Source organism: Variovorax sp. RA8 (assembly GCF_901827175.1).
Lineage (GTDB): Bacteria > Pseudomonadota > Gammaproteobacteria > Burkholderiales > Burkholderiaceae_C > Variovorax.
On record NZ_LR594662.1, the window covers coordinates 1,504,403 to 1,951,734 of the forward strand.

Consider the following 447,332-nt stretch of genomic DNA (forward strand, 5'->3'; position numbering starts at 1 on the left):
CCAGGTGCCTTCGGTGAGACGCTGGATGAAGCCGCCGCGCTCGCCGACGCCGCAGTGGTGTTCGACCAGTGCCGGCAGCAGGGTGGTCAGGCGCTCGGTGAACCCGTCGATCCTGTTGGAAGGGTGGTCTTCCAGCGCGCCCAGGTCGAGCCAGACTTCCAGGACGGGCCGGTAGGTCCAGAGGTTCGGGCCGCGCAGGTAATTGATGCGCAGGAGGCGGATGTCGTCGAAACGGGTCATGCAAACGTTCGTTGTGCTTTGGCCGAGCACGGCGGCGCCTTCAGGCGCGCCCATGGTGATCGGTCAGAATCGGCGCCCGGCGGGCACCATGAAGGGGCCCCCGGCGGGCCAGACACACAGAAACACAATGCAACATCACGATCCAGTCGGCACCCCGAAGGGCGAAGAGGAGGGGGCTCCAGACGCGCTGAAAAGCCGGCTCAGAGCTGCCGAAAACGTGCTGGCGACGATCCCGGTTGACCTTGATGGCGAACTTCGGTTTGCTTCCGGCCTGCTCGCCCTGACCGATCGACGCCTGCTCGCCCGCGATGCGCAGGGGGCCTGGGCCGAGTGGCCGCTGGCCCATCCGGGGCTCGAGCTGCAGATGGCCGACCATGCCGGCATCGGCACCCTGGACCTGCTGGACGCCCGGGGAAGGCTTGCACGGTGGCGTTACACCCTGGCACAACAGGCTGCGGCGCTGCGGCTGCAGAAGCTCCTCGGCCAGCAGGCCGCCGGTGTCGCGCCGGCGACAGAGGCCGAGGCCGACGAGGCCCCCGTGCCTGAGCCCGAACTGCAGGCCCCGCCTTCCACCTGGGTGCTGCTGCGCCTGGGCCGCTTCGCCCGGCCCTACCGCAAGCAGCTGATCGCCGGCTTCCTGCTGACCCTGGCCTCGACGGCGGCCACGCTGGTGCCGCCCTACCTGACCATCCCGCTGATGGACGACATCCTGATCCCGTTCCAGAACGGCCAGGAGATCGCCGTCGAGAAGGTCGCGCTTTTCCTGGGGCTGCTGCTGCTCGCGGCACTCACCGGCTGGGCATTGGGCTGGGCCCGGACCTACCTGCTGGCGCTGGTCTCCGAGCGCATCGGCGCCGACCTGCGCACCACCACCTACGAACACCTGCTGACCTTGCCGCTCGATTACTTCGGCGGCAAGCGTACCGGCGACCTGATGGCACGCATCGGCTCGGAGACCGACCGCATCAACGTGTTCCTGTCGCTGCACGCCCTCGATTTCCTGACCGACGTGCTGATGATCGCCATGACGGCCGTCATCCTGGTTTCCATCAACCCGCTGCTGGCGGTCGTCACGCTGGTGCCGCTGCCTTTCATCGCCTGGATGATCCACGTGGTGCGCGACCGGCTTCGCACCGGCTTCGAGAAGATCGACCGCGTCTGGAGCGAGGTGACCAACGTGCTGGCCGACACCATCCCCGGCATCCGCGTGGTCAAGGCCTTCGCGCAGGAGAAGCGCGAGGCCGACCGCTTCCGCGCCGCCAACCTCTACAACCTGCAGGTCAACGACAAGCTCAACAAGACCTGGTCGCTGTTCACGCCCAGCGTGTCGCTGCTGACCGAGATCGGCCTGCTGGTGGTCTGGGGCTTCGGCATCTGGCAGGTCGCGCGCCACAACATCACGGTGGGCGTGCTGACCGCCTTCATCGCCTACATCGGGCGCTTCTACACGCGGCTCGATTCGATGAGCCGCATCGTCTCGGTCACGCAGAAGGCAGCGGCCGGCGCGAAGCGCATCTTCGACATCCTCGACCATGTGAGCAACGTCCCCGAGCCCGCCGACCCGGTGAAGATCGAGCGCGTGCAGGGCCGCATCCAGATGCGCGACGTGGGCTTTCGCTACGGCAGCCGGGCGGTGATCCGCGACCTCGACCTGGTGATCGAGCCGGGCGAGATGATCGGCCTGGTGGGCCACAGCGGCTCCGGCAAGAGCACGCTGGTCAACCTGATCTGCCGCTTCTATGACGTGACCGACGGCGCCATCCTGGTGGACGGCACCGACATCCGCCGCTTCGCGGTGGCCGACTACCGCCGCCATGTGGGGCTGGTATTGCAGGAGCCCTTCCTGTTCTTCGGCACCATCGCCCAGAACATCGCCTACGGCAAGCCCGAGGCGACGCGCGAGGAGATCGTGGCCGCCGCGCGCGCGGCGCATGCGCACGACTTCATCCTGCGCCTGCCGCACGGCTACGACTCGCTGGTGGGCGAGCGCGGGCAGGGGCTCTCGGGCGGGGAGCGGCAGCGCATCAGCATCGCGCGGGCGCTGTTGATCGATCCTCGCATCCTGATCCTCGACGAAGCCACTTCCGCCGTGGACACCGAGACCGAGAAGGAGATCCAGAAGGCCCTGGACAACCTGGTGCAGGGTCGCACCACCATCGCGATCGCGCACCGGCTCTCGACCCTGCGCAAGGCCGACCGGCTGGTGGTGATGGACCGCGGCGAGATCGTCGAGGTCGGGCCGCACGACGTGCTGATGGAGAAGCAGGGCGCCTATTGGCGGCTCTACCAGGCGCAGCTGCGCCAGGCCGACGACGAGAGCCCCGGCTCCGCGGCCGAGCGGGCCGGGGCCGCGCTGGGGTTCGGTGGGCATGCGGCCCATCCGGCGGGAGACGCATGATGAGCGCAGGTTTCAAGCTGGAACGCGATGCCTTCGGCCACTTGGTGCTGATCGAGGCCGAGGGGGTCCGTCACGTCGGCGTGGTGCCGGTGCGCGCCTTCCCGTTGAGCGCGCCGGACGAGGGCCTGTCGCTGGTCGGCAGCGAAGGCCGCGAGCTGCTGTGGATCGATCGACTGGCCGACCTGCCCGAGCCGGCGCGATCGCTGCTCGCCGAAGATCTGACTGCGCGCGACTTTGCGCCCACGCTGCTGAAGCTGCACAAGGTCTCGAGCTTCGGCGTGCCGAGCACCTGGACCGTGAGCACCGACCGCGGCGACGCCCGCTTCGTGCTCAAGGCCGAGGAAGACATCCGCCGGCTCGAGGGCGGCGCACTGCTGATCGCGAGCGCGCATGGGGTGCAGTTCCGCATTCCGGATGTGAAGGCGCTGGATCGGGCGTCGCGCAAGCTGCTGGAGCGATTTCTATGAAGCGCACAGTTCTTGGACCTGCAAGAACCGGAATTGCTTGAAGCCAAGCTCTGACAGCGTGACGCTGGGGTCGGCACCATTCTTACGCTTCTCTCTTACCACTTCGCCATGCACACCACCGCGCTCGTCCTCTTCTCCGGCGGCCAGGACTCCACCACCTGCCTGGCCGAGGCGCTCGACAAGTACGAACGGGTCGAGACCGTCGGCTTCGACTATGGCCAGCGCCACATCGTCGAGCTCGAAGCGCGCCGTACCGTGCTGGCGCGTCTGCGGGAGCGCTTCCCGCACTGGGCGCCGCGGCTGGGCGAGGATCATCGGGTCAATGTCGATGTGCTGGGGCAGATCAGCGAGTCCTCCCTGACGCAGGACATCGCTTTCAAGATGCAGGCCAACGGCCTGCCCAACACCTTCGTGCCGGGGCGCAACCTGCTGTTCCTCACGCTGGCCGGCGCACTGGCCTACCGGCGCGGGCTGGAGGTGATCGTCACCGGCGTCTGCGAGACCGACTTCTCGGGCTATCCCGACTGCCGCGACGACACCATGAAGGCGATGCAGCTCGCGCTCTCGCTGGGCATGGACCGGCGCTTCGTGATCGCGACCCCGCTGATGTGGATCGACAAGGCCGCGACCTGGGCCATGGCGCACCGGCTGGGCGGGCAGCCGCTCGTCGACCTGGTCATCGAGGACACGCACACCTGCTACCTGGGCGACCGTGACCAGCGCCACGCATGGGGCTATGGCTGCGGCAATTGCCCCGCCTGCGAGCTGCGCGCCCGCGGCTGGGAACGCTACGCCGCGTCGAGCCGGTAGCGCGCGCCCGTGCCTTCAGGTTGCGGCACGAGGGTCCAGCGCTTGTCGTGGAAGGCCGCTGCCGAGGCCCGGTGCGCGATCGACACCATCGCTCCGCCGGCCGCGCGCACGCCGTCCGCCAGGCGCTTGTAGAGCGTCTCCTCGGCCTGCGCATCGAGCGCGCTGGTCGCCTCGTCGGCGAACAGCCAGGCCGGCTTCTTGAGCAGCACGCGCGCGATCGCCAGACGCTGCTGCTCGCCGCCGGAGAGCTTCTGGCTCCAGGCGTCGACGTCGTCGAGCCGGTGGGCGAGCCCGGGCAGCAACGCATCCTCGAGCGCCTGCTTCAACTGCGCGTCGCTGTAGTCGCCTGCCGGCTGAGGATAGGCCAGCGCGTCGCGCAGCTTGCCGTCGGGCACATAGGGCCGCTGCGGAATGAACATCGCGTTCTCCGGCATCGAGACCTTGCCGCTCGCGAAGGGCCAGATCCCGGCGAAGGAACGGAACAGCGTCGACTTGCCGCTGCCCGAGGGGCCCTGCAGCAGCACGTGCTCGCCCGGCTTGACGCTGAGGGCGGTCTTGGCAAGCAGCGGGGTCCCGTTGGGCAGTGCGATGTCGAGGTCATGGGTGGCCAGCGAGCTCGCGCTGTCGCGCACCATCGCGCCATCGGGCTTCGCATGGGCCCGCATGGCATCGTCGAAACTGGTGAGTCGGTCGGCCGTCGCGCGCCAGACGGCGACGCGGTCGTAGTTGTCGATGAACCAGCTCAGCTGCGTCTGCACCTTGTCGAAGGCCGTCACGATCTGCATCAGCTGCCCCAGCGGGAAGGCGCCGCCGAAGAATCGCGGCGCGGCGATGATGAAGGGGAACACAGCGGCCGCCTGCCCGAAGGAGAGCGTGAAGGAGACCAGGTTCTTCTGTTGGCGGATCAGCGTCAGGTAGTTGCGCAGCACGGCGCCGAAGCGCTTCTCCAGCTGGGCGTGCTCGACGCCCTCGCCGCGGTCCAGCGCGATCGCCTCGCTGTACTCGCGCACCCGCACCAGGTGGTGACGGAAGTCGGCTTCGAAGCGCTGCTGCCTGAAGTTGGTGCCGATCAACGGCCGGCCGATGTAATGGGTGATGACGGTGCCGATCACGCAGTAGGCGATGGCGAGCCAGACCATCGAGCCCGCGACCTCGTAGGTGCTGCCGCCGAGCTTGAAGTCGACCACGCCGCTCAGGCCCCACAGGATGCCGATGAAGCTCACCAGCGTGACCACCGCATTGAGCAGCCCCATCGACAGCGTGACCGTGTAGTCGGTGAACAGCTGCAGGTCTTCCTGGATGCGCTGGTCGGGGTTGTCGGGCGAATGGTTGTCGTTGCTGGCCGCGTAGCGCGCGAGCTCGAGCCGGTAGAAGGTGCGGTCGGCGATCCAGCGCGTGAGATAGCTGCGCGTCATCCACGCGCGCCAGCGGATCTGCAGCAATTGGGTCAGATAGAACTTCAGGATGCCGATCGTGATGGCACCGAAGGCGATCCAGCAGAAGAAGCCCAGCTCGCGCCAGAACACAGCCTGGTCGCGGTTCTCGAGCGCGTTGTAGAAGCGGCCGAACCACTGGTTGTTGAGCACCGCCATGTAGACCGTGCCGAGGTTGAGCACGATGATGACGAGGAGCAGGCCGCGCGCCTTCCATCGGTCTTCGGAACGGAAGTAGGGCGCGGCGAGCGCCCCGATGCGGCGCAGCGTGGCGAGCATGCTCGTGGAGCGGACGGGATCGTTCATGGGCGTGGGGCTCGGGTTGGCGGCTGGAAGCAGCGCCTTCCAGGCCATCGTAGCGCCAGCACCGGCCGCTCCCTTAAGCGGTTCTGAAACGCCGCCCCTGCCGCCGGTCAGCGTGGGTTGCTGATCCCGCTGGACACGTGCCCCGCAGGGACATGGCGCGCGGCCGCATCGACATGGCCGGTCTGGTCGTCGAAGAAGAAGTCGGGCTCGAATTCGCGCAGGAACTCGCCCTTGGACAGGCCGCCGAGGAACATGGCCTCGTCGACGCGGATGTTCCAGTCCATCAGCGTCTGGATCGCCCGGCGGTGGGCGGGGGCGCCGCGCGCCGTCACCAGCGCCGTGCGGATCCGCATGCCGGTGCTCGAGGCCTGCTGCAGCCGGTGCAAGGCCACGAGGAAAGGCTTGAAGGGGCCGGCCCCCAGCGGCACCCCGGCCTTGCTGGTCTCGTGCGCCTGGAAGGCGTCCAGGCCCTCGAGCTGGAACACCTTTTCCGCCTCGTCGGAGAAGAGGACCGCGTCGCCGTCGAAAGCGATCCGCACTTCGTCAGGGTGCAGGGCGCTGGCCAGCGCGCCGTCGACCCGGACATGCGCGGCCGGGAAGCCGGCGGCGAGCGCCTCGCGCACGTCGGATGCGTTGGCCGACAGGAAGATGTCGGCATTGAGCGGCCGGAGGTAGCGGTAGGGAGGCCGTCCCTGTGTGAACACGCCTCGCTGCACGCGCAGTTCGGCGGCCGCGCCGGAGTTGAAGATGCGCATGCCGGAGACCGGATCGTTGCGCGAGAGGATCACCACCTCGACGCGCTGGATGCCGTCGTCGTTGAAGCGCAGCAGCTTGCGGATCATCGAGTACGCGATGCCGGGCGCCGCCGGCACGTCGAGGCGCTCGAGCTGCAGCCGCATGTAGGCGTCGGGGTCGCCGGCATCGAACAGGCGGTTCTCTTCTTCCAGGTTGAACAGGGCGCGAGACGAGATCGCGACCACCAGCTTGTCGTCAAGGGAGACCGGCATCGTCGGCTACTTGACGAACTGGTTCAGCTGGATGATCGGCATCAGCACCGCCAGCACGATCAGCATCACCACCGCGCCCATCGCGACGATCAGCAGCGGCTCGAGGATGGTGGCCAGGTGCATGGCCCGGCGCTGTACCTCGGCGCCCAGCTGCGTGGCCGCGCGCTGCAGCATCAGGGGCAGGGTGCCGGTCTGCTCGCCCAGCCGCGCGAACATCGAGACGATGCCGGGAAAGCGCTTCTTCTGCGCCAGCGCCGCGGCCAGCGGCGCACCTTCGCGCACCAGCACCAGCGCATCGAGCGCATCGGCGCGCATCGCGCGGTTGCCCAGTGTCTCGGAGGCGGCCTGCAGCGCGCGCAGGATGGGCACGCCGGCGGTGGCCAGCATGGCCAGGGTGCTGGCGAAGCGCGCTGCGTTGTAGCCGCGCGAGAGGCGGCCCACCAGCGGCAGCTCGAGCCAGGCGGCATCGAAGCGCTCGCGGAAGGCGGCGCGCGCCAGCGCCATGCGCGCGACGATGACCATCACGACGATCGCGCCCAGCATCAGCCAGCCGTAGTTGCGGACGAAATCGCTGAGCGCCAGCATGATCACGGTCAGGATCGGCAGGGCGCGCTTGGTGCCCGCGAACACGTTGGCCACCTGCGGGACCACGTAGCTGACCAGGAAGACCACGATCACGATGGCGACCAGCGTGACGATGGCGGGGTAGAGCGCCGCGCCGACCAGCTTCTGCTGCAGGGCCTGGCGCTGCTCCAGGTCGTCGGCCAGGCGCTCCAGCACCAGTCCCAGGTTGCCGGTCTGCTCGCCGGCACTGATCACCGCGGTGTAGATGGGCGAAAACTCGCGCGGGTGCTGCGACAGCGTGCGGCCGAAGGGCGAGCCCGCGTTGACGTCGGCCCGCAGCGAGGCGACCAGGTTGCGCTGCTCCTCGGTCTCGGCCTCGTCGGTCAGCGCGGTCAGGGCGCGTTCGAGCGGCAGGCCCGAGGACACCAGCCCGGCGAGCTGCCGGGTCCAAACCGCCAGGGTGGTGGAGTTGAAGATGCGCCTGCCGCCCAGCAGGCGGCGCCAGCCGCCCGAGGCGGGTGCGCCGCCCTCGGCGCTGCCGACCGCCGTCACGGACAGCGGGATCAGGGCCTGCGCGCGCAGCACGCCGCGCGCGCTGCGCGCAGTGTCGGCTTCGAGCACGCCCTTGCGGGGTTGCCCCTGTTGGTCTATGGCTTCGAATGAATAGGCGGGCATGGGGACTGGCGGCAAAATGCGCGAGTCCGCATTGTCGACGTTTGGCGCTGCCTTTTCGTCACACGGCTTTCATAACATCAAACCGAGGAGTAGCCATGCCATTTCGTACTTCCGCTCTTGCCGTCGCCGCGCTGCTGGGCGCGCTGTCGTTGCCTGCCGCCGCGCAGGACCGTCCGACCTACAACGGCTTTCTCTGCTGCAACCTGCGCACCGACGGGAGCTGGATCAGCGACAGCAACTACGCCGAGAGCGGCAAGCGCATCATCCCGGTCGGCACGCCGGCGCAGGTGACCGGCTATGGCCGCCAGCGCGTCAATGTGCTGATCGACGGCAAGAAGCAGGACATCGGCAACGACTACAGCCGCGACCTGGACCTGGGCACCTTCGCCAAGCGCTATGTGGTCGCCGAGGACCCGGCGGCCCGTATCGCGAGCTTTCCGCCCAAGATCCGCGAGGCCATCAAGTCGGCGCGCGTGACCAAGGGCATGACGCGCGAACAGGTCGCCATGGCCGTTGGCTACCCGATCAGCAGCGAGAACCCGAACCTCGACGCGCCGATCTGGCGCATGTGGCTGGGCAGCTTCAGCGAGTTCCAGGTGCTGTTCGACAACGCCGGCCGCGTGCGCGCGGTGGAGACCGATCCCCAGACGCGCAATCTGGTCGTGCTGGAGTGAGGCAGGGATGCGGGATTAGGGGCAGGCCCTAGTCCCGCGTCACCCGCAGCAGCTCCGCCCGCGATGTCACGCCGGTCTTGACCAGCCGCTCCCCGTCCTCGCGCATCGAGCGCAGCCCGCCGCGCTCGGCCGCCACGAAGAGCTGGCTCTCGGGTGCGCGGTTGTGCACCAGCGAGCGTATCGTGTCGTCCGCCACCAGCAGTTCGAAGATGCCGGTGCGGCCCTGGTAGCCGGTCTGGCCGCAGTTATCGCAGCCCACGGGCTCGGCCTCGTCGCCGGCCGCGGAGGGCACGGCGCAAACCGGGCAGAGGCGGCGCACCAGCCGCTGCGCCAGCACGCCCAGCAGCGACGAGCTCAGCAGGAAAGGCTCGACCCCCATGTCTGTCAGCCGCGTCACCGCGCTGACCGAATCGTTGGTGTGCAGCGTGGCCAGCACCAGGTGCCCGGTGAGCGAGGCCTGGATCGCGATCTGCGCGGTCTCGAAGTCGCGGATCTCGCCGATCATGATGACGTCCGGGTCCTGCCGCAGGATGGCGCGCAGGGCCTTGGCGAAGGTGAGGTCGATCTTGGCGTTGACCTGGGTCTGGCCGACGCCGGGCAGCTCGTACTCGATCGGATCCTCGACCGTCATGATGTTGCTGTGGGCCGAGTCCAGGCGGCCGAGGGCGGCGTAGAGGGTGGTGGTCTTGCCCGAGCCGGTGGGCCCGGTGACCAGGATGATGCCGTGCGGCTGGTTGATCAGGTGCAGGAAGCGCGCCAGCGTGTCGCCCTGCATGCCGACCGACTCCAGCGTGAGCTTGCTCTCGGACTTGTCCAGCAGGCGCAGCACGGCGCGCTCGCCGTGCGCCGATGGCAGGGTCGAGACCCGCACGTCCACGGCGCGGGTGCCGATGCGCAGGCTGATGCGTCCGTCCTGCGGCAGCCGTTTCTCGGCGATGTCGAGGTCGGCCATGATCTTCAGACGCGAGATCAGCGCCGCGTGGAGCGCGCGGTTGGGCTGGACCACCTCGCGCAGCGTGCCGTCGATGCGGAAGCGCACCGAGGATGTGCGCTCGTAGGGCTCGATGTGGATGTCGCTGGCGCCGTCGCGCGCCGCCTGCGTGAGCAGGGCGTTGAGCATGCGGATGATGGGCGCGTCGCCTGCGCTTTCCAGCAGGTCTTCCACCGCGGGCAGCTCCTGCATCATGCGCGACAGGTCGGCGTCGCTCTGCACCTCGCTGACGACCGCGGCGGCGTTCGACTCGCCTTTCGCATACGCAGCCGAGATGCGCTGGGCCAGCTCAACGGGCGTCAGCGGCTCGAAGGCCTTGACGGGGTACTTGCGCACCACTTCGCTGAGTGCGCTCTTGGGCGGCGTCTGCGGCATCCAGAGCGTGAGGGCGCCATCGTCGGATTCTTCCAGCAGCAGTTGCTGGGTGCGCGCGAAGGCATAGGGAAGGGGATAGCGCATGGCTCGAACCTCAGGGCAGTTCGCGCGCCGTGGAAGGGTCCGCGGTGGGCGGCAGCGCGCCCCGCAGCGGGCCGCCCGGAGGCAGCGGCGCATGCTGGGGCGGCAGGGGCGGCGGAATCAGCTGCGTCCCTTCGATGCGGCGCGAGGGATCGCCCTGCCTGACTGCCGGCAGCGGCGGCAGGATCACCGAATCGCGCACCGCGTTGAGCATCGGGTTGTCGGTCGATGGCTGCTGCGTCTGCTGCAGTGCGCGCAGCGCGTCGTAACGGTCGGCGGTGATGGCGTCGCCGGAGAGTTGGTCGCGCACGACGGTGGGCCGCAGGAACACCATCAGGTTGGTCTTCCTGCGGCTGCGCACCTCGCTCTTGAACAGGTTGCCGAGCACCGGCACGTCGCCAAGGCCGGGGACCTTCTCCTGGGAGTTCGAGTACTCGTCGGACAGGAGGCCGCCCAGCACGATGATGTTGCCGTCGTCGACCAGCACGTTCGACTCGATCGAGCGCTTGGTGGTGGTGGGACCGTTGATGTTGTTGACGGTGGATGCGACCACGCTGGAGACCTCCTGGAAGATCTGCATCTTGACCGTGCCGGTCTCGCTGATCTGCGGGCGCACGCGCAGCGTCAGGCCCACGTCCTTGCGCTCGATGGTCTGGAAGGGGTTGACGGTGTTGGTGCTGCTGCCGGTGTTGGTGTACTGGCCGGTGACGAAGGGCACGTTCTGGCCGACCACGATCTTGGCCTCTTCGTTGTCCAGCGTCAGCAGGTTCGGAGTGGACAGCACGTTGCCCTCGCCGTTGCTCGCCAGGAAGCGGGCCAGGAAGCCCAGCACGTACTGGCCGTTGTCGCCGTAGCGATGGCCGATGCCGAAGTTGAAGCCGCTGGAAGGCCGGGTCGCGGTATTGCCGGTCGCCAGGCCGACTGCCAGATCGATGATGTTGGCGCCGCCCAGGCTGGAGTTGGTGCCGATCACGCCGACGTTGCGGTCGCCGCTGCTGCCAAGGCCGCTTTGCCACTGGATGCCGAACTCGGCGGCCTTGTCGGCGTTGACCTCGACGATCAGACTTTCGATCAGCACCTGTGCGCGGCGGCTGTCGAGCCGGTCGATCACCGCGCGCAACTGGCGGTAGAGCGGCTCGGGGGCGCTGATGATCAGCGAGTTGGTGGCCGGGTCGGCCTGGATCTGCCCGCCTGTGGAGGGCGGCGCGGTGGTACTCACCGGCGTGGTGGCGGCGCTCAGGCCGCCTCCCGAACTGGCCATCTGGCTGAGCTGTTGCTGTGGTTGCTGCTGAGCCCCCGCCGTGATCGGGCTGGCGCCGGCCGTGCCCTGGGCGCCGGGCGTACCGGCCTGTGCGCTCGTCAACGCGGCGCGCAGCGTGGTCGCGATCCGCACGGCGTCGGCGTTCTTGAGGTAGACCACGTAGATGTTGCCGGCCGCGCCGTTGCCGGAGTCGATGGGCGCGCGATCGAGCCGGGCGATCAGCGTGCGGATGAGCTGCGAGCGTGCCGGGTTGGCGGCGCGCATGATGATCGCGTTGCTTCGCGGCTCGGCCAACAGGGTGGTGCGGAAGGAGGCATCGGCGGTGCCGGGCGCGGCGCCGGGCTGTCCCGGCGCGGTGGCGGAGCCGCCCTCGGCCAGCCGCGTGAGGACCGGCACCAGGTCGGTCGCCACGGAGTGCTTGAGCGGGATGACCTCGACGTCGGAGGCATTGGGCACATCCAGCGCCGCGATGATGCGGGCCAGCCGACGCATGTTCTCCGCATAGTCGGTGATCACCAGCGAGTTGTTGCCCGGGTTGACGTTGATCGTGTTGTTGGGCGCGATCAGCGGACGCAGCACCGGCAGCAGATTGTTGGCCGTCTCATAGTTGAGCCTGAAGACCTGGGTGACGATCTGGTTGCCGGAGAGGCTGGCGGTGGCGGACGTCGAGGTGGTGACCGCATTGCTCTGCAGTTTGGCGTCGGCCTCGGGCACCACCTTGTAGAGCCCCTCGGACTGCACGACCGCGAAGCCCTGCAGGCGCAGCGCCGCGGCGAACTGGTTGAAGGCGGCGGCGGGCGAGATCGGGCGATCGGTCTGAAGGTTGATCGTGCCCTTGACGCGCGGGTCGACCACCACGTCGCGTCCGGTCACGACCGCCATGGTGCGCGCCACCGACTCGATCTCGGCGTTGGTGAAGTTCAGCGTGATCGGCTCGCCGCGGCGCGGCGGCGGGGCGCTTTCCTGCGCGAAGGCAGCCGGCATGCAGGCGGCTGCCAGCAGATGCACCGCGAGGGCCACGGTACACAGGCGCATGGCGCAATGGGATGGTGATGTCATGGGTCAGCCCAGGGTGATGATCGAGCGCGCGCCCTCGCGTCGCCCGATGATGTTCAACAAGTTCGACAGGGCGTCCTCGCGCCCCGGCGCGGCGCTGGCCTCGCCGTCGAAGCGCAGGGCGCGGCCGTTCCACCGGCCGCTGCCATTGAGCTGCAGACTGCCCTCTCGCGTGGTCAGCAGCAGGGTGGGCGAGGGCCCGCCTTCGAGCGTGATGCGGTAGCTCCCCATCGGCTTCAGGGTCGACAGGCTGGAGGAGATGTCCATGGCGTCGAGCGTGGCGCGTCCGGCCAGCCTGAGCTGCTGGCCGCTCCACTGCATCACGAAAGCCTGCATCGACAGGTCGAGCACGCCTTCGGGCTTGAGCGTGTTCCAGGGCGCGCCGAAGCCGCTGAGCAGCGCGGCCGGCCACCGCGAGCGACCGTCCGCCCAGGCCAGCCGCAGGCCGCTGGGGCGCGGCTGGGCCCTGAACTGCAGCGGCTGCGGCGCGCAGCAGGGGATCTGCAGCGTTGCCGCCACGCCGTCCCAGCGCGGCCGCAGGGTCCAGGCGACCGTACCCGGCAGGGAGATCGCTTCGGCGCCGCCTGCGCCGCTGGCGAACACCACGCCGCCGGTGCCGTTCCAGACCGTGCCGCGCGCGTTGACCAGCTGCAGGTGGCCGTCGCTCCAGCGCGCCAGGCCGGCGGCGAGCCAGCGTGCCGGCGCGTAGAGGGAGAACGCCAGCAGCGCACCGAGCAGCACGCCGAGCAGGGCCCAGCCGCGGCCGGTGGCGGCGCGGGGGGCGGAGAGGTCGCGTCGGGTGGCCATCGAACTCAACGGGGCGGCAGGCCCATGACCAGCGTGCCGTCCCAGCGCACGGTCGGGCGCTCGTTGTTCATGGCGCCCGCCGCCGGGGCAGCGCCACCGGCGGGCGCGCTCTGCGCACTGCGAGCAAGGTGTGCTTCGCGCGGCACGGCGCGCGCATTGCTGCGGGCCTGGGCCAGCCACTGGGCCAGGGTGTCGGCCGGGACGGTGCGCACGGCGACCGTGATGCCGTCGCCGGAGGCGGCGGGCTGCAGCTGCGCGTTGGGTCCGAGGCTCTGGCGGACCGAGCTTTCGAGGGCGCGCACCGCATCGTCGCGGCTTGCGCGCGGCTGGGCCTGCAAGGCCTTGGCCTGGGTCTGCAGCGTGGTCATCTGCTGCAACTGGGCGTCGAGCCTGGCGTGCTCGGCGGGTGCCGCGGACAACGTGCGAAGTGCCGGCGCCAGCGCCACCCACCACAGCAGGGCCAGCAGCACCAACGCAGCCGCCGCGCCGATCAGGCGCTGTTCGCGCGGCTCCAGCTCGGGCCACCACGCCTGCCAGCGCGCTTCCAGGGATTCGAGCCAGTTCATCGCGGGGCCTCCGCCTGGACCAGCAGCAGGTCGCCCTCGCTGCGCGCGCTGTAGCCGCGCGCGGACAGGGTCGCCGCAACCTGGTTCGCTTCCGAGGGCTGCAGGCCAAGGCCGCGCAGGCGCAACTGACCCGCGGTGTAGTCGATGGCGCTCGGGACCCGCCCCGACGGCAGGCTGGTGGCGATGGCGCCGAGCATGGGCTCGAAGTCGATCGCCGACACCCCACCCGTGGCTTGCTGCAGCGTCGCGACCTCGCGCACCATCTGTACCGGTGCGTCGACCACCAGCTGCACCGAGGGGAAGGTCTGCCGGAGGATGTTGTTCACCGCCGCCCGCTTGTTGTCGAGCGCGTTGCGCTCCTTCCAGGCCCACGCGTTGAGGCCGATGAGCTGCGTCAGCACCAGCACCAATGCGCCCCAGCGCGCGAGTCGCCATTCGGGACCGTGCCACAGCGCGCGCCAGATCGCCACCACCTTCTTGCTGGCGCGCGCGCGCCCGGTGGAGGCGAGGTCGAACTGCGCGAGATCCCAGGGCGAGCGGCTGGCCTGCAGCCAGCGCGCGGGGGGCTTGACGATCGGCACGCGCCGTCCCAGCAGACTTTCAGCGAGCTCGGCCACGGCCGGCTCGGCCAGCATCGCCGTGCCTTCGGGCACCGTCCCGACCAGCGCGACGCCGGCGGGATCGAGCGGCAGCGGGGTGACGCCTTCGGTGTCGCAGACCACCAGCTGGGCGGTGCCGGGCTCGCCGATGGCGAAGATCATCGGTGCCGCGCCGGCCGGTTGCGGCGTGAATTCGGGAACGATGCGCGTAACACGACGGCCTGCGCTCTCGAGGGTCTGCACCACGCCGCGCAGCCAGAGCCGGTTGCAGGCCGCGACCCATACGGGCACGCCCGCGCGCGGGTCCGGCTGGAGTGCGAAGTGCAGCTGTTCGGGGTCATCGAGCAGCCGGTCTTCGAGCAGGCCGTTGAGCACCGAGCGCAGGCGCACGCTGTTGCTCAGGCTGCCCTGCGGAAGGGTGACCTGGTGCCAGGACAGTGCGGTCGCCGGCACACACAGGATCAGTTCGTCGCCGCTCGGCAGCAGGGCCGGTGGTGCGCTGCCTTGTGAGCGCAGCTTGCGGCCATCGCTGGACCAGACCGCCCAGCCGTGGTCGCCGCCGGCAGGCGCAGGAGGTAGAGGGGCAGTGACGAGCAGGAAGGCCATGTTCGATAGGGGGTCGCCATTGTAGGAGGATGGTTCACATCCGGCGCTACAAAGTTGATAGCGCTTTCTGCCCGAGGCATGGGCGCTGCGATGCATTTAATCCCATAAGCGTGACCAAAGGTTTCCGCTCAGGACTTCGGCGCGATGGACGTGGCGCCCGCGCCACGTTCGCGCCAGATGATTCGCAACTCGAGGTTGTCGCGCTGGAGCAGCGAGTGTTCCTCGACCCAGGCGTTGTCCAGCCGGAGCCGGCCTTGCACCTCGAAGAAGCGGGTCGAGACGCTGTGCTGCGTGGCGTTGAATTGGCCGGCGCCTTGGGCGAGCACCTTGTTGGCGTCTTCCGGGGTACGGAAGTAGCGCGTCGCGCGCTGCGCGACGACGCGCTTGGCGCTCGCGAGGTCAAGAGAAGGCACGCTGGCCGCCAGCGCTTCGGCGCTGGCAGTGTTGATGTTGAGCGGCGTGCGCGCGGGCAGGATGGTGACGTAGGGTTCCAGGGCGGTGACGGTGGAGGGCGACAGCCCCAGCCAGATCAGTTGAGCCGTGCGCTGCGGCAACAGCGGGCCGGAAGCCGAGGTGTCCGTGGTGGGCTGCGTACCGGTTCCTGTGCCGGCTCCAGTGCCAGTTCCAGTGCCGGTCCCGGTTCCGGTTCCAGTTCCAGTTCCAGTTCCAGTTCCAGTTCCAGTTCCAGTTCCAGTACCCGTGCCGGTGCCGGTACCGGTGCCGGTGCCCGCGGCAGGCGCCGGCGGCAGGGCACGCCTGAGCTGCGCCGCGAGCACCGGCACCTCCTGCACGGGAAGGCCCAGCATCTCGAACAGCTTGGTGAAGACGGCGATTTCTGCCGGTACCGGCGCGCCGTTCAGCACCATGTTCATCACGTTGAGCTTGGATTGGGCGTCGACGATGCGGCCCTGTAGAAAGGCCTCGGGCAAGCCCTCGAGGGCATCGCTGGCAATGTTCTTGTCGGCCGCGAGGAAGCTCGACAGCTTGGCTTCCTCCAACGGTACGGCCCAGGGTTCGGCCAAGTGATCGGGTCCTGCGCCTCCGCCAGTCCGGGCGTCCTCGCGCAGGATCAAACGCGACCAGTCGAGCGCGCCGACCAGCACCCAGGCCGATTGCACTCGCGCGCGCTCGGCCGCCTCGACCTCGACGGCGCGCCATTGCTGCCAGAGCGACGCCGCCGCGAAGGTGGCGACCAGCGTGACCGTGAGCATGGCGGTCAGCAAGGCCGCGCCGCGCTGCGGTCGGGAGGCGAGGCGAGCAGGCCGCTTCATGAAGACTTGGGCGCCGAGGCGGTGGGCCGCACCCAGTCGCGCGTGAGCACGCCGGCGAGTGCCGGCCCGGGCGGAAGGCTCAACACCAGGCGGACGCCGTCGGGCAGTGGCGTGCCGGCGCCGAGCGCCGCCGCACCGACCGCAGGGCCCCAGACGTCGTTGCGGAAGTAGAAGAGCTGCCAGGCTTCCAGCGGCACCAGGCCGAGCTCGGTGCCGCGTACCTCGTTGCTGCTGCTGCTGTCCTGGCCCCACGCGGCGGCGCGGTCCCAGGCCTGCTGCCATTCGGGGCGGCCGGTGAGGCCGGGCGATTGCCAGCGGTACCAGCGGGCGACGCCGGCGGGATCGGTCCGAAGGGTCCACGCCACGACGTAGACCACCGGCAGGGCGCTGTCGGTGCTGCGCCGGGTGAGGCGCAGCGTGCGGCCGTCCCAGTCCATCGCGCGGGCCTGCGACAGGGCTACCGTGGCGTCGAGGTCGGCCGTCCATTGCGACAGCGCGGTCTGCAGCGTCAGCACGGCGTCGCTGCGCTCGCGGTTGATGGACTGGGCGCGCGCCATGCCTTCGAGGCCTTGCCAGCTGACCAGCGCGAGCAGCGCCATGACGGTGATCGCCACCAGCAGTTCGATCAGCGTGAAGCCGCGTGTGGGGCGCGTCGCCGTCATCAGAAGCGCCCCACGACGGTGGAAAGCCGCAGCACCGGCGCCTCGGCCGCATCGCGCACCTGCACGTCGACGCGCCGGAAGTTCGGGTTCAGCGTGGGCGTGGTCGAGATCGTGACGGCGAAACTGGTGTTGGCCTGGGTGCAGACCAGGCCGGCATCGCCGACGGCGGGCATCTGGCGCGCGAGGCGGGCCTTGATGAGCTCGTTTTCGGCGCACAGCTGTGCCAGCAGCAGGTCCGACTGCCGCTGCGCATTGCGCGTGATCGCGTTCGTGGCCTGCGTGCCCGCGGCCAGCGCGATCGCGATGATGCCCAGCGCCACCAGCACCTCGACCAGGGTGAAGCCGCGGCTCGGCCTGCGCTGCATTGCGCAACCGGTGCTAGTTGGTGCGATGCCATTCGAATTCATGGCGTGGTCACCGCGAACGGCCGCAGGCCATCGGTCGCGATGCGCAGGGTGCGCGCCGGCGGGCCTTCCGCCGTGAGCAGCACCTGCTGCGCCGCGATGATCGGTTCGGGCCCGAGCTGCAGCGCCGCGATCGCCGAGCCATCCGCTGCCAGCGGCTGCGCCACGATGCCGGCGGAAAGCCATGCCGTCGGCAGCGTGCCGGGCGGCAGTCCATCGAAGCTGAAGTTGGTGGGACCTTCCGGCGTTGTGCGCCAGCGCACCGCCATCCCGCTGGCACGCGACTGGGCGCGCGCCGCTTCGAGCAGGGCGGAAAGACGCTCGGCTTCGCGATCCAGGCTTTCCTGGCCCGGGTTGCGCAGCGCGAGACCGACGCCGGCCGTCGCGATTGCGATGATCGCGATCACCACGAGCAGCTCGATCAGGGTGAAGCCGCCGGGTTCCCGGCGCCGGGCGCCGTCGAAGCAGGAAGCGACGCGCCTATTGCCAGCTGCCGATATCGGCATTCTTGCCTTCGCCGCCGGGTTGGCCGTCAGGGCCGAGCGAGAACACGTCGATCTCGCCCTTCAGGCCTGGGTTCATGTACTGGTAGGGGCGGCCCCAGGGGTCGTTGGGCAGCTTTTCGACGTACTGCTTCCAGTTGGGCGCGGCGGGACCGGTGGTGGGGCGCGCGAGCAGCGCCTGCAGGCCCTGCTCGGCCGTCGGATAGCGCTGGTTGTCGAGCCGGTAGAGCTTGAGTGCCTGCATCAGGTTGTTGACGTCGGTGCGCGCGGCGGTCACGCGCGCGTCGTCGGCGCGCTCGATCACGTTAGGCACGATCAGCGCCGCGAGCACGCCGATGATGACCAGCACGACCATCAGCTCGATGAGCGTGAAGCCGCGCTGCACGGCGCGCGCGAGGGGGCGGGGGAGAAGGGACATGAAAGTGGGAAGAGGGGAGATGAGGAATGCGCAAGGGCGCCTGCGCTGCATGATAATCCCGCCCCATGGCAGCTTCCTACGCCCCCGCCCGCTGGCCTTCGGCCACAGCGACGACCGCCCTGTGGGCGCTGGCTGCGGCGAGCGTCGTGTTCTGGGGGCTGCGGCTGTTGTCCCCGTCCGATGCGCTCGCGCCGCCCGCCCTGAGCAGCAACGCTGCGGTGACGGTCGATCCGGCGGCCGTCGCGCAGATGCTGGGGGTGGTGCGGAGCCAGGCCGCAGTCGTGGCGACGCCCGATGCCGCCAGCCGTTTCCAGCTGCTCGGCGTGGTCGCCGACGCCGACCAGCAAGGCGCGGCGCTGATCGCCGTCGACGGCAAGCCTCCGCGGCCCTTCCGTGTCGGCGCCACGTTGGCCGATGGCTATGTGCTGCATTCGGTCAGCGCGCGGGCCGCCTCGCTGGGCGCGAGCGTCGATGCCGCGCCCGCCTTCACGCTGCAACTGCCTGCGCGGCCGCTCGCCGTCAACGGCCCGCCGCCGTCCGTGTCCGATGCGCCGCCGCCCGTGGTCGCGCCGCCTGGGCGTGACGGCGTCCGGCGCTAGGCCTGCAGGAACAGCCGGTAGACCGGGTTGCCGGTTTCCTCCACGAACGGATAGTCCAGCGTCCGCAGGAATTCGTCGAAGGCAGTATGGTCCGCCACCGGGACCTGCAGCCCGACCAGGATGCGGCCGTAGTCGGCGCCCTGATTGCGGTAGTGGAAGAGGCTGATGTTCCAGGTGGGCCGCATGAGGCTCAGGAACTTGAGCAGCGCGCCGGGCCGCTCGGGGAACACGAAGCGCAGCAGTCGCTCGTCGTGCGCCAGGCCGCTGCGGCCGCCTACCAGGTGGCGGATGTGCTCCTTGGCGAGCTCGTTGTGCGTGAGGTCGATGGCGCCATAGCCGTGGGCGAGGAAGGTCTCGGTGATGGTCTTCGACTCGCCCCGCGTCTGGGTGGTCAAGCCTACGAACACATGGGCCTCCCTGGCGTCGCTGATCCGGTAGTTGAATTCGGTCACGCTGCGCGAGGCGCCGGGCAACTGACCTACGAGCTCGCAAAAGCGCCTGAAGCTGCCGCGCTCCTCGGGGATGGTGACGGCGAACAAGGCCTCGCGCTCCTCACCCACTTCGGCGCGCTCGGCCACGAAGCGCAGCCGGTCGAAGTTCATGTTGGCGCCGCAAAGAATGGCCGCGTACGTCTCGCCCTGCGTGCCGTGTGCCTCGACGTACTGCTTGATCGCCGCCACCGCCAGTGCGCCGGCAGGCTCGACGATGCTGCGGGTGTCGATGAACACGTCCTTGATGCCGGCGCACACTGAGTCGGTATCGACGGTGATGAACTCGTCCACCAGCTCGCGGGAGATCCGGAAGGTCTCCTCGCCAACGAGCTTGACCGCGGTGCCGTCGGAGAACAGGCCGACATCGGGCAGCGTCACCCGTTCGCGGGCGGCGACGGAGCGCAGCATCGCGTCCGAGTCGTTCATCTGGACGCCGATCACCTTGATCTCGGGTCGCACCGCCTTGATGTAGTTGGCCACGCCCGAGATCAATCCGCCGCCGCCGATGGCGACGAAGACCGCATCGAGCGGGCCCTGGTGCTGGCGCAGGATTTCCATCGCGATCGTGCCCTGGCCGGCGATGACATCGGGGTCGTCGAAAGGGTGGACGAAGACGAGGCCGTGAAGCTTCTGCTGCTCCAGCGCGTAGCCGTAGGCATCGGAGTAGCTGTCGCCGTGCAGCTGCACTTCTCCGCCGAGCGCGCGCACGGCGTCGATCTTGAGCTGCGGCGTGGTCACCGGCATCACGACCACGGCCCGCGCGCCCAGCTTTCGGGCACTGAGCGCGACGCCCTGGGCATGGTTGCCCGCCGACGCGCAGATCACGCCCCTGGCGAGCTGCTCGTGGCTCAGGTGGGCCATCTTGTTGTAAGCCCCGCGCAACTTGAAGCTGAAGACCGCCTGCTGATCCTCGCGCTTGAGCAGCACCGTGTTGCCCAGCCGCGCGCTCAGGGCCCGCGCCGGCTCGAGCGCGGATTCCACCGCCACGTCGTAGACACGGGCAGTCAGGATTTTCTTCAGGTAGTCGGCAGGGGAAAGCGGGGCAGGCGGCGTGGACATAGGGTCGGGATCATAGGCCTGCCTTCCCCTGCCGCGGCTTCAAGAAAAAAGCCCCGGGCCTTGCGGCTCGGGGCTAAATCCACCAATTGGGAGGGTGGAGGAGACAACTGGTACACACGTTTGCGTGTGCGATGAAATAAAGTATATCGACTCTTTGTTGCATTGCAACAAGGGAGTGACTCTTTTCCAACACAAATCGACGCCGGCGTGATTTTCCTTGCCGCGCGTCGTGACTCTGGAGCCTGCAACGATGGAATGCACAGTGAGCTGGACCGGCAGCGCGGGGACGTTATCGGCCATGGGTTTCGTCGCTGAGACCGGCAGCGGCCATGTTCTGATGATGGACGGCGCGCCGGATGCGGCGAAGCCCGAGAACGGCGGCCGGAACCTGGCTGCCCGGCCGATGGAAACGGTGCTGGCCGGCACTGGCGGCTGCACTGCGTACGACGTGGTGCTGATCCTGAAGCGAGGCCGGCATCAGGTCGAGCGCGTCAGCGTGAAGCTGAGCAGCGAGCGAGCAGAAAAAGATCCGAAGGTGTTCACAAAGATCCACATGCACTTCACGGTGGCGGGCAAGGGAATTCCAGCCGCCGCCGTCGAGCGTGCGATCGCCCTGAGCCACGACACCTATTGCTCGGCGAGCGTCATGCTGGCCAAGACGGCCGAGATCACGACCAGCTTCGATCTCATCGAGACCTGAGCGCGGCCCAGCCTCCGCTCAAATGCGATGGGCAACCGTGGTCATCACCCGGGACGCCAGGCGCATCAGGGCCTTGGCTGGTGCCGGGAGTTCCTGTGCGCCGGCGCTCCAGGCCTGTGCGGCATGGCGCGCCTCGTCCAGCTTCATCTGGGTGACCACCGCCCGCGAGGCGGTATCCGCCGCAGGCAGACGGTCGAGGTGGCCGTCCAGATGGGCCTCGACCTGCCGTTCGGTCTCTGCGACGAACCCCAGGCTCAAGGGGTCGCCGAGCCGGCCGGCCACGAGGCCGAGCCCAAAGGCGCCCAGGTACCAGAGCGGATTCAGCGCCGAGGCGTGCGCGCCCAATTGCTCGAGCCGTTGCTGTGTCCAGGCGAGGTGGTCCGTTTCCTCCCGTGCGGCCTCGTCGAAGTGTGCCCGCAGCTTCGGGTCCCGCGTGACCGCCGCCTGCGCCGTATACAAGGCCTGGGCACAGACCTCCCCAACATGATTCACGCGCATCAACGCGCCGGCTTCCCGGCGCTCCGCTTGGCTGAGTTCAATGCCGGGACTGGCGGGCTGCGGCATGGCGCGGGTTGTATGCGGTTTGGCAAACAAGGTACGCAGGGCCGCGTCCGCAGTACCCAGGAAAGCGTCGAGCGAGGGGAGCATGGAGCGATTGGAACCCATGCGCAATAGGTTACTTGCGCAGCAGGCCTTATTCCATATCGTGGGATATTGCAGGCAGTTGGTGCTTTGTTGCACGAGTGCAACGAAACGGCGAAGCGTGCCGCGTTTTCGGGAGAATTGTTTTGCCCAGACGAAGCGGCTCTGGTGCAATAGCGACAACTTCCCAAAAGGAGGTTGGCCCGGGGTCCGGTGGGAGCACAGAAGTGCCAGTCACGGTGAGCCCTTCGCACCGGAGCCCTATGTTTAACCTTGGAGAAACTTGCAATGAAAAAATCTCTAGTTGCCCTGGCTGCTCTGGCTGTTGCCGGTGTTGCCTCGGCGCAGTCGTCCGTGACGCTGTTCGGCGTGGTTGACGCCGCTGTCAGCGGCGTCTCGAACAAGTCGGACAACATCAGCTTCCCGACTTTGGCCAATCCCTTCTACGTGGATAGCGTCAAGACCAGCCGCACCGAACTGCGCAACTCGGGCTACAACTCCAGCCGTCTGGGCTTCCGTGGCACGGAAGACCTCGGTGGTGGCCTGGCTGCCAGCTTCTGGCTCGAAGCCCCCATCAGCAACGACAACGGCCAGGAAGGCATTGCGACCTTCGCACGTCGCTCGACCGTGAGCCTGTCGGGCGGTTTTGGTGAAATTCGTCTGGGCCGTGACTACACCCCGACGTTCTGGAATGACACCGTGTTCGATCCGTTCGGCACCAACGGCGTCGGCACCAACCTGATCAGCACCGCGAACAGCAGCTTCGGCGCCTGGAATGGCGGCGCAACGACGAGCGTCCCCGGCATCACCAACGTGACCGGCAGCAACTATGTTCTCGCCAGCAACACTGTCGGCTACTTCCTGCCCCCGAACCTCGGTGGCTTCTATGGCCAAGTGATGTACGGCTTCCACGAGCGCACCAAGTATGATCCGGGCGCTGCCACGCCGGACGTCTTGAACAGCCAGCGCACCGGTCGTTATGTCGGCGGCCGCTTCGGCTACGCAAACGGCCCGTTGGATGTGGCTGCCTCCTACGGCCAAAGCACCATCGGCGATGACTTCTTCGACGGCATCACGACCAAGGTCAAGACCTTCAACCTCGGCGCTTCCTACGACTTCGGCGTCGTGAAGCTCTTCGGTGAGTACTCGAAGGCCAAGAACGAAGTCGACAACGAAGCCATCTTCTTTACCCCGACGACCGACATCGACCTGAAGGGTTACCTGATTGGCGCGACCGTGCCCGTCGGCCCCGGCCTGATCCGTGTTGCATACTCGGCCGTCAAGTACGACCTGAACGTGCCGGCTACCCTGTTCGGTACCATCGACGATCCGAAGGCCAACAAGTTCGCTATCGGCTACGTGCACAACCTGTCGAAGCGCACGGCTCTGTACGCCACGGTGGCTCGCATTCGCAACAAGAATGGCGCTGGCCTGACCGTGGGTGGCCCGTCCTTCGTGACCTCGTTCGGCGGCTCGGCCTTCCAGCCGAAGACCTCGACGGGTTACGACTTCGGCATCCGTCACGCTTTCTGATCTGAGGCTGGCGCAAGCCAGTTTCGAACGGGAAGTTCTTGAAAGCCGTCCGACGAAAGTCGGGCGGCTTTTTTCTTTCCGGACTTTCGCGACCAGGGATATCCCTCGGGTAGGCGTTCTCCCGTTTCGAAAGCTGGCGTGGCTGTTGCATAGTCCGCGTTTTCACTCTGTGACGGAAGGTTAACCATGGGTTCAAAGCTCGTTTTGTGTCCCGTTGCCCTTGCGGCTGCAATGCTGGTGACGCCCGCGCTGTATGCCAAGACCTTCAAGTGGTCGAGTGCGAGCGACATCCCCACGCTCGATATCCATTCGCAGAACAACGCCCTGGGCAATGGTGTGCATGCGGCCGTCTATGACTCGTTGGTCTACTACAACAGCAAGACCTTCAAGCCCGAGGCGCAGTTGGCGAGCAGTTGGAAGAACGTCTCACCCACACAGGTGCGCTTCACGTTGCGCAGCGGCGTCAAGTTCAGCGACGGGTCCGCGCTCACTGCAGAAGATGTGGTGTATTCGTTGACGCGTGCCATGGCCAAGACCTCCAACTACGCTGTCTATACCCAGGGCATCGACAAGGTGGTCAAGGTCGACGAGAACACGGTCGACATTCTGCTCAAGGGCCCTAATCCGGTGCTGCTCAACCAGCTGACCGAGCTGCGCATCATGAGCAAGGCCTGGGCAGAGAAGAACAGGTCCGTGGAGCCGAAGGACATCAAGACCCCCGAGGAGAGCTACGCGCATCGCAACGCGATGGGCACCGGTCCCTTCATGGTGAAGGAATGGCAGCCGGATCAGCGCCTGGTGCTGGTGAAGAATCCGCACTACTGGGGCAAGAATGATTCGAACGTGACCGAAGTGGTCTATGCCCCCATCAAGCAGGAAGCCACACGTGCCGCCGCGCTGCTTTCCGGCGAGGTCGACTTCGTGCTCGATCCGAGCCCGCAGGACCTGGGCCGCCTGCGGCAGAGCGGCAACCTGAAGGTCATCGACGGAATCGAGAACCGCACCATCTTCTTCGGCATGGACCAGTTCCGTGACGAGCTGCCCGGCTCCAGCGTCAAGGGCAAGAACCCGCTGAAGGACCAGCGGGTGCGCAAGGCTCTCTACCAGGCGATCGACATCGCGAGCCTGAACCGCGTCACCATGCGCGGCCTCAGCCAGCCCACTGGCGCGCTGGTGGCGCCCCAGGTCAACGGCTGGACCGAAGGGGTGCACAAGCGCCATCCCTACGACCCCGAAGCCGCCAAGAACCTGCTCGCCGATGCGGGCTACCCCAGCGGCTTCGAAGTCGATTTCGCCTGCCCGAACAACCGCTACATCAACGATGAGGAGATCTGCCAGGCGGTGACCGCCATGTGGGCGCGCGTCGGCGTCAAGGCCAAGCTGCGGACGTTGCCGCTGGTGACCTACTTCCCGATGATCCAGCGCTACGAGGCCAGCATCTACATGCTCGGGTGGGGCGTGCCGACCTTCGACGCGCTCTACAGCCTGCAGTCGCTGACGCGTTCGGTAGGCAGCGGGGGCGACGGCAACTACAACGTCGGGCGCTACAGCAACCCGAAGATGGACCAGATCGTCGACCGGGTGAAGACGGAGACCGATATCCCCGTGCGTGACCGCCTGCTGACCGAAGCACTGCAGTTGCAGAACGACGACGTCTCGCACATCCCGCTGCACAATCAGATCATCCCCTGGGCGATGAAGAAGAACATCGAGGTGGTCCATCGCGCCGACAACCGGCTCGACTGGCGGCTGATCAAGGTGAATTGATCGCTGGCAGGCCAGCCGGCTTTTCTGTCGAGCTCGAGCGGGCCGCAACCCGGGGAACCACCTCCTGGGCATGCGGCTTGCTCTGCTAGCATCGTTGAACACGTGCCCTGCTGAATGATTGCTTTCATACTGCGCCGCCTGATCCAGGCCGTGATCGTCATGGTCGCGGTCGCTTTCATCGCCTTCCTCCTGTTCCAGTACGTGGGAGATCCGGTGGTGTTCCTGCTCGGTCAGGATGCGACAACCGAGCAGATCCGCGAGTTGCGCTCCGGGCTCGGCCTGGACAAGCCCTTCTTCGTCCAGTTCTGGCATTTCCTGGTCAACGCCTCGCAAGGCGAGTTCGGCCTCAGCCTGCGCCAGGGCAGCAAGGTTTCGCGCCTGATAGGCGAGCGCTTCCCGGCGACCCTGGAGCTGGCGCTGGTCGCCGCCTTCCTGGCCCTGGCGATCGGCGTCCCGATGGGCGTTTATACGGCGCTGCGGCGGGGCACCTTCATGAGCCAGGTGTTCATGATGGTCTCGCTCCTGGGCGTCTCGCTGCCCACCTTCCTGATCGGCATCCTGCTGATCCTGGTCTTCGCTGTGCTGCTCGGCTGGTTTCCCAGCTTCGGGCGCGGCGAGACGGTGCAGTTGGGCTGGTGGAGCACCGGCCTGCTGCGCGCAGACGGCTGGATGCACATCGTGCTGCCGGCGGTGACGCTCGCCATCTTCCAGCTCACGCTGATCATGCGGCTGGTGCGCGCCGAGATGCTGGAGGTCCTACGCACCGACTACATCAAGTTTGCGCGCGCCCGCGGCCTGTCGGACCGGGCCATCCATTTCGGGCACGCGCTCAAGAACACGCTGGTGCCGGTGATGACCATCACCGGCCTGCAGCTCGGCGGCCTGATCGCCTTCGCCATCATCACCGAGTCGGTCTTCCAGTGGCCCGGCATGGGCCTGCTCTTCATCCAGGCCGTCACTTTCGCCGACATTCCGGTGATGGCCGCCTACCTGTGCCTCATCGCGCTGATCTTCGTCGTCATCAACCTGGTCGTGGACCTGCTGTACTTCGTGGTCGATCCGCGACTGCGCATTGGCAGGGCGGGAGGGCACTGACGATGGACAACCCCCGCTACCAGGCCTCGGGACGGCCCTTCGCGCACATCTCGCGATTCCATCCCGAGATCACCGCCTTCCGGCGCGACCTGCACATGCATCCCGAGCTCGGCTTCGAGGAGCTCTACACCTCGGGCCGCGTGCAGGAGTCGCTGCGGGCCTGCGGCGTCGACGAGATTCATCCCGGCATCGGGAAGACCGGCGTGGTCGGCGTGATCCGCGGGCGCTCCACCGCCAGCGGCCGCATGATCGGCCTGCGAGCGGACATGGACGCCCTGCCGATGTGCGAGGACAACGACTTCGGCTGGCGCTCCGCGAAGAAGGGCCTGATGCACGGGTGCGGCCACGACGGCCATACCGCCATGCTGGTCGGCGCCGCGCGCTACCTGGCCGAGACCCGCGACTTCGACGGCACGGCCGTCCTGATCTTCCAGCCTGGCGAGGAGGGCTTCGCCGGCGCGCGCGCAATGATCGAGGACGGCCTGTTCGACCGCTTCCCCGTCAGCGCGGTCTACGCGATGCACAACTGGCCCGGCCTGCCCGCCGGCACGGTAGGCATCAACCGCGGCGCCATGATGGCGGCGGCCGACCGCATCACCATCGAGATCGAAGGCAAGGGCGGCCACGGCGCGCATGCCTACCTCACCGTCGACCCTGTGCTGGTCTCGGCCCACATCATCACCGCGGTGCAGTCCATCGTCTCGCGCAATGTGCGTCCCATCGATGCGGCCGTGATCAGCATCTGCGCCGTGCAGGCCGGCGACCTCGGCGCGATGAGCGTGGTGCCCGGCAAGGCGACGCTGGTGGGCACGGTGCGCACCTTCAGCGTCCGGGTGCAGGCGCAGATCGAGCAGCGGCTGGTGGAGCTGTGCTCCGCCGTTGCGGCCGGTTTCGGCGCGACGGCGCAGGTGAAGTTCGAGCGCATTTACCCCGCCACCATCAACACCGCGCCCGAGGCGATGTTCGCCGGCGATGTCGCGCAATCCCTGGTGGGTGCGCACAACGTCGAGCGCAACATGGAGCCAAGCATGGGCGCCGAGGACTTCTCCTTCATGCTGCAGAAGAAGGCCGGCGCCTATTTGCGTATCGGCCAGGACGCTCGCGGCGGCGCGTTCCTGCACAACAGCCGCTACGACTTCAACGACGAGATCCTGCCGCTCGGTGCCGCTTTGCATGCGGGCCTGATCGAGCAGGGCATGCCCCTGAATGCCGTGGACCGGCCCGCCACCCACAGCGTGGCCGCGTCGGCGGTGTCCTGAGTCTTTCCAACCCGAGGAGTGCTTCCATGAACCTGAGAAACAAGCTGGCCGCGATGGCCGTCATGTCCGCGCTGGGCACGCTCTGCCTGCCGGTAGGCGCGCAGACTATCCGCGTCGCGAACCAGGGGGATGCGCTCTCGCTCGATCCGCATTCGCTCAACGAGTCGCTGCAGCTCTCGGTCGACCTCAACGTGTACGACGCGCTGACCGATCGCAACAAGGATCTGAGCCTCGCGCCCTCTCTGGCCACCTCCTGGCGGCAGACGTCGCCAACGGTGTGGCGCTTCGAACTGCGCAAGAACGTCAAGTTCCACGACGGCACGCCTTTCACCGCCGATGACGTCCTCTTCAGCATCACGCGTGCTGCCGGCGACGGCTCGGACGTGAAGGCCAAGGTGAACGACATCAAGGAAGTGCGCAAGGTCAACGACCACGCGGTCGACATCGAGACCAAGGGGCCGTTCCCCATCCTGCCCGACGTCTTGTCGGACCTCGCGATCATGAGCAAGAAGTGGTGCGAGGAGAACAAGGCCGAGAAACCCGTCGACCGTCGCAAGGGCATCGAGAACACGGCCTCGTTCAAGGCTAATGGCACCGGACCGTTCCGCGTGCGCGAGCGCCAGCCCAATGTTCGAACGGTCTTCGTGCGCAACGGCACCTACTGGGGCAAGATCGACGGCAATGCGCAGGAGGTGATCTTCACCCCCATTGCCAACTCGGCGACGCGCGTGGCGGCCCTGATGTCGGGCGAGATCGACGTGATGGAGCCGGTACCGGTGCAGGACATCGCGCGCATCAATGCCAGCCCCAACGCGCAGGTGGTGGTCGGCCCCGAGCTGCGCACGATTTTCCTGGGCATGGACCAGAAGCGCGACGAGCTGCTGTATTCCAGCGTCAAGGGCAAGAATCCCTTCAAGGACAAGCGCGTGCGCCAGGCGTTCTACCAGGCCATCGACATCACCGGAATCCAGCGCACCGTCATGCGTGGCGCCTCGCGGCCAACGGGACTGATGGTCGGTCCCGGCATCAATGGCTGGACCGAGGCGCAGGACAAGCGCCTGCCGCAGGACGTCGAGGGCGCCAAGAAGCTGCTGGCGGATGCCGGCTATCCGAACGGCTTCGAGGTGACGATGAACTGCCCCAACGACCGCTATGTCAACGACGGGCAGATCTGCCAATCGGTGGCCGCGAATCTCGCGAGGATCGGCGTCAAGATCAATCTCGTGGCCGAGACCAAGGGCACGTATTTCCCCAAGATCCTGCGTCGCGACACCAGCTTCTATCTGCTCGGCTGGACGCCGACCACCTATGACTCGCACAACGCGCTCGACGCACTGATGCGCTGCCCCGACGACAAGACGGGCGACGGCCAGTTCAACCTCGGCTCGTACTGCAACCCCAAGCTCGACGAACTGATCGGAAAGATCAAGTCGAGCACCGACAAGAACGAGCGCATGGCGATGATCCAGGAAGCCTTCAAGATTCATGCGGACGATATCGGGCACCTGCCGTTGCACCAGCAATCATTGGCCTGGGGTGTGAGCAAGAAGGTCGCGCTGACGCAGCGGGCCGACAACTTCATGCCTTTCAAGTGGATGAGCATCCAGGCGCCCGCCAAGCCTTGACGCCGGACGGCACGTGACTCCGAGGGCCTGCGACGCAGGCCCGCTTTTTAGGTCTCCCGATGAAAAAGACACTGGCCCGCTGGCTCGACAGCGACGTCGGCCACAGCTTCCGCACCTCGCCGGTGGCAATGCTCGCCGCGGCGATCGCCTTCGTCTGCGTCTTCTGTTCGGTCTTCGCCGGGTGGGTGTCGCCGCACAACCCCTTCGACCTTGCCGCGCTGGAACTCGGCGATGCGCGCCTGCCGCCCGCCTGGGAGGCCGAGGGCACGACCAAGTACCTGCTGGGTACCGACGACCAGGGCCGCGATATCCTTTCGGCGTTGATCTACGGGGCTCGCATCTCGCTCGTCGTTGGCCTGGTCTCGGTGGTGCTGTCCGTCGTGGTCGGCGTGCTGCTGGGACTGCTGGCCGGCTTCTGGGGCGGATGGCTCGATGCCTTCCTGATGCGCGTGTGCGACGTGATGCTGTCCTTCCCGCCCATCCTGGTCGCGCTGCTGATCGCGGGCGTGGGGCGCGCGCTGTTCCCCAACGCCCACGACACAGTGGCCTTCGGCGTGCTGATCATCTCGATCTCGCTCACCGGGTGGGTGCAGTACGCGCGCACGGTGCGGGGCTCGACCATGGTCGAGCGCAACAAGGAGTACGTGCAGGCGGCGCGCGTGACAGGCGTCGCGCCGCTTCGCATCATGCGCCGGCACGTGCTGCCGAACGTGCTGGGTCCGGTGCTGGTGCTGGCCACCATCCAGGTCGCGACAGCGATCATCACCGAGGCGACGCTGTCCTTCCTGGGCGTCGGCGTCCCACCCACCTCGCCCTCGCTGGGCACCCTGATCCGCGTCGGCAACGACTACCTGTTCTCGGGTGAATGGTGGATCACCGTCTTCCCCGGCCTGATGTTGATCCTGATCGCGCTGAGCGTGAACCTCCTGGGCGACTGGTTGCGCGACGCGCTCAACCCGCGACTGCGCTGAGGACGGGGAGCACACCGAATGAGTCTTCTGCAAGTCCGCAACCTCGTCGTCGAATTCCCGCACCGCCGCGGCACGCTGCGCGCGCTGGACGACATCAGCTTCGAGATCGCGCCGGGCGAGATCCTGGGCGTGGTGGGCGAGTCGGGCGCAGGCAAGTCCCTGACCGGCGCGGCCATCATCGGCCTGCTGGAGCCGCCCGGACGCGTGGCTGCGGGCCAGATCGTGCTGGAAGGTCAGCGCATCGACAACCTGCGCCACGAGGCCATGCGCCATATCCGCGGGCGCAAGATCGGCGCCATCTTCCAGGACCCGCTGACCTCGCTGAACCCGCTCTACACCATCGGGCGGCAGTTGACCGAAACCATCCGAACGCATTTGCCCGTGACCGAGGAGGAGGCGCGCCGGCGCGCCATCGGGCTCCTGCAGGACACCGGCATCCCCGGCGCTGCGCAGCGCATCGACCACTACCCGCACCAGTTCTCCGGCGGCATGCGCCAGCGCGTCGTCATCGCCTTGGCCCTGGCTGCCGAGCCCAAGCTGATCGTCGCGGACGAGCCGACCACCGCGCTGGACGTCTCGATCCAGGCGCAGATCATCACGCTGCTCAAGCGCATCTGCAAGGAGCGCGGCGCGGCGGTGATGCTGATCACCCACGACATGGGCGTGATCGCCGAGACCTGCGACCGTGTGGCCGTGATGTACGCCGGCCGCATCGCCGAGATCGGTCCGGTGCAGGAGGTGATCCACCAACCCGCGCATCCCTACACCTCGGGCCTGATGGCCGCCATCCCCGACATGACGATGGACCGCGAACGCCTCAACCAGATCGACGGCGCCATGCCGCGCCTGAACGCCATCCCGCGCGGCTGCGCCTACAACCCGCGCTGCCCGCGCGTCTTCGACCGCTGCCTGGTCGAGCGGCCCGATCTGCTCAACGCCGGCGCGACACGGGCCGCCTGCTGGCTGCATGACGCGCGCAGCATGTCGATCGACGGGATCGCACGATGAGTGCACCACTGGTGGTCGCCCAGGACCTCGCCAAGGTCTTCGACGTCTCCCCGCCTTGGCTCAACCGCGTGCTCGAGCGCAAGCCGCGCCTTCTGCTGCACGCGGTGGATGGCGTGAGCTTCTCCATCGAGCGCGGCAAGACCCTGGCCCTGGTCGGCGAATCCGGCTGCGGCAAGAGCACCGTCGCGCGCCTGCTCGTGGGCCTGTACGAGCCCACCCGGGGTGGCATGCACTTCGACGGTCAGGACGCCCATGCCGCGTTCAAGAGCGCCGAGGGCCGCAAGCTGCGCCGGCGCATCCAGATGATCTTCCAGGACCCGTACGCCAGCCTCAACCCTCGCTGGCTGGTGGAGGACATCGTGGGCGAACCCTTGCGCGAGCACGAGATCCTGAAGGAAGGTCCCGCGCTCAAGGCACGGGTGGGCGAGCTGCTGCAGTCCGTGGGCCTGAGTCCGCTGGACATGGTCAAGTACCCCCACCAGTTCTCCGGCGGCCAGCGGCAGCGCATCTCGATCGCGCGTGCCCTGGCCACCCAGCCCGAGTTCCTGGTCTGCGACGAGCCCACCTCCGCGCTGGACGTCAGCGTGCAGGCGCAGGTGCTCAACATCATGAAGGACCTGCAGCGCGAGCGCGGCCTGACCTATCTGTTCATCTCCCACAACCTCGCAGTGGTGCGTCATGTCGCCGACCAGGTCGGCGTGATGTACCTGGGGCGACTGGTGGAAGTGGCCGACAAGGCGAGGCTCTTCGCGGCGCCGCAGCACCCCTACACCCGCATGCTGCTGGAGGCCATCCCGAAGATGAAGCACGCCGGCGAGGCGCGCACGCCGGTGCAGGGCGAGGTCCCCAACCCGCTCAACCCACCCACCGGCTGCACCTTCCACCCGCGCTGCCCCCACGCCAACGCTCGCTGCAAGGCCGAGCGGCCGCCGCTGCAGATGCTGCGCGGCGTGCAGGTGGCTTGCCACGCCGTGGAGGAAGGGCGGATCTGAAAGCGGGCATCCGCACGCCGAGGGCCCGAAGGGCGCGAAGGTTCCGTATCTACAGCTCTTCGCTCCAGGCGAACCCGTCGCGCGCGATCATCGCGCTCGATGCGCTGGGGCCCCACGTCCCCGCTGCGTAAGGCCGCGGCGGCCCGTCCGAGGCCCAGCTGTCGATCAGCGGCTCGACCCAGCGCCAGGCTTCCTCCTGCTCGTCGCTGCGCACGAAGAGGTTGAGCCGGCCGTCGATCACGTCGAGCAGCAGGCGCTCGTAGGCGCCCACGCGCTCGGAGCCGAAGCGCTTGTCGAAGTCGAGGTCCAGCTGCACCGGCGCCAGCTGCGGCCCGGCATAGCGGTGGCCGTTGTTGCTGCGCTGGCGGCCGTCCTGCGCCTGGGCGAGCATGTGCAGTTCCAGGCCGTCCTTGGGCTGCAGGTTGATCACCAGCTTGTTGAAGGCGTTGGTGGGCGCCCGGAAGATCGCATGCGGCGTCGGCTTGAAATTGACTGCGATGTGCGCATCGCGCGAGGCCAGCCGCTTGCCGGTGCGGATGTAGAGCGGCACGCCGGCCCAGCGCCAATTGGCGATCTCGGTGCGCAGCGCGACGAAGGTCTCGGTGCGGCTCTCCGTGTCCACGCCCGGCTCGTCGCGGTAGCCCTGCACGCGCTCGCCGTAGGCCGTTCCGGCGGTGTACTGCCCGCGGATCGCGTGCAGCCCGATGGCTTCCGCCGTCCAAGGCTTGAGCGCACGCAGCACCTTGAGCTTCTCGTCGCGTATGGCGTCGGCGTGCGCGTTGATCGGCGGCTCCATGCCGATCGCGCAGACCAGCTGCAGCGCGTGGTTCTGCACCATGTCGCGCAGCGCGCCGGTCTGGTCGTAGAAGGCGCCGCGCTTCTCGACGCCCAGGTCCTCGGCGATAGTGATCTCGATGTTGGCGATGTGCTCGCGGCGCCAGATGGGCTCGAACAGCGCATTGCCGAAGCGCATCGCGAACAGGTTCTGCACCGAGGGCTTGCCGAGGTAGTGGTCGATGCGAAACACCTGGTGCTCCGCCAGCACCTTGCACACCGCCTTGTTGATGGCGCGGTTGGAGGCCAAGTCGTGCCCCAGCGGCTTCTCCAGCACCACGCGGGTCTTAGGGCCGTTGAGCCCGGCTGCGGCGATCTGTTCGACCACCTGGGTAAAGAGGGCGGGGGCGGTGGCGAGGTACATCACGACCGTGCTTGCGTCGCGCTGCGCGAGCAGATCTGCGAGCTTCGCGTAGTCCTGCGTCCTGGAGAGATCCATGCGCTGGTAGTAGAGCAGGGCGGCGAACTTCTTGAACTCCTCGGGAGTTGGCCGCTTGGCGCCTTCGACCGCCTCGAAGCGCGACTGGATCAGCTCGCGATAGCCGTCGTCGGACAGCTCGTCGCGCGCGACCCCGATGATGCGGCCGCCCTCGGGCAGGCTGCCGTGACGAAAGGCCTGGAACAAAGCTGGCATCAGCTTGCGCCAGGTGAGGTCGCCGGTACCGCCGAAAAGGACGAGGTCAAAACTCATGGATGAATCCGTGTTGCCGTGGTGATGCTCAGCGCTCGAAGCCCGTCGGCGAATGTTACCGGAGGCTGTCGCGCCGGCGACTTCGCTTAAGCTTCGGGCTGGTCCCCGGGGCCTTTTTTCTTTTTGGACGAGCAGGCATGAAGAACGTTGTGTTCGATCTCGGCGCCGTGCTGCTGAGCTGGGAGCCGGTGTCGCTGGTGCACGCTGTCTTGGCGCCGCACACACCGACGGCGCAGGCTGCGCATGCGCTGGCGCGCGAGATGTTCCACCACGAAGACTGGCTGGACTTCGACCGCGGCACGCACAGCCTGGAAGACGCCATCGGGCGCATGGCGCTACGGCTGTCGCTTCCCGTGGAGCGGCTCAGCACGACGCTGGCGCCGATGGGCGAGCGCCTGGAGCCGATCGACGTCACCATCGAGCTGCTCGCATCGCTGCGCGCGCGCCGCGATGCCGGCGAGGCGCTGCGGCTCTACTATCTCTCCAACATGCCAGCGCCTTACGCGCGCGTGCTGGAGCAACGCCATGATTTCTTTCGGTGGTTCGACGGCGGCATCTTCTCGGGCGACGTCCGCATGATCAAACCGCAGCCCGAGATCTACGAGCTTCTCGCCGCGCGCTATGGCCTGATGGCGCCCGACACCGTGTTCATCGACGACTCGGCGGCCAACGTGGCGGCGGCACGTGCACTCGGCTGGGAGGCCATCCATTGCGAGGCGCCGAGCGCGCTGCCGTCGCAGCTGGCGGCCTACCTGCCGGTGCGCTCGATCTTGTCGACCTCGAAGCCCAGCGAGCGCGCGTAGTCGAGCTCGGCCTCCAGCGCTTCATCCTCCAGCCGCGGTGCACGCGACAACACCCACAAGTACTTGCGGTCCGGCGTGCCGACCAGGGCCACCTGGTAGTCCCTGTCGAGCTTGAGGATCCAGTAGTCCCCCCAGGCCAGCGGAAGCCAGCGCATCCAGTCGGGTGCAAAGCTCACCTCGAGCCGTCCGGCGCCGGGCTGCCCGGCGACCGGGGCAACACGGGCGATCCCGGCCGATTCCTCGAAACCCCCGTCCGGCCGCATGCAGCGGTTGAGCACCTGCAGCTTGCCGTCCTCCAGCAGCGTGTATTCGGCCGTGGCCGGGCCGGCACAGCGTTTCTCGAAGCGGTTGGGCAGGCGCGCCTGCTCGTGCCACAGGCCCACATACCGCTGGAGGTCCACCGGGGCGACCACCTGCAAGGGCGCGCGCATCAACGGTGCGCCATCGGCCGGGCCGGCGAGGCGCCCGTTTCGCGAGGCGCGGGCGGTCGTGAATGCCAATAGCGTCAGCACGCCACCGACGCAGAAGGCCGTGGCAAGAGTGCCGATGGACGCGCTGTGCACACGGTCGTCGTAAGCGACGCGCTGCGGCGCAGCGGACTGAGTGTGGCGAGAGAACATGGGCATTCCTCCGAGTCGGTCAAAGCCCTGACGGTAGACCGGGGTGGGGGTCGGCCCCGTCAGCCGGGGACCACACGAACTGTAGTTGTGCGGCGGGATAATGGCCGCATGAACCAACTCGATGCCCTCCGCCAGTGGACCACCGTGGTGGCCGATACCGGCGATTTCCGCCAGCTGGCCCAGTTCAAGCCGCAGGATGCGACCACCAATCCTTCACTCATCCTCAAGGCGGTGCAGAAGGCCGAATACCGGCCCCTGCTCGAAGAGGCCGTGAAGAAGCACGGTCACCTTGCAACCGACGAGGTCATCGACCGCCTGCTGGTGCGCTTCGGAACCGAGATTCTCTCGCTCATTCCCGGCCGGGTTTCGACCGAGGTGGATGCCCGGCTGAGCTTCGACACCGCCGCCACCGTGGCGCGGGCCGAGCGCATCGTCGCGCTCTACCGTGCCGAGGACATCGACACCGGGAAGCGCTTGCTGATCAAGATCGCCGCCACCTGGGAAGGCATCGAGGCGGCGCGCCAGCTGGAGCAGAAGGGCATCCACACCAACCTCACACTGCTGTTCTCCTTCGCCCAGGCTGTGGCCTGTGGCGCGGCAGGCGTGCAGCTGATCTCGCCCTTCGTCGGGCGCATCTACGACTGGCACAAGAAGGCGGCCGGCAGCGCCTGGGACGAAGCGGCCCGGGCGGGCGCCAACGACCCCGGCGTCAGGTCGGTGCGCCAGATCTTCGAGTACTACAAGAAGCACGGCATCCGGACCGAGGTGATGGGCGCCAGCTTCCGCAACGTGGGCCAGATCGCGGCGCTCGCGGGCTGCGACCTGCTGACCATCAGCCCCGAACTGCTGGCCGAGCTCGCCGCCATCGAGGCGCCTCTGGCGCATGCGCTGGACGCGGATGCCGCGCAGGCGCTCGACATCCCGAAGCTGGTCCTGGACGAGCCGGCCTTCCGCTTCGCCCTCAATGAGGACGCGATGGCCACCGAGAAGCTGGCCGAGGGCATCCGCGCCTTCGCGGCCGACGCGGTGAAGCTGGAGAAGCTGATGGAGGAAATCGCATGACCAGCACCCGGACGCGTTGCGACCGCACTTCGGCGTGGGGCCGCTTGCAGGCGCACTACGGCGAGGCCGGCCGCAATTTCGACCTGCGCCAGGCCTTTGCCGCCGATCCGCAGCGCTTCGGCGCCTTCAGCCAGCCGGCTCCGCACCTCTTCGCCGACCTGTCCAAGAACCTGATCGACGCGAAGACCGAAGCGCTGCTGCTGGCGCTGGCCCGCGAAGCCGGCCTCGAGGCACATCGCGATGCCATGTTCGCCGGCGAGCACATCAACGCAACCGAAGACCGCGCCGTGCTCCACACGCTGCTGCGCGCGCCGGCCTCGACGGCCGTGCCGCCCGCGCTGGCGGGCGAGCTGGCCCAGGTGCACGCCACGCTCGACGGGATGCTGGCCTATGCCGAGCAGGTGCGCACCGACCACACCATCACCGACGTGGTCAACATCGGCATCGGCGGCTCGGACCTCGGGCCCCAGATGGCCGTGCGCGCCCTCGATGCCTACGTGGCGCCGGGCAAGCGTTTCCACTTCGTCTCGAATGTCGACGGGCACGAGCTGGCGGGGGTTCTGCGCGGACTGGCGCCCGAGCACACGCTGTTCCTCGTGGCCTCCAAGACCTTCACCACGGCCGAGACGATGGCCAACGCCCACTCGGCCAAGCGCTGGTTCGAGCAGTCGGGCAATGCCGACATCGCCCACCACTTCGCCGCTCTCACCACCAACGTCGAGGCCGCGCGTGCCTTCGGCATCGAAACCACTTTTGGCTTCTGGGACTGGGTGGGCGGGCGCTATTCACTGTGGTCCTCCATCGGGCTGCCGATCGCTCTGGCCATCGGCGCCGAGGGCTTCCGCCGGCTGCTCGCGGGCGCGCACGCGATGGACGAGCATTTCCGCAGCGCCCCGCTGGCGCAGAACCTGCCGGTGCGCCTCGGGCTGATCGATGTCTGGTATCGCAATTTCCACCGCTTCACGAGCCGCAGCATCGCGCCCTACCACAGCGCGCTGCAGCGTCTGCCCGCCTACCTGCAGCAGCTCGAGATGGAAAGCAACGGCAAGCAGGTCGATGCGAGCGGCGCCGCGCTGCCCTTCGGCACCTCGCCGGTGCTGTGGGGCGAGCCCGGTACCAACGGGCAGCACGCCTATTTCCAGATGCTGCACCAGGGCACGGACGCGATCCCCCTGGAGTTCATCGCCGTGCGCGAGCCGGCGCATGACCTGGAAGGCCACCATCCCAAGCTGCTGGCCAATGCGCTCGCGCAAGCGCAGGCGCTCATGGTGGGCAAGCAGGACGCCGGCGGGCACCGCAATTTCCCCGGCAACCGGCCGAGCAGCTTCTTCGTCCTCGACCAGTTGAACCCCGAGACGCTGGGCGCCTTCCTCGCGATGTACGAGCACCGGGTGTTCACCAGCGGCGCGCTGTGGGGCATCAACAGCTTCGACCAGTGGGGAGTGGAGCTCGGCAAGGTGCTCGCCAAGGACATCGAGCCGCGCCTCGCCTCCGGCGACATGGCGGGGCTCGATGCTTCGACGGCCGGGCTGCTGGCCCGGTTGCGCTAGGCCGCTGCACCGCAAATACCACTGCATGAAGTCGTCGCTTGCGCCCATGAAGCAGCGCATGAAGCTGATTGCGTGGACCTTCGTGCTGACAGCCGCGGCTGCCGTGATTGCGCTCAACTTCACTGGCGGCGAGAAAAAGCTCGAGGAGCAGGTCCGGCGCGAATATGCGCTTCACGACGAGCAATACCAGCGCGCCCTCGGCGTCCTGCTGGGCCCTGCCATCACCGATGGCAACCGCTTCGAGGCGCTTCACAACGGTGACAGGATCTTTCCGCCGATGCTTGCGGCGATCCGAGGCGCCCGGCACAGCATTACCTTCGAGACCTATATCTATTGGTCCGGCGACATTGGAAAGGCCTTCGCCGACGCCCTGGCCGAACGCTCGCGTGCGGGCGTCAAGGTTCACGTGCTGCTCGACTGGGTCGGCAGCTCGAAGGTCGACGAGTCGTTCCTCACGGAAATGGAGGCCGCAGGCGTCCAGGTCCGCAAGTTTCACAAGCCGAGCTGGTACGACCTGGCGAAGATGAACAACAGGACGCACCGCAAGCTGCTGGTGGTCGATGGGCGCATTGGCTTCACCGGCGGAGTGGGCATCGCTCCGGCATGGACCGGCGACGCGCAGGATGCGGAGCACTGGCGCGATTCGCACTTCAAGGCCGAGGGTCCCGTGGTAGCGCAGATGCAAGCCGTATTCATGGACAACTGGGTCAAGGCGACCGGCGACGTGCTGCATGGCGAGCGTTACTTCCCGGCGCTGGCCGAGGTGGGCCGGCAGCGCGCCCAGGTGTTCAGCAGTTCGCCGTCGGGTGGCAGCGAGAGCATGCAGCTGATGTACCTGCTGTCGATCGCCGCGGCCACCAGGTCGATCGACTTGTCCAGCGCCTATTTCGTGCCCGACGAACTCACGGTGCGCGCGCTGGTCGAAGCCATGCAGCGCGGCGTGCGGCTACGCGTCATCACGCCCGGGCCCATCATCGATTCGCAGACCGTGCGCGCCGCCTCTCGCGCGGGCTGGGGCCCGCTGCTCGAGGCCGGCGCCGAAATCAGCGAGTACCAGCCCACCATGTTCCATTGCAAGGTCTTCCTCGCAGACGGGCTGCTGGTCTCCGTCGGTTCGACCAATTTCGACAACCGCTCCTTCCGCCTGAACGACGAGGCCAACCTGAACATCTACGACGCGGCGTTCGCCGCCGAGCAGACAGTTCAGTTCGAAGCGGACCTGAAGCGAGCCAAACGCGTCACGCTCGAAGCCTGGCGCAATCGACCTTGGTCCGAGAAGGCGCGGGAACACTTGGCGGCATTGCTGAGCTCGCAGCTGTAGCGCCTGCAACGATCGATTGGGAGCGAGGCCGCCTCGACGGCATGCAGCGCAAGGCCGCGACCCGGACGCGGATGAAGCTCTTCGGTTGTGCCTTCAGCGCCGCGTTTTTTTCCGCGCAGCCGGCGTCGTGGGTTTGCCGCTCCAGAAATCGACGATCTGCTTCGCGGCCTCAGCCTGAGTCGCGGCGACCTGACGTTTTGCAGCCGCCGTCGCTTGGCCGCGTGCCGAACCCATTGCTTTGTTGGCGGAACTGAGCCACATGCTCATCAGCGGGTTCTTTTTGGTCCAGGGATTGCTCATAGCACCTTCGTAGTGAGTCGACCGGTGGCCGAAGGGGACTACTGTCGGCTGGCGACTCCTTGCGGCGACGCGGCGCTCAGCGCGACAAGAGGTCGCCCCCGTCCTACACGACGGCTGAAGCCACACACCTGATTGTTGGATTCCGGCAGTTATTTCGCCAAACCCGCCGCAGCGCGCCAGTAGCAGTGTGAGCTTGGGAAGGACCGGCCCTTATGATGGCCGCGGGAGTTTTCCCGTGGGAACTATCAAGAGGAGCTGTTCGATGAATTTTCAAGAAGCCGTCAAGACCTGCTTCAGCAAATACGTGGATTTCAGCGGCCGGGCCTCGCGGGCCGAGTACTGGTGGTTCGTGCTGGCCTACGTGATCGTCGCGATCGTGGCCGGCTTCATCCACGAGGTCGTCTATGGCCTCGTCATCCTCGCCTTCCTCCTGCCGCTGCTGGCGGTCGGCGCGCGCCGCCTGCACGACATCGGCAAGAGCGGCTGGTGGCTGTTGCTGGGCCTGATCCCGCTGGTGGGTCTGGTCCTGCTGTACTTCATGGTCCAGCCGAGCCAGCCAGAGAGCAACGAATACGGCGCACCGCCGCTCGCGACTGCTGCCTGAGGCGCTTGCCCGGCCCAACGAAAATGCCCCCCACGCGCCCTCACTTCGCGTGGTCGCTGCCCCCCGATGGGGGCGTTTTCCATGTTGGGGCGGCCCGACGAAGGAAAAAAACCCCGCGGCTCGCACCGCGGGGTTTTTTATTGGCTGAAGTGCCGGGGCCGTCTTACATGCCCATGCCGCCCATGCCACCCATGCCGCCCATGTCGGGCATGCCGCCGCCGGCAGGTGCGTCGTCCTTCGGCGCGTCGGCGATCATGGCTTCGGTCGTCAGCAGCAGCGAGGCCACCGAGGCGGCGTTCTGCAGCGCGGTGCGTGTCACCTTGGTCGGGTCCAGGATGCCCATCTCGAGCATGTCGCCGTAGGTGTCGTTCTGCGCATTGAAGCCGTAGTTGCCCTTGCCGGCCAGCACCGCGTTCACCACCACGCTGGCTTCACCACCGGCGTTGAACACGATCTCGCGCAGCGGCGCTTCGATGGCCTTGAGCACCAGACGGATGCCGGCGTCTTGATCAGCGTTGTCGCCCTTGAGCTTGTCGCCCACGGCTTGCTTGGCGCGCAGCAGCGCCACGCCGCCGCCGGCCACCACGCCTTCTTCCACTGCAGCGCGGGTGGCGTGCAGGGCGTCTTCGACGCGGGCCTTCTTTTCCTTCATCTCGACTTCGGTGGCAGCGCCAACCTTGATCACCGCCACGCCGCCGGCCAGCTTGGCCACGCGCTCCTGCAGCTTCTCGCGGTCGTAGTCGCTGGTGGCTTCCTCGATCTGCACGCGGATCTGCTTCACGCGGGCTTCGATGTCGGCACCGGCGCCAGAGCCGTCGATGATGATGGTGTTTTCCTTGCCCACTTCGATGCGCTTGGCCTGGCCGAGGTCGGCCAACGTCACCTTCTCGAGCGTCAGGCCCACTTCTTCGGCGATGACCTTGCCGCCCGTCAGGATGGCGATGTCTTCCAGCATGGCCTTGCGGCGGTCGCCGAAGCCAGGCGCCTTGACGGCCACGACCTTCAGGATGCCGCGGATGGTGTTGACCACCAGGGTCGCGAGGGCTTCGCCTTCGACTTCCTCGGCGATGATCAGCAGCGGACGGCCAGCCTTGGCGACTTGCTCCAGCGTCGGCAGCAGGTCGCGGATGTTGCTGATCTTCTTGTCGAACAGCAGCACGAACGGGTTCTCGAGGATCGCGCTTTGCTTGTCCGGGTTGTTGATGAAGTAGGGCGACAGGTAGCCGCGGTCGAACTGCATGCCTTCGACGACTTCCAGCTCGCTCTCCAGCGACTTGCCGTCCTCGACGGTGATCACGCCTTCCTTGCCGACCTTGTCCATCGCGTCCGCGATGATCTTGCCGATGGTCTCGTCGCTGTTGGCCGAGATCGAGCCGACCTGGGCGATTTCCTTCGAGGTGGTGGTGGCCTTCGAAGCCTTCTTCAGCTCTTCGACCAGGGCGGTGACCGCCTTGTCGATGCCGCGCTTCAGGTCCATCGGGTTCATGCCGGCGGCCACGTACTTGAAGCCTTCGCGCACGATGGCCTGGGCCAGCACGGTTGCCGTGGTGGTGCCGTCACCGGCGTTGTCCGAGGTCTTGGAGGCCACTTCCTTCACGAGCATCGCGCCCATGTTCTGGAGTTTGTCCTTGAGCTCGATTTCCTTGGCGACCGACACGCCGTCCTTGGTCACGGTGGGGGCGCCGAAGGAGCGCTCGAGCACCACGTTGCGGCCCTTGGGGCCCAGGGTCACCTTGACCGCGTTGGCCAGGATGTTCACGCCTTCGACCATGCGTGCGCGGGCTTCGCCGCCGAAGACTACGTCTTTTGCTGCCATGAGATTTCTCCGAATTCAGGGAAAGGGTTGATTACTTCTCGACGACCGCGAACAGGTCGTCTTCCTTCATGACCAGCAGCTCGTCGCCATCGACCTTGACGGTCTGGCCGCTGTACTTGCCGAACAGCACGCGGTCGCCGACCTTGACGTTCAGCGCGATCAGGTCACCCTTGTCGTTCTTCTTGCCAGGTCCGACGGCCAGGACTTCGCCCTGGTCCGGCTTCTCGGCGGCGTTGTCGGGGATCACGATGCCCGAGGCGGTCTTGGTTTCGCTTTCAATGCGCTTGACGATCACGCGATCGTGCAAAGGACGAAGTTTCATTGCATCTCCTGGATAAGAAACGGGGTTCGGTTCTGGGCTGGGGCTGGATGGCCGCCTGCCTGTCCACTGGAAGCGGATGTTGTTAGCACTCCTCTTCAGCGAGTGCTAATGATAAGGGCAATTCTGACGCTTTCAAGGGGCGGTGGTGCATGTTGTCGGTGTCGGTTTTCAACTTGGCTGGAATTTTTTGCAGCTTAGTTGGAACTCGCGCGGCGCAGCCGGAGCCGCCCGGCCCGCGGGGAGCGGCCCGGTAGGGGCGGTCACGCCGGCGCCGCTTGCGACACCATGCTAGAGAGGCGGCCTTGCCAGCAGGCAAGGGCAGTCGGAGCAGGGCCGGCAGGGAAGGGCAGGCAGAATGCGGACGCCAGCCGGAAACGGCCAACACCGGAAGTTCGTCACGGCCGTCCAATTTTCCGTCATCTTTGTTGGGGCACTCCCGCGCTAGTTAAGTCGGCCTTGAATCTGGCGCCCGAGGTCTATTTGCACGGGCCGCTATCGATGTGGAACGGCAGCACGAGTGGGAACCCAGCGACGCCGCCTCAGCTGGAAAGCCGTACACAGGTGTCGGTTGGATCTGATAGTTGCACGACGGCCCAGGCGCGCCCTGAGAAAGGATCGTGATGCGATGCACAGTCGAGGTCGTCGGCCACTAGACCGAAAATCTCTGATCCTCCCCGTTGCAACTGCCGCAGCAAGCAGCGGGTGATTCCGTTGAAAAACTCGGTTGCAGCATAGTTAGAAATCGGCTGCGTAGAACGGCCCAGGAGAACCTACCAGGCGAATGATCGTTGACCGAGCAACAATCATCAAACACTGCGCTCTTCGCATTGGCCGTATCTGTTCCTTGGTCGTTCGACAACGCGCATGCAGAGGCACCGAAATTGCTCAGCACCGCCTTCGCGCCAAGATCCCGGCACTAATGTGCGGTCAGAGCCCGCAACTCCTCGAGAAGTTTTACTGAGGGCCCCGGCAACATTCCCGCCCTTCGACGGAAAGCTGTGAGTGTTCGTTTATCGCTTGCGCCTGGTATGTCCAGAGCATCGATCAACCCTGCCTTGCGCTCGGCGTCGTACATCGGGGCGGGCATCCAACCAAGGAAGCCGGAACGGCCAATCAGGCTCTTGAGCGCGGTGACCGACCGCGTCTCTACAACAACGTTAGGCAGTGCCAGGTTCTGGCGCGCGAACACCCTCATCATGTGTTCGAAAGGGGCGGTGCCCTTTGGAAGAATGGCCCAGCGTTCCGCAAGCGTGTCCGCGAGCTGAAGGTTCGCCTGCTTTCGCAAGGGATGTCGCCGCCCCGCAACGACGTAGCTCGTGTCCTCCCACCGGCAATCCTTGACGGCCACGATTTCATCCGTGTCCTGGGTGTCCACGCCGAGCGCCAAGTCGATCTCGTGTGAGACAAGTGCATCTGCCAGGCGATCCCAGACGCCTTCGATGATTTGAACCCGTAGATTTGGCCACTTTTCGCAGATGCTGCCGATGGCCAATGGAAGCACCAGGCAAGCGATGCTGCCAACGGCACCAACACGGATCGTGCCTTTCGCGAGCCCCAGCATCGCCTTGATGTCCTCGTTGGCCTGCTCCGACTCGCGTTGCAAAAGAACCGCGTGCGGCTGCAGCGCACGGCCGACGTCCGTGAGCTGCATGCCCTTCGAATGGCGCTCGAACAAGGGCGCGCCCGCCTGCTCCTCCAATCGACGAATTGTGCGACTCAGCGCAGGCTGCGTCACATTGAGCACGTCTGCCGCCCGTCCCAAGCTGCCCGCTGAAACGATCGTGTTGAAGGCGATGAGGTGCTGCAGGTCGAAAGCCATGCGGAACGGTAATGGCTTTTTCCCAAGATGGCAATTTCCATGGGGGTGCTAAGCATCCACACTTCAGCCATCGAGGCAAGCGCTGCGCCCTTGCATCGCACATTCAGAAAGCACGAAATGACCGGACCTGTACCGCAAGCCGCCCTCGGGTCGACCAAAGACTCCGCTTCGACCATCACCGTCCGTGACGCCGTGGTCGACCTCATGCGCCGTTTCGGCATGACCTCTGTTTTTGCCAATCCCGGCTCGACCGAGCTGCCAATGTTTCGCGATTTTCCCAGCGACTTTCGCTACGTGCTGGGCTTGCAGGAAGCCAGCGTGGTCGGAATGGCCGACGGCTATGCGCAAGCCACCCGCAATGCTTCGTTCGTGAACCTGCACTCCGCCGCTGGCGTGGGAAATGCAATGGGCAATATCTTCACGGCGCACAAGAACCGCACCCCGATGGTCATCACGGCCGGCCAGCAGGCGCGCTCGATTCTCCCGTTCGACCCATTTCTCTCCTCGGCGCAAGCCACCGAACTGCCGAAGCCCTACGTGAAATGGAGCATCGAGCCGGCGCGTGCGCAGGACGTGCCGCTCGCGATCGCCCGGGCGTACTACATCGCCATGATGCCGCCCTGTGGCCCGGTGCTGGTGTCGGTGCCGGTCGACGACTGGGATCAACCGGCCGAGTTGGTCCCCGAAAGGGTTGTCAGCACCGAGTTGCGCCCCCAGCCTGCCGTTCTTGCGCAGATCGCTGCCGCGCTGGAAGCGAGCGAACGACCCGCAATCGTCGTCGGCGCCGCGGTCGACCGTGACAACGCATGGAACGAAGTCGTTTCATTGGCCGAAGCGCACAACGCCCGCGTCTGGGCGGCACCAATGTCGGGTCGCTGCAGCTTTCCCGAAGACCATCGCCTGTTTGCCGGATTCCTGCCTGCCATGCGCGAGCGGATCGTCGAACTGCTGGGCGACCATGACCTGATCCTGGCGGTTGGCGCGCCTGCCTTCGCGTACCACGTCGAGGGCGCCGGCCCGCACATCCCGGCTGGCGCCACCCTGTGTCAGCTGACCGAAGACCCGGACACGGCAGCGTGGGCGCCGGTCGGCATCTCGGCGCTCGGCAGCATTCGACTCGGTGTGCTCGATCTATTGACCCATTCGCCTCAAAAAGCTCGCCCACTGCCGCCGGCCAGGCGCGCAGCACCGATAGCAGAACCGTCGCCATTGATGTCGGTGGCCTACGCTCTGCAGACCCTCGCGGAGGTCAAAAGAGCCGACGACATCGTGGTGGAGGAAGCGCCCAGCGCCCGGCCCGTGATGCAGGCCTACCTGCCGATGACGCGCAGCGAAACCTTTTACACGATGGACAGCGGTGGCCTCGGGTACGGAATGCCCGCTTCTGTGGGCGTCGCAATGGGCAAGCCTGGGAGCCGAGTGATTTGCCTGATCGGTGACGGGTCCAGCATGTATTCCATCCAGGCGCTATGGAGCGCAGCCCAGAACAAGCTGCCGATCACATTTGTGATCCTGAACAACCGTCGCTACGCCGCGCTGCAGGACTTTGCGCCGGTGTTCGGGTTCTCCGCCTCGGATGTCGTTCAGGGAACCGAGTTGCCTGATATCGACTTCCAGTCGCTGGCCAAGGGCATGGGTTGCAGCGCATCCCGAGTCAGCGATCCCGGCGAACTGCGCGACGTTCTTGAGCGCGCCTTGACAGGCGATGCGCCCACTGTCGTCGAGGTCGTGGTCGCCTGACGCTTCAGCCTCTTCGCATTTTTTTCCATTCCCTGTTCTTGTTCAAACCACCATCTGGAGACAAACCGATGAAGATTTCGATGCTGATCAACGGCGAGCCCACCGAGGCCCGCAACGGCGCGACCTTTGAGCGCCGCAACCCCCTCGATGGCAGCGTCGCCACGGTCGCACCCGCCGCCACGGCGCAAGACGCGGTTGCGGCGGTTGACGCCGCGGCAGAGGCGTTCAAGACCTGGTCGCGCACCGGGCCCAGCGAGCGTCGCGCTCTGCTGATGAAAGCCTCGCAGGCGCTAGAGGCCAAGGCCGAATCCTTCGCGGCGGCCGTTGCTTCGGAAACTGGCGCCTCGGCGATCTGGGCGGGCTTCAATGTTCACCTTGCCGCCGGCATGCTACTGGAGGCTGCGTCGCTCACAACCCAGATCAGCGGCGAAGTCATTCCCTCCGATGTACCGGGAAATCTTGCGATGGCTGTGCGGCAGCCCGCAGGCGTCGTCCTCGGCATTGCACCGTGGAATGCGCCGGTGATCCTCGCAGTTCGCGCCATCGCGACCCCTCTGGCCTGCGGCAACACCGTCGTGCTCAAGGGCAGCGAGATTTGTCCCGCAACGCACGGTTTGATCATCGAGGCGCTGCAAGAGGCCGGCCTTCCCAAGGGCGTGGTGAACTTCGTCACCAATGCGCCGGCTGACGCCGCCGCCGTGGTCGAAGCGATGATTGCCCACCCGGCCGTGCGCCGTGTGAACTTCACGGGCTCGACGCATGTCGGCAAGCTCATCGCCGCAACCTGCGCCAAGTACCTCAAGCCCGTCGTGCTTGAACTCGGCGGCAAGGCACCGCTGGTCGTCCTCGATGACGCCGACGTGGATGCTGCCGTCAATGCGGCCGTCTTCGGGGCGTTTGCCAACTCGGGACAGATCTGCATGTCGACGGAACGCATCGTTGTCGACGAAAGCATCGCCGACGATTTCGTTGCAAAGCTTGGCGCACGAGCCTCCAGCCTTCCGCTGGGCGATCCGAGACTCGGCCCGGTCGTGCTCGGCTCCGTGGTGGACATGAGCACGGCCACGCGCTGCAACGAGCTGATCGACGATGCAATCGCCAAGGGCGCCAAGCTGGTCACGGGCGGCAAGGCCAAGGACACGTTGATGCCCGCAACGCTGCTCGATCACGTCACATCGGGAATGCGCATCTTCCGCGAGGAAGCCTTCGGTCCGGTGAAGGGCATCGTGCGCGTCAGCGGCGTCGAAGCGGCGGTCGCTTGTGCCAACGATAACGAGTACGGCCTGGCAGCCGCGGTCTTTGGCCGCGACGTGGCGCGAGCCATCGAAGTGGCAGGACGCATTGAGTCCGGCATCTGCCACGTGAACGGTCCCACGGTGCACGACGAAGCTCAGATGCCGTTCGGAGGCGTCAAGGGCAGCGGCATCGGACGCTTTGGCGGCAAGGCCGGGGTTGATGCCTTCACCGAACTGCGCTGGCTGACGGTACAGACGGCGCCGCGTCACTACCCCTTCTAACCTTCTCGCTGCCCGCTGGCAGGACCCCGACCGCCTTGCGGCCGGGCGTGGGGCGGTGCGCCCAAAAACTTAAGGAGACAAGAGTGAGCTTCATTCAATTTCGACGGTTCGCGAAGACATCCGCCGCCCGCTGCGCCGGCCTGGTCGCCTCCGCCGCCCTGGCTTTCGCCTTGCCCGGCGCCGCCGTTGCCCAAGTCTGGCCGACAAAGCCTATAAAGGTCATCGTCAACTTCCCGCCGGGCGGCGCGGCGGACCAGATCGCAAGGTCTCTGACGCAGCCGCTGCAAGAGGCGCTGGGCCAGCCGGTGGTCGTCGAGAACAAGAGCGGTGCCGGCGGCAACATCGGTGGCGAGGCGGTGGCAAAGGCCGCGCCCGATGGCTACACGCTCCTGATGAGCTCGGGCGGCATGGTTTCGGTCAACCCGCACATCTATCCCAAGATGCCGTTCGATCCGGCCAAGGACCTGGTCCCGGTGGCTTCGGCAGCGCGCGTGCTTGTCTTCCTCGTGACGCAGCCATCTTTTCCTGCGAAGGACGCCAAGGACTTTCTGGCGCACCTTAAGGCGAATCCGGGCAAGCTGTCATTCGGCTCGCCGGGCAACGGCAGTTCGCCTCATCTGGCCGCCGAGATGATGAAGTCACAGGCGGGCGTCTTTGCGACGCACGTCCCCTACCGCGGCGCCGCACCTGCTCTCAACGATCTGCTGGCGGGCCAGCTGGACTTTCTGTTCGATCCCGGCGTGGCCATCCCGCACATCAAGGCGGGCAAGGTGAGAGTGCTTGCCGTTGGCAGCCCCAAGCGCTCGCCATTGTTTCCCGATGTGCCGACCTTGGACGAGTTGGGGCTCAAAGGCTTCGATGCCGACACAGTGTTCGGCTTCTATGCGCCCGCCGGCACGCCCGCGGAAATCATCGCCCGCTTGAATCGTGAGATCAATAAGGCACTCACGTTGCCGGGACCGCGTGAACGAATTGCAGCGCTCGGCGGTGAAGTGGCGCCCATGACCCCGGCCCAGTTCCATGACAAGGCGCTGGAGGACGGCAAGCGATTCGGCAAGGTCATTCGCGAGAGAAAGATTCTCGGCGACTGAAGCGTTGCTCACACAGCACGAACTCAACCACGCCATCCCACACACAGAACCGAAGGAAACAAAGTGCGCTCCCAAGTTGCAATCATTGGTGCCGGCCCGGCCGGCCTAATGCTCTCTCACATGCTGCACCTGCAGGGCATCGAGTCCATTGTGCTCGAGACCCGTAGCCGGGAGGCCATCGAGGCCACCATACGCGCCGGCGTACTCGAGCAGGGCACGGTAGACCTGATGAAGCAGATGGGCGTCGGCGCGCGCATGGAGCGCGAAGGCTTTCGCCACGAAGGAACGATCCTGCGCTTTGACGGCATCGACCGGCGCATCGATTTCCCTGAGCTGACCGGTGGCAAGGCCGTGATGATCTATGCCCAGCACGAGGTCATCAAGGATCTGGTGGAAGCCAGATTGGCCACCGGTGGCGACATTCGATTCGAAGTCAGCGATGTCAGTGTGCATGGTCTGGACTCCAAGACGCCCAGCGTGCAGTTTCGTCAGCAAGGCGGCGAACTTCAGACGATCGATGCGGACTTCATCGCGGGCTGCGACGGAACGCAAGGCGTAAGCCGTCCCGCGATCCCGAAGGGCGTGCTCAAGGGTTTCGAGCGCCTCTACCCCTTCGGCTGGCTTGGCATCCTGTGCAACGCGCCACCCTCGTCCGATGAACTGATCTACGCCTTGAGCGATCGAGGGTTCGCCCTCGTGAGCACGCGCTCGCCTGACGTGCAGCGCATGTACCTCCAGTGCGAGCCCACCGACAAGATCGAAAACTGGTCCGACGACCGCATCTGGGGTGAGTTCCGAGCTCGCCTGGCGACGCGCGATGGCTGGGCACCGAAGGAAGGTCCGATCTTCAGCAAGACGGTCGTGGGCATGCGCAGCTTCGTGACCGAGCCGATGCAGTACGGCAGGCTCTTCTTGGCAGGTGATGCGGCTCACGTGGTGCCACCGACGGGTGCCAAGGGTCTGAACCTGGCCGTCGCAGACGTGCGCGTGCTCTCGCGTGCCATCGGCGAGTTCTACAAGACAGGTCGCGAGGATCTGCTTGAGCGCTACAGCGCCACCGCCTTGCGGCGCATCTGGAAGGCTCAGCGCTTCTCCTGGTGGATGACGTCGATGCTGCACCGCTTCCCCGGTGCCGACGAGTTCCAGCACAAAGTGCAAATCGCCGAACTCGACTACGTCACAGGGTCGCGCGCCGCTTCAACGGCTCTGGCGGAAAACTACGTCGGTCTGCCATTCGACGCGCTCGACGAATGAGCACACGCGAGCTGCCCACTTGAAGGCTTACGCGGTCGCCGGCGTCCCGAAAGCCATGACGAGCGGGCATGACTTTTTCGCAATAAAGCAATTTTCCGGGATCCCGTCCTTCCTTGAAACTGGCGTTCCTGCAAGGCGCAACGGCCCCACCCAGTCCAACACTCAACCGCTCACCCTGGAGTTCGCCATGACCCTTGAATCGGAATCCGTCCTCGGCGTGTTGCCACCACCGAACCTGTCCACTGTGAAGACATTATGAAGATCACCATCGTCGGCGCAGGAGCCATGGGCTCCTTCTTCGGAGGCCTGCTGGCTGAAAGTGGCAATGACGTCACGTTGGTCGACGTCAACGACGCGCACATCGACGTGATCAGCGCCGACGGACTTCGCCTGGAAACTGACAGCGGCGACCGGCAGGTCAGGTCGCTTCGGGTCTGCCGGCCGGAGGGGGCCACCGATCTTCCGCAACTTCTGGTCGTATTCACCAAGACGCTGCACACCGGCGCTGCGCTCTCTGGAGTGCAGCACCTCATTGGTCCCGACGTGCATGTGCTGTCCTTGCAGAACGGCCTGGGCAATGTCGAGAAAATTGCCGAGTTTGTCTCGCCGGAGCGCATTCTGATCGGCGTGACCACCTGGCCGGCCGACATGGTCGCACCCGGTCATGTGCACTCGCATGGCAAGGGCGTTGTGCGGCTGATGGCTGCCGATGGCGTTTCCCGACCGATCGTTTCCCAGGTTTCCGAGACGCTCTCTGGCGCCGGTCTTGCGTGCACTTCCGATTCCACCGTGTGGGCTGCGATCTGGGAGAAAGTCGCGTTCAACGCCGCGCTCAACAGCATCTGCGCCGTTTCCGGCTGCACCGTTGATCAACTCGGGCTGGTGTCTGATGGGAAGCGGCTGGCCGATGAAGTGATCCTGGAGGTTCTCTCGGTTGCGCAGCGCCTGGGCATCGACGTCGATGTTGCCAAGTGCAAAGCCAGCGTCGCGGGTGCCATTGCCCAGCACAAGGGCCACAAGCCATCGATGCTGCAAGACGTCCTGGCAGGACGCCGCACGGAGATTGAAGCCATCAACGGTGCGGCGGTCGCGGCAGCAGGGCGCGTCAACTTGAAGCTGCCCACAACCGAGACGCTGCTGTCGCTGGTGCGCCTGGCTGAAGCGCGTGCCGTTGCCTGACCTTATCGATCCATTTCCCGTCCATCAATTCTTTGGAGACAATCATGAAGCTCTCGAAATTCCTCGCTTTGAGTTGCGCAACGCTGTCGTTCGCGGCGACCGCGGTCAGCGCGGCCGACGTCTACCCCACCAAGCCCATTCGTTGGGTGGTTGCGTATTCAGCTGGGGGCGGCTCCGATGCGCTGGCGCGCGCAGTCGGCGCCCAGCTTTCCAAGCAGCTTGGTCAGTCGGTCCTGATCGACAACAAGCCAGGTGGCGCCACTGTGATCGGTGCGGATGCCGTCGCGAAGTCGCCCGGCGATGGCTACACCATCCTGACTGCGGACAATGGCACCTTGATCTTCAACACGGCGCTGTTCAAGAAGTTGCCCTATGACCCGAACAAGGACTTTGCACCGATTGGCCTCATGGCCAAATTTCCTCTCGTGCTGGCTGTCAATCCCAACGCGGGCTACGGCAGCGCAAAGGATCTCATCGAAGCCATGCGCAAACAGCCCGGCAAGCTGAGCTACGCGACGCCGGGTGTCGGCAGTCCGCATCACCTGGCCATGGAGATGCTCAAGGAGCGAGCCAAGATCGACGTGGTCCACGTCGCTTACAAGGGCGCCGCGCCCGCGATCCAGGACGTAGTGGGCGGCCAACTTCCCCTCATGGTGGTGGACACTGCCGCTGGCATGCAGATGATGAAGGCTGGCAAGCTCAAGCCTTTGGCGACGTTCTCCAAGACCCGTCTTCCGTCAATGCCGGAGGTGCCAACCCTGATTGAACTGGGGTACACCGACATCGAGGCGGCTGCATGGCAAGGCCTGGTCGTGCCGTCTTCGACGCCGAAGGATGTGATTGCCAAGCTGAGTTCGGAGCTCCAGAAGGCAATCGCGTCGCCTGCCATCAAGACGCAATTCGCGACCATGGGCCTGGAACCGACACCCAGCGATGCGGCCGTGATGGCCAAGCACTGGAGCGATGAATCCAAATACTGGCCCAAACTCATTCGGGACCGCCAAATCAGCCTCGACTAGGCAGTCCTTGGGAGAACCCGAATGGTCGACAACGAAGCCGTCGACCGCGGACATTCGGCTGAAAGTAACCGGCGGCATTCAGCCTCGTCCTGCAGTTCGCCGTCGCAAACTGAGCGACAGCAACGGGGCCAAGACCGGACCTTCCCTTGGACCTCAGAATTTGGAGCACGCGTGGAGCCACTGATGTACCCCGTATACGTCCTTCGTGACGTTTCTGGCCAGGACACCATGGCGACTGGCCCGAGTTTGAGCTTCAAGAAGCGAACGGTGCGCGCTCGACATAGGGGTGCATGGTGTCGGCTGGCATCGCAGCATTCCGCTTTGCCATCGGTACGGCCGTTGGAGTCGACTATGTTGAGCAGGAACTCAAAGCACGCGAAGGCGGCTCGAAGCTCATCGTTGAGCTTCGGTGCGCATGACGAGAATCGGCCGAGGCCGTGTGAAAACGGGTTGAATAGGTGACGGTGCTCGCCTAGATTGTGGCAACGCTACTGAAGGGCAGCTACATGAAGCGATTCATCGAAGGCGAGGATCGACAGCAGGTGACTCTGCTGCCAGAGTGCCTTGACGACTATATCGGCGAAGACAACCCGGTGCGAGTTGTCGATGCCTTCGTCGAGGAGCTGGATCTGCATGCACTGGGTTTTGGAGGTGTCGATCCGGCAGCCACCGGTCGACCCTCGTACCACCCCTCGGTCCTGCTGAAGCTCTACATCTACGGCTACCTGAACCGTATCCAATCGAGCCGGCGCCTGGAGCGTGAGGCGCAGCGCAACGTCGAGCTGATGTGGCTCACCGGCCGGCTCGCTCCGGACTTCAAGACCATCGCCGACTTCCGTCATGACAACGGAGCGGGCATTCGCAATGTCTGCCGCCGCTTCGTCGCCCTGTGCCGCGACCTCAAGCTGTTCTCCCACGCCATCGCTGCGATCGACGGCAGCAAGTTCAAGGCGGTCAACAGCCGCGACCGCAACTTCACGCCCGGCAAGATCGATGCGCGTCAGCGGCAGATCGAGCAGAGCATCCAGCGCTACCTCGATGCACTGGAGACAGCCGACCGCACGCAGCCGGCGGAGGTAGAGGCCAAGACCGAGCGGTTGACGGAGAAGATCAAGAAGCTGCGCGAGCAGATGAAGCAGCTCGATCGCACCAAGGAAGAATTGAAGAAGGAGCCTGATGGGCAACGCTCGCTCACCGATCCTGATGCGCGTTCGATGAACTCGCAAGCCAAGGGCTCCGGCCTGGTGGGCTACAACGTTCAGGCGGCGGTCGACGCCAGGCACCACCTGATAGTGGCGCACGAGGTCACCAACGAGGGCAACGACCGCGCGCAGCTCAGCAACATGGCCAAGGCTGCACGCGAGGCGATGGGCAAGACCAGGCTACAGGCCCTTGCCGACCGCGGCTACTTCAACGGCACGGAGCTCAAGGCCTGCGAGGACGCAGGCATCACGACCTACGTGCCAAAGCCGATGACCTCGGGCGCCAAGGCCGAAGGCCGCTTCGACAAGAGCGACTTCATCTACATCGCGAAGGCCGACGAGTATCAGTGCCCTGCGGGCGAACGGGCCATCTACAGGTTCAGCACGCTCGAGCGAAATGGCCTCCAAGCGCGTCTCTATTGGACCAGTGCCTGTCCCTCATGCCCATTGAAAAAGCAGTGTACGACCGGCGACTATCGCCGCATCCGTCGCTGGGAGCACGAAGAGGTGCTTGAGCGCGTCCAGCAACGCCTGGACCGCAAGCCTGTCGCGATGACGCTGAGAAGGTGCACGGTTGAGCACGTGTTCGGCACACTGAAGTACTGGATGGGTTCAACCCACTTCCTCACCAAGACGCTGGCGCACGTGAGCACCGAAATGAGCCTGCACGTGTTGGCATACAACCTGAAGCGGGTGATCGCGATCCTGGGTATTGCCAGAACGATGAAGGCGGTCAGGCTGGTGGGGGCGTGAGCCTCTTCAAGTGCCCTTTGCAGCTTGCGCAGCCACGCTCGATCGGACCACCCGCGCGTTTGTGCAACGGGCCCACTGGATGACTCGGTGCGCCGATGATGCCCACATGGGCGCCGGTTCGGCATACTCGCTAGTCAAAGCCGTTTCCACACGGCCTCGGCCAGAAGCGGAAGTTCGTCGCGACCGCCTAAGTTCTCCGACTCAGGGCAGCGGGCGGAACGCAGCGTTGGTACTCGGCTTCTGCAAGGCTGAAGAGCCACTTGTCGGTGTCAACTTGCTCGATCGGCACGTTGATGACGTGGCAGAAAGCCGATTGCGAGAGAACGAGGTCGGTGCGAATGATGTCGGTCATGGAAACTCCTTTGAAGGGTTGACAGTGGATTGAGGTGGGCTGCCTGACGGCGATTGGCACTTCATATGGCGTCGGCGACAGAGCAACTTTCTCAAGTACCCGTTGCGGATGAATTTCGATGACCGTGGGTACGATTTCAGATGAAACGCGCGTGATGCATTAACGCTGAGTCACCTTGGCTCAGGCTCAGGCAGTAGAAGAATTTTTCCCACGCTCTCACCCGTTTCCATCCGCCGATGTGCCTGAGCGGCCTCGGCAAGCGGATAGGTGCTGTCGATCACGGGGCGGAGAGTTCCAATGGCGAACGCGTTGAGCCAACGTTCCGCAAAGCGTCGCGTCATCGCTTGCTTAACTTCAGGAGGTCGGGACTTCATGACGGTTCCGAAGATCTGCAGGTGGCGGTACAGCACCGCGTCCATCGGGAGCGTTGCACCCGCAGCTCCCCCGAGGAGGCCAACCACCACCATGCGGCCGCCCACCGCCAGCGACCGGACATTGCGCTCCAGGTAAGAAGCGCCAATGAAATCGATGACGACGTCGACGCCCTTGCCGCCTGTTTTCTCGGTCACAACGGTTTGGAAGTCCTCGGTGCGGTAATCGATCACCTCATCGGCGCCGAAGCCACGAACCGCTTCTCGCTTATCGCCGCCGGTCGTAGCGAAGACTCGCGCGCCTGCCGCATGGGCGAGCTGCACTGCCGCAGAACCGACTCCTCCGGCCGCGGCATGGATCAGGACGGATTCGCCAGCTTGCAGGCGACCGAGGTGAAAGAGCGCCTCGTGTGCGGTCACAAACACCTCGGCAATGGCGCCGGCGTCGACAAGCCTGAGGCTCTCCGGAACGGGCATCGCCATGCGGTAGTCGATGCGTGAGAACTCGGCGTACGCACCTCCTCCGACGATGCCCATGACGCGATCGCCAACGGAGAAGCCTTCCACCTCGGGGCCGAAGTCGACCACTGTTCCGGCGATTTCCAGGCCCATGATGTCCGAGTCGCCGAAGAATGCGCGGCCATAGGCCCCTTTGCGGTGCGACATGTCGGCGCGATTAACGCCGATGGATACGTTGCGCACCAGAAGGTCGTGCGGTCGGACCTCTGGACGTGCGGTCTCACGGGGCACCAGGACTTCGGGGCCACCGAAGTCGTCGAAAACTATGGCTTGCATTTCATCTTTCTGTTTCAGTCGAGGGTGATACTTAGGCCTTTAACCGACTCGGCCCATGCCTTGTCCTGCTGCGCAAGGAACTGGCGGAATTGCTGAGGACTGCCTGTATCGGGCTGCATGCCGAGCTGCTCCATGCGATTGCGCAACGCAGGGTCGGCAAAGGCCTGCACGGCCGCCTTGTTAAGCTTTTCCACAATGGCCGGTGGAAGGCCACGCGGTCCCAGGAGTCCGAACCATCCTTGCACGCCGAATGCCGGGTAGCCCGACTCGGCTACCGTGGGCACGTCCGGCAGCACGGAGACACGGCTCGGCCCGGTGATGGCGAGCACCTTGATGCGCTTGTTGGCATGGTAGGTCATGGTCGTCGCCAGCGAAGTCTCGAACGAGAGGTCGACATGGCTGGCGATCAGGTCCTGCATGGCAGGGGCCGCGCCTTTGTAGGGGACGTGAACCATGTCGACCTTGACTGCCTTGGCGAGGATCTCTGCAGTCAAGTGGGGGATTGAGCCGGGGCCCACGCTGGCATAAGTGACTTTTCCGGGGTTCGCCTTTGCGTACTTCACGAACTCCGAGAACGTGTTGAATGGCGTGGCCGGCCCCGCGATGACCGCGCCGGGGGTGTTCACCAGGTTGGTGATTGGCGTGAAGTCGCGAGAGGGGTCGAATGGCAGTTTACGACTCAGGTGCGGCCCAATGGACAGAGCGCTGACGGTAAGGACGCCCAATGTGTAGCCATCAGGGGCGGCGCGCGCGACGACCTGCGTGCCGATGTTGCCCCCCGCGCCGGCGCGGTTGTCGACCACAACTGGCTGTCCGAGTGCGCTGCCCAGCCGTTGGGCCAGTTCGCGGGCTACGACGTCGGTGACACCACCCGCCGGGAATGGCACGACCAAGGTGATCGGGCGGATCGGATACGTGTCCTGGGCAGTGGCGTTGCCGCTGACCCCGCAGGCCAACGTTGTCAGTGCAGCGATGCCACTGAGCCAAAAGCTTCGCTTGGTGAGCTTCATTTTTTGTCTCCTGGTTTTTAGTTCGAGGATCGTTCAGACCTGGCTGACGAACTTCGTGTTGAGGTAACTCTGGATGCCTTCAGCCCCGCCTTCGGATCCATGTCCGCTGTCCTTGATACCGCCAAAAGGAAGTTCGCAAACTATCATCTGGGCGTGGTTGATGCCGATCATTCCTGCCTCCAGCTCGTCGGCCACCCGCACTGCGGTCCGGGCGGATTCCGTGAAGGCATACGCTGCCAATCCGTACGGCAGGCGATTGGCCTCGGTGAGTGCTTCATCGATCGTGTCGAAGGGAACTACGACCGCAAGCGGTCCGAACGGCTCCTCGTGCATCACCTTGGCGGTTGCCGGCACGTCTGTCAGGATGGTCGGCTCCCAGAATAGGCCTGGTCGATCGACGCGCGCACCGCCAGTGCGCACCGTGGCGCCGCACTCGCGAGCGTCGGAAATAAGCGCGGCGATGGCGTCAATGCGCCGTTCGTTTGATACCGGCCCAACCTGAGTATCTGGCTCCAGGCCGTCGCCGATCTTCAACGCTCTGGTTTCCGCGACAAACTTGGCCAAGAAGGCTTCATACACCGGGCGCTGAACCAAGATGCGAGTAGGTGACAAGCAGATCTGTCCCGTTCCTCGGAACTTGTTTGCAGCCAGCAATTTGGCGGCAGAGTTGAGATCCGCATCAGCGAAAACCAGCACTGGGGCATGTCCACCCAGCTCCAGCGTGATGGGCTTAAGCGCATGGCCAGCTTGGGCCGCAAGCAGCCGTCCAACAGGCACCGAACCAGTAAAAGAGACTTTCCGGATCACGGGCGATTCGATCAGGTAACGCGAAATGACGTTGGGCTCGCCAAACACCACATTGAGCACCCCTTTCGGTAGGCCTGCGTCGTCAAGCGCGCGAGCAATCGCCAAGGCCGTCGCTGGACATTCTTCCCCTGGCTTGATGATCACGGAGCAGCCTGCTGCAAGTGCGGCGGCAATCTTGCGGCTCGGCGTGATGGCGGGAAAGTTCCAGGGTGCGAAAGCGGCGACGGGGCCGATAGGTTCCTTGTGCACACGCTGGTGCACACCTGGCCGTCTTGACGGCACTGTGCGGCCGTAGACGCGTCGCCCTTCTTCCGCGAACCACTCGAAGTAGTCCGCTGAGCTGGCTAACTCGTAACGGGCTTCATGCAACGCTTTTCCCTGCTCCAAAGTCAGCAGCCTGGAAATGCTCTCCGCGCGGTCGCGCAGAAGTTCTGCTGCGCGACGCAGCACCTTTGCCCTGTCGTATGCAGGTGTTGTACGCCAAACCTTGAAGCCGCGATCTGCCGCTTGCAGAGCGCGGTCTAGATCTTCCTTGCGCGCGTGTGGCACATGGCCGACGACGGAACCCGTTGCCGGGTTGGTCACCGCTGACGTTTCGCGGCCGGTGCCGTCGATCCACTCTCCATCGATGAATAGAAACAGCTCGTCGTACGAAGCAGTCATTCCAGTCTCCTTTGCTTTGCTTGCTCAAATCCATTGAAGTTGACAGAATCGTAGAAGGGCTGGCCACTAGGAACAACTACTCGGCTCGCTAAACGTCTTTGCAAGGAACGCAAATATGAATCAGGCGCGCACCATGGAGAACCTCGAAGTTTTCGTCGATACCGTGCGGGCTGGCTCGTTCTCCGCTGTCGCACGTCGGAGAGGCGTGGCCGTGTCCTCAGTGGCACGACAGATCGACTCGCTCGAGGAGGAGCTGAAAGCAACGCTCTTCACGCGCTCGACACGCGCGTTGCGCCCGACAGATGCCGGAAATCTCCTGTTCTGCCGGGCGGTCAAAATCTTGAGCGACCTCGCAGATGCGCGCAGCGAAGTCATTTCGTTCGAAGCTGCGGTGGAGGGTGTCCTGCGCGTGAGCTGTTTACCGACGTTTGGTCGTCGATATGTTGTTCCGTGCCTCGCCCAGATGTTCGTGACATACCCTGGTCTGAGTATGGAGCTGGACCTGACCGAGCGTCTTGCCGACCCGACAACTGAGCGACTCGACTTGGCAATCCGTTTTGGCGATCTGCCCGACCGGGCGCTCATCAGCACTAAGCTTGCAGACCAAACCTATGTGGTTTGCGCTTCGCCTGGCTACGTGGCGACGCACGGATCCCCTCAATCTCTAGATGCGCTGGCAAGCCACCGCCTCATCGACAAGCGCCGTAGCCAGAGTCCCCTGGGATGGCGCGAAGTCTTGGGGAATGACCTCTTGCAGTACGGTCATTGTGTGTTCGAAGCCGACGACTTTGATGCCCAGCGCCAGGCCGCCGTCGCTGGAGCAGGCATCGTCCGCTTACCTGATTGGGTGGTTGGACACGACATAGGTCTAGGCGCTCTCGTTGTTCTACATCCGGAAGGTCTGCCGGCAGCCAAGGTGACAGGCATCCACCTCGTCCGAGCGCTGCCCCGCCCCAGTGCTCGCCTAAAGGCGTTTGTGGACGCGCTGACCGACTTCATCGGCAGACCGGCAAGTTGGCAACGCGCAATGAGAGGCGAGTCTTTCAGTCACACCAAAGCCGTATCGACCGAGCTCGCGGTTCAACCGTGAACCGCGAGATCGCCGCATGGGCGACCTGCAACCTGAAGGGCCACCCGCTTCTGCCACCCGAATGGGCGTCAGCTTTCCAGTGTTCGGTACAGCCGCTTTGGGTGGCCCATGCCGGCTGTACAGATTTCTTGAAAGCGGTCGCTCAAGCTCACGGCCAAGCGACTGCGAGCTGCCTGCAGTCACCACGCAGGAGGGGGCGCTGCGTACGCGCTCCTTGAGCTGGCGGATGTACTCCGCATCAAAGAGTTCCCAGGTCTCCAGTTCGCCGATGATCCGAAGCGGCTCCCGGCCACGGTACGAGCGTGTGGGATTGCCCGGAAACTTCTTGTCGGTGACGTTGGGGTCATCCGAGCGGAAGCCCGCGGTGAGCAGGTCGCCACCAGGAGGTCCGCCCGCGTGCCGTGGAAGTAAGCGCCGGTGTAGGGCAGCCTGCGGGTCGCTCCTCTGCAGAAAGAAAAAGCCGCGGAGTCTACTTGCGTCGATTTTTCACGTGACCCGTCATGAGTGAGGCCCCCCTTTTGGGCCTGAGGTTTCTCGGTTGGTGTTGCATCAACCGGTTGAATCCGCAGCCGACTGCGGCCGGCGCCTTCGATAGCTTGGCATTTCTCTCCTTGCGGTAGCTCGCATTGGGCACAGCGGAGAACGCACGGTTGCTGTCCGAACAGGCAATATATTGCGGAAGCAGCAACGTGAGGAACCAGGCTTTCACACCGGGTAGGGCAACCAGAAGCGCCCATCTCAGTGCACGGCGTATTCCCTATGTTGGGGATTACCCCAAGAAAGCTGCCTTGTGTGACCGGCATGATGCTTCATGTGTTCTGGCTGTTCAATTGGCTAGAAAGCACTAAAGTGCATGTCCGCGAGGGAGGAAAACACTCCGTGTCTTTGATCCTTGAGTGTGTTCGATGCCGGGGTGCTGCAACGCCCCCATAAAGCTTAAATCGGAGATACGTATGACGCGAGAAAAGCATTCAAGCCGTTGGCTCGGCGCAGGTAGCCTTGTCGCCTGCTTGACGCTGCTTGCCGCATGCGGTGGCGGCGGCAGCGATGTCGTCATCCCGCCCGTCCCGGACAAGTCCTCGCTCGCACAGGCTTGCACCGGCATGGCAGCTAAAACGGTCGCGGCGGGGCAGATCGGGCTGGCCAGCGGCAGTGCAACCGTTTCATCGGCCGTGCTCGTACCGGCTGTCACCACCTCGCCTGCTTTCGCCGAATATTGCAAGGTGCAGGGCTCGATCGCTCCCCTCACGGCGGGTGCTGATCCGATTCGCTTTCAACTCAACTTGCCGACCGCCTGGAATGGAAAGGCCGTCATGGTGGGCGGCGGTGGGTTCAACGGCACACTCATCGACGCTGTCGCCGCGCTTCGCGACGCAGCGCCGGGCCAAGCGCAGCCGATCACCCAGGGCTTCGCGACCTTCGGCACCGACTCCGGTCACGACGGCACGACTTACGGAGTGACCGACCCCGCCAAGTTCGCGTTGAACGACGAGATGTTCCTGAATTTCGCGCACCAGTCATACAAGAAGGTCAAGGACGTCGCGCACGCGCTGATGCAGCAGTATTACCTGCGCACGCCGTCCAAACAGTACTTCTACGGAGGGTCCGAGGGTGGGCGCGAGGGCCTCACGATGGCGCAGCGCTACCCGCAGGACTTCGATGGCATCGTGTCGGTCGTGCCGGTGATCCACTGGACGGGACTCTTCAACGGCTTCATCAATTACCAGTTGCCACAGTTCTCCGGCGGCGCGATCAACGCCAGCAAGGTGCGCGTGCTCGCCAACTACGTGAACACCGCATGCGACGCACTCGACAACAGCGCGGACGGCGTGGTGAGCAACTACCTCGCTTGCCCGTCGCGCGTCGACCTGCAGACGCTACGCTGCCCTGACGGTGCGGACACGGGCGACACCTGCCTTTCCGACGCGCAGCTGCTCGTGCTCAAGGCATCGTACGGACCGACCGTGATGCCTTTCCCTCTTGCCAACGGGCTCACTACCTACCCCGGCCGCCTGTACGGCGGCGAGATCCAGCTCGGCGGCGAAGGCATCGGACGCTGGGTGACGACGGGCAAAGTGCCTAACCTGCCACCCACTGCGACAGATGCTCGCGGTGTGATCTACGGCAGCAGCTACGCCCGCTACGTGATCGCGAAGAACGCCGCCTTCGACATCCGCACGTGGAACGCCTCGACCTTCCAGGCGCGCATCCAGCAGGTGTCGGCGCTGATGGACTCGACCAGTCCCGATCTCGCGGCCTTCCACGCACGAGGCGGCAAGCTCATCATCCGCGAGAACGCGGGTGACTGGGCGCAGAGCCCGGTGGCCGGCATCCAGTACTACCAGAGTGTCGTCGACAAGCTGACGCAGCCGGTAGTCGACGAGTTCGTGCGCCTCTACGTGTCGCCCGCGTCGAATCACGGCGGTACGGCAGCAAGCCTCACGACAGGCACCGAAGTTCCCACCAGCCACGATTTGCTCACGACGCTCGACAACTGGGTGACGAGTGGCAGCGCGCCAGCCGATGCACTTGTGCAGGTACGCAACTCGCCCACTGCCCCATTCACCACCCTGGCGACGCGCCCCATGTGTCGCTATCCGAACTACCCGGCGTACGTGTCGGGCGACGTGACGAAGGCGGAGAGCTATCGTTGCGTTGCGTCGTTGCCGTGAATCGACACGCTTCTGGCGCAATCACGTCTATGGCAGGCTCCCGAGGGGTGTAACTACAGCCGCCCACTGCGGCTAGGCTCTGCTATCGGAGGAAGGTGCGCGCGCTGAGGCCGGCCGTCCCTTACACCGCGAGAACGCCGGGCGTTGAAGCTGCAGTGCGGCAAACCGACCATGATTGGCGTGCGCTATGGGCTCACGATGCTGCGAGCACGAGGTCATTGAGGCCCTTGAAGCGCTCGGTATTGCGGCGCTCCAGATGCGGCGTAACCGCGCCGGTCTGCACATCGACACGCATCAGGCCGTTCTTGTAGTCGGTCACCAGCAGTGTGTTTGCGTCCAGGAACTTCATTCCGTTCGGCTCGCCGTCGTATTCCGCAATCAGCGCCCACTCGCCGGCAGCGTCGATGCGGAAGATCCGGCCGAACGGAATGTCGCTCACGTAGAGATTGTCCGCATCGTCGAACACCGGACCCTCAAGGAAGGAATCGGTGATGGGTCCGCCGCGATTGGCATCGGACCACACGCTGTTCTCACGCCGTCGAAGCCGGTCCGGCATCCGGCTGAAGATTTCGAGCTCTTTGATCTGTGGGGCTTGCAGAAGGAACATGGCGATCTCCGTGGCTGCCTTGGCCACCCGTTAGAGAAACTGCGCCGGCAGTCGATCAGGCACCATCGAAGTCATACAACTGCGCCGGGTTGTCCACGAGGATGCGATCCACTACGGCGTCGGCGTCGCACCATGAACGCAGCACGTTCAGCAGATCCGCATCGTTGACCGTGCCTGCCGGTGCGGTCGTGTGAGGCCAGTCGCTCCCCCAAATCAAGCGCTCCGGCGCAGCCCTCGCCATCGCCTGGCCCAAGGCGTGCGCGTCGTCGTACCGCGGTGCACCAAAGCGAGATCGCATGTAGACGCCGGAGAGCTTGACCCACGTGTTCCCGCGATCGAGCAAATTGCGTAGCGCGCCAAACGCCATGGCGGAAGGCCCTTCAGCCGGATCGATGAGCGCCATATGGTCGATGACCAGAGAGGTTGGCAGCCTCTCCAACATAGGCGCCAGCATCACCAACTGTTCAGGATGCACGAAGATCTGGATGTGCCATCCCAGGGGCGCCGCCTTCGATGCCAGCGTTCTCAGCATCTCCGGCGTGGTGATGCCCCACGCCTGCGGGGTGACGAAGTTGACCCGCAAGCCGCACACGCGCCGTGCGGCTAGATGACGCAGTTCAGCGTCCGTCACATCCTCATGGACGACCGCGACTCCACGCGCGCGAGCGCCGAGTTGATCCAGTGCGTCGAGCGTGCAGGTGTTGTCGGTGCCGTAGGTCGATGGATTGACCACCACCGCCCGTGTGGTGCCCAGCCGCGCCTGGAGCTTCCGGTAGGCCGCGACATCGGCATGCGGTGGCTGGCGCTTCCAGTGTGGCGAAGGTGCGAACTTCGGATCGAACACATGCATGTGGCTGTCGCAGGCATTGGCGGGCAATGCGCGCGAGGGCCGGTCGAGCCCGGCGGAATGCGGGACGGGATCTGTGATCTCACCTTTGATCATGGGTGATCAATCCGGCGCCTTCGCCACAAAGGTGGCACCGATCGTGCCGCTGGCGCCAGCGCGGTTGTCGACGATCACGCTCGTGCCGAGCTTCGCGCCCATGCGCGCGGCGAGAACCCGTGCCAGGGCATCCGCCGAGCCGCCGGGCGCGTAGGGCACCACCATGGTGATGGGCCGATCGGGGTACGCTGCATGGACTGCAGTCCCTGCGAAGGCGCAGGAGGCCAGCAGGAGGTTGATCAGCGTCTTCATGGTCATGTCTCTATGTCGGAAGGGAGATGCGTTGGACTGGGTCGTCATCATTCGGTCTTCAGGTCCAAGGCTCGCGAGAGATCCCCGTACACCTGAGCTTCGTGCACCAGTTGCGCCTTGAAGGCATCGGCGCAAGTGTTCTGTGGCTCCATTCCCAGGGCCTGAAGCTTCTCCATGGTCGCCGGCGCGCGCACGAACTCGGTGGAGACTCGACGAAGTTGGGCGAGGACCTGAGGCGGCGTTCCTGCAGGCGACAGCAGGCCATACCAGGCGTCGGCCGCGTAGCCCTTGACTCCCGCCTCCTCGAAGGTCGGCACATTCGGCAGAAGGGACGAGCGCTTCGGAGCGGCCGTCGCCAATCCGGTCAGCTTGCCCGACTGCACCTGGGGCAGCACGGACCCGAGCGTTGCGAAAGAACTGTCGACCTGCCCGCCGACCAGATCGGTGATGGCCTGGGCTGCCCCCTTGTACGGGATGTGGTTCATGGAGATATCGGTGATCTGCGCGAACCTCGCGCCTGCGAAATGGCCGGAACTGCCGCTGCCGGGCGTGGCATAGGTGCGCTTGCCCGGCGCACTCTTGACCTCCTGCAGAAATGCGCCAAGCGTCTTGACTGGCATCGACGGCCCGACGACCAGCACCGTTGGGCTCACCGCGAGCGAGCAGACGGGTTCGAACGATCGGACGGCATCGAACTTCACCCGCTTGCTGTAGAGCGCCGGAATCATCGTGTGATTGGTCGCCGCCAGGAGCAATGTGTATCCGTCCGCCGGCGCCGCCGCGGCGGCTTCGGCCGCGAGGATCGTGTTCGCTCCCGGTTTGTTGTCCACGATGAAGGGCTGGCCCAGGGCGCGCGAGGCATAGTCCGCGAAGCTTCGCGCAACCACGTCGGTCGGTCCGCCTGCCGAGAAGCCCACGAGAATTCGCACCGGCTTGGTGGGCCAGGCGGTCTGAGCATGCGCCCCCGGTGGGGTCGCCAGGCAGAGCCCGGCGAGCCCCAAGGCAATTGTGGCTGTGCGCAGTCTCGTTGTCGGAAGGTTCTTCATCTGTTTGTCTCCTTGTGGCTGGACGATGTCCAACGGTGGTCTTGGCCCAACTCTTGTGGGAACTACGCGGGCGCCCCCTGCCGGGCCAGGACTGCCAACAGGTTCTTCGCGGCAGCCACACCCATGTTCACGTAGGCATCGCGTGTGACGCCTCCGATATGCGGGCTGAGCACCAGGTTCTTTTCGCCCTGGAACGGATGGCCCGGCGCCATGGGCTCTACCGCAAAGCTGTCGAGCCCGGCCATCGCCACGCGGCCGGACCGGATCGCCATCAAGAGCGCGGGTTCGTCGATCAGTCCGCCGCGAGCGGTGTTCACCACGATGACGCCCGCCTTGCACTGCGCCAGCGTGTCGGCGTTGACGAGGCGGCGGTTTTCCTCGGTTAGCGGGCAGTGCAGCGAAATGACGTCGGACTCGCTCCAGATCTCCGGCAACTCGACGCTCTTGACGTGATCCGGCAGGCCGCTGGCAAACGGATCGAAGCCGATCACCTTCATACCTATCGCATCCGCCATGCGTGCAAATCGCAAGCCGATGGCGCCGAGCCCGATCAGTCCGATCGTTCGACCGCCCAGTTCAAGGCTCTTGTGCGTCGCCTTGTCCCAATGGCCGTCGTGCATGCGCGCATTCAACTGCACCACCGACTTGGCACACGCCAACAGCAGGGCCAGCGCCTGTTCGGCGACCGCCGCGGCATTTGCACCGGCCGCTGCGACCACTTCGATCCCCCGGGCCTTCGCCGCAGCCTTGTCGATGGTATCGGTGCCGCTGCCGTGCTTGGAGATGACCTTGAGCGAGGGCGCGGCGTCCATTACCGCGCCGCCGACCTTGCCGTAGCGAACGATGATGGCCACCGGATCGTGCGTGCGGCAAAGGGCCACGAGATCCGCTTCGGTCGGCGTCCTGCCCGCGTACACCACGTCGCGACCTTTGAGCAGGCTCAGTGCCTCGGGCGCGAGATCCGCGCCGGTGACGAGGATCGCGCTCACAGCGTCTCTCCTTCTTTCAGCACGCCGGCCGTGCGCAGCGCAGCATTGAGCCACTTGGCGGCGGTGTCGCCTTCCTTGATGGCAGCAATGCGGGCCGTCTCGTCCTTGACCTTCTTGGCAGCCAGAGGAAGCAACGCCTCGATCTTCTCGCGCTCGACGACGACCACGCCATCGCCATCACCGATGATGAAGTCGCCCGGACGGACGGTCACGCCCCCGACGGACACGGGGTGCCCGATTCGGCCGCCGATGTTCTTGGTGGGTCCGTTCGGATTCGTGCCGACGGAGAACACCGGATAGTCCATCTCGTCGATCTCGAGGCTGTCGCGGCATGCGCCGTCCATCACCACGCCTGCAATGCCGAGCTTCTGGCACGCGGTCATCATGATCGTGCCCATGAGAGCGGAGCTCTGGTCGGCCTTACCGTCGATGACCAGCACATCACCGGGCTTGGCCATGGCGATCGCCGCATGGATCATCAAGTTGTCGCCGGGACGCACCTCGACGGTGAAGGCGGTGCCGGCCAGCTTCATGCGTGGGCGCAGCGCCTTGATGCGGCCGTTCATGGCACCGCGGCGGCCAGCCACGTCTGCCAGGATGGCGGGCTGAAGTTCTGCGGCCTGCGCAACGATGGCGGCGGGCACGCGCGGGAAGTCGCGAATGATTTCGGGAAGCTGGTCGCTCATGACGGTCTTTCGTACGAAGATGGGAGAAGGTGAGGCAGGGCATGGCTGCGCCCTGCCGAGCCGTGTAGGCGTTGTGGACTGGCGTTTCCTGCGGGAGCCGGTGACGTCGCGGAGATGCGGAAAGTTTGTGAGGTTCCTGGGCAGGGGGGTCAGTCGACCTTGGCGCCGGACTCCTTGACGACCTTGCCCCAGCGGCCGATGTCGTCCTGAATCAGCTTGCCGAACTGCTCAGGCGTGCCGCCGAGCACATCGACACCCTGGCCTTCGAGCCGCTTCTTGACTTCGGGGTCCTGCAGTGCCTTGTTGAAGGCCCCATTGAGCTTGGCGACGGCGTCCTTGGGCATCGCCGCGGGTCCCGCCAGGCCGAACCACGTCACGGCTTCAAATCCCTTGTAGCCGGACTCACTCACCGTCGGCACGTTGGGCAAGTCGTTGACGCGCTTCTCCGAGGTGACTGCAATCGCTCGCATCTTGCCGCCGCGAATGTGGCCGATCAGCGTCGGGATCGAAGACATGTAGAGCTGGATCTGACCACCGATCAGATCGGTGGTGCCCTGCGCCGCTCCTTTGTACGGTATGTGGGTGAGCTTGATGCCGGCCATCTTCTGGAACTGCTCGACCGCGAGGTGGGCGACGGTTCCGCTGCCCGAGCTGGCGTAGTTGATGGCGTCCGGCTTGGACTTGGCCGCCGCGATCAGGTCCGCCAGCGTCTTGTAGGGCGAGTCACTCGCGACCACGAGCACGAGGGGCGAGCTTGCGATGAGGCCGATCGGTGCGAGGTCTTTCACGGGGTTGTACGGCAGCTTCGCGTACAGCGTCGGATTGATCGCCAGGTTGCTTGTCTGGCCAAGGACAATGGTGTAGCCATCGGGCGCTGCCTTCGCGGCTGCATCGACGCCGAGGTTGCCGCCCGAGCCTGGTTTGTTGTCGATGACCACCGACCAGCCTTGCTGCGCGGCCACCTTGTTCGCCACCTCGCGCGCCACGGCGTCGGTGCCGCCACCTGCCGGGAACGGCACGATCAGCTTGATCGCACGAGAGGGGTAGTTCTGCGCGAAAGCGGTGCAGGAGGCGAATGCCGCGACCGCCACCAAGGCGGCGCGGCGAGAGGATGCGAGCTTCGAAATCTTCACAGTTGTCTCCAGTTTGTAGTTGACAGTTCGTCGCCCGTTCCAGGCTTGGGCGAACTGTAGATTTGCGTTCCGATACGTACAATGGGGGTCCACTGTGTGAACCACGAACCATGGCACGAACCAAAGCGGGCAACAAGCCGGCGCCCCCTCCCGCAGCCGAAACTGAAGCTTCCGATCCTGATCGGTCAGGCGGCGTCACCGCCGTCACGAGGGCCCTCCAACTGCTCGAATCGTTCGGCATGCAGGACCAGCGGCTGTCCCTGGCGGAGCTGACGCGCCGCAGCGGCATCCACAAGACCACCGCCTTGCGCCTGCTGCGGACCCTGGCTCACAGCGGCTATGTGGTTCAGCGGGAGGACGGCGAATGGCGTCTGGGGCCGGCCGCAGGATGGCTCGGTGCGCGCTATCAGGCCGCATTCGACGTCAACAATGTCGTCGAGCCGATGCTGCTCGAATTGACGCAGGCCACCGGCGAGAGCGCGGCGTTTTATGTGCGCGAAGGAAACATTCGGACGTGCATCGCGCGCGTCGAGGGACCGCAGCCGATCCGCCATCACGCGCGGATGGGCTCGGCGCTTCCTTTGGACAAGGGTTCACCAGGCCGCGTGATCCTGGCCTTCTCGGGCGAGCCCGGCGCCATCTACGAGGAAATTCGACAGCACGGTTACCACTTCTCGATCGGCGAACGCGAGAAGGGTGTGGCCACCGTCTCCGCGCCAGTGTTCGGCTTGAATTGGCGACTGCTCGGATCGGTCTGCATCTCGGGGCCTGCGGAACGCTTGCCGAAGAACAAGCTGATTCGATATGCCAAGACGATCATGAAGGCCGCAAATGAGTTGTCGTACGCACTTGCTGGCAGTTCAACCCCGCAGACGCCGAGGGTGGTCTCTTCGTGGCACCCGCATTGACGTGGGGCGCCGTAGCCGCGGGTGAAGGGCCGCTTTTGGGTCTCGACTTCAGCACTGCGTACTTCCGGATTGGAAACATCGTGAGGAGCGCATGAAAATTCGCCGGTTCAGGATTGGTGATGAAGCCGCGTTGTTCCGGGTGTACTTCTCGGCCATCCATGACGTCGCCTCCCGCGACTACACACCTGAACAGGTCGAAGCATGGGCCCCGGCGGACCTCGACGCGGACCTATGGGCCCATCGAGTTCGGGGGATTCGCCCCTTCATCGTAGAGATTGCAGACGAAGTCGTCGGCTATGCAGACGTCCAAGAGGACGGATATATCGACCACTTCTTCGTGTCGGGCGCTCATCCGCGACAAGGAATTGGGACCAGGCTGATGGCCCGTATCCATGAGGAGGCCAGGTCTTTGGGTCTGACTGCACTAACGTCGGACGTGAGCAAGAGTGCCGAGCCTTTTTTTGCCCTCCATGGATTTCACGTTGTCGAGCGGCGATTTCCAGTCCGTCGAGGCGTGACACTTCAGAACGCTTTGATGCGCAAGGTCCTATCGCATCGGGGCTGAGCGTCGCGGCTACTGCGTCATAGCCGTCAGAATGCGGGCCGAATTTCGCCTTGCCTGGGTCGAGTCCATCGCTCAGGATGCTCTCTGTTCAAGCAGGTCCTTCAACTTTGCGAGGTCTCGTCGTACATGAGCGACGTCTGCGTCAAAGTTCTCCTGGCTGACGCCCGCCTGTCGAGGCACAACGAAGGTCAGCAAGCAGCCCTCCCCACAAGGCGTGACCCGGAATGCGTTGCGGACGCTGAAGCCATCCGGTAGCGTGACATCGTGGTCAAGAACGCCGAATGGATTGGCGGGAGCCATCACCACTTCAACCTCGCCCATCGGCGAGTCGGCAAACCATTTGCCGTCACGTTGGTCGATACCCTTGGCCAAGCCCGACGCCCAAAGCGGCAGGTTGTCCATTCGACTGGCGAAGGCGTAGGCGACTTCCGCCGAAACACCGACCGTCTGGCTGACGACACCGGGTTTCGACGTTGGCGGCGGCGTCAGCTGTTCAATGACACGAATGCGGCGAACGACAAGCTCGTCAATATCCAGCCGGCGAATTCGAGCCCGACCCACAAAGAGCCGACCGATAGACAGGGCCCCGATGGCCAGGGCACCAAGCGCGGCGGCGCCAATCAGGGTGGAGCCCAACGCAGACGTACCGATAGCGTGCGCGCCCGTTGCGGCCGCCGGCAGGGCGCGTGCGGATTTTGATGGCATTAAGTTCACTGAAACACCTGGGGCAACCGTGAGCCCTTTAGGGCGGCAATTATGTGTCCGGGCCTCGGACGGAGCCTTCCTCGCTGCCTTGACCGATGATCCGGCCTGCCTGATCGCAGCCGGTGCCTGGCCGCCGCGCGTGGCGAGACCCTGCAGCCGGTGGAGAATGCCGCCGAGCTCGGCATGCAACACAATCTCCGGCCTGATCGGCGATCCCGGGCCGTCCCTGTGCAGATCCCTTGCAGGGAGCGCGACGCCATGGGGTTGAGCCGCCCGCTGTGCTCTTTCAAAAGGAACCGACGTTGAGGCAATTAGAAGACAGGGGAGCGCATGTGCTGAGGATCTCCGTGCTGTTCGTCGTGGCGAGCTGTTTCCTGCTGGGCCTGGAAAGCTATCGGGGCGAGCAACTCCAGGCCCGCCGAACTGCGGAGCAACGCGAACTGCTGGCGCGCCTGGAATCCATCGGTCGCGCGTCCGTGTCGCAGCTGGTCGCCGACTGGCGGCTGGCGTACTCGGAACCGAACGAATACCAGCTCGAGGAACTGCGCGGGCTGGTCGCGCAATTGCAGTCGGACCCGGGCGCGCTCGAATCGCGGCCGTGACCGGCGTCGCGTTGTTCGGGCGCTTCGGCTCCCGGCAGGCCCGCCGGTGCCTTCCGCCGGCTCCGGCGAAGAAGCGGTTGCCCGGCCGAGCGAGCCCCACGTACTCGCGCAGCATGCGGCCCCCCGCATTCGCGGCGCAATAGGCCGCGACGCTGGAGCTCGGGGACGTTGCGGGCCTCTCTGCAGCGCCAGCACCCGCTCCCGCTGGCAGCACCGGAAACCCGCAGCGCGCCGAGGGCAAATGGTTTCCAAGTAGAACAATTCGTCAATAGAATGCGAATCACTCTCAACAGTATTCACGGGACGAGGACTTGATTTCCAGCTTTTTCAAGCGGCCCAAGGCCGCATCGCTTCTTGCGGGGTACATGGCCATTTCAGCTTCATCGCCGGGGTTTGCGCAAACGGCCAGCGGCGGTGCCCTGCCCGAGGTGCGCGTCGATGCGAACGCCGAGGTCGAGACCGCGACCACGCCCGTGATCGGCTACCGAGCGAAGAATGCCGTGACCGCGACCAAGACCGACACGCCGCTGGCCGAGACGCCGCAGGCGGTGACGGTGATCACGCGCGACCAGATCGTCGACCAGGGCGCCACCAACCTGCAGGACGCGCTCACCTACGCGGCTGGTGTGCGCTCGGACGCCTATGGCCTGGATGCGCGCACCGACTCGGTCCGCGTGCGCGGCGCCTACCCGGATGTCTTCCTCGACGGTCTGCGCCAGGCCTACGGCTACTACACCAGCACGACGCGCACCGAGCCCTACATGCTGGAGCGCCTCGAGGTGCTGCGCGGCCCCTCGGGCATGCTGTTCGGGTCGGGCACGGCGGCCGGCATCGTCAACATGGTGAGCAAGCGGCCGCTGCAGGAGGCGCAGCGCGAGGTCGGCATGCAACTCGGCAGCTGGAACCGCCGCCAGCTCCAGGCCGACCTGACCGGCCCGCTGAGCGCCGACGGCCAATGGTCGTACCGCCTGATCGCGGTCGCGCGCGAAGCCGACACGCAGGTCGACTTCGTCCCCGACGACCGCCGGATGATTGCGCCCTCGCTGACCTGGCGTCCCAGCGCGGCCACCTCGCTCACGCTGCAGGGGCTCTACCAGAAGGACAAGAGCGGCACGACCTCGCAGTTCCTCCCGTGGGAGGGCACGATCCTGCCGAACCCGAACGGCCGCCTGCCGACCAGCCGCTTCATCGGCGAGCCCGGCGACTACTACGACAGCGAGCGCAAGACCTTCGGCTGGCTGTTCGAGCACAAGTTCAACGACACCTTCACGTTCCGCCAGAACTTCCGCCATGCGCGCAACGAGAACGACAACAGCTACCACTACGGCGACTTCTTCTCGATCCCCGGCGGCTGGGGCCTGGACCCGATCTTCAAGCGCCGCCTGGGTCGCGTCCTCGACAGTTACCTCACGCGCAACCGCATCGACACGCTGGACAACCACCTCGAGAGCCATTTCGAGACGGGCGCGCTCAGGCACACGCTGCTGGCCGGCGCCGACTACTCGCGCCAGCGCGAGAATGTCTGGGGCGCCAGCACGTACAGCGACATCGACGCCTACACGCCGCTCTACGGTTTCCGGCAGGAGCCCGAGCGCGTGGCGCTGCCGCGTACGAAGCAGCGCGCGACCGGCGTCTACCTGCAGGACCAGATCAAGCTCGGCAACTGGAACTTCATCGCCGGCCTGCGGCACGACCGCGTCGTATCGGGTACCGAGGGCAGCGAGGACGCCCGGGACAGCGCGACCACCAAGCGCCTGGGTGTGCTCTACGCCTTTCCCTCCGGCTGGTCGCCGTACGTGAGCTACGCCGAATCGTTCACGCCGCAGTCGCCGCGGATGGGCCACGTGTTCACGCCGCTGCGCGGCGAGCAGTGGGAGATCGGGGTCAAGTACGAGCCCGCCGGCCGCAGCCTCGCCTTCAGCGCTGCCGCTTATGACCTGCGCGAGAAGAACCAGATTTCCCAGCCGCTGCCGAACGTCTACCAGCAGCTGGGCCAGACCAAGACCCGCGGCGTCGAGCTCGAGGCTCGCGGCTCGATCACGCCCAACCTCGACGTCACGGCGCACTACAACTACACCGACCTCGACGAGCAACTCGAAGGCCTGCCGCGGCATCAGGCGGCGGTGTGGGCCAAGTACCGCTTCGCCATCGCGGGCGTGCCCGGCTTCTCGGCCGGCGCGGGCGTGCGCCACATGGGCGCGTTCCGCGACGTGTCCTTCGGCGGCTACGGTCCCCGCATCCCCAGCGTCACGCTGCTGGACCTGGTGTTCGCCTACGAGACGGCCAGCTGGCGCTATGCGCTGAACATCAACAACGCGACGGACAAGGAGTACTTCAGCACCTGCCTGTCGCGCGGCGACTGCTGGTGGGGCACGCGCCGCAACATCGTGGCCAGCGCCACGTACCGCTTCTAGCCCCGAGGAATCCTCCCGCGATGAACACCAGACGAATCAAGACCTGGGCCTGGGTGCACAAGTGGAGCAGCCTGGTCTGCACCGTGTTCATGCTGCTCCTGTGCATGACCGGGCTGCCGTTGATCTTCCACCACGAGATCGGCCACCTGCTGGGCACCGAGGTCGAGGCGCCGAAGATGGCACCCGGCACACCGCGCGCCAGCCTGGACCGCGTGATCGCGACCGCGCATGCGCTGCATCCCGATCGCGTGGTGCAGTTCGTCTCCCAGCCCGAGGACGACGACGGCCTCTGGTTCGTCACCCTCACGCCCACGCCCGCGCCCACCGATGACTTCAAGTCGGTCGCGGTCGACGCGCGCACCGGGCAGGTGCTGGCGCAGCCCAAGTTCGACGAAGGCTTCATGTGGGTGATGCTCAAGCTCCACGTGGACCTCTTCGCCGGGCTGCCCGGCAAGCTGTTCCTGGGCTTCATGGGCCTGTTGCTGCTGGTGGCCATCGTCAGCGGCGTGGTGCTGTATGCGCCCTTCATGCGCAAGCTCGACTTCGGCACCGTGCGGCGCGAGCGCCGGCCGCGCCTGAAGTGGCTGGATCTGCACAACCTGCTGGGCATCGTCACGCTGGTGTGGGCCTTCACCGTGGGCGCGACCGGCATGATCAACACCTGGGCCGACCTGGTGATCAAGTACTGGCAATACGACCAGCTCAGCGCGCTGCTCGCGCCCTACAAGGGCCAGCCCGAGACGCCCAAGGCCGAGCGCGGCTCGGTGCAGCGTTCGCTGGAGGTCGCGCTGGAACGCGCGCCGGGGATGAAGGTCTCGTTCATCGCCTTCCCGGGCACGGCCTTCTCGAGCCCGCACCACAACACGGTCTTCCTGCGCGGCAACGAGCCCTTCACCTCGCGCCTGCTGCAGCCGGTGCTGGTGGATGCCAGGAGCAACGAATTGACCGCGAGTCCGCAGCTGCCGTGGTACCTCACCGCCCTGCTGGTCTCGCAGCCGCTGCATTTCGGCGACTACGGCGGCATGCCGATGCAGATCCTCTGGGCGCTGCTGGACATCGCCACCATCATCGTGCTGGGCAGTGGTCTCTACCTGTGGCTCAAGCGCGGCAAGGCCGTGGCTGCCGGGGCGCCAGCGCAAGACGCGCCGGCGGCGGCGCCGATGGCGCGGCCGGCCGTGACCGCGAAGGCGGGGTCATGACGAAGCCACGCCATTCTTTCTGGCACCTGTGGGGGTGGCCCATGGTGTTGGGCGTGCTCACGTCCGTCGGCCTGGTGTCGGCGCTCTTCAGCGATGGCGGATTGGGCGATGCGGTGGCCTGGGGCGCACTCGGCATTCCGACGGCGGTGGGCTTCTGGTACGGCTGGCGGCGCCCGCGCAGAGGCTAGGGCGCACTTCGCGCCATAGGGTCTTGCCCGCGACGGCGGGTCGGCGGCTGGCTGCAGAATCGCCGCGATGAAATCCCGCCTCGCCACGGCCGGCCTGCTCGCCGCCGCCTCATGCGCCGCCCAGGCGCAGGACGCTCCGCCCAGTCCCATGCTGCCCGAGATCACCGTGTCCACGCCGCGCGGCGAAGTGCGGCCTTTCGACGTGCCGGGCTCGGTCGACCGGGTCGAGGGCAGCGAGATGCGCGATGCGCGGCTGGGGGTGAACCTTTCCGAGAGCCTGGGCCCGGTGCCGGGGCTGCAGGTCCAGAACCGCCAGAACTACGCGCAGGACCTGCAGCTGTCCATCCGCGGCTTTGGCGCGCGCTCCACCTTCGGCGTGCGCGGCGTGCGCCTCTACGTGGATGGCATCCCGGCCACGCTGCCCGACGGCCAGGGCCAGACCTCCAACATCGACATCGGCTCGGCAGGCCGCGTCGAGATCCTGCGCGGGCCCTTCTCGGCGCTCTACGGCAATTCGTCCGGTGGCGTGGTGCAGGCCTTCACCGAGGAAGGGGAGGGGCCGCCCACGCTGGGCTTCTCGGCGGCCGGCGGCAGCTTCGGCACCTGGCGGGCCGGCACCAAGCTCAGCGGTTCGACCGGCACCGTCGACTACACCCTGAGTGCGAGCCGCTTCCATACCGGCGGCTGGCGCGAGCACAGCGCGGCGGACCGCGAGATCCAGAACGGCAAGCTGGGCTTTGGCCTGGACGACGGCAGCAAGCTCACCCTGGTCTTCAACAGCGTGCATGTCTACGCCCAGGACCCGCTGGGATTGTCGGCCGAGCAGTACGCGCTCGACCCGCGCGCCGCCGGGCTGGCGGCGCAGTTCGACACGCGCAAGACGGTGGACCAGCAGCAGCTGGGCCTCACGTACGAGCGCCGCGTCGATGCGCGCAACACGCTGCGCCTGATGGTCTACGGCGGGCAGCGCAGCACCGTGCAGTTCCAGTCGATCCCGGCCTCGGCACAACTGAGTCCGCTGCATGCCGGCGGTGTGATCGACCTGGCGCGCGACTACGGCGGCGTGGACCTGCGCTGGAGTGCCAACCTTCAGCTGGCCGACCGGCCCTTCGACCTGGTAGCCGGCCTGGCGTACGACAACCTGCGAGAAAAGCGCCGCGGTTTCGAGAACTTCTTCGGGCGCGCGGCGGCGCCGTTGGCGCTCGGCGTGAAGGGCCGGCTGCGCCGTGACGAGCGCAACGAGGTGCGCAACCTCGATCCCTATGTGCAGGGCAGCTGGCGCTTCACCGACCGCTGGACGCTGGAAGCCGGCGTGCGCCGCAGCAACGTGCGCTTCTCCTCGCACGACCTCTACATCCTCGGCCCCAACCGCGACGACAGCGGCAGCGCGCGCTATGGCAAGACCCTGCCCGTGGCCTCGTTGCGCTACCAGGCCACGCCAGACCTGGCGCTCTACGCCTCGGCCGGCCGTGGCTTCGAGACGCCGACGCTCAACGAGCTGTCCTACCGCGCGGACGGCATCGGCGGGCTCAACTTCGGGCTGCAGCCTTCGGTCAACACCAGCGTCGAGGTCGGGGCCAAGGCGCGCCTCGCCGGAGGGCTGCTGACCGCTGCCCTGTTCCAGACCCGCACGCGCGACGAGATCGTGACGAACACCAACGTCGGCGGCCGCGCTACCTTCCAGAACGCCGGACGCACGAAGCGCGATGGCTTCGAACTCGCCTGGCAGCACGAGACCCTGAACCACTGGCGCACGCAGCTGGCCTACACCTGGCTCGACGCGCGCTACCGCGACGGCTTCTGCTCACCTTCGCCCTGCAGTGCGGGCAGCACGGTGCCCGCCGGCAACCGCATCCCGGGCATCGCCGAGCACGCGCTCTTCGCCTCCTTCGGCTGGGTGCCGCCCGAGGGCTGGCGCGCCGGCGCCGAGCTGCGCGCGCTCAGCCGCATCGCGGCCAACGACCGCAACAACGCCCGCGCGCCGGGCTATGCAGTTGCCTCGCTCTACGCCGGCTACGTGAAGCGCTGGGACCGCTGGGACTTCAACGCCTTCGCGCGGGTCGACAACCTCTTCGATCGGCGCTATGTCGGGTCGGTGATCGTCAACGAGGGGAATGCGCGCTACTTCGAGCCAGCCCCGGGGCGCTACTGGACGATCGGCATGGGGGCGGCGTATCGTTTCTGAATTCCCGCAGCTACGACGAGGAGCTCAGATGGAATTCAGGGATCGACACGATGCGGGCCGCACGCTCGCGAGCGCACTTGGGGCGTGGCGGGGCCAGCCTGAGGTGGTGGTGCTGGCGCTGCCGCGCGGCGGTGTGCCGGTGGCCTGGGAAGTCGCCCGGGCGCTGCAGGCACCGCTCGACGTGCTGGTGGTGCGCAAGCTCGGCTTGCCCGGGCATGAGGAGCTCGCGATGGGCGCGATCGCCCCCGGGGGCGTACGCGTGATGTCCGATGTCCCGCGGATGTGGCCGGTGTCCGATGCCGAGTTGGAGCAGGTCATCGAACGCGAGCAGGCCGAACTGGCGCGCCGCGAGCGGCTCTACCGCGGCGAGCGTGCGCCGCTGGCGCTGGCCGGGCGCGTCGTCCTCCTGGTCGACGATGGCCTCGCCACCGGCGCCACCATGCATGCAGCCGTGCTTGCGGTGCGCGCAATGCAGGCGCGGCGCATCGTGGTGGCGGTGCCCGTGGGTTCGAGAGAGGCCGTGCAGCTGCTCAACACGGTGGCCGACGAGGTGGTCTGCGTCCACGCGCCCGAGCCGTTCCGCGCGGTGGGCATCTGGTACGAGGACTTCGGGCAGACCAGCGACGAGGAGGTGCGCCGGCTGCTGCAGGGCGAGGGCGCCTGAACCGACGAGGCGCCCGGGCCCCTCAGCGCCCGGCGGCGGCTCGCAGCGCAGCCGCCTTGCTCGTGTCTTCCCAGGTGAACTCGGGCTCCTCGCGGCCGAAGTGGCCGTAGGCCGCGGTCTTGCCGTAGATCGGGCGCAGCAGGTCCAGCATCTGGATGATGCCCTTGGGACGCAGGTCGAAATGCTCCTGCACCAGTTCCGCGAGCTTCTCGTCCGGGATCACGCCGGTGCCTTCGGTGTAGACCGTCACGTTCATCGGGCGCGCCACGCCGATCGCGTAGGCCACCTGGATCTGGCACTGGCGCGCCAGGCCCGCGGCCACGATGTTCTTGGCCACGTAGCGCGCCGCGTAGGCGGCCGAACGGTCCACCTTGCTCGGGTCCTTGCCCGAGAAGGCGCCGCCGCCGTGCGGGCATGCGCCGCCGTAGGTGTCGACGATGATCTTGCGGCCCGTCAGGCCGCAGTCGCCCTGCGGGCCGCCGATGACGAAGCGGCCGGTCGGGTTGATCAGGTACTTGGTGTCCTTCAGCCATTCCTTGGGCAGGACCGGCTTGATGATCTCCTCGATGATGGCTTCGTTGAACGAGGCCTTCATCTTGGTCGGCGTCTCGCTCTGGTCCGGATGATGCTGGGTGGAGAGCACGACGGTGTCGATGCTGTGCGGCTTGCCGTCCACGTAGCGCATCGTGACCTGGCTCTTGGCGTCCGGGCGCAGGAAGGGCAGGCGGCCGTCCTTGCGCAGCTGGGCCTGGCGCTCCACCAGGCGGTGGGCGTAGTAGATCGGCGCGGGCATCAGCTCGGGCGTCTCGTCGCAGGCGTAGCCGAACATCAGGCCCTGGTCGCCGGCGCCGGTGTTGAGGTGATCGTCGCTCGCGTGGTCGACGCCCTGGGCAATGTCGTTGGACTGCTTGTCGTAGCAGACCATCACCGCGCAACCCTTGTAGTCGATGCCGTAGTCGGTGTTGTCGTAGCCGATGCGCTTGATGGTGTCGCGCGCGACCTGGATGTAGTCGACGTGGGCGTTGGTCGTGATCTCGCCGGCGAGCACCACCAGGCCGGTGTTGGTCAGGGTCTCGGCGGCCACGCGGCTGCGCGGGTCCTGGGCGAAGATCGCGTCGAGGATGGCATCCGAGATCTGGTCCGCGACCTTGTCGGGATGGCCTTCGGAAACCGATTCGGAAGTGAAGAGAAAGTCGTTCGCCATATCGATGAAACTCCAAGCAGTTGAATTGGCGCGTTGCCAATCCATTCGGAGTGTGGCGAACGCTTTAGCAGTGATGTTTAACGTCGCCCTGCAAGTAGTTCCATAACTCAGCGACAATTTCGATTGTATTCGAGCCGCGCGATAGCCCGCGTGCGCGTCCTGGTTTTCACCCCCTCCAACCGGATGATCCTTCTGTTTCGATTGCTCGCCCATGTGCCGTTGCGCTGGATGCATGCCGCCGGCCGCTGCCTGGGCTGGCTGGTTTGGTGGGGTTCGCCCACCTATCGCCAGCGCTTCAAGGAGAACGCCGAGCACGCCGGCTTCACGCCCGCGCAGTACCGCCCGGCCATTGGCGCCGCCGGCGCCATGGCGGCGGAGCTGCCCTGGCTGTGGGCCCGGCCGCAGGGCGAAAGCGTGCTGCCGCGCATCGTGCGCTGGGAGGGCGCGGCCGAACTCGAGGCGGCGCTGGCGGCGCGCAAGGGCGTGATCGTCGCCTCGCCGCATGTCGGTTGCTGGGAGATCCTGGGGCAGGCGCTCGGCGAGCGCTTCGTCGACGCCTACGGCCCGATCACGGCCCTGTTCCGCCCTGCGCGCAAGAAATGGATGGCCGAGCTGATCGGTGCCGGCTCGCGCGAGCGGCGCGGCCTGCAGACGCTGCCCACCAGCGTGGCGGGCGTGCGTGGGCTGATCCGCACGCTGCGGGCCGGCGGCTACACCGGCATCCTGCCGGACCAGGTGCCGCCGCTGGGGCAGGGCGTCTGGGCGCCCTTTTTCGGCCGGCCTGCCTACACCATGACCCTGCTGCCGCGCCTGGCGCAGCAGACGGGGGCGCGTGTCTTCTTCGGCGTATGCGAACGGCTGCCGCGCGGCGCCGGCTATGTCATCCGACTCACGCCCTTCGACGGCACTGCCCTGGGCGACCCGAAGGCCACCCCGGAGGCTGCAGCTGCCGCGATGAACGAAGGCATCGCCGCGCTGATCCGTGCACTGCCGGGCCAGTACGTCTGGGACTACGCGCGCTACAAGCAGCCGCGCGGCGAGGCGGCCGCGGTGACCGAAGCGGAGGCCGCGCGATGAGCGTGTTTTCGCGTCTCGGCATCGTCTTCATGCGCACCCTGGCCCATGTGCCGCTACCGCTGGTCCGCGGTTTCGGCACCGTGCTGGGCCACGTGCTGCACGCCGTCGCCGCGCCGCGCCGGCGCGTGGTCGACGCCAACCTCGCGCTGTGCTTCCCGGACAGGTCGCCGGCCGAGCGGCGGCGCATCGCGCGCGAGACCTTCGTCTACGTGGCGCAGTCCTGGCTGGACCGCAGCTGGCTCTGGCATGCGCCCGAAGAGACCGTGGCCGCGCGGCTGCAGGTGAAGGGTTCGCCGCAGGAGATCGACGAGATCGCCAACGGCAAGGAGCCGATGATCCTCTTCGCGCCGCACTTCTACGGCCTCGATGCGGCGGCCACCGCGCTGACCATGCACACGGCGCGGCCCTCCACCACCATCTACACCACGCAGCGCGATCCGATGGTGGACGAGTGGATCCGCGAGGGCCGCAAGCGCTTCGGCAACGTGATCACGCTCAACCGGGTCGACGGCATCAAGCCGATCATCGCGGGACTGCGCAAGGGCGGCCTGCTGTACCTGCTGCCCGACATGGATTTCGGCCGCGACCAGACCGTCTTCGTGCCCTTCTACGGCGTGCCGGCGGCCACCGTGCCGTCGCTGTCGCGCTTCGCCCGGCTGGGGCGGGCCAAGGTGGTGCCGATCGTCTCGAAGCTCACGCCCACCGGCTACGAGATCGAGGTACTGCCGGCATGGCAGGACTTCCCGACCGAGGACGCGGTGGCCGACACCGCGCTGATGAACCAGCGCCTGCAGGGCTACATCGACACCATGCCCTCGCAGTACTACTGGGTGCACCGGCGCTTCAAGACGCGCCCCGAGGGGGCGGCGCCGGTCTATTGAGTTCGCTGCAGGAAGGCTTCGATCTCGCGGGCCACGAATTCCGGCTGCTCGTGCACGATCCAGTGCGTGGCGTCGGGCACCTTCTTGAGATCGAGCTTCGGCACGTAGTCTTCCAGCCCCTCGAGCAAGCCGGGCAGCAGCGCCTTGTCGTCCAGCGCCCAGAAGACGAAGGTGGGCACCTCCACCACCAGCCGTTCGCGTGGCAGATCGGGGAGCTCGGCGGCAGGCTGGCCGGGCACGGCGGGCTTCATCGGCGTCACGCGGTAGAGGTTGCAGGCGCCCGTGAGGCCGTGGTCCCACACCTCGCGGTACCTGGCCTTGACCTCCTCGGTCAGCCAGCCGTAGCCTTCCGGCCCGGCCTTCATCTGGGTGAACGAGAGCCACATCCGCTTGTAGTCATCGGCCGAGAGCAGCGCTTCGGCGTCGGGCCGCGCGAGAAAGTTCATGTAGGCGCTCGCGGCCTGCTGCGCAGGGTTGTTGCGCAGCTCGCGCACGAAGGTGCCCGGATGCGGCGAATTGATGATGACGAGCCGGCCCAGCTTGTTCGCGTGCTGGTTGCCATAGCCCCAGCCGAAGGCCCCGCCCCAGTCGTGCGCGACCAGCACCTCGATGCGGCCGTCCTCGCGCTCGCTCTGCGCGAGCTGCTCGATGTCCTGGATCAGCAGGTGCGCACGATAGGCCGACACCTCGGTCGGGGAGCTCGACTTCTCGAAGCCGCGCAGGTTCGGCGCCACGCAGCGCCAGCCGCCGTGCTCGGGCTGGCTGAAATGCTCGAGCAACTCGTCCCAGATGAAGGCGGCTTCAGGAAAGCCGTGCAGGAAAACCATCAAGGGGCGGCCGGGTTCGCCTGCGGCGCGGCAGCTGAGCGTGGTGCCGTTGGGCAGCGCTCGGGCAAAGGTCTGGATCATGGCGGGCTGTCTCCTTCGGTCGATTGTGGAAGCAGCTCGTCCTGCGGATGGGCCCAGCGCCACAGCAGTTCGGCCGCCTCGTCCACTCCCTGTTGCTTCAAGGCCGAGAACAGTTTGACCTCGCCGCCGCCGGCCTGCAGTCTCACGATCGACAGCGCCTTGGCGCCGTCCGAGCGTGTCAGCTTGTCAGCCTTGGTCAGCAGCACGAGGAACTTCAGGCCCTGCTCGACCCGCGGGCGGATCACCTCCAGCAGGATCTCGTCGAGCTCGGTGAGGCCGTGGCGCGGGTCGCACATCAGCACCACGCCGCGCAGGCTCTCGCGCGTCATCAGGTAGTTGCCCATGACGCGCTGCCAGCGCAGCTTCGCCTCGCGCGGCACGGCCGCGTAGCCGTAGCCCGGCAGGTCGGCCAGCACGGCGTCGTCCACCTTCTGCTTGCCGACGCCGAACAGGTTGATGTGCTGGGTGCGGCCCGGCGTCTTGGAGGCGAAGGCCAGGCGGGTCTGCTGGGTGAGGGTGTTGATGGCGGTCGACTTGCCGGCGTTCGACCGCCCGACGAAGGCGATCTCCGGCAGCTCGAGGGGCGGCAGGTGCTCCAGCTGCGGCGCGCTGGTAAGGAAGTGGGCGGTGTGCAGCCAGCCGCGCGCGATGCGGATGCGTTCTGCCGCCGCGGCATCCACGACAGCGGCCGTGCGGGAGAAGGGGGCGGCCGGCTTGCGGCTCGGGGTGGTCATGGGTGGAGCCTCGGTAACGGGGCGCCATTGTAGAATCGCGCGGTTTTGCGCCATAAATCCAGAGCCCCCGATATGAAGTTGTTTGCCCGTTTCCTGCTTGCAGCCCTCATTGGCGCCGCCGCCAGCACCAGCTTCGCGGCCGACGATCCGGAGGCCAAGCCGGCTGCCGCCGCGGCTCCCGCCAAGGTAGCCAAGCCCGATCCGGCCAAGGGCGACACCGTCTTCAACAACACCCCGGCCAACAGCCAGAGCTGCGCCTCCTGCCACAACGCGGACGGCAACTCGGCGATCGCGGCCAACCCCAAGCTGGCGCAACAGCACCCCGAATACATCCTCAAGCAGCTGCAGGACTTCAAGTCCGGCAAGCGCAAGAGCGCGATCATGAAGCCGCTGGCCTCGGCCCTGTCCGAGGAGGACATGCGCAACGTCGCCTGGTTCGTCGGCTCCAAGAAGGTCAAGCCCGGCTTCGCGAAAGAGAAGGACCTGGTCGCCCTGGGCGAGAAGATCTACCGCGGCGGTATCGGCGAGCGCCAGATCCCGGCCTGCGCCGGCTGCCACAGCCCCAACGGCGCCGGCATCCCGGCCCAGTATCCGCGCCTGGGCGGCCAGCATGCCGACTACACCACCGCCCAGCTCAACCAGTTCCGCGACGGCACGCGCCAGAACAGCCCCCAGATGACCGGCGTGGCCGCCAAGCTCAATGACCGCGAGATCAAGGCTGTGGCCGACTACATCGCCGGCCTGCGTTGATGGCCACGACGCCAGCGTGAACTAACCGCCGATAACAAACCCCAACAGGGCGGGCCGGTCCAGCAAGGATGGCCCGCCTTTTTGCTTTCCACCGCCCACATCCATGTCAGCAGTCTCCACCCACGGCCTTCGCGTCCGCCGCGGTCCCCACGCGGTCCGCGCGGCGGTGGAATTGCTGTCGTCGATGCGCTTCGCGATCGCGCTGCTGACGGTTATCTGCATCGCATCCATCATCGGCACGGTGCTCAAGCAGCACGAGCCGATCAACAACTACATCAACCAGTTCGGCCCCTTCTGGGCCGAGGTATTCCGTGCGGCGCGGCTCGATTCGATCTACAGCGCCTGGTGGTTCCTGCTGATCCTGACTTTCCTGGTGGTCAGTACCTCGCTGTGCATCGCCCGCAACACGCCGCGCATCTTCACCGACCTGAAGAACTTCAAGGAGAGCATCCGCGTCCAGAGCCTGCGTGCCTTCGGCCAGCGTGCGGAGACCGCGCTCGACGAAACGCCCGACGTCGCGGCCAACCGCATCGGCCAACTGCTCGCGGGCGGTGGCTGGAAGGTCAAGCTGCAGCACCGCGATGGCGACGGCTGGATGGTGGCGGCGCGCGCGGGCGGCGCCCACAAGCTCGGCTACATCGCGGCGCACAGCGCCATCGTGCTGGTATGCCTGGGCGGGCTGCTCGATGGCGATCTGGTGGTGCGCGCCCAGACCTGGTTCAACGGCAAGAGCGTCTATACCGGCGGCGGGCTGATCGCCGATGTGGCACCGCAGCATCGCCTGTCCCCCAGCAACCCCACCTTCCGCGGCAACATCCTCGTGCCCGAAGGCGGGCAGTCCAGCGTCGCCATCCTGAACCAGGCCGATGGCGTGCTGCTGCAGGACCTTCCCTTTTCCATCGAACTGAAGAAGTTCATCGTCGACTACTACTCGACCGGCATGCCCAAGCTGTTCGCCAGCGAGGTGGTGCTGCACGATCGCGCGACCGGCCAGCAGGTGCCCGCGCGGATCGAGGTGAACCATCCGGCCAGCTACAAGGGCATCGAGATCTACCAGTCCAGCTTCGACGACGGCGGCTCCACCGTGAAGCTCAAGGCGGTGCCGATGGCGGCGGCTGCCAAGCCTTTCGAGGTCGAGGGCATCATCGGCAACAGCTCGGAGATCACCAACGGCAGCGAGCGGCTGACGCTGGAGTACACGGCGCTGCGCGTGATCAATGTCGAGAACTTCGGCGACGCCGGGGCCCTGACGAGCGGTGTCGACGTGCGCAAGGTCGACCTGCGCAACGACATCGAGTCGCGCCTGGGCGCGGCCAACAAGACCAACAAGCCCAAGGTGCTGCGCAACATCGGCCCGAGCATCGGCTACAAGCTGCGCGATGCCGCGGGCCAGGCGCGCGAGTACCAGAACTACATGGTGCCGGTCGACACCGGCGACGGCCAACCCGTGTTCCTGCTCGGCATGCGCGAACGGCCGGAGGAGCCCTTCCGCTACCTGCGGGTGCCGGCCGACGAGCAGGGATCGATGGACGGCTTCGTGCGCATGCGCGCGGCCCTGGCCGACGCGGACACCCGCACGCGCGCGATCGAGCGCTACATCGCGCGCGCCGCCGACCCCCAGCGGCCCGAGCTGGCCGGTCAGCTGCGCATCTCGGCCAGCCGCGCACTCGCGCTGTTCGCGGGTGCCGAGCGCGCGAAGGCCGACGCGGTGAGCGGCGGCGGCTGGCAGGCGATCGCCGAGTTCATGGAGGCGAACGTGCCCGAGGCCGAGCGCGAGCGGGCCGGCGCGGTGCTGGTGCGCATCCTCAACGATGCGCTGTTCGAGGTGCTGAACCTGAGCCGCGAGAAGGCGGGCCTGGCGGCGCTGCCCGCCGACGAGAAATCCCAGGCCTTCCTGACGCAGGCGGTGCTGGCCATCAGCGACGCCTATTTCTATCCTGCGCCGGTGGCGATGATGATGACCGACTTCAAGCAGGTGCAGGCCAGCGTGTTCCAGGTCGCCCGCGCCCCTGGCAAGAACGTTGTCTACCTCGGCTGCCTGTTGCTGATCGTGGGTATTTTTGCCATGCTGTACGTTCGCGAGCGCAGGCTCTGGGTATGGCTCGCGAAAGACGCGGGCGCCGGCGGCACGAGGGCCACGATGGCCTACTCGGTAAACCGCAAGACCATCGACAGCGACCGCGAGTTCGAGCGCCTGAAGGACAGGCTGCTCGCCATCGGGAAGGACGGTGCTTCATGAGCCGCACGGCCGCTCCGAAGGCGAATAGCACGGTAGCCGCAGGCGAAGGTGCTCCAGTGAACTGCGGGGCCGCTCCCAGGGCGGATACCACAGCGCATGGCACAGAGGCTTAAGCAATGACCACGACCACTCTCACACTGAACGACGGCTTCCTGTCGCGCCGCAACGCTTTCGACTGGGTGTTCGCCGCCCTCGTCGTGGCCGGCGGACTCTTCGCCTTTGCGCGCTATGCGGGCGCGATGGACGTCTACGAAAAGGTGATCCTGCTGGCCGCCATGCCCTTCGCCGTCTGGCTGGGCTGGTTCTGGCGGCCGTTGCGGGTGCTGGCGATCGTGGTGGCCGCGGCCGCGCTGCTGGGCATCGTTTCCTACCAGGGCGACCTGGCGCGCGCCGACACCGTTTTCTGGCTCAAGTACTTCCTGTCCAGCCAGTCGGCCATCCTTTGGATGAGCGTCCTCTTCTTCATGAGCACGCTGTTCTACTGGATCGGCTTCTTCGGCGGCCGGCAGGCCGATACCATGGACCTGATCGGCTCGCGCCTGGCCTGGGCGGCGGTCACGATGGCGCTGATCGGCACGATGGTGCGCTGGTACGAAAGCCATCAACTGGGCCCGGACATCGGCCATATCCCGGTCAGCAATCTCTACGAAGTCTTCGTGCTGTTCTGCTGGCTGACGGCCGCCTTCTACCTGTACTTCGAGTCGCGCTACCGAACCCGGGCGCTGGGCGCCTTCGTGATGCTGGTGGTGAGCGCAGCGGTCGGTTTCCTGCTCTGGTACACGCTGGTGCGCGAGGCGCACGAGATCCAGCCCCTGGTGCCGGCCCTGCAGAGCTGGTGGATGAAGCTGCACGTGCCGGCCAACTTCATCGGCTACGGCACCTTCGCGCTGGCGGCAATGGTCGCCTTCGCCTACCTCATCAAGGAGCAGGCGCAGGAGACGCGCTGGTACAAGCTCACGCCGATGTGGCTCCTGGGCGTGGCTCTGTGCTTCGTGCCGGTGGCATTCCGCCAGCGGGCACAAGAGGCAGGCGGCAGCTACTGGTTCGTCTACGCGGCCATTTCGGCGCTGATCGCGGCGGGCATCCTGCTGGGCCGCAAGCGCATCGCGGCACGCCTGCCGGCCAACGAGGTGCTGGACGACGTGATGTACAAGTCCATCACGGTCGGCTTCGCCTTTTTCACCATCGCCACCGTGCTCGGCGCGCTGTGGGCGGCCGATGCCTGGGGCGGATACTGGAGCTGGGACCCGAAGGAAACCTGGGCGCTGATTGTCTGGCTCAACTATGCGGCGTGGCTGCACATGCGGCTGGTCAAGGGGTTGCGGGGCACCGTTGCGGCCTGGTGGGCGCTGGGCGGACTGGCCGTGACCACCTTCGCTTTCCTGGGCGTCAACATGTTCCTGAGCGGCTTGCACAGCTACGGAACCTTGTAGCAGCCGCCGCCCGCAGGTCGGGCGGGCAAGCTGAAACCGGCGGAACGTCCGGCGCGTAACCGAATCAGCATTGGGAACGAATTAGATCCCAGTACAGCAGAAACAGGCGAAAGGCGACCCATGTTGATTCGATCCAAGGACCAAGGCTTCATCCATCCGCATCCCAGCGAAATCACGCCGCGCGCGGCCTATGAAGGGCGGCGCGACCTGCTCAAGCTGCTGGCCACCGGCGTAGCCGGCGCGGCCATGGCCTCCTGGGCCGGGCGCGAGGCACTGGCCCAGGCCGCCGCACCGGGCAAGCTGGCCCCGCTGAAAGGCGAGAAGTCGGCCGTGGCCGGCGCGCAGACCATGGAGAAGCTGACCGACTACAAGGACGCCACCAGCTACAACAACTATTACGAGTTCGGCACGGACAAGGGCGACCCGGTGAAGAACGCCGGCACGCTGAAGACGCGGCCCTGGACCGTCGAGGTCGAAGGGCTGGTCAAGAAGCCGGGCAAGTACGCCATCGAGGACCTGATCAAGCTCAGCGCGCAGGAAGAGCGTATCTATCGGCTGCGCTGCGTCGAGGGCTGGTCGATGGTGATCCCGTGGGTCGGCTACTCGCTCGCCGAGCTCATCAAGCGGGTCGAGCCGCAGGGCAATGCCAAGTACGTCGAATTCGTCACGCTGGCCGATCCCAAGACCATGCCCTTCGTCGGCTCGCGCGTGCTCGACTGGCCCTACGCCGAAGGCCTGCGCATGGACGAGGCGATGCATCCGCTGACCCTCCTCACCTTCGGCATGTACGGCGAAGTGCTGCCCAGCCAGAACGGCGCGCCCGTGCGCATCGTGGTGCCGTGGAAGTACGGCTTCAAGAGCGCCAAGTCGATCGTCAAGATCCGCTTCGTCGAGAAGGAGCCGGGCACGGCCTGGAACAAGGCGGCGGCGCAGGAGTACGGCTTCTATTCGAACGTCAATCCCAACGTGGACCACCCGCGCTGGAGCCAGGCGACCGAGCGCCGCATCGGCGACGGCAGCGGGCTGTTCGCCAAGCGCCACAAGACGCTGATCTTCAATGGGTACGAGGCACAGGTCGGCCAGCTCTACGCCGGCATGGACCTGAAGAAGTTCTATTGATATGCCTGCCTCAAAGCTTGGTACTGACGTGTCATCGCGAGCCTCCAAGGGAGCGCAAGCCGCCCCGGGGCGGCCTGGCGGCTTGGCGACGATAAACAAGCTGCTCTTGCACCCGGCGGCCAAGCCCCTGGTCTTCGTGCTGTGCCTGTTGCCTTTCGCCTGGCTGGCCTGGGGCGCCTTCACCGACGGGCTGGGCGCCAATCCGGCGGAGTACCTGATCCGGTCGACGGGCGACTGGACGCTGCGCTTCATCTGCATCGTTCTCGCGGTGACGCCGCTGCGCGTGATGACCCGGACCAATGCATTGGCGCGCTTTCGGCGCATGCTGGGCCTGTTCGCATACTTCTACGTGGTGGTCCACCTGCTGAGCTACAGCCTGTTCGACATGGGTTTCGACATCCCGGAGATCGCCAAGGACATCGCCAAGCGGCCCTTCATCCTGGTGGGCTTCGGCGCCTTCGTGCTGCTCACGCCGCTCGCGGCCACCTCCTTCAACCGCGCAATCAAGGCCATGGGTGCGAAGCGCTGGCAGACGCTTCACAAGCTGGTCTATTTGATCGCTGGCCTGGGCCTGCTGCACTTCTTCTGGATGCGGGCGGGGAAGAACAACTTTGCGGAAGTCTTCGTCTATGCCGCCATCATCGCGGTACTGCTGGGATGGCGAGTCTGGAACTTCACGAGGACCAGGAGGGCGTCGGGGCCTGCTCCGGCCGGGCGCGTGCAGCTAAGCAAATGAGGGCGCTCAGCCCTCGAATTGCTCGCAGCGCAACTGGTCCTCGATGCTTTCACGGCGGCGGATCAGCGTGGCGTGGTCGCCGCTGACCAGCAACTCGGCCGCGCGGCCGCGGGTGTTGTAGTTGCTCGCCATCGCCATCGAATAGGCGCCAGCCGACAGCACCGCCAGCAAGTCGCCGGCCTGCACATCGAGCGCGCGGTCACGACCGAGCCAGTCGCCGCTCTCGCAGACCGGGCCGACGACGTCGTAGCTGACGGTCTCGCCCTGGCGCGGCGTCACCGGGACGATCCGGTGGAAGGCCTGGTACATCGCCGGCCGCGGCAAGTCGTTCATCGCCGCATCGACGATGCAGAAGTTCTTGGCCTCGCCGGGCTTGGTATAGAGCACTTCCGTCACGCAGACACCGGCATTGCCCACCAGAGAGCGCCCGGGCTCCACGATCAGCCTGCGCTTTCCGAAGCCGCGTGCATCGAGGCGCACGAGCAACTGCCGCCACAGCGCATCGGCCGCGGGCGGCGTGTCGCCGTTGTAGTCGATGCCCAGTCCGCCGCCGAAGTCCAGGTGGTGCAGTGCGATGCCGGCTTTCTCGATGGCCTCGACCAGGTCGAGCACCCGCTCCAGCGCCTCGAGGTAGGGCTCGGCCTCGGTGATCTGCGAGCCGATATGGCAATCGATACCGACCACCCGCAGGCCCTTCAGCGAGGCCGCGTGCTGGTAGATGCCGAGCGCGCGGTCGTGCGCGATGCCGAACTTGTTGCCCTTGAGACCGGTGGAGATGTAAGGATGCGTCTTCGGGTCGACGTTGGGATTGATGCGCACGCTGATCGCGGCCCGGTGTCCTTCCTCGAGCGCGACCGCGTTGAGCACATCGATCTCGGCTTCGCTCTCCACGTTGAAGCAGCCGATGCCTGCCGCCAGCGCTTGCCGCATCTCCTGTTTCGTCTTGCCGACGCCGGAAAAGATCACCTTGGCGGGATCGGCGCCCGCTGCGAGGACCCGCGCGAGCTCGCCGCCGGAGACGATGTCGAAGCCGCAGCCCGCCTCGGCAAAGATACGCAGCACGCCCAGCGCGGAGTTGGCCTTGATGGCGTAGCAGACCAGCGCGTCGCGCCCTTCGAAGCCGCGCTGGTACGCGGCCAGTGCGTCGAGCATCCATTGCTTCGAGTAGACGAAAAGCGGCGTGCCGTGCTCGCGCGCCAGCTCGGGCAGCGCCACTGCCTCGACGTGCAGCGTGCCGTTCTTGTACGCGATGCAGGGATGGCCAGGGAGGCGTTCGGCGCTCGTCACTTCGTTCCTTCGCGAGTTGCGGGTGCGCTGCTGGCGGCCGCGGGAACGGGCGCAGCGCCCGCCCCGGGGCTTGCTGCACCATCGGCACTACCCGAACGCGGGACGAGCAGCCCTGGAAGCGTGGCGCGATTCGTCGCGGCCGGATCGGTGGGCAGGTAGAGCGCACCCTTCTGGCCGCAACCGGCGAGCGCGACCCCGACGGTCGCGAGGCCAATCGCGCTCACTAGAATTTGACGAACATTCAGCATGACGAAATTGTAATGACCGACCCCGAGTACATGGACCGCGCGGAGGCCGCGCTGGCCGCCATCGAACGCAGCTGCGATCACATCAACGATACGACCGATGCCGACATCGACAACCAGCGCGTGGGGGGCATGATCACCATCACCTTCCGCAACGGCAGCCAGCTGATCATCAACCTGCAGAAACCCTTGCAGGAGATCTGGCTGGCGGCGCGCTCGGGCGGATACCACTACCGGCACGACGGCCGTGCATGGGTCGACACCAAGACGAGCGAGGAGTTCTTCGCCCAGCTGTCACGGGAGGCGAGCGCCCAGGCCGGCGTGCCGCTGCAGTTCAGTGCCGGCTGAGTGATCAGTTGCGGAAAAGATCGAGGATGCGGCTGCGCTCTTCCGGCTGCGGCGCCGGACCGATGGGCGCGCCAGAGATCGCCTCGGCAGGCGGCGTCGGACCCGCCTCGACGCCCAGGGTCGCGACACCGCGGCCCGGTGCGTAGTCGTCGTAATACCACTCGCCGCCCACGTTGACCACGCCGGGGGGAGGCTTGGCGGTCAGCTCGGTCACCGGCACTCCCTTGATGGCTGTTTCCATGTAGCTGATCCAGATAGGCAGGCTCAGCCCGCCGCCGGTCTCGCGGTCGCCCAGCTTGCGCGGCGTGTCGTAGCCCATCCAGGCCACCGCCGCCATCGTTGGCTGGAAGCCGGCGAACCAGGCATCCAGGGAGTCGTTGGTGGTGCCGGTCTTGCCGTAGATGTCGGGCCGCTTCAGCGTGGCCTGCGCCTTGGCCGCCGTGCCGCTGCGTGCGACTTCCTGCAGCAGGCTGTCCATGATGAAGGCGTTGCGCTGCGGGATGGCGCGCATGGTCTCGTTGAGCAGGGGCGGTTGGGTTTCCACCAGCACCTTGTCCTTGTGATCGGTGATGCGCGTCACGAGGTAAGGATTCACGCGATAGCCACCGTTGGCGAAGACCGAATAGGCCGTCGCCATCTGCATCGGCGTGACCGCGCCGGCACCGAGGGCCATCGGCAGGTAGGCCGGGTGCTTCTCGCGCTCGAAGCCGAAGTTGCCGATCCAGTCCTGTGCGTAGCGCGTGCCGATCGACTGCAGCACGCGGATCGAAACCATGTTCTTGGACTTGGCCAGCGCACGGCGCAAGGACATCGGGCCCTCGAAATTGCCGTCGTAGTTCTTGGGTTCCCACGGTTGGCCGCCAGTGGTCCCGGCGTCGAAGAAGAGCGGCCCGTCATTGACGACCGTTCCGGGTGTAAACCCTTTCTCAAGCGCCGCCGAGTAGATGAACGGCTTGAAGCTGGACCCCGGCTGGCGCCAAGCCTGCGTCACGTGGTTGAACTTGTTCTTGTCGAAGTCGAAGCCGCCGATCATGGCCTTGACGGCACCGTCGCGCGGATCGAGCGCAATGAAGGCGCCCTCGACTTCGGGCAACTGCGTGATTTCCCAGGTGTTCTTCGGTGTCTTCACGACGCGGATCACGGCGCCTCGGCGGATCTTGATGTTGGGCGGTGCCTTGTCCGACAGTCCCGACTGCGCGGGCCGCAGCCCCTCGCCGGTGATCTGCACGGCATCGCCATTGGCGCGCACGGCGCTGATTTCCTTGGCATTGGCCTTGAGCACGACCGCGGACATCACGTCGCCGTTGTCGGGATGCTCGGCCAGCGCATCGTCCACGGCTTCATCCAGCTCCTTGGGGTCGCTGGGCAGATCGACGAACTTCTCGGGGCCGCGGTAGATCTGCCGGCGTTCGTAGTCCATGATGCCCTTGCGCAGCGCCTTGTAGGCTGCGGCTTGGTCGTCAGCGACCAACGTGGTGTAGACCTTGAGGCCGCGCGTGTAGGTGCTGTCGCCGTATTGCGCGTACATCAGCTGCCGCACCGTCTCCGCCACGTATTCGGCATGCAGGCGGGTGGGATCGGCTCCGTCACGCAGGTGCAGCTCTTCCTTCTTGGCATCTGCCGCTTGCTCGGCGTTGATGAAGCCGGCTTCCTGCATCCGGTCGATCACGTAGAGCTGCCGCCCGCGCGCGCGCGTGGGATTGTTCACCGGATTGTTCGCGCCCGGCGCCTTCGGCAGGCCCGCGAGCATGGCAGCCTGGGCAATGGTGATGTCTTTGAGCGGCTTGCCGAAGTAGGCTTCCGAGGCGGCCGCGAAGCCGTAGGCCCGATTGCCTAGGTAGATCTGGTTCAAATAGATCTCGAAGATCTGGTCCTTGCTGAGCAGGTGTTCGAGCTTGAAGGTCAGCAGCACTTCGTAGATCTTGCGGGTCAGCGTCTTCTCGGAGCTCAGGTAGACATTGCGCGCGACCTGCATCGTGATGGTCGAGGCGCCCTGGCTCTTCACCCGGTTCATGTTGGCGATCCCTGCGCGCAACAGGCCCTTGTAGTCGACCCCGCCGTGGTCGTAGAAGCGGGCGTCCTCGGCGGCCAGCACGGCGTCCTTCATCACCTTCGGGATGGTCGCGATGGGCGTGAGGTTGCGGCGTTCCTCGCCGAATTCGCCGATGAGGATGCCTTCGGAGGAGAACACCCGCAGCGGCAGCTTCGGCCGGTAGTCCGCCAGGTCGGAGATATCCGGCAGGTTCGGGTAGGCGACGGCCAAGGCTACGGCGACCACGCAGACCAGGGACACCATGCCAGCTGCGGCGATGCCCAGTCCCCACACCACGAAGCGCAGGAGCCAGGTCAGCCAGACGGGGCGCTGAGCAGGAGTAGGGGTCTTGGCAGGCCCGGTGGGGCGTATTTTTTCGGGCATGAAGGGATGTTGAAGTCAACGTCAATTATAAAAAGCGGGGGTCTCGAACGGTCTTCTGGAGCGACATAAAACCCAAGTACTCGCATTTGTGACGTAAGTTGTGAATCGAGACTGTTACGTCCCCTTTTGACAACGGTTGGTGCATCGACTGAGGCCGAGGCCCTTGGTTGGCCGTACGCCTCCTGCTAGCATGCAACCACACGCAAATATTTCTATTCGTTACAAACACAACGGGATTTAACTTGGCTGCTTTGGGAACGCTGTTCAGCCGTCAACCCGCGCCCCTGCTCGGGTTGGACGTCAGCTCATCCAGTGTCAAGCTGGTCGAGCTCGGCCGCGACGCCAGCGGCAAGTTGATTCTGGAACGTTGCGCGATCGAACCCCTTGAGCGAGGCTGGATCACCGATGGCAATGTCGAGAAGTTCGACGAGGTGGCCGAGGCGGTCCGGCGTGCCGTGCGCAAGAGCGGCAGCCGTACCAAGAATGCCGCCCTCGCCCTGCCGCCCTCGGCAGTCATCACAAAGAAGATCGTCCTGCCTGGCGGCATGAGCGAGCAAGAGCTCGAGATCCAGGTCGAATCCGAAGCCAACCAATACATCCCCTTTTCCCTCGATGAGGTGAGCCTGGACTTCTGTGTCATCGGGCAGAGTGCCAATTCGACCGGCGATGTCGAAGTCCTGATCGCCGCTTCGCGCAAGGAGAAGGTCCAGGACCGACAGGGCCTGGCCGAAGCGGCAGGCCTCAAGGCCGTGATTCTCGACGTCGAATCCTATGCCTCGCGACTGGCGACGGCACGGCTGATCGAGCAGTTGCCTGGCCAGGGCCGCGACGCCGTTGTGGCCCTGTTCGAGGTGGGTGCCTTCACCACCAGCATGCAGGTGCTTCGCAACCAGGAAGTGCTCTACGACCGCGACCAGGCCTTCGGCGGCGCCCAACTGACACAGCTGATCGTGCGGCAGTACGGCTTTTCCGCGGAAGAGGCGGAGACCAAGAAGCGAAGCGGCGACCTGCCCGACGACTACGGCTCAGGCGTGCTCAAGCCCTTCGTTGCGAGCATCGCCCAGGAGATCGCGAGGGCGCTGCAGTTCTTCTTTACCAGCACGCCGCACAACCGCGTCGACTATGTGCTGCTGGCGGGCGGGTCGGCGGCATTGCCGGGCCTCACCAGCGCCGTGACGCGGCAGACCTCCTTTGCCTGCTCGCTGGTCAATCCCTTCGACGGCATGGAGATTGGAAGCAGCATCCGCGAGAAGAAGGTGCGGCGCGAGGCGCCTTCGTACCTGACCTCATGCGGCCTTGCCATGCGGAGGTTCCTGCAGTGATCTTGATCAACCTGCTCCCGCACCGTGAGGCTGCGCGCAAGCGCCGTCGGGAAACCTTCTATGCGACGCTGGGCGCCTCCGCCGTGGCCGGCTTCCTGATCGCGGGCGGTGCCTATCTCTGGTTTCAGGCCCAGATCTCCAGCCAGCAGGGCAAGAACAGCTTCCTTCAGGCAGAGATCAAGAAACTCGAAGCCGAGATCAAGGAAATCTCCACCCTCCAGGCTGAAATTGCCGCCTTGCGCGCGCGCCAGCAGGCCGTCGAGGATCTCCAGGGCGACCGCAACATGCCTGTGCACCTGCTCAACGAACTCGTGCGGCAACTGCCCGACGGCGTCTACCTGACGAGCATGAAGCAGGACAACCAGACCGTCACCCTCCTGGGTCAGGCGCAGTCCAACGAGCGGGTCTCGGAACTGTTGCGCAACCTGGGTAACAACAGCCCCTGGCTGGTCAAGCCGGAGCTGGTGGAAATCACCTCCGGCAATGTCAATCTGAGCCCCCGCGACCAGCGGCGCGTGGCGAACTTCACGATGCGCATCGGGCTCAAGCGGCCCACGGATGCGCAGAAGCCCGCCGGCGCGGGCGGTGCGCCGGCGTCGGCCGCAGGCAAGGGCTGAGCGTCATCATGGCAACCCAACGCGCATCCTCCAACATCGACTTCGCCGGCGGTCTGCAGCGCTTCGGCGACCAGTTCCGCGGACTGAATCCGAACGACCCCTCGGTCTGGCCCCCGGTGCCGCGCTACGCGCTGTGCGTGCTGGTTACTGCGCTGGTCCTGGTGGCCCTGTGGTTCGTCTGGCTCACCAATTCGAACGATGAGCTCGAGGCCGAGCGAGCCAAGGAAGTCGCGCTCAGGGCCGACTATCAGAAGAAGGTGGGTCAGGCCGCCAATCTCGAATTGCTGAAGAAGCAGCGCGAGCAGGTGCAACAGTACGTGACGCTTCTCGAAAAGCAGCTCCCGAGCAAGGCCGAGATGGACGCCTTGCTCTCCGACATCAACCAGGCCGGGCTCGGCCGCAGCCTGCAGTTCGAGCTGTTCCGCCCGGGCCAGGTGGTCGTGAAGGACTACTACGCCGAGTTGCCGATTGCCGTGCGCGTGACGGGGCGCTATCACGATGTGGGTTCCTTCGCGGCTGACATTGCCAATCTCTCGCGCATCGTGACCTTGAACAACCTCGCCGTGGTCCCCGGAAAAGATGGGATGCTGACGATGGACGCCACGGCGAGGACCTTCCGTTACCTGGACGACGAAGAGCAGGCGGCGCAGAAGCGCGCTGTGGCGGGAGCGAAGAAGAAATGAGCAGGCTTGCTTTGGCGCTGTGCGTCGGCGTTGCGGCTGTCGGCCTGAGCGGCTGCATGGGCTCGGACCAGGAAGAGCTCCAGCAATGGATGGCCGAGCAGCGCGCGAATGTGCGCCCCACGGTGCCGCCCATCACGGAGCCGAAGAAATTCACGCCCCAGGCCTATACGGAGGCCACTGCGTTCGAGCCCTTCAACATGCAGAAGCTCACGCAGGCCTTGCGCCGCGACTCGGCCCAGCCGAGCACTTCCGGTCTCATCGCGCCGGAGCTGGCGCGCCGCAAGGAAGCGCTCGAGGCTTTTCCGCTCGATTCGATGGCGATGGTGGGCAGCATGAACCGCAATGGTCAGCCGGTCGCCCTCGTCACCGTCGACAAGCTGCTCTACCAGGTTCGGGTCGGAAATTATCTGGGACTTAACTACGGGCGCATCACCCGTATCAGTGAAACCGAACTCGCCTTGCGTGAAATCGTGCAGGACGCCGCCGGTGAATGGATCGAACGCGTGGCGACGCTGCAGTTGCAAGAGAGGTCGAAATGAAACCCAAGAATTCAAGGTTCGCGCAGTGGCTGCGCGTGGTCGGCGTCAGCCTGCTCGCGCTGGGCGCGGCGGCGGCGGCACATGCGCAGAACGCCATCGAGTCGGTCACCAGTTCGATGCAGTCTGGTGGCGAGGTCATCCGCGTCGACCTGACGCAACCTCTGGCCGCCGTGCCAACGGGCTTCGCGATCCAGACGCCGGCACGCATCGCGCTCGACTTCCCCGGCGTGACCAACGCCATCGGCCGCTCCGCCATCGATGTCAACCAGGGCAATCTGCGTTCCATCAACGTGGTGCAGGCGGGCGAGCGCACCCGTCTGGTGCTGAACCTCAAGCAGGCTACCGCGTACAAGGCCGAGATCCAGGGCAAGTCGCTCCTGGTTTCACTCGAGCCCGTCCCGGGTGCCGCACTCGCGACCTCGACGCCTCAGGCCTTCGCCGAGAACCGAAACCGCGACACGCTGCCGCTGCGCGACGTTGATTTCCGCCTGGGCTCGGACAACACGGGCCGCGTGGTCGTCGACCTGGCCAACAACCAGGTAGGCGTCGACATCCGCCAGCAGGGCCGCAGTCTGGTGGTGGAATTCACCAAGTCGACGCTGCCCGAGGGGCTGCGCCGCCGCCTCGATGTGTCGGACTTCGGCACGCCGGTGCAGACCGTCACCACCCAGCAGGCCGGCGACCGCGTGCGCATGACCATCGAGCCCAAGGGCGATTGGGAGCACAGCGCCTACCAGAGCGAGAACCAGTTCGTGGTCGAGGTGCGCCCGCGCAAGGTGGACCCGACCAAGCTGACCCAGGGCGTGGGCTACACCGGCGAGAAACTGTCGCTGAACTTCCAGAACATCGAAATCCGTTCGCTGCTTCAGGTGATCGCCGACTTCACCAACTTCAACATCGTGACCTCGGACTCGGTGACCGGCGCGCTGACCCTTCGCCTGAAGGACGTGCCCTGGGATCAGGCCCTGGACATCATCATGCAGGCGAAGAACCTTGGCATGCGCAAGAACGGCAGCGTGCTGTGGATTGCGCCCAAGGACGAAATCAACGCCAAGGAAAAGCTTGAGTTCGAGGCCCAGGCCGCGATCCAGAACCTGGAGCCCCTGCGCACTCAGTCCTTCCAGCTGAACTACACCAAGGCCGTCGCGATCGCGCAGGGCCTGACGGGCACGGGCGCTTCCAGCGGAGGCGGCGGCTCGGGCACCACCACCCGCATCCTGAGCCCGCGCGGCAGCGTGATCGCCGAATCGCGCACCAACCAGCTGTTCGTCTCGGACATCCCCTCGCGCCTGCAGCAGGTCGCCGAACTCATCCAGAAGCTGGATATTCCGGTGCGCCAAGTGCTGATCGAGGCACGCATCGTTGAGGCCTCCGACACCTTCGGCAAGTCGCTGGGCGTGCGGCTCGGCGGCGGCATCTCCGGCGGCACGGTGGGCTCGAACAATGGGCGTCCGGTCTTCGGCAACGTCGGCGCGTTCCCGGTCGTCACGCCGGCCACTGCGACCACGCCGGGCAGTGCGCTGACCACCTTCACCAACTCCAACTTCGTCAACCTGCCCTCCACCGGCGTGCAAGGCAACGGCAACGCGCCGGGCACCTTCGCCATCTCGCTGTTTAATTCCAGCTTCTCGCGCATGCTGAACCTGGAAATCTCGGCCCTCGAAGCCGATGGCAAGGGCAAAGTGGTGTCCAGCCCCCGCGTGGTGACGGCCGACCAGACCAAGGCGCTGATCGAGCAGGGCACGGAACTGCCCTACCAGGTCGCAACCTCCAGCGGCGCCACTTCGATTGCCTTCCGCAAGGCCAACCTCAAGCTCGAGGTCACGCCGCAGATCACGCCCGAGGGCAACATCATCCTGACGCTGGACGTCAACAAGGACACGGTCGGCCAGGCGACGACCGCCGGCTTCGCGATCAACACCAAGCACGTGCAGACCGAAGTGCTGGTCGAGAACGGCGGTACGGTGGTCATCGGTGGTATCTTCGAACTCACCGAAACCAACGATGAATCGCGCGTGCCGGTGCTCGGTGAAGTGCCCTATGTGGGGGCGCTGTTCCGCACACGCAATCGCGTTGCCAACAAGACCGAAATGCTCGTCTTTATCACCCCGAAGATGATTACCGACCGGAACGCCGCGCGCTAAGGCGCGTGGGCGTTCGCAGCACCGCGTGGCGGTCGCACTCGTCGGCTTGCCCGGCGCCGGAAAGTCCGCGGTGGGCCGGCGTCTCGGGCAGCGCCTCCATCTGCCCTTCATCGACAGCGATGAGGTGATCGAGCGCCGCATCGGCTGTTCCATCCGGGATTACTTTGAACGTGAAGGCGAGCAGAGTTTTCGCGACCTCGAGGAGAGCGTGATTGCCGAGCTCGCCACCTCAGCCCGCGGCATTGTCTCCACCGGAGGCGGCTCCGTGCTGCGCGAGGCGAATCGGATCCAGTTGCGCTCCCATTTCCACGTCATATACCTGCGCTCCTCGCCCGAGGACCTGTTCAGGCGCCTGCGGCACGACGTCAAGCGGCCGCTGCTGCAGGTGGCCGATCCGCTGGGTCGGCTGCACGAGCTCTACAGCGCGCGCGACCCGCTCTACCGCGAGGCCGCCCATGACGTGGTGGAAACCGGCCGGCCTTCGGTGGCGATGCTTGTGAACATCATCGTGATGCAGCTGGAGCTCGCTGGGGTGATATCCCCGGGCGCCGGAAGCGATCCGCCGGGCTGAGCCTGGCTGGGCGCCATGCGCCTAAACTCGGAGCCATGCGAGTGTCCGCCTCCCCCGAATGCGTTGAGATCCAGCTCGGCGAGCGCAGTTATCCGATCCTGATCGGCAGCGAGCTGCTCCGCGAGCCTGGAAGCTTCGACGCGGTGCCTGCAGCCGCCGCGGCGCTGATCGTCACGAACACCACGGTGGCGCCGCTCTATGGCGAGCCGCTGCGCAGTGCCTTGGCCGGCCGCTTCCGGGCCGTGCACATGCTGGAGCTGCCTGACGGCGAGACGCACAAGGACTGGCCCACGCTCAACCTGATCTTCGATGCACTGCTGCGCCATGGCTGCGACCGCAAGTCGGTGCTCTTCGCGCTCGGCGGCGGGGTGGTGGGCGACATGACCGGATTCGCCGCCGCCAGCTACATGCGAGGCGTTCCCTTCGTACAGGTGCCGACCACCTTGCTCGCACAGGTCGATTCCTCGGTGGGCGGCAAGACGGCGATCAACCATCCGCTCGGCAAGAACATGATTGGCGCCTTCTACCAGCCGCGCCTTGTCCTGTGCGATCTCTCCACGCTCGCCACGCTGCCGCCGCGCGAGCTCAGCGCGGGGCTCGCCGAGATCATCAAGTACGGCCCGATCTACGACATGCGCTTTTTCGACTGGATCGAAGCGAACATCGACGCCCTGGTGGCGCGGGAGCCGGCCGCGCTGGCGCACGCGGTCCGGCGCAGCTGCGAGATCAAGGCCGCGGTCGTGGGGCAGGATGAGCGCGAGACCGGCTTGCGCGCGATCCTGAACTTCGGCCATACCTTCGGTCATGCGATAGAGGCGGGCCTGGGCTACGGCCGCTGGCTGCACGGCGAAGCGGTCGGCTGCGGCATGGTCCTGGCCGGCGAACTGTCGCAGCGGCTCGGCGGCGTCGATGCGGCCTTTGTCCGGCGGCTGTCGGCGTTGATCGAGCGGGCGGGGCTGCCTGTGGTCGCCCCTGCGCTCGGCGCCGAGCGCTACCTCGAGCTGATGCGCATCGATAAGAAGTCGGAAGCGGGCGAGATCCGCTTCGTGGTGATCGATAAACCCGGCTCGGCCGTCGTGCGCAGCGCCCCCGACGCCCTGGTGCGCGAGGTGCTGGCGCAGTGCTGTGCTGCCTGAATCGAACATCGGGGCGACGATGAGCCTGGCACCCCACGCCAGCCATCCGGCGCAGTCCCGCGGCCGGCTCCACGCAGAGGCCCCGGCTCCCACGCGCGATGCCTTCCAGCGCGACCGTGACCGCATCGTGCATTCCACCGCCTTCCGGCGGCTGGTCTACAAGACCCAGGTCTTCCTCAATCACGAGGGCGATCTTTTCCGCACCCGCCTCACCCATTCGCTCGAGGTTGCGCAACTGGGCCGCTCGATCGCGCGCTCGCTGCGGCTCAACGAGGACCTGGTGGAGGCCATCGCCCTGGCGCACGACCTGGGCCACACCCCCTTCGGCCATGCGGGGCAGGATGCGCTCGATGCCTGCATGGAGGCCCACGGCGGCTTCGAGCACAACCTGCAGAGCCTGCGGGTGGTGGATGCGCTCGAGCATCGCTATCCGCAGTACGACGGACTCAACCTGAGCTTCGAGACGCGGGAGGGCATCCTCAAGCATTGCTCGCGCGCCAATGCCGAGCGCCTGGAGGCCGCGGAGCCTGGCGGGTTGGGGCGGCGCTTCCTCGATCGCACGCAGCCGAGCCTGGAGGCGCAGCTGTGCAACCTCGCCGACGAGATCGCCTACAACGCGCACGACATCGACGATGGCGTGCGTTCCGGGCTCATCGGTCTCGAGCGGCTGGGCGAGGTGGCGCTTTTCAGCCGCTATCTGCGCGAGACGCTGGACGAGCATCCGCAGCTGCAGGGCCGGCGCGTGCTCTATGAAGCCATCCGGCGGATGCTGAGCGCGCAGGTCTACGATGTGATCGACGCCTCGCGCAGTGCGCTCGAGGCGGCAGCCCCGGGTCATGCGGATGACGTGCGCCGCGCAGCGCCGCTGGTGCTCTTCAGCGAGACCATGCGCACCCAGTCCACCGAGCTCAAGCAATTCCTCTTTCGCAATCTCTACAGGCATCCGCGCGTCGTGCAGACCACGAGCCGGGCGAAGGAGGTGGTGCGCGAGCTGTTCGCGGCCTACATCGACGATGCCCAGCAGATGCCGGCTTCCTACGCGCAGCGCGACGACGGCCATCGCGCAGTGGCCGACTACATCGCCGGCATGACCGACCGCTTCGCGATCCGCGAGTACGAACGTCTCACGGGAAGGCAGTGGGACCAATGAACCGACCTGCCGTTACGAAGGCGAATAGCACCGTAGCCGGAGGCGAAGGTACTCCGGTGAGTCGCACCTCGTCGCACACCCGCGTCCCACGCACCGCCCTGGCCGTGGTTTTCGCCGGCGTGGCTGCGGCCCTGCACCTGGGCAAGCTGCCGCCCGCCGTGCCGGCGCTGCAAGCGACGCTGGGTGTCGATCTGGTGGAAGCAGGCTTCCTGCTGTCGCTGGTGCAGGTCGCCGGTATGTGCCTCGGCATGGTGTTCGGACTGGTGGCCGATGCCATCGGACTGCGTCGCAGCATGCTGACCGGTCTGGCCCTGGTGACTGGTGCGAGCGTGCTCGGCGGCTGGGTCGGGCGCACGGTCGATCCCGGCCCAGGCGCCATCCACTGGCTGCTCGCCTTGCGCGCACTCGAAGGCGTGGGCTTTTTGCTGGCGGTGATGCCCGGCCCGGGGCTGATCCGGGCCCTTTCGCCGCCGAGCGCGGAGAAGAAGGCGCTTGGCCTCTGGGGCGCCTACATGCCTCTGGGCGTAGCGCTGGCGCTCCTTCTCGGGCCGGCCTTGATCGCCTGGGCCGGGTGGCCGGGCTGGTGGTGGGTACTCTCGGTGGTCTCAGCTGTCGCGGCGCTGTGGGTCCTGCTCGCAGTGCCGGCGGACCGGCGGGAAGCCATGACGCCAGCGGGCTCTTCGTCCTCACGCTGGACTGCGCCCCTGCTCGACACGATCCGCGCCAGCGGCCCTCGAACGCTGGCCCTGGCCTTCGGGGTGTACTCCGCGCAGTGGATGGCCGTGATCGGCTTCCTTCCCGCGATCTATGCCGACGCCGGCGTCCCGGCCGCCTGGAATGCGGCGCTGACCGCGCTCGCCGCCGCGATGAACATCGTCGGCAATGTCAGCGGCGGCCGCTTCCTGCAGCACGGCGTTGCACCGGAGCGCCTGCTGCGCTGGGGGTTCGTCGTCATGGCGCTGGGCGGCGTCGCGGCCTTCGCGCAGATCGGCCTGTCCGGCAGCACTGCGAGCCTGCCGCCTGCATTGCGCTACGTCGCCGTCTGCCTGTTCTCGCTGGCCGGCGGGATGATCCCGGCGACCCTCTTCATGCTCTCCACCCGGCTCGCGCCCAGCCCGTCGACGGTCTCGACGACCGTGGGGATGATGCAGCAGGCCTCCTCGCTCGGCCAGTTCATCGCGCCGCCGGCAGTCGCCTGGATCGCCCATCGGGTCGGTGGCTGGCATTGGACCTGGGGCGTAACCCTGGCATGTTCGCTGGCAGGCCTGGCGCTGGCGGCGCGCGTGGCACCCGCTAGATCCCGCACGGAGACTGCACTATGAGCGGCGAAGCCATCATCACCGCAGCGCAAGCACAGGCAGACACGCAGCGCTGGCTCGAGCGCGCGGTGATCGGGCTCAACCTCTGCCCCTTCGCCAAGGCCGTGCATGCGCGCGGCCAGATCCACTACGCGCTGTACCTGCACGAGGAGCACGGCGGCTTGATCGACGCGCTGCTGGACGAAGCGCGCGCGCTGGCTGCCTGCCGTGCTTCCGACCGCGACACCACCCTCCTGATCGCGCCGAACACCTTGGCCGACTTCCTCGACTTCAACGATTTGACGGCGCGCGCCGAACGTCGCCTGGCACGCGCCGGCTTCGAGGGCAAGTTCCAGCTGGCGAGCTTCCATCCACGCTTCCAGTTCGCCGGTGCGGAGTCCGAGGACATCACCAACGCGACCAATCGCGCGCCGTACCCGACGCTGCATCTGCTGCGCGAGGACAGCGTGAGCCGTGCCGTCGAGGCCTTCCCCGATGCGCAGGCCATCTTCAGGCGCAACATGCAGATCCTGGAGCAGCTTGGCGCCGAGGGCTGGGCCGCCCTCGATGTCGGTCCCGGCGGAGCGCAGCGATGACCGACAAGGCCGTCGCCAAGGCGTCGAAGGCCGAAGCCGAGCTGCAGGAGGTGCTGCGCCCCGGCCAGTCGGTCGAACTGCTGAAGGAGCTGCACATCCTCACGCGCGAGGGCCGGCTCAACCAGGATTCGCGCCGCAAGCTCAAGCAGGTCTACCACCTGTTCCAGTTCATCGAGAAGCTGCTCGTCGAATTGCCGGAGGAGGGCGCGCACGCCAGCCTGGCCGACCACGGCGCCGGCAAGTCCTATCTCGGCTTCATCCTCTACGACCTGTTCTTCGGTCCGCGCGGCGGCGGCCAGGTGTACGGGATCGAGACGCGGTCCGACCTGGTCGACAGGTCGCGCGCCCTGGCAAAGCGGCTGGGCTTCGATCGCATGGCCTTCCTCAACATCAGCGCCGCCGAATCGGCCGACGCGGCCGAGCTCCCGGCGCAGATCGACGTGGTGACCGCGCTGCATGCCTGCGACACCGCCACCGACGACGCCATCGCCTTCGGGCTCGCCAAGCAGGCGCGCTTCATGGTGCTCGTGCCCTGCTGCCAGGCCGAGGTCGCCGCCTGCCTGCGCCAGACCAAGGCGCTGTCGCTTTCACGCACGCCCCTTGCCGAACTCTGGCGCCATCCCTTGCACACGCGCGAGATCGGCAGTCAGCTCACCAACGTTCTGCGCTGCCTGTACCTGGAGGCCAACGGCTACCAGGTCACGGTCACGGAACTGGTGGGTTGGGAGCACAGCCTGAAGAACGAGCTGATCATCGCCCGCCGTACCGGCCAGCGCAAAGCCAGCGCCGCAGCCCGGCTCGAGCAGCTGCTGGCCGAGTTCGGGCTGGAGTCGCTGCTGGAGACGCGCTTCCGCCTGGGCTGATCCCGCCATGGCCCGCCTTCCCCGTCTTACGCTGGCCGAGCAGCCGCACCATGTGATTCAGCGCGGCAACAACCGCCAGGCCATCTTCGTCGACAACGCGGACCGCGAAATGCTGCTGGGCCTGCTCGGCGAGAACGCGGCGCGCTTCGGCATCGCGCTGCATGCCTACGTGCTGATGGACAACCACTACCACCTGCTGGCCACGCCCGCGAGCGCCGACGGGCTGCCGCTCTGGATGCAAGCCGTGGGCCGGCGCTACGTGCGCTACTTCAACGATCGGCACGGGCGAACCGGGACCCTGTGGGAGGGACGCTACAAGTCGACGCTGATCCAGACCGATCGCTACCTGCTGACCTGCATGGCCTACATCGACCTGAATCCGGTGCGCGCCGGTCTCGTGGCCGAGGCCGGCGACTATCCATGGTCCAGCTATGCGCACTACGCCGGGCTGCGGCACGACAAACTGGTGACGCCGCATCCGCTTTACTGGACGCTGGGCAACACGCCGTTCGCCCGGGAGGCCGCGTACGCCGATCTGGTGCGCGGCGGCATTGCGGCGGCCGACCAGGCCGTGCTGACCGAGGCCACGCTCCATGGGTGGGCCGCCGGCGATCGCGACTTCCTCGAGGCGCTGCAGAGGAACACCGCGCGGCGCGTCCTGAAGTCCCGGCCCGGGCGGCCCCCAGCTCCCCGAGCCTGAGTCCGTAATGCGTGCGGTTCGCGCCGCGCCGCTTCCCTTTTCAATATGTCCCCATTTTCAACCCGAGCCGTGAACTCGGGATTTAATCGGGATCTGACCCTTATTAAAGTGCTTGGCATTGTTTGTGCAACGCAATATCCTTCCCTTCCCCGCGAAAAACTGAAGGAGCGCGCCCATGACCACGGCTGCCGAGATCGAGTATCTCCAACAAAACGGTCTCTATTCCGCCGCTGACGAGCACGACGCCTGCGGCGTCGGCTTCGTGGCCCACATCAAGGGCGAGAAAAGCCATTCGATCGTCCTGCAGGGCTTGAAGATTCTCGAGAATCTGGATCATCGCGGTGCAGTGGGCGCTGACAAGCTGATGGGCGACGGCGCCGGCATCCTGATCCAGTTGCCCGATGTCCTCTACCGCGACGAGATGGCGAAGCAGGGCGTGACGTTGCCGCCGCCCGGCGAATACGGCGTCGGCATGATCTTCCTGCCGAAAGAGCACGCATCGCGCGAGGCGTGCGAACAGGAGCTGGAGCGTGCCATCAAGGCCGAAGGCCAGGTGCTGCTGGGCTGGCGCGACGTCCCGGTCAACCGCGAGATGCCGATGTCGCCAGCCGTGCGCAAGAAGGAGCCGCTGCTGCGCCAGGTCTTCATCGGCCGCGGCAACGACGTGATCGTGCAGGACGCGCTGGAGCGCAAGCTCTACGTGATCCGCAAGACCGCCAGTGCCGCCATCCAGCGCCTGAAGCTCAAGCACAGCAAGGAGTACTACGTCCCCAGCATGTCGAGCCGCACGGTGGTCTACAAGGGGCTGCTGCTGGCCGACCAGGTCGGCACCTACTACCTCGACCTGCAGGACAAGCGCTGCATCTCGGCGCTGGGCCTGGTGCACCAGCGCTTCTCGACCAACACCTTCCCCGAGTGGCCGCTGGCCCACCCCTACCGCTACGTCGCCCACAACGGCGAGATCAACACCGTCAAGGGCAACTACAACTGGATGAAGGCACGCGAGGGCGTGATGTCCTCCCCGGTGCTGGGCGCCGACCTGCAGAAGCTCTACCCGATCAGCTTCGCCGATCAGTCCGACACTGCCACCTTCGACAACTGCCTCGAGCTGCTCACCATGGCCGGCTACCCCATCAGCCAGGCCGTGATGATGATGATCCCCGAGCCCTGGGAGCAGCACGCGACCATGGACCCGCGCCGCCGTGCCTTCTACGAATACCACGCGGCGATGCTGGAACCCTGGGACGGGCCGGCCTCCATCGTCTTCACCGACGGCCGCCAGATCGGCGCCACGCTCGACCGCAATGGCCTGCGTCCCTCGCGCTACTGCGTGACCGACGACGACCTGGTGATCATGGCTTCCGAATCCGGCGTGCTGCCGGTGCCCGAGCAGAAGATCGTTCGCAAGTGGCGCCTGCAGCCCGGCAAGATGTTCCTGATCGACCTGGAGCAGGGCCGCATGATCGACGACGAGGAGGTCAAGGCCACCCTCGCCAACAGCAAGCCCTACAAGCAATGGATCGAGAACCTGCGCATCAAGCTCGACAGCGTCGAGGCGCACGCAGTGTCGGCGCCGGTGAGCCAGGTCAGCCTGCTGGACCGCCAGCAGGCCTTCGGCTACACGCAGGAAGACATCAAGTTCCTGATGAGCCCGATGGCCGCGGCCGGCGAGGAAGGCATCGGCTCCATGGGCAACGACAGCCCGCTGGCGGTGCTGTCCAACAAGAACAAGCCGCTCTACAACTACTTCAAGCAGCTGTTCGCGCAGGTCACGAACCCGCCCATCGACCCGATCCGCGAGGCGATCGTGATGTCGCTGGTGTCTTTCATCGGCCCGAAGCCGAACCTGCTGGACATCAACCAGGTGAACCCGCCGATGCGGCTCGAGGTGAGCCAGCCGATCCTCGACTTCGCCGACATGGCGAAGCTGCGCGACATCGGCGCCTACACGCAGGGCAAGTTCAAGAGCTACACGCTCGACATCACCTACCCGCTCGCCTGGGGCGAGGAGGGCGTCGAGGCCAAGCTGGCATCACTATGTGCCGAGGCGGTCGATGCGATCAAGGGCGGGCACAACATCCTGATCGTGAGCGATCGCGCGGTCAGCGCCACGCAGATCGCCATTCCTGCGCCGCTGGCGCTCTCGGCCATCCACCAGTACCTGGTGCGCGAGGGCCTGCGCACGACCGCTGGCCTGGTGGTCGAGACCGGCTCGGCGCGCGAAGTCCATCACTTCGGCGTGCTGGCCGGCTACGGGGCCGAGGCGGTGCACCCGTACCTCGCGATGGAGACGCTCGCTGCGATGCACGAGGACCTGTCCGGCGACCTGAGCGCCGAGAAGGCGATCTACAACTACGTGAAGGCGATCGGCAAGGGCCTGTCCAAGATCATGTCGAAGATGGGCGTCAGCACCTACATGAGCTACTGCGGCGCCCAGCTCTTCGAGGCCATCGGCCTCAACAGCGACACGGTGGCCAAGTACTTCACCGGCACCGCCAGCCGGGTCGAAGGGATCGGCGTCTTCGAGATCGCGCAGGAAGCCATCCGCATGCACAAGGCGGCCTTCGGCGACGACCCGGTGCTCGCCCACATGCTGGACGCCGGCGGCGAATACGCCTGGCGCACACGCGGCGAAGAGCACATGTGGACGCCGGACGCCATCGCCAAGCTGCAGCACAGCACGCACGCCAACAACTTCAACACCTACAAGGAATACGCGCAGCTCATCAACGACCAGAACCGCCGCCACCTCACGCTGCGCGGCCTGTTCGAGTTCAGGATCGACCCGGCCAAGGCGATTCCCGTGGACGAGGTCGAAGCCGCGAGCGAGATCGTCAAGCGCTTCGCCACCGGCGCCATGTCGCTGGGCTCCATCAGCACCGAGGCACACGCGACGCTGGCCGTGGCCATGAACCGTATCGGCGGCAAGAGCAACACCGGCGAAGGCGGCGAGGACCCGGCGCGCTACCGCAACGAACTCAAGGGTATCCCGATCAAGCAGGGCGACACCCTCAAGAGCGTGATCGGCGAGGCCAACGTCGAGGTCGACCTGCCGCTGGCGGACGGCGACTCGCTGCGCTCGAAGATCAAGCAGGTCGCCTCCGGCCGCTTCGGCGTCACCGCCGAGTACCTCTCGTCGGCCGACCAGCTGCAGATCAAGATGGCGCAAGGAGCCAAGCCCGGCGAGGGCGGCCAGCTGCCCGGCGGCAAGGTCTCCAACTACATCGGCCAGCTGCGCTACTCGGTGCCCGGCGTGGGCCTGATCTCGCCGCCGCCGCACCACGACATCTACTCGATCGAGGACCTGGCGCAGCTCATCCACGACTTGAAGAACGTCGCGCCGCATGCCACCGTGAGCGTCAAGCTGGTCAGCGAAGTCGGCGTCGGCACCATCGCGGCCGGCGTCGCCAAGTGCAAGAGCGACCACGTCGTGATCGCCGGTCATGACGGCGGCACCGGCGCTTCGCCCTGGTCCTCGATCAAGCACGCGGGCAGCCCCTGGGAAATCGGCCTGGCCGAGACCCAGCAGACCCTGGTGCTCAACCGCCTGCGCGGCCGCATCCGCGTGCAGGCCGACGGCCAGATGAAGACCGGCCGCGACGTCGCCATCGGCGCGCTGCTGGGCGCCGACGAGTTCGGCTTCGCGACGGCGCCGCTGGTGGTCGAGGGCTGCATCATGATGCGCAAGTGCCACCTCAACACCTGCCCGGTCGGCGTGGCCACGCAGGACCCGGTGCTGCGCAAGAAGTTCTCGGGCAAGCCCGAGCACGTCGTGAACTACTTCTTCTTCGTCGCCGAGGAAGTGCGCCAGATCATGGCGCAGCTGGGCATCCGCAAGTTCGACGACCTGATCGGCCGCGCGGATCTGCTCGACACCAAGAAGGGCATCGAGCACTGGAAGGCCCGCGGCCTTGACTTCAGCCGCCTGTTCGCGCAGCCGAACGTGCCGACCGACGTGCCGCGCTACCACGTCGAGGTGCAGGACCACGGCCTCGCGAAGAGCCTGGACAACAAGCTCATCGAGAAGTCGCGCCCCGCCATCGAGAAGGGCGAGAAAGTGCAGTTCATCGAGGTGGCGCGCAACGTCAACCGTTCGGTGGGGGCCATGCTCTCGGGCGCGCTGACCAAGGTGCACCCGCAGGGCCTGCCCGACGACTCGATCCGCATCCAGCTCGAGGGCACCGGCGGCCAGTCCTTCGGTGCCTTCCTGGCGCGCGGCATCACGCTCTACCTGATCGGCGACGCCAACGACTACACCGGCAAGGGCCTGTCGGGCGGGCGCGTGGTGGTGCGCCCCAGCCTCGACTTCCGTGGCGAGGCCACGCGCAACACCATCGTCGGCAACACCGCGCTCTACGGCGCGACCACCGGTGAGGCCTTCCTCAGCGGCGTCGCGGGCGAGCGCTTCGCGGTGCGCCTGTCCGGTGCCACCGCGGTGGTCGAAGGCACGGGCGACCACGGCTGCGAGTACATGACCGGCGGCACGGTGGTGGTGCTCGGCAAGACCGGGCGCAACTTCGCGGCCGGCATGAGCGGCGGCGTCGCGTTCGTCTACGACGAGGACGGCCAGTTCGCCTCCCGCTGCAACCTGGCGATGGTCTCGCTCGACAAGGTGCTGACTACGGCCGAGCAGACGGCGAGCGTGCATCGCAAGATCTGGCACGAGGGCGAGACCGACGAGGCCAAGCTCAAGAAGCTGCTGGAGGACCACCACCGCTGGACAGGCAGCAAGCGCGCGCGCGAACTGCTCGACACTTGGGCTGTGGCGCGCACGCGCTTCGTCAAGGTGTTCCCGAACGAGTACAAGCGCGCGCTGGCCGAGATCCACGACCGCAAGGTCGAGCTCACGAGCAGCGGCAACAACGCGCACGTGGGACTCGAGCCGCACGCCATGACGAAGCCGGCGGTCGCTGCCTGAGCGCCGCGACAGACGAAGAACAGAACCAGGAAATCACGATGGGAAAAATCACGGGCTTCATGGAGCATGAGCGTATCGAGGAGGGCTACAAGCCCGTCGAGGAGCGCGTCAAGCACTACAAGGAATTCGTCATCGGCCTCGATGCGCAGCAGGCCAAGGTGCAGGGCGCGCGCTGCATGGACTGCGGCACGCCCTTCTGCAACAGCGGCTGCCCGGTCAACAACATCATTCCGGACTTCAACGACCTGGTCTACCGCAACGACTGGCAGAGCGCCTTCGCGGTGCTGGACTCGACCAACAACTTCCCCGAGTTCACCGGCCGCATCTGCCCCGCGCCCTGCGAGGCGGCCTGCGTGCTCAACGTGAACGACGACCCGGTCGGCATCAAGTCGATCGAGCACGCGATCATCGATCGCGCGTGGAATGAGGAGTGGGTCGTCCCGCGGCCCGCCAAGCACAAGACCGGCAAGAAGGTCGCGGTGGTGGGCTCCGGCCCGGCCGGCATGGCGGCCGCGCAGCAGCTCGCCCGCGTCGGCCACGACGTCACCTTGTTCGAGAAAAACGACCGCATCGGCGGCCTGCTGCGCTACGGCATCCCCGACTTCAAGATGGAGAAGACGCACATCGACCGCCGCGTCGAGCAGATGAAGGCCGAGGGCGTGGTGTTCCGCACCGGCGTGGTGGTCGGCGCCGCCAAGGACCCGCTGGGCAAGGGCTCCAAGGTCACCAACTGGGCCAAGGAGACGGTCACGCCCGAGCAGCTCGACAAGGAATTCGACGCCGTTGTTCTGACCGGCGGCGCCGAGCAGTCGCGCGACCTGCCGGTGCCCGGGCGCGATCTCGACGGCATCCATTTCGCGATGGAGTTCCTGCCGCAGCAGAACAAGATCAATGCCGGCGACAAGGTCAAGGGTCAGATCCGCGCGGACGGCAAGCACGTGATCGTGATCGGCGGCGGCGACACCGGCTCCGACTGCGTCGGCACCAGCAACCGCCACGGCGCCGCCAGCGTCACCCAGTTCGAGCTGATGCCGCAGCCGCCGGAAGAAGAGAACCGACCGCTGACCTGGCCGTACTGGCCTTACAAGCTGCGCACCAGTTCCAGCCACGAGGAGGGCTGCGAGCGCGAGTTCGCGATCTCCACCAAGGAATTCATCGGCGAGAAGGGCAAGGTCACCGGCCTCAAGACCGTGCGCGTCGAGTGGAAGGACGGCAAGATGATCGAGGTGCCCGGCACTGAAACGGTGCTCAAGGCCGACCTGGTGCTGCTGGCCATGGGCTTCGTGAGCCCAGTCGCCGGCGTGCTGGATGCCTTCGGCGTCGAGAAGGACACCCGCGGCAACGCCAAGGCCAGCGTCGACTTCGCCGGCGGCTATGCGACCAATGTTCCCAAGGTGTTCGCCGCCGGCGACATCCGCCGCGGGCAGTCGCTGGTCGTATGGGCGATCCGCGAAGGGCGCCAGGCGGCCCGCGCTGTCGACGAGTTCCTGATGGGCTACAGCGACCTGCCGCGCTGAATGTGCTGAATTAGGCGGGCATTAGCCCCTTACTTCGGTGGATGGGCACGGCCTGTGCTTCATTTATCATGGATGACCACCGCGAGCCGGGGATGCCTCAGGCGCCCCGGCTTTTCTGTTGTCCATGAACCCACCCGAGTCCTCACTGGTTGAATTCCGCGATGTCCGTTTCGGCTACGGCGAACGCGCGATCCTCGACGGCGTCTCCTTCACCGTGCCCCGCGGCAAGGTGACGGCGCTCATGGGGGCTTCGGGCGGTGGCAAGACCACCGTGCTGCGCCTGGTCGGCGGCCAGGTGCGCGCGCAGCGCGGCGAGGTGCTGTTCGACGGCGGGGACATCGGCAAGATGGACAGCGACGCGCTCTATGCCGCGCGTCGCCGCATGGGCATGCTGTTCCAGTTCGGTGCCCTGTTCACCGACATGAGCGTGCTCGACAACGTCGCCTTCCCCTTGCGCGAGCACACGCGGCTGCCCGAGGCGCTGGTGCGCGACATCGTGCTCATGAAGCTCGACGCCGTCGGCCTGCGCGGCGCGCGCCACCTGATGCCCAGCGAAGTCTCCGGCGGCATGGCGCGACGCGTGGCGCTGGCCCGGGCGATCGCGCTCGACCCCGACCTGGTCATGTACGACGAGCCCTTCGCCGGCCTCGACCCGATCTCGCTGGGCACCGCCGCCCGGCTGATCCGCCAGCTCAATGACACGCTCGGGCTGACCAGCATCGTGGTGTCGCACGACCTGGAAGAGACCTTTCGCATCGCGGACCACGTGATCATCCTGGCCAACGGGGGCATCGCGGCGCAGGGACGGCCGCAAGAGGTGCGCCAGAGCAGCGATCCGCTGGTCCACCAGTTCGTCAATGCACTGCCCGACGGGCCGGTGCATTTCCATTACCCGGGCGTCCCGGTGGAGCAGGACTTCGGCAACAACGCCGGGGCAGAGCAGGCATGAGCTGGTACCGGCCGGCCGACGTGGGATTCGCCGTGCGTTCCAAGCTGGGCGATCTCGGCATTGGCGCGCGCCTGTTCGTGCGCCTCGCGCTGCGCGGCGCGGGCAGCCTGCGCCGCTTTGGCCTGGTTCGCGACCAGATCCATTTCCTGGGCAACTACTCGCTCGCCATCATCGCGGTCTCGGGCCTCTTCGTCGGCTTCGTGCTGGGGCTGCAGGGCTACTACACGTTGCAGCGCTACGGCTCCTCGGAGGCGCTGGGCCTGCTGGTGGCATTGAGCCTGGTGCGCGAACTCGGCCCGGTGGTCTCGGCCCTGCTGTTCGCGGGCCGCGCGGGCACCTCCCTGACCGCGGAGATCGGCCTCATGAAGGCAGGCGAGCAACTCAGCGCCATGGAAATGATGGCGGTCGACCCGGTGCAGCGCATCCTGGCGCCGCGCTTCTGGGCCGGCGTCATCACCATGCCGCTGCTGGCGGCCGTGTTCAGCGCGGTCGGCGTGATCGGCGGCTGGGTGGTCGGCGTGCTGATGATCGGCTTGGATTCAGGCGCGTTCTGGGGGCAGATGCAGGCCGGCGTCGATGTCTGGAAGGACGTGGGCAACGGCGTGGTCAAGAGCATCGTCTTCGGCTTCACCGTCACCTTCATCGCGCTGCTGCAGGGGTTTGGCGCGCAGCCGACGCCCGAGGGCGTGTCGCGCGCCACCACCCGCACCGTGGTGGTGGCCTCGCTCGCGGTCCTGGGGCTCGACTTCCTGCTGACCGCGATGATGTTCAGTATCTAGAAAACAAGAGCACTCCATGCAACATTCCAAGAATGACGTCTGGGTCGGCCTGTTCGTGCTCATCGGCGCGGCAGCGCTGCTGTTCCTCGCGCTCCAGTCCGCGAACCTGCTGAGCCTGAATTTCCAGAAGACCTATTCCGTCAGCGCGCGTTTCGACAACATCGGCGGCCTGAAGCCGCAGACCGCGGTCAAGAGCGCGGGCGTGGTGGTCGGTCGCGTCGAATCGATCACGTTCGACGACAAGTATTTCCAGGCGAGCGTCACGCTGGCGTTGCAGAGCCGTTACAGTTTCCCCAAGGACAGTTCCCTCAAGATCCTGACCAGTGGCCTGCTCGGCGAGCAGTACATCGGCATCGAGGCGGGGGCTGAGGAGAAGACCCTCCAAGCCGGCGACACCATCACCGCGACGCAATCGGCAGTCGTGCTGGAGAACCTGATCGGACAGTTCCTCTACAGCAAGGCGGCCGAGGGCAGCACGCCATCGGGCAACGGCAACAAGAAATGAAACCACGATCCCCCCTCGATTTGCCGTGCGTGCTGCGCGGCACCGCTTCGGCCCTGAGCTATCTGGGCGCCATTGCAGCGCTGGCGATGGCCACCGGCTGCGCCTCCGGGCCCAGGGCCAATCCGGCCGACCCGTTCGAACCCTTCAACCGCGGCGTCATGCGTTTCAACGACGTCGTGGATGACGCCGTGCTGGTGCCGGCGGCGACGGCCTATCGCCGTGCGCTGCCTTCCTTCGTGCGCACGGGGGTCAACAATTTCTTCGGCAACCTGTCCGATGTATGGAGCTTTGCCAACAGCGTGCTGCAGCTCAAGCTGGAGCACAGTGCCCAGACCTTCATGCGCGTGAACGTCAACACCGTCTTCGGGCTCGGCGGGCTGCTGGATATCGCCACCGAGGCCGGCATCGACCGCCACTCCGAGGACTTCGGCCAGACCCTGGGCCGTTGGGGCGTACCGAGCGGCCCGTACGTGGTGCTGCCGTTGCTGGGCTCTTCGACGGTGCGCGACACGGCGGCCTTGACGGTCGATCGGCAGGGCGACCTGCTGAACCAGTTGCACGACGTCCGGTGGCGCAACTCGCTTTACTTTCTTCGCGTGATCGATGCGCGCTCGAACTTCCTGCGTGCGAGCCAGCTGCTCGACGACGCGGCGCTCGACAAGTACACGTTCACGCGCGACGCCTATCTGCAGCGCCGAAAGAACGACGTGCATGACGGGGACTTGCCGAACGAGGGCAATTGACCGTGCATGCGGCGCTTGCATTCCGTTGCGCGCTTTGCACGGGAGCCGGAACCCCGTTGACAGGCCTCTGCTCCAATTCTTCACGGGCCACGAAGGCTCGAGACTTTCAACAAGGGAACCATTGATGAATCAGATCCTGCAACGACGCTCCGTTGGACGCCTGATGCTGGCCGGCCTGCTGCTCGCGGGCGCCGCGGTCTTCGTGCGGCCGGTCCACGCCGCCGACGAGGCGCCGGACGCGCTGGTCAAACGCCTGTCGACCGATGTGCTCGAGACCATCAGGGCCGACAAGTCGATCAAGGCCGGCGACGTCAACAAGATCATGGCCCTGGTCGACACCAAGATCATGCCGAACGTCAACTTCCAGCGCATGACCGCCTCCGCCGTCGGTCCGGCATGGCGCCAGGCCACGCCCGAGCAGCAGCAGCGCCTGCAGGAAGAGTTCAAGAAGCTGCTGGTGCGCACCTATGCCGGCGCGCTCGACCAGGTCAGCGACCAGAGCGTGGCTGTGCGTCCCTTCCGCGGCTCGCCCGACGACAAGGAAGTGCTGGTGCGCACCGAAGTTCGCGGCGGCGGCGACCCGGTGCAGCTCGACTACCGGCTCGAGAAGACGCCCGGTGAGGCCGGCGGCTGGAAGATCTACAACCTCAACGTGCTGGGCGTGTGGCTGGTCGATACCTACCGCAGCCAGTTCGCGCAGGAGATCAACGCCAAGGGCATCGACGGCCTGATCGCAGCGCTGTCGGAGCGCAACAAGCGCAACGTCAGGAGTTGAGCCGCCCGATGCTGGTCCTGCCGCCCAAGCTCACGCACGACGAGGCGCCGGCCTGCGTGCTCATGCTGCGGCAAGGGCTCGCGGGACAGTCCGAATCGTCAACCGTGGTCGACGCGAGTGCGCTCGCGCAGTTCGATTCCTCGGCGCTCGCGGTCCTGCTCGAATGCCGCCGCGAATCCAGTGCGCTGGGCCGCGGCTTCGCGGTGAAGGGCTTGCCGCCGCGCCTGCGGGAACTCGCGTCGCTGTACGGCGTGGCGGGCCTTCTGCCCGCCGCGCCATGAGCTGGCGGCTGCGACAGGCTGTCAGGCCTTTGTCCGGCCCCAAACCGGAAAAACGGCAGGGCCCTAAAATCGCGGGCTCCCATGCCTGCGATCTCCTTCCAATCGGTCTCCAAGACCTATCCTGCCTCGCGTCAGCAGCGTTCCGAGGGAAAACCCGGACTACGTGCCGTCGATGAGGTCACGTTCCAGATCGAGGAGGGCGAATTCTTCGGTCTGCTGGGGCCCAACGGTGCCGGCAAGACTACGCTGATCAGCATGCTGGCCGGCCTGTCCAGGCCCAGCGCTGGCACCATCAGCGTCCATGGCTTCGATGTGCAGCGCGACTACAGGCAGGCACGCCGCAAGCTCGGGGTGGTGCCGCAGGAGCTGGTCTTCGACCCCTTCTTCAATGTGCGCGAGTCCCTGCGCATCCAGTCGGGCTACTTCGGCATCAAGAACAACGACGACTGGATCGACGAGCTGCTGAGCAGCCTCGGCCTGGCCGACAAGGCCGGCGCCAACATGCGCCAGCTCTCCGGCGGCATGAAGCGGCGCGTGCTGGTCGCCCAGGCGCTGGTGCACAAGCCGCCGGTGATCGTGCTGGACGAGCCCACGGCCGGCGTCGATGTGGAGCTGCGCCAGACCCTGTGGCAGTTCGTCGCCAAGCTCAACAAGCAGGGCAGCACGGTGCTGCTGACCACCCACTATCTCGAGGAGGCGGAGGCACTGTGCCACCGCATCGCGATGCTCAAGCAAGGCCGGGTGATTGCGCTGGACCGCACCAGCGAGCTGCTGCGTTCGGCCGCCAGCAACGTGCTGCGCTTCAAGACCGACGGCATGCTGCCGTGGGAGCTGGCCCAGCATGCGCGCATCACGGGCCGCATCGTGCAGCTGCCGGCGCAGAACGCACGCGAGGTCGAGCAATTGCTGGCCGCAATCCGCGAGGCTGGGCTCGACGTCGAAGATGTCGAGATGCGCAAGGCCGATCTGGAGGACGTGTTCATCGACCTGATGGCGGGCGAGCAGACGCCTTTGGAGGTCGCTCGATGAGCGCCGGACCGAGCCGCCCGAAGTGTCGAGCGTGGGGGCTGTCATGATGGTCCATGCCCTGGGCTGGCGGGCCTTGCTCTACAAGGAAACGCTGCGCTTCTGGAAGGTCGGCTTCCAGACCGTCGGCGCGCCGGTGCTCACTGCGCTGCTCTACCTGATGGTCTTCGGCCATGTGCTGGAAGGCCGCGTGACGGTCTACGGCTCCGTCAGCTACACCGCCTTCCTGGTGCCGGGTCTGGTGATGATGAGCGTGCTGCAGAACGCCTTCGCGAACAGCTCGTCGTCCATCATCCAGAGCAAGATCATGGGCAACCTGGTCTTCATCCTGCTCACGCCGCTGTCGCACTGGGGGTGGTTCCTGGCCTACGTGGGTTCCTCCATCGTGCGCGGGCTGGTGGTGGGGCTGGGCGTGTTCGCGGTGACGGCTTTCTTCGCCGTGCCGGGCTTCGTCGCGCCGTTGTGGATCGCGGTCTTCGCATTCCTGGGCGCCGCGATCCTTGGCACGCTGGGCCTGATCGCCGGGCTCTGGGCCGAGAAGTTCGACCAGATGGCCGTGTTCCAGAACTTCCTGATCATGCCCATGACCTTCCTCTCGGGCGTGTTCTATTCCATTCATTCGCTGCCCGCCTTCTGGCAGACGGTGAGCCACCTGAACCCTTTCTTCTACATGATCGACGGCTTCCGCTACGGCTTCTTCGGCGTGAGCGACATCTCGCCCTGGGTGAGCCTGGCCATCGTCGGCGGCGCCTGGCTGGTGGTGAGCGCGATCGCGATCCATCTGCTGCGCATCGGCTACAAGATCCGGGGCTAAGAATGTTGGCTCCCAGGCTTTTCACTCGCTGCGCTCGTGTAACGCCACCCCCCGAGGGGGCTGGGCCGCCTCGGGGCGGCCCAGCGGCGGCCCCTTTCCCACTATGACTGCCGAAGATCTCCAATCCATCATCCAGGCGGGCCTGCCCTGCGAGCACATCACGCTCGAAGGCGACGGCCGCCACTGGTACGCCACCATCGTCTCCACCGAGTTCGAGGGCAAGCGCGCCATCCAGCGACACCAGCGCGTCTATGCCACCCTCGGTGCCAAAATGCACACCGACGAAGTGCATGCGCTCTCGATGAAAACCTACACGCCCGCCGAATGGGCGGCCCAGAACTCCTAGTCCGGACTTCCATGGACAAACTCCTGATTCGCGGCGGGCGCCAGCTCCGCGGCGAGGTGCTCATTTCCGGCGCGAAGAACGCGGCCCTGCCGGAGCTCTGCGCGGCGCTCCTGAGCGACCGCCCCGTCACCCTGCACAACGTGCCGCGCCTCAATGACGTCACGACCATGCTCAAGCTGCTGCGCAACATGGGCGTGGCAGCCGAGCGCGATGACAACGGCACGGTGCGTCTCGACGCCGGTCCGCTGCACGCGCCCGAGGCGCCGTACGAACTGGTGAAGACGATGCGGGCGTCGGTTCTCGCGCTGGGCCCGCTGCTGGCCCGTTTCGGCAAGGCCCGGGTCTCGCTGCCGGGCGGCTGCGCCATCGGCTCGCGTCCGGTCGACCAGCACATCAAGGGCCTGCAGGCCATGGGCGCCGAGATCGTGGTCGAGCACGGCTACATGGTGGCGAGCATCGCGGGCGGCCGCCAGCGCCTGCACGGCGCGCGCATCACCACCGACATGGTGACCGTCACCGGCACCGAGAACTTCCTGATGGCCGCGGCGCTCGCCGACGGCGAGACCGTGCTGGAGAATGCCGCGCAGGAGCCCGAGATCACCGACCTGGCCGAGATGCTGATCGAGATGGGCGCGAAGATCGAAGGCCACGGCACCAGTCGCATCCGCATCCAGGGCGTGGAGAAGCTGGGTGGCTGCACGCACCGCGTGGTGGCCGACCGCATCGAGGCCGGCACCTTCTTGTGCGCCGTGGCCGCCACCGGGGGCGAGGTGCTGCTGCGCCACGGCCGCGCCGACCACCTCGACGCCGTGATCGAGAAGCTGCACGAAGCCGGCGTGCAGGTGGATGCGGCGGAAGAGGGCATCCGCGTGCGCAGCCAAGGCCGCTTGAAGGCGCAGAGCTTTCGCACCACCGAGTACCCGGGCTTCCCGACCGACATGCAGGCCCAGTTCATGGCGCTCAACGTGATTGCCGAGGGAACCTCGACCGTGACCGAGACGATCTTCGAGAACCGCTTCATGCACGTGGACGAGATGCTGCGCCTGGGCGCCAAGATCCAGACCGACGGCAAGGTCGCGGTGATCGAGGGCGTGCGCCAGCTGTCCGGCGCCACCGTGATGGCGACCGACCTGCGCGCTTCCGCCAGCCTGGTGATCGCCGGCCTGGTGGCCGAAGGCGAAACCCTGGTCGACCGCATCTATCACCTGGACCGCGGCTACGACCGCATGGAAAGCAAGCTGCGCGGCCTGGGTGCCGACATCGAGCGCGTGCCCGGGCCCGCGGAGTACCAGCCGTGATCACGCTCGCGTTGTCCAAGGGCCGGATCTTCGACGAAACCCTGCCGCTGCTGGCCGCGGCCGGCATCGAGGTCAGCGAGGACCCGGAGAAATCGCGCAAGCTGATCCTCGCGACCACGCGCCCCGAGGTGCGCGTGGTGCTGGTGCGCGCATCGGACGTGCCCACCTACGTCCAGTACGGCGGCGCGGACCTGGGCGTGACCGGGCTGGACGTGCTGCTCGAGCACGGCAACCAGGGGCTCTACCAGCCGCTCGACCTGCGTATCGCCGCCTGCCGCCTGAGCGTGGCGGTGCGCGCCGACTACGACTACGCCTCGGCCGTGCGCCAGGGCTCGCGCATCAAGGTCGCGACCAAGTACGTCGGCCTGGCGCGCGAGTTTTTCGCCAGCAAGGGCGTGCACGTGGACCTGATCAAGCTCTATGGCAGCATGGAGCTGGCGCCGCTCACCGGCCTGGCCGATGCCATCGTCGACCTGGTGTCCACCGGCAACACGCTCAAGGCCAATCATCTCGTCGAGGTTGAGCGCATCATGGACATCAGCGCGCGCCTGGTGGTCAACCAGGCCGCGCTCAAGCTCAAGCAGGCGCCGATCCGGCACATCATCGACGCCTTCGCCTCCGCCATCCCCTCAGCCTGACATGAAATGCCCCCACGCTCATCACTTCGTGTATCGCTGCCCCCCGAGGGGGCGCTCAGCGTCCTTCGCGCGGCCGGGCGGGCGCTGACATGAACGTGAAAGCCGCTCCCGCCCGTCTATCGACTGCCTCCGCCGGCTTCGAAGCCGATTTCGAGGCGCGGTTGCACTGGTCGGCCGACACCGATGCCGCGATCGAGCAGGTCGTGGCCGACATCCTGGCCGATGTGCGCAGGCGCGGCGACGCGGCCGTGCTCGAATACACGCGGCGTTTCGACCGGCTCGACGTCGGCAGCCTGGAGGCACTGGAACTGAAGGCCCCCGAGCTGCGCGCTGCCTTCGAGGCGCTGCCCGCTGCCCAGCGCGAGGCCCTGGAGGCTGCCGCAAGCCGCGTGAGGAGCTATCACGAAGCGCAGAAGAAGGCCAGCGGCGAGAGCTGGAGCTATCGCGATGCCGACGGCACCCTGCTGGGCCAGAAGGTCACGCCGGTGGACCGCGTCGGCATCTACGTGCCGGGCGGCAAGGCCGCCTATCCGTCGAGCGTGCTCATGAACGCGATCCCCGCGCATGTGGCCGGCGTCGGCGAGATCATCATGGTCGTGCCGACGCCGGGCGGCGAGAAAAATCCCCTCGTGCTCGCCGCCGCCCACGTCGCCGGCGTCACGCGTGCCTTCACCATCGGCGGCGCGCAGGCCGTGGGCGCGCTGGCCTACGGCACCGCGAGCATCCCGGCGGTCGACAAGATTACCGGCCCCGGCAACGCCTACGTGGCCGCCGCCAAGCGGCGGGTGTTCGGCACCGTGGGCATCGACATGATCGCCGGGCCCAGCGAGATCCTGGTGCTGGCCGACGGCAGCACGCCGCCCGACTGGGTGGCGATGGACCTGTTCAGCCAGGCCGAGCACGACGAGCTCGCGCAGAGCATCCTGCTGTGCCCCGACGCCGCCTACATCGACCAGGTGCAACGGGAGATCGACCGGCTGCTGCCCTCGATGTCGCGCGCCGCGATCATCGCCGCCTCGCTCAACGGCCGTGGCGCCCTGATCCACACGAAGAGCATGGAAGAGGCCTGCGCGATCAGCAACCGCATTGCACCCGAGCACCTGGAGGTCAGCAGCCGCGACCCGCACCGCTGGGAGCCGCTGCTCAGGCACGCCGGCGCGATTTTCCTCGGCGCCTACACCAGCGAAAGCCTGGGCGACTACTGCGCCGGCCCCAACCACGTGCTGCCGACCAGCGGCACGGCGCGCTTCAGCTCGCCGCTGGGGGTCTACGACTTCCAGAAGCGCTCCAGCCTGATCGAGGTCAGCGAGGCGGGCGCACAGCCGCTGGGCCGCATCGCCGTGACCCTGGCCGAAGGGGAGGGCCTGCCGGCGCACGCCGAGGCCGCCCGCATGCGCCTGCGTTGAGGGGCTGGCATGGCGATCCCGGCGCTTCGGTCCGTTCGCCGCCTGGCCCTCCTGGGCCTGGTGGCCGCTGGCACCGTCTGCCAGGCCATGAGCATCCGCGAGCTGCGCATGCTCGAAGCGAATGAGAAAGACGGCAAGCTCTACGCCAACTACTATCTTGTCGGTGTGGTCGAGGGCCTGCGCGAGGCCAGTGAGGCCGAGCAGCGCGCCGGGCAGAAGCCGCTGTTCTGCGTCAACGGCCGCCGGCTCGAGCCCGCGATGGCGCGCACGCTCTACCAGACCGAACTCACACGCAACGCCGACAGCTACGAGGCCGACATGCCGGTGCAATTGGTGATCTCGGCCGCGCTGCGCAACAGCTACCGCTGCCCCTGAATCGAATGACTTCCGCTTCCGACGACACCACCCGCGCACTGGGCCGCATCCGCGCCGACGTCCAATCCATGCATGCCTATGCCGTGCAGGACGCCCGCGGCTTGCTCAAGCTCGATGCGATGGAGAACCCCTTCGGCCTGCCGCCCGCACTGCAGGCCGCGCTGGGCCAGCGCCTGGGCGCACTGGCGCTGAACCGCTACCCAGGCCCGCGCAGCGGCGACCTCCAGCGCGCCCTGGCCGCCTACGCGGGGCTGCCCGAGGGCTTCGCGCTGATGCTCGGCAACGGCTCGGACGAACTGATCTCGCTGCTGGCCATGGCCTGCGACGTGGCGCCGGGCGCGGACGAAGCGAACGGCGGCCGGCCGGCCGCCGTGCTGGCGCCGGAGCCCGGCTTCGTGATGTACGCGATGAGCGCACGGCTGCAGGGCCTGCGCTTCGTGGGCGTGCCGCTCACCGCCGATTTCGAGCTCGACGAGGCCGCCATGCTCGCGGCCATCGCGCGCGAGAAGCCGGCCATCGTCTACCTGGCCTATCCCAACAACCCGACCGCCAACCTGTGGGACGACGCCGTGATCGAGAAGGTCGTTCAGGCCCAGGGCGCGCAGGGCGGCCTGGTCGTGATCGACGAGGCCTACCAGCCCTTCGCGGCCCGCAGCTACATCGACCGGATCGCGCGTCACGGCCATGTGCTGCTGATGCGCACCCTCAGCAAGTTCGGCCTGGCGGGGGTCCGGCTGGGCTACCTGGTCGGGCCGCAGGCGCTGATCGCCGAGGTGGACAAGGTGCGCCCGCCCTACAACATCAGCGTGCTCAACTGCGAGTGCGCGCTCTTCGCGCTGGAGCACGCGGAGGTGTTCGCGGAGCAGGCCGCCCGGATCCGCGCCGGGCGTGCCCACATCTTCGAGGCGCTGGCGCGCCTGCAGGGCGTCAGGAGCTGGCCCAGCGAGGCCAACATGATCCTGGTGCGGGTCCCGGATGCCGACCGGACCTTCGAAGGAATGAAGGCCCGCGGGGTGCTGGTCAAGAACGTTTCTAGAATGCACCCATTGCTTGCGAACTGCCTGCGCCTGACGGTCGGAACCGCGGAAGAGAATGCGCAGATGCTCGCAGCCCTCGAAGCCTCGCTATGAACACTCCCAAGGCCCCTGAAGCTGTCGTTGCTGCCGCCGCGCGGACGGCCTCTGTCACGCGCAACACGGCCGAGACGAAAATCTCGGTCGAGCTCAACCTCGACGGCACCGGCCGCTCCAAGCTCTCGACCGGCATCGGCTTCTTCGACCACATGCTGGACCAGATCGCGCGCCACGGCCTGATCGACCTCGAGATCGACTGCCAGGGCGACCTGCACATCGACGGCCACCACACGGTGGAAGATGTGGGCATCACCCTGGGCCAGGCGGTGGCCAAGGCAGTCGGCGACAAAAAGGGCATTCGCCGCTACGGCCACGCCTACGTGCCGCTGGACGAGGCCCTCAGCCGGGTGGTGATCGACTTCTCGGGGCGCCCCGGTCTGGTGATGCACGTGCCGTTTACCAGCGGCATGATCGGCGGCTTCGACAGCCAGCTCACCTACGAGTTCTTCCAGGGCTTTGCCAACCACGCCTTCGTCACCCTGCACATCGACAACCTCAAGGGCGTCAATGCCCACCATCAGTGCGAGACGGTCTTCAAGGCCTTCGCGCGCGCGCTGCGGGCCGCGCTCGAGCTCGATCCGCGCTCGGTCGGCGTCGTTCCTTCGACCAAGGGATCCCTCTGAACAGCAGCAAGAACACCGTTGCCGTCGTCGACTACGGCATGGGCAACCTGCGTTCCGTCTCGCAGGCGGTCCAGCATGCGGCCGACCAGGTCGGGGTCGAGGTTTTCGTGACGGCCGATCCCGAAGTGGTGCGCCGCGCCACCCGCGTGGTGCTACCGGGTCAGGGCGCCATGCCCGACTGCATGCGCGAACTGCGCGACTCCGGCCTCCAGGAGTCGGTGCTCGAGGCGGCGGCTTCCAAGCCCCTGTTCGGCGTTTGCGTGGGCATGCAGATGCTGCTCTCGGCAAGCGACGAGGGGCCGACCGAGGGCCTGGGCCTGATCCCGGGCCGGGTGCTCAAGTTCGAGCTGGCCGGCCGCACCCAGCCCGACGGCAGCCGCTACAAAGTGCCGCAGATGGGCTGGAACCAGGTGTTGCAGACCCGCCCCCACCCGGTATGGGCGGGGGTACCGGACGGCAGCTACTTCTACTTCGTGCACAGTTTCTACGCACGGCCGGACAATGCCCTCCACAGCGCGGGCGAGACCGAATACGGCGAGCGCTTTACCGCCGCCATCGCACGCGATAATATTTTTGCAACCCAGTTCCATCCCGAGAAGAGTGCGGACCATGGGTTGCAGCTGTACAGAAACTTTCTCCACTGGAATCCCTGAAGCAGTTTTTTCGCTGCGCTCCATCGCTCGCGCTCCGCGCAATCCCGCACCATGCTCCTTATTCCTGCGATCGATCTCAAGGATGGCCACTGCGTTCGCCTCAAGCAAGGCGACATGGACCAGTCCACCACCTTCAGCGAGGACCCGGCCGCCATGGCGCGCCAGTGGATCGAAGCCGGTGCGCGGCGGCTGCACCTCGTCGACCTCAACGGCGCCTTCGCGGGCAAGCCGCAGAACCACGCCGCGATCAAGGCGATCTTGCGGGAGGTGGGCGACGACATCCCGGTGCAGCTCGGCGGGGGCATCCGCGACCTGGACACCATCGAGCGCTATATCGACGACGGCCTGCGCTACGTGATCATCGGCACCGCCGCGGTCAAGAACCCGGGCTTCCTGAAGGACGCCTGCAGCGCCTTCGGCGGCCACATCATCGTCGGCCTCGACGCCAAGGACGGCAAGGTCGCCACCGACGGCTGGAGCAAGCTCACCGGCCACGAGGTCGCCGACCTGGGCAAGAAGTTCGAGGACTACGGCGTCGAGTCGATCATCTACACCGACATCGGCCGCGACGGCATGCTCTCGGGCATCAACATCGACGCCACCGTCAAGCTCGCGCAAGCGCTCACCATTCCGGTGATCGCCTCCGGCGGGCTCTCGAACATGGCCGACATCGACAAGCTCTGCGCCGTCGAGGCCGATGGCATCGAGGGGGTGATTTGCGGGCGCGCGATCTATTCGGGCGACCTGGACTTCGCCGCCGCGCAGGCGCGGGCTGACGAGCTGGCTGAACAGTAGTTCTACGACCAGGCGCCGGGCACGTCGCCGGCCGCTCGACAGGGCACGCATTGCGTGCCCTTTTCTTTTCCGCAGGTGTCGAGGGTAGGGAGCGGCGCGCCGTGCCCGTGCCGCACAGCGATGAATTCTCGTTTTTTGTCGCTTCACTCTGATTGCGCTGCCCTGAATTCCTAGCATCCCCTGGCCGCTGATCCCTCGGGTTCCATGAACTGCGGCCTGAACTTCCGGCGTATGCGGAAGGGCACGGGCCTCGCTCAGGCGGCATCGCCCGCCACGCGCGCCGCGCGCGCGTGGGTCCCTGAACGACCCGTGAACTCCCATGAACAGAACGCATCGCAGCCTTTGGAACCCCGCGCTAGGCGCCTGGGTTGCCGCTCCCGAGACCGCCCATGGTGGCGATGGCGGCCAACGAGCATTCAATGACCTCGGCGCTGGCGGTGGCGGTGGCATGGGTGGCAATGGAGGAGGAGCCGGAGGCAGCTCGCTGGGCCGCGGAGGCGGTGGCTTGTTCGAGGATGGCTCCGACGACGGCAACGGCGGTGGACCGAACGGCGGCCCAGGAGGCAACGTGGTCCTCGGCGGCGACGGCGGCGACTACAGTGGTGGCGGCGGTGCTGACAACAGGGGCGGAAACGGTGGCTTGGGCGGCGGCGGCGGTGGCGGTAGTGGTCCCTTGGGAAATTCCTGGGGGGGCGACGGAGGTTTTGGAGGCGGTGGCGGCGGCGCCGCCGCAGGGGGGGCGGGGGGTTTTGGCGGCGGCGGCGGCGGCGGCAGCTTTAATGTTGCTGCGGAAGGCGGTGGCTTCGGCGGCGGCAGTGGCGGATATGTTAACGGCGGCGGCGGTGCAGGAATGGGCGGCGCCATTTTCGTTATGCACGGTGGCTCGCTCACCTTGGGGGGCAGCACCGAGGTGCGGGACAACTACGTGGCTGCGGGCCAAGGTACCGGCCGCAATGCGCAAGCCGGCTTGGCCTTCGGCAGCGGCATCTTCATGCAGGGCACGAGCAGCACGCTGGCCTTCGCGCCTGCGGGCTTCAGCCAGAGCATCGCTGCCCTTACCAACGCCGGCACCGTCTCCCTCATTGGCGCAACACCCGGCACGACCCTCACCGTCACCGGTCCTTATGCGGGCAACAACGGCCTCCTGCGCCTGGGCGCCTTCCTCGGAGACAGCGCCAGCGCGAGCGATCGGCTGATCCTCAGCGGTCCGAGTGCCGTCGCCGGCGGGCGCACCACCGTTCAAGTCGTCAACCTCGGCGGCCTGGGGGCGCTCACCACCGGCAACGGCATCGAACTGGTGAGTGCGCTCAACGGCGCCACCACCACCGCGCAAAGCACCAAGGACGCCTTCGCCCTGCAAGGCGGCCACGTGGACGCCGGAGCGTACGAATACCGCCTGCAGCCCGGCGATGCCGCGGGCGCCGGAGAGAACTGGTACCTGCGCTCCACCAGCACCATCATCCCGCCGCCGGCGCCTCCGGCTCCTCCGGCCCCACCAGCCCCACCGGCTCCTCCGGCTCCTCCGCCGGCATCCCCGGCACCTGTTGATCCGTCACCGCTGCTGCCGCCGCCGACTCCATCGGCCGCCCCCATCCAGGTGCCGACCTACCGCGCCGAAGTGCCCCTGTTCGCAGCGCTTCCCGAGCAGCTGCGCCAGGGCAACCTGGCCATGCTCGGCAACCTGCACCAGCGCATCGGCGACGACGACGTGCGCACAGCGGCCGGCGCCCAAGGCACCGCTACAGCATCCGCCACCGGCGAGCGTCGCGCCTGGGGCCGTGTGCTCAGCACCGGCCGCAATATCCAGCAAGGCGGCACCGTCAGCCCGCACAGCGAGGGCCGCCTGAGCGGCCTGCAGGCCGGCACCGATCTCTGGACCAACGCCCACTGGCGCGCCGGCGTCTATGCCGGCCAGCTCGACGGCGACATGCAGGTCAAGGGCTTCGCCCGCGGCATCGCCAACCTCGCCGTCGGCAGCAACGACCTGCGCAGCCAGTACCTGGGCGGCTATGCGACCTATACCGACACCAGCGGCTTCTATGTCGATGGCGTGCTGCAGGCCGGGCGCCATCGCTACGAGGTCAAGCCGCAGGCCAGCCTGCGCACCAAGGGCAAGGCCAGCAGCCTGAGCGCCTCGCTGGAGCTCGGGCAGTCCTTCGCGCTCGGCGAGAGCTGGCAGATCCAGCCGCAGGCGCAACTGGTGCACCAGCGCCTGGACCTCGACGACGTGGACATCGCCGGCGCGCGCGTGCATCAGGCGCGCGACAGCAGCTGGCTCGCCCGCGTGGGCGTGCGCGTCAAGGGCGACATCGCCACCCCCGCAGGCCGGCTGCAGCCCTATGCGCGGGTGAACCTGTACCGCGCCTCGGGCGGCAACGATGTCACCCGCTTCACCAACCCGGCGGCCAGCACGGCCATCGCGAGCAGCAGGGGCGGCAGCTCCACCGAACTGGCAACGGGCTTCACCTTGGGGCTGAGCGAATCGACCAGCCTCTACGGCGAAGTGGGCAAGCTGTGGGCTTCGGGTGGCGACACGCGCGTGAAGTCGCAGCTCAATGCCTCGGCGGGGTTGCGGGTGCGCTGGTAGGCTGAACGCGCGCTTGACGCGCTCAGTGCTGGCGACAGCTCACCCATGGCGGCCGCATCGCGTTAGCCGGCCCAGCTCACCCTGCCGTGGCGGCCTCGGCGGTCGCACGCCAAACCTAGAATGGGGCCATGTCTCTCAAAGAGCTCGATTTCCATGGCCAGCCCGCATTGCGCCTCGCCCTGGCCGAGGGCAGCGCCTGCACGGTAGCGCTGCACGGCGCCCATGTGCTGTCCTGGACCACCGCGGATGGCGCCGAGCGCCTCTACCTCAGCCCGGAGGCGCGCTTCGATGGTCAGAGTGCGATCCGTGGCGGCGTGCCGGTGTGCTGGCCGCAGTTCAACCAGCGCGGGCCGCTGCCGAAGCACGGTTTCGTGCGCAATGTTGCCTGGCGGGCCGAACCCCCTGGCGGCGGCGACAAGTCGGACACCCTTGTTTTCTCGCTGCACGACGACGAGGCCACGCGGGCGATCTGGCCGCATGCCTTCCACGCCAGGCTGGCCGTGACCCTGGCGCCCCGCTCGCTGCGGGTGGCGCTCGCCATCGACAACACCGGTGGCGCGCCCTGGTCCTTTGCCGCCGCGCTGCACAGCTACCTGCGCGTCGACGACATCGTCCAGGCATCGCTCGAAGGCCTGCAGGGCGCCAACCGCTGGGATGCAGTGCGTGACGATCGCCACGTGGACCTCGCCCCCGCGCTGCGCTTCGGCACCGAGTTCGACAGCGTCTACGCGGCGCCCGCCAAGCCCCTGCACCTGGTGCAGCCTTCAGGCACGCTCGAGATCGCGCAGAGCGCGAGCTGCACCGAAACGGTGGTCTGGAACCCGGGTCCGGCGCTGAGCGCCCAACTGTCGGACCTCCCCAACGACGGCTGGCGCCACATGCTCTGCGTCGAGGCCGCGCGCGTCGACGAACCCGTGATGCTGGCGCCGGGGGGAAGCTGGCAAGGCTGGCAGCAGCTCACCGTCCTCTGAACCTTATTCCGACCGAACCCACCATGCTTGCCAAGCGCATCATCCCGTGCCTCGACGTGACCGGCGGCCGCGTCGTCAAGGGCGTCAATTTCCTCGAGCTGCGCGATGCCGGCGATCCGGTCGAGATTGCCGCCCGCTACAACGAGCAGGGCGCCGACGAGCTGACCTTCCTGGACATCACGGCCACCAGCGACGACCGCGACTTGATCCTCCCGATCATCGAGGCGGTCGCCTCGCAGGTCTTCATTCCGCTGACCGTCGGCGGCGGCGTGCGCACCGTGGAAGACGTGCGCCGGCTGCTCAATGCGGGTGCCGACAAGACCAGCTTCAACTCGGCCGCCATCGCGAATCCGCAGGTCATCGAGGACGCCTCGCGCAAGTACGGGGCCCAGTGCATCGTGGTCGCGATCGACGCCAAGCGGCGCTCCGCCGCGGACGAGGCCCTGCGTGGCCCGGGCTGGGATGTGTACAGCCATGGCGGCCGCAAGAACACCGGCCTGGACGCGGTGCAATGGGCGGTCGAGATGGCACGCCGCGGCGCCGGCGAGATTCTGCTGACCAGCATGGACCGCGACGGCACCAGGAGCGGCTTCGACCTCGCGCTCACACGGGCGGTGAGCGACGCGGTGAGCGTGCCGGTGATCGCCTCCGGCGGCGTCGGCAGCCTGGATGACCTGGCCGACGGTATCCAGACCGGCGGCGCCGACGCGGTGCTGGCAGCCAGCATCTTCCACTACGGCGAATACACCGTCGGCCAGGCCAAGGCCTGCATGGCGGCGCGCGGGATTCCTGTGCGGATGTGAAAGGGGAGCGGACATCCGTCCGCATCCGGCGTCCTGTCATGCGAATCCCCGACAATGTCCAACATGAACTGGCTAGACGAAGTGAAGTGGGACGCGAGCGGCCTGGTGCCCGTGATCGCGCAGGAGCGCGGCAGCAAGGACGTGCTGATGTTCGCCTGGATGAACCGCGAGGCCCTGGAAAAGACGGCGGAGCTGGGCCGCGCCGTGTACTTCAGCCGCTCGCGCGGCAAGCTCTGGTTCAAGGGCGAGGAGTCGGGCCACGTGCAGGCCGTGCACGAGATCCGCATGGACTGCGACAACGACGTGCTCCTGCTCCAGGTCACGCAGACCGGCCACGAGCCCGGCATCGCTTGCCACACCGGGCGCCACAGCTGCTTCTTCAGCAAGTACGAGAACGGCCTGTGGACCGTCACCGAGCCGGTCCTGAAAGACCCCGCAATGATCTACTCCGCCTCGCCCCGATGAGCACGGCACGGCCCCCCGAAGGTGCTCGCACCGCAGCCGAAGGCGAAGGTCGCCTTTTGACCGCCGACGCCCCACAACGCCCCATGGAAGACGCACTGGCCCGCCTGGCCGCCGTGATCGAGAGCCGCCTGCCGGCGCAAGGCGGCGACCCCGAGAGGAGCTACGTCGCCCGCCTGCTGCACCGTGGCCCCGACGCCTTCCTCAAGAAGATCGGCGAGGAGGCCACCGAGGTGGTGATGGCGGCCAAGGACGCGGACCATGGCGGCGAGCGCACGAAAATAGTGAACGAAGTGGCCGATCTCTGGTTCCACAGCATGGTGGCCCTGGCCCACTACGGCTTCTCCCCGCGCGATGTGGTGGCCGAACTCGAACGGCGCGAGGGCACCAGCGGGATCGAGGAGAAGGCTTTGCGCAAGGCGAAAGACCGCGAAGCTTCCAACGACTGAGACCGAGAGGACGGCATGCCCAATGACCTCGTGACCGTGGAACCCGATTCGTCGCTCAAGACCTGGGGCTGGATCAGTTACATCCTGCATCTGGTGGTGGCGGTGGGCGCCGTGCTGCCCGGCGCGCAGGCCTCGATCGCGCTGCTGCTGATCGCGCTGGTGATCGACCTGGTCAAGCGCGACGACGCGGCCGGCAGCTGGCAGGCATCGCACTTCAGCTGGCGCATCCGCTCTGTGCTGTGGGCCGGCTTGGCCTACATCCTGACCTCCTGGCTCTGGCTGCTGTTGCTGCTGCCCGGCTGGATCGCCTGGGCGCTGATTTCACTGTGGTTCCTCTATCGCATCGTCAAGGGGATGGTGCGCATGAATGCGGGCCGTTCCATGGAGCCTTCGAATGTCCTCTGATCCGAACTGCATCTTCTGCAAAATCATCGCCGGCCAGATCCCCTCACGCAAGGTCTACGAGGACGAGGAGCTGTTCGGCTTCCACGACATCGCGCCCTGGGCGCCCGTGCACTTCATGCTGGTGCCCAAGCGCCACATCCCCTCGATGGCCCAGGTCACGCCGGACGATGCGGCGCTGCTCGGCCGGATCATGACCCTGGCCCCCAAGTTGGCCTTGGAGCAGGGCTGCCGGCCCTACCCGCAGGGCGGCTTCCGCATCGTCGTCAACACCGGCGCCGAGGGCGGGCAGGAAGTCCAGCATCTCCATGTGCACGTCATGGGCGGCCCCCGCCCCTGGCTCAAGGGTTGATATTCCCCGCTGCGCGCAGGGGCTGTCTTCCGCGCCGACTAAAATCGAACACTTCTTCAGGAGTAATCCATGGGTTCACTTTCCATCTGGCACTGGCTGATCGTGCTGCTCGTCGTCGTGATGATCTTCGGCACCAAGAAGCTGCGCAACATGGGTTCCGACCTGGGCGGCGCGGTGAAGGGCTTCAAGGACGGCATGAAGGACGGCTCGGCGGCCGAGACGCCCGCCACCCCCAATCCCCAGGTGAGCGCCAACGGCGCCAACGCCGACAAGTCGACCATCGACGTCGAAGCGCGCCAGAAGTCCTGATTCCGTGATCGACCTCGGCATCTCGAAAATCGCACTGATCGGCGCGGTCGCGCTGATCGTGATCGGCCCTGAGAAGCTGCCCAGGGTCGCGCGCACCGTCGGCACGCTGCTGGGCAAGGCCCAGCGCTACGTGAACGACGTCAAGGCCGAGGTCAACCGCTCGATGGACCTGGACGAGCTGCGCAAGATGAAGGACACGGTCCAGGACGCCGCCCGCGATGTCGAGCACAGTATCCAGACCGGCGCCAGCGACTTCGAGAAGCAGTTCTCCGACATCGGCCAGACGAGCTCCGAGCTGGCCGAGCCCACGCCGAGCTACCCCGAGTACAAGCATCCCCGCAAGAAGTGGCGCCTGAAGCAGGGCGCCATGCCACAGTGGTACAAGGCACGCAACGGCGTGCGCACCCGGGCGCTTTCGGGCGCGGCGCGCGTGGCCCGCTACCGTCCGCACAAGATCAACTGAGAGCCGTCCGCTCGTTCCGGCCGCGTGCAGCGCGCCTTCCCACCTTTGCCCGCAGCGCTCCCCCACATGGCCGATTCCCCCGACAAGAACAAAGACGACGAGCTGGCCGGCACCGAGCAGCCTTTCGTCGCGCACCTGATGGAGCTGCGCGACCGTCTGCTCTACTGCGTCTACGGGCTCGCGATCGCGGGCATCCTGCTGGCAATCTGGCCCGGCCCGAGCGGGCTGATCGACCTCATCGCGGTGCCCATCCGCGCCCACATGCCGCCGGATGCCAAGCTGATCGCAGTGGGCGTGTTCTCGCCCTTCTTCGTGCCGCTGAAGGCGCTGCTGATGGCCTCGGTGCTGCTGACCCTGCCGTGGCTCATGTACCAGGCGTGGATGTTCGTCGCGCCCGGCCTCTACAGCCACGAAAAGAAGTTCGCGCTGCCGCTCATCATCTTCGGCAGCTTCCTGGCCTATGCGGGCATCGCCTTCGTGCAGTTCTTCGTGCTCGACAAGATGTTCGGTTTCATCCAGAAATTCACGCCTGAGGCGGTGGCGGCCACGCCGGACATTGCGTCGTACGTCGAAGCCATCCTGTCGCTCTATCTAGCGTTCGGCGTCGCCTTCCAGGTCCCGATCGTCGTGATGCTGCTCGTTCGCTTCGAAATGGTCACCATCGAGAAGCTGAAGAGCTTCCGCGGCTATTTCATCGTGCTGGCCTTCGTGGTGGCGGCGGTGCTTACGCCGCCCGACGTGGTCTCCCAGCTTGCGCTGGCGATCCCGATGTGCGTGCTCTACGAAGTCGGCATCGTGGCTGCGCGTTACTTCGTCAAGCACAGCAAGGCGCCCGAGGAAAGCGCCGATTCGGCGCAGCAGCCCTGAGCGGCCGGCCTACTCTGCGCGGCGCATCGGTGTGCGGGGCCTCGGGCCCGGTGTGACGTCCAGCTCCATCTTGTCGCTGCCGCGCTGAAGCGCAAAGCGCGAAGGATTGCCGGGCTTGAGGCCCGCGACCGCCGTCAGCAACTCCTGCACGTTGCCGATCTGCTTCTTGCCGACGCCGGTGATCACGTCCCCCGGGCGCACGCCCGCCCGTGCGGCCGGGCCGTTCTGCAGCACGCCGGTGATGATCACGCCCTTGTTGGCCTTGACGCCGAAGGTCTCCGCCAGCTCCGGCGAGAGGTCGTTGGGCTCGACGCCGATCCAGCCGCGCGTCACTTTGCCTTCCTTGACGATGTCTTCCAGCACCTGCTTGGCCGTCGAGACCGGAATCGCGAAGCCGATGCCCATGCTGCCGCCCGAGCGCGAGTAGATGGCGGTGTTGATGCCTTGGAGGTTGCCGTTGACGTCGACCAGCGCGCCTCCCGAGTTCCCGGGATTGATGGCGGCATCGGTCTGGATGAAATTCTCGAAGGTGTTGATGCCCAGCTGGTTGCGCCCCAGCGCCGACACGATGCCGCTGGTGACGGTCTGGCCGACGCCGAAGGGATTGCCGATGGCCAGCACCTGGTCGCCCACCTGCAGGTTGTCCGAGTCGCCCAGCACGACCACCGGCAGCTTGTCGAGCTCGATCTTGAGCACCGCCAGGTCGGTGTCGGGGTCGGTGCCGATCACCTTGCCGCGCGCGTGGCGGCTGTCGTTGAGCGTGACGTCGATCTCGTCGGCCCCTTCCACCACGTGGTTGTTGGTGAGGATGTAGCCATCGGTGCTGACGATCACGCCGCTGCCCAGCCCGATCTGCGGCTGGTCGCCCTGGTCGCCGAAGAAGAAGCGAAACCACGGGTCATCGCTGCGCGGGCTGCGCTGCGCCGCCTTGCTGGTGTTGATGCTGACCACCGCCGGCGAGGCCTTCTTCGCCGCCGCGCTCAGGCTTCCCGGCGCGATCACCGAGGGGCTGGACACCGGCGCCTCGATCACCGACACCATGCCGCCCAGCGAGGTGGCGCGGCGGCCGATCCATTCGGGCTTGAGCGTGGCGACGACGAAATAGGCCGCGAGCATCACGGTCACGGCTTGGGCGAACAACAGCCAGGTGCGTTTCATGAAAAAGAGGAGAAGAGGGTTGCAGCGTTGCCGTGAAAGCCGGCTTCAAGAGCCGCATTGTCCCCCAACGGTCGGGCGGTTCCGGTGCGCATGAGCCGGAAGGGGGCCTATTCCGATGGCTCCTGTCTCCTCATGGAAAACCCTGCCGTCTGCGCGCTGTCCAGCACCCCCGGCGGCAACATGGCAAGGCGAACCGCCGTTCAAGTCTCGGCGCTGCGAGGCCACAATGGCGCGATGAGCACCACCCGACACGAGCTATTGCACGCCTTCGACCTGCTGCTCGCCCCCGAGCGCTTCAAGGACTACGGCCCCAACGGACTGCAGGTCGAGGGTCGCACCTCGGTGCGCAAGATCGTCTCCGGCGTGACTGCGAGCTGCGCGCTGATCGAGGCCGCCATCCTTGCCGAGGCCGACGCGATCTTCGTCCACCACGGCCTGTTCTGGCGCGGACAGGACGGCCGCGTGACCGGCTGGATGAAACAGCGCCTGGGGCTGTTGCTCGGCGACGACGTGAACCTGTTCGCCTACCACCTGCCGCTCGACGCTCATCCCGAGCTCGGCAACAACGCCCAGCTCGGGCTGAAGCTGGGCCTGGTCGCGCACGCGGGTGCGACCGGCCGCTTCGGCGAGCAGGAGATCGGCTTCCTCGGCGCGCGAGTCAATGGCGAGACCTTCGCCAACGCCCGCGCGCTCGCCGCGGATGTGGAGAAGGCGCTCGGCAAGAAGATCACCCTGGTCGACGTGCCGGCGCCGCGGCCGATCCGCAACATCGCGTGGTGCACGGGCGGGGCGCAGGGCTATTTCGAGGCCGCGATCGCGGCCGGCGCCGATGCCTTCATCACGGGCGAGATCTCGGAGCCGCAGGCCCACTATGCGCGCGAGATGGGCGTTGCCTTCCTCGCCTGCGGCCACCATGCGACGGAGCGCTATGGCGCACCCGCGGTGGCGGCCCACGTGGCCGCGCAGCTGGGCCTCGCGCACGAATTCATCGACATCGACAACCCGGCGTGAAGAGCCAGGTCCTCGCCATCACCCTGGGCGATGCCGCGGGCATCGGCCCGGAGATCATCGCCCGTGCCTTTCGCGATGCGCCCGAACTCACTCGAGGCTGCTTCGTGGCCGGCGACCTGGGGATCGTGCGCCAAGCGGCGCAGGCGCTCGAAGCGCCGGGACAACTCGCGCTGCCGGTTGCATTGATCGAGGCGCCAGCCGAGGCCCTCGCCGTGCCGCCATGCTGCATTCCCGTGCTGCAGGCGGTGCGCCCGCCCGATGCAGCAATCGCGCCCGGCGCGATCAGCGCGCTCGCCGGCCGCATCGCGGGCGACTGCGTGGTCTGGGCCGCGCGCGCCGCGTTGCGCGGCGAGGTGGCGGCAATCGTGACCGCGCCGCTGCACAAGGAGGCGCTGGCCGCCGCCGGCTATGCCTTTCCAGGGCACACCGAACTGCTGCAGGCCGAGGCCGCCGCCTACCTGGGCCGGCCGGTTGCCGATGTCCCGGTGCGCATGATGCTGGCCAACGACGAGCTGCGCACGGTGCTCGTGAGCATCCACATGTCCTTGCGTGCGGCGATCGATGCCGTCAGCTTCGAAGGCGTGCTGCAGACGCTGCGCATCACGCACGACTCGCTGTCCTCGCTGCTGGGGCACGCGCCGAGGATCGGCGTCGCCGGCCTCAATCCGCATGCGGGGGAGGGCGGGCTGTTCGGGACCGAGGAGCGCGACATCATCGCGCCGGCCATCGCGGCCGCACGTGCCGAGGGCATCGCCGCCGACGGGCCGCATGCGCCGGACACCGTCTTCATGCGCGCCCGCGCCACCGCGCAGCATGCCGGCGAATTCGACGTGGTGGTCGCGATGTATCACGACCAGGGCCTGATCCCGGTCAAGTACCTGGGCGTCGAGAAGGGCGTGAACGTGACGCTGGGGCTGCCGCTGGTGCGCACCAGCCCCGATCACGGCACCGCCTTCGACATCGCGGGCAGCGGCCGGGCCGACGCGAGCAGCCTGGTCGAGGCGATCCGGATGGCGCGCGCGCTGGCCTTCAGGGGCGCCTGAGGCCGTCGCGGATTTCGCGCAGCAGCATGATGTCCTCGGGCGGTCCGGCCGGCGGTGATTCCTCGTGCTTGCGACGCAGCTTGTTGATCTGCTTGACCATCATGAAGATGATGAACGCGAGGATCGCGAAGTTGACCACGATGGTGATGAAGTTGCCGTAGGCCAGCACCGGCACGCCGGCCTTCTTGAGGTCGGCCAGGTTGTTGGCCACACCGGCCGGTATCGTGCCCAGTACCACGTAGAGGTTCGAGAAGTCGAGCTTGCCGAACACCAGGCCCACCACCGGCATGATGATGTCGGCGACGATGGAATCGACGATCTTGCCGAAGGCGGCGCCGATGATCACGCCGACCGCGAGGTCGACCACGTTGCCCTTGACGGCGAACTCGCGAAACTCCTTCAGGAAACTCATGGGGGCTACCTCGCGCGCTTGTTGTTGGACCGCGGCAGTATAGGGGGGCGCCTGGCCGGCGGCCACGCCTTGCACTCGCGTTGAATTCGCTTGTGACGCTCCGCTACAATCGTCGGTTGACCCAAGCCCCCATCGAAGAAGACTGAGGACCCCCATGAGTGACATCTCCGTCGGCCGCCAGCGGATCGACAGCAGCAAGCGGACGTGGTTGATCGCATCAGGCTGTGCCGGCGCAGTGGGCGGAGTGGCCACCGCCATCCCGTTCGTCAGCACCTTCCAGCCTTCTGAAAAAGCCAAGGCAGCCGGTGCGCCGGTCGAGGTCGACATCGGTGGTCTACAGCCGGGCGAGAAGCTGACCGTCGAATGGCGCGGCAAGCCGGTGTGGATCCTCAAGCGCTCTGCGGCCCAGATTGCCGAGCTGCCCAAGCTCGACGGCCAGCTTGCCGATCCGCAGTCCAAGCGCAACCCCGACGAGTTCACCCCCGAGTACGCGCGCAACGAGAACCGCTCGATCAAGCCCGAGGTCCTGGTGGTCGTTGGCATCTGCACCCACCTCGGCTGCTCGCCGATCGACAAGCTCCAGGCCGGCCCGCAGCCTTCGCTGCCCGACGACTGGCACGGCGGCTTCCTCTGCCCCTGCCACGGTTCGACCTTCGACCTGGCCGGCCGCGTCTTCAAGAACAAGCCCGCACCCGACAACCTGCCGGTGCCCCCGCACATGTACCTCTCCGACACGCGCCTTCTTATCGGCGAAGACAAGAAGGCCTGAGGAGCAAAGGAACATGGCTGAATTCAAGGAAATCTCGCCCAACGCCCCCGCCGGCGAAAAGCTGCTGAACTGGGTCGACAACCGCTTCCCGCTGACCAAGCTGTGGAACGACCAGTGGGGCCAGTACTACGCGCCGAAGAACTTCAACTTCTGGTACATCTTCGGCTCGCTGGCCATGCTGGTCCTCGTGATCCAGATCGTGACCGGCATCTTCCTCGTGATGCACTACAAGCCCGATGCGGCGCTGGCCTTCGCCTCGGTCGAGTACATCATGCGCGACGTGCCCTGGGGCTGGCTGATCCGCTACATGCACTCGACGGGTGCCTCGGCCTTCTTCATCGTCGTGTACCTGCACATGTTCCGCGGCCTGATCTACGGCAGCTACCGCAAGCCGCGCGAGCTGATCTGGATCTTCGGCTGCGCCATCTTCCTCTGCCTGATGGCCGAGGCCTTCATGGGCTACCTGCTGCCCTGGGGCCAGATGAGCTACTGGGGCGCGCAGGTGATCGTGAACCTGTTCTCCGCCATCCCCTTCGTCGGCCCCGACCTGGCCCTTTTGATCCGCGGCGACTACGTGGTAAGCGACGCCACGCTCAACCGCTTCTTCAGCTTCCACGTCATCGCGGTGCCGCTGGTGCTGCTGGGCCTGGTGGTCGCGCACCTGATCGCGCTGCACGAGGTGGGCTCGAACAACCCTGATGGCATCGAGATCAAGGCCAAGCGCGGCCCCGACGGCCATCCGCTGGACGGCATTCCCTCGCATCCGTACTACACGGTGCATGACATCTTCGGCGTGGTGGTGTTCCTCACCATCTTCTCGGCCGTGATCTTCTTCGCGCCCGAGGCCGGCGGCTACTTCCTGGAGTACAACAACTTCATCCCGGCCGATTCGCTGAAGACGCCGAACCACATCGCGCCGGTCTGGTACTTCACACCCTACTATTCGATGCTGCGCGCGATCACCAGCGAGATGATGTATGCACTGATCGCCTGCGTGATCGCGGCCGCCGTCTTCGGCGTCTGGAAGGCGCGCGTCGCAGCGATCTTCAAGGCCGTCATCGTGATCGTCGCCGTCGGCGTCGCGGCAATGATGCTGTCGATCGACGCCAAGTTCTGGGGCGTTGTCGTGATGGGCGGCGCGGTCATCATCCTGTTCTTCCTGCCCTGGCTGGACCACAGCCCGGTGCGCTCGATCCGCTACCGTCCGGGCTGGCACTGGTACCTGTACGGCCTGTTCGTCATCAACTTCGTGGTCCTTGCCTACCTCGGCGTCCAGCCGCCGTCACCGACGGGCGAGCGCGTGTCGCAGGTCGGTACGCTCTTCTATTTCGGTTTCTTCCTGCTGATGCCGTGGTGGAGCCGCCTCGGCGAATTCAAGCCGGTGCCCGAGCGCGTGACCTTCCACGCGCACTGAGAGAGCCGGAGCACACAACAATGAAGAAACTGATCCTCACGTTGATCGCAGCGCTCGGCATCGTCGCCGGCGCGCATGCCGCCGAGGGCGGCCTCGCCTGGGACAAGGCGCCCAACAAGACCAACGACCTGGCTGCCTTGCAGAACGGTGCCAAGCTGTTCGTCAACTACTGCCTCAACTGCCATTCGGCGGCGTTCATGCGCTACAACCGGCTGCAGGACATCGGCATCAGCGAGCAGCAGATCAAGGACAACCTGCTGTTCACGACCGACAAGGTTGGCGAGACCATGAAGGCCAACCTCGACCCGCTCCAGGCCAAGGCCTGGTTCGGCGGCGTTCCGCCCGACCTCACCCTGGTCGCCCGCTCGCGCGCCGGCCACGGCGGCACCGGGGCCGACTATCTCTACACCTACCTGCGCACCTTCTACCGCGACGACACCAAGGCGACTGGCTGGAACAACCTGGTGTTCCCCAGCGTCGGCATGCCTCACGTGCTGTGGGAACTGCAGGGCGATCGCCGCCCCGTCTTCGACAAGGTCGAGTCCCATGGCCATGCGGCCGAGGTGTTCAAGGGTTGGGAGCAGGTCACGCCCGGCACCATGACGCCGCTTCAGTACGACCAGGCGATGGGCGACCTCGTGGCCTATATGCAATGGATGGCCGAGCCGGCGCAGAACACCCGCATCCGCGTCGGCGTCTGGGTTTTGCTGTTCCTGGTCATGGCGCTGGTCTTCGTGTGGCGTCTCAATGCCTCGTATTGGAAAGACGTGAAGTAACAGAGGGAACGCGACCCGGCTTTGCGGGCACGCGTCCTTGCGGAGTGGGTTGCCCAGAGCAACCCACTCTTTTTAGTTTTTAGGAGCCTTAAGCCATGATGGTCTTGTATTCAGGAACGACCTGCCCCTTCTCCCATCGCTGCCGCTTCGTGCTGTTCGAAAAAGGCATGGACTTCGAGATCCGCGACGTCGATCTCTACAACAAGCCCGAGGACATCAGCGTGATGAACCCGTACGGCCAGGTGCCTATCCTGGTCGAGCGGGATCTGATCCTGTACGAGTCGAACATCATCAACGAGTACATCGACGAGCGCTTCCCGCATCCACAGCTGATGCCCGGCGACCCGGTCGACCGCGCCCGCGTGCGCCTGTTCCTGCTCAATTTCGAGAAGGAGCTCTTCGTCCATGTTTCCACGCTTGAGAACCGCAGTGCCAAGGGCAACGAGAAAGCGCTGGAAAAGGCCCGCTCGCACATCCGCGACAGGCTGACACAGCTCGCGCCCGTGTTCCTCAAGAACAAATACATGCTTGGCGACAATTTCTCGATGCTGGATGTCGCCATTGCGCCGCTGCTCTGGCGCCTGGATTACTATGGCATCGACCTGAGCAAGAATGCGGCACCGCTCTTGAAATACGCCGAGCGCATCTTCTCGCGCCCGGCTTACATCGAAGCGCTGACGCCGTCCGAAAAGGTCATGCGCAAGTAAACGCGAACGCTGCTGCTTTTTCCATGATCAATGCGCTGGAGTCCTCTTCGACCCGTCCGTACCTGATCCGGGCGCTGTACGAATGGTGCACGGACAACGGCTTCACCCCCTACGTGGCGGTGCAAGTCGACGATACCGTGCAGGTGCCGCGCGAGTATGTGAAGAACGGCGAGATCGTGCTGAACATCAGCTTCGATGCGACCAGCTCGCTCAAGCTGGGTAACGACTTCATCGAGTTCAAGGCCCGCTTCGCCGGCACCGCGCGCGAGATCAGCGTGCCGGTCGGCCGCGTGATCGCGATCTATGCGCGCGAGAACGGCCAAGGCATGGCCTTTCCGGCGCCGGCTCCTACCGCGGCGCCGGCCGATGCCGGCGGCACGCAAGCGGGTCTGGCAGCGCCCGCGGCGCGCGTGCCCTTGCGCGATGCCTCCCGCGGCGCGGAAGCCGATGCCGGCAAGGTGGTGCACCTGATCAGCGGCGAGAGCGCGACGGAGGACGCCGCGGCAACAACGACGGCATCTACGCCGCCGGACCCGGAAGATCCCCCGCGGCCACCGGGTGCGGGTGGTTCGCGTCCTTCACTGAAACGCATCAAGTAGCAGCAGAAGCGACCGGACGGCGCGCGCGGGGACGCCGTTAGAATCAACGCCCATTCCGATGCCGCTTTAGCTCAGTTGGTAGAGCAACCGCCTTGTAAGCGGTAGGTCGTCAGTTCGATTCCGACAAGCGGCACCACAAACAAGCCCAGATGAGTCCAAGACCATCCGGGCTTTCTTCTTTTCCCTCCGAAGGCTTGCGATCACTCGAGTGACCTGAGCGCGTCGTCTCTCTTCATCACCGTCGCGTACTTCTGATCCATGTCAAAGAGGCTTGCCTCGTGCGGACCCAGCGCGCGATCGCCGACACAGTCCGAGACGACCAGCGGCCGGAAGCCCCAGGACATCGCATCGACCACGCTGGCCCGAACGCAGCCGCTGGTGACGGCGCCCGCGACCAGCAGCGTCTGTATGCCGCGCTGCGCCAGCCAGGCAGCCAGCGAAGTCCCGAAGAAGGCTGAAGGTACCGTCTTGCGCACGACCAGTTCCCCGGCGCGCGGCGCGAGCTGGGCCACGATGGCGCTGTTGGGTGTCTTCTCCTTGAGGCTCAGCATGCCGGGCACCTTGATCGAGAAGATGTTGTGATCGGCGTCGTCATCCGCATAGACGATGCGGCTGTGGGCGATGGCCCAGCCCCGTTCGCGCGCGGCGGCGAGCAGCGGGACTGTATTCGCGATGGCCGCGGGAATGTTCCCCCCGCCGAAGACCTCCGGATCGGCGAAGCCATTGACGAAGTCCACGATCAGGAGGCCCACCGGGCCCCGCAGCGGCAGCGAAGCGCCGAAGCCCTGGCGTTCGTAGGTCTCGATTTCAGCGTGCATCGTCGGGCCCCATTCCATCCAGCACCTTGCCGTGGCGCACCATGTCTTCGCCGTCCAGCCGCACGGTGCAGCGGCGCAGCGGAATGTCGATGTGGCAGGCCGTCGTGCGGCTGCCGCCCGCCTCGTTGTTCGGGCCGAGCGAGAACAGGAAGTTGCCTTCATAGGCGCGCGCATCCATGCCGATGGAAGCCTCGCGGTTGTAAAGGCCCAGCGTCGACCAGCGCGCGCGCGGCTGCAAGCCCCAGCCGATGTGCGAGATTGCGTAGGCCTCGGGGTCGTGGAAGGAGGCCATGTAATCGTTCAGGAGTTCGGCGTCGAGGCCGCCTTCAATTTTCGTCGCATAGCCCTTCTCGACCGTGAGCACGATGCGGTCCGCGGCGTAGGCCTTCTGCGGCAGCAGGATGTCGCCGCGGTCGATCACGATGCGCCCGCTGGCGCCGCCTTCGTCGGGGAAGGTCAGGACGAAGCCGCTAGGCCAGTGGTCCCAGCGCCCGGGCTCGTCGACGAAGCCGTATTCGCTGATCGCCGGGAACTGGCCCAGCGGGCAGCGCAGGTCGGTACCGGCGTCGGAGACGACATGCATCCGCGTGGCGCGGGCGATGCGCGCGGCCGCGGCCTTCACGCGCGCGCGGTCGGCCTCGGTGGGCAGCATCCGCACCAGCACCTCGGGCGGCTCGACCGCGAGCAGGATCTTCGTGCCCGAGGCCAGGATCTCGTGCTGCTCGGGCGAGAACAGCAGCGTCATCAGGTCGAGGACCAGGTCGCTCGCCTTGAGCGCGGCGATCGCCGCATTGTTGCCGGTGAGCGGCGTGGTTCCCAGGTAGGCCAGGCTGTCGCGGCTCAGCGATTTCTCGGCGTTGACCGGCGGCAGGTCCAGCCGGTTGACGATCGCGCCCTTGGCCTGCGCGGCCGCCAGCGCGCACTGCAGCGTCTGTGGGTGCGTGGCGGCGCTGGTGAGCACGGTCACGGTCTGGCCGGGCTCGAGCCTCGACAGGGTCAGCACCTGGTTCCAGGCGCCGATCAACTGATGGTCACTGACGGGCATGGGTTTCTCCTTCGAAAGGAACACCGAGGAAATCGCCGAAGGCGCGGTAGAAGCCGGACGCGTCGTCCCACGGGATCATGTGGCCCGCGTTCGGCACGTGCGCGACCTGCATCGCCGGCATCAGCTGCTGCAGTTCTTCGAGATCGGTCGGACGGATCACGTCGCCGCGGCCGGCCGCGATGAGCAGCGTCGGCACCTCGATGTGCCTCAGGTCGGCGTGGATGTCGTCCTGGTGGAAGCCGTCGTAGGTGGCGACGATCGCGCGCTCGTCGCAGGTGTGCAGCCATTCGGAGCGCAGGCGCAGCTCGGCATCGGTCCAGGTCGGCGAGAAGGCGCGCAGCGCCTCGAAGCCGGCACCGTCGCGCATGAGGCGGATCGAGTCGATGTACCAGTCCAGCTTGGCGGGGTAGGCGCGCCGACCCGGGCCGGAGACAGGCGGATCGATGAGAACCAGCCGTTCGAGTCGGCCGCCATGATGGCGCGCGGCGCGGATGCCGATGCGCGCGCCCATCGAGTGGCCGACGAGCGCGTAGCCGTCGAGTCCGAGGGTTTCAGCGAACGCGCCGACGTCGGCCGCGCAGGCGTCCAGCGCGTAGTCGAGCGAGGCCGACGCTTCCGACAGGCCACGGCCGCGCACATCGAGCACGTAGGTGTCGAAATGGCGGCCGAAGCGCTCGGCGACGAAGCCCCAGGTCACGGCCGGGCTGGTGATGCCCGGTACCACGACCACCGGCCGGCCCTTGCCACCGTAGCGCAGGTAGTGCTGGCGGATGCCGTTGGCGCGCAGGTTCGCGCCGTACAGGAATGTGCTGTCCGTCATCGGCGGGTCCGCTTCAGTACGCGCCGGACAGCAGCGCGCCCGCGCCAGGCACCACCGGCTCGAGGTCGAGGGCCTTCAGCATGGCGTAGGTGGTCGCGATGGCGGCGGTCACCACGGGCTTGCCGGTCATGGCCTCGACCTTGGCGACCGAGGGCAGCGACGGCATCTGCACGCAGGCAGACAGCACGATCGCATCGACGTCCCGCGTGTTCATGCCGGCGACGATTCCCGGCAGCAGTGTCGGATCGTGGCGGCCGACTTCGAGGTTGTCGGGGATCTCCAGCGCGCGCCAGTCGACCACCTCGTAGCCTTCGTTGCGGATGTAGTCGACCACCAGCTCGGTGAGCGGCCGCATGTACGGCGCCACCAGGGCGATGCGCTTGGCGCCGATCACCTTCAGCGCGTCGACCAGCGCGCCGGCGCTGGTTACCACCGGCGCGTTGCCACCATTCTCCTCGGTGCGCCCGCGCAGGCGCTGCTCGGAGCTTCGGTGGTATCCATGGCCCATAGCCATGATCGCGACCAGGCAGGCATAGCCGAGCACGTCGACGCGCGCATCGCTCAGCTCGAGCGCGCAGCGGTCGGATTCGGCGTCCATCGCGGCCAGCTCGTCCTTCTTCACCGTCTTCATGCGCATGCGGCTGGAATGAAAGGTGAAGCGCTCGGGCCGCACCAGCTGGCGCGCGCTCAGCATGGCGGGAATCTCGGTCTCCATGGTGGTGTTCGAGCTCGGCACGATCTGGCCGATGCGGTAGCTTGTCTGGGGCATGGTGGCTCCTTCGTTGATTGAATGGGCAAGAAGGCTCAGGCCGTGTTCAGCTTGAACAGGCGCTCGGCATTGCCGTGACACACGAGCGCGCGCGTGCGTTCGTCGAGCGGTGCGGTCTCGATGAAGTCGGCCGCGGTTGCCGTCGATTCATAGGGATAGTCGACCGAGAACATCACGGCCTCGGCACCCATTTCGCCGATCGCGCCGGCCAGCGTCGCGTGCGAGCACACGCCGGAGGTGGTGATCACGATGTTGCTGCCGATGTATTCGGAAGGCGCGCGCTGCAGCGTGAGCCCGTGCGGGTAGGCGGCGAATCGGCTGTCGAAGCGCCAGCGCTGAAACGGCAGGCCTTCGCCCATGTGGCCGAGCACCAGCGTGAGGCGCGGGAAGCGGTCGAACACGCCGCCGAACAGGAGCCTGAGCGCATGCGTCGCGGTCTCTACGTTCCATCCCCACGCCGCGCCGTGCAGCTCCGGGTGGCCCGCAAAGGAGGCAGGGATCGACGGCATGTCGATCGGGTGCAGGTACAGCGGCATGTCGAGGGCCTGCATGCGTTCCCAGAACAGGTCGTAGGCCGGGTCGTCGTAGTAGGTGCCTTGCGTGTGGCCGTTGACCAGGGCGCCCTTGAAGCCGAGCTGAACGACTGCGCGCTCGAGCTCGTCTGCGGCCGCCTTCGGGTCCTGCATCGGCAGCGCGGCGAAGCCGGCGTAGCGTGTCGGGCGGCGCGCCACGCGCTCGGCGAGAAAGTCGTTGTTCATCTTTGCGCCGTCAATGGCGGCGCGCAGGTCCGTCTCGCCCTGCACGCCCGGGCCGGTCTGCGACAGGATGACCAGGTCGATGCCTGCGCGATCCATCTCGTCGAGCCGCAGCGCATCGAAATCCGTGAGCCGGCGCGACAGCTCCTCGTACACGGCCGGATCGATGTGTTGCATGAAGCTCTTCGAATAGCGCTCGAAGCCGGGCGCCATGAAATGCTCTTCCAGCGCAATCTTGCGAATCCTCGTCATCAAAAATACTCCAGGGTGAAAACTAAGAGGTGTCTGCTGTGCGATCTACAGATCGAAGAGCATCACTTCGGTGTCGGGTGCCTCCGCCGCGACGGCGAGCGCGTCGTGGTGCGTGAAGCGCAGTGCGTCGCCCGCGTGCAGCAGCACGCCCGGATCGACCCGCAGCTCGCCCGCCACCACGTGCAGGTAGCCGAGCCGGTGCTTCTCGAGGCTGTAGCCCAGCGACATGCCCCGCGTCAGGCGGCTCACGAAGAGCCGCGCATCCTGGCCGACGGTGGCCGAGCCCTCGCGTCCGTCGGGCGAAGCGATCAGGCACCAGCGGTCGCGCTTGCTGCTCTCGTCGATGCGCACAAGCTCGCAGCCCGGACTCGCGCCGCGCTCGCGCGGATAGAGCCAGATCTGCAGGTGCCGCTCGGGCTCGGAGTCGGATGCATTCATCTCCGCGTGCGCGACGCCGGTGCCGGCGCTCATGCGATGCAGTTCGCCAGCACCGAACACGTAGTCGTTGCCGAGGCTGTCGGTGTGATGGATGCGCCCGTGGATCGGGTAGGTGAGGCTCTCGATGTCGCGATGGCCGTGCCACGCGAAGCCGCGCCCCGGCGCGACCCAGTCGTCGTTCAGCGCGCGCAGCGAACCCCAGTGCGTGTGGTTGGGATCGCGGTAGTCGCCGAAGGAAAAGCTGAAGCGCGCCTGCAGCCAGTCGGTCTCCTGCGTGCCGCGCTGATGGGCGCGCCGGATGCGGCTTTCGGGGATGGCGCTCGGGGGAGAAAGGGCCTGTGTGGACATCGCGTCGCTACAATGATCAGTGTGCTAACAAAAGGGGTTCAGGTGGCATCCAGGCAGCGTCGATCAGCGCGAGAAACCGCGATTCAGGAGCCCGGAATGGAGATGACCACCGTCGATCCGGCGAAGGAACTGCTTTTTGCACGCCCCGGCTTTCTGGTTCGGCGCCTGCACCAGATCCACTACGCGCTGTTCTTTGAAGAGTGCAAGTCCCAGAACGTTACGCCGGTGCAGTACGGCATCCTGACGGCTGTCTCCGTCTTGCCCGATCTGGACCAGACATCCCTCGGCCAGGAAGTCGGGCTCGACCGCACGACCACTGCCGACGTGGTCAAGCGCCTCGAGGACCGCGGCCTGGTCGAGCGCCGGGCGAACCCTGCAGACAAGCGCATGCGTCACGTGCGACTGACGGAGGAAGGCCGCAAGGTGGTCGAGTCGCTGCGCGGCGGCATGGCGCGCGCGCAGGAGCGCCTGCTCGAGCCGCTGCGCCCGGCGGAGCGCACCATGCTCATGGACTTGATGCGCATCCTGGTCGAGGCCAACAACCAGTACAGCCGCACCGTGCTGCGCACGATCTGAGTCCTTGCTGACGATCACAACGGATACACCAGGTCGTTGGCGATGATCGTCGTGTCGTAGATCGCCTGCCGTTCCTTCAGCAGCAAGCCGCCGTCCACGCGCACGAAGCGGTCGTAGTACGTGCCGGCCATGTGAATCGTGCTTGGACCCTCGACCAGCGTCTGCAGCAGCAGGAAATTGGCCTGCGCAGCGATCTCGCCCGATGTCGATTCCGAAGTGACACGCGTGTTGGTCACCAGGTGCAGGTTGTAGCGCGGCGCGAACATCTGCGTGCGCGCGATCGCGACGGCGCGGTCATGCATCATGCCCCGGCCCTGCGCGTACACGAGGCCCACCGGCAGGCCGAGCTCGGCGTTCTCTCGCGCGGTCACTCGGTAGGTGGCGTCCTCGGCGAAGAAGTCGGGCCATGCTTCCACGTGGCCGGCATCGAGCACGGCGCAATACTCGGCGTTGAAGTCTTCGATCTCATGGCGCAGCGCGAGCGCACGGACAGGATCGATGCCGCGCTGGCGGTAGAGGGAATGGGTCGGGGTCTTCATGGCTCAGAACCCCATCACTTCGCGGTAGTAGCCGTACATCGCGCGGATCGCCGCTTCCGAGATCAACGACTTGGTCGTGCCCACGTGGTTCGAGTCGAGCTTCAGCACATTGCGGTCGGTGCTGGAGCGGCGCACGCCCTCCTGCACGAACTTCATCGCCTCGTTGTCCTCCAGGCCGAGAAAGCCGGCCGGCCCCATCAGGTTGCCCTGGCGCAGGCGATGCTGTTCCATCTCCTCGGTGTCGTCCTCGTAGCCGAACATGGTCCACTGCATGATCATGCTGTTGGGGCCGTTCGGCACGATCTGGCGTACGCCCAGCGTGTTCATCTCGCGCTGCACCACCAGGTTCGGCCAGATGGTCTGCATGGTGACCGACCAGGGCGAGTCGAACTCCTTCACGTAGTCGAGGAAGCGGTCGTCGCGCAGGCGCATGCCCTCGTGGAATGAGCGCATCTCCTTCTTGTTCTCGTCGCTGACCGCCGCGTACTTGTCCTCCTTCTTGGCCGACGCCATGGTGCCGTGGCGGCCATGGACCGGGTCCGCGATCATCGCTGCCTCGTTGCCTGCGACCAGGAGACCGAACACCACGAGGAAGGAATGCAGCAGCGTCGCGTGGTATGGGTCCTTCAGGTTCTCGTGGTACATCTTCCAGTTGCAGGGCAGCTCGTTCCTGTAGTAGCCGTGCACCTTCAGCCGCTTGCCGTTGAAGACGACGTCGAAGTCCTTCAGGATCTCCGGCGTGAGGTATTCCTCCAGCGGCTCCATGTCACTCGCATAGGAGGCGAAGATCACGCCGTTGCGCGTGGCTACGTGCAGCTTGAGGAGGCCGTGGTCCTCGTTGCGGAACTCCTTGGGCATGCCGCCCTCCCGGTTGACGCCGCGCTTGAAGGGCACGCCCTGCAGGTTGCCCTTGAGGTCGTAGGACCACTGGTGGTACGGGCAGACGAACTCGGTCGTGTTGCCCTGGCCGTGGCGGCAGAACTCTGCGCCGCGGTGCGCGCAGCGGTTCTCGAACACGTTGACCGAGCCGTCGGCGGCACGCGCCACGACCACCGGCGTCGCGCCCACGTAGGAGCGCTTGAAGTCGCCGGTGTTCGGGATCTCTGCTTCGAGCGCGACGAAGTTCCACGAGCGGCCGCGGAAGATCTTTGCCATCTCCTGGTCGTAGACCGCCTGGCTGGTGTAGACCCAGTCGGGAATGAAGTGCAGCGCGTCTTCGGGCCATTTGCAATCGGACAGTGCGGCGTCCTTGGTGCTCGGCGTCCAGTTGATGACCGCGTGGGTGCTGTACATGGAAATCTCCGTCAGGGAAGTGAATAGGTGGCGGCAACGGTGTCGCGCACCGCCTGCCGCATGGGAATCGATGCATCGCAGAGCGCTGCGGCGCGGCAGGGCGTACGCCGTTCGACGAGCGCGCGCAGCTGGCGCAGGTCGCCGCCGGCATTGACTGCGATGGCATGGCACAGACGGGCCTCGCTGTCGAAGCCGAGCAGGAGAAATTTCGGCGTCGCGTCATCGGGTGCCTGCGAGCCGCGCAGCTGGTAGGTCAGGCCCGGCACCGGCATTCCGAGCATCTGCACGTTGCAGCCGAACTGGTCGGTCCAGAACCACGGCGTGGCGGCGGGCTCGGTCGCCACGCCCAGCATCCCGCCGGCCGCGATGCGCGCCTGCTCGTTCGCGCTTTGCCAGGACTCGAGCCGGATCTCTTCGCCCAGGAGGGGCTGGAACTGACTCGTGCAGTCGCCTGCGGCGAAGATGTGCGCAGCGCTCGTGCGGCATTGCGCATCGATCCGGATGCCACCATTGACCGGATTCAGCTCGAGCCCGCTTGCACGCGCCAGTTCCACCTCGGGCACGAGGCCGATGGCGACCACGAGCAGAGCAGCGTGCAGCGCGCTGCCGTCGTCCAGGGCGATCTCGACGCCGTCGGGACACGGTCTGATCGACGTGCAGCGGCAAGCCAGCCGCAGGTCGATTCCGGTGCGACGCACACGCTGTTCCAGCCACTGCGAGAACGCCACCGGCACTGCGCGCGCCAGCACGTGTGGCGCGCTCTCGAGCACAGCGACTTCGAGCCCCATGGCGCGCGCGGTGGAGGCGATCTCCAGTCCCAGAAACCCTGCGCCGAGCACCACCAGCGACTTGCCCTGCCGCATCGCCCCGCGCAGCGCCTGCGCGTCGGCAAGCGTGCGGATGGTGTGGACGCCCGGGGTCCCTTCGGGCAGATCGGGAAGTCCGCGTGCCCGCCCGCCCGTTGCGAGCAGGCAGCGGCTGAAGGACAGCGCCTCGCCGTCGCTGCAATGCGCCACCGACCGCGCGGCATCGATCGAGGCGACCACGGTGCCGAGCCGCAGCTCGATCGAGTGGTCCGCATGGAAGCCCGCCGGGTGGATGCCGATGCGTTCGTCCATCGCGGCGTCGCACAGCACAGCCTTGGACAGCGGCGGCCGTTCGTAGGGCAGCGGCTGCTCGCTGCCAACCATCACGATGCGGCCCGCGTGGCCGAAGGCGCGCAGCGCCGCCGCTGCGGTGGCGCCTGCCTGTCCGGCGCCGACGATGAGGATGGGGTCCTCGTGCGACATCGACCGCTCCTCAGGCATCGACCAGCACATCGGTGCCCTCGACGCGCACCGGATAAACCCGGATCGGCTGCGTCGCCGGCGCGCACAGGGCAGCGCCCGTGCGCAGGTCGAAGCGCGCCTGGTGCAGCGGGCATTCGATGCAGCCGTCTTCGACGTAGCCGTCGGAGAGCAGGGCGTACTGGTGAGTACAGACGTTGTCGGTGACGTGGAACTCGCCGGCGCTGCGATAGAGCGCGAGCTGTGCGTCGCCGAGTGCGATCGGCATGACTTCGTCGTCCTGCAACTGAGTCGCAGCGGCAATCCGGATCCAGGCCATGAGGCGTCCTTTGAAACGTACACTGAGATGTTGTCGTCAGTGTACTGAACATATATCGCCTTTGTCTACGGGCTTACCCTGGCACGATTCCCGCTGTGGCGGTGCACGCCTGGCCGAGGCACCAACCTAGTGCCGATCGTTGGCAAAACTGCAGTATTCATGCCCTTGCATCGGGCGTGTCCATGCTTTCTGCACCATCCGGGATAGTCCTAGTGAAAGAGCGTTGACACTGCTTAATCTGGTCAGCATACTGACAATAATCCTGCCGTCCACGAACTGAAGTTCGCTCCGGCTCCGACTTGTTCATCACCAACTGGAGTGACTCCATGCAGCGACGCCGCTTTCTAGAGAAGACCGGGACCCTGGCGGGCCTGGCAACCCTTGCCGCACCCGCGCTGGCGCAGACGGCGCCCAGCGTGAAGTGGCGCATGTCGACGAGCTGGCCGAAGAGCCTCGACACCATGTACGGCTCGGCCGACCACCTGTGCAAGCGCGTCGCCGAGCTGACCGACGGAAAGTTCGAGATCCGGCCCTTTGCCGGCGGCGAGATCGTTCCGCCGGCGCAGAACATGGACGCGGTCAGCAACGGCACCATCGAATGCAGCCATGTGCTGGCCTCGGCCTTCATCGGCAAGGACCCCGCGCTCGCCTTCGATGCCGGACTCGCATTCGGTCTCAATGCACGCCAGCACAACGCCTGGGTACACGCCGGCGGCGGCATGCCCCTGCTGCGCGCGCTCTACAAGAAGCACGGCATCGTCAATTTCGTCTGCGGCAACGTCGGTGTCCAGATGGGCGGCTTCTTTCGCAAGGAGATCAAGTCGGTGGCCGACCTGCAGGGCTTGAAGATGCGCATCGGCGGCATCGGCGGCATGGTGCTGGCGAAGATGGGCGCAGTGCCGCAGCAGATTCCCGCATCGGACATCTACTCCGCGCTCGAGAAGGGCACCATCGACGCGGCCGAATGGATCGGCCCCTACGACGACGAGAAGCTGGGCCTTCATCGCGTGGCGCAGCACTACTACACGCCAGGCTGGTGGGAAGGCAGCGCATCGATCACGGCCATGGTCAACGAGAAGGCGTGGGCAGCATTGCCGCCGACCTACAAGGCGGCCTTCGACTGCGCGGCCTCGGAGCAGACGATGCGGATGCTGGCCGAGTACGACGCGCGCAATCCGGATGCGCTGAAGAGGTTGATCGGGCAGGGCGCGAAGCTCGCGTACTTCCCCCGGGATCTCATGACCGCGGCCTACAACGCCTCCAACGAGGTGTACGAGGAGCTTTCGGCCAGGAACGCGGACTTCAAGGCCATCTATCCCAAGTGGAACGAATTCCGCCAGAGCGAGGCGAGCTGGTTCCGGGTCGCCGAGAGCGCGCTCGACAACTTCACCTTCGCTGCAGTCACCAAGAACAAGACCTGAGTCCCCTCACGCCGGAAGCCGCCATGAACCTCCTGCTGCGCGCGTCGGGCCTGATCGACGCATTGAACCGATGCGTCGGCCGGCTGGCCTGCTGGCTGATCCTGCTGGCCGTTCTGATCAGCAGCGGCAATGCGGTCGCCCGCAAGACGCTGAACATGAGCTCGAACGCGATGCTGGAGATCCAGTGGTACCTGTTTGCGGCGGTCTTCCTGCTGTGCGCCGGCTACACGCTGCTCAGCAAGGAGCACGTCCGGGTCGACCTGATCTTTTCGCAGCTGTCGCGGCGCAAGCAGCTGTGGGTCGAGATCGGCGGCACGCTGCTGTTCCTCGCGCCGATGACGGTGCTGATCCTCGTGCTCTCCTGGGCCCCCTTCGTCGACGCCTGGGCGAGCGGCGAAGTCTCCGCCAATGCAGGCGGGCTGATCCGCTGGCCGGTGAAGCTGCTGATCCCGCTCGGCTTCGGCCTGCTGCTGCTGCAGGGGCTGTCCGAGATCATCAAGGACGTGGCCGAACTGCGCGCCTTGCGCGGCGAGCAGGGGACCGTTCCATGATCGAGCTCCTGACGGCGTACCTCGCGCCGGTCATGTTCGCCTGTCTCGTGCTGCTGCTGCTGGTCGGCTACCCGGTGGCGTTCGCCGTCGGCGCCAACGGGCTGCTGTTCGGTGCAGTGGGCATCTGGCTCGGACTGATCGAGCCGTCCCTGTTCCAGGCCTTGCCGGAACGGGTGTTCGGCATCATGTTCAACGAGACGCTTCTGGCGATTCCGTTCTTCACCTTCATGGGTCTCATCCTCGAGCGCAGCGGCATGGCCGAGGAGCTCCTGGACACCATCGGGCAGCTCTTCGGCCCGGTTCGCGGCGGCCTGGCGTATGCGGTGATCCTGGTAGGCGGCCTGCTGGCTGCGACCACCGGCGTGGTGGCTGCCTCGGTCATCTCGATGGGCCTGATTTCGCTGCCGATCATGCTGCGCTACGGCTACGACAAGCGCCTGGCCACCGGTGTGATCGCGGCGTCGGGCACGCTGGCGCAGATCATTCCGCCGTCGCTGGTGCTGATCGTGCTGGCCGACCAGATGGGCCGCTCGGTCGGAGACATGTACGCCGGCGCCCTGGTGCCCGGGCTGCTGCTGGTGGTCCTGTACATGGCCTATGTCTTCTTCCATTCGCTTTGGAAGCCGGCGGCGGCGCCGCCGTTGCCGCCCGAGGCCCGTACCCTGCGCGGCGGCGCGCTGCTGCTGAAGGTCATGACCTCGCTGGTGCCGCCGCTCGTGCTCATCTTCCTCGTCCTCGGCACCATCTTCATCGGGCTTGCGACCCCGACCGAAGGCGGCGCGATGGGGGCCGTCGGCGCGCTGCTGCTCGCACTGGGTCGGCGCCGCCTGTCGCTGCCGCTACTGAAGCAGGCGATGGACAAGACCGCCAAACTCACGTGTTTCGCGATCTTCATCCTGGTCGGTGCGACGGTGTTCGGGCTGGTCTTTCGCGCCGTGAACGGCGACGTCTGGGTCGAGCACCTGCTGCTCGACCTGCCCGGTGGACAGCTCGGCTTCCTGATCGTCGTCAACCTGATGGTGTTCGTGCTGGCCTTCTTCCTCGACTTCTTCGAGCTTGCCTTCATCATCGTGCCGCTCCTCGCGCCCGTCGCGGACAAGCTCGGGATCGACCTCATCTGGTTCGGCGTGCTGCTGGCCGTCAACATGCAGACTTCGTTCATGCATCCTCCCTTCGGCTTTGCGCTGTTCTACCTGCGCTCGGTCGCGAGCAAGGACGTGAGGACCGGTGACATCTATCGCGGCGCGATACCCTTCGTGCTGCTGCAGCTCGTGATGGTCGCGCTGGTGATCGCCTTCCCCCGGCTCGTGACCGGCAACGTCCACCAGGCGAAGGCGGTCGACCTGAGCAAGATCCGGATCGAGGTGCCGCAACAGGCGGACGATGCGTCGTCGGCCTACCCCGGAGCCGCAGGCGCGGCCAGCCCGGCGCTGCCCGGCCCCGCCAACCCGTGACCACCCCCAAGGAGACCCCGTTGGATCCAGCCAGCCACGACCCCAGAACACAAGGCCAGGGCGTCGGCGCCCGCGTCGAACGCAAGGAAGATGCGCGCCACCTGCACGGCCGCGGCCGCTTCGTTGCCGACATGGACATGCCGGAGCTCAGCGAGGTCGCCTTTCTGCGCAGCCCGCTCGCCCATGCGCGCATCGTCTCGGCACGGCTGCCGCAGGAAGGCGCCGAGCGCGTCGTGCTGCGCGAGTCGATGGCGGATGCGCTCGACATCGTGGCCGATTCCACGCTTCCAACCTACCAGTCCTCGGCCCAGCCGCCGCTCGCCTGCGGCAAGGTCCGCTTCGTCGGGGAGCCGGTCGCCATGGTGTTCGCGCCGACGCGGGCCGAGGCCGAGGACCTGGCCGAGCAGGTCGAGGTCGAGTTCGAGGACCTGCCGGTCTATGCCGATGCGGCGTCGTCGCGTGCCGCGACGGGCGAGCTGATGCACCCGGGCTGGCGCGACAACACCTTCGTCACGCTGAAGGCCGACAAGGACTTCGAGCTGCACGCGAAGCAGGCCTCGCTGGTCGTCAAGCGCTCGATCGACCTCGCGCGCCAGTGCATGGTGCCGATGGAGGGCAAGGCGGTGCTGGCCTACTGGGACCACCAGGCCGACCAACTCGTGGTGGTGAGCGCCACGCAGGTGCCGCACATGATCCGCACCGTCATCGCGCAGTGCCTGGGGCTGGAGCAGGGGCGCGTGCGCGTGATCTCGCCGGACGTCGGAGGCGCCTTCGGCTACAAGTGCGTGCTCCAGCAGGAAGAGCTGTGCGTCGCCTGGCTGGCCAAGACGCATCGCAAGCCCTTTCGCTACATCGAGGACCGCCGCGAGCACCTCATCGCCGGCGCCAACACGCGCGAGCACCACTACGAGATGACGGCGTATGCCGACGCGCGCGGCCGCCTGCTGGCGCTGGACGCCCGCATCACCATCGACGGCGGCGCCTACTCGGTGTGGCCCTTCACGATCGGCCTCGAGCCCGGGCAGGCGGTCGGAAACCTGCCCGGTCCGTACGCGTTCGGCGGCTACCGCTGCGTCACCGAGGCGGTCGCGACCAACAAGCCCGGCTTCGTGCCCTATCGCGGCGTGGCGCGCACGGGCGTCTGCTTCGCGATGGAGCTCACGATGGATGCCATCGCCCGCGCTGTCGGGCGCGAGCCCTGGGAGGTGCGCCTCGAGAACCTGGTGCCCGCGTCGGCCATGCCGCATGTCAATGTCGCCAACAAGCATTTCGACAGCGGCGACTATCCGGCCAGCCTGCGCAAGGCGTGCGAGATGATCGGGCTCGATGCCGTGCGCGAGCGCCAGCGCACGGACGAGGCCGACGGCCGGCTCATCGGCGTGGGCTTCGCCACCTACACGGAGCAGTCGGCGCACGGCACCTCGGTGTTCGCGACCTGGGGCACGCCCGTAATCCCGGGCTTCGACTCGGCCACGGTCCGCGTCACGCCCGACGGCGGCCTCGAAATGCGCGTCGGCGTCCATTCGCACGGCCAGGGCATGGAGACCACCTTCGCGCAGATCGCGCACGAGGTCCTCGGCATCGACATCGCAAGCATCAAGCTCGTGCACGGCGACACCGGCCTCACGCCTTTCTCCACCGGGACCTATGCCTCCCGCTCGCTGGTGATGTCGGGAGGTGCGGTATCGAAGGCCTGCAAGGCGCTGGCACCGCGCATCCTGCACATCGGAGCGCACCTGCTCGGCGCCACGCCGCAAGAGGTGTCGATCGAAGCGGGCCGCGTCGTCGGCCCCGCGGGCAGCGTGCCGATCAGCGAAGTGGCGCAGGCCTGGTACCTGCGCCCCGACCGGCTGCCGGCCGACGTGGACGCGCAGGGCCTCGAGGTCACGACCGGTTTCAAGCCGAAGGTCGATACCGGCGCCTTCACCTACGCGAGCCACGCGGTCACGGTCGCGGTCGACCCGGACATCGGCCACGTCGAGATCCTCGACTACGTCGTCGTCGAGGACTGCGGCACCATGATCAATCCGATGGTGGTCGAGGGGCAGACCTACGGCGGCGTTGCGCAAGGCATCGGCACCGCGCTGTACGAGGAGACGCCGTACGACCGCAACGGCCAGCCGCTGGCTTCGACCCTGGCTGACTACATGCTGCCGGGCGCGACCGAGGTGCCGAACCTGCGCATCCATCATTTCGAGACGCCATCTCCGCACACGGAGTTCGGCGCCAAGGGCATGGGGGAGGGCGGCGCGATCGCACCGCCGGCTGCCATCTTCAATGCCGTCAACGATGCCCTGCGCCCGCTCGGCGCCGAGGTGGCGCACACGCCGCTCACGCCGCGCCGCCTGCTCGAAGCCATCGCCGCCGCCCAGATCGCCGGCAGGCACAGGAAGGCCGCGTGAGGACCGAACGATGAAAGCCGCAAGCTTCGACTACCAACGACCGCCCACGCTGCAGGCGGCACTGCGCCTTCTGAGCGACGCCGGCGGCAGCGCGAAGGTGATGGGCGGCGGCCAGTCGCTCGGCCCGATGCTGAACCTGCGGCTCACGCGCCCGAAGCAGGTGATCGACGTCTCTGCCCTGGAGGAACTCCGGGGGGTCGCGCAGGATGGCGATGCGATCCGCATCGGCGCGGCCGTCACCCATGCCGAAATCGAGGACGGCGCGCATGCGCTGCTGCGCGGCGGCCTGCTGCAATCGGTCGCGGGCGGCATCGCGTATCGGGCGGTCCGCAACCGCGGCACCGTCGGCGGCAGCCTCGCGCATGCGGACCCGGCGGCCGACTGGGTGCTCGCCGCGTCGGCGCTCGGCGCAGAGGTCGAGGTCGCGTCGCAGGCGGGCACGCGCCGCGTGCCGATGGACGGATTCATGCAGGGTGCCTACACCACCGTGCTGGGCGAAGGCGAATTGCTCGTTGCGCTGCGGGTGCCGCAACTCGGTCCCGCCGCTCGCTGGGGCTACTTCAAGTTCTGCCGCAAGACCGGGGAGTTCGCCGAGGCCAGTTGCGCCGCGGTGTTCGATCCGGCGCGCAAGCTGGCCCGCGTCGTGCTCGGCGCGCTCGACGGCGCGCCCCAGGCGCTGCCTGCGCTGGCGGCCCAGGTCGCGCGCAGCGGCGCCGTGCCGTCTCGCGACGCCATCGCGGCGGCCGTTGCGGTTGCCGCGGCGTCCAAGGACGCCGTCGATCGCAAGTTGCTGGCCGTGGCCGTCGAGCGCTGCCTGGCCCAGGTTTTGACATTGGAATCCGTGCAATGACCTCCATCGCCATCGCCATCGAACTCAACGGCCGCAAGGTCCAGCGCGAGGTTCCTGCGCGCATGCACCTGGGCGACTTCGTTCGGGAAGAGGGGCGGCTGACGGGCACCCACCTGGGCTGCGAACATGGCGTCTGCGGCGCCTGCACGGTGCTGGTCGACGATCGGCCGGTGCGCTCGTGCATCGCCTTCGCGGCCGCGTGCGAGGGCCGAAGGGTGACCACGGTCGAGGGCTACGACGCCGACCCGGTGATGGCGCTGCTGCGTCCCGCCTTCTCGCGCCACCATGCATTGCAGTGCGGCTTCTGCACCCCGGGCATGCTGGCCACGGCGCGCGACATCGTGCTGCGCTTTCCCGAGGCCGACGAGGCGAAGATCCGCCTCGAGCTCTCGGGCAATCTCTGCCGCTGCACCGGCTACATGGGCATCGTCGCCGCGGTTCGCGACGTGCTGGCGCAATGCAGCACCGACGCACACGCGGACATCGCGGCGCTGCGTGGTGCATTGCGTGTCGAGGGCGGCGTTGCCGCAGCGCGCGCGTCGCCCGCACCGTTCGCGACCTTCGAAGCCGTCGACACCGGCAACGAGGCGGCGCCTGTCGAGCGCCGGGACGAGGCGGCCGAGCAGAGGGGCCCGGCCTCCTCCAGCGGAACCCGGATCCAGGGACATTTCAACGTTCCGTTCGCGCCCGCCGAAGTCTGGCGCTTCATGGCCGACCTGCCCGCCGTCGCCTCGTGCCTGCCGGGCGCCGAGCTGACCGAGCACGTCGGCGACCGGGTGAAGGGCCGCGTCGCGATCAAATTCGGGCCCATGTCCGCCAGCTTCAACGGCGCGGCGCGGCTCGAGCGCGACGACGCTTCCCGCTCGGCGGTGCTCAAGGGCGCCGGGCAGGACACGCTGAGCCAGTCGCGCGCCACCGGTGACGTGGCTTACAAGCTCGCCGAGGTGTCGTCGACGTCGACGCGCGTCGACGTCGACCTGCTGTACTCCTTGCAGGGCCCGCTCGCGCAGTTCTCGCGCTCGGGCCTGGTCAAGGATTTCGTCGGACGCCTGATCCAGGAGTTCGGCAAGAACGTGGCGCTGCGCATGGACCCCGCGCGCTCGCCCGACGCGCCGCTGCCGCCGGCACGGCTCAACGCCTTCAGCCTCGGCTGGAGCGTCTTGTGGTCGCGCATCCGGCGCATGTTCGGCGCCGGCGACTGACGAAGAGGCCGTCACCACTCCCTCATCCACCTCGACGCGCGCTTCGGCGCGTGCCGCGGGCGTCGTTTTGCCAATCGTTTCTGGAGATCCACTGTCATGAACGCATCGATTCCGAGAATTCTGGGCCGGCTGCTTGCCGGCTGCATCGGCCTGGGCCTGGCGGCGAGCGTCGCCGCACAGGGGGCGGAGAAACTGAAGGTCCGCCTCGACTGGACGCCCTGGGGCGTGCACGCGGCGATGCATCTCGCGCAGCAGAAGGGCTGGTTCGCCGCCTCCGGGCTCGACGTCCAGCTGGAAGACGGCAACGGCTCGGTGACGACGGTGCAGATCGTCGGCGCCGGCGACCAGTTCGACATCGGCCATGCGGCCCTGGCCTCGATGATGATCGCGCGCGACAAGGGCCTGCCGGTGAAGGGCGTGGCGGTGTTCGCGCGGCTGAGCGACGTCGGCCTGCTGGTGCCGCAGGGCGCGGACATCAAGGGGCCGAAGGACCTGAAGGGGAAGAAGGTAGCCTACACCGCGGGCTCGCTCGAGGCGCCGTTCATCGACGCCTTCCTGGCTGCCGGCGGGCTGAAGAAGAGCGACGTCGAGCTGATCAATGTCGACGCCGCCGGCAAGGCTGCCACCTACGCGGCCGGGCGCGCCGATGCCGCGTTCTCCACCATCCCCTTCTTCCTGCCGGTGGTGTCCCAGACCCGCCCGTCCGAAGCGATCCGCTTTGCCGACTACAACCTGAACATGCCCAGCTTCGGCCTGTTCACCTCCGAAGCCAAGATCGCATCGAAGCGCGAGGCGATCGCGAAGTTCGCCAGCGTCACCGCCGCCGCCTGGCAGTACGTCTACAGCGGCCACGAGGACGAGGCGGTCGACGCCATCGTCGCGCAGCGCCCGCAGGCCAAGCTCGACAGGAAGGTGCTGCGCGGACAGATCGATGCACTGCGCGGCTTCTTCCAGCTGCCGGCGCCCGCCGGCCAGCCGCTCGGCGCGCCGGTGGCGGCCGACTGGGGCGTCGCCGTGAAGACGCTCGGCGACGCCGGCCTCCTCAAGTCGATCAAGGACGGCAACGACTTCTTCGTCCCCGGTTTGGTCCGGCCCGTCACGCTCTCCGCTGCGGCACCCAAATGAGCGCCGCCACGATCCATGCAGCCGGCGTGCGCAAGGTCTACGAAGGCGCGCGCGCGCTCACCGCGCTCGACGGCATCTCGCTCGACGTGCGGCCCGGCGAGTTCGTCAGCATCCTGGGCCCGAGCGGCTGCGGCAAGAGCACCTTCCTGCGGTGCGTGGCCGGCCTGGAAGCCATCAGCGGCGGCGAGCTGCGGGTCGACGACCGGCCCGTCGCGGGGCCGCCCGACCACGTCGGCATGGTGTTCCAGCGCGATGCGCTGCTCGAATGGCGCACCATCGAACGCAACATCCTGCTGCCGATCGAGTTCGCCGGAAAGCCGACCGATGCCTATCGCGCGTCGATGGCGCAGCTGCTCAAGCTGACCGGCCTTTCCGAGTTCGGCGACCGCTATCCGCGCGAGCTCTCCGGCGGCATGCGGCAGCGCGCTGCCATCTGCCGCGCGCTCATCGACCAGCCCAGCCTGCTGCTGATGGACGAGCCCTTCGGCGCGCTCGATGCGCTCACGCGCGACCAGATGAACGTCGAGCTGCAGCGCATCTGGCTGGAAACGCGCAACACGGTGATGTTCGTCACCCATGGCATCGCCGAGGCGGTGTTCCTGGCCGATCGAGTCATCGTGTTCTCGCCGCGGCCGGGGCGCATCGCCGACGTCATCGAGGTCGACCTGCCGCGGCCGCGTCGGCTCGCGGTGCGCGAGACCGCGCAGTTCGGCGCCTGCACGGGCCGCATTCGCGACCTGTTCCACGAGATGGGACTCATCAACGAAGAGCCCGGCGCGGTCAAGGAAGAGGTGGAGGCATGAATACCTGGATGGCGAAAGGCCGCCAGTGGCTGGTCGGCGCGGTGACGATGCTGGTCTTCCTGCTCGCGTGGGAAGCGCTGGTGCGGCTGCTGCATGTGCGCCCGATCACCTTGCCGCCGCCAAGCGCGGTGCTCATCGAACTGGCGAGCGAATGGAGCTGGTATCTCGATCACACCGCGTACACGCTCCTGACCACGCTCGGCGGCTTCGCGCTGTCGGTGCTGGTCGGGGTGGCGTTGGCGATGATGCTGGTCGGCTCGCGCTGGTTCGAGCATTCGATCTATCCGCTGATCGTGGCCTTGAACAGCGTGCCCAAGGTCGCGGTGGCGCCGCTCTTCGTCATCTGGCTCGGCACCGGCTCGGAGCCGAAGATCGCGATCGCATTCCTCATCGCCGTGTTCGCCGTCATCGTCGATGCGGTGCACGGATTGCGCTCGGTGCCTCAGGACGTGCTCGACCTTGGCCGCGTGTTGAAGGGCTCGACGCTCGACTTCTTCCTCAAGGTGCGGCTGCCCTGTGCGCTGCCCTCGATCCTGACGGGCATGAAGGTCGCGATCTCGCTCGCGCTGGTTGGCGCCATCGTCGGAGAGTTCGTGGCTTCGCAGCGAGGGTTGGGCTACGTCATCCTGAGCGCGCAGGGCACCTTCGACACCACGCGGGTCTTCGCGGCAGTGTTCATGCTCGCGCTGCTGGGCATCCTGCTCTACGGCGCGCTGGCGTGGACCGAGCGACGGGCGACCCCGTGGCGGCGCCCCGGCTGAGGGCCTCGATCTTTTTCCAAGGCGGGTCGCTTCGGCAAGACCCGTGAAATCGCCAGAACGGTCGCCTTCCTGCTGTCGGACGGTGCCGGGTACATCACGGGGCAGAACGTTCGGGTGGACGGCGGGCTCGTCCGGGCGCTGTAGGGCAGCGGCAACGGGCTGCTCGATGGGCGCGGTGCCGTGCAGCCTCACCTTGTCGAGGCAGTGCGATAGCCTGTCGTCATGGATTCATTGATTGCCGCCGCTGCACGCACTCTCGCCGCCGGCGACGCGCTTGGCGCCCTCAAGCGCGTCGCCCTGCGCGACGACCCGCCGGCGCTGGCTTTGCGGGGCATTGCCATGGCTCAGCTCGGGGAGCACGTGCGCGCCCGCGAACTCCTGCGCAGCGCCGCGCGCGGCTTCGGCAGCCATGAGGAGCTTGCGCGCGCGCGCTGCATCGTTGCCGAGGCCGAGGTGGCGCTCGCCATGCGCGACCTCGGCGGGTCGTCGCGATCGCTGGCGGCGGCATCGGCCACGCTGGAGGCGTGCGGCGATCATGCCAATGCTCTGCAGGCGCGGCTGATCGCGGCGCGCCGGTTGCTGTTGCTCGGCCGGCTCGAAGAGGCCGCGGTCGCGCTGGCATGGCTCGATGCGCGTGGGCAACCGCCGTCACTGGAGGCGGTGGCCGAGTTGACCGCGGCCGAGCTGGCACTGCGCTCGCTGCGCACCGATGCGGCCCGTGCGGCGCTCGCCCGTGCGCGCGAGGCCGCCCATCGCGCCCGCGTGCCGGCGCTCCTGGCCGAGGTGGAGGAGACGCGCGCACTGCTGGATCGTCCGGCCGCCCGGCGCCTCTGCGCCGGGGGTGTCCAGCCGCTGCGCCTCGATGAAGTTGCTGCACTCCTGAACTCCGGCGCGCTGGTCCTCGACGCCTGCCGGCGCGGCTTGGGCATCGAGGCCGCGTGGCGGCCGCTGGCGCGGCGGCCGGTGCTTTTCGCATTGGCGCGCGCGCTCGCCGAGGCATGGCCAGGCGATGTCGATCGGGAAGCCTTGATCGCGTGCGCATTCCGCATCCGCGACCCCGACGAAACGCATCGAGCGCGTCTGCGGGTCGAGATCGGCCGTCTGCGTGCGCTCGTCAAGGCGTTGGCCCGCATCGACGCCACCGCGCGGGGCTTCGTCCTGAAGCCACGCGATGAGCGCGCTGTCGTCGTACTGGCGCCGCCCATCGACGGCGAGCAGGCTTCGCTGGTGGCGCTGCTTTCCGATGGCGCGGCCTGGTCGACTTCGGCCCTGGCGTTGGCCTTGGGGGCCAGCCAGCGCACCGTTCAACGCGCGCTCGTCGAGCTCGAGGCGCAGCGACGTGTGCGTTCGATCGGGCGGGCCCGAGCGCAGCGCTGGCTGTCGCCTCCCCTGGCGGGATTCACGACGATCTTGTTACTCCCCGCCGCGCTCGCGCTTGACTAGAGTTGTCTCCGGGCGCCAGTCCTGGCGCATCACAAGGAGCAACCGGTGACCAGCAAGACCAGCAAGAACAGAACCCAGACCACGGTCCAGGCGGCCGAGATCGTGCGCGAGTACGGCCCCTTCGCCGGCGCCAGCAGCGTGCACGGCGTGACTCACGATGGCCAGCGCGTCTGGGCCGCCACCAGCGCCGGGCTGGTCGCGTTCGACCCCGGAAGCGGCGAGCTCACGCGCACCCTGGCCTGCGTCGGCGACGCAGGCACTGCCTTCGACGGCAAGCACCTCTATCAGATTGCCGAATCGCGCATCGACAAGATCGATCCGGCGACCGGCGACGTGGTGGCATCGATCCCTGCGCCGGGCAATGGGAGCGACTCGGGGCTCACCTGGGCCGAGGGCAGCCTGTGGGTGGGGCAGTACCGTGATCGCAAGATCCACCAGGTCGATCCCGCGTCAGGCGCGGTAATTCGCACCATCGAGTCCAACCGCTTCGTCACCGGCGTGACCTGGGTCGATGGGGAGCTGTGGCATGGGACCTGGGAAGGCGACGACAGCGACATCCGGCGGATCGACGCGCAAAGCGGCGACGTGCTCGAACGACTTGAAATGCCGCGCGGCACCGGCGTCAGCGGGCTCGAGTCTGACGGGGGCGGTCTCTTCTACGCCGGCGGCGGAGGGAGCGGAAAGGTGCGCGCCGTGCGGAGGCCCGCAGGCGTATCGAACCGCGACAGGGGCAGATCGTGAATGCGGCCGTCCTCGAAGATGGAGCGGGTGTGACACCACGATCGCTGCCAACCGGAACCGCCCGCCAAGCCTGCGGCCCATTCATGCGGCACGCCTGACTCAAGGCCGTGCGGCCCCGCTGGAGCAGACGTCATGGCAAGCCTTTGGCCCTGGCTGGCAATCGCAGGGCTTGGCGCGCTTCATGGGCTGAATCCCGCCACCGGCTGGATGTGGGCTGCTGCCTGGGGCGTGCGCTCGCGTGATCGGGCGCAGGCGCTGCGGGCGCTGGTGCCGATCGCGATCGGGCATGCCGCCTCGGTCGCGCTTGTGGCGGCCGCGGTGGCGCTCGGCCTGTCGATGGACCGCGTGCTGCTGCAAGCCGTGGCGGGCGGCCTGCTGGTCGTCGCCGCGGGGCTTCACCTGTGGGGCCGCACGCCGCAGAGGGCGCGTGCGCCGGCGGGACATGCCGGGCTGGCCCTCTGGTCCTTCATGATGTCCACAGCGCACGGCGCCGGATTGATGCTGGTGCCCGCGCTGGTCCCGCTTTGTTTCGCAGGCGCGCCGGCCCGGGAGATCAGCACATCGGACTCGTTGATGCTGGCGCTCGCCGCCGTCGGCCTCCACACTGCGGCCATGCTCGCCGTCACCGGCTTGGTCGCCACCGGAATCTGCCGCGGCTTCGACGCCGGCGCCCGCTGGCTCCTCAGGCCGTCATGCCGGATCGATTCGAATCCTGCCGCAGGGTCTGCCTTCCCATCGCCCGAACTGCATGCAACACGGGAAGGGCCGCGAGCGCCGCAGCCAGATGCTTGAGGGTGTGACCCGATACCAGTTCGTGCGTCGCCTCGAAGATTGCATGGTCCGACAGCTCGAACAACTTGGCAAGGCCGTAGAGAAAGATCACCCAGCCTGGCTTGAACCCGATACCGCTGCCCATCGGTTTGGCGAGGGCCAGCGTCAGGAGCACCGCCATGCCGCCGAACTGGACCAGCGCCCACGGCAGCACATTGCCGGTCTTGTGAAAGACGGCCACCGCCAGCAACCCGCCGGCCAGCGTGAGCCAGGCCGCCGGCGAGCCGGCGCGCGCGCTCACGCGGTCGCAGACCGCAACGCCCACGATGCCGGCGAACGCGACGGCCATGCCGGCACGATCCGCGGCCAGCCTCAGGCTGTCGGGGTGGAGGTGATAGAAGGCCGACCCCGCGGCGGTGAGGATCAGTCCCACGAAGAACATCCGGGCGCAGTCGAGTGCGTTGCCAGGCTGTTTCGACGCCGATGGCGGCGACACGGCGTCCTGAGCGGCTTCCCGTGCCCGGTCCGGCCGGAGCAGCCGCAGCAGGCCCCAGATGCCGATCGCCGCGAAGGGCAGGCTGCTCAGCACATCCATCGCGTTCGGCAGTCCGTGCCAGGCACGGCGGTCGGCAAAGGGCGCGCTTCCCAGTTCAGGGGATGGCAGGGCGGGTCCGGCGAAGGCGGTCACCCACAGCGAGGCGAAGAAGACCAGCAGTGCGCATTCGCGAGGGCAGAGGGATGGCAAAACCATGGTGAAACTCCCGGGCCGCGCTCATTGGAGACCTTCGGCTGCGGTGCAATTCGACTTGGGAGCGGCCCGGCGTCTCATGCCGCCTTCGGCTCCGGGAGGATGGCCGTCAGCGCGAAGTCGACGAGATGGAGCCAGGTCGCTTCGAGGCCCATGATGTTGTGGTGGTCGGAGCCGGTGATCGTCTGCACGCTGACGGGCGTCGGCCAGGCCGCGATGAGCTTCTGCGAGCGCTCCGGCAGCACCACGTCGTCCCGCTCGGCCAGGAGGACCTGGGTTTTCGCGGCGACTTCCTTGCAGTGCGTCAGGGAATTGAACTGGTGCCGCAGCAACAGCGAAAGCGGAACGAGCGGGAAGCGCTTCTTCGCCACCTCGAGCATCGAGTCGTAGGGCGTGACCAGCTGCAGGCTCGAGAATTCCTGCCGCGCCACCAGCTGAATGGCCACCCCCGTTCCCAGGCTTCGACCGACGACGTGCAGGCGCGCGTGCGGGAGGGCCCGTCGCAAGTGATTGGCAAACTGGCTCGCGTCCTGCACGGAGGCCAGCTCGGAGGGGTGCCCCTCGGAGTCGGCCACCCCGCGATAGTTGATCGCCGCGAATCCGAAGCCGTCCGGAAGCCAGTGCAGCGCCTGCGCCGTGGCGCGGACATCCTCGCCGCGACCCGCGAAGTAGATGAACAGGTCCTGCAGCGCTTCCTCGCCATGGGGGTGGTAGACGTAGCCGCGCACCATCCCGCCCGGCACGGTGTGCGAATAGGTGGAAAAGTCGTCGGACAGGTGGACGACGGGGTGCTTGCGGGCGTTGAACAGGATATGCCCTTGGCGCGCCGCCAGGAGGGCCCAGTAGGCCGCGATGCTGCCGATGGCGGCGGCCGAAGCCGAGAGTGCTATGCGAAAGGCTCTGGATGACAAGGTTTGCTTCTCAGTGGCGGGTATGGACCTTCAGCCGCAGGGTGACGTCGGCCCAGCCCCTTGATTTCAACCGCGCCTGGAGCGCAGGCACCAGCTGCCGCAGCTTGGCCGCCGCGGCACTGCCTCGCACCAGCAGGCACCAGGTGTTGCCTTCCACCGGTCCGGCCTGGACTGCGGAGCGCATCTCGGGCGGGATCAGCTCCTGAATGGCCTGGAGCCGTTCGGAGGCGTCGCGCGCGCGCGCCATCAGGCTGGCCAGCGTGGGCGAATCCTCGGCGGCTTGCTGCAAGGTGAGGGGGTGGAGACGACGGTTCATGACAAGGTGCTGAAATGGCAACGCGGCTAAAATGCCCGGTTTGCCGGCACTCGTGCCGGCGGGGGCCGTCCCATTTGGCGTGTTGATTTTGCGCCAGGCGCGCCCACCTGCTTTCACTTTCTTAGGAATTTCGGTCGCGGACCCGCATGCCATGGGGTCGCTGTCGACCCGCTCGCATGGCAACCAATTTCCTGACCCAGATCTTCGGCAGTCGCAACGACCGGCTCCTCAAGCAGTACCGCAAGACGGTCGATCGCATCAATGCGCTCGAGCCGGGCTTCGAGAAGCTCAGCGATGACGCATTGCGTGCGAAGACCCAGGAGTTCAAGGACCGGCTGGGACGGGGCGAGACCCTTGACGATCTGCTGCCCGAAGCCTTCGCCGTCGTGCGCGAAGGCTCCAAGCGCGTGATGAAGATGCGCCACTTCGACGTGCAGCTGCTGGGCGGCATGGCGCTGCATTTCGGCAAGATCGCCGAGATGCGCACCGGCGAAGGCAAGACCCTCACCGCCACGCTGCCGGTGTATCTCAATGCGCTGACCGGCAAGGGTGTGCACGTGGTGACGGTGAACGACTACCTCGCCAACCGGGACGCCCGCTGGATGGGCCGCCTCTACAACTTCCTCGGGCTCACGGTCGGCATCAACCTGCCGCAGATGCCGCGCGAGGAGAAGCAGCAGGCCTACGGCAGCGACATCACCTACGGCACCAACAACGAGTACGGCTTCGACTACCTGCGCGACAACATGGTCTACGAGACGCAGGACCGGGTGCAGCGCGGGCTGAACTACGCCATCGTCGACGAGGTGGACTCGATCCTGATCGACGAGGCGCGCACCCCGCTGATCATCAGCGGCCAGGCCGAGGACCACACCGAGCTCTATCTGGCGATCAACAAGGTCGTGCCGCTGCTCACCCGCCAGGAAGGCGAGGCCGATCCGCGCACCGGCGAAGGCGTGACCAAGCCGGGCGACTTCACGGTCGACGAAAAGACGCACCAGGTGTTCCTGACCGAGGATGGCCACGAGAAGGCCGAGCGTGTCCTTTCCGAGTTCAAGCTGCTGCCCGAGGGCGCCTCGCTCTACGATCCGGCCAACATCACGCTGATGCATCACCTCAATGCGGCGCTGCGTGCGCGGCATCTCTACCACCGCGACCAGCACTACGTGGTGCAGCAGGGCGAGGTGGTGATCGTCGACGAGTTCACCGGCCGCCTGATGACCGGGCGCCGCTGGAGCGACGGCCTGCACCAGGCCGTGGAAGCCAAGGAAGGCGTGGAGATCCAGGCCGAGAACCAGACCCTCGCCTCGATCACCTTCCAGAACTACTTCCGCCTCTACGCCAAGCTGGCGGGCATGACCGGCACGGCCGACACCGAGGCCTACGAATTCCAGGAGATCTACGGCCTGGAAACCATGATCATCCCGCCCAACCGCCCGAGCAGGCGCGAGGACCAGCTCGACCGCGTCTACAAGACCACGCGCGAGAAATACGAGGCGGCCATCCAGGACATCCGCGAGTGCTACGAGCGTGGCCAGCCGGTGCTGGTGGGCACCTCGTCCATCGAGAACTCCGAGATCATCGACGAGCTGCTCACCCAGGCCGACCTGCCGCACCAGGTCCTCAATGCCAAGCAGCATGCGCGCGAGGCCGAGATCGTGGCCCAGGCGGGCCGGACCAAGATGATCACCATCGCGACCAACATGGCCGGCCGCGGCACCGACATCGTGCTCGGCGGCAACGTCGAGAAGGCGATCGAGGCGGTCGAGATCGACGAGGTGATGGACCCTGCCACCAAGGCGTCCGAGATCGCGCGCCTGCGCGCCGATTGGGAGAAGGACCACGAGTTCATCAAATCGGTCGGCGGCCTGCGCATCATCGCCACCGAGCGCCACGAATCGCGGCGCATCGACAACCAGCTGCGCGGCCGCTCGGGCCGCCAGGGCGACCCCGGCTCCTCGCGCTTCTACCTGAGCCTGGACGACCCGCTGATGCGCATCTTCGCGGGCGACCGCGTCAAGGCCATCATGGACCGCCTCAAGATGCCGGACGGCGAGGCGATCGAGGCCGGCATCGTCACCCGCAGCATCGAGAGCGCGCAGCGCAAGGTCGAGGCGCGCAACTTCGACATCCGCAAGCAGCTGCTGGAGTACGACGACGTCTCGAACGACCAGCGCAAGGTGATCTACCAGCAGCGCAACGACATCCTCGATGCCGGCGACCTCACGGCCCAGATCGAGGCCCTGCGCGAGGGCTGCTTCACCGACCTGGTCCGCCAGTACGTGCCGGCCGAATCGGTCGAGGAGCAGTGGGACCTGGCTGGCCTCGAGAAGACGCTCGCGAGCGAGTGGAGCATCGACATCCCGCTGCAGAAGGAAGTGGAAGCCGCCACCGCCATGAGCGACGACGACATCGTCGAGAGGGTGATCGCCGCGGCCAACGAGGCCTTCAACGCCAAGGTGGCCCTGATCGGCCAGGAGAACTTCACGCAGTTCGAGCGGATGGTGCTGCTGCAGAGCATCGATACCCACTGGCGCGAGCACCTGGCCTCGCTGGACTACTTGCGCCAGGGCATCCACCTGCGCGGCTATGCGCAGAAGCAGCCCAAGCAGGAATACAAGCGCGAGGCCTTCGAACTCTTCGGCCAGCTGCTCGATTCCGTCAAGAACGAAGTCACGCGCCAGCTGATGACGGTTCGCGTCCAGTCCACCGAGCAGCTGGAGCAGGCCGCCGAGGCCATGGAAAGCCGCGGTGAGAACCTGGCCAACATCACCTACAGCGCGCCGACCGAGACCGGCGAGGTGGAGATCCGCGTCGACGAGGAAAGCCAGCGCCGCCTGGCGGCAATGGCCACCGGCGGCCTGCCGGCGGGTGCCGCTGCCTTCGCGCGCGTGGGCCGCAACGATCCCTGCCCCTGCGGAAGCGGCAAGAAATTCAAGCACTGCCACGGCAAGCTCAGCTGAGCCGCATCTTCTAGGGGAATCCCATGCCCGTGAATCTCTCCGCCCCCGACCCCGCCGCACTGCACGCGGTGCCCGGCATCCGCATCGGCGTGGCCGAAGCGGGCGTGCGCAAGGCCAACCGCAAGGACCTGACGGTCGTGCTGATCGACGAAGGCGCCGCGGTCGGCGGCGTGTTCACGCAGAACCGCTTCTGCGCCGCGCCGGTCCAGGTCTGCCGCGAGCACCTGCAGAAGGACTTCGGCATCCGCGCGATGCTGATCAACACCGGCAACGCGAATGCCGGCACCGGCGAGGACGGGCTGGCGCGCACCCGCGCCACCTGCATCGCGCTGGCCCGCAAGCTCGAGGTGGCGCCCGAGCAGATCCTGCCCTTCTCGACCGGCGTGATCATGGAGCCGCTGCCCATCGACCGCATCGAGGCCGGCCTGCCGGCCGCGCTGGCCGATGCGCAGCCCGACCATTGGGCGCGCGCCGCCGAAGGCATCATGACCACCGACACCGTGCCCAAGGCCTTCAGCCGGCAGGTGCAGATCGGCGGCGCGACCGTCACCATCACCGGCATCAGCAAGGGCGCCGGGATGATCCGGCCCAACATGGCGACCATGCTGGGCTTCATGGCGACCGACGCGAAGATCGCACCGGCCCTGATGCAGCCGCTGACCAAGGCCCTGGCCGACGCTTCCTTCAACCGCGTGACCATCGACGGCGACACCTCGACCAACGATTCCTTCGTGGTGATCGCGACGCAGAAGGCCGCGCATGCCGCCATCGATTCGCTCGATTCGGCCGATGGCTGCGCGCTGGTCGAGGCCATGCAGGCGGTCGCCCGCCAGCTGGCCCAGGCCATCGTGCGCGACGGCGAGGGCGCCACCAAGTTCATCACCGTGCGCGTGGAGGGCGGCCGCGATGCCGCCGAGTGCCGGCAGGTGGCCTATGCGGTCGCGCACTCGCCGCTGGTCAAGACCGCCTTCTATGCGAGCGACCCGAACCTCGGGCGTATCCTGGCGGCGGTCGGCTACGCGGGCATCGCCGATCTCGACCAGACCGGCATCGATCTCTACCTCGACGACGTGCATGTGGCCGTCAAGGGCGGGCGCAATCCGAGCTATCGCGAGGAAGACGGCCAGCGCGTGATGAAGCAGAGCGAGATCGTCGTGCGCATCGCGCTCGGTCGCGGCGAAGCCGCGGACACGGTGTGGACCTGCGACCTGAGCCATGACTACGTGTCGATCAACGCCGACTACAGGTCATGAATGAGAAGTTCGAACGCCTGATCGAGCGCGCCGAGCAATTGATCGGCCGCATCGAATCCATCCTTCCCCAGCCGCTCGCGGCGCCCGCCGACTGGAACGCCTCCATTGCCTGGCGTTACCGCCGCCGCAGCTCGGGCCATGGCACGCTGGAGCCGGTGCGCCACCTGGCGCCCATGCCGCTCGAAGCGCTGAAGGAAATCGATGTCCAGAAGGAAAAGATCGAGCGCAACACGCGCCAGTTCGTCGAGGGCAAGCCGGCCAACAACGTGCTGCTGACCGGCGCCCGCGGCACCGGAAAGTCCTCGCTGATCCGCGCCTGCCTTCATGCCTATGCGCCGCAGGGCCTGCGCCTGATCGAGGTCGACAAGGCGGAGCTGACCGACCTGCCCGACATCGTCGAGGTGGTGTCGCAGCGATCCGAGAAGTTCATCGTCTTCAGCGACGACCTGAGCTTCGACGAGGGCGAGCCGGGCTACAAGGCACTCAAATCCATCCTCGACGGCTCGGTGGCCGCGGCCACGCCCAACGTGCTGATCTACGCGACCAGCAACCGGCGCCACCTCCTGCCCGAGTACATGAAGGACAACCTCAGCTACACCCACACCGAGGACGGCGAGGTGCACCCGGGCGAGGTGATCGAGGAGAAGATCTCGCTGTCGGAGCGCTTCGGCCTGTGGGTGAGCTTCTACCCCTTCAGCCAGAACGAGTACCTCGCGATCGTCGCGCAGTGGCTGTCCTCCTTCGGCGCCGATGCGAAGACCATCGAAGGCGCACGTGCCGAGGCCCTGGTCTGGGCGCTGGAGCGCGGTTCGCGCAGCGGGCGCGTCGCCTACCAGTTCGCGCGCGACTACGCCGGGCGGCACTGAGCGCGGCGATGGCGGACCAACGCAAGCACACCGAGGTGGCGGTCGGCATCCTGATCCGCGAGGAAGACGAGGCACTGCTGCTGTCGACCCGCCCCGAGGGCAAGCCCTATGCCGGCTACTGGGAGTTCCCGGGCGGCAAGATCGAGAGCGGCGAGTCCATCGAGCAGGCGTTGCGGCGCGAGCTGCACGAGGAGCTGGGCATCACCATCGGCGCCGCCGAGGTCTGGAAGACCACCGAGCACGACTACCCGCACGCGCTGGTGCGCCTGCACTGGTGCAAGGTGCGCGCGTGGCAGGGCGAGTTCGAGATGCGCGAAGGCCAGGCCATGCGCTGGCAGCAGTTGCCGCTGTCGGTGACGCCGGTGCTGCCGGGTGCCTTGCCGGTGCTCGACTGGCTGGCGCAGGAGCGCGGCCTGCCCGGGCCTGCCTACTGAAGCTTGGGGTCGCCGAAGGCCTCGTCGTCGGGCGGGGCCTCCGCCGGCATGCGGAACTCCTCGGTGGCCCAGGCGCCGAGGTCGATGCCCTTGCAGCGTGCGCTACAGAAGGGGCGGTAGGGGTTGCTCGGCCCATAGACGCTGTCGTTGCCGCAGGCCGGACAGCGCACGATGCGCTCGCCGGCGGCTGTCTTCTTGCTCGTCGCCATCGCAGCCCTCAAGCGCAGAGCGTGAGCTCGAAGGGCGTGTCCTCCGTGCTCTGGTGCAGGCGGTCGTCGGCTTCGTGGCGCATCAGCCGCACAGACACCATCAGGCGATTGCCGCTGATCTCGGGGATGAGGCCCAGCCGCGGATCGATGCGCAGCCGCAGCAGCTGGAAGCTGCGGCCCTGCGGCAGGGTCTGCTGGAATTGGCCGCCGGTGGCGATCACCTTGTAGGGCACGTCGGCATCGCGCAGCAGCTTCAGCAGCAGGTAGATCGATTCGGCCAGCGGCGCAAGCGTGGAGGACCAGCGTTCCAGGTCGGCGCGGCGCTCATGGGCCTGGCGGTGCTGCCAGGCGTAGTAGGCGGGCAGGTCGAACTCGCAGGTGCCGCCGGGAATGCTGGCGCGGCTGCGGATGCTCATCAGCCACTCGTTCTCGGTCAGCGCCTGTCCGGCCTTGCCCGGAATCGTGTTGAGCGTCGCGAAGTTGCTTTCGAGCTTGGCGACGATCTGGTCCAGCACCGCCTCGGAAATCGCGGGGTTGCCGCGGTAGCCGTTGAAGACGTTCTTGTGCTTGTCCAGGTCGCGCAGCACGTCGGCCTTGAGGTCGGCGCGCGCAGCCACATCCATGATCTCGAAGATCGTGACCAGCGCGTAGTGGTGGGACAGGGGCGAGTCGGCGGGTACCAGCTCGCCGAGGCGGCGAAACAGGTGCTCCAGCCGCAGGTAGGTCCGGATGCGCTCGTTGAAGGGGTATTCGTAGAGGATCACGTGTATGTGGGGTTCCCGTCGCGGGATGATAAGCCTCTCACGGTGCCTTCGCCTGTGGGACAGGCAGCACTTCACGCACGACGGCCAGCATGTGTTCGCCCAGCGCTATTTGTCCATGCATGGACAGGTGGGTGTCGTTCGAGAAATAGAAGTCCTGGATCTGCGCGCTCTTCTCGCGAGAGAAGGCGTAGAGGTCGGGCCCGAGCTTCGCCTCGACAAAGCCGTTCACGAAGTCTTTCGAGAACTCGGGCTTGAGGTAGACGGTGGCCTTGTTGGGGATCACCATCCACAGCTGCGGGATGGCTGGATGTTGCGCGGCAAAGGTCTTGATGCGGTCGAGGGTGCCCGTGGTCAGCGGGCCATTGCCTTCGTCGTCGACGAAGACCGGCAGCTTGTCGCACTCGCGGTGGGAGAAGTACTTGCAACCTCCCGGGAAGGACCGAACCCAGGTGTTCTTGTTGAACAGGAGGTCGACGCTCGACTTCTTCGCGCGCCACGAGTTGTAGTAGGCCTCCGGGCCGGTATCGAACCGCGCGGTCCAGTTGGGCAGGGCATCGGGGCCGGGAAGCGCGGCGGGCTTGACGAAGGGCTCGAGCCTCGACTCGAAGGGCTTGACGACCTTGTCGCAGGCCTGGCCGCTCACGGTGCGCTCATCGAGCAGGCGCTCCACGCTTTCGAAGATGATCAGCTTGCCCTTGAAGCCCGCGCGCTGGAGCCACTGGTCGAAATCCTTGCACATCACCGTGCCGTATTGGCCCCAGTAGGTGGTGGCGACGCGGTAGCCCGCCTTCACCAGCGAGGCCTGCCAGTAGAGGGTCATCGAGAAGCTGTCGCCGATGACCAGGATGTCGGCCTGGTCGACCGGCGCCGCCTTGAGATAGGCCGGATCGACCGTCGGCGCCGGCTTGGTCCAGCCGAAATCCTCTTCGGCCAGATGGCCGATGCGGGTCAGGTCGCCATAGGGCGGCAGCGTGGTCAGCGAGACGAGCCACATCGCGAACACGGCCACATAGCCGGTGACGAAGATGCGGAGCCAGACTTTTGCGAGCGTCATGTCGCTTTTTTCAGAATTGGAAGTACAGGAAGGGGCTGTAGCCACCCAGCTTCGACACCGCCCAGGCGAACATCAGGAAGCTGCCGGTCGCGATCAGCACCGTCGAGCCCAGGGCCAGCACCCGGTTGCCCGCCACGGCCTGTGGATGAGGCACCCAGCGCTCGAGCGAGATGGTGGGCGGGAAGGCCACGCAGATGAGCAGGCCGATCAGCAGGGTCCTGAAGAACTCGGACTTGCGGTAGGGCACCAGGCCCATCTCGCTGAAGGCGGTGGGCGGCGCCCCGTGCAGGCCCAGCATGCCCTTGTAGACGGCCACCGCCGTGTGCATGCCGTCGGCGCGGAAAACCACCCACGCGATCATCACGCACAGGAAGGTGAGCAGCCAGCCGAACACGCGGGCGACGGGCCCCGCCGGAATGTTGCGCCGCACCTTGGCGTTCCAGAGGTGGTTGACCATCAGGTAGGCGCCGTGCAGCGCGCCCCAGATCACGAAGGTCCAGGCCGCGCCGTGCCAGAGCCCGCCCAGCAGCATGGTAAGGAACAGGTTCAGGTAGCGCCGCGCCGGCCCCTTGCGGTTGCCGCCCAGCGGCACGTACAGGTAGTCGCGCAGGAAGGTCGACAGCGAGATGTGCCAGCGGCGCCAGAACTCGATGATGTTGGTCGACTTGTAGGGCGAGCGGAAGTTGAGCGGCAACTGCACGCCCAGGCACATCGAGAGGCCGACCGCCATGTCCGAATAGCCCGAGAAGTCGAAGTAGATCTGCAGCGTATAGGCGAGCACGCCGAACCACGCCGTGTAGAGCGTGGGGGCCATGCCGTTGTGGGCGCCGTTGAACATCAGGTCGGAGTACTGGCCCATCGGGTCGGCGATGAGCAGCTTCTTGGCCAGGCCGAAACTGAAGATCGCCAAACCCACGGCCACCTTGTGCGGGTCGGCCTTGTAGGTCCCCGGGTTGGCGAACTGCGGCATCATCTGCGCGTGGTGCAGCACCGGGCCCGCGATCAGGTGCGGGAAGTAGGTGACGAACAGGGCGTAGTGGATGAAGCTGCGCTCGTGCACCTTGCCCTGCCAGCAATCGACCAGGAAGGCGATCTGCGTGAAGGTGTAGAACGAGATCCCGATCGGCAGCGCAATGTGCAGCATCGAGATGGGCGAGAAGCCCGCGGCCGCCAGGCCCTCGTTGACGTTCGAGACGAAGAAGTTCGCGTACTTGAAGACCGCCAGCACGCCGAGGTTGACCACCAGGGCGACGATCAGCAAACGCTTGCGCTGGGCGTCCTCGCGTCCCGGCCCGGGCGTGAGCCGCAGCCCGAACCAATAGTTGATGCAGATCGAGCCGATCAGCAGCGGCATCGCCTTGACGCTCCACCAGCCGTAGAAGAACAGCGAGGCGAGGGCCAGGAAGCCGGCGGCAGCGCGTGCGTTGCGTTTGCCGATCAGGAAGAAGCCGAGCAGGACGATCGGGAAATAGACGAAGAGAAACGCGTGCGAATTGAAAAGCATCTCGGATGGGGCGGACGCGCTGGCCTCGTGCGCCGTCTTCTTCTGTTCGATGGGGGAGCTGCCGCCGGGGCGGCAAGCCCTGCATTATCGCTGGGCAGCGCGATGCCAGGGCAGAGCGCGGACTTCCAGCGCGAGTTCCTCGAGCGACAAGGCTTCGTTGAAGATCACCGCGTCGGCGGCCGCCCGCCGCGCACTGCGCGGCGCCTGCTGCGCGATCACGGCCCGCACGGCTTCGGGGGTCCAGCCCGAGCGCGCGATCACGCGCTGCAACTGGGTCTCTTCGGTGGCGTCGACCACCAGCACGCGGTCGACCAGGGCACGCCAGCGCCCGGATTCGACCAGCAGGGGCACGTCGAAGACGATCAGCCCCGGCCCGGCGGCGGCCGCCTGTGCTTCGCACTCCGCGCCGATCGCAGGATGAAGAATGGCCGTGAGCCGCTCTTTCGCTGCCGGGTCCGCAAACACCAGCTCCCGCATGCGGGAGCGGTCCATGCTGCCGTCGGCGGCGACGAAGGAGGACCCGAAGGCGGCTTCGATCGCCGGCATCGCGGCGCCTTGCGGCTGGGTGATGGCGCGTGCAATGGCGTCGGTGTCGATCAGCGTCGCGCCGTCGGCGACCAGGATGGACGCGACCGTGCTTTTGCCGCTGCCGATGCCGCCGGTCAGGCCGATGCGCAGGCTCAGGGCGTCAGAGCGCCCAGGGGAAAGGCGAAGGGAATCCATTGCCGCACAGTATCGGGCCCGGCGACGAGGCACACGAGCCCTGCCCCTGCCAGGAAGGGGCCGAACGAGATCGGAACATCCTTGTGGGCCAGCTTGCCGATCAGCAGCAGGAGGGCGCCGAGGATGGCGCCGACCAGGGACGAGACCAGCACGATCGCGATGAGATAGTCGGCGCCCAGCCAGGCGCCCAGCCCCGCCAGCAGCTTGAAGTCGCCGTAGCCCATGCCCTCCTTGCCGGTGGCGAGCCGGTAGGCGTGATAGACCAGCCAGAGGCTCAGGTAGCCGAACACGGCACCCCAGACCGCGGAGGCGAGCGGCACGCCGGTCAGGCCTGCTGCCGCGCCGATGAGGCCCAGCCACAGCAGCGCATAGTTGAGCGAGTCGGGCAGGTACTGCGTGTCCAGGTCGATCAGGAACTGGCAGACCAGCAGCGCCGCGAAGGCGGCCCACAGCGCGGCGGCCGGCGACAGCCCGTAGCGCCAGGCGCACAGCGCGAACAGCGCCGCGGTGACCAGCTCCACCAGCGGGTAGCGCGGGCTGATCGGCGTCTTGCAGGCGCTGCAGCGTCCGCGCAGCAAGAGGTAGCTGAGCACCGGCACGTTCTCGTACCAGCGGATCGCGTGGCCGCAATGCCCGCAGCGCGAGGCCGGGCGGGCCAGGGTGAAGGGGGGCAGGGCGTCCACCGCCTCGGCCGCCTCGCCGGCGGCGGCTTCGAGCCGGGGAGGCGTGTTCGATTTCGGCCCGAACACCAGGCTCCACAACGAGGGCACGCCGTCGACCTTCATCAGGTTGCCTACGGCCTCGCCCAGCCACTGCCGGTACATCATGATCGGCGTGCGGTAGATCACCACGTTGAGGAAGCTGCCGACGAGCAGCCCCAGCACGCCGGCCAGCGCGGCGTCGGCCCCCTGCGACACCAGCATCAGACGACCTGGCCGAGCTTGAAGATGGGCAGGTACATCGAAACCACGATGCCGCCGATGATCACCCCGAGGAACACGATGATGATCGGCTCCATCAGGCTCGACAGGCCCGCGACCATGTCATCGACCTCCGACTCGTAGAAATCGGCAGCCTTGCCCAGCATGTGGTCGATGGAGCCGGACTCCTCGCCGATGGCCGTCATCTGCAGCACCATCGAGGGAAACAGGCTGGCGTTGGTCATGGCCATCGTCAAGCTGGTGCCCGTCGAGACTTCCTGCTGGATCTTGACCGTGGCGTCGCCGTACACCGTGTTGCCCGAGGCGCCGCCCACGGAATCGAGGGCTTCCACGAGCGGCACGCCCGCCGCGAACATGGTGGACAGGGTGCGGGTCCAGCGGGCCACGCAGGATTTCTCGATCAGCGCACCGAAGATCGGCACGCGCAGCAGCAGGCGGTCCATGAAGCGCTGGACGCGCTCGTTGCGCTTCCAGGCCTGGAAGAAGAAGTACAGCCCGCCGCCGATCACGCCGAAGATCAGCCACCAGTAATCGACGAAGAACTCGCTCATGCCCATCACGAAGAGCGTCGGCGCCGGCAGGTCGGCGCCGAAGGAGGTGAACACCTGCTTGAAGGCCGGGATCACGAAGATCATGATGATCGCCACCACCACGAAGGCCACCACGACCACCGAGGTGGGGTACATCAGCGCCGACTTGATCTTCGACTTGATGGCCTCCGTCTTCTCCATGTAGGTGGCCAGGCGGTCGAGCAGTTCTTCCAGGATACCGGCGGCCTCGCCGGCCTCGACCAGGTTGCAGTAGAGGTTGTCGAAGTACTTCGGGAACTTGCGGAAGGCGGCGGACAGCGAGGTGCCGGTCTCGACATCGCTGCGGATGTCGTTGAGCAGCTTGGCCACACTCGGGTTGGCATTGCCGCGGCCCACGATGTCGAACGCCTGCAGCAGCGGGACGCCGGCCTTCATCATGGTCGCCAGCTGGCGCGTGAAGATGGCGATGTCCTTGGGCTTGATGGCCTTGCCGGCGCGCATGCGCCGCTTCTTGATCTTCGAGGCGAGCACGCCCTGGCGGCGCAATGCGGCCTGGACCTGGTTCTCGCCTGCGGCGCGGATCTCGCCGCGCACCACCTTGCCGTTGCGGTCCTTGCCTTCCCACTCGAAGACGTATTCCTTGAGCGTCGTCCGGGATGCTGCTGCTGTTGCCATTCGATGTCCGCTTCTCTATTCGTTGGTGACCGCGAGCACTTCTTCGAGGGAAGTCAGGCCCTGCATGACCTTGCGCAGCCCGGAACTGCGCAGGGAGCGCACACCCTCGGCCTCGGACTGCCGGGCGATCTCGAGCGCGCTTCCGTCGCGCAGGATGATCTTCTGGATTTCCTCGGAGATCGGCATCACCTGGTAGATGCCGACGCGGCCCTTGTAGCCGCCGTTGCAAGACGGGCAGCCGACGGGCTTGTAAGGCTTCCACGTGCCGTCGATGTCGCGGTCCTTGAAGCCGGCTTCGAGCAGTGCTTCCCGGGGCACCTCGGTCGGCGCCTTGCACACGGTGCACAGGCGGCGCGCGAGCCGCTGCGCGGTGATCAGGATCACGCTGGAGGCGATATTGAAGGGCGCGATGCCCATGTTGCGCATCCGTGTCAGCGTGGTCGGGGCATCGTTGGTGTGGAGGGTCGACAGCACCAGGTGGCCGGTCTGCGCGGCCTTGATCGCGATGTCGGCGGTTTCCAGGTCGCGTATTTCGCCGACCATGATGATGTCCGGGTCCTGCCGCAGGAAGGCGCGCAGCGCGGCTGCGAAGGTCAGCCCCGCCTTGTCGTTGACGTTGACCTGGTTGACCCCGGGCAGGTTGATTTCGGACGGGTCCTCGGCCGTGGCGATGTTGACGCCCGGCTTGTTCAGCAGGTTCAGGCAGGTGTAGAGCGAGACCGTCTTGCCCGAGCCCGTCGGCCCGGTGACCAGCACCATGCCGTAGGGGCGGCCGATGGCCTGCATCAGCCGCTCTTTCTCGTCGGCGTCGTAACCCAGGGCGTCGATGCCCAGGCGCGCGCTGCTCGGGTCGAGGATACGCACCACGATTTTCTCGCCGAACAGCGTGGGCAAGGTGCTGACGCGGAAGTCGATCACCCGGTCCGGGCCGATCTTGAGCTTCATGCGGCCGTCCTGCGGCACGCGCTTCTCGGAGATGTCCAGCCGCGAGATCACCTTGATGCGCGAGGCCAGCTTGTCCTTGATGACGGTGGGCGGGGTCGCGATCTCGCGCAGCTCGCCGTCGATCCGGAAGCGCACGCGGTACTGGTGCTCGTAGGGCTCGAAGTGGATGTCCGACGCACGCATGCTGAAGGCGTCGAGCAGCATCTTGTGCAGGAAGCGGACGACCGGTGCATCCTCCACCTCGGCGATCGCCGCTTCGTTCGCGTCGGTGCTCTCGGCGATCGAGGAGTCGTCGAATTCGAACTCGGCGCCGACGATGCTGTCGATGGTTTCGGCGGCGCTCACGGCCGCCGCCTCGATCATGCGCGAGAGCTTGTCGTACTCGGCAACGACCCAATCCACGCCCATCTGCGACGCGAACTTTATTTTTTCCGCCGCCTGCTGGTCCGAGGGGTCGGCTGTTGCGACGATGAGACGATTGTTGCGCTTGCTGAGCACCACGACCCGGTACGCCTGGCACAGCTTGGAGTCAAGCAGGTCCTTGGGCAGGCGCTGGGAATCGACGGCGTCGAGGTCGAGCAGGGGGGCGCCGAAGGCGCTCGACAGGGTGTGGGCGAGATCCGCCGCAGAGACCGCGCCGGTGCCGGTCAGCTCGGCAATGAAGCTGCTTCGCCCGCTAAGGGACTTCTGATAGATCTCCTCCGCCGTCTTCGCCGGCAACTTGCCGGCGGAGATCAAGGCGCGCGCCAGCCCGGGCAGGGCGATCGATGCGCTTTCTTTGGAGAGAGGTTCAGCAGCGGCCATTCAGTGAATGTAACAAGACGTGAAAAAGCGTCACGATCATCGCTGATCGCCCCGGGGCTGTAAACCGCTCCAATTGGACCGGAGCGCGCAGCATTTTGCGTTTACGGCCGGAAGGACGTGTCGGAAACGAACAAGTCGGGGTCAATGGGCCTGCGATTCCGGGAGGGCGCGATCGGCACAGCCGATGCTGGAGGCCTCCCCGGAAAAATCGAAACAGGCGCCTGGGGCCCTTTCTGAAATTTCCGACCTTATCCAGCGTTCGAAGAAGGCGCCAGTTTAGGCCCAAACAGGGCAAACGGCTCGTTGTCCAGGGGTGCGTGCCTGCCCTGTGGCGGCCACGCATCGAGTCCGCCATGAACTATCTGGCCGCCTCCACCTTCAGGCGCTCATTGGGCAACTCGCCGAACATTTCCGGCGCATAGAGAGCCTCGACGCGGCTGGGCGGCAGCGCGAATTCGCCGACGTTGTTCAGTCGCACCGTGTATTCCATCTTCACCACGCCCTTGGGCAGGTATTCGTAATAGCTGCGGAAGGCCTCGAAGCTGCGCTCCTCGAAGGCCGGCGAGCCGGGGCCGGAACGCTTCTCGCCCTGCGTCGCGATCCGGGAATCGCGGCCCAGGCCGCTGCCGAGAATGGTGGCGCCGCCGGGGACCGGGTCGGTGATCGCGACCCAGGTCATGTCCGCGCTGGCGTTGACCTCCAGGCTCACCCGCAGCACGTCGCCGCGCGTGTAGAGGCCCTTGACCGCCTGCTCCACCGGCGTCACGGTCTTCCTGATCGCATAGCCGGCGGCGAACGGCGCCTTGAGTTGGACCGCCGCGACGGACTGCAGCGTGAGCCACGGCTTGCCGCTGCCGCTCTGGGTGACCAGCAGCGTGTCGCGCGCGGCCGGGGTGCCGGCCGGCCAGGGGAGGAACATGCTGTTGTTGCGCAGGTTGCCGGGGGCTGCGGGGGCGCCGAAGGCGGTCGTCCGGTTCGGCGCTCCGCCCGGGTCGCCGGTCGTGACGCGCTCGACCTTGCTCCAGTCCACCTGCGCCTTGGCATTGCCGAAGTTGGCGGCGGTGATGCCGGCGACAGGCGTGTTCTCGAACTCCCTGGAAAACTTCTCGAGCGCCAGGCCGCCCCACAGATTGGCCGTCGTCGTGTGCCAGGCGCCTTTCTGCTGGCGGCCGATGAAGCCGCTGGCCAGCCGGCCGAGGTCCTCCTTCCAGGCCGGATCGTCCAGCACCGCGAGCAGCAGGCGCGCGGTGTTGACGTCGCCGTTGGCCATCAGCCACCACCAGTAGTCGTCGCGCTCGGTGCTGAAGATCAGCTTCGTGCCCTGGTAGCTCAGGCGGGCCTTCAGCACGTTGTTCGCCTCTTCCAGCCGCTGCTGGCGCTGCGGCACGTCGGGCACGCGCTTGAGGATGTTCAGCCAGTCGACCACCGCGCTGGTCGGCCACTGGTTGGGCGCGATGGCGATGCTGCCGGTCATGCGGCCCTGCACCTTGCCGTAGCGCGAGAGCGCTTCCAGGGCCGCGAGCTTGCGCACGTCCAGGTCCTTGCGCGGGCTCCAGAACTCACGCTGGATGCGGCCTTCGACGAAGGCGATCAGGCCCTGTTCCATCGGAGCGCGTGCCGCGTCGGGCAGCGCGAAGGCCGGGTCGAGCGTGGCCGCCTCGTGGGCCGCGGCGAGCAGGTAGGCCGTCAGGATGTCGCTGCCGCGGTTGGCATCGCCGTCGCGCGGGGGGAAGTAGTTGGCCAGGCCGTCGCCGTCCAGGTAGCCGGGCAGCTGCGCGACCACGGCCTGCCAGGCCTTGCCGTCGCGCAGGCCGATGGACTTGCTGGCCTTCTGCTCCAGGCAGGCGTAGGGGTAGGCGGCGAACCAGTCGCGCACGCCCGTCAGTCCCTCGGCCAGGCGCGGCTGCAGCGAAAGCCTGAGCCCCCCGCGGCCGGGCAGGGCGTCGGCCGGCGGCGCGACGTCGAGGGTGAAGGGACCGTCGAGCTGCACGAGCGTGGCCTGCTGCACCGTGAGCGGCACCGCGGGCACGATGCGCTGGCGCACCTTGAGCGCGTCGCGCGCGCCGCCGATCTGGTCCTTCGCCTCGATCTCCCACAGGAGCGCCTCGGCGCGCGTCTGCGCCAGCTGCGCCGGGGCGGTCACCGTCCAGGCCAGCTCGCGGGCCTCGCCAGGCGGGATGTCGATCGTTTGAGGCTCGAGCGTCAACAGCGTGGCGCGTGGCGCCGCCTCCACCTTCATTGCCTTCTGCGTGGTATTGCGCAGGGTGATCTGGGCGCGGAACTGGTCGTCCTCGCGCACCAGCGGCGGCAGGCCGCTGATGATCTGCAGGTCCTGCGTGGCCTGGATCGATGCCTGGCCGGTGCCGAAGAGGCCGGTGCCCGCATCCGCCACCGCGACGATCCTGAAGGTGGTCAGGGCGTCGTTGAGCGGCACCGTCACCTGGGCCCGGCCGTCGGCGTCGAGCACCACCGCCGGGTTCCACAGGAGCAGGGTGTCGAGCAGCTCGCGCGTCTGGCCCTTGCCGCCGCCGCCCCCCGCCGGCACCGCCTTGCGGCCGTAGTGCCGACGGCCCACGATCTCCATCTGCGCGGTGGAGGTGGAGACGCCCCAGCTGCGCCGCTGCAGCATCGCCTCGAGGAGCTGCCAGCTGTCGTTGGGCATCAGCTCCAGCAGGGCCTGGTCGACGGCGGCCAGCGCCACCTCTGCACCCGCAGCGGGCTTGCCGTCGGGCAGCCGGGCCGAGATCGTGACCAGCGCCTTGCCGCGCACGGGGTAGGTGGGCTTGTCGCTTGCCACCTTCACGTCGAGCTGGTGGGCCTGCGTGCCGACGCGGATCTCGGCCAGCCCGAGCCGGAAGGCCGGCTTGCTCAGGTCGACCAGCGCGGTCGGCGCCACGTATTCCTTGCCCTCGTACCAGAAGGCGGTCCACCATTCGCGCGGCGCCCTGAAGCCCCAGGTGAAGAAGCTGTACCACGGCACCTCGCGCAGCCGCCCCCGCAGCGCGAGCACGCTCACGTAGGCGTTGGGGCCCCATTCGGGCTTGACCTGCAGCGTGACCGTCGGGTCCTTGCCGTCCAGCCGGACGACCTGTGTCTCGATCACGCCCTCGCGCTCGACCGACACCAGCGCCGTCGCGAAGCGGAAGGGGCTGCGCACCTGGAAGCGGGCGGTCTCGCCGGGCTGGTAGTTCTTCTTCTCCGGCAGCACGTCGATGCGGTCATGGTCCTCGCCGCCGAACCAGAGCTCGCCCTGGCGGGTGACGTACACCGAGCTCGCGGCGCGGCTGTCGCGCCCGTCCTTGTCGGTGGCGCTGGCGATCAGCTCGACCTGGCCGGACTCCTTGAGCTCGGCCTCGCACAGCAGCAGGCCGCGCGCATCGCTCTTGCCGCTGCAGACGGTGCCGATCTCTTTCACCTCGGTCTTGTTGTCGTAGGTATAGAAGCCGCCCACCATGCGTTTGCGGCTGGTGGTGGTGGTGCGCGCGATGGCGCGCACGTTGAGCGTCACGCCCTCCTGCGGCTTGCCCGCGAGGTCCAGGGCCAGCGCCTGGAATTTCAATTTCTGGCCGGTCGAGACCCAGCCCTCGGTCTTGATGCCGGCGATCACGGCCGCCGGCCACAGCGTCTGCACGCTGCGCAGCGTCTGCACTTCGCCATTGGGGTCGGCGTAGGTGGCTTCGAGCAGCAGCTCGCGTGGCGTCGCCTTGGCCAGCGGGATCTTCTCGATGGTGAGCTTGCCGGCGCCGGTCTTGTCGAGCGTCAGCGGCAGCTTGTCCGCCACCACGCGCAGCTCCTGCGACGTGGAATCCGATTCCTCGGCATCGGCCGCTGCCAGCCCCTCCTTGCGCGGCGGCGCGAAGCTGAAGCTGTCGAAGTCGGCAAAGGACAGGCCCTTGGCCCGGACCGCCGCCGACACGCGCACGGGCAGGTTGACGGCGCCGCCGCCCGCGACATAGTTGATCTGCACGTCGGTGGGCAGCGAGGTCGCGGCCACCAGCGGCTTCTTCTCCGCCGGCGCGATGCGGCCCTCGAGCACCGGCAGCCGGAACTCCTCGACCCGGAACTGACCGGTGGCGTAGCTGCGCTCGCCGCCGTCCCCGCTGTCTGCACCGCTGCTGCCGTTGCCGTTGCGCAGCTCGACCTGGTAGAGGCCCAGCTTGGCCGCCGGCGGGATCGCGAAGGTGTTTTCGCCGCTCTGCCCGCCGGTCGCGGTCTTGCGCCATGCGAGCGGCTGGGTGTACTGCTGGCCGCTGCCCACATGCGTCACGACCAGCGTATCGGGCAAGGTCTTCGGCAGGCCGAAGCCCCCGCTCGTCTGGGTGCGGATCAGGTGCTTCATCGACACCGTCTCGTCCGCGCGCAGCAGCGTGCGGTCGAACACCGTGTGGGCCACCCGGTCGGGCTCGGGCTCCAGGCTGGTGGGCACGTTGAAGCGCCAGGGCTCGATGCCGCGCTGCCAGTCGCTCCAGGTGAAGGCGAGGTCTTCCACGCCGCCCTCGTCCTTGGCGCGGGCGCTCACGAAGTAGGCGTCGCCGCCGTAGTCCTCCTCGCTGGAGCAACTCGGCGGGGTGGGCGGGATACCCGCCAGCCGCACCAGCCCGCGCGCATCGGTCGTGCCGGCAGCGATCTCCTTGCCGTTGCAGTCCGAGACCCGCACCGCCGCATTGGGGACCACCTTGCCCTTGTCGAGCGTGGTGACCCAGGCCAGCGCGTTCTCGCGCCCCAGCTTGAAATGCACGGCCAGATTGGTGGCCAGCGCCGTGGTGCGCACGTACATCGTGCGGCCGGCGCCGTAGCGCTCGTCGAGCAGCGTGTCGCCCAGCTTCTGCGATGCGATCTCCAGCACATGGAAGCCGGGCGTGAGCGGGATCCCGATCACCTCGAAGGGCCGTGGGTCCCCGCTTTCTGCCCTGGGCATGTCGAGGGTCTTCACGCCAGACTGGCCACCGAGCAGCGAGACCATGCGGGTCTGGACGTTCTCGCGGTCGTCCTTGTCGATCACCTTCGGCAGCGCTCCCTTCGCGTCGCGCGCCGCCTGCGTGCGCGCGATCGTGTAGTTGCTGTCGTAGCGCCGCACCTTGCGGAACCAGGCAATGATGTCCGCGTCGGTCTTCGGATTCATGTCGCTGACCTTGCCGGGCGTCAGCGCCTGCACCTGCAGTGCCGGCTCGACGCGCCGCACGGTGACCGGCATCAGCGCCGTGCCGCCCGGCTCGGCCAGGCGCTCGACCACGCCGAACGGAGAGGCCGCGAACTTGGCCAGCGGCGGCATGGCGCCGGTCGCGACCTTCAGCGGAAAGCTGCCGGGCGACGCCAGGGCGCGGCCCGATGCGTCCTCGAACCCGGCCGGCAGCGTGATCGTGAAGGACGTCTGCTCGGCGAAGGGCGGCGGGAAGCTCGCCGAATCGACCACCGCGTCCTCGTCCCTGGAGGTGTTCTCGTCGTCGAACTTCGGCTTGATCGTCTTGCCGCCGCCCTCTAGCGTGACCTGTGCCGCCAGCTTGCGCGCCACCGGCGAATTGAACTGCAGCACCAGCGGCTTGAGCGGCAGGCAGGCCGACTGCGCGTTCTCGCGTTCGCAGCTGAAGGAGACGGCGAAGGGCTCGCGCACCTCGAAGTTCAGGCGCCGCTCGACCGCGTTGGCCACGCCGGAGGGCGTGGCCACGCCCTTGCCGTAGACCAGCTGCAGGCGCCCGCCCGGGCTCAGCCGCCGGTTGCACTGCAGCGTGACGAAGCGCAGCGGTGTCTTCCCGGCCTCCCTGTCGCGGCCGAAGGCCTTGAGCAAGGCCTGGCGCTGCTCGCCTTCGACCAGCCGGACGGGGATGCGCTCGCCCACGCCGTCGGCCTGGCACCAGATGTTGGCGCGCACGCTCTCCAGCGTGGCCGGGCCGTTGAGCTCGAGCATGAACTGCTGCTCTTCGTCGATCTTGCCGTAGCTGGGCTGCCAGCTCCGCACGAAGGGGCCGCCGCTGGAGAACTGGTAGCGCTCAGGCCCGGTGAGGTCGGCGCCCGAGGCCGACTTGAAGCCTGCGACCCGCGTGACCGTGCAGCGCACGCCCGGCGGCAGGTCGTTCTCGAAATCCCAGACCCACTGCTTATCGCCGGTCCAGCGGCCGGTACCCTTGCCGGCCTGCGCGTCGCTGCAGCTCACCGCCAGCGGCGCCGCTGCCTTGGGATCGCCGAAATTGACGGCCGCCTGGTCGAACCTGGCGACCACCTGGCGGATCCGGGCCACTTCCCCTTGCGGCGTGAGGCTGGCGATCTGCAGCGCGTGCGCGCAGAGGGCGCACAGGCTCAGCGCAAAGGCGGCGAAGGTCCGCGTCATTGTTCTCGTTTTCAACAGCTTCTCCTTTGGGGGCGCAGCGTAGCGCAACTCCGGCACGCCATAGGCGTCCACTATGATCGATCGATATGAAACTGCTGTTCAGCCATCCCGCAGGCAACCAGAACGTGCGCGCCATGCTCGACGGGCTGGAGGCCGCCGGCATGCTCGCGCGTTTCGCGACCACCGTGGCGGTGGAGCCGGACAACGTCGCCCTGAAGCTCGTGCCCCAGGGCCTGAGCCGCGACCTGCTGCGGCGCCGCTTCAACATTCCCCGCGAGAAGATCCTGCAACACCCCTGGCGCGAACTGGCGCGGGCGGTCTGCTCCCGTGCCGGCTGGAACTACTGGCTGCGGCACGAGGAGGGCTTCGCCTCCATCGACGGCGTGCTGCAGGACTTCGACCGCTTCAGTGCCCGCGCGCTGCCCCGGCTGCACGAGCGCTTCGGCGTCGGCGCCGTCTACACCTACGAGGACTCCGCCCTCGACACCTTCCGGGCCGCCAAGGCCCTGGGCGTGAAATGCGTGTACGACCTGCCGATCTCCTATTGGGAGGTGGGCCGCAAGCTGATGGAAGAGGAGGTCGAGCGCCTGCCGGCCTGGGTCGAGGCGATGGGCGGCGGCATGTCCGATTCGCCGGCCAAGCTGGAGCGCAAGGCGCGCGAGCTGGAACTGGCGGACCTGGTGGTGGTGCCCAGCCGCTTCGTGGCCGACTCGCTGCCGGCCTGGGCCGGGCAGAAGGCGCGGGTGCTGTCGCCCTTCGGCTCGCCGCTGCCCGCGGCCACGGCCTCGCGCAAGACGGTGGACCCCTCGAAGCCGCTGCGCGTGCTCTTCGTGGGCTCGATGGGGCAGCGCAAGGGACTGGGCGACCTGTTCCAGGCCATGCACCTGCTCAAGGGCGAGAACATCGAGCTGGTCGTCATGGGCTCGCTGCTCAACGAGCCCGCCTTCTACCGCGGCCAGTACGCCGACTTCACGCACGAGAAGGGGCGCCCTCATGCCGAGGTACTGGCCCTGATGCGCAGCTGCGACGTGTTCTGCCTGCCCTCGCTCTACGAAGGACGCGCCCTGGTGATGCAGGAGGCGATGAGCCAGGGCCTGCCAATCGTCATCACCCCCAACACCGGCGGCGATGACCTGGTGATCGAGGGCAAGACCGGCTTCCTGGTGCCGATCCGCTCGCCGGAGAAGATTGCGGAGAAGCTCGCATGGTTCAACCAGAACCGGCAGGAACTCCCGGCCATGAGCGAGGCGGCCGTGCAGCATGCGGCCAGCTACACCTGGAAGAAATACAGCGAGGTCGTGATCGACGCCATCCGCAAGCTGGCGTAGCACCGAAAGCACCCGCGTCCATGCCGGGTGCCGAGCTCCGATGAAGCGCTACTGGGAAATCGACGCACTGCGCGGGCTCATGCTCGTGCTGATGACCTTCACGCACCTGCCCACGCGTTTCACCGATCCGCTGGGGCAGCCCTTCGGCTTCGTCTCCGCGGCCGAGGGCTTCGTGCTGCTCTCGGCCTTCGTCGCCGGCCTGGTCTACACCCGCATCAGCGACCGTCAGGGCGTGGATGCCATGCGCCGCGCTTTCTGGCGGCGCGCGCTCAAGGTCTACCTGGCACAGGCCGCGACGCTACTCTTCCTTTTCACCATCATCACCCGCGTCGGCTTGCGCATCGACCAGGCGGCGGTGAAGAACCTGCTGGCCTTCTACCTCGCGCATCCGCTCGAGGGCTTCGGCTATTCGCTGCTGCTGGTGTACGAGCCCGCGCTGCTCGACATCCTGCCGATGTACATCTTCTTCATGCTGATGAGCCCCTGGGTGCTCGCCTTCGCGCTGCGCCACGGCTGGACGGGTGTGATGGTGGCGAGTGCCGTCTTTTGGGGGCTGGCCCAGTTCGGCTTCAGCGAGTGGCTGTATGGGCTGGCGGTGAACTACCTGCACCTGCCGGTGCCGTTTCGTGAGATGGGAGCGTTCAATGCCTTCGCGTGGCAGTTCCTGTGGTTCGCAGGACTGTGGATGGGCGCTAGCCGGCATGCGCCCGATGCCGAGCCGTTCCGCTTTCCGAAGTGGCTGGTGGCGCTGGCAGTGGGGGCGGCGCTCTACGGCCTCTGGTGGCGCCACCACGGCATCCATGGCCAGGCGCCCTTCGGCGGCGACGAGGCCATGAACCTGCTGTTCGACAAGTGGCAGCTCGGCCCGCTGCGCATCGTCAATCTGGTGGTGCTGGGCATCGTGGCGATGCGCTTCGGTCCCGGCCTGATGCGGCGCATTCCGCGCCCGCACCGGCTGGAGGCCATGGGCTCGGCCTCGCTGCCGGTTTTCTGCGCGCACCTGGTGGCGGTGCTGCTGGTGCTGGCCTTCTACGGCGACAGCCAGACCGCGCGGCCCTGGTGGGGTGACGTCCTGCTGCTGGGCGTGGTGTTCGCGTGGCTCTACGGGGTGGCGCGGGCGGCGCTGTGGTGGAGCGGGTGGCGGCGCAGCCGAGGCGGCTACCGCGGTGCCGGCGCTGTCGACAGCTCGGCCTGATTCCCCGGCCGCGCCAGCTGCGCGCCGATGACCGAGCGCCAGAGCCGGTAGCCCTCGTCGTTCAGGTGCAACTGGTCGCGGATGAACAGCTCGGGCCGCGCGCGGCCGTCCGCGCCCAGCATGGGCGTGAAGATATCGATGTACTCGCTGTTGGGCAGCCGCCGCAGATAGGCCGCGACGATGTCGTTGGTCTCCCGCATCTGCGGCAGCAGCTTCTCGCGCGAGGGGCTGGGCTTGATCGAGATATAGCTGATGCGCGCATCCGGCAGCTCGGCGCGCACGGCGTTGGCGAACTGAGCGAAGCTCTCCAGCACCTGGATCGGCGTGCGGCCCTCGGCCAGGTCGTTGTCGCCCGCATAGACCAGCACGTGGCGCGGCTTGTAGCGCAGCACGAGCTCGCGCACGAAGAAGCTGCAGTCGGCCATGGTCGAGCCGCCGAAGCCGCGGTTGATGACCACCGGCAGCTGCGGAAAGTCCTGCGCGAGCCGGGTCCAGAAGCGGATGGTGGAGCTGCCGACGAAGACCACGCCCCCCTCGCTGGGCCACTGCTGCCGGTCGGCGGCGTCGAAGGCCGAGAGCTCGGCGCGCCAGCGTGCCTGCGCCGCGAGGTAGGCGGCGGGGGAGGCGGCGGCATCGACATCGGTGGATTGGGCCTGCGAGGCACACGCCGCGAGCAAGAGCGCGATCGACAGCAGGAGCCGGCGAGCCGCCCTGACGGGCGGAGCAGCATTCATCACAACCATGGAATACAAGAGAAGAGTTCCGATTGCATCGTGCGGTCGATTCCGCGCCGGCGCGTCGGAGGATGTTAACGGTGCGCTTGCGATTCCGATGACCGCGGCCGGCGGCAATTCCCTGAATCCAATCGCGATCGCGCTACGTACTGAGGTGGGGCCGCCATTGCGCTCATGCCAGCGTCCGCCAACATCCCTGCACCCGCATTCATACGAAAGGAACAGACCATGACCTTGCGCCTCCTCGCCCTCCTCGCAGCCGCCGCCAGCCTCGCCGCTTGCTCCGGCATGGGCATGAACAAGCCCATGGCGTATTCGCAAGCCGGCCTCCCCGACGCCGTCAAGGTGCCCACCGGCCACCAGGTCGCGATGGAAACGGTCGGCGCGGGCGACATCACCTACGAATGCCGCGCCAGGGCCAACGCGCCCGGGCAGCACGAATGGGTCTTCGTCGGCCCCGACGCCCGCCTGCTGGACCGCGGCGGCAGGCAGGTCGGCAAGTACTACGGCCCGCCGGCCACCTGGGAGAGCATGGACGGCTCCCGCCTCACGGGCAGCCAGGTCGCGGTCGCGCCCAACGGCAGCGGCAACATCCCCTACCAGCTCGTGAAGGCCAACCCGGCGACGGGCAGCGGTGCGATGCAGGGGGTGAGCTACATCCAGCGCGTGGCCACCCAGGGCGGCACGGCGCCGGCCGCGGCTTGCAGCGCGGCGTCGGCGGGGCAGAAGCAGGTGGTGAAGTACCAGGCCGACTACATCTTTTACCGCGCGATGTGAGCGGTGTTGCACGGCGCCGCGCATCGGCGGCGGCCGTGCACGAATCGATACCCGTGCTCTGGCGCTTCTGCAGGTTGCGCTGCGACCCCGGTCAGCGAGCGACGTAGCCCGCCAGGTGCTTGCCGGTCAGCGTCGAGCGCCCGGCGACAAGGTCGGCCGGCGTGCCCTCGAAGACGATCCGGCCGCCGTCGTGGCCGGCGCCGGGGCCGAGGTCGACGATCCAGTCCGCGTGCGCCATGACCGCCTGGTGGTGCTCCACGACGATGACCGACTTGCCGGCGTCGACGAGCCGGTCGAGCAGGCCCAGCAGTTGCTCGACGTCGGCGAGGTGCAGGCCGGCGGTCGGCTCGTCGAGCACGTAGATGCCGCCCTTCTCGGCCATGTGGGTCGCCAGCTTGAGCCGCTGCCGCTCGCCGCCGGACAGCGTGGTCAGCGGCTGGCCGAGGCTGAGGTAGCCCAGGCCCACCTCCTCCAGCCGTTCGAGAATGGCATGCGCGGCTGGCGTGCGCGCCTTTCCGGCGCCGAAGAATTCCCTGGCCTCTGCCACCGGCATGGCGAGCACCTCGCTGATGTCACGGCCGCCGAGGTGGTGCTCCAGCACCGATGCCTGGAACCGCTTCCCCTCGCACTCCTCGCACGGGGTGGCGACGCCGGCCATGGCGCCCAGGTCGGTGTAGATGACGCCGGCGCCGTTGCAGTTGGGGCAGGCGCCCTCGGAGTTGGCGCTGAAGAGTGCCGGCTTCACGCCGTTGGCCTTCGCGAAGGCTGTGCGGATGGGGTCGAGCAGTCCGGTGTACGTCGCGGGGTTGCTGCGTCGCGAGCCGCGGATCGCGGCCTGGTCGATGGTCACGACGCCTGCGCCGGCGGGAATCGATCCGTGCACGAGCGAGCTCTTGCCGGAGCCCGCAACGCCGGTGACGACGACCAGCACCCCGAGCGGGATGTCCACGTCCACGTTGCGCAGGTTGTGCGTCTTCGCGCCGCGGATCGGAAGCACGCCCGTGGGCTTGCGCACCTTCTGCTTCAGGGAGGCACGGTCGTCGAAATGCCGGCCGGTGAGGGTGCCGCTGGCCCGCAGTCGCTCGACACTGCCCTCGAAGCACACGGTGCCGCCCGCCGTCCCCGCGCCGGGGCCGAGGTCGACGACGTGGTCGGCGATCACGATCGTCTCCGGCTTGTGCTCCACGACGAGCACCGTGTTGCCCTTGTCGCGCAGCCGCAGCAGCAGCTCGTTCATCCGCTGGATGTCGTGCGGGTGCAGCCCCGTGGTGGGCTCGTCGAAGACGTAGGTGACATCGGTGAGCGCGGAGCCGAGGTAGCGGATCATCTTGACGCGCTGCGCCTCGCCGCCCGACAGCGTGCCCGACGGCCGGTCGAGCGAGAGGTAGCCCAGCCCGATTTCCACGAACGAGTCGAGCGTCTGCGCCAGCGCGGCGAGCAGCGGCGCCACCGAAGGCTCGTCAAGGCCGCGCACCCATTCGGCCAGGTCGCTGATCTGCATCGCACAGGCGTCGGCGATGCTGATCTTCTTGATTCTCGAGGACCGCGCGGCTTCGCTGAGCCGGGTGCCGCCGCACTCGGGACAGGTGCTGAACGTCACCACCCGCTCGACGAACGCGCGGACGTGCGGCTGCAACGTATCGACATCCTTGGACAGGAAGGACTTCTGGATCTGCGGGATGACGCCCTGGTAGGTCAGGTTGATGCCGTCGACCTTGATCTTGGTCGGCTCCTTGTGGAGCAGGTCGTGCAGCTCTCTCTTGGTGAACTTGCGGACCGGCTTGTCCGGGTCGAAGAAGCCGCAGCCGCGGAAGATGCGGCCGTACCAGCCGTCCATGCTGTAGCCGGGGATGATGAGCGCGCCCTCGTTGAGGGACTTGCTGTCGTCGTAGAGCGCGGCCATGTCGAAGTCGCTGACCGAGCCCATGCCCTCGCAGCGGGGACACATGCCGCCGGTGCGGCTGAAGCTTTGCTTCACGGTCTTGCCGGCACCGCGTTCGATCGTGATCGCGCCGCTTGCCCGGACCGAGGGGACGTTGAAGGCGAACGCGTTGGGCGAACCGACGTGCGGCTTCCCGCGCCGGCTGAAGAGGATGCGCAGCAGCGCGTTGGCGTCGGTGGCGGTGCCGACCGTCGAGCGCGCGTTGGCGCCCATCCGCTCCTGGTCGACGATGATCGCGGTCGTCAGCCCTTCGAGCACGTCGACCTCGGGCCGCGCCAGTGCCGGCATGAAGCCCTGTACGAAGACGCTGTAGGTCTCGTTGATCAGCCGCTGGGATTCCGCGGCGATCGTGCCGAACACCAGCGAGCTCTTGCCCGAGCCGGAGATGCCGGTGAACACCGTGAGCCGGCGCTTCGGGATCTCGATGCTGACGTCCTTCAGGTTGTTCACGCGCGCGCCGTGCACGCGGATCAGGTCGTGGCTGTCGGCGGCTGGTGGCGCAGGAGACCGGGTGTCGGTTTTCTTGGTCCTGCTCATTGTGCCGGGCGCAGCTCCTGCAGGCGCACCAGGCTGCCCGCGGGATCGCGGAAGGCACAGTCGCGAACGCCGTACGGCTGCTCGGTCGGCTCCTGGACGACCTCGGCGCCGCCGGCCTGCAGCCGTTCGAACGCGCCATCGAGGTCGTGGGTCGCGAGGAGGAGGGTGGCGAAGGTGCCCTTGGCCATCATCTCGGCGATGGTGCGGCGCTCGTCGTCGGTGATGCCGGGACTGGCAGCCGGCGGGTACAGGACGATGGACGTGCCGGGCTGCCCGGCCGGGCCCACCGTGATCCAGCGCATGCCGTTGTAGCCCACGTCGTTGCGCACCTCGAAACCGAGGGTGTCGCGATAGAAGGCCAGGGATGCTTCCGGGTCGTTGTGCGGCAGGAAGCTCGAGTGGATGGTGATGTCCATGGTGTCAGTCTCTTTGCATGATGGTGCCTGTGGCCGCCAGTCTATGGCGGCTCGCCGGGCGTCGCTTCTCGAATCCTGATCGGTCGCGTCACCTGCTTCGCCACGCACGGCGGGATTCCTGCGGCCTCGCGCGTCCGCTCGCGCCGATAGGCGCTGGGCGGCACACCGACCAGTTCGGTAAAGCGGGTGCTGAAGGTTCCCAGCGATGCGCAGCCGACCTCGAAGCAGACCTCGGTGACGCTGAGGTCGCCGCGGCGCAGCAGCGCCATCGCCCGCTCGATGCGGCGCGTCATCAGGTAGCTGTACGGCGACTCGCCATAGGCAAGCCGGAACTGCCGGCTGAGATGGCCAGCCGACATGCCCGCGTCGCGGGCGAGCGCCTCGACGTTCAGCGGTTGCGCGTACTCCCGGTCGATCCGGTCGCGAACGCGGCGCAGCCGGGCGAGGTCGCGCAGGCGCTGCGTCGAGGCGGGGCTGGGTGTCATCTTCACGATCGTGCCATGCCGCCCCGGAGTGCTCAAGCGTGGCGGGCGGGGCGTGACGGCGCAGCAGGCAAGGGCAGTGCCACGAGCGGTCGTCGGGTTGCCGATACGATTCGGCACAACGAGGAGTGTGAATATGCAATCAGCCGGTGCCGCCACCTTCGACGAAGCCTATTACCGGCGCTACTACTTCGACAAGAAGACCAAGGTGGTGGACCCGCAACATGTCGAGCGCTTGGGCGCGTTCGTCTGCGCCTACCTGCGCTACCTGCGCGTGCCTGTAAGGCGAGTGCTGGACGTCGGGTGCGGCATCGGGCTGTGGCGCGACATCGTGGCGCGGCAATTCCCATTGGCCAGTTACCACGGCGTGGAGTTCAGCGAATACCTGTGCGGGCGCTACGGATGGGAGCGCGGCTCGGTGGTGGACTACCAGGCGGGGAAGCCTTTCGACTTCGTCATCTGCCAGGGCGTGCTGCCCTATCTCAGCCCGCCGGATTTGAAGCGCGCCTTGCGCAACTTCAGCCTTCTGAGTCAGGGCGCCCTGTATGTGGAGGCCGTGACGCGCGAGGACTTCGCGCGCGACATCGTGGATGAAGACCTGACAGACCCGCACATCTTTCGCCACAGCGCCGAGGTGTACCGGCGCGGCCTTTCGCGTCACTTCCAGGAGGTGGGCGGCGGCGTGTGGCTGAGCCGGCAAGCCGAACTTCCACTGTTTGCCCTGGAGTGCGCAGCAGAATGACGTCTCCCCGGAATTGCTGCAGGCGAAGGCGCGAGGAACGCAGCCGGTTGCAGCTTCAGCGGCTGTTGCGCCCGATGCCCTGGTAGATGACGCCGGCTTCCTTCATGATGCCAGGCTCGTAGAGGTTGCGGCCGTCGAAGATCACCGGTGACTTCATCAACGCCTTGAGTCGCTCCAGATTGGGGCTGCGGTAGGCCTTCCATTCGGTCACGATGATCAGCGCGTCGGCATCGGCCAGCACCTCCAGCGGGTCCTTGGCCGAGGAGAAGCTGATGCGCTCCAGCAGCGCCGGCGCATCCGCGAAGTCCAGCTGAAGCACGCGCTTGGTCTCGTCGACCGCGATCGGGTCGTGCGCCACCACGCGCGCGCCGGCGCGCAGCAGCGTGTCGAGCACCACGCGGCTCGGGGCCTCGCGCATGTCGTCGGTGTTGGGCTTGAAGGCCAGGCCCCACAGCGCGAAGCTGCGGCCGCTGAGGTCGGAACCGAAGCGGTCGAGCACCTTCTGCGTCAGCACGCGCTTCTGCTCGTCGTTGACCGCCTCGACCGACTCCAGCACTCGCAGCGTCTGCCCGTTCTCGCGCGCGATGCGCGTGAGCGCCTGGATGTCCTTCGGGAAGCAGCTGCCGCCGTAGCCGGTGCCGGCGTAGAGAAAGCTATAGCCGATGCGCGGGTCGGAGCCGATGCCCTGGCGCACCGCCTCGATGTCGGCGCCCACGCGGTCGGCCAGGTTGGCCAGCTCGTTCATGAAGCTGATGCGGGTGGCCAGCATCGCGTTGGCCGCGTACTTGGTGAACTCGGCGGAGCGCACGTCCATCACGCGGGTGCGCTCGTGGTGGCGGTTGAAGGGCGCGTAGAGCTTGCGCATCGCCGCCAGCGCCTCGCGGCCGTTCTCGTCGTCGCTGTAGCCGATGACGATGCGGTCGGGCCGCATGAAGTCCTCGACCGCCGCGCCTTCCTTGAGGAACTCGGGGTTGCTCACCACCGAGAAGCGCAGGTCGGGGCGGCCGCGCTTGTCGAGCTCCTCCTGGATCACGGCCGCGACCTTGTCGGCCGTGCCCACCGGCACTGTCGACTTGTCGACCACGACCTTGAATCCGTTCATGTACTTGCCGATGTTGCGCGCCGCCGCCAGCACGTATTGCAGGTCGGCGCTGCCGTCCTCGTCGGGCGGCGTTCCCACCGCGATGAACTGGATGTCGCCGTGCGCCACCGAGGCCTCGATGTCGGTCGAGAAGCGGAGGCGCTTCGCCGCGGCGTTCGATTCGACCAGGTCGCCGAGGCCCGGTTCGTAGATCGGGATGCCGCCCGCGTTGAGGGTGTCGATCTTGCGCTTGTCGACGTCCACGCACAGAACGTTGTTGCCGATGTCGGCGAGACAGGCGCCGGTGACAAGACCGACGTAGCCGGTACCGATGATGGTGACGTTCATGTGTTCAGCCTGCCGTGGTTTCGGAGAGCGCCTTGTCGAAATAGGCGATGGTCTTCTTCAAGCCTTCCTCGAGCTGGGTCTTCGGCTCCCAGCCGCCGAGCTCCTGCCGGGCGAGCGTGATGTCGGGCCGGCGCTGCTTGGGGTCGTCCGCGGGCAGCGGCATGCGCATCAGCTGGCTCTTGGAGCCGGTGAGCTCGATCACCTTGTTGGCGAGCTCCAGCATCGAGAACTCGCCGGGGTTGCCGATGTTGATCGGGCCCGGCACCTCGTCGCCGGTGCCCATCATCCGCAGCATCGCCTCCACCAGGTCGTCCACGTAGCAGAAGCTGCGCGTCTGCTGCCCGTCGCCGTAGATGGTGATGTCCTCGCCCTTGAGCGCCTGCACGATGAAGTTGGACACCACGCGGCCGTCGTTCATGTGCATGCGCGGGCCGTAGGTGTTGAAGATGCGCACGACCTTGATGCGCAGCTTGTGCTGGCGGTAGTAGTCGAAGAACAGCGTCTCGGCGCAGCGCTTGCCCTCGTCGTAGCAGCTGCGGATGCCGATCGGGTTGACGCGGCCCCAGTAGGCTTCGACCTGCGGATGGATCTCCGGGTCGCCGTAGACCTCGCTGGTGGAGGCCTGCAGGATCTTGGCGCGCACCCGCTTGGCCAGCCCCAGCATGTTGATCGCGCCGTGCACGCTGGTCTTGGTGGTCTGCACCGGGTCGTGCTGGTAGTGGATGGGCGAAGCAGGGCAGGCCAGGTTGAAGATCTCGTCCACCTCCACATACAGCGGGAAGGTCACGTCGTGCCGCATCAGCTCGAAGCGCGGATGGTCGAGCAGGTGCTCGATGTTGCGCTTGGTGCCGGTGAAGAAGTTGTCGACGCACAGGACGTCGTGGCCCTGCTCGATGAGCCGGTCACAGAGGTGGCTGCCCAGGAAGCCGGCGCCGCCGGTGACCAGGACTTTCTTGGAAGCGTTGTATTGCCGCATGCTGTGAAATCACTCCATAGGGGGAATCGGTTGGGGGGCCTTGGCCTTCAGTTCAGCCGCCGGGCGCTGGGCCGTGCGCTGTTCGTACATCTTCGCGTCGACCAGCATGCGGAACCACAATGCCTGAAAAAAGGCGAAATAGAAGCCGGTGGTGCCGTCCAGGAAGCCAAGCCGGAAGACGTAGCGGTAGATGAAGTAGCTGAGCGAGCGCAGCCCGGTCGGCAGCTTGTAGTAGATCTCCTTGATGAAGCGCGTGCGCTCGCGCGCGTCGCCCATCAGCCGGGGCTTCAGCACATTGTCGGCGGCCAGGCGCGGGCCCAGCTTCTCCTTGGCCTCGGCGTCGCTCCAGCGGTTGTGGCTGGCAATCCAGTCGGTGAGCCGGGCCGAATTCTTGTCGTGCATGAAGCCCTGGAGGCGGCCGGGCGTGGCGGTGCTGATGAAGTGCTGGTCGTAGAGCCGCGACTCGCAGCGCCCGGCGCCTGAGCGGAACAGCCGCAGGTGCCAGGGGTTGACGCCCGAGAAGCGCAGCATCTTGCCCATGAAGTAGTCGCGCCGGCGCAGCATGTAGGCGTCGAAGCGCGGCGTGCCGGCGAGCAAGGCCCGGATCTCTCCCACCGCCTGGTCATCCAGCACCTCGTCGGCGTCCAGGTGCAGTTGCCAGCGGCAGGTCCCCTCGATCTGCGAGATCGCCCAGTTGCGCTGGTCGCTGTAGTTGGAGAAGGGCCGCTGCACCACGGTGCAGCCCAGTTCCTCGAGGAGGGCGACGGTGTTGTCCGTCGAATGCGAGTCGACCACGAAGACACTCGGGCTCACCTTCTTCGCCTGCGACACGGTCTCCCGGATGATCGAGGCGGAATTGAAGGTCAGGATGACGACGACGCAGGAGTTTTGTTCCATGGATGGGGTCGGCTGGCGGGCTTCGGCAACACAGGTTGCCCGGCACTTTGTTGCAATGCAATGCCAAACTTTAGCACTACAGTTTTACAAATAGCCACAAAGCTGACGGCAGACCAGGGGTAAACCCGAGGAGACGGTTTCTGAGGAGGCCCCGGGGGAGCTTATTGCAGTCGTGCCCGGTGCCGCGCGATCTGCTTGCGCACCTGGGCCGGCGCGGTTCCGCCGAGGATGTTGCGTGCATGCACCGAGCCGCGCAAGCTCAGCACGTCGTACACGTCCTTCTCGATCTTCGGATGGAAGGTCTGCAGCACCGACAGCGGCAGCTCCGACAGATCCACCTTGTGCGAGATCGCGGCCTTGACGGCATGCGCCACGGTCTCGTGCGCGTCGCGGAATGGCAGGCCCTTCTTCACCAGGTAGTCGGCCAGGTCGGTGGCGGTCGCGTAGCCGCGCAGCGCGGCCTTCTCCATCGCCTCCGGCTTGACCGTGATGCCGCCCACCATCTCGGCAAAGATGCGCAGCGTGTCCTTGAGCGTGTCCACGGTGTCGAACAGCGGCTCCTTGTCCTCCTGGTTGTCCTTGTTGTAGGCCAGCGGCTGGCCCTTCATCAGCGTGATCAGGCCCATGAGGTGGCCCACCACGCGGCCGGTCTTGCCGCGCGCGAGTTCTGGCACGTCGGGGTTCTTCTTCTGCGGCATGATCGAGCTGCCGGTGCAGAAGCGGTCGGCGATGTCGATGAAGCCGAAGGCCTGGCTGGTCCAGAGCACCAGTTCCTCGCTGAGCCGGCTGATGTGCACCATCGCCAGCGAGGCGGCTGCAGCGAACTCGATCGCGAAGTCGCGGTCGCTCACCGCGTCCAGGCTGTTCTCGCACACCCCGTCCATGCCCAGCGTGCGGGCCACCAGTTCCCGGTCCAGCGGATAGCTGGTGCCCGCCAGCGCCGCAGCGCCCAGCGGCAGGCGGTTGACGCGGCCGCGCACGTCGGCCATGCGCTCGGCGTCCCTCGCGAACATCTCGACGTAGGCCAGCATGTGGTGGCCGAAGCTCACCGGCTGCGCGACCTGCAGGTGGGTGAAGCCCGGCAGGATCACCTCGGCGTTCTTCTCCGCGATGGCCAGCAGCGACCTCTGCAAGTCGCCGAGCAGCCCGCCGATCAGGTCGATCTCGCCGCGCAGCCAGAGCCGCACGTCGGTGGCCACCTGGTCGTTGCGGCTGCGGCCGGTGTGCAGGCGCTTGCCGGCATCGCCGACCAGCTGCGTGAGGCGCGCCTCGATGTTCAGGTGCACGTCCTCGAGCTCGAGCTTCCAGTCGAAGGCGCCCGACTCGATCTCGCCGCGGATCTGCGCCATGCCGCGCTCGATGGCCGCATGGTCCTCGGCGCTGATCACCCCCTGCGCCGCCAGCATGCCCGCATGCGCCAGCGAGCCCTGGATGTCGGCCTGCCACAGCCGCTTGTCGAAGAAGACGCTCGCGGTGTAGCGCTTGACCAGGTCGCTCATCGGTTCGGAGAACAGGGCGGACCAGGCTTCGGATTTCTTGTCGAGTTGGTTGTGGGTCATGGGGTGTGAACCGGTTGGGAGGCAATAATGGGTTTGCACCCGATCTTTGCTTGATGCGCAGCCCATCGATTTTATCGACCACCCCTCAGGCGCCGTCCCCGGCACGGACCCGCGGACCTGCGCGCGCCGGCGCCGCGATCTTCGATGCCTGCCAGATCGGCGTGGTGCTGCGCACCGTGATGTTCGTCGAGGCGGTGGTGGCGGCCGCCACCTTGTTCCAGGCGCCCACGCCGTCCGAGTGGCTGATGCTGCTGGCCACCGTGACCGGTGGCGCCCTGCCGGCCACGCTGCTGTGGCTGCTGGCGGCCTGCTGGCTCAAGAAGCTGCTGGGCCGCCTGCCGCGCGCCGGGCAGTACGCGGCCGGAGCGCTGCTCGGGGCCGTCGCCGCACTCTATGGCTGCGGCCTGCTGCGGCTCACCGGCGTGGTGGGCAGCGCGCCGTGGATCGCCAGCGCCCTGGCGGGGGCGATGTTCGCGGCGCTGGTGATGGCCGCGCTGGTGCTGCGCGCGCGCGGCCAGACGCCCGCGGCCATGACCGCGCGCCTGGAGGAGCTGCAGTCGCGCATCCGTCCGCACTTTCTCTTCAACACCCTGAACAGCGCCATCGCGCTCGTTCGCGAGGAGCCGGCCAAGGCCGAGGCCATGCTGGAAGACCTGAGCGAGCTGTTCCGCCACGCCCTGGCGGATGCGGGCGAATCGGTCACCCTGGCCGACGAGATCTCGCTGGCCGAGCGCTACCTGGCGATCGAGCAGGTCCGCTTCGGGGAGCGGCTGCGCATCCGCTGGGACATCGACCCCGCTGCCAACGGCGCGCGCCTGCCGCCCCTGCTGCTGCAGCCACTGGTCGAGAACGCGGTCAAGCATGGCGTCGAGCCCAGCCCCGAGGGCGCGAAGATCCGCATCCGAACCGAGCGCCGCGGCGGCATGGCAGTCATCGAGGTGGTCAACAGCCTGCCGCCGCTGCGCTGGGCCGACGAGCCCCTGCCGCGCGGCCACGGCATCGCGCTGGCCAACGTGCGCGACCGGCTGCACCTGCTGCACGACGTGCAGGCGCAGTTCAGCGCCGGCATGGAGCAAAAGGCCTACCGCGTGCGCATCGCCATTCCGGTACAAGCGTGAGAAATCCACACCCATGCATGTCCTTCGCACCCTGATCGTCGACGATGAAACGCTGGCCCGGTCGCGGCTGCGCACGCTGCTGGCCGACTGCCGCGCGCCGGCGGCCGAAGTGGTGGGCGAGGCGGCCAACGGCGCCGACGCCCAGGCGCAGCTGCTCACCGCGGACCTGGACCTGGACCTGGTGCTGCTCGACATCCACATGCCCGGCATCGACGGCATCGAGCTGGCGCGCAGTCTGCGCCAGCGCCCCGGCGCGCCCGCGGTGGTGTTCGTCACCGCCCATGCGACCCACGCCGTCACGGCCTTCGAGCTCGAGGCGGTCGACTACCTCACCAAGCCCGTGCGGGCCGAGCGGCTGCAGCAGGCGCTGCAGAAGGCGGCGCGCTCGCTGCGGGAGCGGCGCGGCCCGATGACCAACGTGCCGCAGGAGGTGCTGCTGATCCAGGACCGCGGCCGGACCGAGCGCGTGCTGCTGTCCGACGTGCTCTATCTCAAGTCCGAGTACAAGTACCTCACCGTGCGCACCGCAGCGCGCAGCCACATCTACGACGGCTCGCTGGCCGAGTTCGAGGAGCGCTACCCGGCGCGCTTCGTGCGCGTGCACCGCAACGCGCTGGTGGCGCGCCAGGCGATCCGCGCGCTCCAGAAGTACGACGACGGCGAGGACGCCGAAGGCTGGGCACTGCGCCTTGACGGCATTCCCGAGCCGGTGGTGGTGTCGCGGCGTCAGCTGGCGGCGGTGCGCGAAGCGCTAAAGGATCCGCGATGAACGACGAAGTTGCACCCAAGGCCGCAGAGCCGCCGGCAGAGCCGCCGCCACCACCGCTCTCGCCCGAGCAGGAGCGGACCGTGGCGGCAGCAGCCGAGTCCCCCGAGCCCGAGCGCGTACTGCTGCACATGCCGGTCGACGTCCGCAGCGCTGCGCTGGTCGTGCTCTGCGTGCTGGCGATCGTGTTCGCGCTGCACTGGGCCAAGGCCGTGTTCGTTCCGCTGATGCTGAGCCTGCTGCTGACCTATGCGCTCGCGCCGCTGGTGGACTTGCTGGAACGCTGGAGGCTCTCCCGCTGGATTGCCGCTGCCGTGATCCTGCTCGGGCTCGGCGGTGGGATGGGCTGGACCGGCTATTCGCTCTCCGGCAGCGCCACCGAGCTGCTCGATACGCTGCCTGTGGCGGCCCAGAAGCTGCGCACGGCCATGCGCGGCGGCAGGAGCACCGATCCCAGCGCGCTCGACACCGTGCAGAAGGCGGCCGCCCAGCTCGAGCAGGCGGCCGAGGAGAACTCGGCCAAGGTCGCGGCGCGCAAGGGCGTGGCGCGCGTGGTCATCGAGCGGCCGGCCTTCAACGTGCGCGACTACCTCTGGAGCGGCACGGTCGGGCTGATCGCTGCCCTCGGGCAGCTCACGCTGGTCGTCTTCCTGACCTATTTCGCGCTCGGCTCGGGCGACACCTTCCGCCGCAAGCTGGTGAAGATCACCGGCCCGAGCCTGCAGAAGAAAAAAATCACCGTCCACGTGCTCGACGACATCACGCAGCATATCGAGCGCTACCTGCTGGTGCAGATCCTCACCAGCGCGCTCGTCGGCGTCGCCACCGGCCTGGCCTTCTGGGCCATGGGGCTGGAGAACGCGGCCGTGTGGGGCATCGTCGCCGGCGTGACCAACCTGATTCCCTACATCGGCTCCGTGATCGTGATGGCCGCCGCCGGCCTGGTGGCCTTCCTGCAGTTCAACAGCATCCAGATGGCGCTGCTGGTCGGGGGGGTCTCGCTGGTGATCCACACGCTGGTGGGCAACCTGCTGGTGCCCTGGCTCACCAGCCGGACCAGCCGCATGAACCCGGTGGCGGTGTTCGTGGGCGTGATCTTCTGGGGCTGGCTCTGGGGCATCTGGGGGCTGCTGCTGGGCATCCCGATCATGATGGTGGTGAAGGCCATCTGCGACCGGGTGGAAGACCTGCAGCCGATCGGGGAGTTGCTGGGGGATTAGGCGCTGGAACCGCGCACCCGATGTGGTCGTTCTCGCCTCAGGCGTCGATGTCGATCAGTGCCAGACCGGTCTCGCGGTTGCACGTCTTGCGCAAATAGCCTGGCGACTCGACCAGCAACACTTCGAGCGTCGGGCGTACCGTGGCCTGCAGCAAATGACCGCCGATCGTGCTGCCGTCGCGCCGCCCAAGGACGGCATGGGCATGGACCTTCGGCGCATTGCCATCCAGCGCGATATCGCCGTTGAGAGAGAGCACCTCGACTTGCTCTTCCACGGGTATTCGCTCGTAGTCCTTTCGCTCCCAATCGAAGTACCCGAGAACCGCGTGCTGCAGCGCGCCGATCGCGCTGAAGCGGCTGGCCGACAACGCATTCTCTTTCGCGAACCGCTCGAGGATCGGGACGATGTCGTCGCCCTTTTCGAAGATGAGCGCAATGGTTCGCTCCGGGGCTTCATTGAGGATCTTGGATTTCATCGGATCGATCTCCTGTGAGGCCGTGGACGGGGCTGGTGCGCCGAAGTGCGCCTGCGTTTCATCTCAGGGCTTCAAGGCTTGCCGTCCACTCGTTGTTCGTTGCTTGAACTGCGAGTTCCCTTCAAGTGAAGCTCCACATCCGCGACTCGGCTTCCAACGGCCTTGACCGCGTCCCGGATCTGCTGGGGTGTCGCGTCGAATCGCTTGGCAAGATCTTCTACCGCACTGCTGGAACTGACATCGATGCTTTCGGCTTGTGACGAGGCTTCATGTTGCGGCATAGGAATCCTTGAAAAGGGGGGGGCGCCTGCCAAGCTAGAACACGACATGGGAAACCATGTCGGCGCGAGGCGCAACTGGCGCAGCGTGAATTCCTACTTGTTGATCCACGACCCGATGTGCGACGCCCATTCAGGGCTGCCCGGCCTCGTGTTCCTTCCCAAGACAGGCTGAAGCCGCAGCGCCGGGCCGGCTTCGAAGTCGGCGTCTTTGCCGCGTCCTTGACGTCGTGACGTGCGATCCTGATTCAATGCTCGTGATGCAGATAGCTCGCTTGCCGAGGCAGCCGCAAGCTCACGAGAAAAGCGATCACCATCATCGCCGTGACATACCAGAAGAAGGCCGACTCGTGCCCCAGCGCCTTGAGCCCCAGCGCGACATATTCGGCCGAGCCGCCGAAGATCGCGTTGGCCACCGCATAGGCCAGGCCCACGCCGAGGGCGCGCACCTCGGGCGGGAACATCTCGGCCTTCACGATGCCGCTGATCGAGGTGTAGAAGCTCACGATCGCCAGCGCCAGGATGATGAGCGCGAAGGCCGCCACGGGGTTCGTCACGTGCTGCAGCGACGTGAGGATGGGCACCGTCGCCAGCGCGCCCAGCGCGCCGAACAGCAGCATGTTGTTGCGCCGGCCGATGCGGTCGGACAGCGCGCCGAAGACGGGCTGCATGCACATGTAGACGAACAGGGCGCAGGTCATCACGTAGCTGGTGGTCTTGATCGGCAGCTTCACCGTATTGACCAGGTACTTCTGCATGTAGGTCGTGAACGTGTAGAAGATCAGCGAGCCGCCGGCGGTGAAGCCGAGCACCGTGAAAAAGGCCGCCTTGTGGTGGCGGAACAAGCCCGCGAGCGTGCCGGCCTCCTTGTTGGTGCGGCTTTCGGAGCTCGAGGTCTCGTGCAGCTGGCGGCGCAGCTGCATCGCCACCACGGCGGTGATGGCGCCGATTACGAAGGGGATGCGCCAGCCCCAGGCCCTGAGCTCGGACTCGCTCAGCAATTGCTCCAGGACCACGATCACCAGCACCGCGAGCAGCTGGCCGCCGATCAGCGTGACGTACTGGAAAGAAGAGAAGAAGCCGCGCTGCCCCTTGAGCGCCACCTCGCTCATGTAGGTTGCGGTGGTGCCGTACTCGCCGCCCACCGACAGGCCCTGGAACAGCCGCGCGACCAGCAGCAGCGCGGGCGCCCAGGCACCGATGCTGTCGTAGGTCGGCAGGCAGGCGATGGCCAGCGAGCCCGCGCACATCATCGTGACCGAGATCACCATCGAGGTCTTGCGGCCGTTGCGGTCGGCGATGCGGCCGAACAGCCAGCCGCCGATCGGCCGCATCAGGAAGCCGGCCGCGAACACGCCCGCGGTATTGAGCAACTGAACGGTGGGATCGGACTTGGGGAAGAAGGACGAGGCGAAGTAGATCGCCGAGAAGGCGTAGACGTAGAAGTCGAACCACTCGACGAGATTGCCGGAGGAGGCGCCGACGATGGCGAAGATCCTGCGGCGCTTTTCTTCGGCGGTGTAGTGTGTTGCGGGCTGCTGGGGTGTGCCGGGAACGGGCGTGACTGCACTCATGATTGCATCTTGGCGTGTTGTTATGGCCCGATCGATTCTGCGCGGCGGCGTGAAGTCGCGCTGTCGGCCGACGCTTTATCCAGGCTCGCACGATTGGAATAGAGCCCGTATCTTCGGGTCGCTGCTGAACGGAGTGATGCTTCGATGAGGACAACAACGAAGAACCTCGTGCTTGCGCTGCTGCTGCAAGGACCTGGAGCGCTGGGCCGTCACGGTGAAGGCCGGCTACGCCTGGGCGGGCTCGACCTACCGGCGCGGCGGCTACGGCGTGACGGAGCGGCTGCGCCAGCTCTTCGTGAGGCACTTCGGCTCGCCGCGCCGCACGCTGTTGCACGGGCAGAGCTACTGCGGTGCCGTGGCCTCGAAGGCCGCAGACCTCTATGCCTCCGTCGGCGGCAAGCCCGGCCCCTTCGACGGCGTGCTGCTGACCAATGGCGTGCTCGGCGGCGGCAACAGCGCCTACGAGTTCCGGCTGGACCTGCGCGTGGTCTACCAGTACGTCTGCCGCAACCATCCGCGGCCCGAGGAGCCGCAATACCCGCTGTGGATGGGCCTGCCCAAGGATTCGACGCTCACGCGCGCCGAGCTGGCGGAGCGCGTCAAGGCGTGCACCGGCGTGGGGCTGCCGGCGGCGCAGCGCACGCCCGAACAGGCCGCGCGACTCAGGACCGTCACCTCGGTCGTGAAGGTTCCCGAGCGCACGCTGCTCGCCCATCTCAACTGGGCCACCTGGCTGTTCCAGGACCTGGTGCAGGAGCGCCTGGGCGGGCGCAATCCTTTCGGCAACATCGGCGTGGTCTACCAGGGCTCGGCCGACGACGCGGCGCTCAACGCCGGCGTGCTGCGTTATGCGGCCGACCCGCAGGCCCAGGGCGCGCTGGCGCTCGACAGCCGGCCCACCGGCCGCACCTCGCTGCCTACGCTGACGCTGCACGCGATCCACGACCCCACCGCCTTCGTCGAACTGGAGAGCGCCTACCGCGCCATCCGCGAGAGTGCGGGGACGGCCGATCGCCTGGTGCAGAGCTTCAGCGACGAGTCCGAGCACAGCTACCTGGGCGAGCCCGAGTACCCCGCGCTCTTCGCCGCACTGCTCGACTGGATCGACAAGGGCGACAAGCCCACGCCGGCTTCGCTGGCCGTCCGCTGCGCGGCCTTCGAACCGAACTTCGACAACGGCGGCAAGGACCGCTGCCGCTTCAGGCCCGAGTACCGCCCCGCGCCGCTGGAATCGCGCGTGCCGGCGCGTTGATTAGGCCCTTAGAAGGTCCCCGGCAGCAGGATGCTCGAATCCACCTCGTCGATCTGCGTGCGTCCGCAGAAGGCCATCGTGATGTCGAGTTCCTTGTGGATGATCTGCAGCGCGCGGGTCACGCCGGCCTCTCCGAAGGCCCCCAGGGCGTAGAGGAAGCTGCGCCCGATCAGCGTGCCGCGCGCACCGAGCGCGCGCGCCTTCAGCACGTCCTGCCCGCTGCGGATGCCGCCGTCCATCCAGACCTCGATTTCCGTGCCCACTGCCTCGGCGATGGCCGGCAGCGCCTCGATGGAGGAGGGCGCGCCGTCGAGCTGGCGTCCGCCGTGGTTCGAGACGATCAGCGCATCGGCGCCGCTGGACGCCGCCAGGCGCGCGTCCTCCACGTCCATGATGCCCTTGAGGATCAGCGGTCCGCCCCAGAGCTTCTTGATCCATTCCACATCGGCCCAGCTCAAGGTCGGATCGAACTGCTCGGCCGTCCACGAGGACAGCGAGGACAGGTCCTTCACCCCCTTGGCATGGCCCGCGATGTTGCCGAAGGTGCGGCGCTTGGTGCCCAGCATGCCCATGCACCACCGCGGCTTGGTCGCGAGGTCCATGAGGTTCTTGAGCGTCGGCTTGGGCGGCGCCGTCAGCCCGTTCTTGATGTCCTTGTGCCGCTGGCCCAGGATCTGGAGGTCCAGCGTCAGCTGCAGTGCCGAGACGTTGGCGGCCTTGGCGCGCTCGATCAGTCGCTCGATGAAATCGCGGTCGCGCATCACGTAGAGCTGGAACCAGAAGGGATGGCGGTCGGTGTTCTCCGCGATGTCCTCCAGCGAGCAGATGCTCATGGTCGACAGCGTGAAGGGAATGCCGAAGGCCTTGGCCGCGCGCGCGCCCAGGATTTCGCCGTCGGCATGCTGCATGCCCGTGAGCCCGGTGGGCGCGATGGCCACCGGCATCGCGACCTCCTGGCCCACCATGGTCGTGCGCGTGGAGCGGCCTTCCATGTTGACGGCCACGCGCTGGCGCAGCTTGATCTTCTGGAAGTCGGCCTCGTTCGCACGGTAGGTGCCCTCGGTCCAGGCGCCGGAGTCGGCGTAGTCGTAGAACATGCGCGGCACGCGCGACTGGGCGATCACTCGCAGGTCTTCGATGCAGGTGATCCGGGAAAGGTCGGGCACTCGGGGTCTCCTTGTTGGGATGCGCTGGGGGCCCCGATTATCGCGGTGCACCAACGCGGCACGCCTGTTGCTTGCCTCTGGTGTGACCTCTTCCCTCCCTACTTCACGAACATGAGCATCCGCATGAACCGCAACGACGTCACCGAGAAGATCGTCACCGTCAAGGTGGCCAAGAGCATCCAGTGGGCCGAGGTGGCCGAGAAGGTCGGCCTCTCGAAGGAATGGACCACGGCCGCCTGCCTGGGCCAGATGACGCTCGACGAGAAGCAGGCCGCCGTCATCGGCGAGATCTTCGGCCTCACGGCCGAGGAGCAGAAGTGGCTCCAGGTGGTGCCCTACAAGGGCTCGCTGCCCTCGGCGGTGCCCACCGATCCGCTGATCTATCGCTGGTACGAGGTGGTGAACGTCTACGGCACCACCATCAAGGAGCTGATCCACGAGGAGTTCGGCGACGGCATCATGAGCGCGATCGACTTCAGCATGGACATCCAGCGCCAGGCCGATCCGAAAGGGGACCGGGTGAACGTGGTGCTCTCGGGGAAGTTCCTGCCCTACAAGACCTATTGAGCATGGAAGCGCAGGCGGCGTGCGCGCCACGCGCTACGCGCCGCAGGGCGTGCGCGGCATGGGCGGGTCGGTGCGGGCCTCCAACTTCGGGCGAATCCGCGACTATGTGAAGGGCGCGCAGGACGAGCTCTGCGTGCTGGTGCAGGTCGAGACCCGGGGGCGCTCGATCATCTCCAGGAGATCGCCGCGGTGGATGGCATCGACGGCGTCTTCATCGGGGTCTGCCGACCTGTCGGCGAGTCTCGGGCATCCCGGCGAGCCGAACCACCCGGAAGTGCGCAGCGCCATCGACGATGCGATCCGTTGCATTCGCGCCAAGGGCAAGGCGCCCGGCATTCTCATGCTCGACGAGGTGCGGGCGCGCGAATGCCTGGAGCTCGGTGCGTTGTTCGTGGCGGTCGCGATGGATCTGCAGATCCTGGCGCGAGGCGCGGAGGCGGCCGCCGCGCGCTTCGCATCGCGCAAGCCAGCGTCTGCCGCGCAGACTCCTAAGCTGACTTCGCCAGCAGCACCCCCGCATCCACCTTCTCGATGTCGGTGTGCCCGCAGAAGGCCATCGTGAGGTCCAGCTCGCGATGGATGATCTGCAGCGCCCGTGTCACGCCGTGCTCGCCCATCGCGCCCAGCCCGTAGAGCATCGAGCGGCCGATGTAGACGCCCCTGGCGCCGAGTGCGCGCGCCTTCAGCACGTCCTGCCCGCTGCGGATGCCGCCGTCCATGTGCACCTCGATCCGGTGGCCCACGGCTTCGGCGATGGCGGGCAGCGCCGAGATGGAGGAGGGCGCACCGTCGAGCTGGCGCCCGCCGTGGTTGGAGACGATCAGCGCATCGGCGCCCGAATCGACGGCCAGCCGCGCGTCCTCCACGTCCTGGATGCCCTTGAGGATCAGCCTTCCGCCCCAGCGCTGGCGGATCCAGTCGACGTCCGCCCACGAGAGCGTCGGATCGAACTGCTTGTTGGTCCACTCGGACAGCGAGCGCATGGTCTCGATGCCCTTCACATGGCCGAACACGTTGCCGAAGTTGCGCCGCTTCGTGCCCAGCATGCCGAGGCACCAGCGCGGCTTGGTCGCCATGTTGGCGAGGTTCGCCAGGCTCGGCTTCGGCGGCACCGACAGCCCGTTGCGCAGGTCCTTGTGGCGCTGGCCGATGATCTGCAGGTCCAGCGTCAGCACCAGGGCCGAGCAGTTCGCCGCCTTGGCGCGATCGATCAGCCGCGCCATGAAGCCGCGGTCGCGCATCACGTACAGCTGGAACCAGAAAGGCCGGCCGGTCGCCGCCGCGATGTCCTCGATCGAGCAGATGCTCATGGTCGAGAGCGTGAAGGGGATGCCGAACTTCTCGGCGGCCCTGGCCGCCAGGATCTCGCCGTCGGCGTGCTGCATGCCCGTCATGCCGGTGGGCGCGATGGCCACCGGCATCGCGGCCTCCGTGCCGGCCATCGTCGTGCGCGTGCTGCGCTGCTCGATGTTTACTGCCACGCGCTGGCGCAGCTTGAGGCGGTCGAAGTCGGCAGCGTTGGCGCGGTAGGTGCCTTCGGTCCAGGAGCCGGAGTCCACGTAGTCGTAGAACATGCGGGGCACGCGCTTCCTCGCGAGGACACGCAGGTCCTCGATGCAGGTGATGACGCTCATCCGGCTTGCTACTGCGAGCTGATCTTCTGCTCGCTGATCAGCTTGCCCCAGCGCGCCGACTCCTGCGCCATCGCCGTGGCCAGCTGGGCAGAGGGCATGAAGTCCGGCACCGCGCCCTGCAGCGCGGCCGCCTGGGGCAGGTCGGGGGCGCTCATGGCGGCGCGTGCCGCCTCGCCCAGCTTGTCGACGACGGCGGCGGGCGTGCCGGCCGGCGCCAGCAGGAAGAGGCGCGGCGCCACGTCGACGCCGGGCACCGCGGTCGACAGCGCGGCCACGTCTTCGGCGCCCGGCAGCTTGTCGTTGCTCATCATCGCCAGCGCGCGCAGCTTGCCGCCCTTGGCCTGCGCCAGGCCGGCGGTCGCGCTGACGACGCCCAGCGGCACCTGGCCGCTGATCACGTCGGGCACGATCTGCGCTGCGCCGCGGTAGGGGATGTGCAGCGCGAAGGTGCCCGACTGGCCCTTCATCATTTCGAAGCCGAGGTGCTGCACCGTGCCTACGCCCGAGGTGGCGAAGGAATAGAAGCCAGGCTTGGCCTTGAGGGCCGCCACCAGCTCGCGTGGGTTCCTGGCGGGAAAGTCGTTGCCGGCCACGATCAGCAGCGGCGACTTGAACAGCCCCGCGACCGGCACGAAGCTCTTGATCGGATCGAAACTGAGCTTGGACTGCATGTACTTGGCGATCAGCGTCGAGCTGTCGCCCAGCAGCAGCGTGTAGCCGTCGGGCGCGGCCTTGGCGACCGCGTCGCCGGCGATCACGCCGGCCGCGCCGGCGCGGTTCTCCACCACCACCTGCTGGCCCAGCAGGGCCGACAGGCGCGGCGCGATCAGCCGCGCCATCGCATCGACGCCGCCGCCGGCGGAGTAGCCCACCAGCAGGCGGATCGGGCGCTCGGGGTAGGTGCCTTGCGCCGCGGCGAGGCCCGCCTGGCTTGCCAGCAGGGTGGCACCGAATGCGAGCAGGGCGCGGCGGTGAGGGGTGAATGGCTTCATCGTCTTGTCTCCGGAAATCTTGTGTGGACTTGTGATGTGCTCGGTGCGCGTTCAGGCCTTGCCGACGCCGCGCGAGCCCGGGCGCTTGGCCAGCTCGGCCACGCGTTCGCGGTTCGGCTCGAAGCCCAGGCCCGGCTTCTCGGGCAGCGCGAGCACGCCTTGGCTCGGTATTGGCAGGTCATCGAACACCAGCTTGCAGCAGTCGACGGCCACCGAGTGGTATTCGACCAGCGAGCCGTTGGCCAGCCCCGCATGCAGGTGCATGTTGTGGTGCGGCCAGGCGCCGCCGTTGGCGAAGCGTGCGTTGAAGGCAGAGGCCATGCCGGCAATCCGCAGGCACTGCGTGAAGCCGCCGGTGATGCAGGCGTTGGGCTGCACCACGTCGACCGCCTGCGCGACCAGCATGTCGCGGAAGCGGCTGGCCTGGCCTTCGTTCTGCCCCGCGGCGAGCGGGATCGAGGTCTTGTGGCGCAGCTTCACCAGGTTGGGGATGTCGTTCTGCGAGACCGGCTCCTCGAAGAAGCTGATGCCGTATTCCTCGATGCGCTGCGCCAGCGAGAGCGCATGGAAATAGTCGAGGCTGCAGTTGGCGTCGATGTAGATCTGGACCTCGGGCCCCACCGCCTCGCGCACGGCGCGGATGCGCTGCACGTCCTCGGCGATGAGGGTGTCCAGCGGACGCGGCTCGTCGCGGCGCGCGAGGCCGTGGTGGCCCACGGTCATCTTCAGCCGCTTGAAGCCGCGCTCGACCCAGCTCTGCGCCGCCGCGGCCAGCTCGTCGCGCTCGAAGAAGGCGAAGCCGAAGGTGGCGTACACCGGCACCTCGGCGCGCGCGCCGCCCAGCAGGCGCCAGCAGGGCTGGCCCAGGGCCTTGCCCTTCAGGTCCCACAGCGCGAGGTCCAGTGCGGCGATCGCATGGCTCGCATAGCCGGACTGGCCGCGGGGCGTGAGCAGCCAGTACAGGCGCTCCCAGATCTGCTCGTGGCGCAGGGGGTCCATGCCGACCAGCGCGTGGGCGGCGATGTCGTTGACGACCGAGGCGATCACCTCCTCCTCGGTGATGGCGGTCATGCCGGTGCCGACCAGGCCTTCGTCGGTCTCGATGTCGACGAGGCAGAGTGAAAGCGAGGTGGTCTTGCTGCGGCCCGCGACCTCCACCGAAACCGGCAGGTGCAGGGGCGTGGCCGCGACGCGGGTGATCTTCATGGGGGCGTGTCTCCAGGGCTTGGGCGCAGTGTAGGAAGGCCCTCCCGGCACTCACAAGCATCCGGCGCGAAGCCCGCTTTCGCGAAGCACGAAATCAAGGGTTTGCCCGGGTGGGGCATCAGCGCAGCAGGAAGTCGACCAGCGTCAGCGTGGCTGGCGAGGGGCCCATCCCGCTGCGCAGCGCGATGCGGTGCGTGCGCGCGGCCCAGGCATCGGTGAGCGGCACCGCGGCCAGCGGCAGGCTGGCGAGCTGCGGAGCGATCGCCTGCAGCGGCAGCACGGCCACGCCCAGGCCGCCCGCGACCATGCGGCAGACGGCGTCGAAGCTGCGCATCTGCATGCGGATCTTCAGCGCCTTGCCGGCCAGCGAGGCCGAACGCATCAGCCGGCTGGAGAGCGCGGTGCCGTCGTGCAGTGCGATGAACTGCTCGTCGAGCGCCTGCTCCAGCGCGAGCGGCGCGGTGCCGGCCAGTGCGTGCCCGGCCGGTACCACCAGCACCAGCGTGTCGGAGAAGCAGTCGGTCAGCGTGATGCCGTGCGGCGCATGCGCCATGTCCACGATGCCGAGATCGGCGCGTCCCTCGAGGAGCAGCAGCGGGATGTCGAGACTGCCGTGCTCCACGACATCGATGCGGATCAACGGATGCTCGCGCGCCATGCGGTCGAGCTTGGCGGGCAGCACCTCCAGCATGGCCGAGGTGTTGGCCGCCAGCCGCACGTGGCCTTGCAGGCCCTTGGCGTAGTCGTGCAGGTCGACCGACAGCCGGTCCATGTCGACCAGGATCTCGCGGCCGCGGCGCACCAGCATCTGGCCCGCGGGCGTGAGCCGCACGCCGCGCGACGAGCGCTCGAAGACGCGCAGGCCCAGCGCTTCCTCCAGCGCGGTGATGCGCGCGCTCGCGGCCGCCACCGCGAGCTGCAGCCGGTCGCCTGCGGCGCTGATGGAGCCGAGCTCCGCCGCCGCGACGATCACGCGCAGCGTCGCGAGATCAAGCGGCTCGTTCAAGCGCGGTCTCGGGCGCGAACAGGCGGCCGTGGCCGGGCGAGGCGGGGTCGAGGCCGGCCGCGCGCATCAGGTCCCAGAAGCCGGCGGGCGAGCTCGAGGTGACGGGCAGGCCGAGCTTGTCTTCGAGCGGCACGTGGATGTCCAGCGTCAGCAGCCCGCCGCAGGAGATCAGCAGGCCCTGGGCCGAGCGGTCCGCCGCGACGGTGCGTTCGGCGAGCGCCATCAGCGTTTCCTCCGTCACCTGGCCGACGGCTTCGACACCGGTGATGGAAAGGCCCTCGATGTGCGTGACCGTGATGCCGCAGCTCGCCAGGTAGGCGACCAGCCGCTGGTTCAGCGTGTCGATGTAGGCGGTGGCGACCGCGACGCGCCGGATGCCGAGCACGCGCAGGCTGTCGACGATGGCGTGGCTCATCGTGGTGCAGGGCAGGCCGGTGGCGTCCTGCATGCGCTCGCGCAGCGCGTTGGTGAATTCGAGGCCGCGGTAGAAGCTGAGCGACGTGCCCATCAGCGAGACGGCCTGGGCGCCGGCGTCGCGCAGCTCGACCGCGAGTGCGAGGATGCGGTCCACCACGGTGTCGAAGCCTTCGGGCGAGATGCCCGGGATGCCGAGGCCGCGCGCGATGAAGCGCACGTCGCGCCCGCCGTAGAGTGCCTGCCCGTCGGTCGGGACGAGGCCTGCGGCGGGCGGCACGATGAGGCCGAGGGTGCTTGTCGTCATGTCGTGGTCTCCTGGTGCTCGAGTTGTCTCAAGCGCCGGATTGTGCGGCAAGCGACGGCAGCCCCGGCTCGCGGCTCAGCCCTGCAGATGCAGCGCCATGGCGGGGTCGCTGACGCCCGGCCTGGCGCTCTCGACACGGCCGGCGAAGCGGCGTTCGAAGTTGTCGGCGCTGACGGTGAAGTCGTACCAGTCGCCGCTCGTCTGAAGGTTCCAGTGCTGCGTCTCGATGTCGCCGGGCTTGATGTCCATCGTCCACGGGCCGTGCTTGTTGTAGGCGTTGGCAGTGATCGTGACGCGACCACGCTGCTTGCCGTTGTTGCGCACCCTGAGGTAGAGATGGCCGCTGTGGGCCTGGTAGCCGACCTGGACTTCGGGCTGGAATGCCGCGGTGTCGTGGAACAGCGCGTCGCCCTCGAAGGTGCGCACGAAGCCGTTGGGACCGTAGACCCAGAGCTCGTACTTGCCGCTGTCGGAGGCGCCGGCGTTCCAGGTGTCGCTCAGCGTCTTTCCGGCCTCCACGGTGTAGCGGCGCGGAATGCGGTCCAGATGCAGCTTGTCGTAGACGTGGAAGACGGCGCCCTGCTTGCCGGTGTTGGCGAACATCAGCGAGAGCATGCCGCGCGAGTCCACCCGCGCGCTGGTGTGCAGCTCGTAGGGGAGCGCGCGCGACGGACGCACCCCGGCCTCCTGGAACAGCGGCTGAGGCGTGGCGGGGGCAGTGGTGATCGGGGCCGCGGGCAGCAGCCTCTGCGCCGCATTGATCGCGGCCCAGTTGCTCGTGTCGGGCAGTTGGGGGAAGACCGGGTCGTTCGGCCTGACGAAGTCGAAGCAGGAGGTGAGGTCGCCGCAGACTGCGCGGTGCCACGGGCTGATGGCGTCCACCGTGAAGCCGAAGCGCTTCTCCAGGAACATGCCCACGGAGGTATGGTCGAACACCTGCGAATCGACCCAGCCGCCCTTGCTCCACGGCGACACCACGTACATCGGCACGCGCGAACTCAGGCCCCACGGGCGAATCTTGCCGCTGGTGGTGTCATTGACGTTCAGGTAGTTGCCCACGGAGGCGTCGAAATACTCGCCGTCCAGCGCCACGGTGGACTTGCCCATCAGGTTGCCATTGGCGTCATACGACGGCACCGCCGGCATCGGCAGGTGGTCGAAGAAGCCGTCGTTCTCGTCGAAGGTCACGAAAAGGACGGTCTTGCTCCAGACCTTCGGGTTGGACGTCAGCGCGTCCAGCACATCGGCGGTGAAGTCGGCAGCGCCTGCGGTGCCTTCACTGCTGCCCGGGTGCTCGGCCAGGGCCTGCGTGGGCAGCACCCAGGAGACCTGCGGCAGGGTGTCGTTGATCACGTCCTGCTTGAGCTGGGCGAGGAAGTTGACAGCGCCGTCAGCCGATTCGGGGCCGCCCGTCAGGCCGTGCTCGTAGATCGGCGAACCCGGCTGCGCAGTGCGGAAACTCTGGAAGGCCAGGCAGCCGTGCATGGCGCCCGTCCAGTTGTTGTTCATGTTCTGGTAGATGTGCCAGCTCACGCCCGCCTTTTGCAGGACATCCGGCAACGTGGCCCACTTGAAGGCGGTGTTGACGTACTTGTAGTTGTAGGCACCTGTTGCGGGGTCGATCTGACCCGACCCGTCGGCCTGCTGCCCCCTTCCCGCGACCCACCTGGACGGGTTGGGCCAGCAGCGCGAGTTGACGGGCTCGCCGTCCGCGTGCGTGCTGTTGATGCCCCGCTTGCGCAGTTCCGGGTTGAAGTTGGAGCCCGACATGAAGACGATGCGGTTCGGGTCGGTGCCGGTGAGGACGGAACAGTGATAGCCGTCGCAGATCGTGAAGGCATCGGCCAGCGCGAACTGGAACGGAATGTCCTCGCGCAGGAAGTAGCCCATCGTCGCCTGGTTCTTGAACTGGATCCAGCGGTCCATCTTCCCCTGGTTCCACGCCGCCTGCTGATCGGGAAAATTGTGCGGCGTGCCGGATCCGATCAGCGCCCTGCCGATGGTGGAATCGCGGCGAAAGGGTTGGATGTCCGCGCCGCCGCTGGGGTTGGGCTGGAAATACACCGGTTTGCCGCTCGCCAGCGGAATCGGGAAGCGGTCGCCGAAGCCGCGCACGCCGCGCATGGTGCCGAAGTAATGGTCGAAGCTGCGGTTCTCCTGCATCAGGATGACGATGTGCTGGACGTCCTCGATGGAGCGGGACTTGACGTGCGCCTCGACCGCCAGCGCGCGGCGGATCGAGGGCGGCAACACGGTGAGAGCGGATGCGGCACCCAGGGTGCCGGCGGTCTTGCGAAGGAAGTCGCGGCGTGGGGGAATGTTGTTCATGGTCATGGTTGCAACTCGGGGATGTGAAGGACGAGGAGAGGAAAGGTCAGGGGGCCCAGCTCAGGGGTGGCGAGGAGCCCGTGTCCGCCGCCGAGGCATCGGCCACCGAGCCATCGGGCTTCTGCGCGGTCGGCGCCGGGTTGCCGGCCGCCGTCGCGCCCAATGCGCCGGCATCGGTGCCACCGCCACCGCCGCACGCGGCGAGGCTGAGCAGAAGAGCGGCGGCGCAGAGGCCGCGGGTGAAGAAGGCAGGTTTCATTGGGGAATTCCTTGGTTGAGAGAAGTCCTTGGGAGCGGGGGAGGGGGTGTAGAGGTCCGGGGCGGTCGATCCCGCCTCAGGCGAAGCGGCGGCGCATGCGCGCTGCGATCTGGTCGAGAAGGAAGACAGTCAGGAAGATCGCGATCAGGATCGTTCCGACGTGCGAATAGTTGTACATGTCGTAGCGGCCCTTGAGCTCCTGGCCGATGCCGCCGGCGCCCACCAGGCCGACCACAGTGGCCATGCGCACATTGCGATCGAGCACGTACAGCGTGTAGCCGATGAACTGCGGCATCAGCTGCGGCAGTACCGCGAAGCGCATCACCTTGAGCTTGCCGGCGCCGATGGCGCGCAGCGCCTCCTGCCGCTTGTCGTCTGCGGTCTCGACGTCCTCGGCGTAGAACTTGCCGAGAAAGCCGGCCGAGTGGAGTGCCAGCGCGAGCACGCCGGCGATTGGTCCGAAGCCATACGCCAGCACGAGGAAGAGCGCGGTCACCAACTCGGGCACGGCGCGCAGCATGCTCACGAGGCCGCGCGCAAGCCCATAGCTGAGGCGATTCGCCGTGTAGTTGCGCGCACTGAACCATGCGAGGGGAAGGCTGAACAGCACCGCCAGCAGCGTGGCCCACAGCGCGATTTCCAGCGTTTCGAGCATCTTGCTGGACACGTGCCACAGGTAGCCCAGCGGTTCGACCAGAACCTCGCGGTGCTCGACGGTTTCCTCCATCTGCAGCGTCCCCGGGTTGAGGCGCCGCGTGCGGGTCTCCTGTTCCTCCACATGGGCCATCCAGGGCAGATGATTCGGATCGAAGTTGTCGAGGCGCCCGACCTCGGTACGCTCGGAAATCTGCACAGGAAATAGCGAGTTCGCTATCTGCGCCAAGCCGGCCGATACCTGGGAGCTTTCGCGCAGGCCGACTGCGGCAAGCGCGCCTTGGCCACTGAGCGCGAGCATGCGGTCCATCTCCACGCGATGGCCTGTCATCAGGCAAAGAATAAACGCCAGCACGACGGCGACCACCGTGCGCGTTCCGAAGGGGCGTTTGATCTCCCATGCGGATGCGGGCCGCCGCTCTGCGCCTGCGATGGTCGGTTTCAGGGCCTGTTCCATCATGCTGTTCTCAGCGCCAGCTCTGACTGGGAATGCGGTTCAGGGAGCGCGCCCACCGGGCGCATGGCGCCTCTGTCGTAGATCGCTCGCGAAGCCGAGGCGTCGAAGGCGGCCGGCGGACCGTCGAATACGACGGCACCGTCGCGCAGCGCGACGATGCGGTCGGCGAAAGCGCGTGCCAGGTCCACCTGGTGGAGGCTGCACAGCACGGTAGTGCCGCGCTCGCGCGCCTGGCGCCTGAGCAGCGCCAGCACCTCCACACTGGCCTGCGGGTCCAGGCTCGCCACGGGCTCGTCGGCGAGCACCAGCGGCGGGTCGAGCATGAAGGCACGCGCGATGCCGACGCGCTGTTGTTGTCCGCCCGAAAGTTCGCTGGCGCGGCGACTCAGGTGATGTTCCTGCAGCCCGACGGCGTCGACCAGTTCGCAGGCTTTGCGCCGCGCGGATTGCGGGAAAAGGCCCAGCATCGCGCGCCACCCCGGCAGCGCCGGCAGCGTGCCGCTGAGCACGTTCACTGCCACGGTGGACCGCAGCACCAGGTTGAACTGCTGGTGGATCATCCCGATGCGCGGGCGGATCTGCGCCAGCGACCGGGCCTCGATGGCAACACCGCCTACCTGCACCGTGCCGCTGGTTGGCCTCACCAATCCGTTGGCCATTCGCAGCAGCGTGGACTTGCCCGCCCCCGAGGCGCCGACCACCACGCAGAACTCGCCGTGCGGGATGCTCAGCGACACGCCTTCGAGCGCCACGGTGCCGTCCGCGTACCTCATATCGACAGAGTCGAAGCGCAGCATGGGCGGACGGGCCGTCTCGTGCGGTTCGGAGGTGTTCAACGCTCGGCCGCCTTCTTCAGGATCTGGCCCTTGAGTTCGTCGGTGAGCAACGCCAGCTTCTCGGCCGCGACGTTGAACTCGTCCTCGGAGAACTTCGTGTCGAAGGAATCGATCTTCTTGCCGCCATAGCCGCGGATCATGTCGGGCGTCACGCCGGGCGCCTTGTGGACGGTAGAGAAGGCCGTCTTGAGCCGTGTCTTGAGCCCTTCGGGTAGCTTGGAGTTGAGTGCCAGCGGCGGGTAGGGAATGGCAATGCTCTTGGCCACCACCTTGACCTGCTTCGGATCGACGGCGCCCTGTTCGACGGCCTTCTCGTACGAGTCGAATGAGAGCGAGGCGACGTCGACCTGGCCCTGCGTCAGCGCGGCCAGGCTGTTGGCGTGGCTGCCCGTCATGCGGATGGCTGAGAGATCGCGTATCGGATCGAGGCCCGCGTCCATCAGCATGGCGACCTGAAAGGTGAAGCTCGATGCCGAGTTGACGTCGCCGAAGGCCATGCGCTTGCCCTTGACGTCCTTGACCGAAGCCATCGGCGTGTTGGCCTTGGCGAACATGCCTGCGTAGTAGACGGATTCGCCTTTCTCCACTCCCACTGCCAGCAACTGCGCGCAGCCGCGCTTGTGCGCCTGCACGTAGGAGACAGGTCCGAAGAACGCGATATCCGCAAGTTGATGGCACATGCCTTCGACGACTGCGCCGTACGACTGGCCGACCTTCAGGTCGAACTGCAGGCCGGTGGTGCGCGTGATCGCGTTGAAGACGGGCGCGTAGTCGGCCTTGGTGCCCGATTCGGTGCCGCCATCGGCCGGGATCAAGAGCACGCGCAACGGGTGTTCCTTGGTGCCGTCGGCCACGCCCTGGGCGGCGGCCGGAGTCAAGGCAGTCGCCGCCAGCGTGAGCGTGGCGGCGAATGTCAAAAGCTTCTTCATGGGATGTTCCTTGAATTCGTTTCAGTGGTGCGGCCGGCGTGGGGGCCAGCTTGACTTCGACGAGGTTAGGAAACTTAGATGACAGGACAATGAACGCCATTCAGTGAAAATCAACTAGGCGACTGAAAATTGTTCAATACAATGTTCCTCTGTCGCACCGGGTGGCCGATGCGAGGGCAACCCCAGCACCATGAGCATTGAAACTACGTCCGAGCGAATCGACAGCCGCCCTTTCTCAACCGCGTGTGCCTCGCTCGCGCGGGCCCGCCACCTCATCGTCGATCTCGACGGCACGCTGATCCGCGAAGACGAGGTGCTCGACGGCGCTGCGGACCTGCTGGCGCGGTTTCGCGACCGCTATGTCGTCGTCTCGAACAACTCCACGCACACCGCGCGCGGCTTGGCCAGGCGGCTGGCTCGCATGGGTCTCCGGGTCGAGCCCGAGCACATCGTGCTGGCCGGTGAGCTGACCATCGACCACATCCGCCGCGAACATCCGCACGCGCGCATGCTGCTGGCGGCCAGCCCCGCGCTGCAGCGCCATGCGCTCTCGATCGGATGCGTGCTGGTGAAGTCGGATGCGGATTTCGTGGTGCTCGCGCTGGATCCGAGTTTCAATCGTGCGCGGCTCGGCATGATGGCCAATCAACTACGGCGCGGCGCACGGCTCCTGGTGACCAACAGCGACGACAACCATCCGGGCCCTGGCGGCACGGTAGTGCCGGAGACCGGGGCGCTGATGGCGGCGCTCGTGTCGGCGAGCGGCGTGCAACCCTGGCGCATCATCGGCAAGCCTGGGCCGCTGCTGCTGGAGGAGGGCCTGCGCCGGCTCGGCGCGGAAGCGGCCAGCACTGTCGTGGTCGGCGACAACCCATCGACCGACGCGCTCGGCGCGGCGCAGTTGAGCATGCGCTGCGTGCTCGTGGGAAACACGCCTCAGGCCGACGCGAAAACGCTGGCCGCGCTGCTGCGCACGGGCGCGCCGCCTCAGTACCGCTTGAGCGAGAGCACGTCGAATGTCTGCCGAAGCGTCTTCACCGATCTCTCGTAGTCGCTGAGCGCCAGGCAGGCGATCAGCACGTCGATGATCGCCAGCTGCGCCAGCCGACTTGTCATGGCCTCGGTGCGAAAGCTGGTCTCGCGCGCCATCGTGAACAGCACCACGTCCGAAAAGGCCTGGATCGGCGACTTCCCGAAATTGGTGATGCAGATGGTGGACGCGCCCGCCTCCTTCGCGAGCCGCGTCGCGGTCACTGTCTCGTGCGTGCTGCCCGAGTGCGAGATTGTGAGCGTGGTCACGCCGGGGCCGGTGAGGGAGGCGCTGATCGCCTGCACGTGCGAGTCGACCGCCACCTTGACGTCGAGCCCGATGCGAAGCATGCGGTAGTGGGCATCCTCGGCGATGGTGGCCGCGCTTCCGATGCCATAGATCTCGATGCGACGCGCCTTTTTGAGCAGACGCACCGCCTTTTGCATCGCGCCGACGTCCAGTGCTGCCTGCGTGTCGTGCAGGGTCTGGATGTTGCTCTGGAAGATCTTGCGGACGGCGAGGTCGACGTTGTCGCTCGGCTCCAGGTCTTCGTGGATGAACTGTACCGGCTGCACGATTTCCTGTGCCAGCGCGATCTTGATCTGCTGGAAGCCGGTGGCGCCCAGATTCTTGCAAAAGCCGACGATGCTGCCTTCGCTCGAACCCGTGCGCTCCGCCACTTCGCTCACAGACATGTGCACCACGTCCTGCGGGTTCTTGACGATGAAACCGGCAATGCGCTGGCCCACGGGGCCGAGCGAAGACCACACCGTCTCGATGCGCGCCAGCACCGCCGATATCTGAGGGCTCGGCGCCGAGCCTGCCGCTGCCGGCCGCGCGCCGCTCTTGCGGGGCTTCTTCTTGGTGTTCTGCTGTTTCATGGGCGCCAAGCTTACTTGGGCGCCGCTGGCTCACTCGCGCGCGCCATGGCGGAGTAGGCCTGAAGCGTTCCTGCAGCAACGACAGAAACGGCTTCACCCTGGCGGACATGCCGAGGCGCTGGGGCCCCGAGCGCCACCGCGTCAAGCTTACGAGTGAATTGCCTTTTCGAAGGCTTTTCCGTGCGGCTGGAAGTCAGAAGTCACATGCGCGTCAGAGTGCAATGCGAGGATGAGCAGTGACGGTCGTGGACGCTGGTAGGGAATGCAATCTGCGCCTCGAATCCTGAGGTTCCCGATGTCCGCGACCGTCTCTACAACAAGCCTGGGTCCTGGAACGCAGTCGCCAGAGCTGGAAATTGCGCCCCTGATGGAGGAAGAGCTCTTCCTAATAGTCCGCAGAAGTCAGAAGGCCGGGACAAAAGAAGTGCGTGCGGCTCGCACGCTTGCAGAAGTGGCGAAGCTGCCTCTGGTCATACCCACCCGACCAAATGCAATTCGCATGCTCGTGGAAATGCAGATGGCAGAGATCGGCTCCCGGCCGAGCATTGCTCTTGAAATAGACGGGATTACCGCAATCCTGGATCTGGTAGCCGACGGCGCAGGCCACGCCATTCTGCCGAGGCATTCGTTGCGAACGTCAGACCAACCCCGCGCCTTCGTCACCCATCCGATCGTGCAGCCGAGCCTTCGCAGCAAGCTTACGATCGCCACCGCTGCGAACCGTCCGTCAACGCTGACCAGCAGGCAATGGTAAAGCTGGTTCGAGACGTTACGGCGGCGGTTTTTGAAGGATCAGCTCCGCCTGGACCCGGATGAGCGGAGGTGACGGAGCGAGCTGCACGACGTCCGCAGTTGCGTGTGGTAGACCCGCACGTCCAGGCTGCTAAGCGGCGTGAGCTAGCAGCCTGGATGCATCGAACAGAGACAAACGACGCGACCTGTCTTTCAGCCGCCAGCCGTGTAGGCCGTCTTCACCACCGTAAAGAACTCCTGCGCATACCGCCCCTGCTCGCGCGGCCCATAGCTCGACCCCTTGCGCCCGCCGAAGGGCACGTGATAGTCCACCCCCGCAGTCGGCAGGTTCACCATCACCATCCCCGCCTGGCTGTGGCGCTTGAAGTGCGTCGCGTACTTCAGGCTCGTCGTCGCGATGCCGGCCGACAGGCCGAACTCGGTGTCGTTGGCCGTCGCCAGCGCCTCCTCGTAGTTCTTCACCCGGATCACGCTGGCCACCGGCCCGAAGATCTCTTCCTTGTTGATGCGCATGCTCGCCACCGATTCGCTGAACAGCGCCGGCGACATGTAGTAGCCCTCGGTGTCCAGCTTCAGCCGCTCGCCGCCTGCGGCCAGCGTGGCGCCCTCGCCCTGGCCGATCTCGATGTAGTTCAGGTCTTGCTGCAGCTGGCTCTCGCTGGAGACCGGGCCGATGTCGGTGCCCGCAGCCAGCGCATCGCCGACCTTGATCTTCGTCATCCGCACCTTCATCGCCTCGATGAATTTCGGGTAGATGCCCTCGGTCACGATCAGCCGGCTCGACGCGGTGCAGCGCTGGCCGGTGGAATAGAAAGCGCTCTGCACGCTGAGTTCGACAGCCTGCTCGAGGTTGGCATCGTCCAGAACCACCTGCGGGTTCTTGCCGCCCATCTCGAGCTGCACCTTCTTGTGCCTGGTCGCGCACTGCACCGCGATGTTGCGGCCGACGCCGACCGAGCCGGTGAAGCTGATGGCGTGGATGCCGGGGTGGTCGACCAGGGCGTTGCCGATCACGCTGCCGCGGCCCATCACGAGGTTGAACACGCCGGGCGGAATGCCCGAGCGGCTGATGATCTCGGCCAGCGCCCAGGCGCAGCCGGGCACCAGGTCGGCGGGCTTGAGCACCACGCAGTTGCCGAACGCCAGCGCCGGCGCGATCTTCCAGGCGGGAATCGCAATCGGGAAGTTCCACGGCGTGATGAGCCCGACCACGCCGACGGGCTCGCGCGTGATCTCGACGCCGATGCCGGGGCGCACCGACGGGATGACTTCGCCCGACAGACGCAGGCATTCGCCGGCGAAGAACTTGAAGATGTGGCCGGCGCGCGTGGCCTCGCCGATGCCCTCGGGCTTGGTCTTGCCCTCCTCGCGCGCAAGCAGCGTGCCCAGTTCTTCCTTGCGCGCCAGGATCTCGTTGCCGATCTTGTCCAGCGCATCGCTGCGCGCCTGGAGGCCGCTGGTGGACCAGGCCGGGAAGGCGGCGGTGGCCGCGGCCACGGCTGCATCCACCTGGGCGGCATCGCCTTGCGCATAGTGGCCGAGCACGTCGCCCAGGTTGCTCGGATTGGTGTTCGGGCTGTAGCTGGCGCCGGCGCGCCATTCGCCGTTGATCAGGTTGTCGAAGTTGTTCATGTGCAGAGTTCTGAAGAAGGTGGAAGCTCGATGCGGTAGAAGCGCAGCGCGTTGCCGCTCATCACGGCCTGCCGCTGATCGGGCGTGAGCTCATCCAGCATGCGCGAGACGCCCTGCACCAACGGCTCGAAGCCGATGCGCAGGCCCGTCACGGGAAAGTTGCTGGCGAACATGCAGCGTTGCCAGCCGAAGATGGCCATGGTGTCGCGCACGATGCGCGCATTGGCCTCCCAATCCCAGGGCGCGTCGCGCAGACCGAACTCGGAGAGCTTCACGTGCACATTCGGCTGACGCGCGAGGATTTCCATCCCGCCACGCCAGCGCGCAAGGCCTTCCTCGCTGCGGTCCCATGCCAGGCCATGGTGGTTGAGCACCATCGGCACGCGCGGGAACATCGCCGCGACCTGGGCCGCCTCGGCCAGGTGCCAGGCAGGTACGCGCATGTCCCAGCTCAAGCCGTGCTTCTCCAGCAGCGAGAAGCCGCGCAGCCAGGCCGCGTCCTGCATGCTGCCTGCATGTCCCGCCACGCTTTGCCCCGGCACTGCCGAAGTCACCGGCTTGCAGCGAATGCCGCGCACCAGCGGATAGCGCAGATGGTCGAGCAGACACTCCTCGGTGTCGGGCCGGTCGAGCCAGGCATGTGCGACCACTGCATTCGGAAGCGCATACGCGGCGTTCATCTCGTGCAGCCATGCGGTTTCGGCCACCTGCTCGCTGCGATCGCGCTCTGCCTCCACGTGCACCGTCGCCAGCACCCGGACACCGGCGCTCGCCGCGCGATAGTCCGCGGGCAGGAAGTTCCGGCGCAACGCTTCGTACTCGCCCAGAAAGAATCCCTGCGGGTCGTACGCCTGCTGCAGCCATGGATAGTTCCCCCGCGACAGGTCCCACAGGTGATGGTGCGCGTCGACGACGGGCATGAGCGGCATGTCAGTGGGCCCAGAGATACGAAGAGTCCGGTTCGCGCAGCGTGGCGAACTCGCGGTCGAACTCGAAGTTGTCCAGGTTGAGGCGACGGATCGTCTGATCCTGAAACGAGATCCAGGCTGCGCGCGCACCGGGATGCAGCGACAGCGCCAGCGGTTTGGCCGGGAGCACGACGCAGCGCCGCTCTTTCAGATCGGTGCCGAAGACCGAGAGGCTTTGCTCGCCCGAATTGGTAGCGAGCAGCACTTCATGGCCTTGGGCATCGGTGCTGCGGTACAGGCGATTCGGATCGCGCCGCGTCTTGCCGGAGGCAACCACCTTCATGCTGGCCGTGTCGATGGCCACGATGGTGTCATCACCCCGGTTCGCCACGTACAGCAGCGTCTCGTCGGCCGACAGCGCGTTGCCTTCGGGCACCGGGCCCGGCACCACGGCCACAGGCGCGAAGGTCGGATCGTGCGGCTTGATCCTGGTGACGGTGTTGGACAGCAGGTTGAGCGCGTAGGCGGTCTGCGCGTCCTGCGTCAGCGCGAACAGGTGGGTCTTGTAGCCGCCCGAGGCAACGGCAAGATCCGGCACATGGCGATGGACCGGGTCGGAGAAGCGCAGCAGCACGTTGTGGGCTTCGGACATCACGTACAGGCGGCCCTCCGCGTCCACGGAGAGGCCATGCGGGCGGTAGTAGGGCCAGATATCGAGCGTGGCGACGTGCTCGCGCCGGTCCAGGTCGATCACGAACACCGAATGTCCGCCCGCCTCGCCCAGATGGCTGGCGGTCTCGATGCCGTAGTGCCCCACATAGGCGCGCTTGCGCACCAGGTCCACCGCGAACTCGTGCGGGAAGTTCGGCAGGACGATGTGCTTCTCGGCGCGGCCGGTGGCCGCGTCGTAGAAGCTGAAGGTATGGGCGCATTTCTGCACCAGCAGCAGGGTTTCACGAATGGACATCGCGCGGCTTTCTGGGATCAGCGGAACCAGCTGGCCGGCACCATGACCAGCTGCGGAAAGAGGACGAAAAGGAACAGCAGCAGCATCTGCGCCAGCAGGAAGGGCCAGACTCCCTTGATCACGGCATCCAGGCGGGTCTTGGCCACGCCTGCGACCACATTGAGCACCGTTCCGACCGGCGGGGTCAGCAGGCCGATCGCGTTGTTCATGATGAACATCACGCCGAAGTAGACGGGGTCGATGCCGGCCTTGGTGATCACGGGCATGAGGATGGGCGTGAGGATCAGCACCGTGGGCATGAGGTCCAGCGCCGTGCCAACCACGATGACGAGGATCATGATCACGAACATCAGCAGGATCTTGTTGCCCATGAAGGGCTCGAGCAGCGCCGAAGCCTGAGCCGGGATGTCGGCGATGGTGATGAGCCAGGCCGACACCAGCGCGCAGGCCACCAGGAACATCACCGTGCTCGAGGTCTTGGCCGCCGACAGCATGAGCTCGGGCAGTCTCTCGAACTTGAGCTCGCCGTGCACGAAGCGTCCCACCACGAGCGCATACACCACCGCCACCACCGCGGCTTCGGTCGGCGTGAAGATGCCGAACTTCATGCCGCCGATGATCACCCCGGGCAATGCCAGGGCCCAGATGCCGTCGGCCAGGCGCGCCGCAAGTTTGCGGGCATCGAAGCGGCCGGCGGCCGCGCCCGGCTCCTTCTTGGCACAGAGCCACCAGGTGAATGCCAATGCGCCGGCCATCATGAGGCCCGGGAAGATGCCGGCCATGAACAGCTTGGTGATCGACACCTGCGCCGCCACGCCGAACACCACGAACGCGATGGACGGGGGGACCACCGGCGCGATGATCCCGCCCGCGGCGATCAGGCCGGAAGCGCGCGGCACGTCGTAGCCGGCTGCGCGCATCATCGGAATCAGCAGCGCCGCCACGGCCGCCGTGTCGGCCACGGCGGAGCCGGAGATGCTGGCCACGACCACGCAGGCAATGATGGCGACATAGCCCAGCCCGCCGCGTACATGGCCCACCAGGGCTTCGGCCACCGCGACAATGCGCCGCGACAGCCCGCCCGCGTTCATCAGCTCGCCGGCCAGCATGAAGAAGGGCACCGCCATCAGCGGATAGTTGTTGACACCCTCGAGCAGATTCTGCGCCAGGATCTGCGTGTCGAAGCTGTTGAGATGGATCATCAGCGCCACGCCGCACACCAGCAGCGCGAACGCGATGGGCGTGCCCAGCATCATGGCGCCGAGCAGGGAGAAGAGGAAGACAGAGATGGTCATGTCTTGTCCTCTTTCATTCGCCCGCGCTGACGGCTTGCGGCACCAGCTCCGCGCGCGTCATGCGCCCGACCAGCTGGCGCCACAGCGAATGCGCCTGCAGCAGGGCCATGCCGGCGCTGCTGATCAGCAGGGATAGATAGACCCAGCCCAGCGGCACCCCCGTCACGGGCGAGTGGTCGCCCATGCCGATCACCACCTGCTTCCAGGCGCCGTGCGCCAGCAGCACGCAGCAGCCCAGTACCAGCGCATCGGAAGCGAAGCGGCAGACGCGCTGGCCGGTTTCGCCCAGCCGGTCGACCAGGCTGGACATGCCGAGGTGGGCGCTGTCCTTCATCACCACGAGCGCGCCGATCAGCGTGAGCCACATGAAGACGAAGCGCGACACTTCTTCGGAGAACACGATGCCGGAGTTGAAGGCGTAGCGCAGAACGACGTTGCCGAATACCAGCACCACCATGACGGCGAGCAGTGCAACCAGCAGCCACTCCGTGGCGCGCGCGAGCAGATGGGATTTCATGGATGGCTCCCTGGCGCCGCGCTTACCTGACCGCGTCCACCGCGGCGAGCAGCTCGGGGCCGTTCTTGGTCACGTAGGCCTTGCGCACGACCTCGCCCACCACGGCCTTGAAGGGCGCGGGGTCGTAGCTCTCGATCACCGACATGCCCTGCTTGCGCAGGTCGGCGACGATGCCGGCCTCGTTCTTCTGGTTGCTGCTTCGCTGCAGCAGCTTGGCGTCGTTGGCGCTGTCGAGCAGCACCTTCTGCAGCTCGGGATTGAGCGCGTCGAACTTCTTCTTGCTGTAGACCAACGGCATGGCGGTGAAGGCATGCTTGGTGAGCGTCAGGTGCTTCTGGACTTCGTAGAACTTGGCAGCGTAGGTGATGTCCACCGGATGCTCCTGCGCATCCACCGCACCCGATTCGAGCGCCTGGTAGAGCTCGCCGAGCGGCATCGGCAACGGGTTGCTGCCCAGCAGCTTCCAGGCCTGGATGTGGACCGGATTGCCCATGGTGCGGATCTTCAGGCCCTTGACGTCTTCGGGCGTGCGAACGGCGCGGTTCTTGGTGGTGATCGAGCGGAAGCCCACTTCCCAGAAGGCGAGCTGCTTGAGGCCGTGGGCCTCGAGCTCCTTCATGAGGCCCTGGCCCACGTCGCCGTCCACTGTTGCGTAGGCATGGGCCGGGTCGCGGAACAGGAACGGGATGTCGAGCACGTCGAACTTCGAGACGAGTCCCGAGAAGTTGCCGCTGCCGGCCATCATCATGTCGATGGTGCCGCCGCGCACGGCGCCGAGCGTGGTCGTGTCGTTGCCGAGCTGGCTGCTGGGATAGACCTGGACCTCGAGCTGGCCCTTGCTGCGCTCCTTGACGAGCCGGGCGAATTCCAGCGCCGCCTGGTGCTGGGAGGCGGTCTCCGGCCCAGCATGGGCGAAGCGGATCTTGGTGACCTGTGCGTGGGCGGCCAGGCCGCCCGAGAGCAATGCGCTGCACAGGGCAAGCTTGAGGAAGGAAATGCGTTTCATGGTTTGTCTCCTGTAGGAATCTGTCTCGGGTCAAGGGAAGCAGGTTGAAAGCGGGCCGCTATGTCGCCCAGCGCAGCACCAGCGGATCGAGGCGGCGCGCCGTCTCGATCAGGCCCTTGCGGGTTTCCGGGTGCATGGCGGGCCAGGGGTGGCGCGGCGCTTCGCAGGTGATCACGCCACCTTCTTTCATCAGTGCCTTGGCTGCGAGGAAACCCGATTGCCGGTTCTCGTGATTGATCAGCGGCAGCCAGCGCTGGTAGAGCGCAAAGGCCTTGTCGCGATCGCCCGCGCGGTGCGCGTCGATGATGGGTCGGATGCCGTCGGCGTAGGCGCCGCCCGTCATCGAGCCGGTCGCGCCGGCGTCGAGGTCGGGCATCAAGGTGATCGCCTCTTCGCCGTCCCACGGACCTTCGACTGCGTCGCCGCCCAGGCGGATCAGCTCGCGCAGCTTCGAGGCGGCGCCCGCGGTCTCGATCTTGAAGTAGGCCACGTGCTCGATCTCCGTCGCCATGCGCGCGAGAAAGGGTGCCGACAGTACCGTGCCGCTGGCCGGCGCGTCCTGGACCATGATCGGGATGTCCACCGCGTCGGACAGCCGCGCATAGAAGTCGAAGATCTGCGGCTCGGGCACGCGGAAGGTGGCGCCGTGGTAGGGCGGCATCACCATCAGCATCGCGGCGCCCATGTCCTGCGCACGGCGGCTGCGCTCGGCGCAGACGTGGGTAGCGAAGTGGGTGGTGGTCACGATCACCGGCACGCGCCCGGCCACGTGTTCGAGGATGGTGCGGGTCAGGAGCTCGCGCTCGTCGTCCGCGAGCACGAACTGCTCGGAGAAATTCGCCAGGATGCAGATGCCGTCCGAGCCCGACTCGATCATGAAATCGATGCAGCGCTTCTGGCTCGCGAGGTCCAGCTCGCCATTGGCGGTGAACGGCGTCGGCACGACGGGGAAAATGCCGCGGTAGCGGGCAGGCTGGGTGAGGGTCATGGTGTCTTGAAAGAAATGCGCGTCAGGTGACCACGCTGATTTGCCAGGGAACGAACTCCTGCTGGCCGTAGCCGTGGCGTTCGCTGCGCGAAGGCTGGCCGGAGGCCGTGGCCAGAAGCATCTGGAACAGCAGCGCGCCGAGTTCCTCGATGCTTCGCGTGCCGTCGAGCACCTCGCCGCAGTTGAGGTCCATGTCGTCGGACTGGCGTTCCCAAAGTGCGGTGTTGGTGGCGAGCTTGAAGGAGGGGGAGGGTGCGCAGCCATAGGCCGAGCCGCGTCCGGTGGTGAAGCAGATCAGGTTGGCGCCGCCCGCGACCTGGCCGGTGGCGGAGATCGGGTCGTAGCCGGGCGTATCCATGAATACCAGGCCGTGGGCAGTCACCGGCTGCGCATACTCGTACACATCGACCAGATTGGTCGAGCCGGCCTTGGCGATGCCGCCCAGTGACTTCTCGAGCACGGTGGTGAGCCCGCCGGCCTTGTTGCCGGCCGAGGGGTTGTTGTCCATCGCGGCGCCGTTGCGGGCGCAGTAGGCCTCCCACCAGCGGATGCGCTCGACCAGCTTGCGCCCGACTTCGGGCGTCTGCGCCCGGCGCGTAAGCAGGTGCTCGGCGCCATAGATCTCCGGCGTCTCCGAAAGGATCGCCGTGCCGCCATGCGCAACCAGCAGGTCGACTGCTGCGCCGAGCACCGGGTTGGCCGAGATGCCGGAGTAGCCGTCGGAGCCACCGCACTGCAGGCCGACCACGAGTTGCCTCGCGGGGACGGTTTGCCGCTGCACGGCATTGGCCTGCGGCAGCATGGCCTTGATCCGTTCGATGCCGTGGGCGATGGTGCGCGTGGTGCCGCCGGTGTCCTGGATCGTGAAGCCGTGCAGCCGCTCGCTGTGCTGCAGGCCCTGCGTCGCGAGCAGCTTCGCGATCTGGTTGGTCTCGCATCCGAGGCCGACGACCAGCACGCTCGCGAAGTTGGGATGGCAGGCGTAGCCGCCCAAGGTGCGCTGCAGGATGGCGAGACCTTCGCCATCCGGGTCGACCGCGCAGCCGGCGCCGTGGGTGAGTGCCACCACACCGTCGACGTTCGGGAACGGCGCCAGCATCTCCGGGTGGATGTCGCGGCGGAAGTGGTCCGCGATGGCGCGCGCCACGGTGGCCGAGCAGTTCACCGAAGTGAGAATGCCGATGTAGTTGCGCGTCGCTACGCGGCCGTCATCGCGCACGATGCCCTCGAAAGTCGCCGACGCTGCGGTGTAAGCGGTCGGCCGTGCCTCGGCGCCCATCGCGTAGTCGCGCGTGAAGTCGCCCGTCGCGAGGTTGTGCGTGTGCACATGCTGTCCCGCACGGATCGGCTGGCTCGCGAAGCCGATGATCTGGCCGTAGCGGCGCACGGCAGCGCCCGGCTCGATCGCGCGCGTGGCCATCTTGTGGCCCGGCGGAATGAGGCCGGCTACCGCGATGCATTCGCTGTCGATCTGCGTGCCCGAGACCAGCTGATCGAGCGAGATCACGACATCGTCTTCGGCATGCAGGCGGATCACGCGTGCGTTCGGCTGGAATCTTGGGGACAACATGGCAGCGCCCGCCGTCACTCGACGATGTTGAAGTCCTTGAGGTACTCGGTCTTCAGCGTGAGACCGAGGCCCGGCTTGTAGTCGTCGAGCTGCACGAAGCCGTTCTCGGCCACCGGCTCGCCATCGAAGATGTAGTAGAACAACTCGTTGCCCACTTCCACGTCGTGCATCGGGAAGTACTCGCTCATCGGCGAGGCCAGCGTGCTCATGGTCAGGTGGTAGTTGTGCATCTGGCCCGCGTGCGGGATCACCGGCACGCTGTAGGCCTCGCACAGCGCGTTGATCTTGTGCGCGGCCGTGATGCCGCCGACGCGGTTGGTGTCGTACTGCACGACCGACACTGCCTTGCGGTCCAGCAGCTGCTTGAAGCCGTAGAGCGAGAACTCGTGCTCGCCGCCGGAAATCGGAATGCTGGTCAACCGGTTCAGCTCGGCATAGCCGTCGATGTCGTCGGCGATCACCGGTTCCTCCAGCCAGCGCGGCTGGAACTTCTCGAGCTTGGGGCAAATGCGCTTGGCGTACTCAACGTTCCAGCCCATGTAGCACTCGAGCATGAGGTCGTTGTCGTAGCCGATGACTTCGCGCACGGCCTCGACCGACTTCAGGTTCTCCGCCACGCCCTTCTGCAGGTGCGCCGGCCCGTAGCCGAAGCGCATCTTGAAGGCGGTGAATCCCTGGTCGAGGAACTTCTGCGCCTCGGCCTGCATTTCCTTCAGGTCGGTGCGATAGAGCTTGGAGTAGTAGCAGGGGATCTTCTCCTTGGTGCGGCCGCCGAGCAGCTTGAAGACCGGCTTGTTCACCGACTTGCCCAGGATGTCCCAGATCGCGAGGTCGACCGCCGAGATCGCCGCCATGGTCACGCCCTTGCGGCCCCAGGCATGGGTGGCGCGGTACATGCGCTGCCACAGGTACTCGTAGTCCCACGGGTCCTGGCCGATCACCAGCGGCGCGAGGTACTGGTCGATGATGGCCTTGGCGATGGCAGGCGCGAGGGCGACGTTGCCCAGCCCGACGATGCCGTCGTCGGTCTCGATCTCGACCACCGTCCACGAATGGAAGCGGAAGGTGCTCATGGTTTCCTGCGGCGCGTACAGCAGGTCCATCGCGTTGGAGCAGAAGTTGCCCTGCGGCGGAACGGTCTTGCCTTTCCACTCGTAAACACGGGCGCGTACGGATTTGATCTTCATGGGGTCTCTCTTGATTGACGGAGGGGTTCAAGCGGATACGTGGGTTGCGCGGCGGTGCGCAGCGCCCATGCGGCTCGCGATGCGGAAGGCCTGCCAGGTGGCTTCGACGTTGGCTTTGCCCAGGCCCACGATGTCGTAGGCGGTCCCGTGCGCGGGCGTGGTGATCGGGATCGGCAGCCCGCCCTGCACCGTGACGCCGCGGCTGAAGCCCATCAGCTTGATCGCGATCTGGCCCTGGTCGTGGTACATGGTCACGACGGCCTGGTAGTCGCCGGCTTGCGCCTTCAGGAAGATGGTGTCGGCCGGGAAGGGGCCATGGAAGGGCGACTCGGTCGGCCAGTCGCGCGCCTGCAGGCGCCGCACGGCCGGGACGATGATGTCGATCTCCTCGCGTCCGCAAAGGCCTCCATCGCCGCCGTGCGGATTGAAGGCCGCAACTGCAATCCTGGGTTGCGCCACGCCATTGGCCAGGAGCGAGCGGTAGATCAGCTCGGCTGCCTGCTCGATACGCTCCACGCTCAGATAGCCGGCCACGTCCTTCAGAGGCACGTGCGAGGAGATGCGCGAGGTCCAGAGCTCGCCGAGGGTGTTGAACTCGCAGAAGTAGCCGGTCACGCCCAGGTGCTCCGCGAAATGGTGCAGCTCGTCCTCGTGCCGCAGGCCGCCGATTTTCATGGCGTGCTTGTTGAGCGGCGCGAAGCAGATCGCGTCGACCTCGCCGGCAAGCGTCGCGTCCATGCACCGGTCGAGCACTTCGAGCACCGAGCGACCGCCAGGCGCCGCCGCCTGCCCGCGTTGCACAAGCGCCGGGTCGACGCTGTGCACGGCGAAGAAGGCAGGGCGCGCCGCGCTGGCGCGGCCGCGCACTTCAGCCAACGAGTTCACCTCGTCGGTGGCGACGGAGGTGCCGGCGATGCGTTGGCCTTCGTCCCACAGCCAGCGGTCGCCGATCAGCACGATATTGGCGAGCGCGGCGGCCTCCGGTTTGGCCAACAGCTTGGCGATCAGTTCGGCGCCGATGCCCGCGGGGTCGCCGAGGGTGAGCGCGACGACGGGAAGGGAGGGTGTGTTCGTCATGTCAATCCAGGCGGATGCGGTTCTTCTTGATGAGCTCGCCGAAGCGCTTGTATTCGGCGGCGTGGAACTGCGCGAATTGCGCCTGCGTCATGGGCGCAATCTCGGCGCCGATGGCCTGGAGGCGGGTCTGGGTCTCCGGCATCGCAAGCACCTGGTTGACCGCGTCATGCACCTTGTCTTGCACTGCCTTGGGCGCGCCGGCCGGCATGTAGATGCCGTACCAGGCGCTCATCTCGACGTGCGGCACGCCCGCTTCGGAGAGGGTCGGCACGTTGGGCAGCTGCGCATTGCGCTTGGCGGTGGTCACCGCGAGTGCGCGAACCTTGCCGTTCTTGATCTGGCCGATCACCGAGGGCAGCGTGTCGAAGCTCAATTGGACCTGCCCGCCGATCAGGTCGACCAGCGCCGGGCCGCTGCCCTTGTAGGGCACGTGCGCGATGTCGACGCCCGTCGCGTCCTTGAACATCTCGGCCGCAATGTGCTGCGTGCTCCCCGAGCCGCTGGTGGCGTAGTTGAGCTTGCCCGGGTCCTGCTTGGCCAGCTTGACCAGCGCCTGCACCGAATCAGCGGGCACGCTGTTGCCGATCACCAGCACGTTCGGCACCGCCCCCACAAAGGCCACCGGCACCAGGTCCCGGTTGTTGTCGTAGTTGAGCTTGAGCAGGTGCGGCGCGATCGCGTGCGCAGTAACGACGCCCATCACCATGGTGTGGCTGTCGGTCGACTTGGCCGTGACATCGGCGGCAAGGGTGTTGGAAACGCCGGGCCGGTTCTCGACCACCACCGGCTGCTTGAGCAAGGGGCCGAGCCGGTCGGCCACCGCTCGGGCCATCGCGTCGGTGCCGCCGCCGGGCGCAGAGCCGACCATGATCCTGATCGGGCGGGTGGGCCAATCCTGGGCCTGCACGGCGGTCGCGGCGAGCGCCAGCAACCCTGCGGCCGTGGCCGCAAAGAGCTTCTTCATCTGCTTGTCTCCAGACTGTTTCGGGGATTCGTTGGCGGCAATCGTAGGCACGCGATTGATGCACGTAAACTGAAAGCTCTTGATCGATCAATATCCTGAGGTAATCAATCATGGGCTCCATCGACAGGCAGGATTCGACCCCTCGGCTGCTCAACCGCGTTCGGATGAGGCAGGTGGCGCTGATGCTGGCGGTGGAGGAGCGGCGCACCCTGCGCGCCGCGGCCGATCAGCTCGGCCTCACGCAGCCGGCCGCCACCAAGATGCTGCATGAGCTCGAGAGCGCGCTGGGCCAGGCGATGTTCGAGCGGGCAGGGCGCGGACTGCGGCTCAATGCCGCAGGCGAGCGCGTGATGGGTTACTTCCGGGGTATTCGCGGCAGCATGGAGGCACTCAATCGCGAACTGCACGAGCTCCAGCTCGGCAGCGTCGGCAAGTTCTCGCTCGGCAGCATCATGGCGGCCTCACCCGGACGGCTGACCGATGCGCTCACTGAACTCAAGGCGGCCCATCCCTTGCTGGCCGTCGAGATTGCGGTGGACACCAGCGACAAGCTGCTCGCTCAATTGCACGAGGGCGTGCTCGAGTTGGTGGTGGGGCGCCCCGTCGGCCCTGAAGCGGCGGCCTGCACCTTCAGGGCCATTGCAGACGAGTCCTTGGCGGTGGTTGTCGGCAACGAGCATCCGCTGGCCGGGCAGTCACGCGTGGCCTTTGCCGATCTGCTGAAGTACACGTGGGTCCTGCAGCCGGCGCACAGCCCCATGCGCGATGTGATCGAGCGCGAGTTCCAGGCGCACCATGCGGTGATGCCACGCGGGTTGGTCGAGACCGGCTCGATACTCACGACCATCAACCTGATTCGCAAGTCGCAGATGGTGGGCGTGATTCCGGCGACGGTCGCGCGGCGCGACGCCGAGCATGGCGTACTGAGCATCGTGCGCTACCCGATCCGGCACAAGCTCTCCACTTACGGCAGCATCGTGCGCAGCGACCGGCCGCTCAGCGTTCCTGCAAGACAGTTCCTGGAGCTGTTGCACAGGAAGCGCTAAGCGTGCTGAAGTCCTGCTGCAGCCGCTGGTCTTGCTTAGCCGATGGTTCGGCGCAGATCAAAGATTTCCTTAGGCCACAAGATCGCGCATTTATAGATGGCCGCTATGTTTTGCAAGCTCCGCGCATCCTCGACGGGGAAGCACTGATGGCTCACGGTGTTCCCATCAAGTCCACCGAGGAATTCGAGATGGCGCGGCGGGCCGCGCTCCTTGCCGCAGAGGTCTAAGTATGGTCGAGCCTTACGTCGTGCCGGGGGTGAGCACGGAGGCGCTCGACCGCATCTGCCACGACCACATCGTGATTGTCCAGGGCGCTATTCCAGCCAACGTGGGGTATCAGGGGTATCCGAAGACCATCCTCACCTCCGTCAATCATGTGGTTTGTCACGGCATTCCCCTCTCACCGATACGGACTCGGAATGGACAGCCCTTACGAGGCCATCCTGATGGAGCACGAGCAGCGCGTCGGCGCCGTGTCGCTGCGAGATGCCATAAGTTATTGATTTTAAACAGTTTTCACTGCGATGGAGAGCTTCCTGCAGTTGCAGTGAAAAATGACGTAAGTTATTGATTTAATTGGTTTTTCACCATAATATAGAAGACCAGGAAAATACAGTGAAAATGGCTGGCATCATCGAGAACAGCGAAAGTCAGAAGCGGCAATACATCGACGCGGAGAGCGTCTTCGACGAGCTTCGGCGTGTGCGCAAGGACGCCGCTCAGACGCGCGGCGGAATGATCTGGCGGGAGATCTCCGGCGGGAGATATCTGATCCGGACGAGCCCAAAGGGTACCCATAAGTCGTTGGGCGCTGAGAGCCCCGAGACACTGCAGATCCACAAGAACTTCACCGAGCGTAAGGCTGCGGTCACCGAACGGCTGGCTTCGATCGAGAAGGCCGCCGATGAACAGCGCCGCTTGAACCGCGCGCTTCGCGTCGGCCGCGTACCTCCGGTCGTTGTAAACGTTCTGAACGCGCTCGATACCGCCGGACTGGCCGAGCATTTCACTGTGGTGGGCACCCATTCGCTGTACGCATACGAAAGCGCCTCTGGTGTTCGGTTCTTGCCAGCAGCGATGGCCACGCGAGACATTGATCTGCTGTTCGACACGCGCAAGCACTTGGCTTTTTTTTCGCTCATGAAGGAGGCAGACGCTTCCTTCGTGGGACTGCTCAAGAAGGCCGACAAGACGTTCGTTCGGCTCGAGGATAAAAAGGAGACGGTTCGCAACGCCGACGGCTTCGAAGTCGACGTGATCCGTCGCATGGCCAAGGACGGGGACCCTCACCCGCTGCGTCTGAGCGACGATGAAGACGATGTGTGGGCGGCCCAGGCGTCCACTGGCGACCGGATCCTAGGCTCGCCCAGATTCAGCCAGATGGTCATTGCGACCAATGGCGAGATGGCGGTCATGAACACGATGCATCCGATGGACTTCGTAAAGATCAAACGCGCGCTGGGCAACTTCCCTACGCGCGACCCTCTGAAGCGCACGAAGGACTTGCTGCAAGCAGACCTGGTCGAGGAGCTCGTTCATTCTCATATGCCGCAGTACTTGCGCGCGGAGGGACCGATCGAGGATCAAGATGAGCCGGCCACCAAGCCGCCGATTGGATGATGAGGAGCATTCCTCGCCCGACCTGGTGAGCCTTGCGTCAAGAGGCCGCATCACGACGCTGGGCGAAGAGCTGGTGGCCCGGATCGACCGCGATTCCTGGGCTGCATCGAGGCCTGGCTGGCGGCGGCGCATCCTCTCGCCGGCGTGCTGGAGCTCACCGACCGCATGCGGCGCGCCGACCATGAGCTGTTGCTTTCCTCGTCCCACGCCTCCCGAGCCACCTCCACAGGATCGCGGCTCGGGTTCCGGCTGTAGACCTCGCCGGCCAAGTCCAAGACCTGATGAGGGTCGGCATTGCCTTGCGCCAAGCTGCACCACTCGGCCAGGAAGGCGTGCTGCCACCTGAACCATGGGTCGTTCGCCAACTGCTCCAAGACGTCGTTCATTTCAGAATCTCCATCTGCCATTCCTGCAGCACCCACGCTTGTTCGTGCTTCTCCAGTCCAACGACACGGATCTCGTCGCCTAGCACGGAGGTCACCCGCGGCTCGTAGAGATACGGCCCGTTTTCGTCTGAGCCACCGAGGAACAAAACCACCACCATGCGATCTTCGGTGCTCTTGCGCATGCTCAGAAGCGTGCCCTGCTCCTTGGCTTCTGGTTCCAGGTCAGGGATCGCCCCCCAATCCGCCGCGGTGAAACTCTGACTCTCATGCTGTATAAATATACAGTTCCAGATGTCGCAGAATCTGTCGAATCTGCTACCAGTTTGGAGACGGCCATTTGCAGCCACTATCAAGCGGAGAAGCGCCGCAAGCAGCTCGAGAAGCGGTTCAGGCTCAAGCTGCCAGCCTGGCTGGGAGCCCCCGCCCGGGGGATTGCACATCTACCCGACGCAGATGGCGCCGTTCATCCGCCGGCCGCCCCAGCGTGGTTCCGGGGATGAGGCGGTGCCGGACTTTGAGTTCGTCGAGGGGCACTTCGGGCTCATGCCAGGCTTCGCCAAGGACACCGGCTATGGCAAGAACACGTACAACGCCCGAAGCGAGACCGTCGATCAGCTCGCCAGCTTCAAGCACGCGTGGGCTCAAGCTCGGCACTGCATCGTCCCCTGCGAGGCCATCTACGAGCCCGACTGGCGCACCGGCAACGCGATCCCGACCCGATTCACTGCGGCCAATGACGAGACGCTCGGCGTTGCCGGTCTGTGGGCACCATGGAGGAATTCGCAGACCGGCCTCTGGGAACTGAGCTTCACGATGCTCACCATCAACGCCGACACGCACCCGCTGTTCAAGGAGATGCACCGGCCGGACCTGAAGCGCCCGCCAGAACAGCAGGACAAACGTATGGCGGTGATCCTGCCCGAGACCCAGTACGAGGAGTGGCTTGACGCGCCCGTAGAGCGGTCGCGGGCTTTCCTGAACCAGTACCCCGCCGAGCGTCTGGTGATGACGCCCGAGCCGCCTCCGCCGAAGGTGCCCAAGCAGAAGCCTGAGCGCGCCAAGCCCAAGCAGCCCCCGGATCAGCCGACGCTGTTCTAGCCGTTGAGCGCCGCGATCGCCTGGAGGAACATGCCGCAGTCGAGCCAGCTGTGCTGAGTCAGCCGCGCGTCGATCGTGAAGATGAGTCCGATTGGGGCTTCGAAGCTGCGTGATTGCTTCCGCAATGGCTTCTACCTTGGCTTGGCGCGTGGCCCGAAAGGGAAGATCTTCATTTCACTCCCTTGTGGCCACAGCGCACTCGACAGCATAGATGAGCATGAGCTACACCGACACGCTCTGTGCACGAGCCGGTGAGTCAGTGGGACAAGGCGCCTGGGCGCCCCTGGCTTCAGGCCTGCAGATGCATCGCCATGGCTGGATCGCTGACGCCCGGCCTCCCGCTTTCGACGCGGCCGGCGAAGCGGCGCTCGAAGTTCTCGGCGCTGACGGTGAAGTCGTACCAGTCGCCGCTCGTCTGGAGGTTCCAGTGCTGCGTCTCGATGTCGCCGGGCTTGATGTCCATCGTCCACGGGCCGTGCTTGTTGTAGGCGTTGGCAGTGATCGTGACGCGACCACGCTGCTTGCCGTTGTTGCGCACCCTGAGGTAGAGATGGCCGCTGTGGGCCTGGTAGCCGACCTGGACTTCGGGCTGGAATGCCGCGGTGTCGTGGAACAGCGCGTCGCCCTCGAAGGTGCGCACGAAGCCGTTGGGACCGTAGACCCAGAGCTCGTACTTGCCGCTGTCGGAGGCGCCGGCGTTCCAGGTGTCGCTCAGCGTCTTTCCGGCCTCCACGGTGTAGCGGCGCGGAATGCGGTCCAGATGCAGCTTGTCGTAGACGTGGAAGACGGCGCCCTGCTTGCCGGTGTTGGCGAACATCAGCGAGAGCATGCCGCGCGAGTCCACCCGCGCGCTGGCGTGCAGCTCGTAGGGGAGCGCGCGCGACGGACGCACCCCGGCCTCCTGGAACAGCGGCTGAGGCGTGGCGGGGGCAGTGGTGATCGGGGCCGTGGGCAGCAGCCTCTGCGCCGCATTGATCGCGGCCCAGTTGCTCGTGTCGGGCAGTTGGGGGAAGACCGGGTCGTTCGGCCTGACGAAGTCGAAGCAGGAGGTGAGGTCGCCGCAGACTGCGCGGTGCCACGGGCTGATGGCGTCCACCGTGAAGCCGAAGCGCTTCTCCAGGAACATGCCCACGGAGGTATGGTCGAACACCTGCGAATCGACCCAGCCGCCCTTGCTCCACGGCGACACCACGTACATCGGCACGCGCGAACTCAGGCCCCACGGGCGAATCTTGCCGCTGGTGGTGTCATTGACGTTCAGGTAGTTGCCCACGGAGGCGTCGAAATACTCGCCGTCCAGCGCCACGGTGGACTTGCCCATCAGGTTGCCATTGGCGTCATACGACGGCACCGCCGGCATCGGCAGGTGGTCGAAGAAGCCGTCGTTCTCGTCGAAGGTCACGAAAAGGACGGTCTTGCTCCAGACCTTCGGGTTGGACGTCAGCGCGTCCAGCACATCGGCGGTGAAGTCGGCAGCGCCTGCGGTGCCTTCACTGCTGCCCGGGTGCTCGGCCAGGGCCTGCGTGGGCAGCACCCAGGAGACCTGCGGCAGGGTGTCGTTGATCACGTCCTGCTTGAGCTGGGCGAGGAAGTTGACAGCGCCGTCAGCCGATTCGGGGCCGCCCGTCAGGCCGTGCTCGTAGATCGGCGAACCCGGCTGCGCAGTGCGGAAACTCTGGAAGGCCAGGCAGCCGTGCATGGCGCCCGTCCAGTTGTTGTTCATGTTCTGGTAGATGTGCCAGCTCACGCCCGCCTTTTGCAGGACATCCGGCAACGTGGCCCACTTGAAGGCGGTGTTGACGTACTTGTAGTTGTAGGCACCTGTTGCGGGGTCGATCTGACCCGACCCGTCGGCCTGCTGCCCCCTTCCCGCGACCCACCTGGACGGGTTGGGCCAGCAGCGCGAGTTGACGGGCTCGCCGTCCGCGTGCGTGCTGTTGATGCCCCGCTTGCGCAGTTCCGGGTTGAAGTTGGAGCCCGACATGAAGACGATGCGGTTCGGGTCGGTGCCGGTGAGGACGGAACAGTGATAGCCGTCGCAGATCGTGAAGGCATCGGCCAGCGCGAACTGGAACGGAATGTCCTCGCGCAGGAAGTAGCCCATCGTCGCCTGGTTCTTGAACTGGATCCAGCGGTCCATCTTCCCCTGGTTCCACGCCGCCTGCTGATCGGGAAAATTGTGCGGCGTGCCGGATCCGATCAGCGCCCTGCCGATGGTGGAATCGCGGCGAAAGGGTTGGATGTCCGCGCCGCCGCTGGGGTTGGGCTGGAAATACACCGGTTTGCCGCTCGCCAGCGGAATCGGGAAGCGGTCGCCGAAGCCGCGCACGCCGCGCATGGTGCCGAAGTAATGGTCGAAGCTGCGGTTCTCCTGCATCAGGATGACGATGTGCTGGACGTCCTCGATGGAGCGGGACTTGACGTGCGCCTCGACCGCCAGCGCGCGGCGGATCGAGGGCGGCAACACGGTGAGAGCGGATGCGGCACCCAGGGTGCCGGCGGTCTTGCGAAGGAAGTCGCGTCGTGGGGGAATGTTCGTGGTCATGGTTCAACTCGAAGAAGGGGGAGGGCGGAAGGAAGCGGATCAGGGCGCCCCAGTCATGGATGGCGCTCATGGCGGAGCTTTTCTTGCTGAACATGGAGGTGGCCTGACCCCGATGAGCTTAGGTAGCCGGCGTGACAGGAAAATGAATTCAGCTCAAAGAGCTACTGCCAAAGCACTGAGCAGAGCTCAATGCGGGCCGTCGCCATCCATTGGATGGCGATGCGCGCCAAGCTCAGTAGCGCTTGAGCGAAAGCACGTCGAAGGTCCGGCGCAAGGTCTCGACCGAGCGGTCGTAGTCAGAGAGCGCGAGGCAGGCGATCAGCGCATCGATGATGGCCAGCTGCGCGAGGCGGCTGGTCATCGCTTCCGTGCGGAAGCTGGTCTCGCGGGCCATGGTGAAGAGCAGCACGTCGCAAAAGGCCTGGATCGGCGACTTGCCGAGGTTGGTGATGCAGATGGTCGCCGCGCCGGCCTCCTTGGCGAGACGCGTGGCCGTCACCGTCTCGTGCGTGCTGCCCGAATGCGAGATCGTCAGCACCGCCACGCCGGGGCCGGTGAGCGAGGCGCTGATGGCCTGCACGTGCGAGTCGACCACGACCTTGACGTCCAGCCCGATGCGCAGCATGCGGTAGTGCGCGTCCTCGGCGATGGTGGCCGCGCTGCCGACGCCGTAGATCTCGATGCGCCTGGCCTTCTTGATCAGCCGTACCGCCTTCTCCATCGCCTTGACGTCCAGGGCGGCCTGGGTGTCGAGCAGGGTCTGCACATTGCTCTGGAAGATCTTGCGGACGGTGGTGGCGACCTTGTCTCCGGGCTCGAGGTCCTCGTGGATGAACTGCACCGGCCGCACGACCTCCTGCGCCAGCGCGATCTTGATCTGCTGGAAGCCGGTGGCCCCGAGGTTCTTGCAGAAGCCCACGATGCTGCCTTCGCTCGACCCCGTACGCTCGGCCACCTCGCTCACCGACATGTGGACCACCTCCTGCGGGTTCTTGACGATGAAGTCGGCGATGCGCTGGCCGACCGGACCGAGCGAGGACCAGAGGCTTTCGATGCGCGCGAGCACGGCCGAGATCTGACCGTTGGGCGTTTGCACGCGCTTGGTGGACCTGGGGGACCTTCGGGCAGGCTGCGGCTTCATGGGCGCGGAGCTTACTTGGCCGCCACGCGCTTCACGCCGGCGCCGCGCACCTCGAGCCGGACCTGGTCCGCCACACGTCCGCGCGCATCGAGCAGCTCCACCAGGTGCCGGCCAGGCCAGGGCAGCCACTGGGCGCTGGCGCCGCGCGCGAAGGGCTTGCCGTCGATGCGCCACTGCAGGCCGCTGCTGCCCTCGGCCTCGAAGCGGACGCGCTGATGGCGCGGGGGGATGTCAGGGTCGAGCGCGATGATCGTGCCGTCCGTGGGAGCTGTGATGCGCGGCGCGGGCCCGGCCTCGGCCGCAGGCAATGCGAACAGGACCTGCTCGGTGCCGGCGATGAACCACTCGTCGCGCGCCGCCTCGAGCTCGTCGCCGAAGCTCACGCGCGCGCGCACCAGACCCGGCGGCGGCGCGGGCGCGCGACTGGCCTCGCGGCGGTGGAGGAAGGCCATCAGCTCGGCCCAGATCGGCGCGGCGCCACTGGTGCCGCTCACGTCCCACATCGGCGCGCCGCTGGCGTTGCCCACCCACACGCCGACGCTGTAGCGCTCGGACCAGCCGACCGCCCAGTTGTCGCGCATGTCCTTGCTGGTGCCGGTCTTCACCGCGCTCCAGAAGCGCGTGCCCAGCACACTGTCGACGCCGAAGGTGGGGGCGCGGGCGTTGGCGTCGCTCAGGATGTCGCCCACGATGAAAGCGGCACGCGGGTCGACCGCCGGGGTATTCGTATTGCTCCTTGCCCGTTGGGCCGAAGGCTGGGCTGGGGGCACGCGCCGCACCAGGAGCCGCGTCTCCCCGAACCTCCCTCCATTCGCCAGCGTTCGATATCCATTCGTCAGCCCGAGCAGCGAGACCTCTGCGCTCCCCAGCGCCAGGCTGTAGCCGTAGTAGTCCCCGTTCTGCGCCAGTCCCAGCCCCGCCGCGCGCAGCTGGCGCGCGAAGGCCTCCGGCGACACCATCACCAGCGTGCGCACCGCCGGCACATTGAGCGAAGCCGCCAGCGCTGTCCGCACCGAGACGTGGCCCTTGAACCGACGGTCGTAGTTCTGCGGGATGTAGAGGCCGCCAGCTGTGCTGATCTGCGCAGACGAGTCGTCGAGCAGCGAGGCCGCGGTGAGCCTTCGCTCGGCGATCGCCTGCGCATAGAGCAGCGGCTTGAGCGTGGAGCCGGGCTGGCGCTGCGCCAGCACGCCGTCGACCTCGGCCGCGCGGCTCAGCGTGCCGGAGGAGCCGACCCAGGCCAGCACCTCGCCGCTGGCGTTGTCGAGCACCACCAGCGCCCCGTCCTGGACGTTGCGGCCGCGCAATTCCCTCAGATGACGCTGCAGGGTCGTGAGTGCAAAGCGCTGCAGTGGCGCCCGCAGCGTGGTGCGAATGTCCCCGCCTTGCTCCCTCTCCCTCCGGGTGAGGGCACGCGCGCTCGGCGGACCTTCGGCTTCTTTCAGCGCTCGCCGCGCCAGATGGGGCGCAATGCCTTCACTCGCCTCGAAGGCCCTGCGTTGCAAGGCCGCGCTTGCGAACATGTCGAGCGTCTCGCAATCTGCCCTGGCGCCTGCGTCCATGGCGCGCATCACCTCGCAGGCGCGTTGTGCAACCAAGGCCGGTTTGGCATTGGGCGCACGCACCAGCGCCGCCGCAACGGCCGCCTCGCGCGCATCGAGCCCGTGCGGCGCCTTTCCGAAGAGGGTGCGAGAGAGCGCATCGATGCCAACGATCTCGCCGCGGAAGGGCACGGTGTTGAGATAGCCCTCGAGGATCTGGTCCTTGCGCCATTGGCGCTCGAGCTGCTGCGCCGCCACCGTCTGCCCGAGCTTCTGCGCCAGGTCGCGCCCGCCGCTGCCGCGACGCAGGTCGTCGTCGAGCAGGCCCGCGAGCTGCATGGTGATGGTGGAGGCGCCGCGCGTGCGCGCGTTCCACAGGTTGCCCCAGGCGGCGGCCGAGACCGCGCGCCAGTCGACGCCGCTGTGCTCGTAGAACCGCTTGTCCTCGCTCAGCAGCATGGCGGTGCGCAGGGCCGGCGAGATCTCGGCCAGTGCAGTCCATCGTCCGCGGCGCACGCCGGCGTCGGTGCGCACGCGCTGCAGCAGCTCGCCATCGCGATCGAGCACCTGGATGTCGGAAGGGCGGAAGTCGCGTTTCACGTCCTCGAAGCTCGGCACCGCCTGCGCCGGGCCAGCCAGGGCGGCGAGCAGGCTCAGCGCCAGGAAGGCGTGTGGGGTGCGCGGCATGGGGCGCTAGCTTGCCACAGGCGGGAGCGATGCGGTCAGCCTGCGGCGACCTGCGCGGCGTGGGCGAGGATGCGGTTCGGGCCTACGTGCGAACGGGCGGGCGCCCGGGTTGCAGGTGCCTGCTGCACCACGCATCGTCGGGGCTTACCGACTGCTCAAGGAGATCCGATGAAAACTATTGTCACCCTGGTGATCGCTGCCACCGCCGCCCTGGCCGGCTGCGTCGCCGTGCCTTATGACAGTGGCCGATCGCCGCCGCGCGCGGGCTATGGGGATCGCGATCGGGACGGCGTGCCCAATCGCTACGACCGGGACCGCGACAACGACGGCGTGCCGAACCGCCACGACAGCCGGCCGAACAATCCGAATCGGTACTGAGGCGCAGGGGTCCCCCACCTGAGGAGCACGGCAACCGCCGCCGGCAGGCCGCCAAGGCAGGCGGTCAGGAGAACGAAACCTCCGACGATGAATATCAGCGCGCGCAGGAGGAGCCGTTCTGCTGGTGCGCTAGGTGTCGAGGATCAGCTGCGTCTGCGTGACGACGGCGCACAGCTTGCCTTCCGCGGAGCGGATCGTGGTCTGCCACACCATGGTGGTCCGGCCCCGGTGCAGGGCGACGCTCTCGGCCGTGACCGTGGTGTTCACGCGCGCAGCGCCGATGAACTTGGTGCTGGAGTCGGTAGTCGTGGTCCGCTTGCCTTGCAGCATGTTGATCACGGTGCCGACCGCCCCGAGCGTGTCGGCGAAGGCCATGTAGGCGCCGCCGTGCAGGATGCCGCCGGCGGTGCAGAGGTCGGGGCGGACGACCAGCTCGGCGACCACGCGCTCCGGTTCGAGCGTGAGGAGGCGAACGCCCATCAGGCCGGGAAACACCGGGTCGAGGATCTTCTGAACGGCTTCGAGCGCGGGGAGAGGTTGGGTCATGGCGCGGCCCTTCTTGGCCTTAGTCGGCGGAAACCGGCTTGTACGGCGGCGTTCCGAATCGGTTTGCCGACCTGGATCGCGCCCGCTCGGCTTCGATCTCCCGGTCGCGCGGATCGGCCGTAGTGACCAGCGTATCGATCAGCCTGCGGGCTGTGCTTGCGACGTCTTCCACGGCGCGCTGGAATGCCTCCTGGTTGAGCTTCGACGGGCTGTTGAAGCCGCTGAGCTTGCGCACGAACTGCAGGGACGCGGCCCGTATTTCTTCATCCGTCGCCGGCGGCTCGAAGTTGAACAGGGTCTTGATGTTCCGGCACATGGTCGCTCCATGAATGGATGGATCGATGGGATGTCTGCGACGACGGCTAGAAGGATACGCAGGTTCGGGCCTTGACGCGCAGGACGGCCTCCTGCTCGAACTGCGCCTTGTACACGGCCACGAGCACCTGCACTGCGTTCTCGCTGGCGTCGTCATCGGGGTGGATGAGCTGAAGCACCTGCGACGCCTCCTGCACGATCGCGCCGTCGGCACCGCGCCATTGCCCCGAGGCGGGCGACACTGTCAGGCCTTGCGGGAACCGCGGCGTGACAGCGCTCTTCAGGAATTCGCTCCACTCGGCCGGCGTCACCATGCCGCCGCGTGGCTTGCCGGTGCCGAAGTACAGCGTATCGTGGATCAGCGCTTCCTCTCCCGTTGCGCAGCCTGTCCGCAGCAGCGGCGCACAGCCGGCAAGCGTGGCCGCAACACTGGCGATGACGATGGTGATGGTGATATGAGCGATGCGCATGGCATGCCGGGCGGGAGTCGTGGTCGACGATCGTAGCTGCGACCCCGCTGCCGCCTCTGCCAACTCCGCGCCGAAATGGCGGATTCGACATTCAATCTGGTCGGGGTGAGAGGATTCGAACCTCCGGCCTCTACGTCCCGAAGGCCATCCGCCTCGCCAATTGGGACCTTTTTCGAGGGCGTTCCCTCTGAAAGCGCCATCATAGCGTGCATTCGAGCGCAGATGGACGAAAGTAGGTGAAGGGGGCGTTGGAACAAATTTGGAACAGAGCCCGTACGCGTCCGGGTCGCCGGCAAGCGGGAGCGCGTAAAAGCACTTTAAAGAAGCATTCAGGTCGCGGAGGTTGCTAGACCTAGGACCAACCACTTCTTTTGTAGATGTCATGTTCAACTCTTCTCTCCCCCTCGCTCCCCTTGCTTCCACCCTGGAGCACCCGTCCGCGCCCGGCGTGCCGCCGTTCCAGCTCCTGACACGCCTTCAGGTGGCCGAAATCCTCCACGTGACCGTACGCACACTGGATAACTGGCAAAAGTCCGAGCGCATGCCGAAGGCGGTTGACATTGGTGGAAAGGTTTACTGGCACTCAGCGGTTTTTTATAGCTGGCTGGACCAGAAGATGCGCCGCGGTCAATGCCAACTCGGCGACACGGCGTCAGGCGAGCTGAATCAGGAAGCGCGCAAAGCAAAGCCGGCGCGTAGTCCTGAGCGCTTGTCGAGCGCCTCGCGGGCGGTCTCTCGCAATCAGTCCGCACTCGCCAGGATGGCCTTAGGCGGATGAGCACCGGGCTGGCTGCGGCCGCCTTGGTCTGAAGGACCGGCCGGGAGCGCCCCTCACACTGTTGCTGCTTCCACGCCCTTGGACTCAAGGAGTTGCAGCAGTCGAGCGGCCGCACCTCTTGGGCGCTGGCCGACGGAGGCGGATTCCCACCTGCGCACCGTCGAAACGCTCACCCTCATGAAGTTGGCGAAGGCGGCCGGGCTCATCTTTGCGACTTGAGTTCTGATTCGTTGGACGCGCTCGGGGGAGTAGTGCGGCGGCTTCTCGAACAATGGTCTTGTGTGCGTCATGTTGGTGGGTGACACAGGTCACGAGGGCGAGCTCATCACATGGCCGAAGGGCTGGTCTCGCATGAGGATTGTGACGCTTCGCGCTGGTCCGCGGTCTTGCCCCGCGCCCACCCGAAGAACACTGAGACGTTGAGGGTTGCCTCGGTACGACTTTCGCCGTCGTCCGCCCGTCACCAGCGCTATCAAATACGCTATCAAAATGCCGGGCGGCTCGGGGTTGCCAAGTCGGTTGACGGCCATCCCGCCGGCACGGCAGTCGGAGGCCAGCGAATAAGGCTGCTGACTGGCAAGAAAGGCGCCCAGGCGGTGAAGCAAGCCGGTTCGCCCTCGGGGCTACCCCTCTGGCTGCTCTTCTGCGGCCTCGATTCGAGGTGCCAGGCTTACCGACCAGTGACCACCGTGCTCCTGCTTGGAAGACAGCAGGTCGTACGTTTTCACCATGTCGAGCAGTCCTGAGTGACCATAGACTTTCGGAGAAAAGGCAGGGTCAGTGCGCTTGAGATACTGCCCGAGTTGTCCCAGACCGACCTTGCCTTCTGATGTGTCGCTGGCAAGCAAGGTGACCGCGTCGATGACGAATCGCGGACGGCGCTTGGCCACGGGTTTGGGAGCTTCGACCTTTGGCGGCTCCACTTTGGCATTTGGTGCTTTGGGGAGCGCCTTGGCGCCGGCCTCGGCCCCTGCATCGGCAACCGTTTCGGGACGCGTCCATTCAAAGAACTGGTCGCTTGCATTGCGCAGGGCATCAGGGGTCTTGGGCTCGCCCACGATGCACACGGTGGCGCCGCGCTCGCGCAGCTTGCGGCACAGATAGGCGAAATCCGAGTCACTGGTGACCAAGCAGAAAGTGTCCGCGCGTTCATCAAACATCGCCTCCAGCGCATCCAAGGCGAGGGCGATGTCCGCGGTGTTCTTGCCCGATGCGTACTGGTACTGCAGGCACGGCGTGAACGCCTGGCGCACCAGCGCCTCCTGCCACTTCGCGGCCAGCGTCGTGTGGTTGCCGTAGCCACGCCGTAACACCACGCGCCCGAACTGCGCGACCACCCGCAAGGCATATTCAAGTACTTCAGGCGATACGTTGTCGCAGTCTACGAGCACTGCCACGCGCGCCTCACCCCCGCTCCAACTGGCGTTCATTCGGAAGCCTTCTCCAAGATTTGCCTCATGATATGGGCTGCCAAAGGGACGAAGCCAATGAGTTTCGCGACCAGTTCTCGCACGTGGGCACCTGCTGTTGCCCGCCTGCCGAATACCACCCAGTGGGGCGGGCCGACTTTCCTGGTCGGGCTACGTGCCATTTCGCCCACCTGGCGAACTGTGTCAATGGCGCTGCGTCACACCGAAGTAAGGCGCGACGCTCTATTCAGATTGGTCCACGAATTCGCTGCAGCAGGTCAATGCGTCGACGCCCGCAGTTCTAGGACGTCACGTCTTGGCCACCAGCGCGCCAATGGGCGCGCCGCTGTCGTGAACCTTCGTCCGCTGCGCAATCGGGTCTATTGATTCGCGGCGGCATCGCGAGCGAAAGCAGCCCGTTTTGCGCAACTAGTCTGCTATCTCCAAGATAGCTTTGCTGCAGGGCTTCGACGACGTGCCAAGCCCTTGACGTAGCTGGGGTTGGGGTATCGTCTTGCCGAAGCGGTAAGCGGAGGCTGCAGGTGAGGCATTGCGCCCGAGCGCGAAACGCGCGAGGCGATATACCCGGAGATATCAAAACAGCAAGGCTACAAGCGGCCTGCAGCGGCACTTGTGTGGTCCTTTTCCCTTCTTGCCGGGGTCTGAGTCAGCTTTTCGGTCGACCAAGCTTAGTTATGTGGTCCTTTTCCCTCGGGAACGAGGTGAACCAATGAACTTGAAATGTGACGTTGAGTGGGGCGCCGAACGCTCGCTCGGACAGGAGGATGCCTCGTCCTTGGCAGCAGCATGTCCGTTCGCTCCGCGGTTGGTCCAATCGTCACAGGACAACGCAGCGCGACCACACACCAAGATTGCTTGTGTGGTTGTTTTCCCGCGAGCTTCGGCCGGCGTCCCATAATGAAAAGAGGACCTGTGCGGTCCTCGTTGTTCGCGCCAAGCACACAAGCTATTGGTTTGGCGTCGGCGCTAAGCGCGGGCGAAGCGGCGTCCCCTTTCAATGCGGAATTGTCCTCGCATGCGCTGAAAGTTGGCGATGACCCCGACTTCCTTCAGCTTCTTAAGTGCGGGTGTCAATTCGCGCCCGAACTGACCCGGCTCCTCATCCCACATCTTGGCGAGCGCATCCACTTGGAATAGGTCTACATCCGTGGACCAAATAAGGTCGGCCAGTCCCGACTCCAGGTTGTCATTGAGCTCGTTTCGAAGGTCGAGCGGAACAAATGTCGAACTCAAGCACTCCAGGGCGTACGTGTACCGTCGGTCCATCGTCACGCTGAAGTCCCGCTGGTCCCACTCGGCGCCGGTAATGAAGCCAAAAATGTCTCCTTTGTCTCTCTCGTACAGTTGAACCCTGAAGGTCGCGGCGCGCAGGTCCGTAAGAATCTCCTTAAGGAGGTTGACGCTCTTGGAAGAGGCATCCTTTCCCATGCTCCGCAAGAAGTCCCCGGCGTGGAATTCCAGTGTGATGTCTCCCCCTTTCTGCGAGGCACGAGAGGTAAGGGAGAGCACCACCCTCTTGTGCACTTGCCTCAGCCGAGGCCCGCAGTAGTGAATAGACTGCCCTGGGACCAGAGCATCAATGCTCGTGTGACTGTGCACCGAGAACGCCTGCGAGATTTGGCCTCTCGCATGCCCTAAGCCGAACAGGCCGCACCGCAGCAAATGGGCGACCATGACGCCCGAGTTTCGCAGCAGTTTGGGAAAGTATTCGCCCGCTCGCTCGCGGTAAAAGCGCACTTCATCCCATTCTTCGGGAGTTCGGGTTGAGGTCATGTAGTCACGTCACGGTTGCTTGGTGACATGTCTAGTGACGCATTTATATTCCTTCCCATGGTCCACGAGCGCCCAATGGAGAGCTCGGTCCGCATTGCAATGGCACTGCGCTGCCCCCGGCATTCGTAGCACTTCGATCTAGAGTCCAGGGGTTTGCATCGTAGTTGATGCGACTGTTTGCGCGTTGCTGCCAGCGAGCTGGCAGCAACGCGCGGCGAACACGGCCGGCGGCACGTACCCCAGGGTACTGTGCGGCCGGCGATGGTTGTAGTCCTCGCGCCAGTTGTCGATGACGCTGCGCATGTGGCTCAAGCTGGCAAACCAGTGCTGCGACAGGCACTCGTCGCGGAAGCGGCTGTTGAAGCTCTCGATGTAGGCGTTCTGCACCGGCTTGCCGGGCTGGATGAAGCGCAGCTCCACGCCGTTCTTCGCCGCCCAGGTCTGCATCGTGCGTCCGGCGAACTCCGGGCCGTTGTCGGTGCGGATCACCTTGGGCAAGCCCCGCTCGGCCTTGGCCTGGTCTAGCACGCGCGTCACGTACAGCGCGGGGATCGATGTGTCGGCAACGATCTGCACCGACTCCTTGGAACAGTCGTCCACCACCGTCAGCGTCTTTACCCGCCGGCCATTGGCCAGCTCATCAAACACAAAGTCCATGCTCCACACCTCGTTGGGTTGTGTCGGGCGTACCAGTGGCTGGCGCTCTGGCACCGGCAGCTTCTTGCGCCGCCGCTTTCGCACCATCAAGCCCTCTTCGCGATAGATCCGGTAGGTGCGCTTCACGTTGATGGCCCAACCGTCGATTTGCAGCCGGCTGTGCAGCATGCGGTAGCCGTGGCGGCGGTGCTGCCCCGCGAGCTCCTTCAGGCGCTCGCGCAAGGCCGCATTGCCGTCGTCGCGGGGTTCGTAGCGCAGCGTGCTGGCACTCATGCCCACCAGCCTGAGGGCCCGGCGTTCGCTCAGGCCCAGACCCCGAAACTGCCGCACGACCTCGCGCCGCGCCGCCACGGCCTTCACTTTCCCTTGAGCACCTCGCGCATGGCGTCGATCTCGAGCATCGAGTTGGCCAGCAGCTTCTTCAGCTTAGTGTTCTCTGCCTCCAGCGACTTCAGGCGCTGCGCGTCCGAGACGTTCATGCCACCGAACTTAGCCTTCCAGGCGTAGTAGCTCGGCTCGCTGAAGCCATGCTTCCTGCACAGCTCCTTGACCGGCATGCCCGCATCGGCCTCACGCAGGAAGCCAATGATCTGTTCCTCGGTGTATCGCTTCTTCATCGGTCCGATCTCCATTTCGGGTTGATCGGACTCTAGACCTAAGCTCTACGAATTTCCGGGGGCAGCGCAGCACCCCTCAAGCAATAAGCGCCGCTAGGCCCTTGGACTCCAGAAGCTGCAGCAGTCGGGTGGCTGCACGCCCCCACAGCGTCCTGCGTTGCATTTCCCACCTACTGCGACGATGTTTCTCAACGACAAGGCAGCATTACCATGACCGTGCCACATTTCTAGTCTGCTGGCATGTCCCGACGACCGCCTTGCCTGTGAACAAGTCTGGCGTGGCGCAGAGAATGCGCTACTTGAAGCCGAAACCTTCTTTGCTGGACGTTGGTTGCAATGCCGAAACAGGAATTCAGCATTTTCTTCGCCCTCGTGCTGCGGAGCGCGGTGGGCGCAGTCTTCAGCCGGTTGAAGGGCGAACCGCGCCACGCCTGCAAAAGTGACTACAGAATGCACAGTCCCGCAGACTCGCTGTGCCTCCATAACCATCTCAGCATCTAGCTTTACGGAGTCGCAGTAAGGCCCTCACGCAACGCCCCAGCATGCGCAGCAATAAATGGAGGGGGCAGGGCGTTACCTATCATGAGAGCAATGGACTCCTTTCCGTGCGATACATCGAATCGATAGTCACGAGGGAATCCCTGTAGGAGGGCTGCCTCCCGCAATGTAATTGTTCGGTTCTGTGACGGATGGAGAAACCGTCCTTTCGATGGGTTGTGGCATCCGCTGGTAATGGTCGGGGCCACGTCGTCCCACGCCATTCGCCCATAAACGTCCCGAAAACCATCGCTTCTCTTATGGCAATCCAGTTGGTAGTCTTGGCCTAGGTCGGAGCGACTGCCGCCATTCTTCGGAATGCGCTTTATTAGTTCTTTCACTGCGCTCGAACGCCTTTCCGGGATTGCGTGCAGTTTATCTTTGGTGCGCGAGGGAGCATCAAGACCGAGAATTGCATCCCTTACCGTAATTCGGTTCCTTCTGATGGGCGCTACCACCGGTTCATGAACTCTAGAGGCGAGCATGATTAAGCGCTTCCGCCGCTGCGGTACGCGATAGTCCGCAGCATCGAGAACTTGCACAACCGTCTTGTAGCCCAACGCTTTTAGGGAGTCATTCATAGCTGAAAATCGCCCATCCTGAGCCAGCGCTGGAACATTCTCCAACATGATGGATTTTGGGTTGGTCAATTTTACAAAGCGGAGGAACTCAATGACCAAATCATTTCGGCTGTCTTCGACAAATGCCCGCTGGTTCTTAGTCCTTAGGCGAGAAAATCCTTGGCAGGGCGGACAGCCCGCTAGCAGGTCCAACTCGCCGAATCGCAGTCCTGCGTTCGAAAGTACATCATGCGGATTCAAATTCCGAATGTCATCCTTGTAGAGGAAGACTTCCGGGTGATTTAGCTGATAGGTTATCTGCGCTTTTGCGTCAATTTCGACGGCAGCTACAACGCTGAAGCCGGCGTCCCTCAGTCCCGTGGTTAGACCCCCGCACCCGCTGAATAAGTCAATTGCAGTCAGGGCTGCAGAAGAGTTCCTGTCAATCTGCGACGGTATGGTGTTGGCTGTGTTAAGCATGACCCTCGTCTGATTCTTTATAAAGTAAAATGCATTCTTGTTGCTTCTTTCCGGGATGCGGTGCTGCGAATAGTTTTTTAAATATTTTCAAGCCATGTCTTCAACTGAGACCGAATTGCACTGATATCTGAATTGTTGGCTGGGATTTTTGCAATTTTCAGCTTCGCCCACGTGAGTATTTCCGCGGCGCCGTACTCGCCCACGTCCTCACCTTCTGTCACGAGATGAACAAGTGCCTCCTTCACCTCGTCGCGCGTATTATCCGCATGTCCTTGACCCGGCTCATAGTGTTCCAGCAGGATTTGCTCAGGTAGCTTTTGCGGCAAGAATGCAACACGCTTGCGTAGCCACGCTAAATAGCCCAACTGGGAGTTCACCTTGGCGGTCTTATGTTCAGCGGTGCCAGCGCCACCGGGGATGTTGAAGAGTGGGTCTACACCAAGTTCATCCTTCAGTCGCTGACTGAGTGCCTCGTGGTCTGCAGGGGCGATAGTCGCAGGGTCGCTGAAAGTCTGGACCCGTTTCTTGTCTCCATCCAACATCAAGCACACAGGTTGCTGGGCATCCATGTAGAGAGGACCAGAATACTTTAGCATGTGGTCACCTCCTCCAGGAGAGACGCGTATTTCAAGTCGCGCTACATCGCCCGGGTCCAAAGTTTTAGACGCGTGGGAAGCAATAAGCGCCGCCAACTCGTCTTCGACTAAAACACGTACCTTTTGCGAAGGTACCTTGCCAAGACGAATCAACGCTGCCGATGGAGAGCTTTGGGGTAGAACCCGGGCTAACCCGCTTCCGTTGTCCTCGAAAACCTTAATGGCATTATCAGGAAGTCCATTTAGAAATTCGGGTGAGTGTGTTGATAAAACGACCTGATGTTTGTGAAGCTTTATCTGCTCGAGCAAAAATCTTAGAACCGCCCTTTGAGCGCCCGGATGCAGGGAGGTTTCCGGCTCGTCGAGCAATATAAGAGAATAAGGCTCAGCGTTAAGAATTTCCGTTACCAATCGGACGGCGGCAATCTCACCGCTTCCGGCGAATGCTTCCGAGTACTCTGCGCCGCGTCGAAAGACCACGCTCATGTCTCGCCCGCGGGCGCCGGGATAAAGCGAGTGTTTTATCAGTCGAGCGGACTCATAGGTGCGTCCTAGAATCCGACAGACTTGGGGAAGTTCGTCATTTTTTCTTAGGTCGCGATTCTCGAACAATCGCTCGATTCCTGGCCCCAGTTTGTAGCTTTGGCGTCCGGACTCCTTTATCGTTTTTAGTCGACGCGCTTCGAGTTGCATAACTTTTCGCATTTCGTCGTTCTTGTCGAAATCGTCGAAATAGAAATATCGGTCGAAGGAGCCAAACGCCGCTTTTAAATTTACGTAAACAACCTTCCGCTTAACTGGATTCCAGCGGTCGGCGTCTTTGCCTTCAAATGCAGCATCTGGCAGTGCTTTCATTCCATCTGCCTCGCTTAGCCGATAAGGTTCCCAGTAATCTGCCTTCTTTCCAATGCGTGCTTTTCTAGTCTCGACTGTGCCGTTGTATGATTCGTTCCAGTGGCCGTAGAAATACCGTTGCGGGGAACCGCGCCGAGTTGAGATAGGGTCCAGTGCAGTTGCAAACCAGAATTTATGAGTGGAGTTCCCAAATGGCATTCCCCAAAGTGCGTGCAAGATTGAGCTTTTGCCGATGCCATTTGCGCCTACCAAAGCCGTCAGCGGGAAGTCAAAATCGATGCGTGTTCCTGGTGCAATGCTTTTGAATTTTGGGAACACCGCATGGGTAATATAGTGCTTCAAAGGTTTTCCTGGTTTGAAGCCTTCGATGACATTTGCCAGCGTTTCGATTTCTTTTTCGTCCGACATTTATATCCTCGTTTTTCCTTCTTGGCTTTGATTTTTTTCGCAGATTCAAACGTCGCGAGTTGTAAAGTTAGGTAGCCCAGTCCGCCGAAAGTGATTCGGCCTGTCGCAGCACGATTTCAGTCGCCTCTTCCTGCCGGTCCGGCGGATATTTGTATCGACGCAGCAAGGTCTTTACCATCACGCGCAGCCGAGCGCGTACCGAATCCCGCACCGCCCAGTCCACAGTAACCGACTTGCGCAGGCTCATCGTCAGCTCCACTGCAATCTTCTTCAGCGTCGCGTCCCCGAGGTCGCGCACCGCGGCCTCATTGGTCGCCAGTGCGTCGTAGAACGCCATCTCGTCCCGATTGAGGCCCAGTTCCTCCCCGCGACGCGCAGCCTCCTGGAACTTCCTGGCCATCTCGATGAGCTCTTCGATGACCTGCGCGGTTTCGACCGCGCGGTTGCGATACCGGGTCAGGCTCTGCTGCAGCAACTCGGAGAATTTGGCCTGCTGCACCACGTTGGTCTTGAAGCGCGACTTGATGTCGTCTTTAAGTAGCCGCTCCAGAAGTTCCACCGCCAGGTTGCGCTCTTTCATGTGGCGCACGTCTTCAAGGAATTCATCGGAGAGCACACCAATGTTGGGCTTGTTCAACCCTGCCGCCTGGAAGATGTCGATGACCTCCGCGCTGATGACCGCCTTGGAGATGATTTGTCGCAGCGCGTGTTCCTTCTGGTCGTCGCTGAGCTTCTTGTCTTTTGTTTCGTGCTTGGTGATGGCCGATTTCACTGCCTGCAGGAAAGCCAGCTCATCGCGGTGGACCAATGCCCCTCGGAGCGTGCCGCATAGCGCAAAGGCCTTGGTCGCCGCCAGCACGTTGTCGGCGAAGCGGCGCTTGCCGTCGTCCAGGCCGAGCACATGGTTGGCGACCGTTGGCAGCAACTGCCAGGCCTGGGCGCGGAAGTCGGCGTAGTCGCAGCCGTCCAGCAAGTCGTGCAGCACGTCCATCTTCTCTTCCAGCACCGCCAGTGCTTCCGTACTGTCGATGGTGGGCCGACCCTTGCCCTTAGCCTGGGTGTAGTCCTTCAGCGCGGCTTTCAGTTCGTTGGCGATGCCGATGTAGTCGACCACCAGGCCGCCGGGCTTGCTGCCGAAGACCCGGTTCACCCGCGCAATAGCCTGCATCAGGTTATGGCCCTTCATCGGCTTGTCGATGTACATGGTGTGCATGCACGGTGCGTCGAAGCCGGTCAGCCACATGTCGCGCACGATGACGAGCTTGAACGGGTCGCCCGGGTCCTTGTAGCGCCGCTCAAGGCGCTTCTTCACGTCCTTGCTGTAAATGTGCGGTCGGAGCAGCGGCTTGTCGGAGGCCGAGCCTGTCATCACAATCTTGACGGCGCCTTTCTCCGGGTCGGGGTCGTGCCACTCGGGTCGCAGCGCGACGATGGCGTCATAGAGGTGCACGCAGATGTCGCGGCTCATCGCTACGACCATCGCCTTGCCGTCCATCACCGTCTGGCGGCTCTCGAAGTGCTCGACGATGTCGCCGGCAACCTTCTGGATGCGCGGCGGTGCGCCGACGAGCTTCTCTAGTGCGGCCCAGCGGCGCATCTGCGCGGCGCGGGCAGCATCGTCTTCCTCGTCCTCGGTCAGCTCTTCGACCTCATCGTCGAGTTCGGGCGTCTCGTCCTCTCGCAACTCCAATCGCGCCAAGCGCGACTCATAGTAGATGGGCACAGTGGCGCCATCCTTGACCGCCTGCTCGACATCGTAGATGTGGACGTAGTCGCCGAACACGGCTCGGGTGTCGCGGTCCTCCAATGAGACTGGTGTGCCGGTAAATGCCACGAAGGTCGCCCCGGGCAGGGCGTCGCGCAGGTGCTGGGCATACCCGTACTTCACGCCGGATGGCCCGGCCGCTCCCGTCGTCAGCGCCGTGGCCATCGCGATGTTGGATGCTTCCTCCGCGACGACGTGCATGGCGCCCGTCTTGTTCTTCTTCTCGCCCCCTGTCAGCCGGGCGGAAAAGCCATACTGACTGCGATGTGCCTCGTCGCAAATGACGACGATGTTGCTGCGCTCTGAGAGCACCGGAAAGCTGTCCTCATCTTCTCCAGGACTGAACTTCTGGATGGTGGTGAAGATGATGCCGCCCGAGGGTCGGTTGGAGAGCAGTTCGCGCAGCTTCGGGCGCGTGTCGGCCTGCACCGGCGTCTCCCGCAGCAACTCGGCCGCGCCGGCGAACACGCCGAAGAGCTGGTTGTCCAGGTCGTTGCGGTCGGTCACCACCAGGAGGGTGGGATTGCCCATCCCGGCGTGGCCCATCAGCTTGCCGGCCAGGCAGGTCATCTCGATGCTCTTCCCCGCGCCCTGGGTGTGCCAAACCACGCCGCCCTTGCGGGAGCCGCCGGGCCGCGAGGCGACGAGCACGCTCTCGACCACGGCGCGCACGGCGTGGAACTGGTGGTAGCCCGCCACCTTTTTGACCAACTGGCCCTCGTCCTCGAACAGGATGAAGTGTTGCAGGTAGTCCAGCAGGAGCCGGCGTTCAAAGATGCCATGGACCAGCGTCTCCAGCTCGCGCATCTCGCCCAGCGGGTCGGTGGTCACGCCGTCGATGGTGCGCCAGGCCATGAAGCGCTCGCGGTCGGCGGTCAGCGAGCCCAGGCGGGCCGAGATGCCGTCGGAGATGACCAGCAGCGCGTTGTAAGCGAACAGGTCCGGGATGTCCTGCTTGTAGTTCTCCAACTGGTTGTGGGCGGACCAGATGTCGGCGTTCTCGTTGCCGGGGTTCTTGAGCTCCAGCAGCACCAGCGGCAGGCCGTTGACGAACAGAAGCACATCGGGCCGGCAAGTGCGCTTGGGCCCCTGGATGGAGAACTGGTTGACGGCCAGCCAGTCGTTGAGCGCCGGGTCGTTGAAGTCGATGAGCTTGATGCGGTCGCCGCGGGTTTCGCCGTCCTTCTGGAACTGGACGGGCACGCCCTCCACCAGCCAGCGGTGAACCTGTCGGTTAGCCGCCACGAAGCCGGGAATGTTGGGCGCCAGCACGCGGCGCAACGCGTCTTCCTGGGCGCCGGTCGGGATGTGCGGGTTGAGCCGTTGGATGGCGGCACGCAGACGGTGCGGGAGCACCACTTGGCTGTAGCTGTCGCGCTCGGTGCCCGGGGTCTTGCTGTCAGGAGGAGAGATAGCGGGACCGTGGGCGGTGTTCCATCCAAGGCCGGACAGCCATTGCAGCGTGGCCTGTTCGAGGTGGTCTTCTGAAAGAATGGACACGCGGCTGCTCCTTGTTCTTGTGCGTTGCTCTTTTCAGGTCAGCGCTTTGACCAAAGGCCGAAAGACGGTGGACATGCGCAGCGCCGCGTCTTCCAGCCAAGCGAAGTAGGCCGGCCATTGCGACTCCTCTTCCAGCGGTGAATCCAGGCGGACGTGCAGGATGCGGCAGGCATGACCGTCCGGCAGTTCGTTCCACTGCAGCTTGACATTCAAGGCCTCTTCGATGCTCGCCTGCTGGGCTTGGAGCTGCTTGAACATCGATTTTGAGTTTGCATGGCCGATATAGACCTCCATGCCCAAGCGGCTCTCTTTGGAGTTCACGGTCGCCGCCAAGTGCAGGCCCGCACGCCCGAGCGCCATGTTGGTCCAATGCTGGGGCAGCGGCTTCTGTGTCCGCAGCGTCGAGCTTTTGGCCTGCAGCCAGGCTGCCCATTCCGTCCAGAACTTCAATTGCCGCTGCTTGGTCGGTGTGGTGGTGGTAGCTGCCTTGGCGCTCTCGCGGCTGGTCTTGGTCCAGTCGTTGGGCTTGACCAGTACATTGAAGCTGGGTGCCATGGGCGAATCGCCAATGCGCCAGAGCTCCACCTCGACGGCAAAGAAGTTCAACTCCTCGGTGGTGTGCTGATTCAAGAAGTCCAGTGCCGCCACATGCTCCGCGCGAAAGGACTCCGCCAGCCAAATGACCTTGCGCGCGCCGACGCCAGCGGCGTAGGTGAGGATTTGGCCGAGGTGGGAGTGGTTGGTCTTCTCCAGCTGGTTCTCGATGATGACCTGACCTTCGTCGTCCGAGCACAGGACATCGAGCTTGAAGTCGCCGACCCAATGCTCCGTGCCGACCAGTTCCAGCTCGACCAGGCCGAGTGTCTTGGCCAGGAGGTCCAGATTGTCTTCATGGGCCAGCCACGGCGTGAACTCGGTGGCTTCGTGCTTCCAGGCTTCGCGCAGGTTGATGCGTTCGAGTTTTCCGAGCGGAGTAGTCATGCCAGGGCGTCCTCGAGTTGTTCTTGTGCCTCGGGCAGGCGGAGCTTGCCGGAGATGAGGCGGGGGAGCAGGGTGTCGCGAAGGTTCGCAAGCTCGCGCGCCTGAAGAGAGTTCGTAACGCGCCGCTCCAACAACGACGCGGCGTGCCGTCCGAGCTCGCACATCACAGACGCCGGTGGCAGCGCAATCTTCGCTTCCGTCAGATGCTTGCGTTGAATATGGCCCATGGTCGTTGCCTTGTGAGCCGCAATCTCCCGAAAGTTCGGCAGGAAGTGACGAGTGGCCAAGTAGTAGAACCACTTCGGAACTTCGTCCGAGGTCACTTTGAACAGGTGTTGATTCAGGGCCCCGTCACCTCCGCACCAGAACTCGACTTCCAGTGAACCTGACCACGAGAACAGCACGTCCCCATCTCGAACGACGTACTCAGGCTTCAATCGGGCGCTTGCCCGGTCGGCTCCTACGATATTGCCAGCTCGAAGCTGGGCAATCTTGATGACTGGGAGGTAGTCGTCGTCGCCCTCTGCTGGAAACTTCTGAAGTGCCAAGCCGTTCAGGTACCTTGCGAAGGAATCCAGCGAGCGTGCCTCCCAGCCCCTCGGTATCAACCCCAGCGCAGATTCCTCGAACTCACCGGGAAACAGCGCCGCGGTCGCAGGGTTCAAGCCCTCGGGCTCGCGGCCCTCGGCTTTGGCGCGCACCGGGTCGAAGTCGATGAACCAACTCTTGAACAGCGCTTGGGCAATGGATTCGAGCGTAGCGTTGGTTTGGCGCAGGAGGTGTATCCGGTCGTCGAGGCAGCCAAGCAGGGCACCCACTTCTCTTTGAATATTTAATGGCGGCAGCGGAAACCTGAAGGTCAGAATTTGTTGTCTGCTGATATGCGGAACGGCGGTGCCGGTTTGGACTCCCAAGACATAGTCGGTAAAAGCTGCGCCACCTATGACGTATCGAAGGTACCGTGCGTCTAGATGCCTGCGAGCACGAAGTCTGGCAACCCGCTGGACGAGAAGGCTTGGCATGTCAGATTCACGGATGTACGCAAATTTGAGCCCAGCGGCAATCCAGGGGCGGTCCATTGCGAGCACGACATCGTCCTTCTGAAGGAAATAGTCGCCCAAGTCCGCTAGCTCTTCCGCAGGCCAGCAGCGAGCGTCCTCCCAGCGGAGCGTCCCTTGCGCGACGTTGTCGCCGCGGAGCAACCGAATCCCTTCGCCGTTTGGAACGTATCTAGCGCTCTTGAACGGAAAGCCCGTTAGCAAGTCGACGCAGTCTGCAAGTGCGGTCGTGGCCCACTCAGACTGCATATCCAAGGCCTCCCAGCTTCTCCCGAATCATCGAATCCAGCTCTGCCCCCTTGGCCATCTGCTCGGCCAGTAGCGCCGCCATCCGCTCCATCTTTTCATCGAACGCCTCGTCGTCGTCGACGACTGTTTCGGCACCGACGTAGCGTCCGGGCGTTAGCACGTGGCCGTGTTCGGCAATCTCGGCCAAGCTCACAGCGCGACAAAACCCGGGCACGTCGGTGTAAGGCTCACGGGTTCCATCTTCGCCATCGGCGCGCCAGCGGTGCACTGTGGCGGCAATGCGCGCCACGTCCTCGTCGTCGAATACGCGGTTCACGCGTGTGGCCATCCGGCCGAGCTTCCGAGCGTCGATAAACAGCACTTCGCTACGCCGGTCTCGGTACTTCCTGCCGCCGGGCACCGCTACACCGCTCTTGTCCTTCGCCAGGAACCACAGGCAGGCCGGAATCTGCGTGTTGAAGAAGAGCTGCGGCGGCAGTGCCACCATCACGTCCACCACGTCGGCCTCCACCATTGCCTTGCGGATGGCGCCCTCGTTGTTCTGGTTGCTGCTCATGCTGCCGTTGGCCAGCACTACGCCGGCTTGGCCGCGCGGGCTCAGGTGGTGCAGGATGTGCTGCAGCCACGCGTAGTTGGCATTGCCGGCTGGCGGCGTGCCGTAGGCCCAGCGTCGGTCCTCAAGCAGGCGCTCGCCTCCCCAGTCACTGATGTTAAAGGGTGGGTTGGCCAGCACGTAGTCAGCACGCAAGTCAGGATGCTGGTCGCGGTGGAAGGTGTCGGCTGGCTCCTTGCCGAGGTCGGCGGCGAAGCCACGGATGGCGAGGTTCATAGCCACCAGACGCCAAGTGGTAGGGTTGGCCTCTTGGCCGTAGATGCTGATGTCGTCGGCCTTGCCACCGTGCGCCTCAATAAACTTCTCACTCTGCACGAACATGCCGCCAGAGCCGCAGGCCGGGTCGTAGACGCGGCCCTGATGCGGCGCAAGTACTTCAACCAGCACCTTCACGACGGAGGCCGGCGTGTAGAACTGGCCTCCCTTCTTGCCTTCGGCGCTGGCAAACTGGCCTAGGAAGTATTCGTAGACCTCGCCGAGCAGGTCCTTGGCATTGTGACCCTCACCGAAGCCGATGGTCGAGACTAGGTCGACCAGCTCGCCCAGGCGGCCAGGCTCCAGCTGGGTGCGGCCGAAGCGCTTGTCGAGGATGCCTTTCAAGCGCGGGTTGTCGGCTTCGATGGCTTCCAGTGCCGCGTCGATGCGCACGCCGATATCAGCCTGCTTGGCCAGGGCGCGGATGCTTTCCCAGCGGGCCTGGGTGGGCACCCAGAACACATTGGCCATGGTGTAGTAGTCGCGCTCTTCCAGGGCTTCGATGTGGTCGTCCACATCTGGAAGATGGAACTCGGAGCTTTCGTCGACGAGGGCTGCCTTGAGCGCTTCACGACGCTGGTCGAAGGCATCGGAGATGTACTTGAGGAAGATGAGACCGAGGACGATGTGCTTGTACTCCGCAGCGTCCATGGAGGAGCGGAGTTTGTCCGCGGCGGCCCAGAGGGTCTTCTTGAGGTCCTGGTTCATGCGTTTGGGTTCTTTCTTGCAGCGGGTGCCGGCGGCATGACAATGCCTTCGCGCTCGCAGTGCTGCAGGACCAGCCGCTCCAACATGTTCGAGAGCGTGCGATGCTCGCGCTCGGCGGCCAGGCGCAGGAGGCCCTTGACCTCAAGCGACATGCGCAGGTTGACCGGGGCGGTCTTTCGTTCGGATATCCGGGGCATTCTTTACGTAATCTTTACAGATTTCAGAATGTATCCGATTGCACGAGCGAATGCGATGCGGATGTTCGAGCGACAAAGGGCCGCCCCGTGGGGCGGCATAGCGAGTTGCCTAGAGGGTTCGGTGAGCTCAGTTTGCGTTGTGCATTTCAGGTCGTGCCCGTTCTGGCCCATTTCTGACGCTGCAGGGCACGCATCAGGCTCGAGCTGTCGGTGCCGACGACGGCATCCCGCGTCTCGTTCCATTGTGCGGTGACGGTTGAGTTCTTCAGCGGTTCATCGTCGGAGCGGGTGCCAAACACACCGCTATCGACGGCCGTTGCAGCCACCATCGCCGCCTCCTGAACCGCCTCAAGCGGAAACAGCACTTCCGTGCTGCGCATCGCCAGCACCACTTTGAGCAAGGACTTTAGTTCCGCATGCTCGACGGCGCGCTCGGCGCTCAACTCGGCGGCTTCCTCGAGTAGCGTGCGCGCGGCCGCGATGCGGCGCATCGGGTCGGTCTTCTGTTCATGCTCCTTGCGTCGACGCTGTTCGAGCTGCGCCTTGGCCTTGGCGAAGAACTTTGCCTCTAGGCTTGCGCGCTCGCGGTCGGTGAGTTCCGGGAGCCCGGAGGGCAGGGCCGTCGCGTCCAGCGGCAGTTCGCCCAGGCGTTCTTCGATGCGCTTGTAGGCCCCATCGGCCTGCCGGACTTCGCGTCGGCGGCAGATGCGGGCAGAGTTCTTGTTGAAATACACGACGAGCATTGCGTTCTCCAGAAGGGTGGTGCTGCGTCGTGTAGCGACGGTGGCGCATCTGCCCGCGCCACCGATACGGTGGGCGGCGCACCACGAGAGAACGGCGATACGCGCCCCGAGGGTGAAGGAACCCTCTGCCTTGTCTCAACGGTATTGGACAGGCCCGGCCTGAAGGCACCTGACGGCATCACATCGAAGAGACCAGCGGGCGGACGGCGCGGCGTCCAGCCGCGTTCATTGGGTCAGAGCGGCAGCGTATGTGGGGCGCACGGGGCCTTGTCGGCGCATCAAGGAGGAACGAGTTGCTCGCGACAGGCCGGCTGAGGCGGGGCGAACCCCCGCCGCCGACCAGCGCATGCCTGATGGGGGACGGACGAGGTCGAAGACGTCGTCCAGGTACGGCGCGGGGTCCCCAGTTTTGAACTCAAAACTGGGGCAGCCGTCGGCAGAACGGCATGCCGGAAGAAGGATTGGAGACGACGACCCTGGAAGAACACTGGCATTGGAAAAACATGGGGTCGGCGGCGGGGGTTCGCGCCGGCGAAGCCGGGAGATGGGCGGTACGCCTAGAGGGACGTCGCGACGAGAACGTTGTGGATGCGCGCCCCCGGCGCGCAAGGCAGGTCAAGGGGAAAGAACAGTTGGCCCCTGCCCGCGAACTGACGTGCCGCAGGCCTCGATGAGAGCCAAGCGGAAGGCCGCCTGCGTGGTGTGCTGTCTATTGCAGAGGGGTACCGCAAGCGACGTCGCTAGACGGAGCAGCTCCGCACACCGCCGACAGCGCTCGACGGCACAGCGGCTTCGTCCACGCAACTTCGAGTACGCACCATGTCCACCGCCACCTATCGACACTCTCCCACGACAGGGAGCACCTCCGCCCGTGATGCAGGTGGTGCCGTCGCTCCGCCAGCATTGCGCGATGCTTTTGCAAACGTGGCGAGCCCGGCCGCGCCACGGTTGCCGGCTACGCCCGAAACAGTTGCGGTCGCGTCGCGACATCGGGAGGCGGGGAGCACCCGTCGGGGGCGCACCCATGTCGACCGCGGCCTCACCACGGCGGCAGCGCCCCTTGCATTGAAGGACCGCATCCAGCTTCGCGCGCTCGAAGCCGTGAACCGCTTTGGCGTTATCCGCACGTTCGACGTCGCCGCCTGCTGCTTCCCCGAGCGTCCCTTCAAAGCGGCCCTCACCGCCGCCCAACGCGCCATGCGCGGCCTAGTCAAGGCCGGTGTGCTCAAGCGCTTTCGTACCGACCGGCAGCAGCACGTGTACGGGCTGACGCGCGCGGGCGCAAAGTTCCTCGAAGACCGAGGCATCCCAGCACGGGCAACAGTTCACCGCGTCGCGGACATGACCAATCCAGAACATCTTCTTTGGAGCTCGTTCATCGTCACCTGTTGCGAGGTCCGAGGCCTGCGGGCACAGACGGAAAGTGAACTGCTGCAGGACCTGGCGAGGCGCCACGGGTCCGGCGGTGCGCCGATGCGCGGCCTGCTGCAAGTGCCCGTCAAGAAGGGAGCCAAGACGCTCGCTAGGGCGCTGCGTCCTGACGCATTCGCTTTCGAGGACGACGGTGTGACCTGGTTCGAAATCGACCGCAGCCGCCGCGGCGATGAGCGTGCCAAATCCTTGGAGGCGCTCTTCGCTCGGGTGGGAGACAAATTGAACAACGGCCAGTGGCTCAAGCGGGTGGTCGTGCTGACCAAGAGCGAGCGCATCCTCTCGAGCGACCTCGCCATAGCCGAAGCCCTTGTGAAGGACCCACGGGAACTGCGCTTTGCCTCAAGTGGCGGTGTGGCTCTCAGGCGCGTCCAGGACGGCGTGTACGAGGTCTGGGGCGAGCGCCGTATCACCCACGGCGACGGGCGCACCTCCATGGCGCTGGCGTTGCGGGGCCATGTGGTGATTCAGATGCTCCCGCTCAACCTACCCAAGTTCCGGCTCGACGAGCGCAATGTCGCCAGCACGGCGGGTTGGTTCTGCGACAACTATCTGCCGTATGTGCGGCCGGCCTCGCTCGGTCCCTGGCCGATGCCGACCTCTCCACTGCTTTGAAAGCGCGAGGCAGTTTGCCGCGCGTGCCTACACGAAGAGATGAAACCGGTTCATCACAACATCGAAGGACATTTATGCAAGCATTTGGAAACGTTGCGTCGGCGCCGACGCGCAAGGAAAGCAAGACGACGGGCAAGGGCTACTACGAGATGCGTGTGTGCGAGAGCCAACGTGGGGTCGACAACGACCCGACCTGGTACACCGTGCGCATCATGAAAGACGTTAACCCAGGCCTCGAGAAGGGCGACTTCGTGAAGGTCACGGGCAAGCTCAAGTGCGACTACTACCTGTCGCGCGAAGGCAAACCGACGGGCACCTTGCTCATCATCGCTTTCGAAGCGTCCAAGTTGGCCAAGCCGGCCGCGACGCGTCAGGACACCGCACCTGCGGAGTAATCTCCGCACTTCGGACAGCCACGCATGTGGCTGTTTTTTCTTTTGTGCAGCTCGGGGGCGGAGGCCGTGTGAGAACTCCATCGAGGCTGGCGGCGTTGCACTATTCTCAGCACGCCCTACGTTTGCTGCGTTCGCCCGCTAAGACGCCCAGACTCGCTTCAGGGAGGCGTCGTTATAAGACCTGCGAATAATTTTCTATAACGTCCATGTCATCGAGCTGGCGAGAGCTTGCGCCAGGCGGCCGGCTGGCCAGCAAAAGAGAAGGCGCCCGGTAAAGGCGCCTTCTCGAATCAAGCCAAGCCAACGGCCCGGCATATCAATCAGTGGGTGTCGTCGGCGACCATCTGGGCAATGTCGGGAACGACGAGGCCAACATGGGCTTCCGTGACCTGAAACGCTGGCAGACAGCTTTCAATTGCCAGTGGCTCAAGAAGGGCCGAACACTGCCACTCCAGAGCGCCTGCAAGCTCTTCCCTGCGCAAGGGGGAAGCTTGCGCAACCACCCGCCGCAGCTCGATGGGGTCGGGGATGGCACAGTGCGCGATGAAATGCGCAGTTTGCCTGAGCTCTTCGATTTCCAGCAGCCAGGTTAGCTCGCCAGCGGCAATGAGATGCTCCAGCCAAGCATGCGTGGTCTTGTCCAGCAATGGAACTGCGGTGCGCAGCTGCAGCCCGTCCGACTGAAGCGTGGCGACGGCCATGCAGCCGCCACATGGCAAGGGATAGATGTTGAAGCGGCGCGCGATATGCGCGTTCGGGTCCTCAAAGCGCTGCACGACGGCATTGGGCAACGACGCGTGGAACATGTACGAGGGCAAGGCCGGACGCTGCTTGAGCCCGGCGGCTTCTATTTGGGCTTGCTGAGGGGTCAGAATCCGCGCCAGATGAAGACGTCGACTGATGGTGAGGTGCACAGGTAAATCCTTTCTATAGTGGCCTGCACCCCGTGTAGCAACGGCGTGCAGACCGCCGCATGTGCAAGCGCACCCAGCGCTTTCAGTTGTGCAGCGCCAAGAACCTGGCCATCTCGTGCGGGTAGACCGCGTCCGCGAAGCCCTTGACCATGGGCTGCGGCTGCAGGCACGCGTGCACCCAGTAGTCCGCCTGCAGCGCTTCCGGAAGGTCCGAGACGCGGCAGTAAGAACGCTGCGCTTTGACGTAGACCGGCGGCATGGGCGTCTTGGCCGTCGCGAACGCCGGCTCCCGCGGGCGTTGCAGCATCAGCATTGCGAGTTGCCATGCCGTCACGGCTCGGCGGCCCAGAGGCTCCCACTCGCCGGCCTCGTCGTGCATGTCTTCATAGACGCGCCATGCCGTATGCGCGACAAGTACGCGGGAGCCTCTGCGAACCGAAACCAGAGCGGTACCCATCGACTTGCGGACGTCCAGCCGCGGGCTACTGTCGCGCGCGAGCGTCGTTGCAAGGCAGTGCACGACGACCTGCGGAACGGTCAGTTCCCATGCGAAAGGCATCTCGCACGTGGACGTGGCGGAGGGCTCGCCGTTGCCAAGAGCGAGCTCGGTGGCAAGGCGCGGTGCGTGAGTTGTTCCGACGTTGCGAATCGTGCCACTGCGCGTAACGCTGCGGCGCAACTCGTCGGTCAGTTGGAGGTTGAGGGTCAGCATGCGGGCGCCGATGGTCCGTGCTTCGACCGGCGGGTGCAATCGATTTCGATTACGAAATTCCCGGAGGCGATGGAGGAGGCGGTGGCTACACGCGGTGAGGTCGACATCAACCGACCGCACGAGGCCATTGATGGAAGAGAAAAGTGCGCCGCGACGGGGGCGCAGAGGAATTTCGCGCGACGATGTTCGGCGTGCGTGTGAGGCGCTGACGGTTCAAGGACGTCGCATAGGCCCCACGAACGTGCGACTGGAACTGGGTACCGGCAGCTACGGGACCATCGTCCGACTCCTTGCGGAGCTTCGAGATGAGGAACCTACGTTTCAGTCAGCGGATGCTGTGGCTTCGAGTCCTGACTAATTCAAAATCGCGCCCCGTCTGGGGCGCGATTCCATGGCGCGGCTTGTCTCCGCTAGAGGGCGCCGAGATTATGGAGGGCCGGATTACGGCTGTACCGCACGCTGGAAGGCTCGGAACACGACCACGTTGTCCGGAACAGACTCGGTGTCGGTAGCCACGCTGTCAGCTTTGTCCAAGACGCATGGGCTCGAGCGCACCGTGGCTGTCGCGCCACCAAGGCTCGAAAGCGCCGATTGCTTCAAGCGCATCCGGCCGTTGTGCTCCATCTTCTCCAACCGGGCTGCTTCGGCTTGGTCCGCCCGAATGGCCAGTGCGGTCATGCACAGATGGGTGTAGCGCGAGAGGCTGCGCAGGTCCCGATGCCCGCTGAAGGCCTGCAGGTCCAGGATGGTCGGAAACAGCCCTGACTCCGCAGCGCGACTGATGCCCTCGTGCCGCAGGTCGTGGATGCGCAGGTCCTCGATGCCGGCGGCGTCGCAGATGCGCCGCCAAGCTTTGAGCAAGGTTTTGAGGGCGATGTCGAAGACGAGGTCGCTCGTTCTCGGCAACTGCTTCAGCAAGGCCATCACGTCGGTGCGCAGAGCGAGCTTGCGCGGGCGTCCGTTCTTCGATGTTGGCATCTTGGCCTGTCGCCCGTCCCATTCGATTTGGTCCCAAAACAGCCCGAGGGCTTCGCTGCGACGCGCGGCGGTGGCCAACTGGAAGACCAGGAACGCCTCCATCGTGGGAATGTGCGGGAAGCCCTCTGCAATGGCCTGCTCGCGGGCACGCTCGTAGGCCGCTTTGCGGTCCCGATTGACGGCGTAGTGGGTCTCCCTTTGACGAGCTGCTTTGACGTCCTGTTCGGCGAGCTCTTGTACTCGGGCTTCAAGCGAAAGCATCTGGTCTTCTCGGCGAGCAGCTTCCATCAGGCGGATTTCTTCGTCACCGACCAGACGACGGTCACGCTCATTGAAGAATTTCAGGCGTCTGACGCCGTCCAGAGGCATATGCTCCAGATGGATACGCTGTTTGCTAATCTGGCGGTTGTAGACCGCGCTCAGGAGCTGAATCTGCCGATTGACGGTGGAGTCTTCCACGTATTCCCGGCGGTCCTCGATGAAGGCCTCGATATCTTCGGGCATCACCTCGGTGAGCGGCAAGTTGAGCCACTCAAGCGATGTCATCGGCGCGCGGACGGCGCCCAGGGGGGTAAGGACCTTGCCGAATTCCTTGAGCTCACGCTTGCGCTGTGCGATTCGCTTGGCCAGTTCATTGTTGCTGTCCGCCACCATCGCGTTCAGCATGTATGTGTAAGTGACGCCGCCCTTGAGGCCCGGGCAGTCTTCTTCGATGTAGGCGCGAATCAGGTCGGCGGTCGTCGTCTTCGCGCCTTTGGTGTAGTCGCGGAACAGTCCTTGGCGTTGTTCGGCTTCTACCGTGGCTACGAAGGCCTCCGCCTCGCTGAGGGATTTGAACGTCTTGCTCTGGTCCTTGTGGCCTTCGCGCCGCACGCGCACCAGCCAGTTGCTGTCGCCTTGGTCGACGGTGGGTTCGAGACCTTGCTCGCGCAGGTTGTTGATGTAGGTCTGCGCGGCGTCCTTGCGGCTGTAGGCGAAAGTGCGCTTGAGATTGGGGCGACGCGCGACATTGACGATGAACGGGCTGCGGTTGGTGAAATCTGCCATTGGGTTCTCCAAAAAAGTTGCTGGAGTCCCGTGTAGCGAGGCACTTGGAATATCGACGCTTAAAGCGGTCGTTAAAACGCTGAGCGCCGTGTCACCCGCCGTCACTGCGGCGCGCGTCGAATCAAGTGGGAGATGGTCAAAGAGACGAAGCTGCGCGAAGGCTAACGAACCTTCACGCAGCCCGATTTGGAACAAATTTGGAACAACCTGCCTGTTTTGCCTACTTTTTCAGCAGGCGGTCCACATTGCATGGACGCTAAGTTGTTGATTTGCTTCCAGAAAATCTGGTCGGGGTGAGAGGATTCGAACCTCCGGCCTCTACGTCCCGAACGTAGCGCTCTACCAGGCTAAGCTACACCCCGATGGTTGCGAGAAAAAAGATTCGACCTTTACGGCCCACTGTCGTGAGGTGTCAGGCGCGCCGCTCAAGCAACTGAGCCGCTAATTGTAGCAAACCCGCGGAGTGCGAATTCGCCGGAAAGCCGGCCAGTGCATCGATCGCGCGTTGCGCTTCGGCGGCGGCGGCGGCGCGCGTGGCGTCCAGGGCACCCGTTTCGCGCACGATGGCGACGACCTGGGGCAGCTGCGTGGTGTCGCCGGCTTCGATCGCGGTGCGAATGAGATCGCGCTGTGCCGGGGTGCCGCGCTGCATGGCGAGGATCAGCGGCAGGGTCGTCTTGCCTTCACGCAGGTCGTCGCCGACATTCTTCCCTGTCTCGCTGGCATCGCCGGCGTAGTCGAGCACGTCGTCGATCACCTGGAAGGCGGTGCCCAGGGCCCGGCCGTAGGCCGCGCAGGCCTCTTCCGTTTCAGGTGCAACGCCGGCCAGCACTGCAGCCAGGCGCGTGCTGGCCTCGAACAGCTTGGCAGTCTTCGAGCGGATCACGCGGAGATAGGCCTCTTCATCCAGCGAGGCGTCGTGCATGTTCATCAGCTGCAGGACCTCGCCCTCGGCGATCACGTTGGTGGCCTCGGCCAGGATCTCCATGACCCGAATGTTGTGGGCATCCAACATCATCTGGAAGGCCCGGGAATAGAGGAAATCGCCGACCAGCACGCTGGCAGGGTTGCCGAAGGACTCGTTGGCGGTGGGGCGGCCGCGCCGCAGCGTGGATTCGTCGACCACGTCGTCGTGCAGCAAGGTCGCGGTGTGGATGAATTCGACGACCGCGGCCAGGTTGAATCGCTGTTCCCCCTGGTAGCCCAACGCGCCTGCCATCAGCAGCAGCAGGGCCGGGCGCAGCCGCTTGCCTCCGGCCGAGATGATGTATTGGGATACCTGGCGCACCAGTGGGACACCGGTGTCGAGGCGGCGGGCGATCACGAGATCGACCCCGGCCATGTCCTCGGCGATCAGGCTGAGCACGGCGGCGGCGGGGGAGTTATCGGCGGGGGGAACTGACAAGGCGAAAGCGCTCGTGCGCTGCTTTGGGAGAACGGCCGGCCGGGGCCGGAACGCGCAGATTATAGGGAGCCGGGTTGTCCCGGCGCCCCCGAGGCTCGGTCTGGACTTCGAAAACAGCCTGGCGTGCTAGAATCTCGGGCTCTGCGGAATTCGCCGTAGAGCCATCTTCCTCAAGAGGTTTACATGTACGCGGTCATAAAAACCGGTGGCAAGCAGTATCGCGTTGCTTCCGGCGAAAAAATTAAAGTAGAACAGATTGCTGCGGACGTAGGCCAGGAAATCGTGATCGATCAAGTGCTCGCAGTCGGCGACGGCAGCGCTCTCAAGATCGGCACGCCCCTGGTGTCCGGCGCAACGGTCACGGTCACCGTGCTGTCGCATGGCAAGCACGACAAGGTCCGCATCTTCAAGATGCGCCGTCGCAAGCACTATCAGAAACGTCAAGGCCATCGCCAGCAGTTCACGGAGCTGCAAATCGGCGCGATCGCCGGCTAAGGAGCTGACACCATGGCACAGAAAAAAGGCGGCGGCTCTACGCGAAACGGGCGCGATTCCAAGCCCAAGATGCTCGGTGTGAAGGCCTTCGGCGGCGAGCTGATCAGCGCAGGCTCGATCATCGTGCGCCAGCGTGGCACACAGTTCCACCCCGGCACCAACGTCGGCGTGGGCAAGGACCACACGCTGTTCGCCCTGGTGGACGGCCACGTGTCGTTCGGAACCAAGGGCGCGCTCAACAAGCACACGGTCAGCGTGACGCCGGCCTGAGCCCGTCACTTCGATCCGCTCGAAGCCCCGCTTTGTCGGGGCTTCTTCATTTGTAAACTGGACATCTCATGAAGTTCGTGGACGAAGCCTTCATCGACATCGCCGCCGGCGATGGCGGCAACGGCTGCGTGTCGTTCCGTCATGAGAAGTACAAGGAATTCGGCGGGCCGGACGGCGGCGACGGCGGCCGCGGCGGCCATGTCTTCGCGGTGGCCGACCCTAACCTCAACACGCTGGTGGACTTTCGCTTTTCGCGCCGCCACGAGGCCAGGCGCGGTCAGCACGGCATGGGCTCGGACATGTTCGGCGCCGCCGGCGACGACATCACGCTCAAGATGCCGGTGGGCACCATCATCAGCGATACAGAGACCGGCGAGGTGCTGTTCGAGCTGCTGACGCCGGGCGAGACGATCATCATTGCCAAGGGTGGCGACGGCGGCTTCGGCAACCTGCGCTACAAGAGCGCCATCAACCGCGCGCCGCGCCAGAAGACGCCGGGCTGGCCCGGCGAGCGCAAGAGCCTCAAGCTCGAGTTGAAGGTGCTGGCCGACGTCGGCCTGCTGGGCATGCCCAATGCGGGCAAGTCCACCCTCATCAGCGCGGTTTCCAATGCGCGTCCGCGCATCGCAGACTACCCCTTCACCACGCTGCATCCCAATCTTGGCGTGGTGCGCGTGGGGCCCGAACAGAGTTTCGTGGTCGCCGACCTGCCAGGGCTGATCGAAGGCGCTTCGGAGGGCGCGGGCCTGGGTCACCAGTTCCTGCGCCATCTGCAGCGCACGCGGCTGCTGCTGCATGTGGTGGATTTGGCTCCCTTCGACGAGACCGATCCTGTCGCGCAGGCCAAGGCCATCGTCGGCGAGCTCAAGAAATACGACGCGGCGCTGTACGAGAAGCCGCGCTGGCTGGTGCTCAACAAGCTGGACATGATCCCGGCCGAGGAGCGCGCCGCGAAGGTGAAGGACTTCGTCAAGCGCCTGCGCTTCAAAGGTCCCGTGTTCGAGATCTCCGCACTGACGCGCGAGGGCTGCGAGCCGCTGGTGAAGGCCGTTTATCAGCACGTCAAGGCGCAGCAGGTGGCCGAGCAGCCGCCGACCGAGATTGACCCGCGCTTCGCCTGACACAACTGCCCCGTCCATGACTTCCTCGACCGTTCTGCGTGATGCCCGCCGCCTTGTGGTCAAGGTTGGGTCCAGCCTGGTCACGAACGAGGGCCGGGGCCTCGATGACCAGGCCATCGGCGAGTGGTGCCGCCAGCTCGCTGCCCTGGTGCGCGATGGCCGCGAGGTCGTGATGGTGTCCAGCGGAGCCATCGCCGAGGGCATGAAACGCCTGGGCTGGCGCACGCGCCCGCACGAGATCCACGAGCTGCAGGCCGCGGCGGCCGTAGGCCAGATGGGCCTGGCCCAGATCTACGAGACCAAGCTGCGCGAGAACGGCCTGGGCAGCGCCCAGGTGCTGCTCACCCACGCCGACCTCGCCGACCGCGAGCGTTACCTGAACGCCCGCTCCACGCTGGTGACCCTGCTCGCGCTCGGCGTGGTGCCGGTCATCAACGAGAACGACACGGTGGTCAACGACGAGATCAAGTTCGGCGACAACGACACGCTGGGTGCGCTGGTCGCCAACCTGGTAGAGGCCGATGCGCTGGTGATCCTCACCGACCAGAAGGGCCTCTACACCGCCGACCCGCGCAAGAACCCCGATGCGCGCTTCGTCCACGAGGCCGCTGCGGGCGATCCCGCGCTGGAGGCCATGGCCGGCGGGGCGGGCAGCAGCATTGGCCGCGGCGGCATGATCACCAAGATCCTGGCCGCCAAGCGCGCCGCAGGGTCGGGCGCTTCCACCGTCATCGCCTGGGGGCGCGAGCCCGATGTCCTGCTGCGCCTGTCGCGCGGCGAGCCCATCGGCACCCTGCTGGTGGCGCAGACCGCCAAGCACCAGGCCCGCAAGCGCTGGATGGCAGATCACCTACAGCTGCGCGGCTCGGTCACCGTCGATGCGGGCGCCGCGGCCAAGGTGCGAGGCGAGGGCAAGAGCCTGCTGCCGATCGGTATGACCGGCGTCGAGGGCGAGTTCTCGCGCGGCGACGTGATCGCGGTGAGGGACGCTGCCGGCATCGAGCTGGCCCGCGGGCTTGCCAACTACTCGAGCGCCGAGGCGCGGCTCTTGTGCCGCAAGCCTTCGGCCGAATTCGAACGCTTGCTGGGTTACGTGGCGGAATCAGAAATGGTGCACCGGGACAACATGGTCCTGATGCCCGGCTGAAGCCTCAACGGAGCTCGCGTAGCGGGTCCTTCATCTGCAGGACCATCTCCCGCACTGAGGCGCGCGGCGCGTGGCCGCGGCAAACGCCTTGCAGTGCCAGTTCCTTGGCATACCGCGAGTTGCGGTCGTCGATGCGCTTCCATTCCGGCGCCTTCACGAGTTGCCAGGCGCCCTGGCTGTAGCGGGCGTACTGCTTGACCTCTTCCGAGGCGCAGCGGATGCCTTCGTAGAAAGCGTTGGTGCCGCCGCCTCCCGTCTTGCTGGTGGCCACCACCACGTAGCGGACCACGCCGTCGTCCGTCACGCTCAGGGTGGCCGGGTCAACGCCGAACTTGAGCGACGAGTAGGGCGGCATCTCGATCTGGATCAGCCGGCTCTCGTTGAAGGCGGGGGGCGGCGGCACCTCGGCCTCTTTCCACTCGTCGGCCTGAGCGGTGATCTTGGGTGGCGGCGGCATGCCGGCCTGGGCCCAGTCAGGGTTGTCCGTGTCCCTGGCGATCGACCCGCAGGCGGCCAGCGCGCCCACGAGCGCGAGCACGAGAACGGGCCTAGCGCGGTGCATGAAGAGGGTCGTTGGTGGAGGACGGATCGGGCGCGGGGTGAGGAGCATTGGGATTGGGATCGAAGCTCGCCCCGGGGGGCAGCTCGAAGGTGGGTTCATGGCCTGGGCCGGGCGGATGACGCTCGAATTCGCGAGCGCGCACGTTGCTGCGCAGGAATCGGTTGCGGAAGTCTTGTCGGGGCAGGTAGCGGGCCAGTTCGGTCAGCGCCATCTCGTAGACGCCGCGCTTGAATTCGACCACCACGTCCAGCGGGACCCAGTAGTCGTGCCAGCGCCAGGCATCGAATTCAGGGTGGTCGGTCGCGCGAAGGTTCAGGTCCCAGTCGTGGCCGATCAGCTGCAGCAGATACCAGATCTGCTTCTGGCCCTTGTAGTGCCCGCGCGCGTCACGGCGGATGAACCGGTCCGGCACCTCGTAGCGCAACCAGTCGCGGGTACGGGCCACGATGCGCACGTGCTCCGGCTGGAGTCCGACTTCTTCGTGCAGTTCCCGGAACATGGCTTGCTCGGGACTCTCGCCGCGATCGATGCCGCCTTGCGGGAACTGCCAGGAATGGGTCCGGATGCGCTTGCCCCAGAAAACCTGGTTCTTCTGGTTGAGCAGGATGATGCCGACGTTGGGCCTGAAGCCGTCGCGGTCGAGCATAATCAAACCCCAATTTTTTTGAACTGAGTCGATTATGCATGCCGGGTCGCACTCGGCAAAGCGACCGGTTCCAGGGGCGCCGCCCGGTGCCTCATCCCCTGTGCCCTTACCTGGATTCCTTCCGCGCGACCGATGAAAGCTTCCCGATTCTTTATCTCCACCCTCAAGGAAGCGCCGGCGGATGCCGAGGTCGCGAGCCACCGGCTGATGATGCGCGCCGGCATGATCAAGAAGCTGGGGACCGGCATCTATACATACATGCCCATGGGGCTGCGCGTGATCCGCAAGGTCGAGGCCATCGTGCGCGAGGAGATGAACCGCGCCGGCGCCGTCGAGCTCACCATGCCGGTGGTGCAGCCGGCCGAGCTGTGGGAGGAGAGCGGCCGCTTCCAGGCCTACGGCCCCGAGCTGCTGCGCATCAAGGACCGGCATGAGCGCGGTTTCGTCGTGCAGCCGACCAGTGAAGAAGTCGTTACCGACATCGCCCGCCAGGAGATCCGCAGCTACAAGCAACTGCCGAAGAACTTCTACCAGATCCAGACCAAGTTCCGCGACGAGCGCCGTCCGCGCTTCGGCCTGATGCGTGGACGCGAATTCGTCATGAAGGACGCCTACAGCTTCGACCGGGACCTCGAGAGCGCGAAGGCGAGCTACAAGGTCATGGCGGACGCCTACCGCCGGATCTTCGATCGCTTCGGCCTGCGCTACAGGGCGGTGGCGGCAGACAGCGGCGCCATCGGCGGCGATGTCAGCCAGGAGTTCCAGGTGATCGCCGCCACCGGCGAGGATGCGATCGTCTACTGCCCCGGCAGCGACTACGCGGCCAACATGGAAAAGGCCGAGGCGCTGGCGCCCGCCGGCCCGCGGCCCGCGGCCACCCAGCCGCTGGCGAAGACCCCGACCCCGGGCAGGGCCACCTGCGAGGAGGTGGCCGAGCTGCTGGGCGTGCCGCTCTCGACGACCGTCAAGTCCCTGGTGCTGGCCACCGACAAGCTCGACGCCGATGGCCGGGTCGAGGGCTCGCAGGTCTGGTTGCTGCTGGTGCGCGGCGACCACGAGATGAACGAGATCAAGGTGAGCAAGGTATCGGGCCTGGACCAGGGTTTCCGTTTCGCGACCAGCGCCGAGATCGACGAGCACTTCGGCTGCAAGCCCGGCTATCTCGGCCCGCTCGGCCTGAAGCGGCCTGTCAAGCTGGTCGCCGACCGCGAGGTGGCGGTGATGGGCGACTGGATCACCGGCGCCAACGAGGTCGACTTCCACATGACGGGCGTCAACTGGGGCCGGGACCTGCCCGAGCCCGACCTGGTGGCCGACATCCGCAACGTGGTCGCCGGCGACCTGTCGCCGGACGGCAAAGGCGTGCTGGCGATCGAACGGGGCATCGAGATCGGCCATGTGTTCGTGCTCGGCAGCAAGTACAGCAAGCCGATGAACGCCACCTTCCTGGACGAGGCCGGCAAGCCGCAATTCCTTGAGATGGGCTGCTACGGCATTGGCGTCACGCGCTTGCCGGCGGCCGCGATCGAGCAGAACAACGACGAGCGCGGCATCATCTGGCCCGACGCCATCGCGCCCTTCACCGTGGTGCTTTGCCCGATCGGCATGGACCGCAGCGCCGAGGTCAAGCAGGCCGCCGAGGCTCTGTACGAGGAACTGCTCGCGGCCGGCGTGGACGTGCTGCTCGACGACCGCGGCGAACGCCCTGGCGCCATGTTCGCCGACTGGGAGCTGATCGGCGTGCCGCACCGTGTCGTGATCTCCGACCGCGGCATCAAGGAAGGCCAGTACGAATACCAGCACCGCCGCGACACCGCCGCCACCAAGGTGCCTTCGTCGGGCGTGGCGGAGTTCGTGAAAGGCAAACTGGCGGCATGAGCCGTACGGCCGCTTCGAAGGCTCATGGCGCCGCAGCCCGCAGGGCGGAGGCTATCCGGTGAGCCTGTCCCGGCGTTCGTGCCTGCTGGCCGGCGCTGCCGCAGGGGCCCTGCCGTTGTGGCCCGGCGTGGCCCACGCGGGCGCGCAGATCGAAGAGCCGCTGATCGACTCGGTACGCAATGCCTTGAGCGCCTCCATCCGGAGCAGCGCCCCCCCGAAGCCGGAGTTCAGCGGCACCGCTTCGCGGTTGGCCTACCTGCGCTGGCTGGGCGAGATGAGCGAGCGCCTGAAGAAGAAGATACCGGGGCACCAGGAGCGCATCGAGTTCCTCCAGACCGTGTGGTACGAGAGCAAGCGCGCGGGGCTCGAGGTCAGCCTGGTCCTCGGTCTTATTCAGGTCGAAAGCAATTTCCGGAAGTTCGCCGTGTCGAGCGCGGGTGCTCGCGGTCTCATGCAGGTCATGCCCTTCTGGACGCGTGTGATCGGCAACGGTGATTCCTCGACCCTCTTTCGCATGCAGACCAACCTGCGCTTCGGGTGCGTGATCCTGCGCCACTACCTCGACCGCGAGGCAGGCGACCTGTTCATGACATTGGGGCGCTACAACGGCAGCCGCGGCAAGGCTCCCTACCCGAACGCGGTGTTCTCCAACCAGCGGCTCTGGGTCTTCAACGACCGGCGCGACGACCGCGGCTAGCGGCGGTGGCTAGGCTGCCGGCGTGGCGGCCACCGCGCCGCCGCGCGTGACCATCACCTGGTCGATGCGGTGGCTGTCCACGTCCATCACCTCGAAGGTAAAGCCGCCCCAGGTCACGCTGTCGGTCCGCTTGGGCACGCGGCGCAACATCACCATCAGGAAGCCGGCGAGGGTCTCGTACTCGTCGGCGTGCGGCAGCTCGTCGATGTCGAGCGCGCGCTGCACGTCCTGGATCGGTGTCACGCCGTCGATCAGCCACGAGTTCTCGTCGCGCCGGACGATCTGCTGCTCCTCGTCCTGCACGCCGACCAGGTCGCCCATCACGGTGCTCATCACGTCGTTGAGCGTGATCACCCCCACCACGAGCGCGTACTCGTTAACGATGATCGCGAAGTCCTCGTGTGCCTGCTGGAACTGCTCCAGCACCTCGGTCAGCGAGAGCCGGTCGGGGATGATCAGCGCCTTGTGCAGCGGCAGGCCCTGGCCGAAGGCCAGGGGCTGGCCGCTGAGCACGCGCTGGAACATGTCCTTGGCGTCCACGTAGCCCAGCACATGGTCGATGTCGCCCTCGCACACGGGGTAGGCCGAATAGGGCTCGGCCACGATGCGCGCGCGCAGCACCGCCTCGGGATCGTCTTTCTGGAACCAGGCGATGCGGTCGCGCGAGGTCATCACGCTGCTGACCAGGCGAGTGTCGAGCTCGAACACGTTGGCGATCACCTGCTGCTCGCGCACGGCCAGGATGCCGGCGCGGGCGCCGGCCTCGGTCATGGCCAGGATGTCGGCCGAGGTGATCTTGTCGTCGCGCTGCATGGGCATGCCCAGGAGCTTGAAGAGCAGGTCGGTGCACTGGGTGAACAGCCAGACCAGCGGCTTCAGCACGGTGATCAGCAACTGCATAGGCCCGACCATGCGCATTGCCAGCCGCTCGGGATCGTTCATGCCCAGGCGCTTGGGAAAGAGATCGGCGAAGACGAGGAACACCGAGATGATGGTGACGAAGGAGGCCAGGAAGGCAGCGGTCTGCGCCGTCTCGACCGTGAACCAGAGCGCGAAGAGCTGCGCGAAGTAGGGGCTGAGCGAACCCTCGCCGACCACGCCGCCGAGGATGGCGACCGCATTGAGCCCGATCTGGACCACGGTGAAGTAATGGCCCGGCTGCTCCTGGATGCGCAGCACGCGCTCGGCACGCGCGTCGCCCTCGTCGGCCATCTGCCGTAGCCGCAGGCGGCGCGAGGCGGCCAGCGAGATCTCCGCCAGGGAGAAGAAGGCGCTGGTCGCGATCAGGATGGCGATGATGAGAAGGCTTTGGGTCAGCGTCATGGGTCGGTCGCGGAAGACCGACATGGTGCCATGAGCCGCACGGCCGCTCCGAAGGCTCATAGCACCGCAGCCCGCAGGGCGGAGGTTGCCTTATAGAGCAGCCTCCGGCGCCGCCGCCGCGCTGCCTGCGCTACTGCACGAAGCCGATCCGGCTGCGCCCCGGGCCGGCGCGCGGCAGGTCCTCGACGCGCACCTCGTCGCGCCCGGCCAGCCGGGCATTGCCGAAGCCCGTCATCAGCGCACGCCGCATCTCACGCGGCGCCAGCGTGGCGAGGTGGTCGAGCACGTCGTCCTGCGGCTCCTCGGCCAGCAGGCGGCCCCAGTCGTGCGCGTTGCGGATCGACGCATAGAGCTGGCGCGCGATCTGCCGGGCCGCCTCGGGCGATGGCGCATCGATCTCGAACACGTTCATGCGATTGAGGATCGGCTCGGGAATGCCGCGGACGTCGTTCGCGGTCGTGACCCAGATCACCTGGCTGGCGTCGATCGGCACCTCGGCGAACTCGTCGACGAAGGCGTGGGCGGTGTCGTGCTCCAGCAGGCCGTAGAGCGCGCCCAGCGGGTCGTACTGCACATCGGCGCCGGCCTTGTCGATCTCGTCGATCACCATCACCGGGTTAGCGTACTGGCCGTCGACCAGGGCCTCGAACACCTTGCCGGGCTTGGCGCCCTTCCACTGCGACGAGGCGCCCGAGAGCAGCCAGCCGGCGGTCATCGAGCTCATCGGCACCAGCGACATCCCGGTGCCCAGCAGCTCGGCCAGGCGCTTGGCGAAATGGGTCTTGCCGATGCCGGGCGGGCCCAGCAGCAGCATGGGCGTTACCTCGAGCCCGTCGCGGCTGTCCTGCGCCAGTGCGACATGGCGCCGCACGTCGTCCAGCACATCCGTGAAGTTGGGTAGCTCGGCGTAGAGCGCGGCCATCTCGGGGACGCCGCTGGGCTTGACCTGGAAGCGCTCGGGGCCGCGTTCGAGCATGCGTTCGTAGGTAGTCCGCAGGTGCTCGTGGTCGCGGTGGGGCAGCTTCGCGAGCTTGCGCTCGACATCGTGCGTGCGGAACACACTGCGCAGATGCGCCACCGGCAACTGAAATGACGAGACAGACGCTGGGGCCAGCTCGCGGGATGGGCGGGAATCCATTTTCAGACCTCCGTTCGATCACACTTTGACACAGCATAAGCCGTGCCCGGTGTCGGCGGTTGTCCAGGTTTTCTCGCTTCGAGGGCTTTTAAGCGGGTCAGACGCCGCCCTGGGGATGCGTCGGGTCGACCCAGAGCACCGATTCAGGCTTCTCGACCGGCTCGATGTCGAGGTTGATGGCCACGGCCTCGCCGTCGCTGCGGCATAGCACGCACTCGAGCGGTTCGGTCGGGCTTGCGTTGATTTCCTGGTGCGGCACGTAGGGCGGCACGTAGATGAAGTCGCCCGGGCCAGCCTCAGCGGTGAACTCCAGATGTTCGCCCCAGCGCATCCGGGCACGCCCCCGAACCACGTAGATCACGGATTCCAGATGCCCGTGGTGATGGGCGCCGGTCTTCGCATCGGGGTGGATGGTCACCGTACCGGCCCAGAGCTTCTGGGCGCCGACGCGCGCGAAATTGATCGCTGCGGCGCGGTTCATGCCGGGCGTCTGCGCAGTGTTGGCATCGAGCTGGCTGCCGGGAATCACCCGCACGCCGTCGTGTTTCCAGGCGGCGTTGTGATCATGATCGGAATGTTCGTGGTTCACGATGCGCCTTCATAGCCGGCGAAGCCGGGGCCGCTGGTGTTGCCCCCGGTAGGGGGTGGGCGCCCGACACGAAGTGCGGGCAACCTGGGGGCGAGCAACATCTACGCCGGGCTGCCGTTGAGCATCTGCTGCAGCTCCCCGGATTCGTACATTTCCATCAGGATGTCCGAGCCGCCGACGAATTCGCCCTTGACGTAGAGCTGCGGGATGGTCGGCCAGTTGCTGTATTCCTTGATGCCCTGGCGGATGCCTTCGTCCTCGAGTACGTTGACGGTCTTGAGCGCGCGGGTGTCGACGCCCACTGCCTTGAGGATCTGTATCGCGCGGCCCGAGAAGCCGCACATGGGGAAACTGGCGTTGCCCTTCATGAAGAGCACGAGATCGTTGGTCTTGACGAGATCGTCGATGCGCTGCTGGACGTCGGACATGGGCCTCTCCAAAAAATGAGTTGGGCGGATTATTTCACCGTGCGCCAGATCCCGCCCGAGCAGCGCGCGATGCCTGCCAGGTCGTCGCGGCTTTGCACCTCGGCGAAGCCGCGGCGCGCGAGCAGGGCGCGCACGGACGCTGCCTGGTCGTAGCCATGCTCGAGCAGCAGCCAGCCGCCCTCGCGCAGATGCGCAGGCGCGGCCTCGACGATGCGGCGGATGTCGTCCAGCCCGTCGGCGCCCGACACCAGTGCCCCCAAGGGCTCGTGGCGCAGGGCGGTGAGGTGCGGGTCCTCGGCGGCGACGTAGGGCGGGTTGGAAACAACCAGGTCCAGATCCATCTCCGCGCCTTCGAGCCAGTCGGCCTCGACGAAGCGGACCGCCAGCCCGAGGCGCTGCGCGTTAACACGGGCCACCGCCAGGGCATCGGCGCTGCGATCGACCGCCGTAACCTTGGCATCAGGCCTGGCGTGCTGGATCGCCAGCGCAATCGCGCCGCTGCCGGTGCCCAAGTCGAGCACCACGGGCGAGGTGCGGCCTTGCAGGCATTGCAGCGCCCACTCGACCAGTGTCTCGGTGTCGGGCCGCGGCACCAGCACGCGCGCATCGACCTGCAGGCCGAGCCCGTGGAACTCCTTTTCGCCCACCAGGTAGGCCACCGGCTCGCCGGCCACCCGACGCGCGCACAGCGAGGCGAAGGCCGGCCAGACGGCATCGGCCAGGATGTCGGTGTCGTGCGCCAGCAGCCAGGCGCGGTCACCCGAGTGCCGGCCCAGCACGTGCAGCAGCAACAGCTGGGCGTCGAGCCGCTCCACGCCCAGCGCGGCGGCCGCGGCCAGCATCTGCGCCGCGGTCGATGGCGACTGGCTCTCCGCGGGCGTCATGCCGGCAGGCTGGCTTCCAGCTCGGCCAGCTTCTCGGCCTCGCGCGCCGCGCGCAGGGCGTCCAGCACCTCGCCCAGGTCGCCTTCCATGATCGTCTGGAGCTTGTAGAGCGTGAGGTTGATGCGGTGGTCGGTGAGCCGTCCTTGCGGGAAGTTGTAGGTGCGGATGCGGTCGCTGCGGTCGCCGCTGCCGATCAGGCCCTTGCGCAGCGCCGCATCCTTGGCGGCGCGCTCGCTGCGCTCTTTCTCCTGGATGCGCGCCGACAGCACCTGCAGCGCCTTGGCCTTGTTGCGATGCTGGCTGCGGTCGTCCTGGCACTCGGCCACGATGCCGGTCGGGATGTGCGTGATGCGCACCGCCGAATCGGTCTTGTTGATGTGCTGGCCGCCGGCGCCGCTGGCGCGGTAGGTGTCGATGCGCAGGTCGGCCGGGTTGATCTGCACCGCCTGGGCCTCGTCCGGCTCCGCCAGCACGGCCACCGTGCAGGCGCTGGTGTGGATCCGGCCCTGCGTCTCGGTCGCGGGCACGCGCTGCACCCGGTGGCCGCCGGACTCGAAGCGCAGCCGCCCGAAGACCTCGTCGCCGACCACCCGCACCACCACTTCCTTGAAGCCGCCCAATTCGCTCTCGCTGGCGCTCACGATCTCGCAGCGCCAGCCGGCGCGCTCGGCATGGCGCGTGTACATGCGCAGCAGGTCGCCGGCAAAAAGCGCCGATTCGTCGCCGCCGGTACCGGCCCGGATCTCGAGGAAGGCGTTGCGCGCGTCTTCCGGGTCCTTGGGCAGCAGCAAGCGCTGGAGCTCGTCCTCCAGAGCGGTCAACTCGGCCTCGGCACTGGCGATCTCTTCCTTTGCCATTTCCGCCATGTCCGGGTCGTCCTGCATCTCGCGCGCGGCTGCCAGGTCCGATTCGCGCTGGAGGTACCGCTGGTAGCGGCCAGCCACCTGCGTCACTTCGGCATGCTCGCGCGAGATGTTCCGGTACTGCGTCATGTCGGACATGATGTCCTCGCGCGAGAGCAGGAAGTCGAGTTCGCCGAGGCGTTGCGCGTAGCGCTCGAGTTGATGACGGAGAAAGGGTTTCACTGGAAAGTCTTCGAATGCGGGAGCGGGTACCGAACGCTGAGGCGGTCGGCTGTCCGGCGTCGGATCGCCGGCTTCAGGGCAGCGTCGCTAACGCTCTTTGCGCAGGAACAGCCGCGAGATGGCTTGCGCCGTGTGTTCGCGCGCCGTGGCGTCGCCGGCATGCAGCTCGGCCATGGCGCCGTGCAGCATCTTCTGCGTGAGCCCGCGGGACAGCGCCTCCAGCACGGCCTCCACCGGCTCGCCCTTGGCCAGCAGCTTGCGAGCGCGGCCCAGTTCGGCGGCGCGCCATTCGTCGGCCTGGGCGTTGAGCTGCTGGATCAGCGGCACGCTGCCGCGCTGGTCCAGCCAGTGCATGAAGCTGCGCACCCCGGCGTCGATGATCACCTCGGCCTCGGCCACGGCGGCCTGGCGGCTGGCATGGCCCTGCTGCACGACCTGGGCCAGGTCATCGACGGTGTAGAGGTAGATGTCCTCGAGTGCCTTGACTTCGAGCTCGATGTCCCGCGGCACGGCCAGGTCCACCATGAACATCGGGCGGTGCTTGCGCAGCTTGAGCGCGCGCTCGACCGCGCCCAGGCCTATCAGCGGCAGCGTGCTGGCGGTGCAGCTCACGACGATGTCGAATTCGGCCAGGCGCGCGGGCAGCTCGGCCAGCCGCATGGCCTCGCCGCCGAAGCGCGAGGCCAGCTTCTCGCCGCGTTCCAGCGTGCGGTTGGCGATGACGATGGACTTGGGCTCCCTGGCAGCGAAGTGCGTCGCGGCCAGGTCGATCATCTCGCCCGCGCCGACGAAGAGCACGCGGGTCTGCTTCAAATCCTCGAACAGCTGGGCCGCCAGGCGCACTGCCGCGGCGGCCATGCTGATGGAGTGGGCGCCGATGTCGGTGGCGGTGCGCACCTCCTTGGCGACGGCGAAGGAGCGCTGGAACAGCTGGTTCAGCGTGCTGCCGAGCGCGCCCGCGGTCTCGGCGGCGCGTACCGCGTCCTTCATCTGGCCCAGGATCTGGGCCTCGCCCAGCACCATCGAGTCGAGCCCGCTGGCGACCCGGAAGGCGTGGCGCGCCGCCTTGTCGTCGTGCAGCGCGTAGGCGTGGGAGCGCAGCAGGGCCGGCGCCACGCCGCCGCTCTGGGCCAGCCAGTCGATCGTGTGATCGAGGGCCATGTGGTCCGCTGCGCAGTAGATCTCGGTGCGGTTGCAGGTCGAGATGATCGCCGCTTCCACCTCCGGATGTCGGTGGGTGGTGAAGGAGTTGCGCAGGCTCTGCAGCGTGGGCGCGATCTGGTCGATGGCGAACGCGAAGCGACCGCGCAGATCGAGCGGCGCCGTCGTATGGTTCAAGCCGAGGGCCCAGACTGACATAACCCAGGATTATAAAATCCGCCGCCAGCGGCGCCCGTCCACTCCAGGGATGACCCCGGACTGCCGCTCCCCTTGCCCCTCATGTCTGCGCTCGACCTGCTGATCCACCTGCTCAACTTCGCGGCGCCGGCCTTCTGCGTCGCCCTCCTGCTGACCCTGCTGTTGCGCCTTGCCATGCACCGGCGCAGCGTGGCCGTCAGCCTCTGGATGCAGGTCGCGGTCACCTTCGCGGCCGGGCTGGTGGTCCTGGTCGCCGGCCTGGTCTATTTCGGCCACGACGGGCGCATCGCGACCTATGCCGCCTTGGTGGTGGTGTGCGGCACTACCCAGTGGTGGCTGCTGCGCGGCTGGCGCGGCTGAGGGCGAGCGGGCGCGCTCACTGCGCAAGCGGGGGCACCGGAGGGACCGGCGGGACCGGCGCGGGCGCCGGCGTCGGGCCCTGGGGCGCCGCCGCGGCCGGCGCCACCAGCGGCAGACCCGCTTCCTTGAAGCGATCGAGCATGGTGAACAGGACGTCGCTGCGCACGCCCCCGGCCAGTCGCGGGCTCTGCACGAAAGCAATGGCCTGGAAGATCAGCATGCCGCCCTCGATCCCCTCGAGCGTGACCGAGGGCGCGGGGGCGACCAGCACGCCGCCGTGGTCGGCGCAGGCCGACAGCATCAGTTCTCGCGTCAGCTTGGCATCGGTGGACAGCGGCATCGGCAGCCGGATCAACACGCGGCCCTCGGCGTTGGTGAGGGTCATGTTGCGCACGGTCTTGGTGATGAACTCCGAGTTCGGCACGATCAGCGTGGAGCGGTCGGCCAGCTGGATCTCGGTGGCGCGCACATTGATGCGCCGCACGTCGCCCTCGGCCGTGCCCAGCACCACCCAGTCCCCGACCTTGACCGGCCGCTCGGCCAGCAGGATCAGCCCCGAGATGAAGTTCTGCACGATGGCCTGCAGGCCGAAGCCGATCCCCACCGACAGCGCGCTCGCCACCCAGGCGATGCGCTCGATGCCGATCCCCAGCGCCGAAAGCCCGACCGCGATCACCACGGCGCCGCCCACATAGCCGAGCAGCGTGGTAATCGAGCTCTGCATGCCGGGCTCGAGCGCAGTTTCCGGCAGGTAGCGCGCCTCCAGCCACTTCTTCAGTACGCGCAGGGTGATGAAGCCGACGGCCAGCACCGCGACGGCGCTGAAGATCGCGCCCGGCACCAGCTGGAATTCGCCGATCTTGAGGCCGGTGCCGAACTGGCCGCTGCGCTGGAACACCTCGCCGGGGCCCGTGCCGAGTGGCGTGGCCAGCGCGATCAGCATGTAGAAGAAGAGCGCGACCCGAGCCAGGCCCGAGAGCACCACGGCGGCCTGGTCCAGCGTCCGCGGCGCAAACCCGAAGCTCTTCTGCAGCTTCTGGCCCAGCTCGCTCTTCGAGGCCACCGTGGCCATGAACAGGTCGTCGGCGAACTTGAAGAGCAGGTAAAAGGCTGAGGCGACGATGCCGCTCCAGGTCAGCTGGTTGGCCAGGAAACTGGCCAGCGCGACGTAGCCGATGCCCACCAGCACCCAGATCACAATGACTGCGAGCGCCACGGCGCTCAGCAGGAAGCTGATCCAGAGCGGGCGCTCGGGCTCGCCTGGCGGCGTCTCTCCCGCCTGCGTCGTTGCAGCTTCAGCATGGCGGGCTGCGGCGGGCTCGTGCAGGCGCAGCAGCATCATGCCGATCAGCGCTGTCAGCGCCAGCGCGGTGACCACGTGGGTGGCGACCACGGCCGCGAAGCTAGCGTCGACGATCGCATTGATCTGGCTCGGCACCCAGACCAGCACCCCGATCACGGCCGTGAGCCAGGGGAAAGGCGCGAGCCGCTGGGCCATCGTGTCCGGGATCGGCGGCAGCCGCCACGAGGGCCGCTTGTTGGACAGCAGCGCGCGGCCCAGCCCAACCACGAAGGCGATGAAGATGATGGACTGCACCACCGCCTGACCCAGCTTGCGGATTTGCGGCCCGAGGATCCCGTGACGGTCCAGGGTGGCGAACACGCCCTGCGCCGCCAGCGTGACCAGCAGCACGTTGACGCCCACCACCGCGATCACCAGCAGCGAGCGGCGCAGCCGCCCCGCCGGCAGCACGCGCGTGGCGAGCCGTACCAGCCCGTGTTCGGCCGCCCAGTTGCCCAGCAGTGCGAGCAGCAGCGCCGCGGCCAGGCTGGCCAGCACTGACACGCGATGTGCCGGGTCCATCGCGGTCTCGGCCGCGGCGCGCAGCTCGCTGCGCAGGCTCGCCAGGCGCTCCAGGTCGGCGGGCCACGCGTCGCTGATGTCGAACCAGAATTGGCGGCCCAGGGGCGAAGGCGCGCGCTCCGTGAGCTGCGCTTCGAACAGTTTGCGGCGCTTGGAGAGCAGCTCGCTGCCGCGTTGCTGCGCGTCGACCGTGATCAGCCGCGCCAGGCGGATGTCGGCGTCGAGCGTGTTGCGCTCCTTCAGCAGGGTGGCGCGCTGACGGGTGATGTCGGGGTCCTCGGGGGGAGCGCCCGCAGCCGGCGGGTTGCCCAGTTCGCCAAGCCGTGCGTTGAGGTCGTTGAGCTGGCCCGTGCGGGAGGCGACGAACTTGTCTGCCTGGCCGCCGATGGCGTTGATCCGGCCCAGCAACTCGCGGACCTCCGCGTTGCTTTCGACCGAGCTCGGGATGCTGTCGAGCTGGGTTCGCAGGGCGGCCACCGTTGCCTCCGGCGGGGCGGCGGCATCCTGCGCGAGGACGGCGCTTCCGAGGACGGCGGCGAGCAACAGGGCCGCGAGACGGGGCATCCAGCTCATGGGTCCGATCATAGAAGGGCGTTGCAGCGGCCCCGCGCGGCGCAAGCTCAGGCGGCCGGGCTGAAGCGGTCGACGCGATCGGTCACGATGCCGTCTGTGCCGAGGCCGGTCAGCCAGCGGACCACGGACGCGTCGTTGACGGTGTAGCTCAGCGCGCGCATGCCGGCCGCATGCACCTGCGCCACGGTGGCGGCGTCCCACAAGCTGTAGTTGCAGACGATCGCCGCGCACTCCAGGCGGCGCGCGGTGTCGAGCCAGTCTTCCCGCAGGGTGTCGAGCAGCAGTCCGCGCGGCAGGCCGGGCTGCGTCGCGCGCGCGCCCTCGAGCGACTCGGGCGAGAAGGAGGTCAGGAAGGGCGGCGCAATCCCGGTGTCCACCCAGAGCGTGGCCGCCAGTTGCGCAACCACCTCGCCGGTGCGGCGCTCGACGCCCGGCGTGGGCTTGATCTCGATGTCGAGCAGGTGGCGGTTGGCCAGGCAGAAGCGGATCAGCGCTTCGAGCGTGGGCATGGGCTCGCCGGCGTAGCGGCGCGAGTGCCAGGCACCCGCATCGAGCTGGGCGAGCGCGCTCCACGGCTGCTCGCCCGCGATGCCGCGGCCGTTGCTGGTGCGCTCGAGGGTGCTGTCATGAAGCAGGAAGGGAACGCCGTCGGCGCTGAGCTTGGCATCGCACTCGAACATGCGGTAGCCGTGCTCCGCGCCCAGGCGAAAGGCGGCGAGGGTGTTTTCCGGGGCCAGCCTGCCTGCGCCGCGATGAGCGATCCAGAAAGGGTAGGGCCAGGGCTTCATACCGCGCGTTTCCCGGAGCCGGCGTCGAACCAATGCAGCTTGTCCTGCCGCGCCGCGATCTTCACCGTGTCGCCCGCGACCGGCGCCGCCTGGCCTTCGTCGGCGCGCACCACCAGTTGCTCGTCCCCGACGCGGCCGTAGATCAGCCGCTCGGCACCCAGCAGCTCGACGTACTCGACCTGCACCGACCAGCCGTCGGTGTCGAGCGTGAGATGCTCCGGGCGGATGCCGAGGATCATCCCCGGGCGCACGCCCGGCGCGTGTTTGAGCAGGTTCATCGGCGGCGAGCCGATGAAGCCGGCCACGAAGGTGGTGGCCGGGCGCGCATACACCTCCTCGGGCGTACCGAACTGGTCCATCACGCCGGCGTTCATCACGATGATGCGCTGCGCAAGCGTCATCGCCTCGACCTGGTCGTGCGTCACGAAGAGCGAGGTGATGCCCAACTCGCGGTGCAGCTTCTGGATCTCCAGCCGGGTCTGGGCGCGCAGCTTGGCGTCCAGGTTGGACAGCGGCTCGTCGAACAGGAAGACCTGCGGCTGCCGCACGATCGCGCGGCCCATGGCCACCCGCTGGCGCTGGCCGCCCGAAAGCTCGCGCGGCTTGCGCTGGAGCAGATGGCCGAGCTCGAGGATCTTGGCGGCCTTGTCCACGCGCGCCTTGATCTCCTCCTTGGGCACCTTCGCAATCTTGAGCCCATAGGCCATGTTGTCGAAGTTCGTCATGTGCGGGTAGAGCGCGTAGTTCTGGAACACCATCGCGATGTCGCGCCGCGCCGGTTCGATGTTGTTCACCACGCGGTTGCCGATGGCGATCTCGCCCGCGCTGATTTCCTCCAGGCCCGCGACCATGCGCAGGAGCGTGGATTTGCCGCAGCCCGAGGGCCCGACGATGACGACGAATTCGCCATCCTTGACGTCGGCCGAGACGCCGTGGATGACCTGGTTGGCCTTGGCCCCGTGGCCGTAGCGCTTGATGACGTTGCGAAGAGAGATGGCAGCCATTGCGTCGTTGCTTCTTTGTCGGTTATTTCTCTGTATCCACGAGGCCCTTGACGAACCAGCGCTGCATCAGCACCACCACGATCACCGGCGGCACAAGCGCCAGGATTGCCGTGGCCATCACCAGGTTCCAGTCCACCGCGGCATCGCCCGAGGCGATCATTCGCTTGATGCCGATCACCACCGGATACATGTCCTCGCTGGTGGTGGCCAGGAGCGGCCACAGGTACTGATTCCAGCCGTAGATGAACTGGATCACGAACAGCGCCGCGATCGAGGTCTGCGACAGCGGCACCAGGATGTCCTTGAAGAAGCGCATCGGCCCGGCGCCGTCCATGCGTGCCGCTTCTACCAGCTCGTCGGGCACGCTCAGGAAGAACTGCCGGAACAGGAAAGTGGCGGTGGCCGAAGCGATCAGCGGCACCGTCAGCCCCGCGTAGGTGTTGAGCATGTTGAGGTCTGCCAGCACCTTGTAGGTCGGCAGGATGCGCACCTCCACCGGCAGCATCAGGGTCACGAAGATCATCCAGAAGACGATCTTCTTGAACGGGAAGCGAAAGTACACGATGGCGAAGGCCGACAGCAGCGAGATCGCGATCTTGCCGATGCTGATGACCAGCGCCGTGACCAGGCTGATCCACATCATGCGGCCCACTACCACGCGCGCGCCCTGGGTATCGGCGCCGAGCAAGGCGGCGCTGTAGTTCTCGAACATGTGGCCGCCCGGCAGGAGCGGCATGGGCACCTGCAGGATCGCGTCGCGCGTGTGAGTGGACGCCACGAAGGCCAGGTAGATGGGGAAGGCCACGATGGCGATGCCCAGGATCAGCACCACATGCGACAGGACGGTGAGGCCGGGGCGGCGTTCAACCATGGTGTTGCCTCAGGGGGAAGGGGAGGGAAGGGGCGACGGAGTGGGCGGCCATCAGTACTGGACCTTCTTTTCAACGTAGCGGAACTGGATCACCGTCAGCGCGACGACGATCACCATCAGCACTACCGACTGCGCGGCCGAGCCGCCCAGGTCCAGCGCCTTGAAGCCGTCGTGCCACACCTTGTAGACCAGGATCGCGGTGTCGCGTCCCGGTCCGCCTTCGGTCGTCGCATGCACGATCGCGAAGGTGTCGAAGAAGGCGTAGACGATGTTGATCACCAGCAGGAAGAAGGTGGTGGGCGACAGCAGCGGGAACTGGATGGTGGCGAAGCGCCGCAGCGGCCCGGCGCCGTCGATGGAGGCGGCCTCGATCAGTGCCTTGGGGATGGACTGCAGGCCGGCCAGGAAGAACAGGAAGTTGTAGGAGATCTGCTTCCACACGGCGGCCACCACGATCAGCGTCAGCGCCTGGTTGGAGTTGAGCAGGTGGTTCCAGTCCACACCGATGTAGCGCAGAAAGTACGACACCACCCCGATGCTGGGCGAGAACATGAACACCCACAGCACGCCCGCAATGGCGGGCGCCACCGCGTAGGGAATGATCAGGAAGGTCTTGTAGACCAGGCCGCCTCGCAGGATCCGGTCGGCGAAGATGGCCAGCATCAACGACAGCGCGATGCCGCTGCCGGCCACCAGAACTGAAAAGAGTGCCGTGACCTTGAAGGACTCGACGTAGGCCGGATCGTCGAACAGGGTCTGGAAGTTCTCCAGGCCGACGAAGGCGGTGGAGGTGCCGAAGGCGTCCTCCGACTGCAGCGATTGCCAGATGGCCTGGCTGGCCGGCCAGAAGAAGAACACCAGGATCACCGCCATCTGCGGCGCGACCAGCAGCCACGGCAGCCACGCCGACCGGAAAAGAACGCGTTTCTCCATATCCCTCCAAACCCTCGAAAACGAAACGCCCGCCCTCGGTCTTCCGATAAGGGCGGGCGTGCGAGTCTACTGCGGCACCCACCTCCCCGGCAGGCACCCTCCCCGCTTGGCGGGGAGGGCAGGGTGGGGTTGCCGTGGACGCCCGAAGGGCTGCGCAGGCGCGAGCCTGCGTCAGCTCTTGTTCGCCTTCTGGAAGCGCTCGAGCTGCTCGTCGCCGCGTTTGACGGCCGCGTCGAGTGCCTCCTTGGCAGTCTTCTTGCCGCTCCAGATCTGCTCGGTTTCCTCGTCGACGATGGTGCGGATCTGCACGAAGCTGCCCAGGCGGACGCCGCGCGACTTGTCGGTGGTCTTGCGGATCATCTGCGTCACCGCCACGTCCGTGCCCGGCTTCTCCTTGTAGAAGCCCGAGGCGTCGGTCAGCTTGTAGGCGGCCGTGGTGATGGGCAGGTAGCCGGTGCGCTTGTGACTCTCGGATTGCACCTTGGTATCGGACAGGTAGTTGAAGAAGCTGGCCACCCCCTTGTAGTGGTCGGCCGGCTTGCCGGACATCACCCACAGGCTGGCGCCGCCGATCACAGTGTTCTGGGGGGCGCCCTTCACGTCGGGGTAGTAGGGCAGGGTCGAGATGCCGTACTTGAACTTGGCGTCCTTGGCCACGCGGGCGTACAGACCCGACGAGCCGGTCATCATGGCGCATTCGCCGGAAGGGAAGGCGGCGTCGGCCGTGTTGTTGCGGCCCTTGTAGACGAAGGTGCCGTCCTTGGACATCTTGGCCAGGTTCTCGAAATGGCGCACTTGCAGCGGCGAGTTGAAGGCCAGGCGCGCACTGGTGCCGCCGAAGCCGTTGTTCTGTGTCGCGTACAGGGTGTTGTGCCAGGCCGAGAAGCTTTCCAGCTGGGTCCAGCTCATCCAACTCGTCGTGAATGGGCACTTGTGGCCGCTGGCCTTCAGCTTGTCGGCCGCCGCGATGACCTCGGGCCAGGTGGTCGGCGCTTTCTCGGGGTCCAGGCCGGCCGCCTTAAAGGCGTCCTTGTTGTAGTAGAAGATCGTCGTCGAGCTGTTGAACGGGAAGCTCAGCATCTGGCCATTCGGCGCCGTGTAGTAGCCAGCCACCGCGGGCACGTAGACGCTGGGGTCGAACTTGGCTCCGCCCGAACTCATCACTTCGCCCACCGGCTTGATGGCTCCCTTGGAAGCCATCATGGTCGCCGTACCCACCTCGAACACCTGCAGGATGTCAGGTGCATTGCCGGAGCGGTAGGCGGCGATGGCGGCCGTCATCGACTCGTCGTACTGCCCCTTGTAAGTGGGCACGACCTTGTAGTCCTTCTGGCTCTCGTTGTATTGCTTGGCCAGATCGTTGACCCATTCGCCGAGCGGGCCGCTCATGGAATGCCACCACTGGATTTCAGTCTGGGCCATGGCAGGTACCGAAAGCGTTGCCGAAAGCGCCGATGCCACGGCGAACGTCTTGAATCGCATGAGAGAAACTCCTGAGGGGAAACAAAAGCGCGGATGCTAGGCCGCGCGTATGACACGGGTGCGTCACATTTTGTCGCACCTCCGCGGTGCACCAGTAGAAGGGGAAACCCTTTTTGCGTCTGGGCCGCAGGGCTGCAAGGGGCTGCTTGCTGCGCTGCACCATGCTAGCATCGCCCTCCCTTTTTCAGGTACTGCTGCCTCCTCCTGAAGTTCGGTCGGGGCTTCCGCCAAGCGTATGAGCAAGACCTCCCTCGACAAAAGCAAGATCAAGTTCCTTCTGCTCGAAGGCATTCACCCTTCGGCGGTCGAAGTGCTGCGCGCAGCGGGCTACACCAGCATCGAGACCTTGCCCGGCGCCTTGCCGGAAGAGGATCTGAAGCTGCGCGTGGCCGACGTGCATTTCCTCGGCATCCGCTCGCGCACGCAACTGACGGCCGAGGTCTTTGACGCCGCGCAGAAGCTGGTCGCGGTGGGCGCCTTCTGCATCGGCACCAACCAGATCGATCTCGATGCCGCGCGCGAGCACGGCGTGGCGGTCTTCAACGCCCCTTATTCCAATACGCGCTCGGTCGCCGAACTGGTGCTGGCCGAGGCCATCCTGCTTCTGCGCGGCATCCCCGAGAAGAGCGCGGTGGCGCACCGCGGCGGCTGGCTCAAGTCGGCCGAGAACGCCTTCGAGATCCGCGGCAAGACGCTGGGCATCGTGGGCTACGGGTCGATCGGCGCGCAGCTCTCGGTACTGGCCGAGGCACTGGGCATGCAGGTGGCCTTCTTCGACGTGGTCACCAAGCTGCCGCTGGGCAACGCGCGGCAGGTGCGCACGCTGAACGAGCTGCTCCTGCAGAGCGACATCGTGAGCCTGCACGTGCCCGAGACGCCGGCCACCCAATGGATGATCGGCGCCAAGGAGATCGCGGCCATGCGGCCCGGCTCGATCCTGATCAATGCCTCGCGCGGCACCGTGGTCGACATCGAGGCGCTGGCCCAGGCGCTCAAGCAGAAGAAGCTGCTGGGCGCCGCGATCGACGTGTTCCCCGTCGAGCCGCGCAGCAACAAGGACGAGTTCCAGTCGCCGCTGCGCGGCCTGGACAACGCGATCCTCACGCCGCACATCGGCGGTTCCACCATGGAGGCGCAGGCCAACATCGGCCTGGAGGTGGCCGAGAAGCTGGTCAAGTACAGCGACAACGGCACCTCGACCTCCTCGGTCAACTTCCCCGAGGTGGCGCTGCCGGCGCACCCGGGCAAGCACCGGCTGCTGCACATCCACCGCAACGTGCCGGGCGTGCTCTCGGACATCAACGGCGTGTTCGCCGAGAACAAGATCAACATCGCCTCACAGTACCTGCAGACGAACGAAAAGGTGGGCTATGTGGTGACGGACATCGACGCCGCCTACTCCGACCTCGCGCTCGAGAAACTGGCGAAGGTGCCGGGCACGATCCGCAGCCGGGTGTTGTTCTAGGTCGGACCCGGCAGCACAGTCAGGCCTGACTTAAAATTCACGCCCCTGGTTCAGGGGCGCGCAGCGCCCGACCGAGGCCCACCCCGATGAATGCACCGACCGCGTTGACGGCGTTGTTGTCGCAGGCCGCAGAGCCCGCGCGATTGCGTGAGATCCCCTACAACTACACCAGCTTCTCCGACCGCGAGATCGTGATCCGCCTCCTGGGCGAACGGGGCTGGGAGCTGCTGCAAACCTTGCGCGCCGAGCGCCGCACCGGCCGCTCCGCCCGCATGCTCTACGAGGTGCTGGGCGACATATGGGTGGTGCAGCGCAACCCTTACCTGGTTGACGACCTGCTGGACAATCCGCGCCGGCGCGGCCAATTGGTGGATGCGCTCAACCACCGCCTGTCCGAGGTGCAGAAGCGGCGTACCCCCGATGCTGCCGCCCAGCGCGATGCGCTGGTGGGCGAGCTCACCGCCCTGGTAGCGCAGGCGGTGCAGGCCTTCGACACCTTGTTCCGCGACGTCGCGGCGCTGCGCCGCAAGGCCACGCGCACCCTGGGCCGGCTCACCGCGCGCGACAACATCAAGTTCGACGGCCTCTCGCGCGTGTCGCACGTCACCGACGCAACCGACTGGCGCGTCGAATATCCCTTCGTCGTGCTGACGCCGGACAGCGAGGCCGAGATGGCCGCGCTGGTCAAGGGCTGCATCGAGCTGGGGCTCACCATCATCCCGCGCGGCGGCGGCACCGGCTACACCGGCGGGGCGATCCCGCTGGCCTGGAACAGCGCCGTCATCAACACCGAGAAGCTGGAGTCGATGACCGAGGTCGAAATGATCTCGCTGCCGGGCGTCGACCAGCCCGTGCCCACCGTCTGGACCGAGGCCGGCGTGGTGACCCAGCGCGTGGCCGACGCGGCCGAGCGCGCGGGCTTCGTGTTCGCCGTCGACCCCACCTCGGCCGAGGCTTCCTGCGTCGGCGGCAACGTGGCGATGAACGCGGGCGGCAAGAAGGCGGTGCTGTGGGGCACTGCGCTCGACAACCTGGCCTCGTGGCGCATGGTGACCCCCGACGCCGAGTGGCTGGAGGTCACGCGCATCGGCCACAACCTGGGCAAGATCCACGACGCCGAGAGCGCCGTCTTCGATCTGCAGTATTTCGCGGCCGATGGCCGCACGAAGCTGCGCAGCGAGCGGCTCGAGATCCCCGGCAAGACTTTCCGCAAGGAGGGACTGGGCAAGGACGTCACCGACAAGTTCCTCTCGGGCCTGCCGGGCATCCAGAAGGAGGGCTGCGACGGCCTGATCACCAGCTGCCGTTGGGTGGTGCACCGCATGCCGGCGCACACCCGCACGGTGTGCCTGGAGTTCTTCGGCAATGCCAAGGACGCGGTGCCCAGCATCGTCGAGATCAAGGACTTCATGTTCGCCCTGCAGAAGCGCTCGGGCAAGGATGGTGAAGGACCGGGTCCCTCCCCGGTCCTGCTGGCAGGTCTGGAGCATCTGGATGATCGCTACCTGAAGGCCGTCGGCTACGCGACGAAGTCCAAGAAGCACGGCGGCCTGCCCAAGATGGTGCTGTTCGGCGATATCGCCGGCGACGATGCCGACGCGGTGGCGCGGGTGACCTCGGAGGTGGTGCGCATCGCCAACTCGCGCAGCGGCGAGGGCTTCATCGCCATCAGCCCCGAGGCGCGCAAGAAGTTCTGGCTGGACCGCAAGCGCACCGCTGCGATCAGCCGGCACACCAACGCCTTCAAGATCAACGAGGACGTGGTGATCCCCTTGCCGCGGATGGCCGAATACACCGACGGCATCGAGCGCATCAACATCGAGCTCTCGCTGCAGAACAAGCTGGCGCTCGCCGACGAGCTGGAGGCCTTCTTCCTGCGCGGCCATCTGCCGCTGGGCAAGAGCGACGACGCCAGCGAGATCTCGCCGGCCGAGCTGCTGGAGGACCGCGTGGCCCAGGCCGTCGCGTTGGTGCGCGAGGTGCGCGCCCTGTGGCAGGGTTGGCTGGATCAGATCGACACGCTGTTCCGGCAGCTGCAGGACCATTCGCTGCGCGCCAGCTGGAAGACGCAGATCCGTGCGCCCCTCGCCGCCATCTTCTCCGGCGCGGAGTTCGCGCCCATCCTGGCCGAGTGCAACGCGATCCACCAGCGGGTGCTCAAGGGCCGGGTCTGGGTGGCGCTGCACATGCATGCAGGCGACGGCAACGTGCACACCAACATCCCGGTCAACAGCGACAACTACGAGATGCTGCAGACCGCGCACGCGGCGGTGGCGCGCATCATGGTGCTGGCGCGCAGCCTCGACGGCGTGATCTCCGGCGAGCACGGCATCGGCATCACCAAGCTGGAGTTCCTGTCCGACGACGAGCTGCGGCCCTTCGCGGACTACAAGCAGCGCATCGACCCCGAAGGCCGCTTCAACAAGGGCAAGCTGCTGCGGCCCTCGATGCAGGCCGGGCCGGGCCTCTATGCCGACCTGACCAATGCCTACACGCCCAGCTTCGGGCTGATGGGCCACGAGTCGCTGATCATGCAGCAGAGCGACATCGGCGCCATCGCCGACAGCGTGAAGGACTGCCTGCGCTGCGGCAAGTGCAAGCCGGTGTGCGCCACCCACGTGCCGCGCGCCAACCTGCTCTACTCGCCGCGCAACAAGATCCTCGCGACCTCGCTGCTGGTCGAGGCTTTCCTTTACGAGGAGCAGACCCGGCGCGGCGTCAGCATCAAGCACTGGGAGGAGTTCGAGGACGTGGCCGACCACTGCACGGTCTGCCACAAGTGCCTCACGCCCTGCCCGGTGAACATCGACTTCGGCGACGTCTCGATGAACATGCGCAACCTGCTGCGCAAGATGGGCCAGAAGTCCTTCCGGCCCGGCAACGCGGCCGCGATGCTGTTCCTCAACGCCACCAACCCGCAGACCATCAAGGCCATGCGCATCGGCATGGTCGGCATCGGCTTCAAGGCCCAGCGCCTGGCCAACGACCTGCTGCGCGGCCTGGCCAGGAAGCAGACCGCCGCGCCGCCAGCCACGCTGGGTTCGGCGCCGCTCAAGGAGCAGGTGATCCACTTCGTCAACAAGAAGATGCCGGGCGGCCTGCCCAACAAGACCGCGCGGGCGCTGCTGGACATCGAGGATGCCGACTACGTGCCGATCATCCGCGACCCGAAGGCCACCACGCCCGAGACCGAGGCCGTGTTCTATTTCCCGGGCTGCGGCTCGGAGCGCCTGTTCTCGCAGGTGGGGCTGGCCACGCAGGCGATGCTGTGGCACGCGGGGGTCCAGACCGTGCTTCCGCCGGGCTATCTCTGCTGCGGCTACCCCCAGCGAGGCAGCGGCCAGTACGACCGAGCCGAGAAGATGATCACCGACAACCGCGTGCTCTTCCATCGCGTCGCCAACACGCTGAACTACCTGGACATCAAGACCGTGGTGGTGAGCTGCGGCACCTGCTACGACCAGCTGCAGGGCTACCAGTTCGAGAAGATTTTCCCTGGCTGCCGGATCATCGACATCCATGAGTATTTGCTCGAGAAGGGCATCACCCTGGAGAACTCGGCCGCCGGGGGCAACGGCTCGGCCTACCTCTACCACGACCCCTGCCACAGCCCGATGAAGCTGCAGGACCCGATGAAGACGGTGAAGGCACTGGTCGGCGACCAGGTGCTCAAGAACGACCGCTGCTGCGGCGAGTCCGGCACGCTCGGCGTGACGCGGCCGGACATCTCGACGCAGGTCCGCTTTCGCAAGGAAGAGGAGCTGCGCAAGGGCGAGGCCGCGCTGCGCAGCGGCGGCATGGTCGCGCCCAAGGACAACGTCAAGATCCTCACCAGCTGCCCGAGCTGCCTGCAGGGCCTGAGCCGCTACGGCAAGGACCTCGAGAACGGCCTGCTCGAGGCCGACTACATCGTGGTCGAGATGGCCAACAGGATCCTCGGCAAGGACTGGATGCCCACGTACGTGGCGGCTGCCAACCAGGGTGGCATCGAGCGGGTGCTGGTATGACGCAGCGGCGCGTGGCGGGTTGCCCGCTGTGCTGGGAGCCCGGCGGCCGCCTGGTGTTCGAGGCGCCTGAGTTTCGCGTCATCCACGCGGCCGAAGAGGGTTTTCCTGCTTTCTATCGCCTTGTCTGGAAGGACCACGTGGCCGAGTGGTCCGACCTGGCGCCGGAAGATCGGGTACTGTGCATGGATGCGGTGGTGGCGGTGGAGCAATGCCTGCGCGACGCACTGGCCCCTGCCAAGATCAACCTCGCGGCCCTCGGCAACATGGTGCCGCACCTGCATTGGCACGTGATCGCACGCTTCGACTGGGACACGCGCTTCCCGGCGCCGGTCTGGGCCGCTGCGCAGCGCGATCGCGACCTGCAGCGCGAGGCTGCGATCGAGGTCAAACTGGAGGCGCTCGAGCGGGACATGGCCCGGCGTCTGGCAACAAGGAGTTCCTGATGGCAGGTTTGCAAATGGGCGCGCCGACGCCCGAGTCGATCACCGTTCACAGCCAATCGCGCGTGCTGGAGGTGAGCTTTTCCGATGGTGCGAGCTTCCGCATCCCCTTCGAGCTGATGCGCATCTACTCACCCTCGGCCGAAGTACAGGGCCATGGGCCGGGCCAGGAAGTGCTGCAGACCGGCAAGCGCGACGTGGGCCTGCTGGACCTGCAGCCGGTCGGCAACTACGCGGTGCAGCCCAGCTTTTCCGACGGCCACGACACCGGTATCTACTCGTGGGACCTGCTGTACGAACTCGGTGCGAAGCAGGGCGAACTGTGGGCCGAGTACGAGCGGCGCCTCGCCGCTGCCGGCGTCGATCGTGATGCGCCGATGGCCGAGAAGGGCGGCCACGCCTGCGGCAGCCACTGAAGAAGCCGAGCCCCCTCGCCGCAAAAGCAACGAATGCCCGGCGTCCTTGCAGGGGCGTCGGCTTGACATGAACGCTTCCGACCTAACATCGGACGCATGAGCAGCACCCATTTCGGCTTCGAGACGGTCGAGGAAGGCGACAAGGCACGGCGCGTACGCGGCGTGTTCGACTCGGTCGCCAATCGCTACGACCTGATGAACGACCTGATGTCGGGTGGCCTGCACCGCGCCTGGAAGGCCTACACCGTGATGGTCGCCAACGTCGGCGAGGGCTCGAAGGTGCTGGACATCGCGGGCGGCACCGGCGACCTCGCCATCGCTTTTGCGAAGAAGGTGGGTGCGAGCGGCGAAGTGGTCCACACCGACATCAACGAGGCCATGCTGCGCACCGGCCGCGACCGGCTGCTCGACGCCGGCGTCGCGCTGCCCACGGTGGTCTGCGATGCCGAGAAGCTGCCCTTTCCCGACAACCATTTCGACCTGGTGAGCGTCGCCTTTGGCCTGCGCAACATGACGCACAAGGACCTGGCGCTCAAGGAGATGAACCGGGTGCTCAAGCCGCGCGGCAAGCTGCTCGTGCTGGAGTTTTCCAAGGTCGCGAAGCCCTTGTCGAAGATCTACGACTGGTACTCCTTCAACGTGCTGCCGCGCCTGGGCAAGGTGGTGGCGGGCGATGACGCGAGCTACCGCTACCTGGCCGAATCGATCCGGATGCATCCCTCGCAGGAGGAGCTCAAGACCCTCATGAAAGAGGGCGGTTTCGGGCATGTGGACTATCACAACATGACGGGGGGCGTCGTCGCCCTGCATGTTGGAATCAAGTGCTGATGATCAGAAGAGATTTCTTTGCCGTTAGAGGAGACGTCATGAAAAGTTTATTGTCCGTTTTGTTGGTGTGTGCCCTGGCTGTCGGAAGCATGGATGCCGACGCGCGCCGCCTGGGCGGCGGCAAGTCCTTCGGCAAGCAGTCGGGCAACGTGACGCAGCGTGAGGCGACGCCCACCGCGCCGGCCGCGCCCGGCACGCCTGCACAGAGCAACGTGAACAGCGCGGCTGCCAAGCCGGCCACGGCGGCGCCGGCTGCAGCGCCAAAGCGGCCTTGGGGCGCGATGCTCGGCGGCCTGGCCGCGGGCCTGGGCCTCGCCTGGCTCGCCAACTCGCTCGGCCTGGGCGCGGCCTTCGGCAACATCCTGTTGATCGCGCTTCTGGTGCTGGCAGCCGTGGTGGTGTGGCGCATCTTCGCGGCCCGTTCGCGGGCCAACGGCGCGCAGCGCAGCGGCGGCTTCGCCTTCCAGGGCGCAGGCGGTCCTGCCAATCCTGCTTCGCCTGTGCAGTACAGCCCCAACAACGTCGGCAATGACGCCTCGGCCCGTCCCTGGGAGCGCAACACCGCGGCCTTCGACGCCAGCTCGGCACAACCTGAGCACGTGGCGGACCGCGGCGGCTCGTCGATGGCGGGCGCGGCGGCGGCCAGCGGCGGCAGCCTGATCGGCTCGGCCCTGAGCGGTGCGCAGTCCTGGGGCATCCCCGCCGGCTTCGATACCGACGGCTTCCTGGCCGCGGCCAAGCGGAACTTCGTGACGCTGCAGGACGCCTGGGACCGTGCCGACATCGGCACCCTGCGCTCGATGATGACCGACGGCATGGTCGGCGAGATCCGCCAGCAGTTGGGGGAGCGCGAGAACCACACGGGCGGTCAGGCCAACAAGACCGAAGTGGTCATGCTGGACGCCAAGCTGCTGGGCATCGAGGAGTTGCCCGACGCCTACCTGGCGAGCGTCGAGTTCTCCGGCATGATCCGCGAGGACCTGTCCTCCGGCCCGAGCCCCTTCCGCGAGGTCTGGAACATGACCAGGCCGACCAGCGGTTCGAGCGGCTGGCTGGTGGCGGGCGTGCAGGCCCTGCAGTAGGCGCCTGACGCTTCGAAGCCGGTCGCAAGACCGGGATAATGGGGACATGGTCACACCATCGTCCCCTTTTTCTTTTCTCGACGATTTCATCAACCGCGTCGGCAACCGCCTGCAGCCGCCGGGTTGGGTGATTCACGAGGTCCAGCATCGCGCCGTGCTTTTTCTCAATCACGTGCTTCAGCAGGAACCCGAGGCCCAGCAGCGCCTGGCGCGCCAGCAGGGCAGGGTGGTCGAATTCGAATGGCGATTCGTGACCATGAAGGTTGTCGCCACGCCGGCCGGCCTGCTCGACCTGGCACCCGAAGGCGCGGTGCCGGAGCTCATGCTGGTGCTGGCCGAGACCTCGCCCTTCGGCTTGGCGCGGGCTGCCGCGCGCGGCGAGAAGCCGGCGGTGCAGATCGAGGGCGACGTGCAGCTGGCCGCCGAGGTCAACTGGCTGGTCGACCACGTGCGCTGGGACGTGGAGGACGATCTGGCGCGCGTGATCGGCGATGTGCCCGCCCACACCATTGCCAACGGCGCGCGGCGCGTCGTGGAGGGACTGCGGCAATTCGTCGGTGCGCGTGGAGGCAAGCCCGCCGGCTCCGCAGGCGCCGAATGAGGCGCTTCTACCGCGGCGTCTTCATCGTCCTGGTCGCGCTGCGCTACGGGCTCGACGAGCTCGTGCTCACCAGCTTCCAGAAACCTTGGCTGCGCGTGGTGGCGCGCATCGTGTCCGTCGGCCGCAAGCTCGATGCGCCCCGGGGCCAGCGCCTGCGGGAGGCGCTGGAAAGCCTGGGGCCGATCTTCGTCAAGTTCGGGCAGGTGCTGTCGACGCGGCGCGACCTGCTGCCGGCCGACATCGCCGACGAGCTGGCCTGGCTGCAGGACCGGGTGCCGCCCTTCGACTCCAGGATTGCGATCGCGACCATCGAGCGCGCTTTTCGCCGGCCCGTGGGCGAGGTCTTCGTCGACTTCGACGAGACGCCGGTGGCCAGCGCCTCGATCGCCCAGGTGCACTTCGCGACCCTGCGCGAGCCCGGCGGGGCAGTCCGCGAGGTCGCGGTCAAGGTACTGCGGCCCGGCATGCGCGACGTGATCGAGAAGGACCTCGAGCTGATGGCCATGATGGCCGCCTGGGTCGGAAACTTGTCGAGCGACGCCAAGCGCCTGAAGCCGCGCGAAGTGGTGGCAGAGTTCGACAAGTACCTGCACGACGAGCTCGACCTGGTGCGCGAGGCCGCCAACGCCGCGCAGCTGCGGCGCAACATGACCAAGCTCGAGCTGGTGATGATCCCCGAGATGTTCTGGGACTTCTGTCATCCCGAGGTGATCGTGATGGAGCGCATGAAGGGCGTGCCAATCGCGCAGCTGGACCGCCTGCGCGCCGCCGGCGTCGACATCCCCAAGCTGGCGCGCGACGGCGTCACCATCTTCTTCACGCAGGTGTTCCGCGATGGCTTCTTCCATGCCGACATGCACCCCGGCAACATCCAGGTCAGCCTGGAGCCGGCTACCTTCGGGCGCTACATTTCGCTGGACTTCGGCATCGTCGGCACTCTGACCGAATCCGACAAGGAGTACCTGGCGCAGAACTTCGCCGCCTTCTTCCGCCGCGACTACAAGCGTGTGGCGGAGCTGCACCTGGAGAGCGGTTGGGTGCCCGAGGGCACGCGCATCGACGAACTGGAGGCTGCGATCCGCACTGTCTGCGAGCCCTATTTCGATCGCCCGCTCAAGGAAATCTCGCTGGGCATGGTGCTGATGCGCCTGTTCCAGACCTCGCGCCGATTCCACGTCGAGATCCAGCCGCAGCTGGTGCTGCTGCAGAAGACCCTGCTCAACATCGAGGGCCTGGGCCGCCAGCTCGACCCGGACCTGGACCTGTGGCACACCGCCAGGCCGTTCCTGGAGAAATGGATGAGCGACCAGATCGGCCCGCGCAAGCTGCTGGAGCAGCTGCGCGCCGAAGCGCCGCGCTACGCCAAGCTGCTGCCGCAGCTGCCTCGGCTGATGCACGATTTCCTCGAAAATCGGCCCGCCGACCACCGGCGCGAACTGCTGGAGCTGCTGGCCGCTCAAAAGCGGACCAACCGGCTCCTGCAGGCCATCATCTACGGTGGCATAGGTTTTGTATTGGGGTTGATCGCGATGCAGGTGCTGGTGCGCGTGCGTCTGTTCTGAATAGGAGGATTTCGCCGTGCTGCTGACCTTGGTCATCGTCTACCTGCTCGTCACGATCGCCATCGGCCTGTATGCCGCCAGGCGCGTGAAGAACACCACCGACTTCGCGATCGCCGGGCGGCACCTGCCGCTCTACATGATCGTGACCACGACCTTCGCCACCTGGTTCGGTTCCGAGACCGTGCTTGGCATCCCCGCCAAGTTCATCGAGGGCGGGCTGCACGGCGTGATCGAGGATCCCTTCGGCGCGGGCACCTGCCTGATCCTGGTCGGGCTGTTCTTTGCCGGCAAGCTCTACCGCATGACGCTGCTCACCATCAGCGATTACTACCGCGAGCGTTTCGGCCGCACCGTCGAGGTCGCCTGTTCGCTGATCATCATGCTGAGCTACCTGGGCTGGGTCTCCGCGCAGGTCACGGCACTGGGGCTGGTGTTCAACCTGCTGTCGGGCGGCGTCGTCAGCATCTCGGCCGGCATGGTCATCGGCGTGATCTCGATCCTGGCCTACACGCTGTTCGGCGGCATGTGGTCGGTGGCGGTGACCGACTTCATCCAGATGATCATCCTGGTGCTTGGCCTGGCGGTGATTGCGATGTTCGCCGGCAACTTGGCCGGCGGCGCCGACAAGGTGGTGGCCTTCGCGGCCAGCAAGGACCTGTTCCGCTTCTGGCCCGAGCCGAGCTGGAAGGACATCATCTTCTTCTTCGCCGCGGCCATCACCATGATGCTGGGCTCGATCCCGCAGCAGGACGTGTTCCAGCGCGTCATGTCCGCCAACAGCGTCAAGGCCTCGACCCGCGGCCCGGTGATCGGCGGCCTCGCCTACATCCTGTTCGCCTTCGTTCCCATGTTCCTGGTGGCGAGCGCCCTGCTCATCATGCCGGAGCAGACCGCCGCGCTGCTCAAGGAGGACCCGCAGAAGGTGCTGCCCACCCTGGTGCTGGAGAAGATGCCGTTCGTGATGCAGGTGTTCTTCTTCGGTGCGCTGCTGTCGGCCATCAAGTCCACCGCGTCGGCTACCCTGCTGGCGCCCAGCGTCACCTTCACCGAGAACATCTGGCGCCAGTTCCGCCCGGCCGGCAGCGACCGCGAGAACCTGCTGACCATGCGCATCACGGTGCTGCTGTTCAGCGCCGCGGTGCTCGCCTATGCGATCCGCATGCAGGGCACCCCGATCTACGAACTGGTCTCGGGCGCCTACCAGGTGCCGCTGGTGGGCGCCTTCGTGCCGCTGGTCTGCGGGCTGTACTGGCAGCGGGCGACCACCCAGGGCGCGGTGGCCTCGGTGGTGCTCGGCATCGGGGTGTGGCTGCTGTTCATCGCCATGCCGTGGGGCGAGGAATTCCCGGCCCAGCTCGCCGGCGTGCTGGCCTCCTTCGCAGGCATGTTTGCGGGCTCGCTGGCGCCGCAATGGCTCGCCAATCGGCGCACGCCGCACCGCCCGCTGGCGGTCGATCCTGTTTGAGAAGGTGTGAAGTACACCCCGTGAGCCGGTGGTGTAGCCAGGATGGGCAACCCTTGTGGAACCCCATGCCAACCTATAATCAAAGGCTTTGCGAGCGGCCGCCGGCCGCTTTTTTCTCCTCCTACCCATGCCTATCTACGCCTACAAGTGCAGCGCCTGCGGCTTTGCCAAGGACGTGCTGCAGAAACTGTCCGATGCGCCGCTGACGGAGTGCCTGCAGTGCGGCGCGAGCGCGTTCAGCAAGCAGGTCACCGCCGCCGGCTTCCAGCTGAAGGGTTCGGGCTGGTACGTGACCGACTTCCGTGATGGCGGCGGCAAGAAAGCGGCCGAGAAGGGCAATGCCGACAAGGGGACGAGCGCGCCCGCGGAGGGCGCTTCCGCCTCGACCGGCGCCGCTGATGCTCCCGCGGCGTCCGCATCGCCCGGCACGGCTGCGGCCCCGGCGCCCGCACCTGCGCCAGCCGCCTCCAAGGGCGACTGAGAGCCACGCCCCGCGCCATGCTCGCCCTGCGCAAATGGTTGCTGTCTGGCCTGCTGGTCATCGTGCCGCTGGTCATCACGCTGGGTGTGCTGAACTGGATCATCGGCACGCTGGACCAGACGCTGTGGCTGTTGCCCGAGCAATGGCAGCAGTGGCTCACCGCACACAAGGTGCGCGGGCTGGGCGTGCTGCTGACGCTGGCGATCCTGCTGGTCGTCGGCGCGACCGCGAGCAACTTCATCGGCAAGCGCCTGCTGGGCTGGGGCGACGCGGTGGTGCGCCGCATCCCGGTGGTGCGCTCCATCTATTCCAGCGTCAAGCAGGTGTCGGACACGCTGTTCTCCGAGAACGGCAATGCCTTCCGCACCGCGGTGCTGGTCCAGTGGCCGCGCGACGGCGTCTGGACCATCGCCTTCGTGACCGGCGCGCCCGGCGGCGAGGTGCTCTCGGAACTGGGCGGCGGCGACTACCTGAGCGTCTACGTGCCCACCACGCCCAACCCCACGGGCGGCTACTTCGTGATGCTCAAGCGCAGCGACTGCATCGAACTCAGGATGAGCGTGGACGACGCGCTCAAGTACATCGTGTCGATGGGCGTGGTCGTTCCCGGCGGCCCCGTGACCATCGCGAACAGATAAACACGCGCCCCCGACGGCGCCGGAATCCACTATGGCCATGCGTACACACTATTGCGGTCTCGTGACCGAAGCCCTGCTGGGCCAAACCGTCACCCTGTCCGGCTGGGTCAACCGCCGCCGCGATCACGGTGGCGTGATCTTCATCGACCTGCGCGACCGCGAAGGCTATGTCCAGGTGGTGTGCGACCCCGACCGCGCCGCCACCTTCGCCACCGCCGAAGGCCTGCGCAACGAGTTCTGCGTGCAGGTCACGGGCCTGGTGCGCGCGCGCCCCGAGGGCACGATCAACGAGAACCTCAAGAGCGGCAAGATCGAGGTGCTCAGCCACGAGCTGAAGGTGATCAACCCGTCGGTGACGCCGCCCTTCCAGCTCGACGACGACAACCTGTCCGAGACCACCCGGCTCACGCACCGCGTGCTGGACCTGCGCCGTCCGGTCATGCAGCGCAACATGATGCTGCGCTACAAGGTCACGATGGAGGTGCGCAAGTTCCTCGACGCCAACGGCTTCATCGACATCGAGACGCCGATGCTCGGCAAGTCCACGCCCGAGGGCGCGCGCGACTACCTGGTGCCCAGCCGCGTGCACGACGGCAGCTTCTTCGCGCTGCCGCAGTCGCCTCAGCTCTTCAAGCAGTTGCTGATGGTGTCGGGCTTCGACCGCTACTACCAGATCGTCAAGTGCTTCCGCGACGAGGACCTGCGCGCCGACCGCCAGCCCGAGTTCACGCAGATCGATATCGAGACCTCCTTCATGGCCGAGGAGGAGATCCGCGAGATGTTCGAAGGCATGATCCGCAAGGTGTTCCGCAGCGCGGCGCAGGTCGAGCTGCCGCCCTTTCCGGTCATGAGCTATGCGGACGCGATGTTCAAGTACGGCTCCGACAAGCCCGACCTGCGCGTGAAGCTGGAGTTCACCGAACTTACCGACGTGATGCGCAATGTCGAGTTCAAGGTCTTCGCGCAAGCGGCCGGCATGACGGGTGGCCGCGTGGTCGCGCTGCGCGTGCCCAGCGGCGGCGCCGAGGGCGGCCTCTCGCGCGGCGACATCGATGCCTACACCGAGTTCGTCAAGATCTACGGCGCCAAGGGCCTGGCCTACATCAAGGTCAATGACGCGGCGCAGGGGCGCGAGGGCCTGCAGAGCCCGATCGTCAAGAACCTCAACGACGCTTCGCTGGCCGAGATCATCGCGCGCACCGGCGCACGCAATGGCGACATCCTGTTCTTCGGCGCCGACAAGGAGAAGATCGTCAACGACGCCATCGGCGCGCTGCGCGTAAAGATCGGCCACAGCGCCTTCGGCCGCAAGAACGGCCTGTTCGAGGAGCGCTGGGCGCCGTTGTGGGTGGTCGACTTCCCGATGTTCGAGTTCGACGAGGACGGCCAGCGCTGGTCCGCCGTGCACCACCCGTTCACCTCGCCCAAGGACGGCCATGAGGATCTCATGGACACCGCTCCCGAGAAGTGCATCGCCAAGGCCTACGACATGGTGCTCAACGGCATCGAGATGGGCGGCGGCTCGGTGCGTATCCACCGCGAGGAGGTGCAGAGCAAGGTGTTCCGCGCCCTCAAGATCAGCCCGGAGGATGCGCAGAACAAGTTCGGCTTCCTGCTGGACGCGCTGCAGTACGGGGCGCCGCCGCATGGCGGCATCGCGATCGGCCTCGATCGACTGGTGATGCTGATGACGGGCGCCGAGTCCATCCGCGACGTGATCGCCTTCCCGAAGACCCAGCGCGCCCAGGACCTGCTGACGCAGGCGCCGAGCCCGGTCGACGAGAAGCAGCTGCGCGAGCTGCATATCCGCTTGCGCAACCCCCAGCCGGCCGCTTGAGAGGGAAGGGGGCGCAAGCATGAGCGAGCGGCCCTGGAAAATTCCCGAGTCGGTGCTGGTCGTGATTCACACACCGGCGCTCGAGGTGCTGCTGATCCGGCGGGCCGACGCAGAGGATTTCTGGCAATCCGTCACCGGGAGCAAGGACGCGGAAGAAGAACCCCTGGCGCTGACCGCGGCGCGGGAAGTCGCAGAGGAGACCGGCATCGACTGCCGAGAAGGCAGCGCACTGGCCTGCAATCTGTGCGACTGGCAGCTCCAGAACGTGTACGAGATCTACCCCCGCTGGCGTGCCCGCTATGCGCCGGGCGTCATTCACAACACCGAGCACCTGTTCGGCCTGTGCGTGCCCGAGCGCATGAGCCCGCGGCTCGACCCGCGCGAGCACACGGCCTGGCGCTGGCTGCCCTACCGCGAGGCGGCCGATGCCTGCTTTTCCCCTTCGAATGCAGAAGCGATCCTGCTGCTGCCAAAATTTGCGCAATGAATCCGCCGAGCAGTACCCCGAGCGGCAGTAATCTCCGCGTCGCCACCTACAACATCCACAAGGGTGTGCAAGGCATCGGACCGACGCGGCGGCTCGAGATCCACAACCTGGGCCATGCCATCGAGCAGTTGGACGCCGACATCGTCTGCCTGCAGGAAGTGCGCAAGATGAACCGCCAGGCCGCCGCCCGCTTCCGGCACTGGCCCGAACTGCCGCAGGCCGACTTTCTGGCCCCCGAGGGCTACACCGCGATCTACGAGACCAACGCCATCACGCGGCATGGCGAACATGGGAACGCGCTCCTGACTCGCTGGCCGGTGCTGCGCAAGACCCACCAGGACATTTCCGACCACCGCTTCGAGCAGCGCGGCCTGCTGCACGTGGCGATCGAGGTCGAAGGCCAGCCGGTGCATGCTATCGTGGTGCACCTGGGGCTGATCCGAGGCAGCCGGGTGCGCCAGATTGCCCTGCTGCGCGAGTTCATCGAGCGCGAGATTCCGCCGGGCGAGGCCCTGGTGGTGGCCGGCGACTTCAACGATTGGGGTGCCCGCATGCGCTATGCGATGAACGCCATGGGTCTGCGCGACACCAGTGACCTGCGCGGCCCGCGCACGCTGACCTATCCCTCGCGCCTGCCGGTGACGCAGCTCGACTTCATCTACGGCCGGCAGGTCGAGGCGGTGGCGACCACCGTGCCGCGCGGCCCGATCTGGGCCCGAATGTCCGATCATCTACCGCTGGTGGCTGACTTTGTGCTATCAAAACAATAGCTTGACGATCAGGCAGGAAGCGCGCTGCAGGGATATTCGCTGCGGTTCATTCGCTGTTAGGATGCGCTGATGCTAAGGAAAATCGATACCGCCGAGCGCCCCGAGCAGGACGCCGGGGATGAGGGCACGCCCGTCTCCGTGAAGATCCGCGAGCGCGTGCTCGCCGCGCGCAAGCGCTTCCATGCCAACGACAACATCGCCGAGTTCATCGAGCCCGGCGAGCTCGAGAGCCTGCTCGACGAGGTCGAGCACAAGATGAAGGACGTGCTCGAGGCGCTCGTGATCGACCTCGACAACGACCACAACACCGAGAACACCGCGCGCCGCGTCGCCAAGATGTACCTGAACGAAGTGTTCAAGGGCCGCTACGTGGCCCCGCCTTCGCTCACCGAGTTCCCCAACGCCGAGCATCTGAACGAGCTCATGATCGTCGGTCCCATCACGGTGCGCAGCGCCTGCTCGCACCACTTCTGCCCGATCATCGGCAAGCTCTGGATCGGCGTGATGCCCAACGAGAAGACCAACGTCATCGGCCTGTCGAAATACGCGCGGCTGGCCGAGTGGGTCATGAGCCGTCCCCAAATCCAGGAAGAGGCCGTGGTCCAACTCGCCGACCTGATCCAGGAGCGCACCCAGCCCGACGGGCTGGCGCTGGTGATGGAGGCCGAGCACTTCTGCATGCAGTGGCGCGGCGTCAAGGAGATGGACAGCAAGATGATCAACTCCGTGATGCGCGGCGTCTTCCTCAAGGATTCCAACCTGCGGCGCGAATTCCTCGCGCTGATCCCGCGCCGGAGTTGAACACCATGCTCGTACGCCTGCTCTATGTCAGCCGTGCTGTCGACACCAGCCCCGGCGCAGTGGAGGCCATCCTCGCGCAATCGCGCTCGCACAACCCCGCCTGCGGCATCACCGGCATCCTTTGCTATGGCGGCGGTGTGTTCCTGCAGGCCATCGAGGGCGGGCGGACCGCGATCAGCGAGCTCTATGGTCATATCCAGAGAGACCCGCGCCACAAGGACGTGGTGCTGCTGCACTACGAGGAAATCTCGGAACGTCGCTTCGGCGGCTGGACCATGGGACAGGTCAACCTGTCCAAGCTCAACGTCTCGACCCTGCTGAAGTATTCCGAAAAGCCGGAGCTCGACCCTTATTCGGTCTCGGGCAAGGTTTCGCTCGCGCTGCTGGAAGAGCTGATGGCGACCGCCGCCATCGTCGGCCGTCACTGAGGGCGGCGTCCCGCGGTGCCCGCCCTGCTGCTGGGCTGCGATTTCTCCAGCGCGCCGAGCGCGCGCAAGCCCATCGTGCTGGCCCTTGACTGCGCCACACCGGATGGCGTGGCCTTGCGGCGGCTCGAGCGCTTCACCTCGCTCGAAGCCTGGCGTGGGTGGCTGGCCGACCAGCCTGCCTGGATCGGCGCGTTCGATTTTCCCTTCGGCCTGCCGCGGGAACTGGTCACGCATCTCGGCTGGCCGATGCAATGGCGGGCACTGATCGCCCACTACGCCGGCCTGGATCGCGCCCTGATCCGCGAGACCTTCGCCGCCTTCTGCGCAGCGCGACCCGTGGGCGGCAAGTTCGCACACCGCGCGACCGACGCGCCGGCCGGCTCCAGCCCTTCGATGAAATGGGTCAACCCGCCCGTGGCCTTGATGCTGCACGCCGGCGTGCCGCGGCTGCTGGAGGCCGGCGCGGCCCTGCCAGGCCTGCATGTGCCGGCCGGCGCCGCCAGGCGCATCGCGCTCGAGGGCTACCCGGGCCTGCTGGCGCGAGAGCTGATCGGCCGGCGCAGCTACAAGAGTGACGGTGCCGCCCTCCAGGGCGCCCCGCGGAGCGAAGCGCGCGCTGAGCTGCTTGCCGAGCTCGAAGGCGGCGCCACGCGCCTGGGCCTCAGGCTGGCGGTCGGCGGTGCCGAGCGCGACCAGCTGCTGGCCGACGCGCATGGCGACTGCCTCGATGCGGCGCTGTGCCTTGTGCAAGCTGCTTGGGGCGCGGCTCGCCAAACGAGCGCCGGCCCGGGCTACGGGCTACCAGCGGCCATGGACCCCCTGGAAGGCTGGATCCTCACCGCCTGAAGTCCTACATCACCTCACGGATGGTGCCGGTGCTCAATGTTGGTGCCCGCTCGCTACCCTTGCCCGGTGGTCCGAACGGACCGTTCATCCAAGGAGCTTGTCATGATCACACCCATTTCCAATCGCAACCGGATGGCACTGCTGCTGGTGGGCGGTGTGCTGGTGCTTGCCGCCTGCGACAAGGGCGGCAAGCAAACGGCCGGCGAGAAGCTGGATTCGGCCATCGCCAAGACCGAGCAGGCAGGAGACGAGGCGAAGGCCAAGGCCGAACGCCTGGCTCGGGAAGCCGCGCAGAAGGCGGGGTCGTCGAGTGCTTCGGCCGAGTCCACGATCAAGCGGGAGTCCCAGGACGCCATCGACGCGGCCAAGACAGCGGGCGCCTCGGCGGCCGCCACCGTCGACGATGCCGCGATCACCGCCGCCGTGTCGGCGGGCTTGGCAAAGGATCCCGACCTGAGAGCGACCAGCATCGACGTCGACACCCAGGGTGGAACCGTCATGCTGAAGGGCCCGGCGCCCAATGCCGCGGCCAAGCTCCGCGCGACGGAGATCGCCAAGGCGGTGAAGGGTGTCAGCGCGGTCGACAACCAGCTGCAGGTGAAGACCATGTAGGCCCGCCCGCCGCCTTGGGCAGTCGACAAAAAGCCCGGCTTTCGCCGGGCTTTTTCCTGGTGGGCGCTTCGCGCGCCGTGCTCAGTGGCCTAGCCAGTCCTTGAGCTCGTCGGCGTGTTCTTCCTCATCGCTCAGGATCTCCTCCAGCATGCGCCGGGTGGTGGGATCCTTGTCGCCGACCAGCGAAATCATCTGCCGGTAGGTTTCGATGGCGATGCGCTCGGCCACCAGGTTGGCGCGCACCATGGACTGAAGGTCCTTGGATTCATCGTACTGGGCGTGGCTGCGCTCGCGCAGCGTCTGCGGGTCGAAGTTCGGATCGCCACCCAGCTGTACGATGCGCTCCGCGATTTTGTCCGCGTGGGCAGACTCTTCGTTCGCGTGCACTAGGAACTCGTCGGCGATCGCCGGCGAGGCCTCGCCGCTGGCGGTGAAGTAATGGCGCTTGTAGCGAAGCACGCAGACCAGCTCCGTGGCCAGTGCGTCGTTGAGCAGTTGCACGATGTCGTCGCGCCACGGCCCGTAGCCCGGCGTCACGGCGCCCTCGTCCAGGCTCCTGGAGGCCGCGTCGATCTTGGTTTGGTCCAGCACCAGGCGCTGGGGCTTCTCGGCTGTTGCGTTCGTCATGGGGAATCCTTTCGTGGGGGACTGTTCGGGTTCTTGTGCATCAGCGTGGTCACGAGATCGGCCACATCGGATGTCTTGAGCACCGCGGCGAGCACTGCCGTGATGGACAACAGGCGCCAGGGCCTGATCAGCACGACCAGCGCTCCAGTCCCGGCCGCGGCGGCGATGAGCTTGCCCGGCTGTTCGCGCGCGTAACGCTCGATCAGGGGGCGGGCGAGCTGTCCCGCCGCGTTGGCCGGATGGCGGCGCCACCAGCGCTGCACGACATTGCGCGTTACCGAGGCCCAAGCAACGCGGTCAATGATCGTTTCGCGCCGCGTCTGTTGTGCAGCCGCTTCATCGGCCGGTTCCCCGTTGGATGCACGATGCTCGCGGCCCTGCAGCTGCGCGACCAGCGCACGGCGCGAAATGGCGAGCCGCTGCTGCGGCGTCAGGCTCTCGCGCTCAGCGGCCACGGGCGTCTCCTGCAGCATGGAGGGCATGGATATCGGCATCCACCTGTGCGCGCAACTCGTTGAATCCATGGAATTGGATGGGGCGCGCCGCGACGTAGCCGGCGATCAGCGCGATGGCCGCCGAAACGCCGGGAACCGCGACCAGCACCCAATGAAACCCGCCCTGGACCACGCCGAGCATGATGGCTGTCCCTGTCAGGCCCAGGGCCAGCATGCCGGCAACCGCTGCAAGCACACCGGCGACGAGCCGCCCTATCAGTCCCTTGCTGGCCTCTGCCGCTTCGAGCCTGAGCAGCGCCGCATAGTTCGAGGCATGTTCGACGAAAAGCTCGGGATGCCTGAGCACCGTGGAAAAAATGGGATGGAACATGGTGCGGCAGGCTGCGGCAGGAACGGTGACGCTTTCAGGTCAGTAGTCGTCCCGGCTGCGGCGGCTGGCGAGCACGATCAGGGCGGTGATGACGGCGCCGGCCGCGGCAGCGACGAGCACCGAACGCACCGGTTGATCCGCAATGTACCGGCCCGTCACGTCGGCAGCCTGTTCCAGGCGGCGCTGGGCACGGGCGCTGGTCGTCGAGGCGGCATCCAGGCCTCGCTGCACGGCTTGCTGCACACGGGCTGCAAGCTGCTCGACGGTGGGTTCGGCCTCGCGGCGCAGGTCGCGAACCTTCTCGCCTGCCGCGTTCACCGCGTTCTGGGCATATGCGCGGGTGGTGTCGATGGCGTCGCTGGCAGTTTGACGTGCCTCTTCAGCCATCTGCGACGGGGTCTTGATCGTGCTCATGAGAAAAGTCCTTCCGGGAGAAAAGTTGCGAGAGCCTGCTCATCGTAACGACGCAGTCATCGTCGCATCAAGCCCGCGATGAAACTGGCAAGCGCCAGCACGATGAAGATGACGAAGAGGATCTTGGCGATGCCTACGGCGCTGGCCGCGATGCCGCCGAAGCCGAAGACAGCAGCGATCAGCGCGATCACCAGGAACACGACTGCGTAGTACAACATGTTGGACTCCTTTGTGAGCTCGTCTCGTTGTGATGGCGGCCCTTCGCGTTGGCGAGAGCATGGAACGAACGTTAAAGGAGGGCCCTTCAAGACCCTGTCAGCAGCCGAGGCCTGGAGGCGTAGGAGAGGGCCGAATGGCGGCACCTGCGGGTGCGGGGCCTGCGGTCAGGCCAGCTGGCTGGCCGGGGAAGGGGCGGGCGCCGCAGCGGTCGGCAGGCTGGCGCTCAGGCGCGTCCCTTGGCCCGGGATCGACGAGATGGTCAGCTTGCCCTTGGCCGTCTGGACGCGATGCTGCATGCCTGCCAGGCCGTGGGAGGACGCGCGGGCAGCCTGCATGTCGAAGCCCTTGCCGTTGTCGCTCACCTCCACCACGACATGGTTGCCGTAGTTCTTCATCACGATGCTGGCTTCGGTCGCTTGCGCGTACTTGCCGATGTTGGTCAGGCTTTCCTGCACCATCCGATAGACGGTGAGCTGGTTGGCTTCGTCGAGTGACACCGGCTCAAGCACCATCTCGACCTCGATGGCGGAGCGCTCGGCAAACTCGCGCCCCAGGATCTCCAGCGAGGCGATGAGGCCGAGGTTGGCCAGCGAGGAGGGTCTCAGGTCCTCGATGATGCGGCGCTTGAGGGCAATGCCGCTGTTCAGCAGCTCGTTCATGTGCTGCAACCGCTGTATCGCTTCGGGCGAATCGACCAGGCGGGACTTCAGCCGCGCCACGTCGAGCTTGGCAGCGGTCAGCAGGGAGCCCAGCTCGTCATGCAGCTCGCGGGCCAGGAAGCCGCGCTCGGTCTCCCGCACCTCCTGCAGATGGGTGGCGAGCTCGGCCAGCGTCGCGGTCCGCTCCCGCACCTCGTCCTCCAGCGCATTGCGCTCGCGCTGCAATGCTTCCTGCTGGCGCTCGCCGGCCGAGCGCAGCGCATGCGTCTGGCGCAGGTAAAGATAGAAGGCCGCCAGCCCCGCCAGCGCCACCAGCCCGATGCCGATGCGGGAGAAGCGCAGCGAACTCGCGATCTGTGCCTGCCCCCGCATCAGGGCTTCGTTGCTGAGCGCGGTCAGCTCGCCGGTCTGCTGCCGGATGGCCTCCATTTCCTCGCGGCCGACATCCGTGGTGATCACGAATTTCCAGGCATCGTCGTTCCCCTCCCGCCGCAGCCGCACGCTCATGTCGATTTCGGCAAGCTTGCGCGAGACATGCTTGGCGAGCTCGGCCAGCCGCGCAGACTCGGCGGGGCGGTGGGCGTAAAGCGACTGGAGCGCGGCCAGCTGCCCATCGACCTTCTTGACCGCACTGTCGTAAGGTTCGCGATAACGTGCTTCCCCGGTCAACAAATAGCCTCGCTGACCCGTTTCGGCATCGACAATGCTCTGCAGCAGGAGATTGAGTGCGAGTCGTACGCGCTGCGCCTCGCTGATCTCGATCAGCGCCTTTGTGGATTGCCGGTAGCCTGCCTCGTTGATGCCCACGAGCGCAAGCGCCGCGAGCATCGCGAGCGTGAGGCCGGCGGCCATCTTGGGGAAAGCTAACCAGCGCATGGGGTCTCCGGGGGACGCGAGCAGTTCAAATTCAGGAATAATCGACGTGAATCAGGGGGCAGTTTGCTGCGACGCAAAAGGCCGCGACAGGACAAAGAAGGTATCAGATGATCAAAATTGGAATTGTGGATGACCATGCCATCGTGCGCTCCGGCCTGCGCCAGTTCTTCTCGGAGCACGTCGATTTGCGCGTGGTCGGGGAGGCCGCAAGCGGGCGCGAGGCGATCGAACTCGTGCGTACCACGGAGCTGGACGTGCTGGTGATGGACCTTTCGATGCCCGGGCAAAGCGGCATCGACGCGCTGGCAATGATCCGCGCCAAGGCTCCGGACGTCGGCATCCTCATCCTCAGTGGATACCCCGAGGAGCACTACGCGATGAACCTGATCCGGCAGGGGGCGAGCGGCTACCTCAACAAGGAATGCGATCCGATGGAAATCGTGAACGCCATTCGCACCATCTCGCTGGGCCGCCGCTACATCACGCCCGCCGTGGCCGAGCTGCTGGCACGGCAGCTCGACCGCAAGGACGACGCGGCCCCGCACGAGCAGCTGTCGGAGCGCGAATTCCAAGTCTTTCTCAAGCTGGCCAAGGGCGAGACGGCGGGTGATATCGCCAAGACCCTGTCGCTCTCGGTCAAGACGGTCAGCACCTATCGCACGCGGCTCATGGAGAAGATGAACCTCTCCTCCAACAGCGACCTCACGTATTACGCGCTGAAGAACAAGCTGATCGATTAAGTCGCGGAACGCGCCCTCGCAATGCCGGGCGCGACGCATGGTCGGGCCATGAGCGCGATCAGGTAGCGTGACTTCAGCTCGAACCCGAGGTCTGCCGCAGCGTTGAGGCCTGCTCGATGCAGAAGTCGATGAGCGCATCGATCTCGTTCGACTTGTCGAATACCGCATCCACGCCGAACTGGGCGCACCGCTTACGGATGTCGGGGGTGGCGTAGTTGCTGAGCACCACGATCTTCTGATCGGGCCGTCGCGTGCTGACGGCCTGCAGCACGCCCAGGCCACTGCCCTGCTTGAGAAACAGGTCGACGATGGCCAGTTCCCACTGTTCGCTGTTCTCCGCCAGCCAGCGGACAGCCTCTGCTTCGGTTTCGGCGAAGCCGACGGCCGAAATGCACGTGAGCTCTTCCAAAGTGCCGACGAGGTTCTCGCGGATCGTGACGTTGTCTTCGACGATGTAGGTTTTCAATCTGAGGTCCATGGAGAACCGCGCGTCTGCCTGGAATGAAACTCCGCGACCTTAGCGGATGACCGCGATGAAGGCTAGTTGTAAATGTTGCTACCAATGACTGAACGGCATCATGCCGCCTGCGCCGCCGTGCGGATGTAGGCGCGTTCTTACGAGCTTTGTGGTCTGACTGCCCGTAGGCCGCGCCTCACAGCCGCTGCTGTCGGATGCCGACCCTCGCGCACGGCGACGCGCCTTTACGCTTCAAAGGCATCGAGTTGCAGCGCTCCTGCCGCAGCTTCGAGCTCCGTCACCGAGGTGCCAAGATGAAGATGATGTGGAACTACGGGGCCATCAGCCTGTTGACCCTGGCTGCCGCCGCAGTCGTGGCTCTCGGGGAACCCGCGAGTGCCGAGTTGAAGGTGGTCGAGGCCGCCACCGCCGCCGCGACGGTAGGCGCGACTGCCCTGTGCTTCCTCGCCTCGCCCGCCTCCATCACCTCGACGCCCGATCGAAAGACGACTGTGCCGTGACCGCATCGCCCGCCCGCAAGCCGCGTTTGTCGACCTGGATGAGGGTCGGCGCGGTAGTGCTGGGGCTGTTTGCGGCGCTGCTGCTGGTGCTGGCCCTGTTTCCGTGGGATGCGCTGCGCGGGCCGATCAATCGCTATGTCAGCGAACAGACGGGCCGCAAGTTCGAGATCACCCGCCGCCTGGATGTGGATCTGGGATGGCGGGCCGCCACCGTGAAACTCGACGGCATCGAGTTTGCCAACCCCTCATGGGCGCGCGAGCCCTATCTGGTCCGGGCCGAGCGCGCGACCTTCGACATCCGGCTGTGGCCGCTGCTGGCGAAGCGGGTCGTGATTCCGCACATCTTTCTGGCCTCGCCGGCGCTGGGCCTGCAGATGGAAGAGGACGGCCGGCGCACCTGGGCCTTGGGCAAGAACACCGCGGACGAAGGCACCGTCCCGGTCATCGGCCTTTTGGAGGTCGACCAGGGCACGCTCGACTTCCTGGCGGCACACCTCGGCGTCGATCTGCGCGCCGACTTCAGCTACGACAGCAGTCGCGGGGAGCTGCCGCTCGACTTTCGCATCAAGGGGCGCTACCAGGGACAGCCGCTGACGGCGCAGGGCCGGACCGGCAACGTACTGCAGCTCAACGCGGCCGGCCAGCCCCCGTTCCCGCTGGAGATCGATGCGGCCGCTGGTCATACGCGCCTGAAGGCGAAAGGTACGGTGGCGGAGCTGGCAAACTTGGACGGCGTCGATGCCCGTTTCGACCTCAAGGGCCAGAACCTGGGCGACCTGTACGGCTTGCTCGGCATCGCATTGCCCCAAACCTCGCCGTATGCGTTGAGCGGCGAGCTGCGCAAGCGCGCCAAGCTATGGGAGGTGGCGAGCCTCCAGGGCAAGCTGGGCCTCTCCGACATCGGGGGCGACATGAAATTCGATCAGTCGCAGAAGGTGCCATTCCTGTCCGGCGCCCTGCGCTCGCGCGTGATGGACATGGACGACCTCGGCCCGCTGATCGGCCTGCCGCCCACCGAGCGCTCGGCCAAGGCCATCGAGGGCCTCCCACCGCCGCCGAGCATTACCGAGGTCAAGCGTGCGCGGCGCGACTCCGGCCGCAAGGTGCTGCCCGCCGCCACGCTCGACTTCGAGCGGCTGCGCGCTATGAATGCCGAGGTGAAGTACACGGCCGATCGCATCAGGAACGTCCGTGAGTTGCCGCTGGACAAGGGCAGCGTGCAAGTGAAGCTGCGGGACGGCGTGCTGACGCTCGATCCGCTCAACCTCGGCGTGGCCGGCGGGTCGCTCGCCGGCGCCGTGCGCATCGACGGCGCGCAGAACCCTGCCGACATCCGCGCGGCGCTGAACGTGCGCGGGATGCAGCTCAGCCGGCTGATCCCCAAGGTCGAAACCATGCGCACCAGTTTCGGCAAGCTCGATGGGCGGATCAATCTCTCCGGGCGCGGCAACTCGGTGGCGAGCTGGCTGGGCCATGCTTCTGGGGACGTCGCCGCGCTCACCGGTCGCGGGGAGTTTAGCAACCTGCTGCTGGAGTTCATGGGGCTGGATGGCGGCGAGATCATCAAATTTCTTCTGCGCGGCGACAAGAACGTGGTGCTGCGCTGTGCCGCCATGGCCTTCGACGTCGACAAGGGCACCATGGTGAGCCGCAGCGTCGTGCTGGATACCGAGGACACCCTGTTCAACGCAAGCGGCCAGATCAGCCTGTCGAAGGAAACGCTGGACTTCGTGGTGAGGCCCGAGCCGAAGGACAGGAGCATCCTGTCCCTGCGCACGCCGCTGATCATCGGCGGCACGCTTGCCTCGCCCAGCGCCAGCCTGGAGGCCGGGTCGCTGGTGACACGCGGCGCTGCGGCCGTCTTGCTGGGAGCGCTCAACCCCTTGCTCGCGCTTGCCGCTACCGTCGAGACCGGGCCGGGTGCGGACGCCGACTGCCAGGGGGTACTGGCCCAGGCCAAGCGGCCCAGTGCGGGCGAGGCGGCGGCCGGCGCAGCCAAGGCCCGGAAGCAGTAGCAGCGGCGGAAGTCTCGCGGGTGGCGATCAGCTCGCCGCCGGCCGGTGGCCGCAGACGCTGCAGCCCGGATCGCGCGCCACGCGCAGTGTGTCGAAGGCCGTGCGGCGTCCGTCGAACATCAGCAGGCTGCCCGCCAGCGAGGGGCCGATGCCGGCAAGCAGTTTCAGCGCTTCGTGGGCTTCCAGCATCCCGATGGTGCCGACAACCGGCGCAAACACGCCGAGCACTGCGCAGCGCGTTTCCTCGAAATGTGCGTCGGGGGGGAACAGACAGGCGTAGCAAGGCGAGGCGGCATCGCGCGTGTCGTACACGCTCAGCTGGCCGTCGAAACGGATCGCCGCGCCGGCCACCAACGGCTTGGCGTGAGCCACGCAGGCGCGGTTCACGGCGTGGCGGGTGGCGAAGTTGTCGCTGCAGTCGATCACCACGTCGGCCGTGGCCACCAGCCGATGCAGCAGGGCCTCGTCGGCGCGCTGCACATGGGTCTCGATGCGAATCTCCGGATTGATGTCCCGCATTGCCGCGGCCGCCGATTCGACCTTGGCCTGGCCGACACGGGCGGTGCTGTGGGCGATCTGGCGCTGGAGGTTGGTGAGGTCGACCTCGTCGTCGTCAACCAGCGTGATGCGGCCGACGCCGGCTGCCGCGAGGTAGAGCGCCACCGGCGAGCCCAGCCCGCCGGCGCCGATCACCAGCGCGTGGCCGGCGCTGACGCGTCCCTGGCCGTCGATGCCGAATTCCTCGAGGAGAATGTGGCGCGAATAGCGCAGCAGGTCCTGGTCTTCCATGCGCCGCGCGGGCCGATACCGGCGCTCCCCCGACGGGAGCTGGCGTGCCGGATCAGTTTTCCTTCTTCTCTTCCTTGTTCTCGACGATCACCTGCGTCTTGCTCACGAGCACCGGCTGGCCCTTGAGCCTGTTCAGCGCCTGCACCAGGGGGAAGTCCTTCTCGTTGCCGAACTCGGGCACCTTGCGGTCCTGCGGCGGTTTCTTGGCTTCCTCCTCGAGGCGCTTGCGCGCCTCGTCGCGGGCCTTCTCCCGCTCGGGGTCCTTGGCCTCGGGGCCCTGGCCGCTCGCCAGGTGCTTCTCGAGGTCGGCCTCGCGCATGCGCAGCGCCGCGAAGGGGCTACCCTCGGCGCTCTCGTCGACCAGCACATTGGGCACGATGCCCTTGGCCTGGATCGAGGTCCCGCTGGGCGTGTAGTAGCGTGCCGTCGTGATCTTGAGGCCGGTGTCGGGGCCGAGCGGGCGCACCGTCTGCACCGAGCCCTTGCCGAAGGTCTGGCTGCCCATGATGATGGCGCGCTTGTGGTCCTGCAGCGCACCGGCCACGATCTCGCTGGCGGACGCCGAGCCTTCGTTCACCAGCACCACCAGCGGCACCGTCTTGAGCGACGGCGGCAGGTTGCGCAGCGGGTCGCTGCCCGCGCGGCGCTGGTAGTACTCGGGCGCGGCCTTGTAGACCGACTTGCTCTCGGGCAGCTGGCCGTCGGTGGACACCACCGTGACGTTCTCGGGCAGGAACGCGGCCGAGATGGCCACAGCCGCGTCGAGCAGGCCGCCCGGGTCGTTGCGCAGGTCCAGCACCAGCCCCTTGAGGTTGGGCTCCTGCTTGTAGATTTCCTCGACCTTCTTGACGAAGTCGTCGACCGTGCGCTCCTGGAACTGCGACAGGCGGATCCAGCCGTAGCCAGGCTCCATCACCTTGCCTCGCACCGACTGAGTACGGATCTCCTCGCGCGTGATGGTCACCGGGAAAGTGCGGTTCTCGTCCTTGCGGAAGATCGTCAGCAACACCTTGGTGTTGGCCTCGCCGCGCATGCGCTTGACAGCCTCGTTGAGCGAAAGCCCGCGCACCGCCGTGTCGTCGATGCGAGTGATCATGTCGTTGGGCTTGAGGCCGGCGCGGAAGGCGGGCGAGCCCTCGATCGGCGACACCACCTTGATCAGGCCGTCCTCCTGCGAGATCTCGATGCCCACGCCGACGAAGCGGCCAGTGGTGCCCTCTCGAAATTCCTTGAAAGACTTCTTGTCGAAGTACTGGGAATGCGGGTCGAGCCCGGCGACCATGCCGGAGATCGCGTCGGAGATGAGCTTCTTCTCGTCGACCTGCTCGACGTAGTCGCTCTTCACCATGCCGAACACGGCTGCGAGCTGCTGCAGCTCTTCGAGTGGGAGAGGGGCCAGTGAACCTCGTGCAACTGTTTGCAACGAGACCGTGGTCAGCGCGCCGGCAACGGCGCCGGCTGCGACCCAGCCCGTGATCTTGAGTTTCTGCCCCATTTAAATGTCCTTGTCGCCTGTCAAACCAATATACACAGCTTGGAAGCAAGTTGTCTGCCGGGGTTCCGCGTATCCGAGGGCGCCGCGGCAGATTTTCAAGCTCAGGCCTTGCCTTGCGCGGCGATCGCAGCCGCCGCCTTCTCGGCGGCTGCCGCATCGCCGAGGTAGTAGTGCCGCAGCGGCTTGAGCTCGTCGTCGAGCTCGTAGACCAGCGGGATGCCGTTCGGAATGTTGAGGCCGACGATGTCGTCGTCGGAGATGCCGTCCAGGTATTTGACCAGCGCGCGGATCGAGTTGCCATGCGCTGCCACGACCAGCCGCCGGCCTGCGCGGATCGCCGGAGCCATCGACTCGTTCCAGAAGGGCAGCACGCGCGCCACCGTGTCCTTGAGGCATTCGGTCAGCGGCACCTGTTCGGGCGCCAGCTTGGCGTAGCGCGGATCGCCGCGCTCGCTGCGCGGATCGCTGGGCTCCAGCGCCGGTGGCGGCACGCTGTAGCTGCGGCGCCAGATCAGCACCTGCTCGTCGCCGTACTTCTTGGCCGTCTCGGCCTTGTTGAGGCCCTGAAGCGCCCCGTAGTGGCGCTCGTTGAGGCGCCAGGAATGCACCACCGGCAGCCAGGTGCGGTCCAGCTCGTCGAGCGTGTGCCACAGCGTGCGGGTGGCGCGCTTGAGCACGCTGGTGTAGGCCACGTCGAAGTCGTACCCCTCGGCCTTCAACAGCCGGCCAGACTGCTTGGCCTGCTCGATGCCGAGCGGAGTGAGGTCGACATCGGTCCAGCCGGTGAAGCGGTTTTCGAGATTCCAGGTCGATTCGCCGTGGCGGATCAGTACCAGTTTGTGCATGGGGGAGGCCTTTGGGAACGCTTGCCAAAACCCGACATTCTAAAATCCGCGATTTGCCACTCAAGAGAACACCGTGAAATTCATCGTCGACAACTGGATGCTGATCCTGATTGCGCTCAGCTCCGGCGGCATGCTGGCCTGGCCGCTGCTGCGTGGAGCCACCTCCGGGTCACTGACGGCGCAGGGCGCGGTGCAGCTGATCAACCGCGAGCGCGCCGTGGTGGTCGATGTGCGCGAGCCGGAGGAATTCGCCGCCGGCCACATGACCGGCGCCAAGAACGTGCCGCTCAACCAGCTCGAGGAAAAGCTCGCTGCCGCGGTCAAGAACAAGACGGTGCCCCTCCTGCTGGTGTGCGCCACCGGAGCGCGGGCCCAGCGTGCCGTGGCCATCGCCAAGAAACTCGGTTACGAGCAAGCCCAAGCCGTGGCTGGCGGGCTGAAATCCTGGAAAGAGGCTAACCTGCCGGTTGAAAAGGCCTGAACTTCCCATCCCACATGAGCACGATGCAAGCCGTCAAGATGTACACCACCGCCGTCTGCCCCTACTGCATTCGCGCGAAGCAAATTCTCAAAGCCAAGGGCGTCGAACAGATCGAGGAGATCCGCATCGACGGCGATCCGCAAGCCCGGATCACGATGATGAACATCACCCAGCGGCGCACCGTCCCGCAGATTTTCATCGGCGACACGCATGTCGGCGGCTGCGACGACCTGATCGCCCTCGACGGCCGCGGCGGACTGGTGCCGCTGCTGCAGGGCGGCTGACGCCGCGGGGCGATAATCGCCCCTTTTCCCATCCATCCAAACACGCCAGCCCGCCGTCGGGACATCTCTTCCCCCGGCGGGCGTTGTTTTGACCTTCGAAAGTTCTGCCATGGCCGACCAGCAAGCCCAAGACCCCGTCTTCCAGATCCAGCGCGTCTACCTGAAAGACCTGTCGCTCGAGCAGCCGAACTCGCCGGCCATCCTGCTGGAGCAGGAGCAGCCCACCGTCGACATCCAGCTCGGCGTCGATGCGCAGCCCGTGACCGACGGCATCTTCGAGATCACCGTCTCGGCCACCGTGCAGACCAAGATCCAGGACCGCACCGTGTTCCTGGTCGAGGCCAAGCAGGCCGGCATCTTCGAGATCCGCAACCTGCCCGAAGAGCAGATGGGCCCGATCCTCGGCATCGCCTGCCCGCAGATCGTCTACCCCTACCTGCGCGGCAACGTGGCCGACGTGATCCAGCGCGGCGGCTTCCCGCCAGTGCACCTGGCCGAGATCAACTTCCAGGCCATGTTCGAGCAGCAGCAGGCCCAGGCGGCCGGCCAGGCCTCGCCGATCATCACGCAGTAAGACGTCGGGACAATGCGCAGCCGCCGATGAAGATCTGCGTGCTCGGCGCCGGCGCCTGGGGAACGGCGCTGGCGGTCAATGCGGCCGCCCGACATGCGGTCAGCCTCTGGGCGCGCGACGCGGCCCAGGTGCAGGCCATGCTGGCGGCGCGCGAGAACGCGCGCTACCTGCCCGGCGTTCCGCTTCCCGCCTCGCTGGCTTTGCGCAGCGGCACCGTGCCCGCCGCGGTCGCCGATGCGGATCTGGCGATCATCGCCACCCCCATGGCCGCCCTGCGCGAGCAGCTCCTGTTGCTGCGCGATGCGGCCTGCCCGGTGGCTTGGCTGTGCAAGGGCGTGGAGCCCGCCCTCGCCGGTGCCGACGGCCTGCTGGCTCACGAGATCCAGGCCCAGGTGGCGCCCGGCCTGGTGGCCGGCGTGCTCAGCGGTCCCAGCTTCGCCCTGGAGGTCGCGCAGGGCCGGCCCACCGCGCTGGTCGCCGCCAGTGCTCATCCCGGTCTGCGCGAGGCGCTGGTCAATGCCTTCCACGGCCCGAGCCTGCGTGTCTACGCCAACGAGGACATCGTGGGCGTCGAAGTTGGCGGCGCCGTGAAGAACGTGCTGGCGATCGCCACCGGCCTGGCGGACGGCCTGGCCCTCGGCCTCAATGCACGCGCCGCCCTCATCACCCGCGGCCTGGCCGAGATGACGCGCCTGGGCGTGGCCCTGGGCGCGCGGCCCGACACCTTCATGGGGCTTTCTGGACTGGGCGACCTGGTGCTGACCGCCACCGGCGACCTCTCGCGCAACCGCAAGGTCGGCCTGCTCCTGGCCCAGGGGCAGACGCTGGCGCAGGCCGTGGACTCGCTCGGCCATGTGGCCGAGGGCGTCTACTGCGCGCGCACCGTGGTTCAGCGCGCGCGCCACCTCGGCGTCGAGATGCCCATCGCGGAGAGCGTGGTGGCCCTGCTCGACGGCCGCCTGCGGCCCGCGGAGGCAGTCACGGAACTGATGAGCCGCGAGCCAGGCGTTGAAGCGCCCTGAAGCCCGGCCCCGCAGCAGAACAACACGACATGGACGACAACTTCTTCGACTTCTCCCCGGCCCGGATTGCCGAACTGGCCGCCGCCGATGGCGCGCGCGCCCTGCGCGAGGACGTCGGTGAGGGCGACCTCACCGCCGCCCTGGTGCCCGCCGGCAGCCGCGCCACTGCCCGCGTGCTGCTGCGTGAGCCTGCCGTGCTGTGCGGCGTGCCCTGGGTGGAGGCCGTCGTGCGGCAGCTCGATCCGCAGGCGCGGATCGCCTGGCACGGCGCGGAAGGCACGCGCTGCGCGGCCGGCCAGGCAGTGCTGGAGATCGAGGGAGACGCCCGCGCCTTGCTGACCGCCGAGCGCACCGCGCTCAACTTCCTGCAACTGCTCAGCGCAGTTGCGACGCGCACGGCGGCCTACATGGAAGCGGTGCGCGGCACGCGTGCCGTGATCGTCGACACGCGCAAGACCCTGCCGGGCCTGCGCCTGGCGCAGAAGTACGCCGTGCGTGCCGGCGGCGGCACCAACCACCGTATCGGCCTCTACGACGCCATCCTCATCAAGGAAAACCACATCGCTGCTGCCGGCGGCGTCAGCGCTGCGCTGCGGGCCGCCGGTGAAGCGGGCCGCCGGGCGCGGTTCGTCGAGATCGAGGTCGAGACCCTGGCCCAGTTCGACGAGGCGCTGGCCCAGGGCGCCCGCATGATCCTGCTGGACAACATGGACTTGCCGACCCTGCGCGAGGCCGTGCGCCGCAACGATGCGGTCGCAGGCACCCGCGCCGTGCTGGAGATCTCGGGCGGCGTCACGATGGAGAGCGTGCGCGCCCTGGCCGAGACCGGCGTGGACCGCATCTCCGTCGGCGCCCTGACCAAGGACATCAAGGCCATCGATTTCTCGATGCGTTTCCAGGAAGCGTGATCCATGACATCAGCCGTCATCAGCGTCGACTACGAGCAGCCGGTTTCCGATGCCGCCTGCGGCACACGCCATGCCTGGGCACGCGTGCCGGCCGAACCCTCGCGGGACGAGCGCGAGGCGCTCAAGTCCCGCATCCGCCGTCTCCTGCGCGAGCGCAATGCGGTGATGGTGTCGCATTACTACGTGCATCCCGACCTGCAGGACCTGGCCGAGGAAACAGGCGGCATCGTCAGCGATTCGCTCGAGATGGCGCGCTTCGGCCGCGACCATCCGGCGCAGACCCTGGTCGTCTCCGGGGTGCGTTTCATGGGCGAGACCGCGAAGATCCTCTCGCCCGAGAAGCGCGTGCTGATGCCCGACCTCGATGCCACCTGCTCGCTGGACCTGGGCTGCCCCGCCGATGTTTTCAGCGCCTTCTGCGACCAGCACCCGGACCGCACCGTGGTCGTCTACGCCAACACCAGCGCTGCCGTGAAGGCGCGTGCCGACTGGCTGGTCACCTCCAGCTGTGCGCTCGACGTGGTGGGCGCCCTGCACGCGCAAGGCCGCAAGATCCTGTGGGCGCCCGACCGGCACCTGGGCGACTACATACGGCGCGAGACCGGCGCCGACATGCTGAGCTGGGACGGCGCCTGCATCGTGCACGACGAGTTCAAGGCGCTCGAGCTGGAACTTTTGATCGAGGCCCATCCAGGCGCCAAGGTGCTGGTGCACCCCGAGTCGCCGGCGCCGGTGATCGCGCTTGCCGACGCCGTGGGCTCCACATCGGGCATCCTCGCTGCCGCGCAGCGCATGGAGGCGCGCGAATTCATCGTCGCCACCGACACCGGCCTCCTGCACAAGCTGCGCACGCTGAACCCCGGCAAGACCTTCATCGAGGCGCCCACCGCCGGCAACGGCGCCACCTGCAAGAGCTGCGCGCACTGCCCGTGGATGGCGATGAACGGCCTGGCCGACCTGGCACGCGTGCTGGAAACGGGCGAGGGTGAGGTGCATGTAGCCCCTGCGCTTGGCCTGCGTGCGCGCGTGCCGATCGACCGCATGCTGGCCTTCACCGCGGGGCTCAAGAAGGGGCAGCCGGCGGGCGGCCTGGTGGCGGGCATCGGCGCGGCCTGATGGTGCCCGTCTCCGCGCTCATCGATTTTTCTTCCCCCTTCGAAACGCACGACGCGCCGCGCCTGCGACATGCCTTCGGAGTGCCGCGCGAGATCCTGCAGGCGCGCACGGCGGCCGAGGTCCGGCCCTTGCTCGACGCCGTACAGGCGCAGGCCCTGCGCGGACGCTGGTGCGTGGGTTATCTGCGCTACGAGGCAGCCTGCGCTTTCGATCCGGCACTGGCGGTGCGCGATCCCGACGGACCGCTCGCCTGGTTCGGTGTCCACGACACCGCGCTGCCCTGGCCCGGAGACGATCACGATGCGGCCCAGCCGGCATTGACGTGGGAGGAGATGCTGTCCCGGGGCGAGTTCGACCACGCGCTGACCCGGCTGCGCGAGGCCATCGCCGCCGGTGATCTCTATCAGGCCAGCTACACCTCGATGTTGCGCGGCCGTCTCGACGGCGCTGCGGGCACCGGCCCGCATGCCGCGGCGCGCGCCCTGTTTGCCGCCCTGCAGCGCGCGCAGCCCGGCGGCTACGCAGCCTTCATCGACGATGGCGAGGAGCAGGTCCTGTCGGCGTCGCCCGAGCTGTTCTTCGACTGGCGAGCAGGCCGGCTGCTGGCGCGCCCCATGAAGGGCACGGCCGCGCGCGGGGCGACCGCGCACGAAGATGCCGAGGCCGCGGCTCGCCTGCGTCAGTCGGCCAAAGAGCGCGCCGAGAACGTCATGATCGTCGACCTGCTGCGCAATGACATGTCGCGCCTCGCCGAGCCCTTCTCGGTGCGCGTGCCACGCCTGTTCCATGCCGAGGCGCTGCCGACCGTCTGGCAGATGACCTCCGACGTCGAGGCGCGGACGCGGCCCGGCTGCACGCTCGCCGACGTGTTCGCGGCCCTGTTTCCGTGCGGATCGGTCACGGGCGCCCCCAAGGTCAGTGCCATGCACATGATCCGCGCACTGGAGCGCGGGCCCCGCGGCGTCTACTGCGGCGCCGTGGGCCTGGTCCGGCCCGGCGGCGATGCCACCTTCAACGTGCCGATCCGCACCGTCTCGCTGCGCGGCGGGGTGGCCCGTTGCGGCATCGGCAGCGGCATCGTCGCCGAATCGCAGCCTGACGGCGAATGGCAGGAATGGCAGCACAAGCGCGCCTTCCTCGATCGCGCCAGTGCGCCCTTCGAACTGCTGGAGACGCTCGCGCTCGAAGACGGCCGATTGCGCGATGCGCCGGCCCACGTCGCGCGCATGGCCGCCGCGGCAGGGCATTTCGGCTACCCCTGGCCGGAGCAGGCCGCGGCGCAGCGCCTGGAAGCGCTGCGCAAGGCGCATCCGCTGGACAACTGGCGCGTGCGACTTCTGCTCGACCACGGCGGCCGATTGCGGGCGCAGGCCTTCGCGCAAGACACCGCGCCGCAGCGCGTGCGCCTGCAGTTGGCCGATCGGGCCTTCGGCGCGTCGGATAGCGAATTCGTGCGCTTCAAGACCACCCGCCGCTCGCACTACGAGGCCTTCGCGCCCACGCGCGCGGGCGTGTTCGACACCCTGCTGTGGAACCCGCGGGGCGAGTTGACCGAATGCACGCGCGGCAACGTGGCCCTGCGCATCGATGGCCGGTGGGTGACGCCGCCGCTGGCCTGCGGCCTGCTGGGCGGGGTCGGCCGGGAGCGCTGGCTGCGCGAAGGCCGGATGACGGAGTCGGTGGTGTGCCTGCAGGACCTCCCGCGAGTGGAGGCGCTGGCCTTCGTGAACAGCCTGCGGGGCTGGATCGACGCGGAGCTCGACCCGACGGTGGCCTGAACCGGCGACGCCCGTCGCCCGAAGTCAGGCGGCGGCGAGCTCGAGCAGGCACTCGTCGCCGAGTGCATCGCGCCAGACGCGCACTCGCGAGGGCTGCGGCCGCAGGTCCGACAGCGCGCGGGAGATGAACAGGCAAAGGTTTTCCAAGGTCGGGATGCCCAGGCCCGGCACCTCGTCGAGCAGATGGTGGTCGAGTTGCACGCGCACCGCCCGCAGGCGTTCGCGAAGCAGGCCGAGGTCGATGACCATGCCGGTGGCGGGATCGAGCGGGCCGCGGACTGCAACCTCCGCGTGGTAGGTGTGGCCGTGTATGCGTCGGCTGGCGTCGGACTCGATCTCGCGTCGCAGCGTGTGGGCGGCGTCGAAGAAGAAGCGTTGGCTGAGGGTGAATTGCGGGATAGGCATCGGATACAGGTGGGGGCGCTGCGCGCCGCCCAGGGTGAGCTTCGCGTCAGCGGATGCCGGTCAGTTTGTGGGTCTGGAGGCTCAGCCGCCAGCCGGGCCGTTGCATGCAGGTGTCGATGCACAGCGCGGTGTTCTCGGCCTGCGCCGGGCCGTCCATGGGCTGCAGGAAGCGATGGGCGAACTGCCCGTGCGCTTCCAGCGCATCGAGCGCCAGGCCGGGCTGCGGCCAGACGACCTTGAGCTCCTGCCCGCTGCGCTGGACCCAGGGCGCGCCGGCCTTCGGGCTGATGCACAGCCAGTCGATGCCCTCGGGCGCGGCGATGGTGCCGTTGCTTTCCACCGCGATGCGGAAGCGGCGCGCGTGCAGCGCGGCCACGAGCGCCGCGTCGACCTGCAACAGCGGCTCCCCGCCGGTGAGCACGACCAGCCGGTGCTCGGCATCCTCGGCAGGCCACTGCGCGGCGATGGCGTCAGCCAGCGACCCGGCGCTCGCGAACTTGCCGCCCAGCGTGCCGTCCGTGCCCACGAAATCGGTATCGCAGAAGCGGCAGACGGCGCTTTCGCGGTCACGCTCACGGCCACTCCACAGGTTGCAGCCGGCAAAGCGGCAGAAGACGGCGGGCATGCCGGCCTGGGCACCTTCGCCTTGCAGGGTGTAGAAGATCTCCTTGACGCTGTAGCTCATCAAGAAATCAGCGGTCGATTTCCAGGTTGTCGATCAACCTCGTCGTGCCGAGCCTGGCCGCCGCCAGGGCCACCAGCGGCTCGCCGGCCGCCGGTGCCTGCAGGTCGGCGCGGCGGCGCAGCACCATGTAGTCGGGCTTCCAGCCTCGCGCTTCCAGCGAACGCATCGCGCGCGCCTCGATCGCGGCGAGATCGCGCTCGCCGGAGCGCACCGCATCGGCCATCGCGCGCAAGGCCTTGGACAGCTGTGCCGCCTCGGCCCGCTCGGCCTTGCTCAGGTAGCCGTTGCGCGAGGACAGCGCCAGTCCGTCCTCGGCGCGCCGCGTCTCGCTGCCCACGATCTCGATCGGCAGCGCGAACTGCCGCACCATGTGGCGGATCATCATCAGTTGCTGGTAGTCCTTCTTGCCGAACACCGTGAAGCGCGGCTGCACGCAGGCGAAGAGCTTCATCACCACCGTGCAGACGCCGACGAAGAAGCCGGGCCGGAAATGCCCTTCGAGGATGTCGGCCAGCACCGGGTCGGGATGCACCTTGCAGGTCTGCGGCTCGGGGTAGAGCGCCTTCTCGTCGGGCGCGAACAGCAGGTCGCAGCCGACCGAGCGCAGCTTTTCGCAGTCGCTGTCCCAGGTGCGTGGGTAGCTGTCGAAGTCCTCGTGCGGCAGGAACTGCAGCCGGTTGACGAAGATGCTGGCCACCGTGACGTCGCCCAGTGGCTTGGCCTCGCGCACCAGCGCCATGTGCCCCTCGTGCAGGTTGCCCATGGTGGCGACCAAGGCGGGACGCTGGTAGCGGCCAAGGAATTCGCGCAGTTCGGGAAGGGTGTGTGCAATGTGCATGGGGTGTCCTACCAGGCGTGGAGCTGGTCGTCGGGAAAGCTGCCGTCCTTCACCGCGCGCACATAAGCCTCGATGGCCGGGGCGATGCCGTCGGCGCCCTGCATGAAGTTGCGCACGAACTTCGCCATCTTTCCGAGGTTCATGCCCAGCATGTCGTGCAGCACCAGCACCTGGCCGGCGGTGCCGCGGCCGGCACCGATGCCGATGGTGGCGCAGTGCTTCAGCTCGCCCGTCAGCGCTGCGGCCAGCGCGGCCGGCACCATCTCCAGCACCAGCATCGCCGCGCCCGCGTCCTGCAGCGCATGGGCCTCGCGCTTGAGCCGGGCCGCGGCCTCGTCGCCCTTGCCCTGCACGCGGTAGCCGCCCAGGGCGTGCACCGTCTGCGGCGTGAGGCCCAGGTGGGCGCAGACGGGGATGCCGCGCTCGACCAGGAAGCGCACGGTCTCGCTGGTCCAGCCGCCGCCTTCGAGCTTGACCATGTGGGCGCCGGCCTGCATCAGCACCGTAGCGCTGCGCAGTGCCTGCTCGCGCGACTCGTGGTAGCTGCCGAAGGGAAGGTCGGAGATCAGCCAGGACGTGCCCTGCACCCGGTGCAGTCCGCGAAACACGCACTCGGTGTGGTAGCGCATGGTCTCCAGCGTCACGCCCGCCGTGCTGTGCAGGCCCTGGCAGACCATGCCCAGCGAGTCGCCGACCAGGATGCATTCGACGCCTGCCGCATCGGCCATGGCTGCGAAGGTGGCGTCGTAGGCGGTCAGCATGACGATCTTCTCGCCGCGCGCGTGCATGTCGGCCAGGCGCGGCAGGCTCAGCGGCTTGCGCTGCGCGGGCGCCGAGGCGGGCGGCAGGGTGCCGTAGGGCGTGGCCGCGCTGGCGGCAGGCGTGGATGGCATGGTCGAGATTTCTCCGGGGATCGGCCGCAGGCCGGGTCGGGGGTGGGGCGCGCGGCAAGGCGCCCTGGGACTGCGCTCAGGCGGGGACGGCTTCGCCCGATGCGGGCTGCACCGGGATATGTGCGCGCTCTTCCTCGATGCGGTTCGCGCCGTCCACGAACACCAGCTTCGGCTGGTGGCTGCGCACCTGGTCCTCGGGCACCAGGCCGAAGGCGGCGATGATGACCAGGTCGCCCAGCGAGGCCCGGCGCGCGGCCGAGCCGTTGAGCGAGATGATGCCGCTGCCGCGCTGGCCGCGGATCGCGTAGGTCACGAAGCGCTCGCCGTTGTTGATGTTCCAGACGTGGATCTGCTCGTTCTCCGCCAGGCCCGCGGCTTCCAGCAGGTCTTCGTCGATGGCGCAGGAGCCCTCGTAGTGCAGCTCGCAGTCGGTGACGGTCGCGCGATGGATCTTGGACTTGAGCAGGGTACGGAACATGGGGTCGAGGCGAAGTGTGGGTGGGGAATCTCGCCGATGGCCTGAAGCCGGGCCGCGGGGAGCAAGGCGTCGAATGCTAGTGGAGAACCATTCAAAGAAAAATTCCGGTCAGGAACTTTGCGCGCCTGCAGCTCACCATTCTTCAGATGGCCGGCGGCACCAGGATGGTCGGCGCCGCGGGCGCGGCGAGCGAAGGGTAGTCGCGGCTGAAGTGCAGCCCGCGGCTCTCGCGCCGGGCCTGCGCCGAGCGCACGATGAGCTCGGCCACCTGCACCAGGTTGCGCAGCTCGAGCAGGTCGCGCGTGACGTGGAAATGGGCGTAGAACTCCTGGATCTCGCGATCCAGCAGCGCGATGCGATGAGCCGCGCGTTCCAGGCGCTTGTTGGTGCGCACGATGCCCACGTAGTCCCACATGAAGCGGCGCAGCTCGTCCCAGTTGTGAGAGATGACCACCGTCTCGTCGGCGTCGGTGACGCGGCTGTCGTCCCAGGCCGGCAGCGAGGCGCCGCCACGGGCCGGCGCCTCGGAGATCGCCTGCGCGGCGGCGCGGGCGAACACCATGCATTCGAGCAGCGAGTTGCTGGCCAGCCGGTTGGCGCCGTGCAGCCCCGTGCAGGCGGTCTCGCCGACAACGTGCAGCCCCGGCACGTCGGTGCGGCCCGCGAGGTCCGTGAGCACCCCGCCGCAGGTGTAGTGCGCGGCCGGCACCACCGGGATCGGCTCGCGCGTGATGTCGATGCCCAACTCGGCGCAGCGCGCCAGGATGTTGGGGAAATGTTCGCGCAGGAAGCCCGGGCTCTGGTGCGAGATGTCCAGGTGCACGCAATCCAGCCCGTGCTTCTTCATCTCGAAGTCGATGGCGCGCGCCACCACGTCGCGCGGCGCGAGCTCGGCGCGCGCATCGTGCGCAGGCATGAAGCGGGCGCCGCCTGCCGACTCGGGCAGCTTCAGCAGCCCGCCTTCGCCCCGCACTGCCTCGCTGATGAGGAAGGACTTCGCATGCGGGTGGTAGAGGCACGTCGGGTGGAACTGGATGAACTCCATGTTCGCCACCCGGCAGCCCGCGCGCCAGGCCGCGGCGATGCCGTCGCCGGTGGCGGTGTCGGGATTGGTGGTGTAGAGGTAAACCTTGCCCGCGCCGCCGGTGGCCAGGATGGTGTGGGGCGCGCGGAAGGTGAGCACCTCGTCGGTGGCCTCGTCCAGTGCATAGAGGCCCAGGCAGGCCGGATCCTTCAGGCCCAGCTTGTGGCCGGTGATCAGGTCCACCAGCGTGTGCTGCTCGAACAGCGTCACGTTCGGCGTGCGGCGCACGGTGTCGATCAGCGTGCGCTGCACCGCGGCGCCGGTGGCATCGGTGGCATGGACGATACGGCGCTGGCTATGCCCGCCCTCGCGCGTCAGGTGCAGCTCGCCGTTCTCCAGCGAGAAGGGCACGCCGAGCCCGCGCAGCCAGGCGATGGCCTCGGGCGCGTGCTCCACGACGAAGCGCGTGGCCGCCAGGTCGCACAGGCCGGCGCCGGCGACCAGCGTGTCGTCCACATGCGACTGCAGGCTGTCGTCCTCGCCCAGCACCGCGGCGATCCCGCCCTGCGCCCACTGGCTGGCGCCATCGGCCAACGCCCGCTTGGTGATCACCGCCACGCGGTGCGTGGGCGCGAGGTGCAGCGCGGCGCTGAGGCCGGCCAGCCCGCTGCCGACGATGAGAACGTCGAAATCATGCATATATTGGCTCACCCCCAGGTTGGCTCACTTCGTGTAGCCGCCCACCCCCTCACCGGGGGCGACACCAGCGGCCCGGCAAAGCCGGTTCCGCGGTGTCTCCCGAACGGGCCTGGCTTCGCCGCCCTCGAATCGATGATCACGGGTCGGGCAATGGTCGACTGATGCGCTGAAAAGGGCAGCATCATGCTGGCGAGTAGGCCAGCCGGACGTAGATGGGTGCGAAGGCCTCGGCCTGGGTGATGTCGATCAGCGTCTCCTTCGCCAGCTCCAGCATGGCGATGAAGGTGACGATCATCACCGGCGTGCCGCGGTTGACGTCGAACAGCTTCTCGAACTCGACGAACTGCCGGCCCTGCAGATGGCGCAGCACGATGCTCATGTGCTCGCGCACGCTGAGCTCCTCGCGCGAGATCTTGTGGTGCTGCACGAGCTTGGCCCGGCGCAGGATATCGGCCCAGGCGTCGCGCAGGTCGACCACGTTCACGTCGGGGAAGCGCGGCTTGAGCGATTGCTCGATGTAGACCTGTGCCTTCCAGAAATCGCGGCCCGCCTGCGGCATCGCGCTGAGCGAGGCGGCCTGCAGCTTGGCCTGCTCGTATTCGAGCAGGCGGCGCACCAGCTCGGCCCGCGGGTCCTCGACCTCCTCGCCCTCGGCAGTCTTCTTGGGCGGCAGCAGCATTCGCGACTTGATCTCGATCAGCATCGCCGCCATCAGCAGGTATTCGGCTGCCAGCTCGAGGTTGGTTTGGCGCACCTGGTCGACATAGGCCAGGTACTGGCGCGTCAGCCCCGCCATCGGGATGTCGAGAATGTTGAAGTTCTGCTTGCGGATCAGGTAGAGCAGCAGGTCCAGCGGCCCCTCGAACGCCTCGAGGAAGACTTGCAGCGCCTCGGGCGGGATGTAGAGGTCGCTCGGCAGCGCGAACAGCGGCTCGCCATAGAGCCGGGCCAGCGCGACCTGGTCGATCACCTCGGGCATGGCGGCGATCGGCGGCGCGTCATCGTCCGCGACGATTTCGGGGCCTTCGGTGCGCGCCTGCTCGCTCGCGCTCGCGTCCCGGTGGCTCGCTACGGGCCGGATGGGCACTGCTTACTTCACTCGGGTCTGGTAGACGTAGGGCTGCTGCGGCACTGCGGCCTGCTGGTACTCCTCGAGCATGGAGCGGTCCAGGTGCTTGTCCCACAGCAGGCCGCGGCCGGCGCGCTGTTCGGCTTCGAGCGTGGGTTTCTTCTGCTTCATCTCCTCGATGAAGTTCGTGATCTCGGAGGTGTAGTGGGGGCGGGCGAAGATGGACATGGGGTTGGACCTTTGGAAGCGAATTTTACCGGGGCCGAATCCCTGGCGGCGGGACACGGGGGGTGCTTTGCCCAAAACTGAGCGCATAGACTCGGCCTTGCTCAACTGAAGGGGTCGAATGGTGCAAGGACGAATGGGACGCCGGCGCGCGGTGGCCGCCGTGCTGGCCGCGGCGTGCTGCCTCGCGGGCTGCGACCCGAAGCGCATCAGCGAGCTGGAAGAGGGTGTCTCGACCGAGGCCGACGTGCGTGCGCGCTTCGGCGAGCCCGAGAACGTCTGGGACTCGCCCACCGGACGGGTGTTCGAATACAACCGCCAGCCGCAGGGCCAGAAGAACTACATGATCACCATCGGCCCCGACGGCAAGATGGCGGCACTGCGCCAGGTGCTCACGCCCGAGAACTTCGCCCGCGTGCAGCCCGGGATGGCGATGGAGGATCTGCGCAAGCTGCTGGGCAAGCCGGCGCGGCGCACGCCCTATCCGCTGAAGAACGAAACCGCGTGGGAATGGCGCTGGGTGCAACCGCCGAACTCGCCGATGGTGTTCACCGCCACGCTGAACGACGATCAGCGAGTGGTGAGCGCGGGCTCATCGCCCGATCGCAGCACCGAGGCGAACGCCAACTAGTGAGCCGCTGCGGGCATGCCGGTCCGTAACTCTTCCGCGAAGCCCGAGCGCTCCATCACCTCGAGCGGCTGCGCCTGCACCGAGTCGATCCGAAGCACGCCGCCGCGCGCCAGCACGGCTTTGTGCACCTGGCGCAGCGCGTCGAGTCCGGTCGTGTCGAGCAGGATCAGGTGCATCGCGTCGAGCACCACCGTCAGGCCGCGAGGCGCCCTCTCGATGGCTTGCACCGTCGGGTCGAGCTTGGCGGCGGCGCCGAAGAAAAGGGCTCCGTAGAGCCGGAAGGTCAGCACCGGCGGCTCCAGCGCCACCATCTCGACGCTGAACAGCTTGCTCATGCGGCGCACGAACAGCGCACAGGCCAGCACGATGCCCGCCTGCACCGCCACCGTGAGGTCGAACACGACGGTCAGGAAGAAGGTCCCCAGCATCAGCACGCGGTAGTCGCGGCTGGCGCGACGCAGGATGTAGGGCGACAACTCCCGCCACTCTCCCATGTTCCAGCCCACGAAGAGCAGGATGCCGGCCAGCACCGACAGCGGCACGTGCTGGGCGAGCGGCGCCGCCAGCAGCACCACCACCAGCAGCGTGATTGCATGCACGATGCCGGCAACGGGCGAGTTCGCGCCCGCGCGCACGTTGGTCACGGTGCGGGCGATGGTGCCGGTGGCCGGCATACCGCCGAAGAAGGGCGTGACCAGGTTCGCCACGCCTTGCGCCATCAGTTCCTGGTTCGGATCGTGGCGCGGCAGGCCGCTGACCTGGTCGGCGACACGCGCGCACAGCAGCGATTCGATTGCGCCCAGCAGCGCAATGGTGAGAGTGGGTGTCACCAGCTGCTTGACGGTTTCCCAGGTGAACTCGGGGAGCGCAAAGCTCGCCATGCCTTGCGGAATGCCGCCGAATCGGGTGCCGATGGTCTCCACCGGCAGGCTGAAGCCCCAGGACACCAGCGTGAGCGTGACGAGCGCGACGATCGGCCCCGGTACGCGCGAACCGGCGCGCACGGCGCGCAGCTCGGCGATCCGGCCCAGCACGAGGCGCACCCCGTAGCCGAAACGCGTCTTGTCGTGCAGCAGCGTAGGCCATACGAACAGTCCGATGAGGCAGGCCGAGCCGAGCCCGAAGGCATACGGATTGAAGGAGCCGATGTGGATGGCCAGCGTGTGCAACTGCGAGAACATGTCGGCCGGCATCTTCGGGATGGTCAGCCCCAGCCAGTCCTTGAGCTGCGAGATCAGAATGAGCGCTGCGATGCCGTTGGTGAAGCCGATCACGATCGACACCGGCACGTAGCGCACCAGCGTGCCGAGCCGGAACAGCCCCATCAGGAACAGCAACACCCCGGCTCCGGCGGTGGCGATCAGCAGATTGGCCACGCCGTAGCGCTCGACGATGCCGTAGACGATCACGATGAAGGCGCCGGCCGGCCCGCCGATCTGCACCGCCGATCCGCCCAGGGCCGCGACCAGGAAGCCGGCGATGATCGCGGTCCAGATGCCGGCCTCCGGCTTGAGCCCGGAGGCGATGGCGAAGGCCATGGCCAGCGGCAATGCCACGATGCCCACCGTGAGGCCGGCGCCGAGGTCCTTGAGAAAGCGCTGTTGGTTGTAGCCGGCCAGCGCGTCGATCAGCCGGGGACGAAAGCGTGCGATCGGTGGGGGCGAACTCATGGCGCTATTGTGGATGCGCCTTCTTGCCCGGGCTCAGCGGGATTCGTCGTCGCCGGGCAGCACTGCGTCGGCCGCGGCGCCCACCGCCTTGCCGGTGATGCGCGCGGTGCCGATGGCCGCATCGGCTGCCAGGCCCACGGCGCCGGCGGTCACGCTCACCGCGGTGCTGGCCACGGTGACCACGGCACAGCCGCCCAGCGGCAGGCCGCATGCGAGGATGAGGATGGCGGACAGTGCAATGTGCTTCATGGGCAGGCTGCGATCAGGTCGGGGGCGCGTCAGCGTACCCGCATGCCGGGTTGAGCGCCAGGCCAGGGCTCCAGCACGTAGATCCCGGGCTCGGCCTTCTCGTCGGCATGACTGGCAGCCAGCACCATGCCTTCGGAAATACCGAACTTCATCTTGCGCGGCGCCAGGTTGGCGACCAGCACGGTGAGCTTGCCGACCAGCTGCTCGGGCTGGTAGGCCGAGGCGATGCCGGAGAACACGTTGCGCGTGCGGCCTTCGCCGGCATCGAGCGTGAGGTGCAGCAGCTTGGTGGAGCCCTCGACCTTCTGACAGGCCACGATCTTCGCGATGCGCAGGTCGATCTTTGCGAAGTCGTCGATGGTGATGGTTGGCGCGATGCCTTCGCCGCCGGGCAGGGCAGTGGCTGCGGCGGCTTCTGCCATCGGCTCGGGCGCCTCGAACAACTGGTCGATCTGCTTGGCGTCGACGCGCTGCATCAGGTGCTTGTACTCGGCGATCGCGTGGCCTTCGCCAAGCAGCCGCGCCGCATCGGCGAACAGCAGCGGCTCGCTGCGCAGGAAGCCCTCGACCTGCGCGGCGAGCGCCGGCAGCACCGGCTTCAGGTAGATGGTCATCAGGCGGAAAGCCTCGATGCAGGTGGTGCACACATCGTGCAGGCGCACTTCCATCCCGGCCTGCTTGGCGAGCTCCCAGGGCTTGTTCTGGTCCACGTACTCGTTGACCTTGTCGGCCAGCGCCATGATCTCGCGCAGCGCGCGGGCGAAGTCGCGCCCGTCGTACAGCGCGGCGAGCGGCCGGGCTGCTTCCTGCAGCGTCGCCAGCAGCGCGGCGCCATCGGTGCTCACGATGCCCAGCTTGCCGCCGAAGCGCTTGGCGACGAAGCCGGCCGCGCGGCTCGCGATGTTGATGTACTTGCCGATCAGGTCCGCGTTCACGCGGGCGATGAAGTCGTCGGGGTTGAAGTCGACGTCCTCCACCTTGGCGTTGAGCTTGGCCGCGATGTAGTAGCGCAGCCACTCGGGGTTCATGCCGATCGAGAGGTACTTGAGCGGGTCGATGCCGGTGCCGCGGCTCTTGCTCATCTTCTCGCCCGAGACGGTGATGAAGCCGTGCACGTTCACCTGGCCGGGCGTCTTGCGGCCGCTGAACTGCAGCATCGCGGGCCAGAACAGCGTGTGGAAGTAGACGATATCCTTGCCGATGAAGTGAACCTGCTCCACTGCCGGATCGGCCACGAAGTCGTCGAAGCTTTGCGTGGTGCGCGAGGGCTCGTGCCAGTGGGCCGCCGCCTGGCCCTTGTCGAAGTGGTTCTTCAGGCTGGCCAGGTAGCCGATGGGCGCGTCCAGCCAGACGTAGAAATACTTGCCCGGTGCATCCGGGATCTCGATGCCGAAATAGGGCGCCTCGCGCGAGATGTCCCAGTCCGCCATGCCGGCCTCGAACCACTCGCCGGCCTTTTTCGCCATCTCCGGCTGCAGCTTGCCGTCCTGCGTCCAGGTCTTGAGGAAGTCGACCACCTTCGGATCGGAGAGCTTGAAGAAGAAGTGCTCGGAGCTGCGCAGCTCGGGGGCCGCGCCGGTCAGCGTCGAATACGGGTTGATCAGTTCGGTGGGCGCGTACACGCTGCTGCACACCTCGCACGAATCGCCGTACTGGTCCTTGGCGTGGCACACCGGGCATTCGCCCTTGATGTAGCGGTCGGGCAGGAACATGCCCTTCACCGGATCGTAGAACTGCTCGATGGTGCGCGTGGCGATCATGCCCGCCGCCTTGAGCTTCCTGTAGATGCCCTGGGCGAGCTCGGTGTTCTCCGGGCTGTCGGTGGAGTGCCAGTTGTCGAAGCGGATGTGGAAGCCGTCGAGGTATTCCTTGCGGCCGGCCGCGATCTCGCCGACGAATTCCTGCGGCGTCTTGCCGGCCTTCTCGGCCGCGATCATGATCGGCGCGCCGTGCGCATCGTCGGCGCCAACGAAGTGCACCATGTGCCCCTGCATGCGCTGGAACCGCACCCAGATGTCGGCCTGGATGTATTCCATGATGTGGCCGACGTGGAACTTGCCGTTGGCATACGGCAGGGCGGTGGTAACGAAGAGCTTGCGCTGGGGCATCGAGGGCGCTTTCTGGGGGAACGGACGGGAGCCGGCGGCCGTGCGGCCGGCGGGAGGGGCATTTTAGGCGGCGCACGGCGCTTACACTTTGGCCCCCATTCGAGCCGCTGCCATGACCTCTGCCCTGCCGATCCTGTCCGCCGTCGAAACCCGCGTCCTCGGCGTGCTGGCCGAGAAGCAGCGCACCGTGCCCGACAGCTACCCGCTGACGCTCAACACCCTGGTGGCCGGGTGCAACCAGAAGACCAGCCGCAACCCGCTGATGGAGCTGTCCGAGACCGAGGTCCAGGCCGCGCTGGACAGCCTCAAGGGCTACAGCCTCGTCATGGAGTCCAGCGGCGGGCGCGTCGCGCGCTACGAGCACAACATCGAGCGCGTGCTGCGCGTGCCCTCCCAGTCGACCATCCTGCTGACGGTGCTGATGCTGCGCGGCCCGCAGACCGCCGGCGAGCTGCGCATCGCCACCGAGCGGATGCACAACTTCGCCGACATCTCCTCGGTCGAGGCCTTCCTGGACGAGCTGGCAGAGCGGCCGGCCGGCGCGCTGGTCGTGAAGCTCGCGCGACTGCCGGGGGCGCGCGAGAACCGCTGGATGCAGCTGCTCTCTGGACCGCCTTCGGAGCAGGCGATGGAGACGGCGGGGGCGCCGGCCGGTCGCGGCGACGCTTCGCTCGGCGAGGTGGCGGCGCTGAAGGCCAACGTCGCCCGGCTCGAGGCCGAGGTCGCGGCCCTCAAGGCGCTGACCGCGCGCATCTGTTCGGAACTGGGCATCGCCGACCAGGCCTGAAGCCCCGCGCATGAAGGACGCGGTCTTCTTCCGCCCCTCGACCTGGGCGACCCCGCTGCCCCACCCGTGCACAGTTCGAAAGTGCCTTCCTGGCGGCCGGCGCCGAGTCGGCCGCCTCCTTCCTGACCAACGGCATGCTGGCGTGTAGGGTGAACGCGGGGCCGGCGAACCCCTCCTTGGCGCCGCACTAGACTACCGGCCATCAGGAGCCCCCATGACCGTTACACCCCAGGCGCTCGCCGAAGCGCTCAAGACCGTCCTCGACCCCAACACGGGCAAGGACTTCGTCAGCACCAAATCGCTGAAGAACCTCCAGATCCACGAGGGCGATGTCTCCTTCGACATCGAGCTCGGCTACCCCGCCAAGAGCCAGGCCCCGGCGCTGCGCAAGGCGCTGGTCGCGGCGGCGAAGACCGTGCCGGGCGTCGAGAACGTCTCGGCCAACATCGCGACCAAGGTGATCAGCCATGCCGTGCAGCGCGGCGTGCAGCTGATGCCCAACGTCAAGAACATCATCGCCGTGGCCTCGGGCAAGGGCGGCGTGGGCAAGAGCACCACTGCCGCCAACCTCGCGCTTGCCCTCGCGGCGGAGGGGGCCAGTGTCGGCCTGCTCGATGCCGACATCTACGGCCCCAGCCAGCCGATGATGCTGGGCATCTCGCGCCGCCCCGAGAGCGAGGACGGCAAGACCATGGAGCCGCTGGAGAACCACGGCGTGCAGGTGATGTCCATCGGCTTCCTGGTCGACCAGGACGAGGCCATGATCTGGCGCGGCCCCATGGCCACGCAGGCGCTGGAGCAGCTCCTGCGCCAGACCAACTGGAAGGACCTCGACTACCTGATCGTCGACATGCCGCCCGGCACCGGCGACATCCAGCTCACGCTGTCGCAGCGCGTGCCGATGACCGGCGCGGTGATCGTCACCACCCCGCAGGACATCGCGCTGCTCGACGCCAGGAAGGGCATCAAGATGTTCGAGAAGGTGGGCGTTCCCATCCTCGGCATCGTGGAGAACATGGCGGTGCACGTGTGCTCCAACTGCGGCCACGTCGAGCACATCTTCGGTGCCGAGGGCGGCAAGAAGATGGCCGAGCAGTACGACATGGCCTACCTGGGCGCGCTGCCGCTGGACATCAACATCCGGCTGCAGGCCGACAGCGGCAAGCCGACGGTGGTGGCCGACCCCGATGGCGAAGTGGCGGGCATCTACAAGGCGGTCGCGCGCCGGGTCGCGGTGGGCATCGCCGAGAAGGCCAAGGACTTCTCGGCGAAATTCCCGACCATCACGGTCAGCAAAAACACTTGACGTTGCCTGCATGAACCTGCTCGCCTCGATGCGCTACCTGGTCGCGCTGAGCGAGCACCGCCACTTCGGCCGCGCCGCGCAGGCCTGCTACATCACGCAGCCGGCGCTGTCGAACGCGCTGCGCGCATTGGAATCCGAGTTCGGCGTGGTGATCGTCAAGCGCGGACGCACCTATGCAGGCCTCACGCACGAGGGCGAGGCGGTGCTGGCCGCGGCGCACCGCATGCTGCACGAGAACGAGGTGCTGCAACAGCTGCTCAAGAGCGAGGAAGCGCATCCGCGCGGCGGCCTGCGCATGGCCGCCGTGCCGACCGCGATTCCCATGCTGGCGCGCTTCGCGGCGCGGCTGCAGGCCCGGCATCCGGGCATCGCGCCGACCGTGCTGTCGATGAGCTCGCTGGAGCTGGAGACCGGGCTGGAGAACCTGTCGCTGGACATCGCCCTCGGCTACACCGAGCGCATGCACCTGCGCGAGGTCAAGCTCACGGCCTGGCCGCAGAGCATCGAGCACTACTTCCTGCTGCGCCGCGGCAAGCAAGCCGAGACGGCGACCCTGCGCATCGGCGCCCCCATCGGCTGGGCCGAGGCGGCGCGCCTGCCGCTGTGCCTGCTCACGCCGGAGATGCACAACCGCGCCATCGTCGACCAGGCCTTCGCGACGGCGGGCGCCACCGTCGTGCCGGCCATCGAAACCAATTCGGTGCTGACGCTCGCGCTCAGCGTGATCTCGGGCGAGGTCTGCGCGGTGCTGCCTGGCGCCATGGTGGATGCGGTGCGCGGCCAGGGCGCCCTCGAGGCGCTGCCCCTGGTGGCGCCGGAAGTGCGCACGCCGATCGGCTTCATGACCCAGACGGCCGTTCGGCCCTCCCGCGCGCTCGACGCCGCGCTGGCGATGCTGCAGGAGCCGGCCTGGCGCGCCGAGGTGGCGGCGCACAGCGGCTCGCTCGGTGCCTCCACGGGCGCCTCCTCCCCGATGGCCTGAGTCGGCGGCTAGACGAGCGATTTCGCGTTGGTGAGCACGTAGTCGCAGGCCTGGGTCTTGAGCTTGGCGCCCAAGCTCTTGAGGTTGAGCGAAGCGCCGTCGCTGCCTTGCAGCAGACCCTTGCTTCCATTGGCGAACCCCGTCTGCTGCGCCTTGTTGCCGGTGACCATGCCCAGCAGCTTGTCCTTGACTCCACCGGCCGCGTTGTTGCTCAGGTAGTTGTTCTTGATGCAGTACTGGAGCACGCCGGCTGCATTGCCCATGCTGCTCGCTCCGATGGCTGGCATCGAAATGCCGAGGCTCTTGGCGAGCGCGGCGCCGGCGGCCCCCGTCGTTCCGGCATTGCCGGCGGTGCCCGACTCGGTTCCTGCGTTCGCGCCGCCCAGGTTGTTCTTGAGCGCATCGAGCATCTGGTTCTGGGCAAAGCTCGCCTGCGCAAGGGCCAGCAGCGCGGCGGTGGCCACTATCGTTGGAAAGTGCATGATCGTCTCCAGCGGAGCCTGATGCCCCGTCCGGGTCAGGATAGCGCGAAAGGTCTGCGCGGGGCTGCGCGCCGCTGGCGGCCTTCATTTCCAAATTGAATCACCCGATGTGTGGATTCAATTTGCCAAGCGTCCCGGCCCGCTCCACAGTGCAACCGCGGCATCCCGCCGTCGACGGCCGAGGCAATGAACCACCCAGGCACCCAGAACGAGATCCAGGCGATCCCCCTCGCCACCCCAGACCAGTTGCGCGACCGCATCCGCCGCAAGAGCAAGCTCAAGGGGCGCCAGCCCGAGGCTGAGGCGCTGCGGGAAGTGCGCGAGCTCATCGGCCCGAATCCCGACGGCGGCTGGCCCCGCGACCTTCTCATCGAGCACCTGCACCGGCTCAACGACGCCTGCCTCGGCCTGCACGACCGGCACCTGGTGGCCCTGGCCTCGCTCACGAACATCCCGATGGCCGAGGTCTACGAGGTCGCGACCTTCTATCACCACTTCGAGATCCTGCGCGGCGACCAGCAGGCTCCCGGCCTCACCGTGCGCGTGTGCGACGGACTGGCCTGCGAGCTGGCGGGCGCACAGGACCTGCTGGCGCGGCTGCCCGCGCTGCTGGGTGCGGCGGGCCGCCAGGACGTGCGTGTGATCTCCGCGCCCTGCATCGGCCGCTGCGAGCAGGCGCCCGCCGCGGCGGTTCACCAGCGCGCCGTGCCGATGGCGAACCCGGACAAGATCCTGCAGGCGCTCGAATCGCCGCCGCCGCCCCGCGAGACCGGGCATTTCGTGCCCTCGGACTTCGCCGAAAAAAGCGTGACGCCAGCGCTCGATGCGGTGCAGACGCTGCCGCCCTTCACCGACTACGCCACCTACCGCGCCCACGGCGGCTACGCCCTGGCGGCGGCACTGGTCAACGGCGAGCAGGACGCCGAGGCCGTGATCCAGGCCATGGAAGACTCCGGCCTGCGCGGCCTCGGCGGCGCGGGCTTCCCGGCAGGGCGCAAGTGGCGCATCGTGCGCGAGCAGCCGGCGCCCCGGCTGATGGCCGTCAACATCGACGAGGGCGAGCCCGGCACCTTCAAGGACCGCGCCTACCTCGAGCGCGATCCGCACCGTTTCCTCGAAGGCCTGCTGATCGCGGCGCAGGTGGTGGGCACCGAGGCCTGCTACATCTACCTGCGGGACGAATACCACGACTGCCGCGCACTGCTGGAAGCAGAGCTGGCCAGGCTCCAGGCCGACCCGCCCTGCGAGCTGCCGCGCATCGAGCTCAGGCGCGGCGCCGGCGCCTATATCTGCGGCGAGGAGTCCGCGATGATCGAGAGCATCGAGGGCAAGCGCGGCGAGCCCCGCATGCGTCCGCCCTACATCGCGCAGGTCGGCCTGTTCGGCCGGCCCACGCTGGAGCACAACTTCGAGACCCTCTATTGGGTGCGCGACATCGTCCAGCGGGGCCCCCAGTGGTTCAGCGGCTTCGGCCGCCACGGGCGCAAGGGGCTGCGCAGCTTCAGCGTGAGCGGCCGGGTGAAGCAGCCCGGCGTCAAGCTCGCGCCAGCGGGCATCACGGTGCAGGAGCTGATCGACGAGTACTGCGGCGGCATGATCGACGGCCACCAGCTCTACGCCTACCTGCCGGGCGGCGCCTCGGGCGGCATCCTGCCGGCCCGCATGAACGACATCCCGCTGGACTTCGACACCCTGCAGCCCTACGGCTGCTTCATCGGCTCCGCCGCCGTGATGGTGCTGAGCCAGCACGACAAGGCGCGCGATGCGGCGCGCAACGTAATGCGCTTCTTCGAGCATGAGAGCTGCGGCCAGTGCACGCCCTGCCGCGTCGGCACGGCCAAGGCCGCGGCGCTGATGGAGGCGCCGGTGTGGGACCAGGCCACGCTCGAGGACCTGGCGCAGGTCATGGGCGATGCGTCGATCTGCGGGCTCGGGCAGGCGGCGCCCAACCCCATCCGCTGCATCCAGAAGTATTTTCCGCAGGAGATCGAATGAACGCGCCCGCCAAGCTGAACGAACTGATGCCGCAGACCGTCGAATTCAAGCTCGACGGCCGTGCGGTCCAGGCCTTCGAGGGCGAGAGCATCCTGCAGGCCGCGCAGCGGCATGGGGTGGAGATCCCGCGGCTCTGCTACAAGGAAGGGCTGCGGCCGGATGGCAATTGCCGCTCCTGCGTGGTCGAGGTGAAGGGTGAGCGCGTGCTGGCGCCGAGCTGCTGCCGCAATGTGACCGCCGGCATGGAGGTGCAGGCGACGAGCGAGCGGGCGTTGAAGAGCCAGCGGATGGTGGTCGAGATGCTGCTGTCCGACATGCCCGATGCGGGCTACAAGTGGAACGATGAAGGCCTTGGCGAGGCGGCCGGCGGCAGATCGGTTGGCCAGCATGGCGAACTCAGCGAATGGGCCGAGCGTCTGGAAGTGGACGTCCGCCCGGCCTTCAAGGCCCTGCGCCGCGAACAGCCCCGACCCGACGTCTCCCACCCCGCCATGGCCGTCAACCTCGACGCCTGCATCCAGTGCAACCGCTGCGTGCGTGCCTGCCGCGAGGAGCAGGTCAACGACGTCATCGGCTACGCCATGCGCGGGGCCGGCTCGAAGATCGTCTTCGACCTCGACGACCCGATGGGCGACAGCACCTGCGTGGCCTGCGGCGAATGCGTGCAGGCCTGCCCCACCGGCGCCCTGATGCCCAAGAGCCATATCGGCTCGCAGCAGGTCGACCGCAAGGTCGATTCGGTCTGCCCCTTCTGCGGCGTGGGTTGCCTGATCACCTACAACGTCAAGGACGAGAAGATCGTCAGCGTCGACGGCCGCGACGGCCCGGCCAACCATGGCCGGCTCTGCGTCAAGGGGCGCTTCGGCTTCGACTACGCGCACCATCCGCAGCGCCTCACCAAGCCCCTGATCCGCAAGCCCGGCGTGCCCAAGGGTTTCAGCGACGCGCCGCGCCCGGGCGACTGGCAAGACACCTTCCGCGAGGCGAGCTGGGAAGAGGCGCTCGAGCTCGCGGCCGGCAAGCTCAAGGACCTGCGCGACACGCACGGCAACAAGGCACTGGCCGGCTTCGGCTCCGCCAAGGGCAGCAACGAAGAGGCCTATCTGTTCCAGAAGCTGGTGCGCACCGGCTTTCGCAGCAACAACGTCGACCACTGCACGCGCCTGTGCCATGCCTCCAGCGTGGCGGCCCTGCTCGAAGGCGTGGGCTCGGGCGCGGTGAGCAACCAGGTCAACGATGTGGAGCATGCAGACCTGATCTTCGTCATCGGCTCCAACCCGACCGCCAATCATCCGGTGGCCGCGACCTGGATGAAGAACGCCGCCAAGCGCGGCGCGAAGATCGTGCTGGCCGATCCGCGCATCACCGACATCGGCAGGCACGCATGGCGCACCCTGCAATTCAAGGCCGACACCGACGTGGCCATGCTCAACGCGCTGATCCACACGGTCATCGAAGAGGGCCTGGTCGACGAGGCCTTCGTGCGCGATCGCGCCAGCAACTTCGAGGCGCTGCGCGAGAACGTCAAGGGCTACAGCCCCGAGGCCATGGCGCCGATCTGCGGCATTCCGGCCGAGACGCTGCGCGAGGTCGCGCGCGCCTTCGCCACGGCCCGTGGCGCGATGGTGCTGTGGGGCATGGGCATCAGCCAGCACGTGCACGGCACCGACAACGCGCGCTGCCTGATCGCGCTGGTCACCGTCACCGGCCAGATCGGCAAGCCCGGCTCGGGCCTGCATCCGCTGCGCGGCCAGAACAACGTGCAGGGCGCGAGCGACGCCGGGCTGATCCCGATGATGTTCCCCAACTACCAGCGCGTCGACGAGCCGGGTGCGCATGCGTGGTTCGAGAACTTCTGGGGCGTGCCGCTGGACGAGAAGCCCGGCTACACGGTGGTCGAGATCATGCACAAGGCGCTGGCGCCCGATGACGATCCGCACAAGATCCGCGGCATGTACATCATGGGCGAGAACCCCGCGATGAGCGACCCGGACCTCAACCATGCCCGCCATGCGCTCGCCAGCCTGGAGCACCTGGTGGTGCAGGACATCTTCATGACCGAGACGGCCTGGCTGGCCGACGTGGTGCTGCCCGCCAGTGCCTGGCCCGAGAAGACCGGCACGGTGAGCAACACCGATCGCATGGTGCAGCTGGGCAAGCGCGCGTTGAATCCGCCGGGCGACGCGAAGCCCGACCTCTGGATCATCCAGCAGATCGCCGAACGCATGGGCTTACTGTGGAACTACCAGGGCGAGGAATGCGGCGTCGCTGCGGTCTACGAGGAAATGCGCCAGGCCATGCACGCCGCCATCTGCGGCATCAGCTGGGACCGGCTGCAGCGCGAGTCCAGCGTGACGTACCCCTGCCTGAGCGCCGACGATCCGGGCCAGCCGACCGTCTTCATCGACAGCTTCCCGACCGCGGACGGCCGCGTGAAGCTGGTGCCGGCGGACATCATCCCGGCCGACGAGCGCCCCGATGCCCAGTACCCCTTCGTGCTGATCACCGGCCGCCAGCTGGAGCACTGGCACACCGGCAGCATGACGCGGCGCGCGACGGTGCTCGACGCACTGGAGCCCATGGCCACGGCCTCGATGAACCAGGGCGACCTCGATGCGCTGGGCCTGCAGGCGGGCGACGTGATCACCATCCGCTCGCGCCGCGGCGAAGTCGCGATCCATGTTCGCCGTGACGACGGCACGCCGAATGGCGCGGTCTTCGTGCCCTTCGCCTACTACGAAGCCGCTGCCAACCTGATGACGAACGCCGCCCTCGATCCGATGGGCAAGATCCCCGAGTTCAAGTACTGCGCGGTGCAGGTGCTGCCGGGTGGCGTGCCGATGGCGGCGGCCGGCTACGGGACGGGGGCGGTGGAGGCTGCAGCGCATTGAGGAAGGCGGCGGCCACGCGCGAACACGAGGCGCTTGTCCCTGCTGCCCTGAACGGATCGCCTGCTGCGGCCACGCAATAGCCGCGGCGGCGTGTCCATCTGCCGCATCGGCTATCGTCGGGCGCATGAACCCGTCTTCCAGTCCCGCCATCGACGACGGCGCGCGCCCCTCGCTCGAGGTCGCGGTCTTGATGCGGCGCGAACGGCTGCACGGACCTTCCAGCCATTGGCAGCCCTGGCGCTGGACGCTCGAGGGCGTCGTGCCCGACGAGCCCGGCTTCGGCAGCGCGCCGCGCCTGCTGCAGCAGGACGACGAGGTGCAGCGCTGGCTGCACCCCGGCTTCAAGGTCGAATTGTTTCGCGACGACACCGACGGCTACCAACTCAACGCGACCACGCCCATGCCGGGCTGGTTCGTGCTGTGGCGCCTCGAAGAGGAGGCGACGGTGGCGCCCGAGCCGATCGCGCGCCCGTTGGTAGTGACGCTGAGCTACAACGAGGCCGGCCGCTGGCTGGATGCTCAGGAGAACGTCGAGCAGGTGCCGGCGCCGCCCGAGGTGGTGGAATGGCTGCGCACCTGGGTCGACGAGCATCACGTGGCCGAACCCAGGCGCCGCCAGCGGCCCCAGAGCTTCAAGCCGTTGACGGACCGCTTCGGCAACGCGGCCAGCGTGTCGACGGAGAAGAAGCGCGGGCGGGGAGCGGGCGATGTCTGATGGTTTTTTCGAGCGCTGGTCGAGGCGCAAGCAGCAGGCGAGGGAAGGGGAGGTGCCGGACGAGCCGGTGGAGATGCCGGAGCCTGATGCGCCGGTTGCGCCGGTGGCGGGCGCTGCGGGCCCCCACCCCAGCCCTCCCACGGAAGGGGAGGGCGAAGTACCACCCGCGCCCACGCTGGCGGACGCGGAGGCGCTGAACGCCGAATCGGACTTCAAGCCCTTCCTCGCCTCCAACGTCGCGCCCGAAGTCAAGAACGCCGCACTCAAGAAGCTGTTCGCCGATCCGCACTTCAATGTCATGGATGGCCTCGACACTTACATCGACGACTATTCCGTTTCGACCCCCGTGCCCGAGAGCGTGCTGCGCCAGATGGCCAGCGCGAAGTTCATGAAGCTGTTCGAGGAACAGCCCGACAAAAACCCTGAGGGCGACGCAATGCCGGACGTGGCACAGTCGACCTCCATGGAGCCCGTTCCCAGCCAGCCGGTTGCCACCGACGCGCAGCCGACACGCCAAGAAGCCGATGACCACCACGCTGATCTGCGATTGCAACAAGACGATGCCGCTGGAGCCGAAGACCCTCGGCGCGGCGCTGGCTGAAACACTGCCCCTCCATTCCGCGCTGTGCCGCCGCGAGGCGCCGGCCTTCCAGCGCGCCATCCAGTCCGGCGACGAGGTGGTGGTGGCCTGCACGCAGGAGAAGCGCCTGTTCGGCGAACTCGCGCAGCAGACGCCCGGCGCCGAGTCGCCGATCCGCTTCGTCAACATCCGCGAGACCGGCGGCTGGAGCCGCGATGCGGCGGACGCCAGCCCCAAGATCGCAGCGCTGCTTGCGCAGGCCCGGCTGCCGGAGCCCGAGCCGGTCGGCGTCGTCAGCTACAAGAGCCAGGGCCGGGTGCTGGTGGTCGGCGCACTCGACGAGGCGGAGCGGGTGGCCGCGCTTCTGGCCGACACGCTGGAGATCACGATCTTCTCGCGCGGCCCCGGTAATGCAGGCGGCGCCCAGGAGCGCCGCTGGCCGGTGGTCGCAGGCCGCATCGATGCGCTCGCAGGATGGCTCGGCGCCTTCCAGCTGCGCTGGACGCGCGACAACGCGATCGACCTCGATCTCTGCACCCGCTGCAATGCCTGCCTGGTAGCCTGCCCCGAGCAGGCGATCGGCCTGGACTACCAGATCGACAACGCGAAGTGCCAGTCGCACCGCGACTGCGAACGCGCCTGCACCGTGGCCGGCGCCATCGACTTCAGCCGTCCGGCCGAGGCCCTCGAGGCCGGCTTCGACCTGGTGCTCGACCTCGGCGAGGCGCCGCTGATCGACTGGCACGCGCCGCCGCAGGGCTATTTCCACCTGCGCGGCGGACTGGCGAATGCGCACGCGCCTTCGACCCTGCTGCAGTTGCGCGAGCTCGTGGGCGACTTCGAGAAACCCAAGTTCTTCGACTACCGCCAGAAGCTCTGCGCCCACAGCCGCAACGAGCAGGTGGGCTGCAACGCCTGCATCGAGGTCTGCTCGGCCCATGCCGTGAGCAGCGACAAGGCGCGCCAGCGCATCGTCGTCAACCCGAACCTCTGCGTCGGCTGCGGCGCCTGCACCACCGTGTGCCCGACCGGCGCGCTGGCCTACGCCTATCCGCATGCGCCCGACCAGGGAACGAAGCTGCGCACGCTGCTCTCCACCTATGCGGTGGCGGGCGGGCGCGATGCAGTCCTGCTGCTGCACGGCCGCGAAGGCGGCCAGGTCCTGATCGAGCAGTTGGGCCGCGAGGCGCGGCTCGGCCGCGCGCGGGGCGTTCCGGCCCAGGTGATTCCGGTGGGGCTCTGGCACGCGGCGAGCACTGGCATCGACTTGTGGCTGAGCGCCGTCGCCTTCGGCGCCTCGCAGGTGGCGGTACTGGCGACCGGCGAGGAGGCGCCTGCGTACATCGATGCGCTGCGCGCGCAAATGGACATCGCGCAGGCCGTGCTCGCGGGCCTGGGCTACGCCGGCACGCATTTCCGGCTGATCGCGGCGGGCCAGCCCGCGGCGCTGGACAAGGCGCTGGCGCAACTGTGCGAGGTGCATCCGCAACGCCCTGCGGTGCCCGCGCGCTTCGCGGTCGGCGCCGAGAAGCGCAGCACCCTCGAACTCGCGCTCGACCACCTGGTCGATGCCGCGCCGGCGATGAAGACCGGCCGCGACGCGCCGCTTGCCATTTCGCTGCCCGCGGCCTCGCCCTACGGCGCCATCGATGTCGACAAGAACAAGTGCACGATGTGCCTGGCCTGCGTGAGCGCCTGCCCGGCGAGCGCCCTGCAGGACAACCCCAACGCGCCGCAGCTGCGCTTCGTCGAGAAGAACTGCGTGCAGTGCGGCCTGTGCGCAAGCACCTGCCCGGAAGACGCGATCTCGCTCGTGCCGCGCCTGCTCGTGGCGCCCGAGCGCAGCCAGCCGGTGGTCCTCAACGAAGCGAAGCCCTGGCGCTGCATCCGCTGCGACAAGCCCTTCGGCACGCAGAAGGCCATCGAGGCCATGCTCGGCAAGCTGGCCGGCCACGCGATGTTCCAGGGCGCGGCGCAGGAGCGCCTCAAGATGTGCAGCGACTGCCGGGTCATCGACCTGTACAGCGCCTCCGACGAACTCAAGATCACCCAGCTATGAGCCGCAGGGCCGTTCCCAAGGCGAATACCGCAGCGCTTTGCGCGGAGGTTTTTTGATGAGCGAGAGTTTCCCCGCCACTTCCGCGCTCGACGAGGAGCTCGCGCGCGCCGAGCTCTATGGGCTGCTCGCGCGGCTCTGGTATGCGGCCCCCGACGCCGAGCTGCTCGCTGCCTTCCAGGTCGCGCCCACCGAGGCGCCGGCCGCCGGCGCCTTCCTCGAGGAGCCCTGGCGCCAGCTGGTGGGCGTGGCGCGCGGCCTCGACGCTGCGGCGGCGCGCGACGAGTACGACGCGCTCTTCGGCGGCATCGGCAAGCCCGAGGTCTACCTGTTCGGCTCGCACTACCTCAGCGGCTTCCTCAACGACAAGCCGCTCGCGCGCCTGCGCGGTGACCTGGACCGGCTGGGCCTGGCGCGCGAGCAGGCGGTGTCCGAAACCGAGGATCACGTGGCCTGCCTGTTCGAGGTGATGCGCTACCTGATCGCGGGCGAGGACGTCGCAGTGGCCAACCTGACGCAGCAGCAGGCCTTTTTCGGCACCCATGTGCAGCCCTGGATGCCGGCCCTGTGCGATGCCGTGGCGCAGCATCCGAAGGCGCATTTCTACGCCGCGCTGGCCGCGTTGACCCGCGCCTTTGCCGAGGTCGAGGCCCAGGGCTTCGACATGCTCGACTGAGGCCAACCCAGCCGCGAGGGGCTTTCCATTGCCGAAGTATTAGGGTCTGGACTAGTATCCAAACATATGTAACTGGTTTCATATCCAGTCTTGATGAGCCACTCCTGGAGAAAATATGCAGGACAGCCAAGCCGCCGGTACCAAGCCGGCGTCCCGCCGGGGTTTTTTTCTGGGCGCCGCCTCGGTCGGCGCAGCCGCAGCTGCCGTCACGGTGCTGCCCAAGGTCGTGGAGGCGCCAGCCTCCGCCGCCACTCCCGCCCCCAAGCCGGCCCCCGAGAAGGGCGGCGGCTACAGCCTGAGCGAACACGTCAAGCGCTACTACCAGTCCACTTCGGCCTGAGGAACGACACACCATGCTGCTGACCCGCAAGTCGACCGTCACCGCGCGTGACGGCGAATCGATTCACGCCTCTTCGTCTTCGTCCGCCTCGCCCTTCGTCCACAGCCTGCGGCGCGGCCTCTCCAACGCATTGCCGACCATGGACCGGCGCGCCTTCCTGCGGCGCTCGGGCCTCGGGGTCGGCGTCGGCCTGGCCGCCGGGCAGCTCACGCTGATGCGCAAGGCGCAGGCAGCGGACGGCAAGCCGGCAGCCGTCGGCACCGGCAAGATCGAGGTCCGGCGCACGGTCTGCACCCACTGCTCGGTCGGCTGTGCCTCCGATGCCGTGGTCGAGAACGGCGTCTGGGTCCGGCAGGAGCCGGTCTTCGACTCACCGCTCAACCTGGGTGCCCACTGCGCCAAGGGTGCCGCGCTGCGCGAGCACGGCCACGGCGAGTACCGGCTGCGCTACCCGATGAAGCTGGTCGACGGCAAGTACCAGCGCATCGGCTGGGACCAGGCGCTCGATGAGATCACCGCCAGGCTCAAGGAGCTGCGCCAGGCCAGCGGGCCCGACTCGGTCTATTGGATCGGCTCCAGCAAGCACAGCAACGAGCAGGCGTACCTGATGCGCAAGTTCGTGAGCTTTTTCGGCAGCAACAACTGCGACCACCAGGCGCGCATCTGCCACTCGACCACCGTCGCGGGCGTGGCGAACACATGGGGCTACGGCGCCATGACCAATTCGTACAACGACATGCGCAATTCCAAGGTGGCGCTGTACATCGGCTCGAACGCGGCCGAGGCGCACCCGGTGAGCATGCTGCACATGCTGCATGCCAAGGAAAACGGCTGCAAGATGATCGTGGTCGACCCGCGCTTCACCCGCACCGCTGCCAAGGCCGACGAGTACGTGCGCATCCGCTCCGGCTCGGACATCCCCTTCCTGTTCGGCCTGCTGCACCACATCTTCAAGAACGGCTGGGAAGACAAGAAGTACATCAACGACCGCGTCTTCGGCATGGAAGAGGTGCGCGCCGACGTGATGGCCAAGTGGACGCCGGACAAGGTCGAGGAGGCCTGCGGCGTCAAGGAGGCCCAGATGCTGAAGGTCGCGACCTGGCTCCACGAGAACCGCCCCGGTACCATCGTCTGGTGCATGGGCCAGACCCAGCACACCATCGGCAACGCCATGGTGCGCGCCTCCTGCATCCTGCAACTGGCGCTGGGCAACGTGGGCAAGTCGGGCGGCGGCACCAACATCTTCCGCGGCCACGACAACGTGCAGGGCGCCACCGACGTCGGTCCCAACCCCGACTCGCTGCCCGGCTACTACGGCATCGCCGAAGGTGCCTGGAAGCACTTCGCGTCCACCTGGGGCGTGGACTACGAATGGATCAAGAAGCAGTTTGCCTCGCCCGCGATGATGACCAAGCCGGGCATCACGGTCTCGCGCTGGATCGACGGCGTGCTCGAGAAGAACGAGCTGATCGACCAGGACGCCAACCTGCGCGGCGTCTTCTACTGGGGCCACGCGCCCAACTCGCAGACCCGCGGCCTCGAGATGAAGCGGGCCATGGACAAGCTGGATTTGCTGGTGGTGGTCGACCCGTACCCCTCGGCGACCGCGGCCATGGCCGCCATGCCGGGGCGGCCCGAGGACCTGAACCCCAAGCGCGCGGTGTACCTGCTGCCGGCCTGCACCCAGTTCGAGACCAGCGGCTCGGTCACCGCGTCGAACCGCTCGCTGCAATGGCGCGAGAAGGTCATCGAGCCGCTGTGGGAGAGCCGCAGCGACCACATGATCATGCAGCAGTTCGCCGACCGGCTCGGCTTCGGCAAGGAGCTCAGCAAGAACTACCGCATGCAGAAGGTCAAGGGCATGGACGAGCCCATCCCCGACGACATCCTGCGCGAGATCAATAAGTGCACCTGGACCATCGGCTACACCGGCCAGAGTCCCGAGCGCCTGCAGGCCCACATGCGCAACATGGGCGCCTTCGACGTGCGCACGCTGCGCGCAAAGTCGGGCAAGGACAAGGTCAACGGCTACGACCTCACGGGCGATTACTTCGGCCTGCCCTGGCCCTGCTACGGCACGCCGGAGCTCAAGCACCCGGGCAGCGCCAACCTCTACGACACCAGCCGGCACGTGATGGACGGCGGCGGCAACTTCCGCGCCAACTTCGGGGTGGAGCGCAACGGCAAGAACCTGCTGGCCGAGGACGGCTCGTGTTCGCTGGGCGCCGAGATCGCCACCGGCTATCCGGAATTCGACCACCTGCTGCTCAAGAAGCTCGGCTGGTGGGACGAGCTCACCGAGGCCGAGAAGCCCAAGGCCGAGGGCAAGAACTGGAAGACCGACTCCTCTGGCGGCATCATCCGCGTGGCCATGAAGAACCACGGCTGCCACCCCTTCGGCAATGCCAAGGCGCGCGCGCTGGTCTGGAACTTCCCGGACGCCATCCCGCAGCACCGCGAGCCGCTCTACGGCACGCGGCCGGACCTGATGGCCAAGTACCCGACGCACGACGACAAGATGGCCTTCTGGCGCCTGCCCACCCTCTACAAGAGCGTGCAGCAGAAGAACATCGCGGACAAGGTGGCCGAGAAGTTCCCCTACATCATGACCTCCGGCCGGCTCGTCGAGTACGAGGGCGGCGGCGAGGAGACCCGCTCCAATCCGTGGCTCGCCGAGCTTCAGCAGGAGATGTTCATCGAGATCAACCCCAAGGTCGCGGCCGAGAAGAACATCCGCAACGGCGAGCGTGCCTGGGTGCACACGCCCACCGGCGCCAAGCTCAACGTGCAGGCGCTGGTCACCGAGCGGGTGGGGCCGGACACCGTGTTCATGCCCTTCCACTTCTCGGGCCACTGGCAGGGGGCGGACATGCTGCCCTACTACCCCGCCGGCGCGGCGCCGGTGGTGCGCGGCGAGGCGATCAACACCTCGACCACCTATGGCTACGACAGCGTGACCATGATGCAAGAAACCAAGACGACGGTCTGCAACATCGAAAAGGCCTAAGAGGAACACCGCAATGGCACGAATGAAGTTTGTCTGCGACGCCGAGCGCTGCATCGAGTGCAACGGCTGCGTCACCGCCTGCAAGAACGAGAACGAGGTGCCCTGGGGCGTGAACCGCCGCCGGGTGGTCACGCTCAACGACGGGGTGCCGGGCGAGAAGTCGATCTCGGTGGCCTGCATGCATTGCTCCGACGCGCCCTGCATGGCGGTGTGCCCGGTGCAGTGCTTCTACCGCACGGAAGAGGGCGTCGTGCTGCACGACAAGGACGTCTGCATCGGCTGCGGCTACTGCTCCTACGCCTGCCCCTTCGGCGCGCCCCAATTCCCGGCCCAGGGCACCTTCGGCGCGCGCGGCAAGATGGACAAGTGCACGTTCTGCGCCGGCGGCCCCGAGGCCAATGGCTCGCAGGCCGAGTTCGAGAAGTACGGCCGCAACCGCCTGGCCGAGGGCAAGCTTCCGGCCTGCGCCGAGATGTGCTCGACCAAGGCGCTGCTGGCCGGCGACGGCGACGTGGTGGCCGACATCTTCCGCACCCGCGTGCTGCATCGCGGCAAGGGCGCCGAGGTCTGGGGCTGGGGCACGGCCTATGGCTCGCAGCAGGCCGGCACGCCAACCAACGGAGGCACCAAGTGAGGCGCGCAGTCTTCATCGCTGCCACGGCGGCGGCCGTAGCGCTGCTCGCGGCCTGCGGCGAGAAGCCGCAGACCAACGCCCAGGGCGTGAAGTACGACGCCGCGCCCTGGACCGGCACCAGCACCGGCGCGAACTCCGGCACGCAGGCGAGTGCCGGTACGGCGTTCACCGCCTCGGGCTGGAAAGTGGGCGACAAGAACGCCTGGCAGCAGCAGCTCAAGGTCCGGACCCAGAACGGCCAGAACGACTACACCCGCGACAACTGACGAAGCGCAAGGAGTCTGCTGCATGAGCTGCATCAACAAGCTGCTGAATGCCCTGGCGCTCACGGCCGCGCTGGCCTCCGGCCTGGCCGTGGCGCAGGCGCAGAACCCCGCTGCCGGCGGTGCGGTCGGCAGTGCGCCCGCGCCACAGGCGCCTTCTGTCGAAGCACCCGCGGCGCAGCAGCCCGGTGGCATCCGAAGCCAGAACATCTTCGAGGTCAAGCCCGAGGCCAGCGCCGATCCGAACTACTTCCAGCAAAGCAACGGCGAGCGCATGAAGGTGCAGCCCGGCAACAACGCGCCGATGTGGCGTCAGGTGGGGCAGGGCGTGACCGGCTACAGCAGCCTGCCCGTTTCGCAGGCGCCCGAGGCCGGCAACCTGATCCAGCCTTTCGTGAAGTACCCCGGCTCGCGCCTGACCAACGCCGGCGAGGCCTGGCGCCAGGTGCGCAACGACTGGATCATTCCCTATGGCGCGGCGCTGCTCTTCGTGGTCGTGCTGGCGATCGCGATCTACTACTTCACGCATGGGCCGATTCGCCTGCACGGTGCGCCGACCGGTCGCAAGATCGAGCGCTTCACGCCCTTCGAGCGCGCTACCCACTGGTCCAACGCGATCGCCTTCGTGGTACTGGCGGTCTCCGGGCTGGTGATGGCTTTCGGCCAGTTCTTCCTGTTGCCGATCATCGGCGCGTCGCTCTTCGGCGCCCTGACCTACGCGCTCAAGACCATCCACAACTTCGTCGGCCCGCTGTTCGTGGTCACGCTGGTGCTGATGTTCATCACCTTCGTGCGAGACAACCTGCCGCGCATGGTCGACTTCAAATGGCTGGCCAAGTTCGGCGGCTTGTTCGGCGGCAAGGAGGTGCCATCGCACCGCTTCAATGCCGGCGAGAAGCTCGTGTTCTGGGGCGGCGTCCTGGTGCTCGGCACCATCGTCGCCGGTTCGGGCCTGTTCCTCGACAAGCTGCTGCCCGGCTTCGTCTACACGCGCGGCGAGATGCAGGTTGCGCACATGATCCATGGGGTCGCGACGATGCTGATGATGGCGATGATCCTGGGCCACATCTACATCGGCACGTTGGGCATGACGGGCGCCTACGCTGCCATGCGTCACGGCTACGTGGACGAGACGTGGGCGCGCGAGCACCACGAGTACTGGTACGACGACATTGCCGCCGGCAAGATACCGGCACAGCGCAGCGCCGAGCCTGCCCCCGCCATGCCCGTGAACACCGCCCGCGTCGAAGGAAACCCCTCATGAAGAAGATCGTGATCGCCTGCGGCCTGGTACTGGCGGGCACCGCATTCGCGAAGCTGCCCGCGCCGCCCGCCACGCCCGAAGCCAAGGCCAAGGCCGCGGAAGCCGCCGCCCGCACCGCCTGGAGCAACAAGGTCGACGCCTACCAGCTCTGCCAGTCGCAGGACCGGGTGGCTGCCAGTTACCGCGCGAGTGCTGCCGCGGCCGGCAAGCAACTGCCGGCGCCGCCGGCCACGCCGCCCTGTGCCGATCCAGGGCCCTTCGCCTACGTCCCGCCCGAGGCGCAAAAGCCGATCGAGGCCGCAGGGGCGCACTCGCCGACAGAAACCGCCTCCAAGCCACCCAGCACCACCGCGCCGGCGGCCGTGACGAATCCCACGCCGAAGCAGTGACCCCTGCGCTCCCGCGGCTGAGCTCGGCGCGCGCGCCGCTGACGCGCGAGGTGGAGATCGTCGACGAGCACGGCGAGCGCGGATTCGTCTCGATCCCGGCCGAACGTGACCTCACCGTCTATGTGGACCGCCGCGAGCTCGTCACGCTGATGACGCTGGGCGCCCAGCCCGAGCTGCTGGTGCTCGGCTACCTGCTGAACCAGCGGCTGATCGAGTCCGCGGCCGACGTCGAATCGATCACCGTCGACTGGGAGGTCAGTGCCGCCGCGGTGAAGACCCATGCCGGCATCGACCGAATCGAGGAGCGCACCGCCAAGAAGGTGGTCACCACCGGTTGCGGCCAGGGCAGTGTGTTCGGCGAGCTGATGGCCGGCATCGATCGCCTGGAGCTGCCTGCGACGCGGCTGCGCCAGTCGCAGCTCTACGCACTGGTCAACGCGATCCGGCTCCAGGAGAGCACCTACAAGTCGGCCGGCTCGGTGCATGGCTGCGCGCTGTTCACGCTCGGCGAGGGCGACGACGATGCGCATATGCAGTGCTTCGTCGAGGACGTCGGCCGCCACAACGCCATCGACACCATCGCCGGCTGGATCGCGATGCAGCCGGCCGGGCGGCTCGAAGGCGGGCGCGTGTTCTACACCACCGGGCGCCTCACCAGCGAGATGGTGATCAAGTCGGCCCAGATGGGCGTGGCCATCGTGGTCTCGCGCAGCGGCATCACGCAGATGGGCCACGAGGTCGCCATGCGCGTAGGCCTGTGCGCCATCGGGCGCGCGACCAACCGGCGCTTCGTCTGCTACGCGGGCTTCGAGCGGCTGTCGCTGCAACCTGAACTGGCGTTGCGTTAGGCCGTTCGAAAGCCGGGATGTTCCAGCATCCCATCCGGGCATCGGCTATCGTCCACCCATGAACGCCTCCCTCCGCCTAGGCTGGCGCACGCTCTGGCGCGATCTGCGCGCCGGCGAGCTGCGCCTTCTGATCGTTGCCGTGCTGCTCGCCGTGGCCGCGCTCACCGCCGTCGGCTTCTTCGCCGACCGGCTCAAGGGTGGCCTGCAGCGCGATGCGCGCCAGCTGATCGGCGGCGATGCCGTGCTCGCGAGCGACAACCCGACGCCCGCGCCCTTTATCGAGCGCGCCCGCTCACTCGGCCTGCAGACCGCCAGCACCTACGGCTTTCCGACCATGGCGCGTGCCAGCGAGGAACAAGGCGGCGCGACCAAGCTGGTGGCACTCAAGGCGGTGGAGGCCGGCTATCCGTTGCGCGGCAGCCTGCTGGTCAGCGCCGCGCCTGACGCGCCGGGGCAACCCACGCGCGAGGTGCCCGCGCCCGGCGAGGCCTGGGTCGATGCCTCGCTGCTGGAAGCGCTGGGCCTCAAGATGGGCGACACGCTGCTGCTGGGCGACGCCGGCCTGCGCATCGCGCGCGTGATCACGCTGGAGCCCGACCGCGGCGCCGGCTTCATGAGCTTCGCGCCGCGCGTGATGCTCAACCAGGCCGATGTGCCGCGCACCGGGCTCGTGCAGCCGGCGAGCCGGGTCAGCTATCGCTTCGCGGTGGCGGGGGACACCGTCGCGGTCAAGCGGTTCAGCGACTGGGCCGACGCGACCCTCAAGAAGGGCGAGCTGCGCGGCATCCGGCTCGACTCCTTCGAGAGCGGTCGCCCCGAGATGCGCCAGACGCTGGACCGTGCCGAGAAATTCCTCAACCTGGTCGCTTTGCTGGCCGCGCTGCTGTCGGCGGTGGCGGTGGCGCTGGCGGCGCGCGGCTTCGCGGCCAACCACCTCGACGATTGCGCCATGCTGCGCGTGCTGGGCCAGAGCCAGCGCACCATCGCGCAGGCCTATGCCTTCGAGTTCGCCGCCATCGGCCTGGCGGCCAGCGCCATTGGCGTCGCGATCGGCTTCGCCGTGCACTACGTCTTCGTGCTGCTGCTGGCTGGCCTGGTCGAGACCTCGCTGCCCGCGCCCAGCCTGTGGCCGGTGGCCTTCGGCCTGGGCATGGGGCTCACGCTGCTCTTCGCCTTCGGACTGCCGCCGGTGCTGCAGCTCGCGCAGGTGCCGCCGCTGCGCGTGATCCGCCGCGACGTGGGCGGCCTCAAGCCGGCCTCGATCGCGGTGCTGGGAATCGGCGTGGCCGGCTTCGCGGCCCTGCTGCTGGCAGCCAGCAGCGATCTCAAGCTGGGCCTGATCGCGGTGGGCGGCTTCGCGGCCGCGGTGGCGGTCTTCGCCTTGCTGAGCTGGCTGGCTGTGCTGCTGCTGCGCCGCAGCGTCAACGAGACGACCGCGCCGCGCTGGCTGGTGCTGGCCACGCGCCAGATCTCGGCACGGCCGGCCTACGCGGTGGTGCAGGTCAGCGCACTCGCCGTGGGCCTGCTCGCGCTGGTGCTGCTGGTGCTGCTGCGTACCGACCTGGTCGCGAGCTGGCGCCGCGCCTCGCCGCCCGATGCGCCCAACCGCTTCGTGATCAACGTGATGCCCGACCAGAGCGAGGCCTTCCGACAGGCCCTGCAGGCCGGCGGCGTCAAGAAGTATGACTGGTATCCGATGGTCCGCGGCCGGCTGACCGCGATCAACGACAAGCCGGTCTCGTCCGACGACTATGCGGACGACCGCGCCAAGCGCCTGGTCGACCGCGAGTTCAACCTCAGCAACGCCGCCGAGCGGCCGCCGCACAACGAGGTCGTGGCCGGAAGCTGGGAACCCGGCAAGCAGGGCGAGGTCAGCGTGGAGCAGGGCCTGATGGAGACGCTGGGCCTCAAGCTCGGCGACCGGCTGCGCTTCGACATCGGCGGCCAGCAGAACGAGGCGCGCATCACCTCCGTGCGCAAGGTCGACTGGGGTTCGATGCACGCCAACTTCTTCGTGATGTACACCGTGAACTCACTCGGCGGCGATGTCCCCGTCACCTACATGAGCGCCTTTCGCGCGCCCGAGCGCCCTGGCTTCGACAACGCCCTGGTGCGCACTTTCCCCAACGTCACCAACGTGGACATGAGCGCCACCATCGGCCAGGTGCAGCGCGTGCTCGACCAGGTGATCCGCGCGGTCGAGTTCCTGTTCGGCTTCACCCTGGCGGCGGGGCTGGTGGTGCTGTTCGCGGCCGTCACCGCCACGCGCGAGGAGCGGGCGCGCGAGTTCGCGGTGATGCGCGCGGTCGGCGCACGCGGCAGTCTGCTGCGGCAGGTGCAGCGCGCGGAGCTCGTGGGCGTGGGCCTGCTGGCTGGCTTCCTGGCCAGCATGGTGGCCTCGCTCATCGGCTGGGCACTGGCGCGTTACGTGTTCGACTTCACCTGGACCGCCTCGCCGCTGGTGCCGCTCGCCGGCTCGCTGGCCGGTGCCGTGCTGGCGCTGGCAGCCGGCTGGTGGGGCCTGCGCGAGGTGCTGCGCAGGCCGGTGGTGGATACGCTCAGGCGCGCAGCGGAATAGGTGCGGCGCGGCTACGATCGTGCGAGAGGTGACCGCATGACGACAGAGACCCGCCCCGCCGTCCTGGACCTGATCGGCAACACGCCCCTGGTGCGCGTCACGCGCCTGGACACCGGGCCCTGCACCCTGTTCCTCAAGCTCGAATCGCAGAACCCCGGCGGCTCGATCAAGGACCGCGTGGGTGTCGCCATGATCGATGGGGCGGAGCGCGATGGGCGCCTGCAGCCAGGCGGCACGGTGGTCGAGGCCACGGCCGGCAACACCGGCCTGGGCCTGGCGCTGGTGGCGCGCGCCAAGGGCTACCGCGTGGTGCTGGTGGTGCCCGACAAGATGTCGACCGAGAAGGTGCTGCACCTCAAGGCACTGGGCGCGGAGGTCCACACCACGCGCTCGGACGTGGGCAAGGGCCATCCCGAGTACTACCAGGACTATGCGGCGCGGCTCGCCCGGGAGATCCCCGGCGCCTTCTTCGCCGACCAGTTCAACAACCCCGACAATCCGCTCGCGCATGCCTCCAGCACCGGGCCGGAGATCTGGCAGCAGTGCGGGCACGACGTGGACGCGATCGTCGTCGGCGTCGGCTCGGGCGGCACCGTCACCGGGCTCACGCGCTACTTCCGCGAGGTGCAGCCCGCGCTCTTCTTCGTGCTGGCCGACCCGGCGGGCTCGGTGGTCGCCGAGTACACGCGCAGCGGCACGGTGGGCGAGGCCGGCTCGTGGGCGGTGGAAGGCATCGGCGAGGACTTCATCCCGGGCATCGCCGATCTCTCCGGCGTGAAGAAGGCCTATTCGATCAGCGACGAGGAAAGCTTCGGCGCCGCGCGCGAGCTGCTGCGGGCCGAGGGCATTCTCGGCGGCTCCTCCACCGGCACACTGCTGGCCGCGGCGTTGCGCTTCTGCCGCGAGCAGACGAAGCCGCTGCGGGTCGTGAGCTTCGTCTGCGACACCGGCACGCGCTACCTCTCCAAGGTCTACAACGACCAGTGGATGCTCGACCAGGGCCTGCTCGAGCGCGAGCGCTTCGGCGATTTGCGCGACGTGGTCTCGCGCCGCTTCGAGGACGGAAGCGTGATCAGCGTGGGCCCCGAGGACACCCTGCTCACCGCCTTCCAGCGCATGCGCCTGGCCGACGTGTCGCAACTGCCGGTGCTGGAGGGCGAGCAACTGGCCGGAGTGATCGACGAGTCCGACCTGCTGCTGAGCGTGCACACGGACGCGAGCCGCTTCCGTTCGAGCGTGAAGAGCGCCATGACCGACCTGCCCGAGACCTTGCCTGCCAGCGCCAGCCTGGCCGAACTCGAAGCGGTGCTCGACCGCGGCCTGGTCGCGATGATCGCGGACGAGGCCGGCTTCCACGGGCTCATCACCCGCACCGACCTGCTCAACCATCTCCGGAGGAAGCTGAAGTGAGCCAAGACAGGAACTCCCACGACGGACTCGCATTCGCCACCCGCGTGATCCACGCCGGCCAGTCGCCCGACCCCTCTACCGGCGCGATCATGCCGCCCATCTACGCCACCTCCACCTATGTGCAGCAGAGCCCCGGCGTGCACAAGGGCCTGGACTACGGCCGCTCGCACAACCCCACGCGCTGGGCGCTGGAGCGCTGCGTGGCGGACCTCGAGGGCGGCTCAGCGGCCTTTGCCTTCGCCTCCGGCCTGGCCGCGATCTCGACCACGCTGGAGCTGCTTGACGCCAATGCCCACATCGTCTCGGGGGACGATGTGTATGGCGGCACCTTCCGCCTGTTCGAGCGCGTGCGCGCGCGCAGCGCGGGGCACCGCTTCAGCTTCGTCGACCTGACCGATCCGGCGCGGCTGCTGGAAGCGCTGACGCCCGAGACCCGGATGGTCTGGGTCGAAACACCGACCAATCCCCTGCTGCGGCTGGCCGATCTGCGCGCCATCGCCGCGATCTGCCGAGAGCGCGGCATCCTCTGCGTGGCCGACAACACCTTCGCGAGCCCCTGGGTGCAGCGGCCGCTGGAACTGGGCTTCGACATCGTGGTGCACTCGACCACCAAGTACCTCAACGGCCATTCGGACGTGATCGGCGGCGTGGCCGTCGTCGGCCGCGAGGAACGCCACGCGCCCTTGCGGGAGCGCCTGGGCTTCCTGCAGAACTCGGTGGGTGCGATCGCCGGGCCCTTCGACAGTTTCCTCACGCTGCGCGGTGTGAAGACCCTGGCGCTGCGCATGGAGCGCCATTGCAGCAGCGCACTGGCCCTCGCGCAGTGGCTGGAGGCGCAACCGCAGGTGGCGCGCGTGCACTACCCGGGCCTGGCCTCGCACCCGCAGCACGAGCTGGCGCGCCAGCAGATGGCGCAGGGCTTCGGCGGAATGATCTCGATCGATCTGAAGACCGATCTCGCCGGCACGCGACGCTTCCTGGAGGCGGTACGCATCTTCTCGCTGGCCGAGAGCCTGGGCGGCGTCGAGAGCCTCATCGAGCATCCGGCCATCATGACCCACGCCACCATTCCGGCGGAGACGCGCGCGCGGCTGGGCATCGGCGATGGGCTGGTGCGGCTGTCCGTGGGTGTGGAGGACCTGGAGGATCTGCGCGCCGACCTGCGGCAGGCGATGGAAAAGATCTGATTCAGGCGCTCAGATCGCCTGCCAGGTTGGCCAGCGTTTCGGGCGCGATGATGGTCATTGCCGGGTAGTTCGTGTGGTCGCAGCCCAGCTTGACCTGCGCACCCGCCCGCACCGCCGCACGGGCCGCGTCGTCGAACTCGAAGCGCAGGAAGTGCACCGCCGAGGTCTTCTCCCCGGTCTCGCGGTCAAGGTCTTCGTCGGCGATGGCGTAGACGCGCGCACGGCCCTCGACCTCTACGAACATGCGGTCCGCCACGCCGATCAGCCGCGCGAGCTCGCGCTTGCGCTCGTGCACGTCGGTGTACTCGATCAGCATGGTCGCCTTCCAGTTGCTGCCGTCGGGCACCAGCGGCAGGTAGGCGTCGATCTCGCCGCGGATGCCGTCCTCCTCGAAGATCTTCTCGATGTGCAGCATCTCCTGGATCTGCCGGCGAATGGTGGTCTCATCCTCGAACTGCACGCTCACATGCTCGCCCAGGCGGACCGTGCGCAGCTTCCGATGCGCAATGAACTCCGGAGCGCTGCTCTTGCGGATCTTCGCGTAGGCCTCCAGCGTCATCAGGGTGTCGGGCGTGATCGTCATCGTCGCTACTCCAGGCCGTAGGCCATGCGCACCAGGCTCAGCGGGTGCTGCAGCTTCGCCGCCGGCAGCCCGTCCTGCGCCATGCCCTGCGCGATGTGGTGGCCGGCCAGCGCGCAGTCGGAGCTGATGTAGTCGGGCTCGTTCTTGCCCATGGCCTTGAACACCGGCTTGCCGATCTTCATCGCCACCAGGTGATAGGCGCTCTTCACGCCGTAGGTTCCGGCGTGGCCGGAGCAGCGCTCCACCGTGTTGAGCTGCACCGGAACCGTCTGGCCGATCAGCTTGAACATCTCCTCGGTCTTGCGGCCGATCTTCTGCACACGGCCATGGCAGGGGATGTGGTAGCTGAGCTTGCCCAGCGGGGTCTTGAAGTCGGTCTTGAGCAAGCCGTCCTTGTGGCGCGCCATCAAGTACTCGAAGGGATCGAACATGGCCTGCTGCACCAGCTTCACATCGGCATCGTCGGGGAACAGCAGCGGCAGCTCCTGCTTGAACATCAGCGTGCAGGAGGGAACGGCCGTGAGGATCGCGAAGCCGTCCTTCGCGTATTTCGCCAGCACGGGGATATTGGCTTCCTTGTGCCTGGCCACGCCTTCCAGGTCGCCGAGCTCGAACTTCGGCATGCCGCAGCAGCTTTCCTTCGAGACGATGGTGTAGGGAATGCCGTTGTGGCGCAGCAGCTTGATCAGGTCGAAGCCGATGCCGGGCTCGTTGTAGTTGACGTAGCAGGTCGAGAAGATCGCGACCTTGCCGGGCGTGCGCTCGCCATCGATCACCGGCTGGGTGTCATCGTCCTTGGGCGCACTCCAGCGGAAGCGCCGGCTCGCCAGGTCGGGCAGCCAGGCATCGGGATGTACATGCAGCGCGCTGTCGAGCAGACTGCGCACCGGCTTGGTCCTGTTCAGTGCATTGATGACCTGCACCACCACGGGAATGCCGGCGAACTGGCCGTGCACGTCGGTGGAGGCGAGCAGCTTCTCGCCGCCCGAGACCCCGCCGTTCCTGAACTTGATGGCCTTGGCGCGCAGCATGGTGTGCGGGAAGTCCACGTTCCACGGATGCGGCGGCACGTAGGGGCACTTGGTCATGTAGCAGAGGTCGCACAGGTAGCACTGGTCGACCACGCTGCCGTAGCGCTTGGGGTCGACGCCGTGGACCTCGCCGTCCTCGGTCGCGTCGACCAGGTCGAAGAGCGTGGGGAAGGCCTGGCACAGGCTCACGCAGCGACGGCATCCGTGGCAGATGTCGAAGATGCGCGTCATCTCGCGCTCGCAGGCGCCCTGGTCGTAGAACTCGGGGTTCTTCCAGTCCACCGGATGGCGCGTCGGCGCCTCGAGATTGCCTTCTCGACTCGTCATGGGTTCGCCCGTGGCCTCGCGCGGCAACAGCGGGCGGGAGGTGCGGGAAGACGCCCCTGCCCGCTGAGCGCCCGCGCGGGGCTCAGTCGACCAGCGCCTCCAGCGCCTTGGTATAGCGGTTGGCGTGCGAACGCTCGGCCTTGGCCAGCGTCTCGAACCAGTTGGCGATCTCGTCGAAGCCCTCTTCGCGCGCCTGCTTGGCCATGCCCGGGTACATGTCGGTGTACTCGTGGGTCTCGCCGGCGACGGCGGCCTTCAGGTTCAGGCGGCTGTCGCCGATCGGCAGGCCGGTGGCCGGGTCGCCCGACCCATGCTCGAGGAACTCTAGGTGCCCGTGCGCATGGCCGGTCTCGCCTTCGGCGGTGGAGCGGAACAGCGCCGCGACGTCGTTCTGGCCTTCGACGTCGGCCTTGTTCGCGAAGTAGAGGTAGCGTCTGTTGGCCTGGGATTCGCCTGCAAAGGCGTCCTTCAGGTTCTGCTCGGTTCTCGATCCTTTCAAGTCCATGGCTGTCTCCTCGGATTGGCTAGGCAAGTGGAACCGTCGCTACCGGCGGCAGCGGCGCCCTCGCAATCTACACCATGCAGCGGGCTGCGCCATACAAAGCCTCAATAAGGATCATTGAGGCAGGCAATGAGCTTCAGCCCGGCAGCACGGCTTCACGCAGTTGCGGGAACACCTTGGCCACCTTGGCGAGCAGGTAGTCGCCGTAGATGCCGTCGAAGGCATGCACGTTGGCATGGTCCCAGCGCGTCGCGCTGTCGTCGACCACGGCTGGCCGGGGCAGGCCTTCGATGGGCTTCACGCGGGCATGGAAGTTGGGGTCGAAGAAGAGCGGGAAGGACAGCCGGTCGCGGCCAGAGGTGTTGCGGACCACGCGGTGCGGCGTCGAGCGGTAGAGGCCGCCGGTCATGCGGTCCAGCATGTCGCCGATGTTGATCACGAAGGCGCCGGGGATCGGCGTGGCGTCGATCCAGCCCTCGCCGGTGCGTACCTGCAAGCCGCCGATGTCGTCCTGGCGCAGGATAGTGAGGAGACCGTAGTCGGTGTGCTCGCCCACGCCCCATGCGACATCCAGGCCCTCGGGCACCGGCTGGGTGGGGTAGTTGAAGAGGCGGAACAGGATCAGCGGGTCGGCCGTGTAGCGCTCGGCGAAGTAGGCCGCTTCGAGACCCAGGCTCAGCGCGATACCTTCCATCAGCTGGTGGCCCAGGCGCGTGGCCGCGGCCATGTAGTCGAGGATGGTCTGCCTGAAGCCGGGGATGTCGGGGAACAGGTTGCCGCCGTGCACGGGGGTGCGCGCCAGCACCAGGGGATCGTCCTCGGGCAGTTCGGTGCCGAGGTACAGGCCTTCCTTCCAGTCGGGCCGGCCCGAGGTGAGCTCCCCCGCGAGCGGGAAGTAGCCGCGCCAGGCGCGCCCGCCCAGCGCCATGCGCCACTGCATCTTCGTGGACTCGGGCAGTGCGAAGAAGGCGCGGCTCTGGGCCTCGAGGCGCTGGGCCAGCGCAGGGTCGACGCCATGGCCGGTGACATAGAAGAAGCCGTGCGCGCGGCACGCCTTGCCGATCTGCGCGGCGACTTCCGCGCACCCGGGCGCTCGGGTGCCCAACGGCGCGATGTCGATCACGGGCAGCGAAGGGGTCGATGTACTCATCGAAGCCAGCGTATCAAACCGCATGGGCGAAGGGCGTGCGGATCTCGGCAAGAAACTGCTGCGCACGCGGGTGTTGCGGCCGGTTGAAGAAGTCGTCGGGCGTCGCACGCTCCAGCACGCGGCCGGCGTCCATGAAGAGCACGCGATGGGCCACGTCGCGCGCGAAGCCCATCTCGTGGGTCACGACCACCATGGTCATGCCCTCGCGCGTGAGGTCGCGCATGACCAGCAGCACGTCGCCGACCATCTCGGGGTCGAGCGCGCTGGTCGGTGCCAGCGTGCAGTTGCCCATGACGTGAGATGCGGGAACAGGTTGAACTGCTGGAACACGAAGCCGATGTGCGAGCGGAAGTCGAATTCGCCGCCGCGGATGGTCAGTACCTTGTTCTCCTGGGGAAAGGGGTCCGGACCATAGCAACAAAAGCCTGCGCAGCGAAATAGCTCTTTCACATATGCATACTGCCGTCATGCAAATACAGGAAAAGCCCCCCTTCGACACGCCCTTCGAGTGGATCGGGGGCGAGGAAAAAGTCCATGCGCTGGTCGAGCGCTTCTACGACCTGATGGAGCTGGAGCCCGCCTACGCGCAGCTGCGCGCTGTGCATGGCCCATCGCTCGACAATGCGCGCCAGCGGCTGTTCTGGTTTCTCTGCGGCTGGCTGGGCGGGCCGCAGCACTACACCGATCGCTTCGGGCATCCGATGCTGCGTGCGCGGCACCTGCCGCAGAGCATCGGGGGGCACACCATCGGCATCAAGGAGCGCGATCAGTGGCTAGCGTGCATGGACCAGGCGATGGGTGAAGTGGGCGTCGACGAGAAACTGCGCGAACGGCTGCGCGCCTCGTTCTTCCAGACGGCGGATTGGATGAGGAATTCGGCGGGCTGATCTGGACCTCGGGTTAACCCGGGGCAGATGAAGGCGCAGGGGCAAGTGAGTCTTGCCCGACGGCGCTTTGCGGAACTGGCGGGACACGGCCGTTACTCATGCGGGAGTCCTCTTCACTACCGCAAGCGCCATGTATGTCCTGCCCCTGAATTTTCTCGTCGAAAACTTTTGCCGCGGCGAGAACGTGCCCATGCCGCAAGTGACCGCCGGCGGGTATTTCGAACTTCCGCTCGACTCGCAGCACCGCTTGGCTGTCTTGGCAGACGACCAAGATGGAGAGCTGCTGTTCTTCGCGCATCCCGGCGACGATGACCCGCAGGAGAGTCGCCGGGACGATGCCCTCCACGAAGAGCACGAGGAAAGCTTCAAAGACCTTGCCATCGGATCGGACGAATGCGGCCCATGGTGGCTGCGCATCGATGACACGCATGCCCCGAAACACACGCTGTGGATTCGGGTCACGCACCCGGGCATCGGGCACGCCGAGTTCGCGCGGGTCGTGGCGGGCATGAGGTCGCGTTTCGACATATGGACGGAAGTTCTCGCGGCGGCCTGAGCCGATGAGGACTCTCGACATCCGATCCCGCTGTTGTGCCTCGAATTCACCATGAACTTCACCTCCAACTGCCGTCCGACCAAGCCTGGCTACCCCCCTTCGCGTCCCCCCGGAAAGACTCGCCCTGAGCCTCCTGGTACTGAGAAATCGGTTGGCATGCGCGCTCCGAAAAAGCCGAAGCACGATAGCTCCCAGGTCAACTCGCCTTTGCAGGGTCGGTCGGAGCCTCCGGCAATGCATGAGATGCAGTTCGGCCAACCGCTCCCAGTGGGTCCGGAGTGGGACCACGTGTTTGACGTCTATGTCGAGGTCGTCTCCAAGTCGGATTTGGGCAAGCTCCCCGACCACGTCAAGCACACCCCAGCGGCATTGAAGCCTCAGCTCGCCAAAAAGCTTACGGATGACCTGGTCGCCGCTTTGACCGTGGAAGAGCAATCTCTGTCTGCCGACCACCCAGCGGTCTCTGGAAAGCCGACTGTCGTTGAAGCAATGACGCGGGTCGCAGTGGCTCTGAAGAACGGGCTGCTACTGGATCAGGTTGTCGCCTGTCTCACTGAAGCGAAGCCGCGATCTTGTCGGGTGCGCGCCCTATCGTTGCTCCTGGGGGATTGCGCGATCGAAAGCAGCGGTCCGGTTGACCTTCTTTCGTGGACGCTGTGCATTGGAGAGTCAATATCCAAGCAGGAATGGACCCAATTGGGCGAGTCACTGGCACTTGACTGCAAGCAAAGAAGCAATGGTGATCTGCTGCGGCGCTGGCTTTCGGCCATGACATCTCTCGCCGATCAAGTCCAGAGTCATCATCCGACGGCATCGGATTTCGTCCTGGCGCTGCTGAATGGATTCGACGGGGCCTTCAACCTGACTCTGGATCTGAATCTCAATGTGGATGTACCGGACCCTCTCGTCGAGGCGGCGCGCGTGAAATGCGACCGCCTTCGAGCGCAGCTGACGCACGAGGCCGAAAGGCTTGTGACCGAGCTCGACACCGCCGTGCGAAAGGCAAACGCCTTGGCAAACGAGGACATTGCGCAGCCAGCAGAGGCAGAGCAGCGCAAAAGGCCCGTTCGGGACGATTCGCAGGTCAACCAACTGTGCAGTGACATCGTCGATGGACTCGCCCGCGGGGTATTGACACTGAAGGAGGTGATTGACGCACTGGAGCAGCTTGCCACTGGGAGCAAGACCGTGGCAGCGCTCATGCATGTACTTGTGGTGCGGGCAAGAAGCAAAGAGGACGAGCTTCACGCGTTCTTCAGGACTGTGTTGGACGAAGCTGCTCGACCTGACGAGCTGGTGTTGTGCATGGCGCCTGCGCTGCTGGATGGTGGGGGTGATATCAGCCTGGCAGCGGCGCTGGTGTATCGCCTTGCCCGCGAGGCTCGCCTTGCCGGCGAGGCTGCCCGTGCATTCACGCGACTCCTGCCCATCCTGAGGCTGATCGAGGCGTTGTGCCTTCTAGTCGAAGGTTCCTCGACGCTTTTGCTGCTGCGTGAGCATGTGAATGGAATGGTGCGAGATGCCGCTGTCGAGCTGGTCACGGAAGCAAGCCAGTGCGTCGGTCGCGCCACGGACCGTCTCTTTGAAGCTCGCAAGCTCGAGCCAACTGCAAGGCTCACGCCGGACCAACTCGAAGGGCTCGGCGGGGTTCTCAAAGACTCCATCGAAGCGCTCGCGCGGCCCCTGAACAGCCCCATGGCCAGTGCCTATGTGGTGGAGGCCTTGCGCTCGTCCATCCACCTTCCGGCATGCGGCCACCTCGTGTCGCTTCTCGTTCGTGGCCTGTTGGAGCGCCAGACCGTGTTGGATGTATTCATGGGCGTTCTGGTCAATGCCGAGGTGCCGCCAACGGCGAGCAACGCGCACCGCATGCTTGCCTGGCAGGTTGCGCTTGGGGTCGCGGATTGGGCTTTGCCCGGCCCCTCGCTCGTCAAGCATGTAGACGCCTGGATCGACGCCGTCAAACCCGATGCATCGGCAATGGGATTCGGGGTGCTTCAGGTCATCCTTGACAGTCTTGCCTCCATCAAATGGAGGAGCAGCATCAAATCGGACTTGGTCGAGCGCCTCAACCAGGTGGAAAAACGAATGAGGGCCAGGAGAGCGGAGCCCCACATGGCCCCGGTCATCGAGCTGATTGCCAGCACTCGCGGCGCCAAGGAGTGCTCGCTTGTCGAGGACAAAGAGGAAGTTTTGAAGAACGGGAACATAAATGGCGCCGTCAACGGCATCGTGCTTGCAGTGCGAAGCGGAGACATATCCATGGGCGAAGTGATCGAATGGTTCTCCGGGCAGAAGGCGACATTCGATAGGGACTTGCTTCTGTTCACGTTCATTGGCCCGCTGTTCGGAGAATCGGTGGTTTCCAAGTATTACAACTTAAAAAACTTCCTGAGCACACTGCTCGACGTTGACGACACAAAGGAATTCTTCAGTGAGGTAGGGGTCGTTTTTGGGGTGAGGGAGGAAAGCGACACCGATAGGAAGTCCATGATTGACACCATCGAGGCCCTCTCGATCCAGTGCAAGGACGACAAGCTGTTGCGGCTGCATTGGTTTGCAAGTGAATATCTAGAAGCTTCGAATGAAGAAGATGCGAGATCCAAAAAACTTAGTGCGGTGATCGATGCGATAGGCCGCAAGTTGGACGGCGAGGAGGCTTCGCAGACAGCCGCCGCTGAGCAAGATATCCCGTCGCAGCCAACGGAAGGCATGCAGCCTGGGGCTTACTCCCAGTCCGTCATCGAGTCCTCGAATCCTGTACCCGAGGCGGGTCCTCCCTCCAACTCGGGCCCCATCGACTTCGGCATCAGAGATCAACGCACGGCTACGCCCCCGGTTGTGGCGAACCCTCCTCGTCGGCCCGAATTGCCTGCTGGAAGAATCCCGCCGCAGCAGGGGCCTATCCGTGGACTGATCCTTCCTACTTGGCTTCCTCTTCCCCATAGCGAGGGCAATCACTTCTCCTCCTACCCCGGCCCGCAACTTATTGATGGGCTGCCGATTCACTATTCGTTGGCGGAGGCGCCGCCTGAGGACAACACCCGCATCATCCCGATCCCCCCTCGGACGGAGACCCATACCTTTGCAAAAAGGGTGGTCAAGGCGTTGAATGACCAACAATTCTCGTTTGCCAAGCGGCTGATCATGAGAGCTGGTTCGAAAGTTCTGAACTTGACCGGGCCAGGCGTCCCGAGGCTTGAAGAGAAAGGGCTTGAAACCCTGGGGAGAATCATTTCAGATCCGGAAGTAGATTTGCGAGAGCTCGCCCTGGGGGAGGTGGCGCGGGGAATCCGCCACGTGATCGGAGCCATAGAGGAATCAAAACATCTGGAGGTGCTGAATCTCTACTCTTTCGTGGGGTGGGGGCTTGACGACCAAGGGCGCGTCGCTGTCTACAAATTCCACCATGCGTTGGAACACATAGTGAATTTGTATCCATCGCAATCAATGCCTTTGCAGCGACTGGTCGTTTCCAACGAAACAATTTCGGCCCACGAATCGGAACCGATGCTAGCTAGGCTCGAGACAGTGTCAGGTGGTCGGCTGAAGGTGGAGCGGAGGAATTGAGTCGAGCCGCAAAGCCACTGGGGGCGCTCATGCAGTTGCTGAATGGCGGCAGGATGCTGCGATCCCACGGTCAAGGCATGACTGCGCCGACTCGCCCAGGCCGCAGCAAAACCACCACCGCCCCCGCACCCCCTTCATCAGCCCGCGCCTGCACGAACGCAAGCACCTCGTCCTTCTGCATCAGCCAGCTCTGCACCTTGCCCTTGAGCACCGGCGTCTTGCCTGGCGACCCCAGCCCCTTGCCGTGCACCACGCGCACGCAGCGCCAGCCGCGCCGGGTTGCATCGCGCAGGAAGGCGGCCAGCGCTTCGCGCGCCTCGTCGCGGCGCAGGCCGTGCAGGTCGATCTCGCCCTGGAGGGCCCAGCCGCCCTTGCGCAATTTGCGGGTGACATCGACGCCGATGCCCGGCCTGCGGAAGCTCAGCGCGTCGTCGATGTCCAGCAGCGTCGTCGCATCGAACTCGTCGCTGATGGCTTCGTGCAGCACGCGCTGCTCGTCGAGTTGCTGCTGCACCGCGATCGGCGCCGGCGGCTCGGGCGCCAGATGCACAGTGGCCCGGCGCCGCAGCGGCTTCGTGGCGCCGATGGCGCGCGAGAACAGGTCCTGATCCGCGGCGCGTTTCTTCTCGGCCGCCGCGCGTGCGACGGCTTCGGCGGCTTCTCGCTCGCGCTGCTCGGCCAGGGCCTTCTGCACGCCTTTGAGCTCGGCGAGGCTCTTGAGGGCTTTGGGTTTGCTTGGCATCGGCTTGTCGTCGGAGGATACGTCCTCCGCGCCGGACTCAGATCAGGCCGCGCGCGGCCATCGACAAGGCCTGGCCCGGGGCGACGATCACGTGATCGAGCACCCGCACGTCGACCAGCGCCAGCGCGGACCGAAGCGTGTGTGTCAGCGCCTCGTCGGCGCGCGAGGGCTCTACGCAGCCGCTCGGATGGTTGTGCGCCAGGATGACGGCCGCGGCATGGTGGTGGAGGGCCCGCATCACCACCTCGCGCGGGTACACGCTGGTCTGCGTGAGGGTGCCGCGGAAAAGTTCTTCCAGGGCAATCAGACGGAGCTGCGCATCGAGGAAAAGCGCTGCGAAGACTTCGTGCGGCTTGGCCGCCAGGTGCAGCTGCACATAGTGCTTGACGGCCTCGGGCGATTCGAACAGCTCTCGCTCCTTCAGGCGCTGGGCCATCGTGCGCCGCGCCAGTTCGAGCACGGCGGCCAGGTTGCCGCGCTTCGCGCTGCCGCCCAGGCCCTTGATGCGCTTCAAGTCGTCGAGTCCGGCATGGAGCAGGCCGCTCAGCCCGCCGAAGCTGTCGAGGAGCTCCTGCGCGAACTGCAGCACGTTCTTGCCGCGGATGCCGGTGCGCAGCAGCAGCGCCAGCAGCTCGGCGTCGGCGAGCGCGCCGGGCCCCTTGAGCATGAGTTTTTCGCGCGGTCGCGCTTCGAGGGGAAGATCGGTGAAAGACATGGCTGACATGGGCTCTTGGCCCCCTCCCTAAAATACAGGCCCCAGTCTAAAGCCATCCCGAACGTGTCCTCCACCCTCTCAGGCGCCATCGTGGCGCCCGGCTCCTTCCTCACGCTGCACTACCGGCTGGCCGGCCCGGCGGGCGACATCATCAACACGTTCGGCGACAAGCCGGCCACGCTCTCGCTGGGCACCGGCGAGCTCTCGCCGGCGGTCGAGCAGCGGCTGATAGGCCTGCCCGAGGGCACGCACGCAACCTTCGAGCTCCCGGCCGGCGAGGCCTTCGGCGAACGCAATCCCGAAATGCAGCAATGGGTGGCGCGCAAGCTGCTCGCGCAGATGGGCGACCCGGACGAGCAGTACGCGGTGGGCGACGTGGTTCAGTTCCCCACGCCCGACGGCAGCGGCAGCTACGCCGGCGCGGTGGTCGAGGCCAACGAGACGGCGGTGCGCTTCGACTTCAACCATCCGCTCGCGGGCCAGCCGGTGAGCTTCGAAGTGCAACTGATCGGCGTGCTCTGACCATGGCAGTACAAGAAGTCATCCTCGCCGAGCCGCGCGGCTTCTGCGCCGGCGTCGACCGCGCGATCGAGATCGTCGAGCGCGCCATTGCCAAGTTCGGCGCGCCGATCTATGTGCGCCACGAGATCGTGCACAACACCTATGTGGTGAACGAGCTCAAGGCCAAGGGCGCGATCTTCATCGAGGATCTGGCCGAGGTGCCTCCGGGCGCGACGCTGGTGTTCAGCGCCCACGGCGTGAGCAAGGCCGTGCAGGCCGAGGCGCGGGCGCGCGGCTTCGAGATCTTCGACGCCACCTGCCCGCTGGTGACCAAGGTGCACGTGGAGGTCGCCAAGCTCGCGAAAGAGGGCTACGAGTTCATCATGATCGGCCACAAGGGGCACCCCGAGGTCGAGGGCACGATGGGGCAGCTGTCGAGCGGCATTCACCTGGTGGAAGACGTTGCGGACGTGGCGCGTGTCGAGCCGGCGCAGTCCGAGAAGCTCGCCGTCGTCACGCAGACCACGCTGTCGGTGGATGACGCCGCCGAGATCTCGGCCGCGGTACGGGCGCGCTTCCCGAAGGTGCGCGAGCCCAAGCAGCAGGACATCTGCTATGCGACGCAGAACCGGCAGGATGCGGTCAAGCTCCTGAGCCCGCAGGTCGACATCGTGATCGTGGTCGGCAGCCCGACCAGCTCCAACAGCAACCGCCTGCGCGAGCTGGCACAGCGCCTGGGCACCGTGGCCTACATGGTCGATTCCGCCGACGAGCTGCAGCCCGCGTGGTTCGTGGGCAAGGCCCGCGTGGGCCTGACGGCCGGCGCCTCGGCGCCCGAGGTGCTGGTGCGCGAGGTGATCGACCGCGTCAAGGCGCTCGGTGCGGTGGCGGTGCGCAAGATGGACGGCATCGAAGAGACGCTGAAGTTCCCGCTGCCCAAGGGCCTGAAGCTCGACGACATGCCCGCGCCGGGCCATATCTCGTGACGGGCACCGCCACCATCGACTGGCGCCGCGACATCGAGGCCGCTGCACGGCGCATCCACGAACACGCTCCCCATTTCCTGCGCAGGACGCCGCTGTGGAAGCTGCCCGGCCGCGCGCTCGGCATCGATGTACCGGGGGTCGAGCTCTGGCTCAAGCTCGAGCATCTGCAGGCCGGCGGCAGCTTCAAGGCGCGCGGCATGATGAACCGGCTGCTCGCCAACGCGATTCCCGCCAGCGGCGCCATCGTGGCCTCCGGCGGCAATGCCGGCATCGCGACCGCCGCGGCGGCGCAGGCGCTGGGCGTGCATTGCGAGGTGTTCCTGCCCATCGTGTCGCCGGAAGCCAAGCGCGCGAAGCTGCGCGGGCTCGGTGCCACGGTGGTGGTGGGCGGCGAGGTGTATGCCGACGCCCTTGCCGCCTGCCTTGAGCGCCAACGCGAGAGCGGCGCGCTGTTGACCCATGCCTACGACCAGGCCGAAGTGGTGGCCGGTGCCGGCACGCTGGGCCGTGAGATCGAGGAAGAGGGCGGCCTGCCCGACGCGGTGCTGGTCAGCGTGGGCGGCGGCGGCCTGATCGGCGGCCTCGCGGCGTGGTTCGAGCAGCGCAGCCGCGTGGTGGCGCTCGAACCCGAGCGCGCGCCCACGCTCTTTCGCGCGCGCGAGGCGGGCAAGCCCGTGGACGTGGACGTGGGCGGCGTGGCGGCCGATTCGCTGGGCGCGCGCCGCATCGGCGCCTTTGCTTGGGACATCACGCAACGCCAGGTGCGCGACGCCCTGCTGCTGCCCGACGAGGCGATCCGCGCCGCGCAGCTGTGGCTGTGGAAGGAGCTCAAGCTGGCCGTCGAGCCGGCCGCCGCCCTGCCGCTGGCCGCGCTGCACACGGGCGCCTATGCGCCGCGCGGAGGCGAGAAGATCTGCCTGATCGTCTGCGGCGCGAACGTGGACCCGGCGAGCCTGGCCTGAGGAAGGTCTGCTCGATCAGCTTTGCGGCTGGTCGACGTTGACCATCCACGGCACGCCGAACTTGTCTTCGAGCATGCCGAAGCCCGGCGACCAGAAGGTCGCGGCATAGGGCATCGTGACCTTGCCGCCCTCCGACAGCGCCTTGAAGAGCTGTTCGCCTTCCTTCACGTCCTTGGCCTGGACCGAGAGCGAAAAGCCCTTGTAGCCGTCGAAGGCCATCCCGGGCGGCAGGTCCGAGGCCATGATCTGCTTGCCGCGTGCCTGGAGCGTGGCGTGCATGACCTTGTTCTTGTGCGAGTCCGGTGTGTCCTTGCCCATCGGGCTCTCGCCGAAGGTCATGCTGAAGAGGATCTTGCCGCCCAGGCTCTTGGCGTAGAAGGCCAGCGCCTCGGCCGCATTTCCGTTGAAGGACAGATAGGCTTCCATCGAATCTCCTTGGGGTGCTTGTAGGGGAGAGTGATCCTACGCGCCCGCCTAAAATCGCTCGATGCTCGATATCACTCTGTTACGCAAGGATCTCGCGTCGGTCGTCGCCCGCCTCGAAACCCGAAAGAAGAACCAGACCTTCCTCGACGTGGCCAGCTTCAGCGCGCTCGAGGCCGAGCGCAAGACCCTGCAGACCCGCACGGAGGAACTGCAGGCGCGCCGCAATGCGCTCAACAAGCAGATCGGACCGCTGAAGGCGAAGGGCGAATCGGTCGAGGCGCTGATGACCGAGGTCAATGCGCTCAAGGCCGAGCAGGAATCCTCCGCGACGCGGCTCGAGGCGATCCAGCCCGAGCTGCAGGCGCTGCTGCTCGCGGTGCCGAACCTCCCGCATGCAAGCGTACCCGTAGGAGATGACGAAACAGCGAATCTCGAGGTGCGGCGCTGGAGCCCCAAGGGCGGCAACGGCGCCGATGCGCCCGCGCTCGGCTTCGAGGCGCGCGATCACGTCGACCTGGGCACGCCGCTGGGACTCGACTTCGAGACCGGCGTCAAGCTGGCGGGGTCCCGCTTCACCGTGATGAAGGGGCCGATCGCGCGGCTGCATCGGGCACTGTCGCAGTTCATGCTCGACATCCAGACCCAGCAGCACGGCTACACCGAGTGCTACGTGCCCTATGTGGTCAATGCCGACACGCTGCGCGGCACCGGCCAGCTGCCCAAGTTCGAGGGCGACCTGTTCGCGGCCAAGAAGGGTGGGCAGGAAGGGGAGCCTGCGCCGGACCATTCGGCGCTGTACCTCATCCCCACCAGCGAGGTGCCGCTCACGAACTTCGTGCGCGACGAGATCCTGGCCGAGGCGCAACTGCCGCTGCGCCTGACCGCCCACACGCCGTGCTTCCGATCGGAGGCGGGCAGTGCAGGGCGCGACACGCGCGGCATGATCCGCCAGCACCAGTTCGACAAGGTCGAGATGGTCCAGGTCACGCATCCGGAGAAGAGCTACGAGGCACTCGAGGCCATGACCACCCACGCCGAGGCGGTGCTCCAGGCGCTGGAGCTGCCTTACCGCGTCGTGCTGCTGTGCACCGGTGACATGGGCTTCGGCGCGGCCAAGACCTACGACCTCGAGGTCTGGCTGCCGGCGCAGAACACCTACCGCGAGATCAGCTCGGTGTCGAACTGCGAGGCCTTCCAGGCGCGGCGCCTGCAGGCCCGCTTCAAGAACACGCAGGGCAAGAACGAGCTGGTGCACACCCTCAACGGCTCGGGCCTTGCGGTCGGCCGGACCTTGGTCGCGGTGCTGGAAAACCATCAGCGGCCGGACGGATCGATCGTCGTTCCGGCGGCGCTGCGGCCCTACATGGGCGGCCTCGAAATGCTGCGGCCCTGAAAGGCGGTCGGAAGTCTCTGCTAGAATCGCCGGCTCGACAAACACCAGACTCCGGAGAGGTGGCAGAGTGGTCGAATGTACCTGACTCGAAATCAGGCGTACGGTAACCCCGTACCGTGGGTTCGAATCCCACCCTCTCCGCCAAGGATCAGTTCCGCAGAGCCCCAGATCCTGCGAGACCCCTGAAAAAGCCCCGCCAGCCGGGGCTTTTTCTTGCCGGCTTGTCGCAGCCAGTGCCTTGACATGCTGCGCGAAGCCTGCCGCGTGGCGACGGCCCTAAGACGAATGCCGGTCGCATCGAGTCCTACGATTTCCCCGGCCGGTTCTTGTCCCAGATGGCCAGCAAGATCAGGCCGTAAGCCAAAAGGCGAACCAGGTAGTGCAGCGGCAGTTCCTCCTCGTTCCAGGAAGACGTGATCGCCATGTGCGTCCGGCTTGCGGCCTCGATAAGGAAGGATGCCGCCAAGAGCAGAAAGAAGCGGTCCCGCGTGCTTGTCCAGTAGCGCAAAAAGAAGAGCGCGACGGTGAAGGATGCGACGGCGATCCCGCCTAGAAGAAATTGATGCATTGCCGCCTTCGTCAGGAATGGCTTTCCAGGACCAAGCCTACGAGCAGCAGCAGCACCGCAACCAGCGCCAGGCTCAGGCGCCATATGGACATGTCCACCGCGGTGAACAGGAGTCTGTCGAGGATCAACAGTACGTTGTTCGCGGTCAGCCCGACGAAGCACAGGCCACTCCACAATAGCAATCGAACGCGCCCTCTTGCGTAGCCCCGCAGCAGCAGCGCAGCACACGAGAGCGCGGTGAGTGCGCACAGCCCATAGATCAACTTGTCCATTCTGCTAGCCCTTTCGGATCTTGAATGCGTCGGCAAAACTCTGCGCCGCCTTGCGACCGGCACCATGGATCAGGTTCGTGATGCCGATCAGGTCCTCGGAATATGCCGACGCCAGGCGATCAACAAGGTCTGTCAAGGTGGCATTGATCGGCGCGTAGCGGTAAACGTCCTTTTGAGGCTCGCAGACCGTCAGCAACCCGGCCAGGCACAGCGCCTCCAGCAACGCGTCAGCGGTCTGGGGCTGCACGTACAGCGCGCGGGCGACTTCCGAAACGCTGAGACTCGCATTGGGCCGGGCATGGAAGATCAGCAGTGCCTCCAGGAAGGGGACCGAAGGAATGCTCGTCAGCACGAACCGTCTTACGTCTTCAGGAATCAATGATCGGCCTAGTGTTCGCCGCTCTCCGCGGTTCACGGGATCACGAACTGGCGCCCCAGTCCGGTGAATCACGGAAATTGATCGGTGCTGTCACCCGCTTCGGGTGCGCTGCGGCAATGAAAATTTTCGAACCCTGCGGCGCAATGATAGTGACGTCGGCCCGGTGCCATCGCTGCGCGCTCCCCCAAGGCGCGCTACGGCAATGTGCCCGCCGCGGCGCATGGATCAAGGTTCGGCACGAGCGCGGTAAGACAGGTTGGATCGCACGACGCCTGCCGTGGGGCCGGTAGGCCATCCGCACGCCTACGCCGACAAGTAGTCGAAGAACGCTTCGAGTTCGGTGGACTTGTCGAACACGGCGCTCGCACCGGCCATCACGCACCGGCTTCGAATGTCCGGTGTCGCATAGTTTGTCAGCACCACGATCCTCTGGTCCGAACGTCGTTCCTTGAAAGCTCGCAGCACGGTCAAGCCGGAGCCTTCCTTGAGAAACAGGTCCAGGATCATCAGGTTCCATCGCTCGGCATAGATGGCGGCCGCCAGGATGGCCTCGGAGGCGGTCTCGGCCGTCGCCAGCACTTCGACATCGGCAAATTCCAGCAGCGCAGCAATCAGGTTGTCGCGAATGGTCCTGCTGTCCTCGACAAGAATGGTGGCCAACAACACGCCCGCGACCTTTCCTCTGGTTTTTTGCCGGCACGCGCCGGTGCCAGTGTTCTACGCGTGGGCGAACTGCAGGGCATGTAGGCGGACTACCCGAGAAAGGTGGCGTGTCGATGCGTCAGCCCGCGGCGTTGTCCTCGCTCTCGCGGGACGCGTGCTTTTCCAGGGCGTCATTGACCTCCTCCAGTTGCTCGACAGAGCCGTTCAGGCGCTTTTCGGCTTGGCTCGTCTTCTCGACCGCTCGTTCGACGTCATCACTGCGAACCCGCTTGGACACGCCTGCGTCGAGAACCTGATGAACGATCGCCAGCTCTTCGGCGACCTGCTTGACGGCTTCGGTGGCCTGCTTGTTCTTCTCCAGCGCCTCGTCGATGGGCGGCGGTGCGCCCTCGGCTCCGGGAGTGGGATGGGGCATCGATCTCTCCTCTGGGTGGAATTGCATGGTAACGGCAGAAATAGGCGAACGTACTACCGTGCGGAAGAGCGAAACTCGCCGGCCGCCCCGATATGAGGCGTCGGAACCCGGCCCCTGGCATGGAGCAATAGGGGAGGAGATTGCGGCTTTCCGCGCAGCTTCGAGCGAGCACGCCGGCAGCGGGGTGGAGGGGCTACTCGGGTGCAGGAGCCGCTCGATCGCTGGCCACCTTCTCGTGCGGCGCTGAACTTTCCCGCAAGCGCGGAGACGGGTTGGCTCTGCGTTCGGTCTCAGCCAGCCGCTGGAGATGATCGATCCACTCAGCGCGAGTTGGCCTCTGCGTGCGCAGGGTCGACGGGGTGTCCAGGTCGGACCTCGAAGGCAAACCGATGCTCCGGCCGGCGTTCACGATTGCCGCCTATCGCCCGACGGACGCAGCGACGATGAGCGCAAGCACCAGGAAAACGACGCCGACGGAGCCCGCCTCGACCAGGAGATCGAACCATGGCGCGCTCGCGACCGGAGGTCTGAACGCTTCGAAGCTGCTTTGAGAGGCGTGTTCATCGTGGATCACGTTCATGGTGGGGTGCTCCTCATCCCAGTGGCAATCATTCGAAACGGCGCTCAACTATAAGACAAGAGTACAAAAAATGGGAACTTTTCACATAGTTTTCGTTTTCCTGCAGTTGCGGAGGTCTAAAGTACTACATTCGAGGCTCACAATCGGTGCCATGAAAGATGCACACGACACCAACCTAGGGTGGTGGACTGACAAGCCCGAGCGGGAGCCGCGGCCTTCTTCATTCAACCCGATCTCCGGCCCCTTCCCTCGGCGGCGGGCGGAAAAAGTATGGGTCAAGGCGGCCCTGATCGTTGCACTCATGGTCGGGTTCGGCTGGTCACTGCTGAACCTCGCCCGCCTCTTGGCGTAGGAGTTTTTGCTAAGCCGCGTGGAGGTCCTGCAACGCAGCACCGCCGTGTCGCATGCGGCGCAATTCCCCCCGCGTCGCTTCGATTGCCTGCGCGAGGAAATCCGCGTCGCGCGCCACCCCCGAGAAGCGGCCCGATCCCCAGGTGTGCAGCCAGGGCAGGCCCAGGAAATAGAGCCCCGGCTCCCGGGTGATGCCGCGCAGATGCACCGGGTCGCCCCGGCCGTTGAAGACCGGCGCGTCCAGCCACGCGAAGTCCGGCGAAAAGCCGATGCACCAGATCACGCTTCGGATGCCGGCGGCGGCCAGGTCCAGCCGCGTGCGTTCCTCCGGCGGCTCCCATACCGGCGTATAGACGGACGCCGGCGGCGCCTCGATGCCCTGGGCCGCGATGTGCTTGTCGATCGAGGCATTGATGCCGTTGTAGATGCGATCGGCATGGTCCAGGTGCTCGCGCAGATTCGGCTGGAACTGCAGCGAATGCCCGTCGAAATCCGTCAGCAGGCCATACAGTGCCATGCCTTCGAGGGCGAAGCGCCGCAGGTCGATGTCCCGGCCGCCGTCGCGGCCCGTCACATAGTGGTTGGTGTTGTCACGCACACCCTCGCGCAGCGGATGCTCCGTCACGGGCATTTCGTAGTAGCCCATGTCCGCGAGCCAGTCCACCACCTCGCGGCCCCGGTAGAAGCGCGCGCAGCGCGGCGCGTTGCCTGTTGCAAGATGAACCTTGCGCCCCGCCAGGTGCAGGTCCTCCGCGATCTGCGCGCCCGACTGGCCGCAGCCCACCACCAGCACCGGGCCCTCCGGCAATTGCGCCGGGTTGCGGTACTGGGCCGAGTGGTACTGCACCACGCCGCCCGGCAGCTTCTCGGCCAGCCGCGGCACGATGGGCTTGTGATAGCCGCCCGAGGCCACCACCACCTGGTCGGCCGTGTAGCTCCCGGCGTCGGTCTGCACGCGAAAGCGCTCGCCCGCGCCTTCGCGCCAGACACGCTCCACCGACACGCCTTCGACCGCGGGCGCGTTCACATGCGCCACGAAGCCGGCCAGCCATTCGTTGATCTGGTGCTTGACCATGAAGCCGTGCGGATCGCCGCCGGCATAGGGCCAGCCCGGCAGCTGGCATTGCCAGTTGGGCGTGACCAGGCAGAAGGAGTCCCAGCGCTGCGTGCGCCAGGTATGGACCAGGCTGCGCTTCTCGATCACCAGGTGATCGATGCCGCGCTGCTGCAGGCAGTAGCTGGCCGACAGGCCGGCCTGGCCGCCGCCGACGATGATGACGCTGTAGTGGCTGCGCCCGCCGTGGGGATGGGACATGGGATCACTTTCTATGTGAATGAAGTGGGAAGAGGACCGGGGTCGCCGTTGCCGTCGCCGGGCCTCAGTCGAAGGCGATGACGAGCACCTCGGCATCGGCGCTGCCCGCGAAGCGCGACGCGATGTGCTCGATCTCGGCGAGCTGGTCCATGGCCTGCGAGCAGGCAAAGCCGTACTTGGCGCGCACGCGCTCCGACGCGATGCCCAGGGCTTCGCGGGTGCGCTGCAGGAAGTCGTGGAGTCCGTAGCACTGCCCCGGGATGAGGAAGTCCTGCACCACCAGGGAGGGCGAGTAGCAGCGCGTCTCGCTCCCATCGGGCCAGCGCACATGGAAATGCATGACAGGCATCGCGTCCTCTTTCTCTTCAGGCGAGCTGCGCCGGCACGCGGCCGGCGGCCCGCGCGCGCAGCCCGGCGCGGTACAGCGCGAGGTGGCGCTCGGCGCTGGCCTTCCAGCTGAAGCGGCGCGCCAGGCGCTCGGCGGAGCGGGCGATGCGCGCCGGGTCGCGCCTGGCCAGCGCATCGGCCAGTGCGCCGGCGATGCTGGCCGCGTCGTGGGGCTCGGCCCAGCTCACGTCGTCCTCGGCGAGGTAATCGACGAAGGGCGCGATGCGGGAAGCCACGACCGGCGCACCGCTGGCCAGCCCTTCGAGCACGACCAGCCCGAAGCCCTCGCGCAGCGAAGGCATCGCGACCACATCGGCGAGCCGGTACAGCGCGGGCATGTCTTCGTCGGGCAGCGGACCGGTGAGGCGCACCGGCTGCAGCGGACCTTCCGCGAGGCCCAGGCGCTGCATCCGCGCGCGGAAGGCCTGCGCGCAGCCCTCGTGGTCGAGCAGGCTGGCGCCGCCGGCGATCACGAGCTGCGCCTGCGGGTGCGTCGCGCGCAGCAGCGCGAAGGCGCTCAACAGGCGAACGCTGTTCTTGCGTTCCTCGATTCCGCCCACGGCGAGCACGACGGGCGCGCCCGGCACGAGGCCGAGGCGCGCTGCGAGCAGCGCGTCGCCGCGGCCGGCTGCGGGCGAGAAGCGCGCCGTGTCCACGCCGTTTTGCACCTCCTCGGCCGCGATGCCATGCTCGCGCGCCAGATGCTCGCGCCACAACCGGCTGACGCACAGCACCTGGCCTGCCTCTTCGAACGCGATCCGTTGCCAGCGCATGAGCCGGGCATCGTCGAAGCTGTCGAGATGGTGCACAGTGCGCACAAAGCCCTCGATGCGGCCCGTGTCGCGCAGTTGCGCGAGCGCATTGCCGCCGATCGAATCGTGGGTATGCAGCACATCGAAGTCCTCGTCGGCCAGAAGGCGGCCCAGGTGACGCACAAAAGCCTCGATGCGCAGTCGCGCCATCTCGACCGTGCCGGCCGGCTTGCCGTGCACGGGGACCAGTTCGACGCGGCAGGGCGGCCGCCGGAAGAACGCCTGGCCTGGCGCGGCGGGCGCCATCACCGTGACCGCGTGGCCGGCGTCGTGCAAGGCGCGCGCGAGCTCCAGCGTGTGCACCACGCCGCCTCGCGGGTTGACGGAATGCGTGAGCAGGCCGATGCGCAGGGGGCGGTCGAACTCAGGCATGGCGCATCTCCCGGGCACCGACGGCACGCGGCTGGATGAAGGCCTCGCGACCGAAGTCCCACAGCGATGCTTCCTCGCCGTCCGCGCGCAGCCGCACTTCGCGCGAGCCGTCCACCTCGCCGACCACGCCGCAGGCGATGTCGCGCGCCGCAAAGCGCGCGAGCACCTCGGCCACCCGCGAGGGCGCGACGCTGAGCACGAAGCCGTAGCTCGGAAAGGACGAAAGCCAGTGCATCATCGGCACGCCCGCAGGCCGCGGCAGCGCGTCGAGGTCGATGTGCGCGCCCACGCCCGAGCATTCGAGCAGCATCATCGCGGTGCCCACCGCCCCCGCCATGCTGATGTCCTTGGCGGCGCGGCACAGGCCGTCTTCCGCCAGCGCCGGCAGCAGTTCCAGGTCGGCGCGCAGCCGCGCGGTCGGCGCGCGGGTCGAGGCGTTCCAGTAGGGAAAGGGCTCCTCGTAGGCGCCGCGCAGGTCCACCGCCATCACCAGCACATCGCCAGGGCGGGCATCGAAGCTGGTCAACAGCCGCCGCGCATGACCCAGGATCGCGACCGCGAGCTGGGGCCGTTCGCTGCGGTTGTTGCTGTGGCCGCCGACAATCGGCACGCCGTAGCGCGCCGCGGCCTCGGCCAACCCCCGCAGGACCTCGTCGGCCGGGTCCATGCCGCAGCTCCACAGCGCGTCGACCACCGCCGTCGGCCGTCCACCCATCGCGTAGATGTCGCTCACGTTCACCATCACGCCGCAGTAGCCGGCGAACCAGGGCATGCGAACGATGAAGTCCTCGACCAGGCCCTCGATGGCGAACAGCAGGTAGCCGCCGTGGCCATCCGGGATGGCTGCGCAGTCGTCGCCCACCGGCACGGCCTGCGCCAGCGCCGCGTGGCCGCCGGGCAGTGAGCGCCCGAGGGCGGACACCACGTCGGCGATGTCGCGCTTGTGGGCGAAGCCGCGCGTGGCGCGCAAGGCCTCGGCAATCTCGGCGGCCTGCGTCATGACAGCACCCGGGCCCGGGTCACGAAGCCGCTCACCGGATCGTGGCAGGGCGGATAGAAGTCCAGCCCGGCCTGCATGCGCGCATGCGGACGGCCGTGGATGGCCGTTTCGTCGAGCAAGCGCCAGCCCAGCTTGCGAAACAGCGGCACGTTCTGCATCTGCACATGGGCCAGGAAGCGCTCGCAGCCCAGCGCATGGGCGCGAGAGACGGCCAGCCGGATCAGCGTCGCGCCCAGGTGCCCCTGGCTGCGGAAGGCCGGATGCACCGCCAGGCGCGAGCCCCACCATTCGCCCGCTGCATCGCCGCGATGGATGCGCACCGTGCCTACCACCTGCTCCGGCATCCCCGCATTGCAGGACATTGCCACCAGCGCCTGCGCGTGCGTGTCGATCGCATCGCGGTCGTCGTGCGCGAAGATGCCCTGCTCGATGCAGAACACCGCGCGCCTAAGGGCCATGGCCTCGTCGATCTCCCATTGCTGTGCGGCTTCGCGAACGAGGTACTCCACCGGCGCGTAGTCCGCCGGCAGCTCGCAGAGGTCATCGATGCACAGCATGGCTCAGCCCTCGTAGACCGACAGCGACGAGCAGGCGCCGCACTTGCCGCAGCCGGCCTTGATGTCGGCCGAGCGCAGCCCGGCCGCTGCCACCCGCTCGCCCAGCGGCGCCAGCAGCGACTGCATGAACGCGGGCGAGGGCGCGGGATGGTCTTCCAGCGGGGTGCCGCTGATCGGCACGAAGGGCACGACGAAAGGGTAGACGCCGCGCGCCAGCAACTGGTCGCAGGTGTCGAGGACCGCCTCGCGCGTATCGCCCAGGCCCGCGAGGATGTAGGTGCTGACCTGCCCGCGCCCGAAGACCGCCACCGCGGCCTCGAAGGCGCTCATGTAGCGCGAGACGGGCACGCTCGCCTTGCCCGGCATGATCCGCTCCCGCACCTCGGGCGTGACCGCCTCCAGGTGCATGCCGAGCGTGTCGATGCCGGCGGCCTTCATGCGCTGGAACCAGCGGTCATCGTCGGGCGGCTCGCACTGGCCCTGGATCGGGAGCTCGACCGCCGCCTTGATCGCGAAGGCGCTCTCGCACAGGATGGCGGCGCCCCGGTCGGTGGCGTTGGGCGTGCCGGTGGTCATCACCATGTGCTTCACGCCGTCGAGCAGCACCGCGGCGCGGGCCACCTCGGCCAGTTGCTCCGGTGTCTTGCGCGCGATGGTGCGGCCCGCCGCGAGCGACTGGCCGATAGCACAGAACTTGCAGCTCTTGCGGCGGCTCTCGTAGCGGATGCAGGTCTGCAGCACCGTGGTGGCGAGCACGTCGCTGCCGTGCAGCGTGGCGATGTGCGAGTAGGGCACGCCGTCGAAGGTCTGCATCGCGTAGAAGCGTGGCTGCTTCGGAAAGGAGATGCTGGCGATCGGGATGCTGCCGCGCATCACCCGGCTCACACCCTGGGCGTCTGGCGCCTCGGCAGTAAAGGGCGAGTGCCAGGCGGTGGAGGTATGGACCGGCACCATGATCGTGTGGCCGTCCACCGTCACCGCCTTGTGGTCCGAGGGGCCGGCGCCGCCGCGCCGGCTGGCGGCACCGGCCGTCGGGTCAGCCAGCCGCAACCCGAAGGACTGGAGCTCCGTCATCAGTTGCCGGCTGTCCGGCAGGGTGGGTGTCAGGGTGGTCATGGTCATGGCTCCGGAGGGGGGAAGAAGCGGGCGGGGCATGCATCGGCACGGTGGTCGCAGTCGGCCGGTCGTTGATGGCGAGCGCGAGCAGCTCGGGCCGTGCGTAGTGGCCGACCGAGTCCATCATTCGCTTGCGCTTGGCGATCAGCGCGAAGTCCAGGTCGGCCACCACCATGCCCTCGCCGTCGGTGAGCGGCGGCGCCAGGTGCTTGCCCTCGGGCGAGACGATGGCCGTGTGGCAGCCGCCGTGCAGCGCCTTCTGCAGGCCGGCATCGGGCGTGACGCTCCGGATCTGATCGTCCGTCAGCCAGCCCGTGGCGTTGACCACGAAGCAGCCGGACTCCAGCGCGTGGTGGCGGATGGTCACCTCCATCTGCTCGGCGAAGATCGGCCCGACGAGCGAGCCGGGGAACTGCGCGCAGTGGATCTCCTCGTGCTGCGCCATCAGGCTGTAGCGCGCCAGCGGGTTGTAATGTTCCCAGCAGGCCAGCGCGCCGAGGCGGCCGATGGCGGTGTCGACCACCTTGAGCCCCGCGCCGTCGCCCATGCCCCACACCATGCGTTCGTGGTAGGTGGGCGTGATCTTGCGGCGCTTGAGCAGCAACGCACCGTCGGCATCGAACACCAGCTGCGTGTTGTAGAGGCTGCCGTGGTCGCGCTCGTTGACGCCCAGCACCACCACCATGCCATGCGCGCGGGCACGCTCGGCCACGGCGGCCGTGACGGGCCCGGGCACGACCACCGCACGCTCCACCAGCTGCAGGTGCGCGGGCCCCTGCAGCACCGGCGGCAGCACGAAGGAGAAGTAGGGGTAGTAGGGCACGAAGGTCTCGGGAAAGACCGCGAGCTGCGCGCCCTTGGCCGCGGCTTCGTCGATGGCGCTGCACACGCGCTCGAGCGTGCCCTCGGGCCGATCGAAGTCGGGTGCGATCTGCACCGCGGCCGCCCGCACGATGCGTGGTCTGGATGCCATCGCTGCGCGCCTGGTCAGAGCGTCCAGGTGTCGAGGATGAACGCGTTCTGCTTGCGGTGCAGCAGGATCAGGTCCAGCACGTCCAGCGGATTGATCGGCCGGATGCCCTCGATCAGCGCGCCCTCGCCGTGGCCGTACAGCGCCTGCAGCGCGAAGCGGCAGGCGTAGACCTTGCCGCCTTCCTCGATGAACTTGGCGATCTGCTTGTTGAAGTTCTGGTGGCCCGGGAAGGCCTCGTCGCCCAGCGTCGGGAAGCCGCGCTGCACCCCCAGCGTGACGCCGGGGCCGTACAGCAGGATCGAGGTCTCGAAGCCCTTGCGCTTCAGGCGCGTGGCCTGCAGCAGGTTGACGAAGCCGATCGATCCCTCGAAGGCGACGGTGTGGAAGGTCACGAGCGCCTTTTCGCCGGGCTCGGCCTTGACGTCTTCGAACACCTTCTCTTCGTAGTCGACGAGGAACTCGCCTTTTTCGTTGCGGGGGCGGGTGACTTGGGGCATGTGGGACTCCAGTTGAGTGGTTGGAACGCAGGTCCTGCGCACCTTCTCTTTGCAGGCGATGTGCCAGCGCAGCGCGGGCCACGTGCGATCAAGCTGCGATCAATGCGCATCGGCGCGGCCTTGGTGCATGAAAAGAATTCCCGGACCGGACCGGGTCGTGCATTCAGGCGGGCGGCCGCCTCCTTTCCGCACCGATGCGAAGCGCCCGGCATGCGATCAATGCACCCGATCAAGGGCCTTGATCGCACCCCTTCGAAGCATTCATCCACGCTGGCGCGGGCACGTTTCCTGCGGCTCGAAGCTGTCCCGATGCAATCAATGGATGCGATCAACTTGCCATGAACCCGATCACCCCCCACTGGCGCAAGCAGCTGCGCGGCAGCGCCAAGCCGGCCTACCTGCTGCTGGCCGACCTGATCGCCGAGGACATCCGCACCGGGCGCCTCGCCGTGCGCGACCGGCTGCCTACGCTGCGCGAGCTCGCCGCCGATCTGCAGCTCAACTACACGACCGTGGCGCGGGGCTATGCCGAGGCGCGCAAGCGCGGGCTCATCGACACGCGCGCCGGCACCGGCACCTTCATCCGCTCCGGCAGCCCCAGCCTGCGCCTGCGCGGCGGCAGCGGTGCCGAGATGACGATGAACATGCCGCCCGAGCCGGACGACGAGCACCTGCTCGCGCGGCTGCACGACAGCGCGAGCCGCGCCTTGGCTGACGCGGACCTCTACGACCTGCTGCGTTACCGGGACTTCGGCGGCACCGCGCACGACCGCGAGGCGGCGATGCACTGGCTGCGACCGCGCCTGCCGGATGCGGGGGTCGACCGCATGCTGGTGTGCCCCGGCATCCACGGCGTGTTGACCGCGCTGTTCTCCCAGCTGGCGCGCCCGGGCGAGCTGATCTGCGTGGAGTCGCTCACGTACCCCGGCGTCAAGGCCATCGCAGCGCAGCTGGGCGTCCAGCTGCATGCGCTGCAGCTGGACGAGGACGGCCCGATCGCCGACGCCTTCGAGCATGCCTGCAGGACGCTCAAGCCCAAGGCGCTGTACTGCAACCCGGCGCTGCTCAACCCCACCACAGCGACGGTCTCGCGCGCCCGGCGCGAGGCGCTGGCCGACGTGGCGCTGCGCTACGCCGTGCCGATCATCGAGGACGATGCCTACGGCATGCTCCCGCGCCAGTCCCCGGCGGCGCTCGCCACCCTGGCACCCGCGCTCACCTACTACGTGAGCGGCTTCTCGAAGTGCTTCGGCGCGGGCCTGCGCACCGCCTACGTGTGCTCGCCGACGGTGCTCCAGTCACAGCGGCTGGCCGGCGCGATGCGCGCCACCACCGTCATGGCCTCGCCCATCACCAATGCGCTGGCCACCCTGTGGGTGGATGACGGCACCGCCGAGGCCATGCTGCAGGCGGTGCGCGCGGAATCCGTCGCGCGGCAGCTGCTGGCGGCGCGGCATCTCGGCGAGCACGGCCTGCAGGCGCATCCCGAAGGCTTCCATGCCTGGCTGCCGCTCACCCCGGGCTGGAGCCCGGTCGAGTTCGCCTCCTACCTGCGCACGCAGAACGTGGGGGTGGTGGCGAGCGCGGCCTTCTCCACCGATGGCGATCCGCCCGATGCGGTGCGCATCTGCCTGGGGGGCCCGATGTCGCGCGACGATTGCGACCAGGCGCTGCGCCTGATCGCCGACACGCTCACCCACCCGCTGCACCCCCATGCGACGGTGCAGGAACGCGACCGCGCGTCTGTGGCCGCGTGGCGCCCGGGCTGATGCCGGGCGCGTTCAACCTTGTCAGACCACCAGCGGCGTCGCCGCCCCGTCCATCGACACGATGGCGCCCGAGATGTAGCCCGCGCGCGGCGAGCTCAGGAACACGACCGCGTTGGCGATGTCTTCCGGGTTCGCGATGCGCCCGAGCGGCATGCGGGCCTCGGCATCGCGCCGCACCTCCTCTTCGCTGCGCTGGCGCAGGCGGGCGTCGGCCGCCAGGCCCTCGGCCATGCGCTCGGTCAGCGTCATCGCGGGATTGACCGCGTTCACGCGCACCCCGAGCCGCCCGTAGGCGGCGGCCAGGCCGGCGGTGGCCAGCATCAGCGCCGCGTTGGCCGCACCGCCGGCCAAATGGGTTGGTGAGGCGACCTTGCCGCCCATGCCGATGATGTTGACGATTGCGCCCGCTCCCCGCTCGGCCATGCGCTTGATCGCCGGGTCCATGACGTGGATGTAGGTGAAGAACTTGGCCTGCATCGCGTCCTGCCAGGCCTGCGGCTGCAGCTCGCCGAAGGGCGTGCGCCGCGCCGCGCCCGCGGAATTGACCAGGACCTCCACCGGCCCGAGGCCGGCCTCGGCCGCGTCCAGCATCGCGAGCGCCGCCTGGGCGTCGCCCAGGTCCGCGCTGTAGCCGCGCACCGCGCCATGGCCCTCCGAGCGCAGCTGCGCGAGGGCCGCGTCGAGGTGCGCCTGGCTGCGCCCGGCCAGGCTGACCTGCGCGCCCTCGCGCAGGAACTCGCGGGCGCAGGCCAGTCCGATGCCGCGGCTGCCGCCGGTGATGAGGACGTGCTTGCCGCCCAGTTGAAGATCCATGAAGCCTCCGGGGTCGAGTTGCCGAACGGAAAGATCTTAGGGGAGGTCTTAAGAGGGACTTGCCGAGCGCGCCCGGCCTGTGTTTTCATGCAGGGACGACGTCCTGTTCGGAGGCACAAGCGATGAAGACCGTGGCAGAAATCCTCAAGGAAAAAGGCGACCATGCCGTGCACAGCATCGGGCCCGACGCCTCGGTGTTCGAGGCCGTCGCGCTCATGGCGCAAAAGAACATCGGCGCCCTGCTGGTCATGGAGGGCGAGCGCATCGTCGGCATGCTGAGCGAGCGCGACTACGCGCGCAAGGTCGTGCTGATGGCGCGCTCGTCCAAGGACACCCAGCTGCGCGAGATCATGACCCCCTCCGTCATCTATGTGCATCCCTCGCAGAGCAGCGAGGAGTGCATGGCGGTGATGACAGAGAACCGCGTGCGCCACCTGCCGGTGCTCGATGGCGAGAACCGGCTGATCGGGCTGATCTCGATCGGCGACCTGGTCAAGGGCATCATCTCGGAGCAGAAGTTCATCATCGAGCAGCTGCAGCACTACATCGCGGGCGAGCACGCCTGAGCAGGTGTGAACGAATCCGCCACGACCGGATTCATTCACGCCTTCTGAGCGCTCGGCCGCATTGCGCGAACAGGCGCCAACAGGCGCTAATCGGCGGCTTCCATCGACGCGCTGTATTCCCCGAGCGTTGCCGCGCTGTTCAGCTTGGCGCGCTGCAGCAGCGCCTTCTGGGCAAGCTGCGCATTGGCCGCCTGGCCTCGCCATGCCTGCATCGCGGGTTCCTGCAGCGCGCGTCCGTAGGAGAAGCTCAGTTGCCACGGGTGCGGTCCGCGTCGGTTCAGCGCGTCCAGGTTGGCCGTCGCCTCGGCCGGCGACTGGCCGCCGGAGAGGAAGTTGATGCCGGGCACCGCCGCGGGCACCGTGCGCCGCAGCACCTGCAAGGTCTGCTCGGCCACTTCGGCCGGTGTCGCTTGCCGGGCCTGCGCCTTGCCGGGCACCACCATGCTGGGCTTCAGCAGCATGTGCTCGAGCGCCACGCCGTAACGGTACAGCGCGGCGAAAACCTCATGAAGGACGTCCTCGGTGACTTCCGCGCAGCGGGCCTGTGTGTGGTCGCCGTCGATCAGCACCTCGGGCTCGACGATCGGCACCACGTCCAGCGACTGGCAGACCGCCGCATAGCGCGCAAGCGCCTCCGCATTGGCCACGATCGCGGCTCGGCTCGGCAGGGTGCCGGACACGTTGTAGACCGCGCGCCACTTCGCGAAGCGCGCGCCTTGCTGCTTGTAGCCCTCGAGCCGCTGCGCAAGCCCGTCCAGGCCGTGCGTGATCTCGTCGCCGGGCGCCAGCGCCAGCGGGCCCTTGCCCGCGTCGACCTTGATGCCCGGCACGATGCCCTGCCGCGCGGCCAGCTGCGGCACCGGATCGCCGCCGTCGGCGCGCTGGCCGAGCGTCTCCTCGTACAGGATGATGCCGCTGACGTACTGGCCGAGGCCCGGCGTCGCCAGCAGCAGGCTGCGCCAGGCGCGCCGATTTTCCTCGGTCGACTCCACGCCGATCGCCTTGAAGCGCTTGGCGATGGTCGGGCCGCTTTCATCGGCGGCCAGGATGCCCTTGCCCTTCTGCACGAGCTCGTGCACGGTCGCTCGAAGTTCGGTGGTCATCGCATGTCCCCCACTGGAACTTCGCAGTCTGCGACGGTGAGCCTGGCAATGCAAGTCATTTGTCCGACCCGATTGCGATGTAGATTAGCGGCCCAACCCGGAGACGAGCATGCTCATGACCACGCAGACGACCGAAGCAGCGCGCAAGGACGAGCGCCTGGAGGAAGTGGAGCAACTGGTGCGGGCCAAGCTCCCGGCCGAATCGGTGGAGGAGGTCTGCGGCTTCGTTCGCCGCTACTTCGGCCAGGTCGACCCGGAAGACCTGGACGAGCGGAAGGCGGCCGATCTCTACGGCGCCGCGCTCTCGCACTGGGGCTTCGCGCGCAAGCGCGAGGCGGGGAGGCCCAAGCTGCGGGTCTTCAACCCGACGATCGCGGAGCACGGCTGGCAGTCGACCCACACCATCATCGAGATGGTGAACGACGACATGCCGTTCCTGGTCGATTCAGTCACGATGGAGGTCAACCGCCACGGGCTCACGCTGCACCTGATCATCCATCCGCTCATGGCCGTCGAGCGCGGCGCCGACGGCGTGCTGCGGGGCCTGGCGAGCGAGACGGGCGCATCGCCCGACGCGCGCCGCGAGTCCTTCATCCATGTCGAGGTCGACCGCGTGCCGGAGCCGGCGCGCATGGAGGCGCTGGCGGCCGACCTCGAGCGCGTGCTCGACGACGTGCGCCAGGCCGTGGCCGACTGGAAGCTCATGCGGGAGCGGGTGCTCGCGATCGTGCAGGGCCTCGACGATCGCCCGCCGCCCATCCCGCCGGAGGAACTGGCGGAGGGCCAGGCCTTCCTGCGCTGGCTGGCCGACAACCACTTCACCTTCCTCGGCTGTCGCAGCCACGAGCTGGTCAAGGTCGACGGCGAGGATGCGCTGAGGATCGTGCCTGATTCCAGCCTCGGCATCCTGCGCGATGCAGAGGCGCCGAGCGCCAACGCCGCTTTCGCCGCGCTCCCTCCCGAAATACGCGCCAATGCACGCCGGCCCGAGCTGCTGGTCGTGACCAAGTCCACGTCGCGCTCCACCGTTCACCGGCCCGGCCACCTGGACTACGTGGCCGTCAAGCGCTTCGACGAACGTGGCGAGGTGTGCGGCGAGGACCGGTTCCTCGGGCTCTTCACCTCCACCGCCTACAGCACCAATCCGGCCGAGATTCCGCTGCTGCGGCGCAAGATCGCAAGGGTGGTGGAACGTGCCGGCCTCGCAGCCGGCAGCCACTCGGGCAAGGCGCTGAGCAACATCCTCGAGACCTACCCGCGCGACGAGCTGTTCCAGACCGGCGACGACGACCTGCTGCAGACCGCGATGGGCATCCTGCACCTGGGCGAACGCCAGCGCTTCCGGCTGTTCGTGCGGCGCGATCCCTTCGAGCGCTTCCTGTCCTGCCTGATCTACGCGCCGCGCGAGAACTACACCACCGAACTGCGCCAGAAGTGGCAGGACATCCTGATGCGCGAGTTCAACGGCATCGCCTCCGAGTTCAACGTGCACCTGTCGGAGTCGGTGCTGGCGCGCATCCAGATCACCGTGCGCACCAAGCCCGGGAGCATCCCCGCCTTCGATGTGCGCGAGCTGGAGGAGAAGCTGGTGGCCGCGGCCCGCCGCTGGGGCGACGACCTGAAGACCGCGCTGATCGAAGCCACCGGCGAGGCGCAGGGCAACGCCTTGCTGCGGCGCTTCGGCGCCGCCTTCCCGGCGGGCTACCGCGACGAGTTCGCGGCCCGCGCCGCGGTGCACGACATCCAACTGATGGCGCAGCTGAGCGATGAGCGGCGCCTGGGCATGAACCTGTACCGCCCGCTGGAGGCGCCCCCCGGCACGCTGCGCTTCAAGGTGCTGCGCCGCGGCGAGCCGATCACCCTGTCGGCCAGCCTGCCGATGCTCGAGCACCTGGGCATGAAGGTGCTCGACGAGCATCCGCACCGCGTCGCGCCGCAGGGCGAGTCGCCGGTCTGGATCCACGACTTGGGGCTGCTTGCCGCCTCGGGCGACACCGAGATCGACGTCGATGCGCTGCGCCCGGTCTTCGAGGAGGCTTTCGATGCGGTGCTGAACGGCGAGGTCGAGAACGACGACTTCAACCGCCTGGTGCCGGCGGTGCAGTTGCCGGTGCACGAGATCGTGATCCTGCGCGCCTATGCCAAGTACATGCGGCAGATCGGCTTTGCGCTTTCGCAGTCCTTCATCGAGGGCACGCTGGCCGCCCATGCCGGCATCGCGCGGGCGCTGGTCGAGCTCTTCAAGCTGCGCTTCGATCCGCAGCCGGCGCCCGACGCGCAGGCGCGCGAGGACGAGAAGGTGCGCGAGATCGAGGCCGCGCTGGACAACGTGTCCAACCTGTCAGAGGACCGCGTGTTGCGCCAGTACCTGGCGCTGATCCAGGCCACCCTGCGCACCAACTACTGGCGCCGCGACGCGGCCGGCCGGCGGCGCGGCTTCCTGTCCTTCAAGTTCGATGCGGCCAAGGTGCCCGACCTGCCGGCGCCCAAGCCGCTGTTCGAGATCTTCGTGTATTCGACGCGCTTCGAGGGCGTGCACCTGCGCGGCGGGCGCGTGGCGCGCGGCGGCCTGCGCTGGTCGGACAGGCCGGAGGATTTCCGCACCGAGGTGCTCGGGCTGGTGAAGGCGCAGATGGTGAAGAACACCGTCATCGTTCCCGTCGGTTCCAAGGGCGGCTTCGTGCTCAAGCGCGCACCGTCGCCCGCCGACCGCGACGCCTACATGCGCGAAGGCGTCGCGTGCTACCAGGACTACCTGCGAGGCCTGCTCGACATCACCGACAACCTGGCGGGCACCGCCATCGTGCCGCCGCCACAGGTGCGCCGCCACGATCCCGACGACGCATACCTCGTGGTCGCGGCCGACAAGGGCACCGCCACCTTCAGCGACTACGCCAACGGCATCAGCAAGGAGTACGGCTTCTGGCTGGGCGACGCCTTCGCCTCGGGCGGCTCGGTGGGCTACGACCACAAGGCCATGGGCATCACAGCCCGCGGCGCCTGGGAGTCGGTCAAGCGGCATTTCCGCGAGATGGGCATCGACACCCAGAGCACCGAATTCACCGTCGCCGGCGTCGGCGACATGTCGGGCGACGTGTTCGGCAACGGCATGCTCCTGTCGCGGCACATCCTGCTGGTGGCGGCCTTCGATCACCGACACATCTTCCTGGACCCCGCGCCCGACGCCGCGAAGAGCTTCGCCGAGCGCGAGCGCCTGTTCAAGCTGCCGCGCTCCTCGTGGGCCGACTACGACGCCAGCCTGATCTCCGAGGGCGGCGGGGTGCACGCGCGCAGCGCCAAGTCGATTCCGCTCACGCCGCAGGTCAAGCAGGTGCTGGACATCCACGCCGATGCGTTGACACCCACCGAGCTGGTCAACGCCATCCTCAAGGCACCCGTCGCGCTGATCTACAACGGCGGCATCGGCACCTATGTGAAGGCGGCCAGCGAGACCCACGCGCAGGTGGGCGACCGTGCCAACGATGCGCTGCGCGTCAACGGCCGCGAGCTGCGCTGCAAGGTCTTCGCCGAGGGCGGCAACCTGGGCTGCACGCAGCTCGGGCGCATCGAGTATGCGCGCTCGGGCGGGCGCATCAACACCGATGCCATCGACAACTCGGCCGGGGTCGACACCTCCGACCACGAGGTCAACATCAAGATCCTGCTGGGCCTGCCGATCACCGAGGGCGAGCTCACCGAGAAGCAGCGCAACGCGATCCTGCCGGAGATGACCGACGACGTGGCCGCCCTGGTGCTGCGCGACAACGTCTTCCAGACCCAGGTGCTCTCGGTCACCGGCCGCATCGCACCGCAACTGCTCGATGCGCAGACCCGCTTCATGCAGTACCTGGAAAAGGCCGGGCGGCTGAACCGTGCCATCGAGTACCTGCCGTCCGACGAGGAACTGGCCGAGCGCCGCGCCCAGGGCCAGGGCCTCACCAGCCCCGAGCGCGCGGTGCTGCTCGCCTACAGCAAGATCTGGCTCTACGACGAGCTGCTCGAGTCGACGCTGCCTGACGACCCCTGGGTCGCGACCGCGCTGGAACGCTACTTCCCCTCGCTGCTGCGCGAGCGCTTCGCGGCCTGGATGCCGCGCCATCCGCTCAAGCGCGAGATCATCGCCACCCACGTCACCAACAGCATGATCAACCGGGTCGGCAGCACCTTCGTGCACCGGCTCGTCGAGACCACCGGCGCGCGCGCCTTCGAGGTGGTGCGCGCCTACCTGCTGTCGCGCGAGATCTTCGGCATGGTGCCGCTGTGGCTCGCCATCGAGGCGCTGGACAACCGGGTCGACGACGAGGTGCAGTCCGGCATGCTGATCGACACCAGCCGGCAGCTGGAGCGTGGCACCATGTGGTTCCTGCGCTCGCGCCGGCTGGCCGAGGACATGGGCTCGACCATCGAGCACTTCAAATCCAACGTCGAGACGCTGTCGGCGCGCCTGCCGCAACTGCTCGACACCGACGAGCGCGCCCGCGTCGATGCCGCGGCGGCCCACTACACGTCGAGGGGCGTGCCGCGCGAGCTGGCCGAGCGCGTGGTGAACTTCGGCACGCTCTACGCCACCCTCGACATCGCCGAGATCGCCGGCAGCGCGCGCTGGCCGGTCGAGCTGGTGGCGGCGATCTACTTCGACATCGCGAATCGGCTCGGCATGCCCTGGCTGCGCGACCGCATCGCGGCACTGCCGGGCGATCAGCACTGGCAGGCGCTGGCCAAGGGCGCGATGCAGGACGACCTCTCCGGCCTGCAACGCGCCATCACCCATGCGGTGCTCACCGGCGGCGGCGAGGGCGAATCGCCGGTGGCCCGGGTCGAGGCCTGGCAGGCCGGCAACGGCCGCACGCTGGAGCGCGCGGCACAGCTGATGGGCGAACTGCGCGCGGTCGCGGTGCCCGATGCCGCGATGCTGGCGGTAGCGCTGCGCGAGCTGCGGGCGCTGGCCTGAAGTTGCTCAGGAAGCGCCGCCCCGCTCGATGATGCGGGCCGTGCGCCGGTAGTGGGCCGACAACAGGCCAAGCGAATCGTCCAGTCGACCCGACATCACAGCCTCGAAGGTCATCCAGCGCTTCGCGAAGCGGACTGGCCCCGACCTGGTAGCGCTCCCGCAGTTCATGCATCAGCTTCTACCTGCCGCACTACGTCGCCATCCAGAAGCGCTTCTTCAATCACTTCCTGCGCGGCGAGGACAAGGGCTCGGACCGCGGGCCGCCGGTGCAACTGGCGATCCGCCGGGTGGACGGCACCGCCGAGCTGCGCAGGGAGCGGGAATGGCCGCTATACCGAAATCGATCTGATTTCGCCGGTCCAGGGAGATCGCCGCCAGGGGGCGGATTATTGACGGACAAGCGTTGAGCCTCGACGGCCGCCACCTGCTTCGCGGCGCCATGCTCCACAATCGCCACAAGAACACAGACAAAAGCGAATGGAGGATTGGATGGCCTACGAGCTGCTGAGAAAAATCGCCAGCGTTTCGTTGCCGATGACGCTGAGTTCACCGGCGGACATCGAGGACTTGCGCATCCTTCGGGATGCGGGCTATGTGAAAGCCGACCTGCCGCCGCAAGGCGCCCCGGCCTCCGCGGTGGTAACCGCGTTGACACCGCTCGGCCGCACGGCCATGCGCCACTTCGGCAGTGGATAGTCGGCAGCCGTTGTGCATGCGCGACGCTGGCTGCGGCGCTTGCGTCGCGCACGCAGTTAAGATCGCGGCACGGCTGGCCGCCGCAAGCGGGCTTCCATGTCCCCGACGGCTGCCGGAGCTTTTCACAGCGCGCCCGAGTGCCGCACACAGGGGGCCCCTCGACAGGGGCTTTTTTTATGGCCGGACTGACATGGGGAGGGACCGTGAGCCATGATGGGTAATTCGTCCTTCGCGGGGCTGGGCAACTCGTCCTTCGCCAGCCTCACGCCGGCGCCGGCCTCCGCCGACGAGGCCGAACCGTGGGTGCGCGGCGAGCTGATCCGCAGCCTGATGCGGGCCTCGCGCGGCTCCTACCTGCTGGCCGCGGCGCTGATGCCGGCCATGGTGGGCCTGAGCTGGGGGCATGTGCCGGCCTGGCAGCTCTTCGTCTGGCTGGCCATCGGCATCACCGCGACCGCCTGCCGCATCTGGGGCGAGCAGGTCTACGGCCGGCACTACGCCGACCGCGATTCCGCAGCCCAGCAGTACTTCGTCGAGCGGTACCGCTACCTCTGGAGCGCCAGCGCCTTCGCGTGGGGCCTGTCGATCCTGATCTTCTTCGAGCGCACGCCGCTGGTGAACCAGTTCATGAGCTGGCTCATCGTCGCCGGCGTGGCCACCTTCCCGCTCAACGGGCTGGCGCTGCATCCACCGCTGCTCAAGCGCTACGTCAACACGCTGTTCGTCACCATGCTGGCAGCGATCGTCTTCCGCGTCATCGAGCTCAAGTTCGAGCGCCCGCATTTCCACTATGGCTTCCTGCTGCTGCCGGGCCTGCACTGGTGGCTGCTCCTGCGCGCCGGCCGGCGCATCCACGAGACCGCGCGCAACAGCTTCGAGCTGCTGTTCCACAACCACATCCTGATCAACTCGCTGACCCAGCAGCGCCAGGCGGCGGTGTCGGCGGTGGCGATGAAGAACCGCTTCCTCGCCAGCGCGGCGCACGACATGCGCCAGCCGGTGCTGGCGCTCTCGCTGTACGCCGACTGGCTGCGCAACGAGCCGGAACTCGTGGCCGAGATCGCGCCGAAGATCGTGCGCGCCACGCACGCGGTCAATGCGCTTTTCGACTCGCTGTTCGACCTCGCGCGCATCGACTCGGGGCAGGTGCGGCTGCACATCGAGCGGGTGGACGTGGCCCAGCTGCTGCACGACCTCGAGCTGCAGTACCGCCCGGTCGCCGAGGCCAAGGGCCTGAGCTTTCGCATGCACGTGAGCTCGGGCACCGTGCTGACCGACCCGATCCGCGTTCGCCGCATGATCGGCAACCTGCTGGCCAATGCGATCAAGTACACGGCCGAGGGCGGCGTGCTGCTGGCCTCGCGCCACACCCGCGACGGCCTGCGGGTGGAGGTGTGGGACACCGGCATCGGCATCGCGCGCGAGCACCTGCGCGACGTGTTCCTGGAGTTCTACAAGGTGGCCGACCATGCCGGCACCTCGGACGGCTTCGGCCTCGGCCTGGCGATCGTCGCGCGGCTATCGCACGCGCTGGGGCATCCCGTCAGCGTGCGCTCCAGGCTGGGCCGGGGCAGCGTGTTCCGGGTAGCGCTGCACGATGCGGACGAGTCGCAGGCGCAGACCCGCATTTCAGGCGCCGTGGGGTAGACAAGACGAAAACCGGGCCTGCGGCCCGGTCCTTGTGTGAGCCTTGGGCCCTGCTATCGCCTGTTACGGGTTGCTGGAGAGTAGACCGTTGGTGCGCGCGTGATGCAGCGCCTGGGTGCGGCTCTTCACGCCGAGCCGCCTGAACAGGCGCCACAGGTGCACCTTCACCGTGTGCTCGCTGATGTCGAGCTCGGTCGCGATGTCGCGGTTGCTCATGCCCTGGTCCAGCATCGCGATCAGCTGGGTCTGGCGCTTCGAGAGCTTGCTGCTGGCCGCGGCGACCGGCTCCTCGGCCTCGGTGTCGGCCATCAGCAGGCCGCGCAGCGCGGCGGTGAGCTCGGCCGAGCTGGCCGACTTCTCGATGTAGGTGTCGGCGCCGGCCTCGATGCAGGCCTCTTCCATGTCGCCGGCCGGCGAGGCCGAATAGACCGCAACGGGCACGTCGGGGTAGATCTTCTTCACCGCGATCACGCCTGAAACGCCCGTGACGTCGGGCAGCTTCAGGTCGAGGCAGAACAGGCCGGGTTCCCCATGCTGCTTGACGGCGCTGGCCAGCTTGTCCAGCCGCTCGAGCTCCACGATGGTCTCAGCCGGCCGCAGGCGCCGCAGCACCATCACGATGGCGTCGCGCATCAAGGGGTGGTCGTCGATGACATAGATACTCATAGCATTTTTCTCACTGTGTGCGGGCCGGCTTGGCCGGCCCTTGTTGGTCGCGCGGAGTTCGTCGCTGGTCGCTCGTGTCGCCCGTCACGTCGGCCGCGAGCGCTTCGAGTGCGTCCGTTGCCGCGCGCATGTTCGCATTGTCGATGGGTTCGAGCTGCGCGGCGAGCAGGGTCAAGGCCGCGCCGCGCTGTTCCCGCAGCGTGCCGATCGCGCGGCCCGCTTCCTGCGGCGATGCGAAACCCAAGCTTTGTAACAGTTGTGAGCCGTGTTCGTCGAGCAGCTTGAAATAAAAAAGCCCATCCTTGTCGCGGTATTGCTTGAACGCAGGCTTGGCAGCCCTGGCCGCCTTGGGCTTCGCCGCACCCTGGCGACCGGCCGACGCCAGCGTGCGCAGGCCGACCGCATGGCGCAGCTCGGCCATGAAGGGACGTGAAATCGCGCGCGCCTTCTCGGCACCGGCCAGCAGGATCTTCTCGATCTGCGCCGGGTCGTTGACCAGAGCCTCGTACTGCGCCCGCATCGGCGCGATCTCACGATCGATGCGCTCGAACAGGCGCTGCTTGGCATCGGCCCAGGCAATGCCCTCCGCGAAGGCGCGCCGCAGCGTTTCGGTTTCCTCGGGGTCGGCGAAGGCCTGGTAGATCTGGAACAGCGCCGAGCCCTCGGTGTCCTTGGGCTCGCCCGGCGCGCGGGAGTCGGTCACGATGCCTGCGATCAGCTTCTGGAGCTGGGCGCGCGGGGCGAAGAGCGGGATGGTGTTGTCGTAGCTCTTGCTCATCTTGCGGCCGTCGAGGCCCGGCAGCGTGGCCACCGCGTCGTCGATCTCGGCCTCGGGCAGGGTGAAGTGCTCGCCGTACAGGTGGTTGAAGCGCTGCCCCATGTCGCGCGCCATCTCGATGTGCTGGATCTGGTCGCGGCCCACGGGCACCTTGTGCGCGTTGAACATCAGGATGTCGGCGCCCATCAGCACGGGGTACATGAACAGGCCGGCGCTGACGTCGGCGTCCGGGTCCTCGCCGCGCGCGGCGTTCTTGTCCACCTGCGCCTTGTAGGCATGGGCGCGGTTCAGCAGGCCCTTGCCGGTGACGCAGGTCAGCAGCCAGGTCAGCTCCGGGATCTCGGGGATGTCGGACTGGCGGTAGAAGGTCACGCGCTGCGGGTCCAGGCCGCAGGCCAGCCAGGTCGCCGCGATCTCCAGCGTCGAGCGCTGGATGCGCGCCGGCTCATCGACCTTGATCAGCGCGTGGTAGTCGGCCAGGAAGTAGAAGCTCTGCACATGGGCCTCGCGGCTGAAGCGCACCGAGGGGCGCACCGAGCCGACGTAGTTGCCCAGGTGCGGCGTGCCGCTGGTGGTGATGCCGGTGAGGAAGCGGATGGGCTTGGGGGAGGGACTTGCCATTGGAGGAACGTATTCAGCGCAGCAGCGCCGTGACGGGCGAGATGAGCACGCCGATGGCCTGGTAGCCGAAGCTCATCAGCGGGCTCAGCCACCAGGTGCTGACGATGCCGGCGATGACCAGGCCCATGACGATGAAGAATCCGTAGGGCTCGATGCGCGCCAGGAAGTCCTGCGCGGCGCCGCGCGGCAGCAGGCCGGCGAGCACCCGGCCGCCGTCCAGGGGGGGCAGGGGGAACAGGTTGAAGGCCCACATCACCAGATTGACCAGCACGCCGCCGCGCGCCATCTCGAGGAAGAAGGTCTCCTCGACGCCGGCGGCCCGCATCAGCACGAAGGCCAGCGCCCACAGGATCGCCTGGATGAAGTTCGAGGCCGGGCCGGCCAGCGCCACCCAGATCATGTCGCGCTTCGGGTGCCGCAGCCGGCCGAAGTTGACGGGCACCGGCTTGGCATAGCCGAACAGGAAGGCGCCCGAGGTGGCGAAGTAGAGCAGCAGCGGCATCAGGATGGTGCCGATGGGGTCGATGTGCTTGATGGGGTTGAGCGTCACGCGGCCCATCATCCAGGCCGTCTGGTCACCCAGGTGGCGGGCCACGTAGCCGTGGGCCGCCTCGTGCACCGTGATCGCGAAGATCACGGGCAGTGCATAGATCAGCACTTTTTCGATCAGGTTGGAGATATCCACCGAACGATTGTCTCAGACGGCCCCGGCCGGGCCGGGCGCGCGGAGCTTCACAGGCCCAGCGCCGCCAGCGAGCCGCGGCCCTGGCGCACCAGGACCGGCTCGCCGCCGGTGCCCATGGGCGTCAGGTCGACCACGGTGGTGGGTTCCGAGGGGCAGGCGCCGCAGGCGATCACCGCGCCGATCTGCTTCTCGAAGCGCTCGCGGATCGCCTGCGCATCGTTGAGCGCCTCGGTCTCGCCGGGCGGGATCAGGGTGGTGGCCAGCAGCGGCTCGCCATGCAGCATGAGCAGCTCGCCCAGCACCTTGTGGTCGGGCACGCGCAGGCCGATGGTCTTGCGCTGGGGATGGCTGACCCGCCGCGGCACCTCCTTGGTGGCTTCGAGCAGGAAGGTGTAGGGGCCCGGCGTCGCGGCCTTCAGGAGGCGGTACTGCTTGTTGTCCACCTTCGCGTAGCTCGAGAGCTCGCTCAGGTCGCGGCACAGCAGGGTGAGGTGGTGCTTCTCGTCGACCTGGCGGATGCGGCGCAGCTGGTCCGCCGCGTCCTTGTCATCCAGGTGGCAGGCCAGCGCGTAGCTCGAATCGGTGGGCACCGCCACGATCTCGCCGCGCGCCAGCAGGGCGGCCGCCTGCTTGAGCAGGCGCTGCTGGGGATTGTCGGGATGGAGTTCGAAAAACTGGGCCATGGCTGCAATGCATTCTGCCGATAAACGGCAGAGGCGGTGTCAGGACTCCGCGGGCTCGATCGGCACCCTCCGCTCGCGCACGGTGAGCCAGGCGCCGGCCGCGCCGCAGACCGCGATCATCGAGATGCCGATCAGCGACACCCGGTCCGGCACCTGCGAGAAGACCAGCCAGCCGCCGAGCATGGCAAAGGCGATCTGGGCATAGAGGTAGGGCGTGAGCGTGGAGGCCGGCGCGCGCTGGTAGGCGAGGATCAGGATGAAGTGCCCGACCGTGCCCATGAAGCCCATCAGGCACAGCAGTGCCCACCAGTGCCAGCCCGGCAGCGCCGTCCAGACGAAGGGCAGGGCCAGCGAGGCGAGCAGCGTGCCGACCCAGCCGGTGTAGAAGTGCATCGTGAGCGGATTCTCGGTGCGGGCCAGCTTGCTGGTGAGCACCTGGAACCAGGCGTTGGTCAGCACCAGGCCGATGGGCAGCAGCACGGCCCAACTGAAGGCCTCGCCGCCCGGCCGCAGGATGACCAGAGTGCCGATGAAGCCGCCCGCCACCAGCACCCAGCGCAGCGGCGACACCTGCTCCTTCAGCGTCGTTGCGGCCAGCAGGGTGATGACCAGCGGCGCGATCAGCACGATCGAGGTGAACTCCGCCAGCGGCATGTAGCGCAGGCTGAAGAAGGCCAGCGTGCTCGACGCCAGCAGCAGCGCGCCTCGCAGCAACTGGTATCTCGGGTGCTTGGTGCGCAGCAGCGCCGTGCCCTGCAGCGGCAGCAGCACGGCGGTGGTGGCGACCGCCTGGAAGGCATAGCGGAACCACACGCCCATCAGGATCGGCACGCCGGCGGTGGAGAGCTTGGTGGCGCTGTCCAGGGTGGCGAAGCAGGCCACGGCCAGGAGGAGCAGGCCGATGCCGGCGAGGATGCGCTCGGATTCGAGGTCGCGCGTGCGCTTGCGCTCCGCCAGGCCGCCGGTGGTCGTGGTCGGGCTGCTCACCGGATGCGGTCTTCGAGCAGTTCCCACACCGGCGTCAGCTGGCCCGGTAGCAGCGGCAGTTTGCCAAGGTCGCAATGGCTTTCGTCGGGGCTGTGGAAGTCGCTGCCGCGCGAGGCGGCGAAGCCGAACTCCAGCGCCTTGTCGGCGTATTCGACGTACTCGGCCGGCGAATGGCTGCCGGTCACGACCTCGATCGCCCGGCCGCCGTGTTCCTTGAACTCGAGGAACAGCGCGTATTCCTCGTTGGCCGTGAACTTGTAGCGCCCCGGGTGCGCGATCACGGCGAGGCCCTTGGCCCCGGTGATCCAGCGCACCGCGTCCTTCAGCGTGGCCCAGCGGTGCGGCACGTAGCCCGGCTTGCCCTCGGTGAGGAATTTGCGGAACACCTCGGCGGTGTCGCGGCAATGGCCTTGCTCGACCAGGAAGCGGGCGAAATGGGTGCGCGAGATCAGCTCGGGATTGCCGACGAACCTGAGCGCGCCCTCGTAGGCGCCTTTGATGCCCACCTGGGCCAGGCCCTCGGCCATTTCCTGGGCCCGCCGGCCGCGGCCGCCGCGGGTGTCGTAGAGGCCTTCGCTGATGGCGGCGTCGTCCGGGTTGAAGCCCAGGCCGACGATGTGCACGGTCTCGTTCGCGAAGGTGACCGAGATCTCGGTCCCGGTGAGATATCGCATGCCCTGCACGCGCGCCGCCGCGGCCGCGCGGTGCTGGCCGCCAACCTCGTCGTGGTCGGTCAGGGACCAGAGCTCGACGCCGTTGGCGGCCGCGCGGGCCGCCAGTTCCTCGGGGGTGAGGGTGCCGTCGGACACCACGGAGTGGCAGTGGAGGTCGGCGTTCAGGATGGATGACACCCGGTCGATCTTATTCTTTCTTGCATGGGCTTGCAGGGCCCATGGGGACTGCCAAGCGTGCTATCGAATAAATAGCGAGCAACGGGCGCCCGCGGGTGCTCTCAGCGCTTCTTGCGAAAGGCCGCCCAGGCCGCGACCACGGTGAAAGTGATCACGATCGCCACCAGCACCCAGAAACCGTGCTTGTCCTCGGCCAGCGGAATGCCGCCCACGTTCATGCCGAACAGGCCGGCCAGGATGTTGATCGGCAGCGCCAGCACCGTCACCACCGTGAGCACGAACAGGCTGCGGCTGGTGTCCTCGCTGACGTTCGCGGCGATCTCCTCCTGCAGCAGCTTGATGCGCTCCTGCAGTGTGCCCATGTCGCGCAGGACCACCGAGAACTCCTCGGTCGCGCCGCGCAGCTTCTGGGTGTCGTCCTCCGCCATCCAGGCGGGCGGCTTCTGCAGCAGGCGGAACAGGGCGCCCGGCTCCGGTGCCAGCAGGCGCTGAAGCCGCACCAGCAGCCGGCGCATCTCGCCGAGGCGGGCGCGCTTGTGGTCGAGCCGGCCGGTGAGCAAGTCGTCCTCGATCGCATCGACGCGGGTGGTCACGCCGCGCACGACATTCACCAGCACGTCGGCCTGCACGCGCAGCAAGTGCTCCAGCAGCTCGGCGCTGGAGCGCGGCGCGTCGCCCGCCTTCACCGCGGTGCGCAGGGCGTCGACCGAGCGCAGCGGCTTGGCGCGGGCCGTCACCACCAGGCGCGGGCCGACGCTGATCCACAGGGTGGAGATGTCCGAAGGCTCGAAGCTGAACTCGAAGTGCACGTCGTTGATGACGGCGATCAGCGAGTCGTCGGCACGTTCGATGCGGGTCGAATGCATGCCATCCCTGAGGGTTTCGAAGAAGGTGTCGGAAAGCTGCGCATGCCGGTGCAGCCAGCGCTGCGCCTGCGCATGGCTCAGGTTGAAGTGCAGCCACAGGTAGGCGGCCCCGGATGGCGCCTGCTGCGCGAGCCAGGCCGCCGCCGCGTTCGAGTCGATCGCGCGCGACGACTCCTCGGCCGCCGGGTCGAACAGGTAGCCGCAGATGAGCCCGGCTTCGTCGCCGCCGTATGAGGCGGCCGGGATTTCGCGGGGTGAGGACGGGAGGGGGCGGTTCAGGCGTTCCATGCTGGGCGCGCCCCATGTCAGTGGTGTGACGACGCCGGCGGTCGACCCCGTCTGTCACGAATCGGTCATTCCGCAGGGGCAGCATGGGTGTCCCCCTCTGTTTCGAGACCCCATGACGCTGCCCAGCACCCTCAGCGACCAGGAAGAATTGATGCAGCGCATCGCGCGCGACCTGATCGACAGCTACGACGAAGAACTCGAACTGGAGATCGAGGACCGCAACCCGGATGACCTCGGATCGGGCCAGGCGGCCGACAAGGCGGCGCGCCGCGCCTACTTCAAGGAGCTGTTCCGCCTGCAGGGCGAGCTGGTCAAGCTGCAGGACTGGGTGCAGCACAGCCGGCAGAAAGTGGTGATCCTGTTCGAGGGCCGCGACGCAGCTGGCAAGGGCGGGGTGATCAAGCGCATCACCCAGCGGCTGAATCCGCGCGTGGCGCGCGTCGCGGCACTGCCGGCGCCCAACGACCGCGAGCGCACCCAGTGGTACTTCCAGCGCTACGTGGCCCACTTGCCGGCGGCCGGTGAGATCGTGCTGTTCGACCGCAGCTGGTACAACCGCGCCGGCGTCGAACGCGTGATGGGCTTCTGCACCGACGAAGAGTACGAGGAGTTCTTCCGCACCGTGCCCGACTTCGAGCGCATGCTCGTGCGCTCGGGCATCAAGCTACTCAAATACTGGTTCTCGATCACCGACGAGGAGCAGCACATGCGCTTCCTCGGCCGCATCCACGACCCGCTCAAGCAGTGGAAGCTCAGCCCGATGGACCTTGAATCCCGCCGCCGCTGGGAGGAATACACCAAGGCCAAGGAAACCATGCTCGAGCGCACGCACATCGAGGAGGCGCCCTGGTGGGTGGTGCAGGCCGTCGACAAGAAGAAGGCACGCCTGAACTGCATCACCCATCTGCTCGGCCAGATGCCGTACCAGGAGGTGCCGCACCCGCCGATCGACCTGCCCGCGCGCGAGCGCCATGCGGACTACCTGCGCCAGCCGGTGCCGGCCTCGATGTACGTGCCCGAGGTCTACTAGGCGCTGCGCCGCGCCGCCGGCGGCGCGGAAGCTCTGCTAAGGTGCGGAGCCGAACCCGGCCCCCGCACGCAACATGGCCCGCCGCCCTTCCTCGACCTCTGCCGCCAAGGCGTTCACGCGCGCCTACCAGCGCAGCATGAAGGCGCTCACCACCGCCACACTGCGCAACCAGAGGCGCATTGCGGGGCAGGTGCAGCGCGCGGCGGCCGAGCATCTGAAGCCGCCGCGCGGCCCCGGCGACTGGCTGGCGGGGGCGGCGCTCGGCCCCGGTGGCGCGCGGCGCTACCACCTGTACCGGCCGCCGGACATGCAGGTGGGCGAGCGCCTGCCGCTCCTGGTCATGCTGCATGGCTGTGGTCAGACCGGCCGCGACTTCGCCGCGAGCACGCGCATGAACCTGCTGGCAGCGCGCGAACGCTTCTTCGTTCTCTATCCGGAGCAGGACCGAATCGCCCATCCGCACGGCTGCTGGAACTGGTACGACCGCCGCTTCGGCAAGGCCGATGCCGAGGCTGCGACCGTGATGGCCGCGGTCGACCAGGCGTGCGTGCTTTACCCGGTGGACCGCGAGCGCGTCGCCGTGGCCGGGCTCTCGGCGGGCGCCGGCATGGCGGCGCTGATGGCCACGCGCTACCCGGTGCGCTTCAGGGCCCTGGCCATGCATTCGGGCGTGGCGCCCGGCGCCGCCCGCTCGCCCGCGACCGCCCTGGGCGCCATGCGCGGGCGCCATGTGCCGCCCATGCCCGCCACCGCGGTCGGCAAGGCCATGGGGGCAGCCGCGGTCTTCGCCACGCTGCCGCCGCTGCTGATCCTGCACGGCGATGCCGATCTCGTGGTCTCGGCCAGCAATGCGCTGAGCACCGCGGAGGTCTGGGCCGCGGCCACCGGCGCGCAGCCTGGCGTCGTGCGCACGGTTCAACGCGGCAAGCGCCACGCGATGCGGGTGACGGAGTTCAAGCGCAAGGGACGCACCTTCGTCATGCTGTGCGAGGTCGCCGGCCTGGGCCATGCGTGGAGCGGCGGCGCGCCGCGCCTGCCCTTCAGCGACGCCGCCGGGCCGAATGCCTCGCGCCTGATCTGGGCCTTTGTCTCGAAGCAGTTCAAGGCGGCGGCTGCGGCCTGAAGCCATGAGCGGCATCCCCTACGAGCCCGGCAGAACCGCGCTCTATTCGCCGGAGCGCAGCGAGACGCTGTTCGAAGCGGGCCAGCGCTGCACGCCGGCCCAGTGGGCCATCGAAGCGTCGCGGCTGGCGTACTACCGTGCCGAGGCTTCGGACGGCGAGCGCCAGCGCTTGGCGGACGCGCTGGCGCGCGCGGACTTCGGGCTGCCCACGCTCATGACGCACGCCGACTCCGACAGCTTCGCCTTCGCCGCGCTGCACGCGGACGGCACGGCGCTGGTGTCCTTCCGGGGCACCCAGCCCGACGAGATCCGCGACCTGGCGACCAACCTGCAGGCGCACCAGGTCGACTGGCCCGAGAGCGGCGGCCGGGTGCATGCGGGCTTCGCGCGGGCGGCGCGCGCGATGATGCCGATGCTGCGCGAATGGCTGGAAGAAGGCGAGGGCGCCGGCCGCAGCACGCTGATCCTCACCGGCCACAGCCTCGGCGCCGCCCTCGCCACGCTGGCCGCCACCGTGCTTGCGCCGAGCCTGCTGGCCACGCTCGGTTCGCCGCGCGTCGGCAACACGGCCTTCGTGGCCCCGCTGGCGGAGGTCCAGGTGCTTCGCCTGGTCAACGGCTGCGACGTCGTCACGCAACTGCCCCCGGCCTTATCGCTCTACGCGCATGCGGGGCCGACCAGCTACATCAGCTGCGACGGCCAATGCATGCACAACCCCGACGTCGGCTTCATCGAGAGCGACCGTGCAAAAGGACGGGCGCGCTACGTGGTCGACCATGCCTGGAAGCGCGGCGCCGTGCTGCTTCGCGACCTGGCGGACCATGCGCCGATCAACTACGCGCGGGCGTTCTTTGGCTGACCCCCAGCTCGGCCCACTTCGTGTAGCCGCCCACCCTCTCGCCGGGGGCAACACCAGCGGCCCGGCGAAGCCGGTTCCGCGGTGTTCCTGGAATGGGGTCGGCGTTGAGTTTTGTACGCCACCCGGCGTATTTCCGCCGCGTGACCGATTCCGCAGACTCCTCCGTGTCATTCACACCCAGGAGAAGAGTCCCATGCAACAACGTCGATTCACCCTCAAGGCGCTCACGGCAGCGGTCGCGCTGGCCGGCCTTTCCGCTGTGCCGGCCTTGGCCGCCGACACCATCAAGGTGGGCGTGCTGCACTCGCTGTCGGGCACCATGGCCATCTCGGAGACCGTGCTCAAGGACACGGTGCTGATGGCGATCGACGAGATCAACGCCAAGGGCGGCGTGCTCGGCAAGAAGCTCGAGCCCGTGGTGGTCGACCCGGCCTCCAACTGGCCGCTGTTCGCCGAGAAGATCAAGCAGCTGCTCGGCCAGGACAAGGTCTCGGTGATCTTCGGTTGCTGGACCTCGGTGTCGCGCAAGTCGGTGCTGCCGGTGGTCGAGGAAATGAACGGCCTGCTCTTCTACCCCGTGCAGTACGAGGGCGAAGAGCTCAGCAAGAACGTCTTCTACACCGGCGCCGCGCCCAACCAGCAGGCCATTCCCGCGGTCGACTACCTGATGAGCAAGGAAGGCGGCGGCGCCAAGCGCTGGGTGCTGCTGGGCACCGACTACGTCTACCCGCGCACCACCAACAAGATCCTGCGCGCCTACCTGAAGAGCAAGGGCGTGAAGGACACGGACATCGACGAGAAGTACACCCCCTTCGGCCACAGCGACTACCAGACCATCGTCGCCGACATCAAGAAGTTCTCCTCCGGCGGCAAGACGGCCGTGGTCTCGACCATCAACGGCGACTCCAACGTGCCCTTCTACAAGGAACTCGGCAATGCAGGCCTGAAGGCCAAGGACGTGCCGGTGGTCGCCTTCTCGGTGGGCGAGGAAGAGCTGCGCGGCGTCGACACCAAGCCGCTGGTGGGCCACCTGGCCGCGTGGAACTACTTCATGTCGATCAAGAACCCGACCAACACCGCCTTCATCAAGCAGTGGAGCGACTACGCCAAGGCCAAGAACATCGCCGGCCACAAGGACAAGCCGCTCACCAACGACCCGATGGAAGCCACCTACATCGGCATCCACATGTGGAAGCAGGCCGTCGAGAAGGCCAAGAGCACCGACACCGACAAGGTGATCGCGGCGATGGCCGGCCAGACCTTCACCGCGCCCTCGGGCATCGTCTCGAAGATGGACGAGAAGAACCACCACCTGCACAAGAGCGTGTTCATCGGCGAGATCAAGGCCGACGGTCAGTTCAGCGTGGTGTGGAAGACGCCGGGTCCGGTCAAGGCCAAGCCGTGGAGCCCGTACATCGAGGGCAATGACAAGAAACCGGACTACCCGGCTGGCAAGTCGCTGTAAGCAACGAGCGAGCGCTGTCCTCTCCTTTCCTCCCCAATGGGGGAGGGCAGGGCTGGGGGCAGCGGCGGCAGTGACCGCCGCCCCTTTTTAGCGACCTGCGACCTACGATGCTCCGACGAACACTTCACCGCGCACTCTGCGCCTCGACGCTGCTGCTGGCGCTGGCCGCCCACGCGCTCACCCTCGACGAGGCCCGCGCCATCGCCTCGGGCGAATCAGAGGCTCGCATCACCGCGCTCAACAAGGCCGTCGCCACGGCCGACGATAAGACCGCCGCCTTCATCAAGGCCATGGCCGACGACGCGGTCAAGTACACCGAGGACAAGGTCTTCCTCATCAAGGACGACAAGGCCTACGACCCGGTCACCGGTGCCGAGCTCAAGCTGCCCGACAACGCCGAGGACGTGGTCAACAACAACCTGATGCGCGGCGCGCTCGATGCCGCGCAGGCCGCACTCAAGCTCACGAGCAAGGACGACGCGGTCCGCGCCGAAGCAGCGCAGGCCCTCTTCAAGGAACCTGACGAATCCCGCCTGCCCCTGGTCGAGAAGGCGCTGGCCGCCGAGACCAACGACCGGATCAAGGCCCAGCTCGAGCTGGTGCGCGCCGCCAGCATGCTGAGCAGTGCCGACAAGGCCAGGCGCCTCGCGGCCGCGAAAGCGCTGGGCGAGAGCCGCAGCCCGGACACCAAGCTGCTGCTCAACCAGCGCCTGGCCGACGAGACCGACGCCGATGTCCGCAGGGCGATCGGCGCATCGATCGACAGCATCGACGGTTCGCTGGTCTGGGGCGACCGCATCAACGCGATCTTCAGCGGCATCAGCCTGGGCTCTGTCCTGTTGCTGGCCGCACTGGGGCTGGCCATCACCTACGGGCTGATGGGCGTGATCAACATGGCGCACGGCGAGCTGATGATGATCGGCGCCTATGCCACCTACGTGATGCAGGGCATCTTCCAGCGTTACATGCCCGAGTCGCTCTTCGGCTGGTACCTGGTCGCCGCCATTCCCGTCGCCTTCCTCGCCTCGGCGCTGGTGGGCGCGGTGCTGGAGCGCGGCGTGATCCGCTTCCTCTACGGCCGGCCGCTCGAGACCCTGCTGGCCACCTGGGGCATCAGCCTGATGCTGCAGCAGCTGGTGCGCTCGCTCTTCGGCGCGCAGAACGTCGGTGTCGAGAATCCCGGCTGGATGAGCGGCGGCTTCACCATGCTGAGCAACGTCACGCTGCCCTGGAACCGCATCTGCATCATCGTCTTCGCAGTCCTGGTGCTGCTGGCCATGGGCTGGCTCATCGGCCGCACGCGCCTGGGGCTGTTCGTGCGGGGCGTGACGCAGAACCGTCCCATCGCCTCCTGCATGGGCGTGAACACGGCACGCATCGACACCTACGCCTTCGCGCTGGGTTCGGGCATTGCCGGGCTGGCGGGCTGCGCGCTCTCGCAGATCGGCAACGTGGGCCCCGACCTCGGCCAGAGCTACATCGTCGACTCCTTCATGGTGGTGGTGATGGGCGGCGTCGGCCAGCTCGCAGGCACCGTCTACGCGGCGCTCGGCCTGGGCGTGCTCAACAAGTTCATCGAAGGCTGGGCCGGCGCGGTGCTCGCGAAGATCGCGGTGCTGGTCTTCATCATCATCTTCATCCAGAAGCGGCCGCAAGGCATCTTCGCTGTCAAAGGTCGGAGTGCGGAAGCATGAGCCGCACGGCCGTTCCGAAGGCGAATAGCACCGCAGCCGAAGGCGAAGGTATTCCAGTGAGCCGCACGGCCGTTCCGAAGGCGAATACCGCAGCGCGAAGCGCGGAGGTTACCGAATGACCCGGTTCGCACTTCCTTCCAAAGGCCCGCTCCTCGGCGGCAAGGGCTGGACCGCCTTCTTCGTCGCGCTGATCGCCGTCTGCGCGCTGGCCCCCGTGCTCAACCTGCTGGTGCCAGCGGGCAGCGCGCTGCACATGAGCGACTACGCCGTGGCACTGGTCGGCAAGATCATGTGCTACGCCATCTGCGCCCTGGCCATGGACCTGATCTGGGGCTACACCGGCATCCTCTCGCTGGGCCACGGCCTGTTCTTCGCGCTGGGCGGCTACATGATGGGCATGTACCTCATGCGCCAGATCGGCCGCGACGGCAACTACAAGAGCGACCTGCCGGACTTCATGGTCTTCCTCGACTGGAAGACGCTGCCCTGGCACTGGACCTTCAGCGACAGCTTCATCGCCACGCTGGTGCTGATCGTCGCCGTGCCGGGCGTGATCGCCTTCGTGTTCGGCTTCTTCGCCTTCCGCTCGCGCATCAAGGGCGTGTACTTCTCGATCATCACGCAGGCCATGACCTTCGCCGCGATGCTGCTCTTCTTCCGCAACGAGACCGGCTTCGGCGGCAACAACGGCTTCACCGACTTCAAGCGCATCCTGGGCACGCCGATCGCGACGCAGGAGATGCGCATGACGCTTTTCGCGCTCACCGGGCTCACGCTGCTGGGCTTCTTCCTGTTCGCCCGATGGCTCATCGGCAGCAAGTTCGGCCGCGTGCTCCAGGCCATTCGCGATGCCGAGTCGCGCGTGATGTTCTCGGGCTACAACCCGCTGCCCTACAAGCTCACGATCTGGGTCATCTCGGCCGTGATGTGCGGCGTGGCCGGGGCACTCTACGTGCCGCAGGTGGGCATCATCAACCCCGGCGAGATGAGCGCGGCCAATTCGATCGAGATCGCGATCTGGGCCGCGGTCGGCGGACGCGCCACGCTGGTGGGGCCGATCCTCGGCGCCTTCATCGTGAACGGCGCCAAGAGCTGGCTCACGGTGGCCTATCCGGAGTACTGGCTGTACTTCCTCGGTGCGCTGTTCATTGCTGTCACGCTGTTCCTGCCGAACGGCATCGTGGGCCTGGTCAAGAAATGGACGGCCAGGGAGAACAGGGAGGCGCTCGAGGAGGAGCCGCGGCAGCTTGCGCAGCGTGCCCTCGCTGCGGAGCACGGGGTGGAGCCCGGTGCCCTCGCGCCGCTGCCGGTGCGCGCGGAAGGAGCGAGTGCATGACGCCCGACCTGATGGACGCCGGCGCAGAGCGCATCGCACGGCACAGCCAGCACAGCGACTTCGGCAAGCTCACCGCCTCGGGCGGCCGCGAGGCGGGCTACGGCCGCCACGCGACGCCCGGCGAGGTCGACGTCACGCACGGCCGCATCCTCTACCTCGAGGACGTGAGCGTGAGCTTCGACGGCTTCAAGGCCATCAACAAGCTCTCGCTCGACATCGCGCCCGGCGAGCTGCGTTGCGTGATCGGCCCGAACGGCGCGGGCAAGACCACGATGATGGACATCATCACCGGCAAGACGCGGCCGGACGAGGGCACGGTCTTCTTCGGCAGCACCATCGACCTGCTGCGGCACAAGGAGGCCGACATCGCCCAGCTGGGCATCGGCCGCAAGTTCCAGAAGCCGACGGTGTTCGAGCAGTTGACGGTGTTCGAGAACCTCGAGCTTGCGCTCAAGACCGACAAGGGCGTGAAGGCCTCGATGCTGTTCCGGCTCGACTCCGCGCAGTCCGACCGGCTGGCCGAGGTGCTGCACACCATCCACCTGGAGGACAGCGTTTCGCGCCTGGCGGGCAACCTGAGCCATGGCCAGAAGCAATGGCTGGAGATCGGCATGCTCCTGATGCAGGACCCGAAGCTGCTGCTGCTCGACGAGCCGGTGGCCGGCATGACCGACGAGGAGACGGCGCGCACCGCCGAGCTGTTCCTGAAGCTCAAGGGCAAGCATTCGCTGATGGTGGTCGAGCACGACATGAGCTTCGTGCGGACCATCTCGGAGATCGTCACGGTCCTGTGCGACGGGTCCGTGCTGGCGCAGGGCACGCTGGACGAGGTGCAGGCGGATGAGCGCGTGATCGAGGTCTATCTGGGACGCTGAGAAGGCAGCAATACCACCATGCTCAAGGTCAAGAACATCCATCAGTACTACGGCGGCTCCCACATCCTGCGCGACGTGAGCCTCGAGGCGCATGCGGGCAAGGTCACCGTCCTGCTGGGCCGCAACGGCGTGGGCAAGACCACGCTGCTCAAGTCCTTGATGGGGCTGGTCCCCATCAAGAGCGGCAGCATCGAGTTCGACGGGGTGCCGATCCACAGGAAGACGCCCTACGAGCGCGCCCGTGCCGGCATGGGCTTCGTGCCGCAGGGCCGCGAGATCTTCGCGCGCCTCACGGTGGAGGAGAACCTGCGCATGGGCCTGGCCTACCGCCCGGCTGGCACGCCCGTCCCGGCCGAGCTGTTCGAGCTCTTTCCGGTGCTCAAGCAGATGCGGGGCCGCCGCGGCGGCGATCTGTCGGGCGGCCAGCAGCAGCAGCTCGCGATCGCGCGCGCACTGGCGCCCAGCCCCAAGCTCCTGATCCTCGACGAGCCGACCGAAGGCATCCAGCCCAGCATCATCAAGGACATCGGCCGCGTGATCCGCATGCTCGCCGACCGCGGCGACATGGCGATCGTGCTGTGCGAGCAGTACTACGACTTCGCGCAGGAACTGGCCGACGACTACCTGGTGATGGAGCGCGGCGAGGTGATCGCTCGCGGCCTGGGCAAGGACATGGAGGCGCAGGGGGTGCGCCAGCTGGTCGCGATCTAGGGCTGTCCCAGCGCCTTCGACAGCGCCTGCGCTTCTTCCACCAGCAGCTTGCCGATGGCTTCGACCTCGGGCGCGTGGATGCGCGCACTCGGGCCGAACACGGCGATCGAGCCCGCGACCTCGCCGCTGCCGTCGAAGTAAGGCGCGGCGATGGCGACCGCGCCCTGCAGCAGCTCGTCGCGGCTGGTCGCGTAGCCGCGCTTGCGGATGGCCTCGAGCTCCTTCGGGTAGCCGCTCAGGTCCACCTTCGTTCCCGCCGCGTAGGCTTTCAGGCCCTTGTCGCCGAGGGCGGTGTGGGCCAGGATCGCGCGGCCGCTCGCGCCCACCACGATCCGTTCCGAATAGCCGACGCCGCGCTTGAAGCTCAGCGGCTGGCTGCTCGGCAGTTCGGCCACGCAGACGCGATGCAGTCCCTGCGGCACGAAGAGCGCCACCGTCTCGCCGGTGCGCTCGCGCAGGCGCTGCATCATCGGTTGTGCCACCGCGCTGATGTCCTGCGTCGCGGTCCACACATGGGCCAGGCGTGCCACCGCGGGCCCCAGGCGGAAGCGCTGCGGCTCGCCGACCGAGCGCACGAAACCGCTCTGCTCCAGCGTGTGCAACAGGCGGTAGAGCGTGGGCCGGCTCAGGTCCACGCGCTTGAGCAGCTCGCCCGCCGACAGCGCGTGGTCCGCCGGCGTGAAGGCCAGCAGGATCTCGAGCGCCCGGTCCACCGCGCGCACGCTGTCGTTCAGCTTTTCGCTTTCTGCCACCTTGTTCCCTCCTTCTCTCTTCGATCGATTCGCGATGGTATCGGGACGCGCCGGCCGCTGGCCGGCAAGGGCCGGGCTTGACATAGATTGTCCATCTAATGGATACTGATCTCATCAGACGGACAAACAAGTCCGCTCTGCCACCTACGAAGGATCCAGAGACATGAACAAGGAGATGTCCGAAACGCTGGTGCGAACCGGCCCCGGAACCCCCATGGGCAACCTGATGCGGCGCTACTGGGTGCCGATCCTGCTGTCCAGCGAGATCGCCGAGCCCGACGGCCCGCAGGTGCGCGTGCAGATCCTGGGCGAGAAGCTGATCGCCTTTCGCGACACCGAGGGTCACGCCAGCCTGATCAGCGAGTTCTGCTCGCACCGCGGCGTCTCGCTCTACTTCGGCCGCAACGAGGAGGGCGGCATCCGCTGCGCGTACCACGGCCTCAAGTTCAACCGCCACGGCCAGTGCGTGGAGGTGCCGTCGGCTCCGCAGTCCTGCGCGCGCATGAACATCAAGGGCTATCCCTGCATCGAGCGCGCCGGCATGGTCTGGGCCTACATGGGCCCTCCCGACAAGCAGCCCGTGCCGCCCGAGGTCGAGTGGTGCAACCTGCCCGAGAGTCATGTCTTCGTGTCGAAGCGGCTGCAGGAGAGCAACTACCTGCAGGCGATGGAAGGCGGCATCGACACCAGCCACGTCTCCTACGTGCACCGCTTCGAGGTGGACGTCGATCCCATGCACCAGGGCACCAAGGCCAACGACTACATCAAGGCCGATGGCAACGTGATCTTCGACATCGAGAAGAACCCCTTCGGCCTCACGCTCTTCGGCCGCCGCAACGGCGAGCCGGATTCGTACTACTGGCGCATCACGCAATGGCTGTTCCCGTGGTTCACGCTGATCCCGCCCTTTGGCGAGCATGCGCTGGGCGGCCACGTCTGGGTGCCGATCGACGACCACCACTGCTGGGCCTGGAGCATCAACTTCCATCCGGACAAGCCGTTGTCGCACGAGGAGCGCCGTGACATGGAAGAGGGCAAGGGCATCCACGTGGTCTACGAGCCCGGCACCTTCCGCCCCCTGGCCAACAAGGACAACGACTACCTGATCGACCGCCGCGCCCAGCAGGAGAAGCGCGCCTACAGCGGCGTCTTCGGCTTCTCGATGCAGGACGCCTCGCTGCAGGAGAGCATGGGCCCGATCCAGGACCACGAGGCCGAGCGCCTGCTGCCCACCGACAAGGCCATCGTGATGGCGCGCCGCATGCTGCACGAGGCCGCGTTGGGCCTGGCCGAAGGCGTCGAGCCCCCGGCGCTGGACGCCGCGATGCAGCACGTGCGCGCCGCTGGCGTGCTGCTGCCGCGCAGCGAGAACCCGAGCGACTGGGCGCGCGAGCACCTGGCCGACAGCCAGAGCCAGCCCGTCTACTCGATCTGACATCCACAAGAAGGAGACAACCCGATGAACGCATTTCTCAAGGGGCTCGCCGCCGGCGCGCTTGGCCTGCTGCTGGCCGCCGCCGCGCAGGCGCAGGAATGGTCGCCCGCCAAGCCGGTGCGCATCATCGTGCCGATCACCGGCAGTACCAACGACGTGCTGGGCCGCATCGTCGCGGCCAAGCTGCAGGACCTGATCGGCCAGCCGGTCATCGTCGAGAACCGGCCTGGCGCCGGCGGGAACATCGGCGCCGACTTCGTGGCCAAGTCGCCGCCCGACGGGCTCACGCTGCTGGTCGGCTACAACGGTCCGATCGCCATCAACCCGACGCTGTTCGAGAAGATGCCGTACGACCCCGTGAAGGACCTCATGCCCATCACGCTCGCCGTCAGCTCGCCGCAATACCTCGCGGTCAACCCCAGCCTGCCGGTGCACACGGTAAAGGAGTTCGTCGAATGGGCGAAGTCGCATCCGGGCCAGCTCTCCTATGCCTCGGTGGCGGCGGGCAGCGCCTCGCACCTGACGATGGAGATGTTCAAGACGGCCGCGCAGTTCCAGGCCACGCACGTGCCCTACCGCGGCGCAGGGCCGGCCGTCACCGACCTGGTGGCCGGCAATGTCCACGCAGCCTTTCTCGTGCCGGGCAACGTGCAGCAATTCGTCAAGGAAGGGCGGCTGCGGCTCATTGCCTCCTCGGGCCAGAGGCGCTTCGCCAGCACGCCGGACGTGCCCACGCTCGCGGAGTCGGGCTATCCCGACTTCGTGGCCACCTCGTGGATCGGCTTCCTCGCGCCGGCCGGCACGCCGAAGCCCATCATCGAGCGCTACAACAAGGAGATCGTCAAGGTGCTCCACATGCCGGATGTGCGCGAGAAGCTGCAGGGCATGGAATTCGAAGTGGTGGCGGGCACGCCGGAGCAGTTCGCAGGCTGGATCCGCACCGAGATACCCCGCTGGGGCAAGGTCATCAAGTCCACTGGCGCCAAGGCGGATTGAGCGCGATGAAGAGGCTCGAGAACAAGGCCGCGCTGATCACGGGCGGCGGCGCCGGCATCGGTGCAGCGACGGCGCTGCTGTTCTGCGCGGAGGGCGCGGCCGTGACGCTGGTGGATGCCGATGCGGCGGCGCTGGACAGGACGATGCAAGCGGTGCGTGCGCAGATGCCCGATGCACGCATCGCCGGGCATGCGGCCGATGTCGCCGATGGCGACGCAGCCACTCGCGCCGTCGCCCGCGCGGTCGCCGACTTCGGCCGCCTCGACGTGCTGGTCAACAACGCGGCGATGCGCAACTACTCGGCGCTCGCCGATGCGCAGCCGGCCGAATGGCATGCCATGGTGGGCGTGAACCTGGTGGGCACGTCCAACTACTGCCGGGCGGCGCTGCCCGCGCTGCGCGAGAGCGGCCGCGGCAGCATCGTCAACGTGTCTTCCTGCTATGCGGTGACCGGCCGCAAGGGCATGGGCCTGTACGACGCGACCAAGGCGGCGCAGTTGGCAATGACGCGCACCCTGGCCTTCGAGGAGGCCGCGCACGGGATCCGCGCCAATGCGGTGTGCCCGGGTTCCACGCTGACCGACTTCCACGTCGCGCGCGCGGGACAGGCAGGCAAGAGCGTGGAGATGCTCAAGGGCGAGCGCCAGAGCACCTCACTGCTCGGCCGCTGGGCGGCGCCCGAGGAGATTGCGCGGCCCATCCTGTGGCTGGCCTCCGACGAGGCTTCCTTCATCACCGGCGCGGCGCTGATGGTGGACGGCGGGCTGTCGATCATGTGAGGCGCGCAATCGATGTCCGCTTCCACCCTCATCGAGGCGCGCGTCCAGCGGATGCGCCTCGAGGCACCTGGCGTACTGAGCCTGGAGCTGCGCGCCGCAAACGAGGGCGAGCTGCCAGCCTTCGAGGCCGGAGCCCACCTCGACCTGCACCTGCCCAACGGCCTGGTGCGCAGCTATTCGCTGATCAACCCCGCCGGCGAGCGCAACCGCTACGTGGTCGCGGTGCAGGAGGACCGTGCCAGCCGCGGCGGATCGCGCTATGTGCACCAGCAGCTGCGCGTGGGCAGCACGCTGCCCATCTCCGCGCCACGCAACCACTTCCGGCTGCATGAGGAAGCTCCGCACAGCGTGCTGGTGGCGGGAGGCATCGGGGTGACGCCGCTGCTGGCCATGCTGCGGCGTCTCGCGGTGCTGGATCGGACGGCCGACTTCTTCTATTGCGCACGCTCACGCCGCGAGGCGGCCTTCGTCGGCGAATTGGAGCGGCTGGCCGGCGAGCGGGTGCACCTGCAGTGGCACTTCGACGACGAGGCCGGTGCGCCGCCCGACCTGCGGCACTGGCTGGCCGGCCGTCCCGCCGAAGCGCACTTCTACGGCTGCGGCCCCGCGCCCATGCTCGCGGCTTTCGAGCGCGCGTGCGAGGCGCTTGGCCACGCAAACGTGCATGTGGAGCGCTTCGCGGCTCCGGGCATCGCGCCTGCCTTGGAGGAGGAGGGCGCCTTCAGCATCGAGCTGCGGCGCAGCGGCAGGACCCTCGAGGTCGTGCCGGGCCGGTCCATCCTCGACACGCTGCTCGATGCCGGCGTCGACGCCGATCACAGCTGCAAGGAGGGCGTCTGCGGTGCCTGCGAGACGCGCGTGCTGGCCGGCGAAGTGGAGCATCGCGATGGCATCCTGACGCAGGCCGAACGCGCGGCCAACAAGAGCATGATGCTCTGCGTCTCGCGTTGCCGGCGCGGCCCCCTGGTGCTCGATCTCTGACGGTTCGCGCATCGCCCAGGCGGGCGATGGCGCTGTGTGGGTATGCTGTTCGCCATGCCCATCGCCTGCTCGCGCCAACCTCGTCCAACCGGGGGTCGCGCATGGAAACGCTGATCGCCCTGATGGTCGACCACGCGGTGGCCGTGGTCTTCGTCACCACCTTCGCCGCCCGCGTCGGGCTGCCGGTGCCGGCAGCGCCGGTGCTGGTCGTGGCCGGCGGTATCGCAGCCATCGCCGAGCCGGTGCTGCTCCTCGCCTTGGTCGCCGCCGCGCTGCTGGCCAACGTGCTCGGCGATGCCGTGTGGTTCTATGCCGGGCGCGTCTACGGCTACCGCTTCATGCGGCTGCTGTGCAAGATCTCGATCTCGCCCGACTCCTGTGTGCGGAGCAGCGAATCCCTGATCACGCGCTGGGGCGGCCTGTCGCTGGTGGCGGCCAAGTTCGTGCCCGGCGTCTCGGTCGTGGCGCCGCCGATGGCCGGCGCGCTGGGCATGTCCTCGTGGCGCTTCCTGGCCTTCGAGATCGTGGCTGCCTTGCTGTGGGTCGGCGTCTTCCTCGGCCTGGGCTGGATCTTCCGGGAGCAGATCGAGGCCGTGCTCGACGCACTGGCCAATGCCGGCGGCATCGCGACCGCGGCGCTGGTCGTGGTGCTGGCGGCGATGCTGGCGCTGCGCTGGTGGCGCCGCCGCAGCGTCCTGCGCATCGCGAGCATGCCGCGCGCCAGTATCGACGAGCTGCTCGCGCTGCTGGCGGGCGAGGCGCCGCCGATCGTGGTCGACGTGCGCGGAGAGGCCGGCGTGCAGGTCGATCCGCGCCGCATCCCGGGTGCCCTGTCGATTCCTCTCCAAGCCCTGCAGCAGCGCCGCGCCGCGCTGCCCTTCGACGACATGGGGCGGGAGATCATCCTCTACTGCAACTGTCCCAACGAGATCTCGGCCGCCCTCGCCGCGCAGGCCCTGATGGCGCGCGGCTTCCTGCGCGCACGGCCCCTGGCCGGCGGGCTGGAGGCCTGGGTCGGCGCCGGCCACCCGACCGCCGAGGCCTGACCCCGAGCGCACGCGCGGTCGCTCAGTGCTGAAGGATCTTCGAGAGGAACTGCCGCGCCCGCTCCGAGCGCGCCGCCGGGTTGCCGAAGAACTCCTCCTTGGCGCAGTCCTCGACGATGCGGCCCCGGTCCATGAAGATCACGCGGTGCGCGACCTTGCGCGCAAAGCCCATCTCGTGCGTGACGCACATCATGGTCATGCCCTCGCGCGCCAGCTGCACCATCACGTCGAGCACCTCGTTCACCATCTCCGGGTCCAGCGCCGAGGTGGGCTCGTCGAACAGCATGGCGACCGGATTCATCGCGAGGGCGCGGGCGATCGCCACGCGCTGCTGCTGGCCGCCCGAGAGTTGGCTGGGGAATTTATGCGCATGGGCCCCCATGCCCACGCGCTGGAGCAGGGCCATCGAGGTGGTGCGTGCCTCCTCGGCGGAGCGCTTGAGGACCTTGCGCTGTGCGATCGAGAGGTTCTCCTCGATCGAGAGGTGCGGGAACAGCTCGAAGTGCTGGAACACCATGCCCACGCGCGAGCGCAGCTTGTTCATGTCCACCTTCGGGTCACCCACCGCGACGCCGTCGACCGTGATGCTGCCCTGCTGGAAGGGCTCCAGCGCATTGACGCACTTGATGAGCGTGGACTTGCCCGACCCGGAAGGCCCGCAGACCACGACGACTTCGCCCTTGCGAACGTTGGTGCTGCACTCGGCCAGCACCTGGAAGGCGCCGTACCACTTGCTCAATTGGCGGATCTCGATCATGGAACCTCAGCGGGTCAAGAGTTGCAGAAGGGTGTTGGCGACCACCACTGTCGCCTTGCGCAGCTCATCCAGCGGCACGCGCTCGTCGGCGCGATGGCCGTTGGCTTCGAGCAGCGTCTCGGGGCCGGCGCCGTACATCACGGTGGGAATCCCGGCTTCGCTGTAGAGGCGCGCGTCGGTGTAGAGCGGTACGCCGATCGTCGTCACCGGCTTGCCCATCACGGCGCTCGCCTCGCGGCACATCAGCTCGGCCAGGTCCTTCGCGCCGGGCGCGGGGGCAAAGGGACGCGCCATCAGGATGCGGCGGATCTCGACCGTGATGCCGGGCAGCGCCCGGCAGGCTTCCACGATCACGCCGCGCAGCTCGGCCTCCACCGCTTCAGGCGATTCCTCGGGCACGATGCGCCGGTCGATGCGCAGGCTGAGCCGGTCGGCCACCACGTTGGTATTGATGCCGCCGTCGATCAGGCCGATCACCAGGGTCGGGTGGGTGATGCCGGGCGTCTGCGAGGGCCGTTCGGCAAGCGCATCGCGATGCCGGTAGAGCGCAGGCAGCAGCGTCGCGGCGGCCTCGATCGCGTCGTGGCCGGTGTCGGGCCGCGCCGCATGGGCCGACTTGCCGCGCAGCGTCACCTCGAGGTGCAGGCAGCCGTTGTGGGCGACCACCACATGGTGCGAGAAGGCGGCCGAGAGCACGTAGTCGGGCCGGCTCAGGCCGTGAGAAAGAATCCAGCCCGGGCCGGTCATGCCGCCCGTCTCCTCGTCGTAGGTGAGATGCAGCTCGACCGTGCCGCGCAGGGCCGCGCCATCGGCGGCGAGCTGCTTGAGCGCGCGCAGCGCGAAAGCATAGGTCGTGAAGTCCGACTTGGAGACGGCCGCGCCGCGGCCGTACATCCAGCCCTCGCGCACCTCGCCGGCATAGGGATCGACGCTCCAGCCGTTGCCGGGCGGCACCACGTCGCCGTGCGCGTTGAGCGCCACCACGGGACCGGCGCCGAAGCGTTCGCGCACGATCAGGTTGGTCGCGCTGCGCATGCCGTGCTCGGCCGCGAACTCGACCGGAACGGGATGACGTTCGACTTCGAAGCCCATGGCTTCGAGCAGGCCGGCCGTGAGTTCGGCATGCGGCGCGCAGTCGCCCGGCGGATTGTCGGAAGGACACTGCACCAGCCGGGCCAGCGTGCGCACCTGCTCGTCGAAATGCGTGTCGATGAAGTGGCGCAGGCTCTCGCGCGCGGGATCGTGGTTGGTCATGGTGGTCAGAGAAAGCGGTCGATGCGAAACGGGCTGATGTCGAAGTCGGTGCGGCCGTGCGCGATCAGCTCGGCGACCAGCTTCGCCGTGATCGGCGCCAGCGTGTAGCCGTTGGAGGTGACGGCGTTGTAGAAGCCCGGCACACCGGGTACCTCGCCGATGATCGGCGCGCCGTCGATGTTCACGTTCATGCCGGCCCATGCGCGCACCATGTGCAGCCCGCTCACTGGCGGCAGCACGCGGCGCGCCACCCACAGGTTGCCTTCGATGCTGTTGCGCTCGGCGCGGTTGAGCCGCATGTCCGGGTGGAAGGCCGCAGTCCAGCCGCCGCCGATCAGCAGGCCGCCGCTGGCCGCCTGCTTGAGGCTCAGGTGCCGGTCGGCATGCGCGATCAGGTGATCGACCAGCGGCGGCGCGGGCTCGGTCACGATCATCTGCAGCGGCGCGCCCTGGACCGGGATCGTCACACCCAGCATACGGCCCACCGCGCTCGACCAGGCGCCGCTCGCATTGACGATGCGGCCGGCGCGAATCGTTCCGCGCGAGGTGCGGACCTCGAAACCCGTGCCTTCGCCGGGCAGCCGCTCGATGGCCTGCACGTCGCAGCCGCGCAGCAGTCGGGCGCCCTGTTGCTGGGCGCGCCGGGCCACCGCGTAGGTGGCGCGCAGCGGGTTGATCTTGCCCTCCATCGGGCAGAGCTCTGCGCCCAGCAGTTCGCCGGACAAGGCCGGCGACAGCCGACGCAACGTGGCGCCGTCGATCACCTCGGCCTCGATGCCATGGCTGCGCTCCAGCGCGGCCTTGGCCTCGAGGAAGCGCATGCCGGCGTCGCTGTCGGCCACCATCAGGCCGCCGGTGATCTTGATCTCCAGATCTTCGCCGCAATCGGCCTCGATCTGTTGCCAGAGCTTCACGGACTTCGGTCCGAGCGGCAGCGTGGCCGCGGCCGGGCCGCCGCCGGCCTGCGCGCGGGCGCCGAAATCGAAGGACAGCAGCTGCACATGCAGGCTGCCGGCATTGGCCCCCGAGGCCTGCAGGTTGATGTCGTCGCGATCGACCACCGTCACCTCCTGCCCGGCGGCCGAGAGGTAGTAGGCGAGGCAGGAGCCCAGCACGCCGGCACCGATCACCAGCACGTCGGTGCGCAGCGGCGGTAAGGACTCGACGGCCACCGGGCGCGCGAGGTTGGGCGTGATCGCCGGCTTGTGGCCGCCCCATTCGGGTTTCTCGAAGCCCAGCGCGCCCGCCGGCACCGGCTTGGCGGGCGGCCGCGGCGCGAAGTACTGCTCGACCTCTGGGGGGCTGCCCGTCAACTCGCCGATCAGCCGCGCGGCGGTCACCGCGCAATAGCGCCCTTGGCAGCGTCCCATGCCGAGGCGCGTGTTGCGCTTGAGAGCGGCCAGCGTGTCGCGCCCGGCGCGGATCTGCTCGCGCACGTCGCCGAAGCGGATCTCCTCGCAGCGGCACAGCAGGGTGTCGTCGGGCACCTCCACCAGCCGCACCGGCGGTGGCGCGTAGAGCGACCACAGGGCCTGCTGGAATCGTTCGGCCTGCCGAAGCCGGCCGAGCGCCTCGACGGGCTCGGGCGCATGCAGGCCCAGGTTGCGCGCTGCCGCGGCCCCGGCCAGTGCTCCGCGCGCCAGGGCCACGCGGGAGCCGCCCATGTCGGCGCCGTCGCCGGCGACGAACACGCCGGCCAGGCTGGTCGCGCCGTCTTTGCGCGTGACGGTGGCCGGGTAGCCGAGGTGCCGGTCCGCGAGCCGGTGCTCGCAGCCCAGCATGCGCGCCAGCTCCGTGGAAGGAATGAAGCCGTAGCCGAGGCACAGCGTGTCGGCCTCGAAGCGCTGCGCGGTTCCCGGCACGGCGCTCCCCAGCGCATCGAGGCGCGCTGCCTGCACGGCCTGCAGGTGGCCCGGACCTTCGGCAGCCACGACCGCTGCGCCCCAGATCACCGGAACGCCGTGGGCGCGCAGCTGCCGCAGGTAGCGCCAGCCATCGCGCAGCAGGTCGGGGGCGGTGCGCGCGGCAGTCCACATGGGGCGCCATTGCCCCGGCGAAGGCCGCTTGGCCGACTCCAGCACGGCCACCACCTCGGCACCGCCGGCCAGCAACTCGGCCGCCAGTTGCAGGTTCAGCGGCCCGTTGCCGGCGATCAGCACCCGCTGTCCCGGCGCCACGCGGTAGGCACGGGCCAGCGTCTGGCCTGCACCCGTGGTCATCACACCGGGAAGCGTCCAGCCGGGGAAGGGGGCCGGTCGCTCATAGGCGCCGGGGGCGATCACGAGCTGCCGGCACGCGATGACATGCGCCTGCCCGCCGATGAGCGCGCCGACCTCGTTCGGCGAGAAGGCGGCCCAGACCTGGGCGTCCTGCTCGATGTCGACACCGGCTCCCAGCGCCTCGCGCTCGAGCGCGAGGCCATCGGCAAACTGGCGATCGGCGGGCGCGGCGGCGTGGTGCGAGGGCGCGAGCGGCTTGTAGAACTGACCGCCCGTCTGAAGGCGTTCATCCAGCACCAGCACGCCGGCCCCGGCGCGTCGGGCAGCGAGTGCGGCCGACAGGCCGGCCGGCCCGGCGCCGATCACCAGCAAGTCCACCTCGCGCCGCGCCGGCCCGGACCCGGAACCGGCCTCCGGCGCCAGCGGCCGCAGCGGATCATCGACCGTGCCCCCCGGCATCGCAGAGCGCACCTGCTGCCCCTCGGCCACCTTGGTGAGACAGGCCCGCTGGCTGGCGCGCCCATCCACCGTCACCAGGCAATCGAAGCAGGCGCCCATCCCGCAGTACAGGCCCCGGCGATCACCGCCACGGGTGTGGCGCATTTCGCGGATGCCGCTTGCGGCCAGCGCGGCGGCGAGGGTCTCGCCCTCGAGCCCTTCCGTGGGCTGGCCGTCGTACCAGAAGCGAACGGGCCGTCCGGTCGCAGTCATCGAAGGGTGGCTGAGTCGGACGCTCATGGACAAAGAAGGAAGGGCAAAAGCAGGTTGACCGCAGGCAATGTATACGTATACTACACGTATACCTAAGCACCCGCCACCCGATTTTCGACCCAGGACCGGCCCATGACAGCATTTCGAGGCACCTATACGGTGCTCATCACCCCCATGACTCCCGACGGCCGGCACGTCGACGTGCCGGCCCTGAAGAGGCTGGTGGACTGGCAGATCGAAGAGGGCATCCACGGGCTGATCCCGCTGGGCAGCACCGGGGAGTTCCTGTCCCTGACACCGGAGGAGCGCCAGCTGGTCATCGAAACCTGCGTCAGCACCGCTGCAAAACGCGTGCCGGTCCTGATCGGCACCGGCGCGGAGTGGACCGACGAGTGCGTGCGCCTGAGCCGCGAGGCCGAGGGCATGGGCGCCGACGGCGTGATGATCATCCCGCCCTTCTACAGCACGCCCACCGACGACGAGCTTTTCGAGCACTACCGCAAGGTGGGCGAGGCGATCGGCATCCCCATCATGGTCTACAACAACCCGGCCACCGCCAACGTGGACCTCAAGCCCGAGCTGGTGGCGCGCCTCTCGCGCATCGACAACTGCAAGTACATCAAGGAGTCGACGCTCGAAGTGACCCGCGTGCGCGACATCATCGAACTGTGCGGCGACCGCATGACGGTGTTCGCCGGCATCCTCGGCTACGAGTCCTTCTGGCTCGGCGCCCAGGGCTGGGTGGCGGTGTGCTCCAACCTGATCCCGAAGATGTCGGCGCGGCTCTTCGAGCTGGTGGCCGACGAGCGCGACATGCCCGCTGCGCTGGCGCTCTACAAGAAGATGCTGCCGATCGTGCGCTGGGTCGGTGGCCATCGCTATGTCGCGGCCTCCAAGGACGGGCTCACGATGATGGGCCTGCCGGTCGGCAAGCCGCGGGCCCCGCGCCTGCCGCTGCCGCCGGCCGACGCGGCCGATCTGCGCCGCGAGCTCGATCGCCTGCAACTCCTCGATTCGATCCGCGCTTGAGCCGCGGGCTCGCTTGCTCCTCCGCCTCCTTCACTCCCCCAAGGACATCACCATGAAACTGCTTCCCGCTCTCGTGTCGGCCTCGGTTTTCTTCCTTCTCGGCGCTGGCACCGCGAACGCGCAGGCCTGCAAGTCGCCGGTGCCCGATTCGGCACTGGTCAAGAAGGGCACCCTCGTGATGTCCGTCAATCCCACACTGCCGCCGTTGCAGTTCGTCGACCAGACGGGCGCGCTCAAGGGCATGCGCGTGGAGCTGGGCGAGGCGATCGCCAAGCGCCTGTGCCTGACGCCCGAGTACGTGCGCATCGAGTTCTCCGCCATGATCCCGGGTCTGCAGGCGGGCCGCTGGGATGTCATCAACACCGGCATCTTCTACACCGAGGAGCGCGCCAAGCTGATGCAGATGCTGATCTACGAGGACCAGGCCATCAGCATCAGCACCGCCAAGGGCAATCCGCTGAAGATCAGCAAGCCGGATGACCTGTCGGGCAAGAGCATCGGCGTCGAGATCGGCGGCTTCGAGGAGCGCAAGGCACGCGAGCTCGACAAGCAGCTCACGGACAAGGGGATGAAGGGCATGACCATCCGCACCTTCGAGAACTTCGCGATGGCCTTCCAGGCGCTGCGCGCGGGCCAGGTCGAAGTTGCGCTGTCGATCGATTCCACCAGCGCCGAGTACCAGAAGCGCGGCGATTTCGACCGCGTCCTGCACGGCCTGTTCCCGACCCCGGTCGCGCTGGCCACCCGCAACCGCGAGGTCGCCGCCGCCATGGCCAAGGTGCTCAATGACATGAAGGCCGACGGCAGCTTCCAGAAGCTGTTCGACCAGTACGGCGTGAAGCCCTTCGATGGTCCCGTGACCGTCAAGGGCCCGGCGAGCTGAGCGGCGCGTGCCCACTGAACCTGCGAAGGAAACACAATGGGACAAGGCTGGAGCTGGTCGGGATTCACCGACTACCTGTTCAACCCCTACCTGCTGAGCGGCGCGGTGACCACCCTGTGGCTCACGCTGGCTGCCATCGCCGGCGGGCTGGTGGTGGGCTGCGCGCTGGCCTTGGCCCGGCTGTCCAGCCGCCGCTGGCTCAACGCGCCGGCGCACTTCTACATCTGGGTGTTCCGCGGCACGCCGCTCCTGGTGCAGCTGATCATCATCTACACCGGCCTGCCGCAGCTGGGTCTGAAACTGTCGGTCATCGAGTCGGCGCTCCTGGGCCTGATCCTCAACGAGGCGGCCTACCTCGCCGAGATCGTGCGCGGCGGCATCCAGTCGATTTCGGTGGGCCAGACCAACGCGGCGCGTGCCGTCGGCTTCAGCAACGCGCAAACCATGCGGTACATCGTCATGCCACAGGCGATGCGGCTGATCGTGCCGACGCTGGGCAACAGCATCAACGGCCTGCTGAAGACCACTTCGATCACCTCGGTGATCTCGATGGAGGAACTGCTGCGCCGCACCCAGGTGCTGATCCAGGAAAAGTTCATGGTGCTCGAGCTGTTCCTGGTCGCGGCCCTCTACTACCTGCTGATGACCACCGCCTGGGACTTCGTGCAGCGCCGCATCGAGCGCCATTACGGCCGCGCCTATGGCAACGCGAGTGCGCCCGCGGCGACACCGCCCGAGGCTGCGCTCGAGCAGCGTTAGTCCACTTGGGACTGGGAATGCCATGAGCCACTACGACCTGATCCTGCGCAACGCCGACATCGCCACTGTCGGCGACCGCTACCGCGCCGACCTCGGCGTGCGCGACGGGCGCATTGCCGCCATCGCGCAGGGCCTCGAGGGCGGCGCCGCGCGCGAGATCGACGCGGCCGGCCGCCTGGTCACGCCTGGCGGCGTCGACGGCCACTGCCACTTCGACCAGCCCACCAGCGACGGCTCGCGCTTCGCCGACGATTTCTTCACCGGCACCCGCTCGGCGGCCTGCGGCGGCACCACCACCGTGCTGCCCTTCGCCGCCCAGCAGAAGGGACTCAGCCTGCAGGCGGCAGTGGACGACTACCACCGGCGTGCGCAGGACAAGGCGGTGATCGACTACGCCTTTCACCTGATCGTGTCCGACGCGACCCGCGACGTGACGCGGCGCGAGATGCCGGCGCTGATCGAGAAGGGCTACACCTCCTTCAAGATCTACATGACCTACGACGACCTCAAGCTGGACGACCGGCAGGTCCTCGAAGTGCTCGCCGCCGCCCGCCGCCATGGCGCGATGACCATGGTCCACGCGGAGAACAGCGACTGCATCGCCTGGCTCACCGAGCAGCTGCTCGACGCTGGCCTCACCGCGCCGCGCTACCACGCGAGCTCGCGGCCGATGGCGGTGGAGCGCGAGGCCACGCACCGCGCCATCGCGCTGGCCGAGCTGGTCGACACGCCGATCCTGATCGTGCATGTCTCGGGCCGCGAGGCGGTCGAGCAGATCCACTGGGCGCGCGGGCGCGGCCTGCCGATCCATGCCGAGACCTGCCCGCAGTACCTGTTCCTGAGCGCCGAGGACCTGGGGCTGGACCAGGACGATCCGATGCATGGTGCCCGTTGCATCTGCAGCCCTCCGCCGCGCGACAAGGCCAACCAGCCCTTCATCTGGAACGGGCTGGCCAGCGGGCTCTTCACCATCGTCTCCTCCGACCATGCGCCCTTCAACATCGACGGGGCCGACGGCAAGCGGGTGGCGGGCGCGAACGCCTCCTTCGACCGCATCCCGAACGGCATCCCCGGCGTGGAGACGCGGCTTCCCCTGCTGATGAGCGAGGGCGTGCTGGCCGGGCGCATCGACATCCACCGCTTCGTGGAGCTCACCGCCACCAACCCGGCGCGACTCTACGGCCTCTATCCGCGAAAGGGCACGATCGCTGTCGGCAGCGATGCGGACTTCGTGGTCTGGGATGTCTTCGCCGAGGGCGAGGAGAAGACCATCGCCAATGGCATGCTCCACCACGCTGCCGACTACACACCCTACGAGGGCATGAAGCTGCGCGCCTGGCCCGGCATCACCGTGTCGCGCGGGCGCGCGGTGTGGCAGGAAGGCGAGTTCCGCGCCGAGCCGGGCTCCGGCCAATTCCTGCCCTGCCTGCGCCCGCGCGCGCCGAACGCCGGCAACCCATTGCAGAAATGGTTGTGAGGTCGACCGGTGCGGCGGCGCGGGCCTGATAAGCTTTTCCCGCTCCACGTGGAGTTCGCCCGCTACCCCCGCATGCCAAGCCTCCCCAGTCCGGCGCAACCCGCCACCATCACCATCGCGCCGCTGGAGGTGCGTTCGACCAGTCTGGCCGAGCAGGCCTACGAGCGGTTGCGCCAGCTCATCCTCGACCGCCAGATCTCGGCCGGCAGCCCGTTGCAGGAAGCCCGCCTGGCCGAGGACCTGCGCATCTCCCGCACGCCGATGCGCGAGGCCCTGGTGCGGCTGGCGGGCGAAGGCCTGCTGGTGCGGCGCGACGCGCGGTCCTATGCCGTGCGCGCGCTGGGCACCAAGGAATACTTCGACTGCATGCGCGCGCGCGAGGTGATCGAGTGCGAGGCCATCGCGCTGGCGGTGGGCAAGATCACCGATGCCGAGATCGATGCGCTGGAGGCCGAGGTCCAGGCGCTGCACAGCGGTGAACACAGCGAGATCGAGCACTTCCATTTCGACGACCGCTTCCACCTCTTGATCGCCAACGCCAGCGGCAACCTGGTGTTTCCGCGACTGGTGGAGGAGCTGCGCGTCAATGCGCGGCTGTTCCGGCTGCACAGCCCGCTGCATCGGCAGCGCGAGAACCATGACGAGCACGGCGCGATCATCGGCGCGTTGCGCGCCCGCGATCCCGAGCGCGCCCGCGAAGCCATGCGTGCGCACCTGCGCAGCCTGCAGGAAGACGTCAAGCGCGCGCTCATCGAGTGAGCGGGTCTTCGCCCGAAGAGGTGCCCAGCGGCGGCGCCACTTCCTCCAGTGGCTTGCGCTCCGCGTCCACCGCGAAGCGCAGCGCCAGCAGCCCCGCGCCGATCACCAGCGCCGCCCCGATCGCATAGCCGACGGCCACCGCGCTGCGGCTGCCGGTCTCGATCAGCGCGCCGAAGAGCAACGGCGCGACGAAGCCGCCCGCGCCCGTGCCCACCGCATAGAAGATCGCGATCGCGATCGCCCGCATCTCGAGCGGGAACACCTCGCTCACCGTCAGGTAGGCCGAGCTGGCCGCCGCCGAGGCCAGGAAGAACACGGCCGACCAGGCCAGCGCCTGGCTGCGCGCATCGAGCCAGCCCTGCATGAAGGCCCAGCCCGTCAGCGCCAGGCCGATGCCCGAGCACACATAGGTCAGCGCGATCATGCGCCGGCGGCCGACATGGTCGAACAGCGGCCCGAGGATCAGCGGCCCCAGCACGTTGCCGAGCGCGAAGGGAAAGATGTAGAGCGCCACCCGGCCCTCTGGCACGCCGTGGAAGCGCGTCAGCACCAGCGCATAGGTGAAGAAGATCGCGTTGTAGAAGAAGGCCTGCGAGATCATCAGCGCCAGCGCGACGGCGCTGCGCTGCGGGTAGCGGCGCAGCAGCACCTGCGCGACCTCGCGCCAGCCTGGGCTGGCGCGCCGGCTGTAGTGCACGCGGCCCAACGGTGCGAGCAGCGTCCCATGCTGCGCCGAGACCTCCGCCTCGATGCCTGCGACGATGCGCTCGGCCTCCTCGGCGCGGCCATGCGCCATCAGCCAGCGCGGGCTCTCCGGCACGTCGCGCCGCACCAGCAGGATCGCTACCGCCAGCAGCGCGCCCAGCGCGAAGCCTGCCCGCCAGCCCCACACGGGCCCGAGGACCCGCGGGTCCAGCAGCACGAGGCTCAGCCCCGCGCCCAGCGCCGCTCCGATCCAGAAACTGCCGTTGATCGCCAGGTTCACGCGCCCGCGCACGCGTGCCGGGATCAGCTCGTCGATGGCCGAGTTGATGGCCGCGTATTCCCCGCCGATGCCCAGCCCGGTAAAAAAGCGGCACAGCGCGAAGAAGGCAAAGTTGGGCGAGAAGGCGGTGGCCAGCGTGGCCAGCGCATAGACCGCTAGCGTGATCAGGAACAGCTTCTTGCGCCCCAGGCGGTCGGTGAGGCGGCCGAAGAGCAGGGCGCCCATCACCGCGCCTCCGATGTAGAGCGAGCCCGACCAGCCGATCTGCCCGGCCGTCAGCGCCAGCGTGTCGGGCCGCTCCAGCACGCCGCCGAGGGAGCCGACCAGCGTGACCTCCAGCCCGTCGAGCACCCAGGCGATGCCCAGGGCCAGCACCACGCGCCAATGCCAGCGCGACCAGGGCAGGCGGTCGAGGCGGGCCGGGATGTCGCTGTGGACATCCGTCATCGGGTCGGCTTCGCGCGGCAGGCCATGCCGCGAGCCTAATGCCGCCGAAGCGGCGCGCATGTAGTCGCATGCCCCATGTGCGGGGCCTGCGATCTATCGATGCATCAGAAGACGCCGAACACCTTCAGCAGGATGATGACGCCGATCGGCACGCCTGCCAGCCAGAGGATGATGCTTTTCATTTTGAGGTCTCCTTTACTTGGGAGCACTCAAGATAGCCATCGATGCTTCGACGGTGCGACGGAGAAGGGCGGACCGCCGGGTAGGGCGAGCGCCCACAGCGAGTGGGGCGCCGGGCTACATCGCCCAGATGCGCGGCGGCGCCCCGCGCATCTGCCACAGCTCGGCGCGCCAGGCCTTCCAGACCTGCCGCAGCAGCTGCATCGCCGGCTCGACCAGGGGCGCCAGCACGCGTAGCACGACGACGCCCGGCTGCGGGCTGGTGGCGCCGGCGCTGTCGCGCAGCGCGTGGGCTTCGACCAGCGCGCGCGCGGCGTCGAGTGCGCCGTCGCGCCGTGCCCGCGCGATCGGGGTGCCCGCGGCGAAGAAGAGCGAGGCCAGGCACCGATGCCCGGCCATGCCCAGCGGGCCATCGAGCAGCCGCAGGTCCGCGGCATCGATGCGCCCGCGCTCCAGCCAGGCGCCCGGCATCTCGATGTGCTGCTGCAGCGTGCCGCGCTCGAAGGGCTTGCCGGCACCGGGCAGGCCGAGCGCCGTCACGTCCCAGCCGATCAGCTCCGCGCCGTCGGCGAGCTGCAGCGAGAGCCGGTTCTCCGCGCGGCAGCCGCTGAAGCAGATGGCTTCGAGCGGCAGCCATTCGAGCCGCGCCCCCGGCTCCAACCGCAGTGCTGTGCGCTGCAGCGCCGGCTCGCCCTCCGAGCGATAGAAGCGGCTGGCGCCCGGCGTGGTGATCAGCCCATGGCTGTCGGCTGCCGCGCTCACCCGGATGTCGAGGGTGTCCCCGCCCACCAGCCCGCCCGGCGGATGCACCAGCACGTTGTGGCAGACCGCATCGCCCTCCGGGTAGAGGCTCTGCAGGATCCGCAGCGGGCCTTCGTGGCGGAAGCGCGCGACGCTGCGCGTGCCTTCCAGTCGGTAGTCGAGCTCGAGTCGCGCGTTCCAGGGCATGGGGCGAGTGTAGGGAGTAGGACGGGGGTGGCTCGGCTCGTCGGAATCCGTCCCCGGAAGACGTGGACAAGCTTGTGGAGAACTCCGGGTATAACCCCCCAGAGCGTTGTCCCGCAAGGACTTGCGCTGGGTTGCCCAAGGAAGCGGCAGAGGTGAGGTAAGACGGGTCTCGCTAGCTCTTCCAGGCCCCCACATGCGCTGCCATCGCCTCATCGAGCAGCGCCGGCCCGATGCATTCGATGGGATGCGCCGAAGCCGCGAACACGTCGCGGCAGGACAACTCGACGTCGCGCTGCTCGGGGCGCTCGCCGCGGAACGCGCGCAGCCGCTCGGCGTCGATGCCGAAGACGACGCGACCGATGCTGGACCAGAAGATGGCGCCCGCGCACATCACGCAGGGCTCGCCCGAGGAATAGATCGTGGCCGCCGCCAGCTTGTCGCGCGAGAGACCGCGCCCGGCCAGCATGCGCACCGCATTGGTCTCGGCATGACCGGTGACATCGCCCGTCTCGGCCGTGTTGCACCAAGCCTCGGCCAGCACCTCGCCGTCGGCCGAGACGATCACCGCGCCGAAGGGCCGGTTGCCGCGCCGCCGCGCGGCATGCGACCACACGATGGCCTTGCGCAGGTAGCGCCCGTCCCGCTCGTCGAGCGGGGTCTCCGGGGGAAGGGTGGGAAGAAGGAGCGAATCCATGCGTTCATGCTATCGAAGCGCGCCGATGCCGATCGGGACGGGGTCGGATACCTGACGGAAAGCACGAGCCATGCCGGGATGCGTCGCCGATCTCGGCGCGCCGGAGCGCCTGGCTGGCGCACAATGCGGGCGCGCAAATTGCTTGAAGACTTGCGCAGAGTAGAAGCGTTCAGCCCGGCAACCCAGTCCTGGTGCCCGCGGCGGGAAATTGCTCTTTCATGGTCGTCACCCCACGCAATCGAAGGAGTTCCTTTCCCATGCTCGTCACGCAGCAACCCGTCTTCCGCAAGTTCTGGCATGCCGTCATGCCGCTGGCCGATCTGCAGCAGGGGCCGAAGCCCTTCACGCTGCTGGGCGAGAACATCGTCCTCTTCCTCGACGCCGAAGGGCAGCCCGCCGCGCTGCGCGACCGCTGCTGCCACCGCACCGCGAAGCTCTCCAAGGGCTGGTGCGTGGACGCGCAGGGGCAGGCCTGCGGCCAGGGCGCGATCCAGTGCGGCTACCACGGCTGGACCTACGACCGCGGCGGCCGGGTGATCCGCATCCCGCAATACGAGGCCGGTCGCCCGATCTCCCCCGACTACCGCACCACCGCCTACGCCTGCGCCGCGCGCCATGGCTATGCCTGGGTGGCACTGGAAGCGCCGATCGCCGACATCCCGCCGATCCCCGAGTTCGACGATCCCGGCTGGCGCACCATCTTCCAGTTCTACGAGGAATGGCACACCAGCCCGATGCGTGCGCTGGAGAACTCCTTCGACAACTCGCATTTCAGCTTCGTGCACCGCGCCACATTCGGCGTGGCCGCGAGCCCGAAGCCCAGCAAGTACGAGCTGGTGGAGAACGAGGGGGGCTTCCATGCGGAGACGGTCATCGAGGCCGCCAACCCGCCACGCTTCCAGAAGATCAGCGGCGTGACCGAGCCGGTCACCACGCGCCACATGCGCAACGCCTACTTCCTGCCCTTCTCGCGGCGGCTGGACATCGAATATCCCTCGGGCATCCGCCACGTCATCATCAACTGCTTCACGCCCATCGACGACGGCCGCATGCAGTTGTGCCAATGGCTGTTCCGCAACGACACCGAGGCCGACTGCCCGGCGCAGATGCTGATCGACTTCGACGCGGAGATCACGCGCGAGGACAAGGGCATCCTCGAATCGACCGACCCCGACGCGCTGGTCGACACGCGCCGGCGTGGCGTCGAGTACTCGATGGAATCGGACCGGCCGGGGATGCTGATCCGCAAGCACATGATGCAGCTGCTGGCGAAACATGGGGAGTCGGAGGTGCATCGGTGAGCATGTAGTGGACCCGCTTTCCTTCCGGCTACCATCGCTCGCAGCGAAGCCCATCGCAACAAGGAAACCCCATGAGCATCACCGTTCGACGCGACGGCATCACCGGCACCCGTCACATCATCAAGGTCCGCGCCCACGAGATCGCGGTGGACACCGGCGGCGAGCACGACGCCGGCCCCACGCCGCACGACCTCTACGACTCCGCGCTGGCCGCGTGCAAGGCGCTGACCGTGCTGGTCTATGCGCAGCACAAGGGCATCCCGGTCGAGGAGATCGAGGTGGCAGTGAACCGCGACGACAGCCAGGAGCGGCAAGGGCTCTACAAGCTCGATTCCACGCTGCATGTCACCGGCGCGCTGAGCGAGGAGCAGAAGGCGGCGCTGTTGCGGGTGGCGGGCAAGTGCCCGGTGCACCGGCTGATGACCGAGGTCAAGACGGAGATCGAGACGCGCCTGGTCTGACGCGAAGGTTCGCGGCCCTACAGGCCAAGTTCGTGCTTGGCGATGATGTTGCGCTGGATCTCGTTGCTGCCACCGTAGATCGACATCGCGCGGCGCCAGAAATAGTTGGGCGCCGCACCGCGCACGCTGGCCTCGATGCCATCGAGTTTCCCTTCGCCGCGCATCAGCGGCGGGTCGAGCATCTGGCCATCGGGGCCGGCGGCCTCGAAGATCAGCTCCGTGATGCGCTGGCCGATCTCGGTGCCCCGGATCTTCAGCGCGGAGGCCAGCCCGGCGCCGGGCGAGCTGCCCGAGCCCATGCTCGACAGCGCCCGCAGCGTCGTCACTTCCAGCGCCTTCAGTTGCGCCTCGGTGGCCGACACCTTGGCGCGGAACACCGGGTCTTCGATGAGCGGACGGCCGCGATGCTGCACGCCCGATGCGATGCGGTGCAAGCGGCGCATCGCGAAGGTGGAGAAGCCGATGTTCGAGTTCTCGACGCGCTCATGCTCCAGCAGGAACTTCGCGTAGCTCCAGCCGCGGCCCTCTTCGCCGACCAGGTTGGACTTGGGTACCTCCACGTCGGTCAGGAAGACAGCATTGAAGGAGTGCGTGCCCTCCAGCATCGGGATCGGCTGTATCACGATGCCCGGCGACTTCATGTCGAGCAGCAGGAACGAGATGCCGTGCTGCGCCTTCGCCTCGCGGCTGGTGCGCACCAGGCAGAACATCCAGTCGGCATGGTGGGCGTATGAGGTCCAGATCTTCTGGCCGTTGACCAGGTAGTGATCGCCGCGGTCTTCGGCGCGGGTGGCGAGCGAGGCCAGATCGGAGCCGGAGGCCGGCTCCGAATAGCCCTGGCACCACCACACGGTCGATGCCCGGATGCCCGGCAGGTGCTGCTGCTTCTGCGCAACGCTTCCGAAGTTGAAGATCACCGGGCCCACCATGCGTGGCCCGAAGGGCTGGATGGTCGGACAGTTCAGCTCCGCGCTGATCGTCTCGAAGATGTAGCGCTGCGTCGCACTCCAGCCGGGCCCGCCCTGAGAAACCGGCCACGTGTACGCGTGCCACCCGCGCCGCCCGAGGATCTGCTGCCAGCGCATGAAGTCCTCGCGATGCAGGTGCAGGTCGTGCTCCACGCGGCGCGCGATGTCGCGCGGCAGGTTCTCGGTGATGAAGGCACGCACTTCATCGGCGAACGCCTGCTCTTCCTTCGAAAAAGCCAGTTCCATCTCTTGTCTCCTGGTGGACGCGGCCGCTTGCCGCGTCAGTTCTCAGAACCCAGCGCAAAGTGGACGCCGCCGACGCTCACGCCCGCCGCATCCGCCGCGAGCCCGCGAGCCTGCGCAGTGGCCCGGATGGCCGACGCGTCGTTCACTGCCAGCTCGATGCCCGCCAGCCCCTCGCCGCGACCGTCTCGCGGCGCCACGAAACGAAGCCTTGCGTTGTCGACCTGCAGTTGCCAGCCATCGCCCGCGCGCTCGACCGGCCGCTGGAGGATGCGGCCCCAGCGCGCCGCCAGCGCGGCAGGATCGTCCGCCTGCAGCACGGCGCCCGTGATGCCCTGCACGCGCGCATCCGACACCGCTTCGCGCCAATGCGGACCCGCTGGCCAGTAGGGGCCGTTCAGGTCGGCGCCGTTGCGCGTGGTGTTGATCTCGAGCAGCGCGCCCCCGGTATCGCGCGGGTGCAGCTGCATGCCTTCGTAGTCGCCGAGCGCAAGCGGCGCAGCGATGCGCACGCCGATCTCATCGACATGCGTGCGCCAGCGCGTCAGCGATTCGCTGTCGAGGATCACCATGTAGCCGCCATCGCCCTTCCGGCGATCGAGGTAGCGGCCCGCGGTGGTGCCTTCGCGCTGCGGCGCGACGACCTCGACGAAGCTGGTCCCGAAGGGCATGAGGGCGTTGTGCAAGCCGAACTGGCCGACTTCGGGATCGCGATGGCAGACCCGCACCCCGAAGACCGCGCACAGATCCTCCTCCACCGGTGCCAGCTTGGCGGCCACCAGGCAAAGCTGGCGAAGTCTCAAGTATCTCGTCGTCAAAACGTCTGTCTCCTTGTGCTCGCCAATGCTGGCAATTTTGAATATGATATAACAAATATACAAACCACAAGAGACAAGGCCCACCCCACATGACATCGCTTGCTGGACTGCGCGTGCTCGACCTCTCGCGCTTCATCGCCGGGCCCTACTGCGCCATGATGCTGGGCGACATGGGTGCCGAAGTGGTGAAGATCGAGCCGCCCGGCGACGGCGAGTACGCCCGCCGCGCATCGCCGGCCGTCAACGGGCAGAGCCTCTACACCTTCATCGTCAACCGGAACAAGAAGAGCCTGGCCATCGACCTGCGCAGCCCGGCCGGGCTGCAGGTCCTGCGCGAGCTGGTCGCCCGCGCCGACGTGCTGGTCGAGAATTTCCGCCCGGGCACGATGGAGCAGATGGGGCTCGGCTGGGAGGCGGTCCATGCGCTCAATCCGCGCCTGATCATGGCGCGCATCTCGGGCTTCGGCCAGGATGGTCCGCTCGCCACCAAGCAATGCTTCGACGGCGTGGCACAGGCCATGAGCGGCCTGATGGACATGACCGGCCAGGAGGACGGACCGCCCACGATGATCGGCTCGTTCATGTGCGACTACACGACCGGGATGTACACCGCGCTCGGCATTCTTGCGGCGCTCCATGCCCGCCACGCCTCGGGCGAGGGGCAACTCGTCGACGTGTCGCTGCTGGAGAGCGCCACGTCCATGCTCATGACGGCGATCCCGCAGCAGAAGCTCTTCGGCACCACGATGACGCGCGTCGGCAGCCGCGACCGCTTCGTGGCGCCGTCGAACACCTTCCGCACGGGCGACGGCCGCTATGTGCTGATGGTCGGCGGCGACGACAACATGTTCCCGCGCGTCGTGCGCGCGATGAAGCAGCCCGCGCTGCTGGACGACCCGCGCTTTGCCTCTATGGCCTCCCGGCTCGAGCACCGCGACGCGGTCGAGGACGCCGTGGCCGCGTGGATGCTGTCGCACGAGGCCGACGAGATCGTCGCGCGCCTCGAAGCCGAGGGCGTGCCCTGCGCCAAGGTCGCGACCCTCGACGAGGTGGTCGACAACCCGCAACTGCGCCATCGCGGCGCCATCGCCGACATTCCCTTCGGCGGCGTGAACGTTCCCGTGCAGGGCGTGACCATCCACCTCTCGGGTACCCCACTCGCCATCGAGCGCGCGATGCCGGCGGTGGGCGAGCACAACGCCGAGGTACTGCAGCGGTGGCTCGGCATGCGAGCCGGGCAGGTAGCCGCGCTCGAGGCCGAAGGCGCCCTCTGATCAACACCCCACCACCATCCGCAGGAGACCGGCACTTGACCACCGAACTCATCGAGCATCTCGAACAGGGCGTACTGACGCTCACCCTCAACAGGCCCGAGCGCCTGAACGCACTGACGGTGCCCATGACCGAGGCACTGCTCGAGGCGCTGCGCCGTGCCGCCGTCGACCAGCGCGTGCGTGCCGTGGTGCTGACCGGTGCTGGGCGTGCTTTCTGCGCCGGCGGCGACGTCAAGGCCATGGCGGAGGATGACGCGGCACCGCAAACACTCGAGTCGCGCACGCTCCAGCTGCGCGAGCACATGGAGTGTTCTCGCCTGCTCCACGAGATGTCCAAGCCGACCATCGCCGTCGCCCGCGGCGCGGTGGCGGGCGCGGGCCTGTCGCTCGCGCTGGCCTGCGACCTGCTGCTGGCGAGCGACACGCTCAAGCTCACCTCGGCCTTCGCCAAGGTCGGGCTGTCGGGCGATTTCGGCAGCACCTACTTCCTGACCCACCTGCTGGGGCCGCGCGCGCGGGCCTTTGCGTTGCTGTCGCCCGTGCTCAAGGCGGACGAGGCGCTTGCGCTCGGCCTTGTCACCCGCGTCGTCGCAGACGCCGAGCTCGACGCCGAGGGCCGCGCGCTCGCGCAGCAGCTCGCCGATGGCCCGTCGATCACGCTGGGCCACATCAAGGCCAACCTCAATGCCGCGGAGCAGGGCGCCACGCTGGCGCAGGCGCTCGACCACGAGGCCATCCGGCACATCCGCTGCGGCATGACCGAAGACCACCAGGAAGCGGCCCGCGCCTTCGTCGAGAAGCGCGCGCCGAAGTTCGTCAATCGCTGAAGGAGCCCGTCATGGACCGCTTTTCTCTCAAGGGCAAGACCGCCATCGTCACCGGTTCGTCCCGCGGCATCGGCCGCGCCATCGCCATCGCCTACGCCCGCGCTGGGGCGCGTGTCGTCGTCACAAGCCGGAAGCTGGACGCCTGCAATGCCGTCGTCGAGCAACTGCGCGGCGAAGGGCTGGAAGCGATGGCCATCGCGTGCAATATCTCCGGCAAGGAGCAGGTCGCCGCGCTGGTCGACCAGACCGAGAAGGCGTACGGGCCGGTCGACGTGCTGGTCTGCAACGCCGCCGTCAACCCGTACTACGGGCCGATGTCGGGCATCACCGACGAGGCGTTCTCCAAGGTGATGGACGTGAACATCCGCTCCAACCTCTGGCTGGTCAACCGCGTGGCGCCGGGCATGGCAGAGCGGGGCGGCGGCTCGATCGTGATCATCAGTTCGATCGCGGGCTTGACGGGGTCGCGGGTGCTGGGCGCCTACGCGATCTCCAAGGCGGCCGACATGCAGCTGGCGCGCAACCTCGCGCTCGAATGGGGCAAGCAGGGCGTTCGGACCAACTGCATTGCGCCCGGCCTCATCAAGACCGACTTCGCCAAGGCGCTGTGGGACAACCCGCAGACGCTGGCCGCCGCGCTGGCTTCCAGTCCGCTCAACGCCATCGGAGATCCGGAGGACATCGCCGGTGCGGCGTTGCTGCTCGGCTCCGATGCCGGGCGCTTCATCACCGGCACGACGATCGTGATCGACGGCGGCGCCACCATCGGCGGCGAGGCCTGAAGGCCGCGCGGGAGCATTCAATGACCTACCAGGACATCACCGTCGTGACCGAAGGCCGCATCCGAACCGTCACGCTGAACCGGCCCGACCGGCTCAATGCGTGGACGCACCGCATGGAAGCAGAGTTCCGCCAGGCGGTGGAAGCCGCCGAGGCCGACGAAGCCGTGCGCGCCATCGTCGTCACCGGTGCGGGCCGAGGCTTCTGTGCCGGCGCCGACATGGACATCCTCGAGGCCGGTGCGGCCGGTGCGGCCGGCAGCGCCGCGTCCGAAGCGCCGGCCGCGCCCGCGGTTGCAGGCATCGACGCCAACTACGCCTGGCGCTTCAGCTACCTGCTGCGCGTGCGCAAGCCGCTGTTCGTGGCCATCAACGGGCCCATCGCCGGCATCGGCCTGTGCATGGCCGTCTTCTGCGATTTCCGCTACATGGCCGAAGGCCGGAAGCTCACCACCGCCTTTGCCAAGCGCGGGCTGATCGCCGAGCACGGCATCTCGTGGATGCTGCCCCGGCTGATCGGGCCCACCCAGGCGCTGGACCTGCTCCTGTCCGCGCGCACGCTCGACACGGCCGAGGCTGCGTCGGTGGGACTGGTGAAGGCCCTGCCGGCCGAAGGCTTCCTCGCGCGCGTCCAGGCCATCGCGAGGGACATGACCGACAACGCCTCGCCGCGCTCGATCGGCGTGATCAAGCGGCAGGTGTACGACAGCCTGTTCCAGGACCTCGACACCGCCTGGCGCCGCGCCGACGAGGAGATGCAAGCCTCTTTCGGCAGCGAGGATTTCCGCGAAGGCGTGGCGCACTTCCTGGAAAAGCGGCCTCCCGCGTTCACCGGCCGCTGACGAGCGGCAGCCGTGAAATAACATATAAGCTATTTGACAGAGCGCGCTTTCCCCACGCTCCCCATCCCATGGACGACATCCTCACCCGCGACAGCCTCAACGCACAGGCGTACAGCCGCCTCTGCCGCGACCTCAAGGCAGGCCGGTTCGCGCCCGGCGAGAAGCTGAAGCTGCGCGATCTCGCGGCCGAGATGGGCATCAGCCCGACGCCGGTGCGCGAGGCGCTGGCGCGGCTGATCTCCGAGCAGGCGCTCGAGCAGGTCGGGCACCACTCGGTGCGGGTGCCGGTGATGAGCGAGCGGCGCTTTGCCGAGGTGCGCGAACTGCGACTGATGCTCGAGGGCGAGGCGGCCGCACGCGCGGCGCTGCATGCCGGCAGCGAGGACGTGAAGAAGCTCGAGGCGCTGCACGAGCGCATGGCCGCCTTGCGCGAGGCGGGCGATACGGCCGGCGAGCTGCTCGAATCGGAGCGCTTCCACATGGGCATCTACGCGCTGGCCGACATGCCGGTGCTGCAGCGCATGGTCGAAAGCCTCTGGCTGCAGTGCGGGCCGCTCATGAAGGCGCTGCAGACGCACGCGATGGGGCAGCCGCGCAAGCAGCACCCGCATCACATGGTGCTGCGCGGGCTTCGCAAGCGCGACGGCGAGGTGGCCCGGCGCGGCATCCACGACGAGATCGAGCGCACCACCGCGCCGATCCTCGCGTACCTGCGCGAGCGCGGCGAGGACGCGCCGGCGCAGCCCGCCCCGGCCGCGCGGCGCGCGGCCCGCCAGGCCGCCTGAGGCGCCAGCCCAAGGTACGTGCGCGCCACCGGCGCGCCGCGGGTCCATGCACCAGGGAAATGGACCTGAATGCCCAATATTCATTGGGGTTCACTTGCCGCAGCCGGCGCGTGGCCGCATGATCGCAAAAGAAAAAAACGGGCGCCTCGCTTCGCGGGCCAGCCCGGAAATGCGCAATCGACCGGAGACACGCCAGGATGATCGCCTACCGCCACGGCCAAAGGCCGCTGCACGAGTATTTGCGGGAGCATGCCCGCAGGACACCCGACAAGCCCGCCTTGGTCTGGTATGGGCGGCGCATCAGCTACGCCGAGCTCGATGACCTGAGCGATCGCTTCGCCCAGAGCCTGCGCGAGCGAGGCATCGGCCAGGGCGACGTGGTGGCGCTTTTCCTGCACAACTGTCCGCAGTACCTCATCGCGCACTTCGGCGTGCAGAAGCTCGGTGCGATCGTGAGCCCGTGCAACCCCGACGCGCGTGCCTACGAGCTCGAGCACCAGCTGACCGAACTCGACGCCAGCGCCATCGTCGCGGGCGAGGAACTGCTCAAGGTCGTGCTCGGCTCTCGCGCCCTGCGCACCGTCGCCCATGTCTATGCGGTGCGCTATGGCGACATGCTGCCCGCGACACTGGCCATGGACGTGCCGCCCGGCATTCGTCTGCGCCATGAGCCCGCACCGCCCCTGCCGGCCTGCGTGATCGACTTCGCCGACGCGCTGGCGGAGGCGGGCCCGTTCACGCCGGTCGACACGATCGCGATGGACGATGTCTGCCTCATGGCCTACACCTCCGGCAGCACCGGCCTGCCCAAGGGCGCGATGATCAGCTTCGAGTGCGCGCTCTACAAGACCGCGGTGAGCGCGGACGGCTTCCGGCTGGGTGAAACGGACGTCATGCTGGCCGACGTCGCGCTGCACCACATCTCCGGCATGATGACCGGCCTTGCGCTGCCGATCTACTGCGGCGCCACCGTCGTGCTGCTGCGCCGCTTCGACGCCACCGCGGTGCTGCAGGCCATCGAGGCCTGCCGGGTGAGCTGGTGGTACACCATGGCCCCCTCGCTGCCTTCGGTGATGGCCTGTGATGATGCCACCACCTTCGACCTGTCTTCGCTGCGCACCACGGTGGGCACGAGCTTCGGTGTGCAACTGAGCGAATTGCTCGCGCGGCGCTGGAGCCGCTTCGCGAACGAATGCCTCGTCTACGAGGCCGGCTACGGCCTGAGCGAGACCCACACGTGCGACACGCTGATGCCGCCCGATGCCATCAAGTGGGGCACCAACGGCAAGCCCGCCCCCGGCGTGGAGCTGCGCATCGTCGACCCCGAGACCGGCCGCGACCTGCCGGCCGGCCAGCGCGGCGAGATCCTGCTGCGCAGCCCCATCCGCTACAAGGGCTACTGGCTGCAGCCGGCTGTCACGCAGGCCATGCTGCTCGACGGCTGGCTTCGCACCGGCGACGTCGGCGTGGTCGACGAGGAAGGCTACCTGACCTTCCTGGGCCGCACCAAGGAAATGATCAAGGTCTGGAGCTACAGCGTGTTCCCGGAGGAGGTCGAGGCCATCCTCGCCCTGCATCCCGACGTGCGCCAGGCCGCGGTGGTCGGCCTGCCCGACCCCGACCGCGGCGAGGCTGTCCAGGCCTACGTGGTGCTGAAGGAGGAGGCGGCCGCCCGCGTGCGCGCCGGCCAGCAGGCCGACCGCGTCGACCAGAAGATCATCGAGTGGTGCTTGCAGCACATGTCGCACTACAAGGTGCCGCGCACCGTGATCTTCCGCAGCGGCCTGCCGTCGTCCGAAAGCGGCAAGCTGCTGCGCCGGATGCTGCACGATCCGGCCGCATCGATGGCGATCAACTGAAAAGGGGCGCACGGCCCCGTTCGCTGTCTTCCGTTCAGCGCACCGCGGCGGCGCGGTAGCCCGCGAGCTCGTGCTTGGCGATCGCGTTGCGGTGCACCTCGTCCGGGCCGTCGGCGACCCGCAGGTGGCGCGCATAGGCATAGAAGGAGGTCAGCAGCGTGTCCTGGCTCAGGCCGGCCGCGCCGAAGGCCTGCATCGCGTCGTCGATCACCTGCACGCAGTTGTTGGGCGCGATGACCTTGATCATCGCGATCTCCTTGGCCGCCACCTTGTTGCCCACCGTGTCCATGCGCCACGCGGCATGCAGCACCATCCAGCGCGTCTGGTCAATCAGCATCCGCGCCTTCGCGATCCGCTCGCGCCAGACGCCCTGCTCCGACAGCGGCTTGCCGAAGGCGACGCGCGAGACCACGCGCTCGCACATCATCTCCAACGCCGACTCGGCCATGCCGATCATGCGCATGCAGTGGTGGATGCGCCCCGGGCCCAGGCGGCCCTGGGCAATCTCGAAGCCGCGCCCTTCGCCCAGCAGCAGGTTCGATGCCGGAACCCGGACGTTCTCGAACAGCACCTCGGGGTGGCCGAAGGGCGCGTCGTAGTGGCCCATGAGCGCCATGTCGCGCAGCACGGTCACGCCGGGCGTGTCGCGCGGCACGATGATCATCGACTGCTGGCGGTGCCGGTCGGCGTTGTCGGGGTCGGTCTTGCCCATCAGGATGAAGAGCTTGCAGCGCTCGTTCATCGCGCCCGTGATGTACCACTTGCGCCCGTTGATCACGTAGTCGTCGCCGTCCCGGCGAATGCTGCATTCGATATTGGTGGCGTCCGACGAGGCGACCGCCGGTTCCGTCATCGCGAAGGAGGAGCGGATCTCGCCGTCGAGCATCGGCCGCAGCCAGCGCTCCTGCTGCTCGGGCGAGCCGTAGCGCGCGATGACCTCGGTGTTGCCGGTGTCGGGCGCGCTGCAGTTGAAAGCTTCGGCACACCAGTAGCGGCGGCCCATGATCTCGCACAGCGGCGCGTACTCGAGGTTCGTCAGGCCGGCGCCATGGCCGCCTTCGGGCAGGAACAGGTTCCACAGGCCGGCGGCGCGCGCCTTCGGCTTGAGCTCCTCCATCAGCGGCAGGGTCGTGTAGCTGCCGCCATCGCGGGCATTGAGCCACGACTGCTGGGCTTCCTCCTCGCGCCGCTTCTCGTTGGGGTAGATGTGCTCGTCCATGAAGGCGAGGAGGCGGGTGCGGAGGTCCTGGACCTTGGGCGTGTATTCGAACTGCATGGTGTCGGAGGTGCGTGGATTGCCAGCGGAGTGGGGATGACTCGATGGTGCCCGGACCCGGCCGCGCCGTGGGCTGTCGGGCATGAAGGCTTTTCATCCGGCGCATGCGCCTTGTTGATGCAGCTGCAGCGGCGGCTGAAGGAACATCGGTGCGCATCCAATGGCGAAAGGAACCTACGTGACAGCCAGCTACGAAGTGCGCGACGGCATTGCCGTCGTCACAATGGACAATCCCCCCGTCAACAGCCTGGGCCTGGGCAACCGCCGGTTCATCGCGGAATCCATCTCGCGTGCGCAGGACGATGCCGAGGTCCTCGCGGTCGTGCTGACCGGGAAGGGACGCGCGTTCTGCGGCGGTGCCGATATCCGCGAGTTCAACAAACCCGAAGCGACCGCGTCGCCGGAGCTGGTGGACGTGATCCGCCTGGTCGAAGGCTGCACCAAGCCCGTGGTGGCGGCGCTCCATGGCGTCGTGATGGGCGGCGGGCTCGAGCTGGCCATGGGCTGCCACTACCGCGTCGTGCAGAGCGGCACGCAGGTCGCATTGCCCGAGGTGCGCATCGGCATCCTGCCCGGCGCGACCGGCACCCAGCGGCTGCCGCGCCTGATCGGGCTCGAAGCCGCACTCAACATGATCGTGACCGGCAACACGGTGATGAGCGATGCCTTGGTCGAGCTGCCGTCGCAGAAGCTGTTCGACCGGCTCGTCCGGGAGGACGTCGTGGCCGCAGCGATCGAGTTCGCGCGCGCCAAGGCGCAGGTTCGGCCGCTGCCGCGCTCCCGCGACCTGAAGGTCGAGCATCCGAACGCCGAGGCCTACCTGCGGTTCGCGCGCAACATGGTGGCGGCCAGCTCGCGCAACTACCCGGCGCCGCTTCGCTGCCTGGACTGCGTTGCGCAGTCGGTGCGCCTGGACTTCGACGCGGCCGTCGACTATGAGCGCGCCGCGATCATCGAGCTCGTGTGGACGCCGGAGAGCGCCGCACTGCGCAATGCGTTCTTCGCCGAACGCGCGGCCAGCAAGATCGCGGACGTGCCCGAAGACACGCCCCAGCGCCCCATCCAATCTGTCGGCGTGATCGGTGCCGGCACCATGGGAGGCGGCATCACCATGAACTTCCTCAACGCCGGCATCCCCGTCAAGATCCTCGAGATGAAGCAGGAGGCCCTGGACCGCGGCATCGCCACCATCCGCAAGAACTACGAGGCCCAGGTCAAGAAGGGCAAGCTCCAGGCCGACAAGTACGAGCAGCGCATGGCGCTGCTGTCCACCACGCTGGACTACAACGACCTGAAGGACGCCGACCTCATCATCGAGGCCGTCTTCGAGGAGCTGGGCGTCAAGGAGAAGGTCTTCAAGGAACTCGACCGCGTCGCCAAGCCCGGGGCCATCCTCGCGTCCAACACCTCCACCCTCGACGTCGACAAGATCGCCGCCTTCACCAAGCGCCCGCAGGACGTCGTCGGCATGCACTTCTTCAGCCCCGCCAACGTGATGAAGCTGTTGGAGGTCGTGCGCGGCAAGCACACCGCCAAGGACGTGCTCGCCACCGTCATGGGCGTCGCCAAGAAGATCAAGAAGACGGCGGTGGTCTCCGGCGTGTGCGACGGCTTCATCGGCAACCGCATGATCGAGCAGTACTCGCGCCAGGCCGGCTTCCTCCTCGACGAGGGCGCCACCCCGCAGCAGGTGGACCGCGCCATCGAGAAGTTCGGCTTCGCCATGGGCCCCTTCCGCATGGGCGACCTGGCCGGCAACGACATCGGCTGGGCGATCCGCAAGCGCCGGGCCGTCGAGCATCCCGACATGAAGTACAGCCGCACCGCCGACAAGCTGTGCGAGCTCGGCCGCTTCGGCCAGAAGACCGGGGCAGGGTGGTACGACTACCAGGCGGGCAAGCGCGACGCGATCCCGTCGCAGCTCGTCAACAAGATGATCGAGGACCACCGCAAGGAGCTCGGCATCACGCCGCGCAAGATCTCCGACGAGGAGATCGTGCAGCGCCTGGTCTACGCGCTGGTCAACGAGGGCGCGCACATCCTGGAGGACGGCATCGCTTCCAAGTCGGGCGACATCGACATGGTCTACCTCACCGGCTACGGCTTCCCCATCTGGCGCGGCGGCCCCATGCACTACGCCAACCAGGTCGGACTCTTCAACGTGGCCGAGGCGATGAAGCGCTTCGCGAGGAACCCGCGCGACGACGCGGCGTTCTGGCAGCCCGCGCCGCTGATCCGGAAGCTGGTGGCCGAAGGCAGGCAGTTCGGCTGAATCCCCATCCTCATTTCCTTGCAAAGGACCTCACCATGACCCGTGCCGTCATCGTCTCCACCGCCCGCACCCCGCTCGCCAAGAGCTGGAAAGGCGCCTTCAACATGACGCACGGCGCCACCCTCGGCGGCCATGCCGTGCAGCACGCCGTGGCGCGCGCCGGCATCGACGCCGCGGAGGTCGACGACGTCATCATGGGCTGCGCCAACCCCGAGGGCGCCACCGGCGCCAACATCGCGCGCCAGATCGCCCTGCGTGCCGGCCTGCCCATCACCACCGCGGGCATGACCATCAACCGCTTCTGCTCCTCGGGCCTGCAGACCATCGCCACCGCCGCGCAGCGCATCGTGGCCGGCGAGGGCGAGGTCTACGTGGCCGGTGGCGTCGAGAGCATCTCCTGCGTGCAGAACGAGATGAACAAGCACATGCTGGCCGACCCCTGGCTGGTCAAGCACAAGCCCGAGATCTACTGGAACATGCTGCAGACCGCCGAGCAGGTGGCCAAGCGCTACGACATCGGCCGCGACGCCATGGACGAGTACGGCGCCGCCAGCCAGCAGAAGGCCGCCGCCGCGCTGGAGAAGGGCCTGTTCAAGGACGAGATCGCCCCCATCACCGTGCTGGCCGGCGTGGCCGACCCGGTGCTGGGCCTGCGCACCAAGGAAGTCACGGTAGAGAACGACGAGGGCATCCGCCCCGGCACCACCAAGGAAGGCATCAGCGGCATCCGCCCGGCCATCCCCGGCGGCCTGATCTCTGCGGGCAACGCCAGCCAGTTCTCCGACGGCGGCGGCGCCTGCGTGGTGATGGAGGAGAGCTACGCCGAGAAGAAGGGCCTGAAGCCGCTGGGCCGCTTCCTCGGCTTCGCGGTCGCGGGCTGCGAGCCCGACGAGATGGGCATCGGCCCGGTGTTCGCGATCCCCAAGGTGCTCAAGCGCCTGGGCCTGAAGATCGAAGACATCGACCTGTGGGAACTCAACGAGGCCTTTGCGGTGCAGGTGATCTACTGCCGCGACAAGCTGGGCATTCCCGGCGACCGGCTGAACGTCAACGGCGGCGCCATCGCGGTGGGCCACCCCTACGGCGTGAGCGGCCAGCGGCTGACCGGGCACGCGCTGATCGAGGGCAAGCGCCGCGGCGCGAAGAAGGTGGTGGTGACGATGTGCATCGGCGGCGGGATGGGTGCGGCGGGGGTGTTCGAGGTGCTTTGAGCGCCCCCGGGTCGCCTACGGGTCGGATCGGAGGCGGAACGCGATGCCCTGGGCGCAGAATGCAGCGCGCCGGGCGTCCGCGCAGACATCGAAGCCTTGCGCCGACGCGTTGCGCACCAGCGGCGCGAGTTCGGCGGCGGCGAATTCCAGCGCGGTCACGCCCGTGCGCCCGTCCGCGGCCAAGGCGAAGCGAAGGTCGAAGCGGGCGAGGGCGACCCGAGGCAGTCCGCCGTCGTCGCGCGAGGGCCTCGCATGGAACAGTTGGGCCCAGTGAAGGGCAACGCGCTCGGGCGCGCGGACCGCCAGCTCCAAGCCGCAGAGCCGGTCGGCGCCAGCTCCGGCTGTCGCGCGGCCGGCCTCGGCCGAACCTGCTGGTGCCGCCTGCTCGCGCAGGTCGACGGTGCAGGCCCCGGTATCCATGGCGTCGACCCGAAGGCGTGGCGTGCAGCCCAGCGCCGAACCGTCGAACGCCTCGATGCCGAGGCGCCGCAGGTGCGTGCGCTGCGTGCCGAGATCGTCGCAGCCCAGGTCGAGGGTGTCGCCCGGCGCGGTGCGGACTTCGAGCCATTGGTCGTCGAGCAGGAAGCGCCCGCACGATGAGTCCGCGGCTGCGCGCGGCGGCAAGGCGGCAATGCCCAGGACCTTGTCGAAGACCGAGGCCACGGCCGCCGCATCGGCAGCGGCGAAGCGCAAGCCGCGGAAGCAGGGCGGATGTAGGACCGGCGGCATCTCGCGATCAGGCCTGTGCGGCGTGCTGCCAGCCGAGCACGGCCAGTTGCCGCGCCTGGCGGCCGGCGTCGAGCGCGTGCGCATTCGAGGCATTCCCCGCCAGCGCGCGGCCCATGATGCCTTGCGCGATGGCGGCGGCGCGGAACAGGTTGAAGGCGGTGTAGAAGCGCCATGCTGCCTGCGTCACGGGCGGGAGCCTGCGCCGGTCGCAATAGCGTGCGAGGTAGCCTTGTTCGGAAGGCAGCCCCAGTGCCTGCAGCTGGCTGGCAGAGAGGTCGCCGAGCCCGCGAAACGGCGGCGGCAGTTGCCAGGCCATGCAGTGGTAGGCGAAGTCCGCCATCGGGTCGCCCAGCGTCGAGAGCTCCCAGTCGAGCACGGCGATGATGCGCGGCGAATTGTGCGCGAACACCACGTTGTCGAGGCGGAAGTCGCCATGCACGATGCGCGTCGCCGCTTCCTTCGGCACGTGTCGTGGGAGCCATTCGATGAGCTTCTCCACGGCTTCGATGCACTCGGTCTCGCTGGCGCGGTACTGGCGGCTCCAGCGCGCGATCTGGCGTTCGATGTAGTTGCCGGGGCGCCCGTAGTCATCGAGACCGGCTGCGTCCACGTCGACCTCGTGCAGCGCAGCCATGACCCTGTTCATCTCGTCGCAGATCCGGCCGCGTTCGTCCGCGCTCGCGCCTGGCAGCCGCGGGTCCCACAGGATGCGGCCATCCATGTAGTCCATCACGTAGAACGCGGTGCCGATGACGGCGTGGTCCTCGCACAGCGCATGCACGCGAGGGACCGGCACGTCGGTATCGGCGAGCGCCTTCATGACCCGGAACTCGCGATCGACGGCGTGGGCCGAGGGCAGCAGCGTGCCCGTCGGCTTTCGGCGCACGACATAGCGGCGGTCACCGGTCTCGACCAGGAAGGTCGGATTCGACTGGCCGCCCTTGAACTGCGAGACGCGAAAGCCTGCGCCGGCCCGGTTATCGACGTGCGAGGCGAACCAGCGCTGCAGGGATGCTTCGTCGAAGCGGTGGCGCTCGTGGACCTCCGTCGTGCCGCTGAACGCCTCGGTCACGGGGCGGCGGGTCCGCGCGGCGATCGGCGGATCAAAGGGGTCATGGGGCTTGTCTCCTCGGTGAATGCAGGTGAAGGCCGTCTCGCGGCATGATGGTGCGCGTTCTCTCGGGAGACAGCCTAAGGGCACCGCCCCCGGAGAAGCCAATGAATGCTTGGAATAGACCTGGATACAGCGAATGCATATCTCGAGAGTCGACCTCAACCTGCTCGTGGTGCTGGACACCATCTACACAGAAGGCGGCATCACCAAGGCGGCCGAGAAGCTGCACCTGACGCAGCCGGCCATCAGCCATGCGCTGGCGCGCCTGCGTGACCTGTTCAACGATCCGCTGTTCGAGCGGCAGGGTCACCGGATGGTGCCCACGCCGCTGACCAAGCGCCTGATCGACCCCCTGCGCGGATCGCTGCAGTCGATCGGCTCGCTGCTGAACGACACGCAGAGTTTCGAGCCCGCCGTGGCGAGGAAGCGCTTCGTGATCGGGCTGCGCGACTTCATGGAGTCGACGGTGATGTCGCCGCTGATGCGCGCGCTGGCCATGGAGGCGCCGGAGGTCGAGGTTTCGAGCGTGCGCGCCAACCGTCGCAGCCTGGAGAGCGAGCTCGCGGCCGGCACGCTCGACCTGGCGGTGGACGTGCTTCTTCCGTTGTCGGACGCCGTCAAGTTCAAGCGGATCAGCGTCGACGGCATGGCGGTGGTGGTGCGCAAGGGGCATCCGGCCATCGATGGCTCGGTGGACCTGGACACCTACCTGGCGCAGCGCCACATCCTCGTGACCTCGCGCCGGCAGGGGCCCGGCTTCGAGGACATCGAGCTGCGGCGCATGGGCGTCCAGCGGCAGGTCGCACTGCGATGCCAGTTCTACTTTGCGGCTTGCCGCACGGTATCGGAGACCGACCTCGTGCTCACGATGCCGGAGAGCTACGCGCACATGGCCAACCGGCAGTTCGGCAACCAGGTGCTGGCGTTTCCGGCGCCGCACTCGTCGATGGATGCGTACATGTATTGGCATGCGAGTACCGATAACGATGCGGCCAATCGGTGGCTTCGCAATGTGCTGATGCGTTGCTGCGTGCGCTGAAAGGCGTTGATGGCGTGGGGGTGCGGAGGCGCTGGGGTGGGGTCGACCGGTCCGCACCGCATGCCGGGCGTGCATCCAACGAAGGATCGCTAGTCCAACAGATCCGCATCCACGCATGCGGGTTTCCGCCAGTA

The 447,332-nt window shown here is 67.0% G+C and carries 425 protein-coding genes, 3 tRNA genes and 8 pseudogenes (1 of these 436 cut by a window edge); 232 read left to right on the forward strand and 204 right to left on the reverse strand.

Annotated features, from left to right (window positions below; genetic code table 11):
- Window positions 1–240, reverse strand: the beginning of a protein-coding gene (locus E5P3_RS07160) for a cyanophycin synthetase (protein ID WP_232073030.1). Its footprint begins 2,001 nt before the window's first position; only the first 240 of its 2,241 coding nucleotides appear in the window; it begins with the start codon at window positions 238–240; the stop codon falls past the left edge of the window.
- A 127-nt stretch (window positions 241–367) separates the two neighbouring features.
- Between E5P3_RS07160 and E5P3_RS07165 the strand changes: the two genes are divergently transcribed.
- From E5P3_RS07165 to queC, 3 genes are all read left to right on the forward strand, one after another.
- Window positions 368–2,638 carry a cyanophycin metabolism-associated ABC transporter gene (locus tag E5P3_RS07165; RefSeq protein WP_162585344.1) on the forward strand — a complete coding sequence of 757 codons (2,271 nt, stop codon included), beginning with the start codon at window positions 368–370 and terminating at the stop codon, window positions 2,636–2,638.
- Complete coding sequence (locus E5P3_RS07170) at window positions 2,638–3,105, forward strand: cyanophycin metabolism-associated DUF1854 family protein (protein ID WP_443083237.1); 468 nt, start codon at window positions 2,638–2,640, stop codon at window positions 3,103–3,105. Before E5P3_RS07165 ends, E5P3_RS07170 begins: the two co-directional genes overlap by 1 nt.
- A gap of 108 nt (window positions 3,106–3,213) precedes the next feature.
- A complete protein-coding gene (gene queC / locus E5P3_RS07175) occupies window positions 3,214–3,915 on the forward strand; it encodes a 7-cyano-7-deazaguanine synthase QueC (protein ID WP_162585346.1) in 702 nt (233 codons plus the stop codon).
- Here the strand turns inward: queC and E5P3_RS07180 are convergent.
- From E5P3_RS07180 to gspF, 3 genes are all read right to left on the reverse strand, one after another.
- Window positions 3,894–5,654, reverse strand: coding sequence for an ABC transporter ATP-binding protein/permease (locus E5P3_RS07180; protein WP_162585347.1), 1,761 nt, complete (start codon window positions 5,652–5,654; stop codon window positions 3,894–3,896). The two genes, queC and E5P3_RS07180, sit on opposite strands and share 22 nt — an antisense overlap.
- 107 nt (window positions 5,655–5,761) lie before the next feature.
- Window positions 5,762–6,661, reverse strand: coding sequence for a 5'-nucleotidase (locus E5P3_RS07185; RefSeq protein WP_162585348.1), 900 nt, complete (start codon window positions 6,659–6,661; stop codon window positions 5,762–5,764).
- 6 nt (window positions 6,662–6,667) lie between these two features.
- On the reverse strand, window positions 6,668–7,900 hold the full coding sequence (gene gspF / locus E5P3_RS07190; protein WP_162585349.1) for a type II secretion system inner membrane protein GspF: 1,233 nt from the start codon (window positions 7,898–7,900) through the stop codon (window positions 6,668–6,670).
- Between the two features lie 95 nt (window positions 7,901–7,995).
- On the opposite strand from gspF, the gene E5P3_RS07195 reads away from it, so the two are divergent.
- Window positions 7,996–8,574, forward strand: coding sequence for a hypothetical protein (locus E5P3_RS07195; protein ID WP_162585350.1), 579 nt, complete (start codon window positions 7,996–7,998; stop codon window positions 8,572–8,574).
- A 28-nt stretch (window positions 8,575–8,602) separates the two neighbouring features.
- Here the strand turns inward: E5P3_RS07195 and gspE are convergent, their stop codons facing one another.
- The 10 genes from gspE to gspG all read right to left on the reverse strand — a co-directional run bounded on the left by gspE (window position 8,603) and on the right by gspG (window position 18,174).
- A complete protein-coding gene (gspE, locus tag E5P3_RS07200) occupies window positions 8,603–10,024 on the reverse strand; it encodes a type II secretion system ATPase GspE (RefSeq protein WP_162585351.1) in 1,422 nt (473 codons plus the stop codon).
- Between the two features lie 10 nt (window positions 10,025–10,034).
- Complete coding sequence (gene gspD, locus E5P3_RS07205) at window positions 10,035–12,341, reverse strand: type II secretion system secretin GspD (protein WP_174263046.1); 2,307 nt, start codon at window positions 12,339–12,341, stop codon at window positions 10,035–10,037.
- A 3-nt stretch (window positions 12,342–12,344) separates the two neighbouring features.
- Complete coding sequence (gene gspN / locus E5P3_RS07210; protein ID WP_174263047.1) at window positions 12,345–13,145, reverse strand: type II secretion system protein N; 801 nt, start codon at window positions 13,143–13,145, stop codon at window positions 12,345–12,347.
- Window positions 13,146–13,150: 5 nt separating this feature from the next.
- Window positions 13,151–13,711, reverse strand: coding sequence for a type II secretion system protein GspM (gene gspM, locus E5P3_RS07215; protein ID WP_162585352.1), 561 nt, complete (start codon window positions 13,709–13,711; stop codon window positions 13,151–13,153).
- Entirely contained in the window at window positions 13,708–14,916 is a 1,209-nt protein-coding gene (gene gspL / locus E5P3_RS07220; protein WP_162585353.1) for a type II secretion system protein GspL, read from the reverse strand. The genes gspM and gspL overlap by 4 nt, the downstream gene beginning before the upstream one ends.
- A gap of 128 nt (window positions 14,917–15,044) precedes the next feature.
- On the reverse strand, window positions 15,045–16,187 hold the full coding sequence (gene gspK / locus E5P3_RS07225; protein ID WP_162585354.1) for a type II secretion system minor pseudopilin GspK: 1,143 nt from the start codon (window positions 16,185–16,187) through the stop codon (window positions 15,045–15,047).
- Entirely contained in the window at window positions 16,184–16,849 is a 666-nt protein-coding gene (locus E5P3_RS07230; protein WP_162585355.1) for a PulJ/GspJ family protein, read from the reverse strand. Before E5P3_RS07230 ends, gspK begins: the two co-directional genes overlap by 4 nt.
- Window positions 16,849–17,214 carry a type II secretion system minor pseudopilin GspI gene (gene gspI, locus E5P3_RS07235; protein WP_162585356.1) on the reverse strand — a complete coding sequence of 122 codons (366 nt, stop codon included), beginning with the start codon at window positions 17,212–17,214 and terminating at the stop codon, window positions 16,849–16,851. Before gspI ends, E5P3_RS07230 begins: the two co-directional genes overlap by 1 nt.
- A gap of 38 nt (window positions 17,215–17,252) precedes the next feature.
- Window positions 17,253–17,759, reverse strand: a complete 507-nt coding sequence (locus tag E5P3_RS07240; protein ID WP_162585357.1) for a prepilin-type N-terminal cleavage/methylation domain-containing protein — start codon at window positions 17,757–17,759, stop codon at window positions 17,253–17,255.
- The gene (gspG, locus tag E5P3_RS07245; protein ID WP_162585358.1) at window positions 17,734–18,174 is read right to left on the reverse strand and encodes a type II secretion system major pseudopilin GspG; all 441 of its coding nucleotides are present in this window, start codon (window positions 18,172–18,174) and stop codon (window positions 17,734–17,736) included. The genes E5P3_RS07240 and gspG overlap by 26 nt, the downstream gene beginning before the upstream one ends.
- 65 nt (window positions 18,175–18,239) lie before the next feature.
- Here gspG and E5P3_RS07250 point away from each other — a divergent pair, with 65 nt between their 5' ends.
- On the forward strand, window positions 18,240–18,773 hold the full coding sequence (locus tag E5P3_RS07250; RefSeq protein WP_162585359.1) for a type II secretion system protein N: 534 nt from the start codon (window positions 18,240–18,242) through the stop codon (window positions 18,771–18,773).
- Here the strand turns inward: E5P3_RS07250 and ilvA are convergent.
- On the reverse strand, window positions 18,770–20,323 hold the full coding sequence (ilvA, locus tag E5P3_RS07255; RefSeq protein WP_162585360.1) for a threonine ammonia-lyase, biosynthetic: 1,554 nt from the start codon (window positions 20,321–20,323) through the stop codon (window positions 18,770–18,772). The two genes, E5P3_RS07250 and ilvA, sit on opposite strands and share 4 nt — an antisense overlap.
- A gap of 250 nt (window positions 20,324–20,573) precedes the next feature.
- Between ilvA and E5P3_RS07260 the strand changes: the two genes are divergently transcribed.
- Window positions 20,574–21,023: an OsmC family protein gene (locus E5P3_RS07260; RefSeq protein ID WP_162589574.1), complete on the forward strand. Its 450-nt coding sequence runs from the start codon at window positions 20,574–20,576 to the stop codon at window positions 21,021–21,023.
- An 18-nt stretch (window positions 21,024–21,041) separates the two neighbouring features.
- Here the strand turns inward: E5P3_RS07260 and coq7 are convergent, their stop codons facing one another.
- Window positions 21,042–21,671, reverse strand: coding sequence for a 2-polyprenyl-3-methyl-6-methoxy-1,4-benzoquinone monooxygenase (coq7, locus tag E5P3_RS07265; RefSeq protein WP_162585361.1), 630 nt, complete (start codon window positions 21,669–21,671; stop codon window positions 21,042–21,044).
- Between the two features lie 282 nt (window positions 21,672–21,953).
- Between coq7 and E5P3_RS07270 the strand changes: the two genes are divergently transcribed.
- The 8 genes from E5P3_RS07270 (at window position 21,954) to E5P3_RS07305 (ending at window position 31,915) form a co-directional block, all read left to right on the forward strand.
- Entirely contained in the window at window positions 21,954–23,198 is a 1,245-nt protein-coding gene (locus E5P3_RS07270) for a porin (protein WP_162585362.1), read from the forward strand.
- A gap of 231 nt (window positions 23,199–23,429) precedes the next feature.
- Complete coding sequence (locus E5P3_RS07275; protein ID WP_232073031.1) at window positions 23,430–24,965, forward strand: ABC transporter substrate-binding protein; 1,536 nt, start codon at window positions 23,430–23,432, stop codon at window positions 24,963–24,965.
- A gap of 114 nt (window positions 24,966–25,079) precedes the next feature.
- Window positions 25,080–26,060: an ABC transporter permease gene (locus tag E5P3_RS07280; protein ID WP_162585364.1), complete on the forward strand. Its 981-nt coding sequence runs from the start codon at window positions 25,080–25,082 to the stop codon at window positions 26,058–26,060.
- Window positions 26,061–26,062: 2 nt separating this feature from the next.
- Window positions 26,063–27,319, forward strand: a complete 1,257-nt coding sequence (locus tag E5P3_RS07285) for a M20 aminoacylase family protein (protein WP_162585365.1) — start codon at window positions 26,063–26,065, stop codon at window positions 27,317–27,319.
- Between the two features lie 26 nt (window positions 27,320–27,345).
- A complete protein-coding gene (locus E5P3_RS07290) occupies window positions 27,346–28,944 on the forward strand; it encodes an ABC transporter substrate-binding protein (protein WP_162585366.1) in 1,599 nt (532 codons plus the stop codon).
- Between the two features lie 59 nt (window positions 28,945–29,003).
- Window positions 29,004–29,915: an ABC transporter permease gene (locus E5P3_RS07295; RefSeq protein ID WP_162585367.1), complete on the forward strand. Its 912-nt coding sequence runs from the start codon at window positions 29,004–29,006 to the stop codon at window positions 29,913–29,915.
- 18 nt (window positions 29,916–29,933) lie between these two features.
- Complete coding sequence (locus E5P3_RS07300) at window positions 29,934–30,923, forward strand: ABC transporter ATP-binding protein (protein ID WP_162585368.1); 990 nt, start codon at window positions 29,934–29,936, stop codon at window positions 30,921–30,923.
- Window positions 30,920–31,915, forward strand: a complete 996-nt coding sequence (locus E5P3_RS07305) for an ABC transporter ATP-binding protein (protein WP_162585369.1) — start codon at window positions 30,920–30,922, stop codon at window positions 31,913–31,915. The genes E5P3_RS07300 and E5P3_RS07305 overlap by 4 nt, the downstream gene beginning before the upstream one ends.
- A gap of 49 nt (window positions 31,916–31,964) precedes the next feature.
- Here E5P3_RS07305 and zwf read toward each other — a convergent pair whose 3' ends face one another.
- The gene (zwf, locus tag E5P3_RS07310) at window positions 31,965–33,440 is read right to left on the reverse strand and encodes a glucose-6-phosphate dehydrogenase (RefSeq protein ID WP_162585370.1); all 1,476 of its coding nucleotides are present in this window, start codon (window positions 33,438–33,440) and stop codon (window positions 31,965–31,967) included.
- 137 nt (window positions 33,441–33,577) lie between these two features.
- On the opposite strand from zwf, the gene E5P3_RS07315 reads away from it, so the two are divergent.
- Window positions 33,578–34,243, forward strand: coding sequence for an HAD-IA family hydrolase (locus tag E5P3_RS07315; RefSeq protein ID WP_162585371.1), 666 nt, complete (start codon window positions 33,578–33,580; stop codon window positions 34,241–34,243).
- Here the strand turns inward: E5P3_RS07315 and E5P3_RS07320 are convergent.
- Window positions 34,189–34,863 carry a lipocalin family protein gene (locus E5P3_RS07320; RefSeq protein ID WP_232073032.1) on the reverse strand — a complete coding sequence of 225 codons (675 nt, stop codon included), beginning with the start codon at window positions 34,861–34,863 and terminating at the stop codon, window positions 34,189–34,191. The two genes, E5P3_RS07315 and E5P3_RS07320, sit on opposite strands and share 55 nt — an antisense overlap.
- Before the next feature lie 108 nt (window positions 34,864–34,971).
- Between E5P3_RS07320 and tal the strand changes: the two genes are divergently transcribed.
- The 3 genes from tal to E5P3_RS07335 are packed head-to-tail and all read left to right on the forward strand — an operon-like array spanning window position 34,972 to window position 38,796.
- Complete coding sequence (tal, locus tag E5P3_RS07325; protein ID WP_162585373.1) at window positions 34,972–35,925, forward strand: transaldolase; 954 nt, start codon at window positions 34,972–34,974, stop codon at window positions 35,923–35,925.
- Window positions 35,922–37,475, forward strand: a complete 1,554-nt coding sequence (pgi, locus tag E5P3_RS07330; RefSeq protein WP_162585374.1) for a glucose-6-phosphate isomerase — start codon at window positions 35,922–35,924, stop codon at window positions 37,473–37,475. Before tal ends, pgi begins: the two co-directional genes overlap by 4 nt.
- 58 nt (window positions 37,476–37,533) lie before the next feature.
- Window positions 37,534–38,796 carry a phospholipase D-like domain-containing protein gene (locus E5P3_RS07335; RefSeq protein ID WP_162585375.1) on the forward strand — a complete coding sequence of 421 codons (1,263 nt, stop codon included), beginning with the start codon at window positions 37,534–37,536 and terminating at the stop codon, window positions 38,794–38,796.
- 93 nt (window positions 38,797–38,889) lie between these two features.
- Here E5P3_RS07335 and E5P3_RS07340 read toward each other — a convergent pair whose 3' ends face one another.
- A complete protein-coding gene (locus tag E5P3_RS07340) occupies window positions 38,890–39,096 on the reverse strand; it encodes a hypothetical protein (RefSeq protein ID WP_162585376.1) in 207 nt (68 codons plus the stop codon).
- Between the two features lie 262 nt (window positions 39,097–39,358).
- Between E5P3_RS07340 and E5P3_RS07345 the strand changes: the two genes are divergently transcribed.
- Window positions 39,359–39,700 carry a DUF805 domain-containing protein gene (locus tag E5P3_RS07345; RefSeq protein WP_162585377.1) on the forward strand — a complete coding sequence of 114 codons (342 nt, stop codon included), beginning with the start codon at window positions 39,359–39,361 and terminating at the stop codon, window positions 39,698–39,700.
- 163 nt (window positions 39,701–39,863) lie between these two features.
- Here E5P3_RS07345 and groL read toward each other — a convergent pair whose 3' ends face one another.
- The 3 genes from groL to E5P3_RS07360 form a co-directional block, all read right to left on the reverse strand.
- On the reverse strand, window positions 39,864–41,516 hold the full coding sequence (groL, locus tag E5P3_RS07350) for a chaperonin GroEL (protein ID WP_162585378.1): 1,653 nt from the start codon (window positions 41,514–41,516) through the stop codon (window positions 39,864–39,866).
- Between the two features lie 31 nt (window positions 41,517–41,547).
- The gene (gene groES, locus E5P3_RS07355; RefSeq protein ID WP_162585379.1) at window positions 41,548–41,838 is read right to left on the reverse strand and encodes a co-chaperone GroES; all 291 of its coding nucleotides are present in this window, start codon (window positions 41,836–41,838) and stop codon (window positions 41,548–41,550) included.
- 916 nt (window positions 41,839–42,754) lie between these two features.
- Window positions 42,755–43,657, reverse strand: a complete 903-nt coding sequence (locus E5P3_RS07360; RefSeq protein ID WP_162585380.1) for a LysR family transcriptional regulator — start codon at window positions 43,655–43,657, stop codon at window positions 42,755–42,757.
- Between the two features lie 117 nt (window positions 43,658–43,774).
- Here E5P3_RS07360 and mdlC point away from each other — a divergent pair, with 117 nt between their 5' ends.
- The 8 genes from mdlC (at window position 43,775) to E5P3_RS07400 (ending at window position 53,412) form a co-directional block, all read left to right on the forward strand.
- Window positions 43,775–45,397: a benzoylformate decarboxylase gene (gene mdlC / locus E5P3_RS07365; protein ID WP_162585381.1), complete on the forward strand. Its 1,623-nt coding sequence runs from the start codon at window positions 43,775–43,777 to the stop codon at window positions 45,395–45,397.
- Between the two features lie 68 nt (window positions 45,398–45,465).
- The gene (locus E5P3_RS07370; protein WP_162585382.1) at window positions 45,466–46,914 is read left to right on the forward strand and encodes an aldehyde dehydrogenase; all 1,449 of its coding nucleotides are present in this window, start codon (window positions 45,466–45,468) and stop codon (window positions 46,912–46,914) included.
- Window positions 46,915–47,084: 170 nt separating this feature from the next.
- Entirely contained in the window at window positions 47,085–48,005 is a 921-nt protein-coding gene (locus E5P3_RS07375; RefSeq protein WP_232073033.1) for a Bug family tripartite tricarboxylate transporter substrate binding protein, read from the forward strand.
- 63 nt (window positions 48,006–48,068) lie between these two features.
- Entirely contained in the window at window positions 48,069–49,259 is a 1,191-nt protein-coding gene (gene pobA, locus E5P3_RS07380) for a 4-hydroxybenzoate 3-monooxygenase (protein ID WP_162585383.1), read from the forward strand.
- Between the two features lie 19 nt (window positions 49,260–49,278).
- Window positions 49,279–49,518: a hypothetical protein gene (locus E5P3_RS07385; RefSeq protein WP_162585384.1), complete on the forward strand. Its 240-nt coding sequence runs from the start codon at window positions 49,279–49,281 to the stop codon at window positions 49,516–49,518.
- Window positions 49,515–50,438 (forward strand): ketopantoate reductase family protein, encoded by a 924-nt coding sequence (locus tag E5P3_RS07390; RefSeq protein ID WP_162585385.1) that lies wholly within the window; start codon window positions 49,515–49,517, stop codon window positions 50,436–50,438. Before E5P3_RS07385 ends, E5P3_RS07390 begins: the two co-directional genes overlap by 4 nt.
- A gap of 44 nt (window positions 50,439–50,482) precedes the next feature.
- Window positions 50,483–51,457: a Bug family tripartite tricarboxylate transporter substrate binding protein gene (locus tag E5P3_RS07395; RefSeq protein ID WP_162585386.1), complete on the forward strand. Its 975-nt coding sequence runs from the start codon at window positions 50,483–50,485 to the stop codon at window positions 51,455–51,457.
- Between the two features lie 506 nt (window positions 51,458–51,963).
- The gene (locus tag E5P3_RS07400; protein WP_162585387.1) at window positions 51,964–53,412 is read left to right on the forward strand and encodes an IS1182 family transposase; all 1,449 of its coding nucleotides are present in this window, start codon (window positions 51,964–51,966) and stop codon (window positions 53,410–53,412) included.
- Between the two features lie 187 nt (window positions 53,413–53,599).
- On the opposite strand, the gene E5P3_RS07405 is transcribed toward E5P3_RS07400, so the two are convergent.
- From E5P3_RS07405 to E5P3_RS07420, 4 genes are all read right to left on the reverse strand, one after another.
- Window positions 53,600–53,764, reverse strand: a complete 165-nt coding sequence (locus E5P3_RS07405; protein ID WP_162584099.1) for a hypothetical protein — start codon at window positions 53,762–53,764, stop codon at window positions 53,600–53,602.
- 170 nt (window positions 53,765–53,934) lie between these two features.
- Complete coding sequence (locus tag E5P3_RS07410; RefSeq protein WP_162585388.1) at window positions 53,935–54,930, reverse strand: NAD(P)H-quinone oxidoreductase; 996 nt, start codon at window positions 54,928–54,930, stop codon at window positions 53,935–53,937.
- 14 nt (window positions 54,931–54,944) lie between these two features.
- Window positions 54,945–55,940, reverse strand: a complete 996-nt coding sequence (locus E5P3_RS07415) for a Bug family tripartite tricarboxylate transporter substrate binding protein (RefSeq protein ID WP_162585389.1) — start codon at window positions 55,938–55,940, stop codon at window positions 54,945–54,947.
- Between the two features lie 33 nt (window positions 55,941–55,973).
- Window positions 55,974–57,410, reverse strand: a complete 1,437-nt coding sequence (locus tag E5P3_RS07420; protein WP_162585390.1) for an NAD-dependent succinate-semialdehyde dehydrogenase — start codon at window positions 57,408–57,410, stop codon at window positions 55,974–55,976.
- Between the two features lie 115 nt (window positions 57,411–57,525).
- Between E5P3_RS07420 and E5P3_RS07425 the strand changes: the two genes are divergently transcribed.
- Entirely contained in the window at window positions 57,526–58,500 is a 975-nt protein-coding gene (locus E5P3_RS07425) for a LysR family transcriptional regulator (RefSeq protein ID WP_162585391.1), read from the forward strand.
- A gap of 222 nt (window positions 58,501–58,722) precedes the next feature.
- On the opposite strand, the pseudogene E5P3_RS35740 reads toward E5P3_RS07425, so the two are convergent.
- A pseudogene (locus E5P3_RS35740) lies at window positions 58,723–58,848 on the reverse strand (NAD(+)--rifampin ADP-ribosyltransferase); the annotation flags it as partial.
- A 557-nt stretch (window positions 58,849–59,405) separates the two neighbouring features.
- Between E5P3_RS35740 and E5P3_RS07435 the strand changes: the two are divergent.
- On the forward strand, window positions 59,406–61,172 hold the full coding sequence (locus E5P3_RS07435; protein WP_232073438.1) for a tannase/feruloyl esterase family alpha/beta hydrolase: 1,767 nt from the start codon (window positions 59,406–59,408) through the stop codon (window positions 61,170–61,172).
- A 199-nt stretch (window positions 61,173–61,371) separates the two neighbouring features.
- Here the strand turns inward: E5P3_RS07435 and E5P3_RS07440 are convergent.
- The 7 genes and pseudogenes from E5P3_RS07440 to E5P3_RS07470 form a co-directional block, all read right to left on the reverse strand.
- Window positions 61,372–61,779: pseudogene (locus E5P3_RS07440) on the reverse strand (SMP-30/gluconolactonase/LRE family protein); the annotation flags it as partial.
- Between the two features lie 55 nt (window positions 61,780–61,834).
- Window positions 61,835–62,722 carry an amidohydrolase family protein gene (locus E5P3_RS07445; RefSeq protein WP_162585393.1) on the reverse strand — a complete coding sequence of 296 codons (888 nt, stop codon included), beginning with the start codon at window positions 62,720–62,722 and terminating at the stop codon, window positions 61,835–61,837.
- Window positions 62,723–62,737: 15 nt separating this feature from the next.
- A pseudogene (locus E5P3_RS07450) lies at window positions 62,738–62,974 on the reverse strand (tripartite tricarboxylate transporter substrate binding protein); the annotation flags it as partial.
- A gap of 47 nt (window positions 62,975–63,021) precedes the next feature.
- Entirely contained in the window at window positions 63,022–64,020 is a 999-nt protein-coding gene (locus tag E5P3_RS07455) for a Bug family tripartite tricarboxylate transporter substrate binding protein (protein WP_162585394.1), read from the reverse strand.
- 62 nt (window positions 64,021–64,082) lie between these two features.
- Window positions 64,083–65,009 carry an NAD(P)-dependent oxidoreductase gene (locus E5P3_RS07460; RefSeq protein WP_162585395.1) on the reverse strand — a complete coding sequence of 309 codons (927 nt, stop codon included), beginning with the start codon at window positions 65,007–65,009 and terminating at the stop codon, window positions 64,083–64,085.
- A complete protein-coding gene (locus E5P3_RS07465) occupies window positions 65,006–65,695 on the reverse strand; it encodes an RraA family protein (protein WP_162585396.1) in 690 nt (229 codons plus the stop codon). The genes E5P3_RS07460 and E5P3_RS07465 overlap by 4 nt, the downstream gene beginning before the upstream one ends.
- Window positions 65,696–65,844: 149 nt before the next feature.
- Window positions 65,845–66,822: a Bug family tripartite tricarboxylate transporter substrate binding protein gene (locus E5P3_RS07470; RefSeq protein WP_443083281.1), complete on the reverse strand. Its 978-nt coding sequence runs from the start codon at window positions 66,820–66,822 to the stop codon at window positions 65,845–65,847.
- 116 nt (window positions 66,823–66,938) lie between these two features.
- On the opposite strand from E5P3_RS07470, the gene E5P3_RS07475 reads away from it, so the two are divergent.
- Both E5P3_RS07475 and E5P3_RS07480 read left to right on the forward strand, forming a co-directional pair.
- On the forward strand, window positions 66,939–67,736 hold the full coding sequence (locus E5P3_RS07475) for an IclR family transcriptional regulator (RefSeq protein ID WP_162585398.1): 798 nt from the start codon (window positions 66,939–66,941) through the stop codon (window positions 67,734–67,736).
- 91 nt (window positions 67,737–67,827) lie between these two features.
- Window positions 67,828–68,301, forward strand: a complete 474-nt coding sequence (locus E5P3_RS07480; RefSeq protein WP_162585399.1) for a GNAT family N-acetyltransferase — start codon at window positions 67,828–67,830, stop codon at window positions 68,299–68,301.
- A 72-nt stretch (window positions 68,302–68,373) separates the two neighbouring features.
- On the opposite strand, the gene E5P3_RS07485 is transcribed toward E5P3_RS07480, so the two are convergent.
- Entirely contained in the window at window positions 68,374–69,195 is an 822-nt protein-coding gene (locus E5P3_RS07485) for a hypothetical protein (RefSeq protein ID WP_197893946.1), read from the reverse strand.
- Window positions 69,196–69,353: 158 nt separating this feature from the next.
- Between E5P3_RS07485 and E5P3_RS07490 the strand changes: the two genes are divergently transcribed.
- The 6 genes from E5P3_RS07490 to E5P3_RS07515 all read left to right on the forward strand — a co-directional run bounded on the left by E5P3_RS07490 (window position 69,354) and on the right by E5P3_RS07515 (window position 76,258).
- Window positions 69,354–69,608: a hypothetical protein gene (locus E5P3_RS07490; protein WP_162585400.1), complete on the forward strand. Its 255-nt coding sequence runs from the start codon at window positions 69,354–69,356 to the stop codon at window positions 69,606–69,608.
- A 365-nt stretch (window positions 69,609–69,973) separates the two neighbouring features.
- Window positions 69,974–72,022, forward strand: coding sequence for a TonB-dependent siderophore receptor (locus E5P3_RS07495; RefSeq protein ID WP_162589578.1), 2,049 nt, complete (start codon window positions 69,974–69,976; stop codon window positions 72,020–72,022).
- Between the two features lie 20 nt (window positions 72,023–72,042).
- Window positions 72,043–73,221 (forward strand): PepSY-associated TM helix domain-containing protein, encoded by a 1,179-nt coding sequence (locus tag E5P3_RS07500; RefSeq protein ID WP_162585401.1) that lies wholly within the window; start codon window positions 72,043–72,045, stop codon window positions 73,219–73,221.
- Window positions 73,218–73,409 (forward strand): hypothetical protein, encoded by a 192-nt coding sequence (locus tag E5P3_RS07505; protein WP_162585402.1) that lies wholly within the window; start codon window positions 73,218–73,220, stop codon window positions 73,407–73,409. Before E5P3_RS07500 ends, E5P3_RS07505 begins: the two co-directional genes overlap by 4 nt.
- 67 nt (window positions 73,410–73,476) lie before the next feature.
- Window positions 73,477–75,594, forward strand: coding sequence for a TonB-dependent receptor family protein (locus tag E5P3_RS07510; protein WP_162585403.1), 2,118 nt, complete (start codon window positions 73,477–73,479; stop codon window positions 75,592–75,594).
- Window positions 75,595–75,622: 28 nt separating this feature from the next.
- Window positions 75,623–76,258, forward strand: a complete 636-nt coding sequence (locus tag E5P3_RS07515; protein WP_162585404.1) for a phosphoribosyltransferase — start codon at window positions 75,623–75,625, stop codon at window positions 76,256–76,258.
- Between the two features lie 22 nt (window positions 76,259–76,280).
- On the opposite strand, the gene metK is transcribed toward E5P3_RS07515, so the two are convergent.
- Window positions 76,281–77,462: a methionine adenosyltransferase gene (metK, locus tag E5P3_RS07520; protein ID WP_162573266.1), complete on the reverse strand. Its 1,182-nt coding sequence runs from the start codon at window positions 77,460–77,462 to the stop codon at window positions 76,281–76,283.
- Window positions 77,463–77,645: 183 nt separating this feature from the next.
- Between metK and E5P3_RS07525 the strand changes: the two genes are divergently transcribed.
- Window positions 77,646–78,539: a lysophospholipid acyltransferase family protein gene (locus E5P3_RS07525; RefSeq protein ID WP_162589579.1), complete on the forward strand. Its 894-nt coding sequence runs from the start codon at window positions 77,646–77,648 to the stop codon at window positions 78,537–78,539.
- Window positions 78,536–79,420: a lysophospholipid acyltransferase family protein gene (locus E5P3_RS07530; protein ID WP_162585405.1), complete on the forward strand. Its 885-nt coding sequence runs from the start codon at window positions 78,536–78,538 to the stop codon at window positions 79,418–79,420. The genes E5P3_RS07525 and E5P3_RS07530 overlap by 4 nt, the downstream gene beginning before the upstream one ends.
- Here E5P3_RS07530 and E5P3_RS07535 read toward each other — a convergent pair.
- Together E5P3_RS07535 and yihA are read right to left on the reverse strand one after the other, a co-directional pair.
- The gene (locus E5P3_RS07535) at window positions 79,414–80,328 is read right to left on the reverse strand and encodes an alpha/beta fold hydrolase (RefSeq protein WP_162585406.1); all 915 of its coding nucleotides are present in this window, start codon (window positions 80,326–80,328) and stop codon (window positions 79,414–79,416) included. The genes E5P3_RS07530 and E5P3_RS07535 overlap by 7 nt on opposite strands.
- A complete protein-coding gene (yihA, locus tag E5P3_RS07540; RefSeq protein WP_162585407.1) occupies window positions 80,325–81,062 on the reverse strand; it encodes a ribosome biogenesis GTP-binding protein YihA/YsxC in 738 nt (245 codons plus the stop codon). Before yihA ends, E5P3_RS07535 begins: the two co-directional genes overlap by 4 nt.
- Window positions 81,063–81,134: 72 nt before the next feature.
- Between yihA and E5P3_RS07545 the strand changes: the two genes are divergently transcribed.
- The 5 genes from E5P3_RS07545 (at window position 81,135) to E5P3_RS07565 (ending at window position 87,339) form a co-directional block, all read left to right on the forward strand.
- A complete protein-coding gene (locus E5P3_RS07545) occupies window positions 81,135–81,812 on the forward strand; it encodes a c-type cytochrome (RefSeq protein ID WP_162585408.1) in 678 nt (225 codons plus the stop codon).
- A 103-nt stretch (window positions 81,813–81,915) separates the two neighbouring features.
- Window positions 81,916–84,051: a cytochrome c biogenesis protein ResB gene (locus E5P3_RS07550; RefSeq protein WP_162585409.1), complete on the forward strand. Its 2,136-nt coding sequence runs from the start codon at window positions 81,916–81,918 to the stop codon at window positions 84,049–84,051.
- 116 nt (window positions 84,052–84,167) lie between these two features.
- Window positions 84,168–85,484, forward strand: a complete 1,317-nt coding sequence (gene ccsB / locus E5P3_RS07555) for a c-type cytochrome biogenesis protein CcsB (RefSeq protein WP_162585410.1) — start codon at window positions 84,168–84,170, stop codon at window positions 85,482–85,484.
- Window positions 85,485–85,604: 120 nt separating this feature from the next.
- Window positions 85,605–86,603, forward strand: coding sequence for a protein-methionine-sulfoxide reductase catalytic subunit MsrP (msrP, locus tag E5P3_RS07560; protein ID WP_162585411.1), 999 nt, complete (start codon window positions 85,605–85,607; stop codon window positions 86,601–86,603).
- Window positions 86,604–86,694: 91 nt separating this feature from the next.
- Window positions 86,695–87,339 (forward strand): sulfite oxidase heme-binding subunit YedZ, encoded by a 645-nt coding sequence (locus tag E5P3_RS07565; protein ID WP_162589580.1) that lies wholly within the window; start codon window positions 86,695–86,697, stop codon window positions 87,337–87,339.
- Window positions 87,340–87,345: 6 nt separating this feature from the next.
- Here E5P3_RS07565 and lysA read toward each other — a convergent pair whose 3' ends face one another.
- Both lysA and lptM read right to left on the reverse strand, forming a co-directional pair.
- Window positions 87,346–88,626 carry a diaminopimelate decarboxylase gene (gene lysA / locus E5P3_RS07570; RefSeq protein ID WP_162585412.1) on the reverse strand — a complete coding sequence of 427 codons (1,281 nt, stop codon included), beginning with the start codon at window positions 88,624–88,626 and terminating at the stop codon, window positions 87,346–87,348.
- A complete protein-coding gene (lptM, locus tag E5P3_RS35745; RefSeq protein WP_232073034.1) occupies window positions 88,623–88,874 on the reverse strand; it encodes an LPS translocon maturation chaperone LptM in 252 nt (83 codons plus the stop codon). The genes lysA and lptM overlap by 4 nt, the downstream gene beginning before the upstream one ends.
- 12 nt (window positions 88,875–88,886) lie before the next feature.
- Between lptM and cyaY the strand changes: the two genes are divergently transcribed.
- Window positions 88,887–89,219: an iron donor protein CyaY gene (cyaY, locus tag E5P3_RS07575; RefSeq protein ID WP_162585413.1), complete on the forward strand. Its 333-nt coding sequence runs from the start codon at window positions 88,887–88,889 to the stop codon at window positions 89,217–89,219.
- A gap of 4 nt (window positions 89,220–89,223) precedes the next feature.
- On the opposite strand, the gene E5P3_RS07580 is transcribed toward cyaY, so the two are convergent.
- Entirely contained in the window at window positions 89,224–91,635 is a 2,412-nt protein-coding gene (locus E5P3_RS07580; RefSeq protein WP_162585414.1) for a penicillin-binding protein 1A, read from the reverse strand.
- Between the two features lie 242 nt (window positions 91,636–91,877).
- Here E5P3_RS07580 and E5P3_RS07585 point away from each other — a divergent pair, with 242 nt between their 5' ends.
- The 32 genes and pseudogenes from E5P3_RS07585 to E5P3_RS35750 all read left to right on the forward strand — a co-directional run.
- Complete coding sequence (locus tag E5P3_RS07585; RefSeq protein ID WP_162585415.1) at window positions 91,878–92,957, forward strand: pilus assembly protein PilM; 1,080 nt, start codon at window positions 91,878–91,880, stop codon at window positions 92,955–92,957.
- On the forward strand, window positions 92,954–93,574 hold the full coding sequence (locus E5P3_RS07590) for a PilN domain-containing protein (RefSeq protein ID WP_162585416.1): 621 nt from the start codon (window positions 92,954–92,956) through the stop codon (window positions 93,572–93,574). Before E5P3_RS07585 ends, E5P3_RS07590 begins: the two co-directional genes overlap by 4 nt.
- Before the next feature lie 8 nt (window positions 93,575–93,582).
- Window positions 93,583–94,257: a type 4a pilus biogenesis protein PilO gene (locus tag E5P3_RS07595; protein ID WP_068675731.1), complete on the forward strand. Its 675-nt coding sequence runs from the start codon at window positions 93,583–93,585 to the stop codon at window positions 94,255–94,257.
- Window positions 94,254–94,796: a pilus assembly protein PilP gene (locus E5P3_RS07600; protein ID WP_162585417.1), complete on the forward strand. Its 543-nt coding sequence runs from the start codon at window positions 94,254–94,256 to the stop codon at window positions 94,794–94,796. The genes E5P3_RS07595 and E5P3_RS07600 overlap by 4 nt, the downstream gene beginning before the upstream one ends.
- Window positions 94,793–96,940: a type IV pilus secretin PilQ gene (pilQ, locus tag E5P3_RS07605; protein WP_162585418.1), complete on the forward strand. Its 2,148-nt coding sequence runs from the start codon at window positions 94,793–94,795 to the stop codon at window positions 96,938–96,940. The genes E5P3_RS07600 and pilQ overlap by 4 nt, the downstream gene beginning before the upstream one ends.
- A gap of 25 nt (window positions 96,941–96,965) precedes the next feature.
- Entirely contained in the window at window positions 96,966–97,511 is a 546-nt protein-coding gene (locus E5P3_RS07610; protein ID WP_162585419.1) for a shikimate kinase, read from the forward strand.
- Window positions 97,512–97,546: 35 nt separating this feature from the next.
- Window positions 97,547–98,647 (forward strand): 3-dehydroquinate synthase, encoded by a 1,101-nt coding sequence (gene aroB / locus E5P3_RS07615; protein WP_162585420.1) that lies wholly within the window; start codon window positions 97,547–97,549, stop codon window positions 98,645–98,647.
- Window positions 98,648–98,666: 19 nt separating this feature from the next.
- Window positions 98,667–99,797 (forward strand): deoxyguanosinetriphosphate triphosphohydrolase, encoded by a 1,131-nt coding sequence (locus tag E5P3_RS07620; protein ID WP_162585421.1) that lies wholly within the window; start codon window positions 98,667–98,669, stop codon window positions 99,795–99,797.
- Between the two features lie 56 nt (window positions 99,798–99,853).
- Entirely contained in the window at window positions 99,854–101,119 is a 1,266-nt protein-coding gene (locus tag E5P3_RS07625; protein ID WP_232073035.1) for an MFS transporter, read from the forward strand.
- The gene (locus E5P3_RS07630) at window positions 101,116–101,691 is read left to right on the forward strand and encodes a DUF1415 domain-containing protein (protein ID WP_162585423.1); all 576 of its coding nucleotides are present in this window, start codon (window positions 101,116–101,118) and stop codon (window positions 101,689–101,691) included. The genes E5P3_RS07625 and E5P3_RS07630 overlap by 4 nt, the downstream gene beginning before the upstream one ends.
- On the forward strand, window positions 101,688–102,554 hold the full coding sequence (locus E5P3_RS07635; RefSeq protein ID WP_162585424.1) for a class I SAM-dependent methyltransferase: 867 nt from the start codon (window positions 101,688–101,690) through the stop codon (window positions 102,552–102,554). Before E5P3_RS07630 ends, E5P3_RS07635 begins: the two co-directional genes overlap by 4 nt.
- A 7-nt stretch (window positions 102,555–102,561) precedes the next feature.
- On the forward strand, window positions 102,562–103,254 hold the full coding sequence (locus tag E5P3_RS07640; RefSeq protein WP_162585425.1) for a transposase: 693 nt from the start codon (window positions 102,562–102,564) through the stop codon (window positions 103,252–103,254).
- Window positions 103,255–103,429: 175 nt separating this feature from the next.
- Complete coding sequence (locus tag E5P3_RS07645; RefSeq protein WP_162585426.1) at window positions 103,430–108,172, forward strand: glutamate synthase-related protein; 4,743 nt, start codon at window positions 103,430–103,432, stop codon at window positions 108,170–108,172.
- Window positions 108,173–108,210: 38 nt separating this feature from the next.
- Window positions 108,211–109,689 carry a glutamate synthase subunit beta gene (locus tag E5P3_RS07650; protein ID WP_162585427.1) on the forward strand — a complete coding sequence of 493 codons (1,479 nt, stop codon included), beginning with the start codon at window positions 108,211–108,213 and terminating at the stop codon, window positions 109,687–109,689.
- Between the two features lie 124 nt (window positions 109,690–109,813).
- Complete coding sequence (locus E5P3_RS07655; RefSeq protein WP_162585428.1) at window positions 109,814–110,638, forward strand: ABC transporter ATP-binding protein; 825 nt, start codon at window positions 109,814–109,816, stop codon at window positions 110,636–110,638.
- Window positions 110,635–111,417, forward strand: coding sequence for a lipid asymmetry maintenance ABC transporter permease subunit MlaE (gene mlaE, locus E5P3_RS07660; RefSeq protein WP_162585429.1), 783 nt, complete (start codon window positions 110,635–110,637; stop codon window positions 111,415–111,417). Before E5P3_RS07655 ends, mlaE begins: the two co-directional genes overlap by 4 nt.
- 16 nt (window positions 111,418–111,433) lie before the next feature.
- Entirely contained in the window at window positions 111,434–111,922 is a 489-nt protein-coding gene (mlaD, locus tag E5P3_RS07665; RefSeq protein ID WP_162585430.1) for an outer membrane lipid asymmetry maintenance protein MlaD, read from the forward strand.
- An 86-nt stretch (window positions 111,923–112,008) separates the two neighbouring features.
- Window positions 112,009–112,665 carry an MlaA family lipoprotein gene (locus E5P3_RS07670; RefSeq protein WP_232073444.1) on the forward strand — a complete coding sequence of 219 codons (657 nt, stop codon included), beginning with the start codon at window positions 112,009–112,011 and terminating at the stop codon, window positions 112,663–112,665.
- Window positions 112,666–112,828: 163 nt separating this feature from the next.
- Window positions 112,829–113,440 carry an MlaC/ttg2D family ABC transporter substrate-binding protein gene (locus E5P3_RS07675; RefSeq protein ID WP_162589581.1) on the forward strand — a complete coding sequence of 204 codons (612 nt, stop codon included), beginning with the start codon at window positions 112,829–112,831 and terminating at the stop codon, window positions 113,438–113,440.
- A gap of 8 nt (window positions 113,441–113,448) precedes the next feature.
- Window positions 113,449–113,721: an STAS domain-containing protein gene (locus E5P3_RS07680; RefSeq protein WP_162585432.1), complete on the forward strand. Its 273-nt coding sequence runs from the start codon at window positions 113,449–113,451 to the stop codon at window positions 113,719–113,721.
- A gap of 81 nt (window positions 113,722–113,802) precedes the next feature.
- Entirely contained in the window at window positions 113,803–114,750 is a 948-nt protein-coding gene (locus tag E5P3_RS07685; RefSeq protein ID WP_162585433.1) for an ABC transporter ATP-binding protein, read from the forward strand.
- 46 nt (window positions 114,751–114,796) lie between these two features.
- Window positions 114,797–115,561 carry an ABC transporter permease gene (locus tag E5P3_RS07690; protein ID WP_162589582.1) on the forward strand — a complete coding sequence of 255 codons (765 nt, stop codon included), beginning with the start codon at window positions 114,797–114,799 and terminating at the stop codon, window positions 115,559–115,561.
- A gap of 103 nt (window positions 115,562–115,664) precedes the next feature.
- Window positions 115,665–115,907, forward strand: coding sequence for a BolA family protein (locus E5P3_RS07695; protein ID WP_162585434.1), 243 nt, complete (start codon window positions 115,665–115,667; stop codon window positions 115,905–115,907).
- 11 nt (window positions 115,908–115,918) lie between these two features.
- The gene (gene murA / locus E5P3_RS07700; RefSeq protein WP_162585435.1) at window positions 115,919–117,205 is read left to right on the forward strand and encodes a UDP-N-acetylglucosamine 1-carboxyvinyltransferase; all 1,287 of its coding nucleotides are present in this window, start codon (window positions 115,919–115,921) and stop codon (window positions 117,203–117,205) included.
- Complete coding sequence (gene hisG, locus E5P3_RS07705; protein ID WP_068675766.1) at window positions 117,202–117,843, forward strand: ATP phosphoribosyltransferase; 642 nt, start codon at window positions 117,202–117,204, stop codon at window positions 117,841–117,843. The genes murA and hisG overlap by 4 nt, the downstream gene beginning before the upstream one ends.
- Before the next feature lie 89 nt (window positions 117,844–117,932).
- Window positions 117,933–119,249, forward strand: coding sequence for a histidinol dehydrogenase (gene hisD, locus E5P3_RS07710; protein WP_162585436.1), 1,317 nt, complete (start codon window positions 117,933–117,935; stop codon window positions 119,247–119,249).
- Between the two features lie 9 nt (window positions 119,250–119,258).
- Window positions 119,259–119,624, forward strand: coding sequence for a hypothetical protein (locus E5P3_RS07715; protein ID WP_162585437.1), 366 nt, complete (start codon window positions 119,259–119,261; stop codon window positions 119,622–119,624).
- 5 nt (window positions 119,625–119,629) lie between these two features.
- Entirely contained in the window at window positions 119,630–120,754 is a 1,125-nt protein-coding gene (hisC, locus tag E5P3_RS07720; protein WP_162585438.1) for a histidinol-phosphate transaminase, read from the forward strand.
- A complete protein-coding gene (gene hisB, locus E5P3_RS07725) occupies window positions 120,751–121,380 on the forward strand; it encodes an imidazoleglycerol-phosphate dehydratase HisB (protein WP_162585439.1) in 630 nt (209 codons plus the stop codon). The genes hisC and hisB overlap by 4 nt, the downstream gene beginning before the upstream one ends.
- Window positions 121,377–122,033, forward strand: a complete 657-nt coding sequence (gene hisH / locus E5P3_RS07730) for an imidazole glycerol phosphate synthase subunit HisH (RefSeq protein WP_162589583.1) — start codon at window positions 121,377–121,379, stop codon at window positions 122,031–122,033. The genes hisB and hisH overlap by 4 nt, the downstream gene beginning before the upstream one ends.
- 51 nt (window positions 122,034–122,084) lie before the next feature.
- Window positions 122,085–122,828 carry a 1-(5-phosphoribosyl)-5-[(5-phosphoribosylamino)methylideneamino]imidazole-4-carboxamide isomerase gene (hisA, locus tag E5P3_RS07735; RefSeq protein WP_162585440.1) on the forward strand — a complete coding sequence of 248 codons (744 nt, stop codon included), beginning with the start codon at window positions 122,085–122,087 and terminating at the stop codon, window positions 122,826–122,828.
- A gap of 319 nt (window positions 122,829–123,147) precedes the next feature.
- Window positions 123,148–123,198 (forward strand): annotated as a pseudogene (locus E5P3_RS35750) (ESPR-type extended signal peptide-containing protein); the annotation flags it as partial.
- On the opposite strand, the gene E5P3_RS35755 reads toward E5P3_RS35750, so the two are convergent.
- Window positions 123,184–123,705, reverse strand: a complete 522-nt coding sequence (locus E5P3_RS35755; protein WP_232073520.1) for a hypothetical protein — start codon at window positions 123,703–123,705, stop codon at window positions 123,184–123,186. The pseudogene E5P3_RS35750 and the gene E5P3_RS35755 sit on opposite strands and share 15 nt — an antisense overlap.
- Before the next feature lie 15 nt (window positions 123,706–123,720).
- On the opposite strand from E5P3_RS35755, the gene E5P3_RS07740 reads away from it, so the two are divergent.
- From E5P3_RS07740 to tatC, 10 genes are all read left to right on the forward strand, one after another.
- Window positions 123,721–125,415, forward strand: a complete 1,695-nt coding sequence (locus tag E5P3_RS07740) for an autotransporter family protein (RefSeq protein WP_232073445.1) — start codon at window positions 123,721–123,723, stop codon at window positions 125,413–125,415.
- A 128-nt stretch (window positions 125,416–125,543) separates the two neighbouring features.
- Window positions 125,544–126,386, forward strand: a complete 843-nt coding sequence (locus tag E5P3_RS07745) for a D-hexose-6-phosphate mutarotase (RefSeq protein ID WP_162585442.1) — start codon at window positions 125,544–125,546, stop codon at window positions 126,384–126,386.
- Window positions 126,387–126,409: 23 nt separating this feature from the next.
- Window positions 126,410–127,189, forward strand: a complete 780-nt coding sequence (gene hisF / locus E5P3_RS07750; RefSeq protein ID WP_162585443.1) for an imidazole glycerol phosphate synthase subunit HisF — start codon at window positions 126,410–126,412, stop codon at window positions 127,187–127,189.
- A gap of 63 nt (window positions 127,190–127,252) precedes the next feature.
- Window positions 127,253–127,654 carry a phosphoribosyl-AMP cyclohydrolase gene (hisI, locus tag E5P3_RS07755; protein ID WP_162585444.1) on the forward strand — a complete coding sequence of 134 codons (402 nt, stop codon included), beginning with the start codon at window positions 127,253–127,255 and terminating at the stop codon, window positions 127,652–127,654.
- Between the two features lie 83 nt (window positions 127,655–127,737).
- A complete protein-coding gene (locus tag E5P3_RS07760) occupies window positions 127,738–128,100 on the forward strand; it encodes a phosphoribosyl-ATP diphosphatase (protein ID WP_162585445.1) in 363 nt (120 codons plus the stop codon).
- 15 nt (window positions 128,101–128,115) lie between these two features.
- On the forward strand, window positions 128,116–128,505 hold the full coding sequence (locus tag E5P3_RS07765) for a DUF4870 family protein (protein WP_162585446.1): 390 nt from the start codon (window positions 128,116–128,118) through the stop codon (window positions 128,503–128,505).
- Window positions 128,495–128,854, forward strand: coding sequence for a histidine triad nucleotide-binding protein (locus tag E5P3_RS07770; protein WP_162585447.1), 360 nt, complete (start codon window positions 128,495–128,497; stop codon window positions 128,852–128,854). Before E5P3_RS07765 ends, E5P3_RS07770 begins: the two co-directional genes overlap by 11 nt.
- Before the next feature lie 69 nt (window positions 128,855–128,923).
- Complete coding sequence (gene tatA / locus E5P3_RS07775; RefSeq protein WP_162585448.1) at window positions 128,924–129,163, forward strand: Sec-independent protein translocase subunit TatA; 240 nt, start codon at window positions 128,924–128,926, stop codon at window positions 129,161–129,163.
- A 4-nt stretch (window positions 129,164–129,167) separates the two neighbouring features.
- Complete coding sequence (gene tatB, locus E5P3_RS07780; RefSeq protein ID WP_162585449.1) at window positions 129,168–129,626, forward strand: Sec-independent protein translocase protein TatB; 459 nt, start codon at window positions 129,168–129,170, stop codon at window positions 129,624–129,626.
- A gap of 66 nt (window positions 129,627–129,692) precedes the next feature.
- Window positions 129,693–130,493, forward strand: coding sequence for a twin-arginine translocase subunit TatC (tatC, locus tag E5P3_RS07785; RefSeq protein ID WP_162585450.1), 801 nt, complete (start codon window positions 129,693–129,695; stop codon window positions 130,491–130,493).
- A 9-nt stretch (window positions 130,494–130,502) separates the two neighbouring features.
- On the opposite strand, the gene E5P3_RS07790 is transcribed toward tatC, so the two are convergent.
- A complete protein-coding gene (locus E5P3_RS07790; RefSeq protein ID WP_162585451.1) occupies window positions 130,503–131,651 on the reverse strand; it encodes a S1C family serine protease in 1,149 nt (382 codons plus the stop codon).
- Between the two features lie 234 nt (window positions 131,652–131,885).
- Between E5P3_RS07790 and E5P3_RS07795 the strand changes: the two genes are divergently transcribed.
- Together E5P3_RS07795 and pdxA are read left to right on the forward strand one after the other, a co-directional pair.
- Complete coding sequence (locus E5P3_RS07795; protein WP_162585452.1) at window positions 131,886–132,662, forward strand: Nif3-like dinuclear metal center hexameric protein; 777 nt, start codon at window positions 131,886–131,888, stop codon at window positions 132,660–132,662.
- Window positions 132,659–133,705 (forward strand): 4-hydroxythreonine-4-phosphate dehydrogenase PdxA, encoded by a 1,047-nt coding sequence (pdxA, locus tag E5P3_RS07800; RefSeq protein ID WP_162585453.1) that lies wholly within the window; start codon window positions 132,659–132,661, stop codon window positions 133,703–133,705. The genes E5P3_RS07795 and pdxA overlap by 4 nt, the downstream gene beginning before the upstream one ends.
- On the opposite strand, the gene mscL is transcribed toward pdxA, so the two are convergent.
- The gene (mscL, locus tag E5P3_RS07805) at window positions 133,692–134,117 is read right to left on the reverse strand and encodes a large conductance mechanosensitive channel protein MscL (RefSeq protein ID WP_162585454.1); all 426 of its coding nucleotides are present in this window, start codon (window positions 134,115–134,117) and stop codon (window positions 133,692–133,694) included. The two genes, pdxA and mscL, sit on opposite strands and share 14 nt — an antisense overlap.
- A gap of 154 nt (window positions 134,118–134,271) precedes the next feature.
- Here mscL and petA point away from each other — a divergent pair, with 154 nt between their 5' ends.
- The 6 genes from petA to E5P3_RS07835 all read left to right on the forward strand — a co-directional run bounded on the left by petA (window position 134,272) and on the right by E5P3_RS07835 (window position 138,518).
- A complete protein-coding gene (gene petA / locus E5P3_RS07810; protein ID WP_162585455.1) occupies window positions 134,272–134,886 on the forward strand; it encodes a ubiquinol-cytochrome c reductase iron-sulfur subunit in 615 nt (204 codons plus the stop codon).
- A gap of 13 nt (window positions 134,887–134,899) precedes the next feature.
- Window positions 134,900–136,300, forward strand: a complete 1,401-nt coding sequence (locus E5P3_RS07815; RefSeq protein WP_162585456.1) for a cytochrome b — start codon at window positions 134,900–134,902, stop codon at window positions 136,298–136,300.
- 20 nt (window positions 136,301–136,320) lie between these two features.
- A complete protein-coding gene (locus E5P3_RS07820) occupies window positions 136,321–137,076 on the forward strand; it encodes a cytochrome c1 (protein WP_162585457.1) in 756 nt (251 codons plus the stop codon).
- A 95-nt stretch (window positions 137,077–137,171) separates the two neighbouring features.
- Window positions 137,172–137,783, forward strand: a complete 612-nt coding sequence (locus tag E5P3_RS07825) for a glutathione S-transferase N-terminal domain-containing protein (RefSeq protein ID WP_068684852.1) — start codon at window positions 137,172–137,174, stop codon at window positions 137,781–137,783.
- A 23-nt stretch (window positions 137,784–137,806) separates the two neighbouring features.
- On the forward strand, window positions 137,807–138,382 hold the full coding sequence (locus tag E5P3_RS07830; protein WP_162585458.1) for a ClpXP protease specificity-enhancing factor: 576 nt from the start codon (window positions 137,807–137,809) through the stop codon (window positions 138,380–138,382).
- A gap of 60 nt (window positions 138,383–138,442) precedes the next feature.
- Window positions 138,443–138,518 (forward strand) — tRNA-Thr (locus E5P3_RS07835).
- Window positions 138,519–138,582: 64 nt separating this feature from the next.
- On the opposite strand, the gene E5P3_RS07840 is transcribed toward E5P3_RS07835, so the two are convergent.
- From E5P3_RS07840 to E5P3_RS07865, 6 genes are read right to left on the reverse strand one after another with little or no spacing between them, the layout of a single operon-like run.
- On the reverse strand, window positions 138,583–139,200 hold the full coding sequence (locus tag E5P3_RS07840; RefSeq protein ID WP_162585459.1) for an N-carbamoylsarcosine amidohydrolase: 618 nt from the start codon (window positions 139,198–139,200) through the stop codon (window positions 138,583–138,585).
- Window positions 139,190–140,245: a 2,5-dihydroxypyridine 5,6-dioxygenase gene (locus tag E5P3_RS07845; RefSeq protein ID WP_162585460.1), complete on the reverse strand. Its 1,056-nt coding sequence runs from the start codon at window positions 140,243–140,245 to the stop codon at window positions 139,190–139,192. Before E5P3_RS07845 ends, E5P3_RS07840 begins: the two co-directional genes overlap by 11 nt.
- Window positions 140,232–141,065 (reverse strand): alpha/beta fold hydrolase, encoded by an 834-nt coding sequence (locus tag E5P3_RS07850; protein ID WP_162585461.1) that lies wholly within the window; start codon window positions 141,063–141,065, stop codon window positions 140,232–140,234. Before E5P3_RS07850 ends, E5P3_RS07845 begins: the two co-directional genes overlap by 14 nt.
- Before the next feature lie 13 nt (window positions 141,066–141,078).
- Complete coding sequence (locus tag E5P3_RS07855; RefSeq protein WP_269473973.1) at window positions 141,079–141,834, reverse strand: maleate cis-trans isomerase family protein; 756 nt, start codon at window positions 141,832–141,834, stop codon at window positions 141,079–141,081.
- Between the two features lie 35 nt (window positions 141,835–141,869).
- Window positions 141,870–142,841, reverse strand: a complete 972-nt coding sequence (locus E5P3_RS07860) for an amidohydrolase family protein (RefSeq protein WP_162585462.1) — start codon at window positions 142,839–142,841, stop codon at window positions 141,870–141,872.
- A 45-nt stretch (window positions 142,842–142,886) separates the two neighbouring features.
- Window positions 142,887–143,627 (reverse strand): pirin family protein, encoded by a 741-nt coding sequence (locus tag E5P3_RS07865; protein WP_162585463.1) that lies wholly within the window; start codon window positions 143,625–143,627, stop codon window positions 142,887–142,889.
- 96 nt (window positions 143,628–143,723) lie between these two features.
- On the opposite strand from E5P3_RS07865, the gene E5P3_RS07870 reads away from it, so the two are divergent.
- Window positions 143,724–144,203 (forward strand): MarR family winged helix-turn-helix transcriptional regulator, encoded by a 480-nt coding sequence (locus tag E5P3_RS07870; RefSeq protein WP_162585464.1) that lies wholly within the window; start codon window positions 143,724–143,726, stop codon window positions 144,201–144,203.
- A 14-nt stretch (window positions 144,204–144,217) separates the two neighbouring features.
- Here E5P3_RS07870 and E5P3_RS07875 read toward each other — a convergent pair whose 3' ends face one another.
- Genes E5P3_RS07875 through E5P3_RS07890 form a run of 4 tightly spaced genes read right to left on the reverse strand, consistent with a single transcriptional unit; the run spans window position 144,218 to window position 147,640 of the window.
- On the reverse strand, window positions 144,218–144,742 hold the full coding sequence (locus tag E5P3_RS07875) for an aromatic-ring-hydroxylating dioxygenase subunit beta (protein WP_162585465.1): 525 nt from the start codon (window positions 144,740–144,742) through the stop codon (window positions 144,218–144,220).
- A gap of 3 nt (window positions 144,743–144,745) precedes the next feature.
- Window positions 144,746–146,035: an aromatic ring-hydroxylating dioxygenase subunit alpha gene (locus E5P3_RS07880; RefSeq protein WP_162585466.1), complete on the reverse strand. Its 1,290-nt coding sequence runs from the start codon at window positions 146,033–146,035 to the stop codon at window positions 144,746–144,748.
- An 11-nt stretch (window positions 146,036–146,046) separates the two neighbouring features.
- On the reverse strand, window positions 146,047–147,324 hold the full coding sequence (locus E5P3_RS07885; protein WP_162585467.1) for an NAD(P)/FAD-dependent oxidoreductase: 1,278 nt from the start codon (window positions 147,322–147,324) through the stop codon (window positions 146,047–146,049).
- A 10-nt stretch (window positions 147,325–147,334) separates the two neighbouring features.
- A complete protein-coding gene (locus tag E5P3_RS07890) occupies window positions 147,335–147,640 on the reverse strand; it encodes a non-heme iron oxygenase ferredoxin subunit (protein WP_162585468.1) in 306 nt (101 codons plus the stop codon).
- A gap of 326 nt (window positions 147,641–147,966) precedes the next feature.
- Here E5P3_RS07890 and E5P3_RS07895 point away from each other — a divergent pair, with 326 nt between their 5' ends.
- The 13 genes and pseudogenes from E5P3_RS07895 (at window position 147,967) to E5P3_RS07955 (ending at window position 161,185) form a co-directional block, all read left to right on the forward strand.
- Window positions 147,967–149,061: a TRAP transporter substrate-binding protein gene (locus E5P3_RS07895; RefSeq protein ID WP_162585469.1), complete on the forward strand. Its 1,095-nt coding sequence runs from the start codon at window positions 147,967–147,969 to the stop codon at window positions 149,059–149,061.
- 23 nt (window positions 149,062–149,084) lie between these two features.
- Complete coding sequence (locus E5P3_RS07900; protein ID WP_162585470.1) at window positions 149,085–149,612, forward strand: TRAP transporter small permease subunit; 528 nt, start codon at window positions 149,085–149,087, stop codon at window positions 149,610–149,612.
- Entirely contained in the window at window positions 149,612–151,066 is a 1,455-nt protein-coding gene (locus E5P3_RS07905; RefSeq protein ID WP_197894007.1) for a TRAP transporter large permease, read from the forward strand. Before E5P3_RS07900 ends, E5P3_RS07905 begins: the two co-directional genes overlap by 1 nt.
- A 20-nt stretch (window positions 151,067–151,086) precedes the next feature.
- Window positions 151,087–153,468, forward strand: coding sequence for a xanthine dehydrogenase family protein molybdopterin-binding subunit (locus tag E5P3_RS07910; RefSeq protein ID WP_162585472.1), 2,382 nt, complete (start codon window positions 151,087–151,089; stop codon window positions 153,466–153,468).
- A gap of 10 nt (window positions 153,469–153,478) precedes the next feature.
- The gene (locus E5P3_RS07915; RefSeq protein ID WP_162585473.1) at window positions 153,479–154,318 is read left to right on the forward strand and encodes an FAD binding domain-containing protein; all 840 of its coding nucleotides are present in this window, start codon (window positions 153,479–153,481) and stop codon (window positions 154,316–154,318) included.
- On the forward strand, window positions 154,315–155,520 hold the full coding sequence (locus E5P3_RS07920) for a xanthine dehydrogenase family Fe-S subunit (RefSeq protein WP_162585474.1): 1,206 nt from the start codon (window positions 154,315–154,317) through the stop codon (window positions 155,518–155,520). Before E5P3_RS07915 ends, E5P3_RS07920 begins: the two co-directional genes overlap by 4 nt.
- 96 nt (window positions 155,521–155,616) lie before the next feature.
- Window positions 155,617–156,645, forward strand: coding sequence for an ABC transporter substrate-binding protein (locus tag E5P3_RS07925; protein ID WP_162585475.1), 1,029 nt, complete (start codon window positions 155,617–155,619; stop codon window positions 156,643–156,645).
- Window positions 156,642–157,448: an ABC transporter ATP-binding protein gene (locus tag E5P3_RS07930; RefSeq protein ID WP_162585476.1), complete on the forward strand. Its 807-nt coding sequence runs from the start codon at window positions 156,642–156,644 to the stop codon at window positions 157,446–157,448. The genes E5P3_RS07925 and E5P3_RS07930 overlap by 4 nt, the downstream gene beginning before the upstream one ends.
- Entirely contained in the window at window positions 157,445–158,209 is a 765-nt protein-coding gene (locus tag E5P3_RS07935; protein WP_162585477.1) for an ABC transporter permease, read from the forward strand. The genes E5P3_RS07930 and E5P3_RS07935 overlap by 4 nt, the downstream gene beginning before the upstream one ends.
- 21 nt (window positions 158,210–158,230) lie before the next feature.
- Window positions 158,231–158,353: pseudogene (locus E5P3_RS07940) on the forward strand (SDR family oxidoreductase); the annotation flags it as partial.
- Between the two features lie 78 nt (window positions 158,354–158,431).
- A complete protein-coding gene (locus E5P3_RS07945) occupies window positions 158,432–159,652 on the forward strand; it encodes a helix-turn-helix domain-containing protein (RefSeq protein WP_162585478.1) in 1,221 nt (406 codons plus the stop codon).
- A gap of 45 nt (window positions 159,653–159,697) precedes the next feature.
- Entirely contained in the window at window positions 159,698–160,393 is a 696-nt protein-coding gene (locus tag E5P3_RS07950; RefSeq protein WP_162585479.1) for a hypothetical protein, read from the forward strand.
- Between the two features lie 132 nt (window positions 160,394–160,525).
- Window positions 160,526–161,185: a hypothetical protein gene (locus E5P3_RS07955; RefSeq protein WP_232073038.1), complete on the forward strand. Its 660-nt coding sequence runs from the start codon at window positions 160,526–160,528 to the stop codon at window positions 161,183–161,185.
- Here E5P3_RS07955 and E5P3_RS07960 read toward each other — a convergent pair.
- The 3 genes from E5P3_RS07960 to E5P3_RS07970 all read right to left on the reverse strand — a co-directional run bounded on the left by E5P3_RS07960 (window position 161,076) and on the right by E5P3_RS07970 (window position 163,139).
- Entirely contained in the window at window positions 161,076–161,915 is an 840-nt protein-coding gene (locus tag E5P3_RS07960) for a hypothetical protein (RefSeq protein WP_162585480.1), read from the reverse strand. The genes E5P3_RS07955 and E5P3_RS07960 overlap by 110 nt on opposite strands.
- Window positions 161,916–161,989: 74 nt before the next feature.
- Entirely contained in the window at window positions 161,990–162,823 is an 834-nt protein-coding gene (locus tag E5P3_RS07965) for an alpha/beta hydrolase (protein WP_162585481.1), read from the reverse strand.
- A gap of 10 nt (window positions 162,824–162,833) precedes the next feature.
- A complete protein-coding gene (locus E5P3_RS07970; protein WP_162585482.1) occupies window positions 162,834–163,139 on the reverse strand; it encodes a DciA family protein in 306 nt (101 codons plus the stop codon).
- A gap of 176 nt (window positions 163,140–163,315) precedes the next feature.
- On the opposite strand from E5P3_RS07970, the gene secA reads away from it, so the two are divergent.
- Genes secA through E5P3_RS07990 form a run of 4 tightly spaced genes read left to right on the forward strand, consistent with a single transcriptional unit; the run spans window position 163,316 to window position 168,655 of the window.
- Window positions 163,316–166,102, forward strand: coding sequence for a preprotein translocase subunit SecA (secA, locus tag E5P3_RS07975; RefSeq protein ID WP_162585483.1), 2,787 nt, complete (start codon window positions 163,316–163,318; stop codon window positions 166,100–166,102).
- 23 nt (window positions 166,103–166,125) lie between these two features.
- The gene (gene argJ, locus E5P3_RS07980; protein ID WP_162585484.1) at window positions 166,126–167,355 is read left to right on the forward strand and encodes a bifunctional glutamate N-acetyltransferase/amino-acid acetyltransferase ArgJ; all 1,230 of its coding nucleotides are present in this window, start codon (window positions 166,126–166,128) and stop codon (window positions 167,353–167,355) included.
- Window positions 167,352–168,221 (forward strand): ATP-binding protein, encoded by an 870-nt coding sequence (locus E5P3_RS07985; protein WP_162585485.1) that lies wholly within the window; start codon window positions 167,352–167,354, stop codon window positions 168,219–168,221. Before argJ ends, E5P3_RS07985 begins: the two co-directional genes overlap by 4 nt.
- 8 nt (window positions 168,222–168,229) lie before the next feature.
- Window positions 168,230–168,655, forward strand: a complete 426-nt coding sequence (locus tag E5P3_RS07990) for an NUDIX domain-containing protein (RefSeq protein ID WP_162585486.1) — start codon at window positions 168,230–168,232, stop codon at window positions 168,653–168,655.
- On the opposite strand, the gene E5P3_RS07995 is transcribed toward E5P3_RS07990, so the two are convergent.
- The 9 genes from E5P3_RS07995 to E5P3_RS08035 all read right to left on the reverse strand — a co-directional run bounded on the left by E5P3_RS07995 (window position 168,649) and on the right by E5P3_RS08035 (window position 183,129).
- Window positions 168,649–168,864 carry a DNA gyrase inhibitor YacG gene (locus tag E5P3_RS07995; RefSeq protein WP_162585487.1) on the reverse strand — a complete coding sequence of 72 codons (216 nt, stop codon included), beginning with the start codon at window positions 168,862–168,864 and terminating at the stop codon, window positions 168,649–168,651. The two genes, E5P3_RS07990 and E5P3_RS07995, sit on opposite strands and share 7 nt — an antisense overlap.
- Before the next feature lie 8 nt (window positions 168,865–168,872).
- Window positions 168,873–169,628 carry a cell division protein ZapD gene (gene zapD / locus E5P3_RS08000; protein WP_068679953.1) on the reverse strand — a complete coding sequence of 252 codons (756 nt, stop codon included), beginning with the start codon at window positions 169,626–169,628 and terminating at the stop codon, window positions 168,873–168,875.
- Window positions 169,629–169,665: 37 nt separating this feature from the next.
- The gene (locus E5P3_RS08005; RefSeq protein ID WP_162585488.1) at window positions 169,666–170,682 is read right to left on the reverse strand and encodes an HAD family hydrolase; all 1,017 of its coding nucleotides are present in this window, start codon (window positions 170,680–170,682) and stop codon (window positions 169,666–169,668) included.
- Between the two features lie 10 nt (window positions 170,683–170,692).
- Window positions 170,693–172,186 carry an MBOAT family O-acyltransferase gene (locus tag E5P3_RS08010; RefSeq protein WP_162585489.1) on the reverse strand — a complete coding sequence of 498 codons (1,494 nt, stop codon included), beginning with the start codon at window positions 172,184–172,186 and terminating at the stop codon, window positions 170,693–170,695.
- An 84-nt stretch (window positions 172,187–172,270) separates the two neighbouring features.
- On the reverse strand, window positions 172,271–172,909 hold the full coding sequence (gene coaE, locus E5P3_RS08015) for a dephospho-CoA kinase (protein ID WP_162585490.1): 639 nt from the start codon (window positions 172,907–172,909) through the stop codon (window positions 172,271–172,273).
- Window positions 172,867–173,832: a prepilin peptidase gene (locus tag E5P3_RS08020; RefSeq protein WP_162585491.1), complete on the reverse strand. Its 966-nt coding sequence runs from the start codon at window positions 173,830–173,832 to the stop codon at window positions 172,867–172,869. The genes coaE and E5P3_RS08020 overlap by 43 nt, the downstream gene beginning before the upstream one ends.
- The gene (locus E5P3_RS08025) at window positions 173,832–175,055 is read right to left on the reverse strand and encodes a type II secretion system F family protein (protein WP_162585492.1); all 1,224 of its coding nucleotides are present in this window, start codon (window positions 175,053–175,055) and stop codon (window positions 173,832–173,834) included. Before E5P3_RS08025 ends, E5P3_RS08020 begins: the two co-directional genes overlap by 1 nt.
- 15 nt (window positions 175,056–175,070) lie before the next feature.
- Window positions 175,071–176,804, reverse strand: coding sequence for a type IV-A pilus assembly ATPase PilB (gene pilB / locus E5P3_RS08030; protein WP_162585493.1), 1,734 nt, complete (start codon window positions 176,802–176,804; stop codon window positions 175,071–175,073).
- Between the two features lie 358 nt (window positions 176,805–177,162).
- Entirely contained in the window at window positions 177,163–183,129 is a 5,967-nt protein-coding gene (locus E5P3_RS08035) for an alpha-2-macroglobulin family protein (RefSeq protein ID WP_162589585.1), read from the reverse strand.
- Window positions 183,130–183,215: 86 nt separating this feature from the next.
- Here E5P3_RS08035 and E5P3_RS08040 point away from each other — a divergent pair, with 86 nt between their 5' ends.
- Together E5P3_RS08040 and opgC are read left to right on the forward strand one after the other, a co-directional pair.
- A complete protein-coding gene (locus E5P3_RS08040; RefSeq protein ID WP_162585494.1) occupies window positions 183,216–184,457 on the forward strand; it encodes a glycosyltransferase family 4 protein in 1,242 nt (413 codons plus the stop codon).
- Between the two features lie 40 nt (window positions 184,458–184,497).
- Window positions 184,498–185,652: an OpgC domain-containing protein gene (gene opgC / locus E5P3_RS08045; RefSeq protein ID WP_162585495.1), complete on the forward strand. Its 1,155-nt coding sequence runs from the start codon at window positions 184,498–184,500 to the stop codon at window positions 185,650–185,652.
- Here opgC and E5P3_RS08050 read toward each other — a convergent pair.
- Entirely contained in the window at window positions 185,616–186,386 is a 771-nt protein-coding gene (locus tag E5P3_RS08050) for an SGNH/GDSL hydrolase family protein (protein WP_162585496.1), read from the reverse strand. The genes opgC and E5P3_RS08050 overlap by 37 nt on opposite strands.
- Window positions 186,387–186,614: 228 nt before the next feature.
- Here E5P3_RS08050 and E5P3_RS08055 point away from each other — a divergent pair, with 228 nt between their 5' ends.
- A complete protein-coding gene (locus tag E5P3_RS08055; protein ID WP_162585497.1) occupies window positions 186,615–187,163 on the forward strand; it encodes a DUF3455 domain-containing protein in 549 nt (182 codons plus the stop codon).
- A gap of 91 nt (window positions 187,164–187,254) precedes the next feature.
- Here the strand turns inward: E5P3_RS08055 and E5P3_RS08060 are convergent, their stop codons facing one another.
- Genes E5P3_RS08060 through E5P3_RS08070 form a run of 3 tightly spaced genes read right to left on the reverse strand, consistent with a single transcriptional unit; the run spans window position 187,255 to window position 190,543 of the window.
- A complete protein-coding gene (locus E5P3_RS08060) occupies window positions 187,255–189,642 on the reverse strand; it encodes an ATP-binding cassette domain-containing protein (protein WP_162585498.1) in 2,388 nt (795 codons plus the stop codon).
- Window positions 189,639–190,058, reverse strand: coding sequence for a VOC family protein (locus E5P3_RS08065; protein ID WP_162585499.1), 420 nt, complete (start codon window positions 190,056–190,058; stop codon window positions 189,639–189,641). Before E5P3_RS08065 ends, E5P3_RS08060 begins: the two co-directional genes overlap by 4 nt.
- Window positions 190,059–190,099: 41 nt before the next feature.
- Complete coding sequence (locus E5P3_RS08070) at window positions 190,100–190,543, reverse strand: helix-turn-helix transcriptional regulator (protein WP_162585500.1); 444 nt, start codon at window positions 190,541–190,543, stop codon at window positions 190,100–190,102.
- Window positions 190,544–190,676: 133 nt separating this feature from the next.
- On the opposite strand from E5P3_RS08070, the gene E5P3_RS08075 reads away from it, so the two are divergent.
- Window positions 190,677–191,282 (forward strand): class I SAM-dependent methyltransferase, encoded by a 606-nt coding sequence (locus tag E5P3_RS08075; RefSeq protein WP_162585501.1) that lies wholly within the window; start codon window positions 190,677–190,679, stop codon window positions 191,280–191,282.
- 55 nt (window positions 191,283–191,337) lie between these two features.
- Here the strand turns inward: E5P3_RS08075 and E5P3_RS08080 are convergent, their stop codons facing one another.
- The 4 genes from E5P3_RS08080 to argH form a co-directional block, all read right to left on the reverse strand.
- Window positions 191,338–192,711, reverse strand: coding sequence for a UDP-glucose dehydrogenase family protein (locus E5P3_RS08080; protein WP_162585502.1), 1,374 nt, complete (start codon window positions 192,709–192,711; stop codon window positions 191,338–191,340).
- A 4-nt stretch (window positions 192,712–192,715) separates the two neighbouring features.
- Window positions 192,716–193,687: a UDP-glucuronic acid decarboxylase family protein gene (locus tag E5P3_RS08085; protein ID WP_162585503.1), complete on the reverse strand. Its 972-nt coding sequence runs from the start codon at window positions 193,685–193,687 to the stop codon at window positions 192,716–192,718.
- A gap of 9 nt (window positions 193,688–193,696) precedes the next feature.
- Window positions 193,697–194,584 (reverse strand): glycosyltransferase family 2 protein, encoded by an 888-nt coding sequence (locus E5P3_RS08090; protein ID WP_162585504.1) that lies wholly within the window; start codon window positions 194,582–194,584, stop codon window positions 193,697–193,699.
- Window positions 194,585–194,745: 161 nt separating this feature from the next.
- The gene (argH, locus tag E5P3_RS08095) at window positions 194,746–196,143 is read right to left on the reverse strand and encodes an argininosuccinate lyase (RefSeq protein ID WP_162585505.1); all 1,398 of its coding nucleotides are present in this window, start codon (window positions 196,141–196,143) and stop codon (window positions 194,746–194,748) included.
- Between the two features lie 53 nt (window positions 196,144–196,196).
- Between argH and E5P3_RS08100 the strand changes: the two genes are divergently transcribed.
- From E5P3_RS08100 to E5P3_RS08110, 3 genes are read left to right on the forward strand one after another with little or no spacing between them, the layout of a single operon-like run.
- Window positions 196,197–197,261 (forward strand): sensor histidine kinase, encoded by a 1,065-nt coding sequence (locus tag E5P3_RS08100; RefSeq protein WP_162585506.1) that lies wholly within the window; start codon window positions 196,197–196,199, stop codon window positions 197,259–197,261.
- Between the two features lie 13 nt (window positions 197,262–197,274).
- Entirely contained in the window at window positions 197,275–198,030 is a 756-nt protein-coding gene (locus E5P3_RS08105; protein WP_162585507.1) for a LytR/AlgR family response regulator transcription factor, read from the forward strand.
- Window positions 198,027–199,247, forward strand: a complete 1,221-nt coding sequence (locus E5P3_RS08110) for an AI-2E family transporter (protein WP_162585508.1) — start codon at window positions 198,027–198,029, stop codon at window positions 199,245–199,247. The genes E5P3_RS08105 and E5P3_RS08110 overlap by 4 nt, the downstream gene beginning before the upstream one ends.
- A gap of 37 nt (window positions 199,248–199,284) precedes the next feature.
- On the opposite strand, the gene E5P3_RS08115 is transcribed toward E5P3_RS08110, so the two are convergent.
- The 3 genes from E5P3_RS08115 to E5P3_RS08125 form a co-directional block, all read right to left on the reverse strand.
- Window positions 199,285–199,722 (reverse strand): PPC domain-containing DNA-binding protein, encoded by a 438-nt coding sequence (locus tag E5P3_RS08115; RefSeq protein ID WP_162585509.1) that lies wholly within the window; start codon window positions 199,720–199,722, stop codon window positions 199,285–199,287.
- Between the two features lie 71 nt (window positions 199,723–199,793).
- Entirely contained in the window at window positions 199,794–200,003 is a 210-nt protein-coding gene (locus tag E5P3_RS08120; RefSeq protein ID WP_162585510.1) for a DUF3606 domain-containing protein, read from the reverse strand.
- A 245-nt stretch (window positions 200,004–200,248) separates the two neighbouring features.
- Entirely contained in the window at window positions 200,249–201,574 is a 1,326-nt protein-coding gene (locus E5P3_RS08125) for an MFS family transporter (protein ID WP_162585511.1), read from the reverse strand.
- A gap of 172 nt (window positions 201,575–201,746) precedes the next feature.
- Between E5P3_RS08125 and E5P3_RS08130 the strand changes: the two genes are divergently transcribed.
- Window positions 201,747–202,826 carry a hypothetical protein gene (locus E5P3_RS08130; protein WP_232073040.1) on the forward strand — a complete coding sequence of 360 codons (1,080 nt, stop codon included), beginning with the start codon at window positions 201,747–201,749 and terminating at the stop codon, window positions 202,824–202,826.
- Window positions 202,827–202,834: 8 nt separating this feature from the next.
- Here the strand turns inward: E5P3_RS08130 and E5P3_RS08135 are convergent, their stop codons facing one another.
- Window positions 202,835–203,992 carry an alpha-hydroxy acid oxidase gene (locus E5P3_RS08135; protein ID WP_162585512.1) on the reverse strand — a complete coding sequence of 386 codons (1,158 nt, stop codon included), beginning with the start codon at window positions 203,990–203,992 and terminating at the stop codon, window positions 202,835–202,837.
- Between the two features lie 123 nt (window positions 203,993–204,115).
- On the opposite strand from E5P3_RS08135, the gene cynS reads away from it, so the two are divergent.
- Window positions 204,116–204,559 carry a cyanase gene (gene cynS, locus E5P3_RS08140; RefSeq protein ID WP_162585513.1) on the forward strand — a complete coding sequence of 148 codons (444 nt, stop codon included), beginning with the start codon at window positions 204,116–204,118 and terminating at the stop codon, window positions 204,557–204,559.
- Window positions 204,560–204,578: 19 nt separating this feature from the next.
- Window positions 204,579–205,121, forward strand: a complete 543-nt coding sequence (locus E5P3_RS08145; RefSeq protein WP_162585514.1) for an aldolase/citrate lyase family protein — start codon at window positions 204,579–204,581, stop codon at window positions 205,119–205,121.
- Here the strand turns inward: E5P3_RS08145 and E5P3_RS08150 are convergent.
- The 10 genes from E5P3_RS08150 to E5P3_RS08195 form a co-directional block, all read right to left on the reverse strand.
- Window positions 205,048–206,193 (reverse strand): alpha-hydroxy acid oxidase, encoded by a 1,146-nt coding sequence (locus tag E5P3_RS08150; RefSeq protein WP_162585515.1) that lies wholly within the window; start codon window positions 206,191–206,193, stop codon window positions 205,048–205,050. The genes E5P3_RS08145 and E5P3_RS08150 overlap by 74 nt on opposite strands.
- Before the next feature lie 8 nt (window positions 206,194–206,201).
- Entirely contained in the window at window positions 206,202–207,185 is a 984-nt protein-coding gene (locus E5P3_RS08155; protein WP_162585516.1) for a Bug family tripartite tricarboxylate transporter substrate binding protein, read from the reverse strand.
- Between the two features lie 51 nt (window positions 207,186–207,236).
- Window positions 207,237–208,391 (reverse strand): mandelate racemase/muconate lactonizing enzyme family protein, encoded by a 1,155-nt coding sequence (locus tag E5P3_RS08160; RefSeq protein WP_162585517.1) that lies wholly within the window; start codon window positions 208,389–208,391, stop codon window positions 207,237–207,239.
- A gap of 118 nt (window positions 208,392–208,509) precedes the next feature.
- On the reverse strand, window positions 208,510–209,397 hold the full coding sequence (locus E5P3_RS08165) for a LysR substrate-binding domain-containing protein (protein ID WP_162585518.1): 888 nt from the start codon (window positions 209,395–209,397) through the stop codon (window positions 208,510–208,512).
- Entirely contained in the window at window positions 209,381–210,118 is a 738-nt protein-coding gene (locus tag E5P3_RS08170; RefSeq protein ID WP_162585519.1) for an arylmalonate decarboxylase, read from the reverse strand. Before E5P3_RS08170 ends, E5P3_RS08165 begins: the two co-directional genes overlap by 17 nt.
- A gap of 75 nt (window positions 210,119–210,193) precedes the next feature.
- Window positions 210,194–212,452 (reverse strand): phosphocholine-specific phospholipase C, encoded by a 2,259-nt coding sequence (locus E5P3_RS08175; protein ID WP_162585520.1) that lies wholly within the window; start codon window positions 212,450–212,452, stop codon window positions 210,194–210,196.
- Window positions 212,453–212,492: 40 nt separating this feature from the next.
- Window positions 212,493–212,705: a hypothetical protein gene (locus E5P3_RS08180; RefSeq protein ID WP_162585521.1), complete on the reverse strand. Its 213-nt coding sequence runs from the start codon at window positions 212,703–212,705 to the stop codon at window positions 212,493–212,495.
- Window positions 212,706–212,781: 76 nt separating this feature from the next.
- Window positions 212,782–213,819 (reverse strand): phosphonate ABC transporter, permease protein PhnE, encoded by a 1,038-nt coding sequence (gene phnE, locus E5P3_RS08185; protein ID WP_232073042.1) that lies wholly within the window; start codon window positions 213,817–213,819, stop codon window positions 212,782–212,784.
- Window positions 213,816–214,652 carry a phosphonate ABC transporter ATP-binding protein gene (gene phnC, locus E5P3_RS08190; protein WP_232073043.1) on the reverse strand — a complete coding sequence of 279 codons (837 nt, stop codon included), beginning with the start codon at window positions 214,650–214,652 and terminating at the stop codon, window positions 213,816–213,818. The genes phnE and phnC overlap by 4 nt, the downstream gene beginning before the upstream one ends.
- The gene (locus E5P3_RS08195) at window positions 214,649–215,581 is read right to left on the reverse strand and encodes a phosphate/phosphite/phosphonate ABC transporter substrate-binding protein (protein ID WP_162585522.1); all 933 of its coding nucleotides are present in this window, start codon (window positions 215,579–215,581) and stop codon (window positions 214,649–214,651) included. The genes phnC and E5P3_RS08195 overlap by 4 nt, the downstream gene beginning before the upstream one ends.
- Window positions 215,582–215,771: 190 nt before the next feature.
- Here E5P3_RS08195 and E5P3_RS08200 point away from each other — a divergent pair, with 190 nt between their 5' ends.
- Entirely contained in the window at window positions 215,772–216,632 is an 861-nt protein-coding gene (locus tag E5P3_RS08200; protein WP_162585523.1) for an HAD-IIA family hydrolase, read from the forward strand.
- Here the strand turns inward: E5P3_RS08200 and E5P3_RS08205 are convergent.
- On the reverse strand, window positions 216,569–217,492 hold the full coding sequence (locus tag E5P3_RS08205; RefSeq protein WP_174263049.1) for a MurR/RpiR family transcriptional regulator: 924 nt from the start codon (window positions 217,490–217,492) through the stop codon (window positions 216,569–216,571). The genes E5P3_RS08200 and E5P3_RS08205 overlap by 64 nt on opposite strands.
- A 295-nt stretch (window positions 217,493–217,787) precedes the next feature.
- On the opposite strand from E5P3_RS08205, the gene E5P3_RS08210 reads away from it, so the two are divergent.
- On the forward strand, window positions 217,788–218,246 hold the full coding sequence (locus E5P3_RS08210; protein WP_162585524.1) for a LysR substrate-binding domain-containing protein: 459 nt from the start codon (window positions 217,788–217,790) through the stop codon (window positions 218,244–218,246).
- Between the two features lie 191 nt (window positions 218,247–218,437).
- On the opposite strand, the gene E5P3_RS08215 is transcribed toward E5P3_RS08210, so the two are convergent.
- The 11 genes from E5P3_RS08215 to E5P3_RS08265 are packed head-to-tail and all read right to left on the reverse strand — an operon-like array spanning window position 218,438 to window position 230,356.
- Window positions 218,438–219,877 carry an aldehyde dehydrogenase family protein gene (locus E5P3_RS08215; protein ID WP_162585525.1) on the reverse strand — a complete coding sequence of 480 codons (1,440 nt, stop codon included), beginning with the start codon at window positions 219,875–219,877 and terminating at the stop codon, window positions 218,438–218,440.
- Entirely contained in the window at window positions 219,874–220,797 is a 924-nt protein-coding gene (locus tag E5P3_RS08220; RefSeq protein ID WP_232073045.1) for an amidohydrolase family protein, read from the reverse strand. The genes E5P3_RS08215 and E5P3_RS08220 overlap by 4 nt, the downstream gene beginning before the upstream one ends.
- A 10-nt stretch (window positions 220,798–220,807) precedes the next feature.
- On the reverse strand, window positions 220,808–221,746 hold the full coding sequence (locus tag E5P3_RS08225; protein ID WP_197894008.1) for a YncE family protein: 939 nt from the start codon (window positions 221,744–221,746) through the stop codon (window positions 220,808–220,810).
- Between the two features lie 23 nt (window positions 221,747–221,769).
- Window positions 221,770–223,047 (reverse strand): TRAP transporter large permease subunit, encoded by a 1,278-nt coding sequence (locus E5P3_RS08230; RefSeq protein ID WP_162585528.1) that lies wholly within the window; start codon window positions 223,045–223,047, stop codon window positions 221,770–221,772.
- Window positions 223,048–223,060: 13 nt separating this feature from the next.
- Window positions 223,061–223,564, reverse strand: coding sequence for a TRAP transporter small permease (locus E5P3_RS08235; protein WP_162585529.1), 504 nt, complete (start codon window positions 223,562–223,564; stop codon window positions 223,061–223,063).
- A 22-nt stretch (window positions 223,565–223,586) separates the two neighbouring features.
- Window positions 223,587–224,570 carry a TRAP transporter substrate-binding protein gene (locus tag E5P3_RS08240; RefSeq protein WP_162585530.1) on the reverse strand — a complete coding sequence of 328 codons (984 nt, stop codon included), beginning with the start codon at window positions 224,568–224,570 and terminating at the stop codon, window positions 223,587–223,589.
- 58 nt (window positions 224,571–224,628) lie between these two features.
- A complete protein-coding gene (locus E5P3_RS08245; protein WP_162585531.1) occupies window positions 224,629–225,558 on the reverse strand; it encodes a dihydrodipicolinate synthase family protein in 930 nt (309 codons plus the stop codon).
- Window positions 225,559–225,580: 22 nt separating this feature from the next.
- Window positions 225,581–227,128: a UxaA family hydrolase gene (locus E5P3_RS08250; RefSeq protein ID WP_162585532.1), complete on the reverse strand. Its 1,548-nt coding sequence runs from the start codon at window positions 227,126–227,128 to the stop codon at window positions 225,581–225,583.
- Window positions 227,129–227,142: 14 nt separating this feature from the next.
- Window positions 227,143–228,315 carry an L-rhamnonate dehydratase gene (locus E5P3_RS08255; protein WP_162585533.1) on the reverse strand — a complete coding sequence of 391 codons (1,173 nt, stop codon included), beginning with the start codon at window positions 228,313–228,315 and terminating at the stop codon, window positions 227,143–227,145.
- Window positions 228,316–228,342: 27 nt separating this feature from the next.
- Window positions 228,343–229,392 carry a 4-hydroxythreonine-4-phosphate dehydrogenase PdxA gene (locus E5P3_RS08260; RefSeq protein WP_162585534.1) on the reverse strand — a complete coding sequence of 350 codons (1,050 nt, stop codon included), beginning with the start codon at window positions 229,390–229,392 and terminating at the stop codon, window positions 228,343–228,345.
- 1 nt (window position 229,393) lies between these two features.
- The gene (locus E5P3_RS08265) at window positions 229,394–230,356 is read right to left on the reverse strand and encodes a Bug family tripartite tricarboxylate transporter substrate binding protein (protein ID WP_162585535.1); all 963 of its coding nucleotides are present in this window, start codon (window positions 230,354–230,356) and stop codon (window positions 229,394–229,396) included.
- 110 nt (window positions 230,357–230,466) lie between these two features.
- Between E5P3_RS08265 and E5P3_RS08270 the strand changes: the two genes are divergently transcribed.
- The 3 genes and pseudogenes from E5P3_RS08270 (at window position 230,467) to E5P3_RS08280 (ending at window position 233,022) form a co-directional block, all read left to right on the forward strand.
- Window positions 230,467–231,402, forward strand: a complete 936-nt coding sequence (locus tag E5P3_RS08270; protein WP_162585536.1) for a LysR family transcriptional regulator — start codon at window positions 230,467–230,469, stop codon at window positions 231,400–231,402.
- 146 nt (window positions 231,403–231,548) lie between these two features.
- Window positions 231,549–231,799 (forward strand): annotated as a pseudogene (locus E5P3_RS08275) (M24 family metallopeptidase); the annotation flags it as partial.
- A 224-nt stretch (window positions 231,800–232,023) separates the two neighbouring features.
- A complete protein-coding gene (locus E5P3_RS08280; protein ID WP_162585537.1) occupies window positions 232,024–233,022 on the forward strand; it encodes a GSU2403 family nucleotidyltransferase fold protein in 999 nt (332 codons plus the stop codon).
- A gap of 382 nt (window positions 233,023–233,404) precedes the next feature.
- On the opposite strand, the gene E5P3_RS08285 is transcribed toward E5P3_RS08280, so the two are convergent.
- Complete coding sequence (locus E5P3_RS08285) at window positions 233,405–233,590, reverse strand: hypothetical protein (RefSeq protein WP_162585538.1); 186 nt, start codon at window positions 233,588–233,590, stop codon at window positions 233,405–233,407.
- 271 nt (window positions 233,591–233,861) lie between these two features.
- Here E5P3_RS08285 and E5P3_RS08290 point away from each other — a divergent pair, with 271 nt between their 5' ends.
- Window positions 233,862–234,506, forward strand: a complete 645-nt coding sequence (locus E5P3_RS08290; RefSeq protein WP_197893947.1) for an SOS response-associated peptidase — start codon at window positions 233,862–233,864, stop codon at window positions 234,504–234,506.
- 14 nt (window positions 234,507–234,520) lie between these two features.
- Here E5P3_RS08290 and E5P3_RS08295 read toward each other — a convergent pair.
- From E5P3_RS08295 to pbpC, 4 genes and pseudogenes are all read right to left on the reverse strand, one after another.
- Window positions 234,521–234,616 (reverse strand): annotated as a pseudogene (locus E5P3_RS08295) (nitroreductase); the annotation flags it as partial.
- Window positions 234,617–234,795: 179 nt separating this feature from the next.
- A complete protein-coding gene (locus E5P3_RS08300; RefSeq protein ID WP_162585540.1) occupies window positions 234,796–237,051 on the reverse strand; it encodes a phosphocholine-specific phospholipase C in 2,256 nt (751 codons plus the stop codon).
- Between the two features lie 232 nt (window positions 237,052–237,283).
- On the reverse strand, window positions 237,284–238,117 hold the full coding sequence (locus E5P3_RS08305) for a MurR/RpiR family transcriptional regulator (RefSeq protein WP_162589589.1): 834 nt from the start codon (window positions 238,115–238,117) through the stop codon (window positions 237,284–237,286).
- An 86-nt stretch (window positions 238,118–238,203) separates the two neighbouring features.
- Window positions 238,204–240,420, reverse strand: a complete 2,217-nt coding sequence (gene pbpC, locus E5P3_RS08310; RefSeq protein ID WP_162585541.1) for a penicillin-binding protein 1C — start codon at window positions 240,418–240,420, stop codon at window positions 238,204–238,206.
- 168 nt (window positions 240,421–240,588) lie between these two features.
- Here pbpC and E5P3_RS08315 point away from each other — a divergent pair, with 168 nt between their 5' ends.
- Window positions 240,589–240,798, forward strand: a complete 210-nt coding sequence (locus E5P3_RS08315) for a thrombospondin type 3 repeat-containing protein (protein ID WP_162585542.1) — start codon at window positions 240,589–240,591, stop codon at window positions 240,796–240,798.
- Window positions 240,799–240,927: 129 nt separating this feature from the next.
- On the opposite strand, the gene E5P3_RS08320 is transcribed toward E5P3_RS08315, so the two are convergent.
- The 3 genes from E5P3_RS08320 to E5P3_RS08330 are packed head-to-tail and all read right to left on the reverse strand — an operon-like array spanning window position 240,928 to window position 242,129.
- Complete coding sequence (locus tag E5P3_RS08320; RefSeq protein ID WP_162585543.1) at window positions 240,928–241,344, reverse strand: PaaI family thioesterase; 417 nt, start codon at window positions 241,342–241,344, stop codon at window positions 240,928–240,930.
- A gap of 19 nt (window positions 241,345–241,363) precedes the next feature.
- Window positions 241,364–241,660, reverse strand: coding sequence for a DUF2277 domain-containing protein (locus E5P3_RS08325; protein WP_162585544.1), 297 nt, complete (start codon window positions 241,658–241,660; stop codon window positions 241,364–241,366).
- A 46-nt stretch (window positions 241,661–241,706) separates the two neighbouring features.
- The gene (locus E5P3_RS08330; protein WP_162585545.1) at window positions 241,707–242,129 is read right to left on the reverse strand and encodes a DUF3574 domain-containing protein; all 423 of its coding nucleotides are present in this window, start codon (window positions 242,127–242,129) and stop codon (window positions 241,707–241,709) included.
- Between the two features lie 382 nt (window positions 242,130–242,511).
- Here E5P3_RS08330 and E5P3_RS08335 point away from each other — a divergent pair, with 382 nt between their 5' ends.
- Window positions 242,512–242,907 (forward strand): helix-turn-helix transcriptional regulator, encoded by a 396-nt coding sequence (locus E5P3_RS08335; protein ID WP_162585546.1) that lies wholly within the window; start codon window positions 242,512–242,514, stop codon window positions 242,905–242,907.
- Window positions 242,908–243,530: 623 nt separating this feature from the next.
- Here E5P3_RS08335 and E5P3_RS08340 read toward each other — a convergent pair.
- The 11 genes from E5P3_RS08340 to E5P3_RS08390 all read right to left on the reverse strand — a co-directional run bounded on the left by E5P3_RS08340 (window position 243,531) and on the right by E5P3_RS08390 (window position 258,889).
- A complete protein-coding gene (locus tag E5P3_RS08340; protein WP_162585547.1) occupies window positions 243,531–244,337 on the reverse strand; it encodes an NYN domain-containing protein in 807 nt (268 codons plus the stop codon).
- A gap of 966 nt (window positions 244,338–245,303) precedes the next feature.
- Window positions 245,304–246,110, reverse strand: a complete 807-nt coding sequence (locus tag E5P3_RS08345; protein ID WP_162585548.1) for a hypothetical protein — start codon at window positions 246,108–246,110, stop codon at window positions 245,304–245,306.
- Window positions 246,111–246,248: 138 nt separating this feature from the next.
- A protein-coding gene (locus tag E5P3_RS08350) for an IS3 family transposase (protein ID WP_162584305.1) occupies window positions 246,249–247,384 on the reverse strand; the annotation gives its coding sequence in 2 pieces (ribosomal slippage) (window positions 246,249–247,132 and window positions 247,132–247,384; 1,137 coding nt in all).
- A gap of 503 nt (window positions 247,385–247,887) precedes the next feature.
- On the reverse strand, window positions 247,888–248,961 hold the full coding sequence (locus E5P3_RS08355; RefSeq protein ID WP_162585549.1) for a DNA cytosine methyltransferase: 1,074 nt from the start codon (window positions 248,959–248,961) through the stop codon (window positions 247,888–247,890).
- A 77-nt stretch (window positions 248,962–249,038) separates the two neighbouring features.
- A complete protein-coding gene (locus tag E5P3_RS08360) occupies window positions 249,039–250,820 on the reverse strand; it encodes an ATP-dependent nuclease (protein WP_162585550.1) in 1,782 nt (593 codons plus the stop codon).
- A gap of 67 nt (window positions 250,821–250,887) precedes the next feature.
- Window positions 250,888–254,085: a type I restriction endonuclease subunit R gene (locus E5P3_RS08365; RefSeq protein ID WP_162585551.1), complete on the reverse strand. Its 3,198-nt coding sequence runs from the start codon at window positions 254,083–254,085 to the stop codon at window positions 250,888–250,890.
- A gap of 33 nt (window positions 254,086–254,118) precedes the next feature.
- Entirely contained in the window at window positions 254,119–255,066 is a 948-nt protein-coding gene (locus E5P3_RS08370; protein WP_162585552.1) for a DUF4268 domain-containing protein, read from the reverse strand.
- A complete protein-coding gene (locus E5P3_RS08375; protein WP_232073048.1) occupies window positions 255,063–256,187 on the reverse strand; it encodes a restriction endonuclease subunit S in 1,125 nt (374 codons plus the stop codon). The genes E5P3_RS08370 and E5P3_RS08375 overlap by 4 nt, the downstream gene beginning before the upstream one ends.
- Window positions 256,188–256,362: 175 nt before the next feature.
- Complete coding sequence (locus tag E5P3_RS08380) at window positions 256,363–257,949, reverse strand: class I SAM-dependent DNA methyltransferase (RefSeq protein WP_162585553.1); 1,587 nt, start codon at window positions 257,947–257,949, stop codon at window positions 256,363–256,365.
- Entirely contained in the window at window positions 257,946–258,146 is a 201-nt protein-coding gene (locus E5P3_RS08385; RefSeq protein ID WP_232073049.1) for a hypothetical protein, read from the reverse strand. The genes E5P3_RS08380 and E5P3_RS08385 overlap by 4 nt, the downstream gene beginning before the upstream one ends.
- Before the next feature lie 146 nt (window positions 258,147–258,292).
- Window positions 258,293–258,889: a hypothetical protein gene (locus E5P3_RS08390; RefSeq protein ID WP_162585554.1), complete on the reverse strand. Its 597-nt coding sequence runs from the start codon at window positions 258,887–258,889 to the stop codon at window positions 258,293–258,295.
- An 819-nt stretch (window positions 258,890–259,708) separates the two neighbouring features.
- On the opposite strand from E5P3_RS08390, the gene E5P3_RS08395 reads away from it, so the two are divergent.
- Both E5P3_RS08395 and E5P3_RS08400 read left to right on the forward strand, forming a co-directional pair.
- Window positions 259,709–260,935, forward strand: coding sequence for a replication-relaxation family protein (locus tag E5P3_RS08395; RefSeq protein ID WP_162585555.1), 1,227 nt, complete (start codon window positions 259,709–259,711; stop codon window positions 260,933–260,935).
- 74 nt (window positions 260,936–261,009) lie between these two features.
- A complete protein-coding gene (locus E5P3_RS08400; protein WP_162585556.1) occupies window positions 261,010–261,330 on the forward strand; it encodes a single-strand-binding protein/primosomal replication protein n in 321 nt (106 codons plus the stop codon).
- Window positions 261,331–261,650: 320 nt separating this feature from the next.
- Here E5P3_RS08400 and E5P3_RS08405 read toward each other — a convergent pair whose 3' ends face one another.
- Window positions 261,651–262,244: a hypothetical protein gene (locus E5P3_RS08405; RefSeq protein ID WP_162585557.1), complete on the reverse strand. Its 594-nt coding sequence runs from the start codon at window positions 262,242–262,244 to the stop codon at window positions 261,651–261,653.
- An 82-nt stretch (window positions 262,245–262,326) separates the two neighbouring features.
- The gene (locus E5P3_RS08410; protein ID WP_162585558.1) at window positions 262,327–262,956 is read right to left on the reverse strand and encodes a hypothetical protein; all 630 of its coding nucleotides are present in this window, start codon (window positions 262,954–262,956) and stop codon (window positions 262,327–262,329) included.
- A 130-nt stretch (window positions 262,957–263,086) separates the two neighbouring features.
- On the opposite strand from E5P3_RS08410, the gene E5P3_RS36450 reads away from it, so the two are divergent.
- Complete coding sequence (locus E5P3_RS36450) at window positions 263,087–263,314, forward strand: DNA-binding protein (RefSeq protein ID WP_162585559.1); 228 nt, start codon at window positions 263,087–263,089, stop codon at window positions 263,312–263,314.
- Window positions 263,315–263,397: 83 nt separating this feature from the next.
- Here the strand turns inward: E5P3_RS36450 and E5P3_RS08420 are convergent, their stop codons facing one another.
- From E5P3_RS08420 to E5P3_RS08430, 3 genes are all read right to left on the reverse strand, one after another.
- Entirely contained in the window at window positions 263,398–264,981 is a 1,584-nt protein-coding gene (locus E5P3_RS08420) for a site-specific integrase (RefSeq protein WP_162585560.1), read from the reverse strand.
- Window positions 264,982–265,266: 285 nt separating this feature from the next.
- Window positions 265,267–265,343 (reverse strand) — tRNA-Pro (locus E5P3_RS08425).
- Between the two features lie 50 nt (window positions 265,344–265,393).
- Window positions 265,394–266,386, reverse strand: coding sequence for a polyprenyl synthetase family protein (locus E5P3_RS08430; RefSeq protein ID WP_162585561.1), 993 nt, complete (start codon window positions 266,384–266,386; stop codon window positions 265,394–265,396).
- A gap of 183 nt (window positions 266,387–266,569) precedes the next feature.
- Between E5P3_RS08430 and rplU the strand changes: the two genes are divergently transcribed.
- The 4 genes from rplU to proB all read left to right on the forward strand — a co-directional run bounded on the left by rplU (window position 266,570) and on the right by proB (window position 269,419).
- Window positions 266,570–266,881, forward strand: a complete 312-nt coding sequence (gene rplU, locus E5P3_RS08435; RefSeq protein WP_068680024.1) for a 50S ribosomal protein L21 — start codon at window positions 266,570–266,572, stop codon at window positions 266,879–266,881.
- Between the two features lie 12 nt (window positions 266,882–266,893).
- A complete protein-coding gene (gene rpmA / locus E5P3_RS08440) occupies window positions 266,894–267,151 on the forward strand; it encodes a 50S ribosomal protein L27 (RefSeq protein WP_068680025.1) in 258 nt (85 codons plus the stop codon).
- Window positions 267,152–267,219: 68 nt separating this feature from the next.
- Window positions 267,220–268,272 (forward strand): Obg family GTPase CgtA, encoded by a 1,053-nt coding sequence (cgtA, locus tag E5P3_RS08445; RefSeq protein WP_162585562.1) that lies wholly within the window; start codon window positions 267,220–267,222, stop codon window positions 268,270–268,272.
- 16 nt (window positions 268,273–268,288) lie between these two features.
- Window positions 268,289–269,419 (forward strand): glutamate 5-kinase, encoded by a 1,131-nt coding sequence (proB, locus tag E5P3_RS08450; RefSeq protein ID WP_162585563.1) that lies wholly within the window; start codon window positions 268,289–268,291, stop codon window positions 269,417–269,419.
- A 4-nt stretch (window positions 269,420–269,423) separates the two neighbouring features.
- On the opposite strand, the gene E5P3_RS08455 is transcribed toward proB, so the two are convergent.
- Window positions 269,424–269,981: a CNP1-like family protein gene (locus tag E5P3_RS08455; RefSeq protein ID WP_162585564.1), complete on the reverse strand. Its 558-nt coding sequence runs from the start codon at window positions 269,979–269,981 to the stop codon at window positions 269,424–269,426.
- Window positions 269,968–270,627 (reverse strand): RNA pyrophosphohydrolase, encoded by a 660-nt coding sequence (locus E5P3_RS08460; protein ID WP_162589592.1) that lies wholly within the window; start codon window positions 270,625–270,627, stop codon window positions 269,968–269,970. Before E5P3_RS08460 ends, E5P3_RS08455 begins: the two co-directional genes overlap by 14 nt.
- A 132-nt stretch (window positions 270,628–270,759) precedes the next feature.
- On the opposite strand from E5P3_RS08460, the gene E5P3_RS08465 reads away from it, so the two are divergent.
- The gene (locus E5P3_RS08465) at window positions 270,760–272,505 is read left to right on the forward strand and encodes a proline--tRNA ligase (protein WP_162585565.1); all 1,746 of its coding nucleotides are present in this window, start codon (window positions 270,760–270,762) and stop codon (window positions 272,503–272,505) included.
- 58 nt (window positions 272,506–272,563) lie between these two features.
- On the forward strand, window positions 272,564–273,202 hold the full coding sequence (locus tag E5P3_RS08470; protein WP_162585566.1) for a lytic transglycosylase domain-containing protein: 639 nt from the start codon (window positions 272,564–272,566) through the stop codon (window positions 273,200–273,202).
- A 9-nt stretch (window positions 273,203–273,211) separates the two neighbouring features.
- Here E5P3_RS08470 and E5P3_RS08475 read toward each other — a convergent pair whose 3' ends face one another.
- The 7 genes from E5P3_RS08475 to hemA form a co-directional block, all read right to left on the reverse strand.
- The gene (locus E5P3_RS08475) at window positions 273,212–274,525 is read right to left on the reverse strand and encodes a hemolysin family protein (protein ID WP_162585567.1); all 1,314 of its coding nucleotides are present in this window, start codon (window positions 274,523–274,525) and stop codon (window positions 273,212–273,214) included.
- Between the two features lie 130 nt (window positions 274,526–274,655).
- The gene (locus tag E5P3_RS08480) at window positions 274,656–275,663 is read right to left on the reverse strand and encodes an AAA family ATPase (protein ID WP_162585568.1); all 1,008 of its coding nucleotides are present in this window, start codon (window positions 275,661–275,663) and stop codon (window positions 274,656–274,658) included.
- Between the two features lie 97 nt (window positions 275,664–275,760).
- The gene (locus E5P3_RS08485; protein WP_197893948.1) at window positions 275,761–276,252 is read right to left on the reverse strand and encodes a cupin domain-containing protein; all 492 of its coding nucleotides are present in this window, start codon (window positions 276,250–276,252) and stop codon (window positions 275,761–275,763) included.
- A 101-nt stretch (window positions 276,253–276,353) separates the two neighbouring features.
- Window positions 276,354–276,680, reverse strand: coding sequence for a Grx4 family monothiol glutaredoxin (grxD, locus tag E5P3_RS08490; protein ID WP_162585569.1), 327 nt, complete (start codon window positions 276,678–276,680; stop codon window positions 276,354–276,356).
- A gap of 29 nt (window positions 276,681–276,709) precedes the next feature.
- Window positions 276,710–277,564, reverse strand: a complete 855-nt coding sequence (gene prmC, locus E5P3_RS08495; RefSeq protein ID WP_162585570.1) for a peptide chain release factor N(5)-glutamine methyltransferase — start codon at window positions 277,562–277,564, stop codon at window positions 276,710–276,712.
- On the reverse strand, window positions 277,561–278,649 hold the full coding sequence (gene prfA / locus E5P3_RS08500) for a peptide chain release factor 1 (protein ID WP_162585571.1): 1,089 nt from the start codon (window positions 278,647–278,649) through the stop codon (window positions 277,561–277,563). Before prfA ends, prmC begins: the two co-directional genes overlap by 4 nt.
- Window positions 278,650–278,736: 87 nt before the next feature.
- Window positions 278,737–280,008, reverse strand: coding sequence for a glutamyl-tRNA reductase (hemA, locus tag E5P3_RS08505; RefSeq protein WP_162585572.1), 1,272 nt, complete (start codon window positions 280,006–280,008; stop codon window positions 278,737–278,739).
- An 81-nt stretch (window positions 280,009–280,089) separates the two neighbouring features.
- On the opposite strand from hemA, the gene E5P3_RS08510 reads away from it, so the two are divergent.
- Window positions 280,090–280,368, forward strand: coding sequence for a hypothetical protein (locus tag E5P3_RS08510; protein WP_162589594.1), 279 nt, complete (start codon window positions 280,090–280,092; stop codon window positions 280,366–280,368).
- Between the two features lie 16 nt (window positions 280,369–280,384).
- On the opposite strand, the gene E5P3_RS08515 is transcribed toward E5P3_RS08510, so the two are convergent.
- The 6 genes from E5P3_RS08515 to ugpB form a co-directional block, all read right to left on the reverse strand.
- Window positions 280,385–282,805 (reverse strand): DUF3772 domain-containing protein, encoded by a 2,421-nt coding sequence (locus tag E5P3_RS08515; protein ID WP_232073050.1) that lies wholly within the window; start codon window positions 282,803–282,805, stop codon window positions 280,385–280,387.
- Window positions 282,806–282,852: 47 nt separating this feature from the next.
- Window positions 282,853–283,593, reverse strand: a complete 741-nt coding sequence (gene ugpQ, locus E5P3_RS08520) for a glycerophosphodiester phosphodiesterase (RefSeq protein ID WP_162585574.1) — start codon at window positions 283,591–283,593, stop codon at window positions 282,853–282,855.
- Window positions 283,590–284,597 carry a sn-glycerol-3-phosphate ABC transporter ATP-binding protein UgpC gene (ugpC, locus tag E5P3_RS08525; RefSeq protein ID WP_162585575.1) on the reverse strand — a complete coding sequence of 336 codons (1,008 nt, stop codon included), beginning with the start codon at window positions 284,595–284,597 and terminating at the stop codon, window positions 283,590–283,592. Before ugpC ends, ugpQ begins: the two co-directional genes overlap by 4 nt.
- Before the next feature lie 22 nt (window positions 284,598–284,619).
- On the reverse strand, window positions 284,620–285,468 hold the full coding sequence (gene ugpE, locus E5P3_RS08530) for a sn-glycerol-3-phosphate ABC transporter permease UgpE (RefSeq protein ID WP_162585576.1): 849 nt from the start codon (window positions 285,466–285,468) through the stop codon (window positions 284,620–284,622).
- A gap of 51 nt (window positions 285,469–285,519) precedes the next feature.
- On the reverse strand, window positions 285,520–286,401 hold the full coding sequence (gene ugpA, locus E5P3_RS08535; RefSeq protein WP_162585577.1) for a sn-glycerol-3-phosphate ABC transporter permease UgpA: 882 nt from the start codon (window positions 286,399–286,401) through the stop codon (window positions 285,520–285,522).
- 171 nt (window positions 286,402–286,572) lie between these two features.
- The gene (gene ugpB / locus E5P3_RS08540; protein WP_162585578.1) at window positions 286,573–287,883 is read right to left on the reverse strand and encodes a sn-glycerol-3-phosphate ABC transporter substrate-binding protein UgpB; all 1,311 of its coding nucleotides are present in this window, start codon (window positions 287,881–287,883) and stop codon (window positions 286,573–286,575) included.
- Window positions 287,884–288,118: 235 nt separating this feature from the next.
- Here ugpB and serA point away from each other — a divergent pair, with 235 nt between their 5' ends.
- From serA to E5P3_RS08630, 18 genes are all read left to right on the forward strand, one after another.
- On the forward strand, window positions 288,119–289,348 hold the full coding sequence (gene serA, locus E5P3_RS08545) for a phosphoglycerate dehydrogenase (RefSeq protein WP_162585579.1): 1,230 nt from the start codon (window positions 288,119–288,121) through the stop codon (window positions 289,346–289,348).
- A gap of 86 nt (window positions 289,349–289,434) precedes the next feature.
- Window positions 289,435–293,355, forward strand: coding sequence for a DUF3683 domain-containing protein (locus E5P3_RS08550; protein WP_162585580.1), 3,921 nt, complete (start codon window positions 289,435–289,437; stop codon window positions 293,353–293,355).
- A complete protein-coding gene (locus tag E5P3_RS08555) occupies window positions 293,352–293,798 on the forward strand; it encodes an HIT family protein (protein ID WP_162585581.1) in 447 nt (148 codons plus the stop codon). Before E5P3_RS08550 ends, E5P3_RS08555 begins: the two co-directional genes overlap by 4 nt.
- Entirely contained in the window at window positions 293,798–294,211 is a 414-nt protein-coding gene (locus E5P3_RS08560) for a gamma-butyrobetaine hydroxylase-like domain-containing protein (protein WP_162585582.1), read from the forward strand. The genes E5P3_RS08555 and E5P3_RS08560 overlap by 1 nt, the downstream gene beginning before the upstream one ends.
- A gap of 96 nt (window positions 294,212–294,307) precedes the next feature.
- Window positions 294,308–295,039 (forward strand): bifunctional demethylmenaquinone methyltransferase/2-methoxy-6-polyprenyl-1,4-benzoquinol methylase UbiE, encoded by a 732-nt coding sequence (gene ubiE / locus E5P3_RS08565; protein WP_162585583.1) that lies wholly within the window; start codon window positions 294,308–294,310, stop codon window positions 295,037–295,039.
- Window positions 295,040–295,077: 38 nt separating this feature from the next.
- On the forward strand, window positions 295,078–296,121 hold the full coding sequence (locus E5P3_RS08570) for a Tim44 domain-containing protein (protein ID WP_162585584.1): 1,044 nt from the start codon (window positions 295,078–295,080) through the stop codon (window positions 296,119–296,121).
- A 46-nt stretch (window positions 296,122–296,167) separates the two neighbouring features.
- On the forward strand, window positions 296,168–296,722 hold the full coding sequence (locus E5P3_RS08575; RefSeq protein ID WP_162585585.1) for a ubiquinone biosynthesis accessory factor UbiJ: 555 nt from the start codon (window positions 296,168–296,170) through the stop codon (window positions 296,720–296,722).
- Window positions 296,719–298,284 (forward strand): ubiquinone biosynthesis regulatory protein kinase UbiB, encoded by a 1,566-nt coding sequence (ubiB, locus tag E5P3_RS08580; RefSeq protein ID WP_162585586.1) that lies wholly within the window; start codon window positions 296,719–296,721, stop codon window positions 298,282–298,284. Before E5P3_RS08575 ends, ubiB begins: the two co-directional genes overlap by 4 nt.
- Window positions 298,285–298,300: 16 nt before the next feature.
- A complete protein-coding gene (locus E5P3_RS08585; protein WP_162585587.1) occupies window positions 298,301–299,749 on the forward strand; it encodes a sodium:solute symporter family protein in 1,449 nt (482 codons plus the stop codon).
- A gap of 127 nt (window positions 299,750–299,876) precedes the next feature.
- Window positions 299,877–300,230, forward strand: a complete 354-nt coding sequence (locus E5P3_RS08590) for an FmdB family zinc ribbon protein (protein WP_162585588.1) — start codon at window positions 299,877–299,879, stop codon at window positions 300,228–300,230.
- 17 nt (window positions 300,231–300,247) lie between these two features.
- A complete protein-coding gene (locus E5P3_RS08595) occupies window positions 300,248–300,868 on the forward strand; it encodes a DUF502 domain-containing protein (protein WP_162585589.1) in 621 nt (206 codons plus the stop codon).
- Between the two features lie 31 nt (window positions 300,869–300,899).
- On the forward strand, window positions 300,900–302,705 hold the full coding sequence (aspS, locus tag E5P3_RS08600) for an aspartate--tRNA ligase (protein WP_162585590.1): 1,806 nt from the start codon (window positions 300,900–300,902) through the stop codon (window positions 302,703–302,705).
- Window positions 302,706–302,724: 19 nt separating this feature from the next.
- Window positions 302,725–303,192, forward strand: a complete 468-nt coding sequence (gene nudB / locus E5P3_RS08605; RefSeq protein WP_162585591.1) for a dihydroneopterin triphosphate diphosphatase — start codon at window positions 302,725–302,727, stop codon at window positions 303,190–303,192.
- Complete coding sequence (locus tag E5P3_RS08610) at window positions 303,189–303,962, forward strand: endonuclease/exonuclease/phosphatase family protein (protein ID WP_162585592.1); 774 nt, start codon at window positions 303,189–303,191, stop codon at window positions 303,960–303,962. The genes nudB and E5P3_RS08610 overlap by 4 nt, the downstream gene beginning before the upstream one ends.
- A 69-nt stretch (window positions 303,963–304,031) precedes the next feature.
- A complete protein-coding gene (folE, locus tag E5P3_RS08615; RefSeq protein ID WP_162585593.1) occupies window positions 304,032–304,763 on the forward strand; it encodes a GTP cyclohydrolase I in 732 nt (243 codons plus the stop codon).
- A gap of 5 nt (window positions 304,764–304,768) precedes the next feature.
- A complete protein-coding gene (locus E5P3_RS08620) occupies window positions 304,769–305,191 on the forward strand; it encodes a BLUF domain-containing protein (RefSeq protein WP_068680094.1) in 423 nt (140 codons plus the stop codon).
- A gap of 24 nt (window positions 305,192–305,215) precedes the next feature.
- On the forward strand, window positions 305,216–306,037 hold the full coding sequence (locus tag E5P3_RS08625; protein ID WP_162589595.1) for a DUF429 domain-containing protein: 822 nt from the start codon (window positions 305,216–305,218) through the stop codon (window positions 306,035–306,037).
- Window positions 306,038–306,139: 102 nt separating this feature from the next.
- Window positions 306,140–306,649 carry a BON domain-containing protein gene (locus tag E5P3_RS08630; RefSeq protein ID WP_162585594.1) on the forward strand — a complete coding sequence of 170 codons (510 nt, stop codon included), beginning with the start codon at window positions 306,140–306,142 and terminating at the stop codon, window positions 306,647–306,649.
- 81 nt (window positions 306,650–306,730) lie between these two features.
- On the opposite strand, the gene E5P3_RS08635 is transcribed toward E5P3_RS08630, so the two are convergent.
- The 6 genes from E5P3_RS08635 to E5P3_RS08660 form a co-directional block, all read right to left on the reverse strand.
- Window positions 306,731–307,276, reverse strand: a complete 546-nt coding sequence (locus tag E5P3_RS08635) for a ferritin-like domain-containing protein (RefSeq protein ID WP_162585595.1) — start codon at window positions 307,274–307,276, stop codon at window positions 306,731–306,733.
- Entirely contained in the window at window positions 307,273–307,749 is a 477-nt protein-coding gene (locus E5P3_RS08640; protein WP_162585596.1) for a hypothetical protein, read from the reverse strand. The genes E5P3_RS08635 and E5P3_RS08640 overlap by 4 nt, the downstream gene beginning before the upstream one ends.
- On the reverse strand, window positions 307,721–308,101 hold the full coding sequence (locus tag E5P3_RS08645; RefSeq protein WP_162585597.1) for a hypothetical protein: 381 nt from the start codon (window positions 308,099–308,101) through the stop codon (window positions 307,721–307,723). Before E5P3_RS08645 ends, E5P3_RS08640 begins: the two co-directional genes overlap by 29 nt.
- A gap of 39 nt (window positions 308,102–308,140) precedes the next feature.
- A complete protein-coding gene (locus tag E5P3_RS08650) occupies window positions 308,141–308,515 on the reverse strand; it encodes a hypothetical protein (RefSeq protein WP_162585598.1) in 375 nt (124 codons plus the stop codon).
- Window positions 308,516–308,571: 56 nt separating this feature from the next.
- Window positions 308,572–308,733 (reverse strand): DUF1328 domain-containing protein, encoded by a 162-nt coding sequence (locus tag E5P3_RS08655; RefSeq protein ID WP_083944504.1) that lies wholly within the window; start codon window positions 308,731–308,733, stop codon window positions 308,572–308,574.
- 165 nt (window positions 308,734–308,898) lie between these two features.
- Window positions 308,899–310,269: a CHASE3 domain-containing protein gene (locus E5P3_RS08660; protein ID WP_232073051.1), complete on the reverse strand. Its 1,371-nt coding sequence runs from the start codon at window positions 310,267–310,269 to the stop codon at window positions 308,899–308,901.
- A 107-nt stretch (window positions 310,270–310,376) separates the two neighbouring features.
- Here E5P3_RS08660 and E5P3_RS08665 point away from each other — a divergent pair, with 107 nt between their 5' ends.
- Window positions 310,377–311,009, forward strand: a complete 633-nt coding sequence (locus tag E5P3_RS08665) for a response regulator (RefSeq protein WP_068680104.1) — start codon at window positions 310,377–310,379, stop codon at window positions 311,007–311,009.
- A 73-nt stretch (window positions 311,010–311,082) separates the two neighbouring features.
- Here E5P3_RS08665 and E5P3_RS08670 read toward each other — a convergent pair whose 3' ends face one another.
- Window positions 311,083–311,487 carry a response regulator gene (locus E5P3_RS08670; protein WP_162585599.1) on the reverse strand — a complete coding sequence of 135 codons (405 nt, stop codon included), beginning with the start codon at window positions 311,485–311,487 and terminating at the stop codon, window positions 311,083–311,085.
- Between the two features lie 293 nt (window positions 311,488–311,780).
- Between E5P3_RS08670 and E5P3_RS08675 the strand changes: the two genes are divergently transcribed.
- Together E5P3_RS08675 and E5P3_RS08680 are read left to right on the forward strand one after the other, a co-directional pair.
- Window positions 311,781–311,987: a hypothetical protein gene (locus tag E5P3_RS08675; RefSeq protein ID WP_162585600.1), complete on the forward strand. Its 207-nt coding sequence runs from the start codon at window positions 311,781–311,783 to the stop codon at window positions 311,985–311,987.
- A 38-nt stretch (window positions 311,988–312,025) separates the two neighbouring features.
- A complete protein-coding gene (locus E5P3_RS08680; protein WP_162589597.1) occupies window positions 312,026–314,002 on the forward strand; it encodes an AsmA family protein in 1,977 nt (658 codons plus the stop codon).
- A gap of 27 nt (window positions 314,003–314,029) precedes the next feature.
- Here E5P3_RS08680 and E5P3_RS08685 read toward each other — a convergent pair whose 3' ends face one another.
- The 3 genes from E5P3_RS08685 to gpmA all read right to left on the reverse strand — a co-directional run bounded on the left by E5P3_RS08685 (window position 314,030) and on the right by gpmA (window position 317,131).
- Entirely contained in the window at window positions 314,030–314,791 is a 762-nt protein-coding gene (locus tag E5P3_RS08685; protein WP_162585601.1) for a HesA/MoeB/ThiF family protein, read from the reverse strand.
- A 52-nt stretch (window positions 314,792–314,843) separates the two neighbouring features.
- Window positions 314,844–316,286: a S41 family peptidase gene (locus E5P3_RS08690; RefSeq protein ID WP_162585602.1), complete on the reverse strand. Its 1,443-nt coding sequence runs from the start codon at window positions 316,284–316,286 to the stop codon at window positions 314,844–314,846.
- Between the two features lie 101 nt (window positions 316,287–316,387).
- Window positions 316,388–317,131: a 2,3-diphosphoglycerate-dependent phosphoglycerate mutase gene (gpmA, locus tag E5P3_RS08695; RefSeq protein WP_162585603.1), complete on the reverse strand. Its 744-nt coding sequence runs from the start codon at window positions 317,129–317,131 to the stop codon at window positions 316,388–316,390.
- 73 nt (window positions 317,132–317,204) lie between these two features.
- Here gpmA and E5P3_RS08700 point away from each other — a divergent pair, with 73 nt between their 5' ends.
- From E5P3_RS08700 to pabB, 7 genes are all read left to right on the forward strand, one after another.
- A complete protein-coding gene (locus E5P3_RS08700; protein WP_162585604.1) occupies window positions 317,205–317,612 on the forward strand; it encodes a rhodanese-like domain-containing protein in 408 nt (135 codons plus the stop codon).
- Between the two features lie 23 nt (window positions 317,613–317,635).
- Window positions 317,636–317,896: a glutaredoxin 3 gene (grxC, locus tag E5P3_RS08705; protein ID WP_162589598.1), complete on the forward strand. Its 261-nt coding sequence runs from the start codon at window positions 317,636–317,638 to the stop codon at window positions 317,894–317,896.
- A 109-nt stretch (window positions 317,897–318,005) separates the two neighbouring features.
- Window positions 318,006–318,470, forward strand: coding sequence for a protein-export chaperone SecB (gene secB / locus E5P3_RS08710; protein WP_068680343.1), 465 nt, complete (start codon window positions 318,006–318,008; stop codon window positions 318,468–318,470).
- Window positions 318,471–318,496: 26 nt separating this feature from the next.
- A complete protein-coding gene (locus tag E5P3_RS08715) occupies window positions 318,497–319,492 on the forward strand; it encodes an NAD(P)H-dependent glycerol-3-phosphate dehydrogenase (protein WP_162585605.1) in 996 nt (331 codons plus the stop codon).
- A gap of 29 nt (window positions 319,493–319,521) precedes the next feature.
- Complete coding sequence (nadC, locus tag E5P3_RS08720; RefSeq protein WP_162585606.1) at window positions 319,522–320,400, forward strand: carboxylating nicotinate-nucleotide diphosphorylase; 879 nt, start codon at window positions 319,522–319,524, stop codon at window positions 320,398–320,400.
- A gap of 3 nt (window positions 320,401–320,403) precedes the next feature.
- Window positions 320,404–321,516 (forward strand): quinolinate synthase NadA, encoded by a 1,113-nt coding sequence (gene nadA / locus E5P3_RS08725; protein ID WP_162585607.1) that lies wholly within the window; start codon window positions 320,404–320,406, stop codon window positions 321,514–321,516.
- On the forward strand, window positions 321,516–323,294 hold the full coding sequence (gene pabB, locus E5P3_RS08730; RefSeq protein WP_174263051.1) for an aminodeoxychorismate synthase component I: 1,779 nt from the start codon (window positions 321,516–321,518) through the stop codon (window positions 323,292–323,294). The genes nadA and pabB overlap by 1 nt, the downstream gene beginning before the upstream one ends.
- 24 nt (window positions 323,295–323,318) lie before the next feature.
- Here pabB and E5P3_RS08735 read toward each other — a convergent pair whose 3' ends face one another.
- From E5P3_RS08735 to E5P3_RS08770, 8 genes are all read right to left on the reverse strand, one after another.
- The gene (locus E5P3_RS08735) at window positions 323,319–323,699 is read right to left on the reverse strand and encodes a 6-carboxytetrahydropterin synthase (protein ID WP_162585608.1); all 381 of its coding nucleotides are present in this window, start codon (window positions 323,697–323,699) and stop codon (window positions 323,319–323,321) included.
- Between the two features lie 46 nt (window positions 323,700–323,745).
- A complete protein-coding gene (queE, locus tag E5P3_RS08740; protein ID WP_162585609.1) occupies window positions 323,746–324,384 on the reverse strand; it encodes a 7-carboxy-7-deazaguanine synthase in 639 nt (212 codons plus the stop codon).
- 7 nt (window positions 324,385–324,391) lie between these two features.
- A complete protein-coding gene (gene panC / locus E5P3_RS08745; protein WP_162585610.1) occupies window positions 324,392–325,222 on the reverse strand; it encodes a pantoate--beta-alanine ligase in 831 nt (276 codons plus the stop codon).
- Between the two features lie 8 nt (window positions 325,223–325,230).
- Window positions 325,231–326,115 (reverse strand): 3-methyl-2-oxobutanoate hydroxymethyltransferase, encoded by an 885-nt coding sequence (panB, locus tag E5P3_RS08750; RefSeq protein ID WP_162585611.1) that lies wholly within the window; start codon window positions 326,113–326,115, stop codon window positions 325,231–325,233.
- A gap of 76 nt (window positions 326,116–326,191) precedes the next feature.
- Window positions 326,192–326,593 (reverse strand): aspartate 1-decarboxylase, encoded by a 402-nt coding sequence (gene panD, locus E5P3_RS08755; protein WP_162585612.1) that lies wholly within the window; start codon window positions 326,591–326,593, stop codon window positions 326,192–326,194.
- Between the two features lie 142 nt (window positions 326,594–326,735).
- Window positions 326,736–328,316 (reverse strand): L-aspartate oxidase, encoded by a 1,581-nt coding sequence (gene nadB / locus E5P3_RS08760; protein WP_162585613.1) that lies wholly within the window; start codon window positions 328,314–328,316, stop codon window positions 326,736–326,738.
- Between the two features lie 181 nt (window positions 328,317–328,497).
- Window positions 328,498–329,295: a segregation and condensation protein A gene (locus tag E5P3_RS08765; RefSeq protein WP_162589600.1), complete on the reverse strand. Its 798-nt coding sequence runs from the start codon at window positions 329,293–329,295 to the stop codon at window positions 328,498–328,500.
- A gap of 111 nt (window positions 329,296–329,406) precedes the next feature.
- Window positions 329,407–329,613 (reverse strand): DUF3460 family protein, encoded by a 207-nt coding sequence (locus E5P3_RS08770; RefSeq protein WP_162585614.1) that lies wholly within the window; start codon window positions 329,611–329,613, stop codon window positions 329,407–329,409.
- Window positions 329,614–329,731: 118 nt separating this feature from the next.
- Between E5P3_RS08770 and E5P3_RS08775 the strand changes: the two genes are divergently transcribed.
- Entirely contained in the window at window positions 329,732–330,241 is a 510-nt protein-coding gene (locus E5P3_RS08775; RefSeq protein ID WP_443083238.1) for an outer membrane protein assembly factor BamE, read from the forward strand.
- Here E5P3_RS08775 and E5P3_RS08780 read toward each other — a convergent pair.
- From E5P3_RS08780 to metG, 3 genes are read right to left on the reverse strand one after another with little or no spacing between them, the layout of a single operon-like run.
- Window positions 330,238–331,911 carry a SulP family inorganic anion transporter gene (locus E5P3_RS08780; protein ID WP_162585615.1) on the reverse strand — a complete coding sequence of 558 codons (1,674 nt, stop codon included), beginning with the start codon at window positions 331,909–331,911 and terminating at the stop codon, window positions 330,238–330,240. The genes E5P3_RS08775 and E5P3_RS08780 overlap by 4 nt on opposite strands.
- Before the next feature lie 33 nt (window positions 331,912–331,944).
- Entirely contained in the window at window positions 331,945–332,160 is a 216-nt protein-coding gene (locus tag E5P3_RS08785) for a hypothetical protein (protein WP_162585616.1), read from the reverse strand.
- Between the two features lie 29 nt (window positions 332,161–332,189).
- A complete protein-coding gene (gene metG, locus E5P3_RS08790; RefSeq protein WP_162585617.1) occupies window positions 332,190–334,268 on the reverse strand; it encodes a methionine--tRNA ligase in 2,079 nt (692 codons plus the stop codon).
- Between the two features lie 112 nt (window positions 334,269–334,380).
- Between metG and E5P3_RS08795 the strand changes: the two genes are divergently transcribed.
- The 3 genes from E5P3_RS08795 to E5P3_RS08805 all read left to right on the forward strand — a co-directional run bounded on the left by E5P3_RS08795 (window position 334,381) and on the right by E5P3_RS08805 (window position 337,343).
- The gene (locus E5P3_RS08795; RefSeq protein WP_162585618.1) at window positions 334,381–335,055 is read left to right on the forward strand and encodes a YceH family protein; all 675 of its coding nucleotides are present in this window, start codon (window positions 334,381–334,383) and stop codon (window positions 335,053–335,055) included.
- Between the two features lie 214 nt (window positions 335,056–335,269).
- The gene (gene apbC, locus E5P3_RS08800) at window positions 335,270–336,361 is read left to right on the forward strand and encodes an iron-sulfur cluster carrier protein ApbC (RefSeq protein ID WP_162585619.1); all 1,092 of its coding nucleotides are present in this window, start codon (window positions 335,270–335,272) and stop codon (window positions 336,359–336,361) included.
- Window positions 336,362–336,371: 10 nt separating this feature from the next.
- Entirely contained in the window at window positions 336,372–337,343 is a 972-nt protein-coding gene (locus E5P3_RS08805) for a LysR family transcriptional regulator (protein WP_162585620.1), read from the forward strand.
- An 8-nt stretch (window positions 337,344–337,351) separates the two neighbouring features.
- Here the strand turns inward: E5P3_RS08805 and E5P3_RS08810 are convergent, their stop codons facing one another.
- Window positions 337,352–337,825 (reverse strand): DUF2501 domain-containing protein, encoded by a 474-nt coding sequence (locus E5P3_RS08810; protein WP_162585621.1) that lies wholly within the window; start codon window positions 337,823–337,825, stop codon window positions 337,352–337,354.
- A 186-nt stretch (window positions 337,826–338,011) separates the two neighbouring features.
- Here E5P3_RS08810 and E5P3_RS08815 point away from each other — a divergent pair, with 186 nt between their 5' ends.
- From E5P3_RS08815 to E5P3_RS08890, 16 genes are all read left to right on the forward strand, one after another.
- Complete coding sequence (locus E5P3_RS08815) at window positions 338,012–339,820, forward strand: NADH-ubiquinone oxidoreductase-F iron-sulfur binding region domain-containing protein (RefSeq protein ID WP_162585622.1); 1,809 nt, start codon at window positions 338,012–338,014, stop codon at window positions 339,818–339,820.
- Window positions 339,817–342,711, forward strand: a complete 2,895-nt coding sequence (gene fdhF, locus E5P3_RS08820) for a formate dehydrogenase subunit alpha (RefSeq protein ID WP_162585623.1) — start codon at window positions 339,817–339,819, stop codon at window positions 342,709–342,711. Before E5P3_RS08815 ends, fdhF begins: the two co-directional genes overlap by 4 nt.
- Before the next feature lie 124 nt (window positions 342,712–342,835).
- On the forward strand, window positions 342,836–343,426 hold the full coding sequence (locus tag E5P3_RS08825) for a DUF3305 domain-containing protein (RefSeq protein WP_162585624.1): 591 nt from the start codon (window positions 342,836–342,838) through the stop codon (window positions 343,424–343,426).
- Window positions 343,419–344,027, forward strand: coding sequence for a DUF3306 domain-containing protein (locus E5P3_RS08830; RefSeq protein WP_162585625.1), 609 nt, complete (start codon window positions 343,419–343,421; stop codon window positions 344,025–344,027). The genes E5P3_RS08825 and E5P3_RS08830 overlap by 8 nt, the downstream gene beginning before the upstream one ends.
- Complete coding sequence (locus E5P3_RS08835) at window positions 343,987–346,065, forward strand: 4Fe-4S dicluster domain-containing protein (RefSeq protein ID WP_162589602.1); 2,079 nt, start codon at window positions 343,987–343,989, stop codon at window positions 346,063–346,065. The genes E5P3_RS08830 and E5P3_RS08835 overlap by 41 nt, the downstream gene beginning before the upstream one ends.
- Before the next feature lie 55 nt (window positions 346,066–346,120).
- Window positions 346,121–346,738, forward strand: a complete 618-nt coding sequence (locus tag E5P3_RS08840; protein WP_162585626.1) for a TorD/DmsD family molecular chaperone — start codon at window positions 346,121–346,123, stop codon at window positions 346,736–346,738.
- Between the two features lie 115 nt (window positions 346,739–346,853).
- Window positions 346,854–347,078 carry a formate dehydrogenase gene (locus E5P3_RS08845; protein ID WP_162585627.1) on the forward strand — a complete coding sequence of 75 codons (225 nt, stop codon included), beginning with the start codon at window positions 346,854–346,856 and terminating at the stop codon, window positions 347,076–347,078.
- Window positions 347,079–347,091: 13 nt separating this feature from the next.
- Window positions 347,092–350,085, forward strand: a complete 2,994-nt coding sequence (locus E5P3_RS08850) for a formate dehydrogenase subunit alpha (protein WP_162585628.1) — start codon at window positions 347,092–347,094, stop codon at window positions 350,083–350,085.
- A gap of 13 nt (window positions 350,086–350,098) precedes the next feature.
- Window positions 350,099–350,719 (forward strand): formate dehydrogenase FDH3 subunit beta, encoded by a 621-nt coding sequence (gene fdh3B / locus E5P3_RS08855; protein ID WP_068680177.1) that lies wholly within the window; start codon window positions 350,099–350,101, stop codon window positions 350,717–350,719.
- Window positions 350,716–350,985, forward strand: coding sequence for a hypothetical protein (locus tag E5P3_RS08860; protein WP_162585629.1), 270 nt, complete (start codon window positions 350,716–350,718; stop codon window positions 350,983–350,985). Before fdh3B ends, E5P3_RS08860 begins: the two co-directional genes overlap by 4 nt.
- Before the next feature lie 22 nt (window positions 350,986–351,007).
- Window positions 351,008–352,246, forward strand: a complete 1,239-nt coding sequence (locus tag E5P3_RS08865; RefSeq protein WP_162585630.1) for a formate dehydrogenase subunit gamma — start codon at window positions 351,008–351,010, stop codon at window positions 352,244–352,246.
- A complete protein-coding gene (locus tag E5P3_RS08870) occupies window positions 352,243–352,635 on the forward strand; it encodes a hypothetical protein (protein ID WP_162585631.1) in 393 nt (130 codons plus the stop codon). Before E5P3_RS08865 ends, E5P3_RS08870 begins: the two co-directional genes overlap by 4 nt.
- Window positions 352,632–353,483 carry a formate dehydrogenase accessory sulfurtransferase FdhD gene (locus tag E5P3_RS08875; RefSeq protein ID WP_162585632.1) on the forward strand — a complete coding sequence of 284 codons (852 nt, stop codon included), beginning with the start codon at window positions 352,632–352,634 and terminating at the stop codon, window positions 353,481–353,483. The genes E5P3_RS08870 and E5P3_RS08875 overlap by 4 nt, the downstream gene beginning before the upstream one ends.
- Before the next feature lie 58 nt (window positions 353,484–353,541).
- Window positions 353,542–356,061: an ABC transporter permease gene (locus E5P3_RS08880; RefSeq protein WP_162585633.1), complete on the forward strand. Its 2,520-nt coding sequence runs from the start codon at window positions 353,542–353,544 to the stop codon at window positions 356,059–356,061.
- Window positions 356,062–356,097: 36 nt separating this feature from the next.
- On the forward strand, window positions 356,098–357,471 hold the full coding sequence (locus tag E5P3_RS08885; RefSeq protein ID WP_162585634.1) for a pyridoxal-phosphate dependent enzyme: 1,374 nt from the start codon (window positions 356,098–356,100) through the stop codon (window positions 357,469–357,471).
- The gene (locus E5P3_RS08890) at window positions 357,468–358,658 is read left to right on the forward strand and encodes a trans-sulfuration enzyme family protein (protein ID WP_162585635.1); all 1,191 of its coding nucleotides are present in this window, start codon (window positions 357,468–357,470) and stop codon (window positions 358,656–358,658) included. Before E5P3_RS08885 ends, E5P3_RS08890 begins: the two co-directional genes overlap by 4 nt.
- Window position 358,659: 1 nt before the next feature.
- Here E5P3_RS08890 and E5P3_RS08895 read toward each other — a convergent pair whose 3' ends face one another.
- The 5 genes and pseudogenes from E5P3_RS08895 to E5P3_RS08915 all read right to left on the reverse strand — a co-directional run.
- Window positions 358,660–359,241: a DUF3501 family protein gene (locus tag E5P3_RS08895; RefSeq protein ID WP_162585636.1), complete on the reverse strand. Its 582-nt coding sequence runs from the start codon at window positions 359,239–359,241 to the stop codon at window positions 358,660–358,662.
- 5 nt (window positions 359,242–359,246) lie between these two features.
- A complete protein-coding gene (locus tag E5P3_RS08900; protein WP_162585637.1) occupies window positions 359,247–360,599 on the reverse strand; it encodes a (Fe-S)-binding protein in 1,353 nt (450 codons plus the stop codon).
- 82 nt (window positions 360,600–360,681) lie between these two features.
- Complete coding sequence (locus tag E5P3_RS08905; protein WP_068680194.1) at window positions 360,682–361,104, reverse strand: rubrerythrin family protein; 423 nt, start codon at window positions 361,102–361,104, stop codon at window positions 360,682–360,684.
- A 133-nt stretch (window positions 361,105–361,237) separates the two neighbouring features.
- Window positions 361,238–362,251, reverse strand: a complete 1,014-nt coding sequence (locus tag E5P3_RS08910; RefSeq protein ID WP_174263052.1) for an isopenicillin N synthase family dioxygenase — start codon at window positions 362,249–362,251, stop codon at window positions 361,238–361,240.
- Window positions 362,252–362,264: 13 nt separating this feature from the next.
- Window positions 362,265–362,599 (reverse strand): annotated as a pseudogene (locus tag E5P3_RS08915) (hypothetical protein); the annotation flags it as partial.
- A 119-nt stretch (window positions 362,600–362,718) separates the two neighbouring features.
- On the opposite strand from E5P3_RS08915, the gene E5P3_RS08920 reads away from it, so the two are divergent.
- From E5P3_RS08920 to E5P3_RS08930, 3 genes are all read left to right on the forward strand, one after another.
- Window positions 362,719–363,138, forward strand: a complete 420-nt coding sequence (locus E5P3_RS08920; protein ID WP_162585639.1) for a group II truncated hemoglobin — start codon at window positions 362,719–362,721, stop codon at window positions 363,136–363,138.
- 130 nt (window positions 363,139–363,268) lie between these two features.
- Complete coding sequence (locus tag E5P3_RS08925) at window positions 363,269–363,694, forward strand: hypothetical protein (protein WP_162585640.1); 426 nt, start codon at window positions 363,269–363,271, stop codon at window positions 363,692–363,694.
- A gap of 288 nt (window positions 363,695–363,982) precedes the next feature.
- A complete protein-coding gene (locus E5P3_RS08930; protein ID WP_162585641.1) occupies window positions 363,983–367,264 on the forward strand; it encodes a hypothetical protein in 3,282 nt (1,093 codons plus the stop codon).
- A 70-nt stretch (window positions 367,265–367,334) separates the two neighbouring features.
- On the opposite strand, the gene E5P3_RS08935 is transcribed toward E5P3_RS08930, so the two are convergent.
- Window positions 367,335–368,006, reverse strand: coding sequence for a Smr/MutS family protein (locus E5P3_RS08935; RefSeq protein ID WP_162585642.1), 672 nt, complete (start codon window positions 368,004–368,006; stop codon window positions 367,335–367,337).
- 37 nt (window positions 368,007–368,043) lie between these two features.
- The gene (radC, locus tag E5P3_RS08940) at window positions 368,044–368,721 is read right to left on the reverse strand and encodes a RadC family protein (protein ID WP_162585643.1); all 678 of its coding nucleotides are present in this window, start codon (window positions 368,719–368,721) and stop codon (window positions 368,044–368,046) included.
- Window positions 368,722–368,784: 63 nt separating this feature from the next.
- Between radC and E5P3_RS08945 the strand changes: the two genes are divergently transcribed.
- From E5P3_RS08945 to E5P3_RS08955, 3 genes are read left to right on the forward strand one after another with little or no spacing between them, the layout of a single operon-like run.
- On the forward strand, window positions 368,785–369,243 hold the full coding sequence (locus E5P3_RS08945) for an FKBP-type peptidyl-prolyl cis-trans isomerase (RefSeq protein WP_162585644.1): 459 nt from the start codon (window positions 368,785–368,787) through the stop codon (window positions 369,241–369,243).
- 2 nt (window positions 369,244–369,245) lie between these two features.
- Entirely contained in the window at window positions 369,246–370,208 is a 963-nt protein-coding gene (gene ispH / locus E5P3_RS08950; RefSeq protein ID WP_443083239.1) for a 4-hydroxy-3-methylbut-2-enyl diphosphate reductase, read from the forward strand.
- A complete protein-coding gene (locus tag E5P3_RS08955; RefSeq protein ID WP_443083240.1) occupies window positions 370,205–371,170 on the forward strand; it encodes a threonine/serine dehydratase in 966 nt (321 codons plus the stop codon). Before ispH ends, E5P3_RS08955 begins: the two co-directional genes overlap by 4 nt.
- A 15-nt stretch (window positions 371,171–371,185) precedes the next feature.
- Here E5P3_RS08955 and E5P3_RS08960 read toward each other — a convergent pair whose 3' ends face one another.
- On the reverse strand, window positions 371,186–371,596 hold the full coding sequence (locus E5P3_RS08960; RefSeq protein ID WP_162585645.1) for a VOC family protein: 411 nt from the start codon (window positions 371,594–371,596) through the stop codon (window positions 371,186–371,188).
- Between the two features lie 61 nt (window positions 371,597–371,657).
- Here E5P3_RS08960 and serS point away from each other — a divergent pair, with 61 nt between their 5' ends.
- Window positions 371,658–372,989, forward strand: a complete 1,332-nt coding sequence (gene serS / locus E5P3_RS08965) for a serine--tRNA ligase (protein WP_162585646.1) — start codon at window positions 371,658–371,660, stop codon at window positions 372,987–372,989.
- Between the two features lie 53 nt (window positions 372,990–373,042).
- A tRNA-Ser gene (locus E5P3_RS08970) sits at window positions 373,043–373,133 on the forward strand.
- Window positions 373,134–373,293: 160 nt separating this feature from the next.
- Here E5P3_RS08970 and E5P3_RS08975 read toward each other — a convergent pair.
- The 6 genes from E5P3_RS08975 to E5P3_RS09000 form a co-directional block, all read right to left on the reverse strand.
- A complete protein-coding gene (locus tag E5P3_RS08975) occupies window positions 373,294–373,557 on the reverse strand; it encodes a DUF5985 family protein (protein WP_162585647.1) in 264 nt (87 codons plus the stop codon).
- An 11-nt stretch (window positions 373,558–373,568) separates the two neighbouring features.
- On the reverse strand, window positions 373,569–373,829 hold the full coding sequence (locus tag E5P3_RS08980) for a DUF5985 family protein (protein WP_162585648.1): 261 nt from the start codon (window positions 373,827–373,829) through the stop codon (window positions 373,569–373,571).
- 4 nt (window positions 373,830–373,833) lie between these two features.
- Window positions 373,834–374,181, reverse strand: coding sequence for a hypothetical protein (locus E5P3_RS08985; RefSeq protein WP_162585649.1), 348 nt, complete (start codon window positions 374,179–374,181; stop codon window positions 373,834–373,836).
- Between the two features lie 330 nt (window positions 374,182–374,511).
- Window positions 374,512–374,874 carry a response regulator gene (locus E5P3_RS08990; protein WP_162585650.1) on the reverse strand — a complete coding sequence of 121 codons (363 nt, stop codon included), beginning with the start codon at window positions 374,872–374,874 and terminating at the stop codon, window positions 374,512–374,514.
- 115 nt (window positions 374,875–374,989) lie between these two features.
- The gene (locus tag E5P3_RS08995) at window positions 374,990–375,286 is read right to left on the reverse strand and encodes a hypothetical protein (RefSeq protein ID WP_162585651.1); all 297 of its coding nucleotides are present in this window, start codon (window positions 375,284–375,286) and stop codon (window positions 374,990–374,992) included.
- A gap of 418 nt (window positions 375,287–375,704) precedes the next feature.
- Complete coding sequence (locus tag E5P3_RS09000) at window positions 375,705–375,866, reverse strand: hypothetical protein (protein WP_162585652.1); 162 nt, start codon at window positions 375,864–375,866, stop codon at window positions 375,705–375,707.
- A 151-nt stretch (window positions 375,867–376,017) separates the two neighbouring features.
- Between E5P3_RS09000 and E5P3_RS09005 the strand changes: the two genes are divergently transcribed.
- Window positions 376,018–376,218: a hypothetical protein gene (locus E5P3_RS09005; RefSeq protein WP_162585653.1), complete on the forward strand. Its 201-nt coding sequence runs from the start codon at window positions 376,018–376,020 to the stop codon at window positions 376,216–376,218.
- A gap of 9 nt (window positions 376,219–376,227) precedes the next feature.
- Here the strand turns inward: E5P3_RS09005 and E5P3_RS09010 are convergent, their stop codons facing one another.
- From E5P3_RS09010 to E5P3_RS09045, 8 genes are all read right to left on the reverse strand, one after another.
- Window positions 376,228–377,532 carry an MSMEG_0569 family flavin-dependent oxidoreductase gene (locus tag E5P3_RS09010; protein ID WP_162585654.1) on the reverse strand — a complete coding sequence of 435 codons (1,305 nt, stop codon included), beginning with the start codon at window positions 377,530–377,532 and terminating at the stop codon, window positions 376,228–376,230.
- Between the two features lie 64 nt (window positions 377,533–377,596).
- On the reverse strand, window positions 377,597–377,881 hold the full coding sequence (locus E5P3_RS09015) for an MSMEG_0570 family nitrogen starvation response protein (RefSeq protein WP_162585655.1): 285 nt from the start codon (window positions 377,879–377,881) through the stop codon (window positions 377,597–377,599).
- 16 nt (window positions 377,882–377,897) lie between these two features.
- On the reverse strand, window positions 377,898–379,103 hold the full coding sequence (locus E5P3_RS09020) for an MSMEG_0565 family glycosyltransferase (RefSeq protein ID WP_162585656.1): 1,206 nt from the start codon (window positions 379,101–379,103) through the stop codon (window positions 377,898–377,900).
- Complete coding sequence (locus E5P3_RS09025) at window positions 379,096–380,103, reverse strand: sll0787 family AIR synthase-like protein (RefSeq protein WP_162585657.1); 1,008 nt, start codon at window positions 380,101–380,103, stop codon at window positions 379,096–379,098. Before E5P3_RS09025 ends, E5P3_RS09020 begins: the two co-directional genes overlap by 8 nt.
- The gene (locus E5P3_RS09030; RefSeq protein WP_162585658.1) at window positions 380,100–380,660 is read right to left on the reverse strand and encodes an MSMEG_0567/Sll0786 family nitrogen starvation N-acetyltransferase; all 561 of its coding nucleotides are present in this window, start codon (window positions 380,658–380,660) and stop codon (window positions 380,100–380,102) included. The genes E5P3_RS09025 and E5P3_RS09030 overlap by 4 nt, the downstream gene beginning before the upstream one ends.
- A gap of 3 nt (window positions 380,661–380,663) precedes the next feature.
- Window positions 380,664–381,734, reverse strand: a complete 1,071-nt coding sequence (locus E5P3_RS09035; protein ID WP_162589605.1) for an MSMEG_0568 family radical SAM protein — start codon at window positions 381,732–381,734, stop codon at window positions 380,664–380,666.
- Entirely contained in the window at window positions 381,697–382,749 is a 1,053-nt protein-coding gene (locus E5P3_RS09040; RefSeq protein ID WP_162585659.1) for a Nit6803 family nitrilase, read from the reverse strand. The genes E5P3_RS09035 and E5P3_RS09040 overlap by 38 nt, the downstream gene beginning before the upstream one ends.
- Window positions 382,750–382,763: 14 nt before the next feature.
- On the reverse strand, window positions 382,764–383,246 hold the full coding sequence (locus tag E5P3_RS09045) for an MSMEG_0572/Sll0783 family nitrogen starvation response protein (protein WP_162585660.1): 483 nt from the start codon (window positions 383,244–383,246) through the stop codon (window positions 382,764–382,766).
- 338 nt (window positions 383,247–383,584) lie between these two features.
- Here E5P3_RS09045 and E5P3_RS09050 point away from each other — a divergent pair, with 338 nt between their 5' ends.
- On the forward strand, window positions 383,585–385,015 hold the full coding sequence (locus tag E5P3_RS09050) for an aminotransferase-like domain-containing protein (protein WP_162585661.1): 1,431 nt from the start codon (window positions 383,585–383,587) through the stop codon (window positions 385,013–385,015).
- 21 nt (window positions 385,016–385,036) lie between these two features.
- On the opposite strand, the gene E5P3_RS09055 is transcribed toward E5P3_RS09050, so the two are convergent.
- A complete protein-coding gene (locus E5P3_RS09055; protein ID WP_162585662.1) occupies window positions 385,037–385,828 on the reverse strand; it encodes an SDR family NAD(P)-dependent oxidoreductase in 792 nt (263 codons plus the stop codon).
- A gap of 122 nt (window positions 385,829–385,950) precedes the next feature.
- On the opposite strand from E5P3_RS09055, the gene E5P3_RS09060 reads away from it, so the two are divergent.
- Window positions 385,951–386,394, forward strand: a complete 444-nt coding sequence (locus E5P3_RS09060) for a CBS domain-containing protein (RefSeq protein ID WP_162585663.1) — start codon at window positions 385,951–385,953, stop codon at window positions 386,392–386,394.
- Window positions 386,395–386,480: 86 nt separating this feature from the next.
- Here the strand turns inward: E5P3_RS09060 and E5P3_RS09065 are convergent, their stop codons facing one another.
- Window positions 386,481–387,497, reverse strand: coding sequence for a class I fructose-bisphosphate aldolase (locus E5P3_RS09065; RefSeq protein ID WP_162585664.1), 1,017 nt, complete (start codon window positions 387,495–387,497; stop codon window positions 386,481–386,483).
- 115 nt (window positions 387,498–387,612) lie between these two features.
- Between E5P3_RS09065 and E5P3_RS09070 the strand changes: the two genes are divergently transcribed.
- From E5P3_RS09070 to shkS, 3 genes are all read left to right on the forward strand, one after another.
- The gene (locus E5P3_RS09070; protein WP_162589606.1) at window positions 387,613–392,448 is read left to right on the forward strand and encodes an NAD-glutamate dehydrogenase; all 4,836 of its coding nucleotides are present in this window, start codon (window positions 387,613–387,615) and stop codon (window positions 392,446–392,448) included.
- Window positions 392,449–392,937: 489 nt separating this feature from the next.
- Window positions 392,938–393,144: a hypothetical protein gene (locus E5P3_RS09075; RefSeq protein WP_162585665.1), complete on the forward strand. Its 207-nt coding sequence runs from the start codon at window positions 392,938–392,940 to the stop codon at window positions 393,142–393,144.
- Between the two features lie 210 nt (window positions 393,145–393,354).
- Window positions 393,355–394,791, forward strand: coding sequence for a surface-behavior sensor histidine kinase ShkS (gene shkS / locus E5P3_RS09080; RefSeq protein ID WP_232073053.1), 1,437 nt, complete (start codon window positions 393,355–393,357; stop codon window positions 394,789–394,791).
- A 63-nt stretch (window positions 394,792–394,854) separates the two neighbouring features.
- On the opposite strand, the gene E5P3_RS09085 is transcribed toward shkS, so the two are convergent.
- The 7 genes from E5P3_RS09085 to E5P3_RS09115 form a co-directional block, all read right to left on the reverse strand.
- Window positions 394,855–395,457: a LuxR C-terminal-related transcriptional regulator gene (locus E5P3_RS09085; RefSeq protein ID WP_068680282.1), complete on the reverse strand. Its 603-nt coding sequence runs from the start codon at window positions 395,455–395,457 to the stop codon at window positions 394,855–394,857.
- 10 nt (window positions 395,458–395,467) lie between these two features.
- Entirely contained in the window at window positions 395,468–396,856 is a 1,389-nt protein-coding gene (locus E5P3_RS09090) for a tryptophan--tRNA ligase (protein WP_162585666.1), read from the reverse strand.
- Between the two features lie 13 nt (window positions 396,857–396,869).
- On the reverse strand, window positions 396,870–397,541 hold the full coding sequence (locus tag E5P3_RS09095; protein ID WP_162585667.1) for a site-2 protease family protein: 672 nt from the start codon (window positions 397,539–397,541) through the stop codon (window positions 396,870–396,872).
- A gap of 47 nt (window positions 397,542–397,588) precedes the next feature.
- Window positions 397,589–398,224 carry an L-threonylcarbamoyladenylate synthase gene (locus tag E5P3_RS09100; RefSeq protein WP_162585668.1) on the reverse strand — a complete coding sequence of 212 codons (636 nt, stop codon included), beginning with the start codon at window positions 398,222–398,224 and terminating at the stop codon, window positions 397,589–397,591.
- Between the two features lie 39 nt (window positions 398,225–398,263).
- Complete coding sequence (locus tag E5P3_RS09105) at window positions 398,264–399,181, reverse strand: DMT family transporter (protein ID WP_232073449.1); 918 nt, start codon at window positions 399,179–399,181, stop codon at window positions 398,264–398,266.
- A gap of 26 nt (window positions 399,182–399,207) precedes the next feature.
- Window positions 399,208–400,062, reverse strand: coding sequence for a 3',5'-nucleoside bisphosphate phosphatase (locus E5P3_RS09110; protein ID WP_162585669.1), 855 nt, complete (start codon window positions 400,060–400,062; stop codon window positions 399,208–399,210).
- Between the two features lie 101 nt (window positions 400,063–400,163).
- Window positions 400,164–401,216, reverse strand: coding sequence for a transporter (locus tag E5P3_RS09115; protein ID WP_162585670.1), 1,053 nt, complete (start codon window positions 401,214–401,216; stop codon window positions 400,164–400,166).
- A 112-nt stretch (window positions 401,217–401,328) separates the two neighbouring features.
- Here E5P3_RS09115 and ppk2 point away from each other — a divergent pair, with 112 nt between their 5' ends.
- From ppk2 to urtE, 8 genes are all read left to right on the forward strand, one after another.
- Window positions 401,329–402,246, forward strand: a complete 918-nt coding sequence (ppk2, locus tag E5P3_RS09120; protein ID WP_162585671.1) for a polyphosphate kinase 2 — start codon at window positions 401,329–401,331, stop codon at window positions 402,244–402,246.
- A gap of 73 nt (window positions 402,247–402,319) precedes the next feature.
- On the forward strand, window positions 402,320–403,369 hold the full coding sequence (locus E5P3_RS09125; protein WP_162585672.1) for an extracellular catalytic domain type 1 short-chain-length polyhydroxyalkanoate depolymerase: 1,050 nt from the start codon (window positions 402,320–402,322) through the stop codon (window positions 403,367–403,369).
- A 4-nt stretch (window positions 403,370–403,373) separates the two neighbouring features.
- Complete coding sequence (locus E5P3_RS09130) at window positions 403,374–404,228, forward strand: lipase family protein (RefSeq protein WP_162585673.1); 855 nt, start codon at window positions 403,374–403,376, stop codon at window positions 404,226–404,228.
- Between the two features lie 193 nt (window positions 404,229–404,421).
- Window positions 404,422–405,693 carry an urea ABC transporter substrate-binding protein gene (gene urtA, locus E5P3_RS09135; RefSeq protein ID WP_162585674.1) on the forward strand — a complete coding sequence of 424 codons (1,272 nt, stop codon included), beginning with the start codon at window positions 404,422–404,424 and terminating at the stop codon, window positions 405,691–405,693.
- 107 nt (window positions 405,694–405,800) lie between these two features.
- Window positions 405,801–407,387, forward strand: a complete 1,587-nt coding sequence (urtB, locus tag E5P3_RS09140; RefSeq protein WP_162585675.1) for an urea ABC transporter permease subunit UrtB — start codon at window positions 405,801–405,803, stop codon at window positions 407,385–407,387.
- Between the two features lie 115 nt (window positions 407,388–407,502).
- A complete protein-coding gene (gene urtC, locus E5P3_RS09145) occupies window positions 407,503–408,723 on the forward strand; it encodes an urea ABC transporter permease subunit UrtC (RefSeq protein WP_162585676.1) in 1,221 nt (406 codons plus the stop codon).
- Window positions 408,720–409,598 (forward strand): urea ABC transporter ATP-binding protein UrtD, encoded by an 879-nt coding sequence (urtD, locus tag E5P3_RS09150; protein WP_162585677.1) that lies wholly within the window; start codon window positions 408,720–408,722, stop codon window positions 409,596–409,598. Before urtC ends, urtD begins: the two co-directional genes overlap by 4 nt.
- Window positions 409,599–409,616: 18 nt before the next feature.
- A complete protein-coding gene (gene urtE, locus E5P3_RS09155; protein WP_162585678.1) occupies window positions 409,617–410,309 on the forward strand; it encodes an urea ABC transporter ATP-binding subunit UrtE in 693 nt (230 codons plus the stop codon).
- Here the strand turns inward: urtE and E5P3_RS09160 are convergent.
- A complete protein-coding gene (locus E5P3_RS09160; RefSeq protein ID WP_232073055.1) occupies window positions 410,306–411,061 on the reverse strand; it encodes an IclR family transcriptional regulator in 756 nt (251 codons plus the stop codon). The two genes, urtE and E5P3_RS09160, sit on opposite strands and share 4 nt — an antisense overlap.
- 163 nt (window positions 411,062–411,224) lie before the next feature.
- Between E5P3_RS09160 and E5P3_RS09165 the strand changes: the two genes are divergently transcribed.
- The 5 genes from E5P3_RS09165 to E5P3_RS09185 all read left to right on the forward strand — a co-directional run bounded on the left by E5P3_RS09165 (window position 411,225) and on the right by E5P3_RS09185 (window position 416,298).
- Entirely contained in the window at window positions 411,225–412,496 is a 1,272-nt protein-coding gene (locus E5P3_RS09165; RefSeq protein ID WP_162585680.1) for an aromatic ring-hydroxylating dioxygenase subunit alpha, read from the forward strand.
- Window positions 412,497–412,520: 24 nt separating this feature from the next.
- Complete coding sequence (locus E5P3_RS09170; RefSeq protein WP_162585681.1) at window positions 412,521–413,492, forward strand: Bug family tripartite tricarboxylate transporter substrate binding protein; 972 nt, start codon at window positions 412,521–412,523, stop codon at window positions 413,490–413,492.
- Window positions 413,489–414,271, forward strand: coding sequence for an SDR family NAD(P)-dependent oxidoreductase (locus E5P3_RS09175; RefSeq protein WP_162585682.1), 783 nt, complete (start codon window positions 413,489–413,491; stop codon window positions 414,269–414,271). Before E5P3_RS09170 ends, E5P3_RS09175 begins: the two co-directional genes overlap by 4 nt.
- A 12-nt stretch (window positions 414,272–414,283) precedes the next feature.
- Entirely contained in the window at window positions 414,284–415,252 is a 969-nt protein-coding gene (locus E5P3_RS09180) for a PDR/VanB family oxidoreductase (RefSeq protein WP_162585683.1), read from the forward strand.
- 101 nt (window positions 415,253–415,353) lie between these two features.
- A complete protein-coding gene (locus tag E5P3_RS09185) occupies window positions 415,354–416,298 on the forward strand; it encodes a VTT domain-containing protein (protein WP_162585684.1) in 945 nt (314 codons plus the stop codon).
- Between the two features lie 22 nt (window positions 416,299–416,320).
- Here the strand turns inward: E5P3_RS09185 and E5P3_RS09190 are convergent, their stop codons facing one another.
- From E5P3_RS09190 to E5P3_RS09200, 3 genes are read right to left on the reverse strand one after another with little or no spacing between them, the layout of a single operon-like run.
- Window positions 416,321–417,055 carry an amino acid ABC transporter ATP-binding protein gene (locus tag E5P3_RS09190; RefSeq protein ID WP_162585685.1) on the reverse strand — a complete coding sequence of 245 codons (735 nt, stop codon included), beginning with the start codon at window positions 417,053–417,055 and terminating at the stop codon, window positions 416,321–416,323.
- Between the two features lie 6 nt (window positions 417,056–417,061).
- A complete protein-coding gene (locus tag E5P3_RS09195) occupies window positions 417,062–418,309 on the reverse strand; it encodes a M20/M25/M40 family metallo-hydrolase (RefSeq protein WP_162585686.1) in 1,248 nt (415 codons plus the stop codon).
- 5 nt (window positions 418,310–418,314) lie between these two features.
- Window positions 418,315–421,239: an FAD-dependent oxidoreductase gene (locus tag E5P3_RS09200; RefSeq protein WP_232073057.1), complete on the reverse strand. Its 2,925-nt coding sequence runs from the start codon at window positions 421,237–421,239 to the stop codon at window positions 418,315–418,317.
- Window positions 421,240–421,371: 132 nt separating this feature from the next.
- Here E5P3_RS09200 and E5P3_RS09205 point away from each other — a divergent pair, with 132 nt between their 5' ends.
- The 5 genes from E5P3_RS09205 to E5P3_RS09225 all read left to right on the forward strand — a co-directional run bounded on the left by E5P3_RS09205 (window position 421,372) and on the right by E5P3_RS09225 (window position 426,146).
- On the forward strand, window positions 421,372–422,268 hold the full coding sequence (locus E5P3_RS09205) for a dihydrodipicolinate synthase family protein (RefSeq protein ID WP_162585688.1): 897 nt from the start codon (window positions 421,372–421,374) through the stop codon (window positions 422,266–422,268).
- A gap of 52 nt (window positions 422,269–422,320) precedes the next feature.
- Window positions 422,321–423,151 carry an ABC transporter substrate-binding protein gene (locus tag E5P3_RS09210; protein WP_162585689.1) on the forward strand — a complete coding sequence of 277 codons (831 nt, stop codon included), beginning with the start codon at window positions 422,321–422,323 and terminating at the stop codon, window positions 423,149–423,151.
- 36 nt (window positions 423,152–423,187) lie between these two features.
- Window positions 423,188–423,910, forward strand: coding sequence for an amino acid ABC transporter permease (locus tag E5P3_RS09215; RefSeq protein ID WP_162585690.1), 723 nt, complete (start codon window positions 423,188–423,190; stop codon window positions 423,908–423,910).
- A 22-nt stretch (window positions 423,911–423,932) separates the two neighbouring features.
- A complete protein-coding gene (gene hydA, locus E5P3_RS09220) occupies window positions 423,933–425,387 on the forward strand; it encodes a dihydropyrimidinase (RefSeq protein ID WP_162585691.1) in 1,455 nt (484 codons plus the stop codon).
- 72 nt (window positions 425,388–425,459) lie between these two features.
- Window positions 425,460–426,146 (forward strand): GntR family transcriptional regulator, encoded by a 687-nt coding sequence (locus E5P3_RS09225; protein ID WP_162585692.1) that lies wholly within the window; start codon window positions 425,460–425,462, stop codon window positions 426,144–426,146.
- On the opposite strand, the gene E5P3_RS09230 is transcribed toward E5P3_RS09225, so the two are convergent.
- The 3 genes from E5P3_RS09230 to E5P3_RS09240 form a co-directional block, all read right to left on the reverse strand.
- Window positions 426,136–427,578 (reverse strand): MFS transporter, encoded by a 1,443-nt coding sequence (locus tag E5P3_RS09230; protein WP_162585693.1) that lies wholly within the window; start codon window positions 427,576–427,578, stop codon window positions 426,136–426,138. The genes E5P3_RS09225 and E5P3_RS09230 overlap by 11 nt on opposite strands.
- Before the next feature lie 297 nt (window positions 427,579–427,875).
- A complete protein-coding gene (locus tag E5P3_RS09235) occupies window positions 427,876–428,706 on the reverse strand; it encodes an urease accessory protein UreD (RefSeq protein WP_162585694.1) in 831 nt (276 codons plus the stop codon).
- Window positions 428,707–428,878: 172 nt separating this feature from the next.
- Window positions 428,879–429,400 (reverse strand): nucleoside deaminase, encoded by a 522-nt coding sequence (locus E5P3_RS09240; RefSeq protein WP_162585695.1) that lies wholly within the window; start codon window positions 429,398–429,400, stop codon window positions 428,879–428,881.
- A 257-nt stretch (window positions 429,401–429,657) separates the two neighbouring features.
- Here E5P3_RS09240 and E5P3_RS09245 point away from each other — a divergent pair, with 257 nt between their 5' ends.
- Window positions 429,658–430,701, forward strand: a complete 1,044-nt coding sequence (locus tag E5P3_RS09245; protein WP_162585696.1) for an aromatic ring-hydroxylating dioxygenase subunit alpha — start codon at window positions 429,658–429,660, stop codon at window positions 430,699–430,701.
- A gap of 71 nt (window positions 430,702–430,772) precedes the next feature.
- Window positions 430,773–431,162 (forward strand): OsmC family protein, encoded by a 390-nt coding sequence (locus E5P3_RS09250; RefSeq protein ID WP_162585697.1) that lies wholly within the window; start codon window positions 430,773–430,775, stop codon window positions 431,160–431,162.
- Between the two features lie 17 nt (window positions 431,163–431,179).
- Here E5P3_RS09250 and E5P3_RS09255 read toward each other — a convergent pair whose 3' ends face one another.
- On the reverse strand, window positions 431,180–432,376 hold the full coding sequence (locus E5P3_RS09255; RefSeq protein ID WP_162585698.1) for an acyl-CoA dehydrogenase family protein: 1,197 nt from the start codon (window positions 432,374–432,376) through the stop codon (window positions 431,180–431,182).
- 35 nt (window positions 432,377–432,411) lie between these two features.
- Window positions 432,412–433,176, reverse strand: coding sequence for a VOC family protein (locus E5P3_RS09260; RefSeq protein ID WP_232073059.1), 765 nt, complete (start codon window positions 433,174–433,176; stop codon window positions 432,412–432,414).
- Between the two features lie 104 nt (window positions 433,177–433,280).
- On the opposite strand from E5P3_RS09260, the gene E5P3_RS09265 reads away from it, so the two are divergent.
- From E5P3_RS09265 to E5P3_RS09290, 6 genes are all read left to right on the forward strand, one after another.
- A complete protein-coding gene (locus E5P3_RS09265) occupies window positions 433,281–434,465 on the forward strand; it encodes a CaiB/BaiF CoA transferase family protein (protein ID WP_162585700.1) in 1,185 nt (394 codons plus the stop codon).
- Window positions 434,466–434,500: 35 nt separating this feature from the next.
- Complete coding sequence (locus E5P3_RS09270; protein WP_162585701.1) at window positions 434,501–435,292, forward strand: enoyl-CoA hydratase-related protein; 792 nt, start codon at window positions 434,501–434,503, stop codon at window positions 435,290–435,292.
- Between the two features lie 11 nt (window positions 435,293–435,303).
- Entirely contained in the window at window positions 435,304–436,074 is a 771-nt protein-coding gene (locus E5P3_RS09275) for an SDR family NAD(P)-dependent oxidoreductase (protein WP_162585702.1), read from the forward strand.
- Between the two features lie 20 nt (window positions 436,075–436,094).
- Window positions 436,095–436,913, forward strand: coding sequence for an enoyl-CoA hydratase (locus E5P3_RS09280; protein WP_162585703.1), 819 nt, complete (start codon window positions 436,095–436,097; stop codon window positions 436,911–436,913).
- A gap of 68 nt (window positions 436,914–436,981) precedes the next feature.
- The gene (locus E5P3_RS09285; RefSeq protein WP_162585704.1) at window positions 436,982–437,698 is read left to right on the forward strand and encodes a GntR family transcriptional regulator; all 717 of its coding nucleotides are present in this window, start codon (window positions 436,982–436,984) and stop codon (window positions 437,696–437,698) included.
- Window positions 437,699–437,895: 197 nt separating this feature from the next.
- The gene (locus E5P3_RS09290) at window positions 437,896–439,557 is read left to right on the forward strand and encodes an AMP-binding protein (RefSeq protein WP_162585705.1); all 1,662 of its coding nucleotides are present in this window, start codon (window positions 437,896–437,898) and stop codon (window positions 439,555–439,557) included.
- Between the two features lie 34 nt (window positions 439,558–439,591).
- Here the strand turns inward: E5P3_RS09290 and E5P3_RS09295 are convergent, their stop codons facing one another.
- A complete protein-coding gene (locus tag E5P3_RS09295) occupies window positions 439,592–440,833 on the reverse strand; it encodes an acyl-CoA dehydrogenase family protein (protein ID WP_162589609.1) in 1,242 nt (413 codons plus the stop codon).
- A 178-nt stretch (window positions 440,834–441,011) separates the two neighbouring features.
- Between E5P3_RS09295 and E5P3_RS09300 the strand changes: the two genes are divergently transcribed.
- Together E5P3_RS09300 and E5P3_RS09305 are read left to right on the forward strand one after the other, a co-directional pair.
- The gene (locus E5P3_RS09300) at window positions 441,012–443,105 is read left to right on the forward strand and encodes a 3-hydroxyacyl-CoA dehydrogenase NAD-binding domain-containing protein (protein WP_162585706.1); all 2,094 of its coding nucleotides are present in this window, start codon (window positions 441,012–441,014) and stop codon (window positions 443,103–443,105) included.
- 35 nt (window positions 443,106–443,140) lie between these two features.
- Window positions 443,141–444,316 (forward strand): acetyl-CoA C-acyltransferase, encoded by a 1,176-nt coding sequence (locus E5P3_RS09305; protein ID WP_162585707.1) that lies wholly within the window; start codon window positions 443,141–443,143, stop codon window positions 444,314–444,316.
- Window positions 444,317–444,331: 15 nt separating this feature from the next.
- On the opposite strand, the gene E5P3_RS09310 is transcribed toward E5P3_RS09305, so the two are convergent.
- Both E5P3_RS09310 and E5P3_RS09315 read right to left on the reverse strand, forming a co-directional pair.
- Window positions 444,332–445,045, reverse strand: a complete 714-nt coding sequence (locus E5P3_RS09310) for a hypothetical protein (RefSeq protein ID WP_162585708.1) — start codon at window positions 445,043–445,045, stop codon at window positions 444,332–444,334.
- A 7-nt stretch (window positions 445,046–445,052) separates the two neighbouring features.
- Complete coding sequence (locus E5P3_RS09315) at window positions 445,053–446,117, reverse strand: phosphotransferase (protein WP_232073061.1); 1,065 nt, start codon at window positions 446,115–446,117, stop codon at window positions 445,053–445,055.
- Window positions 446,118–446,295: 178 nt separating this feature from the next.
- Here E5P3_RS09315 and E5P3_RS09320 point away from each other — a divergent pair, with 178 nt between their 5' ends.
- Entirely contained in the window at window positions 446,296–447,198 is a 903-nt protein-coding gene (locus E5P3_RS09320) for a LysR family transcriptional regulator (RefSeq protein WP_162585710.1), read from the forward strand.
- The last annotated feature ends 134 nt before the right edge of the window (window positions 447,199–447,332 follow it).

What these genes read in the sequence shown, in the direction of transcription:
- E5P3_RS07165 (WP_162585344.1), top strand. Translation starts at nt 368, where the DNA reads ATGCAACATCACGATCCAGTCGGCACCCCGAAGGGCGAAGAGGAGGGG.
- E5P3_RS07170 (WP_443083237.1), top strand. Translation starts at nt 2,638, where the DNA reads ATGAGCGCAGGTTTCAAGCTGGAACGCGATGCCTTCGGCCACTTGGTG.
- queC (WP_162585346.1), top strand. Translation starts at nt 3,214, where the DNA reads ATGCACACCACCGCGCTCGTCCTCTTCTCCGGCGGCCAGGACTCCACC.
- E5P3_RS07180 (WP_162585347.1), bottom strand. Translation starts at nt 5,654, where the DNA reads ATGAACGATCCCGTCCGCTCCACGAGCATGCTCGCCACGCTGCGCCGC.
- E5P3_RS07185 (WP_162585348.1), bottom strand. Translation starts at nt 6,661, where the DNA reads ATGCCGGTCTCCCTTGACGACAAGCTGGTGGTCGCGATCTCGTCTCGC.
- gspF (WP_162585349.1), bottom strand. Translation starts at nt 7,900, where the DNA reads ATGCCCGCCTATTCATTCGAAGCCATAGACCAACAGGGGCAACCCCGC.
- E5P3_RS07195 (WP_162585350.1), top strand. Translation starts at nt 7,996, where the DNA reads ATGCCATTTCGTACTTCCGCTCTTGCCGTCGCCGCGCTGCTGGGCGCG.
- gspE (WP_162585351.1), bottom strand. Translation starts at nt 10,024, where the DNA reads ATGCGCTATCCCCTTCCCTATGCCTTCGCGCGCACCCAGCAACTGCTG.
- gspD (WP_174263046.1), bottom strand. Translation starts at nt 12,341, where the DNA reads ATGACATCACCATCCCATTGCGCCATGCGCCTGTGTACCGTGGCCCTC.
- gspN (WP_174263047.1), bottom strand. Translation starts at nt 13,145, where the DNA reads ATGGCCACCCGACGCGACCTCTCCGCCCCCCGCGCCGCCACCGGCCGC.
- gspM (WP_162585352.1), bottom strand. Translation starts at nt 13,711, where the DNA reads ATGAACTGGCTCGAATCCCTGGAAGCGCGCTGGCAGGCGTGGTGGCCC.
- gspL (WP_162585353.1), bottom strand. Translation starts at nt 14,916, where the DNA reads ATGGCCTTCCTGCTCGTCACTGCCCCTCTACCTCCTGCGCCTGCCGGC.
- gspK (WP_162585354.1), bottom strand. Translation starts at nt 16,187, where the DNA reads ATGAAGCGGCCTGCTCGCCTCGCCTCCCGACCGCAGCGCGGCGCGGCC.
- E5P3_RS07230 (WP_162585355.1), bottom strand. Translation starts at nt 16,849, where the DNA reads ATGACGGCGACGCGCCCCACACGCGGCTTCACGCTGATCGAACTGCTG.
- gspI (WP_162585356.1), bottom strand. Translation starts at nt 17,214, where the DNA reads ATGCAGCGCAGGCCGAGCCGCGGCTTCACCCTGGTCGAGGTGCTGGTG.
- E5P3_RS07240 (WP_162585357.1), bottom strand. Translation starts at nt 17,759, where the DNA reads ATGCCGATATCGGCAGCTGGCAATAGGCGCGTCGCTTCCTGCTTCGAC.
- gspG (WP_162585358.1), bottom strand. Translation starts at nt 18,174, where the DNA reads ATGTCCCTTCTCCCCCGCCCCCTCGCGCGCGCCGTGCAGCGCGGCTTC.
- E5P3_RS07250 (WP_162585359.1), top strand. Translation starts at nt 18,240, where the DNA reads ATGGCAGCTTCCTACGCCCCCGCCCGCTGGCCTTCGGCCACAGCGACG.
- ilvA (WP_162585360.1), bottom strand. Translation starts at nt 20,323, where the DNA reads ATGTCCACGCCGCCTGCCCCGCTTTCCCCTGCCGACTACCTGAAGAAA.
- E5P3_RS07260 (WP_162589574.1), top strand. Translation starts at nt 20,574, where the DNA reads ATGGAATGCACAGTGAGCTGGACCGGCAGCGCGGGGACGTTATCGGCC.
- coq7 (WP_162585361.1), bottom strand. Translation starts at nt 21,671, where the DNA reads ATGCTCCCCTCGCTCGACGCTTTCCTGGGTACTGCGGACGCGGCCCTG.
- E5P3_RS07270 (WP_162585362.1), top strand. Translation starts at nt 21,954, where the DNA reads ATGAAAAAATCTCTAGTTGCCCTGGCTGCTCTGGCTGTTGCCGGTGTT.
- E5P3_RS07275 (WP_232073031.1), top strand. Translation starts at nt 23,430, where the DNA reads ATGCTGGTGACGCCCGCGCTGTATGCCAAGACCTTCAAGTGGTCGAGT.
- E5P3_RS07280 (WP_162585364.1), top strand. Translation starts at nt 25,080, where the DNA reads ATGATTGCTTTCATACTGCGCCGCCTGATCCAGGCCGTGATCGTCATG.
- E5P3_RS07285 (WP_162585365.1), top strand. Translation starts at nt 26,063, where the DNA reads ATGGACAACCCCCGCTACCAGGCCTCGGGACGGCCCTTCGCGCACATC.
- E5P3_RS07290 (WP_162585366.1), top strand. Translation starts at nt 27,346, where the DNA reads ATGAACCTGAGAAACAAGCTGGCCGCGATGGCCGTCATGTCCGCGCTG.
- E5P3_RS07295 (WP_162585367.1), top strand. Translation starts at nt 29,004, where the DNA reads ATGAAAAAGACACTGGCCCGCTGGCTCGACAGCGACGTCGGCCACAGC.
- E5P3_RS07300 (WP_162585368.1), top strand. Translation starts at nt 29,934, where the DNA reads ATGAGTCTTCTGCAAGTCCGCAACCTCGTCGTCGAATTCCCGCACCGC.
- E5P3_RS07305 (WP_162585369.1), top strand. Translation starts at nt 30,920, where the DNA reads ATGAGTGCACCACTGGTGGTCGCCCAGGACCTCGCCAAGGTCTTCGAC.
- zwf (WP_162585370.1), bottom strand. Translation starts at nt 33,440, where the DNA reads ATGAGTTTTGACCTCGTCCTTTTCGGCGGTACCGGCGACCTCACCTGG.
- E5P3_RS07315 (WP_162585371.1), top strand. Translation starts at nt 33,578, where the DNA reads ATGAAGAACGTTGTGTTCGATCTCGGCGCCGTGCTGCTGAGCTGGGAG.
- E5P3_RS07320 (WP_232073032.1), bottom strand. Translation starts at nt 34,863, where the DNA reads ATGTTCTCTCGCCACACTCAGTCCGCTGCGCCGCAGCGCGTCGCTTAC.
- tal (WP_162585373.1), top strand. Translation starts at nt 34,972, where the DNA reads ATGAACCAACTCGATGCCCTCCGCCAGTGGACCACCGTGGTGGCCGAT.
- pgi (WP_162585374.1), top strand. Translation starts at nt 35,922, where the DNA reads ATGACCAGCACCCGGACGCGTTGCGACCGCACTTCGGCGTGGGGCCGC.
- E5P3_RS07335 (WP_162585375.1), top strand. Translation starts at nt 37,534, where the DNA reads ATGAAGCTGATTGCGTGGACCTTCGTGCTGACAGCCGCGGCTGCCGTG.
- E5P3_RS07340 (WP_162585376.1), bottom strand. Translation starts at nt 39,096, where the DNA reads ATGAGCAATCCCTGGACCAAAAAGAACCCGCTGATGAGCATGTGGCTC.
- E5P3_RS07345 (WP_162585377.1), top strand. Translation starts at nt 39,359, where the DNA reads ATGAATTTTCAAGAAGCCGTCAAGACCTGCTTCAGCAAATACGTGGAT.
- groL (WP_162585378.1), bottom strand. Translation starts at nt 41,516, where the DNA reads ATGGCAGCAAAAGACGTAGTCTTCGGCGGCGAAGCCCGCGCACGCATG.
- groES (WP_162585379.1), bottom strand. Translation starts at nt 41,838, where the DNA reads ATGAAACTTCGTCCTTTGCACGATCGCGTGATCGTCAAGCGCATTGAA.
- E5P3_RS07360 (WP_162585380.1), bottom strand. Translation starts at nt 43,657, where the DNA reads ATGGCTTTCGACCTGCAGCACCTCATCGCCTTCAACACGATCGTTTCA.
- mdlC (WP_162585381.1), top strand. Translation starts at nt 43,775, where the DNA reads ATGACCGGACCTGTACCGCAAGCCGCCCTCGGGTCGACCAAAGACTCC.
- E5P3_RS07370 (WP_162585382.1), top strand. Translation starts at nt 45,466, where the DNA reads ATGAAGATTTCGATGCTGATCAACGGCGAGCCCACCGAGGCCCGCAAC.
- E5P3_RS07390 (WP_162585385.1), top strand. Translation starts at nt 49,515, where the DNA reads ATGAAGATCACCATCGTCGGCGCAGGAGCCATGGGCTCCTTCTTCGGA.
- E5P3_RS07395 (WP_162585386.1), top strand. Translation starts at nt 50,483, where the DNA reads ATGAAGCTCTCGAAATTCCTCGCTTTGAGTTGCGCAACGCTGTCGTTC.
- E5P3_RS07400 (WP_162585387.1), top strand. Translation starts at nt 51,964, where the DNA reads ATGAAGCGATTCATCGAAGGCGAGGATCGACAGCAGGTGACTCTGCTG.
- E5P3_RS07405 (WP_162584099.1), bottom strand. Translation starts at nt 53,764, where the DNA reads ATGACCGACATCATTCGCACCGACCTCGTTCTCTCGCAATCGGCTTTC.
- E5P3_RS07410 (WP_162585388.1), bottom strand. Translation starts at nt 54,930, where the DNA reads ATGCAAGCCATAGTTTTCGACGACTTCGGTGGCCCCGAAGTCCTGGTG.
- E5P3_RS07415 (WP_162585389.1), bottom strand. Translation starts at nt 55,940, where the DNA reads ATGAAGCTCACCAAGCGAAGCTTTTGGCTCAGTGGCATCGCTGCACTG.
- E5P3_RS07420 (WP_162585390.1), bottom strand. Translation starts at nt 57,410, where the DNA reads ATGACTGCTTCGTACGACGAGCTGTTTCTATTCATCGATGGAGAGTGG.
- E5P3_RS07425 (WP_162585391.1), top strand. Translation starts at nt 57,526, where the DNA reads ATGAATCAGGCGCGCACCATGGAGAACCTCGAAGTTTTCGTCGATACC.
- E5P3_RS07435 (WP_232073438.1), top strand. Translation starts at nt 59,406, where the DNA reads ATGCCGGGGTGCTGCAACGCCCCCATAAAGCTTAAATCGGAGATACGT.
- E5P3_RS07445 (WP_162585393.1), bottom strand. Translation starts at nt 62,722, where the DNA reads ATGATCAAAGGTGAGATCACAGATCCCGTCCCGCATTCCGCCGGGCTC.
- E5P3_RS07455 (WP_162585394.1), bottom strand. Translation starts at nt 64,020, where the DNA reads ATGAAGAACCTTCCGACAACGAGACTGCGCACAGCCACAATTGCCTTG.
- E5P3_RS07465 (WP_162585396.1), bottom strand. Translation starts at nt 65,695, where the DNA reads ATGAGCGACCAGCTTCCCGAAATCATTCGCGACTTCCCGCGCGTGCCC.
- E5P3_RS07475 (WP_162585398.1), top strand. Translation starts at nt 66,939, where the DNA reads ATGGCACGAACCAAAGCGGGCAACAAGCCGGCGCCCCCTCCCGCAGCC.
- E5P3_RS07480 (WP_162585399.1), top strand. Translation starts at nt 67,828, where the DNA reads ATGAAAATTCGCCGGTTCAGGATTGGTGATGAAGCCGCGTTGTTCCGG.
- E5P3_RS07495 (WP_162589578.1), top strand. Translation starts at nt 69,974, where the DNA reads ATGGCCATTTCAGCTTCATCGCCGGGGTTTGCGCAAACGGCCAGCGGC.
- E5P3_RS07500 (WP_162585401.1), top strand. Translation starts at nt 72,043, where the DNA reads ATGAACACCAGACGAATCAAGACCTGGGCCTGGGTGCACAAGTGGAGC.
- E5P3_RS07505 (WP_162585402.1), top strand. Translation starts at nt 73,218, where the DNA reads ATGACGAAGCCACGCCATTCTTTCTGGCACCTGTGGGGGTGGCCCATG.
- E5P3_RS07510 (WP_162585403.1), top strand. Translation starts at nt 73,477, where the DNA reads ATGAAATCCCGCCTCGCCACGGCCGGCCTGCTCGCCGCCGCCTCATGC.
- E5P3_RS07515 (WP_162585404.1), top strand. Translation starts at nt 75,623, where the DNA reads ATGGAATTCAGGGATCGACACGATGCGGGCCGCACGCTCGCGAGCGCA.
- metK (WP_162573266.1), bottom strand. Translation starts at nt 77,462, where the DNA reads ATGGCGAACGACTTTCTCTTCACTTCCGAATCGGTTTCCGAAGGCCAT.
- E5P3_RS07525 (WP_162589579.1), top strand. Translation starts at nt 77,646, where the DNA reads ATGATCCTTCTGTTTCGATTGCTCGCCCATGTGCCGTTGCGCTGGATG.
- E5P3_RS07530 (WP_162585405.1), top strand. Translation starts at nt 78,536, where the DNA reads ATGAGCGTGTTTTCGCGTCTCGGCATCGTCTTCATGCGCACCCTGGCC.
- E5P3_RS07535 (WP_162585406.1), bottom strand. Translation starts at nt 80,328, where the DNA reads ATGATCCAGACCTTTGCCCGAGCGCTGCCCAACGGCACCACGCTCAGC.
- yihA (WP_162585407.1), bottom strand. Translation starts at nt 81,062, where the DNA reads ATGACCACCCCGAGCCGCAAGCCGGCCGCCCCCTTCTCCCGCACGGCC.
- E5P3_RS07545 (WP_162585408.1), top strand. Translation starts at nt 81,135, where the DNA reads ATGAAGTTGTTTGCCCGTTTCCTGCTTGCAGCCCTCATTGGCGCCGCC.
- E5P3_RS07550 (WP_162585409.1), top strand. Translation starts at nt 81,916, where the DNA reads ATGTCAGCAGTCTCCACCCACGGCCTTCGCGTCCGCCGCGGTCCCCAC.
- ccsB (WP_162585410.1), top strand. Translation starts at nt 84,168, where the DNA reads ATGACCACGACCACTCTCACACTGAACGACGGCTTCCTGTCGCGCCGC.
- msrP (WP_162585411.1), top strand. Translation starts at nt 85,605, where the DNA reads ATGTTGATTCGATCCAAGGACCAAGGCTTCATCCATCCGCATCCCAGC.
- lptM (WP_232073034.1), bottom strand. Translation starts at nt 88,874, where the DNA reads ATGCTGAATGTTCGTCAAATTCTAGTGAGCGCGATTGGCCTCGCGACC.
- cyaY (WP_162585413.1), top strand. Translation starts at nt 88,887, where the DNA reads ATGACCGACCCCGAGTACATGGACCGCGCGGAGGCCGCGCTGGCCGCC.
- E5P3_RS07580 (WP_162585414.1), bottom strand. Translation starts at nt 91,635, where the DNA reads ATGCCCGAAAAAATACGCCCCACCGGGCCTGCCAAGACCCCTACTCCT.
- E5P3_RS07595 (WP_068675731.1), top strand. Translation starts at nt 93,583, where the DNA reads ATGGCAACCCAACGCGCATCCTCCAACATCGACTTCGCCGGCGGTCTG.
- E5P3_RS07600 (WP_162585417.1), top strand. Translation starts at nt 94,254, where the DNA reads ATGAGCAGGCTTGCTTTGGCGCTGTGCGTCGGCGTTGCGGCTGTCGGC.
- pilQ (WP_162585418.1), top strand. Translation starts at nt 94,793, where the DNA reads ATGAAACCCAAGAATTCAAGGTTCGCGCAGTGGCTGCGCGTGGTCGGC.
- aroB (WP_162585420.1), top strand. Translation starts at nt 97,547, where the DNA reads ATGCGAGTGTCCGCCTCCCCCGAATGCGTTGAGATCCAGCTCGGCGAG.
- E5P3_RS07620 (WP_162585421.1), top strand. Translation starts at nt 98,667, where the DNA reads ATGAGCCTGGCACCCCACGCCAGCCATCCGGCGCAGTCCCGCGGCCGG.
- E5P3_RS07630 (WP_162585423.1), top strand. Translation starts at nt 101,116, where the DNA reads ATGAGCGGCGAAGCCATCATCACCGCAGCGCAAGCACAGGCAGACACG.
- E5P3_RS07635 (WP_162585424.1), top strand. Translation starts at nt 101,688, where the DNA reads ATGACCGACAAGGCCGTCGCCAAGGCGTCGAAGGCCGAAGCCGAGCTG.
- E5P3_RS07640 (WP_162585425.1), top strand. Translation starts at nt 102,562, where the DNA reads ATGGCCCGCCTTCCCCGTCTTACGCTGGCCGAGCAGCCGCACCATGTG.
- E5P3_RS07645 (WP_162585426.1), top strand. Translation starts at nt 103,430, where the DNA reads ATGACCACGGCTGCCGAGATCGAGTATCTCCAACAAAACGGTCTCTAT.
- E5P3_RS07650 (WP_162585427.1), top strand. Translation starts at nt 108,211, where the DNA reads ATGGGAAAAATCACGGGCTTCATGGAGCATGAGCGTATCGAGGAGGGC.
- E5P3_RS07655 (WP_162585428.1), top strand. Translation starts at nt 109,814, where the DNA reads ATGAACCCACCCGAGTCCTCACTGGTTGAATTCCGCGATGTCCGTTTC.
- mlaE (WP_162585429.1), top strand. Translation starts at nt 110,635, where the DNA reads ATGAGCTGGTACCGGCCGGCCGACGTGGGATTCGCCGTGCGTTCCAAG.
- mlaD (WP_162585430.1), top strand. Translation starts at nt 111,434, where the DNA reads ATGCAACATTCCAAGAATGACGTCTGGGTCGGCCTGTTCGTGCTCATC.
- E5P3_RS07670 (WP_232073444.1), top strand. Translation starts at nt 112,009, where the DNA reads ATGGCCACCGGCTGCGCCTCCGGGCCCAGGGCCAATCCGGCCGACCCG.
- E5P3_RS07675 (WP_162589581.1), top strand. Translation starts at nt 112,829, where the DNA reads ATGCTGGCCGGCCTGCTGCTCGCGGGCGCCGCGGTCTTCGTGCGGCCG.
- E5P3_RS07680 (WP_162585432.1), top strand. Translation starts at nt 113,449, where the DNA reads ATGCTGGTCCTGCCGCCCAAGCTCACGCACGACGAGGCGCCGGCCTGC.
- E5P3_RS07685 (WP_162585433.1), top strand. Translation starts at nt 113,803, where the DNA reads ATGCCTGCGATCTCCTTCCAATCGGTCTCCAAGACCTATCCTGCCTCG.
- E5P3_RS07690 (WP_162589582.1), top strand. Translation starts at nt 114,797, where the DNA reads ATGGTCCATGCCCTGGGCTGGCGGGCCTTGCTCTACAAGGAAACGCTG.
- E5P3_RS07695 (WP_162585434.1), top strand. Translation starts at nt 115,665, where the DNA reads ATGACTGCCGAAGATCTCCAATCCATCATCCAGGCGGGCCTGCCCTGC.
- murA (WP_162585435.1), top strand. Translation starts at nt 115,919, where the DNA reads ATGGACAAACTCCTGATTCGCGGCGGGCGCCAGCTCCGCGGCGAGGTG.
- hisD (WP_162585436.1), top strand. Translation starts at nt 117,933, where the DNA reads ATGAACGTGAAAGCCGCTCCCGCCCGTCTATCGACTGCCTCCGCCGGC.
- E5P3_RS07715 (WP_162585437.1), top strand. Translation starts at nt 119,259, where the DNA reads ATGGCGATCCCGGCGCTTCGGTCCGTTCGCCGCCTGGCCCTCCTGGGC.
- hisC (WP_162585438.1), top strand. Translation starts at nt 119,630, where the DNA reads ATGACTTCCGCTTCCGACGACACCACCCGCGCACTGGGCCGCATCCGC.
- hisB (WP_162585439.1), top strand. Translation starts at nt 120,751, where the DNA reads ATGAACACTCCCAAGGCCCCTGAAGCTGTCGTTGCTGCCGCCGCGCGG.
- hisA (WP_162585440.1), top strand. Translation starts at nt 122,085, where the DNA reads ATGCTCCTTATTCCTGCGATCGATCTCAAGGATGGCCACTGCGTTCGC.
- E5P3_RS07745 (WP_162585442.1), top strand. Translation starts at nt 125,544, where the DNA reads ATGTCTCTCAAAGAGCTCGATTTCCATGGCCAGCCCGCATTGCGCCTC.
- hisF (WP_162585443.1), top strand. Translation starts at nt 126,410, where the DNA reads ATGCTTGCCAAGCGCATCATCCCGTGCCTCGACGTGACCGGCGGCCGC.
- hisI (WP_162585444.1), top strand. Translation starts at nt 127,253, where the DNA reads ATGAACTGGCTAGACGAAGTGAAGTGGGACGCGAGCGGCCTGGTGCCC.
- E5P3_RS07760 (WP_162585445.1), top strand. Translation starts at nt 127,738, where the DNA reads ATGGAAGACGCACTGGCCCGCCTGGCCGCCGTGATCGAGAGCCGCCTG.
- E5P3_RS07765 (WP_162585446.1), top strand. Translation starts at nt 128,116, where the DNA reads ATGCCCAATGACCTCGTGACCGTGGAACCCGATTCGTCGCTCAAGACC.
- E5P3_RS07770 (WP_162585447.1), top strand. Translation starts at nt 128,495, where the DNA reads ATGTCCTCTGATCCGAACTGCATCTTCTGCAAAATCATCGCCGGCCAG.
- tatA (WP_162585448.1), top strand. Translation starts at nt 128,924, where the DNA reads ATGGGTTCACTTTCCATCTGGCACTGGCTGATCGTGCTGCTCGTCGTC.
- tatC (WP_162585450.1), top strand. Translation starts at nt 129,693, where the DNA reads ATGGCCGATTCCCCCGACAAGAACAAAGACGACGAGCTGGCCGGCACC.
- E5P3_RS07790 (WP_162585451.1), bottom strand. Translation starts at nt 131,651, where the DNA reads ATGAAACGCACCTGGCTGTTGTTCGCCCAAGCCGTGACCGTGATGCTC.
- E5P3_RS07795 (WP_162585452.1), top strand. Translation starts at nt 131,886, where the DNA reads ATGAGCACCACCCGACACGAGCTATTGCACGCCTTCGACCTGCTGCTC.
- mscL (WP_162585454.1), bottom strand. Translation starts at nt 134,117, where the DNA reads ATGAGTTTCCTGAAGGAGTTTCGCGAGTTCGCCGTCAAGGGCAACGTG.
- petA (WP_162585455.1), top strand. Translation starts at nt 134,272, where the DNA reads ATGAGTGACATCTCCGTCGGCCGCCAGCGGATCGACAGCAGCAAGCGG.
- E5P3_RS07815 (WP_162585456.1), top strand. Translation starts at nt 134,900, where the DNA reads ATGGCTGAATTCAAGGAAATCTCGCCCAACGCCCCCGCCGGCGAAAAG.
- E5P3_RS07820 (WP_162585457.1), top strand. Translation starts at nt 136,321, where the DNA reads ATGAAGAAACTGATCCTCACGTTGATCGCAGCGCTCGGCATCGTCGCC.
- E5P3_RS07825 (WP_068684852.1), top strand. Translation starts at nt 137,172, where the DNA reads ATGATGGTCTTGTATTCAGGAACGACCTGCCCCTTCTCCCATCGCTGC.
- E5P3_RS07830 (WP_162585458.1), top strand. Translation starts at nt 137,807, where the DNA reads ATGATCAATGCGCTGGAGTCCTCTTCGACCCGTCCGTACCTGATCCGG.
- E5P3_RS07840 (WP_162585459.1), bottom strand. Translation starts at nt 139,200, where the DNA reads ATGCACGCTGAAATCGAGACCTACGAACGCCAGGGCTTCGGCGCTTCG.
- E5P3_RS07845 (WP_162585460.1), bottom strand. Translation starts at nt 140,245, where the DNA reads ATGCCCGTCAGTGACCATCAGTTGATCGGCGCCTGGAACCAGGTGCTG.
- E5P3_RS07850 (WP_162585461.1), bottom strand. Translation starts at nt 141,065, where the DNA reads ATGACGGACAGCACATTCCTGTACGGCGCGAACCTGCGCGCCAACGGC.
- E5P3_RS07855 (WP_269473973.1), bottom strand. Translation starts at nt 141,834, where the DNA reads ATGCCCCAGACAAGCTACCGCATCGGCCAGATCGTGCCGAGCTCGAAC.
- E5P3_RS07860 (WP_162585462.1), bottom strand. Translation starts at nt 142,841, where the DNA reads ATGACGAGGATTCGCAAGATTGCGCTGGAAGAGCATTTCATGGCGCCC.
- E5P3_RS07865 (WP_162585463.1), bottom strand. Translation starts at nt 143,627, where the DNA reads ATGTCCACACAGGCCCTTTCTCCCCCGAGCGCCATCCCCGAAAGCCGC.
- E5P3_RS07870 (WP_162585464.1), top strand. Translation starts at nt 143,724, where the DNA reads ATGGAGATGACCACCGTCGATCCGGCGAAGGAACTGCTTTTTGCACGC.
- E5P3_RS07875 (WP_162585465.1), bottom strand. Translation starts at nt 144,742, where the DNA reads ATGAAGACCCCGACCCATTCCCTCTACCGCCAGCGCGGCATCGATCCT.
- E5P3_RS07880 (WP_162585466.1), bottom strand. Translation starts at nt 146,035, where the DNA reads ATGTACAGCACCCACGCGGTCATCAACTGGACGCCGAGCACCAAGGAC.
- E5P3_RS07885 (WP_162585467.1), bottom strand. Translation starts at nt 147,324, where the DNA reads ATGTCGCACGAGGACCCCATCCTCATCGTCGGCGCCGGACAGGCAGGC.
- E5P3_RS07890 (WP_162585468.1), bottom strand. Translation starts at nt 147,640, where the DNA reads ATGGCCTGGATCCGGATTGCCGCTGCGACTCAGTTGCAGGACGACGAA.
- E5P3_RS07895 (WP_162585469.1), top strand. Translation starts at nt 147,967, where the DNA reads ATGCAGCGACGCCGCTTTCTAGAGAAGACCGGGACCCTGGCGGGCCTG.
- E5P3_RS07900 (WP_162585470.1), top strand. Translation starts at nt 149,085, where the DNA reads ATGAACCTCCTGCTGCGCGCGTCGGGCCTGATCGACGCATTGAACCGA.
- E5P3_RS07915 (WP_162585473.1), top strand. Translation starts at nt 153,479, where the DNA reads ATGAAAGCCGCAAGCTTCGACTACCAACGACCGCCCACGCTGCAGGCG.
- E5P3_RS07920 (WP_162585474.1), top strand. Translation starts at nt 154,315, where the DNA reads ATGACCTCCATCGCCATCGCCATCGAACTCAACGGCCGCAAGGTCCAG.
- E5P3_RS07925 (WP_162585475.1), top strand. Translation starts at nt 155,617, where the DNA reads ATGAACGCATCGATTCCGAGAATTCTGGGCCGGCTGCTTGCCGGCTGC.
- E5P3_RS07930 (WP_162585476.1), top strand. Translation starts at nt 156,642, where the DNA reads ATGAGCGCCGCCACGATCCATGCAGCCGGCGTGCGCAAGGTCTACGAA.
- E5P3_RS07935 (WP_162585477.1), top strand. Translation starts at nt 157,445, where the DNA reads ATGAATACCTGGATGGCGAAAGGCCGCCAGTGGCTGGTCGGCGCGGTG.
- E5P3_RS07945 (WP_162585478.1), top strand. Translation starts at nt 158,432, where the DNA reads ATGGATTCATTGATTGCCGCCGCTGCACGCACTCTCGCCGCCGGCGAC.
- E5P3_RS07955 (WP_232073038.1), top strand. Translation starts at nt 160,526, where the DNA reads ATGGCAAGCCTTTGGCCCTGGCTGGCAATCGCAGGGCTTGGCGCGCTT.
- E5P3_RS07960 (WP_162585480.1), bottom strand. Translation starts at nt 161,915, where the DNA reads ATGGTTTTGCCATCCCTCTGCCCTCGCGAATGCGCACTGCTGGTCTTC.
- E5P3_RS07970 (WP_162585482.1), bottom strand. Translation starts at nt 163,139, where the DNA reads ATGAACCGTCGTCTCCACCCCCTCACCTTGCAGCAAGCCGCCGAGGAT.
- secA (WP_162585483.1), top strand. Translation starts at nt 163,316, where the DNA reads ATGGCAACCAATTTCCTGACCCAGATCTTCGGCAGTCGCAACGACCGG.
- argJ (WP_162585484.1), top strand. Translation starts at nt 166,126, where the DNA reads ATGCCCGTGAATCTCTCCGCCCCCGACCCCGCCGCACTGCACGCGGTG.
- E5P3_RS07985 (WP_162585485.1), top strand. Translation starts at nt 167,352, where the DNA reads ATGAATGAGAAGTTCGAACGCCTGATCGAGCGCGCCGAGCAATTGATC.
- E5P3_RS07990 (WP_162585486.1), top strand. Translation starts at nt 168,230, where the DNA reads ATGGCGGACCAACGCAAGCACACCGAGGTGGCGGTCGGCATCCTGATC.
- E5P3_RS07995 (WP_162585487.1), bottom strand. Translation starts at nt 168,864, where the DNA reads ATGGCGACGAGCAAGAAGACAGCCGCCGGCGAGCGCATCGTGCGCTGT.
- E5P3_RS08005 (WP_162585488.1), bottom strand. Translation starts at nt 170,682, where the DNA reads ATGACGCTCGCAAAAGTCTGGCTCCGCATCTTCGTCACCGGCTATGTG.
- E5P3_RS08010 (WP_162585489.1), bottom strand. Translation starts at nt 172,186, where the DNA reads ATGCTTTTCAATTCGCACGCGTTTCTCTTCGTCTATTTCCCGATCGTC.
- coaE (WP_162585490.1), bottom strand. Translation starts at nt 172,909, where the DNA reads ATGGATTCCCTTCGCCTTTCCCCTGGGCGCTCTGACGCCCTGAGCCTG.
- E5P3_RS08020 (WP_162585491.1), bottom strand. Translation starts at nt 173,832, where the DNA reads ATGCTGGTGTCGCAGGGGGCCGACGCCGCGCTGGCCGGCGTGCTGGGG.
- E5P3_RS08025 (WP_162585492.1), bottom strand. Translation starts at nt 175,055, where the DNA reads ATGGCAACAGCAGCAGCATCCCGGACGACGCTCAAGGAATACGTCTTC.
- pilB (WP_162585493.1), bottom strand. Translation starts at nt 176,804, where the DNA reads ATGGCCGCTGCTGAACCTCTCTCCAAAGAAAGCGCATCGATCGCCCTG.
- E5P3_RS08035 (WP_162589585.1), bottom strand. Translation starts at nt 183,129, where the DNA reads ATGACGCGGACCTTCGCCGCCTTTGCGCTGAGCCTGTGCGCCCTCTGC.
- E5P3_RS08040 (WP_162585494.1), top strand. Translation starts at nt 183,216, where the DNA reads ATGAAACTGCTGTTCAGCCATCCCGCAGGCAACCAGAACGTGCGCGCC.
- opgC (WP_162585495.1), top strand. Translation starts at nt 184,498, where the DNA reads ATGAAGCGCTACTGGGAAATCGACGCACTGCGCGGGCTCATGCTCGTG.
- E5P3_RS08050 (WP_162585496.1), bottom strand. Translation starts at nt 186,386, where the DNA reads ATGAATGCTGCTCCGCCCGTCAGGGCGGCTCGCCGGCTCCTGCTGTCG.
- E5P3_RS08055 (WP_162585497.1), top strand. Translation starts at nt 186,615, where the DNA reads ATGACCTTGCGCCTCCTCGCCCTCCTCGCAGCCGCCGCCAGCCTCGCC.
- E5P3_RS08060 (WP_162585498.1), bottom strand. Translation starts at nt 189,642, where the DNA reads ATGAGCAGGACCAAGAAAACCGACACCCGGTCTCCTGCGCCACCAGCC.
- E5P3_RS08065 (WP_162585499.1), bottom strand. Translation starts at nt 190,058, where the DNA reads ATGGACATCACCATCCACTCGAGCTTCCTGCCGCACAACGACCCGGAA.
- E5P3_RS08070 (WP_162585500.1), bottom strand. Translation starts at nt 190,543, where the DNA reads ATGACACCCAGCCCCGCCTCGACGCAGCGCCTGCGCGACCTCGCCCGG.
- E5P3_RS08075 (WP_162585501.1), top strand. Translation starts at nt 190,677, where the DNA reads ATGCAATCAGCCGGTGCCGCCACCTTCGACGAAGCCTATTACCGGCGC.
- E5P3_RS08080 (WP_162585502.1), bottom strand. Translation starts at nt 192,711, where the DNA reads ATGAACGTCACCATCATCGGTACCGGCTACGTCGGTCTTGTCACCGGC.
- E5P3_RS08085 (WP_162585503.1), bottom strand. Translation starts at nt 193,687, where the DNA reads ATGCGGCAATACAACGCTTCCAAGAAAGTCCTGGTCACCGGCGGCGCC.
- E5P3_RS08090 (WP_162585504.1), bottom strand. Translation starts at nt 194,584, where the DNA reads ATGGAACAAAACTCCTGCGTCGTCGTCATCCTGACCTTCAATTCCGCC.
- argH (WP_162585505.1), bottom strand. Translation starts at nt 196,143, where the DNA reads ATGACCCACAACCAACTCGACAAGAAATCCGAAGCCTGGTCCGCCCTG.
- E5P3_RS08100 (WP_162585506.1), top strand. Translation starts at nt 196,197, where the DNA reads ATGCGCAGCCCATCGATTTTATCGACCACCCCTCAGGCGCCGTCCCCG.
- E5P3_RS08105 (WP_162585507.1), top strand. Translation starts at nt 197,275, where the DNA reads ATGCATGTCCTTCGCACCCTGATCGTCGACGATGAAACGCTGGCCCGG.
- E5P3_RS08110 (WP_162585508.1), top strand. Translation starts at nt 198,027, where the DNA reads ATGAACGACGAAGTTGCACCCAAGGCCGCAGAGCCGCCGGCAGAGCCG.
- E5P3_RS08115 (WP_162585509.1), bottom strand. Translation starts at nt 199,722, where the DNA reads ATGAAATCCAAGATCCTCAATGAAGCCCCGGAGCGAACCATTGCGCTC.
- E5P3_RS08120 (WP_162585510.1), bottom strand. Translation starts at nt 200,003, where the DNA reads ATGCCGCAACATGAAGCCTCGTCACAAGCCGAAAGCATCGATGTCAGT.
- E5P3_RS08125 (WP_162585511.1), bottom strand. Translation starts at nt 201,574, where the DNA reads ATGAGTGCAGTCACGCCCGTTCCCGGCACACCCCAGCAGCCCGCAACA.
- cynS (WP_162585513.1), top strand. Translation starts at nt 204,116, where the DNA reads ATGAACCGCAACGACGTCACCGAGAAGATCGTCACCGTCAAGGTGGCC.
- E5P3_RS08150 (WP_162585515.1), bottom strand. Translation starts at nt 206,193, where the DNA reads ATGAGCGTCATCACCTGCATCGAGGACCTGCGTGTCCTCGCGAGGAAG.
- E5P3_RS08155 (WP_162585516.1), bottom strand. Translation starts at nt 207,185, where the DNA reads ATGAAGCCATTCACCCCTCACCGCCGCGCCCTGCTCGCATTCGGTGCC.
- E5P3_RS08160 (WP_162585517.1), bottom strand. Translation starts at nt 208,391, where the DNA reads ATGAAGATCACCCGCGTCGCGGCCACGCCCCTGCACCTGCCGGTTTCG.
- E5P3_RS08170 (WP_162585519.1), bottom strand. Translation starts at nt 210,118, where the DNA reads ATGACGACAAGCACCCTCGGCCTCATCGTGCCGCCCGCCGCAGGCCTC.
- E5P3_RS08175 (WP_162585520.1), bottom strand. Translation starts at nt 212,452, where the DNA reads ATGACCATGAACAACATTCCCCCACGCCGCGACTTCCTTCGCAAGACC.
- E5P3_RS08180 (WP_162585521.1), bottom strand. Translation starts at nt 212,705, where the DNA reads ATGAAACCTGCCTTCTTCACCCGCGGCCTCTGCGCCGCCGCTCTTCTG.
- phnE (WP_232073042.1), bottom strand. Translation starts at nt 213,819, where the DNA reads ATGATGGAACAGGCCCTGAAACCGACCATCGCAGGCGCAGAGCGGCGG.
- E5P3_RS08195 (WP_162585522.1), bottom strand. Translation starts at nt 215,581, where the DNA reads ATGAAGAAGCTTTTGACATTCGCCGCCACGCTCACGCTGGCGGCGACT.
- E5P3_RS08200 (WP_162585523.1), top strand. Translation starts at nt 215,772, where the DNA reads ATGAGCATTGAAACTACGTCCGAGCGAATCGACAGCCGCCCTTTCTCA.
- E5P3_RS08205 (WP_174263049.1), bottom strand. Translation starts at nt 217,492, where the DNA reads ATGAAACAGCAGAACACCAAGAAGAAGCCCCGCAAGAGCGGCGCGCGG.
- E5P3_RS08210 (WP_162585524.1), top strand. Translation starts at nt 217,788, where the DNA reads ATGTCCGCGACCGTCTCTACAACAAGCCTGGGTCCTGGAACGCAGTCG.
- E5P3_RS08215 (WP_162585525.1), bottom strand. Translation starts at nt 219,877, where the DNA reads ATGAACAACTTCGACAACCTGATCAACGGCGAATGGCGCGCCGGCGCC.
- E5P3_RS08220 (WP_232073045.1), bottom strand. Translation starts at nt 220,797, where the DNA reads ATGCCCGTCGTCGACGCGCACCATCACCTGTGGGACCTGTCGCGGGGG.
- E5P3_RS08230 (WP_162585528.1), bottom strand. Translation starts at nt 223,047, where the DNA reads ATGACCATCTCTGTCTTCCTCTTCTCCCTGCTCGGCGCCATGATGCTG.
- E5P3_RS08235 (WP_162585529.1), bottom strand. Translation starts at nt 223,564, where the DNA reads ATGAAATCCCATCTGCTCGCGCGCGCCACGGAGTGGCTGCTGGTTGCA.
- E5P3_RS08240 (WP_162585530.1), bottom strand. Translation starts at nt 224,570, where the DNA reads ATGAAACGCATTTCCTTCCTCAAGCTTGCCCTGTGCAGCGCATTGCTC.
- E5P3_RS08245 (WP_162585531.1), bottom strand. Translation starts at nt 225,558, where the DNA reads ATGACCCTCACCCAGCCTGCCCGCTACCGCGGCATTTTCCCCGTCGTG.
- E5P3_RS08250 (WP_162585532.1), bottom strand. Translation starts at nt 227,128, where the DNA reads ATGTTGTCCCCAAGATTCCAGCCGAACGCACGCGTGATCCGCCTGCAT.
- E5P3_RS08255 (WP_162585533.1), bottom strand. Translation starts at nt 228,315, where the DNA reads ATGAAGATCAAATCCGTACGCGCCCGTGTTTACGAGTGGAAAGGCAAG.
- E5P3_RS08260 (WP_162585534.1), bottom strand. Translation starts at nt 229,392, where the DNA reads ATGACGAACACACCCTCCCTTCCCGTCGTCGCGCTCACCCTCGGCGAC.
- E5P3_RS08265 (WP_162585535.1), bottom strand. Translation starts at nt 230,356, where the DNA reads ATGAAGAAGCTCTTTGCGGCCACGGCCGCAGGGTTGCTGGCGCTCGCC.
- E5P3_RS08270 (WP_162585536.1), top strand. Translation starts at nt 230,467, where the DNA reads ATGGGCTCCATCGACAGGCAGGATTCGACCCCTCGGCTGCTCAACCGC.
- E5P3_RS08280 (WP_162585537.1), top strand. Translation starts at nt 232,024, where the DNA reads ATGGCTGGCATCATCGAGAACAGCGAAAGTCAGAAGCGGCAATACATC.
- E5P3_RS08285 (WP_162585538.1), bottom strand. Translation starts at nt 233,590, where the DNA reads ATGCGCAAGAGCACCGAAGATCGCATGGTGGTGGTTTTGTTCCTCGGT.
- E5P3_RS08290 (WP_197893947.1), top strand. Translation starts at nt 233,862, where the DNA reads ATGGCGCCGTTCATCCGCCGGCCGCCCCAGCGTGGTTCCGGGGATGAG.
- E5P3_RS08300 (WP_162585540.1), bottom strand. Translation starts at nt 237,051, where the DNA reads ATGACCACGAACATTCCCCCACGACGCGACTTCCTTCGCAAGACCGCC.
- pbpC (WP_162585541.1), bottom strand. Translation starts at nt 240,420, where the DNA reads ATGCCGCGCACCCCACACGCCTTCCTGGCGCTGAGCCTGCTCGCCGCC.
- E5P3_RS08315 (WP_162585542.1), top strand. Translation starts at nt 240,589, where the DNA reads ATGAAAACTATTGTCACCCTGGTGATCGCTGCCACCGCCGCCCTGGCC.
- E5P3_RS08320 (WP_162585543.1), bottom strand. Translation starts at nt 241,344, where the DNA reads ATGACCCAACCTCTCCCCGCGCTCGAAGCCGTTCAGAAGATCCTCGAC.
- E5P3_RS08325 (WP_162585544.1), bottom strand. Translation starts at nt 241,660, where the DNA reads ATGTGCCGGAACATCAAGACCCTGTTCAACTTCGAGCCGCCGGCGACG.
- E5P3_RS08330 (WP_162585545.1), bottom strand. Translation starts at nt 242,129, where the DNA reads ATGCGCATCGCTCATATCACCATCACCATCGTCATCGCCAGTGTTGCG.
- E5P3_RS08335 (WP_162585546.1), top strand. Translation starts at nt 242,512, where the DNA reads ATGTTCAACTCTTCTCTCCCCCTCGCTCCCCTTGCTTCCACCCTGGAG.
- E5P3_RS08340 (WP_162585547.1), bottom strand. Translation starts at nt 244,337, where the DNA reads ATGAACGCCAGTTGGAGCGGGGGTGAGGCGCGCGTGGCAGTGCTCGTA.
- E5P3_RS08345 (WP_162585548.1), bottom strand. Translation starts at nt 246,110, where the DNA reads ATGACCTCAACCCGAACTCCCGAAGAATGGGATGAAGTGCGCTTTTAC.
- E5P3_RS08355 (WP_162585549.1), bottom strand. Translation starts at nt 248,961, where the DNA reads ATGCTTAACACAGCCAACACCATACCGTCGCAGATTGACAGGAACTCT.
- E5P3_RS08360 (WP_162585550.1), bottom strand. Translation starts at nt 250,820, where the DNA reads ATGTCGGACGAAAAAGAAATCGAAACGCTGGCAAATGTCATCGAAGGC.
- E5P3_RS08370 (WP_162585552.1), bottom strand. Translation starts at nt 255,066, where the DNA reads ATGACTACTCCGCTCGGAAAACTCGAACGCATCAACCTGCGCGAAGCC.
- E5P3_RS08380 (WP_162585553.1), bottom strand. Translation starts at nt 257,949, where the DNA reads ATGAACCAGGACCTCAAGAAGACCCTCTGGGCCGCCGCGGACAAACTC.
- E5P3_RS08385 (WP_232073049.1), bottom strand. Translation starts at nt 258,146, where the DNA reads ATGCCCCGGATATCCGAACGAAAGACCGCCCCGGTCAACCTGCGCATG.
- E5P3_RS08390 (WP_162585554.1), bottom strand. Translation starts at nt 258,889, where the DNA reads ATGCTCGTCGTGTATTTCAACAAGAACTCTGCCCGCATCTGCCGCCGA.
- E5P3_RS08395 (WP_162585555.1), top strand. Translation starts at nt 259,709, where the DNA reads ATGTCCACCGCCACCTATCGACACTCTCCCACGACAGGGAGCACCTCC.
- E5P3_RS08400 (WP_162585556.1), top strand. Translation starts at nt 261,010, where the DNA reads ATGCAAGCATTTGGAAACGTTGCGTCGGCGCCGACGCGCAAGGAAAGC.
- E5P3_RS08410 (WP_162585558.1), bottom strand. Translation starts at nt 262,956, where the DNA reads ATGCTGACCCTCAACCTCCAACTGACCGACGAGTTGCGCCGCAGCGTT.
- E5P3_RS36450 (WP_162585559.1), top strand. Translation starts at nt 263,087, where the DNA reads ATGGAAGAGAAAAGTGCGCCGCGACGGGGGCGCAGAGGAATTTCGCGC.
- E5P3_RS08420 (WP_162585560.1), bottom strand. Translation starts at nt 264,981, where the DNA reads ATGGCAGATTTCACCAACCGCAGCCCGTTCATCGTCAATGTCGCGCGT.
- rplU (WP_068680024.1), top strand. Translation starts at nt 266,570, where the DNA reads ATGTACGCGGTCATAAAAACCGGTGGCAAGCAGTATCGCGTTGCTTCC.
- rpmA (WP_068680025.1), top strand. Translation starts at nt 266,894, where the DNA reads ATGGCACAGAAAAAAGGCGGCGGCTCTACGCGAAACGGGCGCGATTCC.
- cgtA (WP_162585562.1), top strand. Translation starts at nt 267,220, where the DNA reads ATGAAGTTCGTGGACGAAGCCTTCATCGACATCGCCGCCGGCGATGGC.
- proB (WP_162585563.1), top strand. Translation starts at nt 268,289, where the DNA reads ATGACTTCCTCGACCGTTCTGCGTGATGCCCGCCGCCTTGTGGTCAAG.
- E5P3_RS08455 (WP_162585564.1), bottom strand. Translation starts at nt 269,981, where the DNA reads ATGCACCGCGCTAGGCCCGTTCTCGTGCTCGCGCTCGTGGGCGCGCTG.
- E5P3_RS08460 (WP_162589592.1), bottom strand. Translation starts at nt 270,627, where the DNA reads ATGCTCGACCGCGACGGCTTCAGGCCCAACGTCGGCATCATCCTGCTC.
- E5P3_RS08465 (WP_162585565.1), top strand. Translation starts at nt 270,760, where the DNA reads ATGAAAGCTTCCCGATTCTTTATCTCCACCCTCAAGGAAGCGCCGGCG.
- E5P3_RS08475 (WP_162585567.1), bottom strand. Translation starts at nt 274,525, where the DNA reads ATGACGCTGACCCAAAGCCTTCTCATCATCGCCATCCTGATCGCGACC.
- E5P3_RS08480 (WP_162585568.1), bottom strand. Translation starts at nt 275,663, where the DNA reads ATGGATTCCCGCCCATCCCGCGAGCTGGCCCCAGCGTCTGTCTCGTCA.
- grxD (WP_162585569.1), bottom strand. Translation starts at nt 276,680, where the DNA reads ATGTCCGACGTCCAGCAGCGCATCGACGATCTCGTCAAGACCAACGAT.
- prmC (WP_162585570.1), bottom strand. Translation starts at nt 277,564, where the DNA reads ATGACGCCCGCGGAGAGCCAGTCGCCATCGACCGCGGCGCAGATGCTG.
- hemA (WP_162585572.1), bottom strand. Translation starts at nt 280,008, where the DNA reads ATGTCAGTCTGGGCCCTCGGCTTGAACCATACGACGGCGCCGCTCGAT.
- E5P3_RS08510 (WP_162589594.1), top strand. Translation starts at nt 280,090, where the DNA reads ATGTCTGCGCTCGACCTGCTGATCCACCTGCTCAACTTCGCGGCGCCG.
- E5P3_RS08515 (WP_232073050.1), bottom strand. Translation starts at nt 282,805, where the DNA reads ATGAGCTGGATGCCCCGTCTCGCGGCCCTGTTGCTCGCCGCCGTCCTC.
- ugpQ (WP_162585574.1), bottom strand. Translation starts at nt 283,593, where the DNA reads ATGAAGCCCTGGCCCTACCCTTTCTGGATCGCTCATCGCGGCGCAGGC.
- ugpC (WP_162585575.1), bottom strand. Translation starts at nt 284,597, where the DNA reads ATGGCTGCCATCTCTCTTCGCAACGTCATCAAGCGCTACGGCCACGGG.
- ugpE (WP_162585576.1), bottom strand. Translation starts at nt 285,468, where the DNA reads ATGGTTGAACGCCGCCCCGGCCTCACCGTCCTGTCGCATGTGGTGCTG.
- ugpA (WP_162585577.1), bottom strand. Translation starts at nt 286,401, where the DNA reads ATGGAGAAACGCGTTCTTTTCCGGTCGGCGTGGCTGCCGTGGCTGCTG.
- ugpB (WP_162585578.1), bottom strand. Translation starts at nt 287,883, where the DNA reads ATGCGATTCAAGACGTTCGCCGTGGCATCGGCGCTTTCGGCAACGCTT.
- serA (WP_162585579.1), top strand. Translation starts at nt 288,119, where the DNA reads ATGAGCAAGACCTCCCTCGACAAAAGCAAGATCAAGTTCCTTCTGCTC.
- E5P3_RS08550 (WP_162585580.1), top strand. Translation starts at nt 289,435, where the DNA reads ATGAATGCACCGACCGCGTTGACGGCGTTGTTGTCGCAGGCCGCAGAG.
- E5P3_RS08555 (WP_162585581.1), top strand. Translation starts at nt 293,352, where the DNA reads ATGACGCAGCGGCGCGTGGCGGGTTGCCCGCTGTGCTGGGAGCCCGGC.
- E5P3_RS08560 (WP_162585582.1), top strand. Translation starts at nt 293,798, where the DNA reads ATGGCAGGTTTGCAAATGGGCGCGCCGACGCCCGAGTCGATCACCGTT.
- ubiE (WP_162585583.1), top strand. Translation starts at nt 294,308, where the DNA reads ATGAGCAGCACCCATTTCGGCTTCGAGACGGTCGAGGAAGGCGACAAG.
- E5P3_RS08570 (WP_162585584.1), top strand. Translation starts at nt 295,078, where the DNA reads ATGAAAAGTTTATTGTCCGTTTTGTTGGTGTGTGCCCTGGCTGTCGGA.
- E5P3_RS08575 (WP_162585585.1), top strand. Translation starts at nt 296,168, where the DNA reads ATGGTCACACCATCGTCCCCTTTTTCTTTTCTCGACGATTTCATCAAC.
- ubiB (WP_162585586.1), top strand. Translation starts at nt 296,719, where the DNA reads ATGAGGCGCTTCTACCGCGGCGTCTTCATCGTCCTGGTCGCGCTGCGC.
- E5P3_RS08590 (WP_162585588.1), top strand. Translation starts at nt 299,877, where the DNA reads ATGCCTATCTACGCCTACAAGTGCAGCGCCTGCGGCTTTGCCAAGGAC.
- E5P3_RS08595 (WP_162585589.1), top strand. Translation starts at nt 300,248, where the DNA reads ATGCTCGCCCTGCGCAAATGGTTGCTGTCTGGCCTGCTGGTCATCGTG.
- aspS (WP_162585590.1), top strand. Translation starts at nt 300,900, where the DNA reads ATGGCCATGCGTACACACTATTGCGGTCTCGTGACCGAAGCCCTGCTG.
- nudB (WP_162585591.1), top strand. Translation starts at nt 302,725, where the DNA reads ATGAGCGAGCGGCCCTGGAAAATTCCCGAGTCGGTGCTGGTCGTGATT.
- E5P3_RS08610 (WP_162585592.1), top strand. Translation starts at nt 303,189, where the DNA reads ATGAATCCGCCGAGCAGTACCCCGAGCGGCAGTAATCTCCGCGTCGCC.
- folE (WP_162585593.1), top strand. Translation starts at nt 304,032, where the DNA reads ATGCTAAGGAAAATCGATACCGCCGAGCGCCCCGAGCAGGACGCCGGG.
- E5P3_RS08620 (WP_068680094.1), top strand. Translation starts at nt 304,769, where the DNA reads ATGCTCGTACGCCTGCTCTATGTCAGCCGTGCTGTCGACACCAGCCCC.
- E5P3_RS08630 (WP_162585594.1), top strand. Translation starts at nt 306,140, where the DNA reads ATGATCACACCCATTTCCAATCGCAACCGGATGGCACTGCTGCTGGTG.
- E5P3_RS08635 (WP_162585595.1), bottom strand. Translation starts at nt 307,276, where the DNA reads ATGACGAACGCAACAGCCGAGAAGCCCCAGCGCCTGGTGCTGGACCAA.
- E5P3_RS08640 (WP_162585596.1), bottom strand. Translation starts at nt 307,749, where the DNA reads ATGCTGCAGGAGACGCCCGTGGCCGCTGAGCGCGAGAGCCTGACGCCG.
- E5P3_RS08645 (WP_162585597.1), bottom strand. Translation starts at nt 308,101, where the DNA reads ATGTTCCATCCCATTTTTTCCACGGTGCTCAGGCATCCCGAGCTTTTC.
- E5P3_RS08650 (WP_162585598.1), bottom strand. Translation starts at nt 308,515, where the DNA reads ATGAGCACGATCAAGACCCCGTCGCAGATGGCTGAAGAGGCACGTCAA.
- E5P3_RS08655 (WP_083944504.1), bottom strand. Translation starts at nt 308,733, where the DNA reads ATGTTGTACTACGCAGTCGTGTTCCTGGTGATCGCGCTGATCGCTGCT.
- E5P3_RS08660 (WP_232073051.1), bottom strand. Translation starts at nt 310,269, where the DNA reads ATGCGCTGGTTAGCTTTCCCCAAGATGGCCGCCGGCCTCACGCTCGCG.
- E5P3_RS08665 (WP_068680104.1), top strand. Translation starts at nt 310,377, where the DNA reads ATGATCAAAATTGGAATTGTGGATGACCATGCCATCGTGCGCTCCGGC.
- E5P3_RS08670 (WP_162585599.1), bottom strand. Translation starts at nt 311,487, where the DNA reads ATGGACCTCAGATTGAAAACCTACATCGTCGAAGACAACGTCACGATC.
- E5P3_RS08675 (WP_162585600.1), top strand. Translation starts at nt 311,781, where the DNA reads ATGAAGATGATGTGGAACTACGGGGCCATCAGCCTGTTGACCCTGGCT.
- E5P3_RS08680 (WP_162589597.1), top strand. Translation starts at nt 312,026, where the DNA reads ATGAGGGTCGGCGCGGTAGTGCTGGGGCTGTTTGCGGCGCTGCTGCTG.
- E5P3_RS08685 (WP_162585601.1), bottom strand. Translation starts at nt 314,791, where the DNA reads ATGGAAGACCAGGACCTGCTGCGCTATTCGCGCCACATTCTCCTCGAG.
- E5P3_RS08690 (WP_162585602.1), bottom strand. Translation starts at nt 316,286, where the DNA reads ATGGGGCAGAAACTCAAGATCACGGGCTGGGTCGCAGCCGGCGCCGTT.
- gpmA (WP_162585603.1), bottom strand. Translation starts at nt 317,131, where the DNA reads ATGCACAAACTGGTACTGATCCGCCACGGCGAATCGACCTGGAATCTC.
- grxC (WP_162589598.1), top strand. Translation starts at nt 317,636, where the DNA reads ATGCAAGCCGTCAAGATGTACACCACCGCCGTCTGCCCCTACTGCATT.
- secB (WP_068680343.1), top strand. Translation starts at nt 318,006, where the DNA reads ATGGCCGACCAGCAAGCCCAAGACCCCGTCTTCCAGATCCAGCGCGTC.
- E5P3_RS08715 (WP_162585605.1), top strand. Translation starts at nt 318,497, where the DNA reads ATGAAGATCTGCGTGCTCGGCGCCGGCGCCTGGGGAACGGCGCTGGCG.
- nadC (WP_162585606.1), top strand. Translation starts at nt 319,522, where the DNA reads ATGGACGACAACTTCTTCGACTTCTCCCCGGCCCGGATTGCCGAACTG.
- nadA (WP_162585607.1), top strand. Translation starts at nt 320,404, where the DNA reads ATGACATCAGCCGTCATCAGCGTCGACTACGAGCAGCCGGTTTCCGAT.
- pabB (WP_174263051.1), top strand. Translation starts at nt 321,516, where the DNA reads ATGGTGCCCGTCTCCGCGCTCATCGATTTTTCTTCCCCCTTCGAAACG.
- E5P3_RS08735 (WP_162585608.1), bottom strand. Translation starts at nt 323,699, where the DNA reads ATGCCTATCCCGCAATTCACCCTCAGCCAACGCTTCTTCTTCGACGCC.
- queE (WP_162585609.1), bottom strand. Translation starts at nt 324,384, where the DNA reads ATGAGCTACAGCGTCAAGGAGATCTTCTACACCCTGCAAGGCGAAGGT.
- panC (WP_162585610.1), bottom strand. Translation starts at nt 325,222, where the DNA reads ATGCACATTGCACACACCCTTCCCGAACTGCGCGAATTCCTTGGCCGC.
- panB (WP_162585611.1), bottom strand. Translation starts at nt 326,115, where the DNA reads ATGCCATCCACGCCTGCCGCCAGCGCGGCCACGCCCTACGGCACCCTG.
- panD (WP_162585612.1), bottom strand. Translation starts at nt 326,593, where the DNA reads ATGTTCCGTACCCTGCTCAAGTCCAAGATCCATCGCGCGACCGTCACC.
- nadB (WP_162585613.1), bottom strand. Translation starts at nt 328,316, where the DNA reads ATGCATGATTTCGACGTTCTCATCGTCGGCAGCGGGCTGGCCGGCCTC.
- E5P3_RS08765 (WP_162589600.1), bottom strand. Translation starts at nt 329,295, where the DNA reads ATGCCCGAGGTGATCGACCAGGTCGCGCTGGCCCGGCTCTATGGCGAG.
- E5P3_RS08770 (WP_162585614.1), bottom strand. Translation starts at nt 329,613, where the DNA reads ATGTCCATCTTCGCCCGCCCCCACTACACCTCCGAGATCACGAACTTC.
- E5P3_RS08775 (WP_443083238.1), top strand. Translation starts at nt 329,732, where the DNA reads ATGGTGCAAGGACGAATGGGACGCCGGCGCGCGGTGGCCGCCGTGCTG.
- E5P3_RS08780 (WP_162585615.1), bottom strand. Translation starts at nt 331,911, where the DNA reads ATGAGTTCGCCCCCACCGATCGCACGCTTTCGTCCCCGGCTGATCGAC.
- E5P3_RS08785 (WP_162585616.1), bottom strand. Translation starts at nt 332,160, where the DNA reads ATGAAGCACATTGCACTGTCCGCCATCCTCATCCTCGCATGCGGCCTG.
- metG (WP_162585617.1), bottom strand. Translation starts at nt 334,268, where the DNA reads ATGCCCCAGCGCAAGCTCTTCGTTACCACCGCCCTGCCGTATGCCAAC.
- E5P3_RS08795 (WP_162585618.1), top strand. Translation starts at nt 334,381, where the DNA reads ATGACCTCTGCCCTGCCGATCCTGTCCGCCGTCGAAACCCGCGTCCTC.
- apbC (WP_162585619.1), top strand. Translation starts at nt 335,270, where the DNA reads ATGACCGTTACACCCCAGGCGCTCGCCGAAGCGCTCAAGACCGTCCTC.
- E5P3_RS08805 (WP_162585620.1), top strand. Translation starts at nt 336,372, where the DNA reads ATGAACCTGCTCGCCTCGATGCGCTACCTGGTCGCGCTGAGCGAGCAC.
- E5P3_RS08810 (WP_162585621.1), bottom strand. Translation starts at nt 337,825, where the DNA reads ATGCACTTTCCAACGATAGTGGCCACCGCCGCGCTGCTGGCCCTTGCG.
- E5P3_RS08815 (WP_162585622.1), top strand. Translation starts at nt 338,012, where the DNA reads ATGAACCACCCAGGCACCCAGAACGAGATCCAGGCGATCCCCCTCGCC.
- fdhF (WP_162585623.1), top strand. Translation starts at nt 339,817, where the DNA reads ATGAACGCGCCCGCCAAGCTGAACGAACTGATGCCGCAGACCGTCGAA.
- E5P3_RS08825 (WP_162585624.1), top strand. Translation starts at nt 342,836, where the DNA reads ATGAACCCGTCTTCCAGTCCCGCCATCGACGACGGCGCGCGCCCCTCG.
- E5P3_RS08830 (WP_162585625.1), top strand. Translation starts at nt 343,419, where the DNA reads ATGTCTGATGGTTTTTTCGAGCGCTGGTCGAGGCGCAAGCAGCAGGCG.
- E5P3_RS08835 (WP_162589602.1), top strand. Translation starts at nt 343,987, where the DNA reads ATGCCGCTGGAGCCGAAGACCCTCGGCGCGGCGCTGGCTGAAACACTG.
- E5P3_RS08840 (WP_162585626.1), top strand. Translation starts at nt 346,121, where the DNA reads ATGAGCGAGAGTTTCCCCGCCACTTCCGCGCTCGACGAGGAGCTCGCG.
- E5P3_RS08845 (WP_162585627.1), top strand. Translation starts at nt 346,854, where the DNA reads ATGCAGGACAGCCAAGCCGCCGGTACCAAGCCGGCGTCCCGCCGGGGT.
- E5P3_RS08850 (WP_162585628.1), top strand. Translation starts at nt 347,092, where the DNA reads ATGCTGCTGACCCGCAAGTCGACCGTCACCGCGCGTGACGGCGAATCG.
- fdh3B (WP_068680177.1), top strand. Translation starts at nt 350,099, where the DNA reads ATGGCACGAATGAAGTTTGTCTGCGACGCCGAGCGCTGCATCGAGTGC.
- E5P3_RS08865 (WP_162585630.1), top strand. Translation starts at nt 351,008, where the DNA reads ATGAGCTGCATCAACAAGCTGCTGAATGCCCTGGCGCTCACGGCCGCG.
- E5P3_RS08870 (WP_162585631.1), top strand. Translation starts at nt 352,243, where the DNA reads ATGAAGAAGATCGTGATCGCCTGCGGCCTGGTACTGGCGGGCACCGCA.
- E5P3_RS08880 (WP_162585633.1), top strand. Translation starts at nt 353,542, where the DNA reads ATGAACGCCTCCCTCCGCCTAGGCTGGCGCACGCTCTGGCGCGATCTG.
- E5P3_RS08885 (WP_162585634.1), top strand. Translation starts at nt 356,098, where the DNA reads ATGACGACAGAGACCCGCCCCGCCGTCCTGGACCTGATCGGCAACACG.
- E5P3_RS08895 (WP_162585636.1), bottom strand. Translation starts at nt 359,241, where the DNA reads ATGACGATCACGCCCGACACCCTGATGACGCTGGAGGCCTACGCGAAG.
- E5P3_RS08900 (WP_162585637.1), bottom strand. Translation starts at nt 360,599, where the DNA reads ATGACGAGTCGAGAAGGCAATCTCGAGGCGCCGACGCGCCATCCGGTG.
- E5P3_RS08905 (WP_068680194.1), bottom strand. Translation starts at nt 361,104, where the DNA reads ATGGACTTGAAAGGATCGAGAACCGAGCAGAACCTGAAGGACGCCTTT.
- E5P3_RS08910 (WP_174263052.1), bottom strand. Translation starts at nt 362,251, where the DNA reads ATGAGTACATCGACCCCTTCGCTGCCCGTGATCGACATCGCGCCGTTG.
- E5P3_RS08920 (WP_162585639.1), top strand. Translation starts at nt 362,719, where the DNA reads ATGCAAATACAGGAAAAGCCCCCCTTCGACACGCCCTTCGAGTGGATC.
- E5P3_RS08925 (WP_162585640.1), top strand. Translation starts at nt 363,269, where the DNA reads ATGTATGTCCTGCCCCTGAATTTTCTCGTCGAAAACTTTTGCCGCGGC.
- E5P3_RS08935 (WP_162585642.1), bottom strand. Translation starts at nt 368,006, where the DNA reads ATGCCAAGCAAACCCAAAGCCCTCAAGAGCCTCGCCGAGCTCAAAGGC.
- radC (WP_162585643.1), bottom strand. Translation starts at nt 368,721, where the DNA reads ATGTCTTTCACCGATCTTCCCCTCGAAGCGCGACCGCGCGAAAAACTC.
- ispH (WP_443083239.1), top strand. Translation starts at nt 369,246, where the DNA reads ATGGCAGTACAAGAAGTCATCCTCGCCGAGCCGCGCGGCTTCTGCGCC.
- E5P3_RS08960 (WP_162585645.1), bottom strand. Translation starts at nt 371,596, where the DNA reads ATGGAAGCCTATCTGTCCTTCAACGGAAATGCGGCCGAGGCGCTGGCC.
- serS (WP_162585646.1), top strand. Translation starts at nt 371,658, where the DNA reads ATGCTCGATATCACTCTGTTACGCAAGGATCTCGCGTCGGTCGTCGCC.
- E5P3_RS08975 (WP_162585647.1), bottom strand. Translation starts at nt 373,557, where the DNA reads ATGCATCAATTTCTTCTAGGCGGGATCGCCGTCGCATCCTTCACCGTC.
- E5P3_RS08980 (WP_162585648.1), bottom strand. Translation starts at nt 373,829, where the DNA reads ATGGACAAGTTGATCTATGGGCTGTGCGCACTCACCGCGCTCTCGTGT.
- E5P3_RS08995 (WP_162585651.1), bottom strand. Translation starts at nt 375,286, where the DNA reads ATGCCCCATCCCACTCCCGGAGCCGAGGGCGCACCGCCGCCCATCGAC.
- E5P3_RS09000 (WP_162585652.1), bottom strand. Translation starts at nt 375,866, where the DNA reads ATGAACGTGATCCACGATGAACACGCCTCTCAAAGCAGCTTCGAAGCG.
- E5P3_RS09005 (WP_162585653.1), top strand. Translation starts at nt 376,018, where the DNA reads ATGAAAGATGCACACGACACCAACCTAGGGTGGTGGACTGACAAGCCC.
- E5P3_RS09010 (WP_162585654.1), bottom strand. Translation starts at nt 377,532, where the DNA reads ATGTCCCATCCCCACGGCGGGCGCAGCCACTACAGCGTCATCATCGTC.
- E5P3_RS09015 (WP_162585655.1), bottom strand. Translation starts at nt 377,881, where the DNA reads ATGCCTGTCATGCATTTCCATGTGCGCTGGCCCGATGGGAGCGAGACG.
- E5P3_RS09020 (WP_162585656.1), bottom strand. Translation starts at nt 379,103, where the DNA reads ATGCCTGAGTTCGACCGCCCCCTGCGCATCGGCCTGCTCACGCATTCC.
- E5P3_RS09025 (WP_162585657.1), bottom strand. Translation starts at nt 380,103, where the DNA reads ATGACGCAGGCCGCCGAGATTGCCGAGGCCTTGCGCGCCACGCGCGGC.
- E5P3_RS09030 (WP_162585658.1), bottom strand. Translation starts at nt 380,660, where the DNA reads ATGCTGTGCATCGATGACCTCTGCGAGCTGCCGGCGGACTACGCGCCG.
- E5P3_RS09035 (WP_162589605.1), bottom strand. Translation starts at nt 381,734, where the DNA reads ATGACGGAGCTCCAGTCCTTCGGGTTGCGGCTGGCTGACCCGACGGCC.
- E5P3_RS09040 (WP_162585659.1), bottom strand. Translation starts at nt 382,749, where the DNA reads ATGGCATCCAGACCACGCATCGTGCGGGCGGCCGCGGTGCAGATCGCA.
- E5P3_RS09045 (WP_162585660.1), bottom strand. Translation starts at nt 383,246, where the DNA reads ATGCCCCAAGTCACCCGCCCCCGCAACGAAAAAGGCGAGTTCCTCGTC.
- E5P3_RS09050 (WP_162585661.1), top strand. Translation starts at nt 383,585, where the DNA reads ATGAACCCGATCACCCCCCACTGGCGCAAGCAGCTGCGCGGCAGCGCC.
- E5P3_RS09055 (WP_162585662.1), bottom strand. Translation starts at nt 385,828, where the DNA reads ATGGATCTTCAACTGGGCGGCAAGCACGTCCTCATCACCGGCGGCAGC.
- E5P3_RS09060 (WP_162585663.1), top strand. Translation starts at nt 385,951, where the DNA reads ATGAAGACCGTGGCAGAAATCCTCAAGGAAAAAGGCGACCATGCCGTG.
- E5P3_RS09065 (WP_162585664.1), bottom strand. Translation starts at nt 387,497, where the DNA reads ATGACCACCGAACTTCGAGCGACCGTGCACGAGCTCGTGCAGAAGGGC.
- E5P3_RS09070 (WP_162589606.1), top strand. Translation starts at nt 387,613, where the DNA reads ATGACCACGCAGACGACCGAAGCAGCGCGCAAGGACGAGCGCCTGGAG.
- E5P3_RS09075 (WP_162585665.1), top strand. Translation starts at nt 392,938, where the DNA reads ATGGCCTACGAGCTGCTGAGAAAAATCGCCAGCGTTTCGTTGCCGATG.
- shkS (WP_232073053.1), top strand. Translation starts at nt 393,355, where the DNA reads ATGATGGGTAATTCGTCCTTCGCGGGGCTGGGCAACTCGTCCTTCGCC.
- E5P3_RS09085 (WP_068680282.1), bottom strand. Translation starts at nt 395,457, where the DNA reads ATGAGTATCTATGTCATCGACGACCACCCCTTGATGCGCGACGCCATC.
- E5P3_RS09090 (WP_162585666.1), bottom strand. Translation starts at nt 396,856, where the DNA reads ATGGCAAGTCCCTCCCCCAAGCCCATCCGCTTCCTCACCGGCATCACC.
- E5P3_RS09100 (WP_162585668.1), bottom strand. Translation starts at nt 398,224, where the DNA reads ATGGCCCAGTTTTTCGAACTCCATCCCGACAATCCCCAGCAGCGCCTG.
- E5P3_RS09115 (WP_162585670.1), bottom strand. Translation starts at nt 401,216, where the DNA reads ATGGAACGCCTGAACCGCCCCCTCCCGTCCTCACCCCGCGAAATCCCG.
- ppk2 (WP_162585671.1), top strand. Translation starts at nt 401,329, where the DNA reads ATGACGCTGCCCAGCACCCTCAGCGACCAGGAAGAATTGATGCAGCGC.
- E5P3_RS09125 (WP_162585672.1), top strand. Translation starts at nt 402,320, where the DNA reads ATGGCCCGCCGCCCTTCCTCGACCTCTGCCGCCAAGGCGTTCACGCGC.
- E5P3_RS09130 (WP_162585673.1), top strand. Translation starts at nt 403,374, where the DNA reads ATGAGCGGCATCCCCTACGAGCCCGGCAGAACCGCGCTCTATTCGCCG.
- urtA (WP_162585674.1), top strand. Translation starts at nt 404,422, where the DNA reads ATGCAACAACGTCGATTCACCCTCAAGGCGCTCACGGCAGCGGTCGCG.
- urtB (WP_162585675.1), top strand. Translation starts at nt 405,801, where the DNA reads ATGCTCCGACGAACACTTCACCGCGCACTCTGCGCCTCGACGCTGCTG.
- urtC (WP_162585676.1), top strand. Translation starts at nt 407,503, where the DNA reads ATGACCCGGTTCGCACTTCCTTCCAAAGGCCCGCTCCTCGGCGGCAAG.
- urtD (WP_162585677.1), top strand. Translation starts at nt 408,720, where the DNA reads ATGACGCCCGACCTGATGGACGCCGGCGCAGAGCGCATCGCACGGCAC.
- urtE (WP_162585678.1), top strand. Translation starts at nt 409,617, where the DNA reads ATGCTCAAGGTCAAGAACATCCATCAGTACTACGGCGGCTCCCACATC.
- E5P3_RS09165 (WP_162585680.1), top strand. Translation starts at nt 411,225, where the DNA reads ATGAACAAGGAGATGTCCGAAACGCTGGTGCGAACCGGCCCCGGAACC.
- E5P3_RS09170 (WP_162585681.1), top strand. Translation starts at nt 412,521, where the DNA reads ATGAACGCATTTCTCAAGGGGCTCGCCGCCGGCGCGCTTGGCCTGCTG.
- E5P3_RS09180 (WP_162585683.1), top strand. Translation starts at nt 414,284, where the DNA reads ATGTCCGCTTCCACCCTCATCGAGGCGCGCGTCCAGCGGATGCGCCTC.
- E5P3_RS09185 (WP_162585684.1), top strand. Translation starts at nt 415,354, where the DNA reads ATGGAAACGCTGATCGCCCTGATGGTCGACCACGCGGTGGCCGTGGTC.
- E5P3_RS09190 (WP_162585685.1), bottom strand. Translation starts at nt 417,055, where the DNA reads ATGATCGAGATCCGCCAATTGAGCAAGTGGTACGGCGCCTTCCAGGTG.
- E5P3_RS09195 (WP_162585686.1), bottom strand. Translation starts at nt 418,309, where the DNA reads ATGACCAACCACGATCCCGCGCGCGAGAGCCTGCGCCACTTCATCGAC.
- E5P3_RS09200 (WP_232073057.1), bottom strand. Translation starts at nt 421,239, where the DNA reads ATGACTGCGACCGGACGGCCCGTTCGCTTCTGGTACGACGGCCAGCCC.
- E5P3_RS09205 (WP_162585688.1), top strand. Translation starts at nt 421,372, where the DNA reads ATGACAGCATTTCGAGGCACCTATACGGTGCTCATCACCCCCATGACT.
- E5P3_RS09210 (WP_162585689.1), top strand. Translation starts at nt 422,321, where the DNA reads ATGAAACTGCTTCCCGCTCTCGTGTCGGCCTCGGTTTTCTTCCTTCTC.
- E5P3_RS09215 (WP_162585690.1), top strand. Translation starts at nt 423,188, where the DNA reads ATGGGACAAGGCTGGAGCTGGTCGGGATTCACCGACTACCTGTTCAAC.
- hydA (WP_162585691.1), top strand. Translation starts at nt 423,933, where the DNA reads ATGAGCCACTACGACCTGATCCTGCGCAACGCCGACATCGCCACTGTC.
- E5P3_RS09225 (WP_162585692.1), top strand. Translation starts at nt 425,460, where the DNA reads ATGCCAAGCCTCCCCAGTCCGGCGCAACCCGCCACCATCACCATCGCG.
- E5P3_RS09230 (WP_162585693.1), bottom strand. Translation starts at nt 427,578, where the DNA reads ATGACGGATGTCCACAGCGACATCCCGGCCCGCCTCGACCGCCTGCCC.
- E5P3_RS09235 (WP_162585694.1), bottom strand. Translation starts at nt 428,706, where the DNA reads ATGCCCTGGAACGCGCGACTCGAGCTCGACTACCGACTGGAAGGCACG.
- E5P3_RS09240 (WP_162585695.1), bottom strand. Translation starts at nt 429,400, where the DNA reads ATGGATTCGCTCCTTCTTCCCACCCTTCCCCCGGAGACCCCGCTCGAC.
- E5P3_RS09245 (WP_162585696.1), top strand. Translation starts at nt 429,658, where the DNA reads ATGCTCGTCACGCAGCAACCCGTCTTCCGCAAGTTCTGGCATGCCGTC.
- E5P3_RS09250 (WP_162585697.1), top strand. Translation starts at nt 430,773, where the DNA reads ATGAGCATCACCGTTCGACGCGACGGCATCACCGGCACCCGTCACATC.
- E5P3_RS09255 (WP_162585698.1), bottom strand. Translation starts at nt 432,376, where the DNA reads ATGGAACTGGCTTTTTCGAAGGAAGAGCAGGCGTTCGCCGATGAAGTG.
- E5P3_RS09265 (WP_162585700.1), top strand. Translation starts at nt 433,281, where the DNA reads ATGACATCGCTTGCTGGACTGCGCGTGCTCGACCTCTCGCGCTTCATC.
- E5P3_RS09275 (WP_162585702.1), top strand. Translation starts at nt 435,304, where the DNA reads ATGGACCGCTTTTCTCTCAAGGGCAAGACCGCCATCGTCACCGGTTCG.
- E5P3_RS09280 (WP_162585703.1), top strand. Translation starts at nt 436,095, where the DNA reads ATGACCTACCAGGACATCACCGTCGTGACCGAAGGCCGCATCCGAACC.
- E5P3_RS09285 (WP_162585704.1), top strand. Translation starts at nt 436,982, where the DNA reads ATGGACGACATCCTCACCCGCGACAGCCTCAACGCACAGGCGTACAGC.
- E5P3_RS09290 (WP_162585705.1), top strand. Translation starts at nt 437,896, where the DNA reads ATGATCGCCTACCGCCACGGCCAAAGGCCGCTGCACGAGTATTTGCGG.
- E5P3_RS09295 (WP_162589609.1), bottom strand. Translation starts at nt 440,833, where the DNA reads ATGCAGTTCGAATACACGCCCAAGGTCCAGGACCTCCGCACCCGCCTC.
- E5P3_RS09305 (WP_162585707.1), top strand. Translation starts at nt 443,141, where the DNA reads ATGACCCGTGCCGTCATCGTCTCCACCGCCCGCACCCCGCTCGCCAAG.
- E5P3_RS09310 (WP_162585708.1), bottom strand. Translation starts at nt 445,045, where the DNA reads ATGCCGCCGGTCCTACATCCGCCCTGCTTCCGCGGCTTGCGCTTCGCC.
- E5P3_RS09320 (WP_162585710.1), top strand. Translation starts at nt 446,296, where the DNA reads ATGCATATCTCGAGAGTCGACCTCAACCTGCTCGTGGTGCTGGACACC.